The organism is Nocardia africana NBRC 100379, from assembly GCF_001612635.1.
Classification (GTDB): Bacteria; Actinomycetota; Actinomycetes; order Mycobacteriales; family Mycobacteriaceae; genus Nocardia; species Nocardia africana.
This window is the reverse complement of sequence record NZ_BDAV01000007.1, coordinates 57,672-493,233: the sequence shown is the minus strand read 5'-3', so window position 1 is coordinate 493,233 and position 435,562 is coordinate 57,672. Positions and strand designations below refer to the sequence as shown.

Genomic DNA, 435,562 nt, shown 5'->3' with positions numbered 1-435,562 from the left:
GGCCCGCCGATGCGGCGGGAGCGACGACGGCGGTCATATCAACGGCCCGTCTTCAGCGCGGCCAGCTGGTCGGGGGTGAGCTTGGCCTTCAGGTCGTAGAAGATGTCGGCGGCGGTGATCGTGCGGCTGATTACGCCGTTACCGGCGAACAGGTCGACCACGTCGGCGAGGTCGGCGGCATCGGATTCGCGCGGCAGGCGCGGAACGGTGGCCTCGCTGTCCACCCGGATGGCATCGGCGAGCCGGGCGCCGGTCAGCGCGCGCGGGCCGGTCTGCTCGAAGACGTTCTCGAACGCGGACGGATTGTCGTGCTGCTGAACGGTCAGACCCTGCAGCACCTCCAGATATTTGGCGGCGACCTCCGGGCGCTTGTCGAGGATCTCGGTGCGGAAGACCACCACCGTGTTGTCCTTGGAGCCGATGCTCTGCTCGGTCGCGATCTCCACGCCGCCGTTGGCCTTGGCCTCCTGATAGGGCACCAGGAACGAGGCCCACGCGTCGACCTTGCCGGTGGCGAAGGCCGAGGCGGCATCCTTCTGCTGCAACGGAACTCGCGTCACCTGATCCGCCGGGACACCCGCCTGCGCCAGCGCCTTGAGCAGGATGTACTCGCCCTTACCGGCCGGATTCACCGCGACGCGCTTACCGGCCAGTTCGGCCACCGAGTGGATGCCCGATTCCTTGGTGGCGATGATGCCGCTCTGATCCTTTCCGGCCGGATCCTGCACCGCCACGATGCGAACCGCCACATCCTTCGACAGCGCACCCACCACCGGGCTGAACGCGGCCCCGGAGACGTCGAGTTGCTTGGTGTTGAACAGCTTCAGCATGGAGCTGAAACCCGGTGTGGTGTTGACCCATTCGACCTTGGCGCCCAGCGGAGCCAGCGCCTTGTCGAACGTGCCGTCCCGTTTGGCCACCGCGAGCGGGCCCGCGTTGCCCGGATCGGCCACCTTCAACACCAGCTGCGATCCGGAGCCCGATTCGGTCGCGGATCCGGAGCCACACGCCGCGACCAGAGCGACGACGGGGGCGAGCGCGAGCGCGAGTCGCCAACCGTGTGGCCTGCGCGTGCGGAACATCGTGGAGCACCTCTTCCGAATCGTGAACCGAAGTCGATTGATATCCAGCGACAGTAGGGACGGACGGGCCTCGTTACGAGGTAATGCTTTCCGAGGATCGGAAGGCTTGACGTGATGCCCGCGTCGGGTGTATTTCCGCCCCCGAATCCTTCGGAGCTGGTCAATCCCGCTGATTCCCGGGGATTTTCGCGCAGCGTGATCCGAATTCCGCGCCGGATCACTTTCCGGATAGTGGAATAGATCGGACGTCGACCGCCGCATTCCTGTGTTACGGTCCCCGGCGTGGAAGCCTCCGGAGTGCAGACCGTCACCCGCGCGCTGTCGGTCCTCGACTGTTTCCGCGACGGAGACGAGCACGGGGTCTCGGAAGTCGCCCGTCAGCAGGGACTCGCGGTCAGCACCGCGCACCGCCTGCTGACGGCACTGGTGCAGGCCGGCTTCCTGGAGAAGGACGAGGTCTCCAGTCGCTATCGGATGGGCGGCGCCCTGGCCGAATACGGTCAGATCGCCTACCGGCAGCACCGGATCTACCTGGCCGAACCCAGTCTGGAACAACTGGCGGCGACCACGGGCGCCAGTGCGTCGGTCGCGATCCGGCACAGCATCCACGCCGTCCTGCTCGGCACCAGCCGCTGGCGGGAAACCGACGGACACCGTCTGATGGGCGTCCGGTTGCCGCTGCACGCCAGTGCGCTGGGCAAAGCACTGCTCGCCTGGTCGGCCACCTCCGACGATTTCCTCGCCACCCTCACCTACGACGAGGGCACTGCCCGCTCGGTCTCCACACCGGCCGAACTCCGCGCCGAACTGGATCGCACCCTCGCTCGCGGCTATGCCTACAACGACGAGGAGCTCGACCCCGGCTTCCGGACCATCGGCCTGCCGATCCTCACCGGTACCGGGGACTGCCGCTTCGCCCTCGGTTTGCGCGGGCCGACCGAGCTGATGATTCCCGAACGGCTACCTCTGCTCGTCGAGCTGGCCAAGGTGACGGCGGCCGACATCGCCACCCGCTTCCGGGCCGGGTGAGCGGATCTTCCGGATCGGCTGCCGGTCCGCCCCGAGAGCGCTATCGTCGCTGCCAGGTCGCCTTTGCCCATTGGTTGCCGGTCGTGTGCGCATGCCCGCCGGCGCAGCGATGAAGGGACAGCCATGAGAATCACCCGTTTCGCGAAAGCCGTTTCCATCGTGGTCGCGCTGATCGCCGGTGTCGTCGTGGCGGCGGTCGGACCCGCGAGCGCGCAGACCATGCCGACGATCGTGCTGGTCCACGGCGCGTTCGCCGACAACACCAGCTGGGACGCCGTCGCCGGCGATTTGCGCGGGCGGGGCTACCCGGTCGTGGTGCCCGAAAATCCGCTGCGCGGACCGGCCTACGACGCCGCGGCGGTCGAGAAGACCGTCGCCGGAATCTCGGGCCCGGTGGTCCTGGTCGGCCACTCCTACGGCGGCGCGGTGATCACCAACATCCACAATCCGAACGTGCGGGCGCTGGTCTTCGTGGCGGCATTCGCGCCGGCGCAGGGCGAGCCGGTCGCCCTGGCGCTGGATCCGATCCGTTTCCCCGGTAGCCAACTACTGCCGCCCGCACTGCAGATGAAGGTTGTCGACGATTCGAGCAATGCCCTCGGCCGCAACATCGACGCCTACATCGCCGACGCGTCGTTCCATCAGGTATTCGCCCCCGACGTCAGCGATGCGACGGCGGCGACCATGCTCGCCCACCAGAAGTCCATCGCGGCGTCGGCGAATATCGAGCCGTCCGGGGCGCCCTCGTGGTCGAGCACGCCGAGCTGGTATCTGGTCTCCGCGAACGACACCGTGATCCCGCCCGCCGCGCAGCGGTGGCTGGCGGGCCGGATCGGCGCGCACACCAGTGAGGTGCAGGCGTCGCACGTCGCGCTCGTCTCGCAGCCCGCCGTGGTGGCCGATGTCATCGCGTCGGCGGCCGCGGCGACATGATCCTCAGCGCCTGCGCTGGCGCTCGCGGAGCACATGCGAACGCAGACGGGAGAATCCCTTGACGCGCACACTGCGCAGGTGGCGCAGGGAGAAGTCGGTGTCGCCGGCCAGGGCCGCGGCCGCGCCGTCGTCGACGAGAACCGTTCCCGGACGGGCGACACCGGTGAGCCGGGCCGCGGTGTTGACCACCGTGCCGTAGAGATCGCCGAAACGGGTCAGCACGGGCCCGTAGGCCAGGCCCACCCGGATCTGGGGCATCTCCGAAATCGTCTGTGCCGCACGGCCGATCGCCACATGCAGGGCCAGCGCGATGCGCGCGCCGCGATGCGGATCGTCGACGGCGAACATCACCTCGTCGCCGACGTTCTTGATCACCCAGCCGCCGTGGGCGGTGATCGCCTCGGTGGTGGCGGTTTCGAACGCTTCCAGCAGATCGGTCAGCTCGTCGGGGTCGAGGTGCCGCGACAGCCGGGTGTAGCCGGCCATATCGGCGAATCCGACGAGCAATTGCCGTGCGGCGCCGTCGGATTCGAGAGAGCGGCTCAGCGCCGCGGCAAGATGCCGCCGCCAGGCGTACTGCTGCAGGTCGGTGAGCACCTCGATGGCGTGGGTGGTGGCCTCGGCGTCGGTGCCGGCGCCGAGTTCGCGGGTGATCAGGTCCGCTTGCCATTCGGCCAGGCGCGCCATCGACTGCCCGAGGGTGCGGGCCGCGGCAATCTGGTTCTGCTCGTTGACATTCGAGGCCGGGCCCAAGGCGCAGAAGGTGCGCACCGCGGCGACGTCGGCGTCGGTGAACGCCGCCTCCTCGTCGCTGGCCGCGGCCGGGAAGCCCAATGCGATCCACAGTTTGCGGGCGCTGTCGACCGAGACCCCGGACAACTCGGCGACCTGAGCGCGGGTGTAGCGGCGGGGACCACCGAGAAGAGTTTTTTCGACCACCGCGTCGACCACGTCGGCCGACTCACCAGACTCGCTCACCCGGCAAGTACAGCACACGCGGGACGGGTGCCGCCGCCGTCGTGCGGACGGATTCGACCGAAATTTCTTGTTTGATCGTCCGAGCCGCGGATACCCAGGGCGGCATGGTTCCTACGGAAGCTGCGGAGACGATCATGAGCACCGATACCACTGCTGCCTCGCCCCGTTCCGCGACCGCTCGCGACGACGGTGGCCGCAATTCCTATGACGGAATCGAAGATTCCTTCCGCGCGCTGGCCGAACTCGACGCCGACGACCCGCGCCGGGCCCGGTTGCGGGAGCAGATCATCGCCGACTGCATGCCGCTGGCCGCCCACATCGCCCGCCGATACGAAGGCCGCGGCCAATCGCGGGAGGATCTGCAACAGGTCGCCAATCTCGCGCTGGTGTTGTCGGTGGATCGTTACGACGTGTCCCGGGGCGCACCGTTCCTGGGCTTCGCCGTGCCGACGATCATGGGGGAGGTGCGGCGTTATTTCCGCGACAGCGGGTGGGCGGTGAAGGTGCCGCGCCGGATGAAGGAGCTGCGCGCCCGCATCTCCCAGCACAGCCTGGTGCTGTCACAGCAACTCGGTCGCGAGCCCAGCAGCCATGAACTCGCCCGCGCCCTCGACATCCCGGTCGAGGATGTCGTGCAGGCCACCGTCGCGGCCAACAGCTATCTGTGCGACTCGCTCGACGAAACCCAGTCCGCCGAGAGCGACAGCCCCACGCCGCTGGGCGCCCGGCTGGCGGTCGAGGAACCGCGGTACGAGCTCACCGAGGATGCCATCACGGTGAAACCGCTGATCGAAGCCCTGCCCGAGCAGGAACGCAAGATCTTGATCCAGCGCTTCTACGAGAACAAGACCCAGTCCGAGATCGCTGCGCTGCACGGCATCTCGCAGATGCAGGTCTCGCGGATCCTCAGCCGGGTTCTCGGTGGTTTGCGTGACCAGGCGCTCGCCGAACCGGCGCGTCCTCGGCACCTGCGCGCGGTGGCGTGACCGGCGCGCCGGCATCGAATTTGCCGGTTCCGTACTCGAATGTCCGGAACTGCGGCCATTATTGGAGGCGTATCGACTCTAGACCGCAGGGTCGGTTCGTTTTCTCGGCAAGAGAGGTCCAGCCGATCGATGGCTGATACTCCAGCGGTCACCACCGCCACCCGCGCCCTCGGCGCTCCCGGACTGTTGCTGCGGATCGACGAGGTGATCCGCCGCCACGTCGGCCACACCATGCTCCGCATCGTCACCGCGGTCACCGGGCCGGTGCACGCGGTCCCCGATTATCTGACCCTGCACGCCGAAGCGGTCGTCGACGAGGCCGTGCGCCACATCGTCGCCCACCCCGGCGCAGAGGCTGTCGTCGTCACCGCGTCGGTCACGAACAGGGTGACAGTGCTCGTGGAAGCCACCGGTCCGGTCGGCCCGCTCCTGCCTTCGCTGCGCGGATCGACCGCACGGGCGCGGTTGCTGGGCGGGCGCTGCTATATCGAACCTAGCGGTCGCCTCGTCTGGTCGGTTCCGCTGCCCGCGGCCGAGGACCACGCCCGTCCGCCCGCCGGCCCGACGCGCCGGCCGATGCTCCGGGCTCCGCTGCGACGTGTCGGTGCGCAGTGACCCGGAGGCGTCGCAGCCGGCCCTAGGCGAAGTTCGCCGTGATCCAGTCGGCCGCGGCCGTCGTCCAGGTCACGGTGGTGCCCGGCATGGTGTGGGCCGGATACAACACGTGCTGGCCGTCGGGATACGGAGTGAGATAACCGATCACGCCGTTCACGGCGGTGGCGAAGCGTTGCAGGTTGGCCACCGGATTCGACATCAGGAACTCCAGCAGCTGCGCGAAGATGAGATAGCTCGCGTTGCCGAAACGCGCGCCCTCGACGAACGAGAACGGCGAGATGCCCACGTCGATGATGCGAAGCGGCGAGTCGGCCGGAGAGGCGGTGATGATGTCGCCCGGGTTGGCGTATTCCCGGGTGGCGACCGCGGCGGGCCAGGTGCCGTGCTGTCCGTGCAGGCCGTATGTCGTGGGCGGGCACAGGTTGTTCACCGAATCGCCCGTCTTGCGCAGCGGGTTGGCGATGAAGACGGCGAAGGCGATCTCGAGCGGGCTGCCGTCGGTGTTGGTGTACTCACCCGAGGCCACCCCTTCGAGTATCCGGCCGGCGCAGATGCCGCCGAGCGAATAGCTCAGCAGCGCACAGACATTCGGCGACTGCTGGATCGCCTCGACGCCCGCGGCGATGCCCAGCCGGACCGAGGTGTCCAGCGACGGCCCCCACAGATTCGGATCCGGCCCGACCGAGGCGGGCCAGTCGGGTTCGAAGAAGCTGAAGCTGTCGGTCGAGAGCAGATCGGTGACCGCGGCCAGCATGCCCGCGGGGCTGCCGTCCGCGTTCCGGGGCTCTCCGGTTCCTCGCAACGTGATGATGTCGATCATCGGGTTCTCCTTGCCCGCGACGAACTTCGACGGATCTTCCACGGTAGGCCCCGAACCGAGTACGGTCGGGTGTTGTGAAAAGAAGGCGGATGGCGTGGTGGTCGCTCACCGCGGCCGCGGCTGTGACCGTCGCGGGCTGCGGATCGGACCAGTCGGCGCCGGACACTCCGAATACGAGCGCGGCCCCGGCCTTACACGTGGGTTCGATACCTTCCGACGATGGTACCCCGCCCACTCGCGCTGCGAATGCCGTTGCGCCACAATGCCGCACATCCGATCTCGCGGCCGCGCTGGGACCCTCGAACGCCGCCGCCGGAACTGTCGCGTTTCCGATCGTGTTCACCAACAACGGCTCCGGCACGTGTGTCGTCGAGGGTTTCCCGGGCGTCTCCTACGCCACCGGCCCTGACAGCGCACCCGTCGGCGCGCCGGCCGCCCGCGAGGGAACCGCGTCCGGCCCGGTCTCGCTGGCGCCCGGTGCTCAGGCGTCGGCGCTGGTGTTCGCGGTCGACGTGCACAACATCCCGGCCGAGCAGTGCGGGCCCGTCGACGTGCCGGGACTGCGAATCTACCCGCCCGACAACACCGCATCGCTGTATCTCGACCGTGCGGCGACGGCGTGCGGTAACGGGCAAATGACTACGCACCAGCTGCGGGTGCGCGCCCTCGTACCGGGCGCCGAGGGGCGGTAATTCGATCTTCGGCGGGTTTCGTTGGGGGACCGCCGATTACGACGCGGTCACGAGAACCGCACTATCGATGACGAGACAGGCGTAGCCTCGGACAATGAGATAGCCACCCACTCGAAACCCGGTCCTGCCGAGGACCGGTCGACTCTTGGAGGGGAATATGGTCGATTCCCTTTTCGCCGACGTGTCCGAGTTCCAAGTGCCGGTCGACGACTCTTACCCGTATCAGATCTTCTCGTTCCGTTCCAACGACGGGACCTATCAGGACCACAACTTCTACTCGAACTATTCCTGGGCGGCCCGGGCCGCCGATTCCGGACGTATCGCCTGCTTCATCGTCTACTTCTACTGGCGGCCGAACTGGCTCGATACCGTCGACACCCACCGGAGCATGGTCGGTCAGGCGGGTGGCCCGCATCCGAAGATGATCGCGATGATCGATGTGGAATCGGGTGGCAACCCCGGCGGGGACCAATCGGACGGAATCAACCGCGCGTACTGGCGGCTGGCCGACTGGCTCGGCTCGACCCGGCGGGTCATCGGCTACGCCAACCGCCCCGACTTCGACAGTATGTGGCCGGTGCGCCCCGACGGCCTCAACATGATCGGCGCCGGCTACGGCAGCAACCCCAATCTGCCGGGCCAGATCGCGCACCAGTACACCGACGGTCAGGGCTACGGCGGCGGCCTGCCCGAGGGCGCCCCGCCCTTCGGCAACTGCGATATGAACTCCGCCGACGGCTTCTCGCCCGAGGATTTCGCCAATCAGGTCGGGGTCGGCACGGTGGCACCGGATCCGGTGACCGACATGTGGATTCAGTTCATGGGCATCGGCGGCAACGGCTGGCCGCAGCTGGCCGGTCACACGCTCGTCGACGGTGTCGCCAGCGTGGGGCAGACCCTCGGCCTGCCGGGCTTCGCGGCGCCGCCGGGCCCCACCCAGGTGCCGCTGCCGCGTGACTCCGACGGCCGCATTCGTGACGAGTGGATCCAGATGCGCGGACTGCAGGGCACCGGCTGGCCACAGCTGGGTGGCTGGTCCCTGGTCGACGCCATCGCGGCCATCGGGCAGAAACTCGATATCCCCGGCTTCCAGCCCCCCAACCCGTAACGCCCCCGACGGAGTATTCGCATGCCGACAATCGCCAGTACGAACGGCCGCTTCTTCGTGATCACCGACTGCGTGCCCGAGGTACGGGCGGCGGCGACCGCCGCCGCCGCGGGTGGCACCCTGGCCGCCCTCACCACCGCCACGGCCGCCGAGATCGCGTTCCCGGAAGGGGCTTTCGCCGACGTGGCAGCCTGTGCCACCCCACAGGCCGGGCCGACGGCCTGGTTCGCCACCTTCAACGGCGGGGTCCCCGTCGGCTGTGTCTATGCCATCGACTTGACCACCGGGCAGGTGTGTACCGAGAACGCCAACCGAGCCGCGGCATGGACCCGATTCGTGCTCGCCGCCCCGGCATGAGCCGGCGATGGCGACGCACTGGGGGACTCCGCTCACCGGGTTCGCCGGAAGTACCGCGAGACAATTCGGGGTAGGCGGCTCGGATCTCGGAATCCCGTACAACCGGGAACATTTCGCACCGGGCGGGTCGGGATTCGTCTTCGGTGACACGTTCACCGGTGACAGTCAGGGGTCCGGCACGTGGCTCGGCTCGCCGGTGTTGCTGTTCAGCTCGAGCCTCCCGGACGCCACCACCACCTTTTCCGCGACCCCCGGTGGCGCCCCGCACGCGCGCCAGGCCCTCACCTACACCCACAACGCCGACAACGGCTACGGCGTCGAGGTCAGCCGCATTCCCAACGACGCGTTCGTCGATCCGAACGGCCGGACCTGGCTGACCTACACCAGCGTGCACGACTGGAGCGTCGCCGACGACCGATACGGCGCGCTGTTCTGTGGCCTGGCCTACTCCGACGACGACGGCGCGACCTGGACCGATTACGCGGCCGTCTGGCCCAACGACGGCAGCGACGGCTACGGCGGCTGGAGTCCGTTCATGATGCAGTCCTTCGCCGGCATCGGGAACAACAACGGCGACGGCTATCTGTACATCGTCTCGAAGGAGTGGGGGCGCAGCCACAATCGCAACGGCCCGATCCTGATGCGCGTGCCGTGGCAGCAGATCGCCGTCCGCGCCGACTACGAATATTGGGGCTACAACGGTTCGGCCTGGCAGTGGGGCAATACCACTCCCACGCCGCTGTTCGGCGGTATGGGCCCGATCGGCGAGCTGAGCGTGAAGAACATCGCCGGGACGTGGGTGATGTCCTACTTCGACGTCGCCGGCGCCTGTATCTCGACCCGCACCGCACCGGCCATCGACCGCGTCTGGACGGCGCCGAAACGACAGATCGTCGCCTCCGCACCGTGGTGGCAGTTCTGGGTCCGTACCTTCCCGCAACTCTACGGCGGCTACATCCACCCTCGGTCGAGCTCACTCACCGACATCACTCTCTATGTCTCCCAATGGAATACCACCACGAACAGTCCGTACTGGGTGATGCAGTTCGACGGCATCACCCCGTAGCCGCCGAGGTCAGCGCGGCGGGCGACCGGCGAGCATCGCCTTCGCCGCGGCGCGCAGGTCGGCGCGCGGGGCGCGGATGTCGAGCTCGGCGATGCAGATCTCGCGCACCATCGCGACCTTCAACATCGACGCGGCGTCCGGATCGGACCAGCCGACCGCGACCATATCGGGCCGGCTGGCGGCGAGGAACCCCTCGCGCCGCTGGGCGATCTCGGTGCGCAGGCCGGGATCCGACTGCGCCTGCAGCATGAAGGCCTCGGTGCCGCAGCTGTGCAGGCACGCATCGAGGAAGGCGTCGACGCTGACCGCGATCCGGTCCGGACCCGGCGGCATCCCCCGGATCGCCTCCGCCACGCGCGCGCTGATGAGCGTGAAGAACTGGCGATACAGCGCCACCAGGTAGGTGTGACGGTTGGGGAAGTGCCGGTAGAAGGTGCCTTTGGCCATGCCGGCCTCCTCGACCACGGCGTTGATCGAAAGGCGCTGTAGTCCTTCGCGTTCGGCGACGACCATGCCGGCGGTGAGCAGGGTGGCGCGGCCGGATTCGGCGACGACTGTCATGGCGAGGGCACTCCTGGAGCGTTCTGTTCGGAAAGTCTAGTCGTGATCATCCGGCGCGCCTACGCTGTGACCGATCGGTCGGCCCGGCACCGGGTTTCGAACGGCCGGTTGCGGTCATCGGTGACCGGTCCCGTTCCGGACGAACTTTCTTTTGGGGGCTGGAATGTCCGCTCAGCGTAAAGCGAACGTCGGCGCAGTGGTGCCGCTGACATCCGATGCGTGTTATCGAGTCGAATTGCAGCGGCTGCTGCCGGCGGATTCGCCGCGTTCCACCGGTGAGGATCGCCGCCATATCGTGCGGCTGGCCGAAAGCGAGTCGCAGTGGCCGCCGATCCTGGTCCACCGCGCGACCATGCGGGTGATCGACGGCATGCACCGCGTCCATGCGGCGCGGATGAAGGGCATGACCCATATCGAGGTGTTGTTCTTCGACGGCAGCGCCGCGGAGGCGTTCCTGCGCGGCGTCGAATCCAATGTGGTGCACGGGCTTCCGCTGACGCTGCCGGACCGGAAGGCGGCCGCGGAGCGCATCCTGGAATCGATGCCCGAATTGTCCGATCGTACCATTGCCACGAGCACCGGATTGTCGTCGAAGACGGTGGCGCGCATCAGATTGCGTTCGACCGGGGAAATTCCGCACTCGAACATCCGCATCGGCGCCGACGGCCGTACCCGGCCGCTGGATTCGTCCCGGCGACGCCAGCAGGTGATCGAATTGCTCACGGCCTCACCGGATATGCCGCTGCGCGCGCTGGCGGCCGCCGCCGACGTGTCGGTCAGCACCGCGCACGCGATCCGGAAGAAGATGCGCGAGCGGCTCTGCCCGGACGGCGGTACCGCCGAAGGGCCCGATACGAATGCGCTGCTGCTGCAGAAACTCACCCGTGACCCCGCCATGCGGGCGAGCCAGCAGGGGCGAGATCTGTTGCGCTGGTTGCATTCCCATTCCATGAACCGCAAGATGTGGCCACGCGTGGCCGAAGCGGTGCCGCCGCATCTGGCCGCGACCGTCGCGGAGCTGGCCAGCCGCAACGCGCGGGAGTGGCGTGCGTTCGCGGACCGGATCCAGTCCTCCGACACCGCCATCTGAGCACTCCGCATCCGTTTCGTCGTACTCCCGAGAGGTTCGGCACATGCTGTCCACCGTCGCCGCCTTCGCCACCCGACACGCCCGCGCGGTACTCGCGGCATGCCTGCTGGTCGGCATCGTCAGCATCGCCTTCGGCGCCACCGCCCCGACGCATCTGAAGACGGGCGGGTTCTCACCGCCCGAGACCGAATCGGCGCGCGTGTCGTCCTTCCTGGGCGACGAATTCCCCTCGGCCGCGCCGAATGTGGTCCTGCTGGTGCGCGCGCCCGGTGGAGTCGAGTCCGCGGCGGCGCGGACGGCCGGTGAACGCGTGGTCGCGCAGCTGCACGCCGACCATCACGTCGACGCCGTGCAGTCCTATTGGCAGCTGGCGCCGGATCTGCGCTCGGCACTGCGCAGCGGCGACGGCCGGGAGGCGCTGGTGCTCGCGCACGTCGCGGGAGACGACACCACCGCGCCGCAGCGCGCGGGCGCGCTCGCCGACCGGGTCGGCGGCGACTACGACGGTGTGACGGTGCTCGCGGGCGGTCAGGCCGTGGCGCTGAATCAGATGAGTGAGCAGGTGGTGAAGGATCTGATCGTCACCGAGGCGATCGCGGTCCCGTTGACCGGACTGGCGCTGATCATCGTCTTCGGCAGCGTGGTCGCCGCGGCGATACCACTGGCGGTGGGCCTGTTCACCATCGCGGTCACGCTGCCGCTGCTACGCATCCTCGCCGAATTCGGCGACGTGTCGATCTTCGCGCTGAACATGATGAGCGCCCTCGGTTTCGCCGTGGCGATCGACTCGAGCCTGTTCGTGGTGAGCAGATTCCGCGAGGAACGCGCGGCCGGTCTCGACACCGGTGCGGCGGTCGCGCGCACGGCGCGGACCGCGGGGCGCACGGTCCTGTTCTCCGGTGCGGTCGTGGGGCTTTCGCTGTGCACGTTGCTGGTGTTCCCGCTGTATTTCCTGCGGTCGCTGGCCTTCGCGGGGCTGTCGGTGCTGGCCGCCGCCGTGGTCACGACTCTGCTGCTGGTTCCGGCCGCGCTGGCGGTGACCGCGCCGCACCTGCACCGGTTCGATCTGCGGGTTCCGTTGCGGCGCTGGGCTCGCCGGCCCGCCCCGAGCGTCGTGCCCCCGGAGCCGGCCGACACCCGGTGGTATCGGGTGGTGCGGGCGGTGATGCGCCGGCCGGTGCTGTCCGCGGTGGCGGTGGTGGCGCTGTTGCTGGTATTGGGCACGCCCGCCCTGTCGATGCGATTCGGCTCCGCCGACGACCGGGTGCTGCACGGTGCGTCCAGTCACGAGGTCGGTGACGCGTTGCGCGGCGACTTCCGTGAGGACGCGATGGCGGCGGTGACCGTGGCGTTGCCCGGCTACGGTGTCGTCTCACCCGAGCTGGAGCACTATGCCGCCAATCTCTCCCGGGTCGAGGGCGTGACTTCGGTGTTGTCCGCCTCGGGGGTCTTCGCCGAAGGAACCCGGGTCGCGGCGGCGCCGGACGGGATGAGTGCCCCGGCCGGAACCTATCTGCGCGTCGGCACCGAGGCCGACCCGTCCACGCCGGCGGGCAACGATCTGTTGCACCGGATTCGCGACGTCGCGCCGCCGAGCCCGGCGCTCTACGGCGGCGCCGCGGCCGAGAACGCGGATTCGGTGCACGCGTTGACCTCTCGGCTGCCGCTCGCGCTGGGCCTGATCGCCGTGTCGACCTTGCTCGTGCTCCTGGCTTTCACCGGCAGCATATGGCTTCCGGTGAAGGCGCTGTTGCTGAATACGCTGTCGCTGTCGGCGACTTTCGGTGCGATGGTCTGGATTTTTCAAGAAGGTCATCTGTCGGCAATATTCGGTGTCACGCCTACCGGATTTCTGGTTCCGACGATGCCCGTTCTCATGTTCTGTCTGGCCTTCGGCGTTTCGATGGATTACGAAGTATTTCTGCTCTCCCGAATTCGGGAGGAATGGAGTGTGACCGGAGACAACACCCGGTCGGTCGCGATCGGCGTGGCTCGAACGGCCCGCATTTTCACCGCCGCCGCACTGCTGATGACGATCGCCTTCGCGGGGATGGTGACCTCGCACGTTTCCTTTATTCAGCTGTTCGGCCTGGGATTGGCGCTCGCGGTACTCAGCGATGCCACCCTCATCCGCGGCATCCTGGTCCCGGCCCTCATGCGACTGATGGGCGCGGCCAACTGGTGGGGACCGCGATGGCTGCGGCGGTCGCCGGCCGGTCTGGAGGGCGGGCCGGAACCGGATTCCCGGACCCGCCCGGGACCCGACCCCGTTCCCGTACAGAATTGACCGAAAGAAAATGCGCGAGGCGCCGGTGGGTACCGGCGCCTCGCGCATTTGTGTGCGTTCGGAATTCGTTGACCGCGTCGAATCGCACACCATAGGCTGCACGCATCCGGTACAGGTGTCCGGAATCTGGACAACGCCGCGGTTCGTCCCGAACGAATCAGGGCACTGTTCACAGCCAGGAGTGACAATGGTCGACATTGCGATAGTAGGTATCGGCTGCCGTTTTCCCGGTGGCATTTCCGATCCGAAAGGTTATTGGGATTTCCTGCTCGGGCGCGGAGACGGAATCGTGGATATTCCGCCGGACCGGTGGAGCATCGACAAGTACTACGACCCGGATCCGGACGCACCCGGCCGGATGTACACCCGCCGAGGCGGATTCCTCACCCAGCCGCTGTGGGACTTCGACGCCGATTTCTTCGGCATCGCGCACCGCGAAGCCGCGATCCTCGATCCGCAGCAGCGGTTGCTGCTGGAGGTCACCTGGGAGGCGCTCGACGACGCCGGCATGGCCGGGCGGGTGTCCGGCGGCCGGGTCGGGGTCTATGTCGGCGGCTTCATCCTCGACAACGCGCTCGGGCGCAGCGGTCCGCTGGTGCGGTCGGCGATCAACAACCACACCGCGATGAGCGCGTCGCACACGCTGTTGTCCAATCGGATCTCCTATCTCCTGGATCTGCACGGGCCGAGCCTGACCGTCGACACCGCGTGCTCGTCGTCGCTGGTGGCCACTCATCTGGCGGTGCGGGCGATCGTCGCCGGAGAGTGCGAGACGGCGATCGTCGGCGGGGCCAACGCGATGTTGCAGCCGGAAACCTTCATCTCCATGTGCAAGGGCCGGTTCCTGTCGGTCGACGGCCGCTGCAAGACGTTCGAGGCCGGCGCCGACGGCTACGGCCGGGCCGAAGGGGCCGGCGCCGTGGTGCTCAAGACGGTCGATGCCGCCGTACAGGACAAGGACCGGATCTACGCGGTGATCCGCGCGACCGGCGTCAATCAGGACGGCCGCACGATGGCCATTCCGGTGCCGAATCCCGTTGCCCAGCAACAACTCGCCGCCCAGGTGCGCGAGGAGTCCGGCATCGCGGCCCGCGACATCGGCTATCTCGAGGCACACGGCACCGGCACCGCGGTGGGCGACCCGATCGAGATGAAGGCGCTCGGCCAGGTCTACGGAGCCGTCGACGGCCGGACCGCGGCGGTGCCGGTCGGATCGGTGAAGAGCAACTTCGGCCACACCGAGGCCGCGGCGGGGGTGGCGAGCCTGATCAAGGCCGCGCTGACCCTGCACCACGGCACCGTCGCGCCGCACTTCTCGCTGTCGAACCCCAACCCGGAGATCGCGTTCGACGAATGGCGCCTGCGGGTGCCGCTCGACAGCGAGCCGCTGCCGGGTATCCCCGGGCAGCGGGCGGTCGCGGTCAACGGATTCGGCTACGGCGGCACCAACGCCCACGTGATTCTGACCGAGGCCCCGGCCCCGGCCGCACCTGCCGAACGAGTCGACGTACCGCAGATCGCGCCACTGTCGGGCCGCTCCGAGGCCGCGGTGCGCGAGACCGCGGCCGAGCTGGCTCGAACCCTGGGCGACGACACCGTCGATTCGGTGACGGCGGCGCTGTGGACCCGGCGCGCGCACCATTCGCTGCGAACCGGCTTCGTCTACCGCGATGCCGAGGATCTGCGTAACCAGTTGCACGACTTCGCATCCGGTGCGGGCAAGGCACCCGCCCGTGCGGTCGGCGACGGTTCGGTCGAGCCGGTGTTCGTCTACAGCGGTATGGGCCCGCAGTGGTGGGGGATGGGCCGCGAACTGCTCACCGCCGACACCACCTTCGCCCGCGTGGCCCGCGAGATCGACGCGGAATTCACCGCGGTGGCGGGCTGGTCGATTCTCGCGGAAATGCTTGCCGACGAACAGGATTCGAAGGTCACACAGACCGCTGTCGCCCAACCGGCGAACTTCCTGCTGCAGGTGGCCTGTACCGCCGAGCTCGCCGAGTACGGGGTGCGTCCGGCCGTGGTCGTCGGTCACAGCGTCGGCGAGGTCGCCGCGGCGTACGTGTCGGGCGCGCTGTCGCTGCGCGATGCGGTCCTGGTCAGCTATCACCGTTCCCGGTTGCAGGCCACCACCGCCGGAACCGGGGGCATGCTCGCGGTCGGCATGCCCGAGGCGGATGTGCGGACCTTGCTGGCCGACAGCCCCGGCATCTCGATCGCGGCGGTGAACAGCCCGAGCGCGGTCACCCTCGCCGGCGACAGCGCCGATCTGGAGATGCTGCGCGATATGCTCTCGGCGACAGGGACTTTCGCGCGGATGCTGCGCGTGGAGGTGCCCTATCACAGTCATTTGATGGATCCGATCCTGGCGGATCTGACCGATGCGCTGGCGGAGCTGGCTCCGGGCGCGGCCACCGTGCCGAGCTATTCGACGGTCACCGCCGACGCGCTCGAGGGCACCGCCTGGACGGGTGCCTACTGGTGCCGCAACGTGCGCGAACCCGTGCGGTTCGCCGACGCGATATCGAGCCTGCTCGATGCCGGGCATCGGGTCTTCGTCGAGGTCGGGCCGCATCCGGTGCTCAGCGGCAATATTCGCGAGCTGCTGATCCACCGCGGCGTGGTCGGTGCGGCGGTGAGCACCCTGTCGCGTGACCGCGACGACCGCCGCCACCTCCTGCAGGCGGTGGCGGACCTGTATGTCGCCGGTTCGCTCGACGGCACCCGGATCCCCGGCCGGCCGCAGGCGAGGTCGCCGTATGTCGCGCTGCCGAGCTACCCGTGGCAGCGCAAGCGGCTGTGGCACGACGAGCCGATCACGACACGGGACAAGCTGGGCGCCGCGCACAGTCCCGCGCTGCTGGGGGAGTCCACGGCCGGCGCCGGATCGGAATGGGAGGTGCAGCTGTCGGTTTCGCGACTGCCGTGGCTTCCGGATCATGTCGTCGACGGGCATGTGGTGCTGCCCGGGGCGGCCTACCTCGACGCGGCCCTGAGCGCGGCGGCCGAGCGGACGGGCCGCACCCGGATCGGACTCGAGGACATCGAATTCGTCGCGCCGCTGGTCATCGATGAGCACGACGTCCCGGTGTTGCGGGTCACGGTGGAGGAGAGCACGCGGCGTTTCACCGTTCACTCACGCCCGGGCGCGGCCGAGGTCTGGACCCGCAACGCGGTCGGACGGCTCGTCGAGACCGATTTCGACACGGCGGTCGAACCGTTCGGCGCGCCCGAGGGGGCGACCGTGGTGGCCGGCGCCGACCTGTACGCGGGCCTGGCCGCGCGCGGCCTCGACTACGGCCCGGCGTTCCAGCGCATCGTCTCCGCGGTCATCGGCGGAGACACCGTGCTGGCGAGCGTCACCGGCGATGCGCCCGCGAACGCGGACCACGCGCATCTGGCCCATCCCGCGGTGGTGGACGCGGCGTTGCAGTGCGTCGCCGCGCTGGCCGCCGACAGCGGTCCCGACGCGGGCGCGATCGTCCCCGCCTCCGTCGGCACCGTTCGTCTGCTGGCGCCGCTGCCGCAGCGGCCCCGGGTGGTCGTCACGCGGCGCGGCGTCGATCCCTTGTGCGCCGATATCACCATCGTCGACGAGGACGGTGCGGTGTCGATGCGGATGAGCGGAGTGGAGTTCCGCCCGGTGTCGGTGATGCCCGATGTGGTCCATCACCTGGGTGGGGTGTTCTACCAGCAGGTGTGGGAAGAGGTCGACCGCGGCGAATTGCCTTCGGCGACAGCGGAGCTGGTCGTGATCGGCATCGGCGCCGACACCGCCGATCGGGTGGCCGCCCTGGCCGGTGCGGACGCGGGCACGAGCGTGGTGCTCGCCGATGTGGACGAGATCGACGAGGAGCGGCTGCGGGCGGCGCTCACTTCCGCGTCGGGTCCCCGGCACGTCGCGGTGGTGGCCTGCGGTGAGGCACCCGCCGACGGCACCGTCTACGCCCTCGCGCGGATCGCGGCGGCGGTGGAAGCGCTGCTCGCCGAGGACGATTCGACCGATCTGCGGTGCGTGGTGGTCACCGAGCACGCCTTGTGCACCCCGTCCGATACGGCCACTCGTCCCGAACACGGGGCGCTGGTCGGGGCGCGGCGGGCGCTGCTCAACGAGCAGCCGGCGGCCGGATGGCGTCTGCTGGACCTGGACGAGGCGGGCTGGAACGACGGCCGCGCATTGGTTTTCGCCGACGATCTCGGTGACGAGATCGCGGTGCGCGCGGGCACCGCCTGGGCCGTGCGGATCGCGCAGAATCTGGACGAGTGTCTGCGGCAGCGTGATACGGCCCGGCCGCTCACCGATCCGGAGGCCGGATTCGAGGCCGAGATCCCGCGGTCGCGGCTGCTGTCGGATCTCGCGCTGCGCGAAACCGCCCGGCGCGCCCCCGGACCCCGCGAGGTCGAACTGCGGATGGACGCCGTCGGTCTCAACTACAAGGACGCGATGAAGGTCCTGGGCGTGCTGACCGAGAAGGAACTCGGCGACACCTACTTCGGCATGACCGTCGGTATGGAGGGGTCGGGTGTGGTGACCCGGGTCGGCGCGGATGTCGACGAGGTCAGCGTGGGTGCTCGGATGATGGTGTGCGCGGGCGACATCCTGCGCCGCTATGTGACCATGCCGGTCGATGCGGGCGCCTCGCTTCCGCATCGGCTCGCCCCCGGTGAGAACTACGATCCGCTCACCTGCGGTTCCGGATTGCCGTATCTGACAGCGGAATTCGGTCTGCGGACGCTGGCGCGGCTGCAACCCGGTGAGACGGTGCTCGTGCACGGCGCGGCCGGGGGCATGGGTATGGCCGCGGTGCAGGTCGCCCAGCACATCGGGGCACGCGTCATCGGTACCGCCAGTACCGAGGCGCGGCGCGATCAGGTGCGGCAGCTGGGCGTCGAGGACGTCCTGAACTCGCGGTCCGCGGGATTCGCCGACGAGATCGCGGCATTGACCGGCGGTCGCGGAGTCGATGTGGTCTACAGTTCGGCACCGGGTGAGATTCTGCGCCAGAACTTCCGGGTCGCCGCGGAATTCGGCCGGATCGTCGATATCGGCAAGGCCGACATCTACGGCGGCGGTGTGATCGACCTGGCCCCGTTCGACCGCAACCTGACCTTCTTCGCGGTCGATATGGACCGCGCGCTCGCCCATGATCCGGAAATTCTGCGGGCTCCGCTGCGGATCGCGCAGCAGCGGCTACAGGACGGCACCTACCGTTATCTGCCCTATACGGCCTATCCGGCCTCGCAATTGCCGGCCGCGTTCGAAAGTGTCGCGCGTTCACAGCATGTGGGTCGCGTGGTGGTCGATATGCGTGAGCCGGAGCCGGCGGTGCGGCCACCGCTCGGGCATCCGGTGATCGACCCGGACGGGGCGTATCTGGTCACCGGCGGATTCGGTGGATTCGGACTGGCCACCGCTCGCTGGCTGGCCCGCTCGGGGGCGCGAAGGCTGGTGCTGGCAGGCCGGCACGGCGCCGTCACGCCGCAGGCCGTCGCCCAGGTGGCGGCGTTCACCGAGGCCGGCATCGAGGTCGTGGAGGAACGCCTGGACATCGCCGACTACGCCGCGACCGTCGCACTGCTGCAACGCATTCGAGGCACGGCGCCGCTGCGGGGCATCTTCCACGCCGCCGGTGTCGTGGACAATCTGCCGATCCCGCAGATCACTCGCGACTCGCTGAGCGGTCTGTTCACCAAGGTGCGTGGCGCCTACAACCTGGACCGCGCGCTCACCGCGACCGGGATCGAGCCCGACATGTTCGTGCTCTACTCCTCGATCAGCGCGCTGGGTTGCATCACGCCGCAGGTCGGTTATGCGGCGGCCAATGCCGCGCTCGACGGTCTGGCCGCGAGCCGGCGCGGGCGTGGTGCCGCGGCGCTGTCGGTGAACTGGGGCTTCATGGCCGGTGGCGGTATGGCCGACGGTAGTGAGGCGCTCGTCGGGTACGTCAAGATGCTGGGCTTCCGTCCGATCGATATGGATCGGGCGACGGCGTTGCTCGCCGAATGCCTTGCGCTGGACACCGGGCAGGTCGCGGTCGCCGATATCGACTGGGGTGTGTGGGCGAGCGGCGCCCGGCCCTCGGTCGAGACCCGGCGCTTCCGGCAGTTGCTGGCCGATGCCGGCGTCGGCGGTGAGGGGCAGGGCAGTCTGCGCGGCGAGGTGATGGCCCTGCCGCCCGAGCAGCGCGCCGATTTCGCGGCCCGCCAGCTCGCCGAGCAGTTGGCGGTGGTCCTCGGCGTCCCCGTCGAAACGGTCGATATCGATGAACCGGTCACCAACGTGGGAATGGATTCGCTCATGGCCATGGAATTCGGCGCTCGTGCCGAGAAGTCACTGGAAGTGAAGATCTCCGCGCTGGAACTCGGTCGCGGACTGTCGTTGCGCGGCATCGCGGCCCGGGTGGTGGAGCGGTTCGGCGAGAGCTCCGGGAGCGAACCGGTGGCCACCGTCGTCGCCGGTCCGGCCGACGACCCCGAGGACGAGGCGGATGCGGCATGAGTACCGGACAGATCGCCTACCCCGATATCGACACGGTGCTCGGAGACCGGACCGGCCGGTTCTTCGGTGAGGGCTACAAGCGCATCGGCCACGAGATCTTCGACATCACCGTCGATCCCCGGCCGGACGGGCCGAAACTGTCCGCCGTCGCCGGGGTGCGCTACCCGCTGGACTGGTCGCAGAAGAGCACCCGGGTGCTGACCCCGCACCTGAGCAGCATCGACTGTTCGATCTTCGGCTACCGGCTGCTGGCGGTGATCTTGCGTGAGTGCGGTGTGAGCGATGCCGACATCAGCCGGTGCTGGATGCCCTTCGTGCAATTCAGCAGCGGCACGGTCGCCACCGAGAATCTGGACCGGTTCCCGATCGAGGCGGCGGTCACGGGCAGCACGGCGAATTCCTTGACCATTGCCGGATCGTTCGGCAGCACAATGGCATTGGAGGCGGTCGTGGCGCTGCCCACCCCTCCGAGGTTTCCGGCGCCGGGTCCGGCGCGGAGGGTGGCCGAGCCGGTGGGTGGCTACTCGCACGGGCCGGTCTACGGGCGCAGTCAATACCTGCGCGATATCCGCCTCGACGGCGAGGGGACGTGTGCGAGTGCGGAATTCGCTCTCTCGCTGGGTGATTCGGGCGCGGCCGGCACCGGGGTCGCCGATTTCTACCAGCCCTCGATCACCTTGGTCGACGCCACGGTGATCCTGGCGCAACTCTCGCAGGTCGTGCTGTACGAGCTGGACAATATCGCCCGCAAGGACAGTGAGACGTTGTGGATGCGCCGGATGACCGCGCGGGCGGAGGCGCCACCGCCGCCGTACACCCCGGGTTCGGCCACCACGCGGATGGCGCGCTCGATGATTCTGGGATTCGGCGGGGGCAAGTGGCGGATCTCGAATTGGGAGTCGGAGTTCGCCGGCTGCTCGATCCGCTACGACCTCGCCCATCAGCTACCGGCCTGAATCTCGACAATCCTTCTCTCGAAAGGCTTTCCATGTCCGGAACACACTATCGACGCATCGTCGTCTCCGGCACGTACTCCACCGGCAAGACGACCACGTCCACCGCGCTGGCGTTGCTCACCGGCATCCCGCGGGTCGATGCCTCCTCGGCTCGTGAGGTGGTGACCGAATTCTTCCCCGGGATGCGCTTCCAGGATCTGAGCACCACCGAACTGATGGCGCTGGGCTTCCGCCGCCTCGAATTGCGCATCGAGGCGGAGACCCTGCTCGAGGCGCAGGGCAACGGTTTCATCGCCGACGGATCGGTGCTCAACGAATGGGTCTACGGCGCGACCCGCCTGATCACCGGCCCGAATCCGGGGTCCACCCGCTTCCACAAGATCGTCAAGAACACGGTGACCCTGCCCGGCCGCCCGTTCTTCCGGCGCTACCTGGACGCCTACGGCGAGATGGCGCGCCAGCGCGCCCGCAAGGGCTACGACATCTTCTTCCACCTTCCGGTGGAGGTGCCGATGGATCCCGACGGACATCGCCCGGTGGACGAGCGCTATCGCGCGATCTCCGACAGCAAACTGCTGCACACCATCAGCGAGCTGGGGGCGCCGGTGGTGACGGTGCGCGGCACACCCGAACAGCGGCTCGAACAGATCGTGAAGGTGCTCGACATCCCGACCGTCATGGATATCGATGTGGCGGTGAAAGAGGCGGTCGAGTTCGTCCGCACCAGCCGGGAACGGGTCCAGGAGATGATCATCTCCCAGGCGCAACCGCACACCCTGGGACGCAAGCTCCGCTTCGCGGTCCGGGTGTAGCGCGTCGACACCGCGGCCGGCTCGCATCCGTGCGAGCCGGCCGCGGTGTCTTTCGCGTCCGTCAGCGCAGGGCCCAGGGGGCCGCCGCTCGCTTCTCGGACCACCGATGCGGATCGCATTCGAGCTCGGCGCGATCCCACCGGCCCAATTCCGCTGCCGCGGCGTAGGTTTCGCGCAGAAAGGCCGCCACCACGGCGTTCGGATCCTCCGCCGTCCGCACCGTTTCGTACGGGAGGACGAATTCCCCCAGCGCGGCGTCGTAGCCCGCCCCTGGAACCTGCAGCTGCCGCTCGCGGTAGCCCTCCGGTTCGGGATACGCGTAGGCGTAGAACGCGCCTTCCTCGCCGCCGCCGGGCCAGAATCCGCAACTGCTGAGTTCGCGGGAATAACCTTCCACCATGACCCAATCGGCGCAGTGCGGCGCACCGCCGCCGTGTTCCGGCGCAGTTCGCCCCGAAAACCGGGTATAGGCCAGATCCATTGCGCCCCAGAAGAAATGCACCGGACTGGACTTGCCGATATAGCCGGACCGGAACTCGTCGAGCGCGCGATTCGCATGCACGAGCTGCCGCCAGAACGCCCGTGCGGACTCCGGATCGTAGGAGGCGTGCCGGGTGTCCTCGGCGAAGGGGATGGACGGGTCGACCTCGTTGGGCCGTCCTTGAATCCGCGTATGCAGCCCCAGCTCGTCGAGCGCCCGCATCGTTTCGGCGTAGAACTGCGCCACCGACTTGGGCTCCAGCGCCACACTGCGCATATCGCCGGTGTCGGCGCGGATCACCAACCGATCCGCGAGAAAGTCGAATTCGATATCGAACAGCCGATCACCGTAAGGAATCGCCGGCGTCATCAGCCCCCGCGGACTCACGACGAGCGTCACCTGCCACCAATGATTCAACAACGGCGCATGCGCGAGCCGAACCTTCCCCACCACCTGCATCCACATATGCAGCGTCTCCCGCGTATCCGCCCACTCCGCGACCCGCAACCGCGGCCACGCGGTGGAATTCGTTCCCGGCATATCGGTGGTCCCTTCGTTGTCGATGTCGATTCGCGTCACGGATTGCGGGGAGAGTCCGCCGTCACCGCGGGAAGGTCCGTAGCGCCCAGTCACGAAACGACGTCCACTCGACCTCGGGCGTCGCGCGATGCAGGGCCTCGATGTCGACGCGGTAGCCGCCGGTATCGAGGAACGCCCACATGGCGTGCATATCCGGATTGCCGATGGCGTCGAGCGACGTCTGCCGATGAACGACGGGCCGGCCCAGCGCGTCACCGATGGCGGCGGCCATATCGGCGGGTGTGGGGGCGTCGCCGGCCAGTTCGACGCGCTCGCCGAGATAGCGGTCCGGCTCACGCAGGACATGAGCGACGAACTGCCCGAGATCTTCTCGCGCGAGCTGCTGTAGCGGGCGATCGGAAGGGATGGGTAGCTCCAGCACACCGTCGAGAAGCTCCCGGCGGCCACCGAGCGCGTTGTCGAAGAAATACGTCGGTGCGACGACGGTCGCCGGCAGACCACTGGCCGTGAGTTCCTGCTCGATCACCGCTTTGCTCTCGAAATGCGGAATCATCGTGTTCTGATCCGCCGACGCCACGGAACTGAACACCAGATGCGCCACCCCCGCATCGCCGGCCGCCCCGATGATCGCCCGCCCCTGCCGGACCTCCGCATCGACACCCGCCTCGAACGGTGTGGTCAGCGCGAACACACCCGCGACATTCGCCATCGCCGCCGCCAGCGCGGCCCGATCGTCCAGCGACCCGCCCACGAGTTCCACACCGCGCTGACCGAGCCGCTGCGCCCCACGGCTCTGCGGATCGCGCACCATCGCGCGCACCGCCACCCCGCCCGCCAGCAATGCGTCGGCAACAGCGCCGCCTTGTCCCCCCGTGGCTCCGAGTACCAGTACTGGAGGATGTGTCACGGCACTCCAATCCATCAAGTGGTCAGAAGTACCGCCAGGCTACGTCAGCGCAATCGAGAGTGGCGCTCGTTCACGGTGATGCCCCAGACCCGGTTCGGGCGCCGAGTAGCATCGTGGCGGGGAAGCCACCGCGGGTCGATCGGCGGGGAATTATCCGTACGTCGAATTCCGTCCACGCTTCACCGGTGCCCGAGGTGATCCGTGCCTACATGCGGGCTCACGGGTTGACCAAGCACGAGGAAATGGCACGTGTATCGGGCGTGGACCGGACGTTGGTGTCGAAGTACCTCACCGGTGCCCGGGACTGCCGAGATGTCCTGCAGCTGAGGCATTTTGCTCAGGCGATGGATCTTCCTCCGGAGACTTTCGGGCTCATGGAGCTCGCACAGGTAGCTGTTGGTGGCGTGGTTGTTCAGACCAGGGGCGAGGTGGCTGGTGGGGGTTCTCGTACCCGCAGTGCGTCGGCGGGTTTTCCCGACAATTTCCGCGTTCCTCGCCGCACACTTCGCCGAGCGCGCCCGTCACGTCGTGCTATGGGCAGTCCGCGCCAGGAACGACTTCGTAAGTTCCTCCCAGATCGGCGTCCGGTGCGGCGCCATCCTTGCCGACAGCGATGTGCCCGTTCGCCAAGCGCTTACCGAACTTCTCCGGGTTCGGGCTGTAGCACTCGATCCGTACCCGGTATCCGCCCTCGGGCAGGTCGACTCTGTGGCGCATAGTCTGGGCAACCCTGTTGTATATCTGCAGCAGGTCGACCGGTTTTGCAGTCGAAGTCGTCACATCGATCTCGTTGCCGATGATTCCGACGTTGTAGGACGGGACCTCGGACGAGGCCGGGGTGAAAGTCGGCGCTGCGCTCGTGGCCGACGAAGACTCGGTGGGTGCGCTGTCGGTTCCGGAACATGAGGTGAGGACCGCAGCTGCCGTAGCGCCGACGAGAACAGCATGCCGAGCACGGGCAGGGGCGACCATGGTCCGATCATGCCACCTCGTATCCGGATCGCCGATGCTGGGAAACTACACTCGCCCACGGCCTCGGGTTGCTCGGAATCGCCGCGCCGGAGCGGATGTGAGTGGCCGCGACCGCTGGGAGTCACACCGGGCTCGGCGGTCACGACAGGCCGCAGTCGGGCGTGCACCACACTTCCGCGGTGACGGCGCCGGAGTCGGCGGTGCAGAGCCATGCGATGGTGGCGGCGACCACGTAGGGATGGCGACCACAGGCTGGGGACTACGTAGGAACGCACTGCGTAGGAAAAGTACGTAGTTCTACGGTCGCCTGTCGCCCGCGCGGAAGGAAGTCTGGACGGGAGTCAGGCCGTCACTACCGCTCGGGGACGAAGATGAACGCAGAGAATCGGCAGCGGCGCTGCGGTGACAGCGCGACCTCGGCCCTCCTTCCGGTGCCGTGCTGAGGCCCGGCTGGGCAGCGAACGCCGTGCACAACGATGTGCACGTGCGTATCTGGCTGGGCGGAAGGGCCTTCGACTACCGGACCGCCGCGGCGGCGGTGGACAACATCGTCCGGGACTGGCGGCGCAAGCGCTGGTGCACGCTCGAAGTCGTTCTCGGCACGATCGACGGACGCCTCCCGGAGACCCGATTGCCGAACGAGCGGCTATTCCTCGGACCGTAAAGAGCGGCGTCGGCATGGGCTTCGCGGGGTGAAGATGACAACCGCGCCCGAATTGCCGGACCACCGGTACGGCGGGAATCGGAACGACACGCGCGCCTTTTCCGGCTTTCGCGTCTCGCGGGGTCCTTCGCCGAATCGGCCCCTTCGGAAGGTTATGCTCGGAGCCCGTCGGATTTCACGGCGAGTGCGGGACAGCAAAGCCGCTGTTCAGTAGTATCGGCAAGGTGTGGTACAACGGTTTTCCGCACAGCGTGGACCGTAACAGGTCACTCCGCACGGCGTCGTCGTGCGGAGAGGGGAAACAAGGCTCGCCGGGGCGGTCTTCCCGGGTCGGAGGCAATGCCGACACAAGCTTTCGAAACCGTGGCGTAGCGGGGGGATCGACCCGCTCGACACTGAGCCTTCCACTTTAATACGGACATTTCGCTCGTAGTTCCGACCCATTCGACAGGCCTTCATATGCCTTGTGCGGGTGGGGCTTTCGGGCCGTCTCAATGTCGTGGCGGCATGTCGTGATGGTACGGCGAAGAGTTGTCGCGCAGTGCTCGCCGAGCTCGGCGAGAGGGGATTCTCAGCAACGCAGGGCAGGCGCTCGGTACCTATAACGCCACCAATCGGGCAGTGGCTCCTTCACCCGCTGGGCGGCGTCATGTGCACTGAAACGCGGGTTTATCGGCATCGATGACGGGCGCTCATGTCGGCCCGTGGAATGTCGGTAATCCGGCAACTCGGTGATTCGGCAACACGGTGAATCGGTAACACGGTGATTCGGTAAACGCGGGAAATCGCAAATGTAATTGCATTCGCAATCCGATGGTACAGCAACGGGGAATTCCGCGCACGGAAACACAGGCGGGTGTGCGCTGCTCCGTGTCTCGGAATTCGAGGAGGGGTTAGACGATGAGTCCGGATTCAGCCATGCCTTCAGACCGAAATCCTGATCTGATTCCGCTTTCCAGAGCGCAATACGGAATGTGGCTGGCGGACAACCTACCCGGCGGACCGAACGTCAACATCGCCCACTACGTCGAGATCGACGGGCCCATCGACTACGCCGCCTTCGGCAAGGCGATGAACGACGCCGGCCACGAGACCGAATCGATGGTCGTACGGGTGGTCGAAGTCGGCGGTCGTCCGTATCAGTACGTGGACCGCGGCATCGTCTACGACGAGCCGCTGCTGGATCTCACCGCGACCGCCGACCCCTACGCGGCGGCGATGGACTGGATGCGCCGCGACTACAGCACCAAGGCCGTCGACCTGGCCCGGGACCGGCTCGTCGCGACGAAACTCATCCGGATCGGTGAGGACCGGTATCTGTGGTACGCGCGCGCACATCACCTCGTGATCGACGGCTACGGCGCGTTCAACCTGCTCAACCGCGTGGCCGAACACTACAACGCGCTGATCGAGGGCCGGCCGCCGACGCCACTGGCAGCGCCCCGGCTGACCGAGATCATCGCCGCGGAGCACGACTATCGGACGAGTCGGCGGTTCGAAACCGACCGGGCGTACTGGCTGGACAAGGCGGCCGGCCTGCCGCCGGCCGCAAGTTTGGCCGGGCGCTCGGCCAAGTGGAGCGAGGACGACCGCTACGCCGGTCGTACGCTGCCGGCGCCGCTGACCGCGCGGCTCGACCGTTTCGCCGGCGAGTTGCACGCCTCCCCGGCACAGGTGCTCGTGGCCGCGTTCGCCGCGTTCCTCGCGCGCATGACCGGTACCGGCGAGGTCGTGCTGTCGCTTCCGGTGTCCGGGCGGGTGACGAGGCGCTTGCGCAATGCCGCCGCGATGCTGGCCAATATGGTGCCGATCCGGTTCAGCGCGGACCCGACCACGACGGTGAAGGAACTGATCCGCGCATCGGTGTCCGAACTCGTGCTGGCCATGCGGCATCAGCTCTACCGGTTCGAGGATCTGCGCCGCGAGTCCGATGCTGTCGACGCGGCGGCGAGCTCGTTCGGCCCGATCGTCAACATCCTGTTCTTCGATTCCGAGATCCGGCTCGGCGAAGCGATCGGACGCTACCGCGCATTGACCTCCGGCGCCCTGGACGATCTGCAGCTCAATATGTACCGCTCCGGCGCCGACGCACCGCTGTCGGTGGAACTGCACGGCAATGCCAACCTGTACGGCCAGGACGAACTCGACGCCCATGCCGGCCGATTCGTCGACTTCCTCGATCACATGACGAGCTCGCCCGCCGATGCCCGGCTGATCGACATCCCGCTGGTCGATCCGGCCGAGCAGCGGCGAGTGCTCGGCGAACTGGCGGGCCGCGACGGGACGGCCACGTCGGCGACACTCGTCGACCTGCTCGCGCGGCAGGCCGCGGTGTCGGCATCCGCCGTCGCCGTCGACGACGGATCGACCACGCTGACCTATCGCCAACTCGACGAGCGCTCCAACCGGTTCGCGCGCAGGCTCATCGCCCTCGGGGCCGGGCCGGAAACGCTCGTGGCCATCGCCCTGCCGCGAGATGTCGATCTGGTCGTCGCCGCCCTGGCTGTCGTGAAGTCCGGCGCCGGATATCTGCCGCTGGACGGCGCCCACCCACTCGAGCGGCTCGACTACGTGCTCGGCGACGCCGGACCGGTGGCCCTGGTGACGAACCGGAGCATGTGCGATCGCCTGCCGGAAACGGGCCGCGTGGTGCTGCTCGACGACGACGTCACCGATAGCGGCGAACCGATCACGGATGCCGAACGTGCCCGTCCGCTGCGGCCCGGCAACGTCGCCTACGTCATCTATACCTCGGGCTCGACGGGGCGGCCGAAGGGCGTATCGATCACCCATCGCGCGGTCGCCGGCTACCTCACCGACGCCACTGCCGAGATCGGTGTAGGCGCCGGTGACGTGTGGACGCTGTTCCATTCGTTCGCCTTCGACTATTCGGTCTGGGAGATCTTCGGTGCGCTGATCACCGGCGGCCGGATCGTGGTGGTCGACGGTCCTGTCAGGCGCTCACCGGACGAGATGGTCCGCCTCGCCGCGCGGAAGAAGGTGAGCGTTCTCAGCCAGACGCCGTCGGCTTTCCACCAGTTCACGGCCGCGCGACAGCGTTACGCGGACGCCGGGCAACCGGACGGCGAGCTCGCCCTGCGCCTCGTCGTCCTCTCGGGCGAAGCGCTGGACCCGGCGAGCCTGTCCGACTGGTACGCCCGGAATCCGGACCTGCCGGTGCTGGCCAACAGTTACGGCATCACCGAAACCACGGTCTTCGTCACCTACACTCCGCTGGCGCCCGAGCGCGCCGTACCCGGCGCCCCCAGCATCATCGGCCCGCCGCTGCCGGGCCTGCGCGTATACGTCCTGGACGAGCGCCTGCGGCCGGTTCCGCTGGGCGCGTGGGGCGAAATCTATGTCGCCGGAACGCATCTCGCCCGTGGTTATATCGGCCGCCCCGGGCTCACCGCAGGACGCTTCGTCGCCGACCCGTTCGGCGCGCCGGGTGAGCGGCTGTATCGCAGTGGTGACATCGCTCGCCGGAACGTCCACGGCGAGTTGGAGTATCGAGGACGGGCCGATCGGCAGGTGCAACTGCGCGGGTTCCGGATCGAACTCGACGAGATCCGCGCCGCGCTACTGAGCCACAGCTCGGTGTCCGCCGCGGTCGCCGACGTCCATCTGCCCGGGACCGACGCGGCCCGGCTGGTGGCCTACGTGGTGCCGGCCGGCGACGCGGTCTGCGCGCCCGAACAGTTGCGCACCCACGTGCGTTCGATACTGCCGGACTACATGGTCCCGGCTCACGTCGTCGTCCTCGACGCACTGCCGTTGACGGTCAACGGCAAGGTGGACTATCGCGCGCTGCCCGAACCGGACCCGGGTTCGGCAGCGGCCTACGTCGCGCCGCGCACGGCCGTGGAGGAGACCATCACCGATGTCTTCGCCGAGGTCCTGGGCGTCGACCGCGTGGGGGTGCTGGCCAACTTCTTCGAGCTGGGTGGCAATTCGCTCACCGCCACCGGCGCCGCCGTGCGGATCGCCGAACTGACCCGGTGCGAGGTGTCGGTGCGCGAGCTGTTCGAGAAGCCGACCGCGGCCCAGCTCGCCGCCCATATCGACGGCGCCCGCCGGTCCGCGCGGCCCGCGCTGCGGCCCCAGCCGCGAGTCGATCCCATTCCGCTCGCACCCGCGCAAACCCGGATCTGGCTGCTCAACCAGATCGAGCCCGAATCGGCGGCATACAACATTCCGCTGGTGCTGCGGCTGTCCGGACAGCTCGACACCACCGCCCTGCGCGCCGCACTGGCCGATGTGATCGAGCGACACGAATCCTTGCGCACCGTGTATCCGGCCGTGAACGGCCGAGGCACCCAACTGATTCTGCCGTCCGAGGAGGTCGTCGCGGACCTGGACGTGACGCCGCGCAGCGTCCCCTCCGACGAACTCGACCACCGGATCGGCGAGCTGGTGTCGGCCGGAACCGATGTGCGTCGCCGGCCGCCGATCCGCGTCGCACTGCTCGCGACCACCGATCACCGGCACGTGCTGGTGGTCGTCCTGCACCACCTCTGCTGCGACGGGTCGTCGCTGCCGCCCCTGGCGGCCGATTTCGCCGCCGCCTACCGGGCGCGGGCGCAGGGGCACGCGCCCGACTGGCCACCACTGCCGGTGCAGTACGCCGACTACAGCATCCGGCAACGCATACTGCTGGGCGACGACGACGATCCCGAATCGCTCGCCGCGCGTCAATTGCGCTATTGGACAGAGCGATTGACGGGCATGGCGCGACCGCTGGAACTGCCGGTCGACCACCGGCGGCCGGATGGGCTGTCCCTGCTCGCCGAGGTCGTCGACACCGCGATCACCGCCGAGACCTACGCGGGGATCGAGCAGCTGGCCCGCACGGCGAGAGCCACCACCTTCATGGTCGTGCACGCCGCGCTGGCCGTACTGCTGGCCCGGCTGTCGGATTCGACGGATATCACCATCGGCACGCCGGTCGCGGGCCGCGGGGAACGCGCGCTGGAACCGTTGATCGGCATGTTCGTCAACACCGTGCCGCTCCGGACACAGGTGCGTGACGACGAAACGTTCGCCGACTTCCTGGCTCGGGTCGAAGACATCGATATCGGCGCGTTCGCCCACAGCGACCTGCCCTACGAACGGGTCGCCGACGCGATCGAGCCGATGGCCGCGGTCTCGCGGGACCCGCTGTGCCGGGTGTATCTCGCGTTCGACAACATGGACCGCCCGACCGTCGACCTGGCCGGGGTCACCGCCGAGGTCCTGGATCCGGGTCCGCAGCCGGCGAAGGTCGACCTGATCGTCACCGTCGCCGAGAATGCCCGGGCGGCAGGCGATCTCCCGGTGCGGATCAATTACGCCACCGACCTGTTCGATCGGGGCACGGTCGAGGAATTCGCCGCGCGCCTGCACCGAATTCTCGATTCGGTCGTGCGTGATCCGGGTCAGCGGGTCGGTGCCGTCGATGTGCTGTCGGCCGAGGAGCGCGCCGTGCTGGTGCCGGCGTCCGGTGGCCGTGCCGAGGCGCCGCGCGTGCTGGCCGACCTGCTGACGGTCCGCGATCCGGAGGCCGTGGCGCTCGTGTCCGGCGCGCACACCCTGTCGTACGGGGAGCTGGACGCCCGGTCGAATCAGCTCGCTCGCGTACTGATCGAGTACGGAATCGGCCCGGAGGACCGGGTGGCGCTGGTGCTGTCACGGTCGGTGGACCTCGTGGTGGGGATGTGGGCGGTGGCGAAGACAGGGGCGGCGTTCGTCCCGGTGGATCCGCGCAATCCCGGCGAGCGTGTCGCGGTCGTGCTCGCGAACGTGCGGGTCGCTGTCGCCGTGACGACGACCCAGGAGCTGGTGCCGCACACCATCGAACGGGTTGTGCTCGACGCTCCGCGTACCGAGGCCCGGATCACCTGCCGTTGCGCGGCCGCGGTGACCGACGATGACCGGATCCGCCCGTGCCGGGCGTCGAATACGGCGTACGTGGTGTACACCTCGGGTTCGACCGGCGAGCCGAAGGGCGTGGCCGTGACGCACGCCGGCGTGGCGAATTTCGCTGCCGAACAACGGGATCGGTATCGCATCGGCAGTTCGGCGCGGGTCCTGCAGGTGGCGGCGCCCGGCTTCGACGCGCTGGTGCTGGAACTGCTGATGGCACATCCGCACGGTGCGGCGCTGGTGATCTCGCCGCCGGACGTCTTCGCCGGCGCGCCGTTAGCGGAATTGATTCGCACACAACGGATCTCGCACGCGTTCCTCACGCCCAGCGTGCTGGCGACGATGTCGCCGGCCGATGTCGGGCTGTTCCGCGTGCTGGTGGCGGGCGGCGAGGCGGTGTCGGCCGACACCGTCGCGGTGTGGGGTCCCGGCCGCCGGTTGCACAACGGCTACGGGCCGACCGAGACCACGATCATGGTGGCGATCAGCGATCCCCTCGAGCCCGGTGACCGGGTGACGATCGGCCGTCCGATCCGCGGTGTGCGAGCGCTGGTTCTGGACGAGCGGCTGCGGCCGGTGCCGGTCGGGGTGACCGGGCAGCTGTACATCTGCGGCATCCATCTCGCCCGCGGATACCTCGACCGGCCCGCGGACACGGCAGCGGCGTTCGTGGCCGATCCGTTCGGACCGGCGGGAGAGCGGATGTATCGCACCGGCGATCGAGCGCGCTGGACCCCCGAACGCACCCTCGAATACGCCGGGCGCACCGACTTCCAGGTGAAGATCCGCGGCCGGCGCATCGAACTCGGGGAAATCGAGGCCGTCCTCGCCGGCCATCCGGACGTGGCCGCCGCGGTCGCGGTGAGCGTCGAGACCGACGGCGGAGTGCGGCTGGCCGCCTATCTCGCGCCCTGCGGCGACGGCATCGATGTGGCCGCCGTGACGTCGCATGCCGCGCGCCACCTGCCCGCGCACATGGTCCCCGAGGCGATGACGGTGCTCGACGCCCTCCCGCTGACCTCGGTGGGCAAGGTCGACCGCACCGCCTTGCCCGCGCCGGTATTCGACAGTGCGCGAGCCGATTTCGTCGCCCCGCGCGATGCGGCCGAACAGCTCGTCGCCGATGTGTGCGGCACCGTGCTGGGTATCGACCGGGTCGGCGTCGCCGACAACTTCTTCGCCCTGGGCGGTAATTCGCTGTCGGCGACGCGGCTGACCGCGCGCCTGGGTGCGGCATTCGGTATCGAGGTGTCACTGCACACCGTCTTCGACGCCGCGACCGTCGGGGACCTGGCCGCCGCGCTGCGCACCATCGACGCGCCCGGGCGGGAACCGTTGCTCCCGCAGCCGCGCCCGGCGCGCATTCCGCTCTCCCCGGCCCAGGCCCGGATGTGGTTTCTCAACCAGTTCGACACCGGCTCCGCGCTGTACAACATCGCCCTGGTGGTGGGTATGTCGGGACCGCTCGACGTGGCGGCCATGCGCGCGTCCGTCGCCGACGTGCTGGGCCGGCACGAAGCGTTGCGAACCGTGCACCCGGACAGCGATACCGGGCCCTACCAGCTGATCGTGCCGGTGCGGGAGGCGTTGCCGCAGCTGGAGCCGGTGGCGGTTTCCGCGGCGGAACTCGGGGCACGGATCGACGCGACGGCCGCCGCCGGATTCGACGTCACCCGCGAGGTCCCGTTCCGGATCGCGCTGCTGCGCACCGCCGCCGAGGACCACACACTGGTTCTCGTCGTCCACCACATCAGCTTCGACGGATCCTCGCTCGCCCCGCTGGCCGCCGACCTGATGACCGCCTACGAGGCGCGCCGCCGGCAACAGGCGCCCCAGTGGGAGCCGCTGCCCGTGCAGTACGCGGATTACGCGCTGTGGCAAGGCAAGCGGCTCGGCACCGAAGACGATCCGAGCGCTCCGGCCGCCGTTCAGGTCGACTACTGGCGCACGGCGCTGGCCGACCTGCCCGAGGTGCTCGACCTGCCCACCGACCGTCCCCGCCCGGCGCGGCAGAGCTTCCGGGGTGCGACGGTGTCCTACACCCTGCCCGCCGACCTCGGGCGTGAACTCAGCGCCCTGGGCCGCTCGTGCGATGCCACGATTTTCATGGTGCTGCACGCGGCGTATGCCGCACTGCTGGCACGGCTGTCGGGCGGCGACGACATCGCGGTCGGCACACCGGTGGCGGGGCGCGCCGAACCGGGGCTCGAGCGCCTGATCGGCATGTTCGTCAACACCCTGGTGTTGCGGACGCGCATCGATCCCGGCGCGTCCTTCCGCCGCATCGTGGAGCAGGTCCGGGCCACCGATCTCGCCGCCTTCGGCCATGCCGACATCCCGTTCGAACGTCTCGTCGAGGTGCTGAATCCGCCGCGCTCCACGGCGCATGCGCCACTGACCCAGGCGGGTTTCGCGTTCCACAACATCGACATTCCGACGGTGCGATTCGAAGGGCTGACGGTCGATGTCCGGACCGCCGACCCGAGCGTGGCGAAATACGACCTGCACCTCAATCTCGTCGACACCGCGCGACGCGACGGCGAGCCCGGGGCGATGGATCTCGAATTCTCTTATGCGACAGACCTGTTCGACGAGTCCACGATTCGCTCGATGATCGACCGATTCGTGCTGTTGCTGCGCGCGGTGGCCGACCGGCCCGATCGGGCGATCGGCGATATCGATCTGCTGAGCGAGCAGGAGGCACGCGAGCTGGCTGCGCGGGAGACCGGCGGATCCATGACGCCGTCCTCGGCGACGATCGCCGAGCTGTTCGCCACCCAGGCCGCGGCGACACCGCGGGCTGCCGCCGTCCTGGACACCGAGAACGGCACGCGGCTCGACTACGGGGAGTTCGCGGCCCGGGTCAACGCGCTCGCGCGGACATTGATCGAACGTGGAGTGGGCCCGGAAACCGTTGTCGCCGTGGCGATGCAGCGCTCGGTCGACCTGCTGACCGCCCTCTACGCGATCCATGCCGCCGGTGGGGCGTATCTGCCGGTGAATCCGGAACACCCACTCGATCGTGTGCGCGCCGTGCTCACCGCGGCACGGCCCCGGGCGGTACTCACCCGCCGATCCGACGCGGCGAACCTGCCCGAGGACATCGCGGTCTGGGACTTCGCCGAACTCGGCGCCCGGCCGGGCGACACCTCGCCGGTGACCGACCGCGACCGGCTCGCGCCGCTGCGTCCGGAGAATCTGGCCTACGTCATCTACACCTCTGGCTCGACCGGAGTGCCGAAGGGTGTGGCGGTATCGCATGCCGCGGTGGTCAACCAGCTGTGCTGGCTGCGCGAGCACTACCGGCTGGGCGGCGACGTCATGCTGTTGCGGACCCCGGTCACCTTCGATCTGTCGGTGTGGGAACTGTTCTGCGCCTTGACCTGTGGCGCCGAGCTGGTGATCGCCGGCCGGGGCGCGGGCGCCGATCCGGAGGAGGTGGCGCGGTTGATCGCCGAACACCGCGTCACCACAGCCGATTTCGTGCCGTCGCTGCTCGCCGCGTTCGAGGAGACCGCGGCCGGTCGCCGGTTCCCGGATCTGCGACGCGTACTGTGCATCGGCGAGACGCTGCCGGCCGAGACCGTGCGTCGGTTCCGGGAACTCGGCGACGCGCGGATCGACAACCTCTACGGGCCGACGGAGGCGGCGGTCAGCGTCACCGCCTACCACGTCGACGGTATCGACAGCGGCACGGTGCCGATCGGTACACCGGAGCCGAATGTCGTGGTGCACGTTCTGGATTCGCGCCTGCATCCGGTCCCCGCCGGTGTGACGGGGGAGCTGTATCTCGGCGGCGTCCAGCTCGCTCGCGGCTATCATCACCGCCGGGATCTGACCGCCGCGACCTTCGTCGCCGATCCCCTCGCCGGTGTGCCCGGGGCCCGCATGTACCGGACCGGTGACCTGGTTCGGTGGGGGAAGGGTGGCGTCCTGTGCTATATCGGGCGCGCCGACGACCAGGTCAAGATTCGCGGCCTGCGGATCGAACCGGGCGATGTCGAGGCGGCGTTGCTCGCTCACGACCAGGTGAGCGCCGCAGTGGCACATGTTTGCGCCGACCGGGGCGAGCAACGCCTGATCGCCTACGTGGTCGCACCGGAAACAGTGGATGCCCGGCAGCTTCGCCGCCTGCTGCTGGACCGGCTGCCGGCCTATATGGTGCCCGCCGCGATCATCCGGATCGATGCGGTGCCGCTCACCGCGAACGGAAAGATCGACTACCGGGCGCTGCCGGTTCCGGGCGCGATCGGACATGCGGAATACCGTGCGCCCCAAGGGATCGTGGAGCAGACGGTCGCCGCGGTCTTCGCCGAACTGCTCGGCGTGCCGGCCGTGGGCGCGGACGACGACTTCTTCGACTTGGGCGGCAACTCGCTCGTCGCCACCCGCGCCCTCAGCCGGATCGGCGCTACGCTCGATGCGTCCGTACCGGTGCGGATGATCTTCGAAGCGCCCACGGTCGCCGAACTCGCCGAACGCATCACCCGGCTGCGAGGCGTACCCGCGCTGCCGGCCCCGGCACCCGGGCCACGACCGGACCGCCTGCCGTTGTCGACGGCGCAGACCCGGATGTGGTTCCTCAACCAGTACGACCCTCGAGCGCCGGGATACAGTGTGCCGCTGGCGGTTCGGCTCGAGGGCGCGCTCGACGCGGACGCACTGGCGGCCGCGGTCGGCGATGTGGTGGAACGGCACGAGAGTCTGCGCACCGTGTACCCGGCGGTCGACGGCGTGCCCACACAGGTGGTGCTGGATCCGGCCGGCGTCGTCGAGGACTGGGACCTGACGCCCCAGCGGATCGACGAGCGTGAACTGGGCGAGCGGTTGGCCGCGCTGTCGGCCACCGGATTCGACGTGTCCGCGGCGGTGCCGGTGCGGGTGGCACTGTACCAGCTGTCGGACACCGTCCGGGTGGTCGCGATCGCGGTGCACCACATCAGCTGTGACGGCTATTCGGTGGCGCCGCTGGCCGCCGATCTCGTGGCGGCATACCGGGCGCGGACCGGCGCCCCATCGCCGGACCGGCCGCCGCTGCCGGTGCAATTCGCCGACTACGCCCTGTGGCAGCGCGCGGTCCTCGGCTCACCCGACGATCCCGAATCACCCGTGGCTCGCGACATCGCCTACTGGCGAACGCGTCTCGCCGGCATCCCTGAACTACTGGAACTGCCCGCCGACCGGCCGCGCCCTGTCGAGCAGAGCCACCGCGGCGCGCTGATCCGCGTTGACATACCGGCAGAACTGCAGAGCCGGATCGAATCGCTGGCCCGGCGCGCCCGCGCCACGACGTTCATGGTGGTGCACGCGGCGCTCGCGATACTGCTGTCGCGCCTGTCCGGCAGCGACGACGTCACCGTCGGCGTACCGCACGCGGGACGCGGCCATCGGGTGCTCGACGACCTGGTCGGCATGTTCGTCAACACCTTGGTCCTGCGCACGCGCGTCACGCTCGACCGGACGTTCACCGGACTGCTGGACGCGGTGCGCCGCAGCGATATCGAGGCCTTCGACCACGCCACCGTGCCGTTCGAGCAATTGGTCGACGCGCTGCGCCCGGCCCGCTCGACCGCGCATTCGCCGCTGTTCCAGGTGATGCTGGCCTATCAGAACATGGTGCGGGCGCGCGTGGAGCTTCCGGACCTCACCGTCGAAACCCTCGATCCGGGTGACAGTTCCGCGATCTACGACCTGCTGTTCATGGTGACCGAGGACCACGGTCGCGACGGTGAGCCGGCCGGTATGACGCTGCGACTGACCTATGCGACCGACCTGTTCGACGTGGATTCGGCGCAGCGTTTCGCGGACCGGTTCGTCCGCCTGCTCGACGGGCTCACGGCCGACCCCGACGCGCCGCTGGGTGAGCTCGACCTGCTCGATCCCGCCGAACGGCACCTGGTGCTCAAACGCTGGAACGACACCGGCGACGCGATGTCGGTGGGCCGGACCCTGGTGGACGGCTTCGACGAACAGGTGCGGCGTACTCCGCACGCTCCGGCGATCCTGCCCGCCGACGGTGACGCGCTGACCTACCAGGACTTCGCCGACCGCGTTCACCGGCTGGCCCGCTGGCTGATCGCGCGTGGCGCGCGTGCGGAAACCCTTGTGGCCGTCGCGGTTCGGCGCTCGGTCGACCTCGTGTCGGCGCTGTACGCGGTGCTGGAGTCGGGCGCGGCCTTCGTGCCGATCGATCCGCAGCAGCCGAGCCGGCGCATCGCCGATGTGCTCGACGCGGCCCGGCCGCTGCTGGTTCTCACGACCTCGGCCGACGGCGACGGCCTGCCGCCGGGATGTCCGCGGGTGGACCTGGATCGACTGGATCTGTCCCGACTATCCGGCGACCCGATCACGGATGCGCACCGGCGAGCGCCCCTGCGGCCGGACAACGTCGCCTATGTCCTGTTCACCTCCGGCTCCACCGGTGTACCCAAGGGAGTGGCGCTGACCCACGCCGCCACCGCGAGTCAGCTGGCCTGGGCGCAGCGGCAGTGGCCGCACGACGCCGGCGATTCGGTGCTGTTCAAGACGCCGGTCACCTTCGACATCGCGGTGTGGGAGCTGCTGTGGCCGTTGCGGACAGGTGCGCACATCGTGATCGCCGAACCCGATGGGCACCGCGACCCGGCCTATCTCGCGCAGTGCGTCGCGAGCCGGGAAATCACCACGGTGCACTTCGTCCCGTCGATGCTCGACGTCCTCGTCGAAGCCGCCGGCGACGCCGAGTTGCCCTCGGTACGAAGGGTTTTCGTCGCCGGTGAGGCGCTGGCGCAATCCACCGTCGATGCCGCGGCGCGGGTGTTCACCGAGGCGGAGGTGGTGAACTGGTACGGCCCGGCCGAGGCGGAGGTCGTCACCTCCGCGCAATGCTCACCCGGCGCTGCTGTCCCCGCGACGGTCCCGATCGGCGCACCGGTCTCCGGAATGCGGGTGTACGTGCTGGACCGGAGGCTGTGCGCGGTGCCGGTCGGCGTCGTCGGCGACCTGTACGTCTCGGGTGTGCAAGTGGCGCGCGGCTACCACGGCCACGCCGACCTCACCTGCGCGGCGTTCGTCGCGCATCCGTTCGGCGCACCGGGCGAAAGGATGTACCGCACCGGGGATCTGGTGCGATGGACAAGATCAGGCAACCTGGACTTCCTGGGCCGCAGCGATTTCCAGGTGAAGGTGCACGGCCAGCGCGTCGAGCCCGGCGATATCGAGGCGGCGGCGTGTGCCCTCCCGGAGGTCGCGCGCGCGGTCGCGATCGCGACCGCGGAGCGAATCGTGGCCTATGTGACGCTCACGCCGGGGGCGGTGATCGACGGGCGCGCGATCCGGGACCGGCTCGCGCGCCTGCTGCCGTCGTATCTGATTCCGGCCCGCGTCGAGGTGCTCGACCGGATGCCGCTCACCGCGAACGGCAAACTCGACCGGGGCGCGCTCCCGCAACCGGAGTTCGACGACACCGCGGAATTCGTTCCGGCGCACACCGAACACGAAGCGGCACTGGCCGATATCGTCGCCGCGATCACCGGCGCGGAGCGGGTGAGCGTCGCGGCGAACCTGTTCGAGATCGGTGTCGACTCGCTCTCGGCCGCCCGGGTGGCCGCGCGTGCCGAGGCGGCGCTCGGGGTGCGGGTGGGGATTCGCGATATTTTCGAGGAGCCGACGGTGGCCGGATTGGCGGCTCGCCTCACGCAGCGCGCGCGATCGTCGCTGATGCCCCTCGCGCCGCGGCCGCGCCCGGCCACGGTCCCGCTGGCGGCGGCGCAACGACGGTTGTGGTTCATCAACCAGTTCGATCCCGCGTCGGCGGCCTACAACATCGGCTTCGCGGCGCGGTTGACCGGCGCACTGGACCTGCGCGCGCTGCGTGCGGCGTTCGAGGACGTGGTGGGCCGCCATGAACCCCTGCGGACGGTCTACCCCACGGTGGCCGGCGAACCCTGTCAGGTCGTGCGGGACGTGGCCGCCGTGGCCGAGCTCCTGGCGCCGGATGCGGAGCCGGTCGAGGAGTCCGTGCTGCCGGAGCGGATCCGGGAGACCGTCGAGGCGGGCTTCGACGTCTCGGCCGAGGTGCCGGTGCGTGCGCGGGTGTATCGCACCGGACCCGCGCAGCATGTCCTGGTGCTGGTCGTGCATCACATCGCCGCCGACGGCTCGTCGATGGCGCCGTTGGCCCGCGATATCTTCACCGCCTACGCGGCGCGCGTGAAAGGTGAAGCGCCGCACTGGGAACCGCTTCCGGTACATTACGCGGACTACACGCTGTGGCAGCGGGAGGTGCTCGGCGCCGAGGACGATCCGGCATCGGTGACAGCGCGCCAGGCCGCCTACTGGACGGCGGCTCTGGCCGACGCGCCGGAGCTGCTGGATCTGCCCACCGACCGGCCGCGGCCCGCGACCATGTCGATGGCCGGGGGCGGGGTGCGGTTCGACATACCGCCGCGGCTGCACGACGAGATCGTGCGGCTGGCCCGCCGCGAGGGCGTGACCGTCTTCGTCGTGCTGCATTCCGCGCTGGCGATCGTGCTGTCGCGCACCGCGCACACCGGCGACGTGTCGATCGGCACGCCCGTGGCAGGGCGCGCAACGGCCGCGCTGGACGATCTTGTCGGCATGTTCGTCAACACCGTCGTGCTGCGCACGCCGGTCCGCGACGACATGTCGTTCACCGAGCTGGTGGCGCAGGTGCGCGGCATCGACCTCGAGGCGCTCGCCCACGCGGACCTGCCCTACGAGCGGCTGGTCGATCTGCTCGACCGGCCCCGGTCCACGGCCTATACGCCGCTGTATCAGGTGCTGTTCGGGGTGCAGAACACCGCGGCGGCCCGGTTCCGGCTGCCCGGCGTCGAGGTGGAGCTGATCGATCCCGGTGTCGCCCAGGCCAAGACCGATCTCACCGTTCTGCTGACCGGCCACCCCGACCGTGCCGGGGCCTCCGGCATGGACGGCGAAATCATCTACGCCACCGACCTTTTCATCGAGTCCACCGCGCGGGGGCTGGCCGACCGGTTCGTTCGCGTACTCGACGCGGTGGTCGGCGATCCGGCCCGGCCGGTCGGGGATATCGCGCTGATCGGCGCCGAGGAGGCCGCGCGGCTGGTTCCGGCACGCGGCGGCGCCGCACCCGCACCGCGGCTGCTTCCGGAACTGCTCGGCTCGGCCGTGGCCACCGCTCCGGAGGCGATCGCCCTGATCGACGGCACTCGCACGCTCACCTACCGGGAACTCGACGATCGCGCGGAAGAGCTTGCCGCCCAGTTGTTCTCGATGGGCGCGAAGCCGGGAGTATGCGCGGCGCCGGCGGTGCCGCGGTCGGCGGACTATCACATCGCCCTGTGGGCGATCGTGAAGACCGGCGCCACCGTCGTGCCGCTGGACCTGCGCTATCCGCCGGAGCGGATCGCCTATCTGGTGCACGACTCCGGGGCCGGCCTCGGTGTCACGACAACCGCCGCGCGCGACGCGCTGCCGGACGATGTGCGCTGGCTGATGCTCGACGCACCCCGGACTCTGGGCGAGAGCGCCGTGAAACGTCCCCGCGCCCCGCGGCTTCAGGATGTGGCCTACGTGATCTACACCTCCGGCTCGACCGGGACACCGAAGGGGGTGATGGTCACCCACGAGGGGCTCGCCGCCTTCGCAGCCGAGCAGCGCGACCGCTATCGGGTCGAACGCGCCTCGCGCATCGTGCAAGTCGCGTCACCGGCCTTCGACGCGGTCCTGCTCGAAGCGCTGATGGCACACGCCGCCGGCGCGGCGCTCGTGGTGGCGCCGCCGGAGGTGGTCGGCGGCGCGGACCTGGCCGCGTTGATCGCGGCCCACCGGGTGACGCATGCGTTCCTGACGCCGAGTGTGCTGGCGACGATGTCTCCGGCCGAGCTCGATACGGTGCGGATGCTCGCGGTCGGTGGCGAGAAGGTGGCGCCCGACCTGATCACGACCTGGGCGGCCGGGCGGCGGCTGCATCACATCTACGGCCCGACCGAGACGACGATCGTGATCACGATCAGCGATCCGGTGGGCCCGGACGACACCCTCACCATCGGCGGGCCGATCCGCGGCGCGGAGGCGGTGGTGCTGGACGCGCGGTTGCGGCCGGTGCCGATCGGGGTACCGGGTGAGTTGTACCTGTCGGGCGCGGCGCTGGCACGCGGATACCTGAATCGCCCCGCCGTCACGGCGGCGTCGTTCGTGGCGAACCCCTACGGTGTGCCCGGAACCCGGATGTATCGCACCGGCGATATCGTCCGCTGGACCGCGCAGGCCACCCTGCAGTACGTCGGCCGGCTCGATTTCCAGGTCAAGATCCGGGGCCAGCGGGTCGAGCTGGGCGAGATCGATGCCGCATTGCTCGCCCATCCGGCCGTCGCCACCGCGGTCACCGTGACTCGCACCGGCCCCGGCGGCCGGACCGTGCTCGCGGCCTATGTCACCACCGATTCCGCGACGACCGCCGCGCCTGGTGACATCCTCGAACGGCTCGCGGCCGCGCTGCCCGCTCATATGGTGCCGGCGACCCTCACCGTCCTCGACCGGTTGCCGCTCACCTCCACCGGCAAGGTGGATCGAAAAGCGTTGCCGGAACCGGACTTCGATGTCACGGGCGAGGGCCCGGCGGCGATCGAGGACGAGCTCGAACGCACGGTGGCCGCAGCCTTCACCGATGTGCTGGGTGTGCGCGGAGTCGGCGCTACCACCTCGTTCTTCGCCCTGGGTGGCGACTCCATCATGTCGATCCAGCTGGCGTCGCGGTTGCGGGCCGTCGGAATCGGCGTGACGGCGCGAGATATCTTCGAGCACAAGACGGTTCGCGGACTGGCGCAGATCGCGCACGCGCCCGCGCGGGCCACGATCGAGGAACTGCCCGGCGGCGGCGTGGGCGAGATCACGCTCACGCCGATCGTGGCGTGGTTCGTCGAGCACCTCGGCGCACCGGCACGGTTCGCCCAATCCGTGCTGGTGCGGTTGCCGGCAGACGCGCGGGTCGACGACGTCCGCGCGACCGTGCGGGCGGTCGTCGACCATCACGACGTGCTGCGCTCGCGGCTGCGGGCGGGCCGCTGGGATGTGCTGCCGCCGAACGCGTCCGAGAGCGCCGGATCGGTCTCGACGCGCACCTTCGGCGCCGGCGAGAGACCCGGTTCCCCGGGCTTCGCCGCTGTGGTGGAGGCGGCCTGCGCCGCGGCGGTCGACCGGCTCGACCCGGCGACCGGCGCGATGGCGCACGTCGTCTGCCTGCTGCCGGAACCGGGACTGGACGCGGAGGCACGCGCGCTCGTCGTGATCCATCACCTGGCCGTCGACGCGGTGTCATGGCGAATCCTGTTGCCCGACTTCGCGACCGCCTGGCAGCGGATCGTCGCCGGCCGCCCGGTCGAGTTGGCCGCACCCGGCACCTCGATGCGGCGGTGGGCCGACGCGCTGGTCGCCGCGGCGGCCGCGCGGGCCGGGGAATTTCCCCTGTGGCAGCGGATCTGCTCCGCCCCCGACCCGATACTCGGACGCGCGACGATCGATCCCGCGCTGGACACCCAGGCGACGGTGCGGCATCTGACCGTCACACTGCCGGTCGAGGTGACCTCGGCATTGCTGCACGACGTGCCCGCGGCGGCGCACGGCGCTGTCGACGATGCGCTGCTGACGGCGCTGGCCGTGGCGGTGCGGCGCTGGCGCGAACGCCGCGGCATCGTCTGTCCTGCAACGACTGTCATGCTCGAGGGACACGGTCGCGAAGAAGGAATCGCCGAAGGGGCGGACCTGTCCCGCACGGTCGGCTGGTTCACCACCCGGTACCCGGTGGTGCTCGACCCCGACGGGACCGACGCCGCGGAGATGCCCGCTGCGGTGAAATCCGTCAAGGATCAGTTGCGTGACATCCCGGACAAGGGAATCGGTTACGGCCTGCTGCGCTATCTCGATCCCGCCATAGCACAGCGATTCGCCGAACTGCCCGAACCGCAGATCGCCTACAACAACCTCGGGCGTATGGGCGTCGAGGGCACGGATCCGGCGGATCCGGCGTGGGTTCCGTCCGGCGAAACCTTCGATCAGCGCGCGGCCTTCGAGCCGGAGATGCCGGCGGCGGCGGTGCTCACGATCGATGTGAACATTCTCGACACGGCCGCCGGACCGCAGTTGTCGGCGTACGTCGGCTACGCCTCCCGGCTGCTCGACGGCGACGAGGTCGGCGAACTCACCGATGAGTGGGTCGAGGCCCTCACCGCCATCGCGGCCGCCGCCGATCGGGACTGGGGGCTGAGCCGCGCGGATGTGCCGTTGGTCGACGTGACTCGCGATGATCTCGACGCGTTCGCCCGCCGCTACGGCCGGCTCGACGACGTGTGGCCGTTGGCGCCACTGCAGGCCGGGCTGCTCTTCCACGCCGAAGCCGCCGCGGGCCGGCTCGACGTCTATCTCGCCCAATCCGTGCTCACCCTCACCGGAGAAGTCGACCCGGCCCGGCTCCGGCGCGCCGCGCAGGCCCTGCTCGTCCGCCACCCCAACCTGCGGGCCGCGTTCGCGCGCACCGCCGAAGGTGTTGCGGTGCAGGTGATTCCGGATGTGGTCGAGGTCCCGTGGCGGCAGGTTGCGCTCTCCGGTGCCTCCGAGATCGCGGCCCTGCTGGATGCCGAGCGGGAATCGTGCTTCGCTCCGGCGGAACCTCCGCTGGTGCGCTTCGTGCTCGCCGAACTGGGGCCGCGCGATGTCCGGCTGATACTGACCGCCCACCACCTGCTGCTCGACGGATGGTCGCTGCCCTTGCTGTGGCGGGAACTGATCGGCCTGTACGCGGTCGACGGGCGACCCGGGCCGATGCCGGATCCGGCCTCCTACCGTGACTATCTGGAATGGCTGGCTCGACGCGATCGCGCCGCGAGCGTGGCGGTGTGGCGCGACGCGCTGCGCGATGTCACCGAAGCCACGCTGGTCGCCGATCCGCACGCCGATGCGGCCGCGACCATGCCGATCGATCTGGCCGTGCGGGTCGACCGCGAGGTGAGCGCCGAGCTGGCGCAGTTCGCGCGGTCGCACGGGGTGACGATGGCGACGGTCGTCCAGTTCGCCTGGGCGGTGGTCGTGGGCAATCTCCTCGGCTCCGACCGCGTCGTCTTCGGCAGTACCGTGTCCGGCCGGCCCGCCGACCTGCCCGGCGTGGAGTCGATGATCGGACTGTTCATCAACACGATTCCGGTCGTGGCCGAACTGCGCCGCGAAGAGACGCTCGAGCAGGCCCTGACGCGGCTGCAGGCCGGCAATACCCGCCTGCTCGACCACCACTATCTCGAACTGCCGCGGATCCTGTCCGCGGTCGATGCGGCATCACTGTTCGACACGCTGGTGGTATTCGAGTCCTACCCGGTCGACAGCAGCGGACTGGGCGCCGCCGACATCGACGGGATGCGGGTGGTCGCGGCGGACGGTCGCGACGCCGCGCACTACCCGATCACCGTTCAGGCGCACCACACCGACCGGCTGCACATCCGGTTGCGCTACCGCCAGGACCAGGTCACCGACGCGACGGCATCGGGTTTGGCCGGCCGGATCGGGATGGTGTTGCGGGCGATCGGGCACGACCCGAGTACACCGCTGATGTCGCTGGATCTGCTGGACCGAGCCGATCGCGACGCCGTGGTCCCCGCCACCGGCGGCGCCGCGGCCGCGCCGCAGCGCGCGGACCGGTTGCTCGCCGCCGGTGTGTGGTCGAATCCTGCCGCGCCGGCGGTGATTTCGGGCCGGCAGACGATGTCCTACGCCGAGCTGGACGCGCGTTCGAACCGGCTGGCGCGGTCCTTGCTCGAGCGCGGGATCGGCCCCGGCGACCAGGTCGCGCTGGTGATGCCGCGGTCGGCGGAACTCGTCGTGGGCCTGTGGGCGACGGTCAAGACGGGGGCGGCGTTCCTGCCCGTCGATCCGCGCAATCCGGCCGAACGCGTCGCCCACATGCTCGCGGATTCCGATGTGCGAGTGGCGCTCACGGTCGCGGCCGTGCGAGATCTTGTACCGGACACCGTATTCCCACTGGTCCTCGACGATCCGCAGACCGAGATCGCGATCGCCGCGAAATCCGCGGCCACCGTGACCGACGCGGAACACGTGCGGACACCGCGGACCGCGGACGCGGCGTACGTGATCTACACCTCCGGGTCGACCGGCGTGCCCAAGGGCGTCGTGGTCACGCACGAGGGTCTGGCGAATTTCACCGCGGTGGTGCGCGACCGCTTCGGCATCGACACCGGCTCGCGGATCCTGCACGCGGCGGGCCCGGGCTTCGATGCGATGGTCCTCGAGGTACTGCTGGCCAATCCCCACGGCGCGGTGCTGATCGTCGCGGGACCGGACGCCTACGCCGGCGACGATCTGGCGGCTGTTGTTCGGGCACAACGGGTGACGCACGCATTCCTCACGCCGAGCGTGCTGGCCACCGTGTCCCCGGACGGCATGGAGTCGCTGCGCGTGCTCGTGGCGGGCGGAGAGGCGGTGACCCCGGAGTTGGTCGCGGTGTGGGCGCCGGGCCGGCGGCTGCTGAACGGGTACGGGCCGACCGAGGCCACCATTTTCGCCGCGATCAGCGCGGCGCTGGCACCGGGGGCGGCGATCACCATCGGCGCCCCGATCCGCGGGATGGAGGCCGTCGTGCTCGACCCGTGGCTGCGGCCGGTGCCGGTCGGCGTGGCGGGGGAGCTGTACCTGGCGGGTCCGCAACTGGCGCGCGGGTACGCGAACCGGCCCGCGGCAACCGCGACCGCGTTCGTCGCGAATCCGTTCGGCCCGGCCGGTTCTCGCATGTATCGCACCGGCGACCTGGCCCGCTGGACACCGGACTACACGGTGGAATACCTCGGCCGCCGCGACTTCCAGGTCAAGATCCGCGGTCAGCGCATCGAACTCGGCGAGATCGAGGCCGTGCTGGGGGAATATCCCGGGATCGACCGGGTCGCGGTCACCGTGCGCGCCGACGAGCACGGCACCGGCCGGCTGGTCGGATATCTGGCCTGCGACGCAGGTGTCGATCCAGACGATGTCAAAGCCGTTGCGCGCCAACGGCTGCCGGCGCATATGGTGCCCGATGTCGTGCTGCGTATCGCCGAACTTCCCCTGACCGCGACCGGCAAACTGGACCGGGCGGCGTTGCCCGCACCGGACTTCGCGGCGCGTCGGCGCCGTATCGCTCCCGGCACCGACACCGAACAGCGCATCGCCGACATCTTCGGAGACGTCCTGGATGTCGGTGACGTCGGGGCGACCGACAACTTCTTCGAGCTCGGTGGCACCTCGCTGTCGGCCACCCGGGCGGTCGCGCGCGTGCGTACGGCGCTGGGTGTGCACGCGGGCATCCGGGATCTGTTCGACGCCCCGACGGTCGCCGAACTGGCCGCGCGGCTCACCGATGCCGACCGGGCCGTCGCGGCGCGGCCGGTTCCGCGTCCCCGCCCGGACCGCATCCCGCTCTCGCCCGCACAGCAACGGATGTGGTTCCTCAATCGCTTCGACACCTCGGTCGGCGCGTACAACATTCCGCTGGTGATCCGGTTGCGGGGCGACCTCGATGTCGACGCGCTGCGCCGGGCGTGCGCGCTGGTCATCGACCGGCACGAATCGCTGCGGACCCGGTTCCCGATGATCGACGGCGCCCCCTGCCAGGTCGTGGTCGCCGCCGACGAGGTCGCGCCCGCGCTGGTCCCGATCCAGATCGGCGAACAGCAGGTCCTCGAGCGCGCGGCGGCAGTGGTGTCCGCGGGCTTCGACGTCACCCGGGAACCACCGGTGCGTGCCGAACTGTTCGCCCTCGATGACCGTGACCATGTGCTGGTCATCGGCGTCCACCACATCTGCGCCGACGGGCAGTCCATGCTGCCGCTCGCGCGGGACGTGGCGGTGGCGTACGAGGCGAGTAAAAAAGGGAGACAACCGGATTGGCCGCCGCTGCCCCTGCAGTACGCCGACTACGCGTTGTGGCAGCGCGAGATGCTCGGCGACGAGTCCGACCCGGACTCGCTGATCTCCCGGCAGCTGCGTTTCTGGACCGGCACTCTGGCCGGGCTGCCGGAACTTCTCGAACTGCCGACAGATCGGCCCCGGCCGCCCGTGGCGTCCATGCACGGCGGCACCCTCGATTTCGAGCTGTCCGCCGACCTGCACACCCGAGTCGAGGCCCTCGCCCGGGCGGGGAACGCCACGGTGTTCATGGTGCTGCACGCCGGGCTGGCGGTCCTGTTGTCGAAGCTGGCCGCGGTCGGCGATATCGCCATCGGCACCCCGGTCGCCGGCCGCGGCGACCGTGAACTCGACGATCTGATCGGCATGTTCGTCAATACGCTGGTGTTGCGGACACCGGTGGCGTCGCGGCAGGGGTTCGCGGAGCTGCTCGCCACCGTCCGCGATACGGATCTGGCGGCTTTGGCGCACGCCGACGTGCCCTTCGAAGAGATTGTGGAGGAACTGAATCCGCGTCGTTCGACCGCGCACATGCCGCTGTATCAGGTGACGCTCGACGTACAGGATCTCAGTGCCGCCGCCCTGGAGCTGCCGGGGCTCACCGTCGAACCGATCGAAGAGGGCTTCGATCAGGCACGCGCGGATCTCAACGTCAAACTCGTCCCGCGGCGCGATGCCGAGGGCCGGCCGGGCGGGATGACCGGCCGCCTCACCTTCGCCACCGACCTGTACATCGAGCAGACGATGCGGCGATTCGCGCAGGCGTTCGTCCGCATCCTGGAGCAGGCGACCGCGAATCCCGCTGTCGCCGTGGGTGATATCGATATCGTCGCGCCGGACGAACGCCGCCGGATACTGGCCGCTGCCGGAACCGACGGCACCGCGGTCGCGGAGCAGACCCTGTCCGAGCTGTTGTCGGCCCGCGTCGCGGCCCAGCCCGACGAGATCGCGGTGAGCGACGGTACGGCACAGCTCACCTATGCCGAACTGGATCGCCGGGCGACCCGGCTCGCCGCCCGCCTCGCCGCACACGGCGCACGACCGGAAACGCTGGTGGCGGTGGCGCTGCCACGATCGGTCGATCTGATCGTCGGGCTGCTCGCCGTCGTGCGCGCGGGCGCGGCCTATCTACCGCTGGACACCGCGAATCCGCCGCGCCGCCTGCGCTTCGTCATCGACGACGCGCGCCCCGTCGTGGTGCTCACGTCCGCCGACCTCGCCGCGCAGGTGCCGAAGTGCGCGACGCCGTTGGTGTCGATCGACGATGCCGAGATCGAATTCGACGCCGGCAGCGCGCGGGCGCCGGTGGCCGCGCGACCGGACAACCTGGCCTACGTGATCTACACCTCCGGGTCGACCGGCACTCCCAAGGGCGTGGCCGTCACCCACCGCGACGCCGTCACACTGCTGACCCACGCTGCCGAACGGTTCGACATCCGCCCCGGCGACGTGTGGACGATGTTCCATTCCTACGCATTCGATTTCGCGGTGTGGGAAATGTGGGGTGCGCTGCTGACCGGCGGCAGGCTGATTGTCGTCGACCGCGACACCTCCCGCTCGCCCGAAGCGCTGGTGGAACTCGTGGCGCGCGAGGGCGTCACCATCTTGAGCCAAACCCCGTCCGCCTTCTACGGTTTCGCGGACGCCGAACGCAGGTATCGGGAATCGGGTTGCGGCTGTGGTGATCTCGCGCTCCGCTACGTTGTCTTCGGCGGTGAGGCCCTGGATGCGTCGCGATTGTCGGGGTGGTTCGCCGCCCACGAGCCCGGCTCACCGCGGTTGGTCAATATGTACGGGATCACCGAAACCACGGTGCATCTGACCTTCGCCGAGCTCGATGGTCCGGGCGCGGACCGGATCGGGGTGCCGCTCCCGGGCCTGCGGATCTACGTGCTCGACGAGCGGCTGCGCCCCGTGCCGGTCGGGGTGCGCGGCGAAATCTACGTCGCCGGAGCCCAACTCGCGCGCGGCTACCTGCGCGCACCCGCGCCGACGGCGAGCCGTTTCGTGGCGGATCCGTTCGACCCGGCCGGCGGCCGGTTGTATCGCACCGGCGACCTCGGCAGCTGGCGGGAGACCGGCGACGGCCTGGAACTGACCTACGCCGGTCGCGGCGACGCGCAGGTGCAGTTGCGCGGGTACCGGATCGAGCTGGGGGAGGTCGAGTCGGCGCTGCTGCGGCATCCGTCCGTCGCGCGGGCCGCCGCGGCCGTGCATCGCCACGAGCGCGAGGTCGACCAGCTGATCGGATACGTCGTCGCCGCCGACGGACAGCGCCTCGATCCGGGGGAGGTCCGGGCGGCCGCCGCCGAGGTGCTGACCAGTTACATGGTGCCCTCGACCGTGATGGTGCTGGCCGATCTGCCGCTGACGGTCAACGGCAAACTCGACCGAAAAGCCTTGCCCGCGCCCGATTTCGGCACGGCGGGGCAACGGTTCGTCGCACCGCGCACGCGCACCGAGAAGGTCATCGGCGAGGTGTACGAGCAGATCCTGGGGGCCGCGCGGGTCGGGGCGACCGACGGCTTCTTCGATCTGGGCGGCAATTCGCTGCTGGCCACCATGGCGGTGACCGAATTGCAGACGCGCGGTGTGACGATCGACCTGCCGTGGATGTTCGAGGATGCGACCCCGCAGGCGCTGGCCCGCCGAGCCGACGACTCCGACGGCGCGTCCGGCTTGACCGTGCTGCTGCCGTTGCGCGCGAACGGATCCGGGCCGGCCGTGTTCGCCGTCCATCCGGCGGGCGGCCTGGCGTGGTTCTACGGCGGACTCGTCGAACATCTGCATCCGGATCGCCCGGTATACGGCCTGCAGGATCCGCACGTGGTAGCCGGCGAACCGGCCGCCACCTCGGTGAACGAATTGGCCGACCGCTATGTGTCCGAGATCCGCCGCGTCCAGCCCACGGGGCCCTATCACCTGCTGGGATGGTCGCTGGGCGGGCAGATCGCGCACGCGATGGCGGTTCGGTTGCGCCGCGACGGGGCGCGGGTCGGCGTCGTGGCCCTGCTCGACAGTGCGGCGGCTGCGCTGTCGCAGCCGCCGGCCGCGGCCGGTGAACCCGCGCCGGGGCAGCTGATGGCCGATCTGCTCGGCGGCTGGCGGGAATTGTTCGACCTGGGTGACGAGCTGAAGGTGAGCACCCACGACCAAGCGTGGGATGTCATCCGGGGACAGGTGATCGCGACCGGACTGTTCACCGCCGAGCAAACGGACCGCGTCATGGACAGCTTCCGCACCGCGAGCGATATCTCCGCCGCTCATCGTCCGGACGTCTTCGACGGTGACCTCATCCTGTTCACCGCCGCACGGGACCACCCGGACCACGACGCTCTCGCCGATACCTGGCGGCCCTACGTGGGCGGCGACATTCACAACGTCGTCGTCGACGCCCGCCATCTCGAAATGAGCCATCCCCGTGCGCTGGCCGTCGTCGGCCCCGTCCTCGAAAGGTTCATGGAACAATGCTGACCACTCTGCAACACGTGCGACTCGATGACGGCAGAACGGTGACGTGCACCAGTCCTGCCGAAGCCAGAATGCTGTGGGGAGAGACGACCGCTGCGGACGGATTCTATCGGCGCGCGGCCGAATTCCTCAGTCCCGGCCAGGTCGTCCTCGACATCGGCGCCAACATCGGCCTGAGCGCGATGATGTTCGCCGACACCTGCCCCGGAACCCGGGTGATCGCGGTCGAACCGGCGCCGATGACGTTCCGATGTCTGGACCGCAATATCGCGGCGCATGTGCCCGGCGGGATAGCGCTGCGCACCGCGGTCGGCGCCATGCCGGGAACCCGGGCCTTCACCTGGTACCCACGCGCGACGGCGAATTCCGGATTCTTCGCCGATCGCGCGGCCGACGACGAGGCGACCGCCATCTATCTGCGCAACAACGGGCTGGACGACAAGGCCATCGCGGTCATCACCCGAGGGCTGCACGACGGCGTGCAGCTGGAGGTCGGGGTCACCACGGTCTCGGGGATTCTGGATCAGCACTGCCGAGGGTGCGAGATCGGCCTGCTCAAAGTCGATGTCGAACGCGCGGAACTGGATGTGCTGCGCGGGATCACCGACGCGGACTGGCGACGCATCCACGTCGTCGTCGCCGAGGTGCACGATCGCGACGGCCGCCTGCGCGAAATCTGCGATCTGTTCACACGTCGGGGCATGTCGGCGCAGACCCGCCAGGACCCGCATCTGGTCGGCACCGAAATGCACGAGGTCTTCGCCGTCCGGCCGCGCATCGATCGGTGAATTTTCAGCGCCCGGTCGCGCCGTCGATCAGTTCGCGCAGGATATCGGCGTGACCGGCGTGGCGGCCGGTCTCCTCGATCATGTGGGTCAGAGCCCAGCGGACGCTGGGCCCGGGCGTCCCGGCCGCGGCAGCGCGAGCTCATCGGTTCCCGTTCGCGGTGGCGGGGTGTCCTTCCGGCGGGCGGTGGGCATGGCGGCTCCTTCGCGATCGATGTGCGGTCGTACCCGTTCACCCTCGCCGACCTCGCGGCGAGCACCGGAGTGTCGGAAAGTACGTTCTCGCGCTTGGAGAGCGGGCAGCGGCGGATGACGCTGGAACTCGCCCGGGGGGCGTCTGCTGAATGTTAGCGGGACCGCTCAGCGTGCCGCCCTCGACGGCCGCGTGCGCGATGGTCGATGATGGTCCGATGTGTCGATAGGCCGATCGAATCGAGGAATTCGATGTCGAGATACCTGTTCGTGCTCGGTGGTCTGGTAACCCGGCATCGCTGGTGGGTGCTGGTCGTCTGGATCGTCCTGCTCGGCGGCGCGATCGGATTCGGGGTCGGATCCGGTGGCCGGACCACCGACAATTTCACCGTTCCCGGGACGGAGTCACAGGATGCGGTGTCGTTGCTGCAGCAGCGGATGCCCGCCTACAGCGGCGCCCAGATGCAGGTGGTGTTCGCGGCGCCCGGCGGTGCGAAGGTCACCGACGCGCAACCTCATGCCGACATCGAGCAGGCGATGGCCGGCTTCCGGGGCCTGCCTCAGGTCGCGACGGTGGTGGATCCCTTCGACGCGCATGCGATCTCACCCGATCAGCGGGTGGCGCTGGGAAGTGTGCAGTTCTCGGTCTCTGCGGGTGAGGTCGCCGAGAGCACACTCGACGAGGTCACCCGGGTCGCTACGCCTGCGCGGGCAACCGGAATGCAGGTCGAATTCTCCGGAGCCGTCTACCCGGGATTCACCGCCGAGATCCCCGAGGGCCCCGAAATAGTCGGTATCGCCGCCGCATTCGTCATTCTGCTGATCACCTTCGGTGCGGTGGTGGCGGCCGGACTCCCGGTGCTCACCGCGTTGATCGGGGTCGGGATCGGCGTGACCGGTGTGCTGGGGGTGGCGGCATTCGTCGATGTGCCCTCGGCGGCGATGTCGCTGGCGTTGATGCTGGGACTGTCCTGCGGAATCGACTACGCGCTGTTCGTCCTCTCGCGGCACCGCAACAACATCCTGCGCGGAACGACGGTGGCGGAGTCGATTCCGCTGGCCGTGGGCACGGCGGGCAGTTCGGTGGTCTTCGCCGCGGTGACGGTGATCATCGCCCTGTGCGGCCTGTCGGTCGCCGACATCCCCTTCCTGACCGTGATGGGCCTGACCGCGGCGGGCACGGTGCTCGTCGCGATGCTGGTCGCCTTGACGCTGTTACCGGCGCTGCTGCGCATCGCGGGCGAGACGGTGGCGAAGTTCATCTCACCGCCGCTGCATCCCGGACGCCCGGAAAAGGTCGCGCGCATCGCCGCGAACGAACCCGAACGCACCGTCGGGCACGCCTGGGGGCGCACCGTCACCCGCTTCCGGATACCGCTGCTGATTCTCGGTATCGCCGTGCTGGTGATCCTGGCGCTGCCGGTGACCCGGCTCGATCTCGGCCTGCCCAGCGGCGCCTCCCAGCCGGACTCGAGCACAGCACACAAAGCCTTTGTGCTCGTGGACAATTCGTTCGGGCCCGGATTCAACGGCCCGCTGCTGTTGCCCACCGACACCACGCACGCGGCCGCCCCCGACGCCGTGCAGACGCTGATCGCTCGATTGCAACAGGAACCGAACGTGGCGCTCGTGCAGCCCGCGGGCACCGGCGACAATCTGGTGCTGGTCCAGGTGATTCCGAAGACCGGCCCCACCGACGACGCCACTGCGGATCTGGTCACCCGCCTGCGCGACGACCGCCCGCGCCTGACCGGAGATCTCGGCGTGAGTTACCTGGTCGGCGGGACGACCGCGGCGAATATCGATACCTCCGACCGCTTGGCGGGCGCGCTGCCGGTCTTCCTCGGTGTCGTCGTCGGACTGGCATTGGTTCTGCTGACCATCGCGTTTCGGACGGTGCTCGTTCCGCTGTCCTCGATCGCCGGGTTCGTCCTGTCCGTCTTCTCCGCGCTGGGAGCGCAGGTCGCCGTCTTCCAATGGGGCTGGGGTGCAGGACTTTTCGATGTCACTGCGGGACAGACGCTGAGCTTTCTGCCGATCATCATCCTGGCCATCATCTTCGGCCTCTCCAGTGACTACCAGATCTTCGTGGTGTCGCGGATCAAGGAGGAACACAGTCACACCGCCGACGCGATCGCGTCGGTGCAGAACGGAGTGGCACATTCCGCCCGGGTGGTGACGGCCGCCGCGCTCATCATGTTCGGGGTGTTCGTCGCCTTCGTCTCCGTCGACAACCCCATCGTCAAACCGCTCGCGTTCACCCTGGCGGTCGGCGTGCTCCTCGATGCCTTCGTGGTCCGGCTGACGCTGGTGCCGGCCGTGATGGCGCTGGCCGGCAACCGGATGTGGTACCACCCACGCTGGTTCGGGCGTCTCGTCCCGGACCTCGACATCGAGGGCGCCCGCCTGGAGGATCGTGTTCGCGGCGACCATGCGGCGGCGGCCGGGGCCGAGACCGCACGCACGGGCTCGGAGTGAACAGCAGTTACCGTATCGGCAACACCGCCGTACGTCACCGGACAGGATGGTCACCGTATGCTCCGTATCGCGTCGATCGTTGTGGCTCTCAGCTTTTCGTCCCTGATCGCGTCCGCGCCGCAGGCCGGGGCCGTGGCCGAGGCGCAGTGCGGCACCCCGCTGTCGGCTGCGGAGGTACAGACCGTCGCCGCGTTGTCGGACACCACCACCATCGGCGCCGGGCCCACCCTCGACCGGCTGGACGAGGCCGTGGCGCGTAACCATCGGATCACCGAAATCCTTGCCTCCCATCATGATTGGCGCGGACTGTTCGATGTGGGGCTCGACGCCGTGGAACAGTCGCCGGTGCTGCCACTGCAGCACGATCCCACCGCCTTCGTCGATCCGGACTACGCCCACGCGATCAGTTACGAACTGCTGCGCCGATTCCTGGTGAATCTGCACGCGGAATTCACCGGCGGCACGCCCGAGCCGCACTGGGCCTGGTATTTCCAGCTGGCCGGGCAGTGCGACCAGTCGCCCGCCAGGGTCGCGATGGCCGGGTACAACGCGCACCTGACGGTCGACCTCGCCTATGCGGTGGCGGCGGTGGGCAGTAAACCCGAGAACGCGCCGGACTTCTTCCACATCGTCGACGCCATCGCCCGCAGCGGCGATCTGATCGTCGATCGCACGAACCAGGTGTACAACGCCGACCTCGGGCCGCTGTGGCGCTTCTACTTCGTCGGCGAGGGACTCGATCGGCTGTTCGGCCAGGGTGTGGCCACCGGGCCGTTACTCCAGGTCGCCGACCTCGGCTACAACGTGGTGGTCTGGACCAACGGACTGGCGCTGCAGAACCCCGCCACCGCCGAGGCCACGCGCGCGGAGATCAACGCGCTGTGGTCGGCCGACGACGCGGCTTTCGCCGTGCTCGCACGCCTCGGCGGCCTGTGAGCACGGTCGGCCTCGTGACCCCGGCCCGCGCTGTCAGTCGGCCGGCAGCGGGCGGCGGCCGGTGGCAGTGAGCAGAATGTCCTTGGCGCACATCGTGATCGGCGTCCCCGAACCCAGCGTGACGGGTGCGTCGGAGGCCCGCAGTTGCCGGCCGGCCAAGTCGACGCCGAAGTAGCGCAGCGATTTCGGGCTCGCATGGTCGAGCACGAGGGCGATCCGTTCCGGCGGGGCCGGCGGCAGTCCCAGGGGTTCGGTGATGTCCAGGCCGTGGATGACGTCGTGGCTCAACGCGCCCGCCGCACCACCACCCGGCGGGCGCCACGGGTTGTCGACGTTGTCGCGCAGCGACGCGAGCAGGTCCGCATCGCTCATCCGCGCGGTGTCGGCGCGCGCGGCCCGGTCGGCGTAGCGGTGGAACGAGAAGCGCGCGCCGGCCAGCCCGCGCACGAACGACCACGTGGATGTGCGGTAGGGCATCGTCATATGGGCGAGCACCTCGCGGACTCGCCAGCCCGCACACAGCGAGGGCGCGGCCCACTGCTCCGGCGTGAGGCCCGCGAGCAGCTCGGCGAGGCGTCGGCGCTCGGCCACGGTGTGCTCGCGCAGGACGGTGGTGTCGGTGTCGGTCGAGGTCATGACTCCGTCGTTTCGGTCGTAGGAAGTGGTCACCTCTGCTACGAACCCGAGGGTGAGAATTCATCGGTGGGCGCCCGGAAAATCGCCGAGAGGCCGAATTCGGCGAACCGGTCACCGCTGCCCAGGTAGGTCACCTGCCGCGCTATCAGCCCCGACCGCGCCTCGATGGCGAGCAGCGCGAAGGGGCGCAGCACACCGTCTATGTCGGGGCGGTACTGACCGAATCCGACCGAACCGTTCATCCGGACCGGTACCAGCCGATCCCCGCGGCACGCCTCGCCCGCCGCGAAGACCGCGACGACGAGGTCACGCCCGCTCAGGCGCCACGCGATCGGCGGCATACCGGATTCGGCGTCCTCGCACAGCAGCGCGGCCAGCGCATCGACATCGTGGTTTTCGAAGGCCGCCACATAGCGCCGGACCAGTTCCCGGTCATCCGGGTCGTCGGGATCGAGCGGATCGGTGGGGGACCGGCGCACCGCGGCCAGGGTGGTGCGGGCTCGTTGCAGGGCGCTGTTGACCGCGGCCGGACTGACCTCCAGCATGGTCGCGGTTTCGGCGGCACTGAACGCCAGCACCTCGCGCAGGACCAGCACCGCCCGCTGGCGTGGAGGCAGATGTTGCAACGCGGCCACGAAGGCCAGCCGCACCGACTCGCGGCGAACCACGCGGTCGGCGGGGTCGAGCACCCGCGCGTCCGCGACCGGATCGAGCCAACGGTCGGCGGGCACCACCGCGTCCGGATCGAAACCGGTCGAGACCGGGCCCTCCCACACCAGCATCCGGCGCCGCGCCGAACGCAGCATGTCCAGGCAGATATTCGTGGCGATGGCATGGACCCACGTCGACAGCCGGCCGCGCCCGGGGTCGAAGCTGTCGAATCGGGTGTAGGCGCGGATCAGCGTCTCCTGCACCGCATCGTCGGCATCGGCCGACGACCCGAGCAGGCGGTAGCAGTAGCCGGTCAGCGGAATCCGCAGCGCCTCGAGTGCATCGGACTCCGACAGCGGTTCACTCGCGGACACACTCACCGCCCCATGCTCGCACCCGCGTCTCGCCGACGACAGGGGGACCGGCCGGGTAGCTTGCCCGTCATGGAGCTGCGCGCAGGCGAGGTCGATTTTCACTACGTGGAGCACGGCACGGGCCGGCCGGTCGTGGTGCTGCACGGTGCCGGTGTCGATCACCGCGAGGCCGAGGCATGCTTCGAACCCATTCTCGGCGGTGGCGCCGGGTTGCGGCGGATCTATCCCGACCTGCCCGGCACCGGACACACCACCGCACCCGAAACGCTGCGCAGCGCGGACGATGTCCTCGACGCGCTGCTGCGATTCGCGGACGCGGTGACCGGTAGCGATTTCCTGCTGGTCGGCCACTCGGCCGGCGGCTACTACGCGCAGGCGATGGCCGCGCGGCGTGCCGATCGGGTGGCGGGCCTGGCACTGGTCTGCCCGCTGTTGCCCGGATTGCGTGACATTCCCGCACCTCGCCTCGTGGCCGGACCGGGCGATCTCGGCGACGAGGATTTCCGCGGCTACTTCGTCGTCCAGACCCCCGACATGCTCGACCGCTACGAGCGTTTCGTCGCCCCGGCTGCCGCGCTGGTCGACCCGGCCGCGGCACGACGCATCGGTGAACGGTGGCAGCTGAGCGCGGACGACGCACCGCCCTATCCGGGGCCGACCACGATCGTGGCCGGACGGCTGGATTCGACGGTCGGTTACGCGGCGGCGACCGACCTGTTCGCGCGCTGTCCGCACGCCACGCTCGCCGTGGTCGACGACGCCGGACACGCACTCCCGCACGAACAACCGGAACTGCTGCGTGCCCTGCTGGCCGAATGGCTCACGCGCGTAGCGCGCGACCGGACCAATCCGACACGCACCTCGACACCGAATACTTCCTGGTTTGCCAACGAACGCTCGGAGAAAGGAACGCTGTGATCAACGGAATCATCGCGGTTGTCGGAGCTTTGGCCTCGGGTCTCGGAAACATCCTCATCGGCCTGATCAACTTGCTCTGACCGAAGCCCCACAGACCCGGTGAACCGATTCCGGCTTCGCCGGGTCTTTGCGTCGAAGGTTCGGCGCGCCGAGCGCCGAACTCTTGCCCGCGGGCGCATCGATGGGAAAAGTGACCGCCGGATCTGTTCTCTCGACGAGGAGGCGCGGCGTGCGTTTCGGCATCTTCATTCCCCAGGGCTGGCGACTGGACCTGGTCGGCATCGAACCGGGGGCGCAGTGGGGTGTGATGCGGGACCTGGCGCAGCGTGCCGACGCCACCGAAGTCTGGGAATCGCTGTGGGTCTACGACCACTTCCACACCGTGCCGGTTCCCACCGAGGAAGCGACACACGAGGCATGGACGCTCATGTCGGCGTTCGCCGCCACCACGACGCGCATCCGGCTGGGCCAGATGTGCACGGCGATCAGCTACCGGAACCCGGCTTACCTCGCCAAGGTGGCCGCGACCGTGGATCTGATATCGGGCGGACGGGTCGAGATGGGTATCGGCGGCGGCTGGTACGAGCACGAGTGGCGCGCCTACGGCTACGGATTCCCTTCCGCGGGTGAGCGTTTGGGCCGCCTGGACGAGGGCGTGCAGATCTTCCGTCAGGCATGGACCACCGGCACCGCCACCCTCGACGGCAGGTACTACCAGGTCGACGGCGCCCGGGTGTATCCCTTGCCGCTCCAGCAGGGCGGCATTCCGATCTGGGTCGCGGGTGGGGGTGAGAAGGTCACGCTGCGCATCGCCGCGAAGTACGCGCAGTACACCAACTTCGCGGGCGATCCCGAGACCTTCACCCACAAATCCGAGCTGCTGCGCGGGCATTGCGCCTCCGTCGGAACCGATTTCGACGCCATCACCCGCAGTTCCAACTTCAACACCGTGATCGGCGCCACCGAGGCCGAGGTGCGCGACCGGCTGGACGCGCTCGCCTCCCGGCTGGCTCCCGCGCTCGGGGCGGACGCCGCGCAGGATTGGGTCACCAAGCTGTACGCCGATTCGCCCGCGGTCGGCACGCCGGAACAGATCATCGACAACCTGTCCCGGGTCCGCGATCTCGGCTTGTCGTACGCGATCCACAACTTCCCCGAATCGGCCTACGACCTGTCCGGTGTGGAGTTGTTCGAGCGTGCGGTGATTCCCGAGCTGCGATGAAACGCCGCACTCAGTCGACGCGCACGTCCTCCGGCGACCAGAACGCGCGCATACCGGTGATGCGCGCGTCCTCGTCGAAGGTCATCACGTCGATCGGCTCGATCGTCGTTGTGCGGGAGCCGGTTTCGGTCACCACCCGGAAGCGGAACGCCGCCGCGCCGCCCGCGATCCGCAGGTCGAGCAGCTCGGTTCGCATATGCGCGGAATCCAATGCGCCGTAGAACTTTTCGATCGCGGCCCGGCCGACGTGCGGTGGCGAGCCGAACGGATCCTCCACGGTGGCGTCCTCGCTGTAACATGCCGCCACATCGGCGGCCGAGCCCGAGCCCACCGCCTCGAGGTACCGGTGCACCGCTGCTCGAATTCGTTCCGCTGAAGCCATGGACCAACCAAAACACGGATCCGGCGCCGTGCCGCCGGCCGATCCCGCCTGCCGGGACGGGCGAAGCCACGACGATAAGGAGAGGAAGACGCATGAATCATCGCCTATGCGCGGGTGCGGCATGAGCGCCGCCGAGGTCCGCGACGACCACACCGACGAAGAGCGCTACCGAGAACTCGCCGCATCGGCCTGCGCCCTCGTGGCGGGGGAACACGACCGGATCGCCAACGCCGCCAATCTGTCCGCGCTCGTCTATCACGGTCTTCCCGGCCTGAACTGGGTGGGATTCTATTTCTACGACGGGACCGAACTGGTGGTCGGCCCGTTCCAGGGCCGCCCGGCCTGTGTGCGGATCGGGCTGGATCGCGGCGTGTGCGGTGCGGCGGCGCGGACCCGCCGGACGCAACGGGTCGCCGACGTGCACGCGGTGCCCGACCATATCGCCTGCGATCCGCTGAGCAGATCCGAACTGGTGGTGCCGCTGATTCGCGACGACACCCTGCTCGGCGTCTTCGATCTGGACAGTCCCGACCTCGACCGATTCGGTCCGGTCGATCAGCGGGGCCTGGAGGAGATCGCGTCGATCTATCTCACCTCGATCGCGGAGGGGAGGGACTGAGCGGACGTCCGGCTCGAAGTCCCGGTGCCGCAATCGGATCAGGGCGCGTGTCGGCTGGACGGCTCGGCTAGGAGGCCGCCTGCATCGCCGGCCGGAAGGTCGGCGGGTTCGGTCGGCCCAACGTCCACCGGGCCGCCGCCAGCGCCTCCGCGCACGACGCTTTCAGGCGAAGATGCTGAGGACGGGGATAGCCGGCGGCGTCGACCTCTGCCCGCAGACCCACGATTCGACGCTCCAGCAGGCGTGCGTCCGCGGTCTTCAGCCCACGCCGCGCGGATGTCAACGCGGTCAGCACTCTGCGCTGGAGATCGTCCATACAGCACACCTCCTGTAGTGATGTGTTCCGGCCGGGTGGCGAGGTTCGTTCCGAGTGCGGATTGTTGAGGGGTACCCCGGCGACGCGCCGCGAAACGAGAACCTGGCATGCCGGCGCAATGACGCAAACCGCTTGTACCGGATGAGGATTCGTCCAGCGCACCGGCGAGCCCGCCGGAACGAGGTTTGCCGCGGAGGGCGGCGGGGCACTCGAAGACTGGTCGTCCCGTCCCGGCCCTGCTTTGCCGGGTTCGGTATGCCGCCTGTGAAAGTTGACTCGTCGCGTCGGATCGAGGTCCGTTATGCACAGTGACCCACCCGGTACCACTGCTGCGCCGCCTGTTTCGGCGGCCGGGGTCGCCGCGCTGTTGCGTGCCCTGCCCGGTTCACCGATGGCCGGAGTGACCGCGCACGGTGGAACGGTACTCGAGATCGTCGCGGCGACCACGCACCGCGCGCGCATGGTCGAGGAGGCTCAGCTGCTCCACCCCGACAGCCCTGCTCGCGAGGTCGCGGCGACCGGCGTGCCGATCGTGATCACCGATCTCGCCGGCAGCGCGCGCTGGCCGGGGTGTGGGGCGGAACTGCGGTTGTGGGGGGTGCAGGCGGTGCAGTGCCAGCCGCTGTCCGACGACGACGGCGCGGTGGTCGGAGTGCTGAGCGTCTACACCCCTGCCGCGAACGTGCTCACCGAAGAACTCGCCGACGCACTGCACCCGGTGTGCCGTTGCGCCACCGACCTGTTGCAGATCCGCCGCCGCCATCCACCGCGGCTGCGGCGGGAGTGACGGCGGTACGACGCCGCGAGGGCGGTGTGGGCGCCGTCACTCGACAACCTCACCGCCGGGGATCCGCCGTCGGTGATATCCAGGCCCTCATTAGCATCGACGTGGCGTACCCGTCGAGGAAACCGAGGACCTGCGTTGACTACCGAACAACTGGACCGCTGGAACGCCCAGGAAGCCGCCGCCGAGGCGATGATCCCCATCATCGGCACGTTGTACCGGGCGAAGGGCGTGACGGTTCTGCTGCACAGCCGGTCGCTGGTGAACCGGTCGGTGATCAGCATTCTGCGGACACACCGGTTCGCGCGCCAGATCGAGGGCGAAGAGCTGTCGGTGGACGAGACGCTGCCGTTCCTGCGTGTCCTGGACGAACTGGATCTCGGCCCGTGCAAGATCGATCTCGGTCAGCTGGTCGTGGCCTATCGCGCCGACGACCGCGGGTTGTCGGTTCGTGAGTTCACCGAGGTGGTCCTGGCCGAGGTGATCGGCGGCAACAAGGCACAGTCGCCGGGTCCGCGCGATGTCGTGCTGTACGGCTTCGGCCGGATCGGCCGGCTGGTCACACGCCTGCTGATCGAGAAGACCGGCTCGGGCAACGGGCTGAATCTGCGTGCGGTAGTGGTTCGTCGCGGCGGCGACGGTGACCTGGCCAAGCGCGCGTCGCTGCTGCGCCGCGATTCGGTGCACGGGCACTTCAACGGCACCATCAAGGTCGACGCCGACAACGACACCATCATCGCCAACGGCAACGTCATCAAATTCATCTACAGCGACGATCCCACGACGATCGACTACACCGAATATGGCATCGACGACGCGATCCTGATCGACAACACCGGCAAATGGCGCGATCGCGAGGGGCTGTCGCAACATCTGCGACCCGGCATCGCGAAGGTGGTTCTCACCGCGCCCGGTAAGGGCGACGTCCCGAATATCGTGCACGGCGTCAACCACCGCGATCTGGATCTGACGCAGCGCATCTTCTCGTGCGCCTCCTGCACCACCAATGCGATCGTGCCGCCGCTCAAGGCCATGGACGACGAATTCGGAATCACCCGCGGCCACGTGGAAACCGTGCACTCGTTCACCAACGATCAGAACCTGCTGGACAATTATCACAAGGCGGACCGCCGCGGCCGCTCCGCGCCGTTCAATCTGGTGCTGACCGAGACCGGCGCCGCCTCCGCGGTCGCCAAGGCGATGCCCGACTTCAAGGCGAAGATCACCGGTAACTCGATTCGCGTCCCCACCCCGGACGTGTCCGTCGCCATCCTGAACCTGCAGCTCGAGCGGGAGACGACGAAGTCCGAGGTGCTCGAGTACCTGCGGCAGGTGTCGCTCGCCGGCCCGCTGAGCCGCAATCTCGACTACATCGCCGCGTCCGATGTGGTGTCCAGCGATTTCATCGGCTCACGCGCGGCCTCGATCATCGATGCCAACGCCACCATCGTCGAGGGCGACACCGCGATCCTGTACTGCTGGTACGACAACGAATTCGGTTATTCGTCCCAGGTGGTCCGGACGGTGCAGTACATCTCGGGAATCGAGTACCCCACCTACCCGCGGTTCGCGGACCGCTCGCAGGATGCCGCCGATGTGCGCGCACTCGCCGCGGTCGAGGCGGGGTAGCCGAGCCCGATCAGTGCGTGAGGACGACCTTGACGACGACCACGGTCGTGGCGACGGCGGTCAGTAGGAGTGCCGTGAAAATGGTCGAGCGGCCGGGTCTGGCGCCTTTGAGCCGTTCGATGACGAACACGATGCCGCCGATGCGGACGAGCATCGCCACCTCGGCGACGATCTGCGCGGTGCGGGGTGCGAGCCAGTCGACGGCGGCACACGCCAGGATGATCGACGGCAGCACCGCGGAGCTGAGGATCGGCACCGAATCGCGCAGATCCTCCCACCGCTGCCGTGGCGTGAGCGCCCGGTTCTCCCGTACGGCCTGGCCGACGCCCTCGGCGAAGGCGTGCGCGACGAAGGTCGACAGCGCGGTGCCGATGACCACCAGGATTCCGACGTGCTCCTCGGTGGTGGTCACCGGGATCAGCGCGGCGAGAATGAGGATGTTGCCGTAGACGTAGGCGCTGATCCGGCTGGCGGCGTTGCTCCGATCCAGCGGATTCCGCCGGGAGAACAGGGGACCGTGGAGCAGTGCGTTGCGGCTGCCGTCCATGGGTCTCCCGTTTCTGATCGTCCGATGCGGGCGCGGCCTCGGGTCGGGCACGGGTGGGGCAGTTCGGGCCGCCGCGAACAACCCTAGGACATGGGTGGCGATGCGGACCGTCGATCGGCCGCCGTGCCAACCGGCCGATTCGGGCGGCCGGAGCGGAGGGGTGCGCTCCCCCCGCGGTACCGACCCAGCCGGCGGTGCGGCGCGTTCGTCTGTTTTGCTCTGGCAGAGTAGGGCATTCGAGCCCGGTGGTGAGTCAGTGCCCGGCGACAGGTGGAACGCGAGGTCAGGTATGGGGTTCGGGGACGGCGATCCGGCGGGGGAGCCGCGGGTGAACGGGGTGACCCTGTGGGCGGTGGTGCTGTGGGGTGCGCTGACGGCCGTGCTCACCGCACCGGTTGCCGCGGCGCTGGTGGCGAGCGTCTATCGGTTCCCGATTCCCTTCGGCGTGTACGCCGAAGGAGTGCGCGAGGCGGTGAACGCCGCGCTGGCCGCCGTGTTCTATCTCGTGACGGGCGGCGGCATGCTGCTGGCCGTGCTCGGTGGTGCGGCGGGGTTGCTGATCGTGCGCGCGCCCGGCCGGCGGCTGGGGCGTTCGCTGGCGCTCACCTTCGCGGCGGGGTTCGGGCTGGCGGTCGTCGGCGCGTTCGCGCTGGCCCTGCTCGATCATGTCATCGGACCGTGGTGACCGAGCTCCGTGGTGACCGCCGGGGCCGATCACTCGGCTGCCGTAATCGGTTCGCGCAGTTCACGTTTGAGTAGCTTTCCGCTCTGGTTGCGGGGCAGCGACTCGGCGAAGCGGATACGCTTGGGCACCTTGAACGGTGCGATCAGCTCCTTGACGTGCGCGATCAGCGCATCGGCCGTCGTCTCACGGCCCTCGTGCAGGACCACGACGGCGGTGACGGCCTCGATCCACTTCTCGTCCGGGGTGCCGATGACCGCGACCTCGGCGACGGCGGGATGGGTGTAGAGGGCGTCTTCCACCTCGCGGGAGGCGACGAGGATACCGCCGGTGTTGATGACGTCCTTGATCCGGTCGACGACGGTGATGTAGCCGTCGGCATCCCGCGTCACCAGGTCGCCGGAGTGGAACCAGCCGTCGCGGAACGCCTCGGCGGTCGCTCCGGGATTGTCCCAGTACCCACGGCACAGCTGTGGTGAGCGGTAGAGGACCTCACCCGGCTCGCCGGGGCCGACATCGTTGCCGTCGGTGTCGACCACGCGGGTTTCCACGAAGAACACCGGCCGCCCGCACGACGACGGCCGTTCGGCGTGTGCCTCCGGGCGTAGCACCGTGGCCAGCGGCCCGATCTCCGATTGTCCGAAACAGTTGTAGAAGCCCAGCTCGGGATAGCGTTCCCGCAGCCGGTTCAGCACGGTCACCGGCATGATCGAGGCACCGTACTGGGCCTTGCGCAGCGAGGAGAGGTCGCGGCGGTCGAGGTCGGGGTGGTTCGACAGCGGCACCCAGACGGTCGGGGCGAGGAACAGTGAACCGATGCGGTCCTGTTCGACCCGGCGCAGAATCTCCGGGATGTCCGGGGTGGCCATGAGGTGCACGGTCGCGCCGACCGACAGATAGGGCAGCATGAACACGTGCATGCCCGCCGAGTGGTACAGCGGCATGGCGATGAGCGGATTGTCGTCCGCGTGCAGGTCCAGCGCGATCACCGATGAGACGTATTCGAAGACGAGCGCCTCGTGAGTCATCATGGCGCCCTTGGGTTTCGACGTCGTGCCCGAGGTGTAGAGCAGTTGGGCGAGGTCGGTGGCGCAGGCCCGGGAAGAGCAATCGGAGACCTCGCCCGCCGCGTCGGCGACGGCCCGCAGCGAGCCGTCGGCGTCCCGCAGCGGGACGACGTACTCGACCGCGGTGAGATCGCCGCGCACCTGGTCGAGCGTGCCGATCAGGGCGGGGTCGGCCAGGACGGCCCGCGCGCCCGACTGCGAGACGAGATAACTCAGCTCCCCGCCCTTCAGGGCGTAGTTCACCGGTACGTGCACCAGGCCCGCCCGGGCGCAGGCGAGGAAGCCGATCACGTACGCGTCGGAATTGGTGCCGTAGGCGGCGACCCGATCGCCCGCGGTCAAGCCGAGGTCGAGCAGATGGGCCGCCGCCCGGGTGACCGCGGCGTCGAGTTCCCGGTAGGTGTAGGCCCGGCCTTCGAATGTCAGCGCGGTGCGGCCGGGAACCTTCGCCGCCGAACGGTGCAGCACGCCGTCGATGGTGTGCGTGCGGGGATCGAGACTCATAGGCGCCAGATTATCGGACGTCCAACTAGTTTGTCGGGGAATTCGCGAGGCCGGTGCATCCCCGCCATTCGTCCCCGCCGCATCACCGGCGCTCCGGCAGGACGAGGATCTTCACGTGCTCGTCGGGTGCGCGCAGGGCGGTGAACGCGTCGGCCACCCCGTCGAGTCCCACGCGGCCGGTGATGATCGCCTCGGCGTCGATCTCCCCGGACGCCAGGCGCCGCAGCGTGATGTCGTAGGCGTCCTCGTAGGGTCCGTGCCCGAAGTTGACCGCGATGCGTCGGAACTGGCCCACCACCGGAACGATGGTCTCGGTCGCGAATCCCGCGGCCAGTACCTGGATGCGCGAATCGAACGGCAACTGGTGCAGGAGGGTGTCGAGCATGCCCGGCCGGCCGCTGCATTCGTAGGCGATCAGGGTACCCGTGGCACCCGGATCGACCAGCGAACCACGCTCCGCGGCAAGCGAACTCCACACCTGCACCGGATCTTGTTCGGCGGGGTCGACGGCGGCGTCCGCGCCCACGGCGAGCGCCAGCGCGCGGCGCTTGGGTGACGGTTCGGAGGCGACGATCACACCCGCGCCGTGTGCCTTGGCGGCGATGATCGCTCCCAGTCCGATGGCGCCGCAACCGATGACGAGCGCGGAATCACCGGCCCGCAAACCGGATTGCTGCACGTGCATCTCGCCGACGTGCAGCGGTTCGGCCAGCGTGGCATGCTCGAGCGGCAGCCCGTCGGGGACGCGCCGGACCCAGACGCTGTCCACCACGATGTATTCGCCGAACGCGCCGTGATAGTCGTTGGAATAGCCGATGATCGTCGGGATGCCGGTCGCGGCCTCGGTGGCCAGCCCGATGCCCGCCACCCGGTCGCCCACCGCGAAATCCGTGACGCCCGAGCCCGTTTCGACGATCGTTCCGGCGTATTCGTGTCCCAGCACCACCGGTCGTTCGATGTCGAAGGTGGCCAGCGGATAACCGCTGTCTGCGGCGACCTGGACGAACCGCCGGGCGTCCTTGGCCATCGACAGGTCGCTGCCGCAGATCCCGCATGCGGCGACCGCGATACGGACCTGGCCCGCGCCGGGAGCCGGTGGATCGGGGACCTCGGTGACAGCGAATTCCCCGTCGAGATATCCCACGGCACGCATCGATTCACGCTCCTGTCGCGGCGGTGTCGCCGTAGTAGTCGGTGTGGGCCTTGGTGATCGCGGTGACCAGTCCGCCGATCAGGCGCTCGCGGTGGTCCTCGGCGTACTGCAGACTCGCCTCGCGGCCCAGGTTGCGGCGGCGGAAGTGCGGAATCACCTCCGAGGCGAACAGTTCGTAGCTGCGTTTGGTGTCCTCCCAGTCGGCCATGTCGACATGCAGGATCAGCAGGGTGCCGAATCCGCCGGTCTTGTCCAGGAGCCTGTCGATCTGGGCGATCGCCTCGTCCGGTGTCCCGATGACGGCCTGGCCGAATTCGCCGAGGCTGTCGTTGCGCCAGTGGTCGATGATCCCGCTGCCGGATTCGGCCCAGTCGGGTCGCCGGCCGGTCTGGCGGTTCACATACGCCGCCATCGATCCGATCCGGCGCGAGACGGCGCGCTCGGCGTCGGCGCGGGTTTCGGCGAGGAACATCGGATTGACCAGCCGCCATCGCGATCGGTCCGCGCTGTGGCCGTGTTCCGCGCACACCTTCTCGTAGATCCCCCAATTGCGGTCCAGCACATCGAATCCCGCGGGTGAGCCGGCGGCGAGCGACAGCAGGGACAGGCCGTGGGTGCCGGCGAGCACCGAGCCGTTGGGGGAGACGGTGGAGGCCGTGGCGATCTCGATTCCGGCCGGATCATAGGTGGGAAGCTGTGCCCGCGCGTCGCGCAGGGTGAACCAATCGGTGGACATGGTCACCACGTCGCCGCGCAGCAGCGCCAGGATCGCCTCGAGCGCCTCGCCCTGGCGCCTGCGCTGGCAGGAGGGGTCGATGCCCATCATGTGCGCGTCGAGCGGGATCTTGCCCGGCCCGGTGCCGAAGATCAGCCGACCTCGGGTCTGCAGATCGAGCTGGGTGATGCGGTCGACGGTGACCAGCGGGTGATGGTAGGGCAGTGACACCACCCCGGTGCCGAAGCGCAGCCGCTGCGTCCGTTCGGCCGCGGCCGCGATGAAAACGTCGGGCGCGGGCACGATTTCGGCGCCGGTCGAATGATGCTCACCCATCCATGCCTCGTCGAATCCGAGATGGTCCAGGTGTTCCATCAGATCGATGTCGCGGCGCAGCTGCAGGGCGGGATCGGCGTTCAGGGGGTGGTACGGGGCGAGGAAGGCCCCGAATCGCAAGGATTCGGACGGGTGCACGGAGTCTCCTTCGAACGGCGCGTCTGTGATCTGTTTCACCGCGCTGTGTCCTGCTTAACATGGATCAGTTGATCCAAAAGTTTCCGGTCTCGGTGACCGAGACGACGCGAGAATTTCTGCACCGCAATACTTTCCATACGCGTATGCGATAAAGTTCCTCGGCAGATCAGATCGACCGAACCAGTACGGAGGGTGATCCCGTGACGGCTCCCGCGCCCAACCGCCAGGGCAACGCGACGCGTAGCCGGCTCGTCAAGACGGCCGAGCGCCTGTTCGCCGCGCACGGGGTGGACGCGGTGTCGGTGCGTGCGGTGAACGCGGCCGCCGGTCTGGGACCGGCGTCGGTCAACTATCACTTCGGCACCAAGGACGATCTGATCGCGGCGGTGCTGCTGGATCTCGGCGCCGCGGTGCGCGACAGCATCCGCGCCCATGCCGGCCGGCTCGCCGCGCGTGCCGAGGCGCCGACCACCGAGGAGCTGGTGCGCGCCGTCACCGAGCCCTACCGCGATCTGCTACTGCGACACCGCACTCGCGGTATGCGGTGGGTCAAAATCGTCACTCAGGTCTCGGCGCGCGATCATCCCGCCCTGCGCGTGGTGGAGGAGAACCTGCGCGAGCAGCTCCACGTTCAGGTGCGCCGCACCTTCCCCGATGCCGATCCCGCACGGCTGGAATCGCGCTGGGCCATCGCCCTGATGGGATTTCTGCAAGCGCTCGCCCGGGCGTCGGACTGGCACGCCCATCCCGATCCGCTGCCCACCGACGTGCTGATCGCCTTCTACGAGGATCAGGTCGCCTTTCTCGCCGGAGGTCTCGACCGCCTGCTCCGCGAGACGACCTGATACCAGTGCCTCTTTCGCCGGTAGAGCATGCGAACCGGCGTCCGGGGCGTACATTCGTGTCCGTGGCGCCTGCCCGTCACGGCTCGCGCCCATCGCACGGGAACCGGCTGTGAGGAGGCGAGATGGCGCAGGACACGCGCGCGATATTCCGCGCCCTGGTGGAGCGGATTCGCGACGGCGACGGCAGTACCCCGCGGGAGCAGCGTGCGCAAGCCTTCGCCAACGCCGGGCCACCTCCGCTGCGTGAACTCGTCGACAAGGTCGCGACCCGGCCGACCGAGGTGACCGATGCCGACTTCGCGGCCGCGCGGGCATCGGGATTCGGCGAGGACGAGATCGTCGAACTGGTGATCGCCGCCGCGGTCGGGCAATCCGCACGCCAGTACGACGCCGGACTCGCGGCGCTGGCCGAAGCGACCCGGGAGCGTGGCTGATGCGACCGGATATTTTGAACCGCGGCTATCGGCCCGGAACCAAACTCCTGTTCACGGCCATCCGAGTGTTCTCCGGACAGCCGCTGCCCGATGCGGCGAAGCTGGTGTTCTATCGCCCGGAGTTCTACGGTGCGCGAGCGAAGGCGTTCACCCACGCGGCGATGCGCGGCCCCTCCGAGTGGTCGGTCGCCGACCGGGAGTTGATGGCGGCGTACGTGTCGAAGGTCAACGCTTCCGCGTTCTGCATCGGCGCCCACAGCGCGACCGCGGGGCGCGCGTACGCCGACGAGGCGAAAGTCCGTGCGGTGCTGGACGATCCGGAATCCGCGCGGATCGATGCGGGCCTGCGCGAGACGCTGCTGCTCCTGGGCGCGCTGACCCGCGACGGAGAGGTCACCGCCGACGACGTCCGCAAGGTCCTGTCGGCCGGAGTGTCCCCCCGACAGGTCGAGGACGCTTTGGCCGTCTGCGCCGCCTTCAACACGACCAACCGGCTCGCCGACGCCTTCGGATTCGACGTACTGAATCCGGACGGATTCGACGCGGGGGCGAAATTCCTGCTGAAGCGAGGCTACAAGTAGCCTCCGCGGGCGGTCCGCGGGTGCCGGTTCGGCGGAAAATCTAGAACAAGTTCTCGCAATGGGTAGACAGTTTTGGTAAGTTGTCTACTAGTTCACGAGGCGTGTCCGCCGTGCGTCGATTCGTTGCGACACACCTTGTGTCACAACCGACATCGCATTGGAACGCCAGCTCCGACCGAGGGGAAGACCATGGCCATCGTCCACCCACTGCCGACGACCGAGGGCGACCGGCGCACGCTGGCGCTGGACAGTCCGGTGGATCGCCGGCGCATCGGCGAACTCGAGGTGGACACCACCGCCGAGGTGCAGAGCGCGGTCGCGCGTGCCCGTGCCGCGCAGCCCGCGTGGGCCGCCCGCAGCATCGCCGAGCGTGCCGAGATCCTGCGTGCCGCCGTCGGTGTGATCGTCGCCCGGCGCGCGGAGATCGCCGAGACCATCCGCACCGAGACCGGTAAGCCGGAGGCCGAGGCGCTCGGCGTCGAGATCGTGCCCGCCTGCGACTTCCTCAACTACTGGACCGGGCGCGCCCGGCGCGATCTGCGCTCGCACCGGCAGCGGCTGCACGGGTATCTCAAACCGCTGAAGAAGCTGTACATGCAGTATCAGCCGCTCGGCGTGATCGGTGTCGTGACACCGTGGAACGCGCCGTTCGTGCTGTCGCTCAATCCGGTGGTGCAGGCGCTGGTCGCCGGCAACACCGTGGTGTTCAAACCGTCCGAGGTGACGCCGCGCTCGGGTGAATGGGTGGCGCGGGTGCTGCACGAGGCGGGGGTGCCGGAGGATGTCGTGCAGGTGCTGCACGGCGACGGCGAAACCGGTGCGGCACTGGTCGATTCGGATATCGACAAGGTGTGTTTCACCGGCAGCGTCGGCACCGGTCGCAAGATCGCGGCCGCCTGCGCGACCCGGTTGCTGCCGTGCACCCTGGAACTGGGCGGCAAGGACGCCATGATCGTCTGCGCGGACGCCGATCTCGAGCGGGCCGCCGCCGGCGCGGTGTATCTGTCGATGTTCAACACCGGCCAGGTCTGCATGAGCGTGGAGCGCATCTATGTGGTCGACAGCGTCGCGGACGAATTCATCCGCCTGGTCACCGAGAAGGCGGCGGCGGTCACCTACGGTCCCGGCGACACCGATATGGGCCCGCTGTTCTGGGATCGCCAGCGCGACATCGTGATCCGGCACATCGACGACGCGAAGGCCAAGGGCGCCGACATCGTGGTGGGCGGCGCGGCCGACACCGGCGACGGCCTGTACTTCCAGCCCACCGTCGTCGTCGGCGTGCACCACGACATGGACTTGATGACCGAGGAGACGTTCGGTCCGGTCACCGCCATCATGCGGGTCCGGGACGAGGACGAGGCCATCCGGCTGGCCAACGACTGCAAATACGGGCTGAGCGGTTCGGTGTTCACCAAGGACGCCGCGAAGGCCCGGCGCATCGCGGCCCAGCTCACCACCGGTTCCGTCGTGCACAACGACGCGGCCGTCATCTACGGTGTGCCCGAGGCGCCCTTCGGCGGGCGCAAGGACAGCGGCGTCGGCCAGGTCAACGGCCCGGGTGCGCTGCGCGGCTTCACCCACGCCCAGCCGGTCCTGATCGACCGCTGGCAGCCCAAGGGGGAAAGCATCTGGTACCCCTACTCGGAGAAGACCATTCGCAACCTCGACGGTCTCATCCGCTACGGGTTCGGCAACAAGATCATGCGCAAACTGCTGTCCTGACCGCCGCCCTCACGCCGTGCCCGGGCCGGGCAGCAGGGCGAGCGGATTGTGGACCAGCGCTCGCTCGTCAGCGGTGCGGTGCGCGGTGTACATGGTTGTGCCGGTGTCGGTGCCGGTCAGCGGGACGATGCGCGCCGAGGCCGGCGCCGTGAAGGTCGCGCTGCGCGGCGCGGGGCGGGCAGGTGCTGATCGCGCGCGACGGTGACGACCGCGTCGGGTGCGTCGCCCTCGTCGCGGAGGATCCGGGCGTTTTCGAGATCTCGAAGATGGCGGTCGCGCCGCGGGTGCGTGGCCGGGGCATCGGCCGCCTGCTGCTGAACGCCGCCATCGACCACGCGCGCGCATGCGGCGCGACCTCGCTGTTCCTGGCGAGCAACGGCCGCCTGGCCGACGCCGTGCACCTGTACGAATCGGTGGGATTCGTCCACGTGCCGCCGGAGTAGCTGCGGCCCATTCCCTACGATCGCGCCGATGTCTTCATGAAATTCGATCTGGCGGAACAGGTTTCGTCCGTCTGAACCCGCTCGGGGCGATCAGTTGACCGGTGGACGCCCCTGTGTGTCCACGCCCGAGCCGTTCCAATGGAACGACACCGTCGTCTCGGTCCCGTCGGGGCAGGCGTTGCAGCTGCCGGGCGTCTTGTAGGTCAGGACGACGGTGTCTTCGGTACCGGCCGCGGTGTCGATCGTGGTGAATGCCTGGGCTTTCGGTGTGGCGGTGCCGACGTAGTCGCCCCGGTGGAACAGCAGGGCGTGCTCCGGTGAGCTCGCGGTGGCGCCCTGAACCGTCACCACCACGACCGACAGTGTCGAACACCGGTTGTAGGTGCCGCGCAGTGCGGGCGGGTTGTCGTTCCACGCCCAGGTGAGACCGCCTCCGGCGTCGTACGGCGGCAGGGTGGTGACGGCACGGCGGACTTCCGGCGCCGCGAGGTCGGTCGCGCAGTCCGCCGAACCGGACGTCGTGACGGGGGAGGCGGTTTCCTGCGTGGTGCGGCCGATCCGTGTCGGCGACACGACCGCGGATGTAGCGGAACTCGCAGGGGCGGAAGCATTGTCGGGTCCGTCCCCGCAGCCGGTCGGAGCGACCAGAACCACGCCCGCCATCATCGGCAGACAGGCCCTCCGGAGTTGCCGGCGCGGAAAGTGAGAGGCGGCGGAGCGTTGTGCAGCGACGGTCATCTGTCGAGTGTGGCGGACGGACCCGATGAGTCCCTTCGTTTTCCGAGCGAACGGTGACCCCAGTTCTCGGGTCAAGCAACTGGAACCTGCCGGGCGGCCCGGCAACTGCGTAGCGTTCGACACAGTCGCCGGGGGAATGGCGACGCCGTCGGCTTCTGCAGAACAGGAAGACATCGTGTCCGAATTGTCGCCGGTCCCAGCCTGTCTCGCCCCCGCGATCGCCGATCGCGCAGCGCCCGCGGCTGCGCCGCAACCACGGCCTCAGCTCAGTGCCAGGGAAGTGGAAGTACTGCTCGCGTGGATCCTCGGTGAGACCAAGGGCGAGGTCTGCCGCGCACTGTTCATCGCACCCGGAACGGTCAACACGCACCTCGCCCGGATCCGGGAGAAGTACCGCGCGGCCGGTCGGCCGGCGCCGACGAAGGCCGCGCTCCTGGCGCGTGCGCTGCAGGACGGGTATCTGAACCTCGATGACATCTGAGGCCGCGGTTACGGATCGGACCGAGTCGCGGGGAGCACCGGGGTTCCGATTTCGATCCGCCGGATACCGGAACGGGGATCGTTGACCACGATGGTGGCCACAATCGCCCTGTGCGGCGGCAGAATTCGAACGTGAGCCGTCCCGGCGGCCGCCGTGGCCAATTCCGCGGCGACGGTGCCGAGCACCCGCCGGCGGGTGGCGGCAGACAGATCGTCGAGGCCGTGGTCGTCGATCAGGACGACGTCGACGCCCCGCATCCGTGCGTCGCGTGCCGCCGTCGTGACCGGTTCGGTGGCGAGAACGGGGGCTCGCAGCGTATCGCGCAGATGCGCCTCGATCAGCCGGCAGTCGTGGCGGGTGCGCTCATCGAGCGGCTGCGGGCCGGCGATTCGTTCCAGAACGGGGCGGACCATATCGTCCAGGCGCCGGATCTGGTCTCGTCGTTCATCGAGTGCGGCGGCCGCGGCCGCTTCGGAGCCCACCTGCCGCGTCGACTCCTCCCGCAGCCGGAAAATGGCCCGAGCCGCCGGGCGCAACGTGTAGGCGAAGAAGGTCGCCATCATCAGCGGACCCAGATTGATCACCGAGATCGCCACGCCGTGACCGAAACCCTGCCCGCTCTGCCACGACCACACGGCCGAGGTGGCGATCATCGACAGCAATCCGGCCCACGCGGCTCCCGTGCGCCCGCGCACGCACATGAACGTCGCGGTCACGGTCCCGCATCCGAACGACCACAGTTGCGCGACCGAGGTCGGCGGTATCGGCAGGTTGAACAGCGTCAGCGCCGCAGTGGCCGGAATCGAGAGGGCCAGTGCGGCGGTGGCGGGCAGGGGCAGCGGATCGGGCCGGATGCGCAGCAGTGCCGCGGTGGCCGCGGCGGTGACGGCCAAGCCGGCCAGCACCGGCCACAGGTGCCGGGTCTGTTGGGCGGTCGAAAGGCTCAGTGCCGCTTCCGAAGTCAAGTAGAAGGCCGCGATCGCCCAGGCCGGCCGGGTGTCCATGCCGAGCAGGGTGCGAGCATCGCGCACCGGACCGGTGGCGGCGCTCATCGCCGGTCCGCCTGCCAGGACAGGCGAATCCGGGTGCCCGCGCCCGGACGACTGCGCACCTCGACGTCACCACCCGGCAGGCGGCGCACCCGCTCCACGATGCTGACGGCCAGCCCGAGGCGGTGGGCCGGGACCCTCGCCGGATCGAATCCGCGGCCGTCGTCGGCCACGGCGACCTCGATCCGCCCGTCGGCGAATCGCAGACTCACCGTGCGCGCGGCGTGTGCTCCGGCGTGAACGACGCTGTTGCGCACGGCTTCCGCGACGGCGGCGCCCAGGACCTGGATCGGTTCGGCGGGGAAGAAGCGGTCGCCGGTGGCCGGGGCCTCGCTGACCGTGACCGGCAGCCGGTCGTCGACGTCGGCGACCGCGGTGCGCATGTGCGCCGCGGCCGTCGACGCCGTAAAGCCGTGCGCGCCTTCGCAACCCACGTCGTCGAGCTTGGCCAGCGCCAGTTCGGCCTGGTGGCGCACCTCCGACCGCTGCGTCCCCCGCGCGGCCGCCAGCAACGTCGACATCACCCAGTCGTGCAGCAGTGCGTTGAAGCGGGCGCGTTGCACCGTGCGCGCGGTGGCTGCCGCGGCGGCGGCCGCGGCCTCGTGGGCTTCGGTCCTGGTCGCGTCCAGAATCCGTCCGGTGCGCATCGCCATCAGCCCGGCCGCGACGAACAGCAGGCAGAAGCTGATCGCGAACATCAGGTCCGGGACGAAGCGGCCGTTGTGTCCGGGAGCCCGGCAGAAATGGTTGACGATCTGGACCGGAACCACCGCCGCGAGCAGAACGGCCACCGTCCGGCCTGCCGGCCAGACCAGTGCCGCGGACAGTCCCGCCAGCCCGGGAATGGTGGAGATCCACGCGTCGGCGCGCAACAGTTCGCCCTTCCATGCCACGGGCCACAGGACGGCCGCGACCACGAAACCCAGCGCGGTGACGGCGGCGCTCACGCGGACCCACCGGAGGTCGGGATGAAACGACAACAGACCCATCGCTATCGGCGGGCCGTAGACGATGCCCACCGCGAGCACGGTCCACCAGAGGGCCAGGTCGTCGGCCTGACTCGTGATGGTCGCGGCCATCAGGAACAGATAGGCCACGTAACCGGAGGAGAGGAAGCGGGCGAACAACCGGGTGATGCGGTCCTCGGCCGGGCCCGCGAATCGCCCCGGCGTGACCGGCGTCCCGGTCTACCGGCGTCGACGTGGTATCGGCAGCCACCCGTCCTCCAGAGCGCGTTTGAACAGTTCGGTTTTGGTGCGCGAGGGCCGCCCCGCCTCGGCGTATTTCTGCCGGATCCGGGCCAGATACGCGTTGACCGTGTCTTCGGTGAGGCCGGTGAGCCGCGCGACTCGGGCCGCCGATTCTCCGGAGGCGTACAGGGCCAGGACGTCACGCTGGCGGGGGCTGAGCGTGACTGTGGCGAAGTTCTCGTCGGAGTCGATGGCGACCGCCCACTCCGTGGTAGGCACCTGGCGGCCGGTCGCGGCGTCGCGCACCGCGGCGGCGACCACCTCGTCGCGTTCGGACTTCCGCACGACGCCGAGAACGCCGGCCCGGGCGGCCGCGCGCACCAGGAACGGTTCGTCGCCGGAGGTGAATACGAGGGTTTCGATGCCGGCGGCCCGCAGTTGCTCGATATTGGTGGCGGGGGAGGACCCGTCGGGCAGTCTCAGATCGAGGACGACCAGTGCCAGATCCGCGGTGACGGAAAGCAATTCCGATACCGATGCGGCCGTGGCCGCGATGGTCACGGGCTCGCCGGCGAGTATCTGGCGCAGGCCGGCGATGGTGACATGATGATCCTCGACGACGCCGATGCGGTACGTGTCCCCGGCCGCGACATTCTCCCGCACCATGCCCCCTCCTGTTGCCGACCCGTGCCACGCCGGTCCCGGCGCGCGAATCCGCCGACGAGTGATGATTGTTATTCACTCCGCAGGGGTAATTCATTACGTCCGGCCGCTCGAGCCTTCACGGACAATGGTTCGATCGTCGTGCGAAACGCCGAATGACGGCCTCACCGCGGCGAGGCAGACTGAGCGGTATGGGATGGCAGCGCCCCAGGTTCGAGGAAGGAGGCGTGGTTGTCGTGACGGAAGAACCGCGCCATGCACCCACGGTGACGGTGGATTTCGATGATTTCGCCGAGCTGATCCTCGCCGTGCACACGGTGGTCACCGATGTGCCGCGCCGGCTGCGCCGCCGGCACGACAACGTCGTCGACATCGTCGCGGCGACGGTCAGCGATATCCGGCCCACGGACGCGGGGCGCCGCCATCGCCTGCTCCGCACCCCGGCAGCGGCCTTCTCGGTCACCCAGCGCGGGGAAACGATCGACGTCGTCGTGGAGCGCGGCGACACCGTCGCCTGCGCCAGCTTCTTCGATCAAACGCCCACGGCTCACACGGATTTCGCCGCATGGCTCGCCGAACACACCCACGACGCCCTCCGGGACCGCCACGTCCGTTCGGTCCTGTCCTGAGCATTCCGGTGCCGGCTCACGTGGCGAGCGGGATGGGGGTGAACATGGCGGGTTCGTCCTCCGGGAAGAGGGCGGTGGGTCCGTAGATCCAGTCGGTGAACGAATAGTCGTCGGTCGCGCGGGCGCGCAGCAGGGTATTGCGCTGTTCCCGGCGCAGACCGTCGAGATGCCACAGTTCGCCCCAGGCGCGGGCCGTGAGCACGACGCGGCGGCAGTGTTCGGGCCGAACCGCCTGATAGGCGGCCAGCGCGCCGTGCCACTCGACGGCTCCGCCGCCGCGTCGCCGGCGCGCGTGTTCGGCGAGAACCCAGCCGTCCTCGATCGCCATGATCGCGCCCTGGGCCATGTACTGCAGCGGTGGGTGGGCGGCGTCGCCGAGGAGAGCGATCCGGCCGTCGACCCAGGTGTCGATCGGATCGCGGTCGTACATGCGCCACCACTTGTCGCGCCACAAGTGCGGCAGGCGTCCCCGGACGAAGTCGCAGGTGCCGGCGAAGGCGTCGTCGAGTTCGTCGGGAGTACCCCAGTCCGCGAGTCCGGCCAGCGCCTTGGGGGATTCGAAGACCGCGACCTGATTGAGCAGATCACCGCCGCGCAAACCGTAGTGAACGAAATGGCACCGCGGGCCGACGTACACCACGACCTCGGACAGATCGACCGGGCGATCGACCGACGTGATCGGCACGGTCCCGCGATAGGCGACATACGCCGAGGAGACCGGTTGATCGTCGGCGAACCGCTGCCGGGCCAGCGAATGCAGCCCGTCCGCCGCGATCACGACCGAACCCGCGTAAACGTTTCCGGAATCCGTTGTAGCGGTGGCCTTCTCGACGTCCTGCGCGTAGCCGGTGACCCGTTGCTCGGTGAGTAGTTCGACACCCGCGTCACGGCAGGCGTCGAGGAACAGGGCATGCAGGTCGCTGCGATGGATGACCAGGTACGGGAATCCGTACCGCCGTTCGAGGTCGCGCAGGTCCAGTGCGGTGAGTTCGCCGGCGTCGACCGCGTCGCGCATCACCATGCGGTCGGGGACGACGCCACGCGCCGCCGCCTGTTCCAGCAGTCCGTACTCGGCGAGGATGCGGGTGCAGTTCGGGGCGAGCTGAATGCCGGCGCCCACCTCGCCGAACTGCTCCGCCTGCTCCAGGACCCGAACCCGCAGGCCGAGGCGGGAGAGGGCGAAAGCGGTGCTCAGCCCACCGATTCCGCCGCCGACGACCACGACATCAGAGGTGCTCATACTGCAGCTTCCTTACAACCAGGGGCCGAGGCCGGGGACATCGGCGAGCGAGTGGGAACGACCGGCCAGGTAGGCGGCGACCTCGGGAAGGGGACCGCGCGGCACCGCGTCGAGTCCGCGCCTGGCGCGGATGTCGGCGACGAGTGCGGCCAGGAACTCGTCGGGCAGGTCGGCGAAGGTGGCGCCCGTGCCGAGATCGACGGCATGGACACACACTTCCCGCGCCCGCAGCCACGGAATCTCGGTGGCCGGGACGGTCCGCCCCTGCGCGGTGACGACCTCACGGCGCCAATCGTCGTCGCTCAGGGACTCCATGGCCACCGACAGCGCGCGCACCGACGCGTTCAGCCAGGTCACCAGCTCGTCCGCCGAGCGGGTCGCACCCGTTTCGATATCGGAATCACGCTGGCGCGCAGAGGAATACATCGGTGTGCGATCGCCGGTGCGGGCCCAGTGCACCAGATTGCCGAGCGCGTCCGCGTTCGCGGCGACGTGGGCGACGAGATGTTTGCGGGTCCATCCGGGCAGCAGGCTCGGCGCCGCCATCGACTCCTCGTCGAGCAGGGCCACCTGCGTGCCGAACAGGCCGGTTCCGTGCTCGGCCCACCTCAGTGCGTCCGCATGGGCTCGCCCGGTCACGATGCCGTCACGACCGTGTTGGTGCACGCCCCCAGCCCCTCGATCCGGGTGACCACGGTTTCCCCGCCCGCGAGATAGACCTTCGGATCCCGGGCGTGCCCGACGCCGGCCGGTGTTCCGGTCGCGATCATGTCGCCCGGATTCAGGCGGATGATCGTCGAGACGTAGCGCACGAGGTGGACCGGATCGAACAGGAGGGTGCCGGTGTCGTCGCACTGTACGACGTTCCCGTCGACGATGGTCTCGACCCGCAGTGCGGGCCGGACGCCGCCGACCTCGTCCGGCGTCACCACATACGGGCCGACGGGTGTGACGGAATCCCAGATCTTGCCCTGGGTCCATTCGACGGTCCGGAACTGCCAGTCCCGCACGGAGATATCGTTCATGACGGTGAAACCCGCGATGGCGTCCGCGGCCTGCTGCTCGGTGGCCCGGCGGACCGGTGTGCCGACGACGACCACCAATTCGACCTCCCAGTCCAGGGCATCGGTTTCGGCGGGTTTCACGATGGGATCGCCCGGGCCGATGAGCGAGTCGGCGAATTTCGGGAAAAGAGTGGGGTAGCTGGGCATGTCGCGGCCCATCTCCCGAATGTGGTTGGTGTAGTTGTGCCCGACGCAGATCACCTTCGACGGATTCGGCACGACCGGGGCGAAGTCGGCTCCCGCCGCCGGCCAGGTCTGCCCGGTGGCCGCGGCGGCGACCGTGGCCCAGTCGTCGCGTGCGAACAGCGCGCCGAGGTCGTCGTAGCCGAGGTCGACCAGACGGTCGCCGTCGAGGCGGACCGCGCGGGTGCCGCCGTCGACGCGGAGGGTGGCGAGTTTCATCGGACGGTCTCCTGACGGTCGAGGTGCAGTGCTTCGAAGACGGGCGCGTCCGAGAACCGGAAGAGATCGAGGGCGCCGGAGTCGGAATCGGTGCGGCCGGATTCGGAGGTGGCGGAAAACGATTCCCACGACGGGACGACGAACAGGTCGCCGCGGGTCACCGTCCATGTCGTGTCGCCGACGGTGACCGTGCCCGAGCCGTCGAAGACCTGGTACACCGACGACCCGGTCTCGCGAACCGGTGCGGTACGGGCGTTGCGGGCGATCCGGTGGAATTCGGCCCGTATCGTCGGCAGGACGTCGGAGCCGTTGTGCGGGTCGACGAATCGGACGGCGGCGTGGCCGGGTTCGACGGTGCCGCCGTACCCCTCCCGCTCCAGCTGCAACTGATCGGTGAGGGCGGCGTCGGTGTGCTCCCACTTGTAGGCGAGCAGTGGCGAACCGGGTGCGACCTCACCGACCGACAGCGGCCGCAATCCGGGATGACCCCACAGTCGTTCCGAGCGTGAGCGATGCGGCGTGATCCGTTCGGCCGCATCGATATCCGCGCGTCCGAACTCGAAGAACTGCGCCTCGGTCAGGTACTGGAAGGGGATGTCGAGCCCGTCGATCCACGCCATGGGCGCCGTGCTCGTGTTGTGGTGGGCATGCCAGTTCCAGCCCGCCTGCGGCAGGAAATCGCCGCGGCGCATCGGAACCGCGTCGCCGACCGCCCGCTCACCACTGCCGCCGACCACGGTCCACACACCCGAGCCTTCGACCACGAAGCGGAACGCGTGCTGGGTGTGGCGATGTTCGGGCGCGTCCTCGCCCGGCATCAGGTATTGGATCGCCGCCCACAACGTCGGTGTGGCGAACGGGCTGCCCCCCAGGGCCGGATTCGCCAGGGCGATCGCGCGTCGCTCCCCGCCGCGGCCGACGGGGACGATGTCGCCCGCCTCGGCCGCGAGCCGCAGCAGTCGCTCCCAGCGCCACAGATGCGGCACCGCCCGCGAGCGCGGGTGGACGGGCATCAGATCGCCGATCTCGGTCCACAGCGGCACCAGCAGCTCCTGTTCGAAACCGCGGTACAGCTGCTCGAGCGCGGGCGTCACATCCGGTTGGTCCGGCGCCGCGACCGCCCGCAAGCGGACGGGGGTGTCAGTCGTGCTCATAGCGCCTACAGTGACGCGTGCCGCCGCTGCAGAACACACAATTCTGCTCAGCAGAACCTCGGGGGTGCTGCCCGACCCGAAGGTGCCGTTACCAGTACCGGACCTGCTTTCCGTCGGTGTCGGTGATGAAGACGGTGGCGTCGGCGGTGTCGAGATCTGCCCGGCGCAGCGGGATGTGGCCGAGGACGATCGGTTCACCCGTGGCAAGGGCCGGGGACAGGTGCGTGCGCAATTCGCTTGTGGGAAACAGGGTTCGGTGCGTCGTGGCCTGAGCCAGCACGCCCTGGAGGGTGGCCGGATCGGTGGCGGGGGCGCCGTCGGTCGTCACGACCGTGTAGCGGGCTCCGAGGGTGAGGGCGACGAGGGCCCCGGCTCCGCCCCAGCCGGGCGCGTCCTCACCGGGGGAGTGCGCGCGCTGGAGATGGGCGTTGTGCGCGAAGACGAGAGTCGGCCCACGATGCCGCTCCCGCTCGACGATCGCCAGCAGATTCTCGGCCATCATCTCGGCGCGCAGGCTCAGCAGATCGCCGAGGCGATCGGTGGCCGGGGTCGCCATGGCCGCGTGATAACGCAGCAGGCCCCGGGCGGTGCGCGCATGATCGGCCGCCCGGTCGTAGCCCGCCGGATCGGCCGGCCGCAGGCTCGGACCCGCGCGGTGCAGTGCGCTGGCGAGGTCGTCGGCGACGATGCGCAGGGCGCGGGCACGGTCGGAATTGCCCACGGAGGCAGCCGGATCGAACATGGCGGCCTCGTTCGTCCAGTCGGCATCCGCACCGGCCAGGGCGTCGAGTTCCGCTGCCGACTCCGGCCGCAGCGCCGCGGGCAGAAAGCCGGCGACCGCGGTCAGCGCGTGGCGCGGACTCGGTGCGGCGGAGATCTCCACCGGTGCGTCGAAGCCGTAGCAGTGCACGCGATCTCCCGGCGGCAGGCCGATGTTGTAGGCGCGCAGCCATTCGACGAGTTCGCGATTGCCCGGTACACGGCCGAAACCGTGGCTGAACCCGGTGGCGAGGACCTCGTCGAGATCCGCGGTGGCGCCGCACACGTAGTCGTCGACGCGGGTGGCGGCGAACAGATCGATCTCCAGCGCGATCGACCGGAATCCCCGTTGCACGAGGTGGGCCAGAATATCGTTGCGCAGCAACGGGAATGCCGCGATTCCGTGCGTCGGCTCGCCGAGGCCGAGCAGGGCCGGAGGTTCCGGGCACGCGGCGAGCAGTTCGTCGAGGGCGCGGCCCAGGCTCACCCGGTCGTCGAGTGGGCGGCCGAGGGCACGCAGGGCGGTGGCAGTGGACATGGATACCCCTTTCCGGCAGCAACTGCCTTCGACACTATCGTTGAAGGTTCGAGTGAAACTTCGGTCGAATCGAACTGGGAAAAGACTCGGAAAAGTCTCAAACGGAGGTGCACCCTGCGACCCGTCGATCTCGCCCGCGGACACGGATTGTCCGCCCAGGCGATCCGCAATTACGACGAGGCGGGCATCCTGCCGCCGGCCGAGCGCACCGAGACCGGGTATCGCCGCTACACCACGCGACACGCACTGGCGCTGCACGCCTTCCTCGCCCTGCGCGCCGGGCACGGACATCGGCAGGCCGCGGAGATCATGCGCGCGATCCATCGCGACGACCGCGAATCGGCCTACCGGCTCATCGACGCCGCACATGTCGCGCTGCTTACCGAACGCGGCACTCGCACCGACGTCGCCGCGGCCTTGAGCGACCTGTCCACCGCGCCCGCACCGGTTCCCGGCCCGCCCCTGACCGTCGGCGAACTCGCGCGCCGGATCGGGGTGCATCCGGCTACGTTGCGTACGTGGGAAACTCACGGCATCCTGCGCCCGGAACGCGACCGCGTGACGGGCTATCGCTGCTACAGCCCGGACTGTGTGCGCGACGCCGACATCGCCAGGCAATTGCGCCGCGGCGGTTACCTGCTGCCGCAGGTCGCGCAGTTCCTGGAGTCGTTGCGCGAGGCGGGCGGCGCGCAGGCGCTGAGTGCATTTCTCGACGCGTGGCAGGAGCGCCTGATCACTCGCAGCCGCAACCTGCTGGCCGGCGCCGCCCGGCTCGACGAGTACCTGACGCAGCTGGACTCCGACCGGTGACGGCCGGCAGAGCCGGGCGGGCACGTAATGGGTTGTGGCGGTGGGCCGATGGGTATGTCAGGGACATCATCACACCGTAGGAGGCAGCGTGAAACGATGGATCGTGCGTACGTTGGCGACGGCCGGTGCGGCAGCGCCGCTCGCATTCGGCGGCGTGGCCGGCGCCGACACGCCCGGGCCGGTGTACTTTTCCGCCGGGAGTCTGAACTGCTCGATCGCCGACGACGGCAGCGTGGGATGTGACCTCGCCACGCCGACGTGGATGTCCATCCAGCTCAGCGGCAACGTCTCGGTGCCGGTGCCCTTCCCGGTCCGCGAGGTCGTCATCGACGTGCCGTGGGCGCCCGCGCATCCCGGATTCGATGCGGGAACTCCGCACACCCTGCCCGGCGGCAACCCCGACATCTCGACCTACGGTCAGAGCGCCGGCTCCGGGCCGACCGCCGGTCCCGCCGTCTCACACGCCGGGTCGACGTGTGCGGTCGGCTTCCACGGCAGCTTCTCGTGTGATGCGAAGGGCCACCACTTCTTCTACTACGAGGCGATCACCGGCAGCTGACCTCGCCGGCGGCAACCCGTCGCGCAATTCGCCCGCACGTCGATCGACGGATCCGGACGAATTGCGCGACAGGCTTTTCCGGGCCGCTCACGTACCGTTCAATTCGGTCAGTTCATCGCCGACCCATCGCGCATAGGTGTGCTCGGGCGTGACCGTGACGACGTCGGTGATCGCGAGCAGGTCGGCGGGGATCACCCGATCGGCGAAGTGGTCGAGGCTCGGCACGACGACGGCCTCGGCGTCGAGTCGCACCACCGCGTCGATCAGCTGCTGGATCGGGTCGCAGGTGCGGTTGCTCAATGCCACGGTCTTACATAGGTTGTAGCCCAAACGCCCTGCGAGCCAGCGTATTTGGGACTCGTCCCAATGCTGGTGCCGTCGCGAGACATCTCTGCGTAGATATCCGAGGGCAAGGAAGGTCATGTCGGTCCATCCTCGAGTCGACTGCACGCGGGCGAACTCGTCGGCCAGGATGCTTCACTCTCAGCATCTTTCTGGCAAACTCCAGCTTAACGGCGTTTTTCGTGCCGTGACAACCAGCGGCCGGACGGTGGGCACGTCGGTGTCCGGTCGAGTTTGCTGACGCGGACACCGTTGTGTGCAGGTAGCGGCCGTTTTTTGGGGCTTCGGACGGCACGCCGAAGCCGAAGGGGGACAGGCGTTCAGGGCACTTTCATCGCCGCAGTATGCCCTCAGCTCCGCGGCGTCGCCGCGGGTGGGAAGTGACTGTGCCGCGCCGCGTCAGCGTCGCTCCAGCTAGGCGCCTGGCGAAAGAGCCTGCGATATCGGACTTTTGCGTGGCCCCAGCACCACGCTGTGCTGGAGCCACGCGCAGGCCGACGGTGTCGGCCGGTCTCGGTCAGTCCCGGTCGTACGCCGGTTCCGACGGGTCCGGTTCGGCGGCCTCGCTGCCGGAGGGCAGGTCGTAGCCGAGCCGCACGTCGTGTTCGACCGCGCCGCCGGCCACCTCGACCCGGCCCTCACGCGGCGGATAGCCGCGAACCACCACGGTGTGAGTGCCCTCGGTCAGATCGGTCACGGTGTAGCGGCCCTCGCCGTCGGTGCGGGCGGTGCCGAGTACGGCGCCGGTCTCGTCGAGGACCGTGACCAGGGCGTCGGGTACCGCGCGGTCGCCGGCGCGGACCGAGCCGGTGAGCACCGCCAGCGGGGTCAGTTCCACATCGTGGTGCACCACGCCGCTGTCGGGCACGGTCAGGGTCAGGGCGGCCGGGCGCAGATGTGCGGCCACCGCGACCAGCGTGTAGGTACCGCCGACGACACCCGAGCACAGATATCCGCCGTCGGCGTCGGTGACCGCGGCGCCGACGACCTGTCCACGCAGATCGGTGAGGGTAACCGTCGCGTCGGCCACGGCCCGGCCCGCCGCCCGGACGAAACCGGACACCTCGCCCGAACCGTGCAGCGTCACGTCGAGGCGTTGCGGCCGTCCGTCGGCCGAGACGGTGACCGCGGTCGGCTGCTGCCCGCGGGCCGACACGATCAGCACGTAGCTGCCGGGAGCCGGCGGATCGATCACGTACCCGCCCTGCGGGTCACCGGTGGCGCGCGAGACCTGATGTCCCTGCTGATCGATCAGCGTCAGCGCCACGCCGTCGAGTGGCCGACCGTCGGTCCGCAGCACGCGTCCGGTGATCGAACGCTCCGAGCGTGCGGGCGGAGCCGCCGCGGGCATCACGGCGGTGGCCGCGAGGGCGTGGTGACCGGCGGGCACGGCGTGTCCGTTGGTTGCCGGGCGGCCGGTTTCGGCCTCGGCGTCCGCGCCGGTGAGCAGACCGGCATCGGCCGCCTGGGCCAGTTCCTGCGCCTCGTGTTCGACGTAGTCGCCGCGAGCGAACCAGGACGCGATCGAACCGAGCAGCATCATCACCGCGGCGGCGAGGAACACCACCACCAGGCCCGAATGGAACGGATCGGAGATCAGGTGCGGGAAGAACTCCTGGCCGGTCAGGACATCGGAATGCACGCCCGGTTTGTCCAGCGTGCCGCTCGGGCCGAGCAACTCCTTGAACGGGTTGTAGCCGAGGAAGGTCGCGAACAGGCTGCCGACCGGTGGCATATCCGCGATCTGTCCCGCGACGTCGGCGGGGACGCCCTGGTCCTTCAGCCCGGAATTCATCGCGCCGGGCAGGGTGCCGGACAGGCCGATGATCATCAGCGAGAAGAAGATGCCGATCGACAGTGCCATACCGCCGTTCATCAGCGTGGCGCGCATGCCGGAGGCGACACCGCGCTGCGAGGCGGGGACCGCGGACATGACCTCGGCGGTGTTCGGCGAGGTGAAGATGCCCATGCCGAGGCCGTTGAGCAGGATGATCAGCGCGAACAACCAGTAGTTGAAGTTCACCGGGATCACGATCAGCAGCACGAAGGTGATCGCGGCGAGCAACAGGCCACCGGTGGCGAACAACCGCCCGCCGAAGCGGTCGCTGAGATATCCGGACAGCGGTCCCGAGACCAGGAAGCCGATGGTCAGCGGCAACATGTAGATACCGGCCCACAGCGGCGTCGATTCGAAGTCGAATCCGTGCAGCGGCAGCCAGATGCCCTGCAGCCAGATGATGAGCATGAACTGCAGGCCGCCGCGGCTGATCGCGGACATCAGGCTCGCGAAACTGCCCAGCGCGAAGGTCCGGTTGCGGAACAGGCTCAGGTGGAACATGGGCTGCTTCGACTTCGCCTCGATGACGCAGAACAGCACGAGCAGCACGATGCCGCCGATGACGCCGGTCAGCACCCAGGGATTGCCCCAGCCGGTCTTGGAGTCGCCGTAGGGCTGGATGCCGTAGGTGATCCCGGCCAGCAGCGCCGTGAGGCCGAGCGCGAAGGTGACGGTACCGGGGATGTCGAGCGAGCCGGGCTGGCGCGCGCCGTTGTCGTGCAGCGACTTGTAGGACCAGATGGTGCCGAGGATGCCGAACGGCACGCTGACCCAGAAGATGGCCTTCCAATCCCATTCGGCCAGCAGACCGCCGATCAGCAGACCCAGGAACGAGCCGGCCACCGCCGCGACCTGGTTGATGCCCAGAGCCATACCGCGCTGCCTGGCCGGGAAGGCGTCGGTGAGGATGGCCGTGGAATTGGCCATCAGCATGGCGCCGCCGACACCTTGCGCCACACGCCAGGCGATCAGCCATATCGCACCGCCGCCGAGATCGAACGGATCGAACGACAGCGCTATCGCGCAGACGGTGAATATGACGAAGCCGAGGTTGTAGATGCGGACTCGGCCGAACATGTCGCCGAGGCGGCCGAACATCACCACGAGCACCGCGGAGGTGAGCATGAAGCCCATCAGCATCCACAGCAGGTAACTCACGTTGGCGGGTTCGAGCGGGTTGAGGTGGATCCCGCGGAAGATCGCCGGCAGGGAGATGATCACGATCGACGAGTTGACCGTGACCATCAACATGCCGAGGGTCGTGTTCGACAGGGCGACCCACTTGTAGTGCGGGTGGTCGTGATCTACCCGGAGCCGGCGACCGATGGTCTGGATGTCGGAGGCATCCAGGTCCTCGGCGGGTTGGGCGGAAGCCAAGTTCTCTCCCTCATCGACAGGAAAACGGAATGGGTCTCCAAATAATATAGTTGCGATGGCTAACTAATTGAAGAGGAGTATGTCACGTCCGAATTGTCCGGACTTCAGGTTTGATTCTGCGGGCAGGTAATTGGAGCGCGACGTGATCGGCGATGTCGAACGGGGGGCACATCGGGGGAAACTTCCGGCAACCGCTGGGCAGCGGGTAGCGTATCGCCGCAACACTGCTCTCGGATCGCCCTTGTGTGTCGTAAACCCGATGGTTCACCTTCTCGAAAGGAATTGCATGCCAAAGGATTTGACGCAGTTGCAGTTGCTCACCGAACTCGAGCCGGTCGTCGCGGACCAACTGGACCGGCATCTGGCCACCGCCAAGGAATGGCATCCGCACGATTACGTGCCGTGGGACGAAGGGCGCAATTTCGCCGCACTCGGCGGTGTCGATTGGGATCCCGAACAGTCTCGGCTGTCGGAGGTGGCGAAGGTCGCGATGATCACCAATCTGCTCACCGAGGACAATCTGCCCTCCTATCACCGGACCATCAGCGAACATTTCTCCCGCGACGGCGCCTGGGGAACCTGGGTGGGGCGCTGGACCGCGGAGGAGAACCGCCACGCCATCGCCATGCGCGACTATCTGGTGGTCACCCGCGGGGTCGACCCGGTGGCGCTGGAGCAGGACCGGATGGTGCACATGACGCGCGGCGTGCACGCCCCCGAGTACTTCCACGGCATGCTTCACCAGGTCGTCTATGTGACGTTCCAGGAGCTGGCCACGCGCATCAGCCATCGCTCCACCGGCCGGGTGTGCGACGACCCGATCGCCGACCGCATGCTGGCGCGCATCGCGGCCGACGAGAACCTGCACATGATCTTCTACCGGTCGCTCGCGGCGGCGGCGTTCGATCTGGCGCCGGATCAGGCGATGGAAGCGGTCACCACGATCGCGAAGAATTTCGCCATGCCCGGCACCGGTATGCCGAACTGGCGGCGCAACGGTGTGCTGATGGTCAAGCACGGCATCTACGATCTGCGCCAGCATCTGGACGAGGTGCTGAATCCGGTGCTGCGGCACTGGAATGTGTTCGGCCGCACCGACTTCACCGAGCGGGGCGAGCGCGCCCGCCAGGAGCTCGCCGACTATCTCGACAAGCTCGGCCGCGATGTCGTGCGCTTCGAGGAGCAGCGGGCGCGCATCCTGGCCCGCGAAGCGGCCAAGGCCGAGACCCGGGATCCGGCCCGGGTGTAGCGATGCCGGATCGGCCGGCCGGCGGGATCAGCGGGCCATGGGTTTTCCGTGGCCCGGTATCAGCAGCCGCGGGCGCTGTGCGATCAGCGATTCCGCGGTGATATGGGTCTGTGTCTCGTCGTGGTTGAAGACCTCGGGTAGTGCTTGCAGTCCGGTGTCGGGAAGCAGGGGATGGCCGGTGACCAGGGCGTCGCCGCTGAAGAGGATGCCTTCGGCGGGCATGAGATAAGCGGTGTGGCCGGTCGTGTGCCCCGGCGTGGGAACGGCCACGATACCGCCGGGCAACTGCCGCAGGGTGTTCTCGTCGTAGGCGGTGGCGGTGGGCACGCTCATGCCCACGTGGCCGCCCAGCGCGCGCAGCGTCTGGAACACCCACCGCGGTCCACCGGGGGTGCGGAGTTGGCGGGCCATGTCCACGGGAGTGATCTGCTGCAGATACTCCCGGCGCGCGTGCGCGGCCTCGTCCGCTCCCGTGTAGACCGGCACACCTGTGCGTTCGACCAGGGTCGGGATGGCGCCGATGTGGTCGAGATGGGCGTGGGTGAGCAGAATCGCCGCCAGATCGGCGGGCTCGTGGCCGATCTGGCGAAGGGAATCGAGCACCGCGCCGGTATCGCGCGGATAGCCGGCGTCGACGAGGACGACGCCGGAATCACCGGTGATCAGCGACCAGTTGACGTTCGTTCCGGCCACCACGTACACCGAATCGGCGACCTGCTCGATGGCGCTCACGCCGAGGCCCCCGCACGCTCGAGCCGGTCCCACGGCACCGGCAACCGGCCGGAGGCGATCGCCTGCGCCGCGATCCAGAGCCCCGGGACGATGCCGGGCTGATCCTCGTGCGCGGTCCTGCCGAGGACGGACCGGTGCTGCCGGTCGCCGAAGACGAAGTGGTTCTGCACACCGGCGATCGTGGTGCCGGCGCCCGCATCGCGCAACCGCACGACGCTCGTTTCGGACGATCGGTCGCGACGGATCGGCCGGTGGCGCGTGCGCAAGTCGGTCGTGCGCCTCAGCATGCGGTGCGGGTGGGGACCGAAAGCGGTTGTCCGGCAACCAGTTCGGCGGGACCGCCCGGCGTCTGCAGGGTGATCGGGTCGCCTGAGGTGAGGGTCAGCGTGGTGGTCGCGGGCCCGATGCGCACGGTCATCCGGGTGGCGCCGATCGCCAGTTCGCGAATGGTCAGGCCGTCGGGAAAACCGCCGGGCAGCATCGGATCGACGGACGCGCCACTGTCGGTCCAGCGCAATCCGAGCGGACCGTAGAGCAGTCCCTGCAAGAATCCCGCCGCACCGGTGACGAAGATCCACGCCGACTGCCCCTGCGCGTTGGCTCCCGACCGGTCCCCGCGCGCCTCGGCCTGGAATCCATACGGTTCGCGGGCGTAGGGCTGCACGGATCGGTCCAGGTAGTACTGGGTGCGGCAGGGATCGTAGCGGGCACTGAGGATCGCGCCGACGCTGTTGCTCATATTCGGGCCGTCGGGATCGGTGCGGTCGAAGTAGTAGCGCATCGTCGCGGCCGGCGAATACCCCGGCGCCGCATAGGTGAACGGATAACTGAGCAGCACCGTGTCGGCCTGTTTGATCGGGGCGCCGGTGTAGCCGAGATATTCGGCCGGCACGCCGGGGGCGATATCGGGTGGCATCGCCATATGCGCGCCGATATCGGCCCAGCGCGGGTCGACGGGTAGGCCGGACAGTCCGGCGGCGCGGGCGGCGATATCCATGGTGTTGCGGACGCCGCCGTTGGTGAGGGCGTTGTCGATCGAGAAGGCGACGTATTCGTCGGATCCGGCGGCCGGGGCGAAATGGTAGGCGCCGTCGGGCAGTTTCGGCCCGATCCGCGCGGTCAGGTAATCGGCGATCGCGGTGATCACCGGGGCGCCGCTGGTGCGCAGCCAGTCACGATCGCCGGTGGCCAGATAGTACTGCCATTGGGCCAGGGCGATTTCGTTGTGCAGATGTTCCTCGGTCAGACCGCAGCCGATCGGGGACGCACAGCGCTGGGCGGGCCCGTCGTTCCAGGGATACAGCGCGCCGGGCAGTCCGTAGCCGCGGGCATTGGCCCGGGCGGCGGGCAGTGCGGCGGCACGGAAATCGACCACGGTGCGGGCCAGGTCCGGATACAGCGCCAGCAGCGTGGGGAAGATCCAGGTCTCGGCGTCCCAGAACGTCATGCCCCCGTAGTCGTCGGACGACAACCCCGCCGGTTGCACCGACCAGCGTTCGCCCGCCCGGACGCTGGCCAGGACCGAATACAGGGCGGCGCGGATCCATCGGGTGTAGTCGGTGCGGCCCGGAGTCTCGAGGGTGGGCTGCCACAACCGGTCCCATTGCGCGGCATGGGCGGAATGCGCGGCCTCGAAGCCTTGGGCGCGGCCCGCTTCGGCCGCGGCGGTGGCGGCGGCCAGGGGATCGGCCCCGTAGTCGGTGGAGGAGATGCCGGTGTACGCGGTGAAGGTGTAGCTGTCGTTTCCGGTGGCGGGCAGCCGGTATCGGATGCCGTCGGCGCCGGGTAGTGCGGTGCCCGCGGCCCGGGGCGGGGAATCGACGGAGGAGACCACGAATGCCGTGTCGGCTGTTCCCTCGGCGCGGACGCCCGACACCGTGCGTCCGCTGCCCGGATCGGCCGTGGTCGTCAGCGGGACGACTCGCCGCGCCGCCGCGCCGTCGATCCGGTCGACGACCTCGAATTCGCCCGGGTACTCGGGGGTGACGGTCAGTTTCTGCACCGCGAGATCCGGCCGGTCGCGGGAGACGAAGGTGTCGTAGCGCAGCCGCAGCCGGTGCTGCGGATCCGGTGTCCAGTCGGCCCGGGTGGTGACCGTCGCGGTGCGGTAGTCCATGGTCTGCCGGTAGTCGTGCACGGTCGCCGGATCCACGTCCGCGTCGTATCGGTGTCCGCCGACCTCGACGCTGAGCCCGGACCACGCGGGCAGAGCGGCGATCACCTGGGTGTACTGCGGTGACGGCGCGGCCTGGGCGTAGAAACCCGCCAAATACGTTCCGGTGTACCGGGATTGCTGCAGCGGAAACGACGTCCGCACCGCGTCGCCGTAGTCGTGGTAGCCGCCGCCGCTGGGCGGCAGCACCGTCCCGATCTGGCCGTTGCCCAGATAGGGCGCGGCGTGGAAATCGCCGGGTGCGAACGATTCCGACGTCGAGGACCACAGCTCGTCGGCGGGGGCCGCGGTCGCCGGGGGCGGTGCGGCCACCACACCGAGGACGACGATCACTACCGGCCACAGGCGCCGACGCCGCGCGGCGGTCGTCCTTCGGATCGGGCTCACCCCGACGATCGTCGGAACCGGCCCTCGTGTGGTCAACCCGACACGCGCGGCGCCGCGATATCGGGACGGAATTATCGCCCGGCGCCTCAGTTTTCGGAGAAGTCGATCCCGTTCCCGGAGAAGTCGATCTGGGCGGCCGCGTTGCCGACCGCGGTCACCATGCCGGTGCCGATCGGCCCGCGGGAATCGAAAAGTGTTGCGGTGCCGACGGATACGCCGTTGCCGGTGAGGTGGGTTTCGGCGCGCAGCCCGATCCGGTCGCCGACGGGCAGGCGGTCGAGTGCCACGGTGAGGTCGGCATTGATGTATCCGATGCCTTGCGAGCCCCAATTGGTCACCAGGCTGGTGGACTCGGCGGCGACCACGGCCTCCACGAACGCGCTGCGCTCCTCGCCCTCGACCGCACTCAGCGGGACCGCCCACAGGCTCTTGCGGCCGGCGTTCTGATGGTCGCCCATCGACGTCGACCAATCGTTGTCGCTGCGGTACCACCAATCCACCCCGGCGTCGGCGGGCGGGTCGAACGGATGCTCGGAATGCCACTCCTCGCCCGGAGGGGCATCGGTGGCACGCAGCTGAACGAGCCGCGCCTCCGCCACCTCGACCTCGCCCTGGCGGACCCTCGCCGAGGCGATGTGGATGCGCCGACCGGCGCGGATCACCTCGGTGTGCACCTCGAGGGGCTGCCCCTTGGCCGCCTTGAACAGGTCGATGGTGAACCGAGCCGGCACGAAACCGGGCAACCCGTGTTCCCGTTCGAGCGTGCGCGCGGCGGCCGCGCAGACGGCGGGGCCGCTGAGCATGTCCGCACCCCAGCGGCCGTACGCCCACTTGCGGGGCAGGTACCGACCGGCGTCGTCGACGGTGAACATGGCAGGCATATCGGTCATCAGCCCATAGTGTCCTACCGCTCTCCGCGGCCCGCGGCCGACTCACGTGATGGCCGGGCGGTTTCAGTGCAGGGGCACCCAGCCCGGCCACTGCCGCGGACCTTCGTCGCCACGGATGCAGGCCAGCCGCCACCGCGCCTGGTGGCGGTGTATCGGGTCGGCGACGGCGGCGCGGACGGCGTCCATCGTCATCCGGAACTCGACGATGTCGCGCAGCAGGAAGAACCCCGGCCACCGGATGACGTCGAGGTGGTAGGCGTCGCAGAACCCGGCGTACTGCGCGCTGCTGATCCAGCCCAGCGAGGCGTAGGCGATCGCGGTCGGTACGAGATCCCATTCGGGCGGGCCGATCGACAGGTTCTCCAGATTGAGCACCAGTACGCCGTCGTCGACGGTGGCGGCGAACTCGCGGCCCCAGGCCTCGCCGTGGATGACGCCCCACTGCATCCCGTTCGGCAGATGGGCCCACCGCCCGCGCAGTTCGGCGAGACGGGCGTGCAGCCAGCGGCGGTCGTCGCCGGTGAACAAGTCGGCGGTCTCGATCAATTGGGCGATGCCGAGGAAGGGCTGCAGCCGGCCCAGGGTGAACGTCGTCGGCGGAGCCGTGCTGTGCAACCGGTGCAGCGCTTCGGCCAGATCGCCCGCGGTGACGTTGTGGTACGGCGGCGGGGCTTGCCAGAAGGTCACCGTCCGCCCTTGAATTTCGAGCGGTTGACGTACGTCCGGGACCGTCTGCAGGGTCGCGATCCCGGACGCGCTGAGCCAGCGGGCGGCCTCGATCTCGCGCCTTGCCTCGGGTCGATGATCCGGGCGGCTGATCCGCACGACAACCCCACTGGGTAATCGGTAACCGGTGCGGGCGCCGAACCGCACCTCCCGTGCGCCCCCCGGTTCGAAGCCGGCACTCACGCAGGCGGCGCGCAGAACCGACAATGTCCCGTTTCCGGCCAGCTGTGCGGTCATGCGCATACCCGAGTTCTCGATCGATCCCTCATCGTTGTCCTCATTGTGAGGGATCGGCGGACCGTCCGATACCTTTCAAAGCAACATGGTGGCTACCGATCGCTGAGGTCGAGATCACGTTCGCTCGGCCGGAGACGGCCTCACATCCCTGTTATGGTTTCTAACCGGAGATTCACTCCGCTTCTGTCTCGTGGGAGGAAACCACCCGTGGCGCGCGTCAAATCCCGCCCGCACTACAACGTCGTCTTCGCGGTGCTGCTGCTCGGCATCTCCGCCTACGCACTGCTGCAGTCGATGGTCGTCCCGGTACTGGCGTTGCTGATTCCGGCCCTGCACACCACGCAGAGCACCGCGACCTGGCTGATGACCGGATATCTGCTCTCGGCCTCGGTGGCGACGCCGATTCTCGGCCGGATCGGCGACAAGGTCGGCAAGGAGCGCATGCTCGTGGTCACGCTGGTCGCGTTGACGGCCGGTTCGCTGATCGCGGCGCTGACCGAATCGGTCGGGGTGATGATCGTGGCGCGGGTGATCCAGGGCCTGGGCGGTGGCGTGATTCCGTTGGCATTCGGCATCATTCGCGACGAGTTCCCGGCGAAGAAGCTGCACGGCGCGGTGGGGATCGCCTCCTCGCTCATCGCCGTCGGCTCCGGGCTCGGGCTGGTGCTGGCGGGCCCGATCGTCGAACACCTGAACTACCACTGGCTGTTCTGGGTGCCGATGATCATCACCGCGATCGCCGCGGTGGCCGCGATCGTGTTCGTGCCGGAGTCGCCCGTGCGTAGTCCGGGCACTATCAATTGGGGCGCGGCGACGCTGCTGTCGGCCTGGCTGGTGGCGCTGCTGCTGGCGGTGAGCAAGGGCCCGTCCTGGGGCTGGGGTTCGGCGCTGACCCTGGGCCTGTTCGCGCTGGCCGTGGTGGCGGCGGCCGCCTGGATCGTGGTCGAACTGAAATCGGCCACCCCGCTGATCGATATGCGCACCATGCGGATTCCGGCGGTGTGGACGACGAATCTGGTGGCCGTGCTGACCGGCGCCGGCATGTACGCCATGATGACCTTCCTGCCGCAGTTGCTGCAGACCCCGAAAGCGGTTGCGGGATACGGCCTGAGCGCCGGCATCACCCAATCCGGGCTGTACATGCTGCCGCTGTCGGTGGCGATGTTCGTGATCGGCCTGTCGATCGGGCCGCTGGCGGCGCGCATCGGCCCCAAGGCGATCGTGGTGATCGGCAGCGTCATCACCGTTCCGGCGTTCGTGATGCTCGCGGTCGGGCACGACCACAGCTGGGAGATCTACCTGGCCGGTGCGCTGCTGGGCATCGGTATCGGACTGGCCTTCTCGTCGATGCCGGCCATCATCGTCGCCGCGGTGCCGCCCGCCCAGACCGGCGCGGCGACCGGGATGAACGCCAACGTCCGCACCGTCGGCGGCGCGATCGGCAGCGCGGTGTCGGCCGTGCTGCTGACCTCGGGTGCCACCACCGCGCACGGACTACCGGCCGATTCCGGGTATTCCCGGGTGTTCTGGTTCTTGGCCGGCGTTTCCGTGCTCGCCGCACTGGCCGCCCTGATCATTCCGTCGGTGCGCGCGCACACACCGCAGGCCGTCGCCGCGGAGACGGACGGCAGCGCGGAGCCGGTGGCGCTCTCGGAGCCGGAACCTGTTGCCGCGCGGCACGATAGCGCGGTGGCCGCCGGAATCGCGGGAGTGTCGGCGCCGCAGGCGGTGGATATCGCGGGCGAGGACCGGGCCATCGGTGGCAGCGTCCGGCGGGAGAACGGCCGGCCGGTTCCGGATGTGGCGCTGACGTTGATCGACCAACGCGGACACCAGGTTTCGCGCGCCACGGGCGGAGCCGACGGTAGCTACCGCCTCCCCGCGCCGGCGCCCGGCAGTTATGTGCTGATCGCCTCCGCCGCCGCGCATCGCCCGGTGGCCGTCACCGTCGTCGTCGGCGCGGTGGCACAGACCGTGGATCTGACCCTACCGAGTTCCGGTGAGCTCACCGGAACCGTCCGCCGCGCCGACGACGGGAAACCCGTTGCGGGAGCGACGGTTACCCTCACCGATCCGCACGGAGAGGTGATCGGGGCGGCGGTGACAGGCGGCGACGGCGGCTACCGCTGCGGCGGCGTGGCCTCGGGCACCCACACCCTCGTCGTGGTCGCCGACCGGATGCACCCCACCGCGGTCACCCTCACCATTCCCGACAGCGGACTGCTGCGCCACGATGTCGGCCTGGAACCGATGGCGACCCTGGCCGGCGCCGTGGAGGCGCACGGCAAGGCGGTCGCCAATGCCGAGGTGACCGTTCTGGACGCGAGCGGTGATCGGATCTCCACCGCCCGCACAGACCGCAACGGCCGCTACGTGGTCCCGGATCTCCCGGCCGGTCACTACACCGTGGTGGCGCGCGGATATCCCTCGGTGAGCAGCACCGTCACCGTCGGCGCGGGCCGGATCACCCACGATGTGGAACTCGCCTACGACGAGTCGGCGTCCGTCGGCTGCGGGTGAGCTCAGGCCTCGATCTGCGGGTGCAGCCGGTTCACCGTCCACACTCGTTGTCTGCGGACGACGAGTGTGGTCGCACCCAGGAAGAGGACGAGAAATCCGGCCAGCACCACCAGATCGCGGACGAGGTTGCCGGTGAGTCCGCCGGAGATGCCGACGCGCAGCCCGTCGACCACATAGGTCATCGGGATGAGCGGATGGATGGCCCGGAACGGGGCCGGGGTGGTTTCGATCGGGTAGAGGCCGCCGCACGCGGTGAGCTGAATGATCAACAGCGCCAGCGACAGTGCCTCACCGATCGCGCCCAGCGCCACGCGCAGGAAGTGGTCGATCGCCACGAATGCCGCCGCGGCCAGGATCAGCAGGCCGGCCACCCAGATCGGATGCAGCGGATCCAGTCCGAGCCCGAGTTGAACGACGAGGTAGAGCAGGAGACCACCGGCCGCGGCGATGAGGGCCACCGGCAACCATCCGGCCGCGGCGACGGTGAGCGCGCCGACGCGCCCGGCCAGTGCCCGCAGATTGAGCGGACGGATGAACAGGTACGCGAGCAGGCCGACCACCCACAGTGCGATCGCGAAGAAGAACGGTGCGAAGCCGCGCCCGTACACACCGGCGGGATGCAGGTTGTCCATGGTGATGCCGACCGGTGAGCCGAGGACGTCGGCGGCCTTCGCCGTCTGCTCGGGGCTGGTATCCGGAATCTTGGTCACGGCGCCGTCGACCACCCGGGTGATGTCGGCGGCGCCGGAATTGAGCTGATCCGCACCCGTCTGCAGGGTCCGGCTGCCGGCCTCGAGGGCGCCGAGACCGGCGCCGATCTGCGCGGCCCCGCCGCCGATGGTGCGCGAGGCCGCCGTCAGTGCCTGGAGTGGGGCGGCGGCACCGGCGACGGCCTGCCCGATCGTGCCTGCGCTGCTTCGCAATTCGTCCGCCTGCTGGGCGGCCTGCTGCGCCGAGGTCTGGGCCTGGTCGGCGCTGGTGTTCGCGGCGGCGGCGGTCTGGGCGAGGGTCTGCGCGTTGCTGCGGGCGGAGCCCAGCAGGGGGTCGAGCGCGAATTCCGGGTGGGCCGCGGCGAATTGGTCCAGTGCGGTCGAGCCCTGGGTAGCCGTCCGGCTGACGATGCCGGTGGCGTCGTGGACCAGACTCAAACTCTGCGCGGCGGCCGAGGCGGCGTTGGCGACCGTGCCGGTCGCGGCGGGCAGTGCGGCCACGCCCGCGTTCGTGATCGCGGTGATCGCCTGATCGGCGCGGGTGCCGGCGTCGGCGAGTTGCTGTACGCCCTCGGTGATCGATCCGGCGCCGGCCTGCGCGGCCGTGATGCCCTGGGTGAGCGCGGCGCTGCCCTGCTGCGCGAGCACGGTCGCGTCGAGCAATTTGTGCGCACCCACCGAGGCGATCTGCAATTGCTGTTTCACCAGGGTCAGATCGCCGTAGATGGCGGTGGCGTAGGCGGCGTGCGCGGCGGTGTCGATCTGGCTCTGCAGTTCGGTTTTCGCGGTCTGGGCGACGATGCCGACGATGTAGTTGTTCGCGTCGTTGAGGGTGATTCCCATGGTCGCGCGCTCGGGAATCGGGTTCTGCGCGGTGGCCAATTTGTGGCTGAAATCCGGCGGCACGGTGATGGTGAAGTAGTAGCGCCCGTGCCGCAGGCCATCCATCGCCTCGTCGGCGCCGACGAAATTCCAGGCGAAGGCGCCCGACGCCTGCAGCTGCTGGGTGAATTGCTTTCCCGCGTCGATCAATTGGCCGTTGGCGACGGCAGGCTGATCCTGGTCGACCACGGCGACCGGAATGCGGTCGGTGCGCCCGTACGGATCCCAGTTCGACCACAGATACAGCGACCCGTACAACAGCGGAATCATCGCCAGGCCGATCGGGACCAATCGGCGCATCGGCGCCCGGAAGCGGCGAAATTCCAACAGGGCCAGGCGAACCGCGGTCATCGCTCACTCCTCCGGAAGGGGGATCTGATCTCGCTGGGTCGGATGCGGCAGGTCGATCACCGCGACGGAATCATCGAGCGAGGGCGGCGGAATCGTCGTCGTGGCGACCACGGTGCAGCCCAGTCCGGTGAGAATGCGCAACGCCTCCCATATCCGTTCGGCATCCGTATCGTCGCAACCGCGGTCCACATCGTCGACGACGATCGCCGCCGGTTGTTCGGCGGCCGCCAACGCCACGGCGAGCAGAGTCTGCTCGCGCGGCGGCAGGTCCGCCACGGTCGCCGTCGCGGGCGCGTCGACGCCGAGCATGGTCAGCGCATCGTGGACGGCCGCCCGTCCGATTCGTGGCCCGCCGATCATCGTCCGCTCGGTGACGATATCGCCGACCCGTAATTCGTCGTCGAGGCCGACCGCCGGCTCGGCTCGCGCCACCGCGACGAGTTGCCGTACCCGCGCGGCGTCGGCGGGCAGGCGACAGCCGCCCACCGCCACACTGCCGGCCACCAACCGCATTCGCCCGGCCAATGCCAGCAGCAGCGAGGTTCGTCCCGAGCCCGAGGGCCCGGCCACCACACCCAGTTGACCGGCCGCGACATCCACCGACACTCCCGCGAACGCGCATCCCCGCGCTCCGCGGGCCGTGATGCCGCGCGCGATGATCTCTACACCGTGAAAAGCCATCGGGGCGAGACTAACCCGTGCGCCCCGGCCCGCGTCCGCAGCGACATCCCCGCCGTTCAGCCCAGCACCACGAACAGCACCACGATGACGATCAGCACGATGACCATGGTGACCATCAGCAGCAGCGGGCTCTTGCGGTTGGTCACGGGCGAGTCGCTGAGCGAGACGTCCTCGCGCTCGGGATTCGCGGGCCGGCTCTGATCGTCGAATCGTTCGGACATCGAGCACCTCCGGGTGTGCGGGCGGTCGCTGTGTAATACCCGGCCAGTGCGTCGGCAAACTCGCCGCTAGTCGCGGTCCTTCGACCGTGGGATGCGGGTGTGCACGGTGAGCAGCAGGTGGTCGAAGGCGGTGATATGTTCCGGCGCCGGCGGCGCGACGAGAGGAAGTTCCTCGATGATCTGGGCGGCGAGGTCGCGCAGTTTGGTGTTGGTTTCCTGCGAGCGCCAGGCCAGCACCTTGAAGGCCTGTTCGGCGTTGATGCGGTACATGCGCATCAGCACGCCCTTGGCCTGTTCGATCACCGCGCGGTTCTCGATCATGTCGGGCAGCGTCGCGGACAGGGTTTCGCGTTCGTTCTCGGCGAGGGTGTCGGTGAGGTCGATGTAGAAGCCGGCGGTGGCGGCGACCTGCCCGGCGTCGTCGTAGATGCGGTCGGCGACGACCATCACGTTGTGCACGGTGCCCGCGGTATCGACGAACCGATGCCGGCTGGAGAACGATTCGCCCAGTTCGATCGCGCGGGCGATGGTCTTGGCGACTTCTTCGCGGTCGTCCGGATGTTTGTGCGCGAGCAGCAGTTCCGTGGTCGGGACGACTCCGCCGGGGGTGTAGCCGTGCATCCGGTACACCTCCTCGGACCATTCCCAGCGGCGGGTGGCGAACCAGAACCGGAACGATCCCACGCGGGGGATGTGGCCGGCGGCGCCCGAGGTGGTCTCGGGTGTCGCGTGGTTGCGAAGCGGATCGGTTCTATGCACAAGCATCATTATGTTCGCCCGCCCCGCAACCCGCCGTCGTTCGGACGCACAGTGGACTGAACTGTTCGTTTTTCGTCCTGAGGTCGCCCTGTGCCGGTATATGCCCCGGTCAAGCGCTCAGCCGGCCAGTGTCGCGGCGGGGGAGCGCCCGTAGTGGCGCCGGTAGAGGGCGGCGAACCGGCCGGGGTGCCCGAAACCCCATGCGCCGGCGATGGCGGCGACGGTGTCCCCGTCCACCGCACTGCCCGCGACCAGGTCTTCGTGGGCTCCGCGAAGCCGCATCCGCTTCAGATAGGCCGTCGGTGTCGTGTCCAGGTGCCGGCGGAACGCGAGCTGCAGCGCTCGCACGGTCACATAGGCCGCCGCGGCGATGTCGGTCACCGCGATGTCCTCCTGGATATGGGACTCCATAAAGGCCACCGCGCGACGCACGGTCAGCGGATGCGCGTCTCGGCGATCGACCGGAGTCGCCTCGAGGCCGGCCGTGTTCGGAAACGCGTGCAACACGGTCGCCGCCAGATATTGCGACGCCGTGGCCGCCACCAGCGGCGGCACGTCCCCGTCGTAGGAGGCGGCGAGTTGTTGCATATGCGAGATCACCGCGGTGAGCCGATCACCCGCCTCCGGCGTCACGGTGCGATGGCCCGAGAGGGCCACGTCGCCGACATCGGGACGATTCGCCGAGGCGACTCTGCCGAGGAGGGATGGATCGAACATCGTGATGGTGAAGGTGGCCTGGTGGACGACACCGGAGTACGGCAGATCCGGCGGGGTCAGAATGCCGATCTCGCCCGGCCCGAACGTGTCGTTGCCCGCATCGACGTATTCTTCCTCGACCCACCCGGCGTCCACCCCGATCAGGCAGATCTTGTTCAGCGGATCGGCGTCGTAGCTCATGTCGAATCCGAGTTCGAGCCGGTCGAGACTCACCTGGCCCAGCATGTCGCGCGCGATCCGGGTGCGGACCGGCACCTCGGTGGCGTTGCCGATATCCATGGTCGTGTAGTTCCGATTCAGGAACTGCTCGGTGGCAGCCAAGCTGTCGCTGTCGAACTCTACGGTCATCGGTCGGTGATCCTCTGCTGTGCCGCTCCCACTGCTTCGGGCACGGTCGCCTGTCCGGGCGCGCCGTGCGGACTTCGGAGCCTACTTGTCCATAGTGTTGCCGCGGCGCGCGTCGTGTCACCGGACGGTGACATGATTCTCGAGGCGGTAACGAATTCGCGCCGGAGACGATCAGAGAAGCGACGCGAGCGGGCTGCGATGCAGGTCACGGCGCAGCTGGGCGACATCGTCGCAGACGTATGCCGCGCCGTCGCCCTCCAATTCGCCGCGGGAAATTCCGCCGCTCAGGACGCCGATCGCCGCCACCCCCAGCTCGGTGGAGGCGCGCATGTCCCAGACCGTATCGCCGACGAACACCGCTCGCTGCGCCGTGACCCCGGCCCGGTCCAAGGCCACCCGGACGATGGTCGGGTCGGGTTTGGCCGTCTCGACGTCTTCGGCGCCCGTCACCGCGTACAGCCACGCCTCGGCGTCGAGCAGGTCGCGCAACCGAGCCAGTTCGTCCGGCGGCGCGGACGTGGCCAGGACGACCCGCAGGCCCAGATCATGCAGATGCCGCAGGATCTCGCGGGCGCCGGGTAGCAGGGTCAGTCGGTCGGCGCGGTCGAGGTAGTACCGGCTGTGCAGGTCGCTCGCGGTATCGGCGGCCTCGCTGTCGAGGTCGGGGGCGAGGGTGCGCAGCAGTTCGTCGCCGTCCATGCCGATGCTGCGGTGGATCCGCCAGATCGGCACGTCCGCGTCGACCTCGCGGAAGGCTCGATGCCAGGTCACCGCATGCAGATAGTTGGAGTCGACGAGCGTGCCGTCGATATCGAAGAGGACGGCTGCGGGTTCGGGCACGGCATCTCCTTCTCTCCGGTACGAGCCTGTGCGACGAGCCGATCGGGAGCAGAAGCCACTGTACCCAGCGCGATGCCGTGGGGCGGGAGACATCCGGACGGGAGTCGTGATCCGGTCACGGGACGACTTTCCTCGTCACCGGTGGCTCGTCACCGGTGCGGGCAGGGGTGTAACGCCGTCCCGGTATTCGAAAAGCTCTGTGGGAGAGTCCGTTTCGGTGCCCGCGGGTGCGGCCACCGGCTCGCGTCGCAACCACCGCGGCGCCCACCAGCAGGCGTCACCGAGCAGGCGCATCGTCGCCGGAACCAACAGCACGCGCAGAATCGTCGCGTCGATGAGCAACGCGGCCACCATGCCGAAGGCGATGTACTGCATCATCACCAGATCCGACAGCGCGAAAGCGCCGGTGACCACCAGCAGGATCAGGGCGGCCGCGGTGATGATGCGCCCGGTGTGGGCGACGCCGGCGCGGACGGCCTCGCGGGTGGACGCGCCCGCGGCCCGCGCCTCGACCATGCGGGAGAGCAGAAATATCTCGTAGTCGGTGGACAGTCCGTAGATCACCGACACGATCACCACCAGGACCAGGGACATGATCGGCTGCGGGGTGAAGCCGAGTGCTCCGGCGCCGTGCCCGTCGATGAAGATCCAGGTCAGGATTCCGACGGTGGAGCCGAGCCCGAGCAGATTCAGCGCGCCGGCCTTCAACGGCAGCACCAGCGAGCGGAAACTCACCGCCATCAGCGCGGTGGTGGCGAGGAATACGAGGGCGATCACCAGCGGTATGCGGTGCACGAGGGCGTCGATGCTGTCCTTCTCGATGGCGGGCTGCCCGCCGACGAGCAGGGTGGCGCCCTTCGGCAGCGGCATCGCGCGCAGGTAGTCGATCGCCGCGTCCTTGACGGCGGTGGGCGCGAGCACCGTCTGCGTGGTGAACACACTCGACTGCGCGGGCCGCTGCAACCAGGCGGGAAACGGCGCCGCGAGGCCCGGGGCATGGCCGGCCTCGGCCAGCACGGTGTCCTTGGCGGCGGGGTCGTAGGTGATCAGCACCAGATCGATCGGGTTGATGCGGCGCAGCGGGAAGATCTCGTCGAAGTGCTGCTGGGCCAGCCGCGTCGGATGATCCGGCGGCAGGAAGCGTTCGTTGATCGTGCCGAAGGCCAGGTCCCGGATCGGCGCGATCAGCACCAGCAGTCCGATGACCACCGAAACCGCCACGACCAGTGGCCTTTTCATGACGCGGTCGGCGATCCGCCCCCAGAGGTTGTCCGGAACCCGGCCCGGCGGCGTGCTCCGGCGGAACCAGGGAACGCCGAAGCGGTCCACCCGGTGGCCGAGCACCGCCAGCATCGCGGGCAGCAGCGTCACCGAGGTGAACGCGGCCAGCGAGATGGTGATGATGGCGCCGTAGGCGAACGAGCGCAGAAAGCCCTGCGGGAACACGAGAATTCCGGCGGCGGCCACCGCCACGATGGTCGCGGAGAACACCACGGTGTGGCCCGCGGTCGCCACCGAACGCCGCACCGCGTCGTCGACCTCGCGGCCGGCGGCGAGTTCGTCGCGGAACCGGCTCAGCACGAACAGCCCGTAGTCGATGGCCAGGCCGAGCCCGACCATCGAAACCACCGGCGAGACGAAGGAATTCACCTCGGTGACGGTGGTCAGCAACCGGATGAGGCCCCAGGCGCCGAGCACCGTGAGCCCGCCGACGATCAACGGCAGCCCCGCCGCCACCACACCGCCGAAGAGGAAGAACAGCAGCACCGCCACCGCGGGAATCGCGAACAGTTCCATGCGCTGCTGATCGTGGGCCATGGTGTCGTTCAGGGCGCCGGCGACCGCCTGCCCGCCGGCGACCTCCATGTGCACTCCGGGCACATCGAAGGCGTGCGCGACGGCGCGGTAGTTGCGCATCTGCTCGGTGGGGTTGTCGCCGTGAACGGCGATCGAGGCGAAGGCGTGCTCGTGGTCCGGGGAGCCGAAGATGTCCGGTAGCGCCACACCGGTTCTGGTGGGCCAGTATGCCCCGTTCACCCGGTCGATCTGTTGCGGAAACCGGTCCGGCAGACTGTCGAGACTCGCCACGATCGTCGCGGCGAAGGCCGGATCGTCGATCGTCGCGCCCGGCGGTGCGTGATACAGCAGCACCACGTCGGCGCTGTGGTCGCGCCCGAAGATCTCCTCGTGGACGTGCGCGGCCCGCACCGATTCCGAGGACGGATCGTCCCAGCCGCTGGAGCTGAGGTGCTCGCCGAGGCCGAGCCCGTACCAGCCGAGGGCGAGCAGGCCGGTCACCAGCACACCGATCACCGTGAACCGCCGGCGCAGCACGACATCGGCCCAGTGATTCGATTCGGCGGACAAAGTGCCGGCTCCCAACTGTTTGCGCGGATCGGTTCGGCTGTCGTTTCACGACGCTCGTCCCGAGACCGGACCTGGGGTTTCGGCGGAATTCCCGGAAATTAACCGCCGCGTTGTCGTCGGGGCGGCCGACAGCTCCCTCGAGAAAATGAGCGTTCGAGGAAAGATAGAACGGGTTACGTGCGAATTCGGTCGATGCACAGCGATATACCGACGGATCATAATCGCGGTGCGCCGATCTTGTGAGTGGTGAGCAAATCCCGCTGTTACGCTGAGCGGACCATCGGCCATTTGCACCGAATATCGTTGCGTCCCTGAGCTTTCAGAGACCGAGTGGTCGGCATCGAACTCTTCGGCGTAGCGGCTGGGTGGGTTCACAAATTCGCCGCGTGCCGTTGGTTGGAGGGTCCAAAAGTGCCACGAATCTCTTCCTTCCTCGATCACGGTCAATAGCGTGGGCGCCATCGGTCAACGCCCAGGACCGCAGAGAGACGAGTGAGTCGCCGAGATCAGCCGGTGGCCTCTGAACGCGAGACCGGAGGATATTCGTGTCGGATATTGCAATTGTGGGTATCGGCTGTCGATTCGCGGGCGGAATCGACTCGCCCGAGACATTCTGGGACTTCGTGGTCGACAAGCGCGACGGCGTGGTCGAGATGCCGGCGGATCGATGGGACTACCGCAGGTACTACGACCCCGAACCCCGCACCCCGGGCCGCAGCTACACCAAGCGCGGCGCCTTCATGACCGTCGACCCGTGGCAGTTCGACCCCGACTTCTTCGGAATCTCCCCACGCGAGGCGACGGTGCTGGACCCGCAGCAACGCCTGATGCTCGAGGTCACGTGGGAGGCGCTCGACGACGCCGGGATGGCGGGCAGCGCGGCCGGTTCCTCGGTCGGGGTGTACGTCGGTGGATTCGTGGTCGACCAGTCCGTGATCGGCGTGGTCGGGCCGGCCCTGTTCCACACCGATATGCACACTCCCGCGAGCGCGTCCTATACGATGCTGTCGAATCGAATCGCCTACGCGCTCAATCTGGTCGGGCCCGCGCTCACCGTCGACACCGCCTGCTCGTCGTCGCTGGTCGCCTTCCATCTGGCCTGCCAGGCGCTGGACAACGACGACTGCCGGGTGGCCCTGGCCGGCGGCGTGAACGTGATGCTGCAGCCGGAAACCTTCGTGCTGATGTGCAAGGGCGGATTCCTCGCCGCCGACGGCCGCTGCAAATCCTTCGACGCCTCGGCCGACGGATACGGTCGCGGCGAGGGCGCCGGCATGGTGGTGCTGAAGAAGCTCGACGACGCGGTGCGCGACGGCGACCGCATCTACGCGGTGGTCAAGGCCACCGGCTCGAATCAGGACGGGCGCACCACCGCGATCACGGTGCCGAACGTGGATTCCCAGGAGGCGCTGGCCCGCACCGTGTGCGAACGCTCGGGTCTGGCGCCGCAGTCGATCACCTACCTCGAGGCGCACGGCACCGGAACCCTCGTCGGCGACCCGGTCGAATTGCGCGCGCTGGGAAAGGTTTTCGGCGCTCCCGCCGGACGCACCGAGTCGGTCGGCGTCGGGTCGGTGAAGGCGACGATCGGCCACACCGAGGCCGCCGCCGGTGTCGCCAGCGTGATCAAGGCCGCGCTCGCCATCACACACCGCACCCTGCCGCCGCAGGGCTGGCTGGACAAGCAGAATCCCGACATCCCGTTCGAGGAACTGGGGCTGCACGTGCAGACCGAGGCGCAACCGCTGCCCGCCGACGCCGGTCCGATGTCGGTGGCGGTCAACGGTTTCGGCTACGGCGGAACCAACGCGCACGCGATTCTTCAGGAGTACGTCGGTCCCGCACCGGTGTCCGCCGGACCGCACCGGCATCTCGGCATTCTGCCCATCTCGGCTCGCAGCACCGCCGCGGCCCGCGCGCTGGCCGGGCGATTCGCCGACCTGATCACCGCGGGAGCCGACCCCGACCACCTCGCCGAGGCGGCGTGGACACGTATGGCGCACCACCCGTTCCGCACCGGCGTGCTGGTCGGTGACTCCACCGAGGATCTGGTGCGGGAGCTGCGCGGGTACGCCGCCGGAGAAGGGCGCGACGCCTCGCGCACCATCGTGTCGCGCGCGGCCGAACCGGTCTTCGTATTCTCCGGGATGGGCCCGCAACACTGGCGGATGGGACGGGAACTGCTCGCGGCCGGTGGCGTGTTCGCCGAGACGGCGGCCGAGATCGACGCCGAGTTCCGGGCCCTGGCGGGCTGGTCGATCGTCGACGAGCTGCGCAAGCCGGAGGACGAATCCCGCGTCACCCGCACCGAAGTCGCGCAACCGGCCAACTTCCTCGTCCAGGTCGGCCTGGTGCGCGAGCTGGAGCAGTACGGCGTCACCCCGGCCGCCATCGTGGGGCACAGCGTGGGGGAGGTGTCGGCGGCGTATGTGAGCGGCATGCTGTCGCTGCGCGATGCCGTGCGGGTGGCCTACCATCGCGCCCGCCTGCAGGCGACCACCGCCGGCACCGGCGGCATGCTCGCGGTGGGTCTGCCGAAGGACAAGGCCCTCGGACTGATCGGCGACGATCCGGGCATCGACATCGCGGCGGTCAACAGTCCCAGCGCCGTCACGCTCTCCGGAGATGCCGAACGCCTGGACATGCTGGCCGAAAAGCTCACCGAGGACGGCGTTTTCGCGCGCCGGCTGCGGGTGGAGGTGCCGTACCACAGCCGGCTGATGGAGCCGATCGAAGCCGAATTGCGTTCGGCGCTGGCCGATCTGGAGCCCCGGACCCCGACCGTACCGCTGTATTCGACCGTGACGGGTATGCGGGTCTCCGAGGCCGACTGGGACGCGTCCTACTGGTGGTCGAATGTGCGGCAGCCGGTCCGGTTCTTCGACGCCGTCGGCGCCCTGATCGGCGCGGGCCACCGGATCTATCTCGAGGTCGGCCCGCATCCGGTGCTGTCGGGCAACATTCGCGAAGCCCTGCTCGGCGCCGATGTGCAGGGGACGACGGTGGCGACGCTGGATCGCGAGCAAGCGGACTCCGACAGCCTGCGCCGCACCCTGATCGGCCTGCACGCCGCGGGCGTCCTCGACCGCGATCTGCTGTTCCCGCCCGATCGCCCGGCCACCCCGCACCTGCCGTTGCCGCGCTACCCGTGGCAGCGCACCCGGCTGCACTCGGCGCTGCCGCTGTTCGAGCAGGCCCGGCTCGGCACCCCCGGCTCCTACGCCATGCTCGGCGATCCCGACGTCGAAGGCCGGCCGGAATGGCTGCTGCAGGTCGGCACCGAGTTGCTGCCGTGGCTGTCGGATCACGTGGTCAACGGCATCAAGATCATGCCCGGGGCCGCGTATCTGGACGCGGCGCTGAGCGCCACCAAGTCGCGGATCGGCTCGGAACAGGTTGCGCTGGAAGGGGTCCGGTTCGTCGCACCCCTGATCATGGGCGCCCCGGACGTACCGCTGGTCGCGCTGAGTATCGAGGAGGCCAGCGGCCGGTTCCTGATCCGATCGCGCAGTGCCACCGGTACCGCGTGGACGGTGCACGCCTCCGGACGCACCCTCACCGGCAGCCACGAGCAGACCACGGTCGACGTTCCGGAGATCGAGGTCGGTATCGACGTCGACCCGGCGATGTTCTACACGGGCCTGGCCGCGGCCGGACTGCAGTACGGGCCGTCGTTCCGGCGGGTCACCTCGGTGCGCGTCGGCCGCGATGTGGTGGTCGCGACCGTCGACGGCACGATCGCCGCGGACTCCGGTCATCTGGCGCATCCGGCGGTCGTGGACGCCGCCATGCAGTGCGCGGCCATGCTGTTCGCCGACGAACGCATCGACGAGGGCGTGATGGTTCCGGTCGGCGTGGGTGCGGTGCGCTTGCTCGCGGCGCTGCCGGAGACGGTGACGGTGGTGGCCCGGCGCGATCCGAACGCGCGGCTGCGCGCCGATGTGGATCTGCTCGACGCCGACCACAAATTGGTGGTCCGGCTGTCCGGCCTGCAGATCGGCGCGCTGCGGCCCGGCGACGATCCGCTGCACCGGATGGCCGACTTCTACTACACCGAGACCTTCGAGGAACGCGACCCGATCGACCCGGCCGCACTCGCCGAGGCCGGTCCGGTGAGTACCGTGGTCGTCCGGCTCGGCGAGAGCGCACGGGCCGACCAGCTGGCCGCGCTCGCGGATTCCCGTCTGCACGTGGTGGATTCGACCGGTCCGGAACTGGAGTCCGGGCTCGTCGAGCAGTTGCGCGCGGCCCGCGGCGAACCGGCTCGGCGGTTGCACATCTGTGTGGTCGCCGGTGCGGTCGCCGACGACGTGGCCGAGTTGTGGACGCTCAAGCGCATCGCGGTGGCGATCGCCGAATTCGTCGAACCGCCGAGCGAGAACGGCGCTCCGCAAACGATTTTCGGCGACGGCCTCGTGCACTGCACGCTGGTCACCGAATCCGCGTTCGCCCTGCCCGGCAGTTCCGCCGTTCCCGACACCGGCCACGCCGCGCTGGCCGGCGCGCGGCGCGTCCTGCTCAACGAGCAGACCGCACTGCGATGGCGGCTCGTCGACACCGAACCCGCCACCCCGATCGCCGATCTGGTGGCGGAGCTGGCGGTGCCCGGCGCGTTCTCCCTCGACAACAGCGACGAGGTGCTGCTGCGCGACGGCAAACGCTGGGCGACGGTGATCACCAAACCGTTGCCCGAACGCCTGGAAGCCCTGGAAACCTCGGCCCCGCTGACCGATCCGGAAGCCAACTTCGAACTCGACATGCCGCGCACCCGGCTGCTGTCGGCACTCGCGTGGCGGGAATGCCCGCGCGTGGAACCGGGCCCCGGTGAGATCGAGATCCGCATGCAGGTCATCGGATTGAACTACAAGGATCCGTTGAAGGTGATCGGGCTGCTCGGTGAACGTGAGCTCGCACCGACGTATTTCGGCACCGTACCCGGCATGGAAGGCGTCGGCACGGTGGTCCGGGTCGGGCCCGGCGTCGAGGGCGTCGAGGTGGGGGATCTGGTCGGTGTGGCCGCCAAGGGCATGATGCGCCGCTTCGCGGTCGTGGACCGGCAACTCGCGGTCGTCCTGCCCGACGGCACCGATCCGGGGCACTGCACCAGCATCATCGCCTTCGGCACCGCCGAATACGCCCTGCTGGATCTGGCCCGGCTGGAGCCGGGGGAGACGGTGCTGGTGCACGGTGCGGCCGGTGGTGTCGGCACCGCCGCGATCCAGGTCGCCAAGGCCCGCGGCGCCACCATCATCGGCACCGCCAGCACCCCGGAGCGGCGCGCGCACGTGCTGGCGATGGGGGCGGACTACGCGGTGAATTCGCGCTCGCTGAACTTCGTCGACGAGGTCGCCGCGATCACCGGCGGCACGGGCGCCGATGTGATCGTCAGCAGCGCACCCGGTGAAATCCTGCGCCAGAACTTCAATGCCGCAGCGGAATTCGGGCGCATCGTCGAAGTCGGCAAGGCCGACATCTACACCGGCGGTCTGCTGGAACTGGCCAATTTCGACAAGAATCTGTCGTACTTCTCGATGGACCTGGACCGTCTGGTCAAGGTGAAGCCGCAACGGCTCGCGGCTCTGTTGCAGCGGGTGTTCGAGAAGGTCACCGAGGGCACCTACCGCCCCCTGCCGTATGACATGTTCGACACCGCCGAGGTGAGCAAGGCGTTCGAGGAGACGCTGCGCTCGTCGCGGCCGGCCCGGATCGCGCTGCGCATGGACGCGCCGGAACCGCCGGTGCGCCCGTACCTGCCCGACGTCCACATCAGCGACACCGCAACGTATCTGATCACCGGCGGTTTCGGTGGCTTCGGCCTTGCCATCGGCCGCTGGCTGACCTTGCGTGGTGCGCGTCGGCTGGTACTGGCCGGGCGGCGGGGTGCCACCACCGAGGAGGCGCGCCGTCAGCTCGAGGCGTGGCGCGCGATCGGGATCGAGATCGTCGAGGAACTGCTCGACGTGACCGACGCCGAGTCGGTGACCGCTGCCATCGCGCGCGTCCACAGTGCCGGCCATCCGCTGCGCGGCGTGTTCCACGCCGCGGGTGCGGTCGCGGACAACAACCTCGCCAAGATGGAACTCGGCCAGCTCGAACAGGTCTATCTGCCGAAGGTGCTGGGCGCGCAGATCGTGCACCGGGCGGTCGCCGATGCGGGCATCGACCTCGACATGTTCGTGCTGTGCTCGTCGGGCGGGTCGATGTACGGCATCTACGGCCAATACAGTTACTGCGCGGCCAATGTCGCGGTCGAATCGCTGGCGCTACGCTGGGCGCAGGCGGGAGAGCGGGCGTTGTGCGTCGGCTGGGGTCACCTGTCCGGGGCCGGCGGCATGGCGGCGAACGAGACCTCCGAGAAGTATCTCGACCTGGTCGGATTCGGTCCCATCGATATGGGCGACGCGACCGCCTACCTGGAACAGTGCCTGCGCCTGGGAGCCTCGCGCGTGGCCGTCATCCCGACCGACTGGGCCAAGCTCACCGGTACCTTCCCGCAGCTGGCCCGCACCGGTCGCACCGCAGCACTGGCCCGGGCCTCGGCGAAGGACACCTCCGAGCTGGCCCGGTTGCGTGAGGAGCTGGCCGCGATGGAGGAGTCCAAGCGCGGTCCGCATATCGCCCGCCTGATGGCCGGCGAACTGGCCGTGGTCATGGGCGTGGACGTCGACACCATCGATATGACGATTCCGGTGCCGGAGCTCGGCCTGGATTCGCTGATGGCGGTCGAACTCGGCGCCCGCGTGACCAAGACGCTCGGCATCGACCTGATGTCGTTGCAGATGGGCCGCTCGTTCAGCCTGGAGCAGGCCGGGCCGAAGGTGGCCGAGCTGATCCTGGCGCACGAACCCGGTGGGGCGCAACCGGATCCGGCGACGCTGGCCGCGGCGGTGGACGGGGCCGTCCCGAACGGAGCGCGGCCCGCGGCCGAGTCGAACGGGCACGACGCGCCGGCCGGTGCGGTCGCGGAGATGGCGGGGGTCAGCTGATGGCCCACCGTGTCGGTGCCCTCCGGTGGAAGTGAGTGGTGTAACCGTGGTCGACTTCGGACTCATCGACGAATGGTCGCCGCCGCCGGGGCGGATGGTCACCTGGGTCGCGTCACCGGAAGCGGTGGCGCGGGCCAGGACCGCCCCGGTGCATCCGGCGCCCCCGTCGCTGCAACAGGAACAGTATCTGCGCCAGGCGGATCGGCACGCCGCCGCCGATTTCCGTTTCTCCGGACTGTGCCTGGCCACCGCGCAGATTCCGACCGGTGGCCTGGACCGGGAGGCGATGACGCGGATCGTCAACACCTTCCTGTTGCGGCACGACACCTTCCGGACGTGGTTCGACATCGGCGCCGACGGCACCGTGCGGCGGCATCTGGTGCCCGAGGACGTGGTGGATTTCATTCCGATCGACTACGGGTGGATAGACGATCCGGCCGCGATCCGTCAGCACGTCGAGAAGACCACTCCCGATCCGTTCCAGTGGGATTGCTTCACCTTCGGGGCCATCGAACACGGTGACGCGACCACGGTCTACCTCGCCGTCGACCACCTGCACACCGACGGTCTCGGGCAGTACCTGTCCGCCTCCGATTTCGCGCAGCTGTATCTGGCCGAACTGAGCGGCGAGGCCGAACCGCTGCCACCGGCGGCGAGCTATCTGGACTACTGCGTCACCGAACGGGCCTACAGCGATATGCTGACGCTGTCCTCGCCGGGCGTGCAGAAGTGGTTACAGTTGTTGCGCGGCAACGACAATCGGCTGCCCTCGTTCCCGCTGGACCTCGGCAAGCGCTCCGACGGCTACAACCGCAGCGCCCACCGCACGGTCACTCTGCTGGACGAACAGCAGGCGCTGGCCTTCGAAGAGATCTGCCGGGCCAACGACGCGGAATTCGTGGGCGGGGTCTTCGCGGCCGCGGCCCTGGCCGAACGTGATCTCACCGATTCCGATTACTACTTCGGGATGACTCCGGTGAGCACGAGAACCTCGGCGGCGGAGGGCAATTCGGTCGGCTGGTACGTGACGCTGGTGCCGGTGGCCTTTCCGCTCGGCCCCGGCACCCCCGTCACCCGTACGCTGACACTGGCCCAGCGCGCCTACGAGAACGGGCTCCGCCTGGCGCCCACCTCGTTCCACCGGGTGCTCGAACTGCTGCCCGCGGACTCGGAGATCAAGGCCGAACCCGGCTGGGTCACACCGATGATCTCGTTCATCGACGCCCGCGACTTCCTGGGCCACGAATTCTTCGACGAGGTCACCGCCGGCGTCTACGCCAACCGTGCCGCGTCGGAAGAGGCGCTGATCTGGGTCAACCGGCTGCCGTCCGGGACCACGCTGAGCGTCATCTACCCCGACACCGCGGTCGCCCACGACTCGGTGGAGCGCTATATCGCGGCGATGCGCTCGGTTTTCGCGTCGATCATCGATCGTGGCGCGGAAACGAACTGAACGACAGGAGGTTTCGTGGTTCCAGCAGGTACGGTGCCCACTCTCTTTCGCGACCCCGGCATACCCGACGGCGAAAAGTGCCGGTACACCGTCGAAACCGACGGGCGCGGTTCAAGTTTCGAGCTGACCAGCGTCGTCACCCACGAGAACGGCGGCTACCGGACGCTGCTCGAGGCATCCAGCGGCGACGGCGAACTGGAACTGACCGTCGATCAGCGGTTCGGCCGGATCGGCGGATTCCTGCGCGCCGAGGACTACCGCGCCGAAACCCGCTCCCGCGGCGCGGTCGTCTCCCGGGAGGAGGCGCATTTCATCGACACCGTCCACCTGCCGATCGGCGGCGCGCCCACACCGTTCCCCACCGACCTCATGCCGGTCGTCGGCGGCCTGACCCTGTTGCGCGGCCTCGACCTCACCGAGGGCTCGGTGCAGTCGATCGATACCTGGCTGGCGTTCTCGGTGCATTGGCCTCTGGTCGCGCGTGTGGACAAGCGCACGGTCCTGGCTGTCGGCGCAGGCGCGATCGAATGCCGCCAGGTGCGCCTGCGGCCCGGCTTCGGACAGGTGAACATGTTGCTGGACAAGATGATCGGCGGATTGCTGCCACCGTTCGTGGCCCATATCGAAGTGGAACCACCACATCGCTTGGTGCGCTTGAGTTTTCCGACCGAACTGGCGTTGTCCGCGCCGCGCAGTGTGATCGAGCTGGCCGGATGACGGGTGCGACCGGCAGCGAACACGCTGTGCGCGGTGATGGGGCAGTAGGCGAGGGAGACGTGGTCGTCGGTGGGGCGTCCCCCTCCGAATCGGCGGCATGGCTGGCCTTCGCCGGCTGCCTGATCGCGGTGTTCATGCAGATGATCGATGTGACGATCGTGAACACGGCCCTGCCGAGAATGACCTCCGATCTCGGCGCCTCTCGTTCGGCGGAGTTGCTGGTGATCTCGGGCTATTCACTGGCCTTCGCCTGCACGCTGCTCAGCGCCGCCCGCCTCGGCGCTGTGGTCGGTCGCCGCGCCATGTTCCTCACCTCGGTGGTGGCCTTCACCGCCGCGTCGGTGTGGTGCGGAGTGGCCACCGGTGCGACGGAATTGGTCGTGGCGCGGGTCGTCCAGGGCGCCGCGGGGGCGGGCATGGCAGCGCAGACCATCGCCATTCTCATCGCCAGCTTCCCCCGCGAACGCCACTCCCTGGTCTTCGCCATGTACGGCGGCGTAGCCGGTTTCGCGGGCATGCTCGGCCCCATCCTCGGCGGCGCCCTGCTCACCCTCGACATCGGTGGCTGGGGCTGGCGCACGGTCTTTTTGATCAACCTTCCCATCGGCGTGGTCGCCTTCGCCCTCGCCTGGCGCTACCTGCGCATAGGCCGCCCGGCAGCGCCCGACCGGCTGGACCTCGGCGGCGCAGCCCTGTCCGGAGTCGGACTGCTCCTGGTCGTCTACGCCCTCGCCCTGGTCCAGCAACACGGCTGGCAAGCCCAGCCGATCGCCCTCGGCCTGGGCGGCGTGGTGGTGTGCGCCTTCTTCGTGGCCCACCAGTTCAGGCGGTCGTCCCGCGGAGCCGGCCCGTTGATGCGGCTGGACCTGTTCTCCGACAAGGGTTTCCGGATCGGGTCGATCCTGGTCTGCGTCTTCTTCGGCCTGTTCACCGCCTTCGTGTTCGCCGCCTCCATCACCATGCAGGACGTCCTCGGCTACACGCCCTGGCACACCGCGATCGTCATGACGCTGTTCGCTCTGGGCGCCGGCGCGGGCGCCATCGGCTCGCTGTTCCTGGTACGTCAGTGGGGGATTCTGGTCCTGGCCGCAGGCGTCACCCTCTACGGCGGCTGCATGGGCGGCGGCGCCCTCTACCTCCACCTGACCAGCGGCGTAGCCAACCCCCTCATCGCGGCTCCCGCCGTCTTCGCAGCCGGTTTCGGGGTCGGCATCTTCGCAGTCCAGATCCAGCCGATCATGCTGTCCGGCCTGAACGCCGACCACATGTCCGAGACGTCGGGCGTGGTCCCGACCATCGAACAAATCGGCAACGCACTGGGTTTGGCGATCCTGACCACGCTGTTCTTCCGCGCGCACACCCTCGACGGGTCGATCACCATGATGCTGGCATTGGCTGTGGTGTCGTTCGGTTTGGGTGCGCTGACACTGGCGATGCCGCGAGGACAGAACATGAACTGAAATTCCTGGCACGCGTGTCAGCTGCCATCCGGTATCCGTCGACACATCGGGTTGTCGGCTCCAGCTCGCCCTACGGAACTTGCGTGCGGTGAGCCGGGGGGCGCGGTGCCGCTGTTACACCGCGCGTTGTGCGGATGATGTTCCGTCGGTGTCGCGTGGCGCCGTTGTCCTGGTTTGCCGCCAGGGTAGGAGCGCCGAGCTGGCGAGCACCGCTGCGGTCGCGCAGCCGATCGCCACCCGTGGGCCGGTCGCGCCTGCTATGAGACCGCCCAGAGCGATGAACGCGGGCTGGACACTCTTCGCACTGATCGACCATGCGGTGCGGACGCGGCTCATGTGATCGTCGGCGGTGCAGTTCATTCGGTAGGTGGCGAAGACCGGGTTGAATACTCCGGCGCCGAGCAACAGGAGAGTTTCGGCGGTCAGGATGACGAGCAGGCCCAGTGCGCTGGGGCCTGCGATCAGCAGTAACCCCATCCAGCACGTACGCATCGTGCCGGAGCCGAGGAGGACTGCGCGTTGACCGAATCGCGCGACAAGCCGTGGGCTGCACAAGGATCCGAGAAGTCCACCGAGACAGGGCAGTCCCAGGGCGAGTCCGTACTGCCACGGTGCGAAGTGCAGTTCGCGCAGCATGAGCAGGGCGAGCAAGGGGGTAGTGAGGGTGACTGCTCCGCCGAAGAGCATGCCGTTCCAGAACAGCCGGCGCAGGAGGGGGTGACCGAAGATGTAAGTCCATCCGCTGCGGATCTCGCGGCGCCACTCGTGGCCGGTGGGGGCTTGCGCTGGTATCGGTTCGATGGTTGCGATGCGACGGATTCTCAACGCGGACAATAGATAACTGACCGCGTCGAGTGCCACGGTGATCGTCGCGCCGAACACCGTGATGAGAACGCCGCCGATCGGAGCGCCGATGCTGGATGCGGTCCAGAAGCTGGATTCGAACCGGCTGTTGGCGCGCACGCGGTGCGGCTCGGCGACGATGGATTTGAGATACGCCCCACTGGCGGCGTTGAACACCATGTCGCACAGGGTGTGCAGCGTGAGTACGACGCACAGTTGCCCGTAGGTCAGTGCGTCGGCGCATGCGGCGAGCGGAACGCTGGCGAGGGCCGCGAACGAGACGAGGTCGGCGTGCATCATCACGGGTCGTTTGCGATGGAATTCGATGAACCAGCCCATCGGCAATGCGATTGCCGCACTGGCAAATCCGGCGATCGACGCCATCAGCGAGACCTGCAGAGCGGAGGCATGCACGACGAGGATGGCGACCAATGGGAGAGCGCCCGCGCCCAAGGCGCTGCCCATCTCGCTGACGGTCGAGGCCTGCCACAGGCGATAGAAGTCGGGTGAGAGCCGATCGGTTTCGGCAGCGCCACATGTCACCGGGCGGACTCCGATCACTCGGTGGTGGAGCCCATTGTGCCGGTCCACATCCGGTGATCGAGGCGTCGATGCGGTGTGATTGGTGGCCTCGTTGTAGCCGGAGTTCCGGCGAGTAACTCTCACCTGAGTTTCGGCCTCCGGTTGATCGTCCGGGCCGCAGTCGTGATTCGCCGGGCACGGACTGTCGACGGCTCCTTCTCGAACACGGCATCGGCGGAATACCGCACGCGGCGGTTCCGGCGGCGAGACTGCCGTAGCAGTGGCCGGCGCTGGGTCCACACCGCTCGAGGACACGAGATGGTGGGCCGCCGCAGATCCCCCGGTGTCTGCCGGTCCGGGGGTATCTTTCGGAAGTCGGTGCGGTGTCGATCGCTGCCGACGCGCGCCCCTGTGTGCCGGATTTGCCGGGACTGTTCCATTTCTGCACGACCTTCGGTTCGAGTACAACTCTGACAGGGCGGGTGTGTTGTCGTGAAATGTCTGCGGAGCGTCGCGGTGACGCTGGCGATGGGTTGCGCCCTGACGCTGGGGCAGGCCGCCGCGGTCGCCGACCCGCCGTCGGCGGACCCTGGACCGGCCACTGCCGGTCCGACAGATCCGCCGGCATCCGGTCCCGCTGCGCCGTCGACCACTGACCGGGCGGCGCCGCCTGCCTCCGGCCCGGCTGCGCCGCCCGCGTCCACCTCTCCTGCGCCGTCGGCCGCTGATCCGGGTGCCGCACCGTCGTTCGAGCCGAAACCTCCGGCAGCACACCAGGATCCGGGTCCGTCGGCGTTCCAGAAATGGCTGGACGACACCATTCCCGCGCCGTCGTCGGTGCTGCCGGGGCTCGGTTCCGCCGCCTCTGCTCCCGGGGGCTGGTCGGACCCGCAGGCGCTGTGGAACGCGATTCAGTCCAGTCCGACCGGGGATCCGTTCTTCGACGAGGCCCCGCCGGATCTCGCGCGGTACGCACCCGGTGACGTCATCGCATCGCGTGACGTCAGCTGGCCGGGAGTGCCGATGGTCTTCCTGACGGTTCTCACGCCGGTGCAGCGGGCGATACAGGTGAAATTCCGGACCACGAACTCCTCGGGTGCGCCGTCCTTCGGGACCGCGACGCTGCTGTTGCCCTTCGGCCGATGGACCGGGCCGGGAAGCCGGCCGGTGCTGTTGAACGCCCCACCGATCAACGCGCTCAACCGACGCTGCACCCCGGGCTACGTGTTCTCCCACGGATTCGACCTCACGACCGGCGGTACCGGCAACGATTTCGTCCCCTCACCGACGATGTGGGCCGCGAGCCGCAACTACGCCGTGGTGATCCCGGATCACGAGGGACCGTTGATGGCGTACGCCGAGCCGACCGTGGCCGGCCACATCATGCTCGACACCGTGCGGGCGGTACGCCACCTGATGCCGGACGAGTTCGGCGCGAGCCGTTTCGCGATGACCGGTTATTCCGGCGGTGCCATCGCCAGCTACGCCGCCGCGATGCTCGCGCGCGAATACGCCCCGGAACTGGCCCCCAACCTGGCCGGTGCCGCGATGGGCGGCCTGCCCGTCGACTACGAATCCTTCGCGAAGACCTTCGACGGCACCTACGCCTCGGGGCTGATGCTGACCGTGACACTCGCGCTGGCCCGCGAACATCCGGAAATCCTGAGCCGCATGAATCATCTGGCGCAATGGGCGGCCATTTCCCCGCTCAAAGACGTGTGCAGTTCGACCATGGCCGACATCGGAGTCTTCGTGCCCTATGCGGCCGTGGCCAATATGGCCGACCCGCTCCACACCGAGTTCGCCGACATGATGTTCCGGCGGTTGAGTCTGAAGGGCAAGAAGGCCGGCATGCCGATCTACGTCTACAACGGTGTGCACGATCCCTGGATGCCGGTCGCGAAGGCCGAGGCGTTCTATGCCGAACAGTGTGCTCTGGGAGTCCCGGCCACGAAGAGCATCGTGGGCGGGGAACATATTCTCGGCTACTTCGACGGCTTCCTCGGGTCGACGCAGTGGCTGGGCGAGCGGTTGTCGGGTGTCCCGGCGCCGAACGCCTGCGAAGTGGCGCCCCGCCCCGATGCGGCAGCACAGGAGAACACCTCGGGCGCTGCGCCCAGCGACCCTCCCCGCGGCGAGAAGCCCTCAGCAGCACCCGCACGACGAGTGCCGAGTCCCTCCGCCCATCCAAGGCGGCATCGCTGACCTCTGTGCGGCCCGGGTTGCCTAGGGATCTGATCGGGCAAACCTCGCCGGCTTTTGCGGTGTCCCGCCCTTTCCGCGGAGGTTTGCGCGAAGAAGTTCAGCGAACGACGACCGAATCCGCGTGCATGATCCACATCACTCCTTGTCACAGCCGCGGGGGAAGCGGCGTCTTATGCCCGACCCCCTCAGCACACGGAGGAAAGACGATGAACAACAACGAAGTCGTGGTGATCGGTGGCGGATACGCCGGTGTGATGGCAGCCAACCGCCTGATGCAGCGAGACGACGTGCGGGTGACCGTGATCAACCCGCGCCAGGTCTTCGTCCCGAGGCTGCGGTTGCACCAGCTGGTGGGCGCGACCCACGAGGCGGTCGTCGATTACCGAGACGTCCTTGCCGAGAAGGTGCGGCTGGTCGTCGACAGCGTGACGAGCATCGACCCGATCGAGCGCACCGTGCAACTGGCCGACGGCGGCAGCATCGGATACGACTATCTGATCTACGCCGTGGGGAGCGGCACCCCCGCGCCGCAGGTGCCGGGCGCGGAATTCGCCTATCCCGTAGCGACTTTGGAAGCGGCGCAGCGGCTCCGATCGGCCCTCTTCGATACGCCCTCGTCGGCCCCGGTGACGGTGATCGGGGGCGGGCCGACCGGGATCGAGACCGCCGCCGAACTGGCCGAGCAGGGACGCATGGTCACCCTGGTCTGCGGCAGCGTTCTCGGACCGTATCTGCACCCGAAGGCGCGTCGCACGGCCCACAAGTACCTCGCGAAGCTCGGAGTGACGGTCATCGAAGGACCCGATGCGACCGTCACCGCGATCGGGCGAGAGGCTGTGGAACTCGGCGACGGCCGTACCCCGGCAAGTGCCGTGACGATCTGGGCGGCGGGCTTCGGAGTGCCCGACCTGGCCGCTCGCAGCGGATTGAGCGTCGATGCTGCCGGACGTCTGCTCACCGACGAGACACTGACCAGCGTCGACGACGAACGCATCGTCGCGGCGGGTGATTCGTCGGCACCCTCGGATCTGCCGTTCCGCATGAGCGCCTACACGGCGTACTGCCTGGGAGCGCATGCCGCCGATACGGTGCTGCACCGCATCGCGGGTGAACAGCCCACGCCCATCGATCTCGCGTTCCCCGCGATGTGCCTGAGCTTCGGCCGGAACGCCGGAATCTACCAGCTCGGCCACAAGAACGAGACCGCCATGCGGCTGTACTTCGGCGGGTTCGCGGGTAAGAAGCTCAAGGAATTCGCGTGCGAGGCAGGGATCAAGCACCTGGCGACCGAGGCCCGCAAACCCGGCTCGCACCACTGGTTCTCCGACGGCAAGCACCGGCCTGCGCAGCTGCAGGCCCGCCGCGCCGCGGTCCCGGTTGCCTAGGGGACGGGACAGCAGCTCGACTGCCCGCGATCGCGCGCCCGGCGGTTGACTCGAACCCGCAGTGCCGCACTGGAACACGCAGGTTTGTCGCGACTCGAATTGCGTTCGGGCTGAGCACAAGTCTGGGCCTGAGCCGAGGCATCCGGTTACATCGAGACATGGCAACACAGGCACCGTCGCCCACCGACGCGGACACTTTCACCACCGAGTGGCAGGAATGGCATCGGCGGCAGGAGGCGCAGCTGTCCGACCGGCACGGGTTCCTCGCCATCACGAGCCTGCACTGGCTCACCGAGACCCCGCAGCGCTTCGACGATGCGCCCGGCGCCTGGTCGACCGGAGCCGACGGCGTGGTGGTCGTGCTCGACGAGGGCGAGGAGCTGGTCGTCGACGGCGCGCCGGTGCACGGCCGCCACGGGTTCGGCGTCCTGCCCGAACGCGGTGGTGTGAACGCGGTGTGGGGCGACGCGGTGATCGAGGTCGCCAAGCGAGGTGGCCACGACATCGTGCGCCCACGGCACCCGGACAACCCGCTGCGCACCGCCTTTCGCGGCACCCCGGCATTCGTACCGGACCCCGAGTGGGTGGTGAGCGGACGCTACGTGGCCTTCGACGAACCGCGTCCGACGACGGTCGGTGCCGCCGTGGAAGGGCTCGAGCACGTCTACGACGCGCCGGGGCAGATCGAATTCGAGATCGACGGTAAGTCGTTGCGCCTGACCGCTTTTCCCGGCAGGAACCCCGGTGACCTGTCGGTGTTGTTCACCGACGCGACCTCCGGAGTGACCACCTACGCGGCGAATCGAGTCCTGCAGGTGCCTGCGCCGGACGCCGACGCAACGGTGGTGCTCGACTTCAACCGTGCGGTGAATCTGCCGTGCGCGTACACCGATCTGGCGACCTGCCCGCTGCCCCCGGCGGAGAACCGGCTGCCGATCGCGATCGAGGCCGGGGAGAAGATCCCCTACGAGCGCCGAGGATGAGCTCTCCGCAGATACGTTCGCTGGCGTTTCTGACCCCCGGCAACTACCTCGACGACGATCCGTACACCGGTCTCGAGGACACGCTGCAACTGTTCGGATACGGCGAGCGCCTCGGATTCGACGGCGCATGGGTCCGGCAGCGTCATCTCGAGCACGGGGTCGGTTCGGCGGCAGTCTTTTTGGCCGCTGCCGCCCAGCGCACCAGCCGGGTCGAGTTGGGCGCGGCGGTGATTCCGATCGGTTACGAGAGCCCGTTCCGGCTGGCCGAGGACTTGTCGCTGGCCGATGTGTTGTCCCGGGGCCGCTTGCAGCCGGGGTTCAGCGCGGGGACACCGCCGCATGCCGAGCTGATCGGCGATCTGGTCTTCGATGGTGACTGGCGCAGCTTCGATCTGTCCTACGGCCGGGTGGCCCGGCTGATCGAGAATTTGCGCGGCCACTACCTCGGCGATGCCGACACCGTCATCCACTCGCCGGGCAATACTCAGCGCCCGCGGCTGCAGCCGCACAGCCCCGGTCTGGCCGATCGAGTTTGGTACGGCGGTGGCAGCACTCGCTCGGTGCGCTGGGCGGCGGAGAACGGACTGAATCTGCTGAGCGGAAATATCGTATTCGGCGATCGCAGTGACGATTTCACGACCGCGCAGCTGGGGTTGATCGGCGACTACCGCGAGCGGATCGATCCGGCGCGATCGGCGCGCGTCGCGATCGGCCGGGTGATCGTCCCGTTCGACAGCGCCGACCGCGCGACCCGGGAGCGGTACCGGGCCTACGCCGCGAGCCGACACGAACGCACGCTCGGCCCACAGGGCGAGCGGCGGGTGTTGTTCGCCCCGGATGTCGTCGGGACCGCCGAGCAGATCCTCGAACAGCTGCGTGCCGACCCGGTTCTCGCGCAGACCAGCGAATTACGGCTGGAACTGCCCTACGAGTTCCATCGCGCGGACTACGAACAGATCCTGCACGACACGGTGGAGCTGATCGCCCCGCAGCTGGGGTGGAAACCCGCGCTCGACTAGGGACTGCGCCCGGCCGTGGGGCCGAGCGGCAACGCCGGGTGTACCGAACACTCTGGCACCTCGCGTCTTCGGCCACGACCACCTTCATCCCAACGCCGTCGGCTACCGAGCCATGGCCGACGCGGTCGACCTCACATCGTTCAGCGGCGTATGGCGATGACCATCCCTGCATGCGTATGCCGACGGCGGGCTGTCGAGTCGCCGGGAAGATGCCCGCGAGCGCACCGTTTCGGCGGCGCCGTGGATTGGGTGCGTCGCAACGATCGGGCCGAGAGTTTGAACCTGTGCTCCCGGGTATCCCCACCACGGCTCGACACTGGTGTCGGCGGGTGCGTGTGGAGTGCAATCGCGTCCGCTGACCCGCGAGAGGTCCGTACACCGGCGTTCCAACGATGCGGTATCACCGTTCGTACGACAAGCCAGGAGGACGAGATCGATGATGACCGGCCGGAACTACCGAAGCTCAGCTCTTTTCGTCACCGCCCTGGCAGCCATGGGGCTGGCCGCTGTATCGACGGCCGCTCCAGCGCTCGCCGCCAACACCATCGACATCAAAGGGGTGGGACCGGCGAATGTCGCGGTCGACTACACCTGTGATGCCAACTCCGGCGCGTCCGCCGTCAAGGTCATGGTGGGCGAGCCCCAAGCCGACGCACCGTCCGCGATGGGCACGCAGCCGCAGGTCACGTGCGACGGGCAGGCGCAGAGCACCGTCGTCGTGCTGACCGGGCCCGACGGATCACCCGCGCAGTTGCAGCAAGGCCAGACGGTGCAGGTCCGGGTGGCATTGGTGGATCCGCAGGACACCGTTGTCTCCGGAAAGGCCAATGTCTTCAAGCTGGGGTAGTGCCGGCGCGTGCGCGCCATCGCCGGCGTGTGGCCGCGGCGCGAGCGATCCAGCCGGCCACGATCCCGAGGTAGACACCCGTGAGCCCCCAGTGCAGCACCGCGGACGATATCCACACGGCGGGCAGGGTGACGCAGACGACCGAGAACACGGACGCGGACATCACCGCTTTCGTGTTCCCGGCGGCGCGCAACTGGGCGGCGTACACCATGCCGATCGACATGATCGGCGCCAGTACCGGCAACGACCACACCACCCCGCGACCGGTCGCGCTCACCGCGGCGTCGCCGGTGACGAGGCGAAACAACATCGGCGACAGTGCGGCGAGCAGCAACGCGACCGCACCCGAGGCGCCGACCATCAGCACCGCGCCGGCCCGCACGACGGCGCGGCGCCCGCGATCGTCCCCGGCGCCCAGGGACTGGCCCGCCAAAACCGCTGTCGCCACACCGATTCCGAACACGAGCATCCACACCATCGACACCGCCAGGCTCATCACCCGGTGCGCGGCCAGGCTCACCGTCCCCGCTTCGGCCACCACTGCCGCAATCACGGCGTCGCTCCCGTAGCTGATCACTCCGAATACGACATCCGGCACGGCGAGCGCGGTCACCGCGTGCCAGACCGTGCGATCCGCCCGGGCCCGGACGGCCTCGAGCCCGGTGGCCCGGCGAACGCGTGGAATGAGAGCGACTGCGCCCGCCGCGACGGCGACGGTGGAACCGATCGCGGAACCCGCCGGTCCCCAGCCCGCGCCGAAGATCAGGATCGACGACAGCACCACATTCAGCACGGCCACCGCCACCGCGACCCGGGCACCGCTCCTCGTATCACCGATTCCGGCGAGCACACCCCGCACATGAGCCGTGACCGCTGTGAACGGCAACCCGCACAACAGAATCCACAACATGACCGTCGCCGCCCGGCGATCCAGGCCCGCCGGGGTGGTCACCGCCACGATTACCGGCGCGGCCGCCGCCGCGGTTATCGCCACTGTCACGCCGACCGCGGCGGCGCCGGAAAGCCCGGTCGACGCCAAGACCCGGATCCCATCGGTGTCACCGGCGCCGTGCCGGCGGGCGACGAGGATCTGTGCCGCCGATCCCCACGGCACCACCACCGCGGTACAGAGAATCCATATCGGCAGCACCGACGCGGCGACGGCGAGCGCTTCGATCGAATGGTGACCCAGCAGCGCGGTATCGCTCACGCCCAGCACCAGCGTCGTCGCGGAAGTCAGAACCACGGGCCCCGCGAGTTCGGCCACCTCACCGAGTCGCGCAACCCGCGCGTACCGCCCCATGGAGCGACTCTAATAGCTTTTGCGCACAGCGCATTCCGGCGGCGCGCCAAATCAGTCTGCGGGACCTGGGCGCGCCGACGACAATCTGATCGGCGACTGGGCGCGACTCAACCCGGAGAGGTCCGCACGCCGAGCTGTACGACTTGAATCAGGTGTAAGGACCGTGTCAGCGCGACGTCAGTCCGGTGACAGCGGCGTGGAAGACAGTGTTTCCATGAACAGCGGAGCACTTGCCACCTTCGGAGCGCGGAATGCCGTGTGGGACACGCCCTTCACCGGGCGTTCCGATCCGCCCCTCGGTGCCGGGCTTCCGCAGACGGTGCGCTCGCGGTGGCTCGATCGCGGATGGCAGTATCTGCGAAGTGATCACGCCGTCGCCCAGTTGATCCGCTTCGCCCTGGTCGGTGGCGCCGCCAATATCGCCTACGCCCTGCTGTTCCTGGGCATGAGCGGACTCGGCCCGCTGGTCGCGAATATCGCCGGCTCACTGGTCAGTACAGCGATCGCGAACGACATGCACCGTCGGCTCACCTTCCGAGCGGCCGGCCGCGTCGGCTGGTTCACCGCGCAGTGGGAGGGCGGCGGCCTGGCGCTCATCGGGGTGGTGATCAGCACGGCAGCACTCGCCGGACTCCGGTTCTGGGCACCCGGCCTCGGCGACCTGGCACAGGCGAGCGCCGTCCTCGCCGTCACGGGCGCGGTCGGCGGTATGCGGTTCCTGGCACTGCGTGGCTTCGTCTTCTCCGGAGGGGGTATCATCGACCGCGATGATGACTCATTTCGACACAGGATTGGGGGTCTCGTTCGCGCCAGGTGAGTGCTGATGCACCCTGTGACCGCGAACGGGAACGATTCCCGAATTCCCTTCTGGCTGCGGATACGCGAGTTCGCCGTACCGCCCTCCATGATCGAGACCGCGACGACCCGGCGTCGTGCCGGGGACTGGGCCGGAGCATGTGCCGCGGCCGGCGTCGATGTCGATGTGGATCCACACGCACTGGCACGTACCCACGGCAGCGAACTCGCCGCCCGAGTGCTGGGCGATCTGCGGCATCTCGCGCCGGATCTGCTGCGCTGGCATATGCCGAGGGTCGCCTCCGATGGCTTGTTACGGCCCGGCCTCACGACGACGCTGGCTCGGTACCCCACTGGAGAGCACGGAAAACGATGTCCCAGAGCACGTTTCGTGCATCTCGTCGTCCGCACCGCCCCGGCCTGGGCGGACTCCGGGCAACGCATCAGCTTGGCGATGTGGGACGAATCCTGCCCGGGCGGGGGTATCGGCTCGCATCCGCATCCTCGCCCCAACCGCCGTTTCCGATTCGACCTGCACCGTCACCTCTGGGATGCGCGCCGAGCCGGTGAACTCGGAATACGTTGCGGGACAGGCCGAACAGCCGGCACCGGCCAAACGGAGCGCGGGGTCGCGGAGCTCGCCCCGCCGGGGAGTGCTGTCGATCGGTGGGCAGCCGAGGCGGAGTTGCTGCTGTGCGCCGACGGATATCGGCGCGGACCACTGCTGGTGCGATTCGGCGCGCGACATCGGGTGATCCTCGAGTATCAAGGGGATCCTCCCGCGCTGCGGCTCACGAAGGAATACCCGCGTGGCGCCGTGCCCGCGCTCCCGGTCCTGCCGTATGCGGCGACCTGGGTCCTTCCCGATCTGGCACTGTTGCGTGCCGGTGCGATCACGGCCGATCGTCTTCATCCGCTGGTCGCTTCGGCGCTTGTACCGGAGTTCTCCCCGGCGGCCACATCATTCGCCGCGGAGCGGCACGGTGGTCCGCACCTGGTGCTGTGCCGGGGAGAGCAGCACCGCATCGCACTGGTGGACGGTGAGCTGACCGCGCTCGATCACAGCCCGGCCGAGATCCGGCGAGAGGAACTGCTCGTCGCACTGTCCGGCACACCGCTGCCCTGCCTGCAAGCGATCGACCGGGCGCACCGCCGGCCGGATTGCCTTGCCGGCGTCCGGGAGCGGTTGCGTCACGGAGATATCGCCGGTGCTTTGGCGGTCGTCGAGAACCTGCTCGGCCCCGAGGCACGGTTGCGTGCGGGTGCGTTGCGAGACGAACTGGAGGCGGCTGCACAGCGGGAGAGCACGTACCGGCAATTCCGCACCCCGCTGTCCGATCCCGCTGAGCCGCCTCTGCCGGCGAAACGGCGCACGCCCTCCTACCGCACCCATCCGCGGCACGCGATGTCGCGCTGACCGCACAGGTGCCCAATACTTTTGACCCCGAAGGTGATTCATCCATGACCACACCTGTTTCCACCACGGCACGGGTCGGCGCCGCCCGCCTCGACGCCGCCGCTGAACTGTTGACCCTGGTGAACGAGGCGACCACCGAGCCGCGCTCCGACATCCAACTGGAGGCGCTGACCTTAGCCGTGGCCGCCGATCTTCCGGTGCTCCTATGGGGCGAACCCGGAATCGGGAAGACCGCGGCCCTGACACAGCTCTCCGAAACCTTGGACCTGCCGCTGACCACCGTGATCGCGAGTGTGCACGAGCCGTCCGACTTCTCGGGCCTGCCTGTCGTCGGCGAGGATCCCGCGGCACACGGTGTGCCGCTCGCTCCGCCGGATTGGGCGGTACGGCTCGTGCGCGCCGGTCGGGGGTTGCTCTTCCTGGACGAGCTGTCGACCGCACCTCCCGCGGTGCAAGCGGCGCTGCTGCGGCTCGTCCTGGAACGCCGGATCGGCGCGCTGCGGCTGCCGGCCGGTGTCCGCATCGTCGCTGCCGCCAACCCGCGCTCCTCGGCGGCGGACGGCTGGGAATTGAGCCCGCCGCTGGCCAACCGATTCGTCCATCTCACCTGGACTCACGACCCCGATGTGGTCGTGCGCGGACTGGGCGGAGTCTGGCCCCGCGCGAGTCTGCCCACGCTGGACCCCGAAAAGTTCCCGGAGGCAGTCGCTTTCGCGCGGCGCGCGGTGTGCGGGCTGCTCGCGGCCCGGCCCGCGCTGGTGCATCGGATGCCCAGCGGTGAGGCACGCCGGGGCGGCGCCTGGCCGTCGCCGCGCAGCTGGGACATGACACTGCGACTGATCGCCTTCGCGACCGCGGCCGGCGTCGGCCGGGATGTGGTTTCGCTGCTGGTCCGTGGGACCGTCGGTGACGGCCCCGGCTTCGAACTGCTGACCAGCATCGACCGGATGGACCTTCCCGACCCCGAGCAACTACTCGCCGATCCGGGTGCCGCCCGCCTGCCGGAACGCGGCGACCTGCGCCAAGCGGTGCTCGACGCCGTGGTGGCGGCGGTCCGGCGGCAACCGGAGAAGTCGCGCTGGGACGCGGCCTGGGCGCTGCTGGCGAAGGCCGTCGAGACCGGAGCACCGGATCTGGTGGTCGTTCCCGCCACCACTCTTGCCGCACTGCGTCGCGACCAGTGGGAGATACCGGCATCGATCGAGCAACTCGCCGGAATGGTGTCGGTGTCCCGACAGGCGGATCGCGCCGCGGAACGCGTTGCCGCGCAGGCCGGACGATGACGGCCGGGGCCACGGTCGTGGATTTCGACAAGCTCTGCGCCGCCCGCCTGCTGGCCGCGCGGGCCCGCCCCTATCTGGCCACCGCCCTGTACGCGCTGCACCTCGTCGAGTCGCGCGAGGTGCCGACGATGGGTGTGGACCGGTATTGGCGGTGTTACGTATCGCCGGTGTTCGTCGACCGCACCACGGTGGAGGAACTGGCTTCGATTCTGGTACACGAGGTTTCGCATCTGCTGCGTGACCATCACGGGCGCAGTGACCGATTCGCTCGCGAGCACGAGCTGACCGGTCCTGCGGAACGACTGCGCATGAATATCGCCGCGGACGCCGAGATCAACGACGACGCGTTCGGTGACGGATTGGTTCAGCCCGAAGGCGCTGTCGTACCGGCAAGTCTGGGACTGCGCAGCGGTGAACTGATGGAGGACTATCTGTGTCAATTCCGCTTGGGGTGCCACACACAGGATATGGCCTGGCTGGATTGCGGCAGCGGTGCCGACGGACGGGACCGCGCATGGGAGTACGGGCCGGACGGTGCGAACGGCCTCAGCGATCAGGAACGCGACGCGGTCCGGTTCCGCGTGGCGCAGGGCATCGACGGTCGCCCGGGTAACGCGCCCCGAGGATGGCGGCGCTGGGCGGAGGAGGCATTGCATCCGCCGCAGCCGTGGCGCGACCTGCTGCGCGGGGCCATCCACTCCGCGGTCTCGGCGTCCGGCGCCGGCGACGACTACACCTATGGCCGGCCGGCTCGGCGATCAACCGCAGTGCCCGGCGTGGTGCTACCGAGTCTGCGGCACACCCCGCCGCGGGTCAGTGTGGTCATCGACACCTCGGGGTCGGTCAGCGACGCGGAACTGGGCAGCGCCCTGCTGGAAACGCTGGCGATCTTGCGTGCCGTGGGCGGTCGACGCGATCTCGTCAGGGTCCTGTCGTGCGACGCCGCGGCTCGGATCGCGCAGCCCCTGTGCCGCGCGGACGGTATCGAGCTGGTCGGTGGCGGGGGCACGGATCTGCGCGCGGGGTTCGCCGAAGCGCTACGCGGGCAAGCCCGTCCGGACGTGATCGTGGTCCTGACCGACGGTCACACGCCGTGGCCGGCGGCCCGGCCCGCGTGCCGGACGGTCCTGGGCTTGCTGGGGCGGGAGCGGCCGTGGAACGAAGCCGATCCGGATTACGTTCCGGCACGGCCGCCCGACTGGGCACGAGTCGTTCGGATCGGGTGACAATTCGCCCGTGAATGGTGCCGCCGTGCTCGACCGGGGTGGCAGCGAAACCCCTACCTCAGCCGGTTTCGGTCGCTTCTCGCAAGGTACGGAATTCGGCGGCCAGGGCGTCGAGGGTGTAGTGGGCGTTGAGGCCGCTCGGGTTGGGGAGCACCCAGATCTGGGTGGTGCCGAGGGTTTCGGGTTGGCGACCGACCGTGGTTCGCGGGCGGCCGAATGCGGTGCGGTAGGCGCCCAGGCCGAGGACGGCCAGGACGCGTGGGCGGTAGTGCCGGACTCGCTCGGCGAGCGCGCGGCCGCCCTCGCGCAATTCCTCGGCCGTGAGTTCGTCGGCCTTCGCCGTCGTTCGTGCGGCGACATTGGTGATGCCGATCCCGAGTTCGAGCAGTTCCTTCTGCTCGTCGGGACGGAAGAGGCGCGGTGTGAAACCGGACCGGAACAGCGCGGGCCAGAAGCGGTTTCCGGGGCGGGCGAAATGGTGGCCGGTCGCGCCCGACCACAGTCCCGGATTGATACCGCAGAACAGCACCCGCAGGTCGGGTGCCACCAGATCGGGAATGGTCCGGTCCTTCGCGGCGGCGAGATCGGCAGGCGTGGGGCGGTACGTGGCGGAATGTGCCATCCGCCCAGTCTGCCGGAACCGGCGTTGCGCGCGCACGGTGGTCGTCGCAGTGCGAATGCCCGCAGGTTCGCCTGAGCGTGGTGGGACAACGGGAGTGGCCGGCGACAGCCTGAATGTGGTGGGAACCCGAGCAGGCTGGGACGAGTAGTTGTGAACCGCTCAGCTGCATGTTCAACCAATGGTTGTGCGTACCGGCGCATCCGGTTGTTTGATCCGGGTCTCCTCTCCCTGATTGCATCCGGGTGAACAACATGAGGTTGTTCGAAAACGATGTGTGCCGAGGCGGCCGCCAATCGGTGCCGCAGGGTATGCGCGTCCATGAGGAGGACTATGGAAATCGGACTGAAGTGGCTGATCGATGCGAAACTCGATGCGCATGTCGAGGAGAGCCGGCAGTTCAACGCCGCCTCGAAAGCGGTTGCGGGACCTGCCGATTTCGAGGAATTGCTGCGGGTTCGGGCGAGACATACCGCGTCCCGCGCGGCGTCGGGCGCCAGGGCCACCGAGCACATCGCCGAAGTCGGTGGTCATCGAGTTCCGGTGCGGATCACCGTTCCCCGGGACACCGAGATTCGCGGCGCGTACCTCGATATTCACGCCGGCGGTTTCTATCTCGGCTCGGCGGCGAGCGGTGATGCGCGCAACGCCGTGCTGGCCGACACGCTCGGCGTGGCAGTGGTGAGCGTCGACTATCGACTGGCACCCGAACATCCCTGGCCCGCCGCACCCGACGATTGCGACACCGCGGCGCTGTGGCTCGTGGAACGGGCGGAATCGTTGTTCGGCACAACCGCATTCGTCGTCGGCGGAGCATCGGCGGGAGCCACTCTGGCTGTGACCACGCTGCTGCGTCTGCGAGATCGGGGACTGGCCGATCGGTGCGTAGGGGCCGTCCTGCAGTACGGCGCCTACGACCTGAGCGGGCGATCTCCCGGGGGCAAGCTGTACGCCGACGACTATTTCATCGAAGCCTATGCCGGCCACGTCGTGGACCGTACCGATCCCGACATCTCTCCTCTCTACGGAAACCTCGCCGACCTGCCGCCGGCGCTGCTGGTGGTCGGGCAGCTCGACATCCTTCTCGACGACAATCTCGCGCTGGCCGCCCGGCTCTCCGCCGCGGTCAACGATGTCGACGTCCGCGTCTACCCCGAGTCCACACACGCCTTCACCGCTCGCTCCACGGGTATGGCCGCGGCCGCGCTGCGGGAGATCGACATGTGGGTCGCGGACCGCCTGGCAGAGAAAGCGATCTGACCAGCCCGGAACCGGGCCGCTGACCGCTGCCCGGTGCGGTACGACCCGCGAGCGGTGTGATGCTCGCGGGTCGCTGGTGCGCAGACGTAAACCATTGTGACGGTGACGTAGTGGTGACCGATCACCAGCGCGGAGAGGATGTATTCGTTACCCTGGCCTGATGCGATCCCGGGTTCTTCGCACTGTCTCGGCCGTGTTCGTCGCTGTTGCGTCGGTGTTGCTGACCGGCACTCCGGCCCTGGCCGGCCCACCGATGCGGGCGGCGGCGCTCTCGTCGCTCGACTCCGGTTTCCTCTGGGGCGTGGCAAGTTCCGGTTTCCAGTCCGAAGGGCATTCCCCCGACAGCAACTGGACTCGCTATATCGCTCGCAACCCCGGCTACGAACCACTGCAGGATTCGGTCGACTTCGTCGACCGCTACGACTCCGACATCCGGCTGGCCGCCGATATGGGCATGCGGGTGTTCCGGGTCGGGATCGAATGGGCGCGGCTGCAGCCCACGCCCGGGAAGTGGGACGACAACGCGTTTCGCTTCTACGATTCGGTCGTCGACAGCATCGTGCGCGCCGGAATGCGGCCGATGATCACCCTCGACCACTGGGTGTATCCGGGCTGGGAGGCGGACCGGGGCGGCTGGCGCAATCCCGGCATGGTGGGGGACTGGCTGGCCAACATGCGGGCCGTCGTCGATCGGTACTCCTCGCGGAACCCGTTGTGGGTCACCGTGAACGAACCCGTCGCGTACATTCAGAACGAGGTTCGCGAGGCCGGCGCCGATGCCGGCGCGATGCTGAACGGGATCGTCGACGTGCACAACGCCAGCTACGACTACATCCATCAGAAGCAGCCCGGGGCTCAGGTCACCGCCAATGTCGGCTATGTCGCGGGCGCGGAGGACCAGGTCAACGGCGAGCTGGCGGACCGGATCGGCGCCCGGCTCGACTACGTCGGCGTCGACTACTACTTCGGATTCGACCCGGCGCAGTCGCTGTACAGCGCGATCGGACGGGCCACCGGTTCCGCGATGCCGTCCCTGCCCGGCCCGCGCATCTGGGAGATGCCGCTGCGCACCGAGGGCATCTACTATGCGCTGCAACACTATTCGCGCCGGTTCCCGGGCAAGCCGCTGTATATCGTCGAGAACGGCATGCCCACGGAGAACGGCCTGCCCCGCGGCGACGGTTACACCCGCAGCGACCACCTCCGCGACACCGTCTACTGGCTGCAACGCGCCAAGGCCGACGGGATGAACGTGATGGGCTACAACTACTGGAGCCTCACCGACAACTACGAATGGGGCAGCTACACACCGCGTTTCGGCCTCTACACCGTCGACGTGCGCACCGACCCCTCCCTCACCCGCCGCCCCACCGACGCCGTCGGCACCTACGCGCAGATCGTCGCCGCGGGCGGCGTCCCCGCCGACTACCGCCCCACCCACGCGCCCGCGCTCTGCATCTTCGTCGACCCGCCGGCCAGCTGCCTCAGCCCGGTCGCCGGCCCGTAGGCAGGTCCGGTGTCCCTGACTCGCGTCGGGCTCAGGACGCGGACGAACGCGAAAAAATTCTTTCGCGGTGATGTCGATTCCGGGGGTGTGCCGTTCGAGGGGTAGGTGAGGGGCTGAGAGGCAGCCCACCCCTGGAAGGACACAAGCATGCGCACAGTGGTGGCTTTCGAGCACATGACGCTGGACGGTTACGCCTCCTCCGGTGAGAACCTGGGATTCGAGTTCACCTTCCGCGCCTACGACGACGAGTTGCAGGCGTATGCCGAGCGGATTCAGGCCGACTTCGACACCGCGGTCTACGGGCGGGAGACCTACCTGGGGATGTTCGGGTACTGGTCGCAGCATCCGAAGGCCGAGAGTTCGCCGGCCGAGCGCAGGCACGCCGAATGGGTCAACGCCGTGGACAAGATCGTCTGCTCCACCACGCTGGAGTCGGCCGACTGGAACAACACCCGGCTGATCAGCAGCGACGTCGCCGCGCAGATCGAGGCGCTGAAGCGCGAGGAGGGCGGCGTGATCGCGATCTATGCCAGTCCGAAGCTGGTGCATTCGTTCATCGATATGGGTCTGGTCGACGAATTCCGCATCGTCGTCCATCCGGTCACGCTCGGTTCCGGCACACCGGTATTTCACGACAAGGCGAAACTGGACCTCGATCTGCTGGAGTCGAAGACGTTCGGTTCGGGCGCAGTGTATCTGCGCTACCAGGTGCGATGAGGAAGGATGCGGACATGCGCTATCTGATGCTGATCCGTCTCGATCCCACGGCCGCGCCGGCGCAGGGTCCGGATCCCGCCATGGCCGAGAGTATGGGCGCACTGCTCGAGGAGATGACCAAGGCCGGAGTCCTGCTCGACACGGCGGGACTGCGACCGGTCGAGGAAGGCGTCCGGGTTCGCCAGACCCACGGCAAGCAGCGCGTGCTCGACGGCCCGTTCAGCGAGTCCAAGGAGGTCATCGGCGGATACTGCCTCGTGCAGACCCGCTCGCAGGACGAAGCCGTGGAATGGGGTTCGCGGTTTCTGCGGCTGCACGGGCCGGAATGGGATATCGAACTGGAGATTCGTCAGCTCGACGACCAGGCTTGACGCGATGTCGTCACCCGAGGTGAGCGGTCGTTCGCGCGCCGGCGCGGACGGCCGCTCAGCGGCGGCTCGGGCCGTGGAGGCGGCCTGGCGCATCGAATGGCCGAAACTGGTGGCCGGACTCACCCGGCTGGTCGGTGACATCGCCACCGCCGAAGAATTCGCCCAGGACGCACATCTGGCGGCCCTGGAGCAGTGGCCGCGCGACGGGATTCCGCCGAATCCGGGCGGCTGGCTGATGCTCACCGCGAAACACCGTGCCATCGACCGGATCCGGCGCGACGCCACCTTCGCCCGCAAACTGCCCATGCTCGGGCACGACCTGCTCACCGAACAGGCCGACGAGCAACCGGCGGACGACATCGACGACGACCTGCTGCGCATGGTGTTCACCGCATGCCATCCCGCGTTGTCGCAACCGGCGCGGGTGGCATTGACGCTGCGCATGGTCGGCGGCCTGACGACCGACGAGATCGCCCGCGCGTATCTCGTGCCGGAAACCACGGTGGCACAACGGATCGTGCGAGCCAAACGCACGATCGCCGAGAAGAAGCTGCCCTACGAGGTTCCGTCGGGTCCGCAGCTGGACGATCGGCTGGAATCCGTGCTGGAGGTCGTCTATCTGATCTTCAACGAGGGGTACGCCGCCACCTCCGGCGAGAACTGGGTGCGCGCCGAACTGTGCGACGACGCACTGCGATTGGCGCGTATCCTCACCGGGCTGATGCCCCGCGAGCCGGAAGCATTCGGTCTGGCCGCCCTGCTGGAATTGCAGGCCTCGCGTACCGGCGCGCGCAGCGACGCGACGAAACAGCTTGTGCTGCTACCCGATCAAGACCGCAGCCGCTGGGATCAGCTGTCCATCCGCCGCGGGTTCGCCGCCCTCGGCCGGGCCCACAACCTGGCGATGAGTCGTGGTGTTCCGCCCGGCCGCTACGCCCTGCAGGGGGCCATCGCCGCCGCGCACGCCATGGCCGCCACCTCGAAGGACACCGACTGGCGGCGTATCGCCGGGCTGTACGCCGTTCTCGCCGAACGCTTCCCGTCGCCGGTCGTCGAGGTGAATCGCGCCGTCGCGGTGGCCATGGTGCACGGCCCCGCCGCGGGCCTCGATCTCGTCGACGCGGTGGCCGCGACCGGCACACTCGACTCCTACCATCTGCTGTACGCCGTGCGCGCCCACTTCCTCGCGCAGCTGGACCGCCCGGCCGACGCCCGCGCCGCCTACCTGCGCGCCGCCGCTCTCACCGCCAACGCCGCCGAACAAGCGTTGTTGCGTGAGCGCGCGGACCGGCTCGACTAGGACGAGTATTGCCGGGCCCCTTCGATTTCCGGCCGCCTCGCCTCCGCTTCGATACGCGTTGTCAAGGTGGCGGGGTGAGTTCTCCGGAGGCATCCGAACGGTAGCCGCTCGGCCTGTGGGCCGGGCGGCGTTGTGAGTGGAGTTGCCGCCGGTCGTTGAGCGACCGGCGCGGTTGCAGCGCCGCCTTCACCGCTGCCGCGCTGGTTGTCGTCGTGCTGGATCGCCGTTGGAGCGAGACGAGCCGATCGAGCAGCGACATCACCGATCGCCCCACAGTGCGGCGAGGCCGGTGACGGAGCGGTTGCCGGGCCCCCAGGTTTGCCCGCAACCTGTTCCAACTACCCGAGCAGCGATAATGAGCGCGAAAGAGTTCGAACCGAGATGGTGGGAGAGACGACTGTGAAGCTGATCGGTGTGATCGGTGGCGGAACCATGGGTGCGGGAATCGCCGAGGTGTGCGCGAAGGCCGGGAGCGAGGTTCTCGTCCTGGAGACGACGCCGGACTTCGCCGAGGCGGCGCACAAGCGCATCGAATCGTCGATCTCGCGGGGAGTGACGAAGGGCAAGATCACCCAGGACGAGGCCGACGCCGTGCTCGCCCGGGTGCGGGTGACCCTCGACATCGAGGAGTTCGCCGACCGTGACCTGGTCATCGAAGCCGCTCCGGAGATCGAGTCGCTGAAGTACGAGATCTTCGGCAAGCTGGACAAGATCGTGAAGCCGGCCGGCATCCTCGCCACCAACACCTCCTCGATCCCGGTGATCAAGGTCGCCGGTGCCACGCAGCGTCCCGAACAGGTCGTCGGCCTGCACTTCTTCAACCCCGTGCCGGTGATGCCGCTGGTGGAGGTGATCTCGACGCTGGTCACCTCGCCGGAGACCGCCGCCGCCGTCACCGACTACGCGAAGAACACCCTGCACAAGACCACCGTGCAGGCCGGTGACCGCTCCGGATTCATCGTCAACGCGCTGCTGATCCCGTACCTGTGCCAGGCGGTGCGGATGCTGGAGTCGGGCTACGCCAGCGCCGAGGACATCGACGCCGCGATGAAGGGCGGCTGCGGCTACCCGATGGGCCCGCTCACCCTCCTCGACACCGTCGGCCTCGACATCGCGCTCGCCGCCGCCGAATCGCTCTACGGCGAATTCGCCGAGCCGCACTACGCACCCCCGGCGCTGCTGCGTCGCATGGTCGACGCGGGCCGGCTGGGCCGCAAGACCGGTCGCGGGTTCTACGAATACAACTAGCGGCGGTACCCCGCGTTCCCGGTCGGATATCGCTCGCCGCGGATATCACCGGGAACGCGGGTCTCGGCCCTGCGCCGATCCTCGGTCGCTGCGACAGCACACCGTCCCCCTCGAATGGCACAGGTTCGCGGGGGTCAGGTGTCGGGGTCTTCCTTCTGGTCGCGGGCGGGGCCGGGCCCGGCGAGTTTGCCGGAGTGCTCCGGCGGCGCGTCTACTGTGCGCTTGCCCTGGGTTTCCTGATCGTCCTGTTCGGCGTCGGTGTTCTCGGGGTCATTCATGCCGTGCGCGTACCCGTTCGGCGGCTGTCGAATCGGGAGTCCGAGCCGATGAGCCGGGCCTTTCGGCCGGGGTCGTTCGACGGATATCGAGGATATGCGGCGGCGCCAGGCGCTCGGAACATCGTTGGTATAGAAGACGGTCAGTGCGGTCCGCCGTTCCCGCCAGAGGGATACCGTGGATGTCATGCCTTTCCGCGTATACACGACAGCGAGTGGGCCGGACCGAGGAGAACAGTCCTTCCCCGACCCGGAGGACAATTTCAAATTCCTCGAGGGGGGAGTGCTGGCGGTCTACACCGCGACGAAGTACACGTATTACGCCCCCGGATACTGGACCCACCTCGAGGAACACAAACCCTGATCGTCTTTCGTCGGCGGACTCGGGACGCGTGGTCGTCCGCGATCAGGGCTGCCGGCGCGCCGCTACGAGGCCAGCGTGATGCGTAGTTTGGTGAGGAAGCGGCTCATGTGGGGGTCGGAGTCGGGGCTGGTGTCGCGGTCGATCTCCCACCAGCGGCCGTCGGCGAATTCTCGGGGGTCGAGCTCGAAGGGGTGGTCGTGGTGGCCGCGGATCACGTACCAGAGGGAGATGTCGCGGTGCGGGTGAGTTCCGACTGTGCGGGTGCTGGTGAGGAACAGCGGGCGTTCGCCGACGACGGTGAAATGGGCATCCGTTCCGAGCTCTTCGGCAGCTTCTCGTCGCGCGGTGTGCAGCGGGTGTTCGCCCGGATCGACGTGACCGCCCATCGGCAGGTGTAGTCCGGACTTGCGGTGGGCGCCGAGCAGGACCGCACGAGCGTCCGGATCGACGACCACCACATACGACACCAGGTGCTGTGGGGGCGTGGCCGGAGGTTCCCGCCGGAAGATGTCGTCGGTGCCGGCGAGCCACGACAGCGTTTCCCGGATGTGCTCCTGCTCGAGGGCATCGAGCGGGGTGATCGCTGCGACGATGTCCGCGACGACTGCGGTGGCCGGGTGCATAGGCGGACGATAGCGGCCGGCACCGACAACCGGCCGGAGCCGATCGGGGCTATTGCGGGCGGCCCAGGCGCAGTTGCGCGATCAGCGCCTTGTGGTCGGCGCCGGGCAGGCGGAACGTGTCGACGCTGTCCGCGTGGCCGTCGGCGACCAGGATATGGTCGATCCCGACCAGTGGTGGCCAGCGCTTGTCGGTGGGATAGGTGACGAGGTGGCCGGCGCCCTCCTGTTCGGCCGCGTCGTGGAACCGGCCCGAGAGCATCGCGCGGAACTGGGCGTGATCGAAGGTCGCGTTGAAATCGCCGCCGACGATCACCGGCCGATCCGCGGGCGCACGGTCGAGAATGGCTCGTAGCCGGGACAATTCGTCGGCCCACAGGTGTGTCCCGGAGATCGGGGGCACCGGATGGAAGGCGTACACGGTGACCGGTCCGGCCCCCGGGACGGTCGCGGTCGCGGAGAGTTGGTTCAGGACGAATCCGTCGTATTCCACCGTGTCGGAGAGGGGATAGGCGCTCCAGATCCCGGTACCGGTGGCGGTCCGCCCGGGCGAGAGGTACCGATACGGCAGCAACCGGTCCAGGCCCACGCCCTCGAGCGCGTGCACCGCGGCCGGAGTCAGTTCCTCGACGGTGAGTATGTCGACCTTGCGATCGCGCACCTGCTCGATCAGCGCCTGCGGATCGGCACCGTCGAAAAGCAGATTGCTCTGCATCACCGTCACCGGCGTGCCGTGATCGCCGGGGGAGTGGCCCACATACAACGGCGCTTGGGTCCAGATCGCCACGCCCGCAACGGCAATGGCCACCGCGACCCCGGCCCACCGCTTCGCGGCAGCGAACAACACCACCCCGGCCACCGCGGCGCACATCAGATACGGCGCACCCGACGCCGCCAGAACCAGCCACCGCGACTCGGTCCGGCTGAAATGCAGCGCCACACCGCCGGCGCCCACGAGGGTCGCGACCACGGCAAGCGATTCGAGCGCGATCCGCCCCCACGTCGCCTTCATGCGCCCCACCTCCCGGATTCGGCGATCGTCCACCGCACGCGCTCAGTCGTCGTCGGCGCATCCTGGACGCGGGGAGCAGGCGGACGGGGCGATTCGGCTGTTGCCCGCCCATGGATGTCGCGCCCGTCGGCGACTGTGAGCACTCCGTGCGCGCACGGCTCGGGTGGCGTGAACGGCACGGCACTCCCATCGGTCGATCAGCTCGCGGACGTGGTGAGTGTATTCGTTCCTCTCCGAGTGGTTTTCGCCCGTCCGCTCGCGTGGCTGTGTCGTGCAGGACGTTGGCGACGAGGGCGGTGGCGAAGTGCTCGCCGCCAACGGCGCCATCGCCCGACGGCCCACCCAGCGGGAGGATTCGCCGGAATCGCCCGGCCGGCGGCCACACTCTTGCCATTCTGAGCGGATATCTCGCCGGAGTGGAGGTGGCGAATGGACGAGCCGGGTACCGAGGCGCCGCGATTGCGCGACCTCGGTGCGGACCCCGACGCCGTGCTGCGGCTGATCCGATACTTCGACGGTTTCGATGAATCCGACGCCAATGCCGATGCCGTGGTTCGCGCCGCGGCGCTACTGGCCGAATGTCCGGCGGGTGCGAGCTGGCCGTCCGGCACGGTGATTCGCTACGACGCGGCGGGCCGTCCGCTCCCGGCGGTGGCGCCGCCGCAGGAGACCGGGGAACCGGCGGTGTGGCTGGAGCGGACCGGCGCCGCGCACGGCCTCGATGCCGTCCTGGTGGATCGGCTGCGGCACTGCCTGCGGGTGGTGGCGGTGCGGGGTTCGGTGGCAGGGCCGACAGGTCTGGACGATCCCGCGCTGCTGGAGGTGGTGCTGTCGGAGAAGCAGCGGCGCGAGGATCGCGTGCGGGCCATGCGCCTGCTCGGGATCGATCCGGCGCAGCCGATGCGGGTGCTCGCGGTGTCGGGACCCGGTGCGGCGGAAGCGGTCCGGATCATCGGTGCCCGGGCCCGGCTGGTGCGCTCGGCGCTGATCGGCGCGACCACCGCGGTGCTGATCCAGGACCGGGAAGCCTGCAGAGAGCTGTCGGATGTGCTGAATTCGGCTGTGGTGCAGGAATTTCCGGCATCGCGCCGGGGTGCCGGCGGGCCGTGGGTGGGGATCGGGGAGCGGCTGCCGGCGTATGCGGCCGCCGCGTCGTGGGAGCAGGCGCGGCGGGCGTTGCGTTTCGCCTCCTCGACTTGGCACGGGCGCCGGGTGGTCGCGTACGAACGCCTCGGATCACTCGCTCTCCTCGGTGAGCTTCCGGTGCGGCGCCTGCTGGGCGTCTCGGATGTGTTGCGGGTCAACGCATTCGCCGCCACCGAGGCCGGAGCGCTCGCCGTCGACACGCTCGAGGCGTTCTGCGTCTTCGGATCGCTGCGCCGCACCGCGGCGGAACTGCATCTGCATCACAGCACCGTGGCCGCGCGTATCGCGCAGGTCGAGGCGGTGATGGGCTGGGATGTCGACGAGGCGCTCGACCGCTTCATGGCCACGCTCGCACTGATGGTGCGCCGCATCGCCCTGTCCTCGGCCGAACTCGCCGCGGATCCGGAGGTGCCCGGGCACCCCGATCCGACGCGTGTCGGATGAATGCGGTCCATCCGGCGACGGACGGCGGGTGATCCGGATCACTCGGTTCGGTCATGATCGGCAGCGACAGAAGGAGTTTCGACATGGCAGTCATCGATCCGAACCGTACCTGGGCTCCGCTGGAAGAGCGGCTCGCCACCACCACGAACGCACGGCACCGGCAGGTCCTCGAGATCGTCATCGAACATATGAAGGCCGAAGCGCAGCCGGATCTGGACGGCCTCATGCGGACGCTGGTGCCCGAACCGGCCTACCACTTCTGGAACGACGGACAGGATGTCGGCCCGAAGGGATGGGACGGCGTGCACACCTACTATTCGGATTTCGTCGCGAGCCGGAGCAATATCCTCGAATACGCCCTGGACCGATTGGTCGTCGACGATCACTGTGTGGTGACCGAGGGCTTTCTCAAACAGATCTATCCGGGTGCGTACGCCGCCCGGATCGGCATTCCCGTCGACGACACCGCGGCCGACTATCTGGTCGTATTCCGGCAACTGCTGCTGTGGCCCGTCGACGCGGAAGGACGGATCGTCGGTGAGGACTCGTATCACTCCGGTCCGGTGGAGATCCGGAAATTGAGTTTCGGCGAATTGCCGAGCGAATACGTCGAACTCGTGCACTCGAAGGCGTGACAACGACCAGACTCGGCTGATGGAAGGCGATACGGAAATGACCGAACCATCCCACGCGATCGCGGACGTGCGCCGCACGGATATCGCGACCCTGCTGCTCGACCGGATCGGGGACGAGCGGCTCGGGCTGCGCACCCGCGACCGCGACTGGACCTGGGACGCGGTGGTCCGGGAATCGGCCGCCCGTGCCGATCTGGCGCGGTCGCTGCGCCGCGACGGGCCCTTCCATATCGGGGTCCTGCTGGACAATGTTCCCGACTTCGTGTTCTGGCTGGGGGCGGCGGCCTTGGCGGGGGCCGCGGTCGCCGGCCTGAATCCCACCCGCGGTGACGCGCAGCTGGCGGCGGATATCCGATATGTCGACTGCCAGCTGATCGTCACCGACACGGCCGGGATGGCGCGCCTGCGCGAATTGGACCTCGACCTTCCCGGCGACCGGTACCTGCTGGTCGACGACCCCGGATATGCCGCGCTCGTCGACGCCCACCGAGTGGAACCGGCGGCCGCGGGCGGCCCGGACGCGCTGCTGCTGTTGCTGTTCACCTCCGGCACCACCGGCACCTCGAAAGCGGTGAAATGCACTCAGCGCCGCCTTGCCATGGTCGCGTACGCGGCGCGGGACAAATACGGCCACGTCCGTGACGATGTCGACTACTGCTGTATGCCGCTGTTCCACGGCAATGCCATCATGGCGTTGTGGGCGCCGGCGCTGACGGTCGGCGCGACGGTATGCCTGACGCCGAAATTCTCTGCCTCCCAATTCCTTCCGGACATCCGCTATTTCGGTGCGACCTTCTTCACCTATGTCGGCAAGGCGCTGGGATATCTGCTCGCCACACCCGAAACACCGCAGGACGGCGACAACAATCTGGTGCGCGGTTTCGGCACCGAGGCATCGGTGGCCGATCAGGCCGAATTCCGGCGCCGCTTCGGCGCCGAATTGTTCGAGGGCTACGGTTCCAGCGAGGGCGCGACCCTGGCGGCCCTGGATCCGAACGCCCCACCCGCGGCCCTCGGCCGGCCCGCGCATGCCGGTGTCGCGGTGGTGAATCCGGATACGCTGCGCGAATGCGCGCGTGCGGAACTCGACGAATACGGCCGGGTTCGCAACCCCGACGAGGCGATCGGCGAGATGATCGACAAAGCCGGCGCGCTGGCCTTCGAGGGCTATTACAAGAACGACGCCGCCGATGCCGAACGCATTCGCAACGGCTGGTATTGGACCGGAGATCTCGGCTACATCGATACCGACGGGTTCCTGTATTTCGCCGGGCGTAAGGGAGATTGGATTCGCGTCGACGGTGAGAACACCTCCGCCCTGATGATCGAACAGGTGTTGCGCCGACACCCCGCGGTCATCGCCGCGGCCGCGTTCGGCGTCCCGGACCCCCGATCCGGTGACCTGGTCATGGCCGCCGTGGAGGTCGCCGGCCCGGATTCGTTCGATGTGCGTGAGTTCGCCGAATTCCTCGGCGCGCAAAGGGATCTCGGCACCAAGGGCACGCCCCGATTGCTTCGGGTGTCGGCGAATCTGCCGGTCACCGGGTCCAACAAGGTCCTCAAACGCCAACTGCAGGAGCAGGCGTGGCGCACCGACGATGTCGTCTATCGGTGGGTCGGCCGCGGCAAACCCGAATACGAGCTCATGACGGCGGCGGACAGGAAGGCATGGGAGGCCGAATTCGCGACCTACGGCCGGGAGCGCCTGCTGTAACCACGCGCCACGGTGCGCCGGGCGTTCTCCGCGCAGGCGGGCCCACCGCCGCGGTACGGGATATTCGGCGACCGGCCGGATGAGGCGTGGGAATGATCGCCCGGGAATCGCCCGATACGGGTGAGAAGACTCCGGCCGACATTCCCTACTCTCGCCGGTAGCTGCGCGATTACTGTGGCAGGTGCGACACCCTCTGGATCCGGTCGAAAGGGGTTCTGATGAACGGCATCGTGGTTGCGCTCATCGGAGCTCTGCTCTGCTTCTACGGCATCCGATCGGTCCACCTGGGCATCCTGGCGATCGGTTTCGGCATCGGGTGGCTGATCGCGGATCTTTTCACCCCGTCGTTCCTGTGGCTGCTGCTGGCCGGATTGATCGGCGCGCTCGCCTCGTGGGTGGTGACGTCGCTGATCTTCCGTTTCGCGTTCTATGCCATCGGCGGGCTCACCGGTGCGATGGTCGGCGCCAAATTGGCTTCGGTGCTGCAACCGGGAGACAGGAACTGGGCGCTGAGCATGATCGTGATCCTGGCGGTCGGCGTGGCCGGTGGCTTCCTCGCCGACCGATTCCGCGCCCGGGCACTGCTGTGGCTGACCTCGATCGGCGGTGCGAGCATGGTGCTGAGCGGCATCGGGCGCATGAACGATCACCTGTCGTTCCTGCGGGCGCCGGATTCCACGTGGGAGCAGATCTTCTCGGCGCTGGCCTGGATCGCGCTCTCGGTGGCGGGGTGGATCGTGCAGCGGCATCTGTTCGCCGAGAGACTCGGTATCGACCATCTCGCCGGGCGGCACAAGAACGACGGCGGTGCCGTCGCCACCGGAAAGTAGCTCGCACTTCATCCGATGTGGGTGATGTGAGCCGGGCTCACCTGCGCGACAGTCGTCGGCAACCCTGCTCGGAAGGAGTCGGAGATGACAACCTCGTCGCAGCATCGGGCGCCGGCCCACAGCCACCCCGTGCGGCAGGGCTTCGCCATCGGGGCGGTCGCCACCCGGCGCCCGCAGATGTGATGCGGACATGGGCGCTGTCCTCGGGGATCTGCTGCCCTTGGCGGTCGGCGTCGCGATCTCGCCGATACCGATCGTGGCCGCCATCCTGATCATTCTCTCGGCGAACGCCGCGCGGGCCGGGACCGGCTTCGCGATCGGCTGGCTCCTCGGAATCATCGTCGTCACAACGATTTTCGTATTGTTGTCGGGCACGGTGCCGGATTCGCAGGACACGCATCCCTCGACGGTCACCGCGTGGATCAAGATCGTGCTGGGCATCGTGCTGCTGTGTCTGTCCGCGATGCAGTGGCGGGCTCGCTCCGAGACCGACGTGCCCGGGTGGATGCGCGCGATCGACACGTTGAGCGCGGTGGGCGCGGTCGGTCTGGGCGCGATGCTCTCGGCGGTGAATCCGAAGAATCTGCTGCTGTGCATCTCGGCCGGGGTGGCCATCGGCACGAGCGGGATCGGCGGCAGCCGGCAGGCGATCGCGGTGGTGGTGTTCACCGCGATCGCGGCGGCCAGTGTGCTGGCGGTGGTGATCGGTTATCTGGTCGCCGCCGATCGGCTGCGGGAACCGCTCGATCGCGCGCGGCGGTGGTTGCAGGCCGACAACCACATCGTGATGGCGATCGTGCTGCTGGTCATGGGTGCCGTCGTCCTGGGAAAGGGAATCGGAGGACTCTGACCGGTCAGCGCCGGCCGCGCCGGGTGAGCAGGCCCACGATCCAGCCGACGAGGAACATGATCAGCAGAACCAGCCACATGGGCGAGCGGATGGTGACGGCGAGGATATTGATGTCGACGCGATGATGGTTCTGCACGACGAAGATGACGGCCAGCACCGCCAGCACGATCGCCACCCACTGCCGCGCCGAAATGCGGGACAGCAGAGAAGGTTTCGCGGCCCGATCCATATCGTCCTCCTGGTACTCGTCGGTGACACGCTTTCCGGCCGGCGCCGGATGCCGTCGAGCCGATGATCTCGGGAGCGAGCCGTACGGGCTTCACCCGTAGGAGGTGATCTCCGCTCGGGGCCGGTGGGTATGTCGCGCGACGCGAGTGGTGGCGGCCGCGGCGGTCGTGTTCACCCGTCTCGGGTGAGGTGGGTTCTCGTCGGCACTGGGAGTGTCGCGGGCGAGTCGACACAACCACAGCCTTCGTGCAGATTGGGGTGCGTGCCATGAGCGGCCAGGGCGACGTTTCCGGCAGTGTGCGGACACGGAACGAGCAGGCGTCCCGGGCGCTGCCCTTCGGCGACGATCAGGACTTCGCGGACGCGCGGCGCGGGTTCATCGCGGCGCTGGAACCCGGAGTGGTCGAGAATGCGGCGGGCGATGTGGTGTGGGACAGCGACGGATTTTCCTTCCTCGACGCGGAATGCCCGCCCACCGTGCACCCCAGCCTGTGGCGGCAGTCGACATTGTGTGCCATTCAGGGGTTGTTCGAGGTGACCGAGGGGATCTATCAGATTCGCGGGCTCGATCTGTCGAATATGACGATGGTCGAGGGCGAGACCGGGGTGATCGTGATCGATCCGCTGATCTCCCGGGAAACCGCCGCCGCCGGACTCGCGCTGTATCGCACTCATCGCGGTGACCGGCCGGTGACCGGGGTGATCTATTCGCATTCGCATATCGACCACTTCGGCGGCGTGAAAGGCGTGACCACACCGGAGGATGTCGCGGCGAGCCGCTGCCCGATTCTCGCGCCGGCGGGATTCGTGGCACATGCGGTCGAGGAGAACGTCTACGCCGGCACCGCCATGGCCCGGCGCGCCGCCTACATGTACGGCGCGGCCCTGGGACGCGGCCCGAAGGGCGCGGTCGGCGCCGGATTGGGGCCGACGACCTCGACCGGAACCCCGACCTTGATCACACCGACGATCGACATCACCCACACCGGGCAGACCGAAGTCGTCGACGGCGTGCGCATCGAGTTCCAGATGACTCCGGGCACCGAGGCGCCGTCGGAGATGAATTTCTATTTTCCCGATCGGCGCGCACTGTGTATGGCGGAGAACGCGACGCACACCCTGCACAATCTGCTGACGCTGCGCGGGGCCCTGGTGCGGGATCCGCATGTGTGGTCGAAATATCTGACCGAATCGATCAATCGCTATGCCGCACGGTCGGATGTGCTGTTCGCCTCGCATCACTGGCCGACGTGGGGCACCGAGAAACTCACGGAATTCCTTGCGCTGCAGCGTGATCTGTACGGTTATCTGCACGACCAGACGGTGCGCGCCTTGAACAAGGGCGCCCTCGGTATCGAAATCGCCGAAACCATCGAATTGCCGCCGGCCGTTGCCGCGGCCTGGCACGCGCGCGGTTACTACGGTTCGGTCAGTCATAACGTGAAGGCGATCTACCAGCGCTATATGGGATGGTTCGCAGGTAATCCGGCCACCCTGTGGGAGCATCCGCCGACCGAATCGGCGAAGCGGCACGTCGACTACATGGGCGGCGCCGAGCACGTGCTGAAGAAGGCCCGCGATTCGTTCGCCGCCGGCGATTTCCGTTGGGTGGCACAGGTTCTGAACTACGTGATCTTCGCCGAACCGGACAATCGAGAGGCGCGGGCGCTGCAGGCCGACACGTTCGAACAACTCGGCTACGGTTCGGAGAACGGCACCTGGCGCAACTTCTTCCTGATGGGCGCCTACGAGTTGCGCCACGGATCGGTCGGCACGCCGACCGCCGCCGACGCACCCGATATCGCGGCCGCGCTCACGGTGGAACAGCTCTTCGACGCCATCGCGCTGCGGATCGACGGTCCCAAGGCCTGGTCGGCCGACATCACCATCGACTGGAGGGTCTCGGACCGGAATCTCGTGCATCGCACCCGGCTGCGCAACGGCGTCCTCGTCCACTTCGACGTGAGCGCGGATATGCCGGCGCCGGACGTCACGTTCACCCTGTCCGACGCCGATCTGCACGCGGCCCTGCTCGGCGCGAAGGATATGCAGCAGCTGCTCGCCGACGGCGCGGTCACCGTCGACGGCGACGTGTCGAAGCTGATCGAACTGGTCGGATATCTCGACGCGCCCGACCCCGACTTCGCGATCGTGACGTCCTAGACCGGCCGGAGGGTCACAGCTGTTCGAGATCGCGAGTAGCCGGTCCCTCCAACAGTTTTCCGTCGTGGGTGAATCGCGAGCCGTGCAGCGGGCAATCCCAGGAACGCTCGGCGTCGTTCCAGTTCAGGATGCCGTGCAGGTGCGGGCAGATCGGCGAGACAGCCGAGGTGGTGCCATCGACGGTGCAGACCCCGACGGGGCGGAGACCGCGACGCTCCACCCGGCCCTCGCCCTCGGCGGGGGTGCCGCCGCCGCCGAATGCCGCGCTCAGCCAGCCGGTCGTGAGGTGCCGTGCGACCTGGAGATTCAACGACGCGGCCTTCACCAGCCCGGTCACTTCGCTGCCGCGCCAGGTGCGATATGCCTGCGCCCACGGTTGATGGCCGCCGAGCGCGGTGCCGGCCAGCGCCAGGCCCGCCGCCACCGCATTGGTCATTCCCCATTTCGCGTAGCCGGTGGCGACGAGGATGTGATCCCTGCCGGGAAGCAGCGGTCCGACGTAGGGCAGTTCGTCGATGGCCGAATAATCCTGGGCCGACCAGCGGTGGGTCAGCTCGGCATCGGGGAAATGGGTGCGGGTCCAGTTGTACATGTCGGCGACGTGCGCCTTCTCCGAGCGCGTGCGGCCCACGACGTGCCCGCTACCGCCGACGAGCAGCAGATCCTCCCCGCCGTGCGGGGCGTAGCGCAGTGACCGCGTGGGCTGGTCGGCGGACAGGTACATGTCGTGCGGGAAGTCGCCGGGCACCCGGAACGCGGCCGCGTAGGACCGATGCGGCTCCAGTCGCGCGAAGTAGCCGCCGCGATCGAGAATCGGTGTGCCGGTGGCCAGGACGACGGTTCCGGCGCGAATATCACCGCGGTCGGTCGACACCGTATCGCCGTGAACGGCGTGGACACGGGTGTGTTCGAAGATCGTCGCCCCGTGCCGGCAGGCCTGCAGGGTCAGCCCCTCGAGGACGTCCATCGGATCAATCTGCGCCTGGTCGGCCAGCCGCACCGCGCCGTACGTGGGGAACGGCAGCGCGGTGTCCTCGGACCATACGACGTCGAGACCGGCCCGCTCACAGGCGCGAAACTCCTTGCGCACCAATTCGGTTCCGTCTCGCGTGCCGGCGTAGGTGATCGCGTCGGCGCGCTGGGTGGCGATATCGTTCTCGGCGCAGAACCGCAGCAGCCACTGCTGGCCCTCCAGATTCGCGTCGACGTAGTTGCGCACCGTGCCCGTCGCATGTTTCGCGGTGATCGCCGAAAGGTGGGTGCCCTGCAGCAAGCTGAGCTTGCCGGTGGTGTTGCCGGTCGCGGCCGCGCCGATCGTACGGCCCTCGAGGACCGCGACCGTGCGCCCGGCACGCGCGAAGAGCAGGGCGGTCACCAGACCCGTGAGCCCGGCGCCGACGACGACCACGTCGTATTCCCCGCCGGGATCCGGCGTCACGGGAACCGAGACGGGTGCTCGATCGAGCCACAGAGATGTCACCGAACCAGCCTCCTGTCGTTCCGCGCGCCCGGTCACCGCAGGTTGCCCTCTTTGTCCGGCGGCTCCGTCGGCCCCGACCGGTGATTGTGGATCGTGCGGTACAGCACCACCGCCGCGACCAGGACGACCAAGCCGGCGATCACCAGTAATTCCATACCGAGCCCTTACCCGGGATGGTCGGCTTCAACCAGGGTCACCAGATCCGCGGCAGGGAGTCCCGGCGCCGTGAGCTGGCGATCAGCTGAAGCTGCGGCGATAGCGGTGCGGACTGACGCCGGTGGTGCGTTTGAAACGCTCCCGGAAGGCGGTGGGCGAACCGAATCCGACCTGGGCGCCGATGCGTTCGACCGAGTGGGTGGTGGATTCCAGCAGATGCTGGGCGCGGCGGATGCGGGCGCGATGCAGCCACTGCAGCGGCGTGGAGCCGGTGTGCTCGCGGAAGCGGCGAATGAGGGTGCGGGTGCTGACTCCGGCGCGCGCGGCCATCTCGTCGAGGGTCAGGTCGGCGGCGAGGTTGGTCTCGAGCCAGTTCAGCAGCGGCTCGAGGTCACCGCCGCGCGGCGTGGGCGCGAAGCCGTGGACGATGAATTGGGCTTGTCCGCCTTCGCGTTCCAGCGGCATCACCGAGAGCCGGGCGGTATCCGCGGCCACCGCCGAACCGTAGTCGCGGCGGATCATGTGCAGACACAGGTCGAGGGCCGCCGCGGCGCCGGCCGAGGTGAGGATCTGGCCGTTGTCGACGTAGAGCACATCCGGGTTCACCTCGATCGCCGGATACGCGGCCGCCAACTCGGCGGCGGCGATCCAGTGCGTGGTGGCGCGCAGCCCGTCGAGCAGGCCGGTGGCGGCGAGCGGGAAGGTGCCCGAGCAGATCGAGGCGATGCGTGTTCCGTTCGCGGCCGCGGCGCGCAGCGCGTTCCGGACGGCGGGTGAAATCGGCGCGGCCGGGTTCGCGGTGCCGGGCACCATGATGGTGTCGGCGTCCTCGAGCCCGGCCAGCCCCCAGGGGGCGCGCAGCGTGAAGGCGCCGGCATCGACCTCGGGGTGTTCGGCGCAGACCCGGACCTGATAGCCGGGGCGGCCGTCGGGCAGCCGGGTCCGGGTGAAGGCCTCGATCGGGGCGGCGAGGTCGAACGAGATCACCCCGTCCAGGGCGAGAACGGCAACGGTGTGCATGGCTGGAACATACCGTGCCGACACCTGTGACCTTCGCCATGATGCGCCGGAAATCGATCGGTTCTTCCAGGTCGCAGCAGCTTTCGTGGACCATGTCGTTTTTCCGTCGAAACCTGTCGAAAACGCCACTGGGAACCGCGAGACAGCCCGCATACCGTCGGGCCGTGCCCGGGCCGGCCGGGCGGATTCGAAGGGATTCCCATGCATGCTCAGATCGTCCTGTTCGACGGGTTCGATCCGCTGGACGTCATCGCCCCGTACGAGGTGTTCTACGCCGGCGGGGCCGCATCCGGCGGTGGCGTGAGCGTCGAACTGGTCTCGGCGGAAGGTCCGCGGGAGGTGGTGAGCGGCACCGGCCGGCTCACGTTGCGCGCCACCGCGGCACTCGATCCGGCGAGACCCGGTGTGGTGCTGGTCCCCGGCGCCTCCGGCCGTATCGGCGAGCCGGGGGAGGCGCCGGATCAGGAGGCCGGGGCCGCCGGCGAATGGCGTCGCGACGAATCGATCCCCGTTCTGCTCGGCCGCACCCTGACCACCGGACTGCCCGAGCTGCTTCGCGCGGCGATGGCGAATCCGCGGATCACTGTTGCCGCCGTCTGTGGTGGGTCGCTGGTTCTCGCCATGGCCGGACTGTTGGAGGGGCGTCCGGCGACCACGCACCACCTGGGGCTGGATCTGCTCGACGCCACGGGCGTGCAGGCCGTGGACGCGCGCGTGGTCGACGACGGCGATCTCGTCACCGGCGCCGGCGTCACCTCCGGCCTCGACCTCGGTCTCCACCTGCTCGAACGCGAGATCGGGCCGCGCGTCGCCCATGCGGTCGAGCGGCTGTTCGCGCACGAACGTCGCGGCATCGTCTGGCGCCGCGAGGGACCCGTTCCCGTCACCGTCTGATCCGTCCCCGCTCACCCACGACACATCCGAGGAGCAACTACGTCATGTCCGCCGAAGGCATGTGGGATCTGTCCATTTCCACCCCGATCGGCAGGATTGCCGTCGAACTCGATATCCATCGCGAGGACGGCACCCTCGTCGGTACGGCAAGCGGTGCGGGCGAACGGGTTTCGCTTCGCGACATCGTGCTCGACGGTGATCGGCTGACCTGGAATCAGGCCGTCACCAGACCGATGCGATTGAATCTCGCGTTCGCGGTCACCGTCGAGGGTGACGCGCTCACCGGTACTGCCAAGGCGGGACGCCTGCCCGCGTCGAAGGTCACCGGTGTGCGCCGCGGCGGAGCGGAGCGCGTCCGGTGACGAAAGCGCTGCTGTCGCTGCATGTTCTGGCCGCGGTGATCGCGATCGGCCCGGTTGCCGTCGCCGCGAGCATGTTTCCCCCGGCCCTGCGCCGGGCCGCCGGATCGACCGATGCGGACGCGAATCTCAGGGTGCTGCATCGCATTTGCCGCGTCTACGCGGCCGTCGGTCTCGCGGTTCCGATCTTCGGGCTGGCCACCGGCGCCGCCTTGGGTGTACTCGGGACCGGATGGCTGATCACCTCGATCGCCCTCACCGCTGCCGCCGCGGCGATTCTGGCCACGATGATCCTGCCCGACCAACGCGCCGCCCTCACGACGGTGGCAGCCGACCACATCGGTGCCACGGCCACCCGCCTGGCCATGTCGGCCGGAATCTTCAACCTGCTGTGGGCGATCGTCGCGGTGCTGATGGTGGTGCGTCCCGGATCGACCACCGGCGCCTGAACCGTCGGCGTGTCCCGTCGCGACACGACGACGATCGCGCCGGGGTCGGTGCATTGCCGCGCCGCCCGGAATACCGTGGACGTATGCGCGCTGTCGTCCATCTGGTGCTGTTCGCCTGTGGGGTCGTGATGGCGGTCGGAGCATTCGGGCCGTTCGTCGGAGTTGTGCAGGCCCGCCACATCCGGCTCGTCGATATTCGCGACGGCTTCGCCACCGGAATCCCACTGGACGGGGTGCAGGCCCAGGCGACGCAGCTGCGCGCGTCCTACACGGTGGTGTTGCTGCTCGTCGCCCTGGTGATGCTGCTGGCGGGACTGTTCGGCTCACGAATCCTGGGATGGCTGGCGGTGCTGGCCGGAATCGCGGCGCTCGTGGTGCCGGCCTGGCGGTTGAATCAGCGGTTCGACACCCAGCTGCGCGACGACTATCAGCACCTGCTCACCGGCACGTGGGGGTTGTACCTGTTCGGCGGCGCGGTGGTCGTCGCCGTCCTCGCGCTGCTCGTGCCCGGTGAACGCCCCCGAAGCCGAGCGGTCGCGGGTGCGGCGCAGAAGCCGGCCCGCTAGGCGTTCATCGCAACCTCACTGCTCGCTCACAGGTAGCTGTGGAGCTGCGCGGGCTCAATAGGCATCGTGACTACCTCACTCCTCCAGAATTCGCCGGTGGTACCGCCCGAGCCCGCGCGATCCGGCGCCGTCCACAGATTCGGCGTCGAGCGGGCCGGTCTGGCGGTGCTGCTGATCGCGACGGCGGTGATGTACCTGTGGAACATCACCGTCAACGGGATGGGCAACCAGTTCTACGCCGGCGCCGCCTGGGCCGGATCGAAGAACTGGGAGGCGATGCTGTTCGGCTCGCTGGATCCGGCCAACTTCATCACCGTCGACAAGCCACCCGTATCGCAGTGGGTGATGGGGTTGTCCGGCCGCATCTTCGGCTTCTCCAGCGCGAGCATGCTCGTTCCGCAGGCGTTGATGGCCGTGGCCGCGGTCGCGCTGCTCTACGGCGCGGTCCGGCGGATCACGAACAACCACTGGACGGCGATGCTCGCGGGTGCGGCGCTGGCGCTGACACCGGTGGCCGCGTTGATGTTCCGGTTCAACAATCCGGACGCGGTCATGGTGCTGCTCATGACCGCCGCGGCCTACGCCACCGTGCGGGCACTGGACCGCGCGTCCACGACCTGGGTGATGCTGGCCGGTGCGGCGCTGGGCTTCGCGTTCCTGGCGAAGATGCTCGAGGGGCTGATGGTGCTGCCCGCGCTGGGGGTGGCCTACCTGCTGGCCGCTCCGGCATCGCTGCGCACCCGCCTGCTGCACCTGCTCGGCGGACTCGCCGCATTGCTGGTGTCCAGTGGCTGGTATGTGCTGCTCACGCTCTGGTGGCCGGCCTCGAGCCGCCCGTATCTCGCCGGGTCGACCGACAACAACTTCATGAATCTGGTGCTCGGATACAACGGTTTCGCCCGGGTGCTCGGCCGCGATCACGGTGGCGGGGGAGCGCCGGCCCACGATCCCGCGGCTGCGGCGCAGGCGGCCGCGGCGGCGCACGCGGCCCCGCACAACGGATTCGGTGGTTTCGGCGGGCAGGTGCACGGTGTGCAGCGGTTGTTCACCGGGGAATTCTGTGTCGAGATCGGGTGGTTGCTGCCGGCCGCGCTGCTGGCGATGGTGCTGGTTCTCATCTCGCGTGGCCGCGCGCCGCGCACCGACCGGATGCGTGCGGCGGCCATCGTGTTCGGCGGCTGGATCGTCATCGACGGCGGCGTGCTCAGCTACATGAACGGCATGGTGCATCCGTACTACTGCCTCTCGATCGCCCCGGCGGTCGCCGGAATGTTCGCCGTCGGTGTCGCCGAGCTGTGGAATCGGCGACACACCGCCTTCGGCCGATTCGGCGCGTCCGCACTGGTGGTGGTGACGGGGGTGTGGAGTGTCGTTCTGCTGCACCGCAACAGCGCCTGGCATCCGGAACTGGGCTGGGTGATTCTGCCGGTGACGCTGGTTGCCGCGGTGCTGCTGGCAGTGCCCTGGACTTATGCGGCACATCGCCGCCTCGCGGCCGTCGTGCTGACGGCCGGCCTGATCGGTGGCCTGGCCGGCAGTGTGGCCTACTCGTTCGCCACCGTCGCGACCGCACACTCCGGTGGCGGACCGACCGTCGGCCCGGCGCAGGCGAGCGGGCGCGGCGGCTTCGGCCAGACCCGTCCGGATCCGCAGCTCTCGGCGATGCTGCGGGCGACGACTGCGACCTGGGCGGCGGCCACCAACGGTTCGTCCGCGGCCGCCGCGCTAGAAGTGGACAGCGGCAGACCGGTCATGGCGATCGGCGGTTTCTCCGGCAGTGACCCGGTGCCGACGCTGGCGCAGTTCCAGGCCGACGTGAAGGACGGCACGATCGCCTACTACATCGTGCAGGCCGACGGCCGTGACCAAGGTCCGGCGGATACACATGACCAGTCCGCGAACGGAAACCGGAATCCGGGCACGACCGGACGTGCCGAGGGGGCGACCTCGGGCAGGGAACATGCGACACCCGGAAGCGCGCCGGGGCAGCCGCAGCCGGATATCACCGAGAACACCGGCGGCCCAGGCGGTTTCGGCCGCAACCAGCATGCCGACATCACCACGTGGGTGACGGCCACCTTCCCCGCCCAGCGCATCGGCAACGTCACGGTCTACAACCTGAGTGGATACCGAGGGTAGGAAGAACGCGAAACCGGCTCGGTGGGCGACGAACCTGTTGCCCCTCGAGCCGGTTCACCGTCGATGCAGCCGCTGGTGTGGTCTTCCGTGGTCGCGGTCGTCGCACACGTCTCACGGCCGGGTGACGGTCGCCAGATTGATCAGTGACTGCTGGCGTCCGTCGGGGCCCGCCGGGGTGTAGCCGAGGCTGCGGATGTAGGCGGGAAGGTAGATGCGCTCACCGCTCCATCCGCGGTCGGTGAACCAGGCGGTGGCCTCGCTGCGTGGCTCGTTGTAGATCAACTTCACCCACTCCGAGCCGGACTCTCCATCCGCTGCCAGGGCTTCGGCCTCCTCGGTGGGCAGGGGATCCATCTGTTCGACGCCGGCTCGGCTGCCGGATGCGCTGAGCGAGTGGACGGTGTCGAACAGCCGGTCCTGGGCGGCGGGTGTCAGGTAGATCAGCAGACCCTCGATCAACCATGCGGTCGGCCGGTCGGAGTCGAAGCCGCTGTCGCGCAGAGCTTTCGGCCAGTCGCCCCGCAGATCGACCGCGACCTCCCGCCGATCCGCGATCGGTTCGCGCCCGGCTTCCGCGAGGGTCTCGCGCTTGTACTCGAGAATCTGCGGCCGATCCAGTTCGTAGACGGTGCAGCCTGCCAGCGACGGCAGTCGATAGGCCCGCGCGTCCAGGCCCGCCGCGAGCACGACCACCTGCCGGATTCCGGATGCCACGGCGGCATCCAGGTAGTCGTCGAGATAGCGGGTCCGGAAGAGTTGATGCTGCTGGAACGGGATGCCGAAATCTGTTGTCAGCAAGGGATGTTCGGATAGTCGTCCCGCCATCAGGTCCGCCCACTCGCCGCCCGCGGCAGAGACGAAGAGCTCGGCGAGCGGGTCCCGAGCCGGGGCGTCGCCCGCGCGTCCGCCCAGTGCGCGAGCTGCCGCGACGAACAATGCCGTGGATCCGACACCGGTGTTGATATCCCAGGAATCCTCGTCGGTACGCATGTTCGCCAAACTACCGACCGGGCCGGGCGCCGCCGGGACCCCGCGCCGCACCCGCGCGAATCCGCCACGAAACCCCGGTCACCACGTGTTTCCTGTCATCCGACGTGGATTCCGGGCGCGAACGCTACGCCCGCACCCGGTCCAGCAGTTCGGTCGTCGCCTCCCACAGGCGGCGCTCCCGCTCGCGGTCGTGGGCGATCGGCTGCACCTCGGTGAGCCGGGTCTTCACCACGAACGCGCCGTCGCGCAGGTGTGCCCACTCGTCGTCGAGGGCCAGCGAGGCCAGCAGCGGTCCCGAGCGTTGCGGGGTCGATACGCCGGGGAGCCGGCCGATGACGCGGCTGATCGCTCGCACCGGCGCGGGGGCGCCGCGGCCGAGCGCGGTACCGGGCATCCAGCCAGGTTCGAAGACCGAGACGTTGATTCCCCGGCCGGCGTGGCGCTGCAGTTCGTGGGCGTAGTAGAGGATCGCCAGCTTGGCGTTGGAGTACGCGACGCCCGATGCGGTCATGCCGGGGACGTGCTCTCCGGTGGCCGGACGAGCGAGTTCGACGGGATCGGCCCAGTCGGCCTCGGCGACGTGGAGCATTCTGCGCCAGAAGTTGGCGTGATAGGTGTTCGAACCGAGCAGGACGACCCGCGCCGGGGCGGTGAACGCGTCGAGAAGATCGCCGATGAGCTGGGCGTGGGCGAGATAGTTGACGGCGAAGGTCGTCTCGTAACCGTCGGGTGTGGCCTGCCGGGTGTCGGCGGACATGATGCCGGCGTTGGCGATCAGCGCGCGCAGTGGTCGCACGGCACCGCTGGAGAGAAGGTCGCGCACGGTGGTCGCGGCGGCGCGGACCTCGCTGAGATCGGCCAGGTCGCAACCGATTTCGCGGACGCGGGCGCCGCGCGCACGGGCCTGGTCGGCGACCGCGGTCAGATCCGGCCCGGCGCGGCCGACCAGGAGGAGGTCGGGACGCTGTCCGTCCGGGCGGGCGGCCATGGCCAGCGTGGTGGCGCGGCCCAGGCTGCGGGTCGGGCCGGTGATGAGAACAGTTCCGGTTTCGGTCATGTCCCCAGCGTGCTCGCCGGGCCCGGCCGTAGGCAGTCGTCCGGTTGTCGTAGGACTGCCAGGGCCAGGACAAGTCGGCGGACGCTCGCGCAGACTGGAGGACGTGGAAGCGTGGGAATTCGGCCGGACGGTGCGCCGCTGGCGCGACCGGGTGGCGCCCGAGGCCGTCGGCGTGCCGGTGGGTCCCCGGCGCCGGGCCGCCGGATTGCGCCGGGAGGAACTGGCCGCGCTCGCCGGCATCTCCGCCGACTACCTCACCCGACTCGAACAGGGGCGCGCGACCGCACCGTCGGCACAGGTGGTGGAGTCACTGTCCCGGGCACTGCGCCTGTCCGATGCCGAACGCGACCTGCTCTACCGGCTGGCCGGGCATGCCGCACCCGGCCCGGACGTCGTGCCCTCGCGGATCACGGCGAGCGTGCAACGACTGCTGGACCGGTTGTCGCATACCCCGGTGGTCGTCTACGACGCGAGCTGGACGCTCGTGATGGCGAACGCGCCGTACAACGCGCTGATGGGCGATACCACGTCGTGGCGCGGTGTGGAGCGTAATGCGGTGTGGCGCAACATCACTCGCATGCAGACCCGGGTCGTGCACTCCGAACGGGAGCAGGCGCAGCACGAGGCCCGGCTCGTGGCGGACCTGCGCCTGACCGCCTCGCGCTATCCCGCCGACCGCACCCTGCGGCGCCTGATCGGCGACCTGAGCGCGGCGGGCCCGAGGTTCACCGGACTCTGGAACGCCGAGACGCCACCTCCCGCGCCGGACCCGTCGAGGCGTAAGACGATCGACCACCCGGCGGTCGGCCTGATCACCCTCGACTGCGACACCCTGCTCGTCACTCTCGATGATCTGCGCATTTCCGTCTACACCGCCGAACCCGGTACCGAGGACGCCGCCCGACTCGACCTGGCGATCGTGCTGGGCACGCAGTCGCTGGCACCGTGACCGCCGCGCGGCCGGCCTCGTGACGTCGGCCGTCAAACGAAGCCTGGGTGAACATGCGCAACCGCGCGAGGACGGTCAGTGGCAGCAGGCGGCGCTGCCGCAGCAGGGTGGCGCGGCCGGAGATTCGCCTGCGGTCCCGCAGCACGCCTGCACGGCCGAGCTTCCGTCCGCGAATTGCGGTGCGTCGCCAAATGTTCCGGTGTCGGCCAGTACCGTGTAGACCTCCCATTTCTCGCCGTGCGGGCCGGTGACCCATACCTTGTCCTGCTGGGCGAAACAGCAGGTCGTGCCCATCTGCACCGCGGTGGGCAATCCGGCCTGCGACAATCGCGCGATCTCGTCGTGGACCTGTTCGGAGGTTTCCACCTCGACTCCGAGGTGATTGATCGTGCCGCCGGCGCCGGTGTTCTCGAGCAGTACGAGCTTCAGCGGCGGCTGCTCGACGGCGAAGTTGGCGTAGCCGGGCTCGAGCTTGGCCGGCTCGGTGTCGAACAGTGTGGAGTAGAAGGCCACCGCTCGATCGAGGTCGTCGACATTGAGGGCGAGTTGGATGCGAGACATCAGAACCTCCGTGGTGCGATATATGTCGAAAAGGTTGGCGGTGCCGAGTCTGCTCCACCTTTTCGACATATGTCAATCCCATCGGTAGCATGGGAATATGCCCAAAGCGCTTCCCGTCATCGACATGTCCGCCCCGGTGTGCTGCGCCCCGGTGGCGGCCGGGCCGGTCGACGACGCCGCGGCCCTGGAGGTGGCGCTGCGGCTGAAAGCGCTCGCCGATCCGGTGCGGGTGAAGCTGATGTCGCTGCTGCTGGCGAGTCCGGACACCGGGGAGAATGGCGGCGACCTGGCCGCCGCGGTGGGGCTGGCGGAATCGACGGTCAGCCATCACCTCGGTCAGCTCCGCAAGGCCGGGCTGGTCGAATCCGGTCGCGTCGGAATGAATGTCGTGCACCACGCCAACCGCGATGCGCTGGCGGCACTGTGTGTCGTCCTGGATCCCAATTGCTGCCGGTGAGTGTCGCCACTTGACGTCCTGGGCGCCGGCCTCGCAGGTCGCCGTCCCCCTCCTGTCCGATACCCGAGTCGGAAATGCCTTGCGCCGCGAAAACCTAATATGCTTAGGATTAGTCCTAAGTAGCCTAGGTTAGGAGTGGTGGATGTCGCCTCGTGCCGGGTTGTCCAGAGAGCGAATCGCCCGCGCCGCAGCGGAACTCGCCGACGACGTCGGATTCGCCCACGTCACCCTGTCCGCGGTGGCGCGCAGGTTCGGGGTGAAGGATCCCAGCCTGTACACCCACGTCCGGAACCTGCGCGACCTGCAGGTGCAGGTGGGATTGCTGGCCGGGGCGGAGATGAACGAGCGGATCGGCGCGGCGGTGGCGGGGCGCTCCGGACGCGATGCGTTGTTCGCGTTCGCCGACGCCTATCGCTCCTACGCCCTCGACCATCCGGGCCGGTATGCGGCAACGCAGATTCGCATGGATCCCGAGGAAGTCGCCGGGGAGCCGGCCCTGCTGCGCGGTATCGAGCTCACCGCCGCGCTGTTGCGCGGCTACGGATTGAGCGAACCGGGGTCGACCGACGCGGGACGGTTGCTGCGCAGCACATTTCACGGTTTCGCCACCCTGGAAGCGGCGGGCGGATTCGCGCACTCCCGGGCCGTCGACGCCAGCTGGCACCACATTCTCGAGGCCCTGCACCAGACCCTGTCGCAGTGGCCGTCCGCAACCGAAGAGGAAGTAGCGCAATGAGATCCGAGACCTTGCCCGTGCCCGGCGCCACGCTGTACTACGAGGTGCGCGGCGACGGACCGCTGCTGCTGCTGATTCCCGGTGGCGGCGGCGACGCGGGTGTCTTCGACGAGATGGCCGAGGTGCTGGAACGCCGTTTCACGGTCGTGGCGCTGGATCCGCGCGGCTGTTCGCGCAGCGTCCTCGCCCACGGGCCCGAGGATCAGCGGGTGGCGGTGCAGGCCGACGACGTGGCTCGGCTGCTCGCGCATCTGACCGATGAGCCGGCGTTCGTCTTCGGAACCAGCAACGGCGCGATCGTCGGGCTCGACGTGCTCGCGAGACATCCCGGCCGGGTGTGCCGGCTGGTCGCACACGAACCGCCCTGCTTCGCCGTCCTTCCGGATGCCGACCGGCACCTCGCGATGGTCGAGGAGGTCCATGCCCTGCTGCACACCGAGGGCGTCGCCGCGGCGGGGACGCGATTCCTCGCGGGCATCGGTCCGGCGATGAAACCGGCGCCGGAGGTGTCGCGGCTGCCGGAGCGCGCCGCGCAGATGTGGGCCCGCCTCGCCGCCAACGGCCCGCTCATGATCGAACACGAGTTGCGCGAATTCACCTCGTACACACCGGATTACAGTGCGCTGGCCCCGGTGTCGGACCGTCTGACGCTCGCGGTCGGCCGCGAAACTCGTGGGTGCCTGCCCTATCGGCCCGCGGTCGAGATCGCGGCCCGGCTCGGACTCGAGGTGATCGAGTTCCCCGGCGCGCACAACGGAGTCCGCACCGAGGCGGTCGATTTCGCGCACCAGTTGATGGAGGTCCTGGAGATCACGTCACCGCAGCCTCATTCGACGGATTCGTAGCGGCATCGAGTTCCGTTGCGGCCGGCCGGTTTCCGGCCGCACCACCCGGCTCAGGCCTCGATCTCCCACACGAATCCGTCGGGATCGGTGAAGGAACCGAGTGAGCCGGTGATCGCGATCCGATGCGACCCGGAGCCCTCCGCCGGGACGCCCGCGTCCTTGGCGGCGGCCTTGCGGCCGTAGAGCGCGAGTTTGACCGACCCGGCCGGCGACTCGAACTCGGCGTACTTGCCGCCGAAACTCTTCGCCACGGTCAAGCCGCGCTCGACGTAGAACTGTTTGGTCGCCTTCACGCTCTCGACCCCGAGCAGCAGGACGACATCGTCGATCTCGCGGGTGGCCGGGCCGGTGTCCTTCTTCGCCGAGGTGGCGATCTTCCAGACCGCGCCGTCGGGGGCCTGCACGACGCCGCCGTACCCCCAGAAACTCTTCTTGGCCGGCTTCACCGTCGTCGCGCCCGCCGCGACCGCGGAGCCGATGAGGCTGTCGACGGTGCTGGGCTGGGACACCACGAGGGAAAGGATGTATCCGCGGAAGCCGGTGGTCTCCGCGTCCGACTTGCGGACCCGCAGCCGGTCGCCGAGTCCGAACGCGGCCTCGTAGAAGGTCGCGGCGGCAGCCGGGTCCGGGGTCTCGACGACGACCGATGCGATGGTGCTCTGAGCAGTGGTGATGTTCATGTCGACGACGTTATCGGCGATCGCACGACCGCCGCTTCTCGATTCCTGATCACTCTCGGGCGCCCGTCCGTGATCGCCCACACCGCGAAGCCACCGATCGCGAAGGCGGCGCCGAGAACGCTGGACCCGGTCCAGCCGGCAGCCGAGTACGCGGCGGTCGTGGCGGCCGCGCCGAGCGCCGAACCGACCGAGTAGAAGAGCATGTAAGTGCCGATGATGCTGCTCGTCCGGTCCGGGTGCGAGGCGGTGAGCACATGCTGATTGCCGACGTGCACGGCTTGCACGGCGAAATCGAGGACGACCACGCCGCCGACGAGCAGCCACAGCGACCACTCGGCTTGCGCCGTTGCGGCCCACGAGACGGCCAGCAGGACGAGCGCCGCCCCCGTGACCGGGCGCGCGAAACCCCGGTCCGCCCAGCGTCCGGCTCGGCCCGCGCCCAGTGCGCCGGCCAGCCCGGCGAGCCCGAACAGGCCGATCCGCGCGGTGTCGAAATGCCACGGCGAGGCCGCGAGCGGCAGCGCCAGGCCGCTCCAGAGCGTGCCGAAGGAGGCGAACAGAAAGAAGGCGATCAGCCCGCGCGAGAGCAGAAGCCGGTCACCGAACAGGGTGCTCGAGGCCCGCAGCACCTGCGTATAGCTGGTGTGGCCGACGCGAGTCTCGCCCGGCAGGCGGATCAGGACGAGGCCTGCCAGCGCGACGAGGAGCACGGCCGACGCGGCGTACACGCTGCGCCAGCCCCAGGCGGTGGCCAGCGCGCCCGCGACGATGCGCGCACCGAGGATGCCGACGACGACGCCGGAGGTCACCACGCCCAGGGTGCGTCCGCGCTGCCGCGGTGCCGAGAGGGCCGCCGCGTAGGCGACCGTCGTCTGCACCACGACCGCGAACAGGCCCGCGAGGACGACCCCGGTGAGCAGCACCCACGTGCGTGCGGCGGTCGCGGCGATCACCGCCCCCGCGGCGGTGAGCAGCAGTTGCGCGGCGATGAGCCTGCGCCGGTCGACCATGTCGCCGAGTGGAACGAGAAAGCCCAATCCGAGCAGGTAGCCGAGCTGCCCCGCCGTGACGATCCAGCCCAGTTCGCCGGCCGGCACGTCCAGGTCGTCGCCGATCTGCGTGAGTATCGGCTGGGCGCAGTAGACGGTCGCGACCGAGACCGCGCAGATCGTGGCGAACAGCAGGCGCCGACCGAGATTCTGATGAACTCATCATTTTCTCTTGACAGAGCAGTCGATCGTATCTGATGATTTAGTCAATTCCTGCCGTCGAGGTCGGCGCGGCTCCTTGTGCGATCGTCGTGAGAGCTCTTCTCGCGCAGGATATTTCGCGCTGCTTCGAGCACGGCGTCGTCCGCGCTCGACCCCGCGACCGATCAGAGCCGATTCGGAAAGTGAGAATCCATGGACGCCACTCGCATCATCTCCGCGGTGAGCCGTCGTCGCGCACTGGGGACGGCCGTCGCCGGAACACTCGGCGTGGCCGCGGCGGCGGCCGCGGTGTTGCCCGCCGCGCAGGCGGCCCCGGTGCGTGAACAGCGGACCGCGCCGTCGGGCACTTACCGCATCGATTTGCACGCGCACTTCCTGCCCCCGGATTATCGTGCGGCACTGCTCGAACACGGCCATCTCACCATCGGCGGTTATCCGACCCCCGAATGGTCGCCGGAGCAGGCGCTGGAGTTCATGGACTACTACGGCATCCAGGCGCAAGCCCTCTCGGTCTCCGATCCCGGTGTGTCGTTCCTGAGCGGGAAGGAGGCCACCGATATGGCGCGCTACTGCAATTCCTATGCCGCCGGGCTGTTCCGGTCGAATCCCGGGCGATTCGGCGCATTCGCGGTGCTGCCGATGCCCGATGTCGCGGCCTCGGTCGCGGAGACGATCTACGCCCTCGACGAACTGCATCTCGACGGGGTGATCCTGTTGTCGGCCTACAACGGGGTCTACCTGGGTGATCCGCGGTTCGAGCCGTTGCTGGCCGCGCTGAACCAGCGCAACGCCTACGTCTTCGTCCACCCCGCGGCGATTCCCGACGGCGCCAAGCCGGCACTGCCGCTGCCGGACTTCCTGGAGGAGTTCACCTTCGACACCACCCGCGCGGCGACCATGATGATGGTCACCGGTGTCACCCAGCGCTATCCGAACATTCGCTTCCAGCTGGCCCACGCCGGCGGCACGCTGCCGTTTCTGTCGCACCGGATCGGCATCGCCTCGCAAACCGTGCTGGGGCAGCTGTGGCCGCAGGACCTGCCCCGGCCCTCGGTCCTCGACATACAGCGGCAGATATCGGCCTTCTACGTCGACACCGCACTGAGCGGCTCGGCCGCCGCCATGGCCGGTGCGACCGCCGTGATGGGCCGCGAGCGCATCGTCTTCGGTTCGGACTGGCCGTTCAGCGCGTTGACTCTGCCACAGTCTGGCAGCCACGATCCGGCGCCCGGCCTGAGCGACATTTTCGACGCCGACCAGCGGATGGAGGTCGAACACCACAATCCGCTACGCCAGTTGCCCCGGCTGGCCCGAGCCGTGAGCGGGTAATCGTCCGATTGAGCACCGCTGCGGTGGGTAGGCGTTGCATGTCAGTGAATTGCGACGGAAGGGGACTCCGTGTCCGACCACAACAGTGGCCCGCGTGAGGGCATCAAGGGCGTTGTCGAAGATGTGAAGGGGAAGGCCAAGGAGGCGGCAGGCATCGTCACCGGCAACAACGACCTCGAGTCGGAGGGCCGGGCGCAGCAGGACAAGGCCGAATCGCAGCGCGAGGCGGCCGCGAAGGAAGCCCAGGCCGAGAAGGCCCGGGCCGAGGCCAACGTCGACGAGGCCCGTCAGCAGTCCCACCAGCAGGGCAGCTAGCTCCCGACCGCTCACCCGTTCCGTGCCGGAGGAGGTTCCCGTGGTTTCACACGACGTCATCGCCCAGCTTCGCCAGGACATCACCACTGCGTCCGACGCCGGAGACGAGGCGGAAGTGCAACGGCTGCAACGCGAACTCGACACCGCGCTGCAGGCGTACCGCGAGAGCGGAGACGACGACGCGGAACGAGGAGCGGAATGAGCAGGTGCACCGTGGCCGCCCGGGAGGCGGAGCGATGACCGAGGGACCCGCCGAGCGGATCGCCGAACTGGCCACGGCGGCCGGTTCGACGATCGCGGTGGCGGAATCTCTGACCTCGGGCAAGATCGCCTCCGCCCTCGGCGCGGCACCGGATGCGGGACAGTGGTTTCGCGGCGGGGTCGTCGCCTACAGCCCGGAGGTGAAACGCACCGTCCTGGATATGCCCGACGTCCCCGTGGTGTCGCGGCCGGCGGCCGAGGCGTTGGCGGCCACCGTGCGCAAGTTGCTCGGCGCGAGCTATTCGGTGGCGGTCACCGGGGTCGGGGGTCCCGAACCCAGTGACGGCGAACCGCCCGGCACGGTGTGGTTCGCCACCGCCTCCGAGACCGCCGTCACCGCCTGCCGGGCCGAATTCGACGGCGCACCGGAAGAGGTTCTCGAGCAGACCGTGCAGTTCGCGCTGAGCTGTCTGCTGGATCGCCTGACCGCCGATCGATAAGCGGTTCGCGGACGACACCACTGTCCGCAACGTTCGCAACTTCGCCGGATCGAGTACGCAGAACTAGGCAGTTGCAACGTATTTCGAGGGGAACCCCTCCTGAGTAGCGTCCGAATCATGCGATTCACCGACGTTCTCGGGAGGTCCCGACTGTGAAGAATCATCTCGTTCGCACCCACCGCTCCGCGGAGGCGTTCTCGCGTGCCGAACACCTGGCGTGGCGGATCGCCGAGGTCGCCACCGATCCGGTCGCGGTGGCGCCGGAGACCGAAGAGATGATCGTCAACCGGATCATCGACAACGCCGCCGTCGCCGCGGCGGCGCTCACCCGGCGGCCGGTGGCCGACGCCCGGGCCCAGGCGCTGGCGCATCCGTATCGACCGGGCGCCCCGGTGTTCGGTGTCCCCGGCACGTACTCACCGGAATGGGCGGCGTGGGCCAACGGCGTCGCGGTGCGCGAACTCGACTTCCACGACACCTTTCTCGCCGCCGAATACTCTCATCCCGGCGACAACATCCCGCCGATTCTGGCCGCCGCCCACCATGCCGGACGCAGCGGCCGTGATCTGATTCGGGGCCTGGCCACCGGCTACGAGATCCAGATCGATCTGGCGCGGGGGATCTGCCTGCACGAACACAAGATCGACCACGTCGCGCATCTGGGCCCGTCGGCCGCCGCCGGTATCGGTACGGCACTCGGCCTCGACACCGAGACGATCTACCAGGCCATCGGTCAGGCGCTGCACACCACCACCGCGACCCGGCAGTCCCGCAAGGGGGAAATCTCCAGCTGGAAGGCCTACGCGCCGGCCTTCGCGGGGAAGATGGCGATCGAAGCCGTCGACCGGGCGATGCGCGGCGAGGGTGCGCCCGCGCCCATCTGGGAGGGCGAGGACGGCGTGATCGCCCGGTTGCTCGCCGGGCCCGAGGCCGAATATTCGGTACCGCTGCCGGGTCCGGGCGAGCCCAAGCGAGCGATCCTCGACTCCTACACCAAGGAGCATTCCGCCGAATATCAGAGCCAGGCGCCGATCGATCTGGCCCGGCGCATGCGCGACCGCATCGGCGACCTCGGCCGAGTGGCCTCGATCGTGCTGCACACCAGCCACCACACCCACGTGGTGATCGGCACCGGCTCCGGCGATCCGCAGAAATTCGATCCCGAGGCGTCGCGGGAGACGCTCGACCACTCGGTCATGTACATCTTCGCGGTCGCGCTGCAGGACGGCACCTGGCATCACGAGCGTTCCTACGCGCCCGAGCGGGCCCGTCGCCCCGACACCATCGAGCTGTGGCGCAAGATCTCCACCGCCGAGGACCCGGAATGGACCCGCCGCTACCACTCCGCCGATCCCGCCGAGAAGGCGTTCGGCGCCCGTGCCGAGGTGACGCTGACAAGCGGTGAGGTGATCGTCGACGAACTCGCGGTCGCCGACGCCCACCCGCTCGGCGCGCGGCCCTTCGCCCGTGAGCAGTACATCGCCAAATTCCGCACGCTCGCCGAGGGCGTCGTCGACGCGGCCGAACAGGACCGGTTCCTCGACGTCGCGCAGCGGGCCGGCTCGCTGTCGCCGGACGAGCTGCCGCAACTGACGTTCACCGTGTCCGGCGAGGTGCTCGCCCGCGCCCCGAAACTGTCGAAGGGATTGTTCCGATGACCGGACTGCTCGCCGCGGCCACCTCCGCCGCCGACAAACGCGCCGCCTTCCGCGCCGGGCTCGCCTCGGGGTCGATCCAGCGCTTTCCCGGAGCGTTCAATCCCTTGGTGGCCACACTGATTCAGGAAATCGGGTTCGAAGGCGTCTACGTCTCGGGTGCGGTGGTGTCGGCGGAACTCGGGCTGCCCGATATCGGGCTGACGACGCTGACCGAGGTCGCGGACCGCGGCGCTCAGGTCGCCCGGGTGACCGACCTGCCGGTGCTCATCGATGCCGATACCGGCTTCGGTGAACCGATGAACGCCGCCCGCACGGTGACACTGCTCGAGGACGCCGGCCTCGCGGGCTGTCACCTGGAGGACCAGGTCAATCCCAAGCGCTGCGGTCACCTCGACGGCAAGGCCGTGGTGCCCACCGACGAGATGGTGCGTCGCCTGCGCGCCGCGGTCTCGGCGCGACGCGATCCGAATTTCGTCATCTGCGCGCGCACCGACGCCGCCGGAATCGAGGGCGTCGACGCGGCGATCGCCCGCGCCCGCGCCTACGCCGACGCCGGGGCGGACCTGATCTTCACCGAAGCGTTGAGCGGCGCAGCCGATTTCGAGAAATTCCGGGCCGCGGTCTCGATTCCGCTGCTGGCCAATATGACCGAGTTCGGCAAATCCGAATTGTTGCCGGCGCGGACACTGGAATCGATCGGCTACAACGCGGTGATCTATCCGGTGTCCACGCTGCGCCTGGCGATGTGGGCGGCCGAGACCGGCCTGCGCGAAATCCACGAGACCGGCACCCAGGCGGGATTGCTGGACCGGATGCAACATCGCAGCCGTCTCTACGAACTGTTGCGGTACGAGCGCTACAACGAATTCGATTCCGACATAGTCACTTTCACTCTCGGAAGGAACCAGTGATGACGAAGGCCGCGACTCCGGTGGTCAACAAGGGCCTGGCGGGCGTCGTCGTCGACACCACCGCGATATCCAAGGTGGTGCCGGAAACGAATTCGCTGACCTATCGCGGATACGCCGTCCAGGACCTGGCGGCACACTGCGGTTTCGAACAGGTCGCCTACCTGCTGTGGTACGGCGAACTGCCGAACGACGCCCAGCTGGAACGGTTCTGCCAGCAGGAACGCGCGGCGCGACGGGTCGATCGGTCGCTGCTGTCGCTGGTGACGAAACTGCCCGACACCTGCCACCCGATGGATGTGGTGCGTACCGCGATCAGCTACCTCGGCGCCGAGGATCCGCTCGAGGACGACAATTCGCCGAAAGCCAACCGCACCAAGGCTTTACGTATGCTGGCGGTGCTGCCGACCATTGTGGCCGCCGACCATCGTCGCCGGCACGGACTGGATCCGATCGCGCCGCATTCGCATCTGGGATATGCGCAGAATTTCCTGAACATGTGTTTCGGGACCGTGCCCGCCCCGGAGCTGGTGAAAGCGTTCGAGGTCTCGCTGATTCTCTACGCGGAGCACAGTTTCAACGCCTCGACATTCGCCGCGCGCGTGGTGACCTCGACGCAGTCGGATATCTACAGTGCGGTCACCGCGGCCATCGGCGCGCTGAAGGGGCCGCTGCACGGCGGGGCCAACGAGGCGGTCATGCGTGACATGCTCGAGATCGGCGAGCCCGAGCGAGCCGAGGCGTGGCTGCGGAAGAAGCTGGCGGACAAGCAGAAGGTGATGGGGTTCGGTCACCGGGTCTACAAGAACGGCGATTCCCGGGTGCCGACGATGAAGCAGGCGCTGCTCGACATCGCCGCCGCCACCGACGGCGGCCGCTGGGTGCGCATCTACGAGACACTCGAGCGCACGATGGCCGAGGCCACCGGGATCGCGCCGAATCTCGATTTTCCCACCGCCCCCGCGTATTACCTGCTGGGATTCGATATCGAGACCTTCACCCCGATCTTCGTCATGAGCCGGACCACCGGCTGGGCCGCCCACATCATCGAACAGGGCGCCTCGAACGCGCTGATCCGCCCGCTGGGCGAATACGTCGGCGTCGGGCAGCGCTCGGTGCCGGCCTGATCGGGCTGGGGCTGCCGGCGAGGTCAGCCGTGCCGGATGCGCGGGGAGGCGAGGGCGGTGGGTGGCACGTAGTCGCCGACCGCGTCGCGGTGCCACCACACGTGGTCGTGGCGCAGTTCCTCCCGAGTGCTGAATCGGTAGAGGTACTGGCGGACGCGGACATGGGCGGGCGGGGAGTCCGGGAAAGGATTGTGCCGCAACAGTCGCAGCGTGTCCGGGTCGTTGATCAGCAGTCGCCGCAGGAACGGGCCCAGCCAGGAGCGGGCGTAGATCGGGGAGATGGCGGCGAACCACATCAGCCAGTCCAGGCGCAGATGGTAGGGCGCCCATTGGCGGGGCAGCCGGTGCGGATCACCGGGCTTGCCCTTGAAATCGTATTCCTGCCACTGGGTTTGCTCGGTGATGTGCCGGTCGTCGGTGCCCTCCACCACCAGTTCCCATCGCCGGCGCTCGATCCGCCCGAACGCGCCGTAGGTGTTGACCAGGTGGTATCGATTGAAGCTGGCGTTCATCCGCTGGTGCCCGGACAGCAGGTTCCGTATCGGCCAGTAGCTGAGCACGACCACCGCGGCCGTGAAGGCGCAGACCACCGCGACGAACCACGTCGGCGGATCCTGGAACGCGGGCTGGTCGGCCAGCGGCAGGAAGTACGCGGCCGAGCGGGCGTCGATCGCGGTACAGGCGAGCAGGATCGTCAACCAGTTGAGCCAGGCGAAATTTCCGGAGGCGACCAGCCACAGCTGGGTGATCACGACGACGGCCGCGGCGATACTCGCGATCGGCTGCGGGGTGAACAGTGCGAACGGCACGACCAGCTGGGCGATGTGGTTCGCGGCCACCTCCACGCGGTGCAGCGGTGCGGGCAGGTGGTGGAACAGCCAGCTCAGCGGGCCGGGCATGGGCTGGGTTTCATGGTGGTAGTACAGGCAGGTCAGATCGCGCCAGCACGGGTCGCCGCGCAGTTTGATCAATCCCGCGCCGAACTCCACCCGGAACAGCAACCAGCGCGCCAGCCACAGCACCAGAATCGGTGGCGCGGTGCGATCGTTGCCGAGGAAGATCGCCAGGAATCCCGTCTCCAGCAGCAGCGATTCCCACCCGAACGAATACCAGGCCTGGCCCACATTGACGATCGACAGATACAGCGCCCACGCCGCCAGCCACAGCAGCATCGCCGCCCACAGCGGCACGTGATCGTCCGCGCCCGCCACCAGCGCCATCGCCAGTGCCGCCCCCGTCCAGGAGACACCGGCGAAGAACCGGTCCGAATAGTGCAGATGGAACAGGCTCGGCGAGCTCCGGAACGAGGACCGGGCCAGGAAGGCGGGCACCGGCAGCATGCCCCCGGCGCCGATGAGCGCGCGGAACTGCCGCGCGGCGCCCACGAACGCGATCAGATAGACGACCGCGAGGCCGCGTTGGAACACCTCGCGCGCGAACCAGTACTCCGGCGCCGTGAACCACTGCATGCTCGGGGCATACCCGCTGCGCCCGGTCGCGATGCCGGGTTCAGTCCTTGAAGTAGACCAGTTGGTGAGTGGTGGCCAGCGGCCTGCCGTCTGCGCCCCACAGCTGTGCGGACTGATCGAAGTAGCCGCCGCCGAAATGCTGTCCCCGGGCGGTGGCGAGCACCGGACGGTCCCCGTGGGCGGCGAGAGCGGCCGCATCGGCGTGGAAGTACACGGTGAGCGAGACGGTACTGGCCGCGACCATCCGGCCCTGCCGCACCATCACCCGCGGGATGAACACATCGGCCAGGGCGGTCACCGCGGGAAAGTCCACCGGGCGGGCCGGGAGGTCGCGCACCCACAGCGTGGTCGTGGAGGTCGGCTGTTCCTGGGGATCCGACGTGATCGGCCCGCCACCTTCGACGAATCGCATCTCGTAGTTGCGCATCCACACCGGGAACTCCGGCGGTGGCGCCACGGCCACCGATTCGGCGGGCGGCGCGGCCGGCGGTTCGATCTCGGTATCGGACCAGGTGGGCCGCCGGGCGCCGCAGACGACGGTCGCGGTGGTCGTCACCGCGTCGTCCTGGGTGAGGGTCAGCGTCCAGTGCTGGGTGCTGCGATTGGTCCGGACCGGCCGGCTGTCGATCGTGAACGGACCGTCGGCGATGGCGCCGGCGTAGTTGACGGTGATCGACACCGGTTCGGCCACGCACCGCGGATCGTCGAGGACCGCGCGCAAGGCGGTGGCCGCGGTGACTCCGCCGAAGGGGCCCACCATATTCGAATACTCCGCCGTGGTCCGGCCCAGATAGCGGCCCGCACCGGCGGGTGCCGGCGCCGTGGCGAGATCGAACGGGTGGGTGCCGATATCGGTCGGATTCACGAGCGAGTACTCCTTGGTTACACGGCCGCATATAACGCACCGACTATAACGATTGTTATAGGGCGGGGGTCGGGCCGGGTCCGAGCGCGGCCGCGACGAGTCTGGTTCCATGAACGGTGTGACCCTGTTCGTCGGGACCTCCGGCTGGCAGTACCGGGACTGGCGCGGCGTGCTCTACCCGCCGGGCGTGCCGCAGCGGCTGTGGCTGGAACAGTATGCGGCCGCGTTCGCGACCGTCGAAAGCAACAACGCCTTCTATCGGCTGCCCAGTCGCGAGGTGTTCGCGGCCTGGCGGGAACGCACGCCCGCCGATTTCGTCGTGGCCGTGAAGGCCAGCCGCTTCCTCACCCACGTCAAGCGACTACGCGAACCGGCCGAGCCGGTGCAGCGGCTCCTCGATCACGCCGCGGGACTGGGGGATCGGCTGGGTCCGATCCTGGTGCAACTGCCGCCGACCCTGCGGGCGGACGCGGGGCTGCTCGACGACTGTCTGCGGCAGTTTCCCGCGACCGTGCGGGTGGCCGTCGAACCGCGCCACGAGTCGTGGTGGACACCGCGCATCCGTGCCGTGCTGGAGGAGCGCGGCGCCGCGCTGTGCTGGGCGGATGCGCGCTCGCGCCCGGTGACGCCGCTGTGGCGCACCACCGACTGGTCGTATCTGCGCCTGCATTCCGGACTGGCCCGGCCGCAACCCCGCTACGGCCGGCGTGCCCTGACCGCGTGGGCGCACCGGCTGGCGGACACCTTCGGTCCCGCCGACGGTTACGTGTACTTCAACAACGATCCGGGCGGCGCGGCCGTCCACGACGCCGTGGTGTTCGCCGGGCTGGCGCGCGCCGCGGGGCTGACCGTGACGCGCACCGACGTCCCCTCCTGACCGGCCGGGGACTCACCCGAGGTGGTCGAGGACGGCCCGCGGGAGCGCGATCGCGGGCTGCCCCAAGGCTTTTCGCCCCGTGCCGGCCGAGAGCCGCCGGACGACGGCGAGCAGTGCCGGGCCCTCGTCGAGCAGCGGGCGCACCAGTCCCACTTCGACGCAGCGGCGCAGGGCCGGCGCGAGAACCGCCTCCGCCTCCTCCGGCCGGCCCACGGTCTCGAGGCAATGCGCGGTCAACACCGTGGCGCACAGGGCGGCGCGCGGGCGCGCGGCGGCATCGATCGACCGTCGCAGCGCGTGGGCGCGCAGCAGTGCCCGTTCGGGATCCGTTCGCAGCAGCCACCGGATGGCCGCTTCCTCGGTGAGTTCACGAATCGCGGTGGCCACGCCGTCCTCCGCTGCGCCCGCGTCGGCCGGCTCGCCGGGAACGAACTCGCCGATCCCGAGCCGGATCCGCTCGAGTTCGATGCGTGCCGACAATCGCGGCAGGGCGTGTGCGGTGGCGACCTCGTCGCCGTCGGCGAGCAGACGCTGCGCGGCGGCGCGATCCCCGCGCAGTGCCTTGATGCGCGCACCGGTGCCGTAGACCCCGGTCAGGAAATCGACTGTGCCACCCTCGAATCCGAATTCCAGCGCGACGTCGAGCAGATGCTGCGCCTCCGCGATCTCACCGCGGTCGTAGAGGAAATCGCCGAGTGCGGCCGAGGCCAGGCGGGCGGTGAAGGAACTTTCCCCGGTCGTGGTGCGCGCCAGATGCAGGGCCGTGCGGAAATGCTCCTCGGCCGCCTCCTCGGCGAGTTGCTCACGCGCCGCCATCCCCGCGAAACAGTGGCTGTACATGATGCTCAGCGCCCCGGTGATATGGCGGAAATAGGTCCGGCCCCAGCGGTGCCATTCGTGCACGCGGTCGAAGTCGAACCGGTGCAGTGCGGCGAAGGCGCCCAGGTTGGCCGTCGCCGACAGCACGAACGGCGCCAGCGACTCGGCGCGGGCGCGACTCTGCTCGACGGTGTCCTCCAGGCCGTCGAGGTGATCGGCGAGCGCCGCCTCCACCCCGCACAGAATCGACGCCTCGACCGCGAGATCGGATTTCCGGTGTCCCGGAGGCTGTTTCGCCGAATCGGCGGCCAGTGCCAACTGCAATGCGGTATGCATGCGGCTCGGCCGCCGCAACAGCACCGCCGCCCAGGCCAGCGCGATCTGCAGGGTCGGATCGGCGGCGGCGTCGGTGACGGGCAGTTTCGCCGCCAGCGCCACCAATGTGGCCAGATGCGAATGCTGCACCAGTTCGCGGGCGTGGGCGGAGACCAGCGCGACCGCCCGCCCGGGTTCCCCGGCGGCCATCGCGTGGTCGATCGCCTCGCTGAGCATGCCGTTGGCGGCGAACCATTCGGCGGCGCGACGGTGCAGCTGCGGCACGCGTTCGGGGTGGTCGCGCTCGAGCCGCTGCCGCAGGAAATCGGAGAACAGCGTGTGGTAACGGAACCATTCGCCGTCGTCGTCGAGGCGGCGCAGGAACAGGTCGCGCCGCTCGATGTCCTCGAGCAGCGTCCGCCCCTGCGGCCGTCCGGTCAGCTCCGCCGCGAGGGGCCCGCAGATCTTGTCGGTGACAGCGGTTTCCAGCAGCGCGGTCAGCAGTCCGGGCTCGAGTGCGTCGAGCACGTTGTCGGTCAGATATTCGCTGATCGCCTGGTGCCGTCCGGACATGGTGGCGATCGCGGAACCGGGGTCGTCGCGGCCGCGCAGTGAGATCGACGCCAGTTGCAGCCCGGCGACCCAGCCGTCGGTGCCGGTCCGCAGCCGGTCGATATCCGCCGCCCCCAGCGCGAGCCCGCCCACCCGGGTCAGGAAATCCGCCGTCTCGGACTCGTCGAAACGCAAGGCGGCGGAATCGATTTCGATCAGCTCGTCGCGCACGCGGATGGCCGAGAGCGGTAGTCCGATCATCTCGCGGCTGGTGATCAGCAGTTGCAGATGGTGGCAGGCGTTGTCGATCAGGAAGCGCAGTGCGGCGGTGGTATCGGCGTCGGTGACGCGATGCCAGTCCTCGATGATCATCACGATCCGTTCGCGGTCGGCGTGGATGCGGTTGATCAGCGTGGTCAGCACATAACGCATCACATCGTTGCCGTGTTCCTCGACGACACGCAACAGTTCGGTGGTCAGGGCCGGCCGCGCCCGGCCGACGGCTTCGATCAGGTGCAGCAGGAACCACACCGGATTGTTGTCGTCGTCGTCGATATTGAGCCAGCATGCGGCGACCCCGCGGTCCACCATCCGCTGCCCCCACTGGGCGGCGAGCGTGCTCTTGCCGAAACCGGCGGGCGCGTGGACGACGATCAGCCGCGGCCAGCGCTCGGGGTCCATCGAATCCAGCAGGCGGGATCGGCGGACCAGCGGGCGCGGGGACAGCGCGGGATGGAATTTGGTTTCGGCGACAGGCGGTGTGGTCACCAGATCGGCCGGGGGAAGCAGGCCGAGCCGGGTCGGTTCCCCGACGCGATCGGCGGCGGCCGCCGGTTCGGCCGCCGGCGGCTCCGGCGCCGAGATCGCCATATCGTCCACGCGAAGTCCGCGGTGGCGTTGCACCTGCTGCGCCCGCTCACCGAACACCGCCGCCGAGGCCGGGCGCCGGGCCGGGTCGGCGGCCATACTGTCCTCGATCAGTTCGCAGATGTCGTCGGGGATGCCGCCGGGACGCAGATCGGGAACCGGTTCCTCGGTGATGCGCACGAACTGGGCGACCAGCCGTTCACCGGAGCGGCGCTGGAAGGCGGCGTGACCGGTGAGCATGCAGAACAGCGTGGCGCCCATGCTGTAGATGTCGGAGGCGACCGACGGGGTGCCGTCGCGCAGGACCTCGGGAGCGGTGAACGCCGGCGACGCCGTGACCACTCCGGTGGTGGTGCGGAAGCCGCCCTCCACCCGGGCGATGCCGAAATCGGTCAGCTGTGGTTCGCCGTAGTCGGTGAGAAGAACGTTGCCCGGCTTGATGTCTCGATGCAGAATCCCCGCCCGGTGCACGGTTTCCAGCGCGCCGGACAGCTTCACCGAAATCCGCAGCGCGGTCGTGACATCCAGGGGCCCGCCGTGCTGGATCCGCTGTTCCAGCGAGCCTTTCGGGTGATACGGCATCACCAGGAAGGGCCGTCCGTCGCCGGTCGTGCCGACCTGCAGGATCGCGACGATGTTGGGATGTTCCGGCAGTCCGCCCATGGCCCGCTGCTCGCGAAGGAATCGTTCGAGATTCTCGTGGCCGAAATCGGATGCGGCGGTGAGCACCTTCACCGCGACGGTGCGGCCCAGTGCCAGTTCGCGGCAGCGGTACACCACGCCGAATCCGCCCCGCCCGATGATGTGCGCATCGGCGAACCCGGCCGCTCGCAGATCCTCGTCGATCCCCAGGGAGCGGTCGCGCTGGGTCGCCATGGAATCCTTGTCGGCCATCGGCACCGTTTCCGTCAGTACTGCTCGGCGCGGAGCCCGTCGCGCTGGTATGTCAAGTATAGGTCGGCCCGCGCGGATGCCGGTGGCCGAAACCGCGCGCCCGCCCGGCGGCCGGCGCCGACGCGTCCGCGCGACATGCGCGGGCGAAGGGCAGGCGGCGCAACGGGTTTCGCGTGCCGTGCCGGGCACGAGGGTGGTCGCCGTCCGGGGCTGCCGGCATGCTGTCAGATATGATTCGCTGGAGCTGGATGTACATCGACCGGCCCGCCGCACGTTTCGACGAGGCGTTCGCCTTCTGGTCGGCGGTCACCGGCACCGAGCTGTCGGCCCGCCAGGGTGAGCACGGCGAGTTCGCGACCCTCGACCCGGCGACCGGCGACGCCTACCAGGCGGCGCAGGCGGTCGGCGGGGACGGCGGCGCCCATCTCGATATCGATGTCGTCGATCTCGATCGCGCCCGCCGCAGGGCGCGTGATCTCGGCGCGACCCTGGTCGCCGACCACGACACCTGGTCGCTCGTTCGTTCACCGCACGGCCTGGCGTTCTGCCTGACCACCGGCGACGGCGGGCATATTCCGGCGCCGGTGGCCGGGCCCGACGGCAGTCTCAGCCGCGTCGACCAGCTCTGCTTCGACATCGGGCCGTCCGGCTACGACGGCGAGGTCGAATTCTGGGCCACGCTCACCGGCTGGCCCGTGCAGCGCACCGGTCGGTCCGAGTTCAGCCGGCTGCTCGTTCCCCCGCGCTTGCCGGTGCGAATCCTGGTGCAGCGCTTGGATACCGAACGGGAGCCGGGCGCCCATATCGATATCGCCTGCAGCGACGCCGAGGCGGTGGCGACCTGGCACGAATCCCTCGGCGCCCGGCGCGTGCATCGCGGCGCGCAGTGGCTGGTGATGAACGATCCGGTCGGCGGGGTGTACTGCCTCACCGAGCGAGACCCGCTGAGCGGCAAGGTGTTCCGGCGCAGCAGGAGCTGACTGCTCGGTGACACGCGCGCGCCGGCCGCTGGTTCGCGTCGATGTGAGCGACGCGGTGGCGCGGGGGTACCAGGCGGTCCGAGGCACTGGGACCGAGGGGACCGGCATGGCGGCTGGGGCCTACAGCGTCCGTGGCGACCGGGCGGGGAACGGTTGCGGGAGTACTCCGATTGTCGAACGCTCGGGTCACACGGCGCGGGCCGTGGTGGGTCCCGAGGTGGCGCCCGACATCGTGCGGCACGTTTCCCGGCGTGTGGCGACCCTCGCCGACTCCCGGTCCCGTGCGGCCGTGCCCCGGTAGGTTGCGGCGAGCCGGCGTCGATCGGCGCATCCTGGAAGGGACTCCGCACCAACGACCGCGCCCGGACCCGGCGATCCCGTGGGCCGGGGCAGAGGAGGGCAGATGACCGGCCAGCAGCCGCCCGCGGACCGCCCGCGAAACGTCGCCCAGAAGCTGATCGAATCCCACCTGGTGTCGGGACGGATGCGCCCGGGGGAGGAGATCGCGCTGCGCATCGACCAGACGCTCACCCAGGACGCCACCGGCACCCTGGTGATGCAGGAACTCGAGGCACTGGGGCTCGACCGGGTGCGCACCGAACTCAGCGCGCAGTACGTCGACCACAACCTGTTGCAGACCGACGACAAGAACGCCCAGGATCACGAATTCCTGCTGTCGGCCTGCCGCCGCTACGGGCTGTGGTTCTCCAAACCGGGCAACGGTGTCTCGCATCCGACCCATATGCAGCGTTTCGGCAGACCCGGTGCGACGATGGTCGGCTCGGATTCGCACACGCCGGCCGGCGGGTCGCTGGGCATGCTCGCGATCGGCGTCGGCGGCCTCGAGGTCGCGCTCGCCATGGCCGGTGAGCCGCTCTACATCACCATGCCGCAAATTTGGGGCGTCGAACTGACCGGTGAACTGCCGCCGTGGTGTTCGGCCAAGGACGTGATCCTGGAAATGTTGCGCCGCCACGGCGTCAAGGGCGGGCTGAACCGGATCGTCGAATATCACGGTCCCGGCCTGGCGGGACTCACGGCGATGGACCGGCACGTGATCGCGAATATGGGCGCCGAACTCGGCGCCACCACCACGGTCTTTCCCGCCGACGACGCGGTGTACGACTTCCTGCGCGCCGAGAATCGCGCCGGCGACTTCACCGACCTGCGGGCCGACGAGGGCGCGACCTACGACGTCGAGGAGCACATCGACCTGTCCGCGATCGAGCCGCTGATCGCCCGGCCGTCCTCACCGGGGGATGTGGTGCCGGTGCGGGAGGTCGCCGGGGAACCGGTGGCGCAGGTGGTGATCGGGTCCTCGGCCAACCCCGGGCTGCGTGATTTCGCGATAGCGGCCGCGATCGTCGCCGGCCGTCAGACCCACAGCGACGTCAGCTTCGACGTCAACCCGTCCTCGCGCGAGATCTTCGAGGATCTGACCGCGATGGGAGCTACCTTCGACCTGATCCGTGCCGGGGCGCGCATCCATCAGTCCGGCTGTATGGGATGTATCGGTATGGGACAGGCTCCGGCCGTCGGCCGCAATTCGCTGCGCACCATGCCGCGCAACTTCCCGGGGCGCTCGGGCACCGATGAGGATTCGGTGTGGTTGTGCTCCCCGGAGACCGCCGCCGCATCGGCGCTGACCGCGACGATCACCGATCCGCGCGATCTCGCCGACGAGCTGGGCTTGGACTATCCGGCGTTGAATCTGCCCGCACAGGCATCGGTCAACACCGCGATGCTGGTACCGCCGCTGCCGGTGGAGCAGGCACGCACGGTGGAATTGGTGAAGGGCCCCAACATCTCCGCGCTGCCGGATTTCGACCCGCTGCCCGACGTGATCGAGGCGCCGGTTCTGCTCGTGGTCGGCGACAACATCTCCACCGACGACATCTCCCCGGCCGGGGCGCGGGCACTGCCCTTCCGCTCGAATATCCCGAAACTCGCCGAATTCGCCTTCACCCGTATCGATCCGGACTATCCCCGGCATGCGGCCGATATTTCCGGCACCACCGGACATGTGATCGTGGGCGGCGACAACTACGGGCAGGGCTCCTCGCGCGAACACGCCGCGATCGCGCCGAGATATCTGGGACTGCGGGCGGTGATCGCGAAATCGTATGCGCGCATCCACTGGCAGAATCTGGCCAATTTCGGCATCGTCGCCCTCGAATTCGCCGATCCCGCCGACTACGACCGCATCGCGGTGGGCGACGTGCTGCGCATCGACGGGCTGCGCGCGGCCCTCACCGCCGGTTCCGCGATCACCGCCTACGATGTCACCGCGAACGTGGATATCGCACTGCGCCACCATCTTTCGGAACGTCAGGTGGAGACGGTATTGGCCGGCGGCATCATCCCGCGGCTGGCGGCGGCGCAGGCGGCGCGGGAGATGTCCAGCCGATAACCTTTTACGCGGCAAGCCTGCTAATCGATGAGCTTTTCGCTCTTCAACCAGTCGTAGGCGACGTCGGCGGGATCCTCGCCGTCGATATCGACGCGGCCGTTGAGTTCCTGCATCAGATCGTTGGTGAGACGTTCGGAAATCGTGCCCAGCAGCTGTCGCAGCTGCGGATAGCGGTCCATGATCTCACCGCGCACGACGGCGGCGCCGCTGTAGGGGAGGAAGAACTTCTTGTCGTCGTCGAGCACGACGAGATTCAGATTCTTCACCCGGCCGTCGGTGGTGTAGATCATGCCGAAATTGCACGGCGCGCTCTTGGCCGTCGCGGTGTAGACGACGCCGGCGTCCATCCGGGTGACATTGCCGGTGGGCACGCCGTTCGGATCGTTGTAGGGAATGCCGTATTTCTGCAGCATCGGAATGAAACCGTCGGAGCGGCTGAAGAATTCGTCGTCCACACAGAACGTGCGATCCCGCACCGGCAAGGCCGCGACATCCGACAGCGACTTCACCCCCAGTCGTTGCGCGGTCGGTGTCGACACCCCGAACGCGTAGGTGTCGTTGAAATTCGCCGGCGGCAGCCACTCCAGGTCGTGCTCGCGCTTCTCGATGTCGTGTACGCGCTGCCAGAGTTCCTGCGGGTCGGAAATCGTCTCGGTTTCGTTGTGGTAGTTGACCCAGCCGGTACCGGTGTACTCCCACAGAATGTCGGCATCACCGTTGAGCTGAGCCTGCCGCGACGACGCCGAACCGGGTGCGCCGGTCAGATCGGTGACCTTCGCGCCCGCCGCGGCCAGATAGGTCGCGGTGATCTTGCCCAGCAGCACACCTTCGGTGAAACTCTTCGATGTCACCACCAGTTTCGCGCCGTCGAGCGGTCGCTGCCCGCCGGGCAGGCTCGCATCGTGGAACGTTCCCGACGAGCTCACGAGCCCGCATCCGCCGATCAGCGACACCGCGACGACGATCGCGCACAGTGCCAGGGCCCGGGCCGATCTCATGACACACCTCGCGGGGTGGCGGCCAGTTCGACGAGTCTGCCCAGCCAGTCGATGATCAACGCCAGCAGCCCGACCAGAATCGCTCCGGACACGAGCAGTTTCGGCAGGAACAGCGTGACGCCCGTCGTGATCAGTGTGCCGAGGCTGGTGGCGCCGATGAAGGTGCTCAGGGTGGCGGTGCCGACCAGGATCACCAGGGCGGTGCGCACCCCGTTGAGGATCACGGGCACCGCGAGCGGCAACTCGACCCGGACCAGGGTGCGGGCGGCGGAGAACCCGATCCCGCGCGAGGCCTCGATGGTGCGCTGATCCACCTGCCGCAGGCCGATGATGGTGTTCTGCAGGATCGGCAGAATCGCGTACACGACCAAACCGACCACCGCCGTGCGGAATCCGGTGCCCAGCCAGAAGGTGAACAGCACCAGCAGTCCGACCGCCGGCGCCGCCTGGCCGATATTGGCGATGTTGACCGCGAGCGGCTCCAGGCGTTTCAGCGCGGGCCGGGTCAGCGCGATACCCAGCGGAATCGCGACGACGACCACGATCACCGTGGCGACCAGGGTCAGCTCGATATGCGACCAGATCGTGGTCCGCAGGTTGGACCAGGCGAGGGAGGCCTGTTCGGTCGGGGTGAACGTCGTCGATCGATACCAGAGGATGTAGCCGATTCCGATGACGAGGATGATCAGCGGCTCGAACCAGACGTCCATCGGCAGCCGGCGCAGGCGGGTCATGACTGCCCGGCCGATTCGTGCTCGTCGTCGGCGGCGACCACCGGCGTGGGCGCGGGATCGGTTCCGTCGACGTAGGTTTCGTAGGAGGTGTCGTGTTCCTCGGAGCGCACATCGGCGAGGGCGGCCTGGATGGTCTCGGTCACCGCGCCGATGCCGATCGAGCCGACGACCGCACCGCGCCCGTCGGTCACCAGGGCCGCACCCTGACTGGCCGCCAGCATCGCGTCGAGGGCGTCGTTGAGGGTCGAGGAGCGAGCGACGACCGGCAACCGGCGATCGAGGTAGTCCGACACCTCCGGTTTGCTCGCCAGTTCGGTGAGCGAGGGCCACGACCGTGGCCTCCCGGCATCGTCGACAACCACCACCCAGGTCTGGCCGGCGGCCCGCGCGCGCTGGATCACCGCCTGCGCGGGCTCGCCGATGCGGGCGGTGACAACGTCGTCGCACTCCACATCGCGCACCCGCTGCACGGTCAGATAGGCGAGCTTGGCGCCGGAACCGACGAATTCCTCGACGAACGGCGTGGCCGGTGCGGTGAGGATCTCCTCGGGCCGCGCGTACTGCTCGACGTGCCCGCCCTCGGACAGGATGAGCACCTTGTCGCCGAGTTTGGTGGCCTCCTCGAAATCGTGGGTGACGACGACGATGGTCTTGCCGAGTTCGTGCTGAATCCCGATGAGACTGTCCTGCAGGCGAACCCGGGTGATCGGGTCGACTGCGCCGAACGGTTCGTCCATCAGCAGTACCGGGGGATCGGCGGCCAGTGCTCGCGCGACTCCGACCCGCTGCTGCTGGCCGCCGGACATGTCCTTGGGCAGCCGGTCGGCGAAGACGCCGGGATCCAGGCCGACGAGCTCGAGCAGATATTCGGTGCGCTCGGCGATGCGCTTCTTGTCCCAGCCGAGCACCCGCGGGATCGCGCCCACGTTCTTGCGCACCGACCAGTGCGGGAACAGGCCCCCGGACTGGATGACGTACCCGATGGACTGCCGCAGTTTGTCCGGGTCCTCGCGGGTGACGTCGCGCCCGCCGATGAAGATGCGGCCCTCGGTCGGCTCGATCAGCCGGTTGATCATCTTGAGCGTCGTCGTCTTCCCGCAGCCGGAGGGGCCGACGAAGGCGACGATCTGTCCCGCCTCGATCTCCAGGTCGAGGCGGGCCACGGCCGGTTTGTCCTGGCCCTTGTACCTTTTCACGACCGAGTCGAGGACGATGGACGCCCCGGTCACATTGCGTTCCGGCGTCGCCGGTCCGGGCCGGTCGGTCACAGCGTCTGTCATGAGAGTCCTTCGGCGATGGTGAGGCGGCCCAGCAGCACGAGTAGCGCGTCGAACACCAGCGCCACGATGACGATGAGGATGGTGCCCGTGGCCGCCGTCTCCAAGGCGTTCGCACCGCCCAGTCGCGACAGGCCGTTGAAGATCAGCGATCCCAGGCCCGGGCCGAGGACGTAGGCGACGATGGCGGCGACACCGACGATCATCTGCGTGGAGACCCGGATACCGGTCAGGATCACCGGCCACGCGATCGGCAGTTCGACGGTGAGCAGGATGCGGGTGCGGGAAAATCCGATTCCGCGTGCGGATTCCACCACCGAGGCCGGTACCGAGCGCAATCCAACGATCGCGTTTCCGATCACCGGCAGCGCCGCGAAGAACGCCAGCATGATGAACGAGGGGACGACGCCCAGCCCGAACGGCACCAGCAGCAGCGCCAGCAACGCCAGCGACGGAATGGTCAGCGCGACCCGGCTCGAGGTGAGCGAGAGGTGCGACAGCAGTGGCAGCCGGTAGACCGCCATCGCGATGAGCACGGCGACGACCGTGCCGACCAGAACCGTCTGAAACGCCAGTGACGCATGCTGATAGGTGAGGAAGGCCAGAGTGTCACCCCGCTCTCGGATGTAGTTCCACAGATTCACGGGACTCCCATCGTCAGCCCTCTGCCGGCACCCGTTCGCGCGCCGCCACCGGTCGCAGATCGGTCAAAGACTAAATGACGGTACGGCTCCGGTTCCGCACGCCGCGCGGTTCACGCCGCTCGCGGTAGCGATCCCGCGGGGGAATACGCTTGCGCGTCGCCGGCGATCACCGTGCTCGCCCGGCCGTCGACGCCGACGGGTATGTCACCGGCCACTGTGATGCGGGTGAGCCGGCGGTGTTCGGCGCCGTCGTAGTCGTCGATCGCGTAGTGCTGGGTGGCGTGGTTGTCCCAGATCGCCACATCGCCGGGCGCCCAATCCCAGCGGGTGGTGTGCTCGAGCCGGGTCACCCGATCCTGGAAAAGACGGAACAGCGTGCGCGATTCGGTGGTGGACAGGCCGACGATCTGCTTGACGAAGCAGCCCAGCAGCAGGGCGCGTTCGCCGGTCTCCGGGTGGACGTGCACCACCGGATGTTCGGTTTCGAAGTAGCGGGACTCGAATTCGGTTCGGTAGGAACGGGTTCCGTCATCAGGCCGGTCGTCGGTCTCGGCGGCGTAGTCGTAGCGATTGGTGTGGCGGGCGCGCAGATTCTCGGCCAGCACCCGCAGCGGGTGCGGCAGCGACTCGTAGGCGGCGACGGTGGAGGCCCACGTGGTGGATCCGCCGTAGGAGGGCAGTGTCACCGCGCGCAGGATCGAGGTCTTCGGCACCCGGTCCACGAAGGTGACGTCGGTGTGCCAGACATTGGACCGACCGTGCTGCGAATCGATGGCCAGACTCTTCACCCCCGCGGAGGTGAGCGTCGGATGCGGCGTGGTGGGTGTGCCGAGCAGTTGTGCGAACTCGTACTGCCCGTCCTCGGTCAGGTGGTCCTGGCCGCGGAAGAAGATCACCCTGTGCCGGTGCAGGGCCGCGCGGATGGTGGCGACGGTGTCGGTGTCCAGCGAGCCGCCGAGGCGAACACCCTCGATCCGGGCGCCGATGTGGTTCCCCAGCCGGATCACTCGCACCGGGGTGCCGGTTGTCTCGTCGACGGACATCGCGCGACCTCTCTTCCACCGTGTCGGACGTCCGGTAGGTAACCACCCGGTGGCCGGTCCGGCCAGCGTTACGGTCACCGGGATCGCAATCCCGTGGTCCCATGCCCGGCGAGTTACCGGACGGCCGCGATCGCCCCGTCGAGGGCGCGCTGCATCCGGGTGGCGACCACCCGGGTGATCTCGGCCGGTCGCTCCGGGAACTCCGGCAGCGGCTCGTCGAGGTAGAACGTGGCGCGGCCGTCGGGGCCGTAGGTCAGGCCGAGGAAGGCGAAAACCGGTGCGGCCCCGGCTTTTCGGGCGCGGGCGGCGATGTGGCCGATGCCGGTGCCGATGGTCTGCACCCGGGCCGGATCGGTCTCGTTGCAGGTGCCCTCCGGGAACAACGCGAGGTCGTCACCGTCGACCATGCGCCCGACGCAGACGTCCATCAGCTGCTGGCCGGCGGCGTAGGCGGCGCGTGGGCCGTGGTCCTTCCCGCGGAACACCGGGATGGCGCCCATGATGTCGATGCGCGACCGCTGCCCGGGCTCGAGGAAGAGCTCGTCCTTGGCCAGCACGCGGATGTGCCCGATTCGCGGCCGGAACACGCTGCGCCAGGCGAAGGCGGCGACGGTGCGCGGATCCTCCACGCTGACATGGTTGATCGCGATGATCATGCGGCGGTTGTCGCGGATCAGCCCGCGGATCGCCGCGCGGGCACCGTCCGCGTAGTGCACCGCGGGACGTTTGCGGTACGCGGTGATCGCGTAGAACAGGCGTGCGCGGGTGCGGGGCGCCCGGTGGGTGCGGTAGTACTCGTAGACGGCATCGCGATTGTCGAATTCGACCGACGGGGGCAAGACGACGGGATCGGCGGTCGAGGTCGGGACGTTCATTCAACCTACGCTACCGTAACCTACGGCTGCGTAGGGAGAGGTATTCCCAGCCGCGTCGGCGAGCGGGCGAAAGCCGGCTGCCCGCGTGATTACCCTCGAAAGCGGAAAACAGGCCCGGTGGTCCGCTCGACGGGTGCCGGGCGATACGGCCGACCGAAGGGAGCAGCGCGATGGCGAGCACACGACCGCGGGTCCAGGTCCGGCGGATCTACGACGATCCCGATCCCGACGACGGCATGCGGGTGCTGGTCGATCGCCTCTGGCCGCGCGGGATGAGCAAGGAGAACGCCCACCTCGACGAATGGTGCAAAACGATCGCGCCGTCCACCGAGTTGCGCACCTGGTACGGCCACGACCCCGCCAAATTCGACGAGTTCGGTCGCCGCTACCGCGAGGAGCTGCACGATCCGGAACGCGCTGCCGACCTGAACCACCTGCGTGAACTCGCGGGGCGCGGCATGCTCACCTTGCTCTCGGCCACCAAGCGGATCGATATCAGCGAGGCAGCCGTGCTCGCCGATCTGGTCGAGAAGAAGCCCGCCTCGCACTGAGCCGGCCGGGTCGCACGATCTCACAGCGGATTCGCGGTGTGCCGCACGGTCCAGGCCGCGCCGCGGCCGTGCAGGGTGGTGGCGCTGAGCGGCGGAACGTCGAGGCGCCAGAACGATTCCGGCGGTGCCGCGAGGGCGAGCAGCACACTCGCGCGGACGACGGCGGGATGGGTGATCGCGACGATGCGGCGTCGATCCGCGACCACCGATTCGAGCCAGCCGCGCACCCGGTCGAGCAGGTCGGTCATCGCTTCACCGCCGTGGCCGCGGTAGCCGGGATCCGTCATCCAGGCCATGAGGTCGGCCGGGTCCAGGGTGTCCATCGGCCTGCCGGCCCAGTCGCCGCAGTCGAGGTCGCGCAGGGCGGGTTCGATGGTTGCGTGCAGGGACAGCAGGGTGGCGGTCGTGGTCGCCCGCAGTTCCGGGGCGACCAGAACCCGGTCGGCCCGCGGCGCCGCCGGGGAGGCGGCGCCGCTCGGGAGCTCGGCGAGCGGTTCGTCGGCCGGGAACCGTGCCGCCCGCATCGCCTCGGTCATGCCGTGACTGATCAGCGTGAGCCGGGTGACACTCGCGCTCATACCGCCGCTGCCGGCGCGGCCGCGGCGGATTCGTCCGCGAGCTGGAACAGCCGCGGTGCCAGCGTCGCGAAACCCACACCGATGACCGACCACAGAATGGCCTGTGCGGCAAAGGAATAGACGCGGAAATAGTACAGATCGTCGGCGGGGAAGCCCGGATAGACGATCCGGCCGGTCGAAGAGGTGAGCGGCCGCGGCGTTTCGGTGGCGGCGTCGGCGAGCGCCCGGTTGGCGGCCAGATGCCCGAGCGAGGGCAGTAGCGCCGCGATCGCGGTCACCACGACCACGAAGGCCACGCCCGCTGCGATGGTCGCGAGCCAATTACCCAGCCGCGCTTGCAGTTTCCGGCCGAGCCAGACCGCCGCCCCCGCGCAGACCGCCGCGATCAGCACCATCAGCAGGTAGAGGCCGGTGCGTTCCCCGATCGTGTCCGGGTTGCCGATCGACGGCGGATTGGCCGGATATTTGAAGAACGGCACCGCGTACAGCACGACGAACATGCCGCCCGCCACGCACAGTGCGAGATTGCGCGGGGTCAACTTGCCCACGCGGCCCACGAACAGGCAGTAGACCACCGCGAACAGCGCGCCCATCGCGGCGCCGAACACGACCGTGCCGAAGCCGAGGCCGACCGTCGACTGCACCGACCGGGTGAACAGTTCGGTGTCTTCCATGCCGGCCATCGAATGTCCCGCGGCCGCTTCGGTTGTCGCGTGCGCCGCGTCGCGCCCGCCCTCGTAGTCGATGGCGCGATCGATGATCGGCTCGGCCAGGATGCGCGCGAACACGAAGGCCGCCAGCCCGCCGATCGCGCCGACCAGCACGCCCCGGGCGATGATTCGTTTTTCCATTGCAGGGGCTCGATCCTGCGGTCAGTGGCAGGGGTAGCCGAGGAAATGCCGTGCGTCGTGGACGAATTCGTGCACGTGCATATCGTCGCCGAAGATCGAGACCGCGCCCTGATCGATGCCGATGAAGTAGAGGGCGAGCAGGGCCAGAACCGTGGTGCCGCTCAGCCAGAGGGCCGTGGTGGGAATGGAGAGCCGAATCGACTGCAGGCCGGACCGGGGAACATAGGACGTCGCCATGTGACTCTCCTCCGGGGATTGCGCGTCCCCGCTCGATGGTGGTTACGACGCGATCCGAGTATCTGACTCACATTCCGCCGGGCGAAATGCTCACAGTGGCGCGACCGTCCCGGATTTTCACCGGGTTCCTCGAATCTCGCTCGCACCACCATACGAAATTTCGGTTCGGCCGGTCAATCAGGTGGTTGCGAGATCCGGCCGTAATCGAATTGTCCGCGGCGTCGTAGCTGTAAGAGGAGGATTTCGGGGTAGTAACCGAGAAATAGCCGTAGATCGAAAGGTGGGACTCATGAGCGGATTGCCGCGCTATGCGGCGATGCTGGCGACCGCCGGTGCTCTGCCCGCCGACAGTGCGGCCTGGGCGTACGAGGTGAAATTCGACGGTATTCGCGCGATCGGTTACGTCGAGCGGGAACTGCGGCTGATCTCGCGCAACGGCAACGATGTGACCGCGGCCTGGCCGGAACTCGCCGATCTCGCGCCCGCCGCCCCGCCGATCGTCGTCGACGGCGAAATCGTCGCCTTCGCCGCCGACGGCCGCACCTCCTTCGCCGCCCTGCAACCGCGCATGCACCAGCGCAATCCGGCCATGATCCGCGCGCTGACGCGATCGGTGCCCGCGACCTACCTCATCTTCGATCTGCTGCACATCGGCGATCGGCCGCTGATCGACCTGCCGTACGAACAGCGCCGCGGCCTGCTGGAACAGCTCGGTCTGCGCGGCCCGAACTGGCGCATCCCGCCACGGCTGACCGGCACCGGCGCCGACGTGCTCGCCGAATCGGCGCGCCTGGGGCTCGAGGGCATCGTGTGCAAGCGCCTGGACAGCCCCTATCTGCCCGGCCGGCGCAGTCCGCTGTGGACGAAGGTCAAGAACGTCAACGACCAGGAGGTCGTCATCGTGGGGTGGCGGCCCGGCGCGGGTCGTCGTGAGGGACGCATCGGCTCCCTGCTCATGGGCGTGCACGACGAGACCGGAGAATTGGTCTACATCGGCAATGTGGGCACCGGCTTCACCCAGGCCATGCTCGACGATCTCCAGGCCCGGCTGCGTCCGCTGCGGCGGCAGACCCCCACCGTCGCGGCGCCGGTGAAGGACGCGATCTGGGTGGAACCCGAACTGGTGGGCGAGGTGTCGTTCACCGAGCGGACCGGGGATGGGCGCCTGCGCCACCCGTCCTGGCGCGGGTTGCGGCCGGACAAGACGCCGGACGAGGTCGAAGTGCCCGGACGCGCCGACAGCGCGCTCGATTCCTGAACGGGAAAGGGACGATTCGCCCACGGCTGCGGCTCAGGACATCGCTATAGTGACCGCGTGTCTGCTCGTGATGCGTCGTGGAATCGGTTGAACCGTCTCGCGTACACAGCGCAGGTCATTGCCGTCGGCGCGCTGGCTGTGGCGTGGCTGGCGATCGGGCGCGGACTGTTCTCGGGACCAGATCTCGATGCGGGTGGCCAATTCGCCGCCAACTTCTCGGTCTATTGGCCGTTCCTGTTCGTGATCAGCCCGGTGTTGTTCGTCACCGCCATTTTCGGGCTGTTGCCCTACCCGTTCGCGCCTGGCGGCACCATCGCGGGTGGACTGATTGCCGGCCTTTTCGCTCGGTGGGTGGGAACCGAGCTGTCCTTGTCCGACTACAAGCCGGAGCTGCCCGGAGGCCTCGACACGAGCGTCGCCGCGGCGTGCTTCGCCGTTGGCGCAGCGTTCACGGCAGCCTTCTTGCACCTGTACAGCAACCGATCCGGTCGGAAGCGTGCCGCCTCGATGTGAGGCGGGGCAGCGCTGGCAGTTGCCGTTCTCGTCAGCGCGGTGGTCACGATTCCGCCGCTCAGGCGTGTCGACATGCACATCGTCGATCACCTCCCGCCCTGCCTGTGGTGTGAATCCCCCACAGCTCCCACGCGATGGCGAAGCGCGTGTTCAGCGTGTGACCGGGGCGCGCGGGGACCTCACAGGTCCGCGCCCCAGCGGTCGACCGGGTCGCTGCCACCGACTCCGGAGGCGAATTCCCGCACCCGCAGCCGCCCGCCGGCGTCGGACGCCAACGGTGGTGTGACACCGCCGGATCCGTGACTCATCCCGGTGAGGACCTCGCGCATGGCGGCCACGGCGTCGACGCGCGGTGTCCACCCGAGATCGCGCCTGGCGCGGGTGGTGTCCATGATCGGCAGGCGCACCATCGCATCGAACAGGTCGGGCGGCGCGGGGACCAGGCGCAGGCACCAGCCGACGGCCAATACGGCGCGCACGGCCCCGGGTGGTACGGAAACCGTTGGCGCATCGAACAATACGCCCAGTTTCGCGCGATCGATCACGGGGTCGGCGGCGAGGTTGAAGGGGCCGTGCACGCTCGGATCGACGACCGCGAGACTGTAGGCGTTGCCGATGTCGTCGGCGTGCACCGCCTGCAGCCGCAGCCCCGCCGGCACGGGCAGCACCGGGATCAGCGGCGGGCGCAGCACACTGCCCGGAACCAGCGGGCCCGCGAACAGGCGGCGCTGCTGGCTCGCGGAGGCTTGCTGGAAGGTGAATGCGGGACGCATCCGCACCACGCGCCGATCCGGATGCTCGTTCTCGAACAGATCGAGCAGACGCTCGACGTAGGCCTTCTCCCGCATGTACCCGGCCGGTGGCCAGCCTTCCGTGGGCCAGTCCTCACCGACCGGATCGTCGTGGTACGCAGGGGAATACGCGCCGACCGACGACGCGTACACCAGCGACGGGACACCGGCCTGGGCGACCGCCTGCAATACCCGTTCGGTGCCCTGCACATTCGCGCGCCAGGTCTCGAGCGGCCGATGGGTCGGCTGGAATAGCCACGCGAGATGGACCACCACATCGGCGCCGCGGAATTCGGTCAGCAGATCGTCGCAGCGTATGTCGGCGCGCGCCCACCGCACCCCGTCGACCGCCTGCCGCGGCAGCCGCCGGGCCAGCCCGACGATCCCGTCGATCTCCGGGCGCCGCGCCAGCGCGGAAACGACCGCGGTGCCGACGTTTCCGGTAGCTCCGACCACGACCACACGCATGACCGTCACCCCCCGCTCGCCGAATGCGACTGTGCCACCTGCAGTGCGCGCGCCCGCGCGGTGAAGTCGATGCGGAAGTTGTCGAAGGTGATCGGCAGCGCCGCCGTCGGTGTGGGTCGCGGGTGCGAGCGCAACTCGAGATCCAGTTCCTCGATCAGATGCGCCATCAGGCTCGTGGTGAGGAACAAGACCAGGTCGCGACCGGGGCACCGGGCGGGGCCGGCGCTGAACGGCACCAGTTGCGGATACCGCTCGGCGCGCCCGTCGAGCCAGATATCGGGTTCGAAGCTGTGCGCGAACGGCAGGAGGTCGGGGTCGCGGTGGAAGGCCGGCACCGGGATCAGCAGGCCCGCGCCCGCGGCGACGGTGAACCGGTCTTCGCCGCGGCCCCATTCGGTGTCCTCGGTGGTGTCGCGCAACACCGCCGGGGTGGTCGGCCACAGCCGTATCGACTCCAGCACACAGGCCCGCAGATACGGCCGCGGCATCGCGCGCTCGGGCTCCTGGGCGTCCAGCCGGGCTCGGGCCAGCTGTCCGGGATGGGTGGACAGGACGGCGAGGGCGCGGATGGTCGCCATACCGGCAGCGTCGAAGGCGAACAGCCAATGCGGGATCTGGCCGACCGGATCGACTGCCCCCGGCGCCGGCAGTTGCTTCAATGCGCCTGCGAGACTGTCGGTTTCGGCCGTCTGCACGTAGTCGTAGAGTTGTTCGTAGAAGCGCTCGCGCAGGCGTCGATGCGGAAGCGCGACATAGGACCAGTTGCCCGCCGCGCGCAGTCGCCACAGCCGATCGGTGATCGAGTCGTCCTCGCGGGCGCGGCGGCCCAGCACGATCCGGCGCACCAGCCGCCACCAATCGGTGGTGAAGTGCGCCGCGTCGAGACCGCCGCGCTGCACCGCGCTGCGGATCTGCTCGCGGGCGGCATCGGCGACCACCCCGGCGAACGGATCGGCCAGGTGATGCAGCGGCCGGTCGGTGTCGAGCGCTTGTTCGTTGAGGCGGCGGCGCTGTTCGCGGGCCGTACCCGCGGAGATGAGAACCCCGTGCGGCTGGAAGGTGCGCAGTGCGGCGATCTTCTCGCGATTGGCGGGATGGAACGGAGTGGGCGCGCCGTCGAGGATCCGCGAGACGTCGGCGGGATCCAACGGCACCAGCACCCGGCGGCCGGGCAGCACCAGTTCGACCGGCCCGCTGCCGAATTCGCGCCGCAACCGATGCATCCGGCGGACCGCGCGGTCGTCGGCGCCGACGCGTTCCAGCAGCGCCATCATGCCGCGGCGCCGGGCGATCACCCCGGCGGCGACCGGCGCCAGGCCGAGATCGGCCAGTGCCGCCGCGGCGCGCATTCCGGTCAGCCGGTGGGCGGCTCGGCCGGGGGCGGGCGTCGAGCGGGCAGGGTCGGTTGGGCTGCGCGAATCGGTTTCACCGTGCGGATCGGGTTCGCGGTGCACATCGGCCTCCTTCGGTCCTCAGCGACCGCCTACCCGGGAGGACTCGGGCGAAACGACAGCCCGGGTCCCGATCGAATATTCGCCGGGAGGCCGGGTAGTGCCTCGGTGACGAGCGCACGACGAACGGGCCGGAGGTGACGATGGCACGCGAGGTCAGCCCCCGCTGGAGCGACCCGCCGAGTTTCCGGCGGGCGGTGCGGTACGCGGTCGGTGTGCTGGTCGTGGCGGCGATCGTCGCCGGGGTGGCCCTGGGCTGGGCGGCCTCGCGGGATCAGTGCGCCAACGCCGACCACGTGGCCTGCGATACCGCGTCCCGGCTGGCCGTGGGTCTGGTGCCCGGAATCGTGTTGCTACTGGGCGGCATCGGCGCGTTCGTCATCACCGTGCGGCAGTGGCGCGGCGGGCGGCCGTGGCCGGTATGGCAGGGCGCGGGCTGGTTTCTGTTCGCGGTGATGGTGCTGTATCTGGCGATGGCGATGGCCGCCGGCTGAACCCGGCCGCTCGTTTGGAGTGGTCGGCAGCGGGTAGGTCGTGCACGCAAGCAGTCGCCTAGGTGATGACTGTCAGCGAGGAAGGAGACCATCGTGGCCAAGACCTCCACGACCACCGATCCGATCGCGACGGTGCTGGAGCCGGAACAGCAACGGATCGCCGGTGACGCGCTGTGCGCCACCGTCGTCGATCTGATCGATCTGAGCCTGATCGGCAAGCAGGCGCACTGGAATGTGATCGGCCCCCGTTTCCGCACCGTCCATCTGGCATTGGACGAACTGGTCGAGACCGCGCGCGGCTTCACCGACGCGGCGGCCGAGCGAGCCACCGCGATCGGCGTCAGCCCGGACGGGCGCGCCCGCACGGTCGCGGAGAGCTCCAGCGCCGAGTCGTTCCCCTCGGGGTGGCAGCAGGACGGTGACGTGATCAGCGCGATCGTCGCCGGCCTGGCCGCGGTCGTGCGCAGGCTGCGTGAGCGGATCGACGCCTCGGAGAAGGCCGACCCGGTCACCCAGGATCTGCTCATCGATATCGCCGCCCGGCTGGAGCAACTGCATTGGATGTGGCAGGCCCAGGCCGCGTAACGCGCGCACTGCGCCGATACCCGGTTCCGGCGACGGCCGTCCTGGCCGTCGCCGGTTGCTCGGCCCCGGATCGCGACCGGGAGCACCCGACGCCGAGCGAGTGACACCGAGCGGGGCGATCAGCCCCCCGAAATGATTTGTCCCGCTTTCGCTTTGAGCGCGTCGGGAACGACGCGGCCGACCATGCCCATCACCTTCGTGGGCAGCGAGGGGGCGACGACCTTCTGGTCACCGGCCAGCAGCGCGTCGACCCCTTGGCGGGCGACCTCGGCCGGATCGTCCTTGGGCCCGCGGCCGATGCGGGTGTCCAGCATCTTCGCGCGACGGAAGAAGTCGGTGTCGGTGGGACCCGGCATCAAGACCGTGACGCGTCGGGGACGCGGCCGTCCTCGGTGGCGGTGGCGTAGAGCTGTTCCGGTCCGTTGGTGCTGTGCAGATCGATGCGCAGCGGCCGCACGCGCGCGCCGGAACGGCGCAGCGATTCGGCGGCCACGTCGATCGCGGCACCCTCGGCGGCGATGACCACCTCGTAACCGCGTTCGGCGAACTGTCTGGCGAGCTCGAACCCGATACCGCTGGACGCGCCGGTCACCAGGGCGAGGGGAGGTGTGTCGGTCATATCTCCCGCCTACCCGGACGGGACGAACACATACCTGTGCGCCGGAATGGCGGCGGCCGGTCCGGTGGACACGTTTCCGCTCGAAGCGCCGGGGTAGCCGCCGCACATCCGTGTCCGACGACATGATTCGAGGCCTAGATGTTCACTCACAACAAGGAGTTGCAATTCGAGGTTCGAGTCGACCGCCCGGATCCACGGTTCGCGACGCTGCTGCAGGAACAGTTCGGCGGCGCGAACGGTGAGTTGAAGGCGGCGATGCAATATTTCAGTCAGGCTTTCGTGCTGCGGCGCAAACACCCCAAGACCTACGACCTGTTCATGGATATCGCGACCGAGGAATTCAGTCACCTCGAAATAGTGGGATCGATGATCACCATGCTGCTCGACGGGCTCAACGACGACCTGAAACAGGCCACCGAACGCTGCGACTGGATGCCGGTCGTGTCCCGCTCCGACGGCCGGGAGGCGGCGATTCACCAGGTGGCGGCCGATCCGCTGTTCTTCGCGTTGCGCGGCGGCGGCCCGGATGTGGGCAATTCCGCCGGTGTTCCGTGGTCGGGCGCCTACGTCAATTCCAACGGCGAGCCCTCGGTGGATCTGCGCAGCAACCTCGCCGCCGAGACGCGGGCGAAGATCGTCTACGAATATCTGAAGCAGTTCACCGACGACCCTGGCGTCCAGGAAACGTTGTCGTTCCTGATGACCCGCGAGGTCGCGCATTTCCAGCAGTTCACCGCGGCATTGAACGAGCTGCCGGTGAATTTCCCTCCCGGTGCGCTACCCGGTGACGACCGATTCCAGAACCTGGCGTTCAACATGTCGGACGGCGACTCCAGCCGGGGCCCGTGGAACGAGGGACAGGGTCCGTGGCCGCAGGGAATGAGCTGGGAGTACGTCGAAGATCCCGTGTCGGGGTGGTTGAGCGCCGGCAAGGGGCGCAACCACGGTGCGGAGAACAACCCGCAGGGCGAACCCGCCGTCGACGGCACCAAGCCCTTCACGCACGAACAGCACGTTCCGGGCTGAGCGGCGCCGTCATCGCAGCGTGAGAACGGAGCAACCGATGGATGCATTGACCTTTCTGCGTACCGACCACGAAAGTGTGCTCGGCATGCTCGAATCGCTGGAACGCGGCCGCGGCACCGGCGAGGCCGAAGTGAAGGCCCGCGGAGATCTGGTGACGAGCCTGGTGATGGCCGAATCGCAGCACGAAGCGATCGAGGAACAGTTCTTCTGGCCGGCGGTGCGCCGAGCGCTTCCCGACGGTGACGAACTCGCCGATCGTGCGGTGTCGCAGGAGGATTCGGCCAAGGAACTGTTGCAGCAGCTGGAGGACTTCGGTGCCGGCAGCCGTGAATTCGAGGAGGCGCTGGATCGGTTCATCCCCGCCGCTCGCGCCCATATCGAATTCGAGCAGTCCCAGGTGTGGCCACGGCTGAGCGAGGCGCAGAGTCCGGCCGAACTCGAGCAGCTGGGAAACAAGATGCAGGCGGCGAAGAGATTCGCACCCACCCGCCCGCATCCGGGCACCCCGTCCAAACCCGCGGCGTTGAAGTCGGCGGGCATGCTGGCCGCGCTGCTGGACAAGGTGCGCGATGTCGTGACCGGCCGGCGGGCCCACCAGCCGCCGACCCCGCCACCGACATAGGTTTCGCCCGATTGCCCCGCACCGGCGTGGTTGCCCGCGCCGGTGCGGGGTATGGGCTGCTGTGAGAGCCGACGACGATCAGGGGCGCTTCGCCCCGGACAGGACGCCGAACATGTCTGCAATGGATCCGGACCCGGCCAAGACTCCGGACCTGGAACCCGGTGGTGGCGTGCCCCCCGGTTCCACCCCGCCCGACACCGCACAGACTTCGGGCCTCTCGGCGCCGGAGCCGAGCACCCGCAACCATTTCCCCGCCAGCGGGGCGATGCTGATCGTCATCGTCGCGGCGATCGTGCTGGTGTTCGTCGCCGTGGCGATCGCGCTGATCGTCTCCCTGGCCTGACGCGTCCGTCCTTGACCGAAACTTTATCGAGCTCAATCGAATTCGCGGTTTCTCTTCCCCGCGGCTCGGGTACTCGCGCTGATATCGCAAATGGCGCGAGCCGGAGGGAGGGTGTGCGATGTCGGTCGAACAGAGGGAATTCGACGACGAACAGGTGACTCCCGAGCCCGATGAGCAGCCCGGCCGCGAGCGGATCGTGGGTATCGTGCGGGGCGCGCGATGCGGGGCGTCCGGCTGCCGGGACCGCGGATATCGCCCGTATGCGACGCATCGCCCGACGCATGCGTCACCGCCCGGTTCGAGTGGGATGACCTCGCGAAAAATCTTCTGGCACAACATTATCGGAGAAATCGGCCGGCACCGCCCGTGAGGTCGGTGCCGGCCGCCGCGGCAGTGACCGGTCGTGCTGGGACTACCGCCCCGTCCAGAGACGATCGGTCGTAGGCCGCGCGCCGGTGCACTCCGTTGTGCGGGACCGAATTGCGGGTATCCGTCGCCGTTGACGGATTGGGCGCTACGTCCGATTCGTTCTCGGTACAGGAGAGATACCCCGCTTGCGCAACCGAAACCGGTGCGATGATGCGCGGTGAATGCGATCAGTCGACTTCGCCGGTCCGGTCGTGCCCGGCGCCTTCCGGCGTCGTGGTGCGCGGAGGGGTGAGCTCCGGGTCGTCGTCGGCGGGTGGTTCGGGGTCGCGCCACTCCTCGGCGCGGCTGGAGCGGTTGCCGCGCAGGGTTCCTTCCAGTTCGTGACGTAGTTGATCATCTTCGCGCGCACCGTGTTTGGTGTTTCCTCGGTCCATCGTCCTCTCCTTTCGCGGATCACCGGTGTCGGAGCAGGGCAGCGACGCCGTCGGTCAGAACCGGATCTCGGTCGACGGTCACGATGTCGGCTCCCGCCGCCAGCGCGGCCAGCGGCAGCGCCTCGTCGGCGCGACGGACGACGCTGTGGCCCGAGGGCAGATCCGATGCCTGCACGGCGGTCGGATCCGCGCCGACGTGTACGGCCCGGTCGCCGATGAGAGCGGGGTCGATCAGCAGTGTCTCGACGTTGCGTTCGGTGAGCGCCGCGGCGACCCCGGGCAGACCCTGCACCGCGAGTTCGTGCGCGCGGCGTTGCTCGAATCCGTCGATCAGATCGCGAAATCGGGATCGCGCCCGGTCCCGCAGCACCTCGCCGACTCGCCGGTCGAGGTCGGCTCGGTCGTCGTTCGCCTGCCGGGTGACACCGTCGAGCTGCACGACCTGACGATGATGTGAGGCCAGCGCACCGACCAGCGCGGTGCGCGCGCTGATCTCGCCGGCCACCACGATCAGCTCCGCGCCGGCGGCGTCGGCCAGGCGCACCACCTCCTCGGCAGTGGCATCGATGGCCCGGCGCACGGTCTCCTCGACCCGGCTCTGCATCGAGCGATGCGACCACCCGCCACCGTGCACCTTGTGCTCCGGATGATGTGCCTCCTCGGTCCGGCGGTCGGTGCGGTGGCCGTCGGCGTCGACGGTGTACAGGTCGGCGCCGCGATCGTCGACCACCGCGACCACGTGGGCGAGCGCCGGCGGGCGCAACTGCAGCAGCGGCAGCAGATAGGGCATATCCGACAGACGCACGGTCGTGCGAGCGGGCGGCTCGGTCAGCGCCTCGGTGAGCAGGACGCCGTCGGCATCGGCGATGAGGGCCTGACCCGCGCGCCCCGGCGGCGGATCCGACAGGCCGCGCTCGACGGCGTCGAGGACCGCGCCGTCGGCACCGTCCTCGTCCAGGGTCTCGCGGACCGCGCGGCTGCGCAGCCGCTGCTGGTGCGCGGCGTCCTCGGTATCGCTGACGGTCTCGATGTAGACCGATGCGAAAGGCCCGGGATGCTCGGTCAACTCTCGTAGTCCTGAAATGGTCACATGCGGCGGCTACCCGCACCCGGCGAGTGAAACCTCGATCCGCGCCGGAATGCGTTTGCGGGTTCGGTCGCCGGGCATCTCCGAGCCATGGACTGTGCCGGGCGGGTGAGCCGATGGATGCCGCCGATGTGACGTTGGGGGTCGAGGAGGAGTTCCTGCTGGTCGATCCGGTCTCCGGAGCGCCGGTCGCGAAGAACTGCGACGTCGCCCGGTCGGCGCGCGACGCCGGAATCGATCTGCAGTTGGAACTGACCAGCTGTCAGGTGGAAACCAGTAGCTCGGTGCACACCCGCGCGGCCGACCTGCTGCACGAATTGCGGCAGTTGCGCGGCGCCGTGGTGCGCGCCGCGGCCGACAACTCCGCCCGGCTGCTCGCGACCGCGGTGCCGCCGACGGTGCCTCACGCCTATCCGGTCACCGATACGCCGCGCTATCGCCGCATCGAAGAACATTTCGGCATGCTCGCGCACGAACAGGGGCTGTGCGGCTGCCATGTGCACGTCTCGGTGGACGATCCGGAGACCGCGGTGCAGATCAGCAATCATCTGCGGCCCTGGTTGCCGGTATTCCTCTCGCTCACAGCCAATTCCGCGGTCTACCGCGGAACCGACACCGGATACGCGAGCTGGCGCAACGTGTTGTGGCGGCGCTGGCCCAGTGCCGGTCCGCCACCGTATTTCGACTCGTGCGCCGACTACGACGCCGCGGTCGAGCTGATGCTGACCTGCGGCAGCATCCTCGATACCGGCATGGTCTATTGGGATATCCGCCGCTCCATGCATTTTCCGACGCTGGAAATCCGCATCAGTGACGTCCCCGTGACGGCCGAGGAGTCGGCACTGCTGGCGAGCCTGGTGCGTGCCGCGGCGGTGGTCGGACGTGCGGAGGTGCGGCGCGGCCGGCGCGCGCCCGCGGTGCCGGCCGCCACCCTGCGCGCCGCCTACTGGAAGTCCGCGCGCGAAGGGCTCGACGGCGACGGCGTCGATCCGCTGGAAGGCCGGGTGGAACCGGCGCGCATCCGGCTGGCCCGGCTCGTCGAACACGTCGCCCCCGCACTGCGAGAACTCGAGGAGGAGCAGTTCGTGACCGAGATGATCGCCGCGGTGACGGCCCGCGGCAACGGAGCCCGCCGGCAGTCGGCCGCCTTGCGCCGGCGCGGAGCGATCGCCGACGTGGTGGACGAACTGGCGGAGGCGACCGCGGACGGCTGTTCGGTATAGGGGGAGGGGAGCGCATGCGCATCGCGATCACGGGCGCGAGCGGCAATGTCGGCACGGCACTGTTGCGGGCGCTGCCCGACGCCGAGATCGTCGCCGTCGCCCGCCGGCCACCGCCCGCCGGCCGGGAACCGTACGCCCGCGCCCGCTGGGTCGCCTGTGACATCGGAGACCCCGCGGCGCGTCCCACGCTGGCCGCGGCCTTCGAGGGTGTGGACGCGGTGGTGCATCTGGCCTGGGCGGTGCATCCGCGCCGTACCGACCCGCCGCTGGAACGCACGAACCGTGTCGGCACCGACCACGTGCTGGGCGCGGTGGCCGACAGCGGCGTGGCGCATCTGACGGTCGCGTCGTCGGTGGCGGCCTATTCGCCCGCGCCGCGCTGGACCCGCGTCGACGAGCACCAGCCCCGCGGCGGCGTACCCGGCGGCGCCTACAGTCTGGACAAGGTCGCACTCGAAAGGCGGCTGGACGCCTTCGCCGGCGAGCGACCGGCGGTCGGTCTCGCCCGGATCCGGCCGTGTGGCATCGCCCAAGCCGACGCGGCCGCGGAACTGGGCGACTGGCTGCTCGGGCCCTGGCTGCCGCGTTCGCCGGTCGGCCGCTCGTGGTTGCCGGTGCCGCTGTGGCCGCGGCTTCGCCTGCAACTCGTGCACGCCGAGGATGTGGCCGCGGCGATCCGCGCCATCCTGGTGCGGCGGGCCACCGGCGCGTTCGACCTCGCCGCCGAACCGGTGCTCACCGCACCCGAGCTGACCGAGATCTTCGGCGGATTCCGGATTCCCGTCCCGCTCCCGGTGCTTTCCGCCGCCGCGTTCGCGGGCTGGCGAATCGGACTGCTGCCGTTGCATCCGTCCTGGCTGCGGCTGGCCGATCGGGCCTGTCTGGTGCGGGCGGAGCGGGCGCGACGTGAACTCGATTGGCGGCCGACGCATTCCGCGGTCGACGTGGCGACGGAGCTGGCCGCCGCGCTGCGTGCGCGCACGTCCGGCGGCAGCCCCGCGCTGAACCCGGAGCCGATGCGTTGTCGCCCGGGATGCCCGACGCATCAGGATCAGCGGCCGGAGCATCGCACGCGATGACTGCCGGTCGCCGATGCCCGGGGCCGTACCGGCGACTAGGGCTTGCGGGTGTCGACGTAGTGCGAGGCCACCAGATCGCAGAGGCGGGCCAGTGACTGTTTGTTGCGGGGCTTGAGGGCCATGGTCTGCAGCACGTCGGGGATGAGCCGGCCCGGACCGCGAATCAGCTCCTCGCTCATGCTCACCTCGGTGGTGTCGGCGTCGATCGGCGTCATCGCCAGCCGGATCCACGCCACCCCCACCGGCCACAACTCCGCCTCCAGTTCGATGCTGTTCGGCGGATCCACGGCCACCACCCTGGTGGTCTGCTGGGCCATCAGCGGCCAGGCGCCGACGCTGTGATGAATCCGGGAGCCGATCCGCGGCCAGTCCTGGTCCACGTCGCGCATATGGGTGGAGCCCACCACCCAGTGGCCGTAGGACCAGCCGTCGGAGAGTACGGCGAACACCTGTTCGGGCGTGCCGGGGACTCCCATCGTGACCTCGCCCATCAGCACACCGCCAACGCGTCGCGGATCATGTCCAGATGGTGCTGGACCACGGGTGCGGCGTTCTGCGCCACCGCCGTGACCTGCGGGCTGCTGCCCTGCGCGGTTTCGGTGGCGCCCGCCTGCAGCGTCTGCAGGTGGAAGCCCTCCTGCATGTGCAGCCAGGCCAGATCGTAGTCACGGCCGGTCTTCATCGCGGTGTCGCGCATCTGCTGGGACTGCTCGGCGGTGGGCATCAACGGCAGGGCGACGCCGTTCGGTATCGCGACCGCGGCGCCCATCGCCTCCAGCCGCGCGTGGTCGGCGACGAGGACCGGGCCGAGATCGCGGACCTGCTGACAGCTGCCCATGGCCGCCGCGCCGGCACCGGAGAGCATCTCGGTCATATTCCCCTGGTGGGCGGCGACGAGAAAGTCGCTGTCCTGTGCCGACAGCGCGGCCGGTTGGGCCGCTCCGACCGCCGTGGCGCCCAGCCCGAGGCCGATCGCGGCGGCGGTGGTGACCAGCAGACGATGCGGTGATCTCATAATGTGCTCCTGTTCGCCGGGTGTTTGCAGCCCGAATGCCCAGCGCCGCGCGTCGTACACGTGCCGGCGGCGCTCACAGCACCACGGTTTCGCCGCGCGGGATCTCCACGATGCGATCGCCCCATCCCCGCTGCCGCATCCGATATCGTCGAATCGCTGGGGGATCTGCTCGAGTTCCGGCACCAGCAGGGTGTCGCCGGAGACGTAGAGCCGCCTTTGCGCCGGTCCGTCCACCGGGCCGAATTCGTACATCGTGCCCATCACCGGCGGCAGCAGGCGCCAGGTCCACGCCGGGGCGTGCCGGCCCGGCAGCGAGGTGATGCGGACCTTGGCGTCGAGAGATCCCGGCGAAGGACAGCAGCGTCGTCGCGTTGCCGACGAAGGTGATCGACAGGTCCACAGCCGTCTCCGTCCGGTCAGCGGTCGGTGTCGTAGAGGGCACTGTGCAAGCGGGACAACAATTTTCGCCGCGGCCACGCAGTCGGCCGGGAGTCGGCCAGTGCGGCGCGGGCGGCGTTGGCGCCGCAGGTGCCGTGCACGCCGCCACCCGGATGTGCCGACGCCGAGCCCAGATACAGTCCCGGCACCACGGTTTCGGGGCGTCCGAGTCCCGGAACCGGGCGGAACACCAGTTGCTGGTGCAGTTGGGAGGTGCCGCCGTTGACCGCGCCGCCCACGAGATTGCCGTCGGCGCAGTGTAAATCGCTGGGCCGCTGCACGATCCGCGCGTGAATCCGGTCGCCGAAACCGGGTGCGTGCGCCTCGAGCACGGCGTCGACCCGTTCGGCCAGCAGATCGGCCGAGGCGTCGTCGGTGACCCCACGCGGCAGGTGGGTATATGCCCACGCCGATTCGGTGCCGGGCGCCGACCGGCTGGCATCGGCGGTGGTCATCTGACCGAACAGCATGAACGGCGTCTGCGGCACCACGCCGGTGCCGATCTCGGTGGTCCACCGCGCCAGCCCCGCCCGGTCGGCGCCCAGATGCACCGTGCCCGCCTCGGACAGCTGCTTGGATCGCCACGGAATCGGTTCGGAGAGTGCGTAATTCACCTTGACGGTCGGAGCGTCCCAGGTGAATCGTTCGAGATCCGCGCGCAGCCGCTGCGGCAGATCCGCGTCGGCGAGCAGCCGGCTGTAGAGCGTCGGCGCGTCGATATCGGCGATGACCGCCTTGCGCGCCCGCACCACCTGCCCGGCGGCGGTGATCACGCCGTCGGCGCGCCCGTGCCGGATGAGGACGCGTTCCACCGGCTGCCCGCAGTACACGCGGGCCCCCGCTGACTCGGCGCGGTGAACCAGGGCCGCACTCAGCGCCCCGGCTCCACCCACCGGAACCGGGAATCCGCCGTCCTGGGCCAGCATGGTCAGCAGGTAGCCGTAGACACCGCTGCCGGGCGCGTCCACCGGGACGTCGGCGTGCATCGCGTTACCCATGATCAGCAATTTGGCGGCCTCGTCGTGAAACAGTTCGTCGACCATCCGCCCGACCGGCAGGATCAGGAACCGCAGATAGCGGAACAACTCGGCGGAGCCGAGATCCCGCCACAAGCCGGCGGCGCCGCGCACGGGCGGGAACGGGCCGAGGAACGCCCCGAGCAGATGCTCGCGCACCTGCCGCCACTGCTCGATCAGCCGCATCCAGGTGCGGCCGTCGCGCGGATCGCGCCGAGCCAGCGCCTCGGCCGTGATCTCGGCGTCCGGATGCACGACGACGGCGTCGGTGTCCTCGGGCCCCGACGGGTGGCCGTACACGAGAGGCGCTCGGCTCCAGCGCAATCCGTGATCTTCCAGGCCCAGGTCGCGCAGCGCCGGGGAGGCGCCGGCCATCGGATAGAACGCGCTGAACAGATCCATCCGGTAGCCGGGCACCAGTTCGGCGCTGCGCACCGCGCCCCCGGCGGTGTCCTGGGCTTCCAGCACCGCCACATCCCAGCCGTGATCGGCCAGCAGCGCGGCGCTCACCAGGCCGTTGTGCCCGCCGCCGATGATCACGGCGTCGACCGGCTCGGCATCGAGCGGTGCCGAACGACCGGGGGCGGGCGAGGACACGGGCACTCCCTACGGCCGGGGCCGGTCGACGTCGCCGCGCCACGCGCCGGATTCCTGTCGGCGCGCTTCGATGAAGTCGCGGAAACGCTCGAGGTCACCCTTGACGCGGCGATCGAGGATGCCGAGCTTGTCGGCGACGTTCTCCACGAACCCCTCGGGATCGATATCCATCTGCGCGGTGACGCGCGTGGTGTCCTCGTCGAGCCGATGGAAGGTGATCACTCCCGCATGCCGGGGACCGTCCTCCGAGGTCCACGACACCCGCTCGTCGGGGTGCTGCTCGGTGATCTTCGCGTCGAATTCGCGCGTCGCGCCGGCGACGTGCACCGTCCAGTGGGTGTGCGTGTCGTCGCGCTGCTCGACCCGCTCGACGCCCTGCATGAACTGCGGGAACGATTCGAACTGCGTCCACTGGTTGTAGGCGGTGGTTACCGGTACGTGCACATCGACCGATTCGGTAACTGTCGTCATGGTGCGACCTCCTCCTGGTCCGGTTGGGCAACGCTGACGCCATACCCGCGCCGAGCGCTCGTACACGGATCACTCGGTGGTGGCGTCGAGTGCGTGCGTCGAGCGGACCACCGCGAGCAGTGCCGCGTGCTGGGCGTGGCCGGGGATGTGCCGCTCGGACAGATCCCGCATGGCCGCCGCGGTTTCGGCATGTGCCGTGCGCAGTTCGTCCAGGTAGGCGTCCACTCGCGCGGGGTGGGCGTGGGTGGCGTCCAGGCAGGCGACGGCATCGGCCAGCACCGCGACCAGGTGGGCGAGCCGGGGCGCGAACAGCGCGCCGAACTCGTCGTATTCGGCACCGGTGGCCAAGGCCTCGGCCAACCGCTTGACCTGTTCGGACACCTCGCTCAGCGTCCGGAACGGAGATTCGGAGACCGCGGGATGCCAGTCGCGGCGGCGGCGGATCAGCCAGCGCGGATTCCAGCGCAGGCTTTCGCGGCCCTGTCCGAGCGCGTCGTCGGCGCGCCGCACGGTCGCATCGAGCAGCCGCGCCTGATGCTGCCATTGCGCCGCGGTCCGGGGATCGACATGTTCGGTCAGGCCCGCGGCGATCGCGGCCAGCAGTTCGCGCAGTTCTCCGGCGAGTGCGTCGACGGCCTCACGGGTGCGCCGCAGATGCATCGGCGGCAGCACGATCATGTTCACCGCGACCCCGATGGCCGAGCCCAACAGGATTTCGGCCATCCAATACGCCAGGTAGGTGAGATTCTGAGCGGTGCCGTAACAGACCATCAGCAGCGCGGTCACCCCGGTCCAGATGCCGCTGGTGCCGAACCGATGCCATTGCCCCACAATCATTCCCACGAAGACCGCGACGCCGAGTGTCGGCACCGGCTGCGGAAAGACGAGGGTGGTGAGGTAGGCGACCGCCAACCCGGCCAGCAGGGCGCAGGTCTGCTGCGCGGCGCCGGTGAGCGAGCGGTACACCGTGGTCGTCATCAGGAAGACGGCCGCATACGGCGCCATGAACGACTGCGGCGCCGGAATCGCCGCGCGGGCGATGATCCAGGCCGCGACGGCGGCACCGGCCATCTTCGCGGCCTGGACCAATGCCTCGCGTTCCCGCCCCGATCGGGTGCAGGCGCGCACCGGCCATGTCGTGGACAGTCGTCGCGCCGCGCGTGCGCGGTATCCGAGAGGCGGAATGGAGAGTCCTTTCGTCGCTGGCATCTACGCGCCGAGCTACCCGCGACATTTCCGGCGAAACGCGACGCTGACCCGCATTGGCCACCGCGCTCGCGGTCCGGCGGCTGATCGCCCCTGAGCGTGGCGCGGGTTTGCCCGTCGTGGCCGCGGGTAGCGCGAGTGCTGAGGCTCCAGCTTCCACCGCCGTCACGTCGACAGGAGATCGCGATGGGTTTTCCCGAGCAGCAACAACAGGTTCCCGGGGTGCAGCAGCGGATGTCTCCGCAACCGGACTGCGGGGAGGACAGCTATCAGGGGTCGGGCAAGCTCACCGGAAAGGCAGCGGTGGTCACCGGCGCCGACAGCGGAATCGGCCGGGCCGTGGCCATCGCCTTCGCCCGCGAGGGCGCCGATGTGCTGATCTCCTACCTCGATGAACACGAGGACGCCCAACAGGTCGTCGCGCTGGTGGAGCAGGCCGGCCGCAAGGCGGTCGCGGTACCGGGTGACCTCTCCGATCCCGACCACTGCAAGGCCGTCATCGACCGCGCCGCAACCGAATTCGGCAAGATCGACGTGCTGGTCAGCAACGCCGCGTACCAGATGACGCACGAAAGCCTCGACGAGATCTCCGGCGAGGAATGGGATTACACGTTCAAACTCAACGTCGGCGCGCTGTTCCATCTGGTGAAGGCGGCAGTCCCGCATATGCCGGCGGGCGGCTCGATCATCGGCAGCTCCTCGGTGAACTCCGACATGCCCTCACCGACCCTGGCACCCTACGCGGCCACCAAGGCGGCGATCGCGAACTTCTGTGCCAGCCTCGCGCAGATGCTGGGGGAGAAGGGAATTCGCGTCAACAGTGTGGCGCCCGGCCCCATCTGGACGCCGCTGATCCCATCCACCATGCCGGTGGAGAAGGTCCGCAATTTCGGCGACGATGTCCCGCTCGGGCGGGCCGGGCAGCCCGCCGAGCTCGCCGCCTCCTATGTGCTGCTGGCCTCCGACGACGGCAGCTACATCTCCGGCGCGAGGCTCGCCGTCACCGGTGGCCGGCCGATCCTCTGATCGGCGCGTCAATCGGTCGGGCCGTGGCCGGTGCCGGGAGCGGCCTCCGGCCGGCCCGGCTGCGGGGATCCCTCGAGCAGGATGGGACGGTCGTCGGCCGGACCGAGGAACAGGCCGAGCAGCAGCATCGCCGCGCCGAGGCCCAGATGCAGCCAGTTGTCCGCGGTGTTGACCGGAATGACGTTCGCGGTCGACTCCTTGTCCACGACCAGGCCGTACACCCAGAGCGCGAGATAGACGACACCACCGGCGATGAGGTAGGTCCGCGCGGTCAGCGTCGTGCGGCCCATCGCCAGGCCCGCGACGCCGAACACCAGGTGCACGACGTTGTGCAGCGCCGAGACCTGGAACACCCCGAACAGTTCGGCGCCGGAATGGTGCCCGCTCCAGGTGAGCATGTCGTAGTTCGTGGTCACGCCCGGGATGAACCCGAGCACGCCGACCACCAGGAATGCCGCCCCGACCGCGTACGCCGCGGTCTGCACCGGGGAAACCCGCGCCCGATGCCGAGATTCAGATGCGGTGGCCATCGCTGCTCCCTTCGAGTGCCGACGATTCGCCCGTATCTCCGAAGGTAACCGCACGGGACCGCCGCGAACAGCGCAAAGCAGTTACAACCCGGTGGGCGCGGGTATCGCGGACACGGACCAGGACCGGGTCCGCGATGCCTGCAACTCTTCGTCTCCGAGGTGACCATGCATATCCCATCCGGTACCGACACGGCCGGGACGAGTGAACACGACCGCATCGCGCACCCTTGGGGGACACGAACTCCGTACGGCCCCGGACAACCGTGGCCGGAACGCGTGGATATGTTCCTGGCCGACGGTGTGCGCGAGGACATGGTGGAACGCTGGGTGCCGACCGCCTCGGTGCTGCACTCCAACGGCGACGCCATGGATATCGCCGTGCGCGACGGGCGCATCGTGGGTGTGCGCGGCCGCGCGGGGGATCGGGTCAACCGCGGACGACTGGGACCGAAGGATCTGTTCGGCTGGCAGGCCAACAATGCATCCGACCGGCTGACGGCCCCGCTGGTGCGCCGGCGCGGCACACTGGTCGAAACCGATTGGGACACAGCCATGTCGACGGTGGCAGAGCGGACCCGCGAGCTGCTGGCCGAGCGCGGGCCGGGCTCGATCGGCTTCTACACCACCGGGCAATTGTTCCTTGAGGAGTACTACGCGCTCACCGTCCTGGCCCGCGGCGGCATCGGCACCGATCATCTCGACGGCAACACCCGGCTGTGCACCGCCACCGCCGGTGAGGCGTTGAAGGAGTCGTTCGGATCCGATGGTCAGCCCGGCAGTTACGCCGACGTCGACCATGCCGACGTGATCGCCCTCTACGGCCACAACGTCGCCGAAACCCAGACCGTGCTGTGGTCGCGCATGCTCGATCGCCTGTGTGGTCCGCATCCGCCCGCCCTCGTCTGCGTCGATCCGCGCACCACGCAGGTGGCGCGCGCGGCCACCATCCATCTGGCGCCGCGGCCGGGCACCAACGTGATGGTGATGAACGCGCTGTTGCACGAGCTGATCCGCAACGACTGGGTCGACCGCGATTACATCGACGCGCATACGGTGGGATTCGACGAACTGCGCAAACAGGTGGCCGACTGTACGCCCGAACGCGCGGCGGAGGTCTGCGATGTGCCGGAGGCCGATCTGCGGGCCGCGGCGCGGATCATCGGCACCGGCGAGCGGGTGCTGTCGACGGTGCTGCAGGGCTTCTAACAATCCCATCAGGCCACCGCGGCCGCGGTTCAGGTCAACAACATTCACCTGATTCGCGGCATGCTCGGCCGGCTCGGCTGCGGCGTGCTGCAGATGAACGGCCAGCCCACCGCGCAGAACACCCGCGAATGCGGCGCCAACGGCGATCTGCCGGGATTTCGCAACTGGGCCAACGACCCTCACGTCGACGAACTGGCGCGGCTGTGGAATGTCGACCCGCAACGCATACCGCACTTCAGCGCGCCGACGCATCTCATGCAGATCCTGCGCTTCGTCGAGGACGGGTCGATCCGCTTCCTCTACGTCAACGGCACCAATCCGGCGGTGTCGCCGCCTGGACCTGCGCGACGCCGACGGCGCACCGCTGCTGCCGTGGCGGACCCCGGAGGAGGTGTTCGAGCAGTGGAAGCGGTGCAGCGCGGGGCGCTTGTGCGACTACTCGGCCATGACCTATGCGAAACTTCGCGCGGGTGGCATTCAATGGCCGTGCACCGAGGAGCATCCGGAGGGCACCGAGCGGTTGTACGCCGACGCGACATTCCGTGCGGCGCCACAGGATTGCGAAACCTACGGTCGTGACCTGATCACGGGTGCTCCGCTGGAGCCGACGGAGTATCGCGCGCTGAACCCGGAGGGCCGCGCCGTGATCAAGGCGGCGCAGTACCTGCCACGGCACGAAACGCCGAGCGAGGACTTTCCGTACGCGCTGATCACCGGTCGCACGCTCTACCACTTCCACACCCGCACCAAGACCGGCCGCGCCCCTCAACTGCAGGCCGCCGCGCCGCAGGTGTGGGTGGAGATGGCGGCGGAGGACGCCCGACGGGAGGGCTGGGACGACGGCGACCTGCTGCGCATCCGCACCGCGCGCGGGCGGGTGACGGCCCGGCTGCGCACCGGCGCGATCCGTTCCGGCGTGGTCTTCCTCCCGTTCCACTACGGCTACTGGGACACCGCGGCCGGAGACCGCCCCGCCGGTAAGGACGGCACCGCCGCCAACGAGCTCACCCCCACCGAATGGGATCCGGTCTCCAAACAACCGCTGTTCAAATCCGGCGCCGCCGCGGTGGAACTGGTTCGACGCGTCCGGCGCTCCGAACGCGTCACCACACCGGCGGTCGAACCGGAGCGGAGCACGCGATGAACGACCTGAACGCCGTGCTCGCCGAGATACACCGCAGTGATACCGATCTGGGCACGCTGCTGATCCGCACCGCCGACCGGCACCGCACCGATCACGAGGTCCACCACGTCTGCCGGGATCTGCTGGTCTGGACCGACGAGCATCGCCGCAGACTGGCCGCCGTCGGGGAAGGCCGCGGGGTGCATCTCGACCCCTCGCCGCTGACGGTTGCCGGACCGGTGGAATCGGTCCGGCGGGTTCTCGGCACCCTGGTGGGGCGGCGCCACGCACCGGCCCTGCTGTTGCTGCGCGATCTGCGCGAGATCCACAGCCATGCCGCGGTGGTGTCGGTGAACTGGGAAATCCTGGCGCAAGCGGCTCAGGCGGCGCGAGACAGCGAACTGCTGGACCTGGCCTCCGACTGCCATCCGGAGACGTTGCGTCAGATGCGCTGGGCCAATGCCAAGATCAAGGAGACCGCGCCGCAGGCCGTCGCGACGCCGTGAATACCGCTGCCCACGGCGGGTATGCGCCCGCTATGACTGCCTCGATAGAGCAGTTGCTCCATACGCTCACCAAGGTGGTGAACGCGCTGCTGGCCCACGAAATCGACTTCGCGGTCGGCGGCGGCTGTGCGGTGTACGCGCGCGGTGGCCCCGCGAGCGACCACGATGTCGACATCTACATCAAGCCCGCCGATGCCGGTCGCGCCCGCGACATCCTGACCGCATCCGGGCTGCGCGCCGTCGACCCGCCCGAGGACTGGCTGACCAAGGTGTACGACGGAAATACGCTGGTGGACTTGATCTTCCGGCCCAACTACCGCAACGTCGACGACGATCTACTGGGCCGGGCGACCTGGATGCGGATCGGCCCGGCGGCGGCTCCGGTGCTCAGTGGCACCGATCTGATGGTGGACAAATTGATGGTCCTCGACCCGCACCGGCTCGATTTCACGCGGTTGCTGGCGATCGCCCGGGATCTGCGGGAACAGGTCGACTGGCGGCGGGCGCGGGAAGAGACCGCGGTGTCGCCGTACGCGCGGGCGTTTCTGGCGCTGATCGAGGATCTCGGAATCGGAGGTGAGGTCATGGCTCAGGACTCGGGCGACGAGGTGTTGCCGCAATATCTGGTCGCGAATCTGCGGCGGGCGTTCGCGGAGGACCCGCGCACCGCCGAACTCGGCGTGCAGGTGACCATCCGCGGCACCGTGGTGGTGCTGTGCGGGGAGGTCGGCAGCGAACAGCAGCGCAGCGATCTGGAGGACATCGTGCGCGAGCACGCGCCGAAACTGCGCATTCACAACGATATTCGGGTGACGTCCACGCAGGCGCCGACCGTCGATCACGAACGGCTGAGCTGATGACGGGCACCGAACGGACGACGGACGCGGTGGTGCGCATCGCGGCGGTGGCCGATATCCATCTCGGCGCGGAATCGCACGGGACGCTACGCCCGGCATTGGAGCGACTGCCCGAAGAGGCCGACGTCCTGCTGGTCGGCGGCGATCTCACCCGGCACGGCACGCTCGACGAGGCGCAGGTGGTCGCCACCGAACTGGAGGACGTCGGTGTGCCGGTGATCGCGGTGCTCGGCAACCACGACCACCATTCCGATCTGCAGGACGACATCACGGCCCTGCTGTGCGATCACGGAATCCGGGTCCTGGAAGGGACCTCCACCACGGTGACCGTGGGGCCCTATTCGCTGGGTGTGGCGGGCACGAAGGGTTTCGGCGGCGGCTTCGCCGGAAAGTGCGCGAGCGTTTTCGGCGAGCGGATCATGCGCGAATTCGCCTCCTACACCGTCGATCTCGCCGACGCGCTGCACGTCGAGCTGTGCCGGCTGGACACCGATGTCAAGGTCGCGCTCACCCACTATTCACCCTGCGGGGACACCCTGCACGGCGAGCCGCCGGAAATCTATCCGTTCCTGGGCTCGTATCTGCTCGGTGAGGCCATCGACACCTGCGGCGGCGCGGATCTGGCGATCCACGGGCACGCGCATGCCGGATACGAGCGCGGCACCACACCGGGCGGGGTCCGGGTGCGCAATGTGGCCCAGCCGGTGATCCGCGCGGCGTATACGGTCTACGATCTCGCGGTACCGGAGCGGGCGGATGGTTCCGGTGCGCCGAGCGAGTCGGACGAGGACGCGCGGACCCCGGCCTGACAACGTATTGCCGTGGTTATCGGGCCGACGAAGTGTCACCGAAGTTCTGGTAATTCTCGTCGGGCTGCGGAATCATTTGTGGAGAATACCCGTCGGCGGATACGGGAGACTCCGGCCCCGGCGGCAGGAATTGCCATCCGGCCGGATGGGGGAACGATTGTTCCGAGCGGGCGTGACGCGGAATTGCGCGGCCGCCCGGCTCGGGGAGACGTCGGCGGCTCGGTCGGGCCGCGGCCGAGGCGGGCCCCGCGGCCCGGTGGGAACGGCCGGTGCCGCAGGAGATTCGCGGTACCGATGAGCTCGACGGACGGCACCTGATGACGATCGCCGGGTGGCCCGGCGTACGCACAAAATCACGCACATTCAACCGTGCAAATGTGCTTGCATCCGTAAACGCTTTCGCACAACACGTGAGAATGCGCGCGGTTGCGCATTGTTGTTGTTCTGGTTAATGTGTCCGCATCCCGGTGGCGTACATGTGACGTTTCCTTCGCAGGCGATGCGTCGCTGCCTGTGTCCACATGTGATCGGGTGCGAGCGTGTACTGCGGGGAGGAATGCGGTAGATATCGGACAAGGGGGAACAAAGATTGGTATTCGATGACAATAAATTCTGCATCGGTGAATATTCGAGGATATCGGGGCAGGGATATCACGACCGGTGCCGGTAGACCCGCGCTGCTGTTCAGCGCGGTGACGACCGCCATGCGGATGCGCCCGTACGCGACGGTGTCGAGCATGCACGACAGCCGGACCTTCGGCGACCTGCTCGCCGAGGTCTCGGACAAGGCCGCCCGATTCGATACGGTGTTGCGCCGCCCGCGTGCGAGAGTGCTTGTGGCGCTCGGGAATTCGCCCGGATACATCTCGACGATGCTGTCGCTGCTCGCCCGTGGCGACATCCCCGTCCTCGCCAATCCGGCACTGCCGCTCACCGCGATGCGGGAGCTGATCGAGGAGTGCGGAATCGACGCCGTCGTCGCCTCCGGGCAGGCCGGCGGGATCCGGCTCGACGAACGATCCTGGGCGCAGCGCACCGATTTCGACGGCGACCGCCCGGCCCTGCACCGCGACACCGAACTGTGCCGCGTCGCCTCCGCGCCGTCGCGGCGGCTGGTCTGTCTCGAATACTCCGCGACCGCCGTCCTCAACGCGGCCACCGCCTGGGTCGGTGCGAGCAAACTGCGGGAATCGGATCGGACGCTGTGCTTCGCAGGCCTGTTCGGGCGCTTCGGATTCCACACCGCGACCGTCGCCAACCTCGTCGCGGGCGCCGATCTGGTACTGCCCGCCGGAACCCATGCGCCGGGCAATATCCATCGTCATCTGGCCGCGGAATCGCCGACCGTACTGGTGGCCGAACCCGCCGTCTATCAGGCGATGGTGCAGGGCACCCGCGAGGACCTGTCGGTCGATGTCGCGGCGGCACTGCGCCGGATCCGGTTGCGGCTGTCCCCGCATTCGGTCGCATCCTCGGTGGCGGCGCGGGTGCGCGCGGTGTCGGGACCGATCACCATCTGCTACGGCCTGGACGAAACCGGCCCGGTCGCATACGGTTTCGACGCCGCGGACGGGGAGTCCGGCGTCCATCTGCTGTCCGGAGTCCGCATGCAGGCCCGCTCCACCGACGGCGAACAATACGCGCACGTGCACACCAAATCCCTGGCGACCACCTACCTCAACGACCCCGTCGAATTCGAACGCTGCCTCACCGGCGACGGCAGCTATCTCAGCCGCAGCCTGGCCGGCTTGCCCGCATCGGTCGTCGACGCCTGCTGACCGGCGGCGGCGCCCGTCGCATCGCCCGGCATTTCATCCGCGGCGGGTGATGCCGTCATCGCGCAGGCGATACACAGTCGATGCGCCGGTGCTCGACCTCTCGTGAGCACCGGGACCGATCGGCCGGTGAGGAGCCACGGTGGCGAATCGACGAACGGAGCGGATGCGGGGTCGTGCCGCGGCGGCATGGCGCTACGTCCGCACGGCGCCGTGGACGTTCTCGTGGTTGGCGCTGCTGCTGGTGACCACGATCGTGCAGCATGCGGTGTCACTCGACGAGCTGAAGATGATCTTGGGCGAACGCTCGACCAATCTGTCGAATCTGACCAGCGATCCCCTCCACGTCCTGGTGACGAGCCTGCTGTGGGTCGCCGGCTACTTCTGGCTGCCGTATCTGGTGCTGTACTGCGTCTTCCACGCGCCCGCCGAACGGTGGCTGGGCGCCCTGCGCTGGGCGATCGTCGGATTGCTCGCCCACGTGGGCGCGACCTACATCAGCGAGGGGCTGCTGGGCTGGGCGATCCGGCACGGATACGCCGACCCCGCCCTCGTCGACGTGCGCGACATCGGCGTCAGCTATTTCCTCGCCGGCATCATCGGCGTGCTGACCTATCACATCGCGTATCCCTGGCGCTGGGCGTATGTCGTGGCGGCCACCGCCTGTTTCGCCGCGCCGCCGCTGATCCACCTGACCTTCACCGGGATCGGCCACTTCTCGGCCTTCCTGATCGGGCTGGCGTGCTACCCGCTCACCCGGACCCGCACCGCGCCGGCGTGGAATCCGGCGCAGGCGTGGCGGGAACGCCACCGTCGCGCGCGCGCAGTCTAGTTCATCGGTACGCACCTGGAACGCGAAGTGGCGCTGAGTGTTTGCGGCGTGCTAAGAGAGTGGACGTGTTGTGGTCTGCGCGTGTTCATCTCCACCCTCGTGTGTCGGTACCGGCGCCCCCTCGCGGGAACCGGCGTTTCGCGTGGTGACCGGAGGTATCGCACGCGCCCGAATCGCCGCGCCGGCGCGGCCCGCACCGGCCCGATCGGCCTCGGGTACGGCCGATATCGCGGCGAGTTCGACAACCGCCTACCGCGGCGACCTCGACGGGTTGCGCGGTGTGGCGATCGCGCTGGTGGTGGTGTTCCACATCTGGTTCGGCCGGGTGTCGGGCGGCGTGGACGTCTTCCTGGTGTTGTCGGGATTCTTCTTCACCGGACTGCTGGTGCGCCGCGCGGAGCGAGGAGCCGTCGGCGTCGGATTCACCCTGCGCCGCACCGGGCGGCGGCTGCTGCCGGCGATGGTCGTCGTCCTGGCCGCCGTCGTAGCCGCGACCGTGCACACGCGGCCCTACACGCAGTGGTCGGATCTGGCGGGACAGACCCTGGCCTCGCTGTTCTACTACCAGAACTGGCGACTCGCGACGAGCTGGTCGGACTACCTGGCCGCCGATCCGTCGGTGAGCCCGCTGCAGCATCTGTGGTCGATGGCCGTGCAGGGCCAGTTCTATCTGCTGGCTCTGGTCGTGGTCGCGGCGGTCGCCGCCGTCCTGCGCCACACCGGCCGCACCGCGCTGTTGCGGCCGGTCCTGGCCGGTCTGATCGCACCCGCGGCCGTCGCCTCGCTGCTGTACGCGACCCACGGGGCGGCGACTCATCAGGGCTGGAACTACTACGACAGCGGCGCACGGCTGTGGGAACTGCTCGCCGGGGCGGCGCTGGCACTGACCGGACCGGTCCTGCTGCTGCCGCGGATGCTGCGGGCGGCGACCGCGTTCGCCGGGGTGGTGGGCGTGCTGGTGTGCGGCTGGGTGATCGTCGACGGCGCCAACCGCTATCCGGGCCCCGCGGCGCTGGTGCCGGTGCTGGCCGCGGTGGCGGTGATCGCCTCCGGCAACAACGTCGCCGCGGCGTACATGCCGTGGCCCAACCGGATTCTCGCCTCGCGGCCGGCGCAGTGGCTCGGCGAGGTCGCCTATCCGCTCTATTTGTGGCACTGGCCGATTCTCATCTTCTACCTGGCCGAATCGGGTCGCCCGCACGCCGGACTGCGCGGCGGCGCGCTGGTGGTCGCGGTGTCGCTACTGCTGGCGTGGGCGACGCACCGGCTGATCGAACAGCCGCTGCGTTTGGGTGCGCCCGGTGCGCCGCCGAGCTCGTCGCCCCTGTATCGGCGCGGCGCGGGCGCGGTGGTGTGTGCGGTGGCCGTCGCCGTGGTCGCGGCCACCGGTGCGTGGCAGTTCGGCGTGGTACGCATGCATCCGGCGCAACCGGCGCGGCCGCTGGATCCGGTGCTGTATCCGGGTGCGGAGGCGCTGGCGGCGGGAGCGCCGACACCGCAGGCCCCCATGCGACCCACCGTCTTGCAGGCTCCCGGCGAACTACCACCGCCGACCCTCGACGGATGTATCGCCGACTGGGACACCCGCGAGGTGGTCACCTGCACCTACGGCGATGCGAGCGCCACCCGCACCCTGGCGGTGGTGGGCAGTTCCCATGCCGAACACTGGGTTCCGGCGCTCCAGGAGCTCGCCGCGCAGCATGCGTTCCGCATCCGGGTGTATCTGAAGATGGGCTGCCCGCTCACCCTGGCCGACGATGCCACCTACAAGGGTGAACCGATTCCCGACTGCCGCGACTGGTCGCGCGCGGTCCTGGACCGCCTGGCCGCCGACCGGCCGGAGTGGGTGTTCACCACCGGCAGCCGGCCCCGCGCCGGAACCGGCGACGAAACACCGCCCGACTATGTGGACGTGTGGTCGGCGCTGGCCGAGCGCGGCCTCGACACCATCACCATCCGTGATTCGCCGTGGTTGCGCCACAACGAGATTCGCTACGCGGCCGCGGACTGTCTGGCCGGCGGCGGCGACCCGGTCAGCTGCGGAATGCGCCGCAGCGACGCGCTCGATCCGGTCGATCCGCAGCTCGAACCGGCCTCGCGGTATCCGAACATCTTCCCGATCGATCTGAGCGATGCCTTCTGCGATGCGTCGGTGTGCCCGGTGGTCGCCGGCAATATCCTGATCTACCACGACGAACACCATCTGACCTCCAGCTATTCGCGCTCGCTGGCCGGGGCGCTCGGCCGGGAGTTGCGGCCGCTGCTGCACTGGTGGTAGTGCCGCGCGTCACGTGGGGCGACACGGCGGCTCGATTGCCAGTACGGTATCCACGAGTGGCTCGAGCAGGAGGTGCCCGCACGTGGTGGGCGTTGGACAGGGTGGGGCGCGCCGGTGGGTCGTGGCCGGGGTACTCGCTGTCGTCGTCGGGGCGATCGGTTTCGGTTCCGTGGAACCGGCGGCACCGGATGGGCATGCCGGCCCGGCGGTGCCCGGTCTGATCACCCAACCGGCCGAAGCCGGTGTGCCGATCCGGATCCCGTACGGCCGCGAGGCCGATACCTTCGGTGACCTGTATCTGCCCGCCGGCGGGCCGTTGTCCGGATCCTCCGGCCGGTGTCCGGTGGTGGTGCTGATCCACGGCGGCGGCTGGGCGCAGTACCGCGATCTGACCCAGTTCTCCGCGCAGGCCCGGCAACTCGCCGAATCCGGTGTCGCGGTGTGGAATGTCGAGTATCGGCGGGTCAACGGTGCCGGCGGCTGGCCGGTGACGCTGACCGACGTCGACGACGCGGTCGGAGCCCTGGCTACGGTCGTCCAGCAGCGCGCCGGCGGACGGCTCGATCTGGACAACGTCCATCTCGCAGGTCATTCGGCGGGCGGGCAGCTGGCGGCGTGGGTCGCGGGTCGCCGGACCGACGGCGCGGCCGCCTCGCGCGGGCTGCGCATTCGCAGTGTGACGCTGATGGCCGCCGTGCTGGATCTCGACTACGCGGTGGCCCACGGCAACGACGGCTTCGCGCGCAAACTGCTGGGCGGTCTGCCGGGCGAGGTGCCCGACCGCTACCGATACGCCTCTCCGATCGTCAATCTTCCCAGGGACGTGCACATCACGGCCGTGCACGGCGACGCCGACCGGGTGGTGCCGGCCGAACAGAGCCGCCGCTACGCCGAGGCCGCCCGCCGCGCCGGCGACCCCACCGACCTGCACATCCTGCCCGGCGTCGGGCACGCCGAATTCACCGATCCCGGATCGGCCGCATGGTCGGTGGCACGGGTGGCGATTCTCGCGAGCATCGCGGAATCGGCGTAGGCGGGCACCGTCCCTGCCGCCTGTCGCCACGACCGATAGTGTGGAATTCGTGACGATCGCGGACAGACAGTACGGCGGCCGCGCGGTGACCGAACGCCGGGCCGAACGCCGTCAGCGTTTCGTCGTCGCGGCGACGAAGGTGTTCGCCGAACGCGGCTACGCGAACTGTTCTCTCGCCGATGTGTGCGCCGCGGCCGGGCTGTCGAAACGGCAGTTCTACGAGGAGTTCCAGACCCGTGAGGATGTGCTGATCGCCGCCTACGACCGGGTCCAGGACGAGGCCGCCGCGGCGGTCGTGCGGACGCTGGGCACGCTCTCGCCCGCCGATCCGGCCCGGGCGATGGCGGTGGTGCTGTCGGCCTATCTCGACTCGATCACCTCCGATCCGTACCGGGCCAAACTGGCGTTCATCGAGGTGGTCGGCGCGAGCGACCGGATGGAACAGCATCGCCGCGAACGCCGGCACGGCTGGGTCACCCTGCTGGAGATGGTGGTGGTGCCGATCGCCGGTCCGGGCGCACGCCTGCGCGGCGACGCCGCCCTCTCGGCGAGTGTGCTGATCGGGGCGGTCAACGGTCTGGCCCACGAATGGTTGCTGATGCAGCCTCGCCCCGACGTGAGCGAGCTGACCGATCTCCTCATACCCGTCGCCCTGTCGTTGATCGAGACGTAATCTCGCCGGTCAGCGACCGATTTCGCCCAGCGGCCCGCCCTGCTTCCGCAGTTCGCCCTATGGTTACTGCATGGTTGCCAGTCGCTCGGAGATTCGTGTGGACAGCGAATTCGCGCGGTTGCGGACGATGGTCGTCGCGCGGTCGGAATTCCGCGCCCCGGCCGATCGGGCGGCGCTCGGTCACAGCCCACCGGTGGAACCGCAGGCCGCCGGAATCATCGATGCGCTGTGGGGCAAGCGATTCGACGAGGTCTATCCGCAGCATCAGGCGGCCTGGGAGGCCGAACGCGACAACCTCGCCGCCCTGCTCGCCGCGCACGGTGTCGAGGTGCTGCGCCCGCGGCTGTTCACCGAGGCGGAGAAGCAGGCCCAGGCGGAGACGGGATACGCCAATTTCTTCGTGCGCGACCCCTGGTTCACCGTCGGTGCGCACGTGATCGAGGGTTCGCTGCGGTTCCCGCACCGCCGCCTCGAGGTCCTGACCAGCCGGCCACTGCTGTGCGAGCGGGTCGTGGAGTCCGCGGCCGCCTACGTCTCGGTCCCGATCCCGGAGGTGGCGCCGCCCGGGCAGGCCGGTCGGGGGCCGTATCTCGAAGGTGGCGACGTCCTCGTCCTGGGCCGGACCGTCCTCGTCGGCGAATCGGGCATGGCCACCGATGCCGCGGGAATCCGCTGGCTGGCGAAATACCTCGCGCCGCACGGCTTCACTGTGGTTCCGGTGCGCCTGCCGCATCACGTGCTGCATCTGGACTGCGCGCTGGGTCTGGTTCGGGAGGGCCTGCTCGTCGCCTGCCCGGACCGGCTCCCGGACGGCCTGCCCGGACCGCTGCGCGGCTGGGAGTGCGTCGAGGTCGACGAGGAGGAGGCGGCGCAGATGGCGACCAACGGCCTGCCCATCGATGCGGGCACCTACATCACCGATCCGGCGTTCGAACGCGTGGGCGCACAACTCGAACAGCGCGGCATCACGGTGGAATATCTGGATTTCAGCGTCTCGCGCCTGTTCGGCGGCGCCTTCCGGTGCAGTACTCAGCCGCTGTCGCGCCTCGACTGATCCGCGCCTAGCGCGCGGGATCGAGCGCGTGCAGTTCGGCGCGCAGCCGGTCGACCTCGGCCGCGACCTCGTCGCGCAGTTCTTCGCGTTCGGCCAGGCTCAGCCGCAGACTCTCGATGGTCTCGTTCATCGCCGCGAGCCGCCGGTCCGCGCCCTCGAGATGCCATTCCAGCACCGAACGCCGGTCGACGTCGGTACTGGCCGCACGCACCCAGTCGACCAGATAGTCCAGCCACTGCGGTTGTTTGGGCATCGGCTCGTCGTCGTCCCAGCCGCGGCGCAACGCGGGCTTGGGCGACAGCACCCGCTCGGTGTCGCCGCCGTCGGGGGTGGGGGCGTGCAGCTGGATCAGGCTCAGCTTGCCCGCGCTGGTCACCACCGCGGTTACCCGATATCGCCCGGCGAGATGCATTCTGAGTTCGGCGGTGCCGCGGCCGTCGGCGTCCATCGCGCCCAGCCACGGGCCGTGCGCCGCGCTGAGAATCGATTCGAGGATGCCGAGCTGGCCGACGCCGCGTCGCAGCCGGGTCGCTCGCTTGCGCAGCTCCTCGGTCGTGGCGGTCATCTGATCCCAGTGCATACCCACGAACATAGTGGCCCCGCCGCGCCGGTTCCCCACCTCCGGTGAAGTGGGGAACCGTCCCGATTACCGCGCAGGCGTCCCGGCCTGCGAACTTCCGCTGGACAGTGCCTTCACCAGATCGGTGATGCCGGACGAGGAGCCGGTGCCCGTGGGGTCGGGCTCGCCCGGCGCCACCACCGGCGTCGCGGAGACGGCGTCGTCGGCCGCCGCGACGCCCGCGCCGCCGCACAGCACGGCCGCCGAGGCGGCACCGATCAGGGTGAGAGTTCCGAGTTTCTTCATTCGGCTGAAGTCCTGTTCCGTTGAATGTCGTTGTGAATGCGGCTGCCGCGCCGTCCAATTCACTACAACCCGATGGATTCGGACAGCCCCGACTGTCCGGGGCAGTGCCGGGGGCGAGCTTTTCAGCGGCCGGTGCCGTGCAATGCCGTGGCGGTGCGGGAGTTCGGCGTCGACGCCGGGTCCGGGTAGGTGCCCAGCAGCCGGTCGGCGGTGCCGGAGCTGGTGACGGTGAACCAGTAGTGCTCGTTCTTGAAGTGGTGCAGCCGGTGGTTGCGCCGGACGGCGGTGTAGAGGCGGGTGCGCGGCTGATAGTCGGTGTGGATCAGATAGTGGGTCCACTCGTAGGCCAGACCCAGCGTGCCGACCACGGTGAGGAAGGTCAAGCCCAGTCCGATACGCGGAAAGGCCAGTGCCGCAAGGACAACCAGCGCCGGGAAGAGCCAGAGGAAGGTTTGCCACGGGATGAAGATCAGGTCCACCCGGCGGGGGTCGGCATGGTGTTCGCGATGTTTGCGCGCGAGCAGTGAATCCAGTGTGAGACGGCCGATCCGGCGGGGACGCCAATGCAGGATGCAGACGTGGATCACCCACTCGGTCACCGGGAAGAACGCCAGCATCACGCCGGCGACCAGCGCGTCGGTGAGCTGCCAGTCGCCGACCGCGATCCGGGCGGCAAGCGCGCCCGCCAGCAGCGTGGTGATGATCCACGGCGAGGGACGGCGCACGAAGACGCCGAAGGCGTCGGGCAGTGTCGTGGTCCGGCGGTGGGATCGGGTCTCAGCGGTCATCGTCCGCGCCTTCCATCGTGCGTATTACCGTGTCGAATCGGGTCGCGGCCACCCGCAACAACGTGTCCGCGGCGGTGCGTGCCGCGGCCGGGTCGCCGCCGACGACGGCGGCCGCGAGCCGGCGGTAGTGGTCGATGCTGCCGACCTCGGCGGCCATCACGCCCGCCAGCGCGACGATCGCGGGCTCGTAGACCTCGCGCAGCGTGTTGAACAACAGCCGGAACACGATCGATCCGGTGCCGTCGACGATGTGGTCCCAGAACGTCAGCGCCTCGAGTTGCTGGGCGACCGGTTCCTGTTGTGCGGCCAGTGATTCCAGACAATCACCGAGTTCGGCGTGCAGCTGCGCGCCACCGTGTTCGGCGGCCAGGGCGGCGACCTCGCGGCCCAGGACGAGTCGGGCCTGCAGGATGCTCGCGACCACGGTGTGGTCGAATTCGCCGTTGCGCACGATGAGCCGCGGCAGCAGATCCAATCCGGCCGCGCGGCGGAAATCGCGCACCGTGGTCGCTCCGCCCTGACGCACGTCGATGAGGCCGGTGTGCGCGAGTTTGCGCAGAGCCTCCCGCACGGTCGGCCGCGACACTCCGAGTGCCTCGGCGAGCTGCCGTTCGGCCGGAAGGGTGGCGCCGGCCGGCAGTTCCCCGTCGAGGACCTCGGTCACGAGTTGGTCGAATACCGCGTCGGGGACCGTCTGCCGGTCGATCCGCTGAAAGGCCATGCTCGGGACGGTAATCCCGATGTGGTCAGAGGTCAAGTGGTCAGACCAGTATGGTTCTCAGGGAATCGCCGCGCTCCGGCTACGATCGAGCTGATCCGATACGTGCAGTGCTTCCGAGTTTCACCCGGTGATGGCCGTCGGGCCGGACCGGCTTTCCTATTCCGCTCAGTCGATCGAGGAGGGATATCCGTGACCACCGAGGAATCCGTGACCGAGAAGTCCGCGGCCGCCGGGCGACCGGAGGCCGCGACGGGACCGATCGTCGTCGCCGTGGACGGTTCGCCGACTTCGCTGCAAGCGGTGGCGTGGGCGGCGCGCGATGCGGCGCTGAGCGGATCACCGTTGCAGATCGTGCATTCGATCGCGATTCCGGCGAGCTTCGGACCCGGCCTGGCCGCCGGTACGGCGCAACCGGATTGGCTGCGCACCGACGGTGAGCAGATCCTCACGCGCGCCACCGAGGTGGCACGCGATATCGGCGGACCGGATCTCGATATCGACGCCGAACTGGGCCTGGAGCTGATCATCGGCGACATGCTGGTGCGGTCGGAGACCGCCGGCAAACTGGTCGCGGGCAGCCGCGGGCGGGGTGCGTTGCAGCGCGGGCTGCTCGGGTCGGTCAGCTCGGCGCTGGTCCATCACGCGCGGTGTCCGGTGGTGATCGTCAAATCCCATTCCGCCACCGACCCGGTCGCGGCGCGGCGTCCGGTGCTGGTCGGTGTCGACGGCACCGAGAACAGCGAACCCGCCGTCGAGGCGGCCTTCGCGGAGGCGCACCGGCGGGGAGTGGAGGTGGTGGCGCTGCATTCGTGGAGCGACACCACGGGCCTCGACATCTCGATGTTCGGCTGGGATACGATCGTCCGCGCCGAACACACCATGCTCGCCGAGCGGCTCGCGCCGTGGCGCGACCGGTATCCCGATCTGCCGGTCACGCTCCAGGTGGTGCGCGACAACCCCGCGAAATCGCTTCTGGAGCAATCGGATTCGGCGCAGCTGGTGGTAGTGGGCAGCCGCGGCCGCGGCGGATTCGCCGGAATGCTGCTCGGCTCGACCAGTGCGGCGCTGATCGGTTCGGTCGAATGCCCGATCATGGTGGTGCGCCGCTGACGGTGCACCACGACGCCCCGACCACGAGGAGATGTCATGTGCGTCCCGACCACCTGCACGACCTGCGGTAAGACCACCTGGTCCGGCTGCGGCGCCCACATCGACGAGGTGCGCGCGACGGTGCCGGCCGACCGGTGGTGTGGTGGCCACACCGACCCGGCGCCGGCGAAGCGCTGGTGGCAGCGCGGCTGATTCAGTCCTCGGCGACGATCACGTGGACGTCGATGTTGCCACGCGTCGCATTGGAATACGGGCACACCTGGTGGGCCTTGTCGGCCAGCGCCTGAGCCTGCTCGCGCGGCAGGTGCGGCAGTGACACCTCCAGGGTCACCTCGAGACCGAAGCCGCCCGCGTCGTTCGGGCCGATGCCGACCTTCGCGCCGACCGCGGATTCGCTGACGTCGGCCTTTTCCTGCTTACCGACCAGACGCAGCGCGGAGTGGAAGCAGGCGGCGTACCCGGCGGCGAACAGCTGCTCCGGGTTGGTGCCCGCTCCGCTGCCGCCCATTTCCGGCGGCGCGGCGAGGTCGACGTCGATCTTGCCGTCGGTCGTGCGCGCGTGGCCGTTGCGGCCGTCTCCGGTGGCCAGGGCCTCGGCGGTGTAGAGGATTGCCATATCGGTCATCGCTTTCTCTCGGTGGATGCGCTCTCGGCATCCGGTTCGGTGTTCAGCGCGGCGGTCAGCCGGGCCAGCGTTTCGCGCAAGGTCACCAGCTCGTCCAGGGACATCCCGCCGCCGAAGGTGGCGGCCATGCGCTCGGGAATGTCGCAGGCGCGTGCCCGGAGCGTGTCTCCGCGTTCGGTGAGCCGGATCTCGACCCGGCGTTCGTCGTCCGCGGCGCGCCGGCGCTCGACGAATCCGGCGGCCTCGAGGCGTTTCAACAGCGGTGAGAGCGTGCCGGAATCCAAGGCGAGGGCAGAACAGAGATCGCCGACGCCGCGCCCGTCGCGCTCCCACAGCGCCAGCATGACCAGATACTGCGGATACGTCAGTCCCAGCTCGTCCAGCTGCGGCCGATAGCGGGCCGTCATCGCGCGGGAGGCGGCGTACAGCTGGAAGCACAGCTGCTGGTCGAGCGCCATCGGATCGGTCATGTCCACAAATGTAGGACGCAATAAGATTGCGCACAACCTAAATGTCGTGTGTGCTGGATCACGAGCGATGGCCGCCTGACGAGGCCGGCCGCGAATCTCGTGGTCGCCGCCACCGGACCGGGCGGCGTCGCCGCGGGCCGGCTTGCCGCCCTCGGCTATCCGCGACCGCGGGACGTGCGATTCGCGCCGCGGTCGCGGCCCTCGACCCGATTCCGGCCGCGGCGCAGCGTGATCCGGTCGTCGGGCCGGTCGAAACGGTGGCGTCGCGGCGGCGCTCGGACCGCCGCGGTGTCCGTGAAAAGGCGGTGGGGCGAACCGTCAGGTGAGGTCGAAACCACCTGCGGGGTCGCTCCAGCGGGTGGCGTCGACCGCGGTGAGCAATTCGGCCATACCCCGCACGGCGGCGCGCATCGCGTCGACCGCGGCGGTTTCCTCGGGGTCGGTGGTCCAGGTCATGATCGGCTCCTGACGGTTCAGCGGACGGCGGTGGGGGTTTCGGTGTGGTGGGTGGTGCGGCGCTGGTAGGCGTCGCCGGCGCGCAGGACGGTGGCCTCGGCGAAATGGTTGCCGGACACCGACATCGACAGCGGCAGGCCGTCGGCGGTGGTGCCGATCGGCAGCGCGAGGGTGGGGTTGCCGAGCGGATTCCAGTACGGCGTATGCAGACTCGACAGCACACCCATCGGTTGCAGTTGGTCCAGGTCGGCGATGGCGGGGGCGCCGAGGTGCCCGGTCGGCGTCACCACCAGATCCACCTTGGTCAGCAGTTCGGCCATCCGCTGCCGTCCGATGCGGCGAACCCGTTGCGCCTGAACATAATCCGGGCCGCTGACCGCATCGCCGCCGGCGAGGACGACGCGGGTGGCCCGGCCGTAGTCCGCCCAGCGTTCGCGCAGTGCGGGCCGGTGGTAGGCGTGCGCCTCCGCGAGCATCACCACGACGTCGACCGCGGTCAGTTCCCGGTACATCGGCACCTCCACGGGCACGATCCGGGCGCCCGCCGCGGCGAGCACGGCCACAGCGTCGGAAAACCGTTGTGGCTGAGCGGGATCGAGACCGCCGTCGGCGAACCGGTTCAGGTCGTCCACGCCGATGGTCAGTCCGCTCAGATCGCCGGTGAGCGCGCCGGGATAGTCGTCGACCGGCGTGTGCGCACTGTAGGGATCGGCCGGGTCGTAGCCCGCCAGCACCGACAGCAGCAGGGCACAGTCGGCGGCCGACCGGGCCATCGGGCCCGGATGGTCGAGGGTGTATCCGAGCGGAACCACTCCGGACTTCGGGACGCGGCCGAAGGTCGGCTTCAATCCGGTGATCCCGTTGAATGCGGCCGGGATGCGGATGCTGCCCGCGGTATCGGTCCCGACCGCGCCGAGGAACATCCCGGCGGCCACGCCGCTGCCCGATCCCGAACTCGATCCGCCTGCCCAGCGGGACGAATCCCACGGATTGCGCGGTACCGGAAAGGGTTTGGCCGGATCCGGGATGCCGATGGCGAATTCCATCGTGGTCACCTTGCCGGTGACGACGGCACCGGCCTCCTCGAGCCGGCGGACGACCGTGCAGTCCCCCTGCGCGGCACCCCAGCCGGGATCGAGAACCAGGCTCTGCGCGGTGGTCGGCGCGGCGGAATGGGCGAGAATATCCTTGATTCCCACCGGTATTCCGGCCAGCGGCCCGACCGGAACGCCGGCGGCCAGCTGCTCGTCGATGCGCGCGGCCTGCGCGACTGCGCGCTCGTCGAACCGCGACAGGTAGACACCGAGTTTCGCGTCGTGCGCGTCGGCGGCGGCGAGAGCCTGTTCGACCAGCCGGATGGCGGTGGTCTCGCCGCTGCGCAGCGCGGCGGCGGCCTCGGTCAGGCCGGAGAGTACAGGTGGGTCGGCGAGTGTCATGGTCGTCCTTACATCGGTGGGCAGGGGTGTCAGCGGGGCAGGGTCGCGGTCATGTCGAGGCGGGGGATGGCGCCGAGTTCGATCTGGATCTCGGCGCGGCAGGAACCCAGGGCGTAATCGACGGCGACACCGTCGCGGGTGCGGATGGTCTGTTCCACCAGCAGCACCGGCTCACCGGGCAGCACGTGCAGCAGCGCGGCGGTGCAGTCGTCGGCGCGCGCGGCTTGCACGCCGACGTCGCTGCCGCCGACATCGACCCGGCCGCCGCGCAGCAGGCTGTAGAAGTCGTCGCCGAACGCGGCCTGGTCGATGCGCGTCGCCTCCGGTGCGCGCAGGTAGTTGGTGAACACCGCGAGCGGGCGATCGTCGAGCAGCAGGACGTATTCGACGCACAGGCAATCGTCTCCGGGCCCGACGCCGGCCAGACGGGCGGCGATCACCGGCGGTGCCGGAATCCAGGCCCAGTACAGCAGGCGAGGCGTGATGCGGCCCAGGGCCAGGTGCTGCTCGAGCGTCCGGCCCTCCGGCGGCAGCGCGCCGGAGACGACGTAGTGCTCACCGACCGCCACCGTGCCCAGTCCGCGGCGTCGCTCGATCAAACCGTCGGCACGCAGCATGCTCAGCGCGGCGCGGACCACGTCCCGCGGGAGGTGGTGGCGTGCCATCAATTCCGGCTCGCCGGGCAACCGTCCGCTGCCGAACGCGCCCGCCCGCAGGTCGGCGCGCAGCAGATCCCGCAGCCGCCGGGCGGGCAATTGCGCTGCGGCGGGGAGGATTTCGCGCATCTGATCGCCGAACACCCGGCGGTCACGGGCGGTCCGTTCGGAGTGGAGCTGTTCGGAGCGGTGGTGCATGCCGGTAGCGTGCAGAGAATCCGCGTTACGCGACAAGGACTTGCGGTAAAGACCTGGTTACGCGGCCGGCCGGGTCGATGCGCAGCCACGCTACCAGCGGTTTCCGGCGTCGCCGGAGGGCATTTCGCGGTCGCGCGGCGAGATGCGGTCCCGTCCGCAACCCCGGTGTGGGAAGTTACGCGGGCGATTGGTGGGAGTGATGAGGGAGTGGACGGAGTAGTGGAGGGGCGGACGGGAGTGATGCAGGGTTTCGGGGGAGTGATGCAGGGAGTAGGGGAGTGATACGGGGTTAGTGAGGAGTGATGCCGGGCGGGGGGTGGGAGCGATGCCGGGCGGGTCGGTGGGAGAGATGCGGGGCCGGTTGGCGGGAGCGATACCGGGAGGGGCGGGCGGGAGTGATGTCGGACGGGTCGGCGGGACATGCCGGGCGGGGTGGTGGGAGCGATGCCGGGCGGCGTGGGGCGAATCATGCAGGGTGAGCGATGGGGGTGACACTTTCCCAGCGGTATGTCCGATTCGTTCAAGACGTGCGCGGCGTCGGCGCGGTTGACTGCGTGCGCAGAACGACGAGAACGGAGGTATCGGGGTGCGAGCACAGATCCACGCGATCACGCTGGGCGTGCGCGACTTGGATGTGTCGTTGCGGTTCTACCGCGCGCTCGGATTGGAGTCGCAGGGGATCATCGGGACCGAATTCCGGCCCGACGCAGAGAATCCCGGCGGTGCGGTCGTCATGTTCGCGCTCGGCAACGGGGTGACGCTGGCGCTGTACGGGCGCGACGATCTGGCCAAGGACGCGGGGATCCCGCCGGAACGTATGCACGGTTCCGCGATGAGTCTGGGCTGGTTCGTCGACAGTGACGCCGAGGCGGAACGAGTTCTGGACCTCGCCGGCGCGTCGGGCGGCACCGTGGTCCAGCCCGCGCGCACGCGGCCGTGGGGGATCTACGCCGGCTACTTCGCCGACCCCGACGGGCATCTGTGGGAAGTCGTGCACTTCGCTCGATCCGAAGCCCGCGAGCCCGAAGCCCGCGAGCCCGAAGCCCGCGAGCCCGGAGCCCCCGAGCTCGGAGCCGCGCAGTCCTGAGCGGCCGAGCCCCGAGTTGCGCCACCCTGAACGGCCGAGCCGGAAGCCGCCGAGAGAGCCTTCCGGCCCCCGAGCGCGGCCGAGCCTCGCGTCCCCAGCCGGGAGTCGACGAGGCCCGGTCCTCATTCCTGCGCCGGGTCGCCACTCTCCCGGTACAGCGCGGCGATGGCCGCGATATCGGCGCCGGGGTCGGTTCGGGCCGCATCCTCGTAGCGTTTGCGGACGATCTCGGCCAACGGCAGATGAGCTCCCGCCTCCGCGGCGATGTCGACGGCGAGTCCCGCGTCCTTGGCACCCAGGACGGTGGTCCACCATCCGTCCGGCGACGCGGTGAGCACGGCGTCGAAACGGTTCGCCAAGGCCGGGGCGACGACCGGCGCGTCGGCGAGCAGTTCGCGCAGCTCGTCGTCGCCGAGTCCGCCGGATCGCCCCACGGTGAACGCTTCCGCCAGCGCCGCCACCCCGGAGATCAGCAGGAAGTTCGTGGTCACTTTGGCGGTCAGCGCGTGTGCCGCCGAATCGTAGTGGCGCACCCGCTCGGAGAGCGTGCCGAGCAGCGGTGCGAGCTGGTCCCGCAGCCGCGCGGGCCCACCGGCCAGCAGCGTCGCCTTCCCGGCTGTGACCGCGCCGGGCGCGCCGACGATCGGAAGCGCCAGAAACCGGTCGCCGAAAGCATCGGCGAGGGCGGCGCCCAAGGCGGGGGAGACGGTCGAACAGTCGATGTACGGCGTCCCGGAATCGAGGGATGTCTGTAGCTCACCGAAGGCCACCGAGGTCACCGCCGCGTCGTCGGCGAGCGCGGTGAGGGCCGCGTCGACTCCCGACACGGCTGCCGCGACAGTTCCGGCCTCCGTCGCGCCGGCCGAAATCAGTTCGGCCGCTTTGCCTTCGGTGCGGTTCCACACCGTCACCCGATGTCCGCCGTCGAGCAGGCGCCGGGCCACGGCGCGGCCCATCCGTCCCATGCCCAGTACCGCGATATGCACTGATGCCTCCTCGTCTCGGTCCCGGCCGGCGCACGACACCGACCCTTCCTTCCCACTGTCCCGCAGTGCGCCGCGGCGATCGCGATCGCCCTCGGTGATAGGAGAATCGTACAAATGACCAGGAACGCCGCTACGGTAGTATCACCTACGGCTGAGGCGAAGAGATTCTGCGCCATGGGTTTTCGGCGACCCACTTCGCATCCGAAGATCGCCGCTGAGTCGGCGACCTCGAGACGACTTGTGATATAGATCACAATTGGGTACCGGCGCCCGCTTTTGCCCTGAAAAACCTTTCCAACCGCTTTGCGTTGTCTTTACTATTAAGCGCGTTGTGCCGCTGCCGGGCTCGTATGTCCGGATGCGTCGCAGGCGCAACACATCTCGCGTTATCCGCTTCGCCCGCCCGCTCTCGATGCCAGTACATGTTCCACCGATGGACCGAACCGACACCGGTTCGGCGAAGGAGAAATATGTCCACCGACACCGACTCGGTCCGACGGACGTCACCTCGGGGTCTCTCGGTCGCACTACGACATGATCTACCCGCCTCCGTGGTGGTTTTCCTCGTCGCGTTACCCCTGTCCATCGGTGTGGCCGTCGCCATGGGTGCGCCGGTCGCCTCCGGGTTGATCGCCGCCGTCGTCGGTGGTCTGGTGGCCGGGCTGTGTGGCGGTTCGGTACTGCAGGTCAGCGGGCCCACCGCCAGCCTCACCGTCGTGGTGGCCGAGTCCATCCACCAATTCGGCTGGGCGACAACCTGTTTCATCACCGTCTGCGCCGGTGCGCTGCAGGTGGTGTTCGGCCTGAGCCGGATCGCGCGCGCGGCGCTGGCCATCGCGCCCGTGGTGGTGCACGCCATGCTCGCCGGCATCGGTGTCGTGATCGCACTGCAGCAGCTGCACGTGCTGCTGGGCGGGCAGACGTTGAGCTCGTCGTGGGCGAGCATCGTGCAGCTGCCGCATCAGCTGACCGTGATGCACACCGGTGACGCGCTGGTCGGCGGGGTGGTGATCGCGATCATGCTGGGCTGGCGGTATCTGCCGGACCGGATCCGGGCGGTCCCGGCCCCGCTGGCCGCGGTGGTCGCGTCGACCGCGCTCGCGATGGTGGTCCCCACCAGCGTGGAACGCATCACCCTGCACGGTTCGCTCTTCGACGCGATGTCGTTACCGCAACTGCCGCACGGCAATTGGAGTGCGGTCGTGCTGACCGCGTTCACCGTCGCGCTGATCGCCAGCGTGGAGACGCTGCTGTCGGCGGTGGCCGTCGACCGGTTGCGGCCGGAGTACCGCACCGACCTCGACCGCGAACTGCTCGGCCAGGGCGTGGCGAATATGACCTCCGGCATGCTCGGCGGCCTGCCCATCGCCGCGGTCATCGTCCGCAGCATCACCAACGCCAAGGCCGGTGCGCGGACCAAGGCCTCCACCATGCTCAGCGGCGTGTGGGTGCTGGTGTTCTCCGTCGCGCTGGTCGACGTGGTCCGCCAGATCCCGAAGGCCGCGCTGGCCGGTCTGTTGATCGTCATCGGCATCGGACTGGTGAAACTCGCGCACATCCGGCTCGCGCGCCGGGCCGGTGATCTGATCGTCTATGCCGCAACGGTTCTCGTGGTGATCTTCGGAAATCTGCTGCTGGGCATGCTGATCGGGCTGGTGCTCTCGTTCGCGTTGCTGATGTGGCGGGTGGTGCGGGTGGTGATCGTGGCCGCACCGGTCGGCGACACCGGGCGCTGGTTGGTGACCGTGGACGGGTCGGCCACCTTCCTCGCCCTGCCGCGGCTCACCGCGCAGCTGGCGCGGATTCCCGCGGGAGTTCCGGTCACCGTGGAGATGACCGTCGACTTCATCGACCACGCCGCATCCGACACCCTGCACGAATGGGCGCACCGGCACGAAAGTCTCGGCGGGACGGTGCAATTCGTCGAACTCGGCGCCGTGCGGATCGCCGACCTCACCTCGGGGCCGCCCGCGCGCGGGCACGCCCGGCGGATGCTCGACGACGTCCTCGCGCCCTGGCGCCCCACCACCCGCGCCGACCGGATCGCCGCCGGGATCGCGGCCTACCACCGCGGCCACGCCCACATGATGCGGCCGCATCTGGATGAACTGCGGCACAGCCAGGATCCGGAATCGCTGTTCGTCACCTGCGCCGACTCTCGCATCGTGCCCAACGTGATCACCAACAGCGGCCCGGGGGATCTGTTCACCGTGCGCAATATCGGCAATCTGATTCCCGCCGACGGCCGGGATACCTCGGTCGAGGCCGCGCTGGTCTACGCGCTGAACAAACTGGACGTGCGCTCCATCGTCGTGTGCGGGCATTCCGGCTGCGGCGCCATGGACGCGCTGCACCACGGTCTGCATACCGGCTCGGGTCTCGACGACTGGCTCGCGCACGGCCGTCCCGCGCTCGAGCGCTTCCGGGCGGGGCATCCGGTCGCGGCGGCGGCCGCGGCCGCCGGCTACGGCGAGGTCGACCAGCTGGGCATGGTGAACGTCGCCGTGCAGATCGAAACCCTGGCCGCCCATCCCGTCGTGCGGCGCGGGATCGAGGTGCGCGGTGTGGTGCTGTCGGGACTGTTCTTCGATATCGCCACCGCCCGCGTGCTCGCGATCACGCCCGACGGTATCGCCGATATCGACGACCTCCGCCACCCGGTTCCGGTTCCGGTTCCGTGAAAGGAGCATTCCCAGTTTTGGCACTTCGCCGGAGGGAAAACGTGCGCTGAGCGGGCGCACAGTGGTGCCGGTGCAGGTCACAGCTCCAGAGCATGAGGGTCGTCACATCGAATCCCGAACGTGTGCGAGGCTAAAGATCCTTTTCTAAGGCTTTGCTTAGTCTTTACTATTAGGGTTGCCCTCGCTTCCGGCTCACTGCTGGACAACGAAGTCTCGCAGCTGAATTCGATGCCTGGAGAACATGTTCGACCGACCGGACCGCCGCGGCGGCTCCGGTGAAGGAGCAATATGTCCACCGACACCGTCGCCACGTCCAGACCCGCGGCCCCGCCGGGCCCCAGCTGGTCGGACCGGATGAACTCGGTCCTCCGACACGATCTGCCCGCTTCCGTCGTCGTCTTTCTCGTCGCTCTGCCACTCTCGATCGGCATCGCGGTCGCCACCGGCGCTCCGGTCGCGGCCGGCCTCATCGCCGCCGCCGTCGGCGGCATCGTGGTGGGAACTCTGGGGGGCTCCGTCCTGCAGGTCAGCGGCCCGGCCGCCGGACTGACCGTGGTCGTCGCCGAAACCATCAATCAATTCGGCTGGAAGACAACCTGTTTCATCACCGTCGGTGCGGGCGTGCTGCAGATCCTGTTCGGCCTGAGCCGGATCGCGCGCGCCGCGCTCGCCATCGCACCGGTCGTCGTGCACGCCATGCTCGCCGGCATCGGCATCACGATCGCCTTGCAGCAGGTTCATGTCCTGCTCGGCGGATCGTCGCAGAGCTCGGCGTGGGAGAACGTCACCGAGTTACCGAATCAGCTACTGCACCTCAGCGGTATCGACGTCGTGATCGGCGGGCTGGTCATCGCGATCATGCTCGGCTGGCGCTACGTGCCGGCCAAGATCCGGGTCGTGCCCGGACCGCTAATGGCGATCGTGGTCGCCACCGCGCTCTCGCTGGTGCTGCCCGGAGACCCCGCCCGCATCACGATGAGCGGGTCGCTGTTCGACGCCATCGGCCTGCCGAACATGCCCAGCGGAGACTGGAGCGGCGTCGCACTCGCGGTGCTGACCGTGGCCCTGATCGCCAGCGTGGAGAGCCTGCTGTCGGCCGTCGCCGTCGACAAGATGCACACCGGCCCACGAACGAACTTCGACCGTGAGCTCATGGCCCAGGGTGCGGCCAACGTGACCTCGGGCATGATCGGTGGCCTGCCCGTCACCGGCGTGATCGTGCGCAGTGCGACCAATGTGACCGCCGGTGCGCGCAGCCGGGCGTCGGCGCTGCTGCACGGCGTGTGGGTGCTGCTGTTCTCGATCGCCCTGGTGGGCGTGGTCGAGCAGATCCCGAAATCGGCGCTGGCCGGTCTGCTGGTGATGATCGGCATCCAGCTGGTGAAGCTCGCCCACATCAAGATCGCGCACCGCACCGGCGAACTGGTGATCTACGCGGTGACCATCGCCGCGGTGGTGTTCCTGAACCTGCTCGAGGGCGTGCTGATCGGCCTGATCGTCGCCTTCGCGCTGCTGCTGTGGCGCGTGGTGCGCGTCTCGGTCGAGGCCGCTCCGGTCGAGGGGACCGACCGGTGGCTGGTGACTGTGGACGGCACCTGCACCTTCCTCGCCCTGCCGAAGCTGACCGGGCAACTGGCCGAGGTGCCCGCCGGTGCCGACGTCCTGGTGGAGCTGACGGTCGACTTCCTCGACCACGCCGCCTACGACGCCATCCACTCGTGGGCGCAGCAGCACGAAAGTACCGGCGGCACGGTCGAATTCGTGGAGATCGGGACGGCGCGCATGGCGGATGCGGCCCAGCGCCCGCCGCGGCGCGCCCGGGCCCGCGGGCTGCTCGACGATGTCCTGGGGCCGTGGCGTTCGGAGGGCGGCAATCCGGTCGCCGCCGGTGTCGCCGCCTACCATCGCAGCCACGCGCACGTGATGCGGCCGCATCTGGACGAACTGCGCGACGGTCAGGACCCGGACTCCTTCTTCCTGACCTGCTCCGACTCGCGGATCGTGCCGAATGTGATCACCAACAGCGGTCCGGGCGACCTGTTCACCGTCCGCAATATCGGCAATCTGATCCCGTCGAGCGGCACCGATGTGTCGGTGGACGCGGCGCTGAGCTTCGCGCTGCACAACCTGTCGGTGCGCAACGTCGTGGTGTGCGGACATTCCGGCTGCGGTGCGATGAACGCCCTGCTGTCCGGCCGGTCCGCCGGCCCCGATATCGACGACTGGCTGGCCCACGGCGCCGAGGCCCTGCAGCGCTACCGCGGCGGCCATCCGGTGGCGGTGGCCGCGGCGGCCGCCGGTTACGGCCCCGCCGACCAGCTGAGCATGGTCAACGTCGCGGTCCAGCTCGAGACGCTGCGGGAGCATCGGGTCGTCGCACGGGCCGTCGACGAGCGCGGTGTTGCGCTGTCGGGCCTGTTCTTCGATATCGGAACCGCACGGGTCCTCGAGGTCACCACGACCGGCATCGCCGAGATCACCGATGCCGAGCGACCCGGAATACCCGCCCGGAATCGGGCCCACGCCTGATCCGGGTGCAGGGTGCGCGAGTTCGGCACCCCGACAGCCGAACTCGCGCACCCGTCCCGCATTCGCCGCGGCAGCCGTCCAGTCACCACCGGGGACGGCTGCCGCGGCGCGCCTGAGCGTCGGCGTCGCCCGCGCCGATACGCTGGGCGGCGCACCCCGAAACCCTCGGCCCGTGCCTCGATCCGAGTGCGCCGGACATGCCATGGTGGAGGTGGTGCATTCGGTGGATCGATGTGGATCGGAGTCGGAGGCAAATGGTTGCGCAGTCGGTGGCGTCCGGGGTGCCCGCCCATGTGGCGGGCATCAAACTCACCGAGCCCGCATGGCTGTCGGAACGGATCGCCGATATGGGAATCTCCTGGGGCACAGGCAATTCCCGCGTATCGGGGACACTGTGGTGGTGTATGGCCGCCTCGGCGCTGGTGGATCCGATCACCGAGGCCTACGCGAGCGGCGCACCCGCGCCCGACCCCACGCTGGAACGGCTGAGCTGTGAGATCCGGCCCGACGGCGGCATCGAGCGGATCGTGGCCGACGCCGCGAGCGAATCCGAGGCGGTCGGCGCGGCGCTGGGCGGGTCGCTGCGGCGTGTCATCCCGGTGGTGGCGCGAGTGACCGGCGCCGGTCCGGCGGCGCTGTGGGCGATCGTGGCCGACGCGATCGGCAACCGGGCCATCGACGCGGGCGATCCCGAGGCGGGCGCGCGGCTGGCCGCCGAGGTCGGTGAACGGCTGCCCGCGCCGCGATTCACCGACATCGAAGCGCGCACGTTCGTGCGGCGGATCTCCTGCTGCCTGGTCTACGAGGTGCCCGGCTGCGGTATGTGCACCAGCTGCCCCAAAAGGCCCGCCGCCGAGCGCGAGCGGCTGCTCACCGAGCTGGCCCGGCGCGGGTGAGCGGGCCGCGGCCGGTTCGCGGCCGGTCCATCGGCGCGCGACCGGTACTGTCCCGATAGCATTGGTCGCGCCGGTGACTTTTCTGTTCGTCGACCGGCGTGGAACAAGAATGCCCACACGTTAAGGAGAGCGCAGCCGTGACCACCTCAGCCCGCATAACCCCCGCCGCCCTCGTCCGGGTGCCGGCCGGGACGACGGCGGGCGCCGCGGTGCGCGAAGCGGGCCTGGCCACCAAGGGCCCCGACACCGTCGTCGTGGTGCGCGACGGCGAGGGCAACCTGAAGGACCTGTCCTGGGTGCCGGAGACCGACGTCGAGGTCGAGGCCGTGACCGCCGGCTCCGAGGACGGCCGCAGTGTCATCCGCCATTCGGCCGCCCACGTGCTGGCCCAGGCGGTGCAGCAGGAGTTCCCCGAGGCCAAGCTGGGCATCGGCCCGCCGATCAAGGACGGCTTCTACTACGACTTCCAGGTCGAGCGGCCCTTCACCCCGGAGGATCTGGCCAAGCTCGAGTCCCGGATGAAGAAGATCATCAAAGGCGCGCAACGGTTTTCGCGCCGGGTGGTCGAGGTCGACGAGGCCCGGGTGGAATTGGCCAAGGAGCCGTTCAAACTCGAGCTGATCTCGGACAAGTCGGGAATCGACGATCCGGAGGTCATGGAGGTCGGCGGCAGCGACCTCGCACCGAACGAGCTGACCATCTACGACAACCTGGACCCGCGCACGGGCGAGAAGGTGTGGGGCGATCTGTGCCGCGGCCCGCACATCCCGACCACGAAGTTCATTCCCGCGTTCAAGCTGACCCGCTCCTCGGCCGCCTACTGGCGCGGTGATCAGAACCGCGAGGATCTGCAGCGCATCTACGGCACCGCCTGGGAGTCGGCGGAGGCGCTGGAGAACCACCTGCACATCCTGGAGGAGGCCGAGAAGCGCGATCACCGCAAACTCGGCCTGGAACTGGATCTGTTCTCGTTCCCGGACGAACTGGGTTCGGGCCTGCCCGTGTTCCACCCCAAGGGCGGCATCATCCGCAAGGAACTCGAGGACTATTCCCGTCGCCGCCACATCGCCGCGGGCTACGAATTCGTCAACACCCCGCATATCACCAAGGGGCATCTGTTCGAGGTCTCCGGACACCTCGACTGGTATCGCGAGGGCATGTTCCCGGCCATGCATCTCGACGCCGAATACAACGACGACGGCACCGTGCGCAAACCCGGCCAGGACTATTACGTCAAGCCGATGAACTGCCCGATGCACAATCTGATCTTCCGCTCGCGTGGCCGGTCGTATCGGGAGCTGCCGCTGCGGCTGTTCGAATTCGGATCGGTGTATCGCTACGAGAAGTCCGGTGTCGTCCACGGGCTGACCCGGGTGCGCGGCATGACCCAGGACGACGCGCACATCTACTGCACCAAAGAGCAGATGCACGCCGAGCTGACCTCGACCCTGCAATTCGTGCTGAGCCTGCTGCGCGACTACGGTCTCGACGATTTCTACCTGGAATTGTCGACCAAGGACCCGCAGAAGTTCGTGGGCTCCGACGAGTTGTGGGAGGAGGCCACCGACACGTTGCGCAAGGTCGCCACCGATTCGGGACTGGATCTGGTCCCGGATCCGGGCGGCGCCGCGTTCTACGGCCCGAAGATCTCCGTGCAGGCCAAGGACGCACTGGGCCGGACCTGGCAGATGTCGACCATTCAGCTCGACTTCAACCTGCCCGAGCGCTTCGGCCTGGAATACACCGCCTCCGACGGCACCAAGCAGCGCCCGGTGATGATCCACCGCGCCCTGTTCGGCTCCATCGAGCGATTCTTCGGCGTGCTCACCGAGCACTACGCGGGCGCGTTCCCGGCCTGGCTGGCGCCGGTGCAGGTGGTCGGCATCCCGGTCGCCGACGCGTTCGCCGAACATCTGGACACGGTGGTGGAGGAACTGCGCGCGCACGGTGTGCGGGCCGAGGTCGATCGCAGCGACGACCGGATGCAGAAGAAGATCTTCAACCACACCGCGCAGAAGGTGCCGTTCATGCTGCTGGCCGGCGAGCGCGATGTGACCGACGGGGCGGTGAGCTTCCGATTCCGCGACGGCAGCAAGCTCAACGGTGTGCCGGTCGCCGATGCGGTGGCGACCATCGTCGACTGGATCTCGCGGCGCGACAACGCCTCGCCGAGCGCGGAAGGATTCGAGGTCCGGACCGGTGGGGCGTGAGTGAGGGCATGGTGGAAGAGGCTGTGACGCAACAGGACCCGGGTCGGATCGTCGACACGGGCGCGGGGGACCCGGACCGGTTGCAGCGATTGTGGACCCCGTACCGGATGTCCTATATCACCGGCGCGGTCGCCGATCGCGACAGCCGGAACGGGCCGGCCGACGCCGACGCGCCCGCCGGCGCCGAGGAGAGGACCTCGGCCGGGCTCAAGCACCCGTTCACCGAGATCCCGAAGATGTCGGACGAGGACGGACTGGTCATCGCGCGCGGCGAATGGGTGTTCGCGGTGCTGAACCTCTACCCGTACAACCCCGGCCACATGATGGTGGTGCCGTACCGGCGGGTGGCCGATCTCGAGGATCTCACCCCGGAGGAGAGCGCCGAGCTGATGGCGTTCACCCAGCGGGCGATCCGGGTGATGAAGAAGGTGTCGCGGCCCGAGGGTTTCAATGTCGGGCTCAACCTCGGCGGCGTGGCCGGCGGATCGCTGGCCGACCACCTGCACCAGCACATCGTTCCCCGCTGGGGCGGGGACGCCAATTTCATCACCGTCGTCGGCGGGGTGAAGGTGATGCCGCAGTTGCTGCGGGAGACGCGGGCCCTGCTGGCCGGGGCGTGGCACGAGGCGAAGGAAGTCGAGTAGCGTGCTGAGCTTCTTCGGTCGGGAGACGTTCGCCAAGGCGACGGCGCCGCTGGGTCGGGCGCTGGTGAGCACCGGGCTCACGCCCGACGCGATGACGCTGATCGGCACCACCGCCTCGATCGTGGCCGCGGTGACGCTGTTCCCGACCGATCACCTGTTCTGGGGAACGATGGTGATCTGGCTCTTCGTCATGTTCGACATGCTCGACGGGGCGATGGCCCGCGCCCGCGGCGGCGGCACGAAATACGGTGCGGTCCTCGACGCCACCTGCGATCGGGTGGCCGACGGCGCGATCTTCGGTGCGCTCGCGTGGTGGTCGGTGTATCACGAGCACAGCAAGCACCTGTTCGTGGCGACGCTGGTGGTCCTGGTGACCTCGCAGGTCATCTCCTATGCCAAGGCCCGCGCGGAGGCGAGCGGGCTGTCGGCCGACGGCGGGATCATCGAACGTCCCGACCGTCTGGTGATCGTGCTGGTCGGGGCCGGGTTCACCGGCATCGGTGGCTATTTCGACATCGAGTGGCTCACGTACGCGGTATATGCCGCGATGTACATCCTGGCGGTGCTGAGCATCGTCACCGTCTTCCAGCGAGTCTTGGCGGTACGGAATTCGGCCGGTGCCCGCGACGTGATCGCGCCGGTGACCAAGGCCGACTCCGATACAGCGAAATGAAGGTGGTAGGGGCGTGACGCAGATGAGGGCGGCGCTGACCGACAGGGCCTATGCGGCGGGGTGGCGACTGGTACGGGGACTGCCCGAACATACGGCGCGCCGCTGGTTCGACTTCGGTGGCGATTGGGCGGCCCGGCGCGCGAACCGTGCCGTCCACCGCGGCCAGGGACCGAATCAGTTGCGCCGCAATCTCGCCCGGGTGCTGGGCGTCGGCCCGCTCGAGGTGCCCGACGAGTTGATCCGCGCCTCGATGCGCTCGTACGCCCGGTACTGGCGCGAGGCGTTCCGGCTGCCGACCCTCGACCACGCGGCACTGGCGGATTCGCCACTCATGCCGCCACCCCAGGGCATCGAACAATTGGACGTCGCGCTGGCGCAGGGGCGCGGTGTGGTCTTCGTGCTGCCACATTCGGGGAACTGGGATATGGCCGGTGTGTGGCTGGTGCAGCACTACGGCGCCCTCACCACGGTGGCCGAACGGCTGCAGCCGGAATCGCTGTTCGAGCGCTTCGTGGCCTACCGGGAGAGCCTGGGGTTCGAGGTGTTCCCGCTGACCGGCGGGGAGGAGCCGCCGTTCCGGCAACTCGCGCAACGATTGCGCGACAACAAGGTGGTCTGCCTGATGGGCGAGCGCGACCTCACCGGCAAGGGCGTGCCGGTGGAGTTCTTCGGCGAACGCACCTGGATGCCGGCGGGCGCGGCGAAACTGGCCATCGAGACGGGCGCCGCGCTGATGCCGGTGCACGCCTGGTTCACCGTGGACGAGCAGGGTCGCGAGGGATGGGGGCTGAAAACCGAAGCGCCGCTGGATGTTTCGGACGGTGTCGCCGCGGCGACGCAGCAGCTGGCGAACCGGTTCGCGGCCAATATCGCCGAGCACCCCGCCGACTGGCATATGTTGCAGCCGCTGTGGGAGGCGGACCTGTCCCCCCAGCGCTTGGAGCGGATCGCCGCCGCGCAGGCCGTACGCGGCGGGGAGCGGGCCGCCGGAGACGCGGTGTCATGAGAATCGGCATGGTCTGCCCGTACTCGTTCGACGTGCCGGGCGGTGTGCAGTCACATGTCGTGGAATTGGCGCAGGTGCTGATCGAGCGCGGCCACAGGGTGAGCGTGCTGGCCCCGGCCTCCGACGACACCGAACTGCCGGAATTCGTCGTCTCGGCCGGGAAGGCGGTGGCGATTCCGTACAACGGGTCGGTGGCACGGCTGTCGTTCGGGCCGACCGCCTACACCCGGCTCCGGCGCTGGATCGCCGACAGCGACTTCGAGGTTCTGCACGTCCACGAACCCAACGCCCCGAGTATCTCGATGCTGGCGCTGAAGGTGGCCGAGGGACCCATCGTGGCCACCTTCCACACCTCCACCACCCGCTCTCTGGTACTGGCAACCTTCCAGGGGGTACTGCGGCCGTATCACGAGAAGATCAGCGGGCGGATCGCGGTGTCGGAGCTGGCGCGGCGCTGGCAGGTGGAGGCGCTGGGCAGCGACGCGGTCGAGATCCCGAACGGGGTCGACGTGCCGGCGTTCGCGAATGCGCCGCTGCTGCAAGGATATCCGCGCACGGGCGGGACGGTGTTGTTCCTCGGTCGCTACGACGAGCCCCGCAAGGGGATGGCCGTGCTGCTGGGCGCACTGCCGAAACTGGTGGCCCGCCATCCCGACGTGGAGATTCTGATCGTCGGCCGCGGGGACGAGGATCGGCTGCGCCGGGAAGCCGGTGAACACGCCGGGCATCTGCGTTTCCTCGGTCAGGTCTCGGATGCGGAGAAGGCCTCGGCGATGCGGAGTGCGGACGTGTACTGCGCGCCGAATCTGGGCGGGGAGAGTTTCGGCATCGTGCTGGTGGAGGCGATGGCGGCCGGGACCGCGGTGGTGGCCAGCGAATTGGACGCCTTCCGCCGGGTGCTGCGCGACGGGACCGCCGGAGTGCTGGTGCCGGTGGGTGATTCGGCGGCGCTGGCCGAGGCGATCGACGGATTGCTGACCGACCGCACCCGCCGCGAGGAACTGGTGCGCACGGCGGATCAGGTTGTCGGCGAATACGATTGGCCGGTCGTGGCCGAACAGATTCTGCGGGTGTACGAGACGGTCACCGTCGGCGACGCCCGGGTGAGGACCGCTGGATGATCACCTTCTCCGCGACGACCATTCTGGTCCTCGCGCTGATCGCGGCGGTGATCATCGCCATCGGAGTGTGGGCCTACTCCACCGCCAACCGGCTCGACCGGCTGCATGTGCGTGGTGACCAGGCCCGCGATGCGCTGGAGGCGGCCCTGGCGCGGCGCGCGGTGGTGGCCCGCACGGTCGCGATCTCGATGGCCGGGCCGTTGTCGGAGTCCACGGCGGCCGAGCAGTCCACCCGGCTGATCGCCCTGGCCGACCGCGCCGAACGCGCCGACTGGAGCGACCGGGAAACCGCGGAGAACCAGCTCGCGGCCGCGCTGTCGGCGGTCGACATCACCTCGTTGCGTCCGCAGCTGGTCGCCGAACTCGCCGACGCCGAGGCGCGGGTGCTGATCGCGCGCCGCTTCCACAACGACGCCGTGCGCGACACCCTCGCACTGCGTACCCGGCGCCCGGTGCGGTTGCTGCACCTCGGTGGTACCGCGCCGCTGCCCACCTATTTCGAGATCGCGGAACGGGTCACACCGGCGGCGACCACCGGACTCGAGGTCGACACCGTCCGCACCTCGGCCCGGGTGGTGCTGCTCGACGAGGAGGATCGGGTGCTGCTGATGCGCGGCCACGATCCCCAGACTCCCGATTCGCCGTTCTGGTTCACCGTCGGCGGCGGCATCGAACCGGGGGAGACGTTGCGGACCGCGGCGGTGCGCGAGGTCTGGGAGGAAACGGGCCTGGCGCTGGACTCCACGCTGCTGCGCGGCCCGATCTGGCGGCGGGTCGCGGTCTTCCCGTTCAACGGTGAGCTGATCCGCTCCGAGGAGTTGTTCTTCGTCGCCCGGGTGCGCCGGTTCGATCCGAAACCCGCCGACCCGACCGTCTGGGAACGCCGCTGCGTCACCGCCTACCGCTGGTGCCTGCCACCGGACATCGCCGAACTCGACCGGATCGGCGAAACGGTGTACCCGTACCACCTGGACAATCTGCTGGCCGAGGCGCTCGCCGCCGCCGGCTCCGATATCGAGCCGGAGGTCCGGTCCATCCGCTGAGGCGCGGCGACGGTTCGGGTCGCGTCACGCCGCGGCGTATTCGGTGAACGCGTCCGCGAGCACGACGACCATGCGGCCGCCCATCGCTTCCACCGTCGAGCGCAATCGGGGATCACCGCTCGGCGGCAGCGACATCGACCAGGCGGTCGAACCGTCGCCGGCGTCGATCGCCTGCACGGTGGTGCCGTCCGCGAGAACGAGGTGCCGACCGTCGGTGAGGCCGTCGCGCAGCGTCTTCGCGAACCCCGCGGGCTGCTGCCACACCTGGTGTCCGTCGGCGAGATCGAGACCGATGAGCGCCGTCCCGTCGAGCGATCGGACGATCACCGTGTGATCCACTACTCCTTCGACCGCGTCCTGGCGACCCGTGGGCTCGTCGCGGCCGATCTGTGGATTGGTCCACAGCACTCGCCCCGTGGTTCGGTCGTAGGCACTCTCGCCGGTGAGGATCGGCGGCGGCGACGCGGTCGCGGTCGGGTACCACTCGAGCAGGAAACTGGGGTTGCCGACCTCGGTGATGAGGTGACCGTGGCGATCGACAAGGGTGATTCGTCCCGCGCTCCAGCCGCGATCGATCACCTGCGTAGCGATGATCCCGCCGTCGAATACGGCGCCGACGGGTGCGGTGAACAGCGGGTCGCCGGTGCGCAGATCGTAGACGCGAACGCTGCGGTCGTGTCCGTCCCGGAAGTAGTCCGGCGCATCGAGTCTGGGCCTGACCGCGTCGCCGGGAACCGGTGTCGGATACGTTCGGCGCCAGCTCGCCTCGATGTCGGCAACGGTTCCCCGGGTGACGACAGCGGTCATCCAGTCGGCGGTGCGACCGGCGACGGACACCACACCGTCGCGCACCGCCACGTCCATCACCTCGAAGTCCGTCGTGTGGTCCGTGGCGATCGCACCGGTAGCGGCGTCGACGATCAGCACTCGGTGCGTGCCGCGGCAGGTCAGCTGTCCGTCGAAGACGCGCTCGTTACAGTTGAGGAGCTCGCCGGCGTCGATTTTCCACCGCACCGCGCCGGTGTCCGGATCGATGCCGTACAGCCGCACCGGACCGACTGCCGGTGCGGTGTCACCCGGCCCGGGCGCGCCCGGTATCCCGGTGGCCGCGACGATCGTCGGCCCGGCGTCCATCGGCGAACCGTGGCCGTGGTAGCTGTCCAGGCTGTGCGGCAACGCGAGCAGGACCGCACCGGGCTCGTTCGACAGGTCGGCAGCGCGTAACGTCCATCGCGGCACCGGAGCGGAGTCGAGCCGGGGGGAGATCCGGAACCGGCCACCAGCCGCGGGGCCCTCCGGCGGCTTTTCCGGCGATCGGTTCACCCACACGACAGTCGCGACTGCCGCCACCACAGCCACGATCAGCACCGTGATTCCGATCCGGCGTGCGCCGCCACCGGTGAGCCGGCGTGCTGCCGTGGTCATACCGCGACCTCCCTGTCGATGCGGCCCGGGCGCCGCCCGGCCTGTGCGAAAGCAGCACGGTATCAAGCGCCTCCGCGACCCGCGACCACGAGGACCTCCCGTGGGCGGCAAGGCGGTAGCGCGAAAATGCACCGCTCACAAGCGATCTCGGACCTGATCGGGATGCGGTGACGGCTGTTCGGTCAGTGGTGGCTCGACAACTCGGTCGCGGTTGCCAGCTCCCGCAAAGGAACGGCCGGGTCGGACCAGGTATCCGGGTCGTGCGTGGCGCGGGCCGCGATGAGAGCGCGGGCGATGCGCAGCTCGGCCGGGCACGCGACGGCCGCGGCGGCGACCAGGCGCCCGGCGCGCAGCCCCAGGGCGATGAACCGGCCGGGGGTGTCGGTGGCGCGGACCACGATCTCGTCCTCGGGGTGCGGACGTCCGGCGAACTGCATGGTGTCGCCGTACTGCGTGGTCCAGCCCCACGTCACCTCCTCGGGCGGTACCGGTTGCCCGAGAACGGATTTCGCCACGGCGATCCCGTGCGACTGCGCGCTGTTCCATTGTTCGGTGCGCCGGTGGACCCCGAATTCCGGATCGTAGACGGCGGCGGCGTCACCGGCGGCGAAGATGTTCGGCGCCGAGGTCGCATAGGACTCATCGACGAGGATGCCGTCCCCGACGGCGAGTCCGGCCCGCCGGGCCACGTCGGTATCCGGCTCCGCGCCGATCGCGACGAGTACCGCGGCGGCGGACCACTGCCGTCCGTCGACGGCGGTGGCCCGGATATCGCCGCTGCCACCGTCGATCCGGTCCAGCACCACCGTGTCGTGGATGTCGACGCCGTTGCCGGCGTGCAGGTTTCGGCAGTGCGCGCCGATCACCGCCGGGGCCACCCGCTCGAGCGGAGCATCGCCCGCGTGCACGATCGTCACCGCCGCCCCGAGCCCACGCGCCGTCGCGGCGGCTTCACATCCGACCAGGCCGCCACCTACGACGAGCAGCGATCCACCGGTCACCACGGCCGCGCGCAACGCGTCGGCGTCCGCGGCGGTGCGCAGCGTGTACGCGCCCGATTCGGGACCGGGCAGCTCCCGGGCGCGGGCGCCCGTGGCGAGTACCAGGGCGTCGTAGCCGAGGGTGTCGCCGGTGTCCAGACGTATCCGGTCGCGGTCGACGTCGATGCCCTCGACCGTGGTCCCCGGGCGTACCTCCACCTCGAGTTCGCGCCACGCTTCCGCGGACTCGAGCAGGAGCCGGCGTTCGTTCGCCGTGCCGGCGAGCACCTCCTTCGAGACCATCGGGCGGCGGTAGGGCAGCCGGTCCTCGGCGCCGAGCAGCACGATCTCGCCGGTGTAGCCCTCGCTGCGCAGGGTGCGGGCGGCGGTCGCGCCCGCGATCCCGGCGCCCGCGATGACGATGCGTCCGGTCATGCGCGACTGACCTCGACCATCTCGAAATCCGCCTTGGCCGCACCGCAGTCGGGGCAGGACCAGTCGTCGGGAATGTCGTCCCAGCGGGTGCCCGGCGCGATGCCGTCCTCCGGCCAGCCGAGTGCCTCGTCGTATTCGAATCCGCACTGCAGGCAACGGAACAGCTTGTAGTCGGTCATGTCAGGTGCCTTTCGTGGGGGGTCGGATCGTGGGTCGTGAGGTCGGCGTCGAAATCCGGTTTCTCCCGCACGCCGCAGTCGGGGCAGCACCAGTCGTCGGGTATCGCCGACCACGCGGTGCCGGGCGGGAAGCCCTCGCGTGGTGCGCCCTCGGTTTCGTCGTACACGTACTCGCAGACGGGGCAACGGAATCGGGACATCAGGCCACCCCGTACTTCGCGAGGACCCGATCGCGCTTGCCGGGCTGGATGTTGACGCGGGTGATGTCACCGCCGTAGTGCGCGAGCACCCGCTTGTCCATCACGCGCCGCCACAGCGGCGGGAAGTAGGCGACGGTGATCATGCTCGCGTAGCCGCTGGGCAGATTGGGTGCGCCGTCCATGCTGCGCAGGGTCTGATAGCGCCGGGTGGGATTGGCGTGATGGTCGCTGTGGCGCTGCAGGTGGTAGAGGAAGATGTTGGTGACGATGTGGTCGGAGTTCCAGCTGTGCTCAGGGGTGCAGCGTTCGTAGCGCCCGGCGGCCGTGCGCTGTCGCAGCAGACCGTAGTGCTCGAGATAGTTGACCGTCTCCAGCAGCGAGAACCCGTAGACCGCCTGCACCACCAGGAACGGCAGCACCCCGGGACCGAAGATCGCGGCCAGCGCGCCCCACAGCACCACCGACATCAGCCACGCGTTGAGTACATCGTTGTGAATCGTCCACGGCCGCTTGCCCATTCGCTGCAGCCGGGTCTTCTCCAGTGACCAGGACGAGCGCAGGCTGCCCCACACGCTGCGCGGCAGGAACGTCCAGAACGATTCGCCGAACCGGGAACTGGCCGGATCCTCCGGTGTCGCCACCCGCACGTGATGACCCCGGTTGTGCTCGATGTAGAAGTGGCCGTAGAACGTCTGCGCCAGCGTGATCTTCGACAGCCAGCGCTCCAGTTCGTCCTTCTTGTGGCCGAGCTCGTGCGCGGTGTTGATGCCGACACCGCCCATGGTGCCGATGCTGAACGCCAGGCCGATCTTGGACACCAGGCTCAGCCCGCCGTCGACACCCAGCCAGGACAGATCGGCCGCGCTCCACAGATAGCAGGCGAACACCAGACTGAGCAGCTGGAACGGGATGTAGGCGTAGACGCAGTAGCGGTAGTACCGGTCGTTCTCGAGCTGTTCCATCACCTCGTCGGGCGGATTCTGCCCGTCGGGCCCGAAGAACCGGTCGAGGATCGGCAGCAGGACATAGACCAGCAGCGGCCCGATCCACCACCACACGGATGCCGCGTGGTGCCAGCCCAGCTGGTTGAACAGCCACACCAGGCCGGTGGCGAGCAGGACCGCGGTCGGCGGGACCAGGCCGAACAGCCAGAGATGGCGTTTGCGGTCACGCCACTGCGGCGGCGCGGTCCGGGCCGGATCGCCGATACGGGATGTGGTCACGGAGTTCTCCTCACGAACGATGCGCGACATGCGCGACGGAACGGGGCGCCCGGCGCACGGGCGGCGCGGACGGGGGCGAGGGTCGGAGCGGCGGGCCGCTCACCTCGATCTATTTACACTTTCTGGAGAAGTGTTTTCATTGAATACAGACGCGTCGGGATTGTCAATACTCGAACAGTTTCCTGAAGCGTGTACGATCATGGCGTGGCTACCGCGCCGAACTTCCAGTCCGATATGCGCCGACTGCTGCGCGAGCGCGTCATCGAGACCGCTCGCGGGCTGGTCTGTACCGAGGGCTGGGGCGCGGTGAACATGTCGCGGGTCGCCAAGGAGGTCGGCGTCAGCCGGCCGGTGCTGTACAAGGAGATCGGCACCAAACAGGACCTCGCCGACGTGGTGATCGCGAACGAGGTGGACGTCTTCCTGGTCGGGATCGCCGAGCAGCTGGCGGCCCACCCGGACGATGTGATCGCCGGCCTGATCGCGGCCGTGGAGTTCACCCTCCGCAGCGGTGCGGACAACATGCTGCTGAAAGCGGTGCTGGCCGGCCGCTCGGCGCCGGATACCGCGCTGTTGCCGGCGCTGATGACCGAACCGGAACCGGTGCTCGGCCGGGCGATCGCCGCGGTGACCGCGACGGTTCGCGCGCAATACGAGCTGGCGTCGGTGGGCGAGGAGGAGCTGACGTCGGTCGCCGAAACCGTTGTGCGCCTTGCCCTGAGTCATCTGTTCCAGCCGACCGGGCCGGCCGAGCGGGCGCTGGAGCAGATCCGGGTCGTGGCCGTCGGACTGCTCGAGCCGCTGTTGTCGGAGGTCTGACGGCCGGCGGTCCGAGGTCGGCGGTCTGCCGGTTCGACTGCGGGAGGCGTTGACCGTCAACGTATTTCGTCGGAAATCCGCCGATCTCGCCGCTACCCGGGCGTTGTCGCTGTGTGACAGGTCACCATCGGATAGGGTCGAAACCGGTTTGCCGCACACCGAATCCGGCGAACCGGTGTGTGGAGGTGAGGTACCGAATGCCTATGTCCTATCTGCTGTACGACTTCCTGCTGCCGTATATCGGCGAGCAGGCCGCGACGTACTGGGCACAGCTGTTCGTCGTCGACCCGATCTGACGAACAGGTGGCGCCGGCCTGCGGTGACGGGCGTCCGGCGCCACGGGTACCCGCACTCGGCGCGCCCATAGCGACGCCGTAGCGGCCGCCCGGCCCGGTGTGCGATCCCGGCCGCGGCCGGCGGACCAGTCCAGTGCTCTCGGACTGGCTATCTAGTGGCCTGATCGGGGCGCCTAGAATCGTGGAGGTTCGCATCGCAGCGATGCCTCCTCGAACGAATCCCCGATAATCAGGAGTTTGCCCGTGACAACGCCCGACACCACCTCGACGACCGGCACCGCCCGCGTGAAGCGCGGCATGGCCGAGATGCTCAAGGGCGGGGTGATCATGGACGTCGTCACCGCCGATCAGGCCAAGATCGCCGAGGATGCCGGCGCGGTCGCGGTGATGGCGCTCGAGCGGGTTCCCGCCGACATCCGCGCCCAGGGCGGCGTCGCGCGGATGAGCGACCCGGACCTGATCGACGGCATCGTCAACGCCGTCTCCATCCCGGTCATGGCCAAGGCGCGGATCGGCCACTTCGTCGAGGCGCAGATCCTGCAGAGCCTCGGCGTCGACTACATCGACGAGTCCGAGGTGCTGACCCCGGCCGACTACGCCAACCACATCGACAAGTGGCAGTTCACCGTGCCGTTCGTCTGCGGCGCCACCAACCTGGGCGAGGCGCTGCGCCGCATCACCGAGGGTGCGGCCATGATCCGCTCCAAGGGTGAGGCCGGCACCGGCGACGTGTCCAACGCGACCACCCACATGCGCAAGATCCGCGCGGAGATCCGCCACCTGCAGTCGCTGCCCGAGGACGAGCTGTTCGTGGCCGCCAAGGAACTGCAGGCGCCCTACGAGCTGGTCCGTGAGATCGCCGAGACCGGCAAGCTGCCCGTGGTGCTGTTCACCGCCGGTGGTATCGCCACCCCCGCCGATGCCGCGATGATGATGCAGCTGGGCGCCGAGGGCGTCTTCGTCGGCTCCGGCATCTTCAAATCCGGCAACCCGGCCGAGCGCGCCGCCGCCATCGTCAAGGCCACCACCTTCTACGACGACCCCGATGTGCTCGCGAAGGTGTCGCGCGGCCTGGGCGAGGCCATGGTCGGCATCAACGTCGAGGAGATCCCGGAGCCGCACCGCCTCGCCGAGCGCGGCTGGTAAGCCGTTCGGGCATCGATTCCACGACAACCGCTTCGCCGGGTCGTCCTGCGCAGGACGACCCGGCGTTCGTCGTTTCCGGGGCGTGACACCGCCGGGCCGTCCTCGTAGATCACGAGGCCGTCGCCGGCTCACATGCTCGGCGTGACCGGCACCGCCCGCCCCGCGAACTTATCGATCGCCGCCGGCGTGACCGGTGCGAAGAAGTTGACCAGGTTGCCGTCCGGGTCGCGGACCAGCAGCGAGCGGTTGCCCCAGGGCATGGTGGCCGGCTCGGCGACCACCTCGGCGCCGGCGCCGGACAGGTCGCGATACACGCGGTCGACGTCGTCGACGAGGAACTCGGTGATCACGCTGTGATTGTCGGCCGGACGGGCGGAGTCCGGGGCGAACAGGGCGACCGTGCGGGTACTCGCGATCGCGAGCGTGGCGACGCCGGTCTCGAGTTCGGCGAAATCCTCGGTCGCCCACCGGGCACGGAATCCGGTGGCGCGCTCATAGAACTCGACGAGACGTGCGACGTCGGCGGTGATGATGCGGATCGAGACGAAATTCATGGGCTGCTCCTTGCCGTTCGAAGGTGTTTTCCGCAGCGTAGGAGAAATAGGGGACAGAATCGGTCCGGTATTCGCGCTAGGGTCGCACTCATGGCTCGACCGACCGGACGCGTGCTGACCCTGCTCGAACTGCTGCAGTCCGGCGGCACCCGGACCGTGGCCGAACTCGCCGGCCGGCTCGGCGTCGACGGACGCACCGTGCGCCGGTATGTGGACCACCTGATCGATCTCGAGATCCCGGTGGAGTCGGTGCGCGGGCGCTACGGCGGCTATCGGCTCGCCCCCGGATACCGCCTGCCGCCGTTGATGTTCACCGACGAGGAGGCGTTGGCGGTGTTGCTCGGGCTCCTGGGCCGCCGAACCGGCTGGGCCGCAACGGATGCGGCCCCGAGTGAGACCGCGGCCGCCAAGATCCGCAGGGTCCTTCCGCAACCGCTGCGCCGACGGCTCGACGTGCTGCTGGAATCCCTCGAATTCACCCACGCGCCAACCGAATCCGCTCCCGCGGATGCCGCGGTGCTGCTGACGCTCGCCGACGCGGTCCGCCACCACCGGCCGGTCACCATCCGCTACACCGATCGTCACGGCCGTGCGAGCGAACGCACACTGCACGCGTACGGGATCGTCGCTCATTCCGGCCGGTGGTACGTCACCGGCGCGGACCCCCGGCACGCCGAGGACCGCACCTTCCGCCTGGACCGCATCACCACCGCCCGGACCCTGCCCGGTTCGTTCGACCCGCCCGGCGATATCGATCCGGTGGGGCGGCTGGTGTCCGGATTCGCCGCCGCCGAGTATCGATACGACGTCAGCCTGCGCATCTTCGGTACGCACGAACAGATCCGCGCGCACCTGCCCGCCACCGTCGCGACGCTCGGCGCGACGGACGAGGCCGCAGACTCGGGCGCCGAACGCTGGTGGGAGGTCGGTATCCGAGCGGAGCGGCTCGACTGGCTGCCGCCGGTGCTCGCCGCACTCGATCGACCGTTCGACGTGCGGCACCCGGAGGAGCTCCGCGAACTGGTCCTCGGGCTTGCCGCGCGCCTCGCGGAATCGGGCCGCCGCACCGCGCCGGCCGACGACTGACGAGGGACCTCGATCTGCGGCGGGCGGATGCGCCGGGGGCACGTCATCGAACACCGGCTCGATGGCGCACCACGTTCGGTTCGTGCGCCTCGCGTCGTGACGACGGCCGCGATGAGCTGTGGAGCGCAGTTGGGCAGGACATCGTCCGGGAGTGAGCGATCTCGCCCGCCTTACCGCGCGCGGCGGGCGGGGTGACGCGGCCGGTCGCCGAATGCCCTGTCGGGTACTGTCTTCCGGAAGATGTCGGGCCTGACCGAGACAGGGGCGACGGGATCGTCAGGGAAGGGCTGCACAACGAATGGTTGTCGGTGGAGGTGCCGGAACGGATCTCGACCTGACGTCCGTGCGCGCCTTCGTGGTCGCGGCCGAGGAGCGGCAGTTCAGTCTCGCCGCCGTGGTTCTCGGCATCAGCCAGCAGGCGGTGTCGAAGCGGATCGCGAAGCTGGAGGCCCAGCTGGGGACGGCGTTGTTCGACCGCGTACCCGCCGGAATCGTGCCGACCGCCGCCGGTGCGCGGCTGCTGCCGCACGCCCGAGCGCTGCTGGCGGTGGCCGAGACCGCGGTGACAGCGGTCCGTGACATGCCACGCCCGCTGCGCGTCGCGGTGCAGGGCGAGCGCCAGGGCGCGACCGAGCAGATGCGGTTCTATCTCGACCGCAACCCCGGCGCCGATACCGAGATCGTGATCTCGAACGTCTTCGTCACGTCGCGGGACATGGTGGTGCACGGCCGCGCCGACGCCGCCTTCGCCCGCCCCTCGGGCGGCCCCCGTCCGCTGCCGCCCGATATCGCGGCCGTCCCCGCCTACGTGGATCCGGCGCATCTGCTCGTGGGCAGGCATCATCCGCTGGCCGGACGGCCGGCGGTGGCGCTCGCCGAGCTGGCCGCGTACACGGTGTGGATTCCGGGCGCCGGGGTGGCGTCGGAATGGGCCGACTTCTATCGCGAACTGAGCGAATTCTGCGGTGTCACAGTCGATACCACGCCGCGCGACCGCACCCGCTTCCCCGGGCCCGACGGCATCGAAGCCATGCTCGCCCGCATCGCGGACTCCGACACGCTGGCCACCGTCAGCAGCGATCACTTCCGCAATCCCTGGCATCCGCACATCCGGCGGGTGCCGATCGTCGACCCGACGCCGGCCTATCCGCATGCGCTGCTGTGGTCGACGGCCAACACCCATCCGGGATTACCGCATCTGATCGAGCATTTCCGCACGACCTACAACCGCGACATCGCCGCCGGCTGCTGGCTCCCCGCCGCCGACCGCGAGCGATTCGCGAGCTGATCGCCGCGAATCCGGCTGCGGCCCCGCGCATTCGGTCCGGTATCGAAGCAGCTCAGGAACCGGTGCGCACGGCCGGGCGCTCCGGATGGTCCCAGCGCACATCGAAGGTGGGCAGGTCGTCGTGCTCGCGATCGTGGCGCAGCAGTGCGGGAACGGTCCACCGCTCCGCGGGATCGGTTCGGCGCAGCAGCGCCGGTTCCGACATCTGCAGCCGCACGGTGACATCGAAATCCATACCGCGGCCGAGCAACATCGGTCCCGCGACCACCAGGACGAGGCCCGGTTCGGCGGGCCGCATCCGCGCCCGCGCGGATCGATCCTCGGCTTCGTCCCACAGCGCGGGCAGCCACCGCCCGCGCCGGCGTACCGCTTCCAGCACCTCACGATCCAGGGCGGCGTAGTCGAACCAGGCTGTGCGATAGGTCATCTCGTCGCGCCCGAACTCGAGTCGCAGCGATGCCGGTCGAACGAAGTCGTGCAACCACACCCGCTCGGCCGGCCGCCCCCGCGTGCGGATCCGTTCCACGATCCGGTCGGCCGGTTCCCGCGGCCGGGCGCCATCGGCGCCGTCGACGGCCACCACGACCGGCCCCGGCAGGGCCAGAGCGGCCGCAGCGACTCGCTCGACCAGCCCGTCCACGGCGATCGGTTCGTATGCGGGCATCCGCCTATCATGCCCGGCACCGGGCGGATCGCGGAGAGTCGCCCGTCGGCCGAGTTTGCCATCGCATAGCCTGAGCGGGTCGATTCCGGGAACGGCGGGACCTGCGAGGCGATCGGACATCCTTCCGCGGAGCCCCGCCGGCGCCGGCGATCGACGGTTGTCGTGAACCCGAGGAGGTCGTAGTCCGTGGCGGTGCTGGTCCCGCGTGAACGTCCGAGGCGGTGGTCGCTCGACGACATCGTCGTCACCGATCCGCCGATCATCCGGCGGGCGATCGGCGCCGCGAGTATCGGCAACATCACCGAGTGGTACGACTTCGGCGTCTACGCGTATTTCGAGCCGACCATCAAGGACGTGTTCTTTTCCCATCTCGGGGACACCGCCGGCACGATCGCCACCTTCGGCCTGTTCGCGGTGGCGTTCCTCGTCCGCCCGTTCGGCGGCATGTTCTTCGGACCGCTGGCCGACCGCATCGGCCGCAACACGGTGCTCGCCACCACGATGATCCTGATGGCGGCGGGCACGTTCGCCATCGGCTGCATCCCGGATCAGAACACGATCGGCATCTGGGCGCCGATGTTGTTGCTGTGCGCACGGTTGCTGCAGGGTTTCTCGACCGGCGGCGAATACGGCAACGCCATGACCTTCATCGCCGAGTACGCACCCGACCGGCGGCGCGGATTCCTCGGCAGCTGGCTGGAATTCGGCACCTTCACCGGATATCTGCTGGGCGCACTGGTGGTCACGCTCGCCGACGCCACCCTCACCCACGAGCAGCTGCTGTCGTGGGGCTGGCGGCTGCCGTTCTTCGTGGCCCTGCCGCTCGGTGTGGTCGGCGTCTATCTGCGGATGCGACTGGCCGACACCCCGGCCTTCGCCGCCCTGGAGAAGGAATCCGAGGACCGGGAGAAGGCGAACAAGACCGGCGAGGAGGCGAAGATCCTGGCCCGCCTGTGGCCGTACGTGCTGGTCTGCATGGGACTGGTGGTCGCCTGGAATGTCACCAACTACATGCTGACCTCCTATATGCCGACCTACGTCACCTCGACCGTGCCGGGCGCCACCGGCGGCGGCGTCTCCTCCTCGGCGTCGCAGTGGCTGCAGATCGCGGTGATGGCCATCGCGCTGCTGACCATCCCGGTGATCGGGCTCGTCTCGGACCGGGTCGGGCGCAAACCGATCATCTGGGCCGGCGCCATCGCCCTGGTGGTGCTGGCGTTTCCGATGATCCTGCTGGTACGTACCGACAACGCGTTCGCCGTATTCCTGGGCCTGCTCATGATGGGCCTGACCCTCATCTGCTTCAGCGCGACCATGCCGTCCACCCTGCCGTCGCTGTTCCCGACGAAGGTGCGCGGCGCGGGGCTGTCGGTGTCGTTCAACGTCGCGGTCTCGTTGTTCGCCGGCACCACGTCGGTGGTGGTCGGCGCGCTCGTCGGGGCGACCGGTGATCTGAACTGGCCGGCGTACTACCTGATCATCGCCGGGCTGGTGGGTGCGGTCTCGGTGTATTTCCTGCAGGAGCCCAACGGCAGGCACATGTGGGGATCGGCGCCGGCCGCGCAGTCCGAGGAAGAGGCGCGGGAACTGATCGGATCGCAGGGCGAACCGGCGTCGTGAGCGCTGTCACGGCGCGGAGAGCCGCTCGCCGGAGCGGGTTCGCCATCGCTTAGCCTGAGCGGGGCACAGGGCGGAAGGACGGTACATGGCGACGATCGAAGAGGCACTGGAGATCGAGCGGCTCGAGCGGGACATCTTCCGCGGCGCGATCACCAAGTCGCAGCTGCCGCGCACATTCGGCGGGCAGGTTGCCGGGCAGGCGCTGGTCTCGGCGGTGCGCACCGTGGAACCGCGCTTCGAGGTGCATTCGCTGCACGGATACTTCCTGCGTCCCGGCAATCCCGCCGAGCAGACCGTGTATCTGGTGGAACGCATCCGCGAAGGCCGCTCGTTCTGCACCCGCCGGGTCACCGGGGTCCAGGACGGCGAGGCGATCTTCACCATGTCGGCCTCCTTCCACGTCGGCGACGAAGGCCCCGAACATCAGGACGTGATGCCGGAAGTTCCACTGCCGCAGGACATTCCGGACGAGCGCGCGTCGATGAGCCCGGAGCGGCTGTGGCTGATGCGGGAATGGGAGCACTGGGACATCCGGCTGGTGCCGCAGGACCACGTGGTGCGGCGCGACGGCCTGGCCTCCCAGCAGCAGGTCTGGTTCCGCTACCGCCACCCGCTGCCCGACGACCCGCTGTTCCACGTCTGCACCCTCGCCTACATGAGCGATATGACCCTGCTCGGTTCGTCGAAGGTCACCCACCGCGACGAACCGACCCAGGACGCGTCGCTCGATCACGCGATGTGGTTCCTGCGACCCTTCCGCGCCGACGAATGGCTGCTCTACGACCAGAATTCCCCCTCCGCGGGCTACGGCCGCGCGCTCACCAGCGGCCGGATCTTCAACCAGCGCGGACAGTTCGTCGCGCAGGTCGTGCAGGAAGGGCTCATCCGCACACTGCGGCGGTAGGTGAGCGGCGCCACAACCGAGGTGGCCGCGGGCCGCGGCCGCGCCGCGCGACTCGTATGCTCGTGCCGTGAAACCGACCATTGGCGTGCTGGCTCTGCAGGGTGACGTGCGTGAGCACTTCCACGCGCTGGCCGCGTGCGATGCCGAACCGGTGAGTGTGCGACGGGAATCGGAACTCGAGTCCGTGGACGCGCTCGTGCTGCCGGGCGGCGAATCCACCGCGATCAGCAAACTGCTCGAGGTATTCGGGTTGCTGGAACCGCTGCGGGCACGGCTGCGCGCGGGCATGCCGGCCTTCGGCTCGTGTGCCGGCATGATCCTGCTGGCGTCGGAGGTGCTCGACACTCGGCCCGACGCGCAGTCGCTGTCGGGCATCGATATGACGGTGCGGCGCAACGCCTTCGGACGTCAGGTCGATTCGTTCGAAACCGATCTCGACTTCACCGGACTCGACGATCCCATCCGGGCGGTGTTCATCCGGGCGCCCTGGGTGGAACGCGCCGGCGCCGGCGTCGAGGTCCTGGCCCGGGTCCCGCACCGTCCGCGGCCCGGCACCGTGGTCGCCGAGGGTCCGTCGGTGGGTGACCCGCAGGAGGCGGCGGGCCGGATCGTCGCGGTCCGGCAGGGCTCGGTCATCGCGACCTCGTTCCATCCCGAGGTGACCGGCGATCTGCGTGTGCATCGCCTGTTCGTCGACTCGGTGCGGGCCGCGGTGGCCGCCGGTACCTGACCGTTCGCCGCGCACCCCGACCGGGCGGTGGCGGACCGGGCAGTAGACTGCACAGCGATCGCCGGAACGCAGATCGCGAATCTGCCCGGGCCTCGAGCACACCGACCTGAAGGAAGTAGGGAATGAGCGGCCACTCCAAATGGGCCACCACCAAGCACAAGAAGGCCGTGATCGATGCCAAGCGCGGCAAGATGTTCGCGAAACTCATCAAGAACATCGAGGTCGCGGCGCGCACCGGCGGTGGTGATCCTGGCGGAAACCCGACTCTCTACGACGCCATCCAGAAGGCGAAGAAGTCGTCGGTTCCCAACGACAACATCGAGCGCGCCCGCAAGCGCGGCGGTGGTGAAGAGGCCGGCGGCGCCGACTGGCAGACCATCATGTACGAGGGCTACGGGCCCAATGGTGTTGCGGTGCTGATCGAATGCCTCACCGACAACCGCAATCGCGCCGCCGGTGAGGTGCGCGTGGCCATGACCCGCAACGGCGGCAATATGGCCGATCCCGGTTCGGTCGCCTACCTGTTCCACCGCAAGGGCATCGTCACGCTGGAGAAGAACGGGCTCAGCGAGGACGACGTGCTGGCCGCGGTGCTCGACGCCGGCGCCGAGGAGGTCAACGACCTCGGTGATTCGTTCGAGATCATCAGCGACCCCAGCGACCTGATCGCCGTGCGCACGGCGCTGCAGGAGGCCGGAATCGATTACGACTCCGCCGAATCCGGCTTCCAGCCCTCGGTGTCGGTCGCGGTCGACGCCGAGGGCGCCCGCAAGGTGTTCAAACTCGTCGACGCGCTGGAGGACAGCGACGACGTGCAGAACGTGTACACCAACGTCGACGTCTCCGACGAGGTCCTCGCCGAACTCGACGCCTGATCCGTACCGCCGCGGGCCGCTGCCGGATGTACCGGCGGCGGCCCGCGGCGTGTGATCAGGTGTGCACGGGCAGTCCGAGCCGCGCCGACACCCACGGCAGCGACGAGGTGAACGCGGCCGCGGCGAACTGCCAGGTATGCCCGCCCTGGGTGGTGTGAATGGTGCACTCGATGCCGACCGCACGGCCCTGAGCACACAGTTTCTCGGCGGCGCCGACCTCGCCGGTGTCCATGACGCCGTCCTGGCCGCCGACGCCGATGCGGTTCTCGTCGACCTGCGGCAGGTGGACACGGCCGCCGGGATCCTTCCCGGTGCGGTCCGGGCGGTGCGGCGGCGTCAGATCGTCGAACAATCCCGCGACATCGGTGTAGGGGCCGTGTTTCGCCATCACCGTCAGCGGGTCGAAACGGTCGTAGGCGGCCGCATCGCCGCCGTAGAGGCGCGAGATCGTTTGTTCCTTGGTCCCCGAGGTCGGACCGAGATCGCCGGCGATGTCGACGAAGGTGTGGAACAGTTCGGGATGCATCACGGTCAGGTCGGTGGCGCAGGTACCGCCCATCGACCAGCCGACCACCGCCCACTTCGCCGGATCGGCGGGAACGCCGAAGTGCGAGTCCACGTACGGGACAACATCTTTCGTGAGGTGGTCGGCCGCGGCGCCGCGCGGGCCGTCGACGCATTCGGTGTCGTTGTTGAAGCTGCCCGAGGAGTCCACGAAGACCAGGACGGGGGCGCTGCCGGCGTTGGCGCCGGTGAACGCGTCGATGGCCGGCATGATCTGGCCGCTGCGCAACCAATCGGCGGGAGTGTTGAATTCGCCGCCGATCATCATCACGGCCGGCAGGGCGGGCGGGGTGGGCCCGGCGAACCACGCCGGCGGCAGGTAGACGTATTCGGTGCGATGCTTGAACCCGCTGGCGCCGTCGCCGGTGTCGATGGGCACCACCACGCCGTTCGGGGGGTGCGTGCCGCGCATCGCGGCAAGCTCGTCCGGATCGGTCTGGTGAGGCAGCGGTCCGGCCGTCAGCGCACTCCACGCCGACTGCACGCTGGGGTAGTAGCCCACCCACTGGTTGAGCACCACCGCAGTACTGGCGACCGCGAACGGCACCGCCACGATCGCGGCGGTACGGTGCCACCACCGCGCACCCGGCCAGCCGACCACCACCAGAGCGATCGCGGCGACCGCCGCGCCCACCCAGATCCACAATCGCGCCGGTGCGGGATCGGAGGCCAGGCCCTCGTTGTTCATCACGGTGCGGGCGGCGAAGGCGGCCACCACGCCGAGTGCCAGACAGATCGGCATCCGGATCAGCCACCACCGCCGTCCCCATCGCGCGATCGCGGCCACCAGCAGGACGGCGGCGACGATCTCGATGGTCAGCGGCAGCCAGCCGTGCAGCAGCGAGAGGCCGTGATGAAATCCGTTGTAGGGGTTGAGTTTCGCCGAGGGCAACGGCGGTGGCGGGGGCGGCGCCACCGCGGCGCCGGCGGCCGGCGCGGGCGCGGCGGGGGAGGTCGGCGCGGGCGTCGGCACATCCATGGGCGCTGGGAACACGGCGTCATTGTCGGTGGCATTCCTCGAGAAACCCTGTGAACTCGCTCGGAGTCCGGTACGGCCGCCCGGGGCCGCGGTCCGGCGCCGCCGGGGCCGGTGCGGGCACAATGGGGCATATGGCCGAGATCGTGCTGGTGCGCGGGGATATCACCGAACAAAACGTGGACGCCGTGGTCAACGCCGCCAACTCCGGGCTGCTGGGTGGGGGCGGGGTCGACGGTGCGATCCACCGCCGCGGCGGACCCGGCATCCTCGCCGCCTGCAAGCAGTTGCGGGCGACCACCTATCCCGACGGCCTGCCCACCGGCGCGGCCGTGGCGACGACGGCCGGCAACCTTCCCGCCCGCTGGGTGATCCACACCGTCGGCCCGGTCTGGGCGGCGACCCACGACCGCTCCGGCCTGCTGGCCTCCTGCTACCGCGAATCTCTGCGTGTCGCAGAGGAATTGGGTGCCCGCACGATCGCCTTCCCGGCGATCTCCACCGGTGTGTACGGCTGGCCTCTCGACGACGGCGCCCGGATCGCCCTCGATACCGTCCGGGCCGCCCGCACCGGCGCCACCGAGATCCGTTTCGTCCTGTTCGGCGCGACCGCTCATCGGGTCTTCGAATCCGCGCTGGCCGCATTGGAATAGATGGTTCGCCACCCGGGGTGCTCGCGATCGCGGCGCTGTGCCGGTGGCGGCTTCGTCTCGGTTGCGGCTCCGTGTCGGTGGGCGCCGGTGCGGGCGCTCTCGGTTAGACTTCGAACAATTGTTCGCGACTCGACAGGGGTGCATTTCGTGCGGGTGATGGGTGTCGACCCGGGGCTCACCCGGTGCGGCCTGAGCATCGTCGAGGGCGGTCTGGGGCGGCAGGTCACCGCGCTCGACGTCGACGTCGTGCGGACACCGGCCGATATGGACCTCGCGCAGCGGCTGCTGGGCGTCGCCGACGCCGCCGAACACTGGATGGACACCCACCGGCCCGAGGCGGTCGCGATCGAGCGGGTCTTCGCCCAGCACAACGTCCGCACCGCGATGGGCACCGCGCAGGCCGGCGGGGTGATCGCGCTGGCGGCGGCGCGGCGCGGCATACCCGTCGCCTTTCATACTCCGAGCCAGGTCAAAGCGGCGGTGACCGGCAACGGTTCCGCGGACAAGGCTCAGGTGACGGCGATGGTGACCCGCATCCTAGGCTTGCAGACGGCGCCGAAACCGGCCGACGCGGCCGACGCCCTGGCGCTGGCGATCTGCCACTGCTGGCGGGCGCCGATGCTGGAGCGGATGGCGAAGGCGGAGGCCCAGGCCGAACAGGCGCGACGCAGATACGCCGAAAGGCTTGCCCAGCAACGAAAGGCGGTGACCAGGTGATCGCGTCGGTGCGCGGTGAGGTGCTCGAGATCGGTCTCGACCACGCGGTGCTGGAAGCAGCGGGCGTCGGATACCGGCTCAACGCCACTCCCTCCACGCTGGCCGGTCTCACCCGCGGTGACGAGGCCCGCCTCTACACCGCGATGATCGTGCGCGAGGATTCGATGACGCTGTACGGCTTCGCCGACACCGAGGCGCGCGATCTGTTCGGGCTGCTGCAAACCGTCTCCGGTGTCGGTCCCCGGCTGGCGATGGCGGTGCTGGCGGTGCTCGAGCCCGAGGCGCTGCGAAAAGCGTTGGCGGAGAGCAACGTCGCGGCCCTGACCCGGGTACCGGGGATCGGTAAGCGCGGAGCCGAGCGCATGGTGGTCGAACTGCGTGACAAGGTGAATCTGGTACCGGTGCAGTCCGCACCGCCCGGCGCGGCGCCCGCCCCGGTCGTCACTCCGGTGCGTGATCAGGTCGTGGAGGCGTTGACCGGTCTCGGATTCCCGGTGAAGCAGGCCGAACCGGCCGTCGACGGCGTCCTCGCCGAACAGCCCGAGCTGGGTACCTCGCAGGCGCTGCGGGCCGCGCTGGCGATTCTCGGCCGGAATCGGTGACGCCGATGCACGACGACGAATTCCCTTCCGGCACCGACGATATCGAGGCCGGCGCGGACGGCGGCGAATCCGCGGTCACCGCGAACTATCTGACCTCCGACGGCGATATCGAGGCCGGGCTGCGCCCGAAATCGCTGGACGACTTCATCGGCCAGCCCCGGGTGCGAGAACAGCTGGCCCTGGTGTTGCGCGGTGCGACCCAGCGCGGCGGGACTCCCGACCACGTCCTGCTGTCCGGCCCGCCCGGACTCGGCAAGACCAGCATGGCGATGATCATCGCCGCCGAACTCGGTACCGCGCTGCGCATCACGTCCGGACCGGCTTTGGAACGCGCGGGAGACCTGGCCGCGATGCTGAGCAATCTGGTCGAGGGCGACGTGCTGTTCATCGACGAGATCCACCGCATGGCCCGCCCGGCCGAGGAGATGCTGTATCTGGCGATGGAGGATTTCCGGGTCGACGTCGTGGTCGGCAAGGGGCCGGGAGCGACCTCGATCCCGCTGGAGATCGCACCGTTCACGCTGGTCGGCGCCACCACGCGCTCGGGCGCGCTGACCGGTCCGCTGCGCGACCGGTTCGGATTCACCGGCCATATGGACTTCTACGAGCCCGAGGAACTGCAGCGCATCCTGCAGCGCTCGGCGGCGATCCTTGGCGTGCGCATCGAAACCGACGCGGCGGCCGAGATCGCCGGCCGCTCCCGGGGCACGCCCCGCATCGCCAACCGGTTGCTGCGCCGGGTGCGCGACTACGCCGAGGTGCGGGCCGACGGCCTGGTCACCCGTGACATCGCCAAGGCCGCGCTGGCGGTCTACGACGTGGATTCGCTGGGATTGGACCGGCTCGACCGCGCCGTCCTGGGCGCGCTGGTCCGCGGCTTCGGCGGCGGCCCGGTCGGTGTGTCGACGCTGGCGGTGGCCGTGGGGGAGGAGGCCGCCACCGTCGAGGAGGTGTGCGAACCGTTCCTCGTCCGCGCCGGTATGGTCGCGCGCACCCCGCGCGGGCGAGTCGCGACCGCCGCCGCCTGGGAGCATCTGGGCCTGGTGCCGCCGCCCGATCTGGTCTTCGGATCCATCGAGGTCCGGGGTCGTGAGGCCCAGCCCACCCTCGACCTGTTCGACTGATCCCGTCCGGCCCGGCGGTCCGGTCGCGTCAGCTCACCAGCGCCGCGACCGCGTCCACGAAGGCATCCACCTCGCCGCGGTGATAGGCGCGGACCCCTGCGGTGGCCGTGCCGAATACCGGGCGGATCGCCGCGGTGTCCCATCCTGTGGCGGTCTGGGCCAGTAACGCCGCCACGTGCTCCCGGAACGCGTCGACCTCGTCGGCGATATAGCCGCTGCGTCCCAGCGGGGGCGCCGAAAACCGAAGCCGGGACACGTATTCCGGCGACGGCGGCCACGCCACCTGCGGCCGGGCGGGCCCGTAGCGCGCGGATTCCAGCTCCACACAGGCGCGATCGAGAAATGCGTCCACCTCGTCGCGGTCGTAATCGCGGCGGCCGGGTGCGGCCAGGCCGAATTCGTGCCCGCGGATGGTGGCCACGCTCAGCGCGGCCCGGCCCGCCAAGGCATCGGCGAGGGCGGCGCAGAACGCGTCGACCTCGGCGGGGTCGTAGCCGCGGTGCCCGATCGGGGCCCGGCCGAATCGGATCCGTCGCACATACTCCGGCGTCACCCGCACATTGTTACAACACCGCTCAGCCGGCGCGCACCCCGTCGATCAACAGTCGCGGAATCGCCTGGGCCAGTCCGGCGGTCGACTCCGGGTCGGGATCACGCAGCCCGTGCACGATGGCCGCGAGCAGCATGCCGGTCACCGCCTTGGCCGTATTGGCGGCGTCGAGGTCGGCGCGCAGATAGCCGAGTTCCACGCCGTGCTCGAGATATCCGGTGGTCAGCGCGTCGGCGGTGTCGAGCAGGCCGTAGAGCCGCATCGTCAATTCCGGATCGATGCCGGTCGCCTGGAACAGCAGCAACTGCGCGACCCGGCGGTCTTCGAGGAAGATCCGGTGCAGCGCCACGCCGATCCGGTCCAGCTGACGCCGGTAATCGGCGAGTGAGGTCGCCGCGTCCGGCGCGTTCTCCGTTCCGAGCGCCTCGATGATTCGCGCGGCGAGATCGTCGATCACGTGGTCGATGATGTCGCGCTTGTTCTCGAAGTAGCGATAGAACGTCCCGTGCCCGATTCCGAGAGCGGTGGCGATATCGGCGATTCCGGTGGCGTGATAGCCCTTGTCGGCGAAGCAGGCGAAGGCGGTGTCGATGATCTGTTGCCGCAGTTCGGCCTTGCGTCGTTCCAAATGGGTGGATGGCTTCGGCACGGACCCGATGATACGGTGTTCCGCAACGGAATGATGTGTCATTCCGCACCAGATACGTCAGGTAACAGGGAGGTTCGGCGTGGCACCTCAGTACGACGCCGTGGTGGTCGGCGCGGGATTCGGCGGTATGGGTGCCGGGATTCAGCTGGATCGTCTCGGTCTGAAGAATTTCGTGATTCTCGAGCGGGAGGACGGCCTGGGTGGCACCTGGCACGTCAACCACTATCCGGGCCTGGCCGTCGATATCGCCTCGGTGACCTATTCCTATTCGTTCGAACCGAATCCGCACTGGTCGCGGCTGTTCGCCCCGGGCGCCGAGCTCAAGAAATACGCCGAGCACATCGCGGACAAGTACGACCTGCGCCGCCGGATGCGGTTCAACCAGGTGGTCGGCGGCGCCCGCTGGGATGGTGAACACGCGCACTGGGTGGTCTCGATCGAGGGTGGCGAGACGCTCACCGCGCGCTATCTGCTCACCGCGACCGGGTTCCTGTCCCAGCCCTACACCCCGCCGTTCCCGGGCATCGACAGCTTCGCCGGCAAGATCATCCACACCACCGCCTGGGAGGACGATTTCGATCTGACCGGCCGGCGCGCCGCCGTCATCGGCACCGGCGCCACGGCCGTGCAGCTCGTGCCGGAGGCCGCGAAGAAGGTCGCGGAACTGACCGTCTTCCAGCGCACGCCGATCTGGGTCGTCCCGAAGGTCGACACCGCCATCCCGAAGCCGGTCCAGCAGCTGTTCGAGAAGGTGCCGCTGACCCAGAAGGCGGCCCGGCTGGTCAACACCGGCGCTCTGGAACTGCTGATGGTTTCCGGCGTGCTGCACTACAAGCAGGCCAAATTCGGCAACAAGGGCGCCGCACTGCTGGCGAAGGCGCATCTGCGCGCGCAGGTGCGCGACAAGCAGACCCGCGAGAAGCTGACCCCGCACTACGACTTCGGCTGCAAGCGGCCCACCTTCTCCAACACCTACTTCAAGACCTTCAACGAACCGCACGTGCGGCTCGAGACGAATGCGATCGATCATGTCGAGGCCGACGGCATCGTGACCGCGGACGGGCACAAGACCGAGATCGACACGCTGATCCTCGCGACCGGCTTCAATCTCTGGGATGTGAACTTCCCGGCCGTCGAGATCATCGGCCGCGACGGGGTGAATCTCGGAAAGTTCTGGCGCGACAACCGATTCCAGGCCTACGAGGGCATCACGGTGCCGAAGTTCCCGAACTTCTTCAGCCTCAACAGCCCCTACTCCTACAGCGGTCTGTCCTACTTCACCACCATCGAGGCGCAGATGAAACATATGGACCGGCTCCTGCGCGAGGCTCGCCGGCGCGGTGAGGAGGTCTTCGAGGTGCGCGAAGAGGCCAACGCGCGATTCCTGGACTACGTGACCGACAAACTCGGCTCGTCGGTGTTCTACGCCGGGAGTTGCTCGACGGCCCGCAGCTACTACTTCAACCAGCACGGCGAGGCCGCGCTGCTGCGCCCGAACAGCACGATCACCACCCACCGCGAAGCGGTGAACTTCCCGCTCGACGACTACGTCTACGGCGCGCCCGCGGCCTGAGCCGCCGCCGCGGCGGGGTTCGCGCCGGTGTGGCGCACCTCGCCGCGCACACCGCGGGTGTGGCGATATTCCAGGTTGCTGGCAGACTGTGTGGGTACAGCCCCATCCAACCCACCACACTAGGACCGACTACGACGATGGCGAACCTGCTGTTTCCGCTGCTACTGGTAGTTCTGCTCGTGCCGATGTTTCTCGGTGTCCGCCGCCAGAAGCGCGAAGCGCAGAAGGTCGCCGATATGCAGGAGAACGTGAAGGTCGGTGACCAGGTCACCACCACCTCCGGCCTCTACGGGACCGTGGTCGACCTCGACGAGGAGACCGTCGACCTGGAGATCGCCGAGGATGTGGTGACGACCTGGCTGCGTGCCGCCATTCGCGATGTGCGCCCCAGCGGGGACGCCGCCGAGTCCGCCGATTCGGATACCGACGCGGTCGAGTCGGACGACGAGACGATCGCCGCCCCCACGGCGGACGCGCCGGTGGAGAGTGCCGCGACCAACGGCTCGGCGCCCGCGAACGGCTCGGCGGCCAACGGTTCGGCCTCGGCCTCCGGTGTGGAGGAATCCGTCGAGGACACCGCAGCCCGGCTGCGCAAAGACTGACCCGCTTCCGCCGTCGCAGCGCCGAGCCGCCGCGACGGCGGTGCGGCGTGTCCGTGAGCCCGCGTTCGCCGGTGCTCCGTGCTCGCAGGTCATGCCGCATTTCCGGCCGCCACCCTCACCGCCTAGGAGATATGTACTGTGCCACCTTCCAAGGGAACGGGGCATCCGCTGCGGCTGCTCGGCGTCTACGCCGTGCTGCTCGCGGTGATCTACGCGTTGGTGTTCTTCACCGGTGACAAGTCGCCGGAACCGAAACTGGGAATCGACCTGCAGGGCGGAACCCAGGTCACGCTGACCCCGCGCACGCCCGACGGCGGTAAGCCCAGCAAGGACAGCCTCAAGCAGGCCCAGCAGATCATCGAATCCCGGGTCAACGGCCTCGGTGTGGCCGGTTCCGAGGTGGTGATCGACGGCAACAACCTGGTCATCACCGTGCCCGGCAGCGACGGGCAGCAGGCGAAGTCGCTGGCCACCACCGCCAAGCTCTACATTCGCCCGGTCGTCGGCCAGCCGCTCCCGGTTGGCCCCGACGGCAAGGTCCAAACCGGTGGCGAGCCCGCTCCCGGCGCGGAGCAGCCCGGCACCCCGCCGGCGAACCCCCCGGCGCCGGCTCCGGGTGCGGGTCAGCAGGCGCCCGCACCGGGTGCGTCGCCCGGTACCGAGTCGAAGCCGTCGAACGAATCCGGCACGGCCTCGGGAACGGCCTCCTCGGGTGAGGCGTCCGGTGCCGGCGAATCCTCGGGCACGACCGCGCAGAACCGGGTCTTCCCGGCTCCGGCGCAGGCTCCGACGACTCCGGCACCGGCTCCGCAGCCCGGTGCGCCGAATCCGGCGCTGACGCCGCAGCAGCAGGCCAAGCAGGAGATCGACGCGGCGCGGGCGCTGCGGCAGAGCACCGACCCGCAGGTCCAGCAGCTGGCTGCCCAGCAACTGGACTGCCACAAGCCCGACCCGCTGGCCGGTAACGACGATCCGAAGCTGCCGTTGGTGACCTGCTCGTCGGACGGCCACGAGGTGTACCTGCTGGCCCCGATGCGCATCGACGGCCAGGACATCAAGGATGCGAGTTCGTCGCTGAACCAGCAGTCGCAGTGGGCGGTCGACCTGACGTTCAAGAACGCCGACGCCTGGGCCGACCTCACCAAGGAATACCTGCAGAAGCAGGTGGCCTTCACCCTCGACTCGAAGGTGATCAGCGCGCCGGTCGTGCAGCAGGGACCGCAGCTCGGCGGCACCACCCAGATCACCGGCCAGTTCAACGCGTCCACCGCCAAGGAACTCGCCAACTCGCTGAAGTACGGATCGCTGCCGCTGTCGTTCGAGGTGTCGGAAGCCTCCACGGTGTCGGCGACGCTCGGCTTGGCCTCGCTGCACGCCGGTCTGATCGCCGGTGCGATCGGTTTGGTCGCGGTGCTGCTGTACTGCCTGCTCTACTACCGGATGCTCGGCTTCCTGGCCGGGTTCTCGCTGGTGGCCTCGGGTGTGGCGGTGTACGGCATCATCGTGCTGCTCGGCCGGTGGATCAATTTCACCCTCGACCTGGCGGGTATCGCCGGTTTGATCATCGGTATCGGTATGACCGCGGACTCGTTCGTCGTGTTCTTCGAACGTATCAAGGACGAGATGCGCGAGGGCCGCAGTTTCCGCTCGGCCGTCCCGCGCGGCTGGGCTCGCGCGCAACGCACCAACCTCTCCGGTAAGACCGTGAGCCTCATCGCCTCGGTGGTGCTCTACATCCTGGCGGCCGGGCAGGTGAAGGGCTTCGCGTTCACCCTCGGCCTCACCACCGTGCTCGACGTGGTGGTGCTCTATCTGGTGACCTCGCCGCTGATGATGCTGGCCTCGCGCTCGCCGTTCTGGGCGAAGCCGTCGGTCAACGGTCTGGGCGCGGTGCAGCAGCTCGCGCGGGAACGCAAGGCGGCCGGCACGCTCGTAGGGACAGGGGCACGATGAGCGACAATCGCAGTCAGGTGTTGGAGGAACCATTCGTGGACGAGTTGCTGCCCGCCGCGGACGCACCGAAGCACGGATTCTTCGAACGCCTCTACACCGGCACCGGCGGCTTCCGGATCGTCGGCCGCCGCAAGCTGTACTACGGCATCGCCGCGGTGCTGGTCCTGATCGCGGTGCTGAGCATCGCGGTGCGCGGCTTCACCCTCGGCATCGATTTCGCCGGTGGTACGAAGATTCAGATCCCGGCGACCAGCGGCATGACCACGACCTCGGTCGAGGACACCTACTCCCAAGCCCTGGGACACAGTCCGGTCACCGTGCAGAAGGTCGGTTCGGGTTCCTCGGCCTCCTTCGAGATCCGTTCCGAGACACTGGATTCCGCGCAGCAGGACAAGATCGCGGATGCGCTGTTCACGAAATACCACCCGACGGATGCCAGCGGCACGGCCAGCCGCAGCGTCATCAGCGTCACCGAGATCAGCGAGACCTGGGGCGGGCAGATCACCCGCAAGGCCCTGATCGCGCTCGTGGTGTTCGTCCTGTTGACGATGATCTACATCGCCATTCGATTCGAACGCGATATGTCGATCGCCGCGATCGCCTCGCTGTTCTTCAACCTGATCGTCACCGCCGGCATCTATTCGATCGTCGGCTTCGAGGTGACGCCCGCCGCGGTGATCGGCCTGCTGACCATCCTGGGTTACGTGCTCTACGACAACGTCGTGGTGTTCGACAAGGTGGAGGAGAACACCCGCGGGGTTCTGCATCTGACCCGGCGCACCTACGGTGAACAGGCCAATCTCGCCGCCAACCAGACGCTGATGCGCTCGATCAACACCACGGTGATCGGCATCCTGCCCATCGTCGGCATGCTGGTCATCGCGGTCTGGCTGCTCGGCGTGGGCACGCTGAAGGACCTCGCGCTGGTGCAGCTGGTTGGCATGATCGTGGGCGCCTACTCGTCGATCTTCTTCGCCGTGCCGCTACTGGTGTCGATCAAGGAACGCTTCGGCCCGGTGGCCGCGCACACCCGCAAGGTGCTCGCCAAGCGTGCCGCCGGCGACAGCGGCCGCACGGGTGAGACGCCGGCCCGTCGCGCCTCCGGTGCCCCGGTGGCCACCCGCACCCGCGACAACGGTTCCGCCGCACCGAGACCCGGTGCCCGGCCCACCGGGAAGCGGCACAAGAGAAGCCACTGATGAGGCGAAGGGGGTCGGATCGCGTGCGGCGGACGCTCCGGCGGACATTCGGTGTGATCGCGGCCGGTGCACTACTCACCGGCGTGGTCGCGGGTTGTTCGAGCAAGAACCAGGTGCCCTCCATCGGGTATGCCGTCGACGCGGTGCCGGCCACCTACAACGGCGGGAGTTCGGCCGGTGTGGCGGGCGGCTCCGCGGCGCTGTTCTCTCGTGTGCTGACCGGGTTCTTCTACACCGGTCCGGACGGCCAGCCCGTCGCCGACACCGATGTCGGCACCGCGAACGAGGTGGCCGGCGAGGCGCAGACCATCCGGTACCGGCTCAATCGCGACGCGGTCTATTCCGACGGCGTGCCCACCTCGTGCGACGATCTGGTGCTCGAATGGGCCGCGCGCAGTGGGCGATTCACCAAACCGGGCCCCGGCGGTGCAATTCCGTTGTTCGACGCCGCCTCCACCGCCGGCTACTCCGATATCGAGCGGGTCGAATGCCAGCCCGGTTCCAAGGACGCCACCGTGGTGTTCCGGCCCGATCACCACTTCCTGGCCTGGAAGACGCTGTTCAACGCCGGTGATCTGATGCCCGCGCACATCGCCGCCAAGGCCGCGGGTGTGCCGAATGTGGTGGCGGTGGTGCAGTCCGGCGACCCGGCCGCACTGGACCGGCTGGCGCAGTTCTGGAACACCGGCTGGAATCTGAAATCCGGTGACATCAACGCCGACCTGCTGCCGTCCTCGGGACCGTACCGCATCGAGTCCTACAGCGACGGTGACGGTCTGGTGCTGGTGAAGAACGACAAGTGGTGGGGCAACAAGCCCGCCACTCCCCGAATCGTGGTGTGGCCCAAGAACGCCGATCTGAAGAAGAAGATCGCCGACAACTCCGTCGAGGTGGTCGACATCGGCGCGGGTTCGGTGAAAGACCTGAGCCTGAACAAGTTTTCGGTGAATCAGGAGCCGGGCCGCGGCGCCGAGCAGCTGGTGCTCTCCACCGCCGGCGTCTTCGCCTCCGCCGACGCCCGGCGCGCGTTCGCGTTGTGCGTCCCGCGGCAGGCGTTGTTCGACACGCTCGGGCATCCCGGTTTCGACAACAAGTCCGGGCTGGGTTCCGGGCCTCTCGATTCCCGGACCGTCCAGGCCGACTCGGTGTACTACCCGGCGATCACCGGTCCGGCGGGCAAATACCGTACGGGCGACGCACCGGGTGCGCAGCGGGCTCTGGCGGCGGCCGGGGTGGCCAATCCGACGATCCGGATCGGCTATCGCAGCCCCGACGACCGCCGTGCGCGCACCGTGGCGATGATCGCGGATGCCTGCAAGGCGGCGGGGGTGACCGTCGTCGACGCCGGTGCGGCGGAATTCACGCCCGCGGAACTGGGCGCCGGCAAGGTGGACGCCGTACTCGGCGGAACCGCGGCCGCCGTGGGCCCGGCCGGTTCCTTGCCGGGGATCGAGGCGACCGCGGCGCTGCGTACCGGCCAGGGCGTGAATTTCGGGCACTTCGGCAACGGGCGTTACGATGCGATCGCGGATCAGCTTGCGGCGGACGACAATTCGGTGACGGTGTTGAATCTGAACACCGAAGCCGAGAATCTGCTGTGGAACGAGATGCCGTCGATCCCGCTGTTCAACACGCCTCGGACCGTAGCGTTCGGGAACGGGCTGGAGAACGGGGTCGCGAGCCCCACCAAGGCCGGTGCGGGCTGGAATATGGACCGCTGGGTGTTGCGGCGGTGAGCGTCCTCGGGCGCTGGATGAGGGAGCGGGTGTAGATGAGTAAGCACACGATGGTGGAAACGGCCGAAACCGCGGAGGAGAAGGTCGCGCGGACCGCCGAGGTGGTCGGGCGACTGACGCGCTGGCACGACGATTTCCCCACCCCCGGTGTGCGTTTCGCGGATCTGACCCCGGTCTTCGCCGACGCCGAGGGCTTCCACGCGGTGATCGAATGCTTGGCCTCCTGTGCTCCCGACGCCGATCTGGTGGCCGGCGTGGACGCGCGTGGATTCCTGCTGGGCGCCGGTGTGGCGGCGCTGCTGGGCACCGGGGTGGTGGCGGTGCGCAAGGGCGGCAAGCTGCCGCCGCCGGTGCTCTCGCGCGAGTACACCCTGGAATACGGCTCCGCCGCACTGGAAATTCCGGCCGACGGCATCGATCTCACCGGCCGCAAGGTGCTGCTGCTCGATGACGTCCTCGCCACCGGTGGCACGCTGGCCGCCGCGGCGGAACTGTTCCGTAGCGCCGGCGCGCAGGTGGTCGCGAGCGCCGTGGTCCTCGAGATCGGCGAGCTCGGCGGGCGTGCTCGCCAGGGCGAGTATCCGCTGACGTCGATCGTGCGGGTGTAGGTCGCGTGTCGGTTGTGGCGCCTGCGCGGGGATCGTTATGCTGACGTGCGGCAAAGGGGCCCGGATGAACGACCGACGGACGATCGCATGAACGAGTACCTCAGCGTGAACGAGTACCGCGATGCACGCGACAGTGCCGGAGCAGGAGGCGCCGACCGGTGGCCGCGATGAGGCGCAGTCGGCGTACCCGAATCGGGGCAGCTCTGGCGGGCGCGGTGGGCGCGGCGTTCATCGTCGGCGGCGCGACTGCCGCGGCTACTCCTTCGGTGGCGCTGCGCGGCGGCGCCACCGTCACGGCCCGGGTCACGGGGGAGAAGGCCGGGCAAGCCTGCCGGATCACCGGCTCGGATATCGATATGCCCTGGCGTACGGTCGGTTCCGACGGTTCGGTGGAGCTGGACAGCGGACCGGTCTCGTCGGGGCGTCACACCGCTCGCGTGGTCTGCCAGGATCCGCGCACGGGCGCATCCTCACGGCATGCGGTGGGTAAGGAAGAGGACGTCTTCACCGGGCATTGGGCCCCGGCCTTCGAATTCCTGCACCATCATCGGATGGAGTTCCTCACCCCGCGCCGGCCCTGAGTCCACCGGACACCGGGGTCGATCGGACACCGGGTCGATCCGCCTGCGGCGCCACTAGATCCGCGCCAGCAGGCGTGCGATGATCCCGGTCACCACGAGCCAGAACACCGCTGCCAGACCGTAATTGATGATGATGTCCCACTCTCGGGAGCCGGTGTTGAACAGGCCCGGGAAGAACAGCGCCAGCGGTTCGGCCAACCCCTTGATGAAGGTGAAGAACCGGTTGGTCTGGTTGGCGTCGAAGACCTGCAACAGGATGTAGACGATCTCGATCAGTGCGAGCACACCGCCGATCGTGCTGACGATCGCCGCCAGCCCACCCGTGCGGTTTGTCCCATAGGTTCTATATCTGTACATGTCGGCCGAATACCCGCCTGACGGCGTTGAACGCAGCCGATTTTGTCCAGAGGTCTGGACTTCTCCAAGTGTGAGCGCTGCTCTTGACAGGGGCGCGCCGGTGAGTAATGATTGAGTCATCGAAGAGAGCAGCGCTCACAAAAGCGAGGAGTAGTCATGAACGCCACCCGGTACATCGCCCCCACCGGCATCGACCCGATCATGAACCGGATGTTCAACGTCCTGCCGAAATGGGGCATCAGCGTGATGGGATCGCGGCTGCTGGCGGTGCGCGGTCGCACCTCCGGAGAGTGGCGGACCACGATGGTCAACGTTCTGCAGGATGCGGACGGAACCCGGTATCTGGTCGCTCCGCGTGGTCGTACGCAGTGGGTTCGCAACATCCGCGTCGCCGGCGGCGGAGAGCTCCGGCTCGGGCGCAAGACCGAGGTGTTCACGGTGACCGAGGTCGCCGACGCCGACAAGGTGCCCGTGTTGCGGCTGTACCTGAAGAAGTGGGGCTGGGAGGTCGGCAAGTTCTTCGAGGGTGTGACGGCCGACGCCACCGACGCCGAACTCGCCGCCATCGCGCCCGGCTTCCCGGTCTTCCGGATCAACTGAGCCGCAACGGTTTCCGTGGCCGGTGACAGGTATCACCCGCAATATGATCTTGCGGCCGTCGTACCGGTTCGGTAGAGTTGTCGAGTCTTGTTTCCGTTGATCGGAGTCGTGCCGTTGCTCTTCTGAGGTAGCCATCGTGTGGCCCGCACATCTGCGCGCCATTCCCGCCGCCCTCAGGAGCACGCATATGTCTATTTCGACTATTTCTCTGTCCGATCTCACCTTCGTATGGCCCGACGGCACCTCGGTGTTCGACGGTCTCGACGCTGTGCTCGGCCCGGGCCACATCGGCGTAGTGGGCGGTAACGGGGCCGGAAAATCCACCCTGTTGCGGCTGATCACCGGGGAATTGCGCCCGGCACGTGGGTCGGTGACGGTCGCGGGGCGGCTCGGATATCTGCGCCAGGACCTCGGATTGGCCGCCGGCCGGCGCGTCGACGCCGTCCTCGGCATCGGCGAGGTGCGGGCCGCACTGCATCGCATCGAATCCGGCGCCGGGACCGAGGCCGATTTCGACCGGGTCGGAAACCGCTGGGATGTCGAGGAATCGGCGATCGCGCTGCTCGGCCGGCTGGGCCTGAACTACCTGGCCGGCGATGTGGCACAGCTGGATCGGCGCCTGGACACCCTGTCCGGTGGTGAGACGGTACTGCTCGGGCTGGTGGCCGAACTCCTGCGCGAACCCGATGTGCTGTTGCTCGACGAGCCCACCAACAATCTGGATTCTACTGCGCGCCAACGCCTTTACGACGTGGTCGAGGGATTCACCGGCACCGTGCTGACGGTCAGCCACGACCGCGAACTGTTGCGGCGGGTCACCACCGTCGCCGAACTGCGGCGTGGTGAGATCCGTACTTTCGGAGGGAATTTCGACGATTACGAGCAGATCGTCGAGGCCGAACAGGAGGCCGCTCGCGCGGCGATCCGCGATGCCCGCAGCGATGTGCGCAAACAGTCCCGCGAACTGGTGGAGGCCAGGATCAAACTGGACCGGCGCCAGCGGTACGGGCAGAAGATGTGGGACAGCAAGCGCGAGCCGAAGATCGTGATGGCCGAGCGCAAACGACAGGCGCAGGTGTCGGCGGGCAAACTGCGCAACAACCACATCGCGAAGGTGGAGGAGGCCAGATCGACCCTGGAGCAGGCCCAGGAACTGCTGCGCGACGATCGTGAGATCCGCGTCGAGCTGCCCGGAACCAGGCTGTATCCCGGCCAGGACGTGGTGGCGATGGAACAGGTGCGGCTGGCCAACGGACCGGTGGTCACGTTGCGGGTGAGCGGTCCCGAACGCATCGCGCTGACCGGGCGCAACGGCGCCGGCAAGACCACCCTGCTGCATCGCCTCGTCGAGGAACCGCCGAAGGTGCCCTGGCGGCTGTTGCCGCAGCGGCTCGACATCTTCGACGAGCGGCTCTCGGTCTTCGGCAACGTCTCCGCGGCGGCGCCGCACGCCGGTGCGGAGCGAATTCGCGCACAGCTGGCGCGGTTCCTGTTCCGCGGCGGCGACGCCGATGTCGCGGCGGGGGCGCTGTCGGGTGGTGAGCGGTTGCGGGCCGCGCTGGCGATGCTGCTGCTCGCCGAACCGGCGCCGAAGCTGCTGCTGCTCGACGAGCCCACCAACAACCTCGATCTGCCCAGTCTCCGCCACCTCACCGAGGCGCTGACCAGCTTCGAGGGTGCGCTGATCGTGGTCAGCCACGACCCGCGCTTCCTCGATGAGATCGGCGTCACGCGCCGCCTCGAACTGACCCCGGACGGGTTGGTGGATGAATCGGAGTCGGGAACCGGTTGACCGAACGGGGTGCGTCGGGACGGACCGGTGCACCTCCGGGAAAACTCCTACTAAAGTGGGTGTTCTGGGCTGTTGAAGCGGTCGGCTAGGGTGTGGCGATCGAGGCGTGAGAGGTGGTGGCATGACTCAGCATCTGGAGAAGGCGAATGCCGGGAATTCGGCGGCCGGTGATGCCGCGCCGGCTGCCACACCGGCGACTCCGCCGGCCACCCCCGCCGCGCCGCGTCCGGCGGCGCCGAAGCCGGGCGCCGACCGGAACGGGCAGCCCGCGGCTCCCTCACCGCGGAACATGCCGATGAAGCAGCCGGGCACACCGGCGGCGGTGCCGAGTTCGGCCTCGCGGCGGGTGCGGGCCCGGCTGGCCCGCCGGATGACCGGCCAGCGGGGTATCGCCGCGGTCAAGCCGGTGCTGGAGCCGCTGGCGACCGTGCATCGGGAGCTGTATCCCAAGGCGAATCTGCAGTTGCTGCAGCGCGCGTTCGACGTGGCCGACGAGAAGCACTCGCATCAGTTCCGCAAGTCGGGTGATCCGTACATCACCCATCCGCTGGCGGTGGCCAACATCCTCGCCGAACTGGGGATGGACACCACCACGCTCGTGGCCGCCCTGCTGCACGACACCGTCGAGGACACCGGCTATTCGCTGGACGAGCTGACCGCGGATTTCGGATCCGAGGTGGCGCATCTGGTCGACGGGGTGACCAAGCTGGACAAGGTCAACCTGGGCGCGGCCGCGGAGGCCGAGACGATTCGCAAGATGATCATCGCGATGGCCCGCGATCCCCGGGTGCTGGTGATCAAGGTCGCCGACCGGCTGCACAATATGCGCACGATGCGCTTCCTGCCGCCGGAGAAGCAGGCGAAGAAGGCGCGCGAGACGCTGGAAGTCATTGCGCCGCTGGCACATCGGCTCGGTATGGCCACGGTCAAATGGGAGCTCGAGGATCTGGCGTTCGCGATCCTGCACCCCAAGAAGTACGACGAGATCGTGCGGCTGGTGGCCGACCGCGCCCCGTCCCGCGACACTTACCTGGCGCGGGTGCGGGCCGAGATCGTGAACACCCTGGCGGCGAGCCGGATCAACGCGATCGTCGAGGGCCGGCCCAAGCATTACTGGTCGATTTATCAGAAGATGATCGTCAAGGGTAAGGATTTCGACGACATCCACGACCTGGTCGGCATCCGGATCCTGTGCGACGAGGTGCGCGACTGCTACGCCGCGGTCGGCGTGGTGCATTCGCTGTGGCAGCCGATGGCGGGCCGGTTCAAGGACTACATCGCCCAGCCGCGCTACGGCGTCTACCAGTCGCTGCACACCACGGTGGTGGGCCCGGACGGCAAGCCGCTGGAGGTGCAGATCCGTACCCAGGACATGCATCGCACCGCCGAATTCGGTATCGCGGCGCACTGGCGCTACAAGGAGACCAAGGGCAAACATTCCGGCGACGCCGCCGAGGTCGACGATATGGCCTGGATGCGGCAGCTGCTGGACTGGCAGCGGGAGGCCGCCGACCCCGCGGAGTTCCTGGAGTCGCTGCGGTTCGACCTGAAATCCCCGGAGATCTTCGTGTTCACGCCGAAGGGCGACGTGATCACGCTGCCGCAGGAATCGACCCCGGTCGACTTCGCCTACGCGGTGCACACCGAGGTGGGCCATCGCTGCATCGGCGCCCGGGTCAACGGCCGGTTGGTGGCGCTGGAACGGCAGCTGGAGAACGGTGAGGTCGTCGAGATCTTCACCTCGAAGGCGCAGAACGCCGGCCCGAGCCGGGACTGGCAGAACTTCGTGGTGTCGCCGCGGGCGAAGGCCAAGATCCGGCAGTGGTTCGCCAAGGAACGCCGCGAGGAGGCGCTGGAGGCCGGTAAGGAGCAGATCTCCAAGGAGGTCCGCCGCTCGGGTCTGCCGCTGCAGCGGCTGATGAGCGTGGACGCGATGTCCGCGCTGGCGCACGAACTGCACTATGCCGACATCTCCGCGCTGTACGCGGCGGTGGGGGAGAACCAGGTCTCGGCGCACCACGTCGTGCAGCGCCTGATGGCGCAGCTCGGCGGCGTCGGCGACGTGGAAAACGAACTGGCCGAACGGAGTACGCCGTCGACGCTGCCGGCGCGGCAGCGCACCATCGGCGACGCCGGGGTCGAAATCCCCGGCGCCCCAGGGACGGTCGCGAAGCTGGCCAAATGTTGTACACCGGTACCGGGCGACGAGATCATGGGCTTCGTGACCCGCGGCGGCGCGGTGAGTGTGCACCGGACCGACTGCACGAACGCGGATTCGCTACGCGCGCAACAGGAACGGATCATCGAGGTCAAATGGGCGCCCTCGCCGTCGTCGGTGTTCCTGGTGGCGATTCAGATCGAGGCGCTGGACCGCACCCGGCTGCTGTCGGATGTGACCAAGGTGCTCGCCGACGAGAAGGTCAACATCCTGTCCGCGTCGGTGATGACCTCCGGTGACCGGGTGGCGATCAGCAAGTTCACCTTCGAGATGGGCGATCCGAAGCATCTCGGGCATCTGCTGAACGTGGTCCGCAATGTGGAGGGCGTCTACGACGTCTACCGGGTGACCTCGGCGGCCTGATCCGCCGGCGGCAGTTCCGCCTGGGCACGCGACAGCTGGACCGCGGCCACACACATCACCAGCACGGAGACGATGACGACGATCGTGCCGACCGTGCCGGTCCGCAGTCGCTCGTCGAGCACGGTGAGGCCGAGGAAGGCGGCACCGAGCGGTTCGGCGACGGTGAAGGCCGGCAGTGAGGCCGACAGGGCCCCGACCTGGTAGCCGCGCTGTTGCAGATAGAGCCCGACGATGCCCGCGGCGACCAGGGTGTACAGCTGCCAGCTGGTGAGCGCCGTGCCGAGCCCGCGCCCGAACAGATGAATGACGTGCTGGGTGAGGGCGGCGGAGACACCGAACAGCAGCCCGGCGGCGGTCCCCAGCAGGAGCGCCTGCAATCCGGTCACCCGGATCACCACCGACACCACGACCGCGGCGGCGACCACGCCGAGAACCAGCACCAGCGGCCACATCCAGGTCGACCACGGCGCCTCGGAGATGCCCTCGGTGGGGTCGCCGACGACCAGGAAACAGGCCAGCGCGGCCGACAGGGCCACCGCGTGCGCCCACATGGCCGGCGTCACCGGGCGGCGGCTGTAGTGCGCGGCCAGCGGCAACGCGAAGACCAGGGCCGTGACCAGAATCGGCTGCACGATCAGCACCGATCCCAGCGCCAGCGCCACCACTTGGAAGACGAACCCGCCGGCGTCGCCGATGATGCCGGCCCACCAGCGCGGATTGCGAACGAGCTGGGCCACCAGCGCATCACCGGCCGGCACGTCGGCCGCCGCGCGTTGCTGGGCTACCGCCGACACGGCGAACAGCAGGGCGCCGACGAAGGCGCAGACGACCGCGGCGACGGGAAAGTTGCTCACCCGATCAGTCTGCCGTCCGCGACCGGGGCCCCGGCATCGGGGACCGGTGTGCCGATCCGGGTGGGCTGGTAGCGACCCGTGCGTAACCGCCGAATCCCGACAGCGGCACCGGAATGGTCGGAATGTGCGGTACGGGCGAATGGCAATTGTTCGGCAACACATTTCGGACAGGGGCCGAAGTCGCGGCGAGTTGCCCGCCGGCGGGCTCGAATTGTCCGTTCGCCGCACAGTTGCCGAGGGCGGCGCCGGCACTCGGTTCCGCTCGGCCGGTCTGCCCGCGGCGAATCCTTCGCGCCGGTAGGAAGGTTCGCGGGCGGTGATCGCGGAGGTGCTCGCGCACCGGCGGAGGGCCTGCACTCCGAGCCGGATTCTGTTACGGTTTATTGCGTTTCGGGGCGCGCGCGATGTTCGGCGACAACTCGAATCCACATGATGATCGCCGGACGGGTCGCAGTGGCACTCGACCCTCAGAACTGTTGCAGACAGCGGGTTTAAAGGGGGTCAGATCATGCTGACCGTGCTGACATGCTCGGCGGCGGCCGTACTGGTCGCGTCGGGTCCTCACTGCGGATTTCGCGCATCCACATCCGCGCCGGCCCTCGATCCGGCGTTCCGGATACCCCCGTTCACACTCCTTGGCCTGCGTGGATGTGGTATCACCCGAATCTCGGCGGCCTCGGACGGCGCGTCGAGTTCGCCGAATTCGTCGGGTACGGGACAATTTCCGTTCGGGAAGGGCCTCGGTGACGCCGCACCCGGTGGTGTGCCGTTGGCGACGTCCCATGGCGGTACCGCTGACAACAACTACCCGTTCTCCACGAACTGATCGCCGAGAGGGTCCGACGATGCTGCACGACGTGCCCGGCTCCGCGGGGATGAGGGAATGTTGAAGCCGTACAAAGAAGTCCAACGGTGGTTCCCGGCGCTGGAACCCGAACATGCCGTTCCCACGGCCGCGCCGGGGGAATCCGAGGCCGTCGACGACGAGGCTGAACCTGGAGCGGCGCGGTATCCGCACTACATTCGTGACACCGAGCCCGAGCCGTTCGACATCCCGTTCGCCGACGAACCGGCCACGCGACGCAGCGAATTCGTCGGGGGCTGGACCGACTGGGTCGGCGGCCACGCGCCCGGGCCCGACGACGACTATTCGGCCCACGAGGGCGAGGTGCTGCGCCTGCCCCGCGACGCCGAGACCGGCGAGGGCCGGGCTCGCGGCCGCCGGCGGACCCGCCCGGCCGGCGCCGACGGTGACGATGCGGAGGGATCCGGGGCGCGCCCGCCGATGGACGACCCGGACGAGCGTGACGATGTGGACACGCCCGAGTGGATCCTGCCGCCCCGGCGCGAACACGGCGACGGCGCCGGGGGCCGGATCGTGCGCCGCGCCCCGGGTCCGGCCTCGCCGGCCCTGCGTGACTACATCCGCCCGAGCCGGTTGCGCGTCGCGCTCGTCCTCGCGGTAGCCGTGTTATTGCTGGCCGCCGCAGGCGTTTTCGCCCTGTACCTGCTGCGCTCCGGTGACCACGGAAAACAGTCGGTGGCACCGCTGCCGGCGCGGCCTGCCCTGGGCGACGAGGCGCCGATGCTGCGGCTCACCTCGGCGATCGGCGCCGATTCCGGTCCGCAAGTGGGTTCGGCGGGGCACTGCCCGACCGAGCGATCCGCGCGCGTGATGCGCGGCGCCGAGGTCGGCGGGACCGATTCCGGGCCGGACGCGATCATGTGGTTTCAGCACGCCTTCTACGTCGAACGCTCAGCCGAGCGGGCACGCGAGGTGGTGGCGCCGGATGCGGCGGTCTCGCCGGCGCCGGTGATCCAGCGAGGCATCGCCTCGGTGCCGCTGGGCACCGACTATTGCGTGCGGGTGGTCACTTTGGACGACAACAGGTATTCGGTGGAGGTGACCGAACGGCGGCCGGGCGCGGCCCCCGCCACCTACGACAAGCAGTTGGTGACCACCGCGGTGGTCGGCGGCCGCACCCTGATCACGGGCATCACGGCCGGGTAAGAGGAGAGCTGAGATGGGACAGGACTGGAGCCGATGGCTCGACGAGACGTCCGACGCGGACGTCGCGGCGGGCTCGCGACCGCGTGGACGGGCGCCGGTGGTCCGGTTACGCAAGGGCCGGCGTGACGACGGCGAAGGCGGTGGCCTGCCGCGTCCGATCCTGGTCGTCGGCGGCTGCGGTGGAGCCGGAACCACCACCACCGCACTGGGACTCGCGGGTGAACTGGGCGCGGAGGCCGCAGCGGTGGCCGTCGACGCCACCGTGGCCGGGGGCGATCTGGCCTTGCGCGGCGCCGACGAACATCTGAGTCCGATCAGTCTGCAGCAGTGGCTGTACGGCCGCGGTGACGACGAACCGGCGCCCCTGAAGGAATGTCTCTCGCAGGCGAGTTCCGGTATCGGCCTGCTGTGGCGCGACGCCTCCCCGCTGCGCCGCCGCGCCACCTATCTGACAGTGGCCCGGGCCGTCGCCGACGCCGGCTACACCCCGGTGTACGACGGCGGCAGCCCGATCGCCGCCCGCCAGTTGCGGCCGCTGCTCGAGGACGCGGAAGTGGCTCTGGTGCTGTCGATTCCGGCGCGTGCCGACGCCGCCAACCGTTTGCGGGTCACGCTGGAATGGCTCGACGACGAATTCGGCGGTCACGCCGAGGGCCAGGGTGGCGGCATCGTGGGCGACACCACCATCGTGATCTCACATCAGTTGCCCGGCAACAACTCTCGGGTGGCCGATCATCTGCGCGAACATCTCACCGGCTGGGTGCGTGACATCCGCGAGATCCCCTACGACACCCACCTGGCGCGCGGAGAGCTGGTGCGCCACAACGCACTCGATGCCGAAACCCGGAGGGCGTACCGACGGCTGCTCAGCGGGATGGCATCATGACCGCGGCCATGAAGGAACCTCGCTCCTCCGAAAACCCGCCTGCGGCAGGCGTTGTCGCACCGGCGGAGTCTCGTCGCGCGCCCATCTGGGACCGCCCGGTGCCGGGCGCCGGACGGGCGCCACTGGTGTGGTTGCTGGGGGTGCACGGCGGCGCCGGAGCCAGTACCCTCGCGCATGTGCTTGCGCCTGCGGCGGATTCGCACCGGCGCTGGCCCGGTGTGTTCGAACGCGAATCACCCTTCGTGGTGCTGGTCGCCCGCGAGACCATCGCCGGGCTGACCCGCGCCCACGATCTGCTGCGCCAGCACCGGGCCGGCCTCGCCGGGCCCAGCGAGGTGCTGGGTCTGGTGACCGTGGCCGCGCGCCCGGGCCGCATCCCGGCCGAGATCCGGCGCTACCGCGATGTCGTCGGCGCGCTGGCCGGGGAGGTGTGGCAGATGCCCTGGATCGAGGAGTGGACGCTGGTCGAACCCGATCAGCTGCCGGTGTGGTCGCCGAGCGACCCGCCGCCACAGCAGCGCAAACGCAAACTCGATCCGCTGCAAGAAGTTCCGCACGAGGTGGACGCGCTGGGAATGAGCATCGTCGACCTGGTGCGGGAGACGGTCGGCGCCGGATCGCGACAGGAGGAGCAACGATGATCGTGCCCGGACGTTGTGCTGCCGCGACCTCGCCGACAGCTGTTACCGACGGTGTACCTCCGGTACCCGGCTTTGTATTCCGATCACCTATTGAGAAGGACGCTCGATGAGTACCATCCTGGCCGCTGTACACGAGACGTACGGCGTTGTTCTCGCTCAGGTCGGGAATCCGACACCCGAGACGCCGCCGGCCGCCGACAAGCTCATGAAACTGGTGCGCTACTTCACATGGTTCGTGCTGCTGTCGGGCATCCTGGGCATCACCTACGCCGGTGGCCGCTTCGCCTGGGAGAAGTGGACCGGCGGCGGGCTGGAGTCGCCGAAGATGGTGGCGGGCGCCATGATTGGCGGCATCGTCGCCACCAGTGCGGGCACGATCATGAACGCAGTCATCGGATCGTGAGGGGCGCCGCGATCGTGCTGGCCTACAAGCAGATGCCCGCGGACGTGATCGAACCGATCATGCAGCTGATCAACTGGTTACTGTGGTGCGTGCTGTTGCTGTGCCTGGCCTGGATGATCATCTCCGCGGGCCGGCTGTGGTCGGCGATGCGCGACGATATGGCCGTCAACGACGCCTCGCACGGCATCGTGATGAGCCTGATCGGCGCCATCGTGGCCAGTTCGGCAAGTGCGATCGCATTGACCCTGCTTCCTGCGTGAGCCGGTGACAGATTTCCGTATGCACGCCGACGACACCACGGCGACAACCACATTCGACGACACGACATCCGACGACGACCCGCGACGGGAGGTGACGGTATGAGCAACAAGGACACCTACGACGAGCGCAGCGGCATCTCCTTCGGTGTCATCGTCTCCGCGGCCGTGATCGCCCTGATCGTGGTCGTCGGCGTCTTCGTCTACGTCGGCCGCGACACCTCCTCTTCCGATGCCCGGAAAGCGGATCCGGCGCCCTCGCCCGTCGCGGGCTCGGGCGCGACCGGATTCGCCGAACCCGATACGGACCTGTTCCATCGCCGCGTCGATATTCCCAACAACCCTGCGGGACAACCACTTCCGCAGAACCCCGCACAGCAGCACGCCTCGTCGGATCCGGACTGGCTGACCGCGGCACCCGCCGGCACCACCGAACCCTGTGGCTGGCAGCGGGTCTACGGCGCCTCGGTGCCGTTCTCCACCAGCGACGGTCCGACCCGGATCGACGACAAGGGACTGGCCGTCGGCTATTCCCACACACCGCAGGGGGCGGCATTGGCGGCGGCGCAGATCACCTATCGGCTCAACGCGCGGCCCGGCGACCGGGATCTGTACGTGCGCCAGGTGCGGGTCTCGGCCCAGCAGGTCGCGGCCTACGACAAGGCACGGGGTGACGGCAAACTGCCCGATCAGCAGCCGGCGCGGATCACCAAGTACCTGGTCGCACCCGACGCGTTCCAGATCGAGAACTATGCCGACGATATGGCGATCGTGCGGCTCGCCGCCCGCGGGCCGGTCAACGACGGCAAACAGATGTGGGCGGCGATCCGGCTGGTCATGGTGTGGGACAACGGGGATTGGCGGCTCAAACCCACCGACACCAGAGCCACGCCGAGCGAATACGTCGACACCCTGCAGGGGTGGACCCGATGGTGAGCACAGCGATTTCGAGAAAGGCACGAGAGTCAGCCGATGGTCCGGATCGATTCCCTGCGACGCATCGAGGAGTGGATCTCATGGTGAGGCGCATCGTCACGATCTTCGCGGTCGTGTTCACCGTCATGATCGCGACCCCGACGGTGGCTTACGGGCAGACCTACGGATTCGACCCGACCTGCAACGAGATCCACGACGATCTCGACGGTCTGGGCCTGCCCGGCATATCGCTCGGCGACGCCGCCTCCGCGGCGTGCAAGGCCGGCAACGCCGCCACCCATCCCGGTGACGCCGCGAACGCGGTGAAGGACAAGGCGTGGGATTCCACCTTCGGCAAGGTGGTCGACTCGTTGATGAACGGCCTGGGCGAGGCGCTGATCCTGGCGCTGACCTTCTGGATGAAGGTGCCCAACGATCGCATCAGCGACGGCGGAGCGCTGTTCCAGAAGATCAACGACTACACCTATCAAGCGCAGATCCTGCTGCTGATCGTGTCGGTGATCCTGTCCGGCGCCAGACTCGCCGAAGCCAGACGCGGCGCGGCACTGAGCGAGGCCGCGGAATCGTTCCGGATGTTCGCCCGGGTGATCTTCAGTTCCTGGATGCTGGGTGCCGTGGTGGTGGCGGGAACACAGGCCTCGGACCGCTTCTCGCAGTGGGTGATCGAGGACGCCACCAACGGCAACGCCCGCAGCCTCGCCGAGTTGATGGTGAAAACCTCCAAGCTGCAAGCTTTTTCGCCCGGCCTGGTGCTGATCATCGCGATCGTCGGCCTGCTCGGTGCACTGGCGCAGATCGTGCTGGCCATCGTGCGTCAGGGCATGCTGGTGGTGGCCGCGGGCGTGCTGCCGCTGGCCGCGGCGGCGTCGGGCACCAGTACCGGACGACAGGCCTATCCCAAGCTGATCGGCTGGATCATCGCGTTCATGCTGTGGAAACCGGTGGCCGCGATCGTGTACATGATCGCCTTCGTCACCGCCGGTGACACCAACTCGACGACACCGACCTCGGGTCTGCCCGACGCCGACCAGGCGCAGCGGATGCTGGTCGCGATCGTGCTGCTGTGCAGTGTCGCCTTCGTCCTGCCCGCGCTGATGCGGCTGGTCACCCCGGCGGTGGCGATCGTCGGCAGCGGCGGTTCGGGTTTGGCCGCCACCGGTGGTGTGCTGCTGGGTGCGGCCGCTTTGGGCGCGGTCGGCACGAAGGCGGTCGGCGTGCGCACGCAGGCGGCGGCGGGAGCGCCCGGATATGTGGGCCGCAACGGAGGCCAGCGTCCGCCCGGCGGCACCGGTCGCGGCGGCAGTCCCCGGCCGGTTCCCCCGCGCGGACCGCGCCCGGGCGGCGGTGGCGGGGGGCAGCAGGCGCCCGCGAGTCCACGCGCACCCGGCGGCGCGGCGGCGGTATCCTCCGGCGCGTCGCGAGTCATGAACAACATCGCGACGGCCCGGGCCGCGGGCGCGCATCTCAACCGCGCCGACGAAGCCATGGGCGATATCGCCGGTGACCGCTGGGCCAACCGCGCACCCGACCTCGGCAGGAGCACCATTCCGCGATGACGACGACCGACACCTACGAGCGCCGCTCGTACGGGCTGTGGCAGAAGCCCCGCAGCGCAGGCCTTTTCGGGTTGCGCTGGGGGGAAACGGTACTCGGCTTCGTCGTCGTCATCACCGCCCTGATGACGGCGCTGGTCGCCGGGCCGAAACCGGCGCTGTTCGTCGCGATCATCGGTGTGGTCGTGATGGTTCCACTGGTGTGGCGGACGGGGGGCCGCTCCGGTTACGAGACGGGATTGATGATGTTCCATTGGTTGCGCGGCCGCAGCAAGGGCGAGCACGTCTATCGCGGCGGCCGGTTCTCCCGCATTCCCGGCGGTGTCGCGCGCCTGCCCGGACTGATGGCGCCCTCGCGGCTGTACGAGGGGATCGATGCCGGCGGCTACAGCTTCGGCATGATCCATCTGCCGCAGTTCGCGCAGTACACGGTCGTGCTGCGGGCCTGGCCGCAAGGACACGAGGCGGTCGACCAGCCGGTGATCGATCGGTGGGTGGCCGCCTGGGGAACCTTCCTGGCCTCGCTCGGCCAGACCTCCGACATCGTCGCGGTGGTTCCGGTGATCGATACCGTGCCGGAGACCGGAAACCGTTTGCTCACCGAGGTTTCCACCATCACCCGGCCGGAATCGCCGGCGCTGGCACAGCAGGTGATGTACGAGCTGGCGACCGAACTGCCGCAGGAGCGGGTGCAATTGCTGCCCCGGGTGGCGATCACGTTCAAGGCCACCACCGCCGAACGACGCAAGAATCCGGCCGAGGAGGCCGTCGAAATCGGCCGCCGGCTGCCGGGGATCTGCGCGGCACTGGCCGAAGCCGGCGTGCGGGCGCAGCCGATGTCGGCCGACGAGGTGATCTCGTTCATCCGCCGCAGCTACGACCCGGCCGCGCAGGCCGATCTGGAAGTGGCCGCCGGTGAGGTCGGCGGGCACGGGCTGGACTGGGCCGACGCGGGGCCGATCTCGCACGAGGAACGCTGGGATCAGTTCATCCACGACGGCGGCCGCTCGGTCACCTGGGAGATGGACGCCGCACCCGAGGGCGCGGTCGACGAGCGGGTGCTGCAGCGACTGCTGGCACCGAATCCGGAGGTGCCGCGCAAGCGGATCGCGATCGTCTACCGTCCGCATTCGGCCGCCGACGCCGCCGAGATCGTGGACGACGACTACAAGAACGCGCTGGTCGCGCAGCAGAGCGAGCGGGGCGTGGTCTCCGCCTCGGCGACGCTGCGGGTGGGCGCCACCCAGCAGGCGCGCGAGGAACAGGCGCGCGGTCACGGCGTGACCCGTTTCGGTGCGCTCGTCACCATCACCGAACCGCTGCGCGGTGATCTGCCGCGGATCGAAGCCATTACCCGCGACCTGTCCACACAGGCCCGGTTGAAGATCCGGCGTTGCTACCGCTACCAGGCGGCGGCCTTCGCGGCCTCACTCGGCTGCGGGGTGATCCTGCCGGAACACGCGAGTATTCCCAAGGCATTGGCGGGGTGAGCGCAGATGGCAGGTGAGCACGAGCCACCGGTCCGCTACCGGGGCGAACCACCGCGTTACAGCGAACGGGTGGTGGATCCGGAGAACCCGGTCCAGGCCCGGCCGCGCACGCGGGCCGGCCACGACGACGAGTGGGGCATCGAGGCCTACGCGCCCGGCCTGCCCCGCTCGGAATACGGTGGCGCACCTGCCGATTGGGACGACGTACCGCTGCGGCCGGCGCGTCGGCGAGCACGCCGCGAGGAGGGCGAGCGCACCCGCCCGGACACCGCCGCGCCGGACGAACGCGGAGGGCGGGCGACGGGGCACTCGCGCACCGGTGCCGGCGTCGACGGTCCGGGGCGCACCCGAGGTGGCGTGGCTCCCGGGCGCGAGACCGAGCGTCGCCCAGCGCCCGAACCGGGTGCGGGCCACAGCGCGCGCTCCGCGCGGAATGCCGAATACGATGCGCCGCAACGTCGTTCGGGCGGCGAGCCGGTCTCCGGCGAGCGCGGCTCGGGCAGTCCGCGGCGACGCGGTGACGATGCGGCGAGGCCCGGATCTACCGCGGGCGAGGGTGCGATGAGGCGGGCCGGGTCGGAGCCGGGCCGTCGTCGTCCGGCCGACGGCGATCGCGACGGATCGGCCGGGCGCGACGAGATCCGTCGCGGGACCGGCGATACGGCCGGGGCCCGCAGCCGTGCGGGCGGCGATGCGATCGAGTCCGATCGGCACCGAGGCGGCCGCCCGACATCGGAGTCGGCGCGTAACCGGTCCTACGGTGGCCAGGACATCGAACGGTCGAGCACCCAGCCGCGCCGCGATACCGGATCGGACGGTCACCCGGCACCGCGAACGACGTCGTCGGAGAACGACGAGACGGGCAACGACATCGCGACGACCGGTACGGCGACGCCGCGAGCCGATGACCGGATCACGCGTGCGGAGGACAGCGCAGCACGCGAAAGCCATGGCGCCGACCCCGATACGGATACGCGGGCCGCAGCGAGCGGCCCTCGACAGCGGGGGACCGGTACGGCCGCGGACTCCGAGCGGGACGAGACCGCGGCCGGAGCGCCTCTGCCGTCGTCCGATGACGCGGACTCGCCGGCCACCACGCGCCCGGTGCCGGGCCACGACTCACCGGACCAGGGTGCGGATCTCGTGGACGGTGACCGCGCCGCCCGAGCCGAAGAGGCCGAGCGGGGCCGCGCGGCCGGTGACGTCTCCGCGGACAGTGCCGAATCCGTGCGCTCCCGCGCGAGCCGTCGAGCCGATGCGGCCGGTGTCTCCGCTGACGACCGGATCGCGGCCGGCGATGATGCGGCGCACGACAATTCGGCCGGTGCCCGCACCCGGCGCCGGGTGGGCGGGCCGGAGGACCGGTCCGACGATCGAGAGAATTCCTATGCGCATGGCACCCCGCAATCGGCCGAGCTGCCGGCCGGATTCGACCAGGTATCGCCCGAGACGCGCGGAGGGCGCTACATGACCGGCGACTACGAGCCGGCGCCGCGGCGGAGTACGCGGACCGAATACAGTTCCGGGTCGTCGCGCCGGCGGACGGAAGCGCCGGCTCGCCGCTCCGGCCGGGGCCAGCGCACGCTCCGTGATCGCAACGGCTCGAAAATGGCATCCTACGAACAGCTTTCGCGAGCCGCACGGGCCGACGCCGAAGCGGGCAAGCGGCGGGATCGGCGCAGTAAACCGGTCAAGAAGAAGAATCAGGGCCCGCCCCTGCTCGACGATGCGGCCCGGGCGCGGCTGGAGGCGGTGGCCCGCGAGGGCGCCGGATTGCGCGCCGCCTGGGCGGCGTTCCGGATTCGCACCGACGACCTGCGCCGCGTCAATGCCGCGGCCCGCATCGAAGCGGTCGTCGACGACGGATTCGACCGCGGCACGGCGCAATTGACCGATCGCGGGTATATCGGCCCCGGCGGTGGCCGGATGAACGTGGTGGGCCGCCCGGTCGAATACCGGGCCACCACCGCGCAGGTCGCCGGACTGTGGCCGTGGTCGGTGGGCGCCGGTGCCCCGCTGATCGGCACCCCGCTCGGATCGCATCTGCACACCGGCGCGCCGGTGTGCTTCGACCCCATGAACTGGTTCATGCGCGGCAGCTTCATCACCGCGCCGAGCCTGTTCGTGCTGGGGCTCAACGGTTTCGGCAAGTCCTCGCTGGTGCGCCGCATCGTGCTCGGTGGTGTCGCGCAGGGCATCACGCCGCTGATCCTGGCCGATGTGAAACCGGACTACCGCAAGCTGGTGGAGATGGTCGGTGGCCAGGTCATCGATCTCGGCTACGGACACGGCAAGCTGAATCCGCTCGCCGGTGGTGTCCTCGGCTCGATCGTGCCGCTGCTGGACGACCTTCCCGCCCTGCAGTTGCAGGTGACACAGGAACTGCGGGCCCGGCAGGTCACGTTGATCGCCGGTTTGGTGGAACTCGTGCGTGGCGCCCGGGTGCGCGACTACGAGGAGACGTTGATCTCCACGGCGCTGCGCATCCTGTACCGCGAGGGCAGCGGCTTCGCGCCGGAATCGCCGCCGATCATGGAAGATCTGCTCGAGGTGGTGGTCGGTGGCGGCCAGGAGCTGATGCTCGATGCCGGCGCCGACAACGCCGAGGAATACCACGAGGCCACCAAGGGTTTGCGGCGGTCGCTGCGCGCACTGACCCAGGGACCGTTCGGCGCGGTCTTCAACGGTCAGACCACGACCCCGATCGACACCTCCTCGGTGGCGGTCTGCATCGACGTCTCGCACATCCCGACCGGGGACAAGAAGCTCAAAGCCGGTGTGATGCTGGCCTGCTGGGCCGACGGCTTCGCCTCGGTGGAGGCCGCGCACGTGCTGGCCGACGGCAAACTGGGACCGCAGCGGTACTTCCAGGTGGTCATGGACGAGCTGTGGCAGGTGCTGGGGCTGGGCGACTTCATGGTCGACCGCGTCGACGAACTGACCCGGCTGCAGCGCGGCATGGCGACCTCGCTGATCATGATCAGCCACACCATCAAGGACCTGCAATCGCTCGGATCCGAGGCCGCGATCGCCAAGGCGCTGGGCTTCCTGGAACGCGCGCGCGCCAAGATCTTCGGCGCCCTGCCGCCGGAGGAGATCAGCCGCCTGGACTCGACGATCCCGTTCACCTCCGCCGAGGAGGAGATGGTCACCAGCTGGTCGGCCCCGCAGGCGCTCACCGGCGAGGCGCTCAAACCGGGCCAGGCCCGCCCGCCCGCGCCCGGCACCGGAAAGTTCCTGCTCAAGATCGGTGAGGATCGCCGCCCCGGCATCCCGTTCCATATGGAGTTCACCGTGTCGGAAAAAGAGAGCGGAATCCACGAGACCAACCAGCGTTTCAGCGAATTCACCGAATCCACGGCCCGGCGGGGCGACGAGGGGAGTGCCGCGTGATGCCGCACAGGTCATACCGAAGAGTGTCGCCGCAGGTGCGGAAGGCGGCGGTGGAACAGGTCGTCGCGCTGACCGACAAACTGCGCAGCGAGTCGGAGGCCTGCCGGGTCGTCGCCGAACAGATCGGCGTGCACACCAATTCGGTGCGCAACTGGGTGCGGGCCGCGGAGGGACCCAGCCTGGAACGGATGGACGCGGTGGCCCTGCGCCGCAAAGTGGCGCTGCTGCAACAACAATTGGCGGCCGCGGCGGAGATGAATCGCACCCTGGTGGAAACCCTGAACGAAACCCGCCGCGCGACATGACGGGTGCGCGGTGAACGCGAAAACCCTCACCGCCCTCGTCCTCGGCGGTGTCGTATCTCTGATCACCCTCGTGGTGGTGATCGTGCTGCCCTCCTCGGAGGATCCGTGCGCCGATCAGCCGACCGCGCCCGGTTCCGGCCTGTCGGACACCTCGGGTGCGCCGTGGGCGGCGCGGGCGCCGGAGTCGGGCTCCACCACACCGACCGCGTCGACGGACCCGCGCGGCTCCACCTCGGCTACCACCAGCGTCGCTGATATCCCTGCCGCACAGGCGAATCCGAGTGTGACGGGCGCGCCGTCGCCGGCGGCGGGTATCGCGCCGATCCGGCGCACCTGGCCGCTGCCGGCCGGATCCTTCACCGTGTCGGACACGTTCGGCGCCCGTGGCGGCACCCATATGGGTGTGGATCTGGCCGCACCGGACGGCACCCCGGAGTTCGCGGTGGCGGATGGCGTCGTCGTCGCCGCCGGTCCCGCCTCGGGCTTCGGCAACTGGATCGTGATCGACTCCGTCGACGTCAACGGCCGCCCCTTCTCCGCCGTCTACGGCCACGAATGGGCCAGCGGAGTGAAGGTACGGGTGGGGCAGCGGGTGAAGGCCGGACAGGAGATCGGCGCGGTCGGATCGGCGGGCGAATCCAGTGGCCCGCACCTGCATTTCGAGATCGTGCCCGGCGGGCGCCTGACGGGCGGGCATCAGATCGACCCGCTGCCGTGGCTCGACGGCGCGTTGACACCCAGCGGCGGTGGCGCCTTCCCGTATTCGGCGAACCCGCTGTGCAGCCGCGGATTCGGCAGCGCGGGCGGTGCGCTCGCCGACGGCAAGGTGCCGCCGGAGCTCGAAATCTGGTATCGCCGGGCGGGTTCGCTGTGCCCGGAGATCACCGCCTCGGTGCTGGCCGCGCAGGGCCGTCAGGAATCCGGATTCCAGCGCGGGCTCACCTCGCCCGCCGGCGCCGAGGGGCTGGCCCAGTTCCTGCCCACCACGGCCCGGGCCACCGATCCGGACGACGGGCGGCCGTATCTGCTCGACGCGGACGGCAACGGGCAGGCCAGCCTGTGGGACGACGGCGATGCGATCATCGCCCAGGGGCGCTACATGTGTTCGATCGCCCATCAGGTCGAGCGGTGGATCGGCGAAGGCAAGGTGCACGGCGATGTGGTGCCGCTGTCGCTGGCGGCCTACAACGCCGGCGAGGGTGCGGTCCTCGCCTCGGGCGGGATGCCCAATCAGGTGGCCGCGCACTACTCCGAAACCCGGCCCTATGTCACGAATATCCTCGCCATGGAGGCGCAGTACCGGGCGCCCGGATCGATGGGCCGATTCCAGCCCGGTCACGGTTCGGCGGGCGCCGATATCCTCGCCGCGGCCCAGCAGTGGATGGGCACTCCGTACGTGTGGGGTGGCGGTGGCCCGCAGGGGCCGACCGGCGGCGGCCTGGACGGTCCCGGGCTGACCTCGGCCGCGGTGTTCGCGGCGTCGTCGGGCGCGAAGACGTTGCCGCAGACCGCCGAACAGCAGTGGGAGGCAGGGGTCGAGGTGTCGATGCGCAATGCGCAGCCGGGCGATCTGGTGTTCTCCCGCTTCGGGGTGCGCGGGCCGGCCGAGGTCGGCATCTACGCCGGCAACGGCCGGATGATCCGCTCCACCGACCCCTCGGGTGTGAGCGAGGCGCCCGTCCCCGGCGACGCGCGGTTACGGAGGGTGTTGTGACGGAACGACGATCGGGACACGCCGAGGTCACCGGGCCGCCGGGAGTCGCCGGGCCCGGACCGGGACCGATAACCTGGAGACAGCGTCCGGAGTTCCGGGCGCCGGGCCGCCGACCTACGGCACGGGCCGTCTATGCGAACCTGGTGGTGATGCTGATGGTGAGCGTCGCACTGCTGTCCGGCTGCGCGGGCGGGGCCGAACATGCCGAACCACCGGCGGCCACGTCGACTCCCCGCCAGCTCGAGGCCGCCCCGGCACCGGATCCCGGCACCCCCGACGGTGTCGCCGTCGCCGCGCTGCGCGAGATCTTCACCTGGTATCCGGCCACCGAGACGCAGGGGGCCTCGCTCTCCCGGGCCCGGAAGTGGCTGGGTCCCAGCCTGCTTCGCACACTCGACGCACCGCCGGGTGACGAGACTCCGAAACCGACACTGCGCTGGGCCGAATGGGGCCGTGCGGGCGTGCGTGTGGAAGCCTTCACCTTCGCCTCCGGCGAACAGGCGCCCGGTAACGGCGATTCGGACCACCAGCAGTTCAAGATCGGTATCGAGCAGACCGCCGTGCACCCCGACGGTACCCGCGAGACGCTACCCCCCACGACGGTGATCGCTACCGTCGTCCGCACCCCCGACGGCTGGCGGCTCGACGGATTCCGTTGAGCCGCAGCCACATACCCGGTCACCCCAGGAGGCGAGATGGCGAAGAAGGTGAAGGACCCGGCTGTTCCGGGCCCGGACCTCGCCCTGTATCTGATCTACATCGGTTTCGCGGTGGTCGGCACCCTCTGGGGCGCACTGCATCTGGGCAACAAGCTGTCGACGGTGCCTCAGGACGTACCGATCAATCCGATCGCCTGCATCGCGATGATCGCCCGGGGACAGCTGACGTGGCCGACCGCCTCCACGGTGATCGTGCTGCTCGTCGTGCTCGTCGTCGTCGGCCTGGTATTCGTGCGGCGGGAGATGAAAAGGCGCCGCAGCCGCGGAAAGCTGCCCGTCGACGACAAGGCCCAGTACATGGGTAGCGGCGGGGCGATCGCGGCACTCACCGAGGCCGGGGTGCGGGAGAAGGCCCGGCAGTTGGGCGTGCGGCTCGGCTACGAGGATTCGCCCGGCGTGCCGATCGGCGTCGGGGTGGTCGACGGGGTGATGCTGTTCGGCTCCTACGAGGATCTGCATCTCGACATCTGGGGCCCGCGCCAGGGTAAGACCTCCGCGCGGGTCATTCCGGCGATCCTGTCGGCGATCGGCCCGGTGCTGGTGACCTCCAACAAGCGCGATGTGGTCGACGCGACCCGAGATGTGCGGGAGGGCAAGGGTTCTCGCACGTTCGTCTTCGACCCGCAGGGTGTCGCGGGCGAAGAGCACGCCCTCTGGTACTGGGATCCGCTGGGCTGGGTGGACGCCCGGCACGAAGGATGTGAGATGCGAGCGGCACGGCTCGCAGGTCACTTCGCCGACGCCGACGACGGTGGCGAGGGTACCCCTGACAGCTTCTTCGACCCGGAGGCCGAAGATCTGCTCGCGGGTATGTTCCTCGCTGCCGCCGTAGCCAACCGGCCGATCACGCAGGTATGGGACTGGGTGACGGATCCGAGTGACACCGAATCTGTTCAGTTGCTGCGCGCCGCCGGGCACCATTACGTGGCCTCGGGTCTGGCGCAGCAGTACAACGCCTCCGAACGGGTCCGGGACAGCATCTTCGGTACGGCGAAGAAGATGGTTCGCTGCCTGAAGTTGTCGAACGTGCATCAATGGGTGACGCCGGGCGCCGATCGCTACGCGTTCGACGAATGGGACTTCCTGAACCGCAACGGAACCCTGTACTGCCTGTCACTGGAGGGACGCGGTTCTGCCGGCCCGCTGGTCAGTGCCCTCACCGAAGCGGTCGTCGACGTCGCGATGCGTAAGGCGACCCATGAACACATGGGCCGGCTCTCCATTCCGCTGCTCGCGGTGCTCGACGAGGCGGCCAACATCGTGCGCTGGAAGGATCTGCCGAAGCAGTACAGCCACTTCGGTTCTCGCGGCATCGTCGTGATGACCGTCCTGCAGTCGTGGGCGCAGGGCGTGCGGTGCTGGGGTCAGGCCGGTATGGAGGCGCTGTGGGCGGCGGCCAATATCAAGGTCCTCGGCCCCGGCGTCGACGACATGGCATTCCTGGCCGCCCGTTCGGAGGCGATCGGCGACTACGACTCCATCTCGTCGTCGGTCTCGGAATCCAAAGGCGGCAAGAGTTATTCGCGTTCGCTCGGATCGTCGCGCACCCTCAACCCGAACGCACTGGCCACCCTGCCGCGTGGGCGCGCCGTGGTGTTCTCCTCGGGTGCGCCGGCGGTGCTCGTGCGCACCGTGCCGTGGTGGGAAGGGGAGTACGCTGCCGAGGTGCGCAAGTCGATCGAACAGCATGATCCGCAGCGTCGCACCACCATGAGCGATCTCGTGGGCGAGCGAACCGTCCTCGACGGCGGATCGATGCCCGGTGAGCCGCCCGCCACCTACGGACAGCCCGAGGAGGTTCGCCCGCTGTGAACGACCAGCCCCAGGACATGATCTACTCGAACGTGGTCGAGTTCGTGGAGAACTATCTCAGCCTCGTCTATCGGCGTCAGGTCACCGACCTCACCGATACCGTGTGGTGCCCCGAATGGTGGAAGCACGCCGAGGCGGCGATGCGACTCGAAGCTCTGTGGCGCGCATGGGAATACCTGCGCCAGGACCCGCAGACCGGGATGAGCGTGTGGTTCCTCGACCACGCCGACCCGCATATGGGGCGGCTGTTCGATCCGCGCGGGCCGTTCAAGTACTGCAGCGTGCGCAACGGCCACAAGGATATGCTCAGCCCCCTTCCGCTCACCCCGCCGCAGCAGGGCATGTTCGGCGAACCCAGCAAGGCCGACCCGAACAAGGGCTGATCGGCCACCCGTTCCCGCGACAGTGACCACACCCGGAAACGACTGTGCCGCCACCCTTTCCGGGGCGGCGGCACAGTCGTGAGCGGATCGGTCAGCGAGAACGGTCGCGGTTGCGTTCGCGTTCGCGCATCCGCTCGTCGTGTTCGCGCGCCCGGGTGACCCGCGGCGGTTCCTCCGGCCGGGTGCGGACCGCGGCCTGCGGCGGCTGCGCCTGACTGACGTCCATGAGCATGCGCACGGCCGCCAGTTCCGGCGCCACCCCCACGCGGGACAGATGAGCGGCCAAGGCCTGCCGGCGTTCGGGCGAGTCGTAGCGGGTCAGTTCGCGTTCACGCGCCTTCTGCCGCTCGGCGGCGCGGGCGCCGCGCGCCATCCGGGAGTGTTCGAGGCGGTCCTTCTCCAGTGAGATACCCCGTTCCAGGGCGGGCCGCTCGAGCATCCGGGCCAATTCCAGGTTGCGCGGATCCTTCGCCTTGGCTTCGCGAGCCTCGCGCAGCAGCCGCTCCCGGGTCTCCTTGACCCGCTCCTGGGTGACCTTCACACGCGCTTCGGCTTCTCGCTGACCACGTTCGCGGGTGCGCAGTGCGACAAGTGTCGCGAGCTGCAACATTTGCCTCATCAAAGCCGCTGTCTCGCGGCCGATGTCGTCGAGTTCCTCGGCCATTGCCTGCTCCCCGATGCTGCAGTTGTCTCTGTGGACGATTGTGGTGCTTCGTATCGGACTCCGCCACACGAACGGTCGATCCGCGGTGACGGCGCCCCACCTTCAGCGCTGTCCGTTCTATGAGGTTACCAGCGCGGAGCAGGGCAGCCTAACCCCGGATCCGGTCCATCGCAGGCGGATCCGGGCCCGCGCCGGGGATCAGCTCAGCTGCATCGTCTTCACGGTGACCGGCTGCTTCGGCGCGCCGTCGCCGGTCGACGGGTCCTCCACGCCGTCCTTGGCAATGGCGTCGAGGGTCTTCAGCCCCGCCTCGTCGACGGTGCCGAAGATGGTGTACTGCGGCGGCAACTGGGAATCGCCGTAGACGAGGAAGAACTGGCTGCCGTTGGTGTCGGGGCCACTATTGGCCATCGCCACCACGCCGCGCTTGTACTGCACCGGGACCCGCTGCGCATTGGGGTCGCCGGGCGCGAATTGGTCGGTCGGGTATTCGTTGGGGAAGGCGTAACCCGGCCCGCCGTTGCCCTGACCGCTCGGATCGCCGCACTGCAGCACCTTCAGGCCCTCGCCGGTGGTCAGGCGGTGGCAGGGGGTGCCGTCGTAGAACTTCTGCTGCACCAGGCTGACGAAACTGTTGACGGTGCAGGGCGATTCACCCGCGTTGAGCGAAATGCCGATCGGCCCCCGGTTGGTGTCGACGGCGACCTTCGGCGAGTCCGCGGTCGAGACCTCGGTCTGCTCGGGCTTGTGCACCGGCTTGGCGGCTTGGCCCCCCTCGGTGTAGGCGCAGCTCACCGTCGCCGTCTTGGGCTTGGCCTCCGGCGGAGGAGCGGCCTGCGGCGTGGACGAGAGCGAGGCGTCGGGCGTCTTGGCCGCCGCGTTCGGGGTGTCGTCGCCGCGGGTCAGGTAGTAGATCCCGACGCCGGCCGCGACGACCACGACCACACCGAGCGCCGATCCGGCGATCGCCAGCTGCTTACGCTTGCGCGCACGCTGCGCCTGTCGCTCCAGTCGGCGTTCCAGCTTGCGCTTGGCCGCCGCTCGTCGCTGTTCGTTGGTCGGCACTACCCGGTCCTCCCGTGTCGGTTGCGTATCGGCATAAGAGTGTGCCATCACTTCCTGAGACGACCCCTAACTTCCCCGGATCCTTGCGTACAATCGCGCAGCTCGACCCGGTGCCGGGCGAACCGGTTGGACTTGCCGCATCCGAGTGGGGGAAACTGGACCATTGTGACCAAGACCAGCAGCTTCACCGCCCCGAAAGGGATTCCGGATTATGTGCCGCCCGCGTCGGCGGAGTTCGTCGCCGTACGAGACGGGCTCGTGCACGCCGCGCGACTGGCCGGATACGGACATGTGGAGTTGCCGATCTTCGAGGACACCGCGCTGTTCGCCCGCGGCGTGGGCGAATCGACCGATGTGGTCACCAAGGAGATGTACACCTTCGCCGACCGCGGCGAACGCAGTGTGACCCTGCGGCCGGAAGGCACGGCCGGGGTCATGCGGGCGGTGATCGAACACGGCCTCGACCGCGGTCAGCTGCCGGTCAAGCTGTGCTATTCCGGCCCGTTCTTCCGCTACGAGCGGCCGCAGGCCGGACGCTACCGGCAGTTGCAGCAGGTGGGGGTGGAGGCGATCGGTGTCGACGATCCGGCGCTGGACGCCGAGGTCATCGCGATCGCCGACGCGGGCTTCCGGTCGCTGGGGCTCGAGGGCTTCCGGCTCGAGATCACCTCGCTCGGCGACGAGACCTGCCGGCCGCAGTATCGGGAACTGCTCCAGGAGTTCCTGTTCGCACTGCCGCTGGACGAGGAGACCCGCCGCCGCGCCGAGATCAACCCGCTGCGGGTGCTCGACGACAAGCGCAAGGAGGTCCGCGCCCTGACCGCCGACGCGCCGCTGATGCTCGACCACCTCTCCGACTCCGCGAAGGCTCACTTCGAGCAGGTGCTGGGCCACCTGGACGCGCTGGGCGTGCCGTACGTGGTCAACCCGCGGATGGTGCGCGGCCTGGACTACTACACCAAGACCACTTTCGAATTCGTCCACGACGGCCTGGGCGCGCAGTCGGGTATCGGCGGCGGCGGCCGCTACGACGGGTTGATGGCGGAACTGGGCGGCCAGCCGCTGTCCGGGATCGGGTTCGGGCTCGGCGTCGACCGCACCATGCTGGCGTTGCAAGCCGAGGGGAAGGCCGCGGGCCAACCCGCGCGGGTCGATGTGTTCGGGGTGCCGCTGGGGGAGGCGGCGATGGCCCGGCTGGTCGTCCTCGCGGCCGAACTGCGCGCGGCCGGGATCCGGGTCGACCTGGCCTACGGCGGGCGCGGCGTGAAGGGCGCGATGAAGGCCGCCGACCGGTCCGGTGCGGCGTTCGCGCTGGTCCTCGGCGACCGGGACCTGGCCGACGAGCAGGTGGGCCTGAAGGACCTCGGCTCCGGTGAGCAGCGCCAGGTCCCGCTCGCCGAGGTGGTGGCGCAGGTGTCGGCGGCGCTGGGCGCGCAGCGGTAGTACGGTCCGAGCATGTCTGGAACACCGTGGCGCGCGTCGATTTCCGGTCCGCGCCCCGTCCGGCCCGGCGTGTGCGGATGAGCGCGGCCTCGTGAACGACGCGAATTCCGCGGCGCCGCAGCCGGTCGGCCTCGATCTCATCGCTCCGGAGCTGTACGCGCCGATGCTGCGGCGGCTGGCGCTGGGCGCCATCGGTGCGGGTGTCGTCGTCGGCGTGGTGGTCGGGCTGATCGTGGGCTGGCCGGCCGGTGTGGTGGTCGGCGGGGTGCTCGGCGCGCCGACGGCGATCTACGCGCTGGCGGTCCGGCGACGGCGAATGTGGTTGTCGGGCACCGTGATCGAGGCTCGGACACTGGCCGGGCGGCGGCGGCTCGACGTCGCCGCGGCGACGGGTGTCGAGGTGCTCGTGTACCCGGGACGGCTGAGCCGGATCGCGCTGCGGATCACCGCCGGCGGCCGGACCCAGACCGTGCCGCTGGCGATGTACACCGACGCCGGCAGCGGCCGCGAACTGCACATCCTGGGGTTGCGGACGCTCGCCGACGCGCTCTCCTCCGCGGAGCTGGCCGCCGCGCTGGCACTGTCCGGATTGCTGGTCGGGCAGTTGCGGGCCGAGGCCCGTGACGCCGGACTGGAGGAGCGGCCGCTGTATCGAGCGGTGCAGCTGGTGCGGGCGCGCGACATCGTGCAGCCGGTGCGGCTGAGCGACAGTGATATCGCCACGCTGAGCCGCGACATCGCCTCCTGATCGCCGTTCGGGATGAATCGGACATACTTCGACGCTCGGGGAGCGTCCACGAACATGTGCGGTCACGGTTGCGTAACGGGGTCGCGAATGGGTACAGGAAGTATGTTTCGGCATCCGTCCCGGTGGGCAACCTTTCGGCTTACTTCATCGGCCAGGGTTCTGGGCACTTGGCCAGGTCTGTGACCACACCGGTATCCGGTAACCCGTGGTTTGACTCTTTCATGTCTGGAAATACTGATGCGCGCAGCGAACACTGAGAGTCGCAGGTTTTCAGGATAGGAGTAGTTCGAAAACGAAGGGTTCGCCATGCATACCATCAAATTCCGCAAAGCAGCCGCGGTTGCCGCCATCGCAGTGGCCCTCGGTACTGTCGTAGCCCCCGCCGCGTCTGCCGCGACCCCATCGGGCACCGCTCCAGCGGCGAGCGACATCGGTTCCGCCGTGATCTGCTTCCCCTTGGGCAGTGTCGTCTGGTGCATCTGAGCTGTCGCGAGAAGGGGTGCCGCCGGAGGGGTGGCATCCCTTCCGTGTGTGCGGGTGGCGGGCGAGCCCGCCGGGCGGATCTCCGAAAACGATTGCGGGACGGTGCGGATCCGCGCGCGCTGTCTGGTTGCTCACGGTGCCCGGTTCCGGCCGGTGAGGGTCGTTAGGGTGAAGATCGAAGCCGACCGTCGAGTTCTCGTGAACAAGGAGTTGTCGTGAGCAATGCCGCCCGCACGCCCGTGACCGTCACCGTCACCGGAGCCGCCGGTCAGATCGCCTACGGGTTGCTGTTCCGCATCGCCTCCGGCGCCATGCTCGGGCCGCAGACGCCGGTGCGGCTGCGGTTGCTCGAGATCCCGGCTGCGGTCGGCGCTGTCGAGGGGGTGGCGATGGAGCTCGAGGACGGCGCCTTCCCGCTGCTCGAATCGATCGATATCAGCGACGATCCGTGGGTGGGATTCGACGGCGCCTCGGTCGCCGTCCTGGTCGGCGCCCGCCCGCGCACCGCGGGGATGGAGCGTTCGGATCTGCTGGCGGCCAACGGGCCGATCTTCACCGATCAGGGTGCGGCGATCAATGCCAGTGCGGCCGACGACGTGAAGGTGCTGGTGGTCGGAAACCCGGCCAATACCAACGCCTATATCGCGATGAGCAACGCGCCCGACGTCCCGGCCGCGCGCTTCACCGCGCTGACCCGGCTCGACCACAACCGGGCCATCGCCCAGCTCGCCGCGCGCAGTGGCGCCCCGGCCGCCTCGATCACGCGAATGACGGTGTGGGGTAACCACTCCGCCACGCAATATCCGGATATCAGCCACGCGCTGATCGGCGGGGAGCCGGCCGAACGCGTGGTCGACGATCCGGCGTGGGTACGCGAGAGCTTCATTCCCACCGTCCAGCAGCGCGGTACCGCGATCATCGCCGCGCGCGGGGCATCCTCGGCGGCCAGTGCGGCGAGTGCGGCCATCGACCACATGCACGATTGGGTGCTGGGCACGGCGGCGGGCGACTGGGTGTCGATGGCGGTGCCCTCCGACGGCTCCTACGGGGTGCCGGAGGGGCTCATCAGTTCGTTTCCCGTGACATGTGCCGACGGCGAGTACACGATCGTGCCCGATCTGGAGATCGACGAATTCTCGCGTGAGCGCATCGATCTCAGCGTCGCCGAGCTGGCGGCCGAGCGCGAAGCGGTGATCGATCTCGGCTTCGCCAAGCGCGGCTGAGCCGACCGGCCGCTCGCGCCGCCGATCACACCTTGGCGATGACCTTCTCCGCGTACTTCTCCAGATGCGCGATCTTGTCCGCGAGCGGTTCGGTGTCGTCGCCGGCGACGTAGGGGTAGCGGAAGCCGACGATCACGTCGGTGACGCCCTTGTCCTCGAGTCGCTTGATGCCGTCGGTGGTATAGGCGTCCAGCGAGGCCGCGTGGATTTCGAACGGCGTGGATGTGTCACGCTCGGAACGCAATTCGTCGAGCCGGGCCAGCATGCGGTCGAGATCCTCGGGCGCGCCGCCGGCATGCATCCAGCCATCGCACAGGCGCACGGCGCGCCGCAACGCGGCGTCGCTGTGGCCGCCGACGAGGATCGGCAGCGGTTCGGTGGCGCCCGGGGTGATCTTGATCTTCGGGATGTCGTAGAACTCGCCGTGGTATTCGAAGTATTCGCCCCGCGAGAGGCCGCGCACGATTTCGATGCATTCGTCCATGCGCTTGCCGCGCCGCTCGAACGGCACGCCCATGATCTGGAAGTCCTCGGGCCACGGGCTGATGCCGACGCCCAGCGAGAAGCGGTTGCCGCTGAGGTAGGCGAGCGAGGCGGCCTGTTTGGCCACCAGTACCGGCGGGCGGATCGGCAGTTTCACCACGAAGGGCGTGAACCGCAGCGTCGTGGTCACCGCCGCCAGCGCGGCGGACAGGATGAACGCCTCGATGAACGGTTTACCGTCGAGGAATTCCCGGTTGCCGTCCGGGGTGTACGGGTAGGTCGAATCCGACTCCGCGGGATAGGCGACGCTGTCGGCGATGGTCATACTGTGGAATCCGGCCGCCTCCGCGGCCTGGGCCAGCGGTACGTAGTGCGCCGGATCGGTCATCGCCTCCGCGTAGGTGAAACGCATCGGTGGTCCTCTCGGGTGTTGCCGATATGAAACTAGAACAGATTCTAGTTGTGTTGGCGATCCTAGTGGGATAGACAGTGCGTTGTCCCGAGTTCGGCCACTGACCGGTCGAATGAACCTGTTCTAACTCGCGGTCCGCGACGACGAATGGCCCGGACCGTACGGTCCGGGCCATTCGGTGTGATGTTGCGAGCCGACGCGCGGCGATCAGAGCTGGTCGTTCTCGTAATCGCTGATGAGCTCGTCGGAATGGGTCTGGCCGATGACCTCGGGCGCGGTCTCTCCCAGCGGGCCCGTGAGGTCGGTGTTGCCGGTGAGGCTCTGATAGTTCTGCACCGTGCGGCCGCGCTCGTCATCGGAGTTGCGCTGACCGCTCGCACCCGGTGTGCCGCCGCCCATGAAACCCGAACCAGGGGTGCCCTGCCCGGGCGCACCGGGCATGCCCGGGCCGAACGGCATGCCAGGGATACCCGGGCGAGCGCCCGGCACCGAGGAACCCAGGCCGGGCTTGGCCGCCGCGCCGCCACCGGACGCGGTGCCGCCGAGGCCTCCCGTGAGACCGCTCAGGCCGCCGCCGCTGCCGCTCATCGAACCCGGGTGCGCGCCGTTACCGCCGAAGGCGCTGGCATGTGTGGAAGCCCCGGGCAGGCCGGAACCGGTCAGGTCCCCGAGACCGGCGGCCTGGGTGTCCGCGCCGCCGCCCGACAGCAGGCTCTGGGCCTGCTCGACGATCGGTTGCCCGACGTTCTGCGCCACCGCCTGGGCGGCATTGGCCGCCTGCGGCGCGTACTGGCCGGCGAGCTGGTTGACCACATTCGCCAATTGGCCTGTGTAGCCGCCCAATTCGCCTCGGGTGGCGTTGACGATCGTGACCGCTTGGCCGAGATATTCGGTGGCCGTGGCGATCAGGGTGGCCTGTCCGGGCGGAGTCAGGGCGACGGGCGCGAGCGCCGTGGCCTGGGTCGCGAACGACTGGGCGACCTGGGTGAGCTGGACGTTGCCGCGCTGCACCACCGCCGCTGCCTCGTCGGTGAGTTTCGAGATGTCGAAGCCGCGCTGGCTGGCATCCTCACCGTGCGCCTGCACCTGTTGGCCCGCCGCCTGGGCGCTGCCGGCGGACTGGCCCTGCCAGACCTGCTCGACCGACTTCATCGCACCCATGCCGATCTGCATGGCGCTCTGGATGACCTGTGAGGACTGGCTGAGCAGGTCGGCCGGATTCAGCGCCCCCATCACACCGGTACCGAAACTCGACAGCAGATCGAGGAACGGCTTGAACAGCACGTCGATACCCGGCAGTGCGGGCAGGGCCATACCGTTCATCAGCGCGGCCACCGGATCGGCGGGCATGGGCGGCAGATTCGCCGGCAATGCCGCCGCCGCCGGAGCGGCAGCCTGCTGGACCGCACCGGCGGCGCCGTCGAGCGCGGCGGGCGCCTGATTCAGCGCGGCCTGGGCGCCGTCGAGCACGTGCTGCGCGCCGGGCACGGCGCCCAGCGCTCCCGCGGCCTGATGCAGCGCCTCGTGGCCCGCCCCGAGCAGCGGCGACGCGGCGTCGCCGAGCACACCGGTGTGGGTGTCGCCGGCATCGGGGGCGCCGGAACCTCCGCCGGGCAGGTGCGGAGCGCCGATTCCGTGGGAACCGTTGTCCTCGAACTCTTTTCGTGCGGTGGTGAAGGCCGGTGCCGACGCGGGCGGCGTATCCGGCGGCAGCTGGGGCAGCGGGATGTCGGTGATCGGACCCTGCTGTGCGGCGGCGGCCATCGTGGCGTCCGGGGTGGACGCCGGTGCGGCGGGCGCGATCGGTGAGGTGTCGGCGGCGGGCGCGGCCGGGGCGGCGATGACGCCGCTGTCGGTACCGGAACCGATGGTGTGCACCGATCAGCCTCCGATCGCGTTACCGATGGCACCCAGGGCGCCGGCGGCGGCTCCGTCGTTGTCGCCGAGGATCGCGACGGTGCCGAATGCGGACTGCCCCAAGTGATTACATTTGGCCGACAGGTCGTTGACATCGCTGCAATGCAGTACCTGCGCGGCGGCGAACATCGCCAGATAGTCGGCGCCGATGAGCCCGAAAACGGGCGTCATCGCGGCGACGTGCGTCGCGGTGTCCATATTGGCCGCGCCGGCGATTTCGGTTCCGATGCTCTGATGTGTCGCCGCGAACGCGCTGATCGCGCTCTGGTCGGCGGTGAGATCGCTCATCGAACTTGCCCCCCAATCATCGTGGTCAACTCAGTCGTCAACGTCGAACAAGCCTCGCGACCGGGCGTCGACCGGAGGCTGGGCTGGGCTCAATATAACCGACCCGGCCGACGCGATTCGAGTCCGACAAACTAGAACTTGTTGCAAATTAGAACGGGTTCTATATTCTCGTCGCATGAAGGTCGCAGTCACCGGCGCAGCCGGCTTCCTTGGCACGAATCTGCTCCACCAGCTGGTGGAGCGCGGTCACGAGGTGACCGCCATCGACCGGGTTCGGCCCTCCGGCGCAACGGATCCGAGTGTGACCTGGGTGAGCGGCGACGTGCTGGACCCGGCGTCGATGCGCTCGGCACTGGCCGGCGCGGAGGTGGTCTACCACCTCGTCGCCGTGATCACCCTCGCGCATCGCAACGATCTGGCCTGGCGGGTGAACACCGAGGGTGTGCGGGTGGTGGCCGAGGCGGCGCTCGCGGTCGGCGTGCGGCGCATGGTGCACGCGAGTTCGATCCACGCCTTCGATCAGTACAGCTGCGGCGGCCGCATCGACGAGAACGCGCCCCGCTCCGTCGATCCGGCGTTGCCGGTCTACGACCGCTCCAAATTCCAGGGCGAGGTCGAATTGCGTGCGGTCGTCGACCGGGGTCTCGACGCCGTGATCTGCAATCCGACCGGCGTCTACGGCCCGGTCGACCACTCCGACTCCCGGATCAACACGACGCTGTGGGACGCCGCGCGCGGCCGGGTGCCGGTGATGATCGGCGGCGGATTCGATCTGGTCGACGTGCGTGACGTCGCCACCGGCCTGATTCTGGCCGGCGAGCGCGGGCGTACCGGCGAGAATTATCTGCTCTCGGGAGCGATGGTGACGATGCTCGAGGTCACCCAGCTCGCCGCCCGGGTCAATGGGAAGCGGGGCCCGCGCTTCGCGATTCCGGCCAAGGTGATCTCCGGCGCGCTGCCGGTACTGGAACCGATCGGGAAGATGCTGGGCAGCGACCGGGTGTCGCGGGCTGCGATGGGTGCGCTGCTGTCGGCCCCCGAGATCGACGGGACCAAGGCGCGGACCGAACTCGGCTACGTGCCCCGGCCGACCGAGGAAACCGTGCGTGACCTGGTGGCCTTCTACAAGGGTGAGTCGGTGCGTACGGTCGCGAGCAGTATGGCCTGACATTCGTTCACGGGCCGGTGCCGCGGCATGAACGGGGTGCGTCCGCGGCGCGGTCCTTGACATCGGATCGAACGGGTGTTCGACTGAGTGGGTGCGATGGCAGAACCAGAACCCGGCAGCCGACGACGGCGCGCTTCCAGGGCTGGAGCGTGCCGGATTCGTCCGCAGCGTGCAGACGCCGGAATTCGAGGGCGTCACCTTTCACGAAGTGCTGTGCAAGAGCGCGCTGAACAAGGTGCCGCAGCGGTCGGCGGTGCCGTTCGAATGGACGATCAATCCGATGCGCGGCTGTTCGCACGCGTGCAGGTACTGCTTCGCCCGCCCCACTCACGAATATCTGGACCTCGACGCCGGCCGTGATTTCGACAGCCAGATCGTGGTCAAGACGAATGTGGCCGCGGTGTTGCGCCAGGAACTGCGCCGCCGCTCGTGGCGGCGCGAGCCGGTCGCGCTGGGCACCAACACCGATCCCTATCAACGGGCCGAGGGGCGTTACCGGTTGATGCCGGAAATCATCGCCGCCCTCACCGACGCGGGTACGCCGTTCTCCATTCTCACCAAGGGCACGTTGTTGCGGCGGGACCTGCCGCTGCTCGTGCAATCGGCCCAGGTGGTGCCGGTCAGCCTGGCGGTATCGATCGCGACGGTCGACGAGGACCTGCACCGCGCGGTGGAACCGGGTACGCCCGGCCCGCGGGCGCGGCTGGAACTGGTGCGCGCGCTCTCCGAGGCGGGATTCGACGTGAATGTGATGGTGGCTCCCGTCATTCCGTATCTCACCGATGACGTCGCCCACCTGGAGCGATTGCTCGGCGCGATCGCGGCGTCCGGCGGGGCGCGGGCGACCGTGCTGCCCATGCATCTGCGCGGCAGTACCCGGGGCTGGTTCCTGCAGTGGCTGGCCGAACATCACCCGGCGCTGCTGCGGCGATACCGGCAGTTGTACGGTCGTGGGGCGTACGTCACACCGGAGTACGCTGCGTGGTTACGACAGCGGGTCGACCCGCTGCTGACCCGGTATCGGCTCGACCGGCACCGGGAACTGCCGGCGCGGGGCCGGGTCGCAGGCCCGTCCGAGCCGGAGGGTGACGCACAGGCATTACGGTCCGACCCGCAGTTGGCGTTGTTCGGTTGATCGCTCCGCCGGATACCGGCGGACCCACCGGCCCCTGGGGCCCGGCCGCGCGCGGCCGAAACTCGTTGTACCGCATGCTCGCCGGGTTGTTCGTTCCACGAATTCTCCGGCGTGCCGCGGAGTAACTTGGCGTGTGGTACCTCATCCCTACGAGGAAGTGATGCAGGCGCATGGTGTCGAATCAGGGCGTTCACGGCCCCACCGGCAGCGAAAAATTGGAGAAGGTCGTCATCCGCTTCGCCGGTGATTCCGGCGACGGTATGCAGCTGACCGGAGACCGATTCACCCACGAGGCGGCCGCCTTCGGCAACGACCTCGCCACCCAGCCGAACTTTCCGGCCGAGATCCGCGCACCTCAGGGCACACTCCCCGGGGTGTCGTCGTTCCAGATCCAGATCGCCGACTACGACATTCTCACCGCGGGCGACCAGCCCGACGTGCTGGTCGCCATGAACCCGGCCGCGCTGAAGGCCAACATCGACGATCTCGCCCGGGGTGCGACGGTGATCGTCAATACCGACGAGTTCACCAAACGCACCCTCGCGAAGGTCGGCTACGAGCGAGATCCGCTCACCGACGACAGTCTCGGCGACTTCGTGGTGCACCGGGTGCCGATGACGTCGCTGACGCTGGCCGCCACCGAACCGGCCGGAGTCGGCAAGAAGGACGGCCAACGCGCGAAGAACATGTTCGCCCTGGGCCTGCTGTCGTGGATGTACGGCCGGCCGCTCGGCGGTACCGAGGCCTTCATGCGCGAGAAGTTCGCCGCCACGCCGGAAATCGGCGAGGCGAACGTGCTGGCGTTCCGGGCCGGCTGGAACTACGGCGAAACGACCGAAACCTTCGCCACCACATACGAAGTAGCGCCCGCCGCGCTGCCACCGGGCACCTACCGGCAGATCACGGGCAATACCGCCCTGGCCTACGGCGTGATCGCGGCCGGGCAGCTGTCCGGGCTGCCGGTCTTCCTGGGCACCTATCCGATCACGCCGGCCTCCGACATCCTGCACGAACTGAGCAAGCACAAGAACTTCGGCGTCACCACCTTCCAGGCCGAGGACGAGATCGCCGGAATCGGCGCGGCGCTGGGTGCTTCGCTCGGCGGCGCGCTGGGCGTGACCAGTACGTCGGGCCCCGGGCTGGCGCTCAAGAGCGAGACCATCGGGCTGGCGGTGATGACCGAACTGCCGCTGGTGATCATCGACGTCCAGCGCGGCGGGCCCTCGACCGGCCTGCCCACCAAGACCGAACAGGCCGATCTACTCCAGGCGCTGTACGGGCGCAACGGCGAATCGCCCGTCGCCGTGGTGGCGCCCCGCTCACCGGCCGACTGTTTCGCGGCCGCGGTGGAAGCGGCGCGGATCGCGCTCACCTATCGCACTCCGGTATTGCTGCTGTCCGACGGCGCCATCGCCAACGGATCCGAGCCGTGGTCGATTCCACGAGTGTCCGACCTCGAGCCGATCGACCCGGCATTCGAGCCGCCGGTGGACGAGGACGCCGCGGCCGGGCCGCCGTTCCAGCCCTACGCACGCGACCCGGAAACCCTCGCCAGGCCGCTGGCCCGGCCCGGTACCGGCGGCCGTGCCCACCGGATCGGCGGACTGGAGAAGGCCGACGGCAGCGGCAACATCTCCTACGATCCGGCCAACCACGAACTGATGGTCCGCCTGCGTCAGGCGAAGATCGACGGCATCGCGGTACCCGACCTCGAGGTCGACGATCCCGACGGCACCGCCGAATTGCTGCTGATCGGCTGGGGCAGTTCCTACGGTCCGATCGGTGAGGCGTGCCGGCGGGCGCGTCGCCGCGGCGTGCCGGTCGCGCACGCGCATCTGCGGCACCTCAACCCGCTGCCCGCCAATACCGGCGAGGTGTTGCGACGATATCGCCGCGTGGTAGCGCCGGAGATGAACGGCGGCCAGCTGGCCCTGCTGCTGCGCGGAAAATATCTGGTCGACGTGCAGCCGTGGACGAAGGTGGCCGGGACCGCCTTCTCCGCGCAGGAACTGGTCGGCGTCATCGACGCGGCGCTGGACGGATCCATCGGTGAGCTGGAGCAGAACAAGGCCTTCGATGCCCGGGCCCGGGCGACCTATCGCACGACAGGGGGATACCGATGACCATCGTCGACACCTCGCTCATCGGCGCCGATCTCGGCCTGACCGGGGTCTCCGGAGTACCCGGCGCCGAGGGGCCACAGAAGGTCAAGGACTTCACCTCCGATCAGGAGGTGCGCTGGTGCCCGGGATGCGGTGACTACGTCATTCTCGCGACGGTGCGTGGCTTCCTCGCCGAGCTGGGCCTGCGGCGGGAGAACCTCATGTTCGTCTCCGGAATCGGATGTTCCAGCCGATTCCCGTACTACCTGGACGCCTACGGCATCCACTCCATCCACGGTCGCGCCCCGGCCATCGCCACCGGGCTCGCGGTGACCAGGCCGGATCTGTCGGTCTGGGTGGTCACCGGCGACGGCGACGCCCTCTCGATCGGTGGCAATCACCTGATCCACGCGCTGCGCCGCAACGTGAACATGACGATCCTGCTGTTCAACAACCGGATCTACGGCCTGACCAAGGGCCAGTACTCACCGACCTCCGAACCGGGGAAGGTGACCAAGTCGACGCCGCTCGGATCGATCGACCACCCGTTCAACACGTTGTCGGTGGCGCTGGGTGCGGAGGCGAGTTTCGCCGCGCGCGCCCTCGACTCCGACCGCGCCGGCCTCACCGAGGTGCTGCGCGCGGCGGCCGAACACCGCGGGACCTCGTTCGTGGAGATCCTGCAGGATTGCCCGATCTTCAACGACGGTTCCTTCGACGCGCTGCGCCGCGACAACGCCGAATCGCACCTGATCCGCTTGCGGCACGGGGAACCGATCCGCTTCGGCGCCGACGGTGAATTCGCGGTGGTGCGCAACGGTTTCGGGCTCGAGGTCGTCGCGACCGCCGAGGTCGCCGAGAGCGAGATCGTGGTGCACGACGCCCACTGCGAACGATCCGAATACGCCTATGCGCTCTCGCGGTTGACCTCCCAGGACCTGACCCACGTCCCGATCGGCATCTTCCGCGACGTCGCCCGTCCCACCTACGACGACGGGGTCCGTGCGCAAACCGCGGTGGCCGTCGAGCGCGCACCGGTCGGGCCGCAGTCGCTGCAAAACCTGCTCAACGGCCGCGAGACCTGGACCGTCGGCTGATCCGAGAGACCGGCGACCCGCAACGACTGCGGCCCTGAACTTTTCGGCGCCCCGATCGCGAGGACGCGACCGGGGCGCCGAGGCGGGAATCAGCGGTCGGCGACGAACGCGCCGACCAACTTCTTGCACAGGTCCGCGAAGCGGGCGCGGTCGGCCTTCTGTGCGTCGGTGAGTCCGTCGGTGCCGCCGGGGGAGTACACCACCAGGTGCACATCCTGGTCGGGCGTGGCGCCCAGGAAATCGAGGAGGGTGGACCCGCCGTTGCCGTCCTTGGGCATGCCCAGATCGGCGGCCGCCAGCTTCTTCGCATCCTCGGCGGCGGCGTGGACCGCGTCCGCCGAGACGTGTCCGTTGCGCTGCTGCGGCGCCTTGTCGGCCGGGCGATCCGGATCGGCGGCATCGGGACTGTGCACCGCGTGCCCGTCGGAATAGACGAGCAGGGTCGGAGCCGGGGTCACCCCGGCGTGCTCCCCACCCGGGATCGTGGTCAGCGCCACCGACAGTGCGGCGGCGGGTTCGTCGGCCACGGCTGTCATCGCGCCACCGGCCACCGTCAGCGCCGCGGCGCATACCGCCACGGCCACCCGCATACCCGGCAAACCGCGTCGCGTGCCGCCGAATTCGCGCATACCCATCACTGCTGCCCTCCACCCGTCTCGGTCTCGCCGACCATTGTGAACCGCACCGCTGCCGGCATCCGGCCGACCCGCCCGCTCGAAACCCTGCTCACGCTCAGCGCAGGGCCGGCGGATTGTTCAGATCCGCTGCCGAGAAGGTGTCACATGCGGCGACCTGGCCGTTGCGGTAGCCGGTCAGGAACCACTTCTGCCGTTCGCTGGACGAACCGTGCGTCCATCCTTCCGGATTCACCCGCCCGGTGGCCGCCTTCTGAATCCGGTCGTCGCCGACCGCCGCTGCGGCGGAGAGCGCGTCTTGGATGTCGTTGTCGGACAACGGCTTCAGCAGCGGCTGGGATCCGCCGGGAGCCGGTGTCTTGTCCGCGTAGCTCGCCCACAGGCCCGCGTAGCAGTCGGCCTGCAGTTCCAGGCGAACCGATCCGGAGTCGGGGCCTTTGGGGTCACGTTGCGCGCGCCCGCTGTCGCCCAGCAGGTTCTGGATGTGGTGGCCGAATTCGTGCGCCACTACGTACTCCTCGGCCAGCGGACCACCGGCCGCGCCGAACTTGTCGCGGAGCTCCTGGAAGAATCCGGTATCGAAGTAGGCCTTGCGGTCGGCCGGGCAGTAGAAGGGGCCGACAGCGCTCGTCGCGTTGCCACATCGAGTGTTGACCGAGCCGGTGAACAGCGTCACACCGGGCTTCGTGTACTGCACCCGGGTCTGACGCGGCAGGACCCCACCCCAGACGCCGTCGAGGCTCTGCGCGGTCAGCACCACCCGGCACTGCGCATACCGGTTCGCATCACCGTTGGTTTTGCAGACGGAGGTGTCGACACCGCCGGTCTGTGTTCCCGAGGTTCCGCTGCCGAGCAGATTTCCCGGATTCACGCCGAACAGCACCGCGAGAATCAGCACGATCAGGCCACCGCCACCGCCCAGGGCGAGTTTGGGACCCATGCCGCCTCCGGTGGAGACCCGGTCCGGATCGATATCCATACCTTCGTTGAAGGTCATCGTTGCTGCTCCTGTGGATCGAGTAGGCTGCTCGGCGCTCGGTCAGCCGAAACAACCTTTACAGCTTTGCATGAGCGCTCGCGGCTCGAGGGCAGAGCGGCTTTCGTGTCCGCCGGGCGACCCGAGTGGGGCGGGGGAGTCGGATATCGGTTTCCGTCCGCCGAAGCTGTCTCACTACCATGGGGGCGCACCAGGTCATCCCGCGCCCGGTGCACCGTGTCGTCGAAAGGATTCCCGTGCTGCGCACCCACTTGGCTGGTTCGCTGCGAAGCGAGCACGCCGGTCTGACCGTCACCCTCACCGGCTGGGTGGCCCGGCGGCGAGACCACGGTGGCGTGATCTTCATCGATCTGCGCGATGCGTCGGGGGTCGCGCAGGTGGTCTTCCGCGAGGGTGAGCCGGCCGAACAGGCCCACCGGCTGCGCGCGGAGTACTGCGTGCGGGTCACCGGTGTGGTAGAGGCGCGTCCGGACGGCAGTGAGAACCCGAACCTGCCCACGGGTGCGATCGAGGTGAACGTCACCGAACTCGAGGTGCTCAACGAGGCCGCGCCGCTGCCGTTCCAGCTCGACGAGCAGCCCGGTGAAGAGGCGCGCCTGAAGTATCGCTACCTCGATCTGCGCCGTGAGGGCCCCGCGCACGCCATCCGGCTGCGGTCGAAGGTGAACGCCGCGGCTCGCGAGGTGCTGGCCCAGCATGCGTTCGTCGAGGTCGAGACCCCGACGATGACGCGGTCGACCCCCGAGGGCGCGCGTGACTTCGTGGTGCCGGCACGCCTGCAGCCCGGCAAGTTCTACGCCCTGCCGCAGAGCCCGCAGCTGTTCAAGCAGTTGCTGATGGTCTCGGGTGTGGAGCGGTACTACCAGATCGCCCGCTGCTACCGCGACGAGGACTTCCGCGCCGACCGCCAGCCCGAATTCACTCAGCTCGACGTGGAGATGAGCTTCGTGACGCAGGAGGACGTGATCCTGCTGGCCGAGGACATCCTGGTCGCGCTGTGGAAGCTGGTCGGCTACGAGATCCCGACGCCGATCCCGCACATGACCTACGCCGAGTCGATGCGCCGCTACGGCACCGACAAGCCCGACCTGCGCTTCGGCATCGAGATCACCGAATGCGCCGAGTACTTCAAGGACACGTCCTTCCGGGTCTTCCAGGCGCCGTATGTCGGCGCGGTGGTGATGCCGGGCGGGGCGAGCCAGCCGCGGCGCCAGCTCGACGCCTGGCAGGAATGGGCCAAGCAGCGCGGGGCCAAGGGCCTGGCCTACATCCTGGTCGGTGAGGACGGCACCCTCGGCGGCCCGGTCGCCAAGAACCTGTCCGACGCCGAACGCGAGGGCCTGGCCAAACACGTCGGTGCCGCGCCGGGCGACTGCATCTTCTTCGGCGCCGGAGAGGCGAAGTCGGGCCGGGCGCTGCTGGGCGCGGCACGTGGCGAGATCGCGCGCAAGTGCGGCCTGATCGACGAGGACGCCTGGGCGTTCGTGTGGATCGTGGACGCGCCGATGTTCGAGCCCGCCGCCGACGCCACCGCGAGCGGCGATGTGGCACTGGGACATTCGGCCTGGACCGCGGTGCATCACGCGTTCACCTCGCCGAAGCCGGAGTCCATCGACACCTTCGACACCGATCCGGGCTCGGCGCTGGCCTATGCCTACGACATCGTCTGCAACGGCAACGAGATCGGCGGCGGTAGCATCCGCATCCACCGCCGCGACGTGCAGGAGCGGGTGTTCAAGGTCATGGGCATCAGCCACGACGAGGCGCAGGAGAAATTCGGGTTCCTCTTGGACGCCTTCGCCTTCGGCGCGCCGCCGCACGGTGGCATCGCCTTCGGCTGGGACCGCATCACCGCGCTGCTGGCCGGAGTCGATTCGATCCGCGAGGTCATCGCGTTCCCGAAGTCCGGCGGTGGTGTGGACCCGCTGACCGACGCACCGGCCCCGATCACCGCGCAGCAGCGCAAGGAAGCCGGCCTCGACGTGGTGCTCGACGAGCACGGCAAGCCGAAGACCACGTAGCCCTGATCCGAAACCGGGTGTGCCGCCGTCGTTGTGGGCAGCGGCGGCCGCACACCGGTTGGTCTGCACGATCGTCCGGCCCACCTGGTGCCGGACGATCGTGCAGACGACAGGGGCCGAGGTGGCGGCTCAGGCGATCAGTCCGCCGGTGAGCATCCGGTAGGAGTAGGTGACCGCGATGACGGTGAGCGGTCCCACCACCAGCAGGCCGATGCCGCACAGCGCGGTGGCGACGATCGTCAGCGCGGCGACGGTCAGGGCCAGCAGCAGCGTCGGGACGAAGTTCGAGACCACCAGTTGCACACTGGATTTGATCGCGCTGAACGGATCGAGGTCCTGGTCGATGACGTAGTGCAGCGAGAACATGCACAGATAGCCCACGACGAGCGCCGGTACGATGCACAGCACCGCGCCGATGCAGGCCGCCACGAAGACGAGCAGGGCGGTGATCAGCACGTTGCCGGCGTTGACGAAGCCGAAGAACGACGCGAAATCCGGTGGCGTGCCGTCGGTTTCGTACAGCGCGCCGCGGATCATCGCCGCCTGCAGCAGCCAGACCACGACCGCCGCGAGCAAGCCGATGAGCATCACCGGCACCAGTGAGTTCATATGCGTGACGTTCACCACGACCGTCACCATCAGGTAGGCGACGAATCCGACGAGCGTGATCGCCACCCAGGGAATCGGATTGGCGCGGAAGCGATCCCACGCGAAGCCGAGCGCCCGGCCGATATTCAGACCCGGCGCCGCGGCGTAACCCGGTGCGCCCGGGTATCCGGGCGGCGCGCCGTAACCGGGCGCGCCCTGCGGTGGCATGCCGGTATCCGCTGCGCCCCACGTCGGATCGGCGGGCGGCGGATAGGCGCCCGGCGGGACGCTGCCGGGCGGACCGTAGGTGGGCCCTTGCTGCCCCTGCGCGCCGGGCGCCGGCGCCACCGGGGGCACCCCGCCCGGGGTGACCGACGGCGGCTCGGCCGGAGCCCCGCCGTACTGCGCGGTGCCGTGCTGCGCTGCGCCGGTGCCCTCGAACTGCGGATATCCCGCGGCCCCGGCCATTTCGGGCCGGCCCGGCGTTGCGGGATGTTCGCCTGTTCCGGCGCCGGGTCGTGCGGGACCGGTGGGATGCTGCCCGGGCCGGCTCTCCGGTCGCCGTTCACCGCCTTCGCCGGTGTCGCGGGGCGCGGACTGCGGGGAGTCGGTCATCGTCGGACCTTTCGAATCACCTGGGTTCTGGTGCGGCACACTGCAGTTGAGATTTCGACACAACCGGACACGGCCGGGCGTGTCAAGCGACGGGCCGCGGTATCGTGCCGGATCCGCGACCCGGCCGACGATGAGCGTAATGAGCATCTCGGTCAGGTCGCAGCCGCTCGGCGGGGACACGCCGACGACGCGCGAAAGGTTGCCGAACCGCTCGCTGAAAGTGACCTGGAGCGAGTAACTTGGTTGGCGATGACCGCACTATTGGCCGAACGCGCCGCCGAAGTCGTGTCCGCGGCACAACAGTTGCTTACGAAGCGCATGGGTGCTGCGGTGAAGCTGAGCGATCCGATCGAACTCAGCGGAAGTGGCAGGACGACGGTGCTGCGCGTACGCGTGGCGGAGAACTCGTTCTCGCTTCCCCGTACCCTGATCGTCAAGCAGGTCCGTGGCGCCGCGCAGGAGCGCCGGATCGGTGGTTTGGCGCCCGGGGTCGCGAGTATCGATTCGGCGTTCCTGCGGGAGGCGGTGTCCTACCAGTTCACCACCGCGCTCAGCAGCGAGCACCGTCCCGGCGCCTATCTGCTGGCGCACAGCCTGCCGGATCGGCTGCTGATCCTCAGCGATCTGGGCGAGAACATGTCGCTCACCTCGGTGCTGCAAACCGGCGCCGAACCCGCCACCCGCAACGCCCAGATGGCGTTCGCGCAGGCACTGGGCCGCATGCACGCGGCAACCGTCGGCCGGGAGGCCGATTTCGTCGCGCTGCTGCGGCGGGTGGAGGTGGTGCACCGGGTCGACGGCATCGCCCAGCAGGCCGAAGCCGCGATCGGCGAGGTGCCCGGGATGCTGGCCCGCGAGGTCGGCATCGACGTGCCCGGTGAGATCGCCGAACGCATCGTGCGGGGCAATCGCCTCTTCTCCGCGGGCCGCTTCCGCGCGTTCAGCCCCTCCGACCTGTGCCCCGACAACGTGATCCTCAACGACGAGGGCGCCCGGTTCCTCGACTACGAATGGGGCGGTTTCCGCGACGCCACCCTCGACATCGCCTACGCGCTGGTGTCGTTCCCCGGCTGCCTCTGCGACTTCGAACTCTCCCGCGAGCGGGCGCATCAGATGGTCGAGGCCTGGCGCTCGGAGGTCGTCGGTGTGTGGCCGGCTCTCGCCGACGACGATCTGCTGGCCGAACGCATCCTCGAGGCCCGGCTCATCTGGGTCTGGCTGACGACGTTCTGGTTCCTGCCCGCCGACCACACCCGCATCGCCGCGGCCCGCGAACACGGCCTGTCGGTGCCGCGCTCGGCCGCCCTGATCAATCGCTGGGCGGCTCTCGCCGAGGACGCGCGCTGCACCGGCGACGACACGCTCGGCGACTTCGCCGAGCATGTCTCCGCCACCCTCGAGGAACTCTGGGAGAAGTGACTCAGCGGGCCGGGCGCGGCCCGACGATCGAAGCCCGCTCCATGATCCGGGTCTGCGGCCAGTAGTCGCTGGCGGCATAGTGCTGCACGGCCCGGTTGTCCCAGAAGGCGACGGTGTCGGGCTCCCAGTGCAGCCGCACCTGGTGTTCGGGGTAGTCGGCCTGGCGGCAGAGCCGGTCCAGCAGTTCGTGGCTCGCCTCGGGATCCAGGCCGTCGATACGGTCCACGAAGATCCGGTTGACGTACAGGTGGCGGCGTCCGGTCGCCTCGTGCGTGCACACCACCGGGTGGCTGACCGGCGGATGCTGTGCCCGCATCGCCTCCTGCGTCTCGGCGTCCTGGCCGCGGCCGAAGGCGCGGGTGTAGTCGTGGGTCGCGGTGAGGTCGTCGATCCGGTTCCGCGTCTCGGCATCGAGGGCCTCGTAGGCGGCGTACATATCCGAGAACAGCGTGTCGCCGCCGATCTCGGGAACGGCGACGGCATGCAGGATCGCGCCCATCGACGGCTGCGGCCGCCACGTCACGTCGTGATGCCAGATGTTCTCGACGCCCGCCATGGCCGGCGTCTTCTCGAAGCGGACCAGTTCCGGCTGCTCGGTGTTGGACGGGATGAACGGATGCACCTCGAGGGTGCCGAAGCGCGCCGCGAACGCGACGTGCTGCGCGGGCGTCAGCGGCTGCTCGCGGAAGAACAGCACCTTGTACTCGTGCAGTGCCCGGCGCAGTTCGGCGATCACCTCCGCGGGCAGCTCGCGGGTCAGATCCACGCCGCTGATCTCCGCACCGAGGGTGACGCCGGCCTGCCGGGCGTCGAAATGCTGCCAGCGCAGCGCGGCCAGGCGGTCGCGTTCGGCGACCAGATGGGTGAACGGGCCCGCGATCAGCGGAAATCCCGGCAAGGGAAACGAGCTCACGGGGTAGTGCGGACGCGGTTCGGTCTGCGCGGCGGTGGTCTGCGTCATGGTGGTTCCTTCGGCGATCGGACGACTGTAGTCAATTGACTACACCGGTATTCGCTACTGTAGCCCGATGTCCGAGAACCCGCCATCGACTCCGCGTCGCGACGACTCCGGCACCGGACCGGTCGGTCGTGCGGCGGTCGTCGCGGCGGTCACCGAGGCCGCCGCCGACCTGTTCGCCGAACGCGGCCCGGCCGCCACCTCGATCCGGGACATCGCCGAGCGTGCGGGGGTCAACCACGGCCTGGTGTTCCGGCATCTCGGTGCGAAGGACAAGCTGGTCGGCGCCGTGCTGAGCTATCTCGGCGAACAATCGGGCGCGCTGGCCGCCGCCGGACAGCTCACCGCCACCGATCCCCGGCTGCGCCGGCATCTGACCGTGCTGGCCCGTTGCATCCTCGACGGCTATCCGGTCGGTGAGCTGCAAGAACAGTTCCCCGTGGTGGCGATGCTCATCGAGAATCTCCGGCCGCAGATGGACAGCGACCGCGCCGCCGGACTGGCGGTGGCGCATCTGGCCGCGTTCGCGATGGGCTGGCAACTGCTCGAGCCGTTCCTGCGCAGCGCCGCGGGCCTGCGCGAGCTGACCGACGCCGAACTGCGCGCCTCCATCGAGGCGCAGGCCGCGCGGATGCTGCGCCCCGACCCCACGTTGCCCTGAATGTCGGTGCTCATCGGTACCGTCGAGGCGTGAGCGAAGGGTTGTTCGAGGCGCCGGAGGTGGAGGAGTCGTCCGGCATATCCACCGCACTACCGCCGGCGGGGCGGATGTCGCCGCTGGCGGTGCGCATGCGGCCGGCGAGCCTGGACGAAGTGGTCGGCCAACAGCATCTGCTCGGTCCCGGATCGCCGCTGCGCCGGCTGATCGAAGGATCGGGCGCGGCATCGGTGCTGCTCTACGGCCCGCCAGGAACGGGCAAGACGACGCTGGCCGCCCTCATCTCGACCGCCACCGGCCGTCGCTTCGAGGCGCTCTCGGCGTTGTCGGCGGGGGTGAAGGAGGTGCGGGCGGTCATCGAGCTGGCGCGGCGGCGGCTGCTGGCGGGGGAGCAGACCGTGCTGTTCATCGACGAGGTGCACCGGTTCTCGAAAACCCAGCAGGACGCCCTGCTGGCCGCGGTGGAGAACCGGGTGGTGCTGCTGGTCGGGGCGACGACGGAGAACCCGTCCTTCTCGGTGGTGTCGCCGCTGCTGTCGCGCTCGCTGGTACTGCAGTTGAAGTCGTTGTCGGAAAGCGATATTCGCACCGTGTTGCGTCGCGCGATCGACGACGAGCGAGGGCTGGCCGGGCAGTACACCGTCACCGAGGCGGCGCTCGACCACATCGTCCGCATCGCCGGTGGCGACGCGCGCCGATCGCTCACCGCCCTGGAGGCTTCGGCGGAATCGTCGCTCGACGGCACGGTGGACGTGGATCTGGTGGAGGCCAGTGTCGACAAGGCCGCGGTGCGCTACGACCGCGCCGGCGATCAGCACTACGACGTGATCAGCGCGTTCATCAAATCGCTGCGCGGGTCGGATGTCGACGCTGCGCTGCACTATCTGGCCCGCATGATCAGCGCGGGCGAGGATCCGCGCTTCATCGCGCGGCGATTGATGATCCAGGCGTCCGAGGACGTCGGCATGGCCGATCCGACCGCCCTGCAGACCGCGGTCGCCGCCGCGCAGGTGGTGCAGTTGGTCGGTATGCCGGAGGCGCAACTGGCGCTCGCGCACGCCACCATCCACGTCGCCACCGCACCCAAATCCGGTGCGGTCGCGGCGGCCATCGGCGCGGCCATGTCCGATATCGCGGCCGGTAAGGCCGGCGCGGTGCCGCCTCACCTGCGCGACGGGCATTACGCGGGCGCGGCGAAGCTCGGCAATGCGCAGGGCTACAAGTATCCGCACGACCACCCGGACGGAATCCTCGCGCAGCAGTACCCGCCCGACGAACTGGTCGGCACCGACTACTACACCGCGACCGATCACGGCTACGAGCGTGAGATCGGGCCGCGGGTCACCAAGTTGCGCCGCATCGTCCGAGGCCGCTGAGCCGGGGGCGCGCCGCACGACCGCTGAAAACCGGCTGGACCGCGCCCGGTAGGCTGGATATTCGTGCAGACCCACGAGATCCGACGGCGTTTCCTGGACCACTTCGTCCGTGCCGGCCACACCGAGGTACCGAGTGCCTCGTTGATCCTGCCGGACCCGAACCTGCTGTTCGTCAATGCGGGCATGGTGCAGTTCAAGCCGTATTTCCTGGGCCAGGAGGCGCCGCCGTTCGCGCGCGCGACCAGCGTGCAGAAGTGTGTGCGTACCGGCGATATCGAAGAGGTGGGCGTCACCACCCGCCACAACACCTTCTTCCAGATGGCGGGCAACTTCTCCTTCGGTGACTACTTCAAGGAAGGTGCCATCACCTTCGCCTGGGAACTGATCAGCAAATCTCAGGAGGAGGGCGGATTCGGCTTCGATCCGGAGCGGATCTGGGTCACCGCCTACGAGAGTGATCCCGAGGCCGCCGAGATCTGGCATCGCGTCGCCGGAATCCCGACCGAACGCATCCAGTTCCGCGACGGCAAGGATAACTACTGGGATATGGGCGTGCCCGGTCCCGGCGGGCCGTGTTCGGAGATCTACTACGACCGCGGACCGGAATACGGTGCCGAGGGCGGCCCGGTCGCCGACGAGGATCGCTACCTCGAGATCTGGAATCTCGTGTTCATGCAGGACATCCGCGGCGAACAGAGCCCCAAGCTGGGCTATCCGCCGGTGGGGTCGCTGCCGAAGAAGAACATCGACACCGGGATGGGCATCGAACGCGTGGCGATGCTGCTGCAGGGCGTGGACAACGTCTACGAAACCGATCTGCTGCGCCCGATCATCTCCAAGGCCGAGGAGCTGACCGGTAAGAGCTACGGCGTCGAACACGCCGACGACGTGCGCTTCCGGGTCATCGCCGACCACGCCCGCACCTCGGCGATGCTGATCGCCGACGGCGTCAACCCCGGCAACGACGGCCGCGGCTACGTGCTGCGCCGGCTGCTGCGCCGGATCGTGCGCTCGGCCCGGCTGCTGGGCGCCGAGAAGCCGGTGATCGGCGAATTCATGAAGGTCGTCAGCGATCTCATGTCGCCCTCGTATCCGGAACTGGCCACCGACTTCACCCGCATCGAGACCGTCGCCGTCGGCGAGGAGACCGCCTTCCTCAAGACGCTGAGCACCGGGTCGAAGCTGTTCGACGACGCCGTCGCCGAGGTGAAGGCCGCCGGGGGGCGCACCCTCGCGGGCAGTGAGGCGTTCACCCTGCACGACACCTACGGTTTCCCGATCGATCTGACCCTGGAGATGGCCGCCGAGGCCGGGCTCGAGGTCGACGAGTCCGGGTTCCGCACGCTCATGGCCGAGCAGCGCCGGCGAGCCAAGGACGACGCGCAGGCTCGCAAGCACGCCCACGCCGACCTGTCGATCTACAAGGAACTGGTCGACCGCGGCGCCACCGAATTCACCGGCTTCGACGAACTCGCCACCGAGGCACGGGTTCTCGCCCTCATCGCCGATGGCGTCCGCGTCCCCACCGCGACCGCCGGGCAGGATGTCGAGGTCATCCTCGATCGCAGTCCGCTGTACGCCGAATCCGGTGGTCAGATCGCCGACCGCGGCAGCATCACCGCCTCGGGCACGGAACTGCGCGTCAACGACGTCCAGAAGATCGCCAAGAAGCTGTGGGTGCACAAGACCACCGTCGAGCGCGGTCAGATCACCGAGGGCGATGCCGTACTCGCCCAGGTCGATCCGGCGTGGCGGCGCGGCGCCACCCAGGGGCACTCCGGCACGCACATGGTGCATGCGGCGCTGCGGCAGGTGCTGGGCCCCAACGCGGTGCAGGCCGGTTCGCTGAACAAGCCCGGATATCTGCGGTTCGACTTCAACTGGCAGGGCCAGCTCTCGGAGTCGCAGAAGGCCGATATCGAGGCGGTGTCCAACGATGCCGTCGGCTCGGACTTCCCGGTGAACACCTTCGTCACCGATCTGCCCAAGGCCAAGGCGATGGGCGCCCTGGCGCTGTTCGGCGAGAACTACGGGTCCGAGGTGCGTGTGGTCGAGATCGGCGGGCCGTTCTCGATGGAACTGTGCGGCGGTACCCACGTCGAGCACTCGTCGCAGATCGGGCCGATCACACTGCTCGGTGAATCGTCGGTCGGTTCCGGCGTGCGCCGCGTGGAGGCCTTCGTCGGGCTGGATTCCTACAAATATCTGGCCAAGGAGCGGGCCCTGCTGGCCGGTGTGGCCGCCTCGCTGAAGGTGCCCTCCGAGGATGTGCCGGCCCGGGTCGAGCAACTGGTGGAACGGTTGAAGGTCGCCGAGAAGGAACTCGAGCGCACCAAGGCCGCGGCCGTGCTCTCACAGGCCGGTACCTACGTCGAGCAGGCGCAGCGGGTCGGCAAGGTGCTGCTGGTCGCGGCCGCCGCACCCAAGGGCGTCGGCGCGGGCGATCTGCGGACCCTGGCCACCGATATCCGCGGCCGGTTCGGCAGCGAGCCGGCGGTGGTCGTTCTGCTCGGCAACGCCGACGGCAAGGTGCCGTTCGTGGTCGCGGTGAACAAGCCCGCCCAGGAGCTCGGCGTCAAGGCCGGCGAGCTGGTCGGCAGCTTCGGCCCGAGTATCGCGGGCCGCGGCGGCGGCAAGCCGGAGATGGCGCAGGGCGCCGGCTCCGATCCGTCCGGTATCGAGGCCGGTCTGGCCGGCGTGCGCGCACGGGTGGCCGAGATCGCCGCCTGATGGACAATTCCGAGAATTCGGAGCCTTCGGAACCGGAGCCGTCCCGATCGGGGGCGGCTCCGGAAGCCGGGGCCGCCCGGCCGGAGGACATCCCGGCCGAACGCCCCGACGCGCGCACCGATCCCGGTCGCGGCCGGCGGATCGGCATCGACGTGGGGACCGTGCGCATCGGCGTCGCCGCCAGTGATCCGGACGGGATATTGGCGACCCCGGTGGAGACGGTACCGACCGTCAAGGGTGGAAAACGCGGTCCGGCAACCGATTTGCTCCGGGTAGCCGAGATTGTGCGGGAATACGAGGCAGTCGAGGTAATCGTCGGTCTACCACGCACATTACGTGGGGCCAGCGGCTCGTCCGCCCAGTTGGCGGCCCGGTTCGCGCGACGTTTGCGGGCCATGATTCCTGGTGTGCCGATACGACTTTCCGACGAACGTTTGACTACGGTGTCTGCTGCACGTGCATTGCGGGACAGTGGTGTTCGCGCGCGCGGCCGGCGGCAGGTGATCGACCAGGCGGCCGCCGTGTCGATCCTGCAAGGGTGGTTGGACGAACGGAGTGCGGTGTTGAACTCGGCCGGTGCAGACGAGGCCAGGTGGTCGGATGAGTGACCGCTGGTCCCGGGCCGGAGAACGCTCGCGCAGGCGCGCCGACGAGCAGCAGCGGCGTTACCGGCGCGGCGGTGCCCACCGCAGCGCCACCGACGAGTGGGACGACTACGAGGACGACGACACCGCCGTCATCCCGCGCTACGTCGACGAGGACGAGCCGGTCGCGCAGTACGCCGACGCCGCCGGGTACGACGCTCGTTACGACCACGAGCTCGCCGACGCCGGATACGCGGATCCCGACTACGCCGACCCGGATTACGCCGACGACTACGCCGAACCGGCGTACGAGCGGACCGGCGGCAGCGTCCATCGCTATCGTCGCGACGAGTACGACGCCGACACCGATCTCGAACCGGTCGCCGACGAGGACCCGGAACCGGCGCCCGCGGCCGCCGGGCGCGGCGCCCGGGCGAGAGCGGCCTCGCTGCGGGAGGCGCAGCGGGGGAGCCGGCGCGGTTCCACCGGTAAGTCCGCGGGTGAACAGCGGGCTCGCGCTACGCGATCGGGCTCGTCCGGTGGTCGAGGTCGCCGCACCCGCGTGGCCTCTCGTAAGGCCGCCGAGCGGCAGCGCCGCCGCCGGAATCTGCTCGTTCTGGGGTGTGTGTTCGTCGTCCTGTTCGTGGTGGCCGGTGGCTACGCCGGATACAAGTTCATCCGCTCCATGGGCGGACCGGAGGATTTCGACGGACCGCCCGGTCCGCTGGCCGTGGTCCAGGTGCACACCGGTGACACCGCCGAACAGATCGCGCAGACCATGGTCGAGAGGGGGATCGTCCGCAGCAGCGGGGCCTTTTACCAAGCGGCCGTGCGCAATTCGGGCATCACCTCGGTGCAGCCGGGCTATTACGCGCTACCGACGCACAGCAAGGGGGCCGACGCGGTCGCGGCCCTGCTGAAGAAGACCTCGCGGGTGGGCAACGTGGTGGTTTCCGAGGGACGGCGGCTGCACGACTCCACGGATGTGAACACCGGGGCCCGCAACGAGGGCATCTACCGCAAGATCGCCGACGCCAGTTGCGTCGGGACCGGTGCGGACAAGAAGTGCGTCACCTACGAACAACTCGATGCCGCCGGGGCCACTGCCGACGCGACCGCGCTGGGTGTTCCGGCCTGGGCCGTCGACGCGGTGCGCAAGGTTCCCGATCGCACCCGCCAGCTCGAGGGGATGATCGCGGCGGGCACCTGGGATTTCGATCCGTCCGGCACGCCCGAGCAGATTCTGGCGCAGCTGGTCAGCGAGAGCGCTGCCGGCTACGAGACCACCGGACTGCTGCAGTCGGGGGCGACCAACAAACTGAATCCCTACCAGACGCTGATCGCGGCCTCGCTGGTCGAACGGGAGGCCTTGCCGCAGGACATGTCGAAGGTGGCCCGCGTGATCGTGAATCGGCTCGCGGTCGATCAGCCGCTGCAGCTCGATTCCACGGTCAACTACACCCTCGACCGCACCGAGGTCGCCACCACGGATGCCGACCGGGCCCGCAAGACGCCGTGGAACACCTACGCCATGCCGGGGCTGCCGGCTACGCCGATCTCCTCGCCGTCGCTGGATGCCATGCGCGCGGTGGAGAATCCGGCGCCGGGACCGTGGTTGTACTTCGTCACCGTCGACAAACAGGGGACCACCATGTTCGCCGAGAGCTACAGCGAACATCTACGCAATATCCAACGCGCCCAGCAGAGCGGAATTCTCGACAGTGGCCGATAACGGGACGGCGTCCGGCACAGGGCCGCCGCCGGGATCCGGACGCAAAGCAGCGGTATTGGGCAGCCCCATCGCGCATTCGCGGTCGCCGCAATTGCATCTGGCCGCCTATCGTGCGCTGGGCCTGGACTGGACCTACGAACGCATCGAATGCACCGGCGAGCAACTGCCCGCCCTCGTCGACGGCTTGGACTCCTCCTGGGTGGGTCTGTCGGTGACCATGCCCGGCAAGGTCGCGGCTCTGAACTACGCCGGCGAACGGACCGAGCGCGCCGTTCTGGTCGGTTCCGCCAACACCCTGGTGCGCACCGCGAACGGGTGGCGAGCCGATTGCACCGATGTGGACGGCGTGCGTGGCGCCCTGCAGGGCGGTGGGGTGGAATCGGTGCGCCGAGCGGTGGTGCTCGGCGCGGGCGGCACCGCGCGGCCGGCGCTGCTGGCACTGTCCGAACTCGGCGCCGAGACGGTCACCGTGGTCGCCCGCGACGCCGAGCGAGCCGAGCCGACTCTCGCGCTGGCCCGGCAGCTCGGGCTGGCGACCGAATTCGCCGGTTTCGACCCCGAGCGGGTGCGCGCGGCATGCGCGCGCGCCGACGCGGTGGTCAGCTCGGTGCCGGCCGCCGGTGCGGCGGTGGTGGCCGAGGCGGTCGCGGCGGCGCCGGTGGTGCTGGACGCGATCTACGATCCGTGGCCGACCCCGCTGGCGACAGCTGTACGACAGGCGGGACACACCGTCATCAGTGGATTGCAGATGCTGCTGAATCAGGCCTACGGCCAGGTCGAACAGTTCACCGGCCGGGCCGCGCCACGGGCGGCGATGGCGGCGGCTCTGGATCTTCGTGATCTCTAGAACCGGTTCCAATTCGATGACGTCACAACACAGGCTAAGGTGATCGACATGAATTCGTGGGTGTTGCGCGCCATAGTCCTCGGTGCGCTGACCGTCGTACTGCGAACCCTGCTGGGTTTCGGCATGATCTACTGGCCGACCAACGGCTCGTGGATGCGCATCCTCTGCTTGGTCGTGCTGGTCGTCGCGGGCGTGGCCTGGGGGCTGATCGACGGTCGCAGTGATCGGCGGGCCTATCCCGACCCGGAGCGCGGCGGTGCCGACCTCACCATGCGCTGGCTGAAGGCCGGTGTGGTCGGTGGTGTGGGCAGCGGGCTGGTGGCGTGGCTGCTGGATTTCGTGCCGAAGTTCGATCTGGGCGACAACGGTCTGCTGTTCGAACTGACCGCCGGCGCCTCGTTCATCGTGCTGATGATCTTCATTCCGGCGATGGTCGGTGTGGCGATCGGCCGTCTCCTGGTGGGCCGGGATCAGCGCAAACGCGACTCCTCGGCACCTCCGGCGGCGGCCTCCCCGGCCTGATCGCCGAATGATCGGCTCATCCGGGCCGCGGATCCTGTCCGCGGCCCGGATTTTCGTGTGTCAGAGCAGAATTCCGCCCGCGGGGCTGTCCTCGCGGGCGATGGTCGCATACGCCGCGGCCAGCAGCGACGGATCGGGACCCTCCAGGCGGCCCGGCTTGGCCAGACCGTCGAGGACGACGAATCGGACGATGCCCGAGCGGGTCTTCTTGTCGGTTTGCATGGTTTCGAGCAACTGCGGCAGCGCGTCGGCGTCATAGGTGGTCGGCAGGCCGACGCTCTCCAGAATCGCTCGGTGCCGGTCGGCGGTCGCGTCGTCCAGGCGTCCGGCCAGCCGGCCGAGTTCGGCCGCGAAGACGAGGCCGACCGAGACCGCCGCACCGTGGCGCCACCGGTAGCGCTCCCGCCGTTCGATCGCGTGGCCGAGGGTGTGGCCGTAGTTGAGGATCTCGCGCAGGCTCGCCTCCTTGAGATCGGCGGCCACCACGTCGGCCTTCACCTGGATCGCCCGGCGGACCAACTCCGGCAGCACGTCGCCCTTCGGGTCCAGCGCCGCGGCGGGATCGCGTTCGATCAGGTCGAGGATCACCGGGTCGGCGATGAACCCGGCCTTGATGATCTCGGCCATTCCGGCAACGATCTCGTTGGGCGGCACGGTCTCGAGGGTGACCAGATCCACCAGTACGGCCGACGGTTCGTGGAAGCAGCCGACCAGGTTCTTCCCGGCCTCGGTGTTGATTCCGGTCTTGCCCCCGACGGCCGCGTCGACCATCGCGAGCAGTGTGGTCGGCACGTGGACGACCTTCACGCCGCGCATCCAGGTGGCGGCGACGAATCCGGCCAGATCGGTGGCCGCACCGCCGCCGAGGCTTATCACGACGTCCTGACGGGTGAGGCCGATGCGGCCGAGCACCTCCCAGCAGAATCCGGCGACGGGCAGATCCTTCCCCGCCTCGGCATCCGGGATTTCGATGCGATGCGCGTCGAGGGTCTCACCATGCGAGCCGACGGCCTGCTCGGCGAGCGCCTGCCGCACCACCTCGGCGGTCTCGGTCAGCGGCGGCTGATGGAAGATCGCCACCGTCCGCACGCCGGGATGACGGGCGACCTGCTCGACCAGTTCGCCCAGCAGCCCCCGGCCGATGATCACCGGATACGGATCGGCGGTTCGGACCTCGATGCGGGTGGGCTCGCTCATATGTGCTGCTCCGATTCCTCTAGTGCTCGTCGTAGGCGTGCCCGGCGGGCGCGGGCGCGCCGGGACCGGCCGGCCCCGGGCGCCGATTCGTGCGCGGTCTGCGCGGTGTTACCCGCGAAATGGCCGGCGGGCGAGGGTGTTTCATCGGCTCCGGGCGACGGCCGCGTCTCCGGACCGGAGCGGACCGGGCACACCGGTTCCGGATGCGGCGCCGTCGCCGCATGGGGGTTCTGACTCGAGGCGGGAGGGCCGGCGGCACGGGTGGCCGTGCGACGGACCCGTCCCGGTCGTGCATTCGACTGCGCGGCAGCCGGTTTCGCGCCCGCGCCGGCCGCCGCCGATTCGGGTGAGGCCGTGGGACGCTCCGAGGCGGCTCCGATGGGCGGTGTGTCGGTCCGGTTGCGGGAGTGCCGGCGGCCGCCGCGGCGGGACCGCCGGGCTCGGCGGCGGGGCTGGGTTCGGTCCGCCTCGGTCGAATCCGAGTGTGCCGCATCGGTTTCACCGGGCTCGGATGTGGTCCTGGTGGCGCCGTCGGCCGCGGCGCGCGTGCGGCGCCGGCGCCCGCGCGGGCGGGAGCGCCGGGTGCCCGCCGGTTCGGGACTCGGCGGATCCGGTTGCGGCGCCGGTGTTTCGGCCGGTTCGACGCCGAGTTTGGCGAGGATGGCACGGACGACGCGGCCGGGACTGCGGCCGTCGGTGCGAATCCGGATAGAGGCCACCTCGCGATACAGCGGGCGGCGCACGCGCATGAGTTCGCGATATTTCGCGCTCGGATCGTCGCCGTTGAGCAGCGGCCGATTCGTCGACGCCCCGGTCCGGCGCAGTCCCTCGGCCACGCTGATCTCCAGGTACACCACCGTCCGCCCGCGCAGCAACTCCCGGGTCGCCGCGGACAGGATCGCACCGCCGCCGAGGGATACGACGCCGTGTTCGGCGAGGATCGCGCGGCGTACCACGCGCTCCTCGATGCGCCGGAACTCCGGTTCGCCGTCGGTGGCGAAGATCTCGGGGATGCTGCGACCGGTGTCCTGTTCGATCCCGGCGTCGGTGTCGTAGAGCGAGACGCCGAGTTCACGGGCGAGCTTGCGCCCGATGGTGGACTTACCGGCCCCGGGCGGGCCGATGAGGATCACACTGGGCCGGCTGGGGTCGCTGCGGACGATCACGACGGCTGTCCCGGGCGCCGGACCCGGGCGGTGCCGCGCGCGGGATCAGCCATTCATGCCTCCGACGCCACGACGCCCGGGATGTGCGGGCGGGTCTGGATACGCTTCTGGTACGTCGTGAGATTGTCGACGGTCTCGGCGAGGGAATCACCGCCGAACTTCTCCAGCACCGCCTGTGCGACCACGAGCGCGACCATGGCCTCGGCGACCACACCGGCGGCGGGCACCGCGCAGACGTCGGAGCGCTGATGGATGGCGACCGCCTCGTCGCCGGTGGCCATATCCACGGTGGACAGCGCGCGCGGAACGGTGGAGATGGGCTTCATCGCCGCGCGCACACGCAGGGCTTCGCCGTTGGTCATGCCGCCCTCCAGGCCGCCCGCGCGGTTGGTGGAACGCAGCACCCCGTCGGGGCCGGGCCGCATTTCGTCGTGGGCGGCGCTGCCGCGACGCCGCGCGGTCTCGAATCCGTCGCCGACCTCGACACCCTTGATGGCCTGAATCCCCATCAGGGCACCGGCCAAGCGGGAATCCAGACGCTGTTCACCGCTGACGAACGATCCCAGGCCGACCGGCAGGCCGGTGACCACGACCTCGACGACGCCGCCGAGGGTGTCGCCGTCCTTCTTGGCGGCCTCGATCTCGGCGATCATCGCGGCTTCGGCCTCGGGATCGAATGCGCGGACCGGGCTGGCATCCACGGCCTCGAGATCGTCGGCGGTGGGCACGAAACCCGGGCGCGCCGCCGCGGTGCCGATCGAGACCACATGGGAGACGACCTCGACGCCGAGGGCCTGGCGCAGGAACTGCCGTGCCACCGTGCCCGCGGCGACGCGGGCGGCGGTTTCGCGGGCGCTGGCCCGTTCGAGCACGTTGCGGGCGTCGTCGAAGCCGTATTTGAGCATCCCCGAGTAATCGGCGTGGCCGGGACGGGGGCGCGTCAGCGGGGCGTTGCGGGCCAGTTCGGCCAGTTCGGCCTCGTCGACGGGGTCGGCGGCCATGACCTCGGTCCACTTCGGCCATTCGGAATTGGCGATCTCGATCGCGACGGGGCCGCCCATGGTGCGCCCGTGGCGGATACCGCCGATCACGGTGACCTTGTCGGCCTCGAACTTCATTCGCGCGCCGCGGCCGTAGCCCAGTCGTCGCCGCGCCAGTTGGGCGGCGATATCGGCCGAGGTCACCTCGACACCGGCCACCATCCCCTCGACGATGGCGACAAGGGCGGGACCATGAGACTCACCAGCAGTAATCCAGCGCAACACGACCTCCATCTTTCCACGTCACAACGGTTCCCCGGACATCGGTGTCCGCGCGGCTATACCGTGGGCCACAGTGCCGCAACGGTAGCCAGGCACATCGCGGGCCCGTGTGGCAGCGTGATCGGGGCACCCGAGACACCGCGACGACGATCCGAACCTCCTGCCGCGGCGGCCCGTGCCGCGACCAGCGCACCGACTCCGGCCGACGCGGTCAGCAGGGGTGCGCCGATCGCCGCCGACACCCAGCACGACGGCCCGCCCAGCGCCGCGGCCGCGCCGGTGCCGAGCGCCAATTTCACATCTCCGGCCCCGCACGCCGCCGGCTCGATGAGGTGCACCAGCAGATACGGCACGGCGAGCAGCAGCGCGCCGGCGATCGCGACAGCCGCGCGGCCGGTCGATGCCGCCAGCATCGGCATCACCGCCGCACCCGGCAGGGTGAGCACGTCGGGCAGTCGCCCGGTCCGGATGTCGAGCGCGCTGAGCGCAACGCACCAGACGATCAGCGCGAGGTAGGCGGTGGTGGTCATGGCACTCATCCTCGCTCGCGCCGAGGGGCGGCCCGGGCCCGCGAATCCGAAATGTGGACAACCGCAACAGTTGTGAACACGCGATGGGTAACACCCGCTCGCCGCCGGTCGCGGCGTGGGTCGCGGGTGACGGCGTGACGGCGTCGCAATACGACAGCGGTAGCGTGGCAGCCATGTCTGCTGATGACGGTGCCCGGCGTCCCGACCACGCGGCGCGTCGGGCCGGGTTGCGAGACCTGTTGGTGGAGAACGGGGTCGATGCCCTGCTGGTGACCGATCTGGTGAATATCCGGTACCTGACCGGCTTCACCGGCTCCAACGCCGCCCTGCTCGTGCACTCGTGGGACGGCAGCCAGGTGGGCGAGGACGGGGAGCGGACCGTCATCTGCACCGACGGCCGCTACCTGACCCAGGTCGGCGAACAGGTGCCCGACGTGCGCGCCGAGATCGCTCGCGCCAGTGCGCGCCGATTGGTCGAACTGGCCGGGGAATGGCAGATCGGCCGCGTCGGCTTCGAAAGTCACGTCGTGACCGTCGACCAGCACCGCGGCTTCGTCGAGCAGGGCAGTGGCCTCCAATTCGTCCCCGCGCCCGGTCTGGTCGAACAGCTGCGCACGGTCAAGGACGACTACGAGGTGGAGCAGCTGCGGGCGGCGTGCGCGGCTGCCGACGCCGCGCTGGCGACCCTCCTCGAACGAGGAGGGCTGCGCCCGGGCCGCACCGAGCGTCAGGTCGCCCGCGAGCTGGAATGGCTGATGTTCGAGCACGGCGCCGACGCGATCGCCTTCGAGACCATCGTGGCCGCCGGCGCCAATTCCGCAGTGCCCCATCATCGCCCGACCGACGCGGTGCTGTCCGCGGGCGATTTCGTGAAGCTAGATTTCGGCGCGGTGGTCGGCGGCTACCACTCGGATATGACGCGCACCCTGGTGCTGGGCGAGCCGACAGAGTGGCAGCGCGAGATCTATCAGCTCGTATACGAGGCACAACGAGCGGGCCGTGAGGCGCTGAAGCCCGGTGTGTCGTGTGCGGCGGTCGATGCCGCGGCCCGCTCGGTGATCGAGTCCGCCGGCCATGGCGACCTGTTCGTGCACGGGCTCGGACACGGCGTCGGACTGCAGATCCACGAAGCGCCTCCGGTCGCCAAAACCGCGACCGGTACACTTTTGGATGGCGTGGCGGTGACCGTCGAGCCAGGTGTGTATTTCCCCGGCCGCGGCGGAGTTCGCATCGAGGACACGCTCGTGGTTCGTGCGGGGGGTCCCGAGTTGCTCACTCACACCACCAAAGACCTCACCGTGGTCGACTGACCCCGGCTGCCCCACCGGGCCCGGCCTTACGGCCCGGCCTACAGAACGTCGAACAGTACTAACAAGGAGATCCGAGGACAGTGGCGGACACCAGCGACTTCAAGAACGGCCTCGTGCTGAAGATCGACGGTCAGCTCCAGCAGATCGTCGAGTTCCAGCACGTCAAGCCGGGTAAAGGTCCCGCGTTCGTGCGGACCAAGCTGAAGAACGTGCTGTCCGGCAAGGTGGTCGACAAGACGTTCAACGCCGGCGTGAAGGTGGAGACCGCCACCGTGGACCGCCGGGATATGACCTACCTGTACCACGACGGGTCGGACTACATCTTCATGGACGGCGAGACCTTCGACCAGATCGGCATCGACGAGCAGACCATCGGCAAGGGCGCTGGCTTCCTGCTGGAGAACATGACCGTGCAGGTCGCCACCCACGAGGGCGCGCCGCTGTACGTCGAGCTCCCGGTCACGGTCGAACTCGAGGTCACCCACACCGAGCCCGGCCTGCAGGGCGACCGCTCCAGCGCCGGCACCAAGCCCGCGACGCTGGAGACCGGTGCCGAGGTGCAGGTGCCGCTGTTCATCAACGTCGGCGACAAGCTGAAGATCGACTCGCGCGACGGCGGCTATCTGGGCCGGGTCAACGCCTGATCCTCCGGCTTCACCGGCCCGGCGCCGGAACCATGGGCGGCGCGCGCATATCGGCTTCCGGTACTGCTCGCGCCGCCGTCGACACTGCGAACGGGATAATGGTGATCGTGGCTGATCAGCCCGTGGACAAGAAGTCCACCCACAAGAAACTCGGCGCCCGGCACAAGGCCCGCCGGCGGGCCGTGGATCTGCTCTTCGAGGCCGAGGCGCGCGACATCGACCCGGCCGACCTGGTCGCGGAGCGCTTGGACCTGGCCGGTCGCGACGAACAGGTCGCCCCGGTGAATCCCTACACCCGCACCCTGGTCGAAGGCGTCGCCGACGATCTGGATCGCGTCGACGGCACCATCGAGTCCTATCTGCAGGACTGGACCCTGGCCCGGCTGCCCGCGGTGGACCGCGCCATTCTGCGGGTGGCGGTGTGGGAGTTGTTCCACGCCAACGATGTTCCGCCCGTGGTGGCCGTCGACGAGGCCGTCGAGCTGGCGAAGGAACTGTCGACCGACGATTCGCCCGCGTTCGTCAACGGCGTCCTCGGCCGTATCGTGTCACTGGCCGACCAGGTGCGCGCCGCCGCGGCCGCGACCCGCCGCGACACCGGGGCGTGATGATCAAATATCTCGTTCTCGCGATGCGCACCCCGGCCTGGTCCGACGCGGTCATCGAACCGCACCGCGAATGGCTGGACGGCGTGCGCGCACGAGGGCAGCTGGACTGCACCGGCCGCTTCACCGACGGCAGCGGCGGCGCATATCTGGTCCTGGCCGAAGACCTCTCGGCCGCACGGGAATTGGTGTTCACCGATCCCATTCACACCACCGGCGCCTCGGAGCTGACGATCCACGAATGGGAGATCACGGGCTGAGTCGCGTTCGCGACACACGCCCGTCGAATTCGGACAAACCTGCTAAATTCCCCGGACGCCCGCCGGGCCCGCATACTGTTCCGGTCACTTGACCTAGAAAAGGTGGAACGGATGCGGTTCATTTCGGCGACAGCGCGGACGGCGCTGCGTCTCGCCCCGGCGATCGTCGCGGCGGCGACCCTGGCCACGACCGGGTGCTCGGCGGTGGAAAAGGGTGTCGACAAGGGTGTTCAGGTTGCCAAAGATCGCAACAAATCCGATACCGCCCGGGCGAAGGTGGGCGACTGCATCAACGTGATCAACGCCTCGGCCGTCGATTCCGACACCGAACCGGTCGCCTGCACCTCCGACAAGGCCGTCTACAAGGTCGCGCAAGTACACAACGACAAGGTCGATTGCGGCGCCGATTTCACCTCGTACGAGGAAACCCTCAACGGCGGCACACTGGCCTATCTGTGCCTGGCGCCGAATTTCAAAGCCGGGCTGTGCTACGCGGATTCGCCGCTCAGTGGCTACAAGTACGCCGACTGCACCTCCTCGGAGGCGAGTTTCCGTGTCGCCCAGCGCATCGACGGTCACTCCGACGAGACGCTGTGCGGCCCGGAGTCCGACAGCGTGATCACGCTGTCGGATCCGCAGACGACATTCTGTCTGGCGCAACCGAAGTGAGCCGGGTCCCGGGCTCAGGCCGTCTCGGGTCGCAGAACGATCGTGCCGAAGGTCGTGCGTTCGTCGACCCGTCGATGGGCCTCGGCCGCATCCGCCAGCGGTAGCACGCTGTCGATCAGCACGGTGAGGTCACCGGCGGCGGCGAGTTCGAATGCCGCCGCCCGCTTCGCCGCCACCCCGGCCAGCCACTGCGGTCCGGAGCATCCGGTGAAGGTGAGCCCGCGCATGATCAGATCCATGGTCGTGACCTGAGCGGGGGCTCCGGACAGCCAGCCGTAGCCGAGCATCCGGCCCCGCAGCGGGGTCATGAGATCGAGGACGGCCGCGGCGCTCTCGCCGCCGATCGAGTCGAATACCACGTCGACAGTGGTGTTTCCGAGGCGTTCGCCGAGGTGCCGTGGCCAGTCCGGATCGCGGTGGTCGACGACGGTGTGCGCGCCGAGTTCACGGGCACGCTCGGTTTTGGCCGCCCCGCCGGCGGTGGCGATGATGTGCGCGGCGCCGGATCGGGCCGCCAACTGGGTGAGGTAACCGCCGATGCCGGTGGCCGCGGCCTCGATCAGCACGGTTTCGGTGCCGGTGAGTGCCGCGGCCTCCAGCAGGGCGAGGGCCACCGATCCGCTCATCGCGACCGCCGCGGCGGCATCGCCGGCCAGTCCGTCCGGGATGCGGACCGCGGAGTCGGCGGGGGCGCACATCCATTCGGCGTAACTGCCGAAGTCGTTGCGCGCCACCAGGACCCGTTGCCCTTTCCATTCCGGGTCGACGTCGTCGGCGACGGCGGTGACGACGCCGACCGCCTGGGTCCCGAAGACCGCCGGGGTCGGCGTCGGTGTCGGGAACATGCCCGAACGCAACATCGTCTCCGGATACAGCACCGGGACCGCCTCCACCCGGATCAGCACCTCGCCGGGCTGGGGGCTGGGCTCGTCCACGTCGCGCGCGACGAGGACCTCCGGTCCGCCGACCTCGGTCATTACGATTGCCTGCATATCGACCTCATAACTTGACTAACGGTCCAGATATTTCGTCAGGAAGAATATGGACCGTCGGTCAAGTTTGTCAACGGAACTGGAGTACACAGTGGCGCAGCAGCGCAGAGAACGAGCCGATGCGGCGCGCAACCGTCGCGCGATCCTCGATGCGACTCGGGCGCTGCTGGCCGAGGGTGGGGCCGAGGCGGTGACCATGGACCGGGTGGCCGCCGCGGCGGGAGTCGGCAAGGGCACGGTGTTTCATCGTTTCGGCTCGCGCGCGGGACTGTTGCACGCGATGGTCGCCGAACCGGCCGAAACACTACGGGCGGCGATCGCCGACGGCCCGCCGCCGCTGGGCCCGGGCGCGCCGGCGGGGGAGCGGCTGCTCGCCTTCTTCGATGCGATGGCCACGATGGTCGCCGACAACGTCGAACTGATGGTCGCGGCCTACCGCAGTGTGCCCCCGCATCCGCGCACGTCCGAATTCCATGCCACCTGGGCCGAGCACATCACGAAGCTGCTGACCGAGGCGCGTCCGGACCTCGACGCCGAGGCGGTCGGCCACCTGCTGTTCGGCATGCTGGGCAGCGATTACGCCCTCGCGGCGGTGCGCGAGGGCGAGAGCGAGAGATTGCGAGCGGCCGTGCGGCAGGTGGTGCTCGCCGTGGTCAGCCCATGAGCAGAACGCCGCCCACGGCACCCGCGGTCGCGACCACCGCGAGCGCCAGCCCGGTGCAGACGAACCGCACCGGCGGCACCCGGACCGCGTGCGAGCGGCAGAACTCCAGGCACAGCAGCGTGGCCAGCGAGGCCCACGGGGTGGCTATCGCTCCCACATTCGTGCCGATCAGCAACGACAGCAACTGGTTTCGGTGCTCGGGCGGTATCACCGCCTCACCGGCGGTGTAGGCGGGCAGGTTGTTGACGATATTCGACAGGCCGAGACCCGCACCGGCCGCGCGATAGGCCCCGGCCGTACCGGAATCGGTGCCGATGAGCGCCGCCATCAGATCCGAGAGGCCGTAACGCCCCAGGGTCGGGATGACCAGGAACAGTCCGATCACGAAGATCAGCAGCTGCCACGGGATCAGCGACGGCCGCAGCGCGCCGCGGTCGAATACGGCGCATCCGGCGATCGCGAGGATCGCCGCGGCGAGTGCGGCGTAGCCGATGTGGTCGCCGACGAAGGGAATCGCCAGGACGAACAGCGCGCAGGCACCCCCGGCCGTAGCGAACAGCGCCCGATCCCGGGTGTTGCGCAGCCGGATCGGAGCCGGCGCCATGTAGCGATCGGTGCCGCGGCGGCCGCGTCGCCAGTACCAGATCCACAGCGCCGCCATGGTCGCGATGAGCGAGATCAGTTGGGGCAGCCACATTCTGGCCGCGAAACCGGTGGCATCGAGGCCGATCCGGTCGGCGGCGAGCAGATTGGTGAGGTTGGACACGGGGAGCAGCAGGCTCGCGGTATTGGCCAGCCACAACGTGGTCATGGCCAGCGGCAGCGGCGGAATGCGCGCGGGTCCGGCCAGGGCCAGCATGACCGGTGTCAGCAGGACCGCGGTGGTGTCGAGGTTGAGCACCATCGTCGTCACGGCCGCGAAACCGACGCAGAGCACGAACAGCGCCGGATAGTGTCCCCGCCCGGCGATCGCGATCCGATGGGCGATGACGTCGAAAACCTGTGCGCGCCGGGCCAGGTGGGCCAGCACGATCACGCTGCCGAGAAACAACAGCAGCGGTCCGATCCGGCGCATATTCGCCTCGGCGTCGGCACGCGGCAGCCATCCGGTCAGTACGCATAGTATTCCGGCCGCGAGTACGGCCATGCGGATCCAGTCCAGCAGACGCGGTGCGGCGGCCTCCTCCGGCTCGGACTCGTGCGCGCTGCGCTCGCGTGCCACCGGTTCGGACATCGGGCCATCATCGCACCGCGGCGCACGCCGGCGCGTGCCGGACCGTTCGCATCCGCCGGGCAGGTTCACTCCGCGGGGGTGGCGACCCAACCGGCCACGATCGCCAGTCCGGTGGGACGGTGGACGCCGAGGAAGCCGAAGGGCCGGTCGAAGTTCACCGCGATCATCAGGGCATCGGCCGGCGCCGGTGGCATGCCGGTGGGTTCCGTCAGCACCGCGGTGACGGCCGCGGCCGCGAAACCGTAGGCAGTGAATCGGGCACAGACGTCCTGGGCTGCCGCGGTCACCCGTAGCGGGACCGGAGACAGCCCGGGGAACGGGTTGTCCGTCGCGGTGGTCGCCGCGCTCAGGCCGAACAGTTCCGGCTCGCGCAGCAGGTCGTGGGTGGATCGAACGTCGAAGGGCGGCACCTGGATTCGGAGGGTGTCCGATACGGCGGTCACGGTCCGGACCTCGAGCCCCGGAGCAGTGGTGCCCGGTCCGGGCCGGTGTGTCTCCACCGCTCCGTCGAGGGCCCCCAACCCTGCCGCCAGTACCACCGCAGCGGTGGCACCCTCCTCGCCGAGCAACAGGTGCACATCCAGATCGGATGCGCCACGCACCACCACGCGCGAAACGGGTGTGCCGGCCATCAGCACGGCGGCGTCGCCGAGGTCGGTGCTGTAGCGCGCGAGGGCGGGCCCGCGGTGGCCTCGCCACGGGCCGCTCGTCGGTTCCAGCACATCGGCGTGAAAGCTCTGCCGCCACGCGGTGCGGGCGACGACGGCGGTGGCCAGCGCGACTGCCGTCGCCGCGCCGATCCGGACCGGGAAGCGATCGATCAGTCCGTCGGTATGGTGACGCGCCCAATCGTCCAGTCCGTGCTGTCCGCGCAGCGCGGCGATCGTTCCCGGCGGCAGTGTGTGGATCCACTCGTCGCGCAGGGCGATATCGTCGCGCACCCACACTCCGAGTGCGGCGCGCACGGATTCGGCGGACTCGATGCGGCGCAGCAGGGTGATCGCAGCGTCGTGGGCGGATGCGGCGGGAATGCCTGCCGCCGCGGTGAGTTCGCCGCGGGCTGGTTCGCCGGCGGTCGCGGCCAGTAGTGCGAGCAGCGGCCAGATTCCGCATCCGGACAGGACGAAGTCGCCGGAACCCGCTGCGGCACACCACTTTCCGGTGAGAGTGTTGGCGGCGGCCACATCGGGCGCGAGGCTCGGCTGCATGGGCGAAAGCCTACCGACGGGCACCGACAGCGGTGCGCCCCTGCCGGGGTGTACGTGGGCGGCAGGGGCGCGTCCGGATCCTGGTGACCCGGGCGATCGGCCGGAACCGATCTGCCGAGAAGTCTGGTTCCTCAACCGCACTCGAGGTCCAGGCCCCGGGGCGTGGTCTGCGTCACGTCGGCGGAAACCGTGGCCGAAACTACGTCTTCGTGGCCGAAGGTGTTGGGGTGTCACGGCCGGGATGTGTCATCCTTCCGAGGCGGAACGGCCCGCGAGAGCTCCAGGAGGTAGCGATGACTGGTGCCGGTACGGCCCGTCTGGCGGAACTTCGCGCGGGTCGCACAACCCCGGAGCAGGCGTGGCAGCTGTACGACAGCCTGCCCGAGGTCGCGGTCACCGAGATCCTTATCGGCCGATGGACCGGCGACGAACTGGACACCGGACATCCGTGGGCCGGTGTGCTGGTCGCATCCGGATGGTACGGAAAGCGATTCGACTCCGCCGATGACGTGCAGCCGCTGCTGTTCGCCGGGCCGGACGGCCGGGTGTTTCCGGTCGACCCCCGCCGGGTGCCGCTGCGGCTGGCCGGAACCGTGCCGCCGGCGGGATTCCGAGCCGTGCGGCGCATGCTGCCGGCGTTGCGCCCGCTGCTGCGAACCCGAACCGCACGTGCGCGCCTGCGCGAGATCGAATTCCGCGGCAAGGTGAGCGCGGCCATGATCTACGACCACCTGCCCATCGTCGACATCTTCCGCCGGGTCGACGAGCACACCCTGCTCGGTGTGATGGATATGCGCGGGCTGAGCGACCCCTACTTCTTCATCCTGCGCCGCGACCGCTCCTGACCGCTCAGTCGTCCCCGGCGGCGAGGATCACGTCGAAGCGGGCGTCGGCGGTGTCGAGCTGCTCGAGAATGTGCTGCTTGACATGTGGTGCCAGCGGTGTGTCCGGGCGGGTGATCAGGTCGCGGTAGACCGCGGTGAGCGGCTGATATTTGGTGGCGAGCTTCGACATCACGGCCTGTTCGTCGGCGTAGAGGATGCCGACGCCGTTGTCGGTGAAATCGGAGATCTTCACCACCCGGGCCCACGGATCGCGGTCCAGGCTCGCGGCGACGTGGTCGCGGTATCGGATGTGGCGGTCCTCGTCCGAGTCGTGAGCCGGGTTGGTCACCGCCGCAACGAGTTTCGAGACGCGCTCACCGAACCGCTGGGTCAGCACCGCGAGTGCTGCCGCTGAGGTGTCCTCGTCCGGCTCCTGCTCGCCGCGGAGGGCGACGAGGTCGGCGGCATGATCCTCGACGGCATCGTGCAGGAGACCGGCGAGTACCAGATCGGTGTCGTGTACCTCGTAGTGGCTCACGATGCGGATCGCCACCCGCAGCAGATGATTCAGATACGGCTCGCGGCCGTAGGTGTCGTCGCGATGCAGGTCGGCCACGAATGCGAGTGCCGCGTCGACCCGTTCGGGATCGGGCAGTTTGCGCTGCGACTCCAGCAGCAGTCGTTGCCGCAGCCCTTCCTCGCCGTGCACATCGCTGAGTGTGTGCAACGGCATGGCCGCCAGAATTCCCGCCCCGATGGACTCCATCCGCCCAATCTAGCGGGCCGTGGTGACAATCCGCCGCCGTCGCAGGTGTCAGCGAACCCCGCGCGGGCGGAATTGAATGCTGATCCGCGGACCCACGGGCCGCCGGGTCTTCGGCACCGCATGCTCCCAGGTGCGCTGGCAGGAGCCACCCATCACGAGAAGATCGCCGTGCCCCACGTGAAAGCGAATGCTCGCCCCACCGCCGCGCGGACGCAGCAGCAGGGCCCGCGGCGCGCCGATCGACAGAATCGCGACCATGGTGTCGTGCGTGGAACCGCGGCCGATGGTGTCACCGTGCCAGGCCACGCTGTCCTCACCGTCGCGGTAGTAGCACAGACCGGCCGTGCGGAACGGTTCGCCCAGTTCCGGGGCGTAGTGCCTGCTCAGCGCCGCGCGGGCGTCCTCCAGGATCGGATCCGGCCAGGTCTCGTTCTCGCCGTAATGCCGCAGCAGTCGCGGGACGTCCACGACGCGGTCGTACATCGGGCGGCGGTCGGCTCGCCACGGGACGCGAGTGACCAGCCGTTCGAACAGTTCGTCGGCACCGCGCAACCACCCCGGGAGCAGGTCGACCCATGCGCCCTCGGTCAGCCGAGTGCGGCGCACGCCGTCCAACGGCCCCAGTTCGATGGCGCCGAAGCCGTCGAACAGCGATCTCTGCAGCGGTGTCGACATGCGTTCGAATCTACGTTCTATCGAACATATGTTCAAGCGTCGGGGTGTGCCCGTGTTCGGGGTCGATCCGGGCGGCTCCGATCAGCTCAGGTGCGCGCGCACGAAATCGACCACCGCGTCGGAGAATTCGTCGTTGACATCGCTGGCCGCGGTGTGGGCGGCACCGGTGATCTCGACGTATTCCATCTGCGGCACCAGCGCGCGGAAGTCGGCCACGCCCTGTTCGCTGACCACGTCCGACAGCCGTCCGCGCACCAGCAGGACCGGGATCTCGAGCGCGCGGGCGGCATCCTCGAGGTCGCTGGTCTGCAACTCGATGTCCTCGGGCCGGCTCGATATCATCGCCGGATCCCAATGCCAGTACCAGCGCCCGTCCTCGCGTAACCGCAGATTGCGCCGCAGGCCCTCCGGGTTGCGGGGCCGGCGGCGGTGCGGAAGGTATTCGGCCACCGCGTCGGCGGCTTCCTCGAGGGAGGCGAAGCCCTCGGGATGGCCGCCGAGGAAGTTCATGACCCGTTCCACGCCCTTGTGCTCCGGGCGTGGCACGACGTCGACCAGGACGAGTCCGGCGATGCGCTCGCGGCCGGGGCGGGCGGTCGCCAGTAGTGCGGTCAATCCGCCCATGCTCGCGCCGACCACGATGGCGGGCCGGTCGAGTTCGGCGAGAATGCCCAGCAGATCGGCGGTCATCGCCGCGCGCGAGTAGTCGCCGTCCGGCGCCCAGTCGCTCTCGCCGTGCCCGCGAGCGTCCAGCAGGACGGCGTGCATCCCCACCTTCGCCAGCGCGGCGCCCGATTCCTTCCACGAGTGCCGGGTCTGGCCGCCGCCGTGCAGGAAGACCGCCAGCGGGCCGTCGGCCGGCCCCCAGCTCTCCCCGGCCAAGGCGATGCCGCCGTGGCCGCGAAAGGTGATCCTGTGGGGCTCGGTGAAGTCGGCTTCGTTGCTCACCCTTCGAGCATCCCACATCCGGTTTACGCTGTATGAAACAGTCCCGGCCAATGGTGGTGCGGTGTGGCTGATGTGTCGGCATAGCCGCAGGTGGCGGGGCTCACAGCGGGACCCCCGCCGTCGGGTGGGCGAGACGGCGCTGCTACGCTCAGGCATCGAAAAGACATCCTTTAACGGACCGTCCGGTGAGGCGGGGAAGGAGGTCGGCATGGCCGTGCCCGAAGAGCGCGGCGGCCGCGTCGCGCCCGAAGAACGGGCCGCCAGGTCGAGCGCTGCCGAATATTCGCAGCGGCACGACCCCGAGTGGGTCCGCGCCGGGCGCGAGCTGTTGTCCGCCTCCGATGTCGGCCGGACCATCGCGCGCATGGCGCATCAGATCATCGAGAAGACCGCGCTGGATTCGTCGGATTCCGAGGCGCCCCGGGTGGTGCTGATCGGCATCCCCACCCGCGGCACCACCCTCGCCGCGCGGCTGACCGATCGGATCGAGGAATTCTCCGGCGTGCGTCCCGCGCTCGGTTCACTCGACATCACGCTGTATCGCGACGATCTGCGCAACCGGCCGCATCGCCCGCTGGAGCGGACCTCGGTCCCCGAGGGCGGTATAGACGACGCGCTGGTCGTTCTCGTCGACGATGTGCTGTTCTCCGGTCGCAGCGTGCGCTCGGCGCTGGACGGTCTGCGCGATCTGGGCCGCCCGCGCGCGGTGCAGCTGGCGGTCCTGGTCGATCGCGGCCATCGCGAACTGCCCATCCGCGCGGACTACGTCGGCAAGAACGTGCCCACCTCGCGCAGTGAGGACGTCTCCGTGCTGCTCAGCGAACACGACGGTCACGACGGCGTCTATCTGCACCAGGGGGACGAGCGGTGAGGCATCTGCTCTCGGTCACCGACCTCGACCGCACCACCGCCACCGAACTGCTCGACGACGCCCAGCGCTTCGAACAGGCGCTGCTCGGCCGCGAGGTCCGCAAACTGCCCACCCTGCGCGGCCGCACCGTGATGACGGTGTTCTTCGAGAACTCCACCCGCACCCGGGTCTCGTTCGAGGTCGCCGGCAAATGGATGAGCGCCGACGTGATCAACGTGAGCGCCTCGAGCTCCTCGGTGTCGAAGGGTGAATCGCTGCGCGACACGGCGCTGACCCTGCATGCCGCGGGCGCCGACGCGCTGATCGTGCGGCATCCCGCCTCCGGGGCGGCCCATCAGATCGCGCGCTGGTTCGGCGAACTGGACGCCGGTTCGGGCGGCTACACCGGCACCGGGCCCGCGATCGTCAATGCCGGTGACGGCACCCACGAACATCCCACCCAGGCCCTGCTGGACGCGCTGACGCTGCGGCAGCGACTGGGTGAGCTGGCCGGCAAGCGCATCGTGATCGTGGGCGACATCCTGCACAGCCGCGTCGCGCGCTCCAACGCCTTCCTGCTCGACACTCTCGGCGCCGAAGTGGTGCTGGTCGCGCCGCGCACCCTGCTGCCGGTCGGGGTCGAGCAGTGGCCGGTGCAGGTCTCGCATTCGCTCGACGCGGCGCTGCCCGGCGCCGACGCGGTGATGATGCTGCGCGTGCAGGCCGAGCGGATGAACGGCGGCTTCTTCCCGTCGGCCCGCGAATACTCCATCGCCTACGGACTCAACGAGCGGCGCATGGCGCTGCTGGACAACGACGCGGTCGTACTGCACCCGGGCCCGATGCTGCGCGGTATGGAAATCGCGTCGGCGGTGGCCGATTCCCCCAAAGCCGCTGTGCTGCAACAGGTCACCAACGGTGTGCACATGCGCATGGCGGTGCTGTTCCGCCTGCTGGTCGGCGCGGGGGAGGCCGTCGCATGAGCGGGACAGGGCCGGAGGCGGCAGCCTGCGTAACCCCGCAGGATCCCGCTCGTGCGCATCGGCGCCGCACGAGCATCAGCATGAGCTTCGACGTGAAAGGTGAGGGCGCGTGAGCGATCTGGTTATCCGGGGCGCACGGCCCTACGGCGAAGGCGAGCCGGTCGACGTGCTGGTGCGTGACGGCGTGATCGTCGCGCTCGGCGCACGATCCGGTGCGGCCGTCGACGGCGTCGAGGTCGCCGCCGATGCCGAGGTGCTGGAGGCCGGCGGCCGGATCCTGCTCCCCGGCTTCGTCGACCTGCACACCCACCTGCGCGAACCCGGCCGCGAGGACACCGAGACCATCGAAAGCGGTTCGGCCGCAGCGGCATTGGGCGGCTACACCGCGGTGTTCGCGATGGCCAACACCAACCCCGTGGCCGATACCTCGGTCGTGACCGATCACGTGTGGCGGCGCGGGCAGGAGGTCGGACTGGTCGATGTGCATCCGGTCGGCGCGGTGACGGTCGGTCTGGCCGGCAAGCAACTGGCCGAGATGGGCACCATGGCAGCGGGCGAGGGCCGGGTGCGGATCTTCTCCGACGACGGGCACTGCGTCTACGACCCGCTGATCATGCGCCGCGCCCTCGAGTACGCGAAGTCGCTCGACGTACTGATCGCCCAGCACGCCGAGGAACCGCGGCTCACCCAGGGCGCCGTCGCGCACGAGGGCCCGAACGCCGCCCGGCTGGGTCTGGCCGGCTGGCCGCGCGCGGCCGAGGAGTCGATCGTGGCTCGCGACGCGCTGCTGGCCCGCGACGCCGGAGCCCGGGTGCACATCTGCCACGCATCCACCGCCGGAACCGTCGAACTGGTGAAATGGGCCAAGGCGCAAGGCATTTCGATCACCGCCGAGGTCACCCCGCATCATCTGCTGCTCGACGATTCGCGGCTCGAGACCTACGACGCGGTGAACAAGGTCAATCCGCCGCTGCGCGAGGCCTCCGACGCCCAGGCGCTGCGCAAGGCCCTGGCCGACGGAGTGATCGACTGCGTGGCCACCGACCACGCCCCGCACGCCGAGCAGGAGAAGTGCTGCGAGTTCGCCGCCGCCCGCCCCGGCATGCTGGGGCTGGAGACCGCGCTGTCGATCATCGTCGAGACCCTGGTGGCTCCGGGGCTGCTCGACTGGCGCGGGGTGGCGAAGGTGATGAGCGAGAACCCGGCCCGCATCGCCGGGCTCGACGATCAGGGCCGCCCGATCGCGGTCGGTGAGCCGGCCAACCTGACCCTGATCGACCCGGACGCGTCGTGGACGGTGCGGGCGCGGGAGCTGGCGAGCATTTCGGACAACACGCCGTACGAGGCGATGACCCTGCCCGCCAAGGTCGCCGCCACGACGCTGCGCGGGCGGATCACCGCCCGCGACGGAGTGGTGACGACCGCCCTGGCGGGGAGAGTGGGGCGATAATGGAGCGAACACTGTGGGTGATCGGGCTGGCGGCCCTGTTCGTCCTGTTCCTGTGGTTGATGTATCGCTCCTGGCTCGTGCGGGCCCGCAAGCAGGCCTCCTCGGTCGGGGAGCTGCCCACGGTGCCGGCGGATCTGGGCGCGCAGGTGCTCGAGCCGACGACCGGGCTGTACACGGGGACCACGCTGGCTCCGAGCTGGCAGAACCGCATCGTGGTCGGGGATCTGGGTTTCCGGGCCACGGCGGAGCTGACCCGCTTCGAACGCGGGATCCTGCTGGAACGCGACGGCGCGGGGGTGATCTGGATTCCGCAGGAGTCCATCACCGCAGTCCGCACCGAACGCGGCCACGCGGGCAAGGTGATGACCGACAATGGTGTGCTGGTTATTCGCTGGAAGCTGCCGACGGGAACCGAAGTCGATACCGGGTTCCGCGGCGACGACAAGACGGTGTATCCGGCCTGGACGGCCATATCCGCGACGGGACAGACCGGCGCGGCGACGGGAGACGAATAAACGTGAAGGCTGGATTTCTGGTGAACGAGGTGAGCGAATGAGCGACCGCGCCGCGGTGATGGTGCTCGAGGACGGACGGGTGTTCCGGGGCCGGCGGTTCGGCGCCGAGGGCGAGACGCTGGGCGAGGCGGTGTTCTGCACCGCGATGACCGGCTATCAGGAGACCCTGACCGACCCCAGCTACCACCGCCAGATCGTGGTGGCCACCGCCCCGCAGATCGGCAACACCGGCTGGAACGACGAGGACGACGAGTCGAACCGGATCTGGGTGGCCGGGTACGCGGTGCGCGACCCCGCCAAGCGGGCCTCGAACTGGCGCGCCACCACCACCCTGCAGGACGAGCTGGAACGCCAGCACATCGTCGGCATCGCCGGCATCGACACCCGCGCGCTGGTGCGCCACCTGCGCACCCGCGGGTCGATGAAGGCGGGCATCTTCAGCGGTGACGCCGCCGCGGCCTCGACCGAGGAGTTGCTGAGCCGGGTCACCGGTCAGGCCTCGATGCTCGGCGCCGACCTGGCCGGCGAGGTGTCCACCGACGGCGTCTACACCATCGAGCCCGCCGGTGAGCACCGGTTCACCGTGGTCGCGGTGGACCTGGGTATCAAGACCAACACCCCGCGCATGTTCGCCGAGCGCGGTATCCGGGTGCACGTGGTGCCCTCCGGCGTCACGCTCGACCAGATCAAGGAGCTGAAGCCCGACGGCGTCTTCCTGTCCAACGGCCCCGGCGACCCGGCCACCCAGGACGATGCGGTCGAGCTGACCAAATCGGTTCTGGGCGAAGGGCTTCCGTTGTTCGGAATCTGCTTCGGCAACCAGATCCTGGGCCGCGCGCTGGGCTTGGGCACGTACAAGATGAAGTTCGGCCACCGCGGCATCAACGTCCCGGTGATCGACCACGCCACCGGGGCGGTCTCGATCACCGCGCAGAACCACGGCTTCGCGCTCGAGGGCGAGGCCGGACAGCGGTTCGACACCCCGTTCGGCACCGCCGAGGTCAGCCACACCTGCGCCAACGACGGCACCGTCGAAGGGGTGCGCCTGGTGGACGGTCGCGCGTTCTCGGTGCAGTACCACCCGGAGGCCGCCGCGGGGCCGCACGACGCCGCCTACCTGTTCGACCGCTTCGCGGGTCTCATGGAGGAACGATGAGTCACCATGCGCAGCCCACTCGTCGTACCGACCGGGTGCGGGTGTCCCGCAAGACACAGAAGGAAGCCTGATGCCACGTCGTAACGACCTGCACCACATCCTGGTCATCGGCTCCGGGCCGATCGTCATCGGCCAGGCCTGCGAATTCGACTACTCCGGCACCCAGGCGTGCCGGGTGCTGCGGTCCGAGGGCCTGCGCGTGTCGCTGGTGAACTCCAACCCGGCCACGATCATGACCGACCCGGAATTCGCCGACTCCACCTACGTCGAGCCGATCACCCCGGAATTCGTCGAGAAGGTCATCGCCAAGGAGCGTCCCGACGCCATCCTCGCGACCCTGGGCGGCCAGACCGCGCTCAACACCGCGGTGGCGCTGCACGAGAACGGGGTGCTGGAGAAGTACAACGTCGAATTGATCGGCGCCGACTTCGAGGCCATTCAGCGCGGCGAGGACCGGCAGAAGTTCAAGGACATCGTCGCCAAGGTCGGCGGCGAGTCGGCCCGGTCCAAGGTGTGCTACACCATGGACGAGGTGCGCGAAACCGTCGCGGAGCTGGGCTTCCCGGTGGTCGTGCGGCCGTCGTTCACGATGGGCGGCCTGGGGTCGGGCATGGCCTACAACGACGAGGATCTCGACCGCATCGCCGGCGGCGGTCTGGCCGCCTCGCCGACGGCCAACGTCCTCATCGAGGAATCGATCCTCGGCTGGAAGGAATACGAACTCGAGCTGATGCGCGACGGCCGCGACAACGTGGTCATCGTCTGCTCGATCGAGAACGTGGACCCGATGGGCGTGCACACCGGCGATTCGGTGACCGTCGCCCCGGCCATGACCCTCACCGACCGCGAGTATCAGAAGATGCGCGATCTGGGTATCGCGATTCTGCGCGAGGTCGGTGTCGACACCGGCGGTTGCAACATCCAGTTCGCGGTGGATCCGCGCGACGGCCGCCTGATCGTCATCGAGATGAACCCGCGCGTCTCGCGTTCGTCCGCGCTGGCCTCCAAGGCGACGGGTTTCCCGATCGCCAAGATCGCGGCGAAGCTGGCCATCGGCTACACGCTCGACGAGATCGTCAACGACATCACCAAGGAAACCCCGGCCTGTTTCGAGCCCACGCTCGACTACGTGGTCGTGAAGGCGCCGCGGTTCGCGTTCGAGAAGTTCCCGGGCGCCGACCCGACGCTCACCACCACCATGAAATCGGTCGGCGAGGCGATGAGCCTGGGCCGCAACTTCTCCGAGGCGCTCGGCAAGGTGCTGCGTTCGCTCGAGACCAAGGCGGCCGGGTTCTGGACTCAGCCCGACGGCCGCTGGACCGACGTCGCCGAGATCCTCGACGATCTGCGCGTGCCGACCGAGGGTCGGCTCTACCAGGTGGAGCGGGCGCTGCGGCTGGGCGCGAGCATCGAGGACGTCGCGCAGGCCTCGGGAATCGACCCGTGGTTCGTCGCCGAGATCGCCGGACTGGTCGACCTGCGTGCCGAGATCGCCCAGGCGCCGGTGCTGGACGAGTCGCTGCTGCGCTACGCCAAGCACAACGGGCTGTCCGATCGCCAGATCGCCGTGCTGCGACCGGAACTGGCCGGTGAGAACGGGGTGCGCGAACTGCGCCACCGTCTCGGCATCCGGCCGGTGTACAAGACGGTCGACACCTGTGCGGCCGAATTCGAGGCCAAGACGCCGTACCACTACTCGAGCTACGAACTCGATCCGGCCGCCGAGTCGGAGGTGGCGCCGCAGCCCGAGCGCGAGAAGGTGATCATCCTCGGCTCGGGGCCCAACCGCATCGGCCAGGGCATCGAATTCGACTACTCCTGTGTGCACGCCGCGCAGACGCTGTCGCAGGCCGGGTACGAGACGGTCATGGTCAACTGCAACCCCGAGACCGTCTCCACCGACTACGACACCGCCGACCGCCTCTACTTCGAGCCGCTGACCTTCGAGGACGTGCTCGAGGTGTACCACTCCGAATCGGAGTCGGGCCGGGTCGCCGGGGTGATCGTGCAGCTCGGCGGGCAGACGCCGCTGGGTCTGGCGCAGCGGCTCACCGACGCCGGGGTGCCGGTGGTCGGCACCTCCGCGGCGGCGATCGACCTGGCCGAGGATCGCGGCGAATTCGGCGACGTCCTGGTCGCCGCCGGTCTGCCCGCGCCGAAGTACGGCACCGCCACCACGTTCGAGCAGGCCAAGCAGATCGCGGCCGAGATCGGTTATCCGGTGCTGGTTCGCCCGTCGTATGTGCTGGGCGGGCGCGGTATGGAGATCGTCTACGACGAGAACTCGCTCGAGGGCTACATCTCGCGCGCCACCGAACTCAGCCCCGAACATCCGGTGCTGGTCGACCGCTTCCTGGAAGACGCCATCGAGATCGACGTCGACGCGCTCTGCGACGGCGAGGAGGTCTACCTCGGCGGCGTGATGGAGCACATCGAGGAGGCCGGTATCCACTCCGGTGACTCGGCGTGCGCGCTGCCGCCGATCACCTTGGGCCGCAGCGATATCGAGGCGGTCCGCCGCTCGACCGCCGCACTGGCCAAGGGTATCGGCGTCAAGGGCCTGCTGAATGTGCAGTACGCGCTCAAGGACGACGTGCTCTACGTGCTCGAGGCCAATCCGCGCGCCAGCCGGACCGTGCCGTTCGTCTCCAAGGCGACCGGCGTGCAGCTGGCCAAGGCCGCCGCGCGCGTCATGCTGGGCACGAGCATCGCCGAATTGCGCAAGGAGGGCATCCTGCCCGCCGAGGGCGACGGCGGTCACGCGCCGATGGACGCCCCGGTCGCGGTGAAGGAAGCGGTGCTGCCCTTCCACCGGTTCCGGCGTCCGGACGGCACCGGCATCGATTCGCTGCTGTCGCCGGAGATGAAATCCACCGGTGAGGTGATGGGTATCGACGCCGATTTCGGTACCGCCTTCGCCAAGAGCCAGTCCGCGGCCTACGGTTCGCTGCCGGTCGCGGGCACGGTGTTCGTCTCGATCGCCAACCGCGACAAGCGGGCCATGGTGTTCCCGGTCAAGCGGCTGCACGATCTGGGCTTCCGGATCCTGGCCACCGACGGCACCGCGGAAATGTTGCGGCGCAACGGGATTCCGTGTGAGCGGGTGCGCAAGCAGTCCGATCCGGTCCCGGCGTCGACCAACGGCGATCCGATCGAACCCTCGATCGTCGATCAGATCAAGGACGGCGAGATCGACATCGTGTTCAACACGCCTTACGGTAACTCCGGGCCCCGCGTGGACGGTTACGAGATTCGTACCGCCGCGGTGGGCGCCAACATTCCGTGCATCACGACGGTTCAGGGTGCGGCTGCAGCCGTACAGGGCATCGAAGCAACCATCAACGGCGGTATCGGGGTGCGCTCGCTGCAGGAGCTGCACGCCGTATTGCGCGGCTAAGAGGAGAGATAACGGTGGGAGCCATCGGTTTCGGCGCGGGAGTCCGGCCCCCGGGGGCCGGTCGGGCGACGACTCGGCGGATTCGCGGATTCGGCGCGGCGGAGGCCGCGCCGCCCGGCGGCGGTGACATCCGCCGGATGCGCAACGTCGGCGGCTACAGCACGGTCGGTTTCCGGGCGATCCCGCCGATCGGCCGCAAGCCGGCGCCCGACGCCGAGGCCGAGGCCGACGCGCTCACCGACGCGGTGCTCGCCCGCGCGGACGAGGTTCTCGCCCAGGCCGACGAGCTGCTCGCCCACGCCGGTGAGGAGGCCTACGCCGAATCCGGGGCCGCCGGTGGGCAGACGCCGCCCGCCCATGCCGGGGACGAACTGGCGGGCGCCGGGGCGAGCCGGTGACGCCGTTCGGCCCGCGGCTGGCCGACGCGATGGGCCGGCTGGGCCCGCTGTGCGCCGGCATCGACCCCCATCCGCAGTTGCTGCGTGCCTGGGGGCTCGGCGAGGACGTCGAGGGCCTGAAACGGTTCTCCGACATCTGCGTCGAGGTGTTCGCGGGCCGGGTGGCGCTGGTGAAACCACAGGTGGCGTTCTTCGAGGAGTACGGCTCCGGCGGCATCGTGGTGCTCGAGGACACCATCGCCGCGCTGCGCGCCGCCGGCACATTGGTGCTGGCCGATGCCAAGCGCGGCGATATCGGCTCCACCATGGCCGCCTACGCCCGGGCCTGGCTGGGTGACGGTCCGCTGGCCAGTGATGCGGTGACTGTATCGCCGTACCTCGGCTTCGGTGCGCTGTCGCCCGCCCTGGACGCCGCGCGCTCGGCCGGTCGCGGGGTCTTCGTGCTGGCGGCGACCTCGAATCCGGAGGCGCACCAGGTGCAGCGCGTCACCGCGGCCGACGGTCGCAGTGTCGCGCAGATTATGATCGACGAGGCCGCCGGCTGCAACGCCGGGGCGGAATTCGGATCGGTCGGCGTCGTGGTCGGCGCGACCCTCACCGAACCCGTCGACGTGAGCAAACTCAACGGTCCCGTCCTGATGCCCGGCGTCGGGGCGCAGGGCGGGGGAGCGGAGTCGATCCGCGCCCTGATCCCGTCCGACCGGTTCGCCGCGGTGGTGCCCAACGTCTCGCGGGAACTGCTCGAGACCGGACCTTCGGTCGCGGCGATGCGTACCAAGATGCACAAGCTCGCCGACGAATTCGCCTTTCTACAGGCCTGATCCACTCCGCCCGGGGCGGCGTGTCGTCGCGCCCGGGCGGAATTCGCTCCATCCACGACGCGTCGCCCGCGCCGGAACCGGCTACCTTCCGGAAATGCGACCGGTCTGTTTTCGGTTGCGGCCCGTTCGCGCGCAGACGCGCTCGTTCCCGGGTGGAAGTTACACGCGCGTGTTTTTCCGGCTCAGCGGCCCTTCCGGGGTGTGTTACGGGCCCGTTCCGCGCATCGCCGAGCGGTGCCGGAGTGCTCGCCACGCCGCGCCACGCCGCGACACGCTGGGGCAAAAAATCGCGACACGCGGAGAATTTTCAGAAAGTTCCAGGTCGCGCGATTACGGGTCGGTTACGGTCGCATCCGGCCGAGCTCGAATCCGTCGGCGAACCCGTCGGAACAGGGATAACCCCAGGTCACCGGCATGGTGAGGAAATTCCGCGGACCGGTGCCGCGACCTGGCGCGATCGGCGGCGCGACCTGCCCGGTCACGGGCTCGAATACCCGAATCGGGCGCTGACCTGGGGGGTGGGTTCGCAATCGGAGCGCCGCGTGGGTACGGTCGCTGAGACCACCGGGTTACCGGAGGTAGATCTAGCAATGAACGATGAGACGGAGGAACCGTGGCCCTTCCCCAGCTGACTGACGAGCAGCGCGCCGCTGCTTTGGAGAAGGCGGCTGCCGCTCGCCGCGCTCGGGCAGAGCTCAAGGAGCGCTTGAAGCGTGGCGGCACTGACCTGAAGACGGTCCTGAAGGACGCCGAGACCGACGAGGTCCTCGGCAAGATGAAGGTATCCGCGCTGCTGGAGGCCCTGCCCAAGGTCGGCAAGGTCAAGGCGGCCGAGATCATGAGCGAGCTGGAGATCGCGCCGACCCGCCGCCTGCGGGGCCTGGGCGACCGGCAGCGCAAGGCGCTGCTGGCGAAGTTCGACTTCGAAGCCTGATCCGAGGGTGGTCGAACACACACAGAAGGGTCGGCTGGTAGTACTGGTCGGCCCCTCGGCCGTCGGCAAGTCCACCGTGGTCCGTTGCGTCCGGGAACGGCTGCCGGAACTGGTGTTCAGTGTGTCGGCCACCACCCGGGCCCCCCGGCCCGGGGAGGTCGACGGCCGCGACTACCGGTTCGTGACCCGTGCCGACTTCGACACCATGATCGAAGAAGGCGAACTACTCGAATGGGCCGACATCCACGGCGGCCTGCAACGGTCGGGAACCCCGGCCGCCCCGGTGAAGGCGGCACTGGCCGCCGGGAAACCGGTCCTGGTGGAGGTGGACCTCGCCGGCGCCCGCTCGGTCCGAGCGGCGATGCCCGAGGCGCTGCTGGTCTTTCTGGCCCCGCCCAGCTGGGAGGAACTCGTGGCCCGGCTGACCGGCCGTGGCACCGAATCACCCGAGGTGATCGAGCGTCGGCTCGCCACCGCGAAGACCGAACTCGCCGCCTGTGACGAGTTCGACATCGTGATCGTGAACGACGACGTGACCACTGCCTGTGAGCAGTTGGTATCGTTGTTCGTTAGCACAAATTCGAGATGACCGCGGGCGATCCGCGAACTCGTCTCGAACAGCAACTCCCCATCGACCCGCAGGAGCCTCCCTAGTGAGCGACACCAAGACCGTGCCCGCCTACGACACCCCGGTCGGCCTCACCAACCCGCCGATCGACGAGTTGCTCGAGCGCACGTCGTCCAAGTACGCGCTGGTCATCTACGCCGCCAAGCGGGCGCGTCAGATCAACGACTACTACAACCAGCTCGGTGACGGCATCCTCGAGTACGTGGGTCCCCTGGTCGAGCCGGGCCTGCAGGAGAAGCCGCTCTCGGTCGCCATGCGCGAGATCCACTCCGACCTGCTCGAACACACCGAGGGCGAGTGACCCTGCGGTCGTAACCCGCTGTCTCTCCACCGGACCGAAGAGGCTTGATTCAGATGCGAATCGTTGTCGGCGTGGGCGGCGGGATCGCCGCCTACAAGGCGTGCTCGCTGGTGCGCAAGTTCACCGAGACCGGGCACCACGTCCGAGTCATCCCCACCGAGTCCGCACTGCAGTTCGTCGGTAAGGCCACCTTCGAGGCGCTGTCGGGCAATCCGGTCCAGACCGGGGTCTTCGCCGATGTGCCGGAGGTGCCGCATGTGCGCATCGGCCAGGAGGCCGATCTGGTGGTCATCGCCCCGGCCACCGCCGATCTGATGGCGCGCGCCGCCTCCGGCCGCGCCGACGATCTGCTCACCGCCACGCTGCTCACCGCCCGATGTCCGGTGCTGTTCGCTCCCGCGATGCATACCGAGATGTGGGAGCATCCGGCCACGGTCGCCAATGTCGCCACGCTGCGCGCACACGGCTCGACCGTGATGGAACCGGCCTCCGGGCGGCTCACGGGCGCCGACACCGGCCCCGGCCGGCTGCCCGAACCGGAGGAGATCTTCGCGCTGGCCTCGTTGCTGCTCGAACGCTCCGACGCGCTGCCGCGCGATCTGGAGGGGCGCCGCGTCGTCGTCTCCGCCGGTGGCACCCGCGAACCGCTGGATCCGGTCCGGTTCCTCGGCAACCGTAGTTCCGGCAAACAGGGCTACGCGATGGCCCGCGTGGCCGCTCAGCGCGGCGCTCAGGTCACCCTGATCGCCGGCAACACCATCGGCCTCGAGCCGCCCGCCGCCGTCGACGTCGTCCACGTGACGACCGCCGAGCAGATGGGCACGGCCGTCGACAAGCATTCCGTGGGCGCCGACGCGGTCATCATGGCCGCCGCGGTCGCCGATTTCCGGCCGGTCAACGTGGCCGCCGCGAAAATCAAAAAGGGTGCGCACGAGCCGAATTCGATCGAGCTGACCAAGAATCGCGACATTCTGGCCGGACTGGTGCAGGCGCGCCGCGACGGGCAGCTCGGCGGCCTGGCGATCGTCGGTTTCGCCGCTGAAACCGGCGACGAACACGGCGACGTCCTCACCCACGCGCGGGCGAAACTGGCTCGCAAGGGCTGTGACCTGTTGGTGGTCAATGCCGTCGGCGAGGGTAAGGCGTTCGAGGTCGACAACAACGACGGCTGGCTGCTCGGCGCCGACGGTACCGAACAGTCGCTCGACCACGGTTCCAAGGCGCTGCTCGCCAGCCGGGTACTCGATGCGCTGGGTCCGCTGTTGCGTTGAGCCGCAAGTGATTCGACCGGGCCGCCGTCGTGGCGACGCGGTCCGCGCAGCCGTGGTGGCCGCCGCGGGGGCCCGAACGCCGGCGCTCCGCCCGGCCGTGGCAAGTTTGGAATAGTCTGAGGTAAAGGGTTGTGCGGTGACGCGAGGCCGCTACTGTCGCATCCCGACATGAGAAACCCGTTGAGGGAGAGGGAACAACTGTGCGCACGTCCGGTAGCCGGCTATTCACGAGTGAGTCCGTCACAGAGGGTCACCCGGACAAGATCTGTGACGCGATCAGCGATTCCATCCTCGACGCGCTGCTCACCGAGGACCCGCACAGCCGGGTGGCGGTCGAGACCCTGGTAACCACCGGTCAGGTGCATGTCGCCGGTGAGGTCACCACCGAGGCCTACGCCGATATCCCGACCATCGTGCGCGATAAGGTGCTCGAGATCGGCTACGACTCCTCGGCGAAGGGGTTCGACGGCGCCTCCTGCGGCGTGAACGTCGCCATCGGCGCCCAGTCGCCCGATATCGCCCAGGGTGTCGACCACTCGCACGAGGCGCGCGTCGGCGGGTCCGACGACGAGATCGAACGCCAGGGCGCCGGTGACCAGGGCCTGATGTTCGGTTACGCCACCAAGGAGACCCCCGAGCTGATGCCGCTGCCGATCGCGCTGGCGCACCGGCTCTCGCGTCGGCTGACCGAGGTCCGCAAGTCCGGTGTGCTGCCCTACCTGCGCCCGGACGGCAAGACCCAGGTGACCATCGAATACGAGGGTGACCGTCCGGTCCGGCTGGACACGGTCGTGCTCTCGACCCAGCATGCGGCCGACATCGACCTGGACAACCTGCTGGCGCCCGATATCCGGGAGAAGGTCGTCGACGCGGTCCTGGCCGATCTGGAACTGCCCAACCCGCTCGACACCTCCGACATCCGGTTGCTGGTCAACCCCACCGGCAAGTTCGTCCTCGGCGGACCGATGGGCGATGCCGGCCTGACCGGCCGCAAGATCATCGTCGACACCTACGGCGGTATGGCCCGTCACGGTGGTGGCGCCTTCTCCGGTAAGGATCCGTCGAAGGTGGACCGCTCGGCGGCCTACGCCATGCGCTGGGTGGCCAAGAACGTCGTCGCCGCCGGACTGTCCGACCGCGTCGAGGTCCAGGTGGCCTACGCGATCGGCAAGGCCGCCCCGGTGGGCCTGTTCGTCGAGACCTTCGGCACCGAGCAGGTCGACCCGGCGCAGATCTCGAAGGCGATCAGCGAGGTCTTCGACCTGCGCCCCGGTGCGATCATCCGCGATCTGGACCTGCTGCGGCCGATCTACGCGCCGACCGCCGCCTACGGCCACTTCGGCCGCACCGACATCGACCTGCCGTGGGAGCGCACCGACCGCGCCGACAAACTGCGCGCGGCCGCCGGTCTCTGATCGGGTCCGCGCCTGCCGTGGCGGAAGCGGTAGAACCGACGGCGCCCTCCGTTCCGACGGAGGGCGCCGTTTCCGTGCCCGGCTCCTCGACTGCCGAATCGGTCGGCGAGCAATCGACGGAAGAACCTGTGGCGCAGGGGAAGTCGGACCCACACCCCGATGCGGCGGACGGTGCCGATGCGGTGGACGCCGTGGATGTGGTGGTAGACGGCGAGAAGGCTGCCGGGAACCGGCTCGGAAAACCGATCGCGCGGGTGCTGCCGTTGCTCGAACCCGCCCATCTCGACCGCGATTTCGACTACTCGGTGCCGCCGGAGATGGACGAACTGGCCCAGCCCGGGGTGCGCGTGCGGGTGCGATTCTCGGGTCGGCTCATCGACGGTTACATCCTCGAAAGACTGTCGCGCACAGACCATTCCGGCACAATTCAGCCGCTGCAGCGGGTGGTGTCCGGGGAGCGGGTGCTGACTCCGGAGACGGTCCGGCTGGTGTCCGCCGTCGCCGCGCGTTACGCCGGCACCCGCGCCGACGTGCTGCGGCTGGCGATTCCCCCGCGTCATGCGCGCACCGAGGCCGCGGAACCGAAATCCGTTGAGCTACCCGAGGTTCCGGAGGACTTCCCGGCCTGGTCGCAGTATGTGCACGGTGGTTCGTTCCTGTCCGCGCTGCGCCGGGGGAACGGTCCACGCGCGGCCTGGCAGGCGATGCCCGGTGAGCAGTGGCCGCGCCGGCTCGCGGAATTGGCCGCGACAGCGGTCGCGAGCGGTCGCAGCGCGATCGTGATGGTTCCGGACCAGCGCGATCTCGATCGGGTCGTCGCGGAATGCGCTGCCTTGGTGGGGGATGCGGTGGTCGGGCTGTCGGCGGGGCTGGGGCCTGCGGCGAGATATCGGCGCTGGCTCGCGGTGTTGCGTGGTTCGGCGCGGGTCGTGGTGGGGACGCGCAGTGCGGTCTTCGCTCCGGCCCGGGATCTGGGCCTGATCGTGGTGTGGGACGACGGCGACGACACCTACGCCGAACCGCGCGCACCGTATCCGCATGCGCGCGAGGTCGCGATGTTGCGCGCCCACGAAACCGGCGCGGCGTTCGTGGTAGCCGGGTTCGCGCGGACCGCGGAGGCGCAGGCCATCGTCGAATCCGGATGGGCGCACGATCTGCTCGCCGACCGGAAGACGTTGCGCGCCAATACTCCTCGCATCCATGCGCCGGGTGACAGCGATATCGCCCTGGAGCGCGACCCGATGGCGCGGGCGATCCGCATCCCCGGCACCGCCTTCGCCGCGGCGCGCCGGGCCCTCGCCGCGGGTGACCCGGTACTGGTGCAGGTTCCGCGGCGCGGGTACGTCCCGGCGTTGGCGTGCGCGAAATGCCGCACCCCGGCCCGCTGCCGGCATTGCAACGGCCCGCTGTCGTTGCCGGAGAGCGGTACCTGGGGCAGGAGAGACGCCCGGCCGGCCGACGATTCCCGGGGCACGGTGTCCCGGGACCGCGCGGGGCGGTCGGCGGCCGGCCGCGTCGCGGAGACACCCGCGGGCGAGCATCGAGCGGGGTATGCCGGCCCGCTGCGTCCCGACCTTTCCCGCCCGGACCCGGCCACGGAAGAACGCCGTCCGTCGGCGGTTCCCTTGGGCAGCAAGGGGTCCGGGGATATCGCCCAGAGCCTGAGTTGCCGCTGGTGCGGCAAGGTGGAACCGGCCTTCCGGTGCGGTGCGTGCGGTTCTCGGGTGCTGCGGGCGGTGGTGATCGGCGCCCAGCGCACCGCGGAGGAACTGGGCCGTGCCTTTCCCGGTGTGCCGATCCGGGGTTCGGGCGGTGCCGCCGTGCTGGATTCGGTGCCGGACGGTCCACAGGTGGTGGTCGCGACCATCGGAGCCGAACCCGCCGTACCGGGTGGATACGCGGTGGCGCTGCTGCTCGACGGCTGGGCGCTGCTCGGCCGCGCGGACCTGCGTGCCGCCGAGGACGCGTTGCGGCGCTGGATGTCGGCGGCCGCCCTGGTCCGCCCCGCGGGTGAGGTGCTCGTGATGGCCGAACCGTCGCTGCCGACCGTGCAGGCGCTGGTGCGCTGGGATCCGGTCGGGCACGCCCGCCACGAACTCGCCGCCCGCACCGAGGTCCGCTTCCCGCCCGCGGTGCGCCTGGCCGCCGTCGACGGTACGACCGCCACCATCGGCGAACTCCTCGGTGAGACCGCGCTACCGGACGGCGTCGAGGTGCTGGGCCCGGTACCGCTGCCGCCCGGCGCCCGCACACCGTTCTCCGGCGACGCCGCACCCGCCGAGGTCGAACGGATGATTCTCCGGGTCGACCGGCGGGCGGGCTCGGCGCTGTCGCGCGCACTGGCCGCGGCCCTCGCGGTGCGCAGCAGTCACCGCTCGGAAGGCCCGTTGCGGGTACAGATCGATCCGGTCGACATCGGCTGACGCACAAGCGAATTCGGCATGCCCGATCTGGGTGTGGGGACGCTCAGCGGAACATCTCGATATTGCGTCGTGCCCACGCCGAGAAGGGCCGCGGTGCGCGGCCGAGGACCGCCTCGACATCGCCACTGACCAGCAGTTCCTCGGCGGTCGGCGCGCCGATGATCGCCAGGGTGGTGTCGGCGGCGTCGGCGGGCATCACGGTGAGCAGCTGCGCGCGCGCCTGCTCGGCTGTCTGCTCGACGAAACGCACCGGCCGGCCGAGCGCCTCGGCCAGGACCCGCACCCGATCACGCGGCGATTCGGGCGTGGGACCGGTCAGCACGTAGGTCCGGCCGGCGTGACCGGGCTCGCGCAGGGCGGCGGCGGCCACGGCGGCGATATCCTCGGGGTCCACGAAGGGGATCGCGACATCACCGAACGGCGCGGTGACCGTGTGCTGCGTGCGCACCTGGTCGGCCCACATCGCGGCGTTCGATTGAAAACCGCTCGGCCGCAATATGGTCCATTCCAGTCCCGAGTTCTGGACCGCGACTTCGACCCGCTTACCGAACTGTCCGTGCGAGGCGCTGTCGGGCCGGGTTCCGACGCCCTGGGACGACAACAACACGATGTGCCGCACCCCCGCATCCCGGGCCGCGGCCAGCACCGCCGGCACATCCGTTGCCAGCGAACCCGGCGCGAGGAGTAGGAACAGCTGTTCCGCGCCGTCGAGGGCTGCCGCGACCTGGCCCGTATCGGTCATATCGGCCGCGACGTGCCGTACGCCGTGGGGGAGGTCGTCGGGACGGCGGCGGGACACGGCGGTCACCTTCTCGCCCGCTTCGGCGAGCATCCGCACCAACGGCCGTCCGACGTTGCCGGTCGCTCCGGTTACCACGATCATGGTCACTCCTTAGTTAGTTGACTGACTGACTGGCTGAACCGTACGGCATTGCCGGGGGTTGTGTCTATAGTCAGTTGCATGACTAACTCAGTCGCCGGCAAGCGGGCCGGCGGTAAGCGTGAACGGCTCGCCGCCGCGGCCGCCGAGGTCTTCCATCGCCAGGGGGTGGAAAAGACGACGATCGCCGACATCGCCCGGGCCGCCGAGGTGCCCGTCGGCAACGTGTACTACTACTTCAAGACCAAGGATCAGCTGATCCAGGCGGCGATCGGGGCGCATGCCCACACCCTGGAGGGCTTCCTCGCCGACCTCGACCGGGAACCTCGGCCGGTCGATCGGTTGCGTGCGTTGATCCGATCCTGGGTCGATCAGCGCGATCTCGCAGCCCGATACGGTTGCCCGTCCGGCACCCTGGCCGCCGAACTCGACAAACGCTCCGACGGGTTGGAGCGGGAGATGGCCGAGGTGATGGGCGTCCTGCTGGATTGGGTCCAGCGGCAATTCGAAGCGATGGGCCGCGCCGACGCGCGCGAACTGGCTGTCGCGCTCATCGCCTCGTATCAGGGAATTTCCTTGCTCACCAACACCTTTCGCGATCCGGAGCTGATGCGTGCGGAGGGCGACCGCTTGGAGCGTTGGATCGATTCGCTCGCGGCCTGAGCCGCCGCGCCCGCTGTGGCCCGTTCCATACTTGTCAAAGATGCATTGCCGATATATCGTTGATTACGTCAACGTAAGACGATGCCTGAGGAGGCAATCATGGAACGCATGGACAACATGGACAGGTTCGGTCGCGGCCGCCGCCGCGGCCCCCGGCCGGACCCGCACGAGCGCGGCGGACACGAACAGTTCCGTCGCCACTCGCGCGGACACGGCTTCGGGCCCTTCGGCCCGGAATTCGGACCCGGATTCGGTCCGGGCGGCCATGTCGGTCGCGGTCGCGGCCGCGGTGGACGCGGACGGCGCGGAGATGTCCGCGCGGCGATCCTGCTGCTCGTGCAGGAACGTCCGATGCACGGCTACGAGCTGATCCAGCAGATCCGCGAGCGTAGCGACGACATCTGGCGGCCGAGCCCCGGTTCGATCTACCCCGCGCTGTCCCAGCTCGAGGACGAGGGCCTGGTGATCATCGAGAAGGTGGCCGGTCGCAAGACCGCCAAACTCACCGACGCGGGCGCCGAGTACGTCAGCGCACACCGCGACGAACTGGGTGACCCCTGGCAGGACGTCCGCGAGGGCGTCGGCGACCAGGCGCTGGACCTGCGCGAACTGGTCGGACAGCTGATGGGTGCGGTCGGCCAGGTCGCCCGCGCCGGCACTCCCGAACAGGCCGGCAAGGCGGCCGAGGTCCTCACCGAGGCCCGGCGCTCGATCTACCGGATCCTCGCCGACGACGACACCCCCGCGGCCGAGTGAGGCCGATACAGTGGCCCGTCACACGTACCGGTCCACGCGGCGCACAATCGGACTATGGGACGAGGTCGGACACGCCGAGACGGGGGCCTCGCATGGCGTAGGGCGTTCGCCGCGGTGGTGGCGTGCGGGGCGGTATTCGGCGGCAGCGCGAACACCTGGGCCGAACCTCCCGCATCCCCGCCGCCGGACACCCGCCCTGTGGTGGTCCCGACCGAATGGGGCCCACCACAGGGCGACCATCTCACCGCCTCGCGCTATCTGAAAGCGCACCCCGGCACGACGCCGTGGGGTACCAACGATTTCGGCTGCCGGCCCAGCGCCCGGCATCCGCACCCGATCATCCTGGCCCACGGGACCGACGCCACCGCCTACACCGACTGGGGCGGCATCGGCCCGCAACTCGTCGCCGCGGGCTTCTGCGTCTTCGCCCCGAACTACGGCGGCAAACCGGATGCCACCAGCTACGGCACCGAGGACCTGTGGGCGTCCTCGCGACAGTTCGGCGACTTCGTCGACCGCGTCCTGGCGGCCACCGGCGCCGACAAGGTCGACCTGGTCGGATTTTCCCAGGGCGCCAACATCACTCGCTACTACATCGACAAACTCGGCGGCGCTTCCTACGTCGATCAGTGGATCGGACTCGCCTCGCCCAGCTACGGCGCGCAGATGTACGGGCTGGTTCCGCTCGCCGACGCCGCGCCCGGTCTGTGGAACGCCTATCGGCAGGTCACCTCGCTCGCCGCCGTTGAGCAGGCCCAGGGCTCGCCGTTCATGCGCGAACTCGACGCGGGCGGCGACACGGTCCCCGGTGTGCGATACACCACCGTCGGCAGCCGCGTCGACGAGATAATCCAGCCCTCCACCAATATCGCCCTGACCGGTCCGGGCGCGCGCAACATCGTGCTGCAGGATCTGTGCCCCATCGACCTGACCGGGCATTTCCACATGGTGTACGACCCGTTCGTGCAGCAACTGCTACTCACGCTGCTCGACCCCCAGCACGCGCCGCCGCCGCAGTGTGTCTACGTGCCGCTGGGCACCGGAATCGGTGAGGTGATCCTGGGCGCGCATTCCTGACGAAACGGATTTCCGGCCGCCCGTAAAATGGGGCGACCGCAATGTCGTCTCGCCCGGGAGTGTGCCTGTGACAATCCAGCCCGTTCGCCTGTTCGGCGATCCCGTCCTGCGCGCCCGCGCGGACGAGGTCGACGCCTTCGACAGGGAACTCGAGCAGCTGGTCACCGACCTCACCGACACCATGCACGCCAGCCGCGGCGTCGGCATGGCCGCGCCGCAGATCGGGGTCGGCCTGCGGGTGTTCGTCTACGACACCGGTGATGCCGCCGGACATGTGGTGAATCCGGTTTTCGAGGTCCTCGGCACCGACGAGCAGACCGGCCCGGAGGGTTGCCTGTCGATTCCGGGGCTGCGCTACGACGTGACCCGTGCCCACCGCGTGGTCGCGAGCGGCGTCGATATGCGCGGCGAGCCGGTGAAATTCGAGGCCGAGGGTCTGCTCGCCCGCTGCGTGCAGCACGAAACCGATCACCTCGACGGGGTGCTGTATCTGCAGCGGCTGGAACCGGCCACGCGCAAGCAGGCCATGCGCGCGGTGCGGGAATCGGAATGGTTCGCCGCGGGCAAGACGGTGATGTCGGCGGCCGAGGTCGCCGGCAGCCGTCCCGAGTCCGGGCGGGGCGAGTAGATGCGCCTGGTGTTCGCGGGAACCCCCGAACCGGCCGTTCCGTCCCTGCGGCGGCTCATCGAATCCGAACGCCACGAGGTGGTGGCGGTGGTGACGAGGCCGGATGCGGTGGCCGGGCGCGGTCGCAAGGTGACGCGCTCGCCGATCGGGCGGCTGGCCGACGACTACGGCATTCCGGTGCTGACCCCGCGCAAGCCCTCGGAGCCGGAATTCGTTGCGGCACTGACGGATCTGTCGCCCGACTGCTGCCCGGTGGTGGCCTACGGCGCGCTGCTGCCGCGTGTGGTGCTCGACATTCCGCGGCACGGCTGGGTCAATCTGCACTTCTCGCTGCTGCCCGCGTGGCGTGGCGCCGCGCCGGTGCAGGCGGCGGTCCTGGCCGGTGACGAAATCACGGGCGCCTCGACCTTCCGCATCGAGGAGGGCTTGGACACCGGGCCCGTCTATGGTGTGGTCACCGAACGCATCGGCATCACCGATACCGCCGGATCCCTGCTGGAGCGATTGTCGATCTCCGGTGCGCAGCTGCTCGAATCGACCCTCGACGGAATCGAGGACGGCACCGTCCAGGCCGTGCCGCAGTCCGGTGAGGGCATCTCCTATGCGCCCAAGGTGGAGGCCGACGAAGGACATATCCGCTGGGATCAACCGGCGCTGGCGGTCGGCCGCCGGATTCGCGCCGTCACGCCGGCGCCGGGCGCGTGGACCGTCGTCGACGGTAAGCGGCTGAAACTCGGGCCGGTCGAACTGGTCGAGGACCAGCTGCCCGAGCGGGTGATCGAGGTGCGCAAATCCGGTGTCTACATCGGCACCGCCACCACCGCCGTACGCCTGGATCAGGTGCAACCCCAGGGTAAAAGGATGATGCCGGCCCTGGACTGGGCCCGCGGCGCCCGCCTGGAGCCCGGCGCGGTGGTCGAGTGACCGGCCCACGTCGCGGAGGCGAACGACCCGACCGCGACGGCCGGAAGTCGAACGATGCGCGCCGCGGAAAAGATCGGGCGGACAACGGTTCTCGGCATCACGGCGACGCGGGGAGAGGTTCGGGCGGCCGGGGCGGTGATGCCGCTCGCGCCCGCCGGAGCGAGGGGCACGATTCGTCGGACGACCGTGGACGGCGCTCCGGCGCGAGTGATGCTCGTGGTACCGGGCGCGCCGATGCCGGATCGCGACGAGCCTCCGATGGCAGCGGGCCGACTGGGAAACCCGCTGCGGGGCAGCAGAAGTCGCGACCCGAGGCCGGCTCCGATTCCGCGCGGCGCGGGGGCGCCGGAAATCCGTCGCGGGGTACCGACCCGAGGCGGAGAACGCGTGACGATTCGTCCCGCGGCGCGGACTCTCGTCGTGCGGACCGTGATGCGCGGCGGACCGGTCGCCCCGCGGCCCGGACCCAGGGACGACGCGGTGTGGTGGGTGACGCTCCCAGGCTTGTCGCCCGGGACGTACTGCGGGCAGTTCGAGAACGCGACGCGTACGCCAATCTCGTGCTTCCCGTCCTGCTGCGGGAATACGGATTGTCCGGACGCGATGCGGCGTTCGCGACCGAGCTCACCTACGGCTCCTGCCGCGCGATGGGGGTCCTCGACGCGGTGATCGCCGAATGCGCGGGACGTCCGATCACCGAGATCGATGGCCCGCTCCTCGACGTCCTGCGCCTGGGGGTCTATCAACTGCTGCGGACCCGAGTGGGATCACACGCCGCGGTGGACACGTCGGTCGATCTGGTGCGCACCGAATCCGGCAGCGGCAAAGCCGGTTTCGTGAACGCCGTGCTGCGCCGGGCGGCGGCGCGGACACCGCAGCAGTGGGTGGAGGATCTGGCGCCCAAGGATCCGATCGGCCGCGTGGCGTTCGAATTCGGGCATCCGGTCTGGATCGCGCAGGCCTTCGCCGACGCGCTCGGTGCGCGGGCGGGGGAGCTGCGCGACCTGCTCGCCGCCGACGACGAACGTCCGATCGTGCACCTGGTGGCGCGGCCCGGCGATATCACTGCCGAGGAATTGGCGCTGGTCAGTGGTGGTGAGGAGGGCCGCTGGTCACCGTATGCGGTGTACCTGGACAGCGGCGATCCGGGGCAGCTGGAGGCGGTGCGCGAGGGAATGGCCGCGGTGCAGGACGAGGGCAGCCAGCTGGTCGCGCTGTCGCTGACCCGGGCGCCGCTGCTGGGCGAGGACGGCGGGCGCTGGCTCGATCTGTGCGCCGGTCCGGGCGGTAAGACCGCGCTGCTCGGTGCCCTGGCCGATATCGACAGGTATCGGGTCGATGCCGTCGAACCCGCCGAACACCGCGCCGATCTGGTGCGCAAGGCGACGCGCGGCCTTCCGGTCACCGTCCATGTGGTCGACGGCCGCGACTCCGGGCTGGAACCCGGCTACGACCGCATCCTGGTCGACGCGCCGTGCACCGGGCTGGGCGCGCTGCGCAGGCGTCCGGAGGCGAGGTGGCGGCGCACTCCGGCCGATGTGCGCGACCTGACCACCCTGCAGAGCCAATTGCTCACCGCCGCATGGGATCTGCTGCGTCCAGGGGGTGTGGTGGTGTATTCCACCTGTTCCCCACACCTGCCCGAAACCGTGTCCGTCGTCTCTGATTTCGTCCGCCGCTCGCAGGCCGAACAGCTGGACACGCGTGCGTTGCTGCCGGGAGTCACCGATATCGGCGACGGTCCCGCCGCCCAGCTGTGGCCGCACCGTCACGGCACCGACGCCATGTTCATGGCCGCGTTGCGCAAACCGCTCTGACCTCGCTGGCCGCTCAGCCGGCGATCATCGCACCGGCGAGGGCGATGCCGGCCACCCAGGCGGTCGACAGGAGCGCCAGGATCAGCGGGCGCGGCCCGACTCGGCGCAGTGCGGCCAGGCGTACGCCCGCGCCCAGGGCGAACATGGCGGCGGTGAGCAGCGCGGTCTGCAGCAGTTTGGCCGTGGCGAGTGCCGATTCGGGCAGGAGTCCGGTGGTGCGCAGTGCGGCGCAGGCCAGAAAGGCGACGACGAACAGCGGAATCAGGGGCGGCCTGCGGGTTCCGGGCGCGGTGTCCTCGCGCCGCCGGACCTGCCAGCCGATCACCGCCAGCACCGGTGCCAGCAATACGACCCGCGCGAGTTTGACCACGACCGCGACGGTCAGTGCGGCGCCGCCGATGGCGCCTCCGGTCGCGACGACCTGGGCCACCTCGTGCACGGCGCCTCCGGCCCAGATGCCGGCGGTGCGTTCGTCGAGGCCCAGAACGTTCGACAGCAGGGGGAGCGCGCCGATCATGATCGTGCCGAAAACGACCACGAGTGCGATCGCGGTCAGCACTTCCTCGTCTTCGGCGTCGACCACGCCGTCCACCGCTGCCGCGGCGGCCGCACCGCAGATGGAGAATCCGCAGGCGATGAGCAGTCGCTGTGTCCAGCTCAGACCCAGCAGCCGGCCCATGATCATCGTGCCGCCGATTCCGAGGGCGACGATCGCGACGACCACCGCGATCACCGCGGGCCCGAGCCCGAGGATGTCGGCGAATGTCAGCTGCAGGCCGAGCAGCGCGACGCCGATGCGCAGCAGCCGCTTCGCCGAGAACTGCAACCCCGGCTGCACCCGCTGCGGCAGCGGGACGCAATTGGCGAGCACCGCGCCGACGACGATCGCGAGCAGTAGCGGGCTGACCGTCGGCGTGAACTGGGCGATGCCCAGGACGAGAGCGGTGATCGCGACTGTCAGGCTCAATCCGGGGACGATGTCCACCCCCGCCGCCACACCCGGTCGCCCGGCGAATGCGCGGCGCCCGAGGCGCGCTCGCCATCGCTGTCGTGGCGTGCGGGCCGGGATATGCGTGCCGGAGGATCCGATACCGCGCTGCGCACCGGCCGCGCCGCCGGTATCACCGGTTCGGTCCGGTGTGCCCGGCTCGGTGGTATCAGCCGCGTCGTCGGCGGACGCGGCCTCTCGCGAGGAATCCAGACTTGTCATGCCCACAACGGTCTCGTGGATCGGTGGGGTCCGGTAGCGGCCGAAACGGCATCGCACCCATATTGGCCTGATATGGGTTGTGTCCTAAGCATATGATTGCGGTATGGCCGATGTCCGTCCCGACCTGGGTTTCCTGGAGCTGCTGGTCGCGATCGACGACCACGGTAGTCTCGGCGCGGCCGCACGCTCGATCGGCATGGCGCAGCCGAACGCCAGCCGTGCGATGCGGCAGTGGGAGCACCGGCTGGGCCTCGCCCTGCTGCACCGCTCACCGCGAGGCTCCACGCTCACCCCGGCGGGCACCGTCGTCGTGCACTGGGCGCGAGAGGTGCTGGCTGATGTGGACCGGCTACTCGATGCCGCCGCCGCGCTGCGCACCGATCAAGAGGCCGAACTCACCGTCGCCGCCAGCATGACGGTCGCGGAATGTCTGCTGCCCGGTTGGCTCGGCGCGTTCCGCCGCGGTCATCCGGATGTGAAAGTGCATCTGCAGGTGCATAATTCGCGCCAGGTGTGCGATCGGCTGGTGGCCGGGGAATGCGATCTGGGATTCGTCGAATCGCCGGCCGTGCCCGACGGACTGCCGCATGTGACCGTCGCGCACGATCGCCTGCTCGTCGTGGTGGATCCCGGGCATCCCTGGGCGCGGCGCCGCACCCCGCTCACCGTCGCCGAACTGGCCGCCACGCCGCTGGTGGTACGCGAACCCGGTTCCGGTACCCGGAGCACCCTCGATGTCGCGCTGGCCGAATATCCGCGCGCCGAACCACTTCTGGAGCTCGGCAGCGCCGCGGCCATCCGCACCAGCGTGCTGGGTGGCGTGGGGCCCGCGGTCCTCAGCACGCTGGCGGTCGGTGATCATCTTGAGCGCGGCGAGCTGCGCGCGGTCACCGTCGAGGGCCTGGACCTGCGTCGCACCCTGCGCGCGGTGTGGCGTCCACCGCGCAAACTCGGCGGCCCGGCCGGGCAACTGGTGTCCGCCATCGTGCACGGCCGGCGCGCCGCGACACCGCGAACGCCCGATCCGGCGTAGCACGAGGTCACTCGCGGGCGCTCTGCTCCCGCAGCCGCGCAAGGGTTTTCGCGAGGATCCGGGATACGTGCATCTGCGATATCCCCATCCGCTGGGCGATCTGAGTCTGCGTCATCGACTCGAAGAATCGCATGGTGAGGATGCGCCGTTCCCGTTCGGGCAGCCCCGCCAGGAGCGGCCGGATCGCCACGTATTCCTCGACGCGATCGAACTGTGACTCCTCCTCGCCGAGGGTGTCCAGCAGTGAGGCCTCGGTATCGCGGCCCACCGATACCGCGTCGATGGAACTGGGCTGATACGCGTTGCCCGCGATGACGGCCTGGGTCACCTCGTCGGGATGGATGTCGAGTTCGGCGGCGATCTCCTTGGCGGTCGGGGAGCGGCCCAGCGACTGCGAGAGCGAATCGATCGCCGCGCCGATGCGCAAATGGGTTTCCTTGACCCGCCGGGGCACTCGCATGGCCCAGGTGTTGTCGCGGAAGTAGCGCCGCACCTCGCCCATGATGGTGGGCACCGCGAAGGACAGGAAGTTCGAGCCGCGCGAGACGTCGAACCGATCGACCGCGTGGACCAGCCCGACGCGAGCCACCTGCGTCAGATCGTCGAACGGTTCGCCGCGGCCGCTGAATTTGCGGGCGATGTGGTCCGCCAACGGAATACAGCGGTGGATCAACTCGTCGCGCAGCTCGGCGCGGCGGTCCTCACCGGCCTCCGACAGCGCCTGGAACAGCAGGTTCACATCGTCGTATCCGGAGACCGAACCGGTGACCTCGGCGACCTCGTCACCGTCCTCGTCGTCGTCCGGTGTGGTCTCGCCGGCGTCCGCGCGGCCCCGGCCGTCCTCGGCGCCGGTCTCGTCGGGGGATCCGCTCGCGGACGTACCCGCAGTGTCCTCGGCGTCGTCGGCCTCGGACACGCTGTCGTGCTCGATCACTACGCCTTCCCCCGGACCCGGCGAAATTCGACCACCGTCGGGTATCCGGAAATCGCCGAATCGAAGGGCTCCTGTGCGACGTCGATCCCATCGGTGAGGGTCCGCAGCACATGCCAGCCGAAGCTGCGCTGGTCGGGCAGTTTCGAGGTGGCCGCGATCCCGGCCACCCGGACGAGTAGGTCGGTGTCGCCCACGGTGAAGCGGCACTGCAAGGTGCTGCCGGGGACGGCGAGTTCGATCAGCGTCGAGCACGCCTCGTCGACGGCCAGCCGGATGTCGGCGACCTCGTCGAGTGTGAAATCGCTGAGCAGGACCAGTGTTTCGGCCAATCCGCGCACGATGGGCAGTTGCGACACGGTGGCCGCCACTCCGATTTCGACGGGTGTGCTGCGCAGTCCCTCTTCAGCCGACATGTTGATCACCCTACGAAGGCTACCCAACTTCGCGTCGCGCAATCGCCGACAGTGCCGAAAACCGGTGTGATCGACCCAGTACACTCACGCGCTGTGTCCACCTCGAATTCCCACTTTCACCGGCCGTCGCCGATGATCGCACCGTCCATCCTGTCCGCTGATTTCGCTCGTCTGGCGGAGGAGGTACGCGCCGTCGAGGGAGCGGACTGGCTGCACGTCGATGTGATGGACAACCACTTCGTACCGAACCTGACCCTGGGTCTGCCGGTGGTACAGAGTCTGCTGAAGACCACCGACATCCCGCTGGACTGCCATCTGATGATCGAGGATCCGGCCCGCTGGGCGCCCCCGTACGCGGAGGCCGGTGCCTACAACGTGACCTTCCACGCCGAGGCGACCGACGATCCGGTCGCGGTGGCCCGTGATATCCGCGCCGCCGGCGCCAAGGCCGGATTGTCGGTGAAACCGAATACGCCCATCGAGCCGTATCTGGAAATTCTGCGCGACTTCGACACCCTGCTGGTGATGAGCGTCGAGCCCGGATTCGGCGGGCAGTCGTTCATTCCGCATGTGCTCGAGAAGGCGCGCGCGGTCCGCCGGCTCGTCGACAGCGGTGAATTGCGTCTTGTCGTCGAAATCGACGGCGGCATCAATATGGACACCATCGAAGCCGCTGCCGAGGCCGGGGTGGACTGCTTCGTCGCCGGTTCCGCGGTCTACGGCACGGACGATCCGGCCGCGACCGTGGAGGCGTTGCGCGAGAAGGTCATCGCGACGGAGCAGGCGGCACGGCGCTGAGCCGCGCGGCCTCCACGACCGCGGCCATGGGGACGACCGCCTCGAGATGGTCCGGCGTCTGCACCCAGATCCGATAGCCGGTTCGTTCGTCCTCGGCCGAGGGCAGCACCACGTGACTGCCCGTGCACGCGACCGTCGTGTACAGCCGGAACAGTTCGGCCGCAACGGATGTGCTGACGCCGGCGGAGCACGACGGTCCGGTGATGAAGGTCCAGCGCCGCGCGCGCGGATGGTGAACCACGGGAGTGACGAGTCCGGACTGGGTGAGCTGACGCAGGACCCGCTCACCCAGATCGGCCGGCATGGTGACCGCACCGAATTGCTGCCCGACTTCGAGCACGATGTGCCGGGCTGCGTCGTCCACCGTCGCGGGGAGATGAAAGATGCGGCGATACCGCTCGCACCGATCCGTGAGAGACGTATCGATCACTGTGGTCACGCCACACCCCCATGAGGTTGTTGTCCCGAACTGTCGGCATCGAATGAACTGTTGGAATCAACTACATAACAATATTGCTACCGAATTCGCCCTGGTGCAAGCGTAGGGGTTGAATTCGCAGTCACGTGGGTAACGAATCGAATTCGGTCGCGAACCGGGCCGGTGGAAGCCGGATATTCGACCCGTGAAAACGTGAATCGAATTTCCTTCATCCGGAAATTTCAGACTATTCCTTTTCGGTTTCCGGCCTCCGGCCGTATTGCGGGGGCGCCGATGGGCCCGCCCGGCGCGCCGCAGAGATGGTGCCCGGTTCAGGGGATATTTCCGGTCCGGAGGTCTCGAATGCCCGGACGCGACCGGCCGGTGGGACGGCCGGATGTGCTCTGCTACAGCGCGTCGTTACGCTGATGACACTGCGGCCCACTGGGGAATACCCCGGGCCGCCGGCACCGTTTGCGCTAGCGGACGCCCCGACGCGGTGGGCGCCGGGCTGACAGGAGACACGGATGTTCACAGGCATCGTCGAGGAGCTGGGCGAGATCGTCGCCGCCGAGCGGTCCGCGGATGCGGCCAGGCTCACCATTCGCGGCGCGACCGTGACCTCCGATGCCCGCCACGGTGATTCCATCGCGGTCAACGGCGTCTGCCTGACCGTGGTCGACGTGGTCGACGGTGACAGCTTCACCACTGACGTGATGGGTGAGACGCTCAACCGCTCCGGTATCGGCAAACTCGACATCGGCTCGAAGGTGAACCTGGAGCGCGCCGCGGCGGTGAACAGCCGGCTGGGTGGCCACATCGTGCAGGGCCACGTCGACGGCACCGGGGTCATCCTGTCGCGCACCCCCTCCGACAACTGGGAGGTGGTGCGAATCTCGTTGCCCGACAACCTCGCTCGCTACGTGGTCGAAAAGGGGTCGATCACCGTGGACGGCATCTCGCTGACCGTCTCGGGTCTCGGCGTGGACGACGCCGGCGAACCCGGGCATCGCGACTGGTTCGAGGTCTCGCTGATTCCCACCACCCGTGAACTCACGACCCTCGGGTCCGCGCCCGCCGGCACCGCCGTGAATCTGGAGGTCGACGTCATCGCCAAATATGTCGAGCGACTCCAGCAGCGTGGCTGACCGGAGCAACCGCGACGTCGTACCGGCGACCCGACCCAGTAGGCTCGAGTCGCACCTATTCCGAAGTGGAGCACAGCAGACGTGACCAGGTTCGACACCATCGAGCGCGCAGTCGCCGATATCGCCGCCGGTAAGGCGGTAGTCGTCGTCGACGACGAGGGCCGGGAGAACGAGGGCGACCTCATCTTCGCCGCGGAGAAGGCGACCCCCGAGTTGGTGGCTTTCATGATCCGATACACCTCCGGCTATATCTGTGTGCCGTTGACCGGTGCGGACTGCGATCGGCTGGGCCTGCCGCCCATGTATTCGATGAACCAGGACAAGCACGGCACCGCGTACACGGTCTCGGTGGACGCGCGAGAAGGCATCAGCACCGGCATCTCCGCAGCCGACCGCGCCACGACCATGCGCCTGCTGGCCGATCCGGCCTCCCGCGCCGACGAGTTCACCCGGCCGGGCCACGTCGTGCCGCTGCGCGCCAAGGACGGCGGAGTGCTGCGCCGCCCGGGCCACACCGAGGCGGCCGTGGATCTGGCCCGGATGGCCGGTCTGAGCCCGGCGGGTGTGATCTGCGAGATCGTCAGCCAGAAGAACGAGGGCGATATGGCCCGCACCGAGGAGTTGCGGATCTTCGCCGACGAGCACGAGTTGGCGCTGATCTCGATCGCGGACATGATCGCGTGGCGCCGCAAGCACGAGAAGCAGGTCGAGCGGATCGCCGAGGCGCGCATCCCCACCAAGTACGGCGAATTCAAGGCCGTCGGCTACAAGAGCATCTACGACGATGTCGAACATGTGGCGCTGGTCCGCGGCGATCTGAGCGTCGACTCCGGAGACGACGTCCTGGTGCGCGTGCACTCGGAATGCCTGACCGGTGACGTGTTCGGCTCGCTGCGCTGTGACTGCGGCCCGCAACTGGATGCGGCCATGGAGATGGTCGCCGCCGAAGGTCGCGGTGTGGTGCTCTACATGCGCGGTCACGAGGGCCGCGGCATCGGGCTGATGCACAAGCTGCAGGCCTATCAGCTGCAGGATTCCGGCCACGACACGGTGGACGCGAACATCGAACTCGGCCTGCCCGCCGATGCCCGCGACTACGGCACGGGGGCGCAGATCCTGGTCGATCTCGGGATCAAGTCGATGCGGCTGCTCACCAACAATCCGGCCAAGCGGGTCGGCCTGGACGGTTACGGCCTGAGCATCACCGAGCGGGTGCCGATGCCGGTGCGCGCCAACGCCGAGAATCTGCGGTATCTGCGCACCAAGCGCGACCGGATGGGCCACGACCTGGTCGGCTTGGACGACCTGGATCTCGGCGAGACCGCGCAGTAGTCGGAATTCATGAGAAGGGGTATCGGTCGATGAGCGGTACGGGCGTACCGGAGTTCGCGCTGGCGGATGCGAAGGAGCTGACGGTCGGCATCGTCGCCTCGCGCTGGCACACCACCATCTGCGATACGTTGCTCGCCAACGCCGAGCGGGTGGCCCGGGAAGCGGGCGTCGAGCAGATCACGGTCGTGCGCTGTGCCGGGGCGATGGAATTGCCGGTGGTCGCGCAGGCGCTGGCCCGCACGCACGACGCGGTCGTGGCTCTGGGGGTCGTGATCCGCGGGGAGACACCGCATTTCGAATACGTCTGCGATGCGGTCACCGCCGGTTTGACCCGGGTGTCCCTGGACGAGGGCACGCCGGTCACCAACGGAGTGCTCACGGTGAACACCGAGGAGCAGGCCCTCGATCGTGCGGGCCTGCCGGATTCGGCCGAGAACAAGGGCGAGCAGGCGGGTGCGGCGGCCCTGGACGCCGCGCTGACCCTGCGCGCGCTGCGCCGAGAAGTCTGAGCCGATGCCGCCGGTCGTTCGCCTGTTCACACGCGGTCCGCAGCCACCGGCCGCGGACGCGCCGCAATGGGATCTCGAGGTGCGTCCGCGCCGGGCGGTGCGCACCGCGCGCATCGTGGCGGCGGTGATCGCGGTGTTGTTCGTCCTGGCCGGGGTGCTGTCGAGTAATTCGGCGACCGGGGTGAACTTCCGCGGGGCCGACCAGGTCGCCATCATCTGCTTCGGATTGTTGCTGGCCGGCGCCGTGCTGCTGCTGACCAGGCCGCGGGTGCGCGTCGGGCCGCAGGGCGTGGTGGTCCGCAACATCCTGGGCGACAACGAGTTTGCCTGGGCCGATATTCGCGGCGTCGCGATTCCGGACAAGAAGTCCTGGGCGCGACTGGAATTGGCCGGCGACGAATACGTCCCGATGCTGGCGATCCGGGTCAACGACAAGGATCACGCCGCCCGCGCGATGGACCGCTTCCGCGAACTCGGCGCGAAGTACACCGCCGCACAGCAGGACTGACCGGTCAGCGGGTGTCGCCCAGGACGATGCCCTCCCGCCGCGGATCCGCCCCGCCGATCCAGCCGCCGTTCTCGCGCTGCAGGGCGCTGAGTCCGCTGGACTGCGGGTCGACCGAGACCTGATGGCCCATCTCGCGCAACTTCTGCACCAGTGGGTCGTGGGCGCCGTTGTCGGCGGCGTCGATCGCGGGATGTTCCCCGCCGACGCCGGTCACCGGTGTGTTCGCCGCGCCGAAGGCCACCTGGGATACCGCCTGCTGCGGGTCCAGATGCCAATCCAGCAGTCCCACCAGCGCTTTCACCACGAACTGGATGATCACCGAACCGCCCGGCGAACCGGTGACGTCCACCAGCTGTCCGCGGGACCCGTCCGGCGCCCGATCGAACACCAAGGTGGGGCTCATCGAGCTGCGTGGCCGCTTCCCGGGCTGTACCCGGTTGGCCAGCGGCACACCGTTCGCATCGGCCGGTTCGGCGCTGAAGTCGGTGAGCTCGTTGTTCAGCACGAATCCGTCGACCAGATGGAACGATCCGAACGCGGACTCGACGGTGGTGGTCATGGTCGCGGCGTTGCCGTACCGGTCCACGACGGAGATGTGGCTGGTGCCGTGTTCGGGTTGCTGCACGCCGGTGCCGAGCGGCACCGGACCGAAGTCACCCGGCTGCGCGGTGCCCATGGAATGGTTCGGGTCGATGAGGGCGGCCCGCTGCTTCAGATAATCCTTGTTCACCAGCGCGGCGGGGGAGCCGCCGGGCAGCGGAACGAAATCGGGGTCGGCGATGTACTTGTCGCGGTCGGCGTAGGCCAGCCGCTCGGCCTCCGAGATCAGGTGTACCGCTTCGGCTTTCGGTGTGCCCCCGTTGCGGTCGAGGCGGTCCGGGGGCAGGCCGGCGAGATCGAAGTTCTCCAGAATCCCGAGGGCCGCGGCGACGGTGATACCACCCGAGGACGGATTGGGCATCCCGCAGATCCGGTGGGTGCGGTAGTCGGTGCACAGGGCGGTGCGCTTCTTCGCCTGATACCGCGCGAGATCGTCCAGCGAGATCTGCCCGGGGGTGCGGCCACCGCTGGTGGTCGCGGTGGCGTCGACGATGTCGCGGGCGACCGCGCCGGTGTAGAAGGCGTCGGGGCCGTCGGAGGCGATGGCGCTCAACGTCTTCGCCATGGCCGGATTGGCGAGGTGGAAGCCTCGTGGTTTGGGGGAGCCGTCGGGCTGCAGGAAGTATTGCCTGGCATTCGCGTCCCGGGCGAGGTCCGGCGCCGACTGCGCGATCTGGCTCGCCATCCGGGCGCTGATGTCGAAGCCGTTGTCTGCCAGCGAGATCGCGGGATCGAACAGGTCGCGCCAGGACTGCTTGCCGTGGTCGCGATGGGCCGCCTCGAGCAGGCGCAGCACGCCCGGCACGCCGATCGACCGCCCGCTGGCACGCGTATTCGGTTGCGGCGCCGAGTGATCGGTGTCGCTGATCCAGCGCAGATAGTTCTCCGTCGCGGCGGCGGGTGCGACCTCGCGCCCGTCGTAGGCGTCGACCGATCCGGCCGCGGCGTCGTAGTAGAGCAGGAATGCGCCGCCGCCGATGCCGGAGGCCTGGGGCTCGACCAGTCCCAGTACCGTCTGCGCGGCGATGAGCGCATCGGCCGCGGTGCCGCCGCCGGCCAGGACCTCGCAGGCGGCATGGGTGGCCAGCGGGTTCGCGGTGGAGACCGCGAAGGTGTGGGTGCGCACCGGGGTCATGTCGCTGCGGTATCCGGTGGCGATCTCGGGATTGGTGGCCAGATTCGTCGCACTCGCGGCCGGTCCGGCCGCCGCGGTGATCGGGGTGCCGTCCGGGCCTGCGACGCAGCTCCGGCCGGCCTCGGAGGTGCTCGAGGAGCAGCCCGTGAGTAGTCCGGTGGTCAGCAGCAGGGCGGCGCTCGCGCCGGCCAGAATCGCTCGCGTGCGCCTCATGCAGGCACTTTAACGCGCATCGGCCCCACCACGCCGGGCATCATTCCCACACCGGGTAACCTCGAGCCGCCCCGACCTCGACCAAGGGATCACCCGACCGATGAGCGAGACACCAGCACAGACGCACCTGTCCGCGGAGGACGACGGCTACCACAAGAGCCTCAAGCCGCGGCAGTTGCAGATGATCGCGATCGGCGGCGCCATCGGCACCGGCCTGTTCCTCGGCGCCGGCGGGCGGCTGGCTCACGCGGGGCCGGGGCTGTTCCTGGTGTACGCGGTATGCGGTGTCTTCGTCTTCTTCATCCTGCGGGCGCTGGGCGAATTGGTCCTGCACCGGCCCTCGTCGGGGTCGTTCGTCTCCTACGCGCGCGAGTTCTACGGGGAGAAGGCGGCTTTCATCGCCGGCTGGACCTATTTCCTGAACTGGTCCATGACCGGCATCGTCGACACCACCGCGATCGCCACCTATCTGCATTACTGGGGCGCGTTCGGCGCGATTCCGCAGTGGGTGCTGGCGCTGATCGCCTTGTGCGTGGTGCTGAGCGTGAATCTGGTCTCGGTCAAATGGTTCGGTGAACTCGAGTTCTGGGCGGCGCTGATCAAGGTCGTCGCCCTGATGTCGTTCCTGATCATCGGCATCGTCTTCCTCGGCGGGCGATTCCGGATCGACGGGGCCGCGACAGGTTTCGGATTGGTCGCGCACTCCGGCGGCTGGTTCCCGACCGGGGTGCTGCCGCTGGTGACGGTCGCCTCGGGCGTGGTGTTCGCCTACGCCGCGGTGGAGATGGTGGGTACCGCGGCGGGGGAGACCGAGAATCCGCAGCAGATCATGCCGCGCGCCATCAATTCGGTGATCCTGCGTATCGCCGTGTTCTACGTCGGCTCGCTGGTCCTGCTGGCCCTGCTGCTGCCCTACACCGCCTACCATGCCGACGAGAGCCCGTTCGTCACCTTCTTCACGAAGCTGGGGGTTCCGCATGCCGGTTCGGTGATGAACCTGGTCGTGCTCACCGCGGCGTTCTCGAGTCTCAACGCCGGTCTGTACTCCACCGGGCGCATCCTGCGCTCGATGGCGGTCAACGGCAGCGCCCCGCGATTCACCGCACGGATGAACAGTCGCGGTGTGCCCTACGGCGGCATCGTGCTGACCAGCCTGATCGCCCTGGTCGGCATCTGGCTCAACTACATCGTGCCGGCCCGCGCCTTCGAGATCGTGCTCAACATCGCGTCGCTGGGCATCCTGTCCTCGTGGGCGACGATCGTGCTGTGCCAGCTGGCGCTGTGGCGGCGCTGGCGGCGTGGTGAGATGGAACGCCCCGCGTTCCGGATGTTCGGCGCGCCCTATACCGGCATCGCGACGCTGGCCTTCCTGGCCGCGATGCTGGTGTTGATGGCCTTCGATCACCCGGTCGGCACCTGGACGGTGGCGAGTCTGGTGATCCTGATCCCGGCCCTGATCATCGGCTGGTTCGCCGCCCGCTCGCGGGTGCTGGAGGTGGCGCGGCTGCGGGAACCGCCCGAGGACGAGCAGCCGGCCAGGCACGCGGAATCGGTGCCGGTCGACGACTGAGTCCTATCACAACGGGGTTGTGCTGCTTCGTTTTTCGCGTTCCTCGGCGATGCGGCGCTGCGCCTCGGGCCATTCGATCGGCAGGCCGGCGGCCGGGGCGGACCAGAAGACGAAGGTCGATTCACGCATCACCGCGCGGGCGCGCACGATGGCCGAGGCGTGCGGATCGGTGCGGGCGTAGGCACTGATCGCCTGCTGGTCCGTCCAGGCCGAGAGGGTCCAGAACGTGCGGCGGGTGAGATCGGCCTTCAGAGCGACGCCGAGTGCGCCGGGGGAGCGGCGGGCCTGGCGCCGCAGCACGATCGAGGTCGCGAGGAATCCGGGGACGTGCCGCAGTGACCGGACTTCGAGCCGCGAGGCCATGAGCTGGACGGTATCGGTGGTGGGCCGCTCGACGGTGACCCAGGGCAGTGTGGGCATGGCGGGAACTTTCGACGAGTCGGGGGTGGTGCTGTGGCCTGCTCAACATCGCACGCCCGCACAATCTTGTCAATGACAAGATTGTGGTCGGTTGTTTCAGGCGCGCACGCTGCGCTCCGCACGCACATGCCAGCGTCCGTCGTCGGTGCGGGTCAGCCGAATCGGATGGTCGAAACAGGTGCTGATATTGCTGCTGGTCAGCACCTCGTCCACCGGTCCACTCGCGACGCAGCGTCCCGCGCGCAGCAACAGCACGTGGGTGGTGGCCGGAGGCAGCTCCTCGAGGTGATGGGTGACCAGAACCGAGGCCAGGTCGGGGTGGGTGGCCTGCAGCAGATCGATGCGGTCGATGAGCTGTTCCCTGCCGCCGACGTCGAGTCCGGTGGCCGGTTCGTCGAGCAGGAGCAGCCGGGGTTCGGCGATCAGTGCCCGGGCGATGAGGGCGCGGCCGCGCTCACCCTGGGACAGGGTGGGCCAGCGGGCGTCGCGGCGATGGGTCAGTCCCATCAGTTCGATGAGCCGGTCCGCCTCGGCATCCTGTTCCGGCGTCGGTGACCAGCGCTGCTTGATATCGGCGGTGTTCGTCAGGCCGGTCACCACCACCTCGTGCGCGGTGAGCGGGTAGGGCGGATTGTGCCGCGGGTCGACATGGCCGATGGCGGTACGCAATTCGCGCATGTCCACCCGTCCCAGCCGATGGCCGAGCACGTGCACACTGCCGTGGGTGGGGTGTTCGAACGCGCCCAGCATCTTCAGCAGCGTGGTCTTGCCGGCGCCGTTGGGGCCCAGCAGTGCCCAGTGCTCGCCGGCGCGCACGGTCAAAGACACCGCGGACAGGATCGGATTGCGGTTGCGCACGAAATCTACGGCGTCCACCTGCAGGATGGGGGAGTCGACCATGCGCTCCACGGTAGCAAACTCCTCAGACAAGCTGATAGGTCAGCGAGCGGGAAGACGGCACTGCTAATCACTGGCAACCGTTGACCGGTCGGTTTGGGCCCCGCAATCGGAGCGGTCGGTTCGATCGAGTTGCCGGAAAAGTGATGTGGATCACGCTCGGCCGCTACCCTTTTCCCACCCGGTGCTCGTGCGGAATCAGCGGAGATCCTCCCGCGACGAGATACCGCGGCCAGAAAGGCATCTCGACCATGAGCTCGACCTCGACAGCAGCCGCTCCCACCCTGTTCACCGGATTGTGGCGGCGAAAACTACCGCACTATCCCGACACTCCCGCCCGCTCCTGGTATCTGACGCTCGTGGTGATCACCTCGATCGTGCTGTACTACCAGCTCTTCGTCGCAGGCGCCGTCGGTAATCAGCTGATCGCCTACTTCCACCTCTCGTTCGCCTATTTCGTGTGGATCTTCATCATCGGCGCGGCCTTCGGCGCCGCGGCCTCGGTGGCGGCGGGCCTGCTCGATCGCTGGGGACGAGCCAACATCGTGGCCTACGGGGTGGTGATCTGTTCGCTGCTCACCCTGTTCGCCCTTCCGGCGACCACCACGAAAATGGCCTATCTCGCCGTCTACTGCGTGGTCAGCGTGGTCGAAGGCGCGGTGCTGGTGGCCACTCCGGCATTGATCCGGGACTTCTCCCCGCAGCTGGGCCGCGCCTCGGCGATGGGATTCTGGACTCTCGGGCCGGTGATCGGCGCCCTCGTCACCAGCGAGATCACCGCCCGCACCCTCGACAGCCATCCGGACTGGCAGTTCCATTACCGCCTGTGTGGTGTGATCAGCTGTGTGGTCGCGGTGGTCGCGGTGATCGGGTTGCGCGAACTGAGTCCGCGCCTGCGCGATCAGGTGATGGTGAGCCTGCGGGACCGGGCGCTGGTGGAGGCGCGGGCCAAGGGCCTGGACGTCGAGGCGCTCGAACGCGGGCAGTGGCGGCAGATGATGCGGATCGATGTGGTCGGCTCGGCCCTGGCCATCAGCATCTTCCTGGCATTCTTCTACACCATAGTCTCGTTCCTGCCGGTGTATCTGGCGACGAATTTCGGTTTCACCCCGGCTCAGGCCAATGCGCTGGGTAACTGGTACTGGATCGCCAACGCGGTGGCCCTGGTGGTGACCGGCATCGTGTCCGACCTCCTGAAGGTGCGCAAACCGTTCATGATCGCCGGCGCCCTGATCAGCATCGCCGGGGTGTACGTCTTTCTCGGCTACACCGACCATCCCGACACCGGGTACTACTCGTTCGCGGTGGTGATGATGGTCATCGCGGTCGGCGGCGGCATCGCCTACGCCACCTGGATGGCGAGCTTCACGGAAACCGTGGAGCGCCACAATCCGGCGGCGACCGCGGTCGGGCTGGCCGTGTGGGGTGGTGTGCTGCGCACGGTGGTCACCTTCACGCTGTTCGGTCTGCTGATGGTGGTCGACGCGGCCGGACCGCTGGTCAACAACGGTCCGCGACTGCAGGAGATCCAGGCGCAATACGGCCCGCAGCTGGCGACCATCCAGACCGTCGGCGCCGACACCATGACCCAACTCGGCCGCAATCCCGCCGATCCGGCCGCTCAGATGGCCGCATTGACGAAGCTCACCGGCGCGTCACCCGCCGACATCCAGGCCACGATCGCGTTGAATGCGCGCTATCCGCAGGAGTTGGCAACCCTGCAGGCGGTGGATCCGGCGACTCTCGTTGCCCTGGCGGCGAATCCGGGCGACGGGCGGGCCGCGGGTGCCGCGGTCGGTCAGGTGGCGGCGAAATTCGGCATCGGTCCCGCCGAGGCGGTGGGGCGACTGACCGCGACGCAGCAGATTCCGCGTGATCAGCTCGCCGTCGCGAGCACGGTCGGCCCGAAACTCGTGACCGCCCAAGCGCAATTGCAGGCGGTGGCCTCGGTGCCGGCCGATGATCTGGCCTATGTCGCCGAGCACGGCGCCGAGGTCAAGCAGGCGGCAGCCGATTCACCGGTGCAGTGGCGGCAGTGGTGGTGGATCTGCCTGATCGCCCAGGTGCTGTTCCTGCCGTTCGTCTTCCTGATGGCCGGGCGCTGGAGTCCGAGGCGGGCCGCCGCCGATGCCGCCGAACACGACCTGCGCGTGCGGCAGGAACTCGTTGCATTGGCGGAATCCGAAGCCGGGACGAAGGCATCGGCACAGCCGGTGGCGGTTGCCGAAAGCGCTTCCGCCGCAGGCGAATCGGAAGCCGGCGAGGCCACGCCGCCGGCCGAGCCGGCGCCCGCGGGGTAATACCGCGACGTGAATCGAGGTCCGGAACGGGCGGCGTGCGCGTTCCGGACCTCGAGTGCGTCGATTGTCGAATGCGGGCGGACGCGCTGTCCGATCCGACACCTGGACGCGGTTCAGCACCCCAGCTGGTCGGCAAGATCCTCGAAATCGGTGGCGTTGATATCGAATTCGTCGCTGAACGCGGTGTCTGCCAGGGCCGGATCGCCGAATTCGAGCGGCCGCGCGACGAAGGCGGTGCGGAAGCCGAGGGCGGCCGCGGCGCGGATGTCGTACTTGTGGCTCGCGACCATCATGATCTCACCCGGTTGCGCGCCGAGATAGTGCGCGGCCATGCGGTAGGTGCGGGGATCGGGTTTGTGCGCACCCGCCATCTCGGCCGTGAACACGGCGTGCCACGGGAAATCGCAGTGCCGGGTGATGCTGACGACCGCGTCGACGTCGGCATTCGACAACGTCGCGAGGGTGCAGCGGCGTCGCATTCGGGTCAGGCCCGGCACCGCGTCCGGCCACGGATCCAGGCGCTTCCACGCGGAATTCAGTTCGGCGCGGGCCTTGGCGGGCACATCCATCCCGCGCTCGGCGAGGAGTTCGTCGAGTGCCGCGCGATAGATCGAATCGACACCGACCCAGTGGTCACCGACCGCGGCGGTGCCGCGGAAATACGCTGCGCGCCAATCGTTCACGAATGCGGACCAGTCCCGGCCGGGATATCGCCGCCCGAGGGTCGCGGCGGCCGCCGCCACCACGGTGGAGTGGAAATCCGTGGCGGTGCCCTGGACGTCGAACAGCAGCGCCTTCGGCCGGTCGTTCATGATCGCGATCGTATCGGCGGCCGCCCGGCGCGCCGCGCGGCCGGGCGACGCTATCGATCCTGCGATGTGATCTGGATAACATGTGTTCCGAGGTCGACGTCGTAGACAGCGGGCCCGTGTTGCCGAGGGCGGTGCTCTCGTGTCGATATGGCGGACGCGCCCGCGCCGGATCGGAGCGACCGGAGGCCGCGCGGGTGTACGCGGTGGCGACATCGGGTATGCCGAAGGCGCGCCGAGCGGCGGGTGTGGCCCTAGACTCGGCACAAATTCGACGGAGGTGATCGGCGGTGCATCCCCACGACCCGCGTGAGCAGCACACCACGCGGTACGAAAGCGGTTATCAGCCCGGCGGCTATCAGGACCCCGCCTACCAGCAGGATCCCGCTTATCAGCCCTACCGGACCCCGGGTGGACCACAGCCCGCGGCGCCGCGGCGGCCCGAGGTCAACGTGGGCATGTTCGCGGGCGGGGTGCTCGCCACCGCGATCGTGACCGCGCTGGCGGCGTGGCTGTGCGCGTGGATCATCGACGTCATCGCCACTCGCGCCACCGAGAGCGGCAAGTTCGGGGTCTGGAACCCGATGGCCGAGCAGGGCTACTGGTTCGCGGTGGTCGCTTTCCTGTGCGCCCTGCTCGCCGGTGTGCTCTGGTATCTGTTGCATCTGGGCACGCCGTCGCCGGACATGTTCTTTTCGTGGATCGTCGGGATTCTCATCGCCGCGGCGGTGGTCATCCCGCTGACGCTGTCCAGCGACATCTGGGTGGGGGTGTCCACCGCCGTCGAACATCTGGTGATCGGCCTGCCGATCTTCAGCCTGACCCGCACCGTCGGCGCGAAGAGCCTGGAACGGCCCTAACGCGGCAGCCGGGCCATCGCGAGCCCGGCGGCGCGCCCGGAGAAGATGCACCCGCCGAGGAAGGTGCCTTCCAGCGCGTTGTAGCCGTGGACGCCGCCTCCGCCGAAGCCGGCGACCTCGCCCGCGGCGTACAGGCCGGGGAAGGGGGAGCCGTCGGAGCGGATCACCTGCGAGTCGAGGTTGGTCTGCAGGCCGCCCAGCGTCTTGCGGGTCAGCACGTTGAGGCGTACCGCGATCAGCGGACCGTGCGCGGGATCGAGAATGCGATGCGGTGCCGCGACCCGGCCCAGTTTGTCGCCGAGTGAGCGTCGCGCGTTGGCGATCGCCATCAGCTGCGCATCCTTGCTGTATTTGTTGTCCAGTTCGCGGTCGCGGGCGACGATCTGATGTTCCAGCACGGCGACATCCAATTGCGGCCCGCGTGCGATCTCGTTCATGCCGCGCACGAGTTCCGGCAGGGTGTCGGCGACGACGAAGTCCACGCCGTGCCGCTTGAACGCCTCCACCGGGCCGGGAGCGCCCTTGGCGGCGCGGCTCTTCAGCGTGAGTTTGAGGTCCTTGCCGGTGATGTCGGGATTCTGCTCGGAGCCCGAGAGCGCGAACTCCTTCTCGATGATCGACTGGGTGAGCACGAACCACGAGTAGTCGTAGCCGGTGTCCAGGATCGCCTTCATCGTGGCATTGGTGTCGAAACCGGGGAAACACGGTGCGGGCAAACGCTTTCCGTTCGCGTCGAACCACAGCGACGACGGTCCCGGAATGATCCGGATGGCGTGATCGGGCCAGATCGGATTCCAGTTGTGAATGCCCTCGGTGTAATGCCACATCCGGTCGCGGTTCACGATCCGCCCACCGGCCGATTCGGAGATCGCGAGCATGCGGCCGTCGACATGGGCGGGTACGCCGGAGATCATGGTCTGCGGGCAGGGGCCGAGCCGTTCGGTGGGCCAGTTCTTGCGGATCAGTTCGTGGTTGTGGCCGATGCCGCCGGAGGACACCAGCACCGCCGGTGCGCGGAATTCGAACTCGCCCACCGTCGTTCGTGAGGAGGCCATGCCGCGATCCAGTTCGCTCGGTTCCAGGACGCTGCCTCGCACGCCGACCACCGCGTCGCCTTCCACGATCAGATCGTCGACGCGGTGCCGGAAGGCGAATTCGACCAGTCCGCGTTGCTCGGCGGCCAGTACCGGTTCCAGGAAGACGCGCACCACCTCCGGACCGGTGCCCCAGGTGAGATGGAAGCGCGGCACCGAATTGCCGTGCCCGTCGGCGGTGGCGCCGCCGCGTTCGGCCCAGCCGACCAGGGGAGTGACGCGCAAACCCAGATCGTGCAGGTACCGGCGTTTCTCCCCGGCCGCGAACTCGACGTAGGCGCGCGCCCATTGGCGAGCCCAGTGATCCTCGTCGTCGCGATCGAATCCCGCCGAACCCAGCCAGTCCTGCCAGGCCAGGGTGAAAGAGTCCTTGATCCCGAGGCGCCGCTGTTCGGGGGTGTCGACGAGGAACAATCCGCCCAGCGACCAGAATGCCTGCCCGCCGAGGTTGCTGCGATTCTCCTGGTCGAGTACGAGCACCCGCCGTCCGGCGCGAGTCAGCTCGTAGGTGGCCACCAATCCGGCCAGCCCGGCTCCGACGACGATGACATCCGGCTGTTGTGACGGTGCCACGGGCACTCCTCCGCGTTCGGGCGATTTGGATACATTCGTGTATCGAACGTGTTCAAGGTAGCAGATTCGATCCGTCGCGAGCCCGGCTCCGGCATATCTGTCGGTGGGGCGTGGCAGATTCGGTGCGTGCGCACCATCACCTCCGCCGCGGCCCGCCGGGCCGCACTCGCCGCCCAGGGATTCGCCACCGCCGCCCGCGACCGGGCCGACGGGTCGGGCGGCGCGTCGAGCCGCCGCGCTGTCCTCGGCGTCCTCCGCAACACCAAACTGCTGCAACTGGATTCGGTCGCGGCGGTGGTGCGGGCGCACTACGCGCCGGTGTTCGCCCGGATCGGCGCCTACGACCGCACCCTGCTCGACGAGGCGACGTGGGGTCACAGCGCGCGGCGGCCGCGCCGGCTCGTGGAGTACTGGGCGCACGAGGCGGCGCTGATTCCGGTGGAGGATTGGCCGTTGTTGCGGTGGCGGATGGCCGGCTACGCGCACGGCCGCTGGGGCGGGGCCCGCCGGGTGCTCGACGACAATCCCGACCTGCCCGATCGGGTGCTCGGCGTGATCGACGAGGTCGGGGCGTGCACCGCGGCCGAGGTGGAACGGCACCTCGAGCTGAATCGGCCGCGGCGCAAGGATCATTGGGGCTGGAACCACAGCGATACCAAGGTGGTGTGCGAGATGTTGTTCGCCACCGGGGAACTCTCGGTCGACAAACGGGTCGGCTTCCAGCGCCACTACGACCTCACCGAGCGGGTGCTGCCGGCGGAGGTCGTGAGCCGCCGGGTCGACGAATCGGATGCGGTGCGCGAACTCGTCCTGCGGGCCGCCGACGCGTTGGGTGTGGCCACCGAAACCGATCTGCGCGATTACTACCGGCTACATCGGCGGCAGTGCGAACCGGCGCTGGCCGAGCTGGTCGATGCGGGTGAACTCGAGCCGGTACGGGTGGACGGCTGGGACAAGCCGGCCTATCTGCGTACCGGGGCGCGTATCCCGCGGCGGGTCGGCGGCGCCGCGCTGCTGTGTCCGTTCGACCCGCTGATCTTCTTCCGTTCGCGAACCGAGCGGCTCTTCGATTTCCACTACCGGATCGAGATCTACACCCCGGAACACAAACGTGTGCACGGCTATTACGTCTTCCCGTTCCTGCTCGACGGTGAACTGGTCGCCCGGGTGGACCTGCGTGCGGACCGTGCCACCGGCCGGCTGCACGTGCTCGGGGCGTTCGCCGAACCGGGCCGGCGCCCGGCGCGCATCGTTCACGAGCTGGCCCGGCAGCTGGAGGCGATGGCCGGGTGGCTCGAGCTCGAGACCGTAGTGGTCGGCGAACGCGGCGGTCTGGCGGCGGCGCTGGCCGTGGAAGTGGCTGCCCGCGAACGGCTTTCGGTGCCGGCGGGCGTCAGCGTCGCGGAGCCGGGGTGATACCCGGGACCGCCGCGTCGGGGGATGTGGCCGCTGTCCGGGCCGCCTCGGCCTCGTCCGCGGCGCGACCCCACCGCCCGGCCAGCGCGGCGCAGGTGATCAGCTGAATCTGGTGGAAGATCATGAGCGGCAACACGATCAGGCCCACCGGATGTCCTGCGAACAGCACCGTCGCCATCGGCAGGCCGGTGGCCAGACTCTTCTTGGACCCGCAGAAGATCACCACGATGCGATCGGCCCGGTCGAATCCGAACAGCCGGGCCACCCCCGCCGTCACGCCGAGCACCACCGCCAGCAGGACGATCGCCACCCCAGCGACCGCCAGCAGGCGACCCACGGCCAGTCCCTGCCAGACATGTTCGACCATGCCCGCGCTGAAGGCGGCGTACACCACGAGATACACCGAACCGCGATCGACGATCTTGGTGAGGGTGGTGTGCGCCAATATCCGGTGCAGCTTCGGCCGCAGCAGCTGACCGGCGATGAACGGCAGCAGCAACTGCACCACGATCTCCACGATCGACATCGGTGAGACGGTGGCGTCACCGGTGGTCTGCATCAGCAGCATCACCAGCAGCGGCGTCAGGAACACGCCCAGCAGGTTCGACACCGAGGCGCTGACCACCGCGGCCGCGACGTTGCCGCGCGCGATGGCGGTGAAAGCGATCGAGGACTGCACCGTCGAGGGCAGCAGACACAGATAGAGCATTCCGGTGTAGAGCTCGTCGCTGAGCACCGAGGGGACCAGCAACCGCATCGCCAGGCCGAGCAGTGGGAACAGGACATAGGTCGCGGCCAGCACCGTCGAGTGCAGCCGCCAGTGCCGCAGGCCGGCCAGCGCCTCGCGGGGTTCGAGCCGGGTGCCGTAGAGCAGGAACAGCACCGCGATCGCTACCTTGGTGACCCACCCGAGAACGTCCGCCGCTCCGCCGCGGGCGGGCAGGACCAGGCCGATCGCCATCGCCGCGAACAAGCCCAGCAGGAAGCCGTCGATTCGGAGTTTGGCCAGCAACGTCACCTCGCCACGGTACGGTGCAGCCCACTGATCGCCAAAGCCGATGGAAGCGATATCTATGAACGAGTAACGTGATGGGTGTGTTCGATCCGGAACTGCTGCGCACCTTCCTGGCGGTCGAACGCGCCGGCGGGTTCACCGCGGCGGGCCGCATCCTCGGCCTGCGCCAGTCCACGGTCAGCGGGCATATCGCCCGACTGGAGCAGGCCGCGGGACGGGAACTGATCCGCCGCGACACCCGCAATCTCGCGCTGACCGCCGACGGGGCCGCGATGGTCGGCTTCGCGCGCACCATCCTCGACGCGCAGGCCCAGGCCGACCGCTACTTCTCCGATTCCCGGCTCACGGGATTGATCCGGCTGGGCGCCTCCGACGACCTGGTCGCTCGTGAACTGCCCGATGTCCTGCTGGAATTCCAGCGTTCGCATCCGGGTGTGGATCTGGAACTGATCGTCGGGCTCAGCGAGAACCTGAAGACCAGAATGGCGGCGGGCGAGCTGGACCTGATGGTGGCCAAGCGGCTGCCGGGCGAGCGGCACGGGGAACTGCTGTGGCGCGACCGGCTGGTGTGGGCCGGGCGCTCGGGCATCGGCGACATCGTCGATCCGGTGCCCGTGGTGACCTATCCGCCGCCGAGCCTGACCCGGCACGTGGCACTGCGCGCACTCGAGCGGGAGGGCCGGACCTGGCGGATCGCGTGCGTCAGCGACAGTCAGCTCGGTTTGCGGGCCGCGGTGCTGGCCGGTCTGGGTGTCGTGGCGCACGCCGAAACCCTGCTTCCGCCAGGACTTTTCGCGGTCGACGACGAGAAGCTGCCGGAACTGGGCGAGCTGGAGTTCGTCCTGCTGCGCCGGCACAGCCGGCTCTCCGAACCCGAGCAGGCACTCTGCGACGCGATCATCGCCGGAGCCCACCGGATGCACCGATGACCACCGCGTGCCGCGCGTCATCCGCTGTCGGTGCCGGTCGTTAACCTGGTTGCGTGGCAGATCCCGCGACCTATCGGCCCGCACCGGGCACCATTCCCGTCGAACCCGGCGTCTACAAATTCCGGGATTCCTACGGGCAGGTGATCTATGTCGGCAAGGCCAAGAGTCTGCGCAGCCGCTTGAATTCCTACTTCGCCGATGTGTCCTCGCTGCATCCGCGTACCCGGCAGATGGTGACCACCGCCGCGAGCGTCGAGTGGACGGTGGTTTCGACCGAGGTCGAGGCGTTGCAGCTGGAGTACAACTGGATCAAGGAATTCGATCCGCGCTTCAACGTGCGCTACCGCGACGACAAGACCTACCCCATGCTCGCGGTGAGTATGAACGAGGAATATCCGCGGGTGTTCGTCTACCGGGGAGCTCGCAAGAAGGGCGTGCGGTATTTCGGGCCGTACGCCCACGCCTGGGCCATTCGCGAGACGGTGGATCTGCTGTTGCGGGTGTTTCCCGTGCGGACGTGCTCGGCCGGAGTGTTCAAGCGCCACAGGCAGATCGGGCGTCCGTGCCTGCTCGGGTACATCGACAAATGTTCGGCCCCCTGTATCGGCCGGGTCGACGCCGACGAGCACCGCCGCATCGCCGAGGACTTCTGCGACTTCCTGTCCGGCCGCACCGATCGCATGGTGCGCGAGCTGGAACGCCGGATGCAGTCCGCCGCAGCGGATCTGGACTTCGAGACCGCCGCACGGCTGCGCGACGACGTCGCCGCGCTCAAACGGGCACTGGAGAAGCAGGCGGTCGTGCTGGGCACCGGCACCGACGCCGACGTCATCGCCTTCGCCGCCGACGAACTCGAGGTCGCGGTGCAGATCTTCCACGTGCGCGACGGACGGGTGCGCGGCCAGCGCGGCTGGGTCGTCGACAAATCGGGCGACGCCGTCGATCTGAACTGGGCCGGTACCGAAGACGCCGCGGGGGCCGCGCCGATCGACGAGGGCGCCCAGGGGCCGAGTGAACTGGCCGCCCTGGTGGAACAGTTCGTCACCCAGTTCTACGGCGAACAGGCCGCCTTCGCCGAGCACACCGATACCGAAACCCCCGCCACCGCGGTCCCGCGCGAGGTGCTGGTACCGGAACTGCCCGGTGATCCGGAGCAGGTGCAGGGCTGGCTGTCCGGGTTGCGCGGCTCGGCCGTGGCGCTGCGGGTGCCGCAGCGCGGTGACAAGAAGGCGCTGATGGAGACCGTGCAGCGTAATGCGCAGGAGGCGCTGGCCCAGCACAAACTCAAGCGCGCCGGCGATCTGACCGCGAGATCGGCCGCGCTGCAAGGCATTCAGGACGCCCTCGATCTGGACAGCGCTCCGCTGCGCATCGAATGTGTCGACATCAGTCACGTGCAGGGCACCGATGTCGTGGCCTCCCTGGTGGTGTTCGAGGACGGGCTGCCGCGCAAATCGGAATACCGGCACTACACGATCAAGGAGGCCGCGGGCGAGGGCCGCTCCGACGATGTGGCCAGTATCGCCGAGGTCACCCGGCGCCGGTTCTATCGGTTGCGCAAGGAACTGGACGAGATGAGTGCGGCCGCGAAGGCGGAGGCCGGTGCGGCGGAGCACGCGGGCGGAACGGGTGCCGCCCAGCCGCAGGCCGCGGCCACGGCGATCGCCACCGCCGCGGCCGAGCCCGCCGATCTGCCGCCCGGTATCGATCCGGCCACCGGGCGACCGCGCAAATTCTCCTATCCGCCGAACCTGTACGTCGTCGACGGCGGTGCCCCGCAGGTGGCGGCCGCGGCCGAGGTGCTCGACGAACTCGGCATCACCGACGTCGCGGTGATCGGGCTGGCCAAGCGCCTGGAGGAGGTGTGGGTGCCGGGCGAGTCCGACCCGGTGATCATGCCGCGCACCAGCGAATCGCTGTTCCTGCTGCAGCGCGTGCGCGACGAGGCGCACCGATTCGCCATCACCTTCCATCGCAGTAAACGGTCGCGCCGGATGACCGCTTCGGCCCTGGATTCGGTGCGGGGGCTGGGCGAGGCGCGCCGCACCGCACTGGTGACCCACTTCGGCTCGGTCGCCAAACTCAAGCAGGCTACGGTGGAGGAAATCACGGAGGTGCCCGGCATCGGGGTGGCGACGGCCAAGGCCGTGCTCGCGGCCCTCAACTCCGAATGACGTCTCGGTCACGGCTCGGTTTCGCCGGCGGTGCGCGTCCGGCCCCGGCCGGTGGGGGCGGGCAGGATGATCGAATGGCAGCCACGGACGGAACCCGATAGGACATGACGAGCGTCGAATCGAATCCCAACGCGAGTACCGGCATCCGGCCGCGGCCCGATGCGCATCCGGTCGAGGTCGTCATCGTCACCGGCCTGTCCGGCGCCGGGCGCGGCACCGCGGCCCGAGTCCTCGAAGACCTCGGCTGGTACGTCGCGGACAATCTGCCGCCGGAACTGATCGGGCGGCTGATCGAACTCGGCGCCGCCGCCGATCCGCCGATCACCAAACTCGCGCTGGTCATGGACGTGCGCAGCCGCTTCTTCACCGGCGACCTGTCCGGGGTGACCGATCAGCTGCGGGCCAACGGGGTCGGCACGCGCCTGTTGTTTCTCGAGGCCTCCGACGATGTGCTGATCCGGCGCTTCGGCTTCGCTCGCCGCCGCCACCCGCTGCAGAGCGAGAGCGCCGACGGGACCCTCTCCGCCGGCATCGCCGCGGAACGCCGGGCTCTGTCGAAGGTCAAGACCGCCGCCGATCTGGTCATCGACACGACCGCCCTGTCGGTCCACCAGTTGCACCGCAAATTGGAGGAGGCCTACGGCGGCGGCGCACCCGCGGCCCTGCAGGTGACGATCCAATCGTTCGGATTCAAATACGGTGTTCCGCTGGATGCGGACATGGTTTTCGACGTCCGATTTCTGCCGAATCCCCATTGGATTCCGGAATTGCGGGAACATACCGGGCAGGATGCCGTGGTCAGCGAGTACGTATTGTCACGGCCCGGCGCCGACGACTATGTGAAGACCTGCCGCCATCTGGTCGACCTGACCACCAGCGGCTACCGCCAGGAGGGTAAGCGATATATGACCGTGGCAGTGGGGTGTACCGGTGGTAAGCACCGCAGCGTGGCGATCGCCGAGGAGCTGGGTGAACTGCTGGGCCGGCCCGACAGTGCCTCGACCGATGTCGTCCGCGTCGTCCACCGGGATCTGGGGCGCGAATGAGCGACGCGGACCATAGCGACGACACCTCCGCATCGGGAATATCCGGCGATTCGGCCGACACCACACTGGTCGCCCTGGGCGGCGGGCACGGTCTCTACGCCACCCTGACCGCCGCCCGCCGGCTCACCGAGCGCATCACCGCGGTCGTCACCGTCGCCGACGACGGGGGATCGTCCGGGCGGCTGCGTGCCGAGCTGGGCATGCTGCCGCCGGGTGATCTGCGCATGGCGCTGGCGGCGCTGGCCGAGGATCCCGACGGGGTCTGGGCGCGTACGGCGCAACATCGCTTCGGCGGCACCGGTGCGCTGGCCGGGCATTCGGTCGGCAACCTCGTGCTGGCCGGGCTGGCCGAGGTGCTCGGCGATCCGGTGGCGGCGCTCGACGAGATGGCCTCGATCCTGCGCTGCGTCGGCCGGGTGCTGCCGATGTCGCCGACCGCGCTGACCATCGAAGCCGACGTCTCGGGCCTCGAGGCCGACCCGCGGGTCAGCCGGTGTATCCGCGGCCAGGTCGCGGTGGCCACCACGCCGGGCAAGGTGCGCCGGGTCCGGCTGATCCCGTCCGACCCGCCGGCCAGCCCCGAGGCCACCTCGGCGATCGAGCACGCCGACGTGGTGGTGCTGGGCCCCGGATCATGGTTCACCAGCGTCATTCCGCACATGCTCGTGCCGGATCTGCGGGAGGCGCTGATGCACACTCGCGCGGTGAAAGTGCTGGTCCTGAACCTGGCGGCGGAGCCCGGAGAGACCGCGGGATTCTCCGCCGAACGGCATCTGCATGTATTGTCCCAGCACGCACCGGATTTCGCTGTCGACCATGTGCTGGTGGACTCCGGCTCCGTACCCGAGGGTAGGGAGCGCGAACATGTGGCAAGAGCTGCCGAACAGCTGCGTGCGCGAGTAACCTTCGCTGATGTCGCCGAGGCGGGGACGGACCGGCACCACCCTGGAAAGTTAGCCGCCGCACTGGATCAGGTGATCCGCCAACCTCGGCCGGAATTGGCAGGGCTTCGAGTCGAAGGACGGCATCCGGTCCAGCAGGTGCGGTCCGTGTTGGGTGGAAAGGAGCGGGTCTCGTGGCGATGACAGCCGAGGTGAAAGACGAGTTGAGCCGTCTGTCCGTCTCGCAGGTGAGTGCACGCAAGGCGGAACTGTCGGCCCTACTCCGGTTCGCCGGTGGCCTGCACATCGTCGGCGGTCGGGTGATCGTCGAGGCCGAGGTCGATATGGGCTCGATCGCGCGGCGACTACGGCGCGAGATCTTCGAGCTCTACGGCTACGGATCGGATGTGCACGTGCTGGGCGCGGGTGGTCTGCGCAAGACCTCCCGATATGTCGTGCGCGTGTCCAAAGAGGGCGAGGCGCTGGCCCGCCAGACCGGATTGCTCGATGTGCGCGGCCGCCCGGTGCGCGGTCTGCCCGCGCAGGTCGTCGGCGGCAGCATCGGCGATTCGGAAGCGGCCTGGCGCGGCGCCTTCCTGGCTCATGGTTCGCTGACCGAGCCCGGGCGTTCCTCGGCGCTCGAGGTGAGCTGCCCCGGCCCCGAGGCGGCACTGGCCCTGGTCGGCGCGGCCCGCCGGATGGGCATCTCGGCCAAGGCCCGTGAGGTGCGCGGTACCGATCGCGTCGTGGTGCGCGACGGTGAGGCCATCGGCGCCCTGCTGACCCGGATGGGTGCCCAGGACACGCGCCTGACCTGGGAGGAACGCCGGATGCGGCGGGAGGTCCGCGCGACCGCGAACCGTCTCGCCAACTTCGACGACGCCAACCTGCGCCGCTCGGCCCGGGCCGCCGTGGCCGCCGCCGCCCGCGTGGAGCGCGCCCTCGAGATCCTCGGCGAGGACGTGCCCGAGCATCTCGCCGCCGCGGGACGGTTGCGGGTGCAGCACCGCCAGGCCTCGCTGGAAGAGCTCGGGCAGCTGGCCGACCCGCCGATGACCAAGGACGCCGTCGCCGGGCGTATTCGCCGCCTGTTGTCCATGGCCGACCGCCGCGCCAAGGAATTGGGCATACCCGACACCGAATCGGCCGTCACCGCGGAGCTGCTCGAAGACGCGTGAGCGAGGGGAATCGAGCGGAGCTGTGGCCGTGAATCCCCTTGTGCCGCACGAGCGATGGTTTGTCCACAGGTTCGTGGTTGTCCACAACCTGCGTCGCGACGCGGTCGCCGTCGAGCACGGTGCGATAGGCTCGTGCTACCGAACCCACCGGCCTCGAATCGGATGAGCCGGGACAGGTGAAAAGCCTGGCAGATGGGTATCCCCGCCGCGAACGGGCAGGGCCGGTGGCCACGGCCACCACGGTTCGGTGTGAGAGGCGTGAACTCACGCTCACCGGCGCAGCGTCGGGTCGGTGAGGTCGCGGCAGGGGCGTGTCCGTGATGTTATGGCCGGGCATTAGGGTGGTCTGGCATCGGAATGAATCCGCTTGAAAGCTGAGGAGCGATAACGTGACTGTCCGGGTAGGCATCAACGGCTTCGGTCGTATCGGACGTAACTTCTTCCGGGCGGTGGAGGCGCAGAAAGCGCTCGGCACCACCGATATCGAGATCGTCGCGGTCAACGACCTCACCGACAACGCGACCCTGGCCACGCTGCTGAAGTACGACTCGATCCTCGGCCGGCTGCCGCAGGACGTCTCGCTCGACGGCGACGACACCATCGTGGTCGGCGACCAGCGGATCAAGGCACTGGCCATCAAGGAGGGCCCGTCCGCGCTGCCGTGGGGCGATCTGGGTGTCGACGTGGTCGTCGAGTCGACCGGCATCTTCACCGACGCCACCAAGGCCAAGGGACACCTGGCCGCCGGCGCCAAGAAGGTCATCATCTCCGCGCCCGCCAAGGGTGAGGATCTGACCGTGGTCATGGGTGTCAACGACAGCCAGTACGACGGCAGCCAGAACATCATCTCCAACGCGTCGTGCACCACCAACTGCCTCGGCCCGCTGGCCAAGGTCCTCAACGACGAATTCGGCATCGAGCGTGGCCTGATGACCACGATCCACGCCTATACGCAGGACCAGAACCTGCAGGACGGCCCGCACAGCGACCTGCGTCGCGCCCGCGCCGCCGCCCTGAACATCGTGCCCACCGGCACCGGTGCCGCCAAGGCCATCGGCCTGGTGCTGCCGGAGCTGCAGGGCAAGCTGGACGGTTACGCGCTGCGTGTGCCGGTGCCGACCGGCTCGGTCACCGACCTGACCGCGACGCTGCGCAAGTCGGCGAGCATCGACGAGATCAACGCCGCCTACAAGGCCGCCGCCGAAGGACCGTTGAAGGGCATCCTGAAGTACAACGTCGACCCGATCGTCTCCAGCGACATCGTGACCGACCCGCACTCCTCGATCTACGACGCGCCGCTGACCAAGGTCATCGACGACCAGGTCAAGGTCGTGTCGTGGTACGACAACGAGTGGGGTTACTCCAACCGTCTGGCCGACCTGATCGGCCTCGTCGGCAAGTCGCTGTAAACCCATGGCAGTCAAGACCCTTCAGGATCTCCTTGCCGAGGGTGTGGAGGGGCGGGGCGTACTCGTGCGCTCCGACCTGAACGTTCCCCTCGACAACGGCGTGATCACCGATCCGGGCCGGATCATCGCCTCGGTACCCACGATCAAGACGCTGGCCGAGGCCGGCGCCAAGGTCGTCGTCACCGCGCACCTGGGCCGCCCCAAGGGCGAACCCGACCCGAAGCTCTCGCTGGCCCCGGTGGCCGCGAAGCTGAGCGAGGAGCTGGGCCGCAACGTGCAGCTCGCGGGTGACGTGGTGGGGCAGGACGCGCTCGCGCGGTCCGAGGGCCTCACCGACGGCGATGTGCTGCTGCTGGAGAACATCCGCTTCGATCCGCGCGAGACCAGCAAGGACGACGCCCAGCGGCAGAAGCTGGCCCGCGCGCTGGTGGAGCTGGTCGGCGACGACGGCGCGTTCGTCTCCGACGGCTTCGGGGTGGTGCATCGCAAGCAGGCCTCGGTCTACGACGTGGCGCAACTGCTGCCGCACTACGCGGGCACGCTGGTGGCCGCGGAGGTGGACGTGCTGCGCAAGCTCACCACCGACACCGAGCGCCCGTACGCGGTCGTGCTCGGCGGTTCCAAGGTGTCGGACAAGCTCGCCGTCATCGAGGCGCTGGCCCCCAAGGTCGACACCCTCGTCATCGGTGGCGGTATGTGCTTCACCTTCCTTGCCGCCCAAGGTCTTTCGGTCGGTTCCTCGCTGCTGCAGGAGGAGATGATCGATACCTGCAAGGACCTGCTGGAGCGCTTCGCCGACGTCATCCACCTGCCGGTGGACATCGTGGCCGCGGACAAGTTCGCCGCGGACGCGGAGTCGAAGACGGTGGGCGTCAACGAAATTCCCGAGGGCTGGATGGGCCTGGACATCGGGCCCGAGTCGGCCAAGCGGTTCGCCGCGCTGCTGACCGAGGCTCGGACGGTGTTCTGGAACGGTCCGATGGGTGTGTTCGAATTCGAGGCCTTCGCCGCGGGGACGCGTGCGGTGGCCGAGGCGCTGGTGAGCGCGACCGCTAAGGGCGCGTTCACCGTGGTCGGCGGCGGCGACTCCGCCGCGGCCGTGCGCACGCTCGGCCTGCCGGAGGACGGGTTCTCCCACATCTCCACCGGTGGCGGCGCCTCGCTGGAATACCTGGAGGGCAAACAGCTTCCGGGTATCAGCGTGCTCGAGGACGGGGAGGGCTGATCATGGCACGCAAACCGTTGATCGCCGGCAACTGGAAGATGAACCTCAACCACCTCGAGGCCATCGCCCTGGTGCAGAAGATCGCGTTCGCCCTGCCGGACAAGTACTTCGACAAGGTCGACGTCACGGTCCTCCCGCCGTTCACCGACATCCGCAGCATCCAGACCCTCATCGAGGGCGATCGGCTGCGGATCACGTTCGGTGCGCAGGACGTGTCGGTGCACGAATCCGGCGCGTACACCGGTGAGATCAGCGCGGCGATGCTGGCGAAGCTGTCGTGCAGCTACGTCGTCGTGGGCCACTCGGAGCGGCGGCAGTACCACAACGAGGACGACGCCACGGTGCTGGCGAAGGCCAAGAAGGTGCTGCAGTACGACATGACGCCGATCGTCTGCATCGGCGAGGGGCTCGGCGTGCGCGAGGCGCAGACCCACGTGGAGTACAACCTCGAGCAGTTGCGGGGTTCGCTCAAGGGACTGACTCCGGAGCAGATCGCGAAGGTTGTCATCGCCTACGAGCCGGTCTGGGCGATCGGCACCGGTCGCGTCGCCACCCCGGCCGACGCGCAGGAGGTGTGCGGCGCGCTGCGCGCCGAACTGGCGGAGCTGGCCGGCCCGGAGGTCGCGGCGAGTGTGCGCATCCTCTACGGCGGGTCGGTGAACGCCAAGAATGTCGGCGAGCTCATCGCGGCCGCCGATATCGACGGCGCGCTCGTCGGTGGCGCCTCGCTGAAGGGTGACGAATTCGCGACCCTGTCGGCGATCGCCGCGGGCGGTCCGCTGCCCTGATCGCGACGGGCGGGTAACCGCCTGCAGCACAGAACGATTCGGCCCCGGTTCCGCGTACTGCGGAGCCGGGGCCGACGTCGTGGAGCAACCGGATCAGGGTTTGCGCGCCACCGCACCGAGCATCGACACCGCCTCCGGCCGGGGATGGGCACGGTGGGATTCGGTGGGCCAGTGGATGATCGATCCGATCCCCGGTTCGACGAGTTCGAGCCCGGTGAAGAATCGGCTGAATTCGGCCGTCGAGCGCAGCCGGAACGGGATACCGCTGCGCTTGTTGGCCTGTTCGCTGTCGGCGAGGTCCTCCTCGGACAGGTGATCGCTGGTGGCGTGCGACATCACGAGATAGCTGCCGGGTGCCAGCGCCTCGGTCCATCGCCGCACCATGTCGTAAGGGCGGTCCTCGTCGGTGAAGAAGTGCACGACCGCGAGCATCATCAGAGCCACCGGTTGCGACAGGTCCAAGGTGGCGAGCAGGTCCGGGTGGGTGAGGATCCGCTCGGGGTCGCGCGCGTCGGCCTCGAGATACGCGGTCGCCCCCGCGGGAGCGCTGTCGAGCAGGCTGCGGGCGTGCAGGGCGACGATCGGATCGTTGTCGACGTAGACGATGCGGGATTCGGGCGCCGCGGCCTGCGCGATCTCGTGCACATTTCCGGCAGTGGGCAGGCCGGCGCCGAGGTCCAGGAATTGCCGGATACCGGCCTCGGCCGACAGATAACGGACCACTCGATGCAGGAATGCCCGATTCTCCAACGCGGAGATCTGCACGCTGGGAAAAGCCTCGGCGACCGCCTCCGCGGAGGCCCGGTCGGCCTCGAAGTTGTCCTTACCGCCGAGCCAGTAGTCGTAGCGCCGGGCCGGATGCGGGGTGGTGACATCGACACCGGGCGGCGCCACGGGATCCGGATGGGGGCCGTGTGATCCGGTCACTGGTTCCATGACACCTCTTCCTTCTGACGGCGGCGACGAACCATTATCGACTACTGTCATCCTGTCAGCTCGGATGGCGAAACCGGCGCGGCCCCTGCCGTGCGGTCGGGGAGGTCGAAGATGTCAGTGCAATTCAGTCCGTACGATTTCGGCATTCACGACGATCCGTACCCGGTCTACGCGCAATTGCGGGAGCAGGCGCCGGTGTTCCGCAACGCCGACGACGACTTCTGGGCGTTGTCCCGCTACGCCGATGTGCTTGCCGCACTGCGTGATTCGGATCGCTTCTCGAGCGCCAACGGGTTGCGGATGGAGCCGGCGTTCTGGGGCCCGCAGGCCGAGCAGTTCTTCTCCTTCGTGGCGATGGACCCGCCCAAACACACCCGTCTGCGCGGCCTGGTCACGCGCGCGTTCACCGCGCGCCGGGTGCAGGCGCTGGCGCCGCGGCTGCGCGAGATCGCGACCGACCTGCTGCAGCCACTGCTCGAACGGGGCAGTTTCGACCTGATGACCGACTTCGCGGGCCCGTATCCGACCGAGGTCATCTCCGAACTGGTCGGTGTTCCGCGCGCGGATCGCGATCTGGTGCGCAAACTCGGCATGGAGATCATGTACACCGAGGAGGAGTCGACCGATCTGCGGCCCGAGGCGATGCAGGCGATCGGCGCCCTGGTCGGCTACTACACCGAACTGACCATCGAACGCAGTAAGCACCGCACCGACGACCTGCTGTCCGGTCTGCTCGACGCCGCCGACGGGGACGACCGGCTCACTCCGGAGGAAATCGTGGGTGTGCTGATCCTGCTGGTCGGCGCGGGGATCGAGACGAGCATGCTCACGCTGGGCAATCTGTGGTACGCCGGATGGGCGCATCCGGACCAGCGGGCCGCGGCGCTGAGCCGTGTCGACGACTGGATCGCCGAGGGGATGCGCTACGACCCGGCGACCCAGTCGCAGCTGCGCACCACCACCGAGGCCGTCGACCTGCACGGCGTCACGATTCCGGCGGGGGCGCGAATGCTGCTGCTGACCGGTTCGGCGAACCGTGATCCCGAGGTCTTCGACCGGCCCGACGTCTTCGATCTCGATCGCGACACCTCCGATGCGCTGGTCTTCGGCAGTGGCCGCCACCACTGCCTCGGCTCGAATCTGGGCCTGCTGGAGTTGCGGACCGCGCTCGGAGAGATCACCGCTCGCATCACCGACTACGACATCGACCCGGACGGGCTGCGCCGCATCCACTCCTCCAACAATCGCGGTTTCGCCGCACTGCCGACGACGGTCACGCCGCGCTGAGCATTCGGGGCGCGGCGGGCCCATTGTCGGCGCACCCGCCGCGCGTGCGCTAACCCTGGCGTGGGCTCGCCTCCAGTAACCGATGCGCGGCGGCCTCGATCGCCGCTTCGCTGAGCAGGACCAGTTCGGCGGCCGGGCCGAGCGGGACGAAACTGTCGGCGCTGGTGACGCGGGCGAGGCGGCCGTCGAAACCGCCGTCGAGCAGCGCGGTGCACACCGATTCCGAGACCCCGCCGCTGCGGCGGGTCTCGTCGGCGACGAGAACGGCTCCGCTGGCGTGTGCGTGATGCAGTAGATCGTCGACGGGAAGGGGTGTGAGCCAGCGCAGATCGAGCACGCGGGCGTGAATGCCGTTGTCCGCCAAGCGCCGCGCGGCGCGCAGGCTCATCGGCACACCGTTGGCGAAGGTGACGATCGTGAGATCGGTACCGTCGCCGTGGATTCGGGCCCGTCCGAGCGATACCGGATCGTCGGTGGGGCTCGCGAGCCAGCCCTCGTCGCCGGGGCGGTGCAGATCGCGGGTGTGGTAGAGGGCGATCGGCTCGAGGTAGAGACACACCCGGCCCTCACCGCGAGCGACCTCGACGCACCGGCGCAGCATCGCGGCGGCGTCGTCGGCCCGGGCCGGCGCCGCGACCACCACTCCGGGGATATCACGCAGCGCCGCAACGGAATTGTCGTTGTGGAAATGCCCGCCGAAGCCGCGCTGATAGGCGAACGAGGCGATCCGCACCACCATGGGATTGTGGTACTGCCCGGCGGAGAAGTACGACAGGGTCGCCGCCTCACCCCGGATCTGGTCCAGCGCATTGTGCACATAGGCCAGATACTGGATCTCAGGAATCGGCACGAATCCGGCGAGTCCGGCACCCAGCGCGGTGCCGAGCACGCTTTGCTCGTCCAGCAGGGTGTCGAACACCCGCCGCGCCCCGAACTCCCGCTGCAGCCCCTTGGTCACGCCGTAGACGCCACCCTTGCGACCGACGTCCTCACCGAAGACCAGCACATCGGGCTCATCGGCGAGCAACGACGCGAGCGTATGGTTGATCGACTGCGCCAGCGTCAACGGCCCGGGGCGCTCGGCCGTCTCCGCGGCCTCGGCTTCCGGCCGTCCCGCCGAACCGGACTCACCGTCGGTCGAGAAATGCGTGGAATCCACCGGCATCCCAGCCCGGGAGCCGGACGTGCCGGATGCGGTGCGAGGTGACGCGTCGGGAGCGGGCGTGGATCCGGCGGGTGTCTGCTTCTCGGAAGCGGTTGTGCGGAGCGCACTCTCGGCTTGTGGCGCGGCAGCAGCGGAGGGTGTGCGGTCGCCAGCTCGGCCGAGCGGGGTATCCGGCGACTGTCGTTCGAACACCAGGGGCGCCTGGATCGCCTCCGCCGACTCCAGATGCGGTTCTCCGGTCACCTGTGCCGCGGTCGCCGCCACACGGGCGCGGATGGCGTCGTAGTGGGCGAGAACCTCCTCGGCAGTCGCGGCGCCGATCTCGACGAGCAGCCGGGCGGTGGCGGCGACCGGGTCGCGGCGGCGGTCGGCCTCGATGTCCTCGGGCCGCCGATAGGCCGATTCCACATCGGATCCGGCGTGCCCGAGCAGCCGCACCGTGCGCAGTCGCAACAGTGCGGGACGCCGCCGGGCGCGCACGGATTCCGCGGCCGCCGACGCCACCGACAGGGCCTGCCGGAGATCGGACCCGTCGGCGTCGAAATACCGCAGCCCCGGTCGCGATCCGAAGGCCGCTTCGATCCAGTTCGGGGGTGTGGGCACGCTGATACCGATCCCGTTGTCCTCGCAGACGAACAGCAGCGGCATCGGAATACCTTGGTGAGCGGTATGGATCGCGGCGTTGATGGCACCGGTCGCGGTGGAGTGATTGGCCGAGGCGTCGCCGAATGTGCACAGCACCACCGCATCTCGCGGCCACGGCGTCTCGCGACCCAGCCGACGGGCCCGGTCGAGCGCGAACGCCAGACCCATCGCGCGCGGCAGATGGGAGGCGATGGTGGAGGTCTGCGGTATCACCGACGCGGGCGCACTGCCGAACACCTTGTGCCGCCCGCCCGATATCGGATCGGCGGCCGCCGCGACGACACCCAGCAGCACATCACGGATCGGGTCCAGCCCCGGGACCTGCCGGCAGCGATGCACGAAGAACGCGCCGGACCGGTAATGCAACAGCGCCGGATCGGTACTGCGCAACGCCTGCGCCAGCACCACATTGCTCTCGTGCCCGCTGGAACCGATGCTGTAGTACCCGCGCTTGTCGGCGCCGAGCCGCCGCGCCGCGAAATCCAGATGCCGGCTCGTGGCCTGGGCGTCGAACAGCTCCAGACACGTCCCGACAGTGATCGCACTGCCGCTGCCGATCGGATCGGTGGCGGCGCGCCGGGGTCCCGGCCGCACCTCTCGCAGGGATACACGCAACCATTCGTCGAGAAGCTCTTCCGGGCCCGCAGTCACCCCTCCATCATGTCGCGCGCGACCGCCCGCGCACCGGATCGGGTGCGCGGGCGGTCGAAACGAACCCGGCGACATGCTCGTCGCCTACCGGAGCGGGTCATGCGCTCGTCGGCCGGACCGGATGGGGAGGTGTCCTAGCGCTGCCCGGCCGGGCGGTGGGGACGGTCGGTATGCCCGGTGTGGCCCGCGAGCAGTTTGGCGAACGGCGTCACCTCGCCGACGTGGTTGCCCGACTGCCTGGCCCGGGCCGGTTCGGGGAGGAACCCGTCCACGCCGGTCGGCACCGCGACCACCAGGGTGGCGAATTCGGCCGCGGCGCGGTGGATCCGCTCGCCCAGTCCGGCCGAGCCGAAATCCTCGGTCGCGGCGAACACGCCGGTGGGAACGACGACGGCGCGCAGGTAGGTGAACAGCGGCCGCATCGCGTGCTCGAGCACCAGCGCGTGCCGGGCGGTTCCGGCCGTGGCGGCGATGAGCACCGGCATGGCGTTGAGCGCCTCGGTGTCGAGCACGTCGACAAACATCTTGAACAACCCGGAGTAGCTCGCGGCGAACACCGGGGTGACGGCGATGAGGCCGTCGGCCGCGGACACCTTCTCCCGCGCCGCCGCCACCGCGGGCGTCGGCAGGCCGCCGGAGACCATCGTGGCCGCGAGATCGCTTGCCAGATCCCGCAATTCGATGACCTCGATGTTCACCGCCTCGCCGCGGGCGCCGACGGCCGCGGCCACCGCATCGGCGAGCTGATCGGCGAGCAGGCGGGTGCTCGACGGCTGCGACAACCCGGCGGTGAGTACGACAACGCTGTGCGACATGGGTTTTCGTCCCTCGTTCGATGCGGTGGATGAGCACCGCGGTTGGATGATTCAGGCCTGCTCGGCGGCGGCCAGCAGCCGCTCACGCGCCGGCTCGACCAGATGGTGCGGCGCCGCCGGACCGGCGGCCACCAGCGACGCGTGGGTCGGCGGATCGCTGGGAACGTGGGCGGGACGGCGCGATTCGAATTCCTTGCGCAGCACCGGCACCACCTCGCGGCCGAGGATCTCGACCTGTTCCAGGGCGACGTCGATCGGCACTCCGGCGTGGTCGATCAGGAACAGCTGGCGCTGGTAGTCGCCGGCGTAGTCGGCGAAGCCGAGCGTGCGCTCGATGACCTGCTCGGGAGTGCCGACGGTCAGGGGCGTCATCTCGGTGAAATCCTCCAGCGACGGACCGTGCCCGTAGACGGGTGCGTTGTCGAAGTACGGCCGGAAGAATTTCTTGGCCTCCGCCTCGGTCTCGGCCATGAAGACCTGCCCGCCCAGGCCGACGATCGCCTGGTCGGCCGAGCCGTGACCGTAGTGCTCGAACCGCTGCCGGTACAGCCGCACCATCTCCTGGGTGTGTTCCTTGTTCCAGAAGATGTTGTTGTGGAAGAAGCCGTCGCCGTAATAGGCGGCCTGCTCGGCGATCTCCGGCGACCGGATCGAGCCGTGCCACACGAACGGCGGGGTGCCGTCCAGCGGTGCGGGAGTCGCGGTGAATCCTTGCAGCGGGGTGCGGAACTGACCCTGCCAGTCGACCACCGGTTCGCGCCACAGCCGGCGCAGCAGGTGGTAGTTCTCGATCGCGAGTTCGACGCCCTTGCGGATGTCCTTGCCGAACCACGGGTAAACCGGTCCGGTGTTGCCGCGGCCCATCATCAGGTCGACCCGGCCGCCCGACAGATGCTGCAGCATCGCGTAGTCCTCGGCGATCTTCACCGGGTCGTTGGTGGTGATGAGCGTGGTCGAGGTCGACAACTGCAGTTTCTCGGTGCGCGCCGCGACCCAGCCGAGCATGGTGGTCGGCGAGGACGGCACGAACGGCGGATTGTGGTGCTCGCCGGTGGCGAACACGTCCAGCCCGACTTCCTCGGCCTTCAGGGCCAGGCGCATCATCGCGTCGATGCGCTCGCCCTCCGTGGGCGCGATTCCGGTGGTCGGATCGACGGTGACGTCGCCGACGGTGAAGATGCCGAACTGCATGGCCGCCTCCTGAGATCTGATCAAAAGTTCAATCACCTGAACGAGGGCAGGTCTCCCAGTATTCCTTGACATGTCCACTACTCGTGAAACGGCCGATGTGCAGCACTTTGTCCCATTGATTCAATCACTGATTGAAACCTGTTGTGTGTCGTGGTTCACTAACGGCATGGGTGAGAAGGTGGCGGCCGGTACCCGGGCCAAATTACTGGCGGCAGCGGAGCGGCTACTGCTGACCGAGCGCTACGAGGACGTCTCGGTGCGGGCGATCTGCGTGGCCGCGGGCGCCAACCCGGCCGCGGTGCACTACCACTTCGGCTCCAAGGAGGCGCTGATCGCCGCGCTCATCGAGGATCGGCTCGGACCGCTGTGGGCCGAGGGGCTGGCGGCGGCCACCGCCACCGAGCCGAGTTCGGTCCCGGCGGTGGTCGACGCGGTGCTCGCGCCGTTCGTCGAACTCGCCGCCGACCCGATGGGCCGGTTGCATCTGCGGCTGCTGGCCGGATTGATCCTGCGCCGGCGGCCGATGTCCTGGCAGCACCAGTGGTTCAGGATGGAGACGTGGTCGCAGCTGCTGCCGGAGCTGAGCTCCGGCGAGGCGCGCCGGCGCTGGCAGCTGGCCTTCGACCTGATCATCATGCGTTTCGGCAGCACCGAGGACTACGACATCGCGCCGTCCGCGGTGGCGACGCTGCGCGAATTCGTCATCGCCGGGCTGAGCGCGCCGCCGCCCGCTTCCGGAGCTCCGCACGCCGCCTCCACCGCTTCGCATACCGCCGTACAGGAGTAAGTAGTGAACGATATCTTCGAACCCGTCGATCTGGGGCCGATCACCCTGCGCAACCGAGTGATCAAGGCCGCCACCTTCGAGGGCCGGACCCCCGACGCGCTGGTCACCGACGAGCTGATCGAGTTCCACCGGGAGATCGCGGCCGGCGGGGTGGGGATGAGCACCATCGCCTACTGCGCCGTCGCGCCGGGCGGGCGCACCGACCGCCACCAGATCTGGATGCGGCCCGAGGCGCTACCGGGACTGCGGCGCCTCACCGATGCCATTCATGCCCAAGGGGCCAAGGTCAGCGCGCAGATCGGCCATGCCGGACCGGTTGCCAACGCGGCCTCCAACCGGGCGCCGGCGCTGGCGCCGACCCGGCTGTGGTCGCCGTTGAGCATGAAGATGATGCAGTCGCCGTCGGTGGCCGAGATCCAGGATCTCGTCGCCGCGCACGTCCGGGCGGTGTTGCTGGCCGAGGAGGCCGGATTCGATGCCGTGGAACTACATTTCGGCCACAACTATCTGGTCAGCTCGTTCCTGAGTCCGCTGCTGAACCGCCGGAAGGACGCCTACGGTGGGCCCTTGGACCATCGCGCCCGGATGGCCCGCGAGATCGCCCTCGCGGTGCGCGAAGCCGTCGGCGGCCGGCTGGCGATTCTGGCCAAGCTGAATATGGAAGACGGTGTGCGCGGCGGGTTTTCGCTGGCCGAATCGCTCCAGGTGGCGTCCTGGCTGGAATCCGACGGCGGACTCGACGCCCTGGAACTCACCGCGGGCAGTTCGCTGCTCAACCCGATGCTGCTGTTCCACGGCGACGCGCCACGGCAGGCCTTCGCCAAGACGCTGCCCGGCCCGACCCGGCTGGGCTTCAAGCTGGTCGGCAAGGCGTTCCTGCGCGAGTACCCGTATCACGGCACGTACCTGCTGGAACGGGCCCGCCAGTTCCGCCGCGAGCTGTCGATGCCGCTGGTGCTGCTGGGTGGGATCACCGACATCGACGATATGCGGCGGGCGCGGCGCGAAGGCTTCGAATTCATGGCGATGGGCCGCGCCCTGCTCCGCGAGCCGGATCTGTTGCAGCGCATCCGCTCCGATGCCGGCACCCGCTCGGCCTGCATCCACTGCAACGAATGCATGCCCACCATCTACACCGGCACCCGGTGCGTGCTGCGGCTGGACGGCCCGCCCATTCCCACCCACTGACCCCGATCGACAAGGAAGAGAGACGAATTCATGAGTGGACGTTTGACGGGCCGAGTCGCCCTCATCAGCGGCGGTGCCTCCGGCATGGGCGCCTCGCACGCGCGGGCCTTCGTCGCCGAGGGCGCGCGGGTGATGCTCGGCGACATCGCCGACGGCGCGGGGCAGGCACTGGCCGCGGAGCTGGGTGAGCAGGCCGGCTACGTGCACCTCGACGTCACCGAGGCCGCCGACTGGCAGGCCGCCGTCGCCGCCACCGTCGAACGATTCGGGCTGTTGAACGTCCTGGTGAACAACGCGGGCGTGCTCGACGGCGGCCCGCTGGGCACCTACACCGAGAAGCAGTGGCAACGGGTCATCGACATCAATCTGACCGGTCCCTTCCTGGGGTTGAGCGCCGCGCGCGACGCCCTGGTCGCCGCCCGCCCGGCCGCGGTGATCAATATTTCCTCCGCGGCCGGTCTCCAGGGCGTGAGCGGCATGCACGCCTACACCGCCTCGAAGTTCGGAGTGCGGGGGCTGACCAAGTCGGCCGCGCTGGAACTCGCGCCCGAGGGCGTGCGGGTCAACTCGGTGCATCCCGGCGGAATCCTGACGCCGATGATCGGGGTCACCGAGGAGATCGCGGTCGATCGCGGCGAGAATGTGCGGGCGCGGCTCGGCCTGCCCGCCGAGGTGTCGGATCTGGTGGTCTTTCTCGCGAGCACCGAATCCAGCTACTGCACCGGTGCGGAATTCGTCGTCGACGGCGGGATGACGGCCGGTTCGGTGGTGGGCTGACCATCCGCATAAACTGTCGGCATGCAAATGTTCCTGGATATCCTCCTGGTCATCACCAGCGTGCTGCTGGTGCTGCTGGTGTTGCTGCACCGCGCGAAGGGTGGAGGCTTGTCCAGCCTGTTCGGTGGTGGTGTGCAGTCGAGTCTGTCCGGATCCACGGTGGTCGAGAAGAACCTCGACCGCATCACCATCTTCGTCGGCCTGATCTGGTTCATCGCCATCCTCGGTATCGGCTTCGAGATCAAGTTCGCCTGATCGGCGCGGGCGCCGTGCCGCGACGCCGCCACGCGCGGATCGCGATCGCCGATACCGCGGCCACGGCCAGGATCGACGCCGCGATCGCGAACGCGGCGTCGTAGCTGTCGCCGAGCACCGGCGCCACCACCAGGGGACCGAGCATCTGGCCGAGTCCGTATCCGGCGGTCAACGTCGCCGCCGCCCCCGGACCGGCCAGATCGTCGCCGATCTCGAGGGCGAGCAGGGTGATCCCCATGAAGGTCGCGCCGAACAGCGCGGCCGACGCCACCGCCGGCCAGACACCCGCCGACAGCGTCGGCAACAGGGCCGACAGACATTGCAGCACGAGGGCGGCCACCAACGCGATCACCGGAGTCGCCCGCCGGGCGATCAGACCCCACACCACGGTCGCAGGGGCGGCCGCCACACCCACGACGATCCAGATCGCGGTTCCCGCGGACCGATGGCCGGTGGCGTCCACCGCGGCGACCAGGAACGTTCCCAGGACGATATAGCCCAGACCCTCCAGGAAATAGGTCGTCTGCAGTAGCCGCCAGGAGCGTTTCGACCGTACCGTCGCCGCGCCGGTGCGGCTACCGGCGACCACCTCCAGCCGCAGGGCCGGCCACAGCAGCAGCGCGGTCAGTCCGGCCGCGGCGAGCCACAGCGCCTGCCAGGAGAGCGCCGATTGCGCGATCAGCACCAGTGCACCCGTTGCCGCGATTCCCGACCCCACTCCGGCGAACGCGATACCCGCTGCGCGCCTTCGGTTTTCGTGCCGGGCGGCGATCTGCGCGCAGCCGATGAACAGCACCGCGCCGGCGATGCCGGCCACCGTGCGCACGATGATCGGCACTATCGCGGGCGCGGGGATCGCCATGGCCGCCTCACTGACCACCAGTGCCGCGGCCGACAGCCGAAATGTCGTGCGGCCGTAGTATTCCGGAAACCGCGCCAGCGCGACCGCGCCCAGCAGATAGCCCGCGTAGTTGGCCGCGGCGACAACTGCGCCGGTATGTGCGTCGAAGCGCCCGGCGTCGATCATCACCGGCAGCAGCGGCGTGTAGACGAAGCGACCGATGCCCATGGCGGCGGCCAATCCGGCCGAGGCGCGCAGCGCGGGCGCGAGGGATGCCTGTCGAGAAAGTGCGATGGTCACGCCGACTCACGCTACGGATCCGGCGCGGCCCGGTGAAATGCTTCCTGTGCACGATGTATACGCTGAGCGTATGGATCTGGAATTGCGCCACCTGCGCGCGTTCCTGGTGCTGTGCGAGGAAGCCAACTACACCCGCGCCGCGGCGCGGCTGCACACCACCCAGCCCTCGCTCACTCGCACCGTGCAGCAAGCCGAACGGATTCTGGACTGCCGGCTGATCGAACGCAGTGCGCGACGCTTCGCCCTCACCGCCGAAGGGGAGTACCTGCTGGCGGCCGCGACCCGGATCGTCGCCGATATCGATGGTGTGACCGCCGATCTGCGGCTGCGGGCCCGGGTCTCGGTGGGGTTTTCCTGGCTGCTGCCCGACGACTGGTTCGCCGAGGTCCGCACCCGCTTCGAGGCGCGCGGCGGGCGGGTCGGCATCCATCGCATCGACGATCCGGTGGCCGCCGTCGCGGCGGGAAGTATCGATATCGGCCTGTACCGCAAGGACATTCGGCTTCCGGCTGCCATGTCGGGGCGGATCATCGGCACCGAGCGGCGGGTGGCGGCGGTGTCCACCCGGTCCCCGCTGGCGAACGCGCCGGCGCTGCGGTGGCAGGATCTGGCCGCCTATCCGCTGGTGGTCAACACCGTCTCCGGCACCACCGACGAAACCAGTTGGCCCGCAGCAGAACCCGGCCGCGAGATCGTCACCTGCACGAATTTCGACGAGTGGATCGAGTTGATCGCCGCCGACCGCGGCATCGGGGCCGTTCCCGAACTCGCACGCACCCGAGCGCCGCATCCCGGCGTGGCCTACCTCGATATCCCGGACGCCCCGCCCTCGGCCCTGCGGCTGGCCTGGCGGACCCGGCCCGCGCCGGGCAGATCGGTGCGCAGCTTCCTCGACATCGCCTCGAACGGCTGAAGGCCACGAACGGCGTCGGACGCCGGAGGAAACCTCAGGCCGGGTGGCCGGGAGTGAGACCGGCGAGGTCGCTGTAGCGCAGTCCGGTGGTGCCCTCCGGCGGGGCCGGACCGCCCAGCGGTTCCAGCAGCAGACCCACGTGGTCGCCGACATCGTGGCGCTCGAGGATCCGGCCGGAGAACCAGGCCGCCGCCTCGTCGAGCACCACCACTCCGTCGGGCCCGTGATGCCACCGGCACCACGTGAACTTGTCGACGTCGTCGCCGGTCTCCGCGCCGAACAACTGGGCCAGAGCCCGCGCCCCGGAATCGACCAGATGAACCGCGACATGGGTGGCGCCGGCGGCCACCCGGTAGGTGTAGTTGAGTTCGGACAGGCACACCAGGAATCGGCGTGGTTCGATGCTCACCTGGGACGCGAACCCGACCACACATCCGGCGCGCTCGGATTCGGTCGCCACGGTCACGACGTAGATCGGAGCGTCCGCCGCCGCCACCAGCGCGTCGAAATTCGCGATCGCGTCCATCCACCCTCCTTCACCGCCGGCGTCGCGGATGCGACCCGCCGCCTCAGGCTAAGCGAACAGCCGCCGTCACGTGCGCGGCACGCGGCCGTCGATATCGGTGAAGCCGTAGGCTTCGGCCAGATCGGCCACTCGCCACGCCCGTCCGGTGCGCGAGCGCCGGCCCGGATCCGCCGCGAGCGCGACCACCGCGCGCCCGGCGAAATGCGGAGTCTCGGCCTCGTTCAGATCGAAGGTGCCTTCGCCGGGCAGCGTGATCAGGCGCCGGCCCTGCGCGTCGGCCGGAACCAGCTGCAGCAGTTCGGTATTCACGATTCCCGGCCACAGCGACACCACCGTGACCTCGGTGCCGGCCAGATCGTGCGCCATATCCGCGGTCAGCCGGTCGACGGCGGCCTTGCCCACGCCGTAGACGACGTTGTGGGTGAAATGTTCGGCGCCGGGTGAGGAGATGTCGACGATCAGCCCGCCCGAGTCGATCAGCAGCGGCGCCGCGAAATGGGCGGCGGCGTAATGGGAGCGCACGCCGATATCGAAGCCCTCGTCCCAGGCCTTCGGCGGCACCTCCCAGAACGGTTTGCCGAGCCAGCGCGCCGAGGCGGGGGAGTTGTAGACGTTGTTGACCAGCACATCCAACCGGCCGTGATCGGCGCGCACGGTCTCGAACAGCCGTGCGACCGCCTCGTCGTCGCGGTGGTCGCAGACGAACGGCACTCCGCGCCCGCCGAGCTCGTCGATCTCGCTCGCGGTCGCGGCCACGGTGCCCGGCAGCTGCCCGGGACGTTCCGAGCGTCCGGTCACGTACACCGTGGCGCCGGCCGCGCCCAGTTCGAGCGCGATGCCCTTGCCGATGCCGCGGCTCGCGCCGGTGACGACGGCGACTCGATCGGTCAGTATTCCGTTCACGACTCCGGGACACTACCGTGAAACGAGAACGTGTTCTAGTACCTGGGAGGCGCAGTGGGGCCGACGCATCGGTTCGTGGAGACCAACGGGATTCGGCTGCATATCGCCGAACAGGGCCGCGGGTATCCGGTGATCTTCTGCCACGGATTTCCGCACGGCTGGTACGTGTGGCACCGGCAGCTGTCGGCACTGGCGGCGGCCGGATACCACGCCATCGCCCCCGATCTGCGCGGCTACGGCCGCACCGAGGCGCCCGGCGGAGTGGAGGCGACCACCAATCGGGCCGTGATCGGCGATCTGCTCGGACTGCTCGACGACATCGGCGCCGAGCGAGCCGTTTTCGTCGGCCTGGACTTCGGCGCCCAGCTGGTGTGGGAGCTGGCATTGCGCGCGCCGGAGCGGGTGGCGGCGATCATGGTGCTGAACAATCCGTACGCGCCCCGCCCACCGAAGGCACCGTCGGAGTTCTGGACGCGCGCGGCGCAGCGTCACTTCCTGCACCTGTCGTATTTCCAGGAGCCCGGTGTCGCCGACGCCGAACTCGCCGCTCGCCCACGCGAATTCCTGGCCCGCGTGTACTACGCGCTCAGCGGCGAATTCCACTACCTCGACACCTGGAAGAACCCGCCCGGCATCGGCTACCTCGACGCGCTGCCGCACGCCCCGGCGCTGCCCTGGTCGTGGTTGCCGGAATCCGAATTCGACATCCTCGCAGCCGAATTCGAACGGACCGGCTTCACCGGCGGACTGACCTGGTACCGGGCGCTGGATCGCAACTGGGAGCTGACCGAAGGCCTGCCGACGACGGTCCCGGTGCCGACCTGTTTCCTCTACGGCGAAAACGACCCGGATATGGAGGGTTTCAGCGGCCGAGACCCGCTGGCGGTGCTGCGCGCGCACGTCCCGGATCTGCGCGCGGTCGAAAAAGTGCCCGGCGCAGGACATCTCGTTCAACTGGAGCGCACCGGTGCGGTGAACGACTTCCTGTTGCGGCACCTCGCCGAACTTGTCGCCGGCGATGCGTCGCGAAATGCGGCGCTGCGGTAGGAATTCCCCACTCCCCGCGCTGGGTGCGGCCGGAGCGTCTACGCGCAGGGCGTCGATGAGCCGGGGAAGCGATGTGGGGGCGGCGATGTGCGGTCTGGCATGCTGGCCGCGTGCCCCTCATCGACATCACCTGCGCGCCCCGTGTCTCCGACGATTCGAAGCGCCGGCTGGTCGAGGAGTTGCCGCATATCGTCTCCGTCGCGGTGGCGTGTGCCGCGGAACCGTACGACGGCTGCCTGCGACCCGGGGACGTCCTGGTGCGCTTCCGGTCCGCCGAGCCGGGCGACCGGTTCGATATCGACGTGCTGATCGAAGTGAAGTCGAAGTGGTTCGAGGACCGCGCCGCCGACCGTGACCACCGGGCGGCTCATATCCACGACGAGGTGGCCCGCATCCTGCCCGCGGGCCACCTCGTCGGTGTGTATCTGAGCCTGCCTGTCGCCGCGTGGGCGCAGACGGACGACGACTAGCCGGGATGCCGCCCTGGCCTCAGGACAGTTTCGCGGCCGCGGCCTCGTCCAGCATCCACGTCGTGGATTCGCTGCCGTGCGCCCCGGCCGCCGGGATCTCCAGCGGGGAGGCACCGGCCACGGCATCGGCCACGGCATCGGCCTTGCCCTCGCCGCCGACCACTAGGACCACGTGCCGGGCGCGCGCGACCGCGGGCAGGGTGAGGGTGACGCGCACCGGCGGCGGCTTCGGTGAATCGGTCACGGCGAGAACCAGTTCGTGCTTCTCCGCCACCGCCGCGGAATGCGGGAACAGCGAGTTCACATGCGCGTCGCCGCCCATCCCGAGCAGATGCAGGTCGAATGCGCCGTGCTCGGCCAGATGCGCGTGCACCGCCGTCGAATACTCCGCGGCGGCCTCGACCGGATCCGGATACTCCCCGTCGGAGGTCGCGACCGGATGCACCCGCGCCGGATCGACCGGCACGTGGTCCAGCAGCGCCTCGCGCGCCTGCAGTTCGTTGCGTTCGGCATCGCCCGCGGGGACGAACCGCTCGTCGCCCCAGAACACGTCCAGCCGGCCGAAGTCGATCGCGCCGGGTGCGTGCCGCACCTGCTCCAGCAGGGCGATCCCGGTGCCACCGCCGGTGAGAACCACCGACGCCGAGCCGCGCTCGGCCTGAGCCCTGGTCACCACCTGCACGAACCGCACGGCTGCCGCCTTCACCAGTTCGTCGTGATCGGCGAAAACCGCGATTTCCGGCTTACTCATAGATCACCTTCCCGATTCCGGCCAGTGCCTCGGCGTAGACCTCGTCGGCATCGAGCCGCCGCAGTTCCTCCGCCAGGCAGTCCTTGGTCTCACGACGGGCGAGCGCGAACCGCTGATCGGGCTCGCCGGTACGCGTCAGGGTCGCCGTGCGGCCCGTCTGCGGACGTTCGATGCCGACCGAGACCGACGCCCGGTGCAGCACGACCTTCAACTCTCCGGTTTGCCGCCGGATCGGGCAGTCCAGTTTCGCCGCCAGCCATCCCGCCAGGATGTCGAGCGCGGGTTCCTCCGCCAGGCCCGAGACCGTCACCGATTCGATCGGCTCGTACGGCGGCACGTCGAGGGCGGAGGCCAGCAGCGCCCGCCAGAACGTGATCCGGCTCCACGCCAGATCGGTGTCGCCCGGCGCGTAGGAATCCAGCCGCCGGGTGATCGCCGCACGCGGGTCGGGAGCGTAGGTGGAATCGGTGATGCGGCGAATGGCCAAGCACCCCACCGAATCCCGGGAGGGGAACTCCGGCGCGCCGCGTGGCCACCACGCCACCACCGGAGTGTCGGGCAGCAGGAACGGGATGACCACGCTGCTCTCGTTGTTGACCAGCTCGCCCTGCAGTCGCAGCACTATCACCTCTGCCGCCCCGGCGTCGCCGCCGACCCGGATCTGGGCGTCGAGCTTGGTGTCGGAGAACCGGTCGCCGCGCGCGAGCACGATCACGCGACAGGGGTGTTCGCGGCTGGCGTCGTTGGCGGCGTCGATGGCGTCCTCGGCCTCCGAGGAATCCAGCGTGCACACCACCAGCGTGAGCACCCGGCCCATGGCGATCACACCGTTGGACTCGCGCAGGCTGACCAGTCGTTTGGTCACCTCGCGGGTGCTGGTGTCGGGCATGTCCACGATCATGGCCGCCGCCATTCCCGCCCGGTGCGGGCAAGCATCTCGTCGGCCGAGGCCGGACCCCAGGTGCCGGACTCGTAGGACTCGGGCTTACCGCCCTCGGCCCAGTGATCGAGCACGGGATCGAGGATGCGCCAGGCCAATTCGACCTCCTCGTTGACCGGGAACAGTGACGGCTCGCCCAGCAGCACATCCAGGATGAGCCGCTCGTAGGCCTCGGGCGAGGATTCGGTGAACGATTCGCCGTAGCTGAAATCCATGTTGACGTCGCGGACTTCCATACTGGATCCGGGCACCTTCGACCCGAACCGCATGGTGATGCCCTCGTCCGGCTGCACCCGGATCACCAGGGCGTTCTGGCCCAGCTCCTCGGTCATGGTCTGATCGAAGGGCAGATGCGGGGCCCGCTTGAACATGACCGCGATCTCGGTGACCCTGCGCCCCAGGCGTTTTCCGGTGCGCAGATAGAACGGCACGCCCGCCCAGCGGCGAGTGTCGACGTTCAGTGTGATCGCGGCGTAGGTCTCGGTGCGCGAACGCGGATCGAAACCCTCCTCCTCGAGCAGGCCCACCACGCGCTCGCTGCCCTGCCAGCCGGCCGCGTACTGGCCGCGGGCGGTGGTCTCCTCCAGCGGTTCGACCAGTTTCGTCGCCGAGAGCACCTTGATCTTCTCGATCTGCAGCTGCCTCGGCTGGAAGTTGACCGGATCCTCCATCGCCGTCAACGCCAGCAGTTGCAGCAGATGGTTCTGGATGACGTCGCGGGCGGCGCCGATACCGTCGTAATAGCCTGCGCGCCCGCCCAATCCGATGTCCTCGGCCATCGTGATCTGCACGTGGTCGACGAAGTTGGCGTTCCAGATCGGCTCGAACAGTTCGTTCGCGAACCGCAACGCCAGCAGGTTCTGCACCGTCTCCTTGCCGAGGTAGTGGTCGATGCGGAAGACCGTCTCCTCGGGGAACACCCGGTTGACCAAGGCGTTGAGTTCCTGGGCGCTCTGCAGGTCGTGACCGAAGGGCTTCTCGATCACCACCCGCCGCCACGGTTGTGGTTTGCCCGGCCCCGGATCCGGCGGCTTCGCCAGCCCGGTGCGCGAAAGCTGTTCCAGCACAACCGGAAACGCGTTCGGCGGAATCGACAGGTAGAAGGCGTGGTTGCCGCCGGTGCCGCGTTCGGCGTCCAGCTTCTTCAGCGTCTGCGCGAGCGTGCCGAAGGCGGCGTCGTCGTCGAAGGTGCCCTGCACGAAGCGGATACCTTCCGACAACTGTTCCCACACCTCCTGCCGGAACGGCGTGCGGGCGTGCTCCTTGACCGCCTCGAGGACGACCTGAGCGAAATCCTCGTCGGCGTAATCGCGCCGGGCGAACCCGACCAGCGCGAAACCGGGCGGCAGCAGCCCCCGGTTCGCGAGGTCGTAGATGGCCGGCATCAGTTTCTTGCGTGACAGGTCGCCTGTCACCCCGAAGATCACCAAGCTGCACGGGCCGGCGATCCGGGGAAGCCGCTTGTCGCGCTCCTCGCGCAGCGGATTCCCCGGGGCGGCCGTCTTCTTCTGGCCGGCCATCGCGGTCAGTTGCTTCCGGTGCTCTTCAACTCGGCGGTGGTCGCGGTGAGCAGTTCGTTCCACGACTTCTCGAACTTCTCGACACCTTCGCGCTCGAGGACGGCGAACACGTCGTCGAGGTCGACTCCGACGCCGGTGAGCGCGTCGAACACGCCCTGTGCGTCGGCCGCTGTGCCCGAGACCGTGTCGCCGCGCAGTTCGCCGTGGTCGGCGAATGCCTCGAGGGTCTTCTCCGGCAGCGTGTTGACCGTATTCGGCGCCACCAGTTCGGTGATGTACATGGTGTCGGGGTAGTCCGGGTTCTTCACGCCGGTGGAGGCCCACAGCGGCCGCTGCCGATTACCGCCGGAGGAGGCCAGATGCGAGTAGGTCGAGGTGTGGTTACCACCGTCGAACACGTCCTGGTAGGCGGCATATGCCAAGCGCGCGTTGGCGATTCCGGCCTTACCGCGCAAGGCCAGCGCCTCGTCGGAACCGATCTGCTCGAGCCGCTTGTCGATCTCGGTGTCCACGCGGGAGACGAAGAACGAGGCGACCGAATGGATGCGGGCCAGGTCGTGGCCGGCGATGCGCGCCTTGCGCAGGCCGTCCAGATAGGCGCCCATCACGCTGAGGTAGCGCTGCACCGAGAAGATCAGCGTGACGTTGACGCTGATCCCTTCGGCGATCACGCGCGTGATCGCGGGCAGGCCCTCCTCGGTGGCCGGAATCTTGATGAACAGATTCGGCCGGTCGACGATCTTCCACAGCTCGACCGCCTGCGCGACGGTCTTGTCGGTGTCGAAGGCCAGCCGCGGGTCGACCTCGATCGAGACGCGGCCGTCCACGCCGCCGGACGATTCGAACACCTCGGCGAGCACGTCGCAGGCCGAGCGGACGTCGTCGGTGGTGATCGTGCGGATGGCGGCGTCGGCATCGGCGCCCTGGGCGGCCAGTTCTTTGATCTGGTCGTCGTAGGCGTGGCCCTCGCTCAGCGCGACCTGGAAGATGGTCGGGTTGGTGGTCACGCCGACGACGCTGCGGGTGGCGACGAGGTCGGCGAGATTGCCCGAGCGGATCCGGTTGCGTGACAGATCGTCGAGCCACACCGACACGCCGGCTTGCGACAATGCGGCGAGATTCTCGTTCTGTGCCATTGGTTATCCCTTCACCTTGTCGAGTGAGCGCTTCGCGGCGTCGACGACGGCTTCGGCGGTGATGCCGAATTCGCGGAACAGGGTCTTGAAGTCGGCCGAGGCACCGAAGTGCTCGATGGAGACGTTCTCACCGTCGCTGCCGGTGAAGCGGTGCCACGGCATCGCGATGCCGGCCTCGACCGTGACGCGGGCGGTGATCTGCGGCGGCAGCACCTCGTCGCGGTAGGACTGTTCCTGCGCGTCGAACCATTCCACGCACGGCATGGACACCACGCGGGTGCCGATGCCCTGCTCCTCCAGCGTAGTGCGCGCGGCGACGGCGAGCTGAAGTTCGGAGCCGGTGGCGATCAGGATCACCTGCGGTGTGCCGGTGGAGGATTCGGCCAGGATGTATCCGCCGCGGGAGACGCCCTCGTAGCTGGTGCCCTCCAGGGTGGGGACGTCCTGGCGGGTCAGCGCCAGCGCCGACGGGCCGTCGGTGTGCGGGTGGTCGGCGGGCACGAAATGCGAATGCTGCTCGGCGCTTTCGAGCTCCAGGATGGTGCGCCAGGCGTACACGGTCTCGTTGGCGTCGCCGGGCCGGACCACGTTCAGGCCGGGGATGGCGCGCAGCGCGGCGAGGTGCTCGATCGGCTGGTGGGTGGGGCCGTCCTCACCCAGGCCGATGGAGTCGTGGGTCCAGACGTAGATGGCCGGCACCCGCATGAGCGCGGCCAGCCGGACCGCCGGGCGCATGTAGTCGGAGAACACCAGGAAGGTGCCGCCGTAGGGGCGGGTCGGGCCGTGCAGGGCGATGCCGTTGAGGATCGAGCCCATCGCGTGCTCGCGCACACCGAAGTGCAGGGTGCGGCCGTAGGGCTCGGCCTTCCACATACCCGTGGAGATCGACGTCGGGCCGAAGCTCGGTACGCCCGGCATGGTGGTGTTGTTCGATTCGGCCAGGTCGGCCGAACCGCCCCACAGTTCCGGCAGTACCGGCGCCAGCGCGGCCAGGACCTTGCCGGAGGCCTTGCGGGTGGCCATGCCCTTGGCGTCGGGTTCGAACGAGGGCAGGCCCTCGGTCCAGCCCTTCGGCAGCCGGCGCTCGCGCAGCCGATCGAACAGCTCCTTGTTCTCCGGGTTGGCCTGCGCCCACGCGTCGAACTGTTCCTGCCAGGCGGCGCGGGCGGCCTTGGCGCGTTCGGCGGCGTTGCCGCGGGTGTGGGCGATGACCTCGTCGTCGACGACGAAGCTCTGGCCCGGGTCGAAGCCGAGGACCTCCTTGGTGGCGGCCACCTCGTCGGCGCCCAGCGCGGCGCCGTGCGCGGCGCCGGTGTTCATCTTGTTCGGCGCCGGATAGCCGATGATCGTGCGCAGCAGGATGAACGACGGCTTGTCGGTGACGGCTTTGGCGGCCTCGATCGCCTCCAGGATGCCGGTGACGTTCTCACCGCCCTCGACGACCTGCACGTGCCAGCCGTAGGCGCGGTAGCGCTCGGCGGTGTCCTCGGTCAGCGCGATGGAGGTGTCGTCCTCGATGGAGATCCGGTTGTCGTCGTAGAAGACGATCAGATTGCCCAGCTGCTGCGTGCCGGCCAGCGAGGAGGCCTCGGAGGTGACGCCCTCTTCGATATCGCCGTCGGAGGCGATGACGTAGACGAAGTGGTCGAACGGGCTGGCGCCGGTCGCGGCGGACGGGTCGTAGAGACCACGCTCGCGCCGGGCGGCCATCGCCATGCCGACCGCCGAGGCCAGGCCCTGGCCGAGCGGGCCGGTGGTGATCTCCACGCCCCTGGTGTGGCGGAACTCCGGGTGGCCCGGGGTCAGCGAACCCCACTTGCGCAGATGCTTCAGGTCGTCGAGTTCCAGGCCCAGTCCCGACAGGTACAGCTGGATGTACTGGGTCAGGCTGGAATGTCCGCACGAGAGGATGAACCGGTCGCGCCCGGTCCAATCCGGATCGCTCGGGTCGTAGCGCAGGACCCGCTGGTAGAGGGTGTAGGCCAGCGGCGCCAAGCTCATCGCGGTGCCGGGGTGACCGTTGCCGGCGGCCTGCACCGCGTCGGCGGCCAGGACACGGACGGTGTCGACGGCTCTGGTGTCCAGTTCGGTCCAGTCGGCCGGATGTGCGGGCTGGGTGAGGGCGCGGATGTCGTCTGTGACTGACACGACCGAGGTTCTCCTGACCTTCTCGTGTGTGTACAACGGCGGCTTGCGGGCTGTACCCACCACCCTAGAGGTCGCCTGATCGCCGTGAGTGGGGAACCCTTCGCCCGCACCCCGTGCAGGTGCGCGGGGTTACGGTGAATGATGACAGCCGCCGTCGTGCCGGACCGACGCGATTCCGCACAGCGGCCGACGGCGGATATGTGACGTGGCCCTCGCATCCGGATCCGCCGGGGCCGATCGCCTGCGGCACGGGCGGTTTCGCGGCGGGTGGGTGCCGGAGCACAACATGCGGGGGTCTACCATCGTCTGTAGTAGAGGCTGCGCCGCCCGCGCCGTGCTCTGCGGTGACAGCGGAAACGGCTGCGCGCGGGAGGCCCGCCACGCCGCCGAAACCGTTGCTTCCCTACCGGATCGATGCACCACCTGCGAGGAGAGACAGTGCGGATTGGGCAACAGCCGGGTGATGCGCATGGCTCCTCCGCGACGGCGCTCGCCGACCGTGTCCAGGGCAGCGGCCCGCTGTCGAAGCTGACCCGCCGGGTCCTCGCCTACATCGCGCTGACCAAACCGCGGGTCATCGAGCTGCTGCTGGTGGCCACCATCCCGACGATGCTGCTGGCCGACCGCGGCCATGTCGACATCCGGCTGATCGTGGCCACCCTGTTCGGCGGCTGGATGGGTGCGGCCAGTGCCAACACCCTCAACTGCGTCGCCGACGCCGATATCGACAAGGTCATGAAGCGCACGTCGAAGCGCCCGCTGGCGCGCGAGGCGGTGCCCACCCGCAACGCGTTCGTCTTCGGTGTCGCTCTGGGCGCCGGCTCGTTCGCGTGGTTGTGGTGGCAGGCGAATCTGCTCTCCGGCCTGCTCGTGGTCGCGACGATCCTGTTCTACGTCTTCGTCTACACCCTCGGACTCAAGCGCCGGACCTCGCAGAACGTGGTGTGGGGCGGCGCGGCGGGCTGTATGCCCGCACTGGTCGGCTGGTCGGCGGTCACCGGAACCATCGGCTGGCCCGCGGTCGCGCTGTTCGCGGTCATCTTCTTCTGGACGCCGCCGCACACCTGGGCGCTGGCCATGCGCTACAAGGACGACTACCGCGCGGCCGGTGTGCCGATGCTGCCGGTGGTGGCGACCGAGCGCGCCGTCACCAAGCAGATCGTCATCTACACCTGGTTGACCGTGCTCGCCACCCTGGCGCTGATTCCGGCGACGGGTGTCGTGTACGCGGCGGTCGCCATCGTCGCGGGCGCCTGGTTCCTGCTGATGGCGCATCAGCTGTACTCCGGCGTGCGCCGGGGGGCCTCGGTCAAGCCGCTGCGACTGTTCCTGCAGTCCAACAACTACCTCGCCGTGGTGTTCTGCGGTCTGGCCGTGGACTCGGTCCTCGGCTGGCACACCATCGGCTCGACGCTGTTCGGCTGAGGTCCTCGGGCGCCGGTGCGCGCCCGGAAGTAGCCGGCATCGGCACGTCTCGCCTGAGTTCGGGCGCGCGGCCCCGGTACCGGGTACGGCCGGGGGCGTTGCGTCATCCCGTCGCCTGCGTCATCCCGTTGCCGTGGCGGCAGGCACGTCGGTGCTCGGCTCAGGGCAGCCGAACTGGAACAAGCAACCGTCGGTGCGCGGCTCAGGGACAGCCGGGCTGGAACGGGTAGCACGCGTGCCCGGGCGTCGAGGGCGGCACGGTGCGTTCCGGCGCCGGAGTGTAGTGCGAGGTGGTCGTCGTGGTGGTGCGACCTGAGGCGGGCGCGTGGCTGGGGCCGGACCCGGAACCGCCGCCCGCCGTGCACATGGCCGCCGAAGCCAGCACGACGACCAGAAGGCCCAGCAGAACGAGCGGCACCAGGCTGCGGTTGCGGTTGCGTCGAGGCGGGGCCGCGGGTGGGCGCGGATCGAAGGGCACCGAATAGGGGTGCTGGTTCTGCCCGTAGGCGGGCGCGGGACCTCCGGGACCCGAAGCGGCTGCGGCGACGGGCTGGGGGACGGGACCGGGCGCGGGCTGCGGCGCCGGATTCGGGCGGGCCATCGATACCGGGGCGCCGCCGGGCGACATCGGCGCGGCGGCGGCCGGGACACCGGCCGGGCCGGACCCTGGAATCGGCGCCCCCACCGGCGGTTTGGGGCCGCGGGACGGGATGGGGTTCGGCGGCGGGGGAGTGCGGTCCAGCCGGGCGGGAAAGCCCTCCGCGGTCAGATCGGAATGGGTTGCGGCCGCGGCGAATCCGAGCGCGGCCAGTGCCTGGCCGACCTGCGTCGCATCCCAGGTGTCGGGTGCGTCCGCGGTGATCCGGCTGAAGTAGTTGCGTAACGCCGCGGGGCCGTCACCGAGGACGACATCGATCCCGTCCGGGAGATCACCCTTTTCCAGTGCGACCCGGCTGCTCAATTGCGGCATGACCAGGACCATGCCGGTCACCCCGACCCGTGCCCGGCCGGGAGCGCCGCGCAACAGTTCGGCGATCTCGCCGGTGCGGGCGCGGATCTCGGTCATCGGTTCGGTCCCGGCTTCGGATCCCGCCAGCGGCGCGATCCGGTCGCCGATGGTCCAGGGCCGGTACCCGGAGACGGTCAGCGTGCCGCTCGCCCGTTCGGTGAAGTCCTTGATGACGACGACCACGCAGGTTTTGGGCGTCCACACGATCGCGTCGGCGGCACCGGCCGCGACCACCGCGATACCGGGTAACGCGTGCGCTCCGGTCCAGGTCTTCAGCCAGTTCGCCACCGTCCGTTCGGAATTGGACAGCCGCGACGGGTCGTCGTTGCGAACCTTCACCAACATCTGGATCAACCCCTGACCGATGCCTGTTCTGCCGGCCGCCCCGAGCGACCGCCCGACCACCGTACGACGGTACGGCGAAGCGGGCGAATCGGCTTGCGCGGCAGCACAGATCATCCACCATCGGCATGCCCGTGTCGTCGGCGGGTCACCCCTGCCGATGCCGTGCCGGATATCCGCCCGGCCGCACCAGCACCTGAGTGCCCGCGATCACGGACCGCTCAGGGGACCAGCACGATGGATCCGGTGGTCTTGCGGGCCTGCAGATCGCGATGTGCCTGCGCGGCCTCGGCCAGCGGATACTCGGCGCCGACCCGCACCCGCAGTGTCCCGTCGGCGACAGCGTTCAGGACATCGCCTGCGCGCCAGGTCAATTCGGCGCGGTCGCGGGTGTAGTGGGCGAGCGACGGGCGGGTCACGAACAGCGACCCGGCCGGATTGAGCCGCTGCAGATCGAACGGCGGCACCTGACCGCTCGCGGCGCCGAACAGCGCCAGCATGCCGCGGATGCGCAATGCCGTCAGGCTCGCCTCGAACGTCGCCGCGCCCACCCCGTCGTAGACCGCGGCCACCCCGATCCCGTCGGTGAGGTCGCGCACGCGCTGGGCGAGGTCGTCGCCGTAGCGCAGCACATGCGCGGCGCCGGCTTCCCGGGACAGCTCTTCCTTCGCATCGGTGGACACCGTGGTGATCACCCGGATATCGCGGGCAGCGGCCAGCTGGGTCAGCAGCAGCCCGACGCCGCCGGCGCCGGCGTGAACCAGAATCGTCTCACCCGGCTGCGGCTTGTACACCGATTCGATCAGATAGTGCGCGGTCATTCCCTGCAGCAGTGCCGAGGCCGCCACCGCCGCCGGCACCCCGTCCGGCACGGCCACGGCCACCGCCGCGTCCACCGCCACCTTCTCCGCGTAGCTACCGGGGGCGGCCGCCCACGCGACCCGATCGCCGACGGTGAATTCGGTCACCTCGGAGCCGACCTCGGCGACCACACCCGTGCCCTCGGACCCCGGAACGTAGGGGACCGGTTGCGGGTACGTGCCGGTGCGGATATAGGTGTCGATGAAATTGACACCGGCCGCCTCGGTATCGACGAGCAGCTGATTCGGCCCGATGACGGGATCGTCGACCTCGGTCGCGACGAGAACTTCGGGACCACCGTGTTCGCTGACCTGAATGGCGCGCATGGCTTTCAGTTCTACACCTTCGCTCCACGAACACCGGTAGGGCGGTCGGGTGGTCCCTACCGGACGGTAAACTCCACGCCATGAGCGAAACCGCCACCGCGGCCCCGGTCACGCCGTCGTCCGCCGTCATCGAGTCGGTCAAGAAGTTCGTCGCCGCCCACGGTGGTTCGGGTACGGCCGTGCTGCAGCCGATCGGGCGCATCGGGGTCCGCATCACTCTCGTCGGCGCCGACGGTGTGCTCGGCGACCGGGTCGTCGCGGATCTGGCCACCGCCAAGGCCGTGGTCGAGGCCGTCGACGGCCTCGCCGAAACCGAGCACTGGGATCGCGATCTGAGCTCGGTCGCCACCCCTGCGAAGGGACACTGGGCGCGCATGGCCGGTTGGGTCGCCCGCCAGGCCCGGTTCCCGAAGGCGCGCAACGAGAACTGAGATGGCTCTGCGGCATCGGCTGATCGCCGCCGCGACGGCCGGTGCGGCCGCGGTCCTGACGATGATCGCTCCGGCGCGCGCCGAGGACCCCGGGGCCATGCGGGTATGCACCACCGGTGATTATCCGCCTTATTCGGTGAGCGACGGCCACGGCGGCTATCGCGGCATCGACATCGATCTGGTCCGCGACATGGCGCAGCTGCTGGGGCGTCAGGTGCGCTTCGTGCCGACCAGCTGGGCGTCGATGGGCGGCGATTTCGCCGCGCATGCCTGCGATCTCGCGGTCGGCGGAATATCCGACGCCGCGGCCCGGCGCGCCTACGCCGACTTCTCGCTGAGCTATGGCACCGACGGCAAGACCCCGATCGTGCGTGCCGCCGACGCCGCGAAGTACGCGACGATCGAGCAGATCGATCAGCCGCAGGTGCGGGTGATCGTCAATCGCGGCGGCACCAACGAACAGTTCGCCCGTGCCCATTTCCCGCATGCGCAGCTGACGGTATGGCCGGACAACGTCACGATTTTCGATCAGATCACCGCCGGTCGCGCGGACGTGTTCGTCACCGATTCGGTGGAGGGCCGCTACCGTGTGCGGCAGCATCCCGATCTGCGGGTCCTGCATCCGGAGACGCCGTTCGACTCGTTCGGCAAGGTGTTCCTGATCCCGAAGAACGACGTGCCGACCGCACTGATGGTGAACTCCTGGCTGGCGAGTCAGCTGGCCACCGGGGGAGTCGACCGGCGTGTCGCGGAGTGGATCGGACCGCACGCCACCGCCTGAGCGATGCGCGACCATAATCGACGGGGTGACGGATAAAGCGGCGAGCCGGACCGCGGTCCTGGTCTGTCAGGGCCGGGCGGTGGCCGACGGGCGACTGGCAGTCGGGCGATTCTCGGATCCCATTGCGGCGCAACTACTTCGCGACGACGAACGGGCGGCGGTGCGGCGCGCACGAGCCGAGCGGCCACCCGGCGGCTGGCGGGAGCGGCTCGAATACGAGATGCTCACCGCCACGGCCGCCGTGCTCGCGACCCGCACGGTCGTCATCGACGAGGCCATCCGCGAGGCGTCCGCCGCGCAGTTGGTGCTTCTCGGCGCCGGACTGGACGGGCGGGCCTGGCGGACGGACGAGCCCGCCGCCGACGTCTTCGAAGTGGATCATCCTGCCTCGCAACGCGACAAGTGTGAACGGGTGGGCACGCTGGTTCCGGTCGCGAAGTCGCTGACCTACGTGCCGGTGGAATTCGGCCGCGACGACCTGGGGGCGCGACTGGCCGAGGCGGGCCATCGCACGGATGCGGCGACCACGTGGGTGTGGGAGGGCGTCCTGCCGTATCTGACACAGCCGCAGGTGGAATCGACACTGGCGGTCGTTGCCGCCCGTAGCGCGCCCGGCAGCCGGCTGATCGCGACCTATCCCACCCCGAACCGCCTCGCCGGACTCGGCCGCGCCGGTATGCGTCTCTACAGCAAGCTGGCCGGCGCCCGGGACCCCCTCGCCGACGAACCGCACGTGTCGGCGTGGTCGCCCGCGGAAATGGCCGCGCTGACAACGCGTTACGGGCTCACGGTCACCGCGGACGTCGAGCTGATCGAGACGGCGCGCCGGCTCGACGTGCCGGCACGGCAGTCCCGCGCCTACGGACTGGGCCGCGCGCTGATCGCCGACCGCGTCTGATCGCGATCAGCCGCAGCAGCCCCCACCGCAGCAACCGCCGCCGGACGGCGCGGACGGTGCGGCGGCCGCCCCCGCGGCCTTACCGGTCAGAGCGACCGTGGTGAGCAGTTTGACGGTGTCGCGGTGGCCACCCGGGCAGACCGCCGGGTCGCCGGATTCGCTCATCGGCCGGGTCAGTTCGAACGATTCCGTGCATTCCCGGCAGCGGTAGGCGTAGGTCGGCATAGGTGAATTATGGCTGCCGGGTCCCGGGCCGGCTCGATGCGGGTCGATGCCGCACGGGACTGCCGAAATCTCGCTTTCCGGTGTCCGGGAAGTGCGTCCGTGTTACTGTCCCGGACACATGTCCGGCCTGTTGTCCGGGTGAAGGGAGTGCCCCGATGACGGCAACCGCGAAGATCGTGGTCGGCGCCGACGAAATCACCCCGCGGTGGTTGAGTGCGGCGTTGTCGGCGCCGGTGCGCGAGGTGGTCGCGACGCCGGTGGGCACCGGGCAGATGGGCTCGGTATTTCGCCTGGAGATCAGCGGCGACGGCGCACCGCGGCGCTTGATCGCGAAACTGCCTGCCACCGACCCGGCCGCGCGCGCGATGGTCGCGGGCGCCTATCGGCAGGAGATCCGCTTCTATCGCGAGATCGCACCCACCGTGGCCGTTCGTGCACCCGCCTGTCATTACGCCGAATTCGACGGCGACGGAGCGGAATTCACGCTCCTGCTCGACGATCTCGCCCCGGCTCGCCAGGGCGACCAGCTGGTCGGATGTACGGTGGCGCAGGCGAGCGCCGCGGTGCGCAATCTCGCCGGTCTGCACGGCCCGCGCTGGTGCGATCCCGGCCTGTCCGCGATCGACGGATTGACCGTCAACGGGGAACCCGAGGCGCAGGCTCTGGCCGAATTGTACGGTCCCGCAACGGAAATCTTCATCGATCGGCTGGGGGAGCGGCTTTCGCCGGCCGATCACGAGACGCTGCGCGCCTGCGTCCCCGGTATCGCCGAGTGGCTGCTGGCCGCCCCCGAGCGCTTCGCACCGGTCCACGGCGACTATCGCCTGGACAATCTGATGTTCTCCGGCGACCGCGGTGACATCGAGGTCTGGGCCGTCGACTGGCAGACCCTCGGTCTCGGACTGCCCGCGCGCGACCTGTCCTACTTCGTCGCCACCGGCCTGGAACCCGACCTGCGCCGCGCCCACGAGGACGCGCTCGTCGAAATCTATTGGCGCGCCCTGTGTTCCTACGGCGTCACCGATTACACACTCGAGCAGTGCCGCCAGGACTACCGATTCGCGTTGGTGCAGGGACCGCTGGTCGCGGTGTTCGGCGCCGCCTACGGTGCCGCCACGCCGCGCGGGGACGAGATGTTCGCCGCCATGGCGCGCCGCAGCTGTGCCGCGATCCGGGACTGGAACGCACTGGAGCGGAAACCGGGGTAACCGTTCGCGCCCGGTGCCTGCGTCAGGCGGCGCGGGCGGCTGTTTCGGGCGCGGGGGCGGTGACGTGTTCGCGGGTGCGCATCGAGGCCCACAACGCGGCCGTCGCCACGATGCATGCGGTGGCGCCGCCGACGTGGACGACCACCAGTGCGGCGGGAACGTGCGTGAAGTACTGGACGATGCCGACCAGCGCCTGAGCGCAGACCGTGGCGATCACCACGATCAGACGTACCCGGATCGCGCGGGTCATCCCCACCGCCGCCAGTCCGAAGCCGAGGCCCACGAGCAGCGCCAGATATGCCACGAGCAATTCGGCGTGGGCATGGACCAGGGTGACGATCTCGATCTGCAGGCGCGCCACCGGTCGTTCGGTGCTCTTGTCCCCGGCGTGCGGTCCGGCGCCGGTGACCAGGGTGCCCGCGATGAGTGTGCCGGTCATCGCGACCGCGCTCAGTGCGGTCAGCCAGCGCAGGGGCGCCGGGACCTGGACCACGTCGACCCCGTCGTCGGGTTCGCCGACCTTCGCGAACAGCAGCGTCGCCAGCCACACCATCAGCATCGAGGCCAGCAGGTGGACCGACACCGTCCACCACAGCAATCCGCTGCGCACGGTGATGCCGCCGATCACGGCCTGCAGGACGGTGCCGCCGGGCATCAGCCAGGCATAGATCACGACCTCGCGCCGCCGCCGGGCGCGCACCACGGCGAGCACGATCAGCGCCGCGCACAGCGTCACCGCGAAGGTGAGCATGCGGTTGGAGAATTCGACCGCCTGGTGGATCGCCGGAACTTCGGCATGGGCGGTGGGGGTGAAACTACCGGGGAAGCATTGCGGCCAGGTCGGGCAGCCCAGGCCGGAGGAGGTGACGCGCACGATCGCGCCGGTCACCGAGATGCCCGCCTGGGACAGAATCACCGCCAACGCGAAGATGCGCTGCACCCGCAGGGAGGGCAGCGGCAGAAAGTCGACGAGTCGCACAAACGCGCGTGACAGCACGAAACGATGGTAGACGCAGCCGAATCCGCGTCCGCACGGGGGCTACTACGTTCTGTCGTTGCCGTCACATCCGGATCGGTAGCGCGGGGGTTCGACACCCCGGTGAGTCAGTCGAAGCGGAACCAGCGCGTGGCCAGCCAGCCCGTCACCGCGCCCCACGCCACCAGCACCGCGATGCCGTACCAGTCCACGCTGGTGTGCAGCGCCTGATCCAATGCCTCGGCGAGTGCTCCGGAGGGGATCAGTCGCGCGATCAGCGTCACCGCGTGCGGGAGGTTGTCGGAGGCGAAGACCAGGCTCGCCACCCCCAGCATCACGAACCACAGGATATTGGCCAGGGCGAGCACGATCTCGGCCTTGAGGGTGCCGCCGAGCAGCAGTCCCATCGCGACGAAGGTGGCGGTGCCCAGCGCGATGACGAAGGCGCCCAGCAGCAGGCCGCCGATCGAGGGCCGCCAGCCCAGCGCGACACCGATCAGGCCGAGCAGAACCGATTGCAGCACCACCACGATCAGCACCGCCGCGCATTTGCCGCCGACGATGCCCCAGCGCGGTAATGCCGTGGCGCCCAAGCGTTTCAGCGCACCGTAGCGGCGATCGAAGCCGACCGCGATGGCCTGGCCGGTGAACGCGGTGGACATGATCGCCACCATCATCACCGCCGGCACGATCCGGTCGACCTTGTGATGTTCGCCGAGGCTCGAGCCCAGCGGCAGCAGGGTCAGCCCGATCAGCAGCGTGATCGGAATGAACATGGTGAGCAGCAGCTGTTCACCGTTGCGCAGCAACAGGATCAGCTCCATGCGGGTCTGCGCGGCCAGCATCGACAGCCGCGGGGCCGGTCGCGGCGCGGGGCTGAAGGTGCCCGGGGTGAAACGAGGGGCGGTCCGGGTCATCCGCGCAGCTCCCGTCCGGTCAGTTCGAGGAACACATCCTCCAGGCGGCGCTGGTCGATGCGAATGTCGGTGGGCAGCACGTCGATTCGCGCGCACCAGGCGGTCACGGTGGCCAGCACCTGCGGGGTGATGTCGCCGCACAGCAGATAGGAGCCGGGCGCGGTCTCGCTGGGTGCGAATCCTTCCGGCAGTGCGCTCTCCAGCAGGGACAGGTCCAGCTTCGGCGGCGCGCTGAACCGGAGCTGGCCCTCGGCGCCGGCGGAGGTCACCTCGGCCGGGGTGCCGGCGGCGACGATGCGGCCGTGATCGATGATCACCAGCCGGTCGGCGAGTTGCTCGGCCTCGTCCATCATGTGCGTGGTGAGCAGAACGCCGACGCCGTCGCGGCGCAGCGCATCGATCAGCTCCCACACCAGATGCCGGGCCTGCGCGTCCATGCCGGCGGTCGGTTCGTCGAGGAAGACCAGTTCAGGCCGTCCCACCAGTGCGCACGCCAGCGCGAGGCGCTGCTGCTGTCCACCGGAGAGCCGCCGATACGGGGTGCGGCGGGCATCGTGCAGGCCGAGGGTGTCGAGCAGCCATTGCGGATCGAGCGGATCGGCGGCGTAGGAGGCGACCAGATCGAGCATCTCGCCGGCGCGCGAGCCCGGATAGGCGCCGCCGCCCTGGAGCATCACCCCGATGCGCGGGCGCAGGCGATCGGAATCGGCGACCGGATCGAGCCCGAGCACCCGTACCGAACCGGCGTCGGGGGAAAGAAAACCCTCACACATCTCGACGGTCGTGGTTTTGCCGGCGCCGTTGGGGCCCAGCAGGGCCAGCACCTCCGCGCGCCCGACCTCGAAACCGATCCCGTCCACGGCGGTGGTGTCGCCGTAGCGTTTCACGACACCGTCGATACAGACAGCGGGTTCCGAGGCTGCGCTCACGATGAGACACCGTATGCCGGGCCCGGCTGTGACGGAGCAGACACCCCTGTCCGATTACGCCAGGGCAGCAGGTTCCGGGTCACCGCGATGAATCCGAGCGCGACGATGACCACGGCGACCGCCGCCTCGATGATCTGGAAGACCCCGAAATCGGCGCCGCGCGGCATCAGCATCACGCTCACGACCGCGGAGAACGCCACGGCCGGAACCCGGAACGCGGGCGTGGTGGCCCACGCCGCGAGCGGCACGATCGCCCACAGCAGATACCACGGCTGCACCACCGGGAACAGCAGCACGATCGCCGCCAGCGACACGCCCATCGCCCCGACCGGCTGCAATCGCCCGGTCCAGGTGGCGATGAGCATGCGCACGGTGATCAACGCCGCCACCACGCCGGCGATCGGGCGGGTGATGCTCAGCAGCGCGGTGGTGTGGTCTCCCAGTCCCAGCAGCACGCCGCCGAATCCGGTGATGATGCCGATCGCGGTGGGCAGCGACATCCAGCTGCGCACGGTGCTGGCGGCGTTGAGGGTGTGGGTCCAGCCGAACCCGAGTCCGGAGGTGTAACTGACGAACAACGTGGTGACGAGGGTGATCGCGCCGAGCACCGCCGCGGCGGCAAACAGCGGCCGCCAGCCGCGTCCCCAGCGCCGGGCCAGGGCCATGCCGACGAATCCGAGCGCGATGATCGAGGTGATCTTCACCGCCGACGACAGGGTGATCACCACGGTCCCGAAGGTCAGCAGCAGCCAGCCGCGCTGGTCGAATCCACCCAGGCCGGGCGCGTGGTCGGTGGCCAGCGCGCGCAGGCAGAACTCGACTCCGGCCAGCATCAGGCCGAGCATCAGCGCGTCGTTGTGCACGCCGCCGACCAGGTGGAACAGCACCAGCGGGTTGGCCGCGCCCAGCCACAGCGCGCTGACCGGCGCCACTCCGCAGCGCCGCGACAGCCGCGGCAGCGCCCAGACGATCAGGGCCACCCCGGCCAGTGCCAGCAATCGATGCGCCCAGACGCCGACGATGATGTTGTCGCCGGTCACATGCGCGATCCCGCGACCCATCCAGACGAACAGCGGTCCGTACGGAGCGGGAGTGTCGCGCCAGATGTTGGGCACGTTGTAGGTCAGCACGTTGTGCAGGCCCAGGCCGGTGGCCGGGCCGACGGCGTAGGGATCGAGGCCGCGGGCGGCGATCTCGCCCTGCGCCAGATAGGAATAGACGTCGTTGGAGAACAGCGGCGGCGCCACCGACAGCGGGATGATCCACAGTAGCAGCGTGCGATCCAGCTGCGAGCGACTGAGCCGATGGACCGGGGAGCCACCGAAACCGCCGACGGCGAAGCGGCCCAGCAGCAGCCACGCCATCACCACGAAAACCGTGCCGATCATGCACAGCGCCAGCGACGAGGTCTGCCAGCGCGCGAAGACGCCGATCACCCGGACTCCGGAGACCGGATTCTGCAGGACCGGCTGGGCGGCGACGCCCAGCGCGCTGATCGCCATGAGCACCGAGCCGGTAGCGCCGAGCAGTCGAATTCGCTTGAACTGCGCGGTTTCCCGGCTGTCGAGACCCGGCGCGTCGGCTTCGACGGTGTGTAGCACCGCGATGGTGTGATCGGCGGGCGGGACGTCCAGACCCAGGGCCCGGCGTCCGATCTCGATGCTTCTACGCCATGCGCCTTCCACAACCGCCACGGAGGTCAAGCGTAGCCGGGGAGGGAGCCGTGGCCGACGCAACGTCGCGGCCCGGACCGTGACATATCGCACCGGGGGTCGATGCCCAGGTCGGGGCCGCATCCGGCTGCGATTCAGGGCACCCTTACTAGAATGCGGGAAATAATTCCGTCACACTGATGTTGTGAAAACCGTGGGTTTGCGGGAGAACGAGGTGAATACCGAGCGTCAGCAGGGCGCCCGGCCTTCCGTCGCGCCCGCGGCCGCCGCCGGTGAGGGGCATACCCGCGCCGCCGTCGTCCAGCTGCTGCTGGAGGAGGGGCCGATCACCGCGACCGCCATCGGGCAGCGGCTGGGGCTGAGCCCGGCCGGTGTGCGCCGTCATCTCGACGCGCTGATCGAATCCGGCGAGGCCCGGGCCATGCGCTCGGCGCCGTGGCAGCAGCAGGGCCGCGGTCGTCCCGCCAAGCAGTTCCAGCTGACCGCCGCCGGTCGCGGCCGGCTCGGCCACGCCTACGACGATCTGGCGGGTGCCGCGATGCGGCAGCTGCGCGAGATCGGCGGCGACAACGCGATCATGGATTTCGCCCGTCGCCGCGTCGGTGTGATCGTCGCCGGAATCGATCGCCTGGCTCAGCACACCCCGGCCGCCACCTCGGAGAAGGCGGAGGAGATCGCCGAGGCGTTCAGCGACGCCGGATTCGCGGCGACCACCCGCAAGGTCGGCTCCGGAGTGCAGATATGCCAGCATCACTGCCCGGTCTCGCATGTGGCCGAGGAGTTCCCGGAGCTGTGCGCCGCCGAACTCGAGGCGTTTCGCGAGCTGCTCGGAACCCACGTGCAGCGTCTCGCGACCATCGCCAACGGTGACTGCGCCTGCACCACCCACGTTCCCCTGTCCGTTCCCCCGACGAGCAATGCTCAGCCCGCCACCCGCGTCGTTGCACAGCCCGCAACGGCAGCTCGAAACGACTCCGGAAGGAGTGCCGAATGACGTCGACCACCGCGGCGAGCCGTGAATCCGATGCGCCCCAGACCCAGGCCCTGACCCAAGAGGAGACCATCGCCTCGCTGGGTACCTACGGCTACGGCTGGGCGGATTCGGATACCGCCGGCGCCAGCGCCAAGCGCGGCCTGTCCGAGGACGTCGTGCGCGACATCTCGGCGAAGAAGAACGAGCCGGAGTGGATGCTGGACATCCGCCTCAAGGCGCTGCGCATCTTCGATCGCAAGCCGATGCCGGGCTGGGGTTCCAACCTCGAGGGCATCGACTTCGACAACATCAAATACTTCGTGCGCTCGACCGAGAAGCAGGCCGAGAGCTGGGAAGATCTGCCCGAGGACATCAAGAACACCTACGACAAGCTGGGCATCCCGGAGGCGGAGAAGCAGCGTCTGGTCGCCGGTGTGGCCGCCCAGTACGAGTCGGAGGTCGTCTACCACCAGATCCGCGAGGACCTCGAGGCCCAGGGCGTGATCTTCCTCGACACCGACACCGGCCTGCGTGAGCACCCGGAGATCTTCCAGCAGTACTTCGGCTCGGTGATCCCGGCCGGCGACAACAAGTTCTCCGCGCTGAACACCGCGGTGTGGTCGGGTGGCTCCTTCATCTACGTGCCGCCGGGCGTGCACGTCGACATCCCGCTGCAGGCCTACTTCCGGATCAACACCGAGAACATGGGCCAGTTCGAGCGGACGCTGATCATCGTCGACGAGGGCGCCTACGTGCACTACGTCGAGGGTTGTACCGCGCCGATCTACAAGTCGGACTCGCTGCACTCCGCGGTCGTGGAGATCATCGTCAAGGACGGTGGCCGCTGCCGCTACACCACCATTCAGAACTGGTCGAACAACGTCTACAACCTGGTCACGAAGCGGGCCAAGGCGGGCGCGGGCGCGACCATGGAGTGGATCGACGGCAACATCGGCTCCAAGGTCACCATGAAGTACCCCGCGGTCTGGATGACCGGTGAGCACGCCAAGGGCGAGGTGCTCTCGGTGGCGTTCGCCGGCGAGGGCCAGCACCAGGACACCGGCGCCAAGATGCTGCACCTGGCGCCGCACACCTCCTCGACCATCGTGTCGAAGTCGGTGGCGCGCGGTGGGGGCCGGGCCTCCTACCGCGGCCTGGTTCAGGTCAACAAGGGTGCCCACGGTTCCAAGTCGACCGTGAAATGCGATGCGCTGCTGGTGGATACGGTCAGCCGCTCCGACACCTACCCCTACGTCGACATCCGCGAGGACGACGTGACGATGGGCCACGAGGCCACCGTCTCCAAGGTGTCGGAGGATCAGCTGTTCTACCTGATGAGCCGCGGCATGACCGAGGACGAGGCGATGGCGATGGTGGTGCGCGGCTTCGTCGAGCCCATCGCCAAGGAACTGCCGATGGAATACGCGCTGGAACTGAACCGGCTCATCGAGCTGCAGATGGAAGGAGCGGTCGGCTGATGCCGGTCGAGAACGTTGCTGTCGCGGGTGAGGCCCGCGTCCCGGCTGTCAACAAGGGTGAGCTGTTCGCGTCGTTCGACGTGGCCGCCTTCGAGGTGCCCTCGGCGCACGACGAGGTGTGGCGGTTCACCCCGCTGCGCCGCCTGCGCGGACTGCACGACGGCACCGCGGTGCGCGACGGCCGGGCCGGCATCGAGGTCGCCGCTGTCGACGGCACCGCCATCGACGGTGTGACGGTGGAGACCGTCGGCCGGGACGACAAGCGCCTCGGCGAGGGTGGTGTCCCCACCGATCGCGTTGCCGCCCAAGCGTATTCGGGCTTCGAGCAGGCGACGGTGGTGTCGGTGGGCGCCGAGACCGAGGTCGACCGCCCGGTCGTCGTCCGGATCACCGGCCCCGGCGCGGACAAGACGGCGTTCGGTCATCTGCAGATCCGGCTCGGAAACTTCGCGGTCGCGACGGTGGTCATCGACCAGCGCGGCAGCGGAACCTATGCGGAGAACGTGGAATTCGTGCTCGGCGACAGCGCCAAACTGACCGTGGTCGCGGTCCAGGACTGGGCCGACGACGCCGTGCACGTCACCGCCCATCACGCCAAGCTGGGGCGCGATGCCGTGCTGCGGCACACCGACGTGACCCTCGGCGGCGATCTGGTGCGGCTGACCGCGACCGTGCGCTACGACGGTCCCGGCGGCGACGCTGAACTGCTGGGCCTGTACTTCGCCGACGACGGACAGCATTTCGAGCAGCGCCTGCTGGTCGACCACGCGCAGCCGCACTGCAAGTCGAATGTGCTGTACAAGGGTGCGCTGCAGGGAGATCCGAGCTCGGCCAAGCCCGACGCGCACACCGTCTGGGTCGGCGACGTGCTGATCCGCGCGGAGGCCGAGGGCACCGACACCTACGAGGCCAACCGCAACCTGGTCCTCACCGACGGGGCTCGTGCCGATTCGGTGCCGAACCTCGAGATCGAGACCGGTGAGATCCTCGGCGCCGGACACGCCTCGGCGACGGGCCGATTCGATGACGAGCAGCTGTTCTACCTGCGTGCTCGCGGTATTCCGGAGGAGGCTGCCCGCCGTCTGGTGGTGCGTGGTTTCTTCCACGAGATCATCCAGAAGATCGCGGTCGTCGAGATCCGGGAGCGGCTGGAGTCGGCCATCGAGGCCGAACTCGCCGCCATCGGTGCCTAGCACCGGCGCGTCCCGGCAGCCCGAAACCTCCACCAGCCCAGAAGGAACGCAATGACCACCCTCGAAATCAAGGACCTGCACGCCGAAGTCGCCAACCCCGACGAGAACGGCGAGCCCATCAAGATCCTCAAGGGCGTGAACCTCACCGTGAACTCCGGCGAGACCCACGCCATCATGGGCCCGAACGGCTCCGGCAAGTCCACCCTGTCCTACGCCATCGCGGGGCACCCGAAGTACACCGTGACCCAGGGCTCGATCACCCTCGACGGCGAGGACGTGCTGGCCATGTCCGTCGATGAGCGCGCCCGCGCCGGGCTGTTCCTGGCCATGCAATACCCGGTCGAGGTGCCGGGCGTATCCATGTCGAACTTCCTGCGCACCGCCGCGACCGCTGTACGCGGCGAGGCCCCGAAGCTGCGCCACTGGGTCAAGGAAGTCAAGGAGTCGATGGGTGAGCTGGAGATCGACGCCGCCTTCGCCGACCGCAGCGTCAACGAGGGCTTCTCCGGCGGTGAGAAGAAGCGCCACGAAATCCTGCAGCTGGGCCTGCTCAAGCCGAAGATCGCCATCCTCGACGAGACCGACTCCGGTCTGGACGTCGACGCGCTGCGCATCGTCTCCGAGGGCGTCAACCGCTACAAGGAGCGCGAGAACGGTGGCATCCTGCTGATCACCCACTACACCCGGATCCTGCGCTACATCCAGCCGCAGTTCGTGCACGTGTTCGTGGGCGGCCGCATCGTCGCCGAGGGTGGCTCCGAGCTGGCCGACGAACTCGATGCCAACGGCTACGTCCGCTTCACACAGACCGCGACCGCGGGAGCCTGATATGACCGCTGTGACACGCACACTCGACGTCGCCAGGATCCGGGCCGATTTCCCGATCCTGAACCGGACGGTGCGTGACGGAAAACCGTTGGTGTACCTGGATTCCGGGGCCACCTCGCAGCGACCGCTGGCCGTCCTGGACGCCGAACGCGAATTCCTCACCCACACCAACGCCGCCGTGCACCGCGGCGCGCATCAGCTCGCCGAGGAGGCGACCGACGCCTACGAGGGCGCCCGGGCCGATATCGCGCGCTTCGTGGGGGTGGAGGCGAACGAGATCGTCTTCACCAAGAACGCCACCGAATCGCTGAACCTGGTGACGTATTCGTTCTCCGACGACCGCTTCCCGTACCACGTGGGACCGGGCGACGAGATCGTGATCACCGAACTGGAGCATCACGCGAATCTCGTTCCGTGGCAGGAACTCGCGCGTCGCACCGGCGCCACCCTGAAGTGGTACGGCATCACCGACGACGGGCGCATCGATCTGGATTCGCTGGAGCTCTCGCCCGCGACCAAGGTCGTCGCCTTCACTCATCAGTCGAATGTGACCGGTGCGGTCGCCGACGTGCACGAGATGGTGCGCCGCGCCAAGGCGGTCGGCGCCCTGGTGGTGCTCGACGCCTGCCAGTCGGTCCCGCACATGCCGGTGGACTTCCGTGAGCTCGGCGTCGATTTCGCCGCCTTCTCCGGGCACAAGATGCTGGGTCCGTCCGGTGTCGGCGTGCTCTACGGCCGCTACGCCCTGCTCGAGGAGACCCCGCCGTTCATCACCGGTGGGTCGATGATCGAGACGGTCACCATGGAGGCCACCACCTACGCGGCGCCGCCGCAGCGGTTCGAGGCCGGCGTGCCGATGACCTCGCAGGTGGTCGGATTGGGCGCGGCCGTGCGGTATCTCGACGCGATCGGGATGGAAGCCGTTGCCGCGCACGAACATACGCTGGTCGGCGCCGCCCTGGAGGGACTCGGCGCGATCGACGGCGTGCACATCGTCGGACCGACCGAGAACGTGGATCGCGGTGGCGCGGTGTCGTTCGTGGTCGACGGCATCCACCCGCACGACGTCGGGCAGATCCTGGACGACGAGGGAGTCGCCATCCGCGTCGGGCACCATTGCGCCTGGCCGCTGATGCGCCGGCTCGGCGTACCCGCCACCGCCCGGGCCTCCTTCGCGGTCTACAACACCTTGGACGAGGTGGAGGCGCTGGTGGCCGCGGTCCGTAAGGCACAGAAATTCTTCGGTGTGGCCGACCGTTGAATCCGGTGAGCGCGAGCGACCAGTGAACGGGGCGTGAGATTTCGCAATGCGTATGGAACAGATGTACCAGGAAGTGATCCTGGACCACTACAAGCATCCGCACCACCGCGGGCTGCGGGAGCCGTTCGGCGCCGAGGTGCATCACGTCAACCCGACCTGCGGTGACGAGGTGACCCTGCGGGTGCACATCGACGACAACGGTGACGTCGCCGATGTGTCCTACGACGGGCAGGGCTGCTCGATCAGCCAGGCCGCCACCTCGATCCTCACCGATCAGGTCATCGGCCAGCCCGTGCAGCAGGCGCTGAAGGTGGTCGACTCCTACAGCGAGATGATCTCGAGCCGCGGCACGGTCGAGGGCGACGAGGACGTCATCGGCGACGGCATCGCGCTGGCCGGTGTGGCGAAGTATCCTGCCCGGGTGAAATGTGCCCTGCTGGGCTGGATGGCGTTCAAGGATGCCGTGGTGCGGATAACCTCGGCCGAAGAGACCAAGCGGACCATGGGCAACGGGTCCGCCGGAAATGGGGAACGTCATGACTGAGACGCCGGCAACCGAACAGCCGAACACCGAGGCCGAACTTTCCCAGGAACAGGTCGCGCTGCTCGAGGATATGGAGGAGGCGATGCGTGACGTCGTCGACCCCGAACTCGGCATCAACGTGGTCGATTTGGGACTGGTCTACGGGATGCGGGTCGAGGAGGACGTGGCCGTCCTCGACATGACCCTCACCTCCGCGGCCTGCCCGCTCACCGACGTCATCGAGGACCAGTCGCGAAACGCGCTGGTGCGCAGCGGTTTGGTGGAGGATTTGAAGATCAACTGGGTCTGGATGCCGCCGTGGGGTCCGGACAAGATCACCGACGACGGCCGCGAACAGCTGCGCGCACTGGGCTTCACGGTCTGATTCTCGCCACCGGGTAGGGGGTGAAGTGGACATGCCGGGCCGACGTGGAGCAGGATCGCCTGCGTCCAGTACGCAGACCAGAACGGGGTGGATTCACGGATGGCCCATATGTTTTCCCAGCGCGTCCGCTCGGCGGCCGTCGCGGCGGTGACCGGTGCGGGTTTCGCCGTCGCCGGTGCCGCCGGTTCGGCTCACGCCGACGGTGACCTGCACGGTGCGATCGCCTATTCCGACCGCAGCGGGGTGGTGGCCGCGGCCACCAACTTCGCCGACGCGCCCAGCGCGGATGCCGCGGCCCGGGCGCGCTGCGGTCGCGGCGACTGCCGCGTGATCCTGGATTTCAGCAACGGCTGCGGTGCTGTCGCCCAGGGAGCGGACGGCCGGATCGCGGTCGGCTGGGGTCCGACCCAGGTCGAGGCGGAGAAGCAGGCGAGGGATTTCCTGGGGCCGAGCGCGCCGCCGTTCCCCGACTTGGGAAGCGCGATCCCGCGGCCGGCGAACATCGCCCTGAGCAGTTGCACCGCGAACGCGCACTGATCGTTCCACATCGACGGCGGCCGACCCGGATTCCGGGTCGGCCGCCGTCGTTTCCCGCGTTCGGTGAGGGAACCGCGGGGCCGTGACAGCGCTGGGTGGTGACGTTACTTCGGAGCCTGCACCACGATGGTGCTGACGATCTTGTCGGCGAAGGTCTGCTTTTTCTCGTCCCACAGCGGCCACAGATATCCGAGGCCGCACAGAGCGTTGTCGAGAACGTGGCAGAGCTTGCGCACGAACGCCATACCGAAGCCGAGCACCTGACCGTCGGCTTCCTTGATCACGCGGATACCGACGACCTTCTTACCGGGCGTCTGACCGGTCGTGCCTTCCTGGTGGATGAGCCACAGTCCGAGGCCCAGACCCACGGCGATGGCCAGCAGCAACAGAATGATGCCGACCGCGGTCAGGCCGCCGCCCGTGCACGTACTGGAGTAGGAGTACGAGGAGCTGTAGGGGTCGTCGTCGAACGAGCAGTTCACGTCCTTGGTACCGAGCCCGAACGCGAGCCCGTACAGGATGGCCAGCGGGACGCCGACGATCAGCGCGTCGATGAGGTAACCGCCGACGCGCGCGAACCAGTTGGCATACGGTGCGGGCGGGCCGAATCCCGGCTGCTGATAACCGTATCCCGGCCCGGCCGGCGGGTAACCGGCGCCCGGGGTGCCGTAATTCGGTTGTGCCGCACCGTATCCCGGAGGCGGGGTTCCGTAACCCGGTGGGGGAGCGGCATATCCGGGCGGCGGCGCGCCGTAGCCCGGCTGGGGTGCGCCGTAGCCCGGCTGCGGGCCGGCGGGCGGATACCCGGAGCCCGGTTGCCCCGGTTGGCCGTACGGGCCGTTCGGGTCCGACGGGTTGGTCATATGTGGTTCCTCCGGAAGCTGGTGGTACGGGGACGATCCGGGCCCCGACCGGGTCGAACTGTGATTGCACCGTACGGTAACCGCCAGGCCCCGCCAAAGTATGGCCGACCCGCGCGCAATGGGCGCGCCGAACAGTCGGATATCTCACGATTGCCTGATTCGGCGAAGACGCCCGAATCGCCGCCTAGGCTCCCTTGCGGGTCTGTTTGGTGGCTTTGGGCGCAGCCTTCTTCGCAGTCGACTTGCTCGCCGACTTGGTGCCGGTGGATTTCGACGCGGCCCGTTTGGTGGTCGCCTTCGTGGTCGACTTGGCGGCGGATTTCGAGGCGCCGCCCCGGCTCGACTTCCCGGATTCCCCACCGCGCCCGGTGGCTTCGAGGCTGCGCTGCAATGCGGCCACCAGATCGACCACCTCGGCATCCATCTGCGCCGGTTCGGCCTCTTCGTGGCGGGTGACGCGGTCGGACCCGGACTCGATGGCCTCGTCGAGCAGCTTCTTCAGTTCGATCTGATACTCGTCGGTGTACTGATCGGGATCGAAATCCTCCGACATGCTGTCGACCAGCGTCTGCGCCATCGCGACCTCCTGCGATCGCGGCGCGGCGGCATCATCGAGCGATTCGAATTCGGCGGCGCGCACCTCGTCCGGCCACAGCAGCGTCTGCAACACCAGCACCCCGTCGCGCACCCGCAGCGCCGCCAGCCGCGTCTTCTGCCGCAGCGTGAAATGCACCAGCGCCACCCGATCCACCTGATCGAGCGTCTTCGCGAGCAACACGTACGCCTTGGGTGTCGTCGAGTCGGGCTCGAGATAGTAACTGCGGTCGAACAGGATCGGATCGATCTGCTCGGACGGCACGAACTGCAGCACCGGAATTTCGTGCTTCTCGGCCACCGGCAACTTCGCGAAATCCTCGTCGGTCAGGATCACCTTGTCACCCTCGGGCGACTCGTACGCCTTGTCGATATCCGCGAAGGCCACCGACTGCCCGCACACCGTGCAGACACGGTCGTATTTGATCCGCCCGCCATCCTTGGCGTGGACCTGATGAAACCTGATGTCATGGTCCTCGGTGGCGGTGTAAACCTTCACCGGGACATTCACCAGCCCGAACGCGATGGAACCCTTCCAGATCGATCGCATCCTTCGATGCTACTGATGACCGGTTGGTTTTGTCCGGCGAAGCGGCGCGACCTGCGGGTTCGTCGGTGTTGATGAGTGTTGTCGGTTGCTGTTCGTTGCTGTTTGTGGACCTGCGACGTCCTGTGGACGTCCTGTAGGGGACCGTCGTTCGCCCCTATCCGCGCCATTCTGGAAGCGATTCGAGGGCTCGGAGCGCGTGCCGTCGGTTCACTCACCAGGGTTCCCGTATCACTCGTCCGCTGGCTGTCATGCCCTGGCGCCGAGCCTTCTGACGTCTTCTCCTGCGCTGCGCGACGCGGAAAGAGTGGCGAGTGCGTGATGCGTCCACGTCGAGGAGCTGCACGCCCGTCGTGCCGCCAGTGTGGAACAGCGCCGCCAAGTCCGAGGACTTCGGCAACTCGCCGACGAATGTGGCCGAATCATGATCGGCAGCAAGGCTATCGAGGTAACCGACGCGGACGCCGTCGATGAAGGGCAGCGTCGGGGCCAGGTCATGCGCGGCGGTAGGGCGTAATACCAGTAGCGCGTCAACCAGTCCTTGTGCGGCCAGCTCGTACGCTGAGGTCCACGTATCGGCCGACAGTTCGGGCCCCGCGACGATCAGAATTCTTGCCGCGGAGCGTCGTAACAACTCGGCGATGTGATCGCGGGCCAGGCCACCGTTGATCGGTGCTGCGAGACCTGCCAGCTGCGATGCCAAAGTGGCGGCGATCAGGTTCTCGGAGTTCGGTGCGATGATCGCGACCGCGTCCCCGCGTCGCACCCCGAGCGAATAGAGGAGATTGGCATATCGATTGACCTGTGCCAGAAGTTCCGCGTAGCTGCGGCGCGCCGGTTCTCGCCACCGCGTTGCATCCGGAAGCACGGTCAACGCATTGCGGTGCGGCCACCGCGTCGCTGCTCGGGCAAGCAGTGCGTAGGTCGATTCAGGCAGGCCGCGTGCTTCCAGCGGGACGGATTCGACAGCGGTCAGATCGGCGGGTTCGACGTAGCGAGGCCAAAGCAACTGTTCGGCCGAACCTTCGTGCGGCGCATGTTCGATCATCGCGCGCACTCCACGACTGCCCGCTGGGAGTCGAAGTCGATGGTCCGGCGGTCAGGAGACAATCCCTGCGTTGCCGTAGCCTCGGTTTCGATCTGCATCGCGCCGACTGTGTTCTGGTAAAAGCCAAAGGGCTGTCCCATTGATTATGCCTTTCGTTCAAATGCCGGGCCCATGGTGCGGTACTTGCTGCTGAACGGCGCTGAAACGCAGCGCCTGCCAGCTCGGTATTGGTCAGCTCTCGTTGGTTGAGGATCTGCCATCGTCGATGTAACGCGCGTAGTCGATCGGTGAAGTCGTTGCCCCCGGGCATTGCAGGCGTTATCTCTTCCGCAACCGCATCGACGTTGAGCGGCGGGGCCAGCATCCGTCGCCGGAGCTCTTGATTCGCGGCCCTGGCCTCGCGGAATGTGAAGCCGCTTTAGGATGGGGCGGGCGAAGTTTCGTATCAGTGAGTGCGTGGATCGTGGGTGACGATGCGGAGGGCGACACGGGCCGCCATTAGTGTGGAAACGCCGGTGGGCACCAGCGGGTCGTAGCCGGTGATTTCCGCGATGCGAGAGAGTCGATAGGTGATTGTGTTTCGGTGGATGAACAGTGCTTGGGCGGCGGCGGCGTGGTTGAACTCGGCATCGATGAAGGCATCGAGGGTCTCCAGCAGCGTGGGATGATCGGTGAGCGGATCAAGGAGAGCGGCCAAGCTGGGGAGCGTTGTTCCGCCGGCGGCTACGGAGTATTCGAACATCATGTGCCTTCGGGTGCAGATGGTTTCGGGACGGGACAGGGCCCGCGCGGTCTCGGCGACGGTGCGGGCTTCGGCATAGGACCGGGGGATGTCCGCGTGCGTGGGTGCGACCGCGACACCGATCCAGTATTCGGGCCGAATAGTTTTGCTGGGCAATCCGATTCGGCTGGCGAGCCCCGCCGCCGAATCTGATTCATCGACCAGATGCAGAGGAACGAGCGCGATCCAGCCGCCTTTGTCGCGATATAGGAACGTGCCCGACAGCAGCCCGAGGCGGTTCCGCAGGGTGGTGAGGGCGCCGGGGGCCGGTTCGCGAAGCCGGACCGCGGCGACGAGGAAGGATTCCGCGATGGGGATATCGGGTGCGCCTGTCCATCCGGTGACCTCACGGCCGGCCAGGAGATCGGCGGCGATCTCGCCTTGGCGGGCGAGCATGTCCCAGCGTGGCTGCCGACTGTCCTCAACCACGACGGTAGCGATATGGGCGGTCACCACGTTGAGGTAGTTGGTCAAGCGCAGTCCCAGTTCCGGCAGCAGAGAATACTCGTCTGGTTCGAGTGTCGGAACACACTGGCTCCACAGAAACGCGGTCCCGATCCGGTAGTTGGCCAGGACTTCCTCGAGGGACATGCCGTCCCGGATCAGCCGCAACGCCCGCTCCACCAGCGGTTGGGTGTCCACCTTGGACAGCTCGCGGCCCGAGGCCAATGAACCGAAGAAGAGCTCAACGTTGAGCTGGGCGCTCGGCACGAAATCGGCGTCCAGCATCGAATGTGGCAGCAGGTCGTCGGTCTGCAAGGTCGCGGCCAAGCTGGCCGCTCGGGCATGTGCCCGCTCGACCAGCTGCTGCCACCGATCGTCTTGCGGGATACCGAGCCCGGTGGAATACATCTGAGTCATGCGTCCTCCCAAGACAACGAACCCCTGTCGACCGATCCGATCAAGAGCCCGGGAAGCCTGCTGGCAGTGGTGCGGGGAATGCCAAATTGAATTTCGGGCCCGGCGGCAGCCCGCGCAGCACAGCACTGGTCCAAGCCACCGAAGGAGTCCAGCCGGTGACGGCGTTGACCCCGTGCTCAGGCACAGGAACCGTGATGAAACGCAGGTCCGCACCACTTTCCCAGTACTTGTTCACCGCCGGCAGCACTGTCGACGGTGGCACGACCTCATCCCAGATGCCGTGCCACCACAGGATCGGGCTGTCTGGAATGAATTTGCCGAGGCTATTATTCTCCAGCACTCGCAAGACCTCGGGTTCGGTATCCATCGACTTGCCCGGTTTGAAATAGGCGCTGATCGGGCGGTACACACCCGACGGTGCAATAGTGATCACGCAACGAGACTGAAAATCACGGAGTAGCTGCTGCCCTTCGTCGGTCAGCAACTCTTCGGGCCGGAACACATCCGGGTATTCCCGGCTGAGACTGGCGAAGCCGAGCCACATGGTGAAATTGCCGATTCCCGCAAGTCCGGTCTGTGGCGCCATCGCGTACTTCGCGATAGCAACGAGGTCACCGGGCGCGCCACCGATCGCGGTGCCCAGCAGCCGGACATCAGGAGCGTAGGTGGCGCGCAGTTCGGCAGCGCGGATGGAACCCGAGCCACCACCGGAATACCCGTACAGCGCGATCCCCGAATCGGCGAGGCCTAGTGTCGTGTCGTTCTTCACCGCACGCAGACTGTCCAGCACCATCTTGCCCTCGTCGTAGGTGTTGAACGTATTGAACTTGCCGTCGAAGTCCGGGACGTTGATCGCAAATCCCTGCATCAGCCAGTAGATCGCGAGCGTGGATTCCTTCATGGTGCCGACCTGCAGCGTGTAGGACGGATTGCAGGAGGAATCAGTCGAATCTATTGCCTCCTGGAACGACAGTACCGGCCGCGCACTGCCCTGCCACGGGATGCCGGGCACGATGACGGTCGTAGCCGTCACGATCGGGTTGTCGTGGACATCATTAGAGCGGAACAAGATCTGCTTTGTGTATACCGGGATGGGAAGGCCAGCCAGCCGGGTCTGCACCTCGCGGGTGCGCACGATCTGGCCGGGCGCGTAAGAGGCGGTGTTTTCGGGGTCGTTGTACCAGGCGTCCTTGCCCGGTGTCGGAATCGGCAGCCGGTCGTAGATCTGCGGTTCCGATGGCAGTTGCGGCAGCTGATTCTGGTCCGAGGGGAAAGTGATATCGGCGGGATCGCTCACCGCAGTTCCCGCCCCGGCCATGACTGTGACCGCAGATATCGTTGCGAGGGTCAGGTATCGCAACCGGGACGTGCCCATAAAACCTCCAGCATCGTTGCTACAAAAAATCGAAAGCCTCGCGGCGTCTGAGGTAAAGAACATCGCATCAGCCGGCCCGGAGTCTTCAGTACGATTCCAACGGTGATTGCTGGCATTTGTGCGCGCGCACTACTGACTGTGCGCTCGTGTCGGGTGATCGTCCGAAAGCAGACGTACGCTCTTGCCACCTATCGCTCGAATCGAGCCACCTCAGCACAGGGCTCGCCTCAGCGGACGCGTTGCAGCACAAGGTATCCGATGAGCTGACCCGACATGACACACTTCCGAATACTGCACATCCGCCACTCCGGGCGCCGCAGCCCGGAAGCTGACCGGGCGCGGCTTATCGTGCTCATTCGTGGGGGCGGGCCGCCAGCGCCATCGGGGGACCGGAGCCTGTCATCACGCCTTGTGTCGTCGGTGGCCCTGCCCTGCCCCGGATTTCGCGGACGAGGCGAACGACGTGCCGGAACAGCTCGACGCGGCTGATACCCGGAACACCGGCGTCCGCTCGAACTCGGCGCGCGGTCTCGGTAGCCGGGGTCCGGGTTCGCTGGTGCCCGGCGACCTAATTCCTTCCCGCCTCGAGCACTGCAGTCATGAAGAGCAGCCGCTTCTCCGACTCGGTAGTTCCGTACCGAGATAATGGCCTTGCAACGGACACCGAATTGCCGAAAACACGGCTGACCTGCACAACAAAGTGGCCCCAGCTGGTTTCGAACCAGCGTCCTCTCGTGTGCGAAAGCCTTGACGGCTCGAATGGCCGCTTCCGCAGCGGCCGTCGAGGAGTGGCAAGGCTTCCGAGGTAGACGGGCGGATGCGCTGCCGCCCTAGTGATGAAGCCGCCAATGATCGAGCTCAGCCTGCGGTGTCCACTCGGTCCTGTAGATCGGCCTGCAATGACTCGGCATAAGCTTGCCAGTCAGGTACTTCGGCAATACGTTTCGACAAACTATGGAGGACTGCCACGTGGCGAAGAAGGTCATCGTCGAACTGATCGACGACTTCGACGGCAAATCGAAAGCCGAGGAAACCGTGTTGCTCAGCCTCGACGGCGTCGAGTACGAGATCGACCTGTCGACCAAGAACGCAGCCAAGCTCCGTAGTGCGTTGGAGCAGTGGACCGGTGCCGCCCGCAAGGTCGGCCGCGCCCCGCGCGGCAAGGTCAAGGCCGGTGCCCGCACCGCAGCCGACAAGCAGCAGACCGGCGCGATTCGCGAATGGGCGAAGAACCACGGCTACAACGTTTCCAGCCGCGGCCGCATCCAGGCCGACATCATCGAGGCATACAACAAGGCAAGCTAGGACAAGACCGGACGCGGCACTACCGGCAGGCTCGCCCGATGCGGTCTCCCATCGACCGTCCATCGGGCGCGCCTACCGATACCGCATCCGGCCCACCCACTCCGAGAAAGGTCGCTCACACAAATCTCCGACCTCGCATGCCTCAGAACGCGAGAGCCCTTCGCGGACAAGGACGGTGCACGCGAGCCGCAACGACGCTTCTACGCCGCTCATCCTGTCGAATCGAGATCGACTGGGACTGTCGGAGCTCCAGCTCCGACAATCCCCCCGCTGCTCGTGCTCGGCCTGCAGCGGCCGATGAAAGGCCCGCCGTTACCGGCATCCGCCGCGGAACGAGGTGAGGTCGATCGCGTCGGCCATGGCCCGGTAGCCCGCGGGGCTGGGGTGGAGGTTGTCGGGTCCGGCGAGGGCGCGCGCGAGGGTGTTGGGGGCGGCGGGGTCGCGGACGGCGGCGTCGAGGTCGATGACGGTGTCGGACAGATGTTGTCCTCGGATCCAGGTGTTGATCCGCTGGCGGGTCGTGTCGGCGTTGGGCAGGGTGAGGATGCCGTCGGTGAGGGCGTTGGCCGCGGGCAGGATGGTCGCCAGATGGACCTTCACTCCGGCCACGTGCAGCCGGGTGATCAGATCGGTGTACCCGGCGACGACGTCGTCGTAGCTCGCGCCGATCGGGATGCCGAGGTCGTTGAGGCCTTCGAGGATGATCGCGTCGGTGACTCCGGCCTGGTCGATGACGTCGCGTTGTACCCGATCGACGGCCGCCGGGCCGAACTGCGGGATGAATCCGGCGCGGGTGACCCGGTTGCCCGAGATTCCGGCGTCGAGGACGGTGAAGGGTGCGCCCGCGGAGTCCAGGCGCCGCTGCAGGAAGTCCGGGTAGCGGACATTGCGATCGACCACGTTCGGGTCCTGTGGGTGCCGAGAATCGTGCCGGCGACGTATCCGTCGGTGATGGAATCACCGAAAGCGACTATGGCAGAGACGTTTCCGGGCGCCTGCACATCGAGTCCCGA

General features: G+C 68.9%; 384 protein-coding genes, 6 pseudogenes and 1 riboswitch (1 of these 391 running past the window's edge). Of the genes and pseudogenes, 234 read left to right on the top strand and 156 right to left on the bottom strand.

Annotation, left to right across the window (positions count from 1 at the left end; genetic code table 11):
- Positions 1–38: 38 nt before the first annotated feature.
- The gene (locus NA3_RS13940; protein ID WP_062963988.1) at positions 39–1,082 is read right to left on the bottom strand and encodes an NrtA/SsuA/CpmA family ABC transporter substrate-binding protein; all 1,044 of its coding nucleotides are present in this window, start codon (positions 1,080–1,082) and stop codon (positions 39–41) included.
- Positions 1,083–1,364: 282 nt separating this feature from the next.
- Here NA3_RS13940 and NA3_RS13935 point away from each other — a divergent pair, with 282 nt between their 5' ends.
- Both NA3_RS13935 and NA3_RS13930 read left to right on the top strand, forming a co-directional pair.
- On the top strand, positions 1,365–2,111 hold the full coding sequence (locus tag NA3_RS13935; RefSeq protein ID WP_062963987.1) for an IclR family transcriptional regulator: 747 nt from the start codon (positions 1,365–1,367) through the stop codon (positions 2,109–2,111).
- 123 nt (positions 2,112–2,234) lie between these two features.
- The gene (locus NA3_RS13930) at positions 2,235–3,044 is read left to right on the top strand and encodes an alpha/beta fold hydrolase (RefSeq protein WP_062963986.1); all 810 of its coding nucleotides are present in this window, start codon (positions 2,235–2,237) and stop codon (positions 3,042–3,044) included.
- 3 nt (positions 3,045–3,047) lie between these two features.
- On the opposite strand, the gene NA3_RS13925 is transcribed toward NA3_RS13930, so the two are convergent.
- The gene (locus NA3_RS13925; protein WP_062963985.1) at positions 3,048–4,022 is read right to left on the bottom strand and encodes an adenylate/guanylate cyclase domain-containing protein; all 975 of its coding nucleotides are present in this window, start codon (positions 4,020–4,022) and stop codon (positions 3,048–3,050) included.
- A 134-nt stretch (positions 4,023–4,156) separates the two neighbouring features.
- Here NA3_RS13925 and NA3_RS13920 point away from each other — a divergent pair, with 134 nt between their 5' ends.
- A complete protein-coding gene (locus tag NA3_RS13920; RefSeq protein ID WP_062964055.1) occupies positions 4,157–5,008 on the top strand; it encodes a SigB/SigF/SigG family RNA polymerase sigma factor in 852 nt (283 codons plus the stop codon).
- 129 nt (positions 5,009–5,137) lie between these two features.
- Positions 5,138–5,623: a sensor histidine kinase gene (locus NA3_RS13915; protein ID WP_062963984.1), complete on the top strand. Its 486-nt coding sequence runs from the start codon at positions 5,138–5,140 to the stop codon at positions 5,621–5,623.
- Positions 5,624–5,645: 22 nt separating this feature from the next.
- Here the strand turns inward: NA3_RS13915 and NA3_RS13910 are convergent, their stop codons facing one another.
- The gene (locus NA3_RS13910) at positions 5,646–6,443 is read right to left on the bottom strand and encodes a hypothetical protein (protein WP_062964054.1); all 798 of its coding nucleotides are present in this window, start codon (positions 6,441–6,443) and stop codon (positions 5,646–5,648) included.
- A gap of 89 nt (positions 6,444–6,532) precedes the next feature.
- Here NA3_RS13910 and NA3_RS13905 point away from each other — a divergent pair, with 89 nt between their 5' ends.
- The 4 genes from NA3_RS13905 to NA3_RS13890 all read left to right on the top strand — a co-directional run bounded on the left by NA3_RS13905 (position 6,533) and on the right by NA3_RS13890 (position 9,666).
- Positions 6,533–7,135, top strand: coding sequence for a DUF4232 domain-containing protein (locus tag NA3_RS13905; protein ID WP_062963983.1), 603 nt, complete (start codon positions 6,533–6,535; stop codon positions 7,133–7,135).
- Between the two features lie 157 nt (positions 7,136–7,292).
- Positions 7,293–8,243, top strand: coding sequence for a hypothetical protein (locus NA3_RS13900; RefSeq protein WP_501193619.1), 951 nt, complete (start codon positions 7,293–7,295; stop codon positions 8,241–8,243).
- A 21-nt stretch (positions 8,244–8,264) separates the two neighbouring features.
- Positions 8,265–8,600 carry a hypothetical protein gene (locus NA3_RS36895; protein ID WP_062963982.1) on the top strand — a complete coding sequence of 112 codons (336 nt, stop codon included), beginning with the start codon at positions 8,265–8,267 and terminating at the stop codon, positions 8,598–8,600.
- A gap of 7 nt (positions 8,601–8,607) precedes the next feature.
- The gene (locus tag NA3_RS13890) at positions 8,608–9,666 is read left to right on the top strand and encodes a glycoside hydrolase family 183 protein (RefSeq protein ID WP_062963981.1); all 1,059 of its coding nucleotides are present in this window, start codon (positions 8,608–8,610) and stop codon (positions 9,664–9,666) included.
- A 9-nt stretch (positions 9,667–9,675) separates the two neighbouring features.
- Here NA3_RS13890 and NA3_RS13885 read toward each other — a convergent pair whose 3' ends face one another.
- Positions 9,676–10,227 carry a TetR/AcrR family transcriptional regulator gene (locus tag NA3_RS13885; RefSeq protein WP_062963980.1) on the bottom strand — a complete coding sequence of 184 codons (552 nt, stop codon included), beginning with the start codon at positions 10,225–10,227 and terminating at the stop codon, positions 9,676–9,678.
- 163 nt (positions 10,228–10,390) lie between these two features.
- On the opposite strand from NA3_RS13885, the gene NA3_RS13880 reads away from it, so the two are divergent.
- From NA3_RS13880 to NA3_RS13860, 5 genes are all read left to right on the top strand, one after another.
- Positions 10,391–11,317: a ParB/RepB/Spo0J family partition protein gene (locus NA3_RS13880; protein WP_062963979.1), complete on the top strand. Its 927-nt coding sequence runs from the start codon at positions 10,391–10,393 to the stop codon at positions 11,315–11,317.
- 43 nt (positions 11,318–11,360) lie between these two features.
- Positions 11,361–13,604: an MMPL family transporter gene (locus NA3_RS13875; protein ID WP_062963978.1), complete on the top strand. Its 2,244-nt coding sequence runs from the start codon at positions 11,361–11,363 to the stop codon at positions 13,602–13,604.
- A 187-nt stretch (positions 13,605–13,791) separates the two neighbouring features.
- The gene (locus NA3_RS13870; protein WP_063917478.1) at positions 13,792–20,103 is read left to right on the top strand and encodes a type I polyketide synthase; all 6,312 of its coding nucleotides are present in this window, start codon (positions 13,792–13,794) and stop codon (positions 20,101–20,103) included.
- Entirely contained in the window at positions 20,100–21,059 is a 960-nt protein-coding gene (locus NA3_RS13865) for an AvrD family protein (protein ID WP_062963977.1), read from the top strand. The genes NA3_RS13870 and NA3_RS13865 overlap by 4 nt, the downstream gene beginning before the upstream one ends.
- Before the next feature lie 32 nt (positions 21,060–21,091).
- On the top strand, positions 21,092–21,871 hold the full coding sequence (locus NA3_RS13860) for an ATP/GTP-binding protein (protein ID WP_062963976.1): 780 nt from the start codon (positions 21,092–21,094) through the stop codon (positions 21,869–21,871).
- 61 nt (positions 21,872–21,932) lie between these two features.
- Here NA3_RS13860 and NA3_RS13855 read toward each other — a convergent pair whose 3' ends face one another.
- From NA3_RS13855 to NA3_RS36890, 3 genes are all read right to left on the bottom strand, one after another.
- A complete protein-coding gene (locus NA3_RS13855) occupies positions 21,933–22,892 on the bottom strand; it encodes a DUF5996 family protein (RefSeq protein WP_062964053.1) in 960 nt (319 codons plus the stop codon).
- A 61-nt stretch (positions 22,893–22,953) separates the two neighbouring features.
- On the bottom strand, positions 22,954–23,799 hold the full coding sequence (locus NA3_RS13850; protein ID WP_062964052.1) for an NmrA/HSCARG family protein: 846 nt from the start codon (positions 23,797–23,799) through the stop codon (positions 22,954–22,956).
- A 531-nt stretch (positions 23,800–24,330) separates the two neighbouring features.
- Entirely contained in the window at positions 24,331–24,771 is a 441-nt protein-coding gene (locus NA3_RS36890; protein WP_128145341.1) for a hypothetical protein, read from the bottom strand.
- 484 nt (positions 24,772–25,255) lie between these two features.
- On the opposite strand from NA3_RS36890, the gene NA3_RS13840 reads away from it, so the two are divergent.
- The 3 genes from NA3_RS13840 to NA3_RS13830 all read left to right on the top strand — a co-directional run bounded on the left by NA3_RS13840 (position 25,256) and on the right by NA3_RS13830 (position 51,516).
- The gene (locus NA3_RS13840) at positions 25,256–25,435 is read left to right on the top strand and encodes a hypothetical protein (RefSeq protein ID WP_128145340.1); all 180 of its coding nucleotides are present in this window, start codon (positions 25,256–25,258) and stop codon (positions 25,433–25,435) included.
- 918 nt (positions 25,436–26,353) lie between these two features.
- Positions 26,354–50,731, top strand: a complete 24,378-nt coding sequence (locus NA3_RS13835; RefSeq protein ID WP_084491527.1) for a non-ribosomal peptide synthetase — start codon at positions 26,354–26,356, stop codon at positions 50,729–50,731.
- Positions 50,725–51,516 (top strand): FkbM family methyltransferase, encoded by a 792-nt coding sequence (locus NA3_RS13830; protein WP_062963972.1) that lies wholly within the window; start codon positions 50,725–50,727, stop codon positions 51,514–51,516. Before NA3_RS13835 ends, NA3_RS13830 begins: the two co-directional genes overlap by 7 nt.
- Before the next feature lie 4 nt (positions 51,517–51,520).
- Here NA3_RS13830 and NA3_RS35995 read toward each other — a convergent pair.
- Positions 51,521–51,625, bottom strand: a pseudogene (locus tag NA3_RS35995) (mycothiol transferase); the annotation flags it as partial.
- 98 nt (positions 51,626–51,723) lie between these two features.
- Between NA3_RS35995 and NA3_RS38185 the strand changes: the two are divergent.
- The 3 genes and pseudogenes from NA3_RS38185 to NA3_RS13820 form a co-directional block, all read left to right on the top strand.
- Positions 51,724–51,837 (top strand): annotated as a pseudogene (locus NA3_RS38185) (helix-turn-helix domain-containing protein); the annotation flags it as partial.
- 120 nt (positions 51,838–51,957) lie between these two features.
- The gene (locus NA3_RS13825) at positions 51,958–54,183 is read left to right on the top strand and encodes an MMPL family transporter (RefSeq protein WP_062963971.1); all 2,226 of its coding nucleotides are present in this window, start codon (positions 51,958–51,960) and stop codon (positions 54,181–54,183) included.
- Between the two features lie 57 nt (positions 54,184–54,240).
- Positions 54,241–55,119 carry a DUF5995 family protein gene (locus NA3_RS13820; RefSeq protein WP_062963970.1) on the top strand — a complete coding sequence of 293 codons (879 nt, stop codon included), beginning with the start codon at positions 54,241–54,243 and terminating at the stop codon, positions 55,117–55,119.
- Positions 55,120–55,152: 33 nt separating this feature from the next.
- Here the strand turns inward: NA3_RS13820 and NA3_RS13815 are convergent, their stop codons facing one another.
- Together NA3_RS13815 and NA3_RS13810 are read right to left on the bottom strand one after the other, a co-directional pair.
- Positions 55,153–55,755, bottom strand: a complete 603-nt coding sequence (locus NA3_RS13815; protein WP_062964051.1) for a maleylpyruvate isomerase family mycothiol-dependent enzyme — start codon at positions 55,753–55,755, stop codon at positions 55,153–55,155.
- A gap of 38 nt (positions 55,756–55,793) precedes the next feature.
- Positions 55,794–56,786 (bottom strand): RNA polymerase subunit sigma-70, encoded by a 993-nt coding sequence (locus NA3_RS13810; RefSeq protein WP_227995093.1) that lies wholly within the window; start codon positions 56,784–56,786, stop codon positions 55,794–55,796.
- Between the two features lie 63 nt (positions 56,787–56,849).
- On the opposite strand from NA3_RS13810, the gene NA3_RS13805 reads away from it, so the two are divergent.
- Both NA3_RS13805 and NA3_RS13800 read left to right on the top strand, forming a co-directional pair.
- The gene (locus tag NA3_RS13805; protein ID WP_062963969.1) at positions 56,850–57,698 is read left to right on the top strand and encodes an alpha/beta fold hydrolase; all 849 of its coding nucleotides are present in this window, start codon (positions 56,850–56,852) and stop codon (positions 57,696–57,698) included.
- Between the two features lie 229 nt (positions 57,699–57,927).
- Positions 57,928–58,920, top strand: coding sequence for an LLM class F420-dependent oxidoreductase (locus NA3_RS13800; protein ID WP_062963968.1), 993 nt, complete (start codon positions 57,928–57,930; stop codon positions 58,918–58,920).
- 10 nt (positions 58,921–58,930) lie between these two features.
- Here the strand turns inward: NA3_RS13800 and NA3_RS13795 are convergent, their stop codons facing one another.
- Positions 58,931–59,302: a nuclear transport factor 2 family protein gene (locus NA3_RS13795; RefSeq protein ID WP_039780937.1), complete on the bottom strand. Its 372-nt coding sequence runs from the start codon at positions 59,300–59,302 to the stop codon at positions 58,931–58,933.
- A 121-nt stretch (positions 59,303–59,423) separates the two neighbouring features.
- Between NA3_RS13795 and msrC the strand changes: the two genes are divergently transcribed.
- Positions 59,424–59,921, top strand: a complete 498-nt coding sequence (gene msrC / locus NA3_RS13790; RefSeq protein WP_062963967.1) for a free L-methionine (R)-S-oxide reductase MsrC — start codon at positions 59,424–59,426, stop codon at positions 59,919–59,921.
- A 67-nt stretch (positions 59,922–59,988) separates the two neighbouring features.
- Here the strand turns inward: msrC and NA3_RS13785 are convergent, their stop codons facing one another.
- Positions 59,989–60,237: a hypothetical protein gene (locus NA3_RS13785; protein ID WP_062963966.1), complete on the bottom strand. Its 249-nt coding sequence runs from the start codon at positions 60,235–60,237 to the stop codon at positions 59,989–59,991.
- A gap of 301 nt (positions 60,238–60,538) precedes the next feature.
- Between NA3_RS13785 and NA3_RS13780 the strand changes: the two genes are divergently transcribed.
- Both NA3_RS13780 and NA3_RS13775 read left to right on the top strand, forming a co-directional pair.
- Positions 60,539–61,024: a GAF domain-containing protein gene (locus NA3_RS13780; protein WP_128145337.1), complete on the top strand. Its 486-nt coding sequence runs from the start codon at positions 60,539–60,541 to the stop codon at positions 61,022–61,024.
- 189 nt (positions 61,025–61,213) lie between these two features.
- Positions 61,214–62,650 (top strand): glyceraldehyde-3-phosphate dehydrogenase, encoded by a 1,437-nt coding sequence (locus NA3_RS13775; protein ID WP_372464262.1) that lies wholly within the window; start codon positions 61,214–61,216, stop codon positions 62,648–62,650.
- A 10-nt stretch (positions 62,651–62,660) separates the two neighbouring features.
- On the opposite strand, the gene NA3_RS13770 is transcribed toward NA3_RS13775, so the two are convergent.
- The gene (locus NA3_RS13770; RefSeq protein ID WP_062963963.1) at positions 62,661–63,197 is read right to left on the bottom strand and encodes a hypothetical protein; all 537 of its coding nucleotides are present in this window, start codon (positions 63,195–63,197) and stop codon (positions 62,661–62,663) included.
- A 328-nt stretch (positions 63,198–63,525) separates the two neighbouring features.
- Between NA3_RS13770 and NA3_RS13765 the strand changes: the two genes are divergently transcribed.
- Positions 63,526–63,882 (top strand): hypothetical protein, encoded by a 357-nt coding sequence (locus tag NA3_RS13765; protein WP_128145336.1) that lies wholly within the window; start codon positions 63,526–63,528, stop codon positions 63,880–63,882.
- Between the two features lie 29 nt (positions 63,883–63,911).
- Here the strand turns inward: NA3_RS13765 and NA3_RS13760 are convergent, their stop codons facing one another.
- The 3 genes from NA3_RS13760 to NA3_RS13750 form a co-directional block, all read right to left on the bottom strand.
- Positions 63,912–65,450: an acyl-CoA synthetase gene (locus NA3_RS13760; RefSeq protein ID WP_062963961.1), complete on the bottom strand. Its 1,539-nt coding sequence runs from the start codon at positions 65,448–65,450 to the stop codon at positions 63,912–63,914.
- Between the two features lie 82 nt (positions 65,451–65,532).
- Positions 65,533–66,603, bottom strand: a complete 1,071-nt coding sequence (locus tag NA3_RS13755; RefSeq protein WP_062963960.1) for an alcohol dehydrogenase catalytic domain-containing protein — start codon at positions 66,601–66,603, stop codon at positions 65,533–65,535.
- 4 nt (positions 66,604–66,607) lie between these two features.
- Positions 66,608–67,792 carry an LLM class flavin-dependent oxidoreductase gene (locus NA3_RS13750; RefSeq protein ID WP_084491546.1) on the bottom strand — a complete coding sequence of 395 codons (1,185 nt, stop codon included), beginning with the start codon at positions 67,790–67,792 and terminating at the stop codon, positions 66,608–66,610.
- Positions 67,793–67,992: 200 nt separating this feature from the next.
- Here NA3_RS13750 and NA3_RS13745 point away from each other — a divergent pair, with 200 nt between their 5' ends.
- The 5 genes and pseudogenes from NA3_RS13745 to NA3_RS13725 all read left to right on the top strand — a co-directional run.
- On the top strand, positions 67,993–68,637 hold the full coding sequence (locus tag NA3_RS13745) for a TetR/AcrR family transcriptional regulator (RefSeq protein ID WP_062963958.1): 645 nt from the start codon (positions 67,993–67,995) through the stop codon (positions 68,635–68,637).
- Positions 68,638–68,759: 122 nt separating this feature from the next.
- Positions 68,760–69,071 (top strand): carboxymuconolactone decarboxylase family protein, encoded by a 312-nt coding sequence (locus NA3_RS13740; protein ID WP_062963957.1) that lies wholly within the window; start codon positions 68,760–68,762, stop codon positions 69,069–69,071.
- Positions 69,071–69,652 carry a carboxymuconolactone decarboxylase family protein gene (locus NA3_RS13735; RefSeq protein WP_062963956.1) on the top strand — a complete coding sequence of 194 codons (582 nt, stop codon included), beginning with the start codon at positions 69,071–69,073 and terminating at the stop codon, positions 69,650–69,652. Before NA3_RS13740 ends, NA3_RS13735 begins: the two co-directional genes overlap by 1 nt.
- 189 nt (positions 69,653–69,841) lie before the next feature.
- Positions 69,842–71,377 carry an aldehyde dehydrogenase family protein gene (locus tag NA3_RS13730; RefSeq protein WP_062963955.1) on the top strand — a complete coding sequence of 512 codons (1,536 nt, stop codon included), beginning with the start codon at positions 69,842–69,844 and terminating at the stop codon, positions 71,375–71,377.
- A gap of 170 nt (positions 71,378–71,547) precedes the next feature.
- Positions 71,548–71,820 (top strand): annotated as a pseudogene (locus NA3_RS13725) (GNAT family N-acetyltransferase); the annotation flags it as partial.
- A 90-nt stretch (positions 71,821–71,910) separates the two neighbouring features.
- Here NA3_RS13725 and NA3_RS37665 read toward each other — a convergent pair.
- Positions 71,911–72,393 carry an LppP/LprE family lipoprotein gene (locus NA3_RS37665; protein ID WP_167354987.1) on the bottom strand — a complete coding sequence of 161 codons (483 nt, stop codon included), beginning with the start codon at positions 72,391–72,393 and terminating at the stop codon, positions 71,911–71,913.
- A 340-nt stretch (positions 72,394–72,733) separates the two neighbouring features.
- Between NA3_RS37665 and NA3_RS13715 the strand changes: the two genes are divergently transcribed.
- Positions 72,734–73,039, top strand: a complete 306-nt coding sequence (locus tag NA3_RS13715) for a response regulator transcription factor (RefSeq protein ID WP_308189500.1) — start codon at positions 72,734–72,736, stop codon at positions 73,037–73,039.
- Between the two features lie 8 nt (positions 73,040–73,047).
- On the opposite strand, the gene NA3_RS13710 is transcribed toward NA3_RS13715, so the two are convergent.
- From NA3_RS13710 to NA3_RS13700, 3 genes are read right to left on the bottom strand one after another with little or no spacing between them, the layout of a single operon-like run.
- Positions 73,048–74,091 carry a DUF8320 family protein gene (locus NA3_RS13710; protein ID WP_062963952.1) on the bottom strand — a complete coding sequence of 348 codons (1,044 nt, stop codon included), beginning with the start codon at positions 74,089–74,091 and terminating at the stop codon, positions 73,048–73,050.
- On the bottom strand, positions 74,088–75,215 hold the full coding sequence (locus tag NA3_RS13705; RefSeq protein ID WP_084491524.1) for a sensor histidine kinase: 1,128 nt from the start codon (positions 75,213–75,215) through the stop codon (positions 74,088–74,090). Before NA3_RS13705 ends, NA3_RS13710 begins: the two co-directional genes overlap by 4 nt.
- Positions 75,216–75,275: 60 nt before the next feature.
- Positions 75,276–75,944 carry a response regulator transcription factor gene (locus NA3_RS13700; RefSeq protein ID WP_062963951.1) on the bottom strand — a complete coding sequence of 223 codons (669 nt, stop codon included), beginning with the start codon at positions 75,942–75,944 and terminating at the stop codon, positions 75,276–75,278.
- A 233-nt stretch (positions 75,945–76,177) separates the two neighbouring features.
- On the opposite strand from NA3_RS13700, the gene NA3_RS13695 reads away from it, so the two are divergent.
- Positions 76,178–76,570, top strand: coding sequence for a hypothetical protein (locus tag NA3_RS13695; protein WP_062963950.1), 393 nt, complete (start codon positions 76,178–76,180; stop codon positions 76,568–76,570).
- Positions 76,571–76,586: 16 nt separating this feature from the next.
- On the opposite strand, the gene NA3_RS13690 is transcribed toward NA3_RS13695, so the two are convergent.
- The 5 genes from NA3_RS13690 to NA3_RS13670 all read right to left on the bottom strand — a co-directional run bounded on the left by NA3_RS13690 (position 76,587) and on the right by NA3_RS13670 (position 81,727).
- The gene (locus NA3_RS13690) at positions 76,587–77,810 is read right to left on the bottom strand and encodes an FAD-dependent oxidoreductase (protein ID WP_062963949.1); all 1,224 of its coding nucleotides are present in this window, start codon (positions 77,808–77,810) and stop codon (positions 76,587–76,589) included.
- Between the two features lie 12 nt (positions 77,811–77,822).
- Complete coding sequence (locus NA3_RS36885) at positions 77,823–78,476, bottom strand: maleylpyruvate isomerase family mycothiol-dependent enzyme (RefSeq protein ID WP_227995096.1); 654 nt, start codon at positions 78,474–78,476, stop codon at positions 77,823–77,825.
- Positions 78,446–79,276 carry a fumarylacetoacetate hydrolase family protein gene (locus NA3_RS36880; RefSeq protein ID WP_062963948.1) on the bottom strand — a complete coding sequence of 277 codons (831 nt, stop codon included), beginning with the start codon at positions 79,274–79,276 and terminating at the stop codon, positions 78,446–78,448. Before NA3_RS36880 ends, NA3_RS36885 begins: the two co-directional genes overlap by 31 nt.
- Positions 79,273–80,430, bottom strand: coding sequence for a cupin domain-containing protein (locus tag NA3_RS13675; RefSeq protein ID WP_062963947.1), 1,158 nt, complete (start codon positions 80,428–80,430; stop codon positions 79,273–79,275). The genes NA3_RS36880 and NA3_RS13675 overlap by 4 nt, the downstream gene beginning before the upstream one ends.
- A gap of 88 nt (positions 80,431–80,518) precedes the next feature.
- Positions 80,519–81,727, bottom strand: a complete 1,209-nt coding sequence (locus tag NA3_RS13670) for an erythromycin esterase family protein (RefSeq protein WP_062964047.1) — start codon at positions 81,725–81,727, stop codon at positions 80,519–80,521.
- Positions 81,728–81,841: 114 nt separating this feature from the next.
- Here NA3_RS13670 and NA3_RS13665 point away from each other — a divergent pair, with 114 nt between their 5' ends.
- Positions 81,842–82,537 carry a MerR family transcriptional regulator gene (locus NA3_RS13665; RefSeq protein WP_062964046.1) on the top strand — a complete coding sequence of 232 codons (696 nt, stop codon included), beginning with the start codon at positions 81,842–81,844 and terminating at the stop codon, positions 82,535–82,537.
- Between the two features lie 88 nt (positions 82,538–82,625).
- Positions 82,626–83,096: a hypothetical protein gene (locus NA3_RS13660; RefSeq protein WP_062963946.1), complete on the top strand. Its 471-nt coding sequence runs from the start codon at positions 82,626–82,628 to the stop codon at positions 83,094–83,096.
- A gap of 87 nt (positions 83,097–83,183) precedes the next feature.
- Here NA3_RS13660 and NA3_RS13655 read toward each other — a convergent pair whose 3' ends face one another.
- The 3 genes and pseudogenes from NA3_RS13655 to NA3_RS38580 all read right to left on the bottom strand — a co-directional run.
- On the bottom strand, positions 83,184–83,519 hold the full coding sequence (locus NA3_RS13655; protein WP_062963945.1) for a hypothetical protein: 336 nt from the start codon (positions 83,517–83,519) through the stop codon (positions 83,184–83,186).
- A 436-nt stretch (positions 83,520–83,955) separates the two neighbouring features.
- Complete coding sequence (locus tag NA3_RS38585; protein ID WP_227995458.1) at positions 83,956–84,789, bottom strand: MSCRAMM family protein; 834 nt, start codon at positions 84,787–84,789, stop codon at positions 83,956–83,958.
- Between the two features lie 144 nt (positions 84,790–84,933).
- Positions 84,934–86,652, bottom strand: a pseudogene (locus NA3_RS38580) (MFS transporter); the annotation flags it as partial.
- Between the two features lie 286 nt (positions 86,653–86,938).
- On the opposite strand from NA3_RS38580, the gene NA3_RS13645 reads away from it, so the two are divergent.
- Positions 86,939–87,901 (top strand): acyl-ACP desaturase, encoded by a 963-nt coding sequence (locus NA3_RS13645; RefSeq protein WP_062963944.1) that lies wholly within the window; start codon positions 86,939–86,941, stop codon positions 87,899–87,901.
- A 27-nt stretch (positions 87,902–87,928) separates the two neighbouring features.
- On the opposite strand, the gene NA3_RS13640 is transcribed toward NA3_RS13645, so the two are convergent.
- The 5 genes from NA3_RS13640 to NA3_RS13620 form a co-directional block, all read right to left on the bottom strand.
- Complete coding sequence (locus NA3_RS13640) at positions 87,929–88,633, bottom strand: MBL fold metallo-hydrolase (RefSeq protein ID WP_062963943.1); 705 nt, start codon at positions 88,631–88,633, stop codon at positions 87,929–87,931.
- Positions 88,630–88,845, bottom strand: a complete 216-nt coding sequence (locus NA3_RS13635) for a hypothetical protein (RefSeq protein WP_128145335.1) — start codon at positions 88,843–88,845, stop codon at positions 88,630–88,632. The genes NA3_RS13640 and NA3_RS13635 overlap by 4 nt, the downstream gene beginning before the upstream one ends.
- Positions 88,846–88,913: 68 nt before the next feature.
- Positions 88,914–91,193 (bottom strand): glycosyl hydrolase family 65 domain-containing protein, encoded by a 2,280-nt coding sequence (locus NA3_RS13630; RefSeq protein ID WP_167354986.1) that lies wholly within the window; start codon positions 91,191–91,193, stop codon positions 88,914–88,916.
- Between the two features lie 86 nt (positions 91,194–91,279).
- Entirely contained in the window at positions 91,280–92,083 is an 804-nt protein-coding gene (locus NA3_RS13625) for an acyl-CoA thioesterase domain-containing protein (RefSeq protein ID WP_062963940.1), read from the bottom strand.
- A gap of 63 nt (positions 92,084–92,146) precedes the next feature.
- Positions 92,147–93,046 carry an aminoglycoside phosphotransferase family protein gene (locus tag NA3_RS13620; RefSeq protein ID WP_063917495.1) on the bottom strand — a complete coding sequence of 300 codons (900 nt, stop codon included), beginning with the start codon at positions 93,044–93,046 and terminating at the stop codon, positions 92,147–92,149.
- A gap of 207 nt (positions 93,047–93,253) precedes the next feature.
- Between NA3_RS13620 and NA3_RS35975 the strand changes: the two genes are divergently transcribed.
- Entirely contained in the window at positions 93,254–95,566 is a 2,313-nt protein-coding gene (locus NA3_RS35975; protein ID WP_063917474.1) for an MFS transporter, read from the top strand.
- Between the two features lie 2 nt (positions 95,567–95,568).
- Here the strand turns inward: NA3_RS35975 and NA3_RS13605 are convergent, their stop codons facing one another.
- From NA3_RS13605 to NA3_RS13580, 7 genes are all read right to left on the bottom strand, one after another.
- Positions 95,569–97,509 carry a YhgE/Pip family protein gene (locus NA3_RS13605; RefSeq protein ID WP_062963937.1) on the bottom strand — a complete coding sequence of 647 codons (1,941 nt, stop codon included), beginning with the start codon at positions 97,507–97,509 and terminating at the stop codon, positions 95,569–95,571.
- A gap of 3 nt (positions 97,510–97,512) precedes the next feature.
- Positions 97,513–98,190: an ATP-binding cassette domain-containing protein gene (locus NA3_RS13600; RefSeq protein ID WP_062963936.1), complete on the bottom strand. Its 678-nt coding sequence runs from the start codon at positions 98,188–98,190 to the stop codon at positions 97,513–97,515.
- Positions 98,191–98,246: 56 nt separating this feature from the next.
- On the bottom strand, positions 98,247–98,411 hold the full coding sequence (locus tag NA3_RS36875) for a hypothetical protein (protein WP_157126555.1): 165 nt from the start codon (positions 98,409–98,411) through the stop codon (positions 98,247–98,249).
- Between the two features lie 66 nt (positions 98,412–98,477).
- Entirely contained in the window at positions 98,478–99,176 is a 699-nt protein-coding gene (locus NA3_RS13595; protein WP_062964045.1) for a PAS and ANTAR domain-containing protein, read from the bottom strand.
- A 111-nt stretch (positions 99,177–99,287) separates the two neighbouring features.
- Positions 99,288–100,235 carry a helix-turn-helix domain-containing protein gene (locus NA3_RS13590; protein ID WP_062963935.1) on the bottom strand — a complete coding sequence of 316 codons (948 nt, stop codon included), beginning with the start codon at positions 100,233–100,235 and terminating at the stop codon, positions 99,288–99,290.
- Between the two features lie 171 nt (positions 100,236–100,406).
- A complete protein-coding gene (locus NA3_RS13585; RefSeq protein ID WP_062963934.1) occupies positions 100,407–101,075 on the bottom strand; it encodes an HAD family hydrolase in 669 nt (222 codons plus the stop codon).
- 135 nt (positions 101,076–101,210) lie between these two features.
- Positions 101,211–103,442 carry an MMPL family transporter gene (locus NA3_RS13580; RefSeq protein ID WP_084491543.1) on the bottom strand — a complete coding sequence of 744 codons (2,232 nt, stop codon included), beginning with the start codon at positions 103,440–103,442 and terminating at the stop codon, positions 101,211–101,213.
- 545 nt (positions 103,443–103,987) lie between these two features.
- On the opposite strand from NA3_RS13580, the gene NA3_RS13575 reads away from it, so the two are divergent.
- From NA3_RS13575 to NA3_RS13560, 4 genes are read left to right on the top strand one after another with little or no spacing between them, the layout of a single operon-like run.
- The gene (locus NA3_RS13575; RefSeq protein WP_084491517.1) at positions 103,988–110,428 is read left to right on the top strand and encodes a type I polyketide synthase; all 6,441 of its coding nucleotides are present in this window, start codon (positions 103,988–103,990) and stop codon (positions 110,426–110,428) included.
- A 46-nt stretch (positions 110,429–110,474) separates the two neighbouring features.
- The gene (locus tag NA3_RS13570) at positions 110,475–111,881 is read left to right on the top strand and encodes a condensation domain-containing protein (RefSeq protein ID WP_062963933.1); all 1,407 of its coding nucleotides are present in this window, start codon (positions 110,475–110,477) and stop codon (positions 111,879–111,881) included.
- Between the two features lie 15 nt (positions 111,882–111,896).
- Positions 111,897–112,598: a hypothetical protein gene (locus NA3_RS13565; protein WP_227995097.1), complete on the top strand. Its 702-nt coding sequence runs from the start codon at positions 111,897–111,899 to the stop codon at positions 112,596–112,598.
- Positions 112,595–114,058, top strand: coding sequence for an MFS transporter (locus NA3_RS13560; protein ID WP_084491516.1), 1,464 nt, complete (start codon positions 112,595–112,597; stop codon positions 114,056–114,058). Before NA3_RS13565 ends, NA3_RS13560 begins: the two co-directional genes overlap by 4 nt.
- Positions 114,059–114,172: 114 nt before the next feature.
- On the opposite strand, the gene NA3_RS13555 is transcribed toward NA3_RS13560, so the two are convergent.
- Entirely contained in the window at positions 114,173–115,444 is a 1,272-nt protein-coding gene (locus NA3_RS13555) for an MFS transporter (protein WP_227995099.1), read from the bottom strand.
- 471 nt (positions 115,445–115,915) lie between these two features.
- Here NA3_RS13555 and NA3_RS13550 point away from each other — a divergent pair, with 471 nt between their 5' ends.
- From NA3_RS13550 to NA3_RS13530, 5 genes are all read left to right on the top strand, one after another.
- The gene (locus tag NA3_RS13550; protein WP_062963931.1) at positions 115,916–117,628 is read left to right on the top strand and encodes a lipase family protein; all 1,713 of its coding nucleotides are present in this window, start codon (positions 115,916–115,918) and stop codon (positions 117,626–117,628) included.
- A 206-nt stretch (positions 117,629–117,834) separates the two neighbouring features.
- Positions 117,835–119,013, top strand: coding sequence for an NAD(P)/FAD-dependent oxidoreductase (locus NA3_RS13545; protein WP_062963930.1), 1,179 nt, complete (start codon positions 117,835–117,837; stop codon positions 119,011–119,013).
- A 158-nt stretch (positions 119,014–119,171) separates the two neighbouring features.
- Positions 119,172–119,996: a DUF1684 domain-containing protein gene (locus tag NA3_RS13540; protein ID WP_062963929.1), complete on the top strand. Its 825-nt coding sequence runs from the start codon at positions 119,172–119,174 to the stop codon at positions 119,994–119,996.
- Positions 119,993–121,015, top strand: a complete 1,023-nt coding sequence (locus NA3_RS13535; RefSeq protein ID WP_062963928.1) for an LLM class flavin-dependent oxidoreductase — start codon at positions 119,993–119,995, stop codon at positions 121,013–121,015. The genes NA3_RS13540 and NA3_RS13535 overlap by 4 nt, the downstream gene beginning before the upstream one ends.
- 436 nt (positions 121,016–121,451) lie before the next feature.
- Positions 121,452–121,862, top strand: coding sequence for a hypothetical protein (locus tag NA3_RS13530; RefSeq protein WP_128145333.1), 411 nt, complete (start codon positions 121,452–121,454; stop codon positions 121,860–121,862).
- Here NA3_RS13530 and NA3_RS13525 read toward each other — a convergent pair.
- Positions 121,849–123,165, bottom strand: a complete 1,317-nt coding sequence (locus NA3_RS13525) for an MATE family efflux transporter (RefSeq protein ID WP_084491515.1) — start codon at positions 123,163–123,165, stop codon at positions 121,849–121,851. The two genes, NA3_RS13530 and NA3_RS13525, sit on opposite strands and share 14 nt — an antisense overlap.
- Before the next feature lie 214 nt (positions 123,166–123,379).
- On the opposite strand from NA3_RS13525, the gene NA3_RS13520 reads away from it, so the two are divergent.
- Genes NA3_RS13520 through NA3_RS13505 form a run of 4 tightly spaced genes read left to right on the top strand, consistent with a single transcriptional unit; the run spans position 123,380 to position 127,886 of the window.
- Positions 123,380–123,982 (top strand): GtrA family protein, encoded by a 603-nt coding sequence (locus NA3_RS13520; protein WP_128145332.1) that lies wholly within the window; start codon positions 123,380–123,382, stop codon positions 123,980–123,982.
- 6 nt (positions 123,983–123,988) lie between these two features.
- Entirely contained in the window at positions 123,989–125,377 is a 1,389-nt protein-coding gene (locus NA3_RS13515; protein ID WP_062964043.1) for a hypothetical protein, read from the top strand.
- A 44-nt stretch (positions 125,378–125,421) separates the two neighbouring features.
- Positions 125,422–126,660 (top strand): AAA family ATPase, encoded by a 1,239-nt coding sequence (locus NA3_RS13510; RefSeq protein ID WP_062963925.1) that lies wholly within the window; start codon positions 125,422–125,424, stop codon positions 126,658–126,660.
- Positions 126,657–127,886, top strand: coding sequence for a vWA domain-containing protein (locus NA3_RS13505; protein WP_062963924.1), 1,230 nt, complete (start codon positions 126,657–126,659; stop codon positions 127,884–127,886). Before NA3_RS13510 ends, NA3_RS13505 begins: the two co-directional genes overlap by 4 nt.
- A gap of 58 nt (positions 127,887–127,944) precedes the next feature.
- Here the strand turns inward: NA3_RS13505 and mug are convergent, their stop codons facing one another.
- Positions 127,945–128,508, bottom strand: coding sequence for a G/U mismatch-specific DNA glycosylase (gene mug / locus NA3_RS13500; RefSeq protein WP_062963923.1), 564 nt, complete (start codon positions 128,506–128,508; stop codon positions 127,945–127,947).
- A 330-nt stretch (positions 128,509–128,838) separates the two neighbouring features.
- Between mug and NA3_RS13495 the strand changes: the two genes are divergently transcribed.
- From NA3_RS13495 to NA3_RS13470, 6 genes are all read left to right on the top strand, one after another.
- The gene (locus tag NA3_RS13495; protein ID WP_062963922.1) at positions 128,839–129,765 is read left to right on the top strand and encodes an alpha/beta hydrolase; all 927 of its coding nucleotides are present in this window, start codon (positions 128,839–128,841) and stop codon (positions 129,763–129,765) included.
- Positions 129,766–129,925: 160 nt separating this feature from the next.
- Positions 129,926–131,272 carry a family 1 glycosylhydrolase gene (locus NA3_RS13490; protein WP_062963921.1) on the top strand — a complete coding sequence of 449 codons (1,347 nt, stop codon included), beginning with the start codon at positions 129,926–129,928 and terminating at the stop codon, positions 131,270–131,272.
- 147 nt (positions 131,273–131,419) lie between these two features.
- On the top strand, positions 131,420–131,989 hold the full coding sequence (locus NA3_RS13485) for a dihydrofolate reductase family protein (RefSeq protein ID WP_062963920.1): 570 nt from the start codon (positions 131,420–131,422) through the stop codon (positions 131,987–131,989).
- On the top strand, positions 131,986–132,360 hold the full coding sequence (locus tag NA3_RS13480; RefSeq protein WP_233427295.1) for a YciI family protein: 375 nt from the start codon (positions 131,986–131,988) through the stop codon (positions 132,358–132,360). Before NA3_RS13485 ends, NA3_RS13480 begins: the two co-directional genes overlap by 4 nt.
- Before the next feature lie 4 nt (positions 132,361–132,364).
- Positions 132,365–133,660 carry an RNA polymerase sigma factor gene (locus NA3_RS13475; RefSeq protein ID WP_062963919.1) on the top strand — a complete coding sequence of 432 codons (1,296 nt, stop codon included), beginning with the start codon at positions 132,365–132,367 and terminating at the stop codon, positions 133,658–133,660.
- Positions 133,661–134,059: 399 nt separating this feature from the next.
- The gene (locus NA3_RS13470) at positions 134,060–134,908 is read left to right on the top strand and encodes a 3-hydroxybutyryl-CoA dehydrogenase (protein WP_030513758.1); all 849 of its coding nucleotides are present in this window, start codon (positions 134,060–134,062) and stop codon (positions 134,906–134,908) included.
- Between the two features lie 134 nt (positions 134,909–135,042).
- Here NA3_RS13470 and NA3_RS36870 read toward each other — a convergent pair whose 3' ends face one another.
- Positions 135,043–135,186 carry a hypothetical protein gene (locus NA3_RS36870; RefSeq protein ID WP_157126554.1) on the bottom strand — a complete coding sequence of 48 codons (144 nt, stop codon included), beginning with the start codon at positions 135,184–135,186 and terminating at the stop codon, positions 135,043–135,045.
- A gap of 184 nt (positions 135,187–135,370) precedes the next feature.
- On the opposite strand from NA3_RS36870, the gene NA3_RS36865 reads away from it, so the two are divergent.
- Positions 135,371–135,547 carry a hypothetical protein gene (locus NA3_RS36865; RefSeq protein ID WP_157126553.1) on the top strand — a complete coding sequence of 59 codons (177 nt, stop codon included), beginning with the start codon at positions 135,371–135,373 and terminating at the stop codon, positions 135,545–135,547.
- A 62-nt stretch (positions 135,548–135,609) separates the two neighbouring features.
- Here the strand turns inward: NA3_RS36865 and NA3_RS13460 are convergent, their stop codons facing one another.
- Both NA3_RS13460 and NA3_RS13455 read right to left on the bottom strand, forming a co-directional pair.
- Complete coding sequence (locus tag NA3_RS13460) at positions 135,610–136,170, bottom strand: NUDIX hydrolase (RefSeq protein WP_062963917.1); 561 nt, start codon at positions 136,168–136,170, stop codon at positions 135,610–135,612.
- Positions 136,171–136,219: 49 nt separating this feature from the next.
- Entirely contained in the window at positions 136,220–137,179 is a 960-nt protein-coding gene (locus tag NA3_RS13455; RefSeq protein WP_062964041.1) for an endonuclease/exonuclease/phosphatase family protein, read from the bottom strand.
- A gap of 429 nt (positions 137,180–137,608) precedes the next feature.
- Between NA3_RS13455 and NA3_RS13450 the strand changes: the two genes are divergently transcribed.
- The 5 genes from NA3_RS13450 to NA3_RS13430 all read left to right on the top strand — a co-directional run bounded on the left by NA3_RS13450 (position 137,609) and on the right by NA3_RS13430 (position 142,798).
- On the top strand, positions 137,609–138,769 hold the full coding sequence (locus tag NA3_RS13450) for a PucR family transcriptional regulator (protein WP_062963916.1): 1,161 nt from the start codon (positions 137,609–137,611) through the stop codon (positions 138,767–138,769).
- A gap of 83 nt (positions 138,770–138,852) precedes the next feature.
- Positions 138,853–139,404 carry a hypothetical protein gene (locus NA3_RS13445; protein WP_062963915.1) on the top strand — a complete coding sequence of 184 codons (552 nt, stop codon included), beginning with the start codon at positions 138,853–138,855 and terminating at the stop codon, positions 139,402–139,404.
- Positions 139,405–139,441: 37 nt separating this feature from the next.
- Positions 139,442–141,118, top strand: a complete 1,677-nt coding sequence (casI, locus tag NA3_RS13440; protein ID WP_128145330.1) for a steroid-22-oyl-CoA synthetase — start codon at positions 139,442–139,444, stop codon at positions 141,116–141,118.
- A gap of 218 nt (positions 141,119–141,336) precedes the next feature.
- A complete protein-coding gene (locus NA3_RS13435) occupies positions 141,337–141,948 on the top strand; it encodes a hypothetical protein (RefSeq protein ID WP_062963913.1) in 612 nt (203 codons plus the stop codon).
- Positions 141,949–142,138: 190 nt separating this feature from the next.
- On the top strand, positions 142,139–142,798 hold the full coding sequence (locus tag NA3_RS13430; protein WP_062963912.1) for a GAP family protein: 660 nt from the start codon (positions 142,139–142,141) through the stop codon (positions 142,796–142,798).
- 4 nt (positions 142,799–142,802) lie between these two features.
- On the opposite strand, the gene NA3_RS13425 is transcribed toward NA3_RS13430, so the two are convergent.
- The gene (locus tag NA3_RS13425; RefSeq protein ID WP_062963911.1) at positions 142,803–143,027 is read right to left on the bottom strand and encodes a LapA family protein; all 225 of its coding nucleotides are present in this window, start codon (positions 143,025–143,027) and stop codon (positions 142,803–142,805) included.
- A gap of 266 nt (positions 143,028–143,293) precedes the next feature.
- Here NA3_RS13425 and NA3_RS13420 point away from each other — a divergent pair, with 266 nt between their 5' ends.
- Complete coding sequence (locus tag NA3_RS13420; protein WP_062964040.1) at positions 143,294–145,189, top strand: alkyl/aryl-sulfatase; 1,896 nt, start codon at positions 143,294–143,296, stop codon at positions 145,187–145,189.
- Positions 145,190–145,202: 13 nt separating this feature from the next.
- Here NA3_RS13420 and NA3_RS13415 read toward each other — a convergent pair whose 3' ends face one another.
- From NA3_RS13415 to NA3_RS13410, 3 genes are all read right to left on the bottom strand, one after another.
- The gene (locus NA3_RS13415; RefSeq protein ID WP_062964039.1) at positions 145,203–146,669 is read right to left on the bottom strand and encodes an FAD-dependent oxidoreductase; all 1,467 of its coding nucleotides are present in this window, start codon (positions 146,667–146,669) and stop codon (positions 145,203–145,205) included.
- Positions 146,670–146,701: 32 nt separating this feature from the next.
- Positions 146,702–146,824, bottom strand: a complete 123-nt coding sequence (locus NA3_RS39035; RefSeq protein WP_255359447.1) for a hypothetical protein — start codon at positions 146,822–146,824, stop codon at positions 146,702–146,704.
- An 82-nt stretch (positions 146,825–146,906) separates the two neighbouring features.
- Positions 146,907–147,845: a GlxA family transcriptional regulator gene (locus NA3_RS13410; protein WP_062963910.1), complete on the bottom strand. Its 939-nt coding sequence runs from the start codon at positions 147,843–147,845 to the stop codon at positions 146,907–146,909.
- 201 nt (positions 147,846–148,046) lie between these two features.
- Here NA3_RS13410 and NA3_RS13405 point away from each other — a divergent pair, with 201 nt between their 5' ends.
- The 5 genes from NA3_RS13405 (at position 148,047) to NA3_RS13385 (ending at position 152,252) form a co-directional block, all read left to right on the top strand.
- On the top strand, positions 148,047–148,739 hold the full coding sequence (locus NA3_RS13405; protein WP_062963909.1) for a DJ-1/PfpI family protein: 693 nt from the start codon (positions 148,047–148,049) through the stop codon (positions 148,737–148,739).
- A 44-nt stretch (positions 148,740–148,783) separates the two neighbouring features.
- Positions 148,784–149,101, top strand: a complete 318-nt coding sequence (locus NA3_RS13400; RefSeq protein ID WP_062963908.1) for a hypothetical protein — start codon at positions 148,784–148,786, stop codon at positions 149,099–149,101.
- Positions 149,098–149,547, top strand: a complete 450-nt coding sequence (locus NA3_RS13395) for a hypothetical protein (protein ID WP_062963907.1) — start codon at positions 149,098–149,100, stop codon at positions 149,545–149,547. The genes NA3_RS13400 and NA3_RS13395 overlap by 4 nt, the downstream gene beginning before the upstream one ends.
- Before the next feature lie 83 nt (positions 149,548–149,630).
- Entirely contained in the window at positions 149,631–150,113 is a 483-nt protein-coding gene (locus tag NA3_RS13390) for a hypothetical protein (protein WP_062963906.1), read from the top strand.
- 66 nt (positions 150,114–150,179) lie between these two features.
- Positions 150,180–152,252, top strand: a complete 2,073-nt coding sequence (locus tag NA3_RS13385; protein WP_227995101.1) for a glycosyltransferase family 39 protein — start codon at positions 150,180–150,182, stop codon at positions 152,250–152,252.
- A 111-nt stretch (positions 152,253–152,363) separates the two neighbouring features.
- Here the strand turns inward: NA3_RS13385 and NA3_RS13380 are convergent, their stop codons facing one another.
- Together NA3_RS13380 and NA3_RS13375 are read right to left on the bottom strand one after the other, a co-directional pair.
- On the bottom strand, positions 152,364–153,242 hold the full coding sequence (locus NA3_RS13380; protein ID WP_062963904.1) for an SAM-dependent methyltransferase: 879 nt from the start codon (positions 153,240–153,242) through the stop codon (positions 152,364–152,366).
- Between the two features lie 124 nt (positions 153,243–153,366).
- A complete protein-coding gene (locus NA3_RS13375; protein WP_062963903.1) occupies positions 153,367–154,299 on the bottom strand; it encodes an SDR family NAD(P)-dependent oxidoreductase in 933 nt (310 codons plus the stop codon).
- 103 nt (positions 154,300–154,402) lie between these two features.
- Between NA3_RS13375 and NA3_RS13370 the strand changes: the two genes are divergently transcribed.
- Complete coding sequence (locus NA3_RS13370) at positions 154,403–155,248, top strand: helix-turn-helix transcriptional regulator (protein WP_062963902.1); 846 nt, start codon at positions 154,403–154,405, stop codon at positions 155,246–155,248.
- Between the two features lie 75 nt (positions 155,249–155,323).
- On the opposite strand, the gene NA3_RS13365 is transcribed toward NA3_RS13370, so the two are convergent.
- Positions 155,324–155,809, bottom strand: coding sequence for an ArsI/CadI family heavy metal resistance metalloenzyme (locus NA3_RS13365; protein ID WP_062964038.1), 486 nt, complete (start codon positions 155,807–155,809; stop codon positions 155,324–155,326).
- Between the two features lie 97 nt (positions 155,810–155,906).
- Between NA3_RS13365 and NA3_RS13360 the strand changes: the two genes are divergently transcribed.
- From NA3_RS13360 to NA3_RS13350, 3 genes are all read left to right on the top strand, one after another.
- On the top strand, positions 155,907–156,266 hold the full coding sequence (locus tag NA3_RS13360) for an Rv2640c family ArsR-like transcriptional regulator (RefSeq protein ID WP_062963901.1): 360 nt from the start codon (positions 155,907–155,909) through the stop codon (positions 156,264–156,266).
- Between the two features lie 142 nt (positions 156,267–156,408).
- Positions 156,409–157,002, top strand: coding sequence for a TetR/AcrR family transcriptional regulator (locus NA3_RS13355; protein WP_062963900.1), 594 nt, complete (start codon positions 156,409–156,411; stop codon positions 157,000–157,002).
- Positions 156,999–157,847 (top strand): alpha/beta fold hydrolase, encoded by an 849-nt coding sequence (locus NA3_RS13350; RefSeq protein WP_062963899.1) that lies wholly within the window; start codon positions 156,999–157,001, stop codon positions 157,845–157,847. The genes NA3_RS13355 and NA3_RS13350 overlap by 4 nt, the downstream gene beginning before the upstream one ends.
- A gap of 50 nt (positions 157,848–157,897) precedes the next feature.
- On the opposite strand, the gene NA3_RS13345 is transcribed toward NA3_RS13350, so the two are convergent.
- Positions 157,898–158,527, bottom strand: coding sequence for a VOC family protein (locus NA3_RS13345; RefSeq protein WP_062963898.1), 630 nt, complete (start codon positions 158,525–158,527; stop codon positions 157,898–157,900).
- On the bottom strand, positions 158,524–159,696 hold the full coding sequence (locus NA3_RS13340) for an MFS transporter (RefSeq protein ID WP_063917470.1): 1,173 nt from the start codon (positions 159,694–159,696) through the stop codon (positions 158,524–158,526). Before NA3_RS13340 ends, NA3_RS13345 begins: the two co-directional genes overlap by 4 nt.
- 234 nt (positions 159,697–159,930) lie before the next feature.
- Here NA3_RS13340 and NA3_RS13335 point away from each other — a divergent pair, with 234 nt between their 5' ends.
- The 7 genes from NA3_RS13335 (at position 159,931) to NA3_RS13305 (ending at position 165,776) form a co-directional block, all read left to right on the top strand.
- Complete coding sequence (locus NA3_RS13335) at positions 159,931–161,067, top strand: amidohydrolase family protein (protein WP_062963896.1); 1,137 nt, start codon at positions 159,931–159,933, stop codon at positions 161,065–161,067.
- Between the two features lie 69 nt (positions 161,068–161,136).
- A complete protein-coding gene (gene mbp1 / locus NA3_RS13330; protein ID WP_062963895.1) occupies positions 161,137–161,382 on the top strand; it encodes a microaggregate-binding protein 1 in 246 nt (81 codons plus the stop codon).
- 40 nt (positions 161,383–161,422) lie between these two features.
- Entirely contained in the window at positions 161,423–161,584 is a 162-nt protein-coding gene (locus tag NA3_RS13325) for a hypothetical protein (RefSeq protein WP_157126552.1), read from the top strand.
- A 34-nt stretch (positions 161,585–161,618) separates the two neighbouring features.
- A complete protein-coding gene (locus NA3_RS13320; RefSeq protein WP_062963893.1) occupies positions 161,619–162,083 on the top strand; it encodes a CinA family protein in 465 nt (154 codons plus the stop codon).
- A 152-nt stretch (positions 162,084–162,235) separates the two neighbouring features.
- Entirely contained in the window at positions 162,236–163,741 is a 1,506-nt protein-coding gene (gene prpD, locus NA3_RS13315; protein WP_062963892.1) for a 2-methylcitrate dehydratase PrpD, read from the top strand.
- Positions 163,738–164,652 (top strand): methylisocitrate lyase, encoded by a 915-nt coding sequence (gene prpB / locus NA3_RS13310; RefSeq protein WP_062963891.1) that lies wholly within the window; start codon positions 163,738–163,740, stop codon positions 164,650–164,652. Before prpD ends, prpB begins: the two co-directional genes overlap by 4 nt.
- The gene (locus NA3_RS13305) at positions 164,652–165,776 is read left to right on the top strand and encodes a bifunctional 2-methylcitrate synthase/citrate synthase (RefSeq protein ID WP_062963890.1); all 1,125 of its coding nucleotides are present in this window, start codon (positions 164,652–164,654) and stop codon (positions 165,774–165,776) included. Before prpB ends, NA3_RS13305 begins: the two co-directional genes overlap by 1 nt.
- A 23-nt stretch (positions 165,777–165,799) precedes the next feature.
- Here the strand turns inward: NA3_RS13305 and NA3_RS13300 are convergent, their stop codons facing one another.
- Together NA3_RS13300 and NA3_RS13295 are read right to left on the bottom strand one after the other, a co-directional pair.
- Positions 165,800–167,245: a lipase maturation factor family protein gene (locus NA3_RS13300; RefSeq protein WP_062963889.1), complete on the bottom strand. Its 1,446-nt coding sequence runs from the start codon at positions 167,243–167,245 to the stop codon at positions 165,800–165,802.
- Between the two features lie 40 nt (positions 167,246–167,285).
- On the bottom strand, positions 167,286–168,110 hold the full coding sequence (locus tag NA3_RS13295) for an acyl-CoA thioesterase (RefSeq protein WP_062963888.1): 825 nt from the start codon (positions 168,108–168,110) through the stop codon (positions 167,286–167,288).
- Positions 168,111–168,228: 118 nt separating this feature from the next.
- On the opposite strand from NA3_RS13295, the gene NA3_RS13290 reads away from it, so the two are divergent.
- Complete coding sequence (locus tag NA3_RS13290; protein ID WP_062964037.1) at positions 168,229–168,987, top strand: DUF72 domain-containing protein; 759 nt, start codon at positions 168,229–168,231, stop codon at positions 168,985–168,987.
- Between the two features lie 12 nt (positions 168,988–168,999).
- Here NA3_RS13290 and NA3_RS13285 read toward each other — a convergent pair whose 3' ends face one another.
- Positions 169,000–172,434: a serine/threonine-protein kinase gene (locus NA3_RS13285; RefSeq protein ID WP_062963887.1), complete on the bottom strand. Its 3,435-nt coding sequence runs from the start codon at positions 172,432–172,434 to the stop codon at positions 169,000–169,002.
- Positions 172,435–172,664: 230 nt separating this feature from the next.
- On the opposite strand from NA3_RS13285, the gene NA3_RS13280 reads away from it, so the two are divergent.
- Positions 172,665–173,414, top strand: coding sequence for a VOC family protein (locus NA3_RS13280; RefSeq protein WP_062963886.1), 750 nt, complete (start codon positions 172,665–172,667; stop codon positions 173,412–173,414).
- A gap of 403 nt (positions 173,415–173,817) precedes the next feature.
- On the top strand, positions 173,818–175,824 hold the full coding sequence (locus tag NA3_RS13270; RefSeq protein ID WP_062963884.1) for an aconitate hydratase: 2,007 nt from the start codon (positions 173,818–173,820) through the stop codon (positions 175,822–175,824).
- A gap of 20 nt (positions 175,825–175,844) precedes the next feature.
- Here NA3_RS13270 and NA3_RS13265 read toward each other — a convergent pair whose 3' ends face one another.
- The 6 genes from NA3_RS13265 to NA3_RS13240 form a co-directional block, all read right to left on the bottom strand.
- A complete protein-coding gene (locus tag NA3_RS13265) occupies positions 175,845–176,822 on the bottom strand; it encodes a glycine betaine ABC transporter substrate-binding protein (protein ID WP_062963883.1) in 978 nt (325 codons plus the stop codon).
- Entirely contained in the window at positions 176,819–177,556 is a 738-nt protein-coding gene (locus NA3_RS13260; protein ID WP_157126551.1) for an ABC transporter permease, read from the bottom strand. The genes NA3_RS13265 and NA3_RS13260 overlap by 4 nt, the downstream gene beginning before the upstream one ends.
- Positions 177,553–178,836, bottom strand: coding sequence for an ATP-binding cassette domain-containing protein (locus NA3_RS13255; protein ID WP_062963882.1), 1,284 nt, complete (start codon positions 178,834–178,836; stop codon positions 177,553–177,555). Before NA3_RS13255 ends, NA3_RS13260 begins: the two co-directional genes overlap by 4 nt.
- Entirely contained in the window at positions 178,833–179,477 is a 645-nt protein-coding gene (locus tag NA3_RS13250; RefSeq protein WP_062963881.1) for an ABC transporter permease, read from the bottom strand. The genes NA3_RS13255 and NA3_RS13250 overlap by 4 nt, the downstream gene beginning before the upstream one ends.
- A 110-nt stretch (positions 179,478–179,587) precedes the next feature.
- The gene (locus NA3_RS13245; protein WP_062963880.1) at positions 179,588–180,520 is read right to left on the bottom strand and encodes a TauD/TfdA dioxygenase family protein; all 933 of its coding nucleotides are present in this window, start codon (positions 180,518–180,520) and stop codon (positions 179,588–179,590) included.
- A gap of 113 nt (positions 180,521–180,633) precedes the next feature.
- Complete coding sequence (locus tag NA3_RS13240; protein WP_062963879.1) at positions 180,634–181,395, bottom strand: 1-acyl-sn-glycerol-3-phosphate acyltransferase; 762 nt, start codon at positions 181,393–181,395, stop codon at positions 180,634–180,636.
- A gap of 170 nt (positions 181,396–181,565) precedes the next feature.
- Here NA3_RS13240 and NA3_RS13235 point away from each other — a divergent pair, with 170 nt between their 5' ends.
- Positions 181,566–181,946, top strand: coding sequence for a DUF488 domain-containing protein (locus tag NA3_RS13235; protein ID WP_062963878.1), 381 nt, complete (start codon positions 181,566–181,568; stop codon positions 181,944–181,946).
- Between the two features lie 20 nt (positions 181,947–181,966).
- Here NA3_RS13235 and NA3_RS13230 read toward each other — a convergent pair whose 3' ends face one another.
- The 3 genes from NA3_RS13230 to NA3_RS13220 are packed head-to-tail and all read right to left on the bottom strand — an operon-like array spanning position 181,967 to position 183,612.
- Entirely contained in the window at positions 181,967–182,524 is a 558-nt protein-coding gene (locus tag NA3_RS13230; protein WP_062963877.1) for a histidine phosphatase family protein, read from the bottom strand.
- Complete coding sequence (locus NA3_RS13225) at positions 182,521–183,375, bottom strand: CbtA family protein (protein WP_062963876.1); 855 nt, start codon at positions 183,373–183,375, stop codon at positions 182,521–182,523. Before NA3_RS13225 ends, NA3_RS13230 begins: the two co-directional genes overlap by 4 nt.
- A 21-nt stretch (positions 183,376–183,396) precedes the next feature.
- Complete coding sequence (locus NA3_RS13220; RefSeq protein WP_062963875.1) at positions 183,397–183,612, bottom strand: CbtB domain-containing protein; 216 nt, start codon at positions 183,610–183,612, stop codon at positions 183,397–183,399.
- Between the two features lie 38 nt (positions 183,613–183,650).
- A riboswitch (cobalamin riboswitch) is annotated at positions 183,651–183,788 on the bottom strand.
- Between the two features lie 113 nt (positions 183,789–183,901).
- On the opposite strand from NA3_RS13220, the gene ligD reads away from it, so the two are divergent.
- Positions 183,902–184,870 carry a non-homologous end-joining DNA ligase gene (gene ligD, locus NA3_RS13215; protein WP_062963874.1) on the top strand — a complete coding sequence of 323 codons (969 nt, stop codon included), beginning with the start codon at positions 183,902–183,904 and terminating at the stop codon, positions 184,868–184,870.
- 57 nt (positions 184,871–184,927) lie between these two features.
- The gene (locus NA3_RS13210; protein WP_128145329.1) at positions 184,928–185,383 is read left to right on the top strand and encodes a hypothetical protein; all 456 of its coding nucleotides are present in this window, start codon (positions 184,928–184,930) and stop codon (positions 185,381–185,383) included.
- Between the two features lie 179 nt (positions 185,384–185,562).
- Here NA3_RS13210 and NA3_RS13205 read toward each other — a convergent pair whose 3' ends face one another.
- Both NA3_RS13205 and NA3_RS13200 read right to left on the bottom strand, forming a co-directional pair.
- The gene (locus NA3_RS13205; protein WP_062964035.1) at positions 185,563–186,642 is read right to left on the bottom strand and encodes an NAD-dependent epimerase/dehydratase family protein; all 1,080 of its coding nucleotides are present in this window, start codon (positions 186,640–186,642) and stop codon (positions 185,563–185,565) included.
- 5 nt (positions 186,643–186,647) lie between these two features.
- Positions 186,648–187,991 carry a cytochrome P450 gene (locus NA3_RS13200; protein ID WP_062964034.1) on the bottom strand — a complete coding sequence of 448 codons (1,344 nt, stop codon included), beginning with the start codon at positions 187,989–187,991 and terminating at the stop codon, positions 186,648–186,650.
- 245 nt (positions 187,992–188,236) lie between these two features.
- Here NA3_RS13200 and NA3_RS13195 point away from each other — a divergent pair, with 245 nt between their 5' ends.
- Complete coding sequence (locus NA3_RS13195) at positions 188,237–188,587, top strand: hypothetical protein (RefSeq protein ID WP_062963872.1); 351 nt, start codon at positions 188,237–188,239, stop codon at positions 188,585–188,587.
- Positions 188,588–188,680: 93 nt separating this feature from the next.
- Complete coding sequence (locus NA3_RS13190; protein ID WP_062963871.1) at positions 188,681–189,172, top strand: Dps family protein; 492 nt, start codon at positions 188,681–188,683, stop codon at positions 189,170–189,172.
- Between the two features lie 119 nt (positions 189,173–189,291).
- On the opposite strand, the gene NA3_RS39270 is transcribed toward NA3_RS13190, so the two are convergent.
- On the bottom strand, positions 189,292–189,528 hold the full coding sequence (locus tag NA3_RS39270) for an SDR family oxidoreductase (RefSeq protein ID WP_062963870.1): 237 nt from the start codon (positions 189,526–189,528) through the stop codon (positions 189,292–189,294).
- The gene (locus tag NA3_RS39265) at positions 189,528–189,791 is read right to left on the bottom strand and encodes an SDR family NAD(P)-dependent oxidoreductase (RefSeq protein WP_062963869.1); all 264 of its coding nucleotides are present in this window, start codon (positions 189,789–189,791) and stop codon (positions 189,528–189,530) included. The genes NA3_RS39270 and NA3_RS39265 overlap by 1 nt, the downstream gene beginning before the upstream one ends.
- Before the next feature lie 138 nt (positions 189,792–189,929).
- On the opposite strand from NA3_RS39265, the gene NA3_RS13175 reads away from it, so the two are divergent.
- The 3 genes from NA3_RS13175 (at position 189,930) to NA3_RS13165 (ending at position 191,782) form a co-directional block, all read left to right on the top strand.
- Positions 189,930–190,817 (top strand): manganese catalase family protein, encoded by an 888-nt coding sequence (locus NA3_RS13175; protein WP_062963868.1) that lies wholly within the window; start codon positions 189,930–189,932, stop codon positions 190,815–190,817.
- Positions 190,818–190,854: 37 nt separating this feature from the next.
- A complete protein-coding gene (locus NA3_RS13170) occupies positions 190,855–191,439 on the top strand; it encodes a hemerythrin domain-containing protein (RefSeq protein WP_062963867.1) in 585 nt (194 codons plus the stop codon).
- Between the two features lie 112 nt (positions 191,440–191,551).
- Positions 191,552–191,782 (top strand): DUF6480 family protein, encoded by a 231-nt coding sequence (locus NA3_RS13165; RefSeq protein ID WP_062963866.1) that lies wholly within the window; start codon positions 191,552–191,554, stop codon positions 191,780–191,782.
- A gap of 596 nt (positions 191,783–192,378) precedes the next feature.
- On the opposite strand, the gene NA3_RS13155 is transcribed toward NA3_RS13165, so the two are convergent.
- Complete coding sequence (locus NA3_RS13155; protein ID WP_062963864.1) at positions 192,379–192,585, bottom strand: hypothetical protein; 207 nt, start codon at positions 192,583–192,585, stop codon at positions 192,379–192,381.
- A 19-nt stretch (positions 192,586–192,604) separates the two neighbouring features.
- Complete coding sequence (locus tag NA3_RS13150; RefSeq protein WP_062963863.1) at positions 192,605–193,651, bottom strand: Rv2629 family ribosome hibernation factor; 1,047 nt, start codon at positions 193,649–193,651, stop codon at positions 192,605–192,607.
- Positions 193,652–193,788: 137 nt separating this feature from the next.
- Here NA3_RS13150 and NA3_RS13145 point away from each other — a divergent pair, with 137 nt between their 5' ends.
- Complete coding sequence (locus tag NA3_RS13145; RefSeq protein ID WP_062963862.1) at positions 193,789–194,895, top strand: glutamate--cysteine ligase 2; 1,107 nt, start codon at positions 193,789–193,791, stop codon at positions 194,893–194,895.
- 14 nt (positions 194,896–194,909) lie between these two features.
- On the top strand, positions 194,910–195,974 hold the full coding sequence (locus NA3_RS13140; protein WP_062963861.1) for an NAD-dependent epimerase/dehydratase family protein: 1,065 nt from the start codon (positions 194,910–194,912) through the stop codon (positions 195,972–195,974).
- A 35-nt stretch (positions 195,975–196,009) separates the two neighbouring features.
- Here NA3_RS13140 and NA3_RS13135 read toward each other — a convergent pair whose 3' ends face one another.
- From NA3_RS13135 to NA3_RS13115, 5 genes are all read right to left on the bottom strand, one after another.
- Entirely contained in the window at positions 196,010–196,465 is a 456-nt protein-coding gene (locus tag NA3_RS13135) for an SRPBCC family protein (protein WP_062964033.1), read from the bottom strand.
- Entirely contained in the window at positions 196,465–197,250 is a 786-nt protein-coding gene (locus tag NA3_RS37660; RefSeq protein WP_062963860.1) for a DUF4142 domain-containing protein, read from the bottom strand. The genes NA3_RS13135 and NA3_RS37660 overlap by 1 nt, the downstream gene beginning before the upstream one ends.
- Positions 197,251–197,405: 155 nt before the next feature.
- Positions 197,406–199,040, bottom strand: coding sequence for a phytoene desaturase family protein (locus NA3_RS13125; RefSeq protein ID WP_062964032.1), 1,635 nt, complete (start codon positions 199,038–199,040; stop codon positions 197,406–197,408).
- 9 nt (positions 199,041–199,049) lie between these two features.
- Positions 199,050–199,511 carry an SRPBCC family protein gene (locus NA3_RS13120; protein ID WP_062963859.1) on the bottom strand — a complete coding sequence of 154 codons (462 nt, stop codon included), beginning with the start codon at positions 199,509–199,511 and terminating at the stop codon, positions 199,050–199,052.
- Positions 199,512–199,580: 69 nt separating this feature from the next.
- On the bottom strand, positions 199,581–200,720 hold the full coding sequence (locus NA3_RS13115) for an FUSC family protein (protein WP_128145328.1): 1,140 nt from the start codon (positions 200,718–200,720) through the stop codon (positions 199,581–199,583).
- Between the two features lie 183 nt (positions 200,721–200,903).
- Between NA3_RS13115 and NA3_RS13110 the strand changes: the two genes are divergently transcribed.
- Positions 200,904–201,743, top strand: coding sequence for a glucose 1-dehydrogenase (locus tag NA3_RS13110; protein WP_062963857.1), 840 nt, complete (start codon positions 200,904–200,906; stop codon positions 201,741–201,743).
- An 8-nt stretch (positions 201,744–201,751) separates the two neighbouring features.
- On the opposite strand, the gene NA3_RS13105 is transcribed toward NA3_RS13110, so the two are convergent.
- Entirely contained in the window at positions 201,752–202,273 is a 522-nt protein-coding gene (locus tag NA3_RS13105) for a DUF4383 domain-containing protein (RefSeq protein ID WP_062963856.1), read from the bottom strand.
- A gap of 165 nt (positions 202,274–202,438) precedes the next feature.
- Here NA3_RS13105 and NA3_RS35955 point away from each other — a divergent pair.
- From NA3_RS35955 to NA3_RS13050, 10 genes and pseudogenes are all read left to right on the top strand, one after another.
- Positions 202,439–204,623 (top strand): annotated as a pseudogene (locus NA3_RS35955) (molybdopterin oxidoreductase family protein).
- Positions 204,620–205,108, top strand: coding sequence for a hypothetical protein (locus tag NA3_RS13090; protein WP_062963853.1), 489 nt, complete (start codon positions 204,620–204,622; stop codon positions 205,106–205,108). Before NA3_RS35955 ends, NA3_RS13090 begins: the two are co-directional and overlap by 4 nt.
- A 32-nt stretch (positions 205,109–205,140) precedes the next feature.
- A complete protein-coding gene (locus tag NA3_RS13085) occupies positions 205,141–205,965 on the top strand; it encodes a nucleotidyltransferase family protein (RefSeq protein ID WP_062963852.1) in 825 nt (274 codons plus the stop codon).
- A gap of 29 nt (positions 205,966–205,994) precedes the next feature.
- Positions 205,995–206,774, top strand: a complete 780-nt coding sequence (locus NA3_RS13080; protein ID WP_062964031.1) for a metallophosphoesterase family protein — start codon at positions 205,995–205,997, stop codon at positions 206,772–206,774.
- Positions 206,775–207,394: 620 nt separating this feature from the next.
- Entirely contained in the window at positions 207,395–208,552 is a 1,158-nt protein-coding gene (locus tag NA3_RS13075) for an AMP-binding protein (protein ID WP_062963851.1), read from the top strand.
- A gap of 139 nt (positions 208,553–208,691) precedes the next feature.
- Positions 208,692–209,381 carry a rhomboid-like protein gene (locus tag NA3_RS13070; protein ID WP_308189504.1) on the top strand — a complete coding sequence of 230 codons (690 nt, stop codon included), beginning with the start codon at positions 208,692–208,694 and terminating at the stop codon, positions 209,379–209,381.
- Positions 209,382–209,526: 145 nt separating this feature from the next.
- Positions 209,527–211,659, top strand: a complete 2,133-nt coding sequence (locus NA3_RS13065) for an acyltransferase family protein (RefSeq protein WP_439956175.1) — start codon at positions 209,527–209,529, stop codon at positions 211,657–211,659.
- Positions 211,660–211,741: 82 nt separating this feature from the next.
- A complete protein-coding gene (locus NA3_RS13060; RefSeq protein WP_227995106.1) occupies positions 211,742–212,692 on the top strand; it encodes an alpha/beta hydrolase family protein in 951 nt (316 codons plus the stop codon).
- A 49-nt stretch (positions 212,693–212,741) separates the two neighbouring features.
- The gene (locus NA3_RS13055) at positions 212,742–213,365 is read left to right on the top strand and encodes a TetR/AcrR family transcriptional regulator (RefSeq protein WP_062964028.1); all 624 of its coding nucleotides are present in this window, start codon (positions 212,742–212,744) and stop codon (positions 213,363–213,365) included.
- 70 nt (positions 213,366–213,435) lie between these two features.
- Positions 213,436–214,419 (top strand): dimethylarginine dimethylaminohydrolase family protein, encoded by a 984-nt coding sequence (locus tag NA3_RS13050; protein ID WP_062963849.1) that lies wholly within the window; start codon positions 213,436–213,438, stop codon positions 214,417–214,419.
- Positions 214,420–214,426: 7 nt separating this feature from the next.
- Here the strand turns inward: NA3_RS13050 and NA3_RS13045 are convergent, their stop codons facing one another.
- The 4 genes from NA3_RS13045 to NA3_RS13030 all read right to left on the bottom strand — a co-directional run bounded on the left by NA3_RS13045 (position 214,427) and on the right by NA3_RS13030 (position 216,793).
- On the bottom strand, positions 214,427–214,984 hold the full coding sequence (locus NA3_RS13045; protein WP_128145327.1) for a hypothetical protein: 558 nt from the start codon (positions 214,982–214,984) through the stop codon (positions 214,427–214,429).
- An 81-nt stretch (positions 214,985–215,065) separates the two neighbouring features.
- Positions 215,066–215,284 carry a hypothetical protein gene (locus NA3_RS13040; protein WP_062963847.1) on the bottom strand — a complete coding sequence of 73 codons (219 nt, stop codon included), beginning with the start codon at positions 215,282–215,284 and terminating at the stop codon, positions 215,066–215,068.
- Positions 215,285–215,406: 122 nt separating this feature from the next.
- The gene (locus tag NA3_RS13035) at positions 215,407–216,072 is read right to left on the bottom strand and encodes a sterol desaturase family protein (protein WP_062963846.1); all 666 of its coding nucleotides are present in this window, start codon (positions 216,070–216,072) and stop codon (positions 215,407–215,409) included.
- Positions 216,062–216,793 (bottom strand): FadR/GntR family transcriptional regulator, encoded by a 732-nt coding sequence (locus NA3_RS13030; RefSeq protein WP_062963845.1) that lies wholly within the window; start codon positions 216,791–216,793, stop codon positions 216,062–216,064. Before NA3_RS13030 ends, NA3_RS13035 begins: the two co-directional genes overlap by 11 nt.
- A gap of 189 nt (positions 216,794–216,982) precedes the next feature.
- On the opposite strand from NA3_RS13030, the gene NA3_RS13025 reads away from it, so the two are divergent.
- Both NA3_RS13025 and NA3_RS37655 read left to right on the top strand, forming a co-directional pair.
- Entirely contained in the window at positions 216,983–217,903 is a 921-nt protein-coding gene (locus NA3_RS13025) for a universal stress protein (protein WP_227995108.1), read from the top strand.
- A gap of 36 nt (positions 217,904–217,939) precedes the next feature.
- Positions 217,940–218,095, top strand: a complete 156-nt coding sequence (locus NA3_RS37655) for a DUF8730 family Cys-rich protein (RefSeq protein WP_167331982.1) — start codon at positions 217,940–217,942, stop codon at positions 218,093–218,095.
- 1 nt (position 218,096) lies between these two features.
- On the opposite strand, the gene NA3_RS13020 is transcribed toward NA3_RS37655, so the two are convergent.
- The 5 genes from NA3_RS13020 to NA3_RS13005 all read right to left on the bottom strand — a co-directional run bounded on the left by NA3_RS13020 (position 218,097) and on the right by NA3_RS13005 (position 221,744).
- Positions 218,097–218,519, bottom strand: coding sequence for an organic hydroperoxide resistance protein (locus NA3_RS13020; protein ID WP_062964026.1), 423 nt, complete (start codon positions 218,517–218,519; stop codon positions 218,097–218,099).
- 5 nt (positions 218,520–218,524) lie between these two features.
- Positions 218,525–218,998 carry a MarR family winged helix-turn-helix transcriptional regulator gene (locus tag NA3_RS13015; protein ID WP_062963844.1) on the bottom strand — a complete coding sequence of 158 codons (474 nt, stop codon included), beginning with the start codon at positions 218,996–218,998 and terminating at the stop codon, positions 218,525–218,527.
- A 318-nt stretch (positions 218,999–219,316) separates the two neighbouring features.
- Positions 219,317–219,454, bottom strand: coding sequence for a hypothetical protein (locus NA3_RS36860; protein WP_157126550.1), 138 nt, complete (start codon positions 219,452–219,454; stop codon positions 219,317–219,319).
- Positions 219,455–219,471: 17 nt separating this feature from the next.
- A complete protein-coding gene (locus NA3_RS13010; protein ID WP_062963843.1) occupies positions 219,472–220,890 on the bottom strand; it encodes an amidase in 1,419 nt (472 codons plus the stop codon).
- Between the two features lie 29 nt (positions 220,891–220,919).
- Positions 220,920–221,744: a GntR family transcriptional regulator gene (locus NA3_RS13005; protein WP_062963842.1), complete on the bottom strand. Its 825-nt coding sequence runs from the start codon at positions 221,742–221,744 to the stop codon at positions 220,920–220,922.
- Positions 221,745–222,330: 586 nt separating this feature from the next.
- On the opposite strand from NA3_RS13005, the gene NA3_RS13000 reads away from it, so the two are divergent.
- Positions 222,331–222,831, top strand: a complete 501-nt coding sequence (locus NA3_RS13000; protein WP_063917465.1) for a VOC family protein — start codon at positions 222,331–222,333, stop codon at positions 222,829–222,831.
- Between the two features lie 122 nt (positions 222,832–222,953).
- Here NA3_RS13000 and NA3_RS12995 read toward each other — a convergent pair whose 3' ends face one another.
- On the bottom strand, positions 222,954–223,817 hold the full coding sequence (locus tag NA3_RS12995) for an NAD(P)-dependent oxidoreductase (protein WP_128145326.1): 864 nt from the start codon (positions 223,815–223,817) through the stop codon (positions 222,954–222,956).
- A 470-nt stretch (positions 223,818–224,287) separates the two neighbouring features.
- Between NA3_RS12995 and NA3_RS12990 the strand changes: the two genes are divergently transcribed.
- The 9 genes from NA3_RS12990 (at position 224,288) to NA3_RS12950 (ending at position 236,620) form a co-directional block, all read left to right on the top strand.
- Positions 224,288–226,498, top strand: a complete 2,211-nt coding sequence (locus NA3_RS12990) for a SulP family inorganic anion transporter (RefSeq protein WP_062963840.1) — start codon at positions 224,288–224,290, stop codon at positions 226,496–226,498.
- A 288-nt stretch (positions 226,499–226,786) separates the two neighbouring features.
- Complete coding sequence (locus NA3_RS12985) at positions 226,787–229,027, top strand: SulP family inorganic anion transporter (protein WP_062963839.1); 2,241 nt, start codon at positions 226,787–226,789, stop codon at positions 229,025–229,027.
- Between the two features lie 254 nt (positions 229,028–229,281).
- The gene (locus tag NA3_RS12980) at positions 229,282–229,923 is read left to right on the top strand and encodes a (2Fe-2S)-binding protein (RefSeq protein WP_062963838.1); all 642 of its coding nucleotides are present in this window, start codon (positions 229,282–229,284) and stop codon (positions 229,921–229,923) included.
- Between the two features lie 137 nt (positions 229,924–230,060).
- Positions 230,061–232,133 (top strand): threonine--tRNA ligase, encoded by a 2,073-nt coding sequence (gene thrS, locus NA3_RS12975; protein WP_062963837.1) that lies wholly within the window; start codon positions 230,061–230,063, stop codon positions 232,131–232,133.
- 8 nt (positions 232,134–232,141) lie between these two features.
- The gene (locus NA3_RS12970; protein WP_062963836.1) at positions 232,142–232,777 is read left to right on the top strand and encodes an ATP adenylyltransferase; all 636 of its coding nucleotides are present in this window, start codon (positions 232,142–232,144) and stop codon (positions 232,775–232,777) included.
- 1 nt (position 232,778) lies between these two features.
- Positions 232,779–233,450, top strand: a complete 672-nt coding sequence (gene pgsA / locus NA3_RS12965) for a phosphatidylinositol phosphate synthase (RefSeq protein ID WP_062963835.1) — start codon at positions 232,779–232,781, stop codon at positions 233,448–233,450.
- A gap of 22 nt (positions 233,451–233,472) precedes the next feature.
- Positions 233,473–234,456, top strand: coding sequence for a phosphatidylinositol mannoside acyltransferase (locus NA3_RS12960; RefSeq protein WP_062964025.1), 984 nt, complete (start codon positions 233,473–233,475; stop codon positions 234,454–234,456).
- Positions 234,453–235,577, top strand: a complete 1,125-nt coding sequence (locus tag NA3_RS12955; protein WP_062963834.1) for a glycosyltransferase family 4 protein — start codon at positions 234,453–234,455, stop codon at positions 235,575–235,577. The genes NA3_RS12960 and NA3_RS12955 overlap by 4 nt, the downstream gene beginning before the upstream one ends.
- Positions 235,577–236,620, top strand: coding sequence for an NUDIX hydrolase (locus NA3_RS12950; protein ID WP_062964024.1), 1,044 nt, complete (start codon positions 235,577–235,579; stop codon positions 236,618–236,620). Before NA3_RS12955 ends, NA3_RS12950 begins: the two co-directional genes overlap by 1 nt.
- Before the next feature lie 24 nt (positions 236,621–236,644).
- Here NA3_RS12950 and NA3_RS12945 read toward each other — a convergent pair whose 3' ends face one another.
- From NA3_RS12945 to NA3_RS12925, 5 genes are all read right to left on the bottom strand, one after another.
- A complete protein-coding gene (locus tag NA3_RS12945; protein ID WP_062963833.1) occupies positions 236,645–238,045 on the bottom strand; it encodes an outer membrane protein assembly factor BamB family protein in 1,401 nt (466 codons plus the stop codon).
- A gap of 182 nt (positions 238,046–238,227) precedes the next feature.
- Positions 238,228–239,460, bottom strand: coding sequence for an NAD(P)/FAD-dependent oxidoreductase (locus NA3_RS12940; protein ID WP_063917463.1), 1,233 nt, complete (start codon positions 239,458–239,460; stop codon positions 238,228–238,230).
- Positions 239,457–239,639 carry a rubredoxin gene (locus NA3_RS12935; RefSeq protein ID WP_036502897.1) on the bottom strand — a complete coding sequence of 61 codons (183 nt, stop codon included), beginning with the start codon at positions 239,637–239,639 and terminating at the stop codon, positions 239,457–239,459. Before NA3_RS12935 ends, NA3_RS12940 begins: the two co-directional genes overlap by 4 nt.
- Entirely contained in the window at positions 239,636–239,839 is a 204-nt protein-coding gene (locus NA3_RS12930; protein WP_062963832.1) for a rubredoxin, read from the bottom strand. The genes NA3_RS12935 and NA3_RS12930 overlap by 4 nt, the downstream gene beginning before the upstream one ends.
- Positions 239,839–241,062 (bottom strand): alkane 1-monooxygenase, encoded by a 1,224-nt coding sequence (locus NA3_RS12925; RefSeq protein ID WP_062964023.1) that lies wholly within the window; start codon positions 241,060–241,062, stop codon positions 239,839–239,841. Before NA3_RS12925 ends, NA3_RS12930 begins: the two co-directional genes overlap by 1 nt.
- 204 nt (positions 241,063–241,266) lie before the next feature.
- Here NA3_RS12925 and NA3_RS12920 point away from each other — a divergent pair, with 204 nt between their 5' ends.
- Positions 241,267–241,881, top strand: coding sequence for a TetR/AcrR family transcriptional regulator (locus NA3_RS12920; RefSeq protein WP_063917493.1), 615 nt, complete (start codon positions 241,267–241,269; stop codon positions 241,879–241,881).
- A gap of 539 nt (positions 241,882–242,420) precedes the next feature.
- The gene (gene pdxS / locus NA3_RS12915) at positions 242,421–243,323 is read left to right on the top strand and encodes a pyridoxal 5'-phosphate synthase lyase subunit PdxS (RefSeq protein WP_030513899.1); all 903 of its coding nucleotides are present in this window, start codon (positions 242,421–242,423) and stop codon (positions 243,321–243,323) included.
- 128 nt (positions 243,324–243,451) lie between these two features.
- On the opposite strand, the gene NA3_RS12910 is transcribed toward pdxS, so the two are convergent.
- Entirely contained in the window at positions 243,452–243,877 is a 426-nt protein-coding gene (locus NA3_RS12910; protein WP_062963831.1) for a VOC family protein, read from the bottom strand.
- Positions 243,878–243,967: 90 nt separating this feature from the next.
- Between NA3_RS12910 and NA3_RS12905 the strand changes: the two genes are divergently transcribed.
- Complete coding sequence (locus NA3_RS12905) at positions 243,968–244,963, top strand: helix-turn-helix transcriptional regulator (protein ID WP_062963830.1); 996 nt, start codon at positions 243,968–243,970, stop codon at positions 244,961–244,963.
- A gap of 298 nt (positions 244,964–245,261) precedes the next feature.
- Positions 245,262–246,251: a LysR family transcriptional regulator gene (locus NA3_RS12900; RefSeq protein ID WP_062963829.1), complete on the top strand. Its 990-nt coding sequence runs from the start codon at positions 245,262–245,264 to the stop codon at positions 246,249–246,251.
- 52 nt (positions 246,252–246,303) lie between these two features.
- Here NA3_RS12900 and NA3_RS12895 read toward each other — a convergent pair whose 3' ends face one another.
- On the bottom strand, positions 246,304–246,915 hold the full coding sequence (locus tag NA3_RS12895) for a nucleoside/nucleotide kinase family protein (protein WP_062963828.1): 612 nt from the start codon (positions 246,913–246,915) through the stop codon (positions 246,304–246,306).
- Between the two features lie 186 nt (positions 246,916–247,101).
- Here NA3_RS12895 and NA3_RS12890 point away from each other — a divergent pair, with 186 nt between their 5' ends.
- The 4 genes from NA3_RS12890 (at position 247,102) to NA3_RS12875 (ending at position 251,044) form a co-directional block, all read left to right on the top strand.
- Entirely contained in the window at positions 247,102–248,535 is a 1,434-nt protein-coding gene (locus tag NA3_RS12890; protein WP_084491511.1) for an MFS transporter, read from the top strand.
- Between the two features lie 85 nt (positions 248,536–248,620).
- A complete protein-coding gene (locus NA3_RS12885) occupies positions 248,621–249,439 on the top strand; it encodes an acyl-CoA thioesterase (protein ID WP_062963827.1) in 819 nt (272 codons plus the stop codon).
- 67 nt (positions 249,440–249,506) lie between these two features.
- Positions 249,507–250,169 (top strand): pyridoxal 5'-phosphate synthase glutaminase subunit PdxT, encoded by a 663-nt coding sequence (gene pdxT, locus NA3_RS12880; RefSeq protein WP_062963826.1) that lies wholly within the window; start codon positions 249,507–249,509, stop codon positions 250,167–250,169.
- Between the two features lie 122 nt (positions 250,170–250,291).
- Positions 250,292–251,044 (top strand): YebC/PmpR family DNA-binding transcriptional regulator, encoded by a 753-nt coding sequence (locus NA3_RS12875; protein WP_062963825.1) that lies wholly within the window; start codon positions 250,292–250,294, stop codon positions 251,042–251,044.
- Between the two features lie 55 nt (positions 251,045–251,099).
- On the opposite strand, the gene NA3_RS12870 is transcribed toward NA3_RS12875, so the two are convergent.
- A complete protein-coding gene (locus NA3_RS12870) occupies positions 251,100–252,587 on the bottom strand; it encodes an alpha/beta hydrolase (RefSeq protein WP_084491510.1) in 1,488 nt (495 codons plus the stop codon).
- A 131-nt stretch (positions 252,588–252,718) separates the two neighbouring features.
- Between NA3_RS12870 and NA3_RS12865 the strand changes: the two genes are divergently transcribed.
- The 4 genes from NA3_RS12865 to ruvB all read left to right on the top strand — a co-directional run bounded on the left by NA3_RS12865 (position 252,719) and on the right by ruvB (position 255,680).
- Positions 252,719–253,237 carry an O-acetyl-ADP-ribose deacetylase gene (locus NA3_RS12865; RefSeq protein ID WP_062963824.1) on the top strand — a complete coding sequence of 173 codons (519 nt, stop codon included), beginning with the start codon at positions 252,719–252,721 and terminating at the stop codon, positions 253,235–253,237.
- Positions 253,238–253,384: 147 nt separating this feature from the next.
- The gene (gene ruvC / locus NA3_RS12860; protein ID WP_062964019.1) at positions 253,385–253,954 is read left to right on the top strand and encodes a crossover junction endodeoxyribonuclease RuvC; all 570 of its coding nucleotides are present in this window, start codon (positions 253,385–253,387) and stop codon (positions 253,952–253,954) included.
- A complete protein-coding gene (ruvA, locus tag NA3_RS12855; protein ID WP_062963823.1) occupies positions 253,951–254,556 on the top strand; it encodes a Holliday junction branch migration protein RuvA in 606 nt (201 codons plus the stop codon). The genes ruvC and ruvA overlap by 4 nt, the downstream gene beginning before the upstream one ends.
- Positions 254,557–254,561: 5 nt before the next feature.
- Entirely contained in the window at positions 254,562–255,680 is a 1,119-nt protein-coding gene (gene ruvB, locus NA3_RS12850; protein WP_062963822.1) for a Holliday junction branch migration DNA helicase RuvB, read from the top strand.
- Positions 255,681–255,708: 28 nt separating this feature from the next.
- Here the strand turns inward: ruvB and NA3_RS12845 are convergent, their stop codons facing one another.
- Entirely contained in the window at positions 255,709–256,233 is a 525-nt protein-coding gene (locus NA3_RS12845) for a DivIVA domain-containing protein (RefSeq protein ID WP_063917491.1), read from the bottom strand.
- Between the two features lie 22 nt (positions 256,234–256,255).
- The gene (locus NA3_RS12840; RefSeq protein WP_369817498.1) at positions 256,256–256,888 is read right to left on the bottom strand and encodes a TetR/AcrR family transcriptional regulator; all 633 of its coding nucleotides are present in this window, start codon (positions 256,886–256,888) and stop codon (positions 256,256–256,258) included.
- A 70-nt stretch (positions 256,889–256,958) separates the two neighbouring features.
- Between NA3_RS12840 and NA3_RS12835 the strand changes: the two genes are divergently transcribed.
- The 7 genes from NA3_RS12835 to NA3_RS12805 all read left to right on the top strand — a co-directional run bounded on the left by NA3_RS12835 (position 256,959) and on the right by NA3_RS12805 (position 265,131).
- The gene (locus NA3_RS12835; protein ID WP_062963820.1) at positions 256,959–258,452 is read left to right on the top strand and encodes a flavin-containing monooxygenase; all 1,494 of its coding nucleotides are present in this window, start codon (positions 256,959–256,961) and stop codon (positions 258,450–258,452) included.
- 137 nt (positions 258,453–258,589) lie between these two features.
- Positions 258,590–259,054, top strand: a complete 465-nt coding sequence (gene yajC / locus NA3_RS39450) for a preprotein translocase subunit YajC (RefSeq protein ID WP_063917461.1) — start codon at positions 258,590–258,592, stop codon at positions 259,052–259,054.
- A gap of 138 nt (positions 259,055–259,192) precedes the next feature.
- Positions 259,193–261,007, top strand: coding sequence for a protein translocase subunit SecD (secD, locus tag NA3_RS12825; RefSeq protein ID WP_062963819.1), 1,815 nt, complete (start codon positions 259,193–259,195; stop codon positions 261,005–261,007).
- Entirely contained in the window at positions 261,004–262,206 is a 1,203-nt protein-coding gene (gene secF, locus NA3_RS12820; RefSeq protein WP_062963818.1) for a protein translocase subunit SecF, read from the top strand. Before secD ends, secF begins: the two co-directional genes overlap by 4 nt.
- Positions 262,206–263,942 (top strand): ABC transporter substrate-binding protein, encoded by a 1,737-nt coding sequence (locus NA3_RS12815; RefSeq protein WP_062963817.1) that lies wholly within the window; start codon positions 262,206–262,208, stop codon positions 263,940–263,942. The genes secF and NA3_RS12815 overlap by 1 nt, the downstream gene beginning before the upstream one ends.
- 50 nt (positions 263,943–263,992) lie before the next feature.
- Positions 263,993–264,550, top strand: a complete 558-nt coding sequence (locus NA3_RS12810; protein ID WP_372464263.1) for an adenine phosphoribosyltransferase — start codon at positions 263,993–263,995, stop codon at positions 264,548–264,550.
- Positions 264,551–264,717: 167 nt separating this feature from the next.
- On the top strand, positions 264,718–265,131 hold the full coding sequence (locus NA3_RS12805) for a hypothetical protein (RefSeq protein ID WP_128145325.1): 414 nt from the start codon (positions 264,718–264,720) through the stop codon (positions 265,129–265,131).
- A 54-nt stretch (positions 265,132–265,185) separates the two neighbouring features.
- Here NA3_RS12805 and NA3_RS12800 read toward each other — a convergent pair whose 3' ends face one another.
- Positions 265,186–265,488 carry a hypothetical protein gene (locus tag NA3_RS12800; RefSeq protein ID WP_062963814.1) on the bottom strand — a complete coding sequence of 101 codons (303 nt, stop codon included), beginning with the start codon at positions 265,486–265,488 and terminating at the stop codon, positions 265,186–265,188.
- Between the two features lie 156 nt (positions 265,489–265,644).
- Here NA3_RS12800 and NA3_RS12795 point away from each other — a divergent pair, with 156 nt between their 5' ends.
- The 3 genes from NA3_RS12795 to NA3_RS12785 all read left to right on the top strand — a co-directional run bounded on the left by NA3_RS12795 (position 265,645) and on the right by NA3_RS12785 (position 270,461).
- Positions 265,645–266,088 (top strand): nitroreductase/quinone reductase family protein, encoded by a 444-nt coding sequence (locus NA3_RS12795; RefSeq protein WP_062963813.1) that lies wholly within the window; start codon positions 265,645–265,647, stop codon positions 266,086–266,088.
- Between the two features lie 187 nt (positions 266,089–266,275).
- Positions 266,276–267,880 carry an ABC-F family ATP-binding cassette domain-containing protein gene (locus tag NA3_RS12790; RefSeq protein WP_062964017.1) on the top strand — a complete coding sequence of 535 codons (1,605 nt, stop codon included), beginning with the start codon at positions 266,276–266,278 and terminating at the stop codon, positions 267,878–267,880.
- A gap of 289 nt (positions 267,881–268,169) precedes the next feature.
- Positions 268,170–270,461 carry a RelA/SpoT family protein gene (locus NA3_RS12785; RefSeq protein ID WP_269750183.1) on the top strand — a complete coding sequence of 764 codons (2,292 nt, stop codon included), beginning with the start codon at positions 268,170–268,172 and terminating at the stop codon, positions 270,459–270,461.
- Here NA3_RS12785 and NA3_RS12780 read toward each other — a convergent pair.
- Positions 270,437–271,315 (bottom strand): DMT family transporter, encoded by an 879-nt coding sequence (locus NA3_RS12780; protein WP_062963811.1) that lies wholly within the window; start codon positions 271,313–271,315, stop codon positions 270,437–270,439. The two genes, NA3_RS12785 and NA3_RS12780, sit on opposite strands and share 25 nt — an antisense overlap.
- An 883-nt stretch (positions 271,316–272,198) precedes the next feature.
- Here NA3_RS12780 and NA3_RS12775 point away from each other — a divergent pair.
- From NA3_RS12775 to NA3_RS12710, 14 genes are all read left to right on the top strand, one after another.
- On the top strand, positions 272,199–273,326 hold the full coding sequence (locus NA3_RS12775) for a DUF8176 domain-containing protein (RefSeq protein ID WP_062963810.1): 1,128 nt from the start codon (positions 272,199–272,201) through the stop codon (positions 273,324–273,326).
- A gap of 13 nt (positions 273,327–273,339) precedes the next feature.
- A complete protein-coding gene (locus NA3_RS12770) occupies positions 273,340–274,212 on the top strand; it encodes a hypothetical protein (protein ID WP_062963809.1) in 873 nt (290 codons plus the stop codon).
- Complete coding sequence (locus tag NA3_RS12765) at positions 274,209–274,853, top strand: P-loop NTPase family protein (RefSeq protein WP_062963808.1); 645 nt, start codon at positions 274,209–274,211, stop codon at positions 274,851–274,853. The genes NA3_RS12770 and NA3_RS12765 overlap by 4 nt, the downstream gene beginning before the upstream one ends.
- Before the next feature lie 106 nt (positions 274,854–274,959).
- Positions 274,960–275,256, top strand: coding sequence for a hypothetical protein (locus tag NA3_RS12760; RefSeq protein WP_030513931.1), 297 nt, complete (start codon positions 274,960–274,962; stop codon positions 275,254–275,256).
- On the top strand, positions 275,253–275,516 hold the full coding sequence (locus tag NA3_RS12755; RefSeq protein ID WP_306304678.1) for a hypothetical protein: 264 nt from the start codon (positions 275,253–275,255) through the stop codon (positions 275,514–275,516). The genes NA3_RS12760 and NA3_RS12755 overlap by 4 nt, the downstream gene beginning before the upstream one ends.
- Before the next feature lie 99 nt (positions 275,517–275,615).
- Positions 275,616–276,449 (top strand): DUF8175 domain-containg protein, encoded by an 834-nt coding sequence (locus NA3_RS12750; RefSeq protein ID WP_062963807.1) that lies wholly within the window; start codon positions 275,616–275,618, stop codon positions 276,447–276,449.
- 80 nt (positions 276,450–276,529) lie between these two features.
- Positions 276,530–278,005, top strand: coding sequence for a hypothetical protein (locus NA3_RS12745; protein WP_062964016.1), 1,476 nt, complete (start codon positions 276,530–276,532; stop codon positions 278,003–278,005).
- Positions 278,002–279,492, top strand: coding sequence for an SCO6880 family protein (locus NA3_RS12740; protein WP_062963806.1), 1,491 nt, complete (start codon positions 278,002–278,004; stop codon positions 279,490–279,492). Before NA3_RS12745 ends, NA3_RS12740 begins: the two co-directional genes overlap by 4 nt.
- A 6-nt stretch (positions 279,493–279,498) precedes the next feature.
- Positions 279,499–282,885 (top strand): hypothetical protein, encoded by a 3,387-nt coding sequence (locus tag NA3_RS38570; protein WP_227995113.1) that lies wholly within the window; start codon positions 279,499–279,501, stop codon positions 282,883–282,885.
- A gap of 35 nt (positions 282,886–282,920) precedes the next feature.
- Positions 282,921–283,190, top strand: coding sequence for a transposase (locus NA3_RS12730; RefSeq protein WP_227463133.1), 270 nt, complete (start codon positions 282,921–282,923; stop codon positions 283,188–283,190).
- Between the two features lie 10 nt (positions 283,191–283,200).
- Entirely contained in the window at positions 283,201–284,904 is a 1,704-nt protein-coding gene (locus tag NA3_RS12725; RefSeq protein WP_062963805.1) for a peptidoglycan DD-metalloendopeptidase family protein, read from the top strand.
- On the top strand, positions 284,901–285,563 hold the full coding sequence (locus NA3_RS12720; protein WP_227995115.1) for a hypothetical protein: 663 nt from the start codon (positions 284,901–284,903) through the stop codon (positions 285,561–285,563). The genes NA3_RS12725 and NA3_RS12720 overlap by 4 nt, the downstream gene beginning before the upstream one ends.
- 36 nt (positions 285,564–285,599) lie before the next feature.
- Entirely contained in the window at positions 285,600–287,435 is a 1,836-nt protein-coding gene (locus NA3_RS12715) for a type IV secretory system conjugative DNA transfer family protein (protein WP_062963803.1), read from the top strand.
- Positions 287,432–287,818: a DUF4913 domain-containing protein gene (locus NA3_RS12710; protein ID WP_227463134.1), complete on the top strand. Its 387-nt coding sequence runs from the start codon at positions 287,432–287,434 to the stop codon at positions 287,816–287,818. Before NA3_RS12715 ends, NA3_RS12710 begins: the two co-directional genes overlap by 4 nt.
- A gap of 91 nt (positions 287,819–287,909) precedes the next feature.
- On the opposite strand, the gene NA3_RS12705 is transcribed toward NA3_RS12710, so the two are convergent.
- A complete protein-coding gene (locus NA3_RS12705; RefSeq protein WP_062963802.1) occupies positions 287,910–288,482 on the bottom strand; it encodes a hypothetical protein in 573 nt (190 codons plus the stop codon).
- Positions 288,483–288,680: 198 nt separating this feature from the next.
- Complete coding sequence (locus NA3_RS12700; protein ID WP_062963801.1) at positions 288,681–289,547, bottom strand: peptidylprolyl isomerase; 867 nt, start codon at positions 289,545–289,547, stop codon at positions 288,681–288,683.
- A gap of 165 nt (positions 289,548–289,712) precedes the next feature.
- On the opposite strand from NA3_RS12700, the gene hisS reads away from it, so the two are divergent.
- The 3 genes from hisS to NA3_RS12685 all read left to right on the top strand — a co-directional run bounded on the left by hisS (position 289,713) and on the right by NA3_RS12685 (position 293,444).
- The gene (gene hisS / locus NA3_RS12695) at positions 289,713–290,990 is read left to right on the top strand and encodes a histidine--tRNA ligase (protein ID WP_062963800.1); all 1,278 of its coding nucleotides are present in this window, start codon (positions 289,713–289,715) and stop codon (positions 290,988–290,990) included.
- A 91-nt stretch (positions 290,991–291,081) separates the two neighbouring features.
- Positions 291,082–291,738 (top strand): hypothetical protein, encoded by a 657-nt coding sequence (locus NA3_RS12690; protein ID WP_062963799.1) that lies wholly within the window; start codon positions 291,082–291,084, stop codon positions 291,736–291,738.
- A gap of 698 nt (positions 291,739–292,436) precedes the next feature.
- Positions 292,437–293,444, top strand: a complete 1,008-nt coding sequence (locus NA3_RS12685) for a malate dehydrogenase (protein ID WP_062963798.1) — start codon at positions 292,437–292,439, stop codon at positions 293,442–293,444.
- 25 nt (positions 293,445–293,469) lie between these two features.
- On the opposite strand, the gene NA3_RS12680 is transcribed toward NA3_RS12685, so the two are convergent.
- From NA3_RS12680 to NA3_RS12670, 3 genes are all read right to left on the bottom strand, one after another.
- Positions 293,470–294,339: a TIGR03619 family F420-dependent LLM class oxidoreductase gene (locus tag NA3_RS12680; RefSeq protein ID WP_062963797.1), complete on the bottom strand. Its 870-nt coding sequence runs from the start codon at positions 294,337–294,339 to the stop codon at positions 293,470–293,472.
- A 207-nt stretch (positions 294,340–294,546) separates the two neighbouring features.
- Positions 294,547–296,217, bottom strand: a complete 1,671-nt coding sequence (locus NA3_RS12675) for a hypothetical protein (RefSeq protein WP_062963796.1) — start codon at positions 296,215–296,217, stop codon at positions 294,547–294,549.
- A 3-nt stretch (positions 296,218–296,220) separates the two neighbouring features.
- Complete coding sequence (locus NA3_RS12670) at positions 296,221–296,544, bottom strand: type VII secretion target (protein WP_062963795.1); 324 nt, start codon at positions 296,542–296,544, stop codon at positions 296,221–296,223.
- Positions 296,545–296,719: 175 nt separating this feature from the next.
- Here NA3_RS12670 and NA3_RS12665 point away from each other — a divergent pair, with 175 nt between their 5' ends.
- The 4 genes from NA3_RS12665 (at position 296,720) to NA3_RS12650 (ending at position 302,046) form a co-directional block, all read left to right on the top strand.
- Complete coding sequence (locus tag NA3_RS12665; RefSeq protein WP_062963794.1) at positions 296,720–297,712, top strand: NAD-dependent epimerase/dehydratase family protein; 993 nt, start codon at positions 296,720–296,722, stop codon at positions 297,710–297,712.
- 91 nt (positions 297,713–297,803) lie between these two features.
- Positions 297,804–298,847, top strand: a complete 1,044-nt coding sequence (locus NA3_RS12660) for an Rv2578c family radical SAM protein (protein ID WP_062963793.1) — start codon at positions 297,804–297,806, stop codon at positions 298,845–298,847.
- Positions 298,848–299,017: 170 nt separating this feature from the next.
- The gene (locus NA3_RS12655; protein WP_062963792.1) at positions 299,018–300,970 is read left to right on the top strand and encodes a 2-oxoacid:acceptor oxidoreductase subunit alpha; all 1,953 of its coding nucleotides are present in this window, start codon (positions 299,018–299,020) and stop codon (positions 300,968–300,970) included.
- Entirely contained in the window at positions 300,967–302,046 is a 1,080-nt protein-coding gene (locus NA3_RS12650; protein WP_062963791.1) for a 2-oxoacid:ferredoxin oxidoreductase subunit beta, read from the top strand. Before NA3_RS12655 ends, NA3_RS12650 begins: the two co-directional genes overlap by 4 nt.
- 89 nt (positions 302,047–302,135) lie before the next feature.
- Here the strand turns inward: NA3_RS12650 and NA3_RS12645 are convergent, their stop codons facing one another.
- Together NA3_RS12645 and ypfJ are read right to left on the bottom strand one after the other, a co-directional pair.
- Positions 302,136–302,681, bottom strand: a complete 546-nt coding sequence (locus NA3_RS12645) for a hypothetical protein (RefSeq protein ID WP_062963790.1) — start codon at positions 302,679–302,681, stop codon at positions 302,136–302,138.
- 97 nt (positions 302,682–302,778) lie between these two features.
- Positions 302,779–303,678, bottom strand: coding sequence for a KPN_02809 family neutral zinc metallopeptidase (ypfJ, locus tag NA3_RS12640; RefSeq protein ID WP_062963789.1), 900 nt, complete (start codon positions 303,676–303,678; stop codon positions 302,779–302,781).
- 236 nt (positions 303,679–303,914) lie between these two features.
- On the opposite strand from ypfJ, the gene aspS reads away from it, so the two are divergent.
- The gene (gene aspS / locus NA3_RS12635; RefSeq protein WP_062964014.1) at positions 303,915–305,699 is read left to right on the top strand and encodes an aspartate--tRNA ligase; all 1,785 of its coding nucleotides are present in this window, start codon (positions 303,915–303,917) and stop codon (positions 305,697–305,699) included.
- A gap of 129 nt (positions 305,700–305,828) precedes the next feature.
- On the opposite strand, the gene NA3_RS35520 is transcribed toward aspS, so the two are convergent.
- Positions 305,829–306,902, bottom strand: a complete 1,074-nt coding sequence (locus NA3_RS35520) for a DUF2189 domain-containing protein (protein ID WP_063917459.1) — start codon at positions 306,900–306,902, stop codon at positions 305,829–305,831.
- 249 nt (positions 306,903–307,151) lie between these two features.
- Here NA3_RS35520 and NA3_RS12625 point away from each other — a divergent pair, with 249 nt between their 5' ends.
- Positions 307,152–308,321, top strand: a complete 1,170-nt coding sequence (locus NA3_RS12625; RefSeq protein WP_062963788.1) for a phosphotransferase family protein — start codon at positions 307,152–307,154, stop codon at positions 308,319–308,321.
- 1 nt (position 308,322) lies between these two features.
- On the opposite strand, the gene NA3_RS12620 is transcribed toward NA3_RS12625, so the two are convergent.
- Positions 308,323–309,282 carry a TauD/TfdA dioxygenase family protein gene (locus tag NA3_RS12620; protein WP_084491509.1) on the bottom strand — a complete coding sequence of 320 codons (960 nt, stop codon included), beginning with the start codon at positions 309,280–309,282 and terminating at the stop codon, positions 308,323–308,325.
- 67 nt (positions 309,283–309,349) lie between these two features.
- Here NA3_RS12620 and NA3_RS12615 point away from each other — a divergent pair, with 67 nt between their 5' ends.
- The 7 genes from NA3_RS12615 (at position 309,350) to NA3_RS12585 (ending at position 317,728) form a co-directional block, all read left to right on the top strand.
- Positions 309,350–309,940, top strand: a complete 591-nt coding sequence (locus tag NA3_RS12615; RefSeq protein ID WP_062963787.1) for a helix-turn-helix domain-containing protein — start codon at positions 309,350–309,352, stop codon at positions 309,938–309,940.
- A 29-nt stretch (positions 309,941–309,969) separates the two neighbouring features.
- Complete coding sequence (locus tag NA3_RS12610; RefSeq protein ID WP_084491508.1) at positions 309,970–311,313, top strand: replication-associated recombination protein A; 1,344 nt, start codon at positions 309,970–309,972, stop codon at positions 311,311–311,313.
- Between the two features lie 63 nt (positions 311,314–311,376).
- Complete coding sequence (alaS, locus tag NA3_RS12605; RefSeq protein WP_062963785.1) at positions 311,377–314,043, top strand: alanine--tRNA ligase; 2,667 nt, start codon at positions 311,377–311,379, stop codon at positions 314,041–314,043.
- On the top strand, positions 314,043–314,651 hold the full coding sequence (gene ruvX / locus NA3_RS12600) for a Holliday junction resolvase RuvX (RefSeq protein WP_084491507.1): 609 nt from the start codon (positions 314,043–314,045) through the stop codon (positions 314,649–314,651). Before alaS ends, ruvX begins: the two co-directional genes overlap by 1 nt.
- Positions 314,644–316,359: an endolytic transglycosylase MltG gene (locus NA3_RS12595; RefSeq protein WP_062963784.1), complete on the top strand. Its 1,716-nt coding sequence runs from the start codon at positions 314,644–314,646 to the stop codon at positions 316,357–316,359. The genes ruvX and NA3_RS12595 overlap by 8 nt, the downstream gene beginning before the upstream one ends.
- A gap of 55 nt (positions 316,360–316,414) precedes the next feature.
- Entirely contained in the window at positions 316,415–317,206 is a 792-nt protein-coding gene (locus tag NA3_RS12590) for a shikimate dehydrogenase (RefSeq protein ID WP_233427294.1), read from the top strand.
- Positions 317,207–317,254: 48 nt separating this feature from the next.
- On the top strand, positions 317,255–317,728 hold the full coding sequence (locus NA3_RS12585) for a B-4DMT family transporter (RefSeq protein WP_167354983.1): 474 nt from the start codon (positions 317,255–317,257) through the stop codon (positions 317,726–317,728).
- 60 nt (positions 317,729–317,788) lie between these two features.
- Here NA3_RS12585 and aroB read toward each other — a convergent pair whose 3' ends face one another.
- From aroB to NA3_RS12565, 4 genes and pseudogenes are all read right to left on the bottom strand, one after another.
- Positions 317,789–318,925: a 3-dehydroquinate synthase gene (gene aroB, locus NA3_RS12580; RefSeq protein ID WP_062963781.1), complete on the bottom strand. Its 1,137-nt coding sequence runs from the start codon at positions 318,923–318,925 to the stop codon at positions 317,789–317,791.
- A 647-nt stretch (positions 318,926–319,572) separates the two neighbouring features.
- Positions 319,573–320,088: pseudogene (locus NA3_RS38565) on the bottom strand (shikimate kinase); the annotation flags it as partial.
- A 56-nt stretch (positions 320,089–320,144) separates the two neighbouring features.
- On the bottom strand, positions 320,145–321,365 hold the full coding sequence (gene aroC / locus NA3_RS12570; protein WP_084491506.1) for a chorismate synthase: 1,221 nt from the start codon (positions 321,363–321,365) through the stop codon (positions 320,145–320,147).
- A gap of 44 nt (positions 321,366–321,409) precedes the next feature.
- The gene (locus NA3_RS12565; RefSeq protein ID WP_062963779.1) at positions 321,410–321,883 is read right to left on the bottom strand and encodes a prepilin peptidase; all 474 of its coding nucleotides are present in this window, start codon (positions 321,881–321,883) and stop codon (positions 321,410–321,412) included.
- Between the two features lie 173 nt (positions 321,884–322,056).
- Between NA3_RS12565 and NA3_RS12560 the strand changes: the two genes are divergently transcribed.
- The 5 genes from NA3_RS12560 (at position 322,057) to NA3_RS12540 (ending at position 325,371) form a co-directional block, all read left to right on the top strand.
- A complete protein-coding gene (locus NA3_RS12560) occupies positions 322,057–323,193 on the top strand; it encodes a M24 family metallopeptidase (RefSeq protein ID WP_062964011.1) in 1,137 nt (378 codons plus the stop codon).
- An 80-nt stretch (positions 323,194–323,273) separates the two neighbouring features.
- The gene (gene efp, locus NA3_RS12555) at positions 323,274–323,837 is read left to right on the top strand and encodes an elongation factor P (protein ID WP_030513974.1); all 564 of its coding nucleotides are present in this window, start codon (positions 323,274–323,276) and stop codon (positions 323,835–323,837) included.
- Positions 323,838–323,935: 98 nt separating this feature from the next.
- Positions 323,936–324,445, top strand: coding sequence for a transcription antitermination factor NusB (nusB, locus tag NA3_RS12550; protein WP_062963778.1), 510 nt, complete (start codon positions 323,936–323,938; stop codon positions 324,443–324,445).
- Positions 324,445–324,702, top strand: coding sequence for a YciI family protein (locus NA3_RS12545; RefSeq protein WP_062964010.1), 258 nt, complete (start codon positions 324,445–324,447; stop codon positions 324,700–324,702). Before nusB ends, NA3_RS12545 begins: the two co-directional genes overlap by 1 nt.
- Before the next feature lie 111 nt (positions 324,703–324,813).
- Positions 324,814–325,371: an LppU/SCO3897 family protein gene (locus NA3_RS12540; RefSeq protein ID WP_063917487.1), complete on the top strand. Its 558-nt coding sequence runs from the start codon at positions 324,814–324,816 to the stop codon at positions 325,369–325,371.
- Between the two features lie 14 nt (positions 325,372–325,385).
- On the opposite strand, the gene NA3_RS12535 is transcribed toward NA3_RS12540, so the two are convergent.
- Entirely contained in the window at positions 325,386–326,363 is a 978-nt protein-coding gene (locus tag NA3_RS12535; RefSeq protein WP_062963777.1) for a quinone oxidoreductase family protein, read from the bottom strand.
- A gap of 67 nt (positions 326,364–326,430) precedes the next feature.
- Here NA3_RS12535 and NA3_RS12530 point away from each other — a divergent pair, with 67 nt between their 5' ends.
- Complete coding sequence (locus NA3_RS12530) at positions 326,431–327,027, top strand: TetR/AcrR family transcriptional regulator (RefSeq protein WP_233427293.1); 597 nt, start codon at positions 326,431–326,433, stop codon at positions 327,025–327,027.
- On the opposite strand, the gene NA3_RS12525 is transcribed toward NA3_RS12530, so the two are convergent.
- On the bottom strand, positions 327,017–328,261 hold the full coding sequence (locus NA3_RS12525) for an ArsB/NhaD family transporter (RefSeq protein ID WP_062964008.1): 1,245 nt from the start codon (positions 328,259–328,261) through the stop codon (positions 327,017–327,019). The two genes, NA3_RS12530 and NA3_RS12525, sit on opposite strands and share 11 nt — an antisense overlap.
- Positions 328,262–328,326: 65 nt before the next feature.
- Positions 328,327–329,469, bottom strand: a complete 1,143-nt coding sequence (locus NA3_RS12520) for a serpin family protein (protein ID WP_062963775.1) — start codon at positions 329,467–329,469, stop codon at positions 328,327–328,329.
- 293 nt (positions 329,470–329,762) lie between these two features.
- Between NA3_RS12520 and NA3_RS12515 the strand changes: the two genes are divergently transcribed.
- Complete coding sequence (locus NA3_RS12515) at positions 329,763–330,314, top strand: DUF4334 domain-containing protein (protein ID WP_062963774.1); 552 nt, start codon at positions 329,763–329,765, stop codon at positions 330,312–330,314.
- 4 nt (positions 330,315–330,318) lie between these two features.
- On the opposite strand, the gene NA3_RS12510 is transcribed toward NA3_RS12515, so the two are convergent.
- From NA3_RS12510 to NA3_RS12500, 3 genes are all read right to left on the bottom strand, one after another.
- A complete protein-coding gene (locus tag NA3_RS12510) occupies positions 330,319–331,059 on the bottom strand; it encodes an HD domain-containing protein (RefSeq protein ID WP_062963773.1) in 741 nt (246 codons plus the stop codon).
- Between the two features lie 48 nt (positions 331,060–331,107).
- Positions 331,108–331,734, bottom strand: a complete 627-nt coding sequence (locus NA3_RS12505) for an alpha-ketoglutarate-dependent dioxygenase AlkB (RefSeq protein ID WP_062963772.1) — start codon at positions 331,732–331,734, stop codon at positions 331,108–331,110.
- A gap of 81 nt (positions 331,735–331,815) precedes the next feature.
- Complete coding sequence (locus NA3_RS12500; RefSeq protein ID WP_227995122.1) at positions 331,816–332,682, bottom strand: alpha/beta fold hydrolase; 867 nt, start codon at positions 332,680–332,682, stop codon at positions 331,816–331,818.
- A gap of 208 nt (positions 332,683–332,890) precedes the next feature.
- Between NA3_RS12500 and pyrR the strand changes: the two genes are divergently transcribed.
- The 14 genes from pyrR (at position 332,891) to NA3_RS12430 (ending at position 349,224) form a co-directional block, all read left to right on the top strand.
- The gene (gene pyrR, locus NA3_RS12495; protein ID WP_084491505.1) at positions 332,891–333,553 is read left to right on the top strand and encodes a bifunctional pyr operon transcriptional regulator/uracil phosphoribosyltransferase PyrR; all 663 of its coding nucleotides are present in this window, start codon (positions 332,891–332,893) and stop codon (positions 333,551–333,553) included.
- On the top strand, positions 333,550–334,515 hold the full coding sequence (locus tag NA3_RS12490; RefSeq protein ID WP_039779188.1) for an aspartate carbamoyltransferase catalytic subunit: 966 nt from the start codon (positions 333,550–333,552) through the stop codon (positions 334,513–334,515). Before pyrR ends, NA3_RS12490 begins: the two co-directional genes overlap by 4 nt.
- Before the next feature lie 109 nt (positions 334,516–334,624).
- On the top strand, positions 334,625–335,965 hold the full coding sequence (locus tag NA3_RS12485) for a dihydroorotase (RefSeq protein WP_062963770.1): 1,341 nt from the start codon (positions 334,625–334,627) through the stop codon (positions 335,963–335,965).
- A complete protein-coding gene (locus NA3_RS12480; protein ID WP_062963769.1) occupies positions 335,965–336,480 on the top strand; it encodes a PH-like domain-containing protein in 516 nt (171 codons plus the stop codon). The genes NA3_RS12485 and NA3_RS12480 overlap by 1 nt, the downstream gene beginning before the upstream one ends.
- Before the next feature lie 37 nt (positions 336,481–336,517).
- A complete protein-coding gene (carA, locus tag NA3_RS12475; protein ID WP_062963768.1) occupies positions 336,518–337,636 on the top strand; it encodes a glutamine-hydrolyzing carbamoyl-phosphate synthase small subunit in 1,119 nt (372 codons plus the stop codon).
- A 70-nt stretch (positions 337,637–337,706) separates the two neighbouring features.
- Positions 337,707–341,033 carry a carbamoyl-phosphate synthase large subunit gene (carB, locus tag NA3_RS12470; protein WP_062963767.1) on the top strand — a complete coding sequence of 1,109 codons (3,327 nt, stop codon included), beginning with the start codon at positions 337,707–337,709 and terminating at the stop codon, positions 341,031–341,033.
- Between the two features lie 14 nt (positions 341,034–341,047).
- Complete coding sequence (locus NA3_RS12465) at positions 341,048–341,431, top strand: hypothetical protein (protein ID WP_062963766.1); 384 nt, start codon at positions 341,048–341,050, stop codon at positions 341,429–341,431.
- Entirely contained in the window at positions 341,428–342,252 is an 825-nt protein-coding gene (pyrF, locus tag NA3_RS12460) for an orotidine-5'-phosphate decarboxylase (protein ID WP_062963765.1), read from the top strand. The genes NA3_RS12465 and pyrF overlap by 4 nt, the downstream gene beginning before the upstream one ends.
- A gap of 613 nt (positions 342,253–342,865) precedes the next feature.
- The gene (gene mihF / locus NA3_RS12455; RefSeq protein WP_030513994.1) at positions 342,866–343,186 is read left to right on the top strand and encodes an integration host factor, actinobacterial type; all 321 of its coding nucleotides are present in this window, start codon (positions 342,866–342,868) and stop codon (positions 343,184–343,186) included.
- 7 nt (positions 343,187–343,193) lie between these two features.
- Complete coding sequence (gmk, locus tag NA3_RS12450; RefSeq protein WP_039779181.1) at positions 343,194–343,775, top strand: guanylate kinase; 582 nt, start codon at positions 343,194–343,196, stop codon at positions 343,773–343,775.
- A 64-nt stretch (positions 343,776–343,839) separates the two neighbouring features.
- Positions 343,840–344,115 carry a DNA-directed RNA polymerase subunit omega gene (rpoZ, locus tag NA3_RS12445; protein ID WP_025350704.1) on the top strand — a complete coding sequence of 92 codons (276 nt, stop codon included), beginning with the start codon at positions 343,840–343,842 and terminating at the stop codon, positions 344,113–344,115.
- A 53-nt stretch (positions 344,116–344,168) separates the two neighbouring features.
- A complete protein-coding gene (gene coaBC / locus NA3_RS12440) occupies positions 344,169–345,386 on the top strand; it encodes a bifunctional phosphopantothenoylcysteine decarboxylase/phosphopantothenate--cysteine ligase CoaBC (RefSeq protein ID WP_062963764.1) in 1,218 nt (405 codons plus the stop codon).
- Between the two features lie 200 nt (positions 345,387–345,586).
- Complete coding sequence (metK, locus tag NA3_RS12435; protein WP_062963763.1) at positions 345,587–346,801, top strand: methionine adenosyltransferase; 1,215 nt, start codon at positions 345,587–345,589, stop codon at positions 346,799–346,801.
- A 200-nt stretch (positions 346,802–347,001) separates the two neighbouring features.
- Positions 347,002–349,224, top strand: coding sequence for a primosomal protein N' (locus tag NA3_RS12430; protein WP_227995462.1), 2,223 nt, complete (start codon positions 347,002–347,004; stop codon positions 349,222–349,224).
- 43 nt (positions 349,225–349,267) lie between these two features.
- On the opposite strand, the gene NA3_RS12425 is transcribed toward NA3_RS12430, so the two are convergent.
- A complete protein-coding gene (locus NA3_RS12425) occupies positions 349,268–350,107 on the bottom strand; it encodes an NAD(P)H-binding protein (protein WP_062964005.1) in 840 nt (279 codons plus the stop codon).
- A 78-nt stretch (positions 350,108–350,185) separates the two neighbouring features.
- On the opposite strand from NA3_RS12425, the gene NA3_RS12420 reads away from it, so the two are divergent.
- The 6 genes from NA3_RS12420 (at position 350,186) to NA3_RS12395 (ending at position 355,969) form a co-directional block, all read left to right on the top strand.
- Complete coding sequence (locus tag NA3_RS12420) at positions 350,186–350,767, top strand: TetR/AcrR family transcriptional regulator (protein WP_062963762.1); 582 nt, start codon at positions 350,186–350,188, stop codon at positions 350,765–350,767.
- A gap of 117 nt (positions 350,768–350,884) precedes the next feature.
- Positions 350,885–351,523, top strand: coding sequence for a PadR family transcriptional regulator (locus NA3_RS12415; protein WP_062964004.1), 639 nt, complete (start codon positions 350,885–350,887; stop codon positions 351,521–351,523).
- A 54-nt stretch (positions 351,524–351,577) separates the two neighbouring features.
- The gene (locus NA3_RS12410; RefSeq protein WP_084491504.1) at positions 351,578–352,600 is read left to right on the top strand and encodes a lipase family alpha/beta hydrolase; all 1,023 of its coding nucleotides are present in this window, start codon (positions 351,578–351,580) and stop codon (positions 352,598–352,600) included.
- A gap of 67 nt (positions 352,601–352,667) precedes the next feature.
- Positions 352,668–353,228, top strand: a complete 561-nt coding sequence (gene def, locus NA3_RS12405; protein ID WP_062963761.1) for a peptide deformylase — start codon at positions 352,668–352,670, stop codon at positions 353,226–353,228.
- Positions 353,229–354,152, top strand: coding sequence for a methionyl-tRNA formyltransferase (fmt, locus tag NA3_RS12400; protein ID WP_062963760.1), 924 nt, complete (start codon positions 353,229–353,231; stop codon positions 354,150–354,152).
- A gap of 485 nt (positions 354,153–354,637) precedes the next feature.
- Positions 354,638–355,969 (top strand): RsmB/NOP family class I SAM-dependent RNA methyltransferase, encoded by a 1,332-nt coding sequence (locus NA3_RS12395; protein ID WP_062964002.1) that lies wholly within the window; start codon positions 354,638–354,640, stop codon positions 355,967–355,969.
- A 13-nt stretch (positions 355,970–355,982) separates the two neighbouring features.
- On the opposite strand, the gene NA3_RS12390 is transcribed toward NA3_RS12395, so the two are convergent.
- Positions 355,983–357,179 (bottom strand): YeiH family protein, encoded by a 1,197-nt coding sequence (locus tag NA3_RS12390; RefSeq protein ID WP_084491502.1) that lies wholly within the window; start codon positions 357,177–357,179, stop codon positions 355,983–355,985.
- Positions 357,180–357,282: 103 nt separating this feature from the next.
- Here NA3_RS12390 and NA3_RS12385 point away from each other — a divergent pair, with 103 nt between their 5' ends.
- On the top strand, positions 357,283–358,212 hold the full coding sequence (locus NA3_RS12385) for a LysR family transcriptional regulator (RefSeq protein ID WP_062963759.1): 930 nt from the start codon (positions 357,283–357,285) through the stop codon (positions 358,210–358,212).
- 7 nt (positions 358,213–358,219) lie between these two features.
- Here the strand turns inward: NA3_RS12385 and NA3_RS12380 are convergent, their stop codons facing one another.
- Both NA3_RS12380 and NA3_RS12375 read right to left on the bottom strand, forming a co-directional pair.
- Complete coding sequence (locus tag NA3_RS12380; protein WP_167354988.1) at positions 358,220–358,951, bottom strand: RNA polymerase sigma factor SigF; 732 nt, start codon at positions 358,949–358,951, stop codon at positions 358,220–358,222.
- Positions 358,952–359,145: 194 nt separating this feature from the next.
- Entirely contained in the window at positions 359,146–359,559 is a 414-nt protein-coding gene (locus NA3_RS12375) for an ATP-binding protein (RefSeq protein WP_227995124.1), read from the bottom strand.
- A 132-nt stretch (positions 359,560–359,691) separates the two neighbouring features.
- Here NA3_RS12375 and rpe point away from each other — a divergent pair, with 132 nt between their 5' ends.
- On the top strand, positions 359,692–360,357 hold the full coding sequence (gene rpe / locus NA3_RS12370; protein ID WP_062964000.1) for a ribulose-phosphate 3-epimerase: 666 nt from the start codon (positions 359,692–359,694) through the stop codon (positions 360,355–360,357).
- Here the strand turns inward: rpe and NA3_RS12365 are convergent.
- Positions 360,326–360,796: a hypothetical protein gene (locus NA3_RS12365; RefSeq protein ID WP_062963756.1), complete on the bottom strand. Its 471-nt coding sequence runs from the start codon at positions 360,794–360,796 to the stop codon at positions 360,326–360,328. The genes rpe and NA3_RS12365 overlap by 32 nt on opposite strands.
- Positions 360,797–361,302: 506 nt before the next feature.
- Here NA3_RS12365 and NA3_RS12360 point away from each other — a divergent pair.
- The 4 genes from NA3_RS12360 (at position 361,303) to NA3_RS12345 (ending at position 364,272) form a co-directional block, all read left to right on the top strand.
- Positions 361,303–361,923, top strand: coding sequence for a riboflavin synthase (locus tag NA3_RS12360; protein ID WP_062963755.1), 621 nt, complete (start codon positions 361,303–361,305; stop codon positions 361,921–361,923).
- An 81-nt stretch (positions 361,924–362,004) separates the two neighbouring features.
- Positions 362,005–363,255, top strand: a complete 1,251-nt coding sequence (locus NA3_RS12355; RefSeq protein WP_062963754.1) for a bifunctional 3,4-dihydroxy-2-butanone-4-phosphate synthase/GTP cyclohydrolase II — start codon at positions 362,005–362,007, stop codon at positions 363,253–363,255.
- A gap of 29 nt (positions 363,256–363,284) precedes the next feature.
- Positions 363,285–363,764 carry a 6,7-dimethyl-8-ribityllumazine synthase gene (gene ribH, locus NA3_RS12350; RefSeq protein ID WP_030514014.1) on the top strand — a complete coding sequence of 160 codons (480 nt, stop codon included), beginning with the start codon at positions 363,285–363,287 and terminating at the stop codon, positions 363,762–363,764.
- Positions 363,765–363,768: 4 nt separating this feature from the next.
- Positions 363,769–364,272, top strand: a complete 504-nt coding sequence (locus tag NA3_RS12345; RefSeq protein ID WP_084491501.1) for a PH domain-containing protein — start codon at positions 363,769–363,771, stop codon at positions 364,270–364,272.
- A gap of 4 nt (positions 364,273–364,276) precedes the next feature.
- Here the strand turns inward: NA3_RS12345 and ggt are convergent, their stop codons facing one another.
- Positions 364,277–366,220 carry a gamma-glutamyltransferase gene (ggt, locus tag NA3_RS12340; protein ID WP_062963753.1) on the bottom strand — a complete coding sequence of 648 codons (1,944 nt, stop codon included), beginning with the start codon at positions 366,218–366,220 and terminating at the stop codon, positions 364,277–364,279.
- A gap of 100 nt (positions 366,221–366,320) precedes the next feature.
- Between ggt and NA3_RS12335 the strand changes: the two genes are divergently transcribed.
- On the top strand, positions 366,321–367,790 hold the full coding sequence (locus NA3_RS12335) for an amino acid permease (RefSeq protein ID WP_062963752.1): 1,470 nt from the start codon (positions 366,321–366,323) through the stop codon (positions 367,788–367,790).
- A 6-nt stretch (positions 367,791–367,796) separates the two neighbouring features.
- Here the strand turns inward: NA3_RS12335 and NA3_RS12330 are convergent, their stop codons facing one another.
- Together NA3_RS12330 and NA3_RS12325 are read right to left on the bottom strand one after the other, a co-directional pair.
- Positions 367,797–368,210, bottom strand: coding sequence for a DUF3291 domain-containing protein (locus NA3_RS12330; protein WP_062963751.1), 414 nt, complete (start codon positions 368,208–368,210; stop codon positions 367,797–367,799).
- Positions 368,211–368,306: 96 nt separating this feature from the next.
- On the bottom strand, positions 368,307–369,110 hold the full coding sequence (locus NA3_RS12325; RefSeq protein WP_062963998.1) for an ABC transporter ATP-binding protein: 804 nt from the start codon (positions 369,108–369,110) through the stop codon (positions 368,307–368,309).
- A 248-nt stretch (positions 369,111–369,358) separates the two neighbouring features.
- On the opposite strand from NA3_RS12325, the gene NA3_RS12320 reads away from it, so the two are divergent.
- Positions 369,359–371,407, top strand: coding sequence for an MFS transporter (locus NA3_RS12320; RefSeq protein ID WP_084491532.1), 2,049 nt, complete (start codon positions 369,359–369,361; stop codon positions 371,405–371,407).
- A 113-nt stretch (positions 371,408–371,520) separates the two neighbouring features.
- Here the strand turns inward: NA3_RS12320 and NA3_RS12315 are convergent, their stop codons facing one another.
- Positions 371,521–372,219 (bottom strand): haloacid dehalogenase type II, encoded by a 699-nt coding sequence (locus tag NA3_RS12315; protein ID WP_062963750.1) that lies wholly within the window; start codon positions 372,217–372,219, stop codon positions 371,521–371,523.
- A gap of 287 nt (positions 372,220–372,506) precedes the next feature.
- On the opposite strand from NA3_RS12315, the gene NA3_RS12310 reads away from it, so the two are divergent.
- Complete coding sequence (locus NA3_RS12310) at positions 372,507–373,076, top strand: hypothetical protein (RefSeq protein ID WP_062963749.1); 570 nt, start codon at positions 372,507–372,509, stop codon at positions 373,074–373,076.
- Here NA3_RS12310 and NA3_RS12305 read toward each other — a convergent pair.
- On the bottom strand, positions 373,073–374,743 hold the full coding sequence (locus tag NA3_RS12305) for an FAD-binding dehydrogenase (protein ID WP_062963748.1): 1,671 nt from the start codon (positions 374,741–374,743) through the stop codon (positions 373,073–373,075). The genes NA3_RS12310 and NA3_RS12305 overlap by 4 nt on opposite strands.
- A 126-nt stretch (positions 374,744–374,869) precedes the next feature.
- Between NA3_RS12305 and NA3_RS12300 the strand changes: the two genes are divergently transcribed.
- Complete coding sequence (locus NA3_RS12300) at positions 374,870–376,159, top strand: winged helix-turn-helix domain-containing protein (RefSeq protein ID WP_062963747.1); 1,290 nt, start codon at positions 374,870–374,872, stop codon at positions 376,157–376,159.
- Here NA3_RS12300 and NA3_RS12295 read toward each other — a convergent pair.
- On the bottom strand, positions 376,137–377,177 hold the full coding sequence (locus NA3_RS12295) for a bile acid:sodium symporter family protein (RefSeq protein WP_084491500.1): 1,041 nt from the start codon (positions 377,175–377,177) through the stop codon (positions 376,137–376,139). The genes NA3_RS12300 and NA3_RS12295 overlap by 23 nt on opposite strands.
- Positions 377,178–377,248: 71 nt before the next feature.
- Here NA3_RS12295 and NA3_RS12290 point away from each other — a divergent pair, with 71 nt between their 5' ends.
- From NA3_RS12290 to tpiA, 8 genes are all read left to right on the top strand, one after another.
- Positions 377,249–378,103, top strand: coding sequence for a LysR family transcriptional regulator (locus tag NA3_RS12290; protein ID WP_062963746.1), 855 nt, complete (start codon positions 377,249–377,251; stop codon positions 378,101–378,103).
- A gap of 53 nt (positions 378,104–378,156) precedes the next feature.
- Positions 378,157–380,277 carry an excinuclease ABC subunit UvrC gene (gene uvrC, locus NA3_RS12285; RefSeq protein ID WP_062963745.1) on the top strand — a complete coding sequence of 707 codons (2,121 nt, stop codon included), beginning with the start codon at positions 378,157–378,159 and terminating at the stop codon, positions 380,275–380,277.
- A gap of 104 nt (positions 380,278–380,381) precedes the next feature.
- Complete coding sequence (rapZ, locus tag NA3_RS12280) at positions 380,382–381,323, top strand: RNase adapter RapZ (protein ID WP_062963744.1); 942 nt, start codon at positions 380,382–380,384, stop codon at positions 381,321–381,323.
- Entirely contained in the window at positions 381,320–382,408 is a 1,089-nt protein-coding gene (locus tag NA3_RS12275; RefSeq protein ID WP_062963743.1) for a gluconeogenesis factor YvcK family protein, read from the top strand. The genes rapZ and NA3_RS12275 overlap by 4 nt, the downstream gene beginning before the upstream one ends.
- Positions 382,399–383,382: a DNA-binding protein WhiA gene (gene whiA, locus NA3_RS12270; protein WP_062963742.1), complete on the top strand. Its 984-nt coding sequence runs from the start codon at positions 382,399–382,401 to the stop codon at positions 383,380–383,382. Before NA3_RS12275 ends, whiA begins: the two co-directional genes overlap by 10 nt.
- A gap of 389 nt (positions 383,383–383,771) precedes the next feature.
- The gene (gene gap, locus NA3_RS12265; RefSeq protein WP_030514032.1) at positions 383,772–384,791 is read left to right on the top strand and encodes a type I glyceraldehyde-3-phosphate dehydrogenase; all 1,020 of its coding nucleotides are present in this window, start codon (positions 383,772–383,774) and stop codon (positions 384,789–384,791) included.
- 4 nt (positions 384,792–384,795) lie between these two features.
- Entirely contained in the window at positions 384,796–386,016 is a 1,221-nt protein-coding gene (locus NA3_RS12260; RefSeq protein ID WP_062963741.1) for a phosphoglycerate kinase, read from the top strand.
- A 2-nt stretch (positions 386,017–386,018) separates the two neighbouring features.
- On the top strand, positions 386,019–386,804 hold the full coding sequence (gene tpiA, locus NA3_RS12255) for a triose-phosphate isomerase (RefSeq protein ID WP_062963740.1): 786 nt from the start codon (positions 386,019–386,021) through the stop codon (positions 386,802–386,804).
- 93 nt (positions 386,805–386,897) lie between these two features.
- Here tpiA and NA3_RS12250 read toward each other — a convergent pair whose 3' ends face one another.
- Entirely contained in the window at positions 386,898–387,740 is an 843-nt protein-coding gene (locus NA3_RS12250) for an SAM-dependent methyltransferase (protein ID WP_062963739.1), read from the bottom strand.
- A 111-nt stretch (positions 387,741–387,851) separates the two neighbouring features.
- Between NA3_RS12250 and NA3_RS12245 the strand changes: the two genes are divergently transcribed.
- A complete protein-coding gene (locus tag NA3_RS12245; RefSeq protein ID WP_062963738.1) occupies positions 387,852–389,027 on the top strand; it encodes a cytochrome P450 in 1,176 nt (391 codons plus the stop codon).
- 49 nt (positions 389,028–389,076) lie between these two features.
- On the opposite strand, the gene NA3_RS35945 is transcribed toward NA3_RS12245, so the two are convergent.
- The 3 genes from NA3_RS35945 to NA3_RS12230 form a co-directional block, all read right to left on the bottom strand.
- Positions 389,077–391,488 (bottom strand): thiamine pyrophosphate-dependent enzyme, encoded by a 2,412-nt coding sequence (locus NA3_RS35945; protein WP_372464224.1) that lies wholly within the window; start codon positions 391,486–391,488, stop codon positions 389,077–389,079.
- A gap of 134 nt (positions 391,489–391,622) precedes the next feature.
- Complete coding sequence (locus tag NA3_RS12235) at positions 391,623–392,303, bottom strand: CE1759 family FMN reductase (protein ID WP_062963737.1); 681 nt, start codon at positions 392,301–392,303, stop codon at positions 391,623–391,625.
- 51 nt (positions 392,304–392,354) lie between these two features.
- The gene (locus tag NA3_RS12230) at positions 392,355–393,494 is read right to left on the bottom strand and encodes an LLM class flavin-dependent oxidoreductase (RefSeq protein WP_062963736.1); all 1,140 of its coding nucleotides are present in this window, start codon (positions 393,492–393,494) and stop codon (positions 392,355–392,357) included.
- A 166-nt stretch (positions 393,495–393,660) separates the two neighbouring features.
- Between NA3_RS12230 and NA3_RS12225 the strand changes: the two genes are divergently transcribed.
- From NA3_RS12225 to secG, 4 genes are read left to right on the top strand one after another with little or no spacing between them, the layout of a single operon-like run.
- Positions 393,661–394,281: a TetR/AcrR family transcriptional regulator gene (locus NA3_RS12225; protein WP_062963735.1), complete on the top strand. Its 621-nt coding sequence runs from the start codon at positions 393,661–393,663 to the stop codon at positions 394,279–394,281.
- A 3-nt stretch (positions 394,282–394,284) separates the two neighbouring features.
- Positions 394,285–395,469: an NADH:flavin oxidoreductase gene (locus tag NA3_RS12220; protein WP_062963734.1), complete on the top strand. Its 1,185-nt coding sequence runs from the start codon at positions 394,285–394,287 to the stop codon at positions 395,467–395,469.
- Positions 395,470–395,499: 30 nt separating this feature from the next.
- Positions 395,500–396,246, top strand: a complete 747-nt coding sequence (locus NA3_RS12215) for an SDR family oxidoreductase (RefSeq protein ID WP_062963733.1) — start codon at positions 395,500–395,502, stop codon at positions 396,244–396,246.
- A 21-nt stretch (positions 396,247–396,267) separates the two neighbouring features.
- A complete protein-coding gene (gene secG / locus NA3_RS12210; protein WP_030518417.1) occupies positions 396,268–396,501 on the top strand; it encodes a preprotein translocase subunit SecG in 234 nt (77 codons plus the stop codon).
- Here the strand turns inward: secG and NA3_RS12205 are convergent.
- Positions 396,488–397,642: a YbfB/YjiJ family MFS transporter gene (locus NA3_RS12205; protein WP_062963732.1), complete on the bottom strand. Its 1,155-nt coding sequence runs from the start codon at positions 397,640–397,642 to the stop codon at positions 396,488–396,490. The two genes, secG and NA3_RS12205, sit on opposite strands and share 14 nt — an antisense overlap.
- A 70-nt stretch (positions 397,643–397,712) precedes the next feature.
- Here NA3_RS12205 and NA3_RS12200 point away from each other — a divergent pair, with 70 nt between their 5' ends.
- Entirely contained in the window at positions 397,713–398,555 is an 843-nt protein-coding gene (locus tag NA3_RS12200; protein ID WP_062963731.1) for a LysR family transcriptional regulator, read from the top strand.
- A 34-nt stretch (positions 398,556–398,589) separates the two neighbouring features.
- Here the strand turns inward: NA3_RS12200 and NA3_RS12195 are convergent, their stop codons facing one another.
- Both NA3_RS12195 and NA3_RS12190 read right to left on the bottom strand, forming a co-directional pair.
- The gene (locus NA3_RS12195; protein WP_062963730.1) at positions 398,590–399,081 is read right to left on the bottom strand and encodes a flavin reductase family protein; all 492 of its coding nucleotides are present in this window, start codon (positions 399,079–399,081) and stop codon (positions 398,590–398,592) included.
- Positions 399,082–399,147: 66 nt separating this feature from the next.
- Positions 399,148–399,984, bottom strand: coding sequence for an SDR family NAD(P)-dependent oxidoreductase (locus NA3_RS12190; RefSeq protein ID WP_062963729.1), 837 nt, complete (start codon positions 399,982–399,984; stop codon positions 399,148–399,150).
- A 54-nt stretch (positions 399,985–400,038) separates the two neighbouring features.
- Here NA3_RS12190 and NA3_RS12185 point away from each other — a divergent pair, with 54 nt between their 5' ends.
- Together NA3_RS12185 and NA3_RS12180 are read left to right on the top strand one after the other, a co-directional pair.
- On the top strand, positions 400,039–401,031 hold the full coding sequence (locus NA3_RS12185; protein ID WP_062963728.1) for an alpha/beta fold hydrolase: 993 nt from the start codon (positions 400,039–400,041) through the stop codon (positions 401,029–401,031).
- 110 nt (positions 401,032–401,141) lie between these two features.
- The gene (locus tag NA3_RS12180) at positions 401,142–401,501 is read left to right on the top strand and encodes a hypothetical protein (protein WP_062963995.1); all 360 of its coding nucleotides are present in this window, start codon (positions 401,142–401,144) and stop codon (positions 401,499–401,501) included.
- Between the two features lie 19 nt (positions 401,502–401,520).
- On the opposite strand, the gene pgl is transcribed toward NA3_RS12180, so the two are convergent.
- From pgl to tkt, 5 genes are read right to left on the bottom strand one after another with little or no spacing between them, the layout of a single operon-like run.
- Complete coding sequence (gene pgl, locus NA3_RS12175) at positions 401,521–402,252, bottom strand: 6-phosphogluconolactonase (protein WP_062963727.1); 732 nt, start codon at positions 402,250–402,252, stop codon at positions 401,521–401,523.
- Complete coding sequence (opcA, locus tag NA3_RS12170; protein ID WP_174561074.1) at positions 402,245–403,153, bottom strand: glucose-6-phosphate dehydrogenase assembly protein OpcA; 909 nt, start codon at positions 403,151–403,153, stop codon at positions 402,245–402,247. The genes pgl and opcA overlap by 8 nt, the downstream gene beginning before the upstream one ends.
- Complete coding sequence (zwf, locus tag NA3_RS12165) at positions 403,150–404,712, bottom strand: glucose-6-phosphate dehydrogenase (protein WP_062963725.1); 1,563 nt, start codon at positions 404,710–404,712, stop codon at positions 403,150–403,152. The genes opcA and zwf overlap by 4 nt, the downstream gene beginning before the upstream one ends.
- A 5-nt stretch (positions 404,713–404,717) precedes the next feature.
- Complete coding sequence (gene tal / locus NA3_RS12160; RefSeq protein ID WP_062963724.1) at positions 404,718–405,848, bottom strand: transaldolase; 1,131 nt, start codon at positions 405,846–405,848, stop codon at positions 404,718–404,720.
- Between the two features lie 3 nt (positions 405,849–405,851).
- Positions 405,852–407,996 (bottom strand): transketolase, encoded by a 2,145-nt coding sequence (gene tkt, locus NA3_RS12155; RefSeq protein ID WP_062963723.1) that lies wholly within the window; start codon positions 407,994–407,996, stop codon positions 405,852–405,854.
- Positions 407,997–408,434: 438 nt separating this feature from the next.
- Between tkt and NA3_RS12150 the strand changes: the two genes are divergently transcribed.
- Entirely contained in the window at positions 408,435–409,421 is a 987-nt protein-coding gene (locus NA3_RS12150) for a heme o synthase (RefSeq protein WP_030518428.1), read from the top strand.
- A gap of 202 nt (positions 409,422–409,623) precedes the next feature.
- On the opposite strand, the gene NA3_RS12145 is transcribed toward NA3_RS12150, so the two are convergent.
- Positions 409,624–410,775 (bottom strand): hypothetical protein, encoded by a 1,152-nt coding sequence (locus tag NA3_RS12145; protein ID WP_062963722.1) that lies wholly within the window; start codon positions 410,773–410,775, stop codon positions 409,624–409,626.
- Between the two features lie 218 nt (positions 410,776–410,993).
- A complete protein-coding gene (locus tag NA3_RS12140) occupies positions 410,994–411,959 on the bottom strand; it encodes a quinone oxidoreductase family protein (RefSeq protein WP_062963721.1) in 966 nt (321 codons plus the stop codon).
- 80 nt (positions 411,960–412,039) lie between these two features.
- Between NA3_RS12140 and NA3_RS12135 the strand changes: the two genes are divergently transcribed.
- The 3 genes from NA3_RS12135 to NA3_RS12125 are packed head-to-tail and all read left to right on the top strand — an operon-like array spanning position 412,040 to position 414,069.
- The gene (locus tag NA3_RS12135; protein ID WP_062963720.1) at positions 412,040–412,390 is read left to right on the top strand and encodes a hypothetical protein; all 351 of its coding nucleotides are present in this window, start codon (positions 412,040–412,042) and stop codon (positions 412,388–412,390) included.
- A gap of 1 nt (position 412,391) precedes the next feature.
- The gene (locus NA3_RS12130; protein WP_062963719.1) at positions 412,392–413,171 is read left to right on the top strand and encodes a transporter substrate-binding domain-containing protein; all 780 of its coding nucleotides are present in this window, start codon (positions 412,392–412,394) and stop codon (positions 413,169–413,171) included.
- 25 nt (positions 413,172–413,196) lie between these two features.
- Entirely contained in the window at positions 413,197–414,069 is an 873-nt protein-coding gene (locus tag NA3_RS12125; protein ID WP_062963718.1) for a class I SAM-dependent methyltransferase, read from the top strand.
- Between the two features lie 6 nt (positions 414,070–414,075).
- On the opposite strand, the gene NA3_RS12120 is transcribed toward NA3_RS12125, so the two are convergent.
- A complete protein-coding gene (locus tag NA3_RS12120) occupies positions 414,076–414,294 on the bottom strand; it encodes an FmdB family zinc ribbon protein (protein ID WP_062963717.1) in 219 nt (72 codons plus the stop codon).
- A 155-nt stretch (positions 414,295–414,449) separates the two neighbouring features.
- Between NA3_RS12120 and NA3_RS12115 the strand changes: the two genes are divergently transcribed.
- Complete coding sequence (locus tag NA3_RS12115; RefSeq protein ID WP_062963716.1) at positions 414,450–415,502, top strand: phosphotransferase; 1,053 nt, start codon at positions 414,450–414,452, stop codon at positions 415,500–415,502.
- A gap of 22 nt (positions 415,503–415,524) precedes the next feature.
- Here NA3_RS12115 and NA3_RS12110 read toward each other — a convergent pair whose 3' ends face one another.
- The 4 genes from NA3_RS12110 to mptB all read right to left on the bottom strand — a co-directional run bounded on the left by NA3_RS12110 (position 415,525) and on the right by mptB (position 420,018).
- Positions 415,525–416,499 carry a COX15/CtaA family protein gene (locus NA3_RS12110; RefSeq protein ID WP_062963715.1) on the bottom strand — a complete coding sequence of 325 codons (975 nt, stop codon included), beginning with the start codon at positions 416,497–416,499 and terminating at the stop codon, positions 415,525–415,527.
- Between the two features lie 107 nt (positions 416,500–416,606).
- Positions 416,607–417,395 carry an ABC transporter permease gene (locus NA3_RS12105; protein WP_062963714.1) on the bottom strand — a complete coding sequence of 263 codons (789 nt, stop codon included), beginning with the start codon at positions 417,393–417,395 and terminating at the stop codon, positions 416,607–416,609.
- Positions 417,392–418,324, bottom strand: coding sequence for an ABC transporter ATP-binding protein (locus NA3_RS12100; protein WP_062963713.1), 933 nt, complete (start codon positions 418,322–418,324; stop codon positions 417,392–417,394). Before NA3_RS12100 ends, NA3_RS12105 begins: the two co-directional genes overlap by 4 nt.
- Entirely contained in the window at positions 418,321–420,018 is a 1,698-nt protein-coding gene (mptB, locus tag NA3_RS12095; protein WP_062963994.1) for a polyprenol phosphomannose-dependent alpha 1,6 mannosyltransferase MptB, read from the bottom strand. Before mptB ends, NA3_RS12100 begins: the two co-directional genes overlap by 4 nt.
- Before the next feature lie 193 nt (positions 420,019–420,211).
- Between mptB and NA3_RS12090 the strand changes: the two genes are divergently transcribed.
- From NA3_RS12090 to NA3_RS12055, 8 genes are all read left to right on the top strand, one after another.
- Positions 420,212–420,991 (top strand): helix-turn-helix transcriptional regulator, encoded by a 780-nt coding sequence (locus tag NA3_RS12090; protein WP_227995463.1) that lies wholly within the window; start codon positions 420,212–420,214, stop codon positions 420,989–420,991.
- Positions 420,988–422,448 carry a Fe-S cluster assembly protein SufB gene (gene sufB / locus NA3_RS12085; RefSeq protein ID WP_062963712.1) on the top strand — a complete coding sequence of 487 codons (1,461 nt, stop codon included), beginning with the start codon at positions 420,988–420,990 and terminating at the stop codon, positions 422,446–422,448. Before NA3_RS12090 ends, sufB begins: the two co-directional genes overlap by 4 nt.
- Entirely contained in the window at positions 422,448–423,641 is a 1,194-nt protein-coding gene (sufD, locus tag NA3_RS12080) for a Fe-S cluster assembly protein SufD (RefSeq protein ID WP_062963711.1), read from the top strand. The genes sufB and sufD overlap by 1 nt, the downstream gene beginning before the upstream one ends.
- Positions 423,642–423,692: 51 nt before the next feature.
- Positions 423,693–424,469 carry a Fe-S cluster assembly ATPase SufC gene (gene sufC, locus NA3_RS12075; RefSeq protein WP_062963710.1) on the top strand — a complete coding sequence of 259 codons (777 nt, stop codon included), beginning with the start codon at positions 423,693–423,695 and terminating at the stop codon, positions 424,467–424,469.
- Between the two features lies 1 nt (position 424,470).
- Positions 424,471–425,730 carry a cysteine desulfurase gene (locus tag NA3_RS12070; RefSeq protein ID WP_062963709.1) on the top strand — a complete coding sequence of 420 codons (1,260 nt, stop codon included), beginning with the start codon at positions 424,471–424,473 and terminating at the stop codon, positions 425,728–425,730.
- A gap of 46 nt (positions 425,731–425,776) precedes the next feature.
- Positions 425,777–426,274: a Fe-S cluster assembly sulfur transfer protein SufU gene (gene sufU / locus NA3_RS12065; protein ID WP_062963708.1), complete on the top strand. Its 498-nt coding sequence runs from the start codon at positions 425,777–425,779 to the stop codon at positions 426,272–426,274.
- Entirely contained in the window at positions 426,267–426,638 is a 372-nt protein-coding gene (locus tag NA3_RS12060; protein WP_062963707.1) for a metal-sulfur cluster assembly factor, read from the top strand. The genes sufU and NA3_RS12060 overlap by 8 nt, the downstream gene beginning before the upstream one ends.
- A gap of 99 nt (positions 426,639–426,737) precedes the next feature.
- Positions 426,738–427,175, top strand: coding sequence for a DUF4189 domain-containing protein (locus NA3_RS12055; RefSeq protein WP_128145319.1), 438 nt, complete (start codon positions 426,738–426,740; stop codon positions 427,173–427,175).
- Positions 427,176–427,279: 104 nt separating this feature from the next.
- Here the strand turns inward: NA3_RS12055 and NA3_RS12050 are convergent, their stop codons facing one another.
- The 5 genes from NA3_RS12050 to NA3_RS12030 form a co-directional block, all read right to left on the bottom strand.
- Positions 427,280–428,038, bottom strand: a complete 759-nt coding sequence (locus NA3_RS12050; RefSeq protein ID WP_062963705.1) for an RDD family protein — start codon at positions 428,036–428,038, stop codon at positions 427,280–427,282.
- 184 nt (positions 428,039–428,222) lie between these two features.
- Positions 428,223–429,182: a non-homologous end joining protein Ku gene (gene ku / locus NA3_RS12045; RefSeq protein ID WP_062963704.1), complete on the bottom strand. Its 960-nt coding sequence runs from the start codon at positions 429,180–429,182 to the stop codon at positions 428,223–428,225.
- Positions 429,183–429,393: 211 nt separating this feature from the next.
- Positions 429,394–430,227 (bottom strand): AMP-binding protein, encoded by an 834-nt coding sequence (locus NA3_RS12040; RefSeq protein ID WP_084491529.1) that lies wholly within the window; start codon positions 430,225–430,227, stop codon positions 429,394–429,396.
- A gap of 445 nt (positions 430,228–430,672) precedes the next feature.
- On the bottom strand, positions 430,673–431,869 hold the full coding sequence (locus NA3_RS12035; RefSeq protein ID WP_062963702.1) for a PucR family transcriptional regulator: 1,197 nt from the start codon (positions 431,867–431,869) through the stop codon (positions 430,673–430,675).
- 40 nt (positions 431,870–431,909) lie between these two features.
- Positions 431,910–433,244, bottom strand: coding sequence for a lipase family protein (locus NA3_RS12030; protein WP_062963701.1), 1,335 nt, complete (start codon positions 433,242–433,244; stop codon positions 431,910–431,912).
- A gap of 969 nt (positions 433,245–434,213) precedes the next feature.
- Here NA3_RS12030 and NA3_RS12025 point away from each other — a divergent pair.
- Entirely contained in the window at positions 434,214–434,549 is a 336-nt protein-coding gene (locus tag NA3_RS12025) for a histone-like nucleoid-structuring protein Lsr2 (RefSeq protein ID WP_062963992.1), read from the top strand.
- Positions 434,550–434,861: 312 nt separating this feature from the next.
- Here the strand turns inward: NA3_RS12025 and NA3_RS38560 are convergent, their stop codons facing one another.
- Positions 434,862–435,449 carry a GDSL-type esterase/lipase family protein gene (locus NA3_RS38560; protein ID WP_227995127.1) on the bottom strand — a complete coding sequence of 196 codons (588 nt, stop codon included), beginning with the start codon at positions 435,447–435,449 and terminating at the stop codon, positions 434,862–434,864.
- A 72-nt stretch (positions 435,450–435,521) separates the two neighbouring features.
- Between NA3_RS38560 and NA3_RS39030 the strand changes: the two genes are divergently transcribed.
- On the top strand, positions 435,522–435,562 hold the start of the coding sequence (locus tag NA3_RS39030; protein ID WP_258562210.1) for a hypothetical protein. The gene runs 88 nt beyond the window's last position; only the first 41 of its 129 coding nucleotides appear in the window; the start codon lies at positions 435,522–435,524; the stop codon falls past the right edge of the window.

Excerpts from the sequence above, each read along its gene's own strand:
- NA3_RS13940 (WP_062963988.1), bottom strand. The coding sequence starts at position 1,082 with ATGTTCCGCACGCGCAGGCCACACGGTTGGCGACTCGCGCTCGCGCTC.
- NA3_RS13930 (WP_062963986.1), top strand. The coding sequence starts at position 2,235 with ATGAGAATCACCCGTTTCGCGAAAGCCGTTTCCATCGTGGTCGCGCTG.
- NA3_RS13920 (WP_062964055.1), top strand. The coding sequence starts at position 4,157 with ATGAGCACCGATACCACTGCTGCCTCGCCCCGTTCCGCGACCGCTCGC.
- NA3_RS13915 (WP_062963984.1), top strand. The coding sequence starts at position 5,138 with ATGGCTGATACTCCAGCGGTCACCACCGCCACCCGCGCCCTCGGCGCT.
- NA3_RS13910 (WP_062964054.1), bottom strand. The coding sequence starts at position 6,443 with ATGATCGACATCATCACGTTGCGAGGAACCGGAGAGCCCCGGAACGCG.
- NA3_RS13905 (WP_062963983.1), top strand. The coding sequence starts at position 6,533 with ATGGCGTGGTGGTCGCTCACCGCGGCCGCGGCTGTGACCGTCGCGGGC.
- NA3_RS13900 (WP_501193619.1), top strand. The coding sequence starts at position 7,293 with ATGGTCGATTCCCTTTTCGCCGACGTGTCCGAGTTCCAAGTGCCGGTC.
- NA3_RS36895 (WP_062963982.1), top strand. The coding sequence starts at position 8,265 with ATGCCGACAATCGCCAGTACGAACGGCCGCTTCTTCGTGATCACCGAC.
- NA3_RS13890 (WP_062963981.1), top strand. The coding sequence starts at position 8,608 with ATGGCGACGCACTGGGGGACTCCGCTCACCGGGTTCGCCGGAAGTACC.
- NA3_RS13885 (WP_062963980.1), bottom strand. The coding sequence starts at position 10,227 with ATGACAGTCGTCGCCGAATCCGGCCGCGCCACCCTGCTCACCGCCGGC.
- NA3_RS13880 (WP_062963979.1), top strand. The coding sequence starts at position 10,391 with ATGTCCGCTCAGCGTAAAGCGAACGTCGGCGCAGTGGTGCCGCTGACA.
- NA3_RS13875 (WP_062963978.1), top strand. The coding sequence starts at position 11,361 with ATGCTGTCCACCGTCGCCGCCTTCGCCACCCGACACGCCCGCGCGGTA.
- NA3_RS13870 (WP_063917478.1), top strand. The coding sequence starts at position 13,792 with ATGGTCGACATTGCGATAGTAGGTATCGGCTGCCGTTTTCCCGGTGGC.
- NA3_RS13865 (WP_062963977.1), top strand. The coding sequence starts at position 20,100 with ATGAGTACCGGACAGATCGCCTACCCCGATATCGACACGGTGCTCGGA.
- NA3_RS13860 (WP_062963976.1), top strand. The coding sequence starts at position 21,092 with ATGTCCGGAACACACTATCGACGCATCGTCGTCTCCGGCACGTACTCC.
- NA3_RS13855 (WP_062964053.1), bottom strand. The coding sequence starts at position 22,892 with ATGCCGGGAACGAATTCCACCGCGTGGCCGCGGTTGCGGGTCGCGGAG.
- NA3_RS36890 (WP_128145341.1), bottom strand. The coding sequence starts at position 24,771 with ATGGTCGCCCCTGCCCGTGCTCGGCATGCTGTTCTCGTCGGCGCTACG.
- NA3_RS13835 (WP_084491527.1), top strand. The coding sequence starts at position 26,354 with ATGCCTTCAGACCGAAATCCTGATCTGATTCCGCTTTCCAGAGCGCAA.
- NA3_RS13830 (WP_062963972.1), top strand. The coding sequence starts at position 50,725 with ATGCTGACCACTCTGCAACACGTGCGACTCGATGACGGCAGAACGGTG.
- NA3_RS13825 (WP_062963971.1), top strand. The coding sequence starts at position 51,958 with ATGTCGAGATACCTGTTCGTGCTCGGTGGTCTGGTAACCCGGCATCGC.
- NA3_RS13820 (WP_062963970.1), top strand. The coding sequence starts at position 54,241 with ATGCTCCGTATCGCGTCGATCGTTGTGGCTCTCAGCTTTTCGTCCCTG.
- NA3_RS13815 (WP_062964051.1), bottom strand. The coding sequence starts at position 55,755 with ATGACCTCGACCGACACCGACACCACCGTCCTGCGCGAGCACACCGTG.
- NA3_RS13805 (WP_062963969.1), top strand. The coding sequence starts at position 56,850 with ATGGAGCTGCGCGCAGGCGAGGTCGATTTTCACTACGTGGAGCACGGC.
- NA3_RS13795 (WP_039780937.1), bottom strand. The coding sequence starts at position 59,302 with ATGGCTTCAGCGGAACGAATTCGAGCAGCGGTGCACCGGTACCTCGAG.
- msrC (WP_062963967.1), top strand. The coding sequence starts at position 59,424 with ATGAGCGCCGCCGAGGTCCGCGACGACCACACCGACGAAGAGCGCTAC.
- NA3_RS13785 (WP_062963966.1), bottom strand. The coding sequence starts at position 60,237 with ATGGACGATCTCCAGCGCAGAGTGCTGACCGCGTTGACATCCGCGCGG.
- NA3_RS13780 (WP_128145337.1), top strand. The coding sequence starts at position 60,539 with ATGCACAGTGACCCACCCGGTACCACTGCTGCGCCGCCTGTTTCGGCG.
- NA3_RS13775 (WP_372464262.1), top strand. The coding sequence starts at position 61,214 with ATGATCCCCATCATCGGCACGTTGTACCGGGCGAAGGGCGTGACGGTT.
- NA3_RS13770 (WP_062963963.1), bottom strand. The coding sequence starts at position 63,197 with ATGGACGGCAGCCGCAACGCACTGCTCCACGGTCCCCTGTTCTCCCGG.
- NA3_RS13760 (WP_062963961.1), bottom strand. The coding sequence starts at position 65,450 with ATGAGTCTCGATCCCCGCACGCACACCATCGACGGCGTGCTGCACCGT.
- NA3_RS13755 (WP_062963960.1), bottom strand. The coding sequence starts at position 66,603 with ATGCGTGCCGTGGGATATCTCGACGGGGAATTCGCTGTCACCGAGGTC.
- NA3_RS13740 (WP_062963957.1), top strand. The coding sequence starts at position 68,760 with ATGGCGCAGGACACGCGCGCGATATTCCGCGCCCTGGTGGAGCGGATT.
- NA3_RS13735 (WP_062963956.1), top strand. The coding sequence starts at position 69,071 with ATGCGACCGGATATTTTGAACCGCGGCTATCGGCCCGGAACCAAACTC.
- NA3_RS13730 (WP_062963955.1), top strand. The coding sequence starts at position 69,842 with ATGGCCATCGTCCACCCACTGCCGACGACCGAGGGCGACCGGCGCACG.
- NA3_RS13710 (WP_062963952.1), bottom strand. The coding sequence starts at position 74,091 with ATGAGCGCCGCCACCGGTCCGGTGCGCGATGCTCGCACCCTGCTCGGC.
- NA3_RS13700 (WP_062963951.1), bottom strand. The coding sequence starts at position 75,944 with ATGGTGCGGGAGAATGTCGCGGCCGGGGACACGTACCGCATCGGCGTC.
- NA3_RS13690 (WP_062963949.1), bottom strand. The coding sequence starts at position 77,810 with ATGAGCACCTCTGATGTCGTGGTCGTCGGCGGCGGAATCGGTGGGCTG.
- NA3_RS36880 (WP_062963948.1), bottom strand. The coding sequence starts at position 79,276 with ATGAAACTCGCCACCCTCCGCGTCGACGGCGGCACCCGCGCGGTCCGC.
- NA3_RS13675 (WP_062963947.1), bottom strand. The coding sequence starts at position 80,430 with ATGAGCACGACTGACACCCCCGTCCGCTTGCGGGCGGTCGCGGCGCCG.
- NA3_RS13670 (WP_062964047.1), bottom strand. The coding sequence starts at position 81,727 with ATGTCCACTGCCACCGCCCTGCGTGCCCTCGGCCGCCCACTCGACGAC.
- NA3_RS13655 (WP_062963945.1), bottom strand. The coding sequence starts at position 83,519 with ATGACCTTCCTTGCCCTCGGATATCTACGCAGAGATGTCTCGCGACGG.
- NA3_RS38585 (WP_227995458.1), bottom strand. The coding sequence starts at position 84,789 with ATGCCCGCGGCGGCTCCGCCCGCACGCTCGGAGCGTTCGATCACCGGA.
- NA3_RS13645 (WP_062963944.1), top strand. The coding sequence starts at position 86,939 with ATGCCAAAGGATTTGACGCAGTTGCAGTTGCTCACCGAACTCGAGCCG.
- NA3_RS13625 (WP_062963940.1), bottom strand. The coding sequence starts at position 92,083 with ATGACCGATATGCCTGCCATGTTCACCGTCGACGACGCCGGTCGGTAC.
- NA3_RS13620 (WP_063917495.1), bottom strand. The coding sequence starts at position 93,046 with ATGACCGCACAGCTGGCCGGAAACGGGACATTGTCGGTTCTGCGCGCC.
- NA3_RS13605 (WP_062963937.1), bottom strand. The coding sequence starts at position 97,509 with ATGACCGCGGTTCGCCTGGCCCTGTTGGAATTTCGCCGCTTCCGGGCG.
- NA3_RS13600 (WP_062963936.1), bottom strand. The coding sequence starts at position 98,190 with ATGGCTTTTCACGGTGTAGAGATCATCGCGCGCGGCATCACGGCCCGC.
- NA3_RS36875 (WP_157126555.1), bottom strand. The coding sequence starts at position 98,411 with ATGTCCGAACGATTCGACGATCAGAGCCGGCCCGCGAATCCCGAGCGC.
- NA3_RS13595 (WP_062964045.1), bottom strand. The coding sequence starts at position 99,176 with ATGCTTGTGCATAGAACCGATCCGCTTCGCAACCACGCGACACCCGAG.
- NA3_RS13590 (WP_062963935.1), bottom strand. The coding sequence starts at position 100,235 with ATGACCGTAGAGTTCGACAGCGACAGCTTGGCTGCCACCGAGCAGTTC.
- NA3_RS13560 (WP_084491516.1), top strand. The coding sequence starts at position 112,595 with ATGACGGGTGCGACCGGCAGCGAACACGCTGTGCGCGGTGATGGGGCA.
- NA3_RS13545 (WP_062963930.1), top strand. The coding sequence starts at position 117,835 with ATGAACAACAACGAAGTCGTGGTGATCGGTGGCGGATACGCCGGTGTG.
- NA3_RS13540 (WP_062963929.1), top strand. The coding sequence starts at position 119,172 with ATGGCAACACAGGCACCGTCGCCCACCGACGCGGACACTTTCACCACC.
- NA3_RS13535 (WP_062963928.1), top strand. The coding sequence starts at position 119,993 with ATGAGCTCTCCGCAGATACGTTCGCTGGCGTTTCTGACCCCCGGCAAC.
- NA3_RS13530 (WP_128145333.1), top strand. The coding sequence starts at position 121,452 with ATGATGACCGGCCGGAACTACCGAAGCTCAGCTCTTTTCGTCACCGCC.
- NA3_RS13525 (WP_084491515.1), bottom strand. The coding sequence starts at position 123,165 with ATGGGGCGGTACGCGCGGGTTGCGCGACTCGGTGAGGTGGCCGAACTC.
- NA3_RS13520 (WP_128145332.1), top strand. The coding sequence starts at position 123,380 with ATGAACAGCGGAGCACTTGCCACCTTCGGAGCGCGGAATGCCGTGTGG.
- NA3_RS13515 (WP_062964043.1), top strand. The coding sequence starts at position 123,989 with ATGCACCCTGTGACCGCGAACGGGAACGATTCCCGAATTCCCTTCTGG.
- NA3_RS13510 (WP_062963925.1), top strand. The coding sequence starts at position 125,422 with ATGACCACACCTGTTTCCACCACGGCACGGGTCGGCGCCGCCCGCCTC.
- NA3_RS13505 (WP_062963924.1), top strand. The coding sequence starts at position 126,657 with ATGACGGCCGGGGCCACGGTCGTGGATTTCGACAAGCTCTGCGCCGCC.
- mug (WP_062963923.1), bottom strand. The coding sequence starts at position 128,508 with ATGGCACATTCCGCCACGTACCGCCCCACGCCTGCCGATCTCGCCGCC.
- NA3_RS13495 (WP_062963922.1), top strand. The coding sequence starts at position 128,839 with ATGGAAATCGGACTGAAGTGGCTGATCGATGCGAAACTCGATGCGCAT.
- NA3_RS13490 (WP_062963921.1), top strand. The coding sequence starts at position 129,926 with ATGCGATCCCGGGTTCTTCGCACTGTCTCGGCCGTGTTCGTCGCTGTT.
- NA3_RS13485 (WP_062963920.1), top strand. The coding sequence starts at position 131,420 with ATGCGCACAGTGGTGGCTTTCGAGCACATGACGCTGGACGGTTACGCC.
- NA3_RS13480 (WP_233427295.1), top strand. The coding sequence starts at position 131,986 with ATGAGGAAGGATGCGGACATGCGCTATCTGATGCTGATCCGTCTCGAT.
- NA3_RS13475 (WP_062963919.1), top strand. The coding sequence starts at position 132,365 with ATGTCGTCACCCGAGGTGAGCGGTCGTTCGCGCGCCGGCGCGGACGGC.
- NA3_RS36870 (WP_157126554.1), bottom strand. The coding sequence starts at position 135,186 with ATGAATGACCCCGAGAACACCGACGCCGAACAGGACGATCAGGAAACC.
- NA3_RS36865 (WP_157126553.1), top strand. The coding sequence starts at position 135,371 with ATGCCTTTCCGCGTATACACGACAGCGAGTGGGCCGGACCGAGGAGAA.
- NA3_RS13460 (WP_062963917.1), bottom strand. The coding sequence starts at position 136,170 with ATGCACCCGGCCACCGCAGTCGTCGCGGACATCGTCGCAGCGATCACC.
- NA3_RS13455 (WP_062964041.1), bottom strand. The coding sequence starts at position 137,179 with ATGAAGGCGACGTGGGGGCGGATCGCGCTCGAATCGCTTGCCGTGGTC.
- NA3_RS13450 (WP_062963916.1), top strand. The coding sequence starts at position 137,609 with ATGGACGAGCCGGGTACCGAGGCGCCGCGATTGCGCGACCTCGGTGCG.
- NA3_RS13445 (WP_062963915.1), top strand. The coding sequence starts at position 138,853 with ATGGCAGTCATCGATCCGAACCGTACCTGGGCTCCGCTGGAAGAGCGG.
- casI (WP_128145330.1), top strand. The coding sequence starts at position 139,442 with ATGACCGAACCATCCCACGCGATCGCGGACGTGCGCCGCACGGATATC.
- NA3_RS13435 (WP_062963913.1), top strand. The coding sequence starts at position 141,337 with ATGAACGGCATCGTGGTTGCGCTCATCGGAGCTCTGCTCTGCTTCTAC.
- NA3_RS13430 (WP_062963912.1), top strand. The coding sequence starts at position 142,139 with ATGGGCGCTGTCCTCGGGGATCTGCTGCCCTTGGCGGTCGGCGTCGCG.
- NA3_RS13425 (WP_062963911.1), bottom strand. The coding sequence starts at position 143,027 with ATGGATCGGGCCGCGAAACCTTCTCTGCTGTCCCGCATTTCGGCGCGG.
- NA3_RS13420 (WP_062964040.1), top strand. The coding sequence starts at position 143,294 with ATGAGCGGCCAGGGCGACGTTTCCGGCAGTGTGCGGACACGGAACGAG.
- NA3_RS39035 (WP_255359447.1), bottom strand. The coding sequence starts at position 146,824 with ATGGAATTACTGGTGATCGCCGGCTTGGTCGTCCTGGTCGCGGCGGTG.
- NA3_RS13410 (WP_062963910.1), bottom strand. The coding sequence starts at position 147,845 with ATGCACACCGTTGCCGTTCTCGCCCTGGACGGGGTGATCTCGTTCGAC.
- NA3_RS13405 (WP_062963909.1), top strand. The coding sequence starts at position 148,047 with ATGCATGCTCAGATCGTCCTGTTCGACGGGTTCGATCCGCTGGACGTC.
- NA3_RS13400 (WP_062963908.1), top strand. The coding sequence starts at position 148,784 with ATGTCCGCCGAAGGCATGTGGGATCTGTCCATTTCCACCCCGATCGGC.
- NA3_RS13390 (WP_062963906.1), top strand. The coding sequence starts at position 149,631 with ATGCGCGCTGTCGTCCATCTGGTGCTGTTCGCCTGTGGGGTCGTGATG.
- NA3_RS13380 (WP_062963904.1), bottom strand. The coding sequence starts at position 153,242 with ATGCGTACCGACGAGGATTCCTGGGATATCAACACCGGTGTCGGATCC.
- NA3_RS13375 (WP_062963903.1), bottom strand. The coding sequence starts at position 154,299 with ATGACCGAAACCGGAACTGTTCTCATCACCGGCCCGACCCGCAGCCTG.
- NA3_RS13365 (WP_062964038.1), bottom strand. The coding sequence starts at position 155,809 with ATGTCTCGCATCCAACTCGCCCTCAATGTCGACGACCTCGATCGAGCG.
- NA3_RS13360 (WP_062963901.1), top strand. The coding sequence starts at position 155,907 with ATGCCCAAAGCGCTTCCCGTCATCGACATGTCCGCCCCGGTGTGCTGC.
- NA3_RS13355 (WP_062963900.1), top strand. The coding sequence starts at position 156,409 with ATGTCGCCTCGTGCCGGGTTGTCCAGAGAGCGAATCGCCCGCGCCGCA.
- NA3_RS13350 (WP_062963899.1), top strand. The coding sequence starts at position 156,999 with ATGAGATCCGAGACCTTGCCCGTGCCCGGCGCCACGCTGTACTACGAG.
- NA3_RS13345 (WP_062963898.1), bottom strand. The coding sequence starts at position 158,527 with ATGAACATCACCACTGCTCAGAGCACCATCGCATCGGTCGTCGTCGAG.
- NA3_RS13335 (WP_062963896.1), top strand. The coding sequence starts at position 159,931 with ATGGACGCCACTCGCATCATCTCCGCGGTGAGCCGTCGTCGCGCACTG.
- NA3_RS13320 (WP_062963893.1), top strand. The coding sequence starts at position 161,619 with ATGACCGAGGGACCCGCCGAGCGGATCGCCGAACTGGCCACGGCGGCC.
- prpB (WP_062963891.1), top strand. The coding sequence starts at position 163,738 with ATGACCGGACTGCTCGCCGCGGCCACCTCCGCCGCCGACAAACGCGCC.
- NA3_RS13305 (WP_062963890.1), top strand. The coding sequence starts at position 164,652 with ATGACGAAGGCCGCGACTCCGGTGGTCAACAAGGGCCTGGCGGGCGTC.
- NA3_RS13300 (WP_062963889.1), bottom strand. The coding sequence starts at position 167,245 with ATGCAGTGGTTCACGGCGCCGGAGTACTGGTTCGCGCGCGAGGTGTTC.
- NA3_RS13285 (WP_062963887.1), bottom strand. The coding sequence starts at position 172,434 with ATGGCCGACAAGGATTCCATGGCGACCCAGCGCGACCGCTCCCTGGGG.
- NA3_RS13280 (WP_062963886.1), top strand. The coding sequence starts at position 172,665 with ATGATTCGCTGGAGCTGGATGTACATCGACCGGCCCGCCGCACGTTTC.
- NA3_RS13270 (WP_062963884.1), top strand. The coding sequence starts at position 173,818 with ATGACCGGCCAGCAGCCGCCCGCGGACCGCCCGCGAAACGTCGCCCAG.
- NA3_RS13265 (WP_062963883.1), bottom strand. The coding sequence starts at position 176,822 with ATGAGATCGGCCCGGGCCCTGGCACTGTGCGCGATCGTCGTCGCGGTG.
- NA3_RS13260 (WP_157126551.1), bottom strand. The coding sequence starts at position 177,556 with ATGACCCGCCTGCGCCGGCTGCCGATGGACGTCTGGTTCGAGCCGCTG.
- NA3_RS13255 (WP_062963882.1), bottom strand. The coding sequence starts at position 178,836 with ATGACAGACGCTGTGACCGACCGGCCCGGACCGGCGACGCCGGAACGC.
- NA3_RS13245 (WP_062963880.1), bottom strand. The coding sequence starts at position 180,520 with ATGTCCGTCGACGAGACAACCGGCACCCCGGTGCGAGTGATCCGGCTG.
- NA3_RS13240 (WP_062963879.1), bottom strand. The coding sequence starts at position 181,395 with ATGAACGTCCCGACCTCGACCGCCGATCCCGTCGTCTTGCCCCCGTCG.
- NA3_RS13235 (WP_062963878.1), top strand. The coding sequence starts at position 181,566 with ATGGCGAGCACACGACCGCGGGTCCAGGTCCGGCGGATCTACGACGAT.
- NA3_RS13230 (WP_062963877.1), bottom strand. The coding sequence starts at position 182,524 with ATGAGCGCGAGTGTCACCCGGCTCACGCTGATCAGTCACGGCATGACC.
- NA3_RS13225 (WP_062963876.1), bottom strand. The coding sequence starts at position 183,375 with ATGGAAAAACGAATCATCGCCCGGGGCGTGCTGGTCGGCGCGATCGGC.
- NA3_RS13220 (WP_062963875.1), bottom strand. The coding sequence starts at position 183,612 with ATGGCGACGTCCTATGTTCCCCGGTCCGGCCTGCAGTCGATTCGGCTC.
- ligD (WP_062963874.1), top strand. The coding sequence starts at position 183,902 with ATGAGCGGATTGCCGCGCTATGCGGCGATGCTGGCGACCGCCGGTGCT.
- NA3_RS13205 (WP_062964035.1), bottom strand. The coding sequence starts at position 186,642 with ATGCGTGTGGTCGTGGTCGGAGCTACCGGAAACGTCGGCACCGCGGTC.
- NA3_RS13200 (WP_062964034.1), bottom strand. The coding sequence starts at position 187,991 with ATGCGCGCCGCGGCGGCACTGGCCGATCTCGGCCTGGCGCCGGTCGCC.
- NA3_RS13195 (WP_062963872.1), top strand. The coding sequence starts at position 188,237 with ATGGCACGCGAGGTCAGCCCCCGCTGGAGCGACCCGCCGAGTTTCCGG.
- NA3_RS39270 (WP_062963870.1), bottom strand. The coding sequence starts at position 189,528 with ATGCCGGGTCCCACCGACACCGACTTCTTCCGTCGCGCGAAGATGCTG.
- NA3_RS39265 (WP_062963869.1), bottom strand. The coding sequence starts at position 189,791 with ATGACCGACACACCTCCCCTCGCCCTGGTGACCGGCGCGTCCAGCGGT.
- NA3_RS13175 (WP_062963868.1), top strand. The coding sequence starts at position 189,930 with ATGTTCACTCACAACAAGGAGTTGCAATTCGAGGTTCGAGTCGACCGC.
- NA3_RS13170 (WP_062963867.1), top strand. The coding sequence starts at position 190,855 with ATGGATGCATTGACCTTTCTGCGTACCGACCACGAAAGTGTGCTCGGC.
- NA3_RS13165 (WP_062963866.1), top strand. The coding sequence starts at position 191,552 with ATGTCTGCAATGGATCCGGACCCGGCCAAGACTCCGGACCTGGAACCC.
- NA3_RS13155 (WP_062963864.1), bottom strand. The coding sequence starts at position 192,585 with ATGGACCGAGGAAACACCAAACACGGTGCGCGCGAAGATGATCAACTA.
- NA3_RS13145 (WP_062963862.1), top strand. The coding sequence starts at position 193,789 with ATGGATGCCGCCGATGTGACGTTGGGGGTCGAGGAGGAGTTCCTGCTG.
- NA3_RS13140 (WP_062963861.1), top strand. The coding sequence starts at position 194,910 with ATGCGCATCGCGATCACGGGCGCGAGCGGCAATGTCGGCACGGCACTG.
- NA3_RS13135 (WP_062964033.1), bottom strand. The coding sequence starts at position 196,465 with ATGGGCGAGGTCACGATGGGAGTCCCCGGCACGCCCGAACAGGTGTTC.
- NA3_RS37660 (WP_062963860.1), bottom strand. The coding sequence starts at position 197,250 with ATGGGCACGATGTACGAATTCGGCCCGGTGGACGGACCGGCGCAAAGG.
- NA3_RS13120 (WP_062963859.1), bottom strand. The coding sequence starts at position 199,511 with ATGACGACAGTTACCGAATCGGTCGATGTGCACGTACCGGTAACCACC.
- NA3_RS13115 (WP_128145328.1), bottom strand. The coding sequence starts at position 200,720 with ATGCCAGCGACGAAAGGACTCTCCATTCCGCCTCTCGGATACCGCGCA.
- NA3_RS13110 (WP_062963857.1), top strand. The coding sequence starts at position 200,904 with ATGGGTTTTCCCGAGCAGCAACAACAGGTTCCCGGGGTGCAGCAGCGG.
- NA3_RS13105 (WP_062963856.1), bottom strand. The coding sequence starts at position 202,273 with ATGGCCACCGCATCTGAATCTCGGCATCGGGCGCGGGTTTCCCCGGTG.
- NA3_RS13090 (WP_062963853.1), top strand. The coding sequence starts at position 204,620 with ATGAACGACCTGAACGCCGTGCTCGCCGAGATACACCGCAGTGATACC.
- NA3_RS13085 (WP_062963852.1), top strand. The coding sequence starts at position 205,141 with ATGACTGCCTCGATAGAGCAGTTGCTCCATACGCTCACCAAGGTGGTG.
- NA3_RS13050 (WP_062963849.1), top strand. The coding sequence starts at position 213,436 with ATGGTTGCCAGTCGCTCGGAGATTCGTGTGGACAGCGAATTCGCGCGG.
- NA3_RS13045 (WP_128145327.1), bottom strand. The coding sequence starts at position 214,984 with ATGACCGCCACGACCGAGGAGCTGCGCAAGCGAGCGACCCGGCTGCGA.
- NA3_RS13040 (WP_062963847.1), bottom strand. The coding sequence starts at position 215,284 with ATGAAGAAACTCGGAACTCTCACCCTGATCGGTGCCGCCTCGGCGGCC.
- NA3_RS13035 (WP_062963846.1), bottom strand. The coding sequence starts at position 216,072 with ATGACCGCTGAGACCCGATCCCACCGCCGGACCACGACACTGCCCGAC.
- NA3_RS13030 (WP_062963845.1), bottom strand. The coding sequence starts at position 216,793 with ATGGCCTTTCAGCGGATCGACCGGCAGACGGTCCCCGACGCGGTATTC.
- NA3_RS37655 (WP_167331982.1), top strand. The coding sequence starts at position 217,940 with ATGTGCGTCCCGACCACCTGCACGACCTGCGGTAAGACCACCTGGTCC.
- NA3_RS13020 (WP_062964026.1), bottom strand. The coding sequence starts at position 218,519 with ATGGCAATCCTCTACACCGCCGAGGCCCTGGCCACCGGAGACGGCCGC.
- NA3_RS13015 (WP_062963844.1), bottom strand. The coding sequence starts at position 218,998 with ATGACCGATCCGATGGCGCTCGACCAGCAGCTGTGCTTCCAGCTGTAC.
- NA3_RS36860 (WP_157126550.1), bottom strand. The coding sequence starts at position 219,454 with ATGACCTGGACCACCGACCCCGAGGAAACCGCCGCGGTCGACGCGATG.
- NA3_RS13010 (WP_062963843.1), bottom strand. The coding sequence starts at position 220,890 with ATGACACTCGCCGACCCACCTGTACTCTCCGGCCTGACCGAGGCCGCC.
- NA3_RS13005 (WP_062963842.1), bottom strand. The coding sequence starts at position 221,744 with ATGCACCACCGCTCCGAACAGCTCCACTCCGAACGGACCGCCCGTGAC.
- NA3_RS12990 (WP_062963840.1), top strand. The coding sequence starts at position 224,288 with ATGTCCACCGACACCGACTCGGTCCGACGGACGTCACCTCGGGGTCTC.
- NA3_RS12985 (WP_062963839.1), top strand. The coding sequence starts at position 226,787 with ATGTCCACCGACACCGTCGCCACGTCCAGACCCGCGGCCCCGCCGGGC.
- NA3_RS12980 (WP_062963838.1), top strand. The coding sequence starts at position 229,282 with ATGGTTGCGCAGTCGGTGGCGTCCGGGGTGCCCGCCCATGTGGCGGGC.
- NA3_RS12970 (WP_062963836.1), top strand. The coding sequence starts at position 232,142 with ATGGTGGAAGAGGCTGTGACGCAACAGGACCCGGGTCGGATCGTCGAC.
- NA3_RS12960 (WP_062964025.1), top strand. The coding sequence starts at position 233,473 with ATGAGGGCGGCGCTGACCGACAGGGCCTATGCGGCGGGGTGGCGACTG.
- NA3_RS12955 (WP_062963834.1), top strand. The coding sequence starts at position 234,453 with ATGAGAATCGGCATGGTCTGCCCGTACTCGTTCGACGTGCCGGGCGGT.
- NA3_RS12945 (WP_062963833.1), bottom strand. The coding sequence starts at position 238,045 with ATGACCACGGCAGCACGCCGGCTCACCGGTGGCGGCGCACGCCGGATC.
- NA3_RS12940 (WP_063917463.1), bottom strand. The coding sequence starts at position 239,460 with ATGACCGGACGCATCGTCATCGCGGGCGCCGGGATCGCGGGCGCGACC.
- NA3_RS12935 (WP_036502897.1), bottom strand. The coding sequence starts at position 239,639 with ATGACCGACTACAAGCTGTTCCGTTGCCTGCAGTGCGGATTCGAATAC.
- NA3_RS12930 (WP_062963832.1), bottom strand. The coding sequence starts at position 239,839 with ATGTCCCGATTCCGTTGCCCCGTCTGCGAGTACGTGTACGACGAAACC.
- NA3_RS12910 (WP_062963831.1), bottom strand. The coding sequence starts at position 243,877 with ATGAATTTCGTCTCGATCCGCATCATCACCGCCGACGTCGCACGTCTC.
- NA3_RS12905 (WP_062963830.1), top strand. The coding sequence starts at position 243,968 with ATGGCTCGACCGACCGGACGCGTGCTGACCCTGCTCGAACTGCTGCAG.
- NA3_RS12900 (WP_062963829.1), top strand. The coding sequence starts at position 245,262 with ATGGTTGTCGGTGGAGGTGCCGGAACGGATCTCGACCTGACGTCCGTG.
- NA3_RS12895 (WP_062963828.1), bottom strand. The coding sequence starts at position 246,915 with ATGCCCGCATACGAACCGATCGCCGTGGACGGGCTGGTCGAGCGAGTC.
- NA3_RS12885 (WP_062963827.1), top strand. The coding sequence starts at position 248,621 with ATGGCGACGATCGAAGAGGCACTGGAGATCGAGCGGCTCGAGCGGGAC.
- NA3_RS12875 (WP_062963825.1), top strand. The coding sequence starts at position 250,292 with ATGAGCGGCCACTCCAAATGGGCCACCACCAAGCACAAGAAGGCCGTG.
- NA3_RS12870 (WP_084491510.1), bottom strand. The coding sequence starts at position 252,587 with ATGGATGTGCCGACGCCCGCGCCGACCTCCCCCGCCGCGCCCGCGCCG.
- NA3_RS12865 (WP_062963824.1), top strand. The coding sequence starts at position 252,719 with ATGGCCGAGATCGTGCTGGTGCGCGGGGATATCACCGAACAAAACGTG.
- ruvB (WP_062963822.1), top strand. The coding sequence starts at position 254,562 with ATGCACGACGACGAATTCCCTTCCGGCACCGACGATATCGAGGCCGGC.
- yajC (WP_063917461.1), top strand. The coding sequence starts at position 258,590 with ATGGCGAACCTGCTGTTTCCGCTGCTACTGGTAGTTCTGCTCGTGCCG.
- secF (WP_062963818.1), top strand. The coding sequence starts at position 261,004 with ATGAGCGACAATCGCAGTCAGGTGTTGGAGGAACCATTCGTGGACGAG.
- NA3_RS12815 (WP_062963817.1), top strand. The coding sequence starts at position 262,206 with ATGAGGCGAAGGGGGTCGGATCGCGTGCGGCGGACGCTCCGGCGGACA.
- NA3_RS12810 (WP_372464263.1), top strand. The coding sequence starts at position 263,993 with ATGGTGGAAACGGCCGAAACCGCGGAGGAGAAGGTCGCGCGGACCGCC.
- NA3_RS12805 (WP_128145325.1), top strand. The coding sequence starts at position 264,718 with ATGAGGCGCAGTCGGCGTACCCGAATCGGGGCAGCTCTGGCGGGCGCG.
- NA3_RS12800 (WP_062963814.1), bottom strand. The coding sequence starts at position 265,488 with ATGTACAGATATAGAACCTATGGGACAAACCGCACGGGTGGGCTGGCG.
- NA3_RS12795 (WP_062963813.1), top strand. The coding sequence starts at position 265,645 with ATGAACGCCACCCGGTACATCGCCCCCACCGGCATCGACCCGATCATG.
- NA3_RS12790 (WP_062964017.1), top strand. The coding sequence starts at position 266,276 with ATGTCTATTTCGACTATTTCTCTGTCCGATCTCACCTTCGTATGGCCC.
- NA3_RS12785 (WP_269750183.1), top strand. The coding sequence starts at position 268,170 with ATGCCGATGAAGCAGCCGGGCACACCGGCGGCGGTGCCGAGTTCGGCC.
- NA3_RS12775 (WP_062963810.1), top strand. The coding sequence starts at position 272,199 with ATGTTGAAGCCGTACAAAGAAGTCCAACGGTGGTTCCCGGCGCTGGAA.
- NA3_RS12770 (WP_062963809.1), top strand. The coding sequence starts at position 273,340 with ATGGGACAGGACTGGAGCCGATGGCTCGACGAGACGTCCGACGCGGAC.
- NA3_RS12765 (WP_062963808.1), top strand. The coding sequence starts at position 274,209 with ATGACCGCGGCCATGAAGGAACCTCGCTCCTCCGAAAACCCGCCTGCG.
- NA3_RS12760 (WP_030513931.1), top strand. The coding sequence starts at position 274,960 with ATGAGTACCATCCTGGCCGCTGTACACGAGACGTACGGCGTTGTTCTC.
- NA3_RS12750 (WP_062963807.1), top strand. The coding sequence starts at position 275,616 with ATGAGCAACAAGGACACCTACGACGAGCGCAGCGGCATCTCCTTCGGT.
- NA3_RS12745 (WP_062964016.1), top strand. The coding sequence starts at position 276,530 with ATGGTGAGGCGCATCGTCACGATCTTCGCGGTCGTGTTCACCGTCATG.
- NA3_RS12740 (WP_062963806.1), top strand. The coding sequence starts at position 278,002 with ATGACGACGACCGACACCTACGAGCGCCGCTCGTACGGGCTGTGGCAG.
- NA3_RS38570 (WP_227995113.1), top strand. The coding sequence starts at position 279,499 with ATGGCAGGTGAGCACGAGCCACCGGTCCGCTACCGGGGCGAACCACCG.
- NA3_RS12715 (WP_062963803.1), top strand. The coding sequence starts at position 285,600 with ATGGCGAAGAAGGTGAAGGACCCGGCTGTTCCGGGCCCGGACCTCGCC.
- NA3_RS12705 (WP_062963802.1), bottom strand. The coding sequence starts at position 288,482 with ATGGCCGAGGAACTCGACGACATCGGCCGCGAGACAGCGGCTTTGATG.
- NA3_RS12680 (WP_062963797.1), bottom strand. The coding sequence starts at position 294,339 with ATGCGTTTCACCTACGCGGAGGCGATGACCGATCCGGCGCACTACGTA.
- NA3_RS12670 (WP_062963795.1), bottom strand. The coding sequence starts at position 296,544 with ATGAGCGATCTCACCGCCGACCAGAGCGCGATCAGCGCGTTCGCGGCG.
- NA3_RS12665 (WP_062963794.1), top strand. The coding sequence starts at position 296,720 with ATGAAGGTCGCAGTCACCGGCGCAGCCGGCTTCCTTGGCACGAATCTG.
- NA3_RS12655 (WP_062963792.1), top strand. The coding sequence starts at position 299,018 with ATGGTGTCGAATCAGGGCGTTCACGGCCCCACCGGCAGCGAAAAATTG.
- NA3_RS12650 (WP_062963791.1), top strand. The coding sequence starts at position 300,967 with ATGACCATCGTCGACACCTCGCTCATCGGCGCCGATCTCGGCCTGACC.
- NA3_RS12645 (WP_062963790.1), bottom strand. The coding sequence starts at position 302,681 with ATGGGTATGCGCGAATTCGGCGGCACGCGACGCGGTTTGCCGGGTATG.
- ypfJ (WP_062963789.1), bottom strand. The coding sequence starts at position 303,678 with ATGACCTTCAACGAAGGTATGGATATCGATCCGGACCGGGTCTCCACC.
- NA3_RS35520 (WP_063917459.1), bottom strand. The coding sequence starts at position 306,902 with ATGACCGACTCCCCGCAGTCCGCGCCCCGCGACACCGGCGAAGGCGGT.
- NA3_RS12625 (WP_062963788.1), top strand. The coding sequence starts at position 307,152 with ATGACCGCACTATTGGCCGAACGCGCCGCCGAAGTCGTGTCCGCGGCA.
- NA3_RS12620 (WP_084491509.1), bottom strand. The coding sequence starts at position 309,282 with ATGACGCAGACCACCGCCGCGCAGACCGAACCGCGTCCGCACTACCCC.
- NA3_RS12615 (WP_062963787.1), top strand. The coding sequence starts at position 309,350 with ATGTCCGAGAACCCGCCATCGACTCCGCGTCGCGACGACTCCGGCACC.
- ruvX (WP_084491507.1), top strand. The coding sequence starts at position 314,043 with ATGGACAATTCCGAGAATTCGGAGCCTTCGGAACCGGAGCCGTCCCGA.
- NA3_RS12595 (WP_062963784.1), top strand. The coding sequence starts at position 314,644 with ATGAGTGACCGCTGGTCCCGGGCCGGAGAACGCTCGCGCAGGCGCGCC.
- NA3_RS12585 (WP_167354983.1), top strand. The coding sequence starts at position 317,255 with ATGAATTCGTGGGTGTTGCGCGCCATAGTCCTCGGTGCGCTGACCGTC.
- aroB (WP_062963781.1), bottom strand. The coding sequence starts at position 318,925 with ATGAGCGAGCCCACCCGCATCGAGGTCCGAACCGCCGATCCGTATCCG.
- aroC (WP_084491506.1), bottom strand. The coding sequence starts at position 321,365 with ATGGAGGTCGTGTTGCGCTGGATTACTGCTGGTGAGTCTCATGGTCCC.
- NA3_RS12565 (WP_062963779.1), bottom strand. The coding sequence starts at position 321,883 with ATGACCACCACCGCCTACCTCGCGCTGATCGTCTGGTGCGTTGCGCTC.
- NA3_RS12560 (WP_062964011.1), top strand. The coding sequence starts at position 322,057 with ATGTCTGCTGATGACGGTGCCCGGCGTCCCGACCACGCGGCGCGTCGG.
- nusB (WP_062963778.1), top strand. The coding sequence starts at position 323,936 with ATGGTGATCGTGGCTGATCAGCCCGTGGACAAGAAGTCCACCCACAAG.
- NA3_RS12545 (WP_062964010.1), top strand. The coding sequence starts at position 324,445 with ATGATCAAATATCTCGTTCTCGCGATGCGCACCCCGGCCTGGTCCGAC.
- NA3_RS12540 (WP_063917487.1), top strand. The coding sequence starts at position 324,814 with ATGCGGTTCATTTCGGCGACAGCGCGGACGGCGCTGCGTCTCGCCCCG.
- NA3_RS12535 (WP_062963777.1), bottom strand. The coding sequence starts at position 326,363 with ATGCAGGCAATCGTAATGACCGAGGTCGGCGGACCGGAGGTCCTCGTC.
- NA3_RS12525 (WP_062964008.1), bottom strand. The coding sequence starts at position 328,261 with ATGTCCGAACCGGTGGCACGCGAGCGCAGCGCGCACGAGTCCGAGCCG.
- NA3_RS12520 (WP_062963775.1), bottom strand. The coding sequence starts at position 329,469 with ATGCAGCCGAGCCTCGCGCCCGATGTGGCCGCCGCCAACACTCTCACC.
- NA3_RS12515 (WP_062963774.1), top strand. The coding sequence starts at position 329,763 with ATGACTGGTGCCGGTACGGCCCGTCTGGCGGAACTTCGCGCGGGTCGC.
- NA3_RS12510 (WP_062963773.1), bottom strand. The coding sequence starts at position 331,059 with ATGGAGTCCATCGGGGCGGGAATTCTGGCGGCCATGCCGTTGCACACA.
- NA3_RS12505 (WP_062963772.1), bottom strand. The coding sequence starts at position 331,734 with ATGTCGACACCGCTGCAGAGATCGCTGTTCGACGGCTTCGGCGCCATC.
- pyrR (WP_084491505.1), top strand. The coding sequence starts at position 332,891 with ATGGCCGTGCCCGAAGAGCGCGGCGGCCGCGTCGCGCCCGAAGAACGG.
- NA3_RS12480 (WP_062963769.1), top strand. The coding sequence starts at position 335,965 with ATGGAGCGAACACTGTGGGTGATCGGGCTGGCGGCCCTGTTCGTCCTG.
- carA (WP_062963768.1), top strand. The coding sequence starts at position 336,518 with ATGAGCGACCGCGCCGCGGTGATGGTGCTCGAGGACGGACGGGTGTTC.
- carB (WP_062963767.1), top strand. The coding sequence starts at position 337,707 with ATGCCACGTCGTAACGACCTGCACCACATCCTGGTCATCGGCTCCGGG.
- coaBC (WP_062963764.1), top strand. The coding sequence starts at position 344,169 with ATGCGAATCGTTGTCGGCGTGGGCGGCGGGATCGCCGCCTACAAGGCG.
- NA3_RS12425 (WP_062964005.1), bottom strand. The coding sequence starts at position 350,107 with ATGATCGTGGTAACCGGAGCGACCGGCAACGTCGGACGGCCGTTGGTG.
- NA3_RS12420 (WP_062963762.1), top strand. The coding sequence starts at position 350,186 with ATGACTAACTCAGTCGCCGGCAAGCGGGCCGGCGGTAAGCGTGAACGG.
- NA3_RS12415 (WP_062964004.1), top strand. The coding sequence starts at position 350,885 with ATGGACAGGTTCGGTCGCGGCCGCCGCCGCGGCCCCCGGCCGGACCCG.
- NA3_RS12410 (WP_084491504.1), top strand. The coding sequence starts at position 351,578 with ATGGGACGAGGTCGGACACGCCGAGACGGGGGCCTCGCATGGCGTAGG.
- fmt (WP_062963760.1), top strand. The coding sequence starts at position 353,229 with ATGCGCCTGGTGTTCGCGGGAACCCCCGAACCGGCCGTTCCGTCCCTG.
- NA3_RS12390 (WP_084491502.1), bottom strand. The coding sequence starts at position 357,179 with ATGACAAGTCTGGATTCCTCGCGAGAGGCCGCGTCCGCCGACGACGCG.
- NA3_RS12385 (WP_062963759.1), top strand. The coding sequence starts at position 357,283 with ATGGCCGATGTCCGTCCCGACCTGGGTTTCCTGGAGCTGCTGGTCGCG.
- NA3_RS12375 (WP_227995124.1), bottom strand. The coding sequence starts at position 359,559 with ATGTCGGCTGAAGAGGGACTGCGCAGCACACCCGTCGAAATCGGAGTG.
- rpe (WP_062964000.1), top strand. The coding sequence starts at position 359,692 with ATGATCGCACCGTCCATCCTGTCCGCTGATTTCGCTCGTCTGGCGGAG.
- NA3_RS12360 (WP_062963755.1), top strand. The coding sequence starts at position 361,303 with ATGTTCACAGGCATCGTCGAGGAGCTGGGCGAGATCGTCGCCGCCGAG.
- ribH (WP_030514014.1), top strand. The coding sequence starts at position 363,285 with ATGAGCGGTACGGGCGTACCGGAGTTCGCGCTGGCGGATGCGAAGGAG.
- NA3_RS12345 (WP_084491501.1), top strand. The coding sequence starts at position 363,769 with ATGCCGCCGGTCGTTCGCCTGTTCACACGCGGTCCGCAGCCACCGGCC.
- ggt (WP_062963753.1), bottom strand. The coding sequence starts at position 366,220 with ATGAGGCGCACGCGAGCGATTCTGGCCGGCGCGAGCGCCGCCCTGCTG.
- NA3_RS12335 (WP_062963752.1), top strand. The coding sequence starts at position 366,321 with ATGAGCGAGACACCAGCACAGACGCACCTGTCCGCGGAGGACGACGGC.
- NA3_RS12330 (WP_062963751.1), bottom strand. The coding sequence starts at position 368,210 with ATGCCCACACTGCCCTGGGTCACCGTCGAGCGGCCCACCACCGATACC.
- NA3_RS12325 (WP_062963998.1), bottom strand. The coding sequence starts at position 369,110 with ATGGTCGACTCCCCCATCCTGCAGGTGGACGCCGTAGATTTCGTGCGC.
- NA3_RS12320 (WP_084491532.1), top strand. The coding sequence starts at position 369,359 with ATGAGCTCGACCTCGACAGCAGCCGCTCCCACCCTGTTCACCGGATTG.
- NA3_RS12315 (WP_062963750.1), bottom strand. The coding sequence starts at position 372,219 with ATGAACGACCGGCCGAAGGCGCTGCTGTTCGACGTCCAGGGCACCGCC.
- NA3_RS12290 (WP_062963746.1), top strand. The coding sequence starts at position 377,249 with ATGGGTGTGTTCGATCCGGAACTGCTGCGCACCTTCCTGGCGGTCGAA.
- rapZ (WP_062963744.1), top strand. The coding sequence starts at position 380,382 with ATGACGAGCGTCGAATCGAATCCCAACGCGAGTACCGGCATCCGGCCG.
- NA3_RS12275 (WP_062963743.1), top strand. The coding sequence starts at position 381,320 with ATGAGCGACGCGGACCATAGCGACGACACCTCCGCATCGGGAATATCC.
- NA3_RS12260 (WP_062963741.1), top strand. The coding sequence starts at position 384,796 with ATGGCAGTCAAGACCCTTCAGGATCTCCTTGCCGAGGGTGTGGAGGGG.
- tpiA (WP_062963740.1), top strand. The coding sequence starts at position 386,019 with ATGGCACGCAAACCGTTGATCGCCGGCAACTGGAAGATGAACCTCAAC.
- NA3_RS12250 (WP_062963739.1), bottom strand. The coding sequence starts at position 387,740 with ATGGAACCAGTGACCGGATCACACGGCCCCCATCCGGATCCCGTGGCG.
- NA3_RS12245 (WP_062963738.1), top strand. The coding sequence starts at position 387,852 with ATGTCAGTGCAATTCAGTCCGTACGATTTCGGCATTCACGACGATCCG.
- NA3_RS12235 (WP_062963737.1), bottom strand. The coding sequence starts at position 392,303 with ATGTCGCACAGCGTTGTCGTACTCACCGCCGGGTTGTCGCAGCCGTCG.
- NA3_RS12230 (WP_062963736.1), bottom strand. The coding sequence starts at position 393,494 with ATGCAGTTCGGCATCTTCACCGTCGGCGACGTCACCGTCGATCCGACC.
- NA3_RS12225 (WP_062963735.1), top strand. The coding sequence starts at position 393,661 with ATGGGTGAGAAGGTGGCGGCCGGTACCCGGGCCAAATTACTGGCGGCA.
- NA3_RS12215 (WP_062963733.1), top strand. The coding sequence starts at position 395,500 with ATGAGTGGACGTTTGACGGGCCGAGTCGCCCTCATCAGCGGCGGTGCC.
- secG (WP_030518417.1), top strand. The coding sequence starts at position 396,268 with ATGCAAATGTTCCTGGATATCCTCCTGGTCATCACCAGCGTGCTGCTG.
- NA3_RS12200 (WP_062963731.1), top strand. The coding sequence starts at position 397,713 with ATGGATCTGGAATTGCGCCACCTGCGCGCGTTCCTGGTGCTGTGCGAG.
- NA3_RS12195 (WP_062963730.1), bottom strand. The coding sequence starts at position 399,081 with ATGGACGCGATCGCGAATTTCGACGCGCTGGTGGCGGCGGCGGACGCT.
- pgl (WP_062963727.1), bottom strand. The coding sequence starts at position 402,252 with ATGAGTAAGCCGGAAATCGCGGTTTTCGCCGATCACGACGAACTGGTG.
- opcA (WP_174561074.1), bottom strand. The coding sequence starts at position 403,153 with ATGATCGTGGACATGCCCGACACCAGCACCCGCGAGGTGACCAAACGA.
- zwf (WP_062963725.1), bottom strand. The coding sequence starts at position 404,712 with ATGGCCGGCCAGAAGAAGACGGCCGCCCCGGGGAATCCGCTGCGCGAG.
- tal (WP_062963724.1), bottom strand. The coding sequence starts at position 405,848 with ATGGCACAGAACGAGAATCTCGCCGCATTGTCGCAAGCCGGCGTGTCG.
- NA3_RS12145 (WP_062963722.1), bottom strand. The coding sequence starts at position 410,775 with ATGTTGGTGAAGGTTCGCAACGACGACCCGTCGCGGCTGTCCAATTCC.
- NA3_RS12140 (WP_062963721.1), bottom strand. The coding sequence starts at position 411,959 with ATGCGCGCCATTCAGGTCAGCGAACACGGTGGTCCCGAAGTTCTCGTC.
- NA3_RS12135 (WP_062963720.1), top strand. The coding sequence starts at position 412,040 with ATGAGCGAAACCGCCACCGCGGCCCCGGTCACGCCGTCGTCCGCCGTC.
- NA3_RS12130 (WP_062963719.1), top strand. The coding sequence starts at position 412,392 with ATGGCTCTGCGGCATCGGCTGATCGCCGCCGCGACGGCCGGTGCGGCC.
- NA3_RS12120 (WP_062963717.1), bottom strand. The coding sequence starts at position 414,294 with ATGCCGACCTACGCCTACCGCTGCCGGGAATGCACGGAATCGTTCGAA.
- NA3_RS12115 (WP_062963716.1), top strand. The coding sequence starts at position 414,450 with ATGACGGCAACCGCGAAGATCGTGGTCGGCGCCGACGAAATCACCCCG.
- NA3_RS12105 (WP_062963714.1), bottom strand. The coding sequence starts at position 417,395 with ATGACCCGGACCGCCCCTCGTTTCACCCCGGGCACCTTCAGCCCCGCG.
- sufB (WP_062963712.1), top strand. The coding sequence starts at position 420,988 with ATGACGTCGACCACCGCGGCGAGCCGTGAATCCGATGCGCCCCAGACC.
- sufD (WP_062963711.1), top strand. The coding sequence starts at position 422,448 with ATGCCGGTCGAGAACGTTGCTGTCGCGGGTGAGGCCCGCGTCCCGGCT.
- sufC (WP_062963710.1), top strand. The coding sequence starts at position 423,693 with ATGACCACCCTCGAAATCAAGGACCTGCACGCCGAAGTCGCCAACCCC.
- NA3_RS12070 (WP_062963709.1), top strand. The coding sequence starts at position 424,471 with ATGACCGCTGTGACACGCACACTCGACGTCGCCAGGATCCGGGCCGAT.
- sufU (WP_062963708.1), top strand. The coding sequence starts at position 425,777 with ATGCGTATGGAACAGATGTACCAGGAAGTGATCCTGGACCACTACAAG.
- NA3_RS12060 (WP_062963707.1), top strand. The coding sequence starts at position 426,267 with ATGACTGAGACGCCGGCAACCGAACAGCCGAACACCGAGGCCGAACTT.
- NA3_RS12055 (WP_128145319.1), top strand. The coding sequence starts at position 426,738 with ATGGCCCATATGTTTTCCCAGCGCGTCCGCTCGGCGGCCGTCGCGGCG.
- NA3_RS12050 (WP_062963705.1), bottom strand. The coding sequence starts at position 428,038 with ATGACCAACCCGTCGGACCCGAACGGCCCGTACGGCCAACCGGGGCAA.
- ku (WP_062963704.1), bottom strand. The coding sequence starts at position 429,182 with ATGCGATCGATCTGGAAGGGTTCCATCGCGTTCGGGCTGGTGAATGTC.
- NA3_RS12040 (WP_084491529.1), bottom strand. The coding sequence starts at position 430,227 with ATGATCGAACATGCGCCGCACGAAGGTTCGGCCGAACAGTTGCTTTGG.
- NA3_RS12035 (WP_062963702.1), bottom strand. The coding sequence starts at position 431,869 with ATGACTCAGATGTATTCCACCGGGCTCGGTATCCCGCAAGACGATCGG.
- NA3_RS12030 (WP_062963701.1), bottom strand. The coding sequence starts at position 433,244 with ATGGGCACGTCCCGGTTGCGATACCTGACCCTCGCAACGATATCTGCG.